The following is a 331,154-nucleotide window of genomic DNA, read 5'->3' as shown; positions in this document are numbered from 1 at the left end:
TGACGTGCTCCCCTGAAATGTGACCGATTTTGAGTAGAGTCCGACGCGAAGGAGTCGGACAGAATGAAACGAAGCAGGTTCAGCGAAGAGCAGATCATCGCGATATTGAAGGAGCATGAGGCGGGGATGCCGACGGCGGATGTATGCCGCCGACACGGGATCAGCTCGGCGACCTTCTACAAGTACAAGGCCAAGTTCGGGGGTCTGGACGTGTCGGAGGCGCGGCGTCTTCGGGCGCTGGAGGACGAGAATGCGAAGCTGAAGAAGCTTCTGGCCGAGGCGATGCTCGACAATGCGGTGCTGAAGGATCTGACATCAAAAAAATGGTGACGCCCGGCGCCAAGCGGGAGGCCGTCGCATATGCTCGTGACCACCACGGGCTGAGCGAGCGTCGGGCGTGCAGCCTTGTCGGCGTGAGCCGCCGGGTGATCAGATATGAGCCGACGAGGCCGGATGACGGTACTCTGCGGCAACGCCTGCGCGAGCTGGCGGCCGAGCGCCGTCGGTTCGGCTATCGTCGCCTGGGGTATCTTCTGGCGCGGGAGGGCATGCGCCCGAACCACAAGAAGCTGCTGCGCATCTATCGCGAAGAGGGACTGCGGGTCCGCCGCCGTGGTGGCCGCAAGCGGGCCCTGGGCACGCGGGCGCCGATGGCACTGCCGCAGGGTCCAAACCAGCGCTGGTCGCTCGACTTCGTGTCGGACAGCCTGGCGTGCGGTCGGCGGTTCCGCATCCTGTGCATCGTCGATGACTTTACGCGGGAGTGCCTGGCGCTGGTGGCCGATACGTCGCTGTCGGGCATCCGCGTTGCCCGGGAACTGACGACGCTGATCGGCATGCGAGGTAAGCCTCACATGGTCGTCAGCGACAACGGCACCGAACTGACCTCGTCGGCGATCTTGCGCTGGTCGCAGGAGCGTCAGGTCGAATGGCATTATATCGCGCCGGGGAAGCCCATGCAGAACGGCTTCGTTGAAAGCTTCAACGGCCGTCTGCGCGACGAATGCCTCAACGAGACCCTGTTCACGTCGCTGGCCCATGCCCGCTTCGTGCTCATGGCTTGGCGACACGATTATAATCACGTCAGGCCGCACTCGAAACTGGGCGGGCAAACCCCCGCCGAGATCGCCGGGCAATGGTCCTGGGGGCATGCCCCCAGGACCATTGCCATCCCATCAATCAACCATCATGAAGGAGCCGGACTCTACCTCTGACTGGTAACAATCAGGGGAGCACGTCACTTTCCGAACAAGCTCCTAGCTGCCATCAGTCGTATTCGCACGCGCTTTCCCGATGAATTTTGCTCATTTACGCCAAGCCATTCATCGTCTCCCCGATGTTAAAATTCGAACGTCGTTGAGTAATTTTCTGGCCAAACAACCTGCCATCGCCCGGATTCCAGCCCCTTGGCGATAACGGTTCGGTCGTGGACCTTGCGCAGCTTCAAGAATGCATGGACGCGCTCTAAAACCGGCGCCCATGCACCCTTGGGATAGATAAAGATATTGAACTTGCCCTGCCCATAGTCATGCCCATCCACTTCGGCGAAGCGGTTCTGCGAAAAGGCTTGGAAAAGCGTATCTTCGATATGGTGGAACCACTCTAACGTGTCGCCCTCTCGGACGTCGAACTGGACGATCAGGACCTTGCGATGGCGCATCAGTCGTGTTCGCGCCCGCCAGCCCCCATATACAGCTCGCGCCCGGTTTCCTCATAAACCTCGCTCATTTTCGCCATGCCCTTTTCGGCCTCTTCGGCGGCGATGAAGCCGGCGCTGTCCTGATTTTGCAGCTTCGCGAAGTCGCGGACTTCCTGGCTGATCTTCATCGAGCAGAATTTCGGGCCGCACATGCTGCAGAAATGCGCCGACTTGGCGCCCTCGGCGGGGAGCGTCTGGTCGTGATATTGCTCGGCGGTGTCGGGGTCGAGCGACAGGTTGAACTGGTCGCGCCAGCGGAATTCGAAGCGCGCTTTCGATAGCGCGTCGTCGCGGACCTGTGCGGCGGGGTGGCCCTTGGCAAGGTCGGCGGCGTGCGCGGCGAGCTTGTAGGTGACGACGCCGACCTTCACATCGTCGCGGTCGGGCAGGCCGAGATGCTCCTTGGGCGTGACGTAGCAGAGCATCGCGGTGCCGTACCAGCCGATCTGCGCGGCGCCGATGCCGCTGGTGATATGGTCGTAACCGGGCGCGATGTCGGTGGTCAGCGGCCCGAGCGTGTAGAAGGGCGCCTCGCCGCACGCTTCGAGCTGCTTGTCCATATTCTCCTTGATCTTGTGCATCGGGACATGGCCCGGGCCCTCGATCATCACCTGCACATCCTGCGCCCAGGCGCGCTTGGTGAGCTCGCCGAGCGTATAGAGCTCGGCGAACTGCGCCTCGTCGTTCGCGTCATAGATGCTGCCGGGACGCAGGCCGTCGCCGAGGCTGTAGGCGACGTCATAGGCCTTCATGATCTCGGTAATCTCGTCGAAGCGTTCGTAGAGGAAGCTTTCCTTGTGATGCGCGAGGCACCATTTCGCCATGATGCTGCCGCCGCGCGACACGATGCCGGTCATGCGCTTCGCAGCGAGCGGCACGTAGGGCAGGCGGACGCCCGCATGGATGGTGAAATAGTCGACGCCCTGTTCGGCCTGTTCGATCAACGTGTCGGCGAAGATTTCCCAGGTCAGATCCTCAGCGATGCCGCCGACTTTTTCGAGCGCCTGATAGATGGGGACGGTGCCGATCGGGACGGGCGAGTTGCGGATGATCCATTCGCGCGTGTCGTGGATGTTGCGCCCGGTCGACAGGTCCATGACGGTGTCGGCGCCCCAGCGGATCGACCAGACCATCTTGTCGACCTCGGATGCGACGTCCGAGGCGACCGCGCTGTTGCCGATATTGGCGTTGATCTTGACGAGGAAGTTGCGGCCGATCGCCATCGGCTCGCTTTCGGGGTGGTTGATGTTGCTGGGGATGATCGCGCGGCCGCGCGCCACTTCGTCGCGGACGAATTCGGGGGTGACATAGTCGGGGATGCTCGCGCCCCAGCTTTCGCCGTCGCGCTTGTATTCGGCGAGGCGCGCGCGGCCGAGATTTTCGCGCTCGGCGACATATTCCATCTCGGGCGTGATGATGCCGCGGCGGGCATAGTGCATCTGGCTGACGTTCTGGCCGGGCTTGGCGCGGAGGACCTGCTTCTTGACGTTCGGGAAGGCGGGGACTCCTCCAGAGCGATCCGGGCCGAGCTGGCCGTTATCCTCGGGGCGAACCTCGCGCTGGGTCACTTCCTCGACGTCGCCGCGCCCCCGGATCCAATCGCGGCGCAGTTCGGCGAGGCCGGCGTTGATGTTGATCGTCGCATGGACGTCGGTGTAGGGGCCGCTGGTGTCGTAGACGCGCACCGGCGGTTCGCCCGAATGCGGGTCGAGGTCGATCTCGCGCATCGCGACGCGGATGCCGCTGCCGGTCTGCGCCGCGACGTGGATCTTGCGGCTGCCGCGGATCGGGCCGGTGGTGACGCCGATGGGGGCGGTATTTTCGAACTTCGAGTCGATGTCGGCCATGTGCAGTCGCTCCATATATTCGGAGCGAAAGACGGATTCCGCGCGGGGAAAACCGGCCCTCCCTCCGCCCGAGTTACCGGGATCAGGTTCAACGGGTCGCGGTCTATTCCGCTCTCAACCGGCCATCACAGACGCGGCTCCCCGGGGATGCGGAGGGTTATAGGGCGCGGCGGATGCGCTGTCCATGCGCCCCGAGTGACCGTGCGCACTTTCGCCAAGGGAAAATGCGATTAGAACCGTCTTATCAGCGACATGGGCAGTAAGGACAGGGATATGGCGGGATCGATGAACAAGCGGCGGGTCGTTCAGATGGCGGCGGTGGCGCTGGCGTGGTGCCTGTTGCCCGCCGAAGCGCAGGCGCAGGCCTTTCCGTGCAACGGCGGCAGCAATGGCGCCGGGCCGGGCGAGCGGATGGTCGGCATGTCGCAGGCCGGGAACGGCGTCGCGTCCTTTCCGCTGTGCGTGCGCGACGACAGCGGCGCAGCCCCCGCGCCGCCGCCCGCGCCGGCCAACAGCTATGCCGCGATCGCCTGGCACCCCGACGCCGCCGACATCTGGGTCGACGGCAATTACCTCCATTCGGCGAGCGTCGCCGAAAGTGAGTCGCTCGCGGCGTGCAACCGGGTGATGGGCGGCGGCTGCTCGTCGGCGGGCAGTTGGTGGAATTCGTCGATGGCGATCATCCGCGACCGCAACGGCTATTTCTACAAGGCGTGGGCGGGCGAAGGCGGCGCCGAGCGCAAGCAGGTGATGGCCGACTGCTCGTCGAAGCAGCTTTTGCCGTGCGAGGTCTTTGCGACGATCCGGTCGAGCACCAACCGCCGCTCGCCGGGCGCTTCGGTGCGCAAATCCTTTGCCGCGTCGGCGTGGGTCACCGGCGGCGCGAGCGACGGCTATAATGGCAAGCTCTATGTCGCGAGCGGCTATCGCAGCGCCGACGACGCGACCGCCGCCGCGATCAAGGCGTGCAGCGACGCGACGTCGCGGCCGTGCGAGAGCAATGCGCTGACCGGCAACGGCTTCATCCAGGCGTACAGGATGAACGCGAGCGACGACAGCGCGACGGTCGAAACCTCGGCCAAGCGTGCGAAGGAAGCGGCGCAAGCGAACTGCAAGAAGCAGAAGGCGACGGCGTGCACGATGCAGGCGCTGTTCGACAGCCGCAAGCCGGGGCAGTTCGTGCATGACTTCAACGCCGGGAAGTCCGACTAGGCCCCGGTCGCGGCCATCGGTGCCGTCTAGGCGGCGACGCTGTCTTTCGCGCCGCCCTGACGCCAGCGCGCGGCGGCGAGCGCGACGCGCTGGCCCAGCGAATGCGCGGTTGCGCGGTCGCCGGCGCGGGGGGTGACCTCGGCGCTGTCGTTCGCGGCCTGCGCCATCGCACCGATGAAGGCGCCGAGGCGGTTTTCATTGTCGGTCGCGGCGCTGGTGTCGTCGTTGTTGCCGGGAAGCTGGCCGGTGCCGATCCAGACCATGCCGTGCTGCGCGGCGAAGATCGCGAGGCTGGTCAGCGTGTTGAGCTTGTCGCCCGACGGCGAGGCCGAGACGGTGAAGGCGGCGGCGAGCTTGTCCTGCCAGTCGCGCGTCATGAAGACCTGCGTGCTCGCGTCCATGAACGCCTTCATCGGCGCCGAGACATTGCCGACATAGGTGGGCGAGCCGAAGATCAGCGCGTCGGCCTCGTTCGCGGCGGCGAAAAAGTCCGCGAAGTCGGTCTGGCCGGCCTCGATCCGCAGCGGCACCGCGGTCGCGCCCGCCGCCTCGACCCCGCGCGCGACGTCGCCCGCGAGCACGTCGGTATGGCCGAAGCCCGAATGATAGATGATGGCAATCCGGGTCATGTCTGTCCTCCTTGATGCCGGCGGGGGGAGTCGGGCCGGCTTGCGGAGCGGAAGGTGATGGGATAGGTACTAAAAGTTAAGTACGCACCTTCAGGTACCTGCCCTAATGAATATTGCCCGCTGCATAGAAAATCCTGATCCGCTGGCGCAGGATTGCCCGTCGCGCGACATGCTCGACCTGATCGGCGACCGCTGGAGCCTGCTGATCCTGCTCGTCGTCGGGCAGGGCACGCACCGCAACGGCGAACTCAAACGGCGGATCGGCGGGATCAGCCAGAAGATGCTGACGCAGACGCTGCGCGCGCTGGAGGAGAACGGCCTGATCGAACGGCGCGATTTCATGACGGTGCCGCCGCACGTCGAATATCATCTGACTGGCCTCGGCGCGTCGCTGCAACAGGCGATGGCGCCGCTGTTCGGGTGGGTCGACCGCGAATTTTCGGCGGTGCAGGCCGCGCGCGCAGCCTTTGCGGCGCGCGGGCAGGCGGACTAGGTGGCGGGTGAAGACCGATTGCGGACGTTGCGACCTACCGTCGTGATGATAGGGATAGCCGCATGAGTGAACTTAATATCGCGGAAATCCCATTCGATAACGGTGGCATTCGCTATCGCTATTCCAGAAAGCTGTCGCCTGATGAATCTCGGTGGATCAGGGATGGCCTATTTCAGGCTTTCCATGAAAACGGTGTGCTCGCATCAGAAGGTCACTATGTTCACGGCGCCGAGCACGGGCCGTGGAGAGACTATCACGACAATGGCCAGATCGCAGCGGAAGGCACCTACGACGCAGGAAATGAAACTGGCGTTTGGCGTTACTGGACCCGCGAAGGGATCGAGAGCGATCGAATCTGACCCGGCCAAGGTCAGCTTCCCACCCCAAGGCGGTCCCTACGTCCGTAGACCGGGCGCCGAGTTGAATATGCGCCGCGACTAGCCGGCCAGCGACGCGGGCATTGCGGGTAGCGGCGCCTGCGGGATGCCGTTCGCGACGATCGCTTCGAGCGCGTCGAAACAGTCGCCGTCGATCGCCGCGCCGACTTCGCACGCCATGATCGACAGCGCCTGGTCGACCGGCATCGCGGCGCGATAGGGGCGGTCGGCGGTGAGCGCGTCGAAGAAGTCGGCGACCGAGATGATACGCGTTTCCATCGAAATGCAATCCTCGTCGAGCCCGAGCGGATAGCCGGTGCCGTCGAGCCGTTCGTGGTGCGATCCCGCGATCATCGCCATGTCGCGCATCACCCCGATGCGCGAGAGGATGTCGGTCGTCGCCTGCGCATGCCCCTGCATCGCCGCCCACTCGCCCGCGGTCAGCCGGCCGGGCTTGTCGAGGATGCGGTTGCTGACGCCGAGCTTGCCGATGTCGTGGAGCATCGCCGAGCGGACGAGGCGGCGGCGCTGCGGCGCGGCGATGCCCTGCGCGGCGCCGATGCGGTCGGTGAGCAGCGCGACGCGCTCGCTGTGCCCGCCGGTATAGGGGCTCTTGGCGTCGATCACCTGTCCGAAGGCGACCGCGATATCGTCGAGATAATCCTCGTCGACGCGCACGCGTGCCCGTGCGGGCTCGAGCGCGAAGAGCTGCGCGTCGATGTCGGGCGCGGCGAGCGCGGCCCAGAAGCCGGGGTCGGCGGCGAGGTCGAGGAAGATTGCGGTGAGGTCGGGGTCGAGCCAGGTGCCGGCGCGCGCGCGCACTTCGGCGACCGCGCGATCGGGGCCGCCCGCCATGAAGAAGACGTCGGCGACCTGCGCGAGCAGCGCGATGCGCGCGAGCAGCGGGATCGCACCGCCCGACAGTCCGCGCGGCATGCCGCCGCCGTCCCAATGTTCGTCGAGCGCCGCGATGGCATCGGCGACGCGGTCCGAAAAGCGCAGGCGGCGCGCGATGCCTGCACCCTGCGTGCAGCGCGTCTCGATAAAGCCGGTGAGGATCGGCGCGGCATGGCCGAGCAGGTGGTCGCGCGCGGCGCTGCGCGCCGCCGCCTCTTCCTTCACCCCGACCTCGGCCTCGACGAAGCGGAGGAAATCGGCGGCGCCCGGGCCGATCAGCTTGAACCCCTGTTTGAGCGTGCGGTCGTCGCCGAGGAAGAGTTCGGCGACGCGCGCGGCGTTGCTCGAACAGCCCAGATCCTTGAGCAGCACGGCATAGAGGCAGTCGGCGAGTTCGGCGCCGTCGAGCCCGGCGGCGAGGCCGACATAGGTGCCGATCCACGCGGCGCGGACGCTGTGCCCCGCGGGCTGGCCTTCGGTGAGGTCGAGCGCATAGGAAAAGGCGCCCAATATCTCGGCAAGCCGCGCTTCGCCGACGGGCACTGCGCTGTCAAAGGCCGTCCGGTCCGGCTGGAACATCGATTATCCCCCTGTTGATCGGCCGGGCATAGCGGCCAAGCTTTACCAGCGGGTTAGCGGGCGTATAACCGGAGCCGGCGGGGCACCGGACGGGAGGCGGTCATGGCAGGCTTTATGGCAACGGCGCTGGCGATGCTGCTCTCCGCGGCAAGTCCGGCGACAGGGGGCGAGGATCTCGGCTGGCTCGCGGGCGACTGGGCGAGCGAGACCGACGGGCGCTGGACCGAGGAAAGCTGGGCACCGCCGCGCGGCGGGATGATGATCGGTCATAGCCGGTCGGGGCGCGGCGACACTTTGCGCGAGTTCGAGTTCATCCGCATCGTCCGCGGCGACGACGGTGTGCTCGCCTATATCGCACAGCCGCAGGGCGGGGCGCCGGTGGCGTTCGCGCTGACGAAAAGCGACAAGGCGCGCGCGACCTTCGAAAATGCCGCGCATGATTATCCGCAGCGCATCGAATATGTCCGCGACGGCGACACGCTGACCGCGACGATCTCGGCGATCGACGGGTCGAAGGCGCGGCGCTGGACCTATCGGCGGCGCTGAGCGAAGCGGAGCATCATGGCGGACAAGACGGGACGGCTCTTCGCGATCATCGACAATCTGCGCCGGCGGCGGCGGCCGGTGACGGCGGAGATACTGGCCGAGGAGCAGGGCGTGTCGGTGCGCACGCTCTATCGCGACATCCAGGCGCTGATCGCGCTCGGCGCGCCGATCGAGGGCGAGGCGGGGGTGGGCTATATGCTGCGCCCCGGTTTCTTCCTGCCGCCCTTGATGTTCAGCGCCGAGGAGCTGGAGGCGCTGGTGCTCGGCGCGCGCTGGGTCGAGGGGAGGCAGGACGGGTCGCTGTCGCGCGCCGCAGGGCTGGCGCTCGCGAAGATCGCCGCGGCGAGCCCCGACGATCTGAAACAGCGGATCGACGAATCGGGGCTGTGGCCGGTGAACAGCCGATGGCGCGAGAGCAATGCGCCGTTGCTGGCAACGGTGCGCGAGGCGATGCGCGCCGAAAAGACGCTGCACATCGATTATTCCGACGAGCGCGGCAAGGCGAGCGAACGCGCGATCTGGCCCGCGGCGCTCGCCTATTTCGAGGAAAAGCAGATCATCGCCGCTTGGTGCCTGCTCCGGCAGGATTTCCGTAGTTTCCGCATCGACCGCATCGCCGCGGCGCGGATCGGCAGCGAGGGGTTCGGGCGGCGCCGCGCGGTGCTGATGGCCGACTGGTGGCGGCAGAACGGACTCGACGCAGCCTCCTGACAGGATCTGTCAGGGGGATGGGCTAGTCCGCTTCGGGTGAGGGGCGCCGGTCGACGGCGCCCGCGAGACCGGAGGATTTCAGATGCTCAAGACCCATCATGGTTCGTGCCATTGCGGCGCCGTCAAGTTCGAGGCCGACATCGACCTCGATGCGGGGACGGGCAAATGCAATTGCTCGATCTGCACCAAGAAAAGGAACTGGAGCGCGCAGATCAAGCCCGACGCCTTTCGCCTGCTCACCGATCCCGCGGCGCTCGAGGAATATGTGTTCGGATCGGGCAGCGCGCATCATGTCTTCTGCAAGACGTGCGGCGTTTCGGCGTTCGGGCACGGCTATGTCGAGGAGATCGGCGGCGCCTATTATTCGGTGTCGATCGCGTGCCTCGATGACCTGACCCCCGCCGAAATGGCGGCGCTGCCGGTGCAGCATATGGACGGCGCGGGCAATAATTGGTGGAACGCGCCGGAGGTTACGGCTCATATGTGAGGGGTAACGGCTTAGGGGTGGTGAGCTGCCACTCCTAATATCCGTCATCCCGGCGAAGGCCGGGATCTCACCCTCTCGAAATGACGCGCCGGCGAGATCCCGGCCTTCGCCGGGATGACGAGGATAGAGGCGGCAGCAACCGGTCGAAACCGGCCGGACCCGCCAACGGACCGGACCCGCTACTGCGCTGCCGTCTCGCTGCCCAGCGAGGCGCGCTGCGAATCGAGGACGATGATCCGCTGGCGCATCGCGTCGGCGACGCAGGCGGCGTCGCCGCAGGCGTCGCGCTCGCCGATCCGCCAGCTGCGCTGTTCGGTGGCGATCTGTTCGCGCAGCGGCCCTGCGGTGCGGTCGAGCTGCTTGTACGCGCGGTTGAGCTCGCGATCGAGCGCCGCGAGCTCGTCGTCGCCGCAGATCAGCTTCTCGGCGCGGGTCGCGGCATATTTGCAGTTGAAGCTCGGGGGAATTTTCGCGGTCGGCGCCACGTCCGCCTGTTCGTCGTGCGCCGGGGTCGCGGGCGTGGCAGCCGGAGCGGGCGCGGCCCCGGGCAGGGACGCGGCGGCGGGCGCGGCCGTGGCGGCGCTCCCCGCCTTGCCTTGGTCGTCGCCGCGCATGAACAGCATCGCCGCCAGCACCGCGACCGCGACCAGCAGCGCGCCGATCATCAGCGTCTTGGCCGACCCGCCTCCGGATGCCGGAGGAGCCGGCTCGGTCGCCTCGGTCAGAATGGCGGCGTGCAGCTTGTCGGCCGCGACGGTTGCGGCGGGCGTCGCCCCCGCGCCGGCCGGCGGCGTTACGCCGGCCAGCTGGTGCGCCTTCGCTGCGATGCGCGCGATCGAATCGTCGCGCTTTTCCAGCCAATCGATCCACTGCGCACTGGCAAGGTGATAGGCGAGGTCGTCGGGGACGATCTCCTCGAGCCGCAAGGGAATGATCGCCTTGTGCGCGCTGTCGGCGAGGATCAGCTCGCGCTTCACATGCGGGCTCTTGTCCGACTGGCTGCAGAACAGCAGCAGGACGCCGGCACCGTCGCGGATCGCCCGCATGATCGCGGTGTCGAAGGCTTCGCCGGGCCCGACGTCGCGCGGTGCGATCCAGCAATCGACGCCGTGGCGCGCCAGCGCCTTTTCGACGTGCAGCGCGACGTCATATTTGCTCGAATGATGGCTGACGAACAGCTTCGGACGCGTGTCTTCTGTCATTGCAGTCCCCTTTTCCGCTCACGCGGAAGCCGCGTCGGCCCGTGTCAACCTAGCTGAAAAAGAAAGCAAAACTCAAGCGGTGCGATGCTCGCCCTTGACCCAGCGCACGGTGCCCGACGAGGCGCGCATGACGACGGTCTCGGTCGTCAGGATACCGCCGCGGCGATGCTTGACCCCCGACAGCAAAGATCCGTCGGTCACGCCGGTCGCGGCGAAGATCACATCGCCCCTGGCGAGGTCTTCGAGGTCGTAGACGCGGTCGAGATCCTCGATCCCCCATTTCTTCGCGCGCTTGCGTTCGTCGTCGTTGCGGAACAGCAGGCGGCCCTTGAACTGGCCGCCAACGCAGCGCAGCGCCGCCGATGCCAGCACGCCCTCGGGGGCGCCGCCCGAACCCATATAGATGTCGACATTGGTGTCGGGGTTCGTCGTCGCGATCACGCCGGCGACGTCGCCGTCGGGGATCAGCGCGACGCCGCAGCCGATGGCGCGCAGTTCGGCAATGATCGCTTCGTGGCGCGGACGATCGAGCACGCAGACGATGATGTCGGCGGGCGCGACGCCCTTTTCGCGCGCCACCGCCTCGACATTCTCGCGCACGCTATTGTCGAAATTGACGATGTTCGGCGAATAGCCGGGCCCGACCGCGAGCTTGTCCATATAGACGTCGGGGGCGTTGAGCAGGCAGCCTTCCTCGGCGATCGCGAGCACCGCGAGCGCGTTCGGGCCGGCCTTGGCGGTGATCGTCGTGCCTTCCAAGGGGTCGACCGCGATGTCGATCTTCGGCCCCTTGCCCGGCGCGTTGCCGACCTTTTCGCCGATATAGAGCATCGGCGCCTCGTCGCGCTCGCCTTCGCCGATGACGATCGTGCCGTCCATATAGAGCGTGTTGAACGCGGTGCGCATCGCCTCGACCGCGGCGGCATCGGCGGCTTTCTCGTCGCCGCGACCGATCAGCTTCGCCGCGGCGATCGCCGCGGCTTCGGTGACGCGCACCATTTCGAGGACGAGCACCCGGTCGAGGTTGCTGCTATTCGTCATGTCGGTCACTCTCCGTCTTTGATCTTGCCTTGGCGCCCCCGTCGGGCATGGTGCGCGCCATATGGTCGCCCGCGCCGCTTGTCGAGAATACTTCGCCCGATTCGGGGCCGCTGTCGCCTTGTCGTGCGTCATCGCCGTGACAGCGGGGGCGCAGGTTCAGGGGCCGCCCGCGCCGCCGCCGCCGCGCGATGCCGAAACCGCCGTCGCCAACGCGAAGGAACTGGTCGATCCGATCAAGCGCTGCCGCCCCGCCGACGACGGGTCGATCAATGTGTGCGGCACCGACACCGAACGCCACCGCCTGTCGCCCGAACTGCGCGCGATCGCGAACGAGGGCCGCGAGGCGCCGCCGAAGCTGCCGCGCGCCGAGGCGCAGGCGATGAGCCTCGACAAGCTGCCCTATAACTGGATCTCGCTCGGCGGGCGCTATAAACCCGGCCCCGAATATAATGAGCAGTTTGAAGCAATGAAGCGCGCGACCGACCCCGAAACGGGCACCCCCGCGCCGCCCGAGGACGAGCCCTAGGGCCAGGACCCTAAGCGAACACCTCGGCCGACGCCGCGGCGGGCCGCGCGGCGCGGTACAGCCCCGCAGCGACGAAGATCTTCGCGAGGAAATAGGCGGCGAACAGCAGGACCCACGCGAAACTCATCGCGATTTCGAGCGCCGTCCCGGGAGCCTGCGCATTTTGCCAGATCACCGCGCCGTGCAGGAGGATGAGCCCGCCGAGCGCGAGGCCGAAGACGATGCCGATCGCGAAATAGAGGCCGACGAGGCGCCATTGCGCCGGCCCGGTGAGCCGCCAGGATTCGGCGATCGCCGCAAAGGGATTGAGCCGGCCGTGCGCGGCCATGGCGGCGCCGGTCAGGCAAAGCCGCGCCTCGATCCAGGTGCCGAGCAGCATCAGCACCAGCCGGTAGGCGATATCGACCGCGCCGCCGGCCATCGCGTTCCATTCGGCGATGCCGATCGTCAGCAGGATCGGCAGGCTCACGAGTATGCCGATCCCGAAATAGATCAGCATCAGGACGATCAGATAGGCGGCGCCCGCGACCATTCCGTACATGATCTCGGAAATATAGCCTTCGCGGATCTCGGCGAGGATGGCGTTCCACGCGGCGAGCATCGCGCCCGCGACGATCACCGACACGATGCCCAGCAGGTAAAGCGGTCCGGTGATCGAGCCGCTGATATAGGTGCCATAGCTGTTGACCATCAGCGCGATGATCGTGCGCAGGTTGAAGATCGGCTCGCTCGACAGCAGCAGATAGGGGAAGAGCACCCCCAGCACCGTATAGGCGAGCGCGGCTTGCCAATGCTCGCCCGCCAGCATCCGCGCCTCGGCCAGCCCGCGCCTGATTTCGATATCCATGATCGCCCCCCGTTCCCCGTCACCGGGGTAACAGCGGCGCGGGCGATTTCAAGCGGCTGTTACAGCGCGAGGATCGGCATGTGCATCGGCGTGCCGACGACATGGTTCGACGCGGCGAGGATCGCGAGCGCGGCGTGGATCGCGCTGGCGGGTCCCTCGTGCGTGACGAGCGCGATGACGACGCCGTCCTGGTCGTCGGTGCCGCGCTGGATGAAGCTTTCGATCGAGACGCCGGCGTCGCGCATCGCCGTCGCGATCTCGGCGAGCACGCCGATGCGGTCCTCGACGATCAGGCGGACATAATGTTTGCCGACGCGCGCGCCGGCGTCGGCGGCGGGGGCGGCATCGAGTGCGTCGACGGGCATCGCGAAGGCCGGGCCATATTCGTCGCGCGCGATGTCGATGATGTCGGCGACGATCGCCGATGCGGTCGGCCCGGCGCCCGCGCCCGCACCCTCGAAGAACAGGCGCCCGACGAAATTGCCCTCGGCGACGACGGCATTGAGTGCGCCCGGCACATAAGCGAGCGGATGGTCGGCGGGGACGAGGCACGGCTGGACATGCTGGTAGAGCCCCCCGCCTTCGTTGGCGCCGTCGCGCTCGGCCATACCGATCAGGCGGACGCGGTGGCCGAGCGCCTCGGCCTCGCGGATATCGGCGGCGATCAGATTGCGGATGCCGTTCGCGGTCACCGCGCCGATGTCGAGCTTCGTCCCGAAACAGAGCGCGGCGAGGATCGACAGCTTGTGCGCGGCGTCGATGCCGTCGACGTCGAAGGTCGGGTCGGCCTCGGCATAGCCCTCCGCCTGCGCAGCGGCGAGGGCATCGGCAAAGCTCGCGCCGTTCCGCTCCATCTGCGTCAGGATATAATTGCAGGTGCCGTTGAGGATGCCATAGACGCGCGCGATCTGGTTCGCCGACGCGCCCTCGCGGATCGCCTTGATGACGGGAATTCCCCCCGCGACCGCGGCTTCATATTTCAGCGGCGTGTCCTTTTGCTCGGCGATCCGCGCGAGGTCGAGCCCGTGATGCGCGATCATCGCCTTGTTCGCGGTAACGAGCGCCTTGCCCGCACCGAGCGTGTGGCGCGCCAGCGTCAGCGCCGGGCCGTCTGCGCCGCCGATCATCTCGACGACGACATCGACGTCGTCGGCGGCAACCAGCGCGTCCATGTCGTCTTCCCAGCGATAGCGCGAAAGGTCGATGCCGCGGTCCTTGTGCCGGTCGCGCGCCGAGAGGGCGACGATCTCGATCGGCCGCCCGGCACGCCGCGCGATCAGATCGCGGTTCGCCTCGAGCAGCTTCACCACGCCGCCGCCGACGACGCCAATCCCCGCGAGCGCGACGCGAAGCGGCGGGCGGGGGGCGGTCGGGGCGGAATAGGGCGACATAAGGGACTCCGGTAAAGATACGGAGCCGCGCCCCGCCGTTGCCAGCGCCCTATCGGCTTTTGCCGAGGAAACAAGCCCGGCGCGGCTTAGCGGCGCCGAAGCAAATCTTTATCCCGCCATGAAAAGCGGCACCGGCCCGGTGCCGTCTGGACATTCAGTCGGAAGACACACCCACCGGCGGCTTGCGCGTCCGCGTGCATTCGCCGAGCGCGCCGAGAACGACGGCATAGTCCGCCGCCGCCTTGCGGCGATCCTCGGGCGCGGTGCCCGCAAGCTTGTTGAGCGGCAGCTGCTTCGGCAGCCCGCACGCGAGTCGGTACCAGGCGAGGGTGTTGCGCTGGGGGACCGATGCGCCGTCGACGATCTCGCCGAACGCCGCCGACCAGCGCCGCGACCCGTCGGCGGCGGTCAGCACGGTGATCGACACCGGGTCGCCCGTCCGCGTGTTGAGGAACAATTGCGTCTCGCCTTCGCCGGGCAGCGTGCCCGGGACATGGAAACCGTTGGCGATGCCGGTGATCGCGGGCGCCGCGCCGGGCTTGACCGCCTCGGTCAGCACCGCGCGCAGCTGCGCCTCGGTCGCCGGATCCCACGGCAGCTGGGCGTCGGGGGCGATCAGCCGGACGCTGCCGGTGTTGCTGCTGCCTGCCGCCGCGCCCGGGACGGGGCGGGCAAAGAGCAGGACCGGCTGTTTCTTTTTCAGCTTCGGCGCCTTGCCCTTCGCGTCGAGCGGCAGGTCGACGAGATAGGAGATTCGCGACGCGAGCGGGCCGGCGCCGCGAATCAGGCTGACGACGTCGGCTTCGACATAGAATCGGGCAAAGCCCGCCGCGACGCCGGGCGACTGCGCCGGTTTCAGTGCCGCGGCCTTATATATACGCGCGTGCAGCGCGATCGGGGCGGCGGTCGCCAGATCGGCGATGTCGGCATAGCTGTACGGGCTTGCCGCCGCTGGTGGCTGCGTGGCCTGCATCGCGGAAACCGTAGGGATTCCAAGGCTCAGAGCCAGAATGGCTGTGATGGCGGCCGGGTGGGGGAGGCGCATGATCGATCCACTTTCCGTCATTTATGACACCGTTATCGGCGCCAGAATCCCTAACATGGGACATGGCACATTAACCGCTGATAAAGGGTTTGCGAATGTGCCGCCACCGCGATAGGACGTGCCCGAAGTGTCCGGCAAAAACATAATAAGCCGGATGCAGCGCCGTCGGGTCTCGCAGAACGCATCGGAAATCATCCGGGCATTTGGCAACCGAACCCGCCGGCAGGGAATTGGTGTCAGGATGATCTAGCAAGGAGCGTCGTCCCTGAATGGCTTATGGTGATAATGTCGACCCTAAAAACAGGGTAGTGGCGATTGTCTTGGTTGGTCTGCTTACAGCGGTTCTGGGCTACGGCCTGGTCAACGGCTTGAATATCAGTATCGTCAAGAAACTCGCCGAAAAATTGGATGTGGTGGACGTTGAAGAGCCGCCGCCGCCGGAGGAACCCCCGCCGCCGCCGCCGCCGGACAACAAGTTGCCGCCGCCGCCGCCGGTCGTGACGCCGCCGTCGCCGATTCCGCCGCCGGTTACGACCAATACGGTCCAGTCGGTGCCGAAGGCGCCGCCGACGCCGCCCCCGCCCGTCTACACGCCGCCGGCCCCGCCGGCTCCGCCGCCGACGCCCGACCTCAGTGCCGCCGGTACGCCCAAGGGCAACCCGGGTCGCTGGGCGACGAACGACGACTATCCGGCACGCGCCATGCGCGAAGAGCGTGAAGGCACGACCGGTTTCCGCGTCACCTATGGTGCCGATGGCCGTATCACATCCTGTGATATCACGGCGTCGAGCGGCCATCCCGACCTGGATGCCGAAACGTGCAAGCTGATCACGCGCCGTGGCCGTTTCAATCCGGGCAAGGACCGTGCGGGCAACCCCACGGGCGGCAGCTACAGCAATCGTATCCGTTGGCAGATTCCGCGCTGATCCGGCGCCGGACACACTGTTTTCGAATCTATTGAATTCTTTGAGAGGGAATTTCCTACTATGTTTAATCTGATCGCAAATGCCGCCGCTGCGGCGCCGGCCGCCGCTCATGACGCAGGCCTGAGCCTGATGCCTGCCGCCATGTGCGTGAAGGAAGAAGGCCAGAACCCCTACGGTCTCGTCCCCGCGCTGTGCGAAGGCGGTATCGTCTCGCAGCTGACCTTCCTCATCCTGCTGATCATGTTCGTCGGCACGCTCTACATCCTGTTCACCAAGCTGTTCGAACAGAACAAGGTGATGAACCAGGGCAAGGCCGTCGACGCCAACTTCTGGCGCGCCGCGACGCTCGCCGACGGCGCTTCGAAGCTCGAAAAGAACAGCGCCTATCGCCAGGTCGTCGAAGACGGTCTGCGCGCCAACGAAGAGCATAACAAGCTGACCGACCCCGTCGAAGCCCACGACTGGATGCACGGCACGCTCGAGCGTTCGCAGAACCACATCAACTCGAAGCTCAACGGCGGCCTCGCCTTCCTCGCGACCGTCGGTTCGACCGCACCGTTCATCGGTCTGTTCGGTACCGTTATCGGTATTCTCCGCGCGCTCGTGAAGATCGGTGCGTCGGGTCAGGCATCGATCGACACCGTCGCCGGTCCGGTCGGTGAAGCTCTGATCATGACCGCCATCGGCCTGATCGTCGCGGTCCCCGCGGTGCTCGCGTTCAACTGGCTGCAGAGCCGCAACAAGGCGATCGCCCGCCGTCTGTCGATCTTCTCGAACGACGTTCTCGGCTCGATCATGTCGAACGGCCAGGTGAAGCCGGCCTCGACCACCGTTGCCAAGGCTGCTCCGGCCGCGGCTCCGAAGAAGGCCTGATTCGGCTTCTGGATCCCCGCTTTTTGCCACGCGGCGAAAGGCGGGGTCCGCTGGACAGGGAAAGGCAAGCACAGCGCGCCGATCCGACGTCCGTGACAGAAATTTTGTGACAGGATGCTAATCCTATGGCGATGAGTGCAGGAAATAAGGGCGAAGATGCCCCGATGTCCGAAATCAACACGACGCCGCTGGTGGACATCATGCTCGTGCTGCTGATCATCTTCCTCATCACGGTTCCCGTGGTGTTGGAAACGGTGAACCTGAAGCTGCCCGACGTGGTATTCGAACCGACGACGACGAAGCCCGAAAACGTGCTTCTGTCGATCCGTTCGGCCGACACCGACGGCGATGGCGAGCCCAATGCCGACAGCAGCGCTTGCGAAGTCTATTGGGGCCAGACCCCCGTCGATTCGCGCCAGCTGCTCGAACGCGGGCAAAAGAAGCTGGAACAACTGCTCGAGGATATCGGCGGTCCGCAGAACATCACCGAAGAAAACTTCCCCGAAGTGCATATCCGCGGCGACGTCAACACGCCGTACCAGTGCATCGGCGGTGTGATCTACACGATGCAATATGCCGGCTTCCAGAAGATCGGGTTCATTTCCGAACCGGCTCCTGGCTCGGGCACGGTGGGCCGCCTCTAAGGCGGTCCGCTCAGTTATAAAGGAATAATCCTATGTCCATGGCAGTTGGAGATCGGGACGACAATGAACCGATGATGGACATGAACACGACGCCGCTCATCGACGTCATGCTCGTGCTTCTCATCATGTTCATCATCACCATCCCGGTCCAGACCCACGCGGTGAAGATCGACTTGCCGGTGCCGAACAACAATCCCAGCAATGTGGATCCCGAAAAGAACAAGGTGATGATCGATCCCGCCGGGACGATCACCTGGAACGGGACCCCGGTCGATCTGGCCCAGCTGGCGCAATATCTGGAACAGACCAAGGCACTGCCGGTCGAACCCGAATTGCAGGTCCAGCCCGACCCCTATGCGCGTTATATCGTCGTCGACAATGTCATGGCGGTGATCAAGCGCAGCGGCGTCGGCAAGCTGGGGTTCGTCGGTAACGAACAATATGCCCGCGTCTTCTGATCGCTGATCGAAGCAGTCAGGCAGAACAGGGGGCCGCGAAGCAATTCGCGGCCCTTTTTGTGTGCGCTCGCGTCGCGTGACGTCGGGCCCGGACCCTGAAACAAGGCCTATCTTCCCCTTTCGACGAAGAGTTGTATGAAGGGGTTGCGGGCTGTGCGGACGCCCGTTCAGGCGACCGTCGCCCAAGTTCCGCTCCATCGGCCGCGCCTGCGGCAGGGAGCGTACTTGCCATGACCACCGACATCTATTCGCCGCCGCGCATCTCGCTGCCCGACCTGTTCCTCCGCTTCCTTCGCTTCGGTTTTCTCGCCTTCGGCGGACCGGTCGCGCAGATCGCCATGGTGAGGCAGGCGCTGGTCGAAGAGGAGCGCTGGATTTCGCCGGCGCGGTTCAACCGCCTGCTCGCGGTGATGCAAATCCTCCCGGGACCCGAAGCGCACGAACTGTGCGTCCATCTCGGAATGATCGCGCGCGGGCGGATCGGCGGGCTGCTTGCGGGGCTTGGCTTCATGCTGCCGGGTTTCGTCCTGATGCTGGCCGCGGCGTGGCTCTATCAGGATCGGATCGCCGGCAACGCCGCGCTGGCGCCCGCCTTTCTTGGCGTCCAGCTGGTCGTTCTCGCGATCATCGCGCGCGCGGTGCAGCGAATCGGAACGCATATTCTCGAAGACCGGACGCTTTGGCTGCTCGCAGGTGCGGCGCTGGGCGCGACATTGGCCGGCGTGCCGTTCTGGATCCCGTTGATCGCGTCGGGATTGGTCTATGCTTTTGCCGCGCGGCCGCTTGCCGTCGCCGCCATATCGACCGCCGCGGTCCTGCTCGCCGTCCTCCTCCCGGCCGCGGGCCCGATGGCGCCCGCAAGCATAACCCCTGCCGAGGTCGGGAACGCAGCGCTGTTCTTCGCGGGGCTGAAGGGCGGATTGCTGACCTTTGGCGGCGCCTATACCGCCATTCCCTATGTCCGTACCGACACAGTCGGCCGCGGCTGGATCGGCGACGGCAGCTTCCTCGACGGCGTGGCCTTCGCGGGAATGCTGCCCGCGCCGCTCGTCATTTTCGCGACCTTCGCGGGCTATGTCGCGGGCGGCTTGCCGGGGGCGCTCGCCATCACCGCGGGGATGTTCCTGCCGGCTTTCGCCTTTTCGATGATCCTTTTCGAACGGCTGGAGGCGGTCGTCGAAAACCCCGCGCTCCATCATGTGCTGGCCGGCGTCGCCGCCGCCGTCGTCGGGGTGATCGCCGCGACGCTGGTCCAGCTCGGCTGGTCGACCGCCGAGCGATCGGCGAAGCTGGTGCCTGCGGCTTTCCTGTTCGGCGCGGCCTTGCTCGCGGCATGGCGATGGAAAGGAAAGCTCGCCGCTCCGCTCCTCATCATGGCGGGGGGCGCCGCCGGTTGGGCGATGGATCTTTGACCGCAAACCGACAAGGCGATGTCGCCCCCGCGCGGCAAAGCCGGTTTATCTCCTTGGAAGTTGTGGCGAAACGCGCCATCGTCGCGGCGAGGGGATCGAAACGCGCCGATCTGACGTTTTGATTCCGATCTTGATCACAGGGAGCAGCATGATGACGATGGGTTCGCACCGCAAACAGGCCATGACCGGGGGCCTCGTCCTGATCGGCGCGCTCGCGCTCGCCGGCTGTGCGGGCATGGGGAAAAAGGACCCCGCCAGCAACCTGCCGGTTCCCGACGCCTATGCCGAACTGACCGACGCGCGCGGCGCCGATCGCGGCCGCGTCGACATTTTCAAGGACGGCAGCGGACTGCGGCTCGAGGTCGTCGCGCGCGGTTTCGGCGCCGGCACCTATGGCATGCACGTCCACGCCGTCGGGCGCTGCGACGCGCCCAAATATACGACCGCCGGCCCGCACTGGAACCCGACGGGTGCCCAGCATGGCCGCGACAATCCGATGGGCGCGCATCATGGCGACATGCCCAACCTCGTGATCGAACCCGATACGATCGGCCGCGCGACGCTGCAGATCGTCGGCTCGCGCCTGACGGGCGACGGCGCGCTGCTCGATGCCGACGGCGCGGCCTTCGTCATCCATGCCAAGCCCGACGATTATAAAACCGATCCCAGCGGCAACAGCGGCGATCGCATCGTTTGCGGTGTGATCACGGCGCCGGCGGGGTAATCGGTCTTCGCGGGGGCAGACGGATTGTCTGCTTTCGACCGATTGCGGACGTTCGCTAAAGCGTCCCCATGGCGGCATCTCGCGCCTGCCGATAGGGCTGAGCGATGACTTGCCATTCTTGAACGGACCGCAGTCTAGCTGCAACCTCTTCCGACACTTCGCGTCGCGGGTCGTTGGCTAGGGCTTCAAGCTTGGCAACAGCCTCCTGCGTGCCGATGTCATGCAACGCCCAGACACATCTGCGGGCGAGAGCTGAACTGTCGTTGTAATCGAGATATGGCAGCCTGCGCTGGGCGCAATCAAACAAGCAGTCAACGCTCCTTGGATCTCGTAGATTTTGAAGAGTGTTCGCTAATTCTTCGTGCCCCTCATGGGCGTCACTGTTCAAAAGCGAACAGAGGATAGGCGTTAATCGACGTGAACGACCGAATAGCTCTCCAAGCTGGCACCAAGCCCAGACAGTTTCATATGAAAGGTCTCCCGAGCAAAGTTCATGAACTAGGTTCGATGGAACCTCATCATACTTGATCTGATATGCAGCAAGGAAATTGCTTAGGGATTTTTCGTCTGTGGGCAAGCTGTCCATTAGATGCAGAGACCACATAATGGTCCGGCAAGCAACGACTGCTTCCCACCCCTAAGCCGCTGCCTCAAGCGCGCGCGCGTTCCTCGATCGTCGCTTCGGCCTCGGGCACCGCCCGATAGGCGTAGATCAGCAGGCCGAGCGCGATCGGCGCGACGCCGATCAGCGACAAGATGCCGGTGCGCAGGTCGCCGACCGGCTTTCCGTCGACGACCGTGCCGGCCAGGTCCGAAATCTGCCCGACCATATAGGGGCCGAACGACAGGCCGACGAGCGTCGTGCCGAGGAAGAAGGCCGCGGTCGCGGTGCCGCGCATCCGCGGCAGCACCAGGTCCTGCGTCGTCGCCGCCGCGGCGCCGAGCGCCGCCGCGCCGAACAGCCCGGCGAGGAAGTTCATGGTGTAGAAGAGAAAGCCGCTTTCGGTCGTATAGCCGATCCAGATCGGGACGATCGGCGCGACGACGCCGAAGATGATCATCAGGATGCGGCCCGCCGGATTTCGGCTGCGCAGGTAATCGGCGACATGCCCGCCCGCAATGACGCCGACGAAGCCCGCTATTGCACCATTGGCGCCCAGCCAGAATGCAAGTTCCGCCTTGGGCAGCTTCAGCACCAGTTCGGCATAGGGCGGCGACCAGAAAGCGAGCGCATAGGCCGCGAGGCTGACAAGGCCATAGCCCAGCGTGGTGCAGATGAAGGCCGGGGTACCCCAGATCAGGCGAAAGGTCGCGGGGTCGCGCGCGCGCAGCGCGCTCGCCCACGAAAAGACCGCATAATAGCCGAGCGCAACCGCCGACCATTGCGGCAGATTATGGGTGAGTTCGATCATCCACCAGGCGAAGGCGGCGAGCGCCGCCGCGACGCCGACATTGATCGCGAGCGCCGTGGGCCCGCGCTTCCACGCGCCCCACAGCGTCAGCGGCGGGACGATCATCGACAGATCCTTGCCGAATTCGCGGAAAGGCGTCGGCGATCCGTGCGTCGGGGTGCCGTCCATCGCGCCGCGCACGGGCTCGCGCAGGCTCGCGACCCACAGAGCGAGCAGCAGCCCGGGAATGCCGACCGCGAGGAACGCCGCCTGCCAGCCGACGAGCCCCATCGGCCCGCCCGCGGGATAGCTCTTGTTCCACGCCCCGACGATCATGGCGCCGATGAACAGCGATACGCCGCCGCCGAGGTAGAGCCCCGACGAATAGATGGCGAGCGCGGTCGCCTTTTGCCGCTTCGGGAAATAGTCGGAAATCAGCGAATAAGCGGTCGGGCTCGCGGTCGCCTCGCCGACCCCGACCCCCATGCGCGCGAGCGTCAGGGTGAGCTGGTTATAGGCAAAGCCCGACGCCGCGGTCATCGCCGACCACAGGGTCAGCCCGATCGACAGCAGTTTGACGCGGCTCCAGTTATCGGCCAGCCGGCCGAGCGGGATGCCGAACAGCGCATAAAAGACCGCGAAGGCGGCGCCGCCGAGGAAGCCCATGTCGCCGTCGGACAGGCCGAGGTCGGCCTTGATGTCGACCGCGAGGATGCTGATGATCTGCCGGTCGATGAAATTGAGGATATAGACGACGACGAGCACCGACAGGACGTACCAGCTGTACCCCGTGGCTTTGGGTTCGGGGCGCGCCGACGCATCGGGCATGACATTCTCGCTGGCGGTATCGGCCATCTGGCAACCCTCTCCCTGACCCATTATCTCTTGTTCTTCATGGCTAGCAGAGCCATGCGCCGGCGCAAGTTGAAAGTCGGTTCAACTTTGAAAGGCTCATGTCGCGATATGCGCAATGATCGAGAAAATCCTCCCGCCATCCTCTTCCTCTGCCTCGGTAACATCTGCCGCTCGCCGCTCGCCGAAGGCGCCGCACGCGCCGCCTTCGCCGCCGCGGGGATCGACGCGACGCTCGATTCGGCGGGCACCGGCGACTGGCACGTCGGCCATCCGCCCGACCGCCGCGCGCAGGCCGAAGCGCACCGCCGCGGCACCGACATATCGACGCTGCGCGCCCGCCAATTGTCGGCGGCGGACTTTTATCGCTTCGACCTGATCCTCGCGGCCGACCAGAGCAATCTGCGCGATGCCCGCGCGATCCGTCCCGCCGATGCAACGGCGGAGCTGAGGCTGATGCTAGACCTGCTTCCCGGGCGTGCCGGGCAGGGTGTGGCCGACCCCTATTATGGCGACGACGATGGTTTCGCCGCGACATGGTCCGACGTCGCGGGGGTTGCCGCGGCGCTCGTCGCCGAATTTTCGCCGTCCAGCGGATAGCGCGCCACGGGGTGATAGCGCGACCCGCCGTGCCCCAGTTCGCTTTCGTAAAGGATGACATGGTCGAAGAGGAAGGTCGGGCTGGCGAGGTCGCTATTCGAGGCGAGGAACGACGCGACGGGTCCGCTCGCCCGGTTCAGCCGCGCCATCGTGACATGCGGGATGAAACTGCGCGTTTCGGGGGCGACGCCGACCCGCGCGAGCAACTGGTCGACCTTGCGATGCAGCGCGGCGAGCGGGCCGTGCGGTTCGACCTTCGCCCAGATCATATGCGGCCGCCCCTGCCGCTCGAACAGGTCGACGCCTGCAATTCGTGCTTCGACCGCAGGCGCATGGAGTGCGCCGAGCGCGGCGGCGATGTCTTCGGCGCGGTGGCGGTCGACCTCGCCGATGAAGCGCAGGGTCAGGTGCAATTGCTCGTCATCCTGCCAGCGCGCACCCGAAATCCCGTGCATCGCTGCGATCAACCGGGCGCGCACGGGCCGCGGCGGACGCAGCGCGACGAACAGGCGGTGTGTGGACATCGCCGCAACATAGGGTGCGACGCGGCGAACCGCGATCCCTAACTGGCACGGCTAGGGTCAGGACCCATTAATTCCGCGCTCGAGGCGTCGAAATGGCGAAGATATCGGGCTTGGGCGGCCTTGCGGGTAGCATCGCTACCCGCAAGGCCGCGCTGGCCCGATATCGAAGCCATTTCGGCGTCCCTTCGGGATTTGACCGATTTTGCCTATGGCGTCGTCGAAAAGTCTGGAAATATCGACATATTCCTGCGCCTTTCTCCTCGCCCTGAGCAAAATCGCTTCAAACCTCGATCGCGGAATTAATGGGTCCTGACCCTGATATGTTGCCGGAATGTTTCCAATGTCCGGTTTCGCTTGAAACGGGCGGGCAAACCCACGATATTGCTGAAACGGCCGGTATGGGCTGGCCGGTGATGGAGATGAAAAATGGCGAATTGGAACGACCCCAATATGGCGGCGTCCGGTTTTGGCGCCGGCGCGAACGCAATGGACCAGGCCGTCGATGCCGGGCTGCGGTCGTACATGCTGTCGGTTTACAATTATATGGGCTCGGGCGTGCTGCTGACCGGCATCGTCGCGATGCTGGCGTTCAACTCGGGCTTTACCCAATCGATGATCGGCAGCCCGCTGATGTGGGTGGTGATGCTTGCGCCGCTGGCCTTTGTGCTGGTGCTGAGCTTCGGCATCAACAAGTTGTCGACCGGCGCCGCACAGGCACTGTTCTGGGTCTATGCAGCGGTGATGGGTCTGTCGATGTCGACGATCTTCCTCGCCTTTACCGCGACCTCGATCGCAACGACCTTCTTCGCGACCGCCGCGGCTTTCCTCGGTCTCAGCCTCTATGGCTACACGACCAAGAAGGACCTGTCGGGCTTCGGCACCTTCCTGATCATGGGCGTCGTCGGCATCCTCGTCGCGATGCTGATCAACCTGTTCGTGCAGTCGACCGCCCTCGGCCTCGCGATCAGCGTCATCGGCGTTCTGCTCTTCGCGGGCCTCACCGCTTATGACACGCAGAAGATCAAGAGCATGTATTTCTATGTCCGCGGGACCGACTTTGTCGGCAAGTCGGTGATCATGGGCGCGCTGACGCTCTATCTCGACTTCGTCAACATGTTCACCTTCCTGCTCAACCTCTTGGGCAGCCGCGACTAAGCGGACGGACAGGAACGAAACAGGAGCCCGGCGGAGCAATTCGCCGGGCTCTTTTTTTGGGGGCGGCATGATGCGGGCGACACTGGTTGCAGGGACAATGTTGCTGGCCACGCCCGCCGTGGCCGCCGAAGGGACGGCCGATTGCGCGATCGCGCCGCCCGCGACCGCCGATCTCAAAAGCTACGCCGCCAGCTTCTTTCCCAAGGCGAGCTCCGCCGACCTCGAAGCGCTCGCTCGATGCCTGGGCGATCCCGATCCGCTGATCCGTGATGGCTTTGCCTTCACGCTCTGGTCCGAAGGACTGCGCGGACGCAAGCTCAGCGCGGTCCAGATGCGACAGGCGTTAACGCAGATGACCGAAATGATGGCCGGGCCCGACGATGCGGCCGGCTTTCGCCGTCCATTCGCCGCGCTCGCGCTGTCCGAAATCGCTCGCGCCGATCGGGTCGAAGCCTATCTGACCGATGCCGAGCTCCACGCGCTTGCCGGGGCGGGCGCCTCCTATCTGCGCGGTGTGACCGACTATCGCGGCTTCACACCGGGCGAAGGTTGGCGGCATGGGGTCGCACATGGATCGGACCTCGCGCTCCAGCTCGCGCTCAATCCCCGCATGACGCGCGCCGACGCCGATTTGCTGCTCGGTGCGATCGGGGCGCAGGTGGCGCCGGCGGCGTCGCCCTATTATCGTCATGGCGAGCCCGCACGGCTCGCGCGCGCCGTCCTGTTTCTCGCGAAGCGCACCGATATCGACGATGCCGCGTGGGCCGCATGGTTCAGGGCGCTGCATCCCGATGCGAGTGCGCGCTGGCGGGATGCCTATGCCGGCGATGCAGGCCTTGCCGCTATCCACAACAGCACGGCCTTCGCAAACGCCATCTATGTCGGCGCAGCCGAAACGCAGGATCCGCAGATCGGGCGCCTTGCCCCGCTGGCGGCCGGATTGTTGAAGGCGCTGCCCTAGGCGGGATTCGCCGCCTGCATTTCGGCGATCAGCGCGTTGTCGATCGCCTTCGCCGCCTTATAGCCCGCGCGCTCGCGCAGCCCCGCGGCATAGGCTTCGAACGCCGGACGCGAGGGGATGGTGCCGAACTGCAGCCCCCAGTCGATCTGGCTGCCGACATAGACGTCGGCGGCGGTAAACCGATCGCCCGCGACATAGGTTTTTCCGGCGACCGCGCTTTCGAGCGCGTCGAGGGCGTGGTCGAGCGAACCGAATCCCGCCGAACGCTGCTGATCCGCGTCGGGCTCGATCCCGAAATGCTTTGCGGTGATCGCCTGCTCGACCGGCCCCGCAGCGAAGAACATCCAGCGGTAATAGTCGGCGCGGTCGGCGACGGCGGGTGCCAGTCCCGCCGACGGGAAGGCGTCGGCAAGGTAGGCGCAGATCGCCGCGCATTCGGTCACCACCTTGCCGTTGTGGACGATCGCCGGGACTTTCCCCATCGGATTGATCGCGAGATAGGCCGCGTCCTTCATCGAGGTGCCATAGCCGAGGATATTCGTCTCATAGGAAGCCCCGACCTCTTCGAGCATCCAGCGGACGATCTGTCCGCGCGACATGGGGTTGGTATAGAAAATCAGCTCGTCGGCCATCGCTTCTCTCCTTGGGGTGTGAGTCGAACGCGAACATAACAGGAACAATATTGCCGTTCCAGCACTCTTGTTTTGTCATGCCATCGGGTTAAGGCAAGGCGATGAGCGACGAACGCATCTGGACCGCCGCCGTGCTGGTGATCGGCGACGAGATTCTCTCGGGCCGCACACAGGACAAGAATGTGTCGCAGATCGCGACCTGGCTCGACGTGCAGGGGATTCGCCTGCGCGAAGTGCGTATCGTCCCCGATGTCGAGGATGAAATCGTCGATGCGCTGAACGCGATCCGCGCGCGCTACGACTATGTTTTCACGACGGGAGGGATCGGGCCGACGCACGACGACATCACCGTCGATGCGGTGGCGAAGGCGCTGGGCGTCGGGGTGATCATCCATCCCGATGCGCGCGCGATCCTTGAGCGCTATTACACCGGGCGCGGCATCGAACTGACCGAGGCGCGGCTGCGCATGGCACGCACCCCCGACGGCGCCGAGCTGATCCCGAACCGCATGTCGGGTGCCCCCGGCATCCGCATCGGCAATCTGTTCGTCATGGCGGGGGTCCCGCATATCACCGCGGGAATGCTCGATGCGCTGACCGGCGAGCTCGAGGGCGGCGCGCCGCTCGTCGCGCATACGATCGGGTCATGGTCTCCCGAGAGCGAAATCGCCGACCTGCTGCGGCAGGGCGAGAAGGATTATCCCGGTGTCGCGATCGGCAGCTATCCCTTTTTTCGCGACGGCAAGGTCGGGGCGAATTTCGTCATCCGTTCGACCGATGGCGCCGAGGTCGCAGCGTGCGTCGCGATGCTCACCGCCGGGCTCGAAGCACTTGGTTATGCGGTGACCGACGGCGGCATCTGATCGGCCGCCTGCGCGCGCGGCAGGCGGCGCAGCATCAGGATCGCGAGCAGACCGAAGATCGCCGCGACGACGAAAGCGGCGCCGGGGAAATGCACCGGCGCGCTATCCGCGGTAAAATACGCCATCGTGCCGGTCAGGAGCAGGGGGGCGACAAGCTGGCCGAGGCCCATCGCCATCGCCGATATCCCCTGCACCTCGCCCTGCGTCTCGGCCGTCGCGCGGCGCGACATCATCGCCATCAGCGAGGGCTGCACCGGCGCCTGCAGCGCGACGGGGATCAGCAGCAGGAAGGCGCCGATGGTCGAGGTCGTGAAGGCGTAACCGATATAGACCGCGACCGCGACGAGGATGCCGAGCGTCGCCGCGTCGCGCTCGCCGAAGCGTGCGACCGCAGGGCCGACGACGAACACCTGTCCGAGCGCGATCATCACGCCGACGGCGGCAAGGCTCGCGCCGATCATCCCCGGCGTCCAGCCGAGCTGCGCGATGCAATAGAAGCTCCACGTCATCGGATAGACGAGACTTGCGATCTGCCACAGCACCAGCACGCTGGCGACGCCGTCCATGCCGGGCAGCGTGCGCATCGTCTTCCACGCGCCGAGCGGATTGGCGCGGCGCCAGTCGAAGGCGCGGCGGCGGTCGGCGGGCAGCGTTTCGGGGAAGATGAAATAGCCATAGAGCATGTTGGCTGCGGCGAGGATCGCGGCGGCGACGAAGGGCGCGCGCGGGCCGATCTCTCCGAGGAATCCGCCGATCGCGGGCCCCGCGACGAAACCGATGCCGAAGGCGGCGCCGACGAAGCCGAAATTGCGTGCGCGCTCTTGCGGCGCGGTAATATCGGCAATGGCTGCCTGCGCCGCGGCGTAGCTGCCGCCGAAAATGCCCGACAGCGCGCGTGCGACGAACAGCCAGGGCAAGGTTTCGACGACCGTCAGCAGCGCGTAATCGATCGCGAGCCCGCCGAGTGCGAGCAGCAATACGCGCCGCCGCCCGAAATGATCGGACAGGTTGCCGAGTACGGGCGAGGCGAGGAAGGTCGCGACCGCCATGACGAGGCCGATCCAAGCGCCGACCTCGATTGCGTGGGGCAGGTCGATCCGGCCGACCTCCATCACGAGCTGCGGCAGCACCGGCATGATGATGCCGAAACCGACCGCGTCCATGAAGATCGTCGCGACGATAAACGGAATGGTATGCCGAGGTGTCACTTGTGCTTTTTCCCAACTGTCATTAGCGGCACCGATCCCCCCGCCATGCGTTGCCGATAGATGAAACTCGAAATCTCCGCCTCCCTAAATTACCGGCTGTCCGAGCCCGTCGACCTGATGCTGCAGATCGAGGCCGCGAACGGCCATGGCCAGTCGGTTCTCGAAACCTCGCTCGACCTTGGTACGCCCGAGTTCGTTGCGCGCGTTCCGGCCGCGGAGGGGCTTTGCGAGCCGATCTGGCTACGCGCGTCGGGCAGCCTGCGCGCCGAATATCGTGCGCTGGTCGAGGTCGATCGGCCCGACACCGACTTTCGCGCGCTCGCCGCGGTGCCGCTCCACCGCTTGCCCGCCGAAGCGATCCCCTATCTCAACGAATCGCGCTATTGTCCGTCGAACAAGTTTCACGCCTTCGTCGAGCGCCGCTTCGGCGATCATGAGGGCGGCGCGAAGATCGGCCGGATGCGCGACTGGATCGAAAGCCGCTTCACCTATGTCGCGGGCGCGAGCACGTCGGAGACCGGCGCGCTCGACAGTTTCGTCGAACGGCGCGGCGTGTGCCGCGACTATGCGCATGTGATGATTGCGCTCGCGCGTGCCGCGCATATCCCGGCGCGCATGGCGAGCGCCTATGCGCTGCGCGTCTCGCCGCAGGATTTTCACGCCGTCGCCGAAGTCTATCTCGATGGCGACTGGCACCTCGTCGACGCGACCGGAATGGCGCGCGCCTCGGAAATGGCGCGAATCTGCGTCGGTCGCGACGCGGCCGATGTCTCTTTCCTCACCGCCTATCGCGATATCGCGTTCGTGAACCAGTCGGTGAAGGTCGAGCGCGTGACGGCCTGAAGCCTCGTCGAGCAAGCACGGCTCGCCATCGCCTGCAGAATGGAAGGCCGCGGCGCGTTCGCCGCGAAAACTGGAGCGGGCGAAGGGATTCGAACCCTCGACCCCAACCTTGGCAACTTCGATGAGCAGCTTCTCCATGCTTTCCAGGGCCACGCCATGATACGATTTATCTATTAATTATTGATATTTATACTTTTCTATCGCATCCTACTGCTGGACGCGATTGGGCGTCTCATGGAGACAATTTGGAGACAATGCCCTTTTCTCTAGGCTTTGTCTCCAACTGGAGGAACACCATGCCAACCAGTAAGCTGACCAAGCGCGTGATCGATGCGCTCGTGCCGCCGGCGAAGCAACAGACCGTTCTTTGGGATACCGAACTGAAGGGCTTCGGCGTGCGAGTGCTGCCATCCGGCCTCAAGACGTTCATCGTCCAGTATCGCAACGCCGGGGGTATTAAGCGCCGCATCAATATCGCGCGCTATGGCATACTGACGGTCGATCAGGCGCGCGACCAAGCCAAGCTCAAGCTGGCAGTGGTCATTGGCGGCGAAGACCCCGCCGATGAGATTCGCCAGGCGCGCAAGGGAATGACTGTCGAGGAAATGTGCGACTGGTATCTGACCGAAGCGCGGGCGGGCAACATCCTCGGTCGCAAGTACCTGCCGATCAAGGAGTCATCGCTGGACATGGATGAGAGCCGGATCAGGACGCACATCAAACCGCTCCTGGGCAAGCGGGTCGTGAAGCATCTGACCATCGCTGATGTCGAGCAGATGCAGACCGATGTGAAGGACGGGAAGACAGCGAAGCCGCGCAGCGGCGGCCGGGGTGGCATGGCAACCGGCGGCGCCGGTGTGGCGGCGCGCTGCGTCGGCACGCTCCAGGCCATCATCGGCCATGCGAAGCATAAGGGCCTGCTCGACGCTCACCCAACGCAGGGAGCGAAAAAGCTGGCTGGGAAGAAGAAGACCCGGCGCCTGAGCGCCGCCGAGATCGTGATGATAGGCAAGGCGATGACTCATGCAAAATGCAACGGGGAAAACCCCGTCGCGCTTGCCGTACTGCGCACATTGCTGTTGACCGGATACCGTCGGGAAGAAGGCCAGGCGATGCACCATACTTGGGTTAAATCAGCCAGCGGCTATGTGGCATTCCCCGACACAAAGGGCGGCGCGCAGCTTCGGGCGATCGGACCAGCGGCAGTGAGGGCTATCGAGAGTCAGCCGGTCATCGCGGGCAACCCCCACGTCTTCCCGTCCGAAGTCGGGACAGGGGCTTTTACAGCCGTCAGTGCTTGCCTTCAGCGCGTTGCCAAGCTGGCCGGAATCGTGGGTATCACGCCCCATACACTACGCCACACATTCGGCAGCATTGCGGGAGATCTCGGCTTCTCAGAATTAACAATCAGAGCCATGCTCGGCCACGCATCGCAGAACGTCACGCAGGACTACATTCACATCGACGAGGCGCTCAAGCTCGCCGTAAAACAAACTTCGGATGAGATCGAGCGCCTGCTGGCTGAAGGAGCAATGAAACTCGGCACGATGCAAGCCGCCACCTGAGACCGTGCAGGAGGATAGGTCAAATCAACGCAAAATCACAACTTTGCTTGGCTGCCTCAATCACTTCGCCTTAAATGCCATGATGGACACTAACCAGCCTTTCTCCGACCGTACATTGGTCGCCGAATATGTTGAAACCACACCCAGAAAAGTGCCGGGGCTTGCCGACCTTCATCGCATGGCCATGCTGTTGATGGCCGAGCGACTTCCGGAAGGCGCCAGAATTCTTGTATTGGGAGCCGGTGGCGGATTGGAACTTAAGGCGTTCGCCGAAGCACAAGCCCATTGGACGTTCGAGGGCGTAGATCCATCCGTCGAGATGCTCGACTTGGCACGAAGCGTCGTGGGTCCGCTTCAATCGCGCATCGAATTTCGCAATGGCTACATCGATTCGGCTTCCTCAAATCCGTTCGACGGTGCGACCTGCCTCTTGACCATGCATTTCCTAGATCGCGATGAACGTCTGCGAACGTTGAAGGAAATTCATCGAAGGCTGAAACCGGGTGCGCCACTAATTGTCGCACACCACAGTCGTCCCGATAGCGGGGAACTGTCTGCTTGGTTGGTGCGGTCAGCGGTGTTTGCCGGAGGCCCCGAACTAGACTTTGACAAAGCCGCCAGATCAGCGGCGGTGATGACCGAACGCCTGCACTTATTACATTCTAACGAGGAGGAGGCGCTTTTGTCTGAAGCCGGTTTTTCCGACATCGCGCTGTTTTACGCCGGTTTCTCATTTCGGGGCTGGGTCGCGTTCCCTAACTGACATTTTAGGCTGCGCGTTGATCATCCCTTAGTAGAGGTTGTCTTTGTAATCCTTATCGAGACTCTTTTTCAGCAGACCTGCTACTCCCGGAACCGACACACCCACCCTGGCCAGCGATGCTCCAAGGCCGCCAACTTTATTGAGCTTGATATGTTCGACGAAAAGCTTGGCAGCGTCGATGTCGCTTTTCTCTTGAAGGGGCCACGGGGTCGTCCGCCGCAGAACGGCGCTTTCGCGCAGTTCCATCGTCTCGATTTCCACCCGGATTGCCAAGAGAGGCGTTTTTTCTTTGACTGTGAAGCGCGAGCGCACATGTTCGTCTGTGGTAATTTGCGCTCGTCCGCGAACTGCGGCGATGCCTGCCGCGCCGGGGATCATGAGCAACAGCGCGACTTGCGGCCGATTGACGATGTTGCGGAAGCTGTCGACGCGGCGATTGCCCGGCCGATCTGCAAACCAGACGGCATCACCGTCCAGTTGCGCCATGCACCCGGCGGGGTCGCCTTTGGGACTGAGGTCGGCCCGGCCTTCCGCGCCGACGCTGGCCAGCGCCAGAAAACGACTGCCGGCGATAAACTCGGATGGGCTGTCAGGTGCTATCGTCGGCTCGGCCTCCCAGAATGCCGAACGGAGGAGTGCTTTGCCGCAGTGACCGTAGCATTCCTCGACTTGGACACGGACGTGCTCGCCTTCAAGCCCAGAAACCCTGCCATTTATCCGAAGGGCCTCTCCAATGCCCGGTAACAGGAAGAGTGATCCGAATGCAGCGCCGTGCTGGATCAGGCTGGCGTCGTCGAACGACGCGAGCGGAAGGTGCAGTTCGCGGCAATTTCCTTTGGCCCATCCGGCCACACCGCCCATGAGTGTCGCGGAAACTCCGCCACCGCTGTCGCCAAGCGCGGCAAAAGCCAATGGTGCTTGCGAAATCCAGCGCAGGGCGCCGACATCGAGATAGTCGATGACCTTCAAATGCATGGGAGCCGGCGTTTTGCCGATCACGCTCTCTATCTCGTCAACGGTCGATATCATGTGCGCTGTCATCAATGCCGATCCCTTGCCTAACTCGCGGATGTGGACCCGCCCCGTGGGTAGCATCATAACTCCTAGCGGTTGGCCGCATTAAATCAGTCAAGCCAATCAATGGCAGGATGCAGCCAAACTGAGGTGATTGTCTTCTTCCGAGAACCAACATCGGGGCTAACACGGTTTCGTCATTACACGCGCAGAGCTGCCGTGGGCCGAGAAGTCGGGCAGCGGCTTTGTGCTGCCCCCCTTCTTTCGACCGCAGACGATCCAGGAAGATTGTCTTTTGGCGGAAATAAGCAACACTTTGGCGGCCAGTCAGAATGACGCCAGTTGCAGAGGCCTGTATCCAATTTGGACATGAGGTGGTTGCTGCAGGCTTCCCGATTGAAAGGACTCTCATGTCGACGTTGAACGACAAACAACTCGCCGAGCTTTTACAGAAGCTCCATCGGGACGCGGAATTGACCGACAGCAAGGTCGCATCGGAGATGGAAGCGGCAGGCGTTTCGATGGAGCAAGCGGCAACACTGCTCATCGCGCAAGAACGGGACAACTATCGTGCCTTATACGGCGGCTATGCGGACACTTTTCTGGCGATTAGTCGGGATTACGGTCGCTTCCTCTACGCGATGGCGCGCGCCTGCAAAGCGACACAGATCGTTGAGTTCGGCAGTTCGATGGGAATCTCGACGCTTTATCTCGCCGCCGCTCTGCGCGACAATGGTGGTGGACGGCTGATCGGCTCCGAGTTGGAGTCGTCCAAGGCAGCGTTCGCCCGGTCGAATCTGGAAGCGGCAGGACTCGGCGATCTCGTCGAGATACGCGAAGGCGATGCGCTCGAAACGCTGGAGGATGTCGGCGGCGACATCAATTTTGTCTTCCTCGACGGCGCTTGGTCGCTCTACCTGCCTGTGCTTAAGCTAATCGAGCCCCACCTTTGTCTTGGCGCGCTGGTGCTAAGCGAAAACACCTTCGCGGAAGACTATCGCTTCTATGTCCGCCACCCCGTGAACGGCTATATCGCACACGCACTGGCTATCGATGAGGGCCGTGGGAACGAGTGCGCCGTGAGGGTCGGATGATACCCTCGACAGGATCGGAACCAGCCACCGTGTCCGCGCCGGGTGGGCGGATCAGCAAGATGCTGATCGATCTGTTCATGAAGCGAGCAACAGTGGCAGCGCTCGACGACATTGGCGAGCTTTATCGGCTCGTCACGTTCGAAGGCTCCGGTCTTCGCGACATCGCTTGGGTTCCGGGTGCGCAAATCCAATTCCCGATGGCGGGCTCGGTACTCGCCGTGCGGACGTATACGCCGATCGAGTGGAATGCCCAGGCGGGGCGTCTCGTAATCCTCGCCTATCTGCATGGCTTGGGGCCAGGGAGCGCATGGTTTAGCGGGCTAGTGCCCGGACAACAGTGCGATCTCTATGGACCGCGCAAATCGATCGATGCGCGTGCTTTACCAGGAGCACTCGCGGTATTCGGTGACGAGACGTCAATCGGCCTCGGCTATACCTTGGCCCGCCAAGACCCTCAAAAGGTAGTCTCCTTATATTTGGAGATAGGGGATGTGGTGTCGGCAGAGCGCGTCATTGCTGACCTCGGCATTGAGAACGTCACCCTCTTTGCCAAGCGAGAGGACGAGGCGCATCTGGTTCAAATGGAAGAGATGCTTGCTCCACTGGTGAATAGGGGCACGTCTTTCGTGCTGACCGGTAAGGCCGGCACAATTCAGCGACAGCGACAAGCGCTGAGGAAGCTGGGGGTTTCGTCAAACCGCATCGCCACCAAAGCCTTCTGGGCTACCGGAAAGCAGGGGCTTGATTGAGAATGGGCTGGGCCACCCGTCCAGATATCGGCGGAGTTAAACGCCTGCGGATCTGCATGAACTTCGCCATTGCCTTAGATGCGGCCGCTACCACCCGTAGTTTGCGCCGGTCACGACCATAAGAATATTCGTGGGATCGTACACATGGCTTCTGCCTCTCTGACCATGCCCGCAGGCTAGCGAGATTTCATCGCTTTGACGAAACCCCGTGTAATGAGCCTCGTTATCTTCACCGGCCTTTGCGGTCTCTTGGTCGCGCCAGGGCACATTCATCCAGTGCTAGGCTTCACTGCTGTCCTGTGCATCGCGCTCGGCGCAGGCGGTGCGGCGGCGCTCAACCAATGGTGGGAGGCAGACCTCGATGCAGGAATGAAGCGCACCGCCAATCGCCCGCTCCCCGCAGCGAGGATGGAAAGGATTTCGGCACGAGACTTCGGCATCTGCCTCTCAGTCGGCTCCGTGCTGCTGATGGGGCTTGCCATTGGCTGGTTCACGGCCGCGCTGCTCGGCACCTCGATCCTCTACTATGTCCTGATCTAAACGATCTGGCTGAAAACCCGCACGCCGCAGAATATCGTGATCGGCGGTGGAGCAGGCGCCTTTCCACCACTGATCGGCTGGGTTGCAGTAACGGGGGATGTCACGATCCTGCCGATCATCCTATTTGCTATAATCTTTCTCTGGACTCCGCCACATTCCTGGGCGCTCGCTCTCTTCGCGCGGTCCGACTACACCAAGGTCGGCATTCCTATGATGGCGGTCGTCGCAGGCGATGCCGTGACGCGCAGGCTGATCCTGGCCTATTCAGCGCTACTTCTGCCGGTGACTTTGCTACCTTGCGCCTTTCCAGGCCAGGAGGGTGGCTTCGGCATAGTCTACGGCTTGGCGGCATTCACGCTGTCGTTGAGCTTTCTCGGATTGGCATCGCGGGTAGGACTTCGCGCGCACCGCGATGATCGCATGAAGCCTGAACGGCAACTATTCACTTTCTCGATCTTCTATCTGTTCGCATTGTTCGCGGCGCTCGTGGCGGACCGCCGGCTCGGCTGACGAGCAAGCATCGCATCTCGTTGAGCATAGCGACATCATCGTGGTCAATCGATAGCAGGCTACAGTCTAAGGATGCCGCCGTCTCATCCAGATGCCGACATCTTGTTGAACCGTTTCCGATAGACCGCAGGAGTAATCCCCATGGATCGACGAAACGTTGCTCTGAACGTCACCGGAGACGCAAATCCGCTCGCGAACGCGATCTGATCTATCGTGGCGGCTTCCTGTTCCAACAGTTCCTGCGCACGGCGCAGGCGTACCATCTGCAACCACTGCACAGGACTGGTTCCCGTCTGTTCTCGAAACCGCCGAGCAAAGGTGCGCTCGCTCATCCCAGCATGCGCTGCCATCTGGGTAACGATGAGCGGTTTGTCGATATTCGAAAGCATCCAATCCAGCACGGGTGCCAGGTTAGCCGCCGTGGCCGGAGGCTCATGCTGAATGTATTGCGCCTGTCCGCCGTCGCGATTGAGCGGCGCCACCGCCAGCCGGGCTGCCCGAGCGGCAGCCGCCTGACCGAAGTCCCGGCGCAATATGTGCAGGCACAGGTCCATGCCGGCCGATGCGCCGGCCGATGTAAGGATTCGCCCATCGTCAACGAACAGAACATTGGGATCCACCTTGACCCGTGGGTAGCGCGCCGCCAACGCGTGTGCGCCAGCCCAATGCGTGGTCGCGCGACGTTCATTCAAGAGGCCGCAGGCCGCAAGTACGAACGCCCCGGAACATATCGACGCGATGCGCGCGCCATTTCGCCATGAGGAGAGGATTACGGTGATGACCGCATCCGGCACCGTGCGATCGATATCCTCGATTCCCGCGACGATCAGCGTGTCCACGTCAGACGCAGCATCCAGACCGAAGGGCGGGCGGATGGCAAAAGCGCTCGATCTGACTTCAGCGGTCTCGCCGCATACCCTGACCTCATACAGAGGCGCGCCGCTCTCTGACAGCGCATGCCCGAATACGCCGCAAGGGATGGCGAGATCATATGCGACCACGCCATCCAGCGCCAATATACCAATCCTGTGAGCCATTTCTCGTCCAATGGTGTTGCTCGGCATCCAAAAGATAGCATGATTTGCCGTTGGCAGAAAACGATCACTTATTGTCGATCCTGCCACTACGCTCATCAGCCACGAGGCGATAATCCCTGGAAGACATTCCAAAGGACAATCGCCATGATCGCGCTTTCGACATCCCCTTCCGATCCGTCCCAACTCACATTGGGCATGCTACTTTATCCCGGTTTCACTCTGCTCGATCTTGCAGGGTCTCATGCAGCGCTGGGTTTTCATGGCAGGACACTGCTCCTGTCCAAAACCCGCGATCCGGTGGCAACCGATAGTGGCGTCACGATAAACCCCAACACATTGCTCTGCGAATGTCCCGAACCTCTCGACGTCCTGATGATCCCGGGCGGTTTCGGCACCGATGCCGTGCTGGAGGATGAGGAAATCGTCACCGCCGTCGCGCATATCGGACGAACCGCACGCTACGTAACCAGTGTCTGCTCTGGCTCGCTGATCCTGGCGAAAGCAGGATTGCTCGATGGATACCGGGCGACGACCCACTGGGCGCTGCATGATCGCCTTGCCAACAGCACCGCCGTGGCGGTGCGCGAGCGAGTCGTAGTCGATGGCAACCGAATTACCGGCGGCGGGGTGACGGCAGGCATCGATTTCGGGCTAACTCTGCTGGCCGAATTGCGCGGCGAGGAACCAGCCAAGCTCACGCAACTCATGATGGAATATGATCCGGCTCCGCCGTTCGACAGTGGTACGCCGGAAAAGGCTGGCCCTGAACTGACGATCCTCGCGCTTCAGTCGATCGGGGTGGCGATGGAGCCCATCATGGCGGCGGCCGACGCTGCATGAGTTTGCCGGACAACCAAGCCGACCCGGCTTTCCTTCGCCAACTACGACTCATGGCCATGGTCGAGGCGTCGACGCTCGTCGCGCTGCTATTCGTCGCGGTGCCGCTCAAGCATCTGGCTGACTGGCCGCTGGGCGTTCGCGCGATCGGCCCGATCCATGGACTAGCCTTTCTCGGCTATATCTGGATGCTATTTCAGGGCGCGGGGGCAGGACTTTTCCGGCAGCGCCGCGCGTGGCCGCTGGTGGTCAGCGCTTTTATTCCCTTTGCCGGTTTCATGACGGCGCACCGGCTGTCGCATCAGATCGGCGCCGCATCGCCATTGGAGAGCAATGGCCGATGACTGCGAACCTCTATCCCTGGATCAAGGCACTGCACGTCACCTGTGCAATGCTGTTCGTGAGCGGCCTCATCTGCGCCTCGCTCCTGCTCCACTTCGCACGAACGTCGCCGGATGGCGCGGTCGCACGCGCCTTGGCGTTCCGGCGCTGGGACAGTCGAGTGACAATGCCGGCAATGATCGGCGTCTGGGCCTTCGGCATCGCGATGGCTCAGTCGGTAGGCTGGTTCACCAACGGCTGGCTACAGGTAAAGCTGGGGATCGTCCTTTTGCTCTCGGCGGTCCACGGCATGCAGTCTGGACGCCTACGCCGGGCAAGCGCCACGATCGAGCCGATACCCGGCATGAACTGGCTCCCGACGATCCTCGTGTCAGTCACCGCAATCGTGGTGCTGGCCGTGGTAAAACCCTGAACGCGGAGCATAAGGCCATGCGACTCTTTGTGGCTGGTGCGTCCGGCCGGGTCGGGCAGTGCGTCGTCGCGCAGGCCCTGAATCTCGGTCATGAGGTGACGGCACTGGTCCGCCGTCCCGATGCGTTGCCCGTGCGGTCAGGTCTGACGATCGTCGCCGGGGAAGTCGCCGGACAATCCCGCGACTGGGCGCACAGCGTTCGCGATCATGACGCGGTGATCTCGACGCTTGGCAATCCTTTGTGGCTTAAAGGCCTGCATGGTCCGGCGATCGTCGCCCGGGCATTCGACAATCTGACCGAAGCCATGTGGAGCAATGGTGTCAGCCGCTTCGTCACGGCTCTGGCCTGGGGCACCGGCATGTCACGCAAGCCGGCCGGTCTGTTGGTCCGCGCCATCGCCGCGACCCTTATTCGCCGCGACTACAAGGATTTTGACGCTGCGGAACGGCTTCTGGACGAAAGCGGCCTCGACTGGACCATCGCCTATTTCGGCGCGCTCACCGACGCGCCCGCTTCGGGCGGGTGGAGTGTCACCGAGTTGCCGGAAGCCCCGCGCCACCTTGCGATCGCACGGGCCGATGTGGCGGCCTTCCTCATAGACGCCGCGACAGTAGCGCAGGCGGCACTGCCGCGCCGCGCCGTGCTGAGCGGAGCACCGGCATGACCGCATTGCACGGCAAGTTGGTGGTGGTCACCGGCGCCAGCTCCGGCGTCGGCGAAGCCGCAGTACGCATGTTGCACGAACGGGGCGCACGCGCGGTCGCCATCGGCAGGTCCGAGGTGCAGACCCGGAAGATTGGCGAGGAGCTTGGTATCCCGACCTATACGGTCGACTTCGCCGATCTGAACAGTATCCGGCGCTGCGCCGCGATGCTTCGCGACGATCTTGATCGGATCGACATCCTTGCGCTGAATGCCGGCGCCGTGGTGCCCAGCCATCATCCGACGATTGACGGGCTCGAGCCCAATTTGCAGGTGAACGCGATCGGGCCATGGCTCCTGCTCCGTCTGCTGGCGGATAGAATTGCCGGCGGGCGCGTGCTCTCCACCTCGTCGCCGACGCACAAGAAGGCCTCATTGGACCTGGATATACTCAACGCCAAAGGCCGGTTGGGCTGGCACGCCGTATACGCCCGGGCGAAACTCGTTCACGCCCTGTTGCTCCGCGAATTCGGCCGGCAGCACCCCGACGTCGATGTCGGGGATTTCCATCCCGGTATCATCGCGAGCGGCATGGGCCGTTACATGGGCATCTGGGGCTCGATCCTGACCGTGATCGCACGCCCCTTCCTGAACACGCCGCAGGATGGCGCCCGCCGGATGCTGGCGCTGATCGAGCGCAATGAGCCGCTGTCGGGTGGCTATTATGAGGAAGGCCACAGGAGCGCCGGATCGCCTCTTCTCCATGATCAGTCGGTGGCCCGGCTTATATGGTCCTGGAGCGAGGACCATATAAGCCGGGCCACCGACTGAGAGGCAGGTGCCGGAGGGGGCGGTTAGAACTCGGCAGCCAGGGACATACTGACGCTCCGAGGTGCCCCCGGCACGAGCAGGCTCGCCGGCTGCCAGTATCTCTTGTCGAACAGGTTGGTGACCGAAACGCGCGCTGTCATCGGCATTCCGACCGCCTCAAACCGATACCGAAGGCCTGCACTCGCAGTAAAGAAATCGTCCAGCTTGAGAGTATTGAGTGCATCCTGATAGCTGTCGCTGGTGTAATTCAGGGTAGCATTCAGTGCGAACCCGGCGAGTTCAGGTGGAGCATATTCGACAAAAAGCTTGGCCTGAAAGTCCGGAACGGCCGGTGGTTTCTTGGCGACAAGCGTGGGAAGACCGTTGCGAATTTTCGGATCGAGCAATTGAATGCCGCCGATGAAGCGCCATGCACGCCCTACATTGCCTGACAGGGCGACTTCCGCCCCGTCATGGCGCTGGATGCCATTCTGGGTATAGACTGGGAGCTGGCCTGCGCGCGCTTGCAGGAATTCGAAAGCGCGCTCGATCCGGAAGATGGCGGCGGTTGCGAGCAAACCGCCGAGTTGCGCCTTCACCCCTGCTTCATATTGTTTGCTCACCATCGGCGGCTGGACCTCGCCGGCGTTGGCCGAGCCCGCCGGGGCGGTTCCGCCGGCTTGAAGCGATTGCGCGTAAGAAGCGTAAGCCGTGATATCAGACGACGGTTTCCACAGGAGCGCGGTCGTTGGCGTGAACTTCTTGCGGTCGTCCCGCTGGGTCACAGCGCCGGTAGGCGCAAAATTGGTTTGATCGCGCCAGACGTAGCGGCCACCGACAAGCAATTGCCAGTGCTCGCCGATCCCGACCGTATCGCTCAGAAAGGCGGCCTTCTCGGTAAGGTTCTGGGAACGATAGCCCAGGCGCAGGCTCGGCACCTCGACGCCGGGGTCGGGGAAGTCGGGCAGATCGACATAGATGTTGCCGCCGGGGAGAAACGATCCGGTCGTGGTCAAGCCGTTGCTCGCGCGCCCTGTCAGCGTTTCCTGCCGTGTTCCGTAGAGGCCGATGGTGATGACGTGGTTGATCGGCCCGGTATCCACCGAACCGGAGAGGCGGAGTTGGCCCGCCTTGGTGACCTGGCGGCGATTGATGTTGAAGTTGCCGTAAAGCGTGTCGCCGGCTGGATTGATCATCATCCGGGCGGTGTCGAAGAAGGAGAAGACGTTGCGCGTGATCGCACCGTCGAGCCTGGCGGTCCAGTCGCCACCGAGCTGCTGGATCAAGGCGAGATTGCCGCTGTCGATCTCGTAGCGATAGCCGCCATAGCGAGCGCCGAGCCTGGTCGTTCCGGAAATCGGGTCGGGGATGCCAAGCCCCGGCGAAAGCAGGATACCAAATGCGCTGCCGATGAGCCGGCGGCGGCTGTGCTGACCATCGAGTTGGATCGTCGTCGTCGGGGTCAGCGTGAAATTATTGTTCAGGCCAATCGCGTAACGGCGGATGCCCGTGTCGAGATATCGGTTGGTTCCGCGTTCGCCCGCAACATTGAGGCGTGTGCCAAAGCGGCCGTCGCTCGTGGAGATGCCCGTATCGACATGCCCGCGGAAGAGACTATCTTGCGTGTAGCCGACTTCGGCGTCCAGAAACGGTTGCGAACGGGGACGCTTGCTCACGAAGTTGACGATGCCGCCGGGCGAGGTGAAACCAAACAGGAAACCGGCTGCACCCTTCAGAATCTGTACGCCGTCATAGAGTTCAAGTGGCGGATCGGATCGGCTTCCGCCTAGCCCGGGCACCGAGTCCATATAGTAGGTCGACGCGGAGAAGCCGCGCAACAGGAAGTCGGAACCTTCGGTGACGTCGGACAGGTTGGTGGTCGCGGATGGCTCCAGCCGAACCAGGTCGGTGAGCGAGCGCGCCTGGATGTCCTTGATCGTCGCGCCGTTGAACGTGGCTACGGAGTAAGGCGTGTCCAGCACCGGCCGATCGCCGAGCGCGCCGAGTGAAGGCGTCGCCGCCCGCTTCCCCATGACCAGGATGTCGTTGGCTTGCGCCGACCTACCTTCCGTTGATTGTTGGCTGTCTGAATTGTCGTCGATGGACGAACGATTTTCCTGCGCCACCGCCGGCGTGGCAATGTTCAGGGCGAGACCTGCCACCCCGCATAAAGATATATACCGCAAAAGAGCCCACATTTCTAGATAATGACATTCATTATCATCTTTGGGCTGATTACTGAGCGGGCGGGAGCATCGGTAACGTCGGCGCGCCAATCGATACCAGATTGACGCCACATGCAGTTTCACGGTCGCTGGCAGGACCTGATCTAGCTTTGCCTCCGATACATGGCTGGCGTCACCCCGAACGTGCTGCGAAAGAGGCCGATAAACGCACTACCGGTCGAATAACCAAGATCCAGAGCAATGGTCGTCACAGGAACATCAGCAGCCAAAAGCTCCAACGCGCGAAGCAAGCGGACCCGCTGCCGCCATGTGGTAAAGCTGAAGCCGGTTTCCTGGACGAAGCGTCGGCTCAGAGTGCGCGGACTTACTGCAGCCCAGGCGGCCCAGGAATTGAGATCACGCCCGTCCGAGGGATCCGCCATATAGGCGTGAGAAATTCGGAGCAGTCGCGGGTCTCGCGGTAACGGCAGTCCAAGTGTTTCCACGGGCATGGTGCGGATTTCGTCCACGACCACTTCCGCAATATGCTGCTGCGAGGCGTCGAGGTGATCACCGCTGCCCCACTGCGCGGCGCGAAGCACCGCTTCTTGCAGAAGTTTGGAAGTACGAAATGTGCAAGGCTGATCCGGTAAATCCTGGCAAGCCGATGGTTCGACGAAAACACTCCATCCATTGAAAGCGCCATGCGCATGCGCCGTATGCAGATGGCCCGGCGGCAGCCAGACGGCATGGATCGCCGGAACTACCCAAAGTCCGTTTTCGACATCGACTGACAAAAGACCGCGCATCGATCCCATCAATTGCCCTCGCGCATGTCTATGAGGAGGGGCCGAGAAGCTCTCCGCGTCGAGAGTGCCAGCAACCGCAAACACCAATGGGCCGTCGATCCGATCCAGTTCGTTAGGATCTAGTACAATTTCTGCCATAGATGGCGCAATCCTGATATTATTGTCGCCAATTACCTATATCGGCCATGAGCGGCTGCCCAGTCCTCTCTGACACATGGCGCAAATTTGCTACTCTTTGGCGGGTATGAAGAGGCGGCACGGGCCGCGGCCCGATACAGCCTTACGTGAATGGCTCTCATTCTTAAAAGGCTCTCCGGTTGTTCGATCCAGCGACGAAACCAGTCCTCGCGTCCGGCTTGTTGGCGTCTTGCGGCGCGGTGGCGCTGCTCCGCTCCGGATGGAATGGAACACGCCCAGGTGGTCTTTGGCGAACGGCGATGGGTTGCGCGGCGCTTGCCTGTGCAGTGATTTTCATGGCGCTGAATCTCGGCGTTTTGATTGGCTCGACGCTCGCATTTCTTGCCTTCAGCCTGTGTGGCTTCATCGCAGTCGCACTCAATGTTGAACGCCGTCCCTATCGCAAAAGGCAGGCACGCATCGCCTCGTCCGACGTCAAGCCTCAACATCGCGGACAGGCATGGGGAAGAGGACTGAGTGCCTCGATTCTGACGATGATCGCGGCACTCATTATTGGATCGGCCAGCGCAGGGCTTCCGCTAGGCCCCGCTGCGGATCGCGTAACGATCGGCGGGATGGTTTTACCGCTTGTCTGGGCGGGTCTGATCATTTGGTCGCTCAGCGACCCTAGATCGCGGCGGCCGATATTCGGGATGAGTAGCGCGATCATCCTGTCAGGCATTTTCATTGCGATCGAGTTGGCAGCATGAATAGCCTCCCGCCTCAGCGCAAGAAGCGTTTGCTCGCTCCGGCCTTTGTGAGCGCAATCCTCTCGGGTCACTCGGTGCTGGGCCTCGCTGTTTCCGTCCTCATTTATGTGGTCTGCCTGTCGGGCACGATTGCCGTCTTCGCGCAGGAACTGAAACGTTGGGAGCAACCTGCAGGTCCCGTGGTGCGGGAGGTAAAGTCCGGTGCCATCGACCGTGGCATTGCGGAAATGCGAGCAGAAGCCGGTGGCAGGGAATTGGGCACGATCTCCGTCGTACTGCCGACGAAGGCATCCCCAAGGCTGATCCTGATCGGCGGCTCGGTCGAGGATGGCCGTGAGCGATGGCTGGCCGACGCACACGGACGCCGCGTCACGCGCGAGAATGTCCGGCTGACGGACTTTCTTGTGAACCTCCATGCAAACCTGCACCTGCCGCGGCTGGCTGGTCTTGTGGTCGTTGGAATAATCGGGATTGCGCTGCTTGCCTTGCTGATTTCCGGCGTGCTTGCGCATCCCCGCATCTTCCGGGAGGCTTTTACCCTACGATGGGGTGGCTCCCGGAGACTGCAGGAGGCCGATCTTCACAATCGCCTCGGCACTTGGGGATTGCCCTTTCACCTCATGGTGACGCTGACGGGGGCCATTATCGGTGTTTTTCCACTGATGCTCGGCGGCATGGTTTCCACCGCGTACAAGGGTGATTTCCAGAGGGCGATCACGGAGATCGTCGGGCCGCTGGACAATCGCAAGGACGCATCGGTGGCGACCATTCCGCCAATGGATTCCATCATCGGCTCCGTGCGACAACGGGAGCCCTCCGCGCGCGTTCTGTCTGTAGAAATTAAGCGCCCGGCAACCCAAGGGCAGAGAATTTCGGTGATCTACGAAGAGCCCGGCCAGCTCACGCATGACCAGCGTTACGTATTCGATACGGCTGGTAAGCTTGAGTATTCGTCGAACGCTATAAAGCGATCGATGGGGCCTCAAGCAGTCCTGTCACTGCCCTCCCTTCATTTCGGCTGGTTCGGAGGAATGCCGGTCAAGATTGCCTACGGCCTGCTCGGCATCGCACTCTGCACCGTAACGTCGAGCGGTGTCCGAATATGGCTTGCTCGACGACGCGACAAAGGCTGTCCTGCGCCGACCTTGGAGTGCTTATGGACCGCAACCGTTTGGGGGCAGCCATCCGCCCTTACCTTTGCATCTCTAATTACAATGCTCTGGTCGCATGAAAATGCTGCAGGCATATCTTGGATTGTGGCAGTAATACTATCTTATATCGCAACTTTCGCGGCCCGAAAATCCGACCTATCAATTCTGCTAATATCGTCCTTTTCAGTATTATTGATCACTCTCGGCTTTTCGCATCTCCTGCATTGGCCCATCCGATCATATGATATCATTTCACCACTTGTTGATATATTTCTGATAACTGGGGGAGTATTCATTGCGATAGTGACGCGCCAGCATCCACGAGGTATCATCAACCGCCTCAAAGGCTTTCACCGCGGCGCAGAATGAATGATCGAGTTGCGCCAACTCAGCTACCTGATCGCGGCGGCCGAGGCTGGTAGCTTCAGCCGGGCGGCGCGCAATCTCAACATCAAGCAGCCGACACTGAGCCGCTACATCCTCGAAACCGAGAAGCGGCTGGGCATGGCGCTGTTCGACCGCAAGACGCGCGGGGCGACCCTCACGGCAAACGGCGCGACCTATCTGCGCGTCGCCCGGCGGATCATGAAGGAGTGGGACGAGCTGGATGCGTGGGTCGGCGCCACGACCAATGGCCACGCCGGCAAGCTCGCGGTGGGCTTCTACACGTCATTCTCGGCGGGGAACCTGCGCGCGACGCTGAGCGAGTTCAACGAGCGCTTCCCCGATGTCCGGGTACGAGGCTTCGAGCGCGACCGAAACATGCTGCTGGCGGGAATCGAAAGCGGCCTGCTCGACATCGCGATTATGATCGGCGAGGCGCCCTACGGAGGGTTGATGACGCGCCCCTTTTGGAGCGAGCGCATCCTGGTGGCGATGCCGGAACGCCATCCGCTGGCGACACGCGAGCGCATCCACTGGACCGACCTGACCGGCGAGCGGTTCCTCCTGACCGAGCGAGATCCCGGCCCGGAAACGCGCAACATGCTTTTGGGCAAGCTCGGAATGCCAGGCTACACGCCGGAGATCGACATGGACGACATCACGCGCGAGACGGTGCTGACCGCCATCGCGCTTGGCGGCCGCGTCTCGATCGTCGCGGAATCGGCGCTCGGCATTCAGGTGCCGGGCGTGACGTTCCGCGAGGTCCACGAGACCAACGGCCACATGCGGATCGGCTTCTCGGGATACTGGCGCGACGACAATGAGAACATGGTGCTGCGCCGGTTCCTCGATTTCGTCACCGTGCGATATTCGCAGCCGCCCATGACCGGGCCGCAGCCATTGTCTCAGCAACCGGGAAAGGAGCCGTCATGACGCAAGGCAGAACACTCATCATCGTGCTGGTCACGCTCATCATCGGGTTCGGCGCGGGCTTCGTGCTGCGTCCGGTGATCGTGCCCGTCGAGCGAACGGCGATCGTCATGGGTCCGCCCTCGGCGGCCGAGACGCCGGCCGCGCCGCGCGGGCCGCAGTATTTCGCGGCGCATCTCGACGAAGCCCGGCAGATCGTGGCCGGATGCCGGGAGGGCACGGTGCGCGGCGACGAATGCACCAATGCCGAGCAGGCCTTGGTGGAGGCCGAAGGCCGCGAGCGTTTCAAGAAGTTCATGGGCAACTGAACGCTGCCCTCACTTCTCCTGCGCGCGATGGCGGCGAAAGGCCCGGTCGGTTTCCATGAAGCGGGAGAGCATGGGCGCGACCAGCTTTTCGGGCGGGACCGGCGTTGCGCCGGTTTCGGAGGCGAGCGCCGCGGCATAGGCGACGAGATCGCGGTGGATCGGCGCGGGCAGTTCCACGGTGAGCTTGACCGGCCGGTCGTCGGCCAGCGGCCCCAGCTTCAATTTCGTCATCGTGTCGCTCCGATCGGTTCCAATACGAGGTCGCGCGTAATGACCACGCGCAGCGCGTGGCCCGGCCGGATGGTGAGCGTCGGCTGCACGTTGAGCTGCCGCCGCACGATCTGCTGGCCGGTCTGGTTGATGGTGTCCTGACTCCCCCGGCGCAGCGCGCGGGTCAGGTCGTCCTCGCTGTCCGCGCCCAGCTCGGCGCCGACGCCGAGCAGCGTCGAGACGGCGGCGGCTTTCAGGAGGTTGCCCCAATGCTGGTTCACGCGGTCCTGTAGCCCAGCGAAGCCAGCGCCATCCGCGCCGGGCTGGCGCTCGAGAACGATCGAGCGCCCGTCCGGCATGATGAGCCGATCCCAGGCGAGCAGCACGCGGGTCTGCCCGGCGGCGATCTCGCTGTCATACTCGCCGATCAGCCGCGCGCCTTGCGGGATGAGCAGGATGCGCCCGGTGGGGCTGTCATAGACATTGGCCGTCACCTGGGCGGTGATCTGGCCGGGAAGGTCCGAGCGGATGCCGGTGATGAGCGCGGCGGGCACGATGCTGCCCGCCTGCACGATGTTCGGCGAGGCCGGCGCCACGAGACGTTCGACGCTGACCGTCCGCTGACTGGAAGCCTGCGCCATGAAGGCGCGCTTGGCGGCCTGGTCGCCCTGCGCCGTCGCATCACCAAGCTGTGCCGGCGGCTGCTGTGCGGCAGGAGTGCCCGGCGCTGCCGCCGCGAGGTTCGGCAGGGACGGCATCGCACCGGCCCCCGCGCTGCTTCCGCCGAGGAATACGCCGCTCATGCGCGCGGCGTCGCGTTCCTGCTGGGCGCGCTGGCGCGCGGCCTCCTCGGCCTGCGCGCGCGGATCGGGCTGGGCGCCGACCGGCGGAACCGGGATATTTTCCCCGCGCTGCTGGGCAGACACGATCGGGCCGCCGAGATCGCCGGGAAGCGGCGGGCCGAGTTTCGGGGCCTGGCCGTAGTCGCGTGGCCCGGATGTGATGGTCTCGGACGTGGCGCGGCTCTCGGTGCTGTAGAGTTCCTTCGCCTCCTTCTCACCTGCCGGCTTGAGCGCAAAGATCAGCGAGCCGCCGATGCCGAGGCCGGCGGCGACGCCGATCACGGCCAGCGCCTTGCGCGACAGGCGCATGACGCGCGGCGGGTCGCCGCGAAGCTGGAAGGCCCGCGGATCGGAGCGCGGCGTTACGGGTTCGGTGGCCGGCGTGTCGAGGGGGTCGCTCACGGGCGCCCCCGTCGTCCATCGTCGCGCACGATGCGGACACGCTGTTCGCTGCTCCGGTCGCCCAGGCGCAGCTCGGCGGCGGCGAACAGGCGGTCCACCACCATGTAGCGGCCCTGCACGCGGAAATTGACCAGCTCGGCGTCGCCGGCCGCACCCGTCACGAACAGCGGCGGCATCTCGCCCTGCGAGATCCCGGCCGGAAACTCGATGAAGACTTGCCGGCCGTCGTCGAACGCGCGGGCCGGACGCCAGGCTACGCGGTCGCCCTCGATCCGATAACGGAAGTTGAGCGCCGCGAGATCGAGGCCAGTGGCGACCGGCGCGACGGACGCGGCGGCGGCGTTGGCGCCGCGCAGGGCGATGAGCTGGTCCTGCGGGTAGGTCCAGGAGACCGATGCCATGTAGGTCGATGCCGTCGCGCGCAGTTCGATGTGATAGGTGCGCCGATCGGTATTGATGACGAGGTTCGTGGAAATGTCGGTCCGTGTGGGCTTCGCGAGGATATGCACGCGCGCCGTCGCGCCCGTGCCGCTCACCGTGTCGCCGATGATCCAGCGCACCGTATCGCCAGCCGCAACCGGCCCCGGCCCGACGAGCTGCTCGCCCTCCTGTAAGGCGATGTCCGTCACCTGGCCGGGCGCGGTGTAGACCTGATACAGCGCCCCATCGGTCCACGGATATTGCTGGATGGCGTTCAGGAACCCGTCTCGCACCGGCTGCACGCGGGCTGCGGCATTGGCCGCGCCGACGCGGCGGCGCGGATCGGAGGGTTCGGCCGGCGCTGTGGCTGAGGCGAGCGGCTTCAACTGGCCGGGAAGCGGCAGCGGCTCAGGGACCGTCACCACTTCGACCGCGCGCGGCGGCGCAGCCGCAGGGGTCGCGGCGACCTCGCGTGGCGGATCGTCATAGGCGATGGCGGGCGGCTTCGCCGATGTGGTGGCGCAACCGGCGAGCGCGGTGGCGGAGACAAGCAGGACCGCCGAGGCGGAACGGCGAAATGGCGTATGCGTCATTGCGACAGCTCCCTTGACCAATTCAAAGCGTTGACAAAGACGCCGAGCGGATTCTTGCGCAGCGCGTCGGGGGTGCGCGGCGGTTGCACGACGATGGTGAGGATGGCCGACCAGCGTTCGGTCGCGGCGAGGCTGCCGTCCTGATAGCGGCGCTCGGTCCAGGCCACGCGGAAGCTGTCGGGCGACGCGCGGATCACGCTCGACACGTCCACCGCGACCTGCACGCGGCCGACATTGGCAAAGGGGTCGTTGGCGCGCGCGTAGTCGTTGAGCGCCAGCGCGCCCTTGTCCGTGGTGAAGTCGTAGGCCCTTAGCCAGTTCTGGCGGATGATGACCGGATCGGCCGGGATGCCGCGGACCTGCTCGATGAAGCGGGCGAGATGGAACGCCACCTGGGGGTCGGCCGGGCGGTAGCCGGCGTCGGCCGGCGCGACCGCCTGCGCTTCGCCGAGCCGATCGACCTGCACCACCCAGGGCACGATATGACCGCGGGCCGCCTGCCACACCAGGCCGCCCGCGAGGCCGCCCGACAGCGCCAAGGCGCCGAAGAAGGCGAGCCGCCAGTTCTTCGCCTGCACGCGGGCGGAGCCGATGCGATCGTCCCAGACCTGGGCGGCGCGCTGATAGGGCGTGGTGGGTTCGGGCGTCTGGCCGTAGCGGATGGTGGGGCGTCGGAACATCGGAGGTCAGTCCTTCTCTTTGATGTCGGGACCGCCACCGCCGCCGTGGCTGTCGCCGGCTTTCATGGTATGGGCGAGAACGGTCGCGCCGTGGCTGACGGATTGGCGGCGCTTCATCGCGGCCGCCCAGGCGGGCGCACCGGCTCCGTTGGCTGGGGAGGAAGCGGTTGTGGTGCTCGCCGTCGAAGCGGCGGCAGGCGCGGCTCCGCCGGTGATCGTCCCGCCGCTGGCGGTGAAGCCGGCGCGAGCGCCCGAGCGGAAGTTATCCTTCATCGCCGCGCCGCCCTTGGCGGCCGCCTTGCGCAAGGGCGAGAGGACGGCGCTGGCCGCGCTTCCTGCCGCCGCCTGGCCGATCGCGGACATGCCGCCGGCCACGGCGCCCGCACCGCTCTTGCCGAGGGAGCCGAGGCTGTAGGCGCTGGCGGCTCCGCCTGCGGCCTGCGCGCCGCCACGCGCGGCAGCGCCGGTCATCCGGCCGGCCGCGCCAAGAGCGGAGCCGGCTGCTCCGACGCCGAGCCGTGCAGCGGCTGCGCCGCCGATGACGGCGCCCGCGGCGGCGAGCGCGGTCCCGGCCGCCGCGCCGGCGCCGAGCTGCGGGCCGCCCGAGACGATGCCGTTGGCGATCCCAGGTCCGAAGATGGCGAGGCCGAGCAGCGAGAGCGCGGCGAGCGCGATCGCCATGACCTGATTGATGTCGGGCGCGACGCCGAGGTTCGCGCCCGTGAACTGGCTGAACAGCGTCGTGCCGATGCCGGTGATGATGGCGAGGACCAGCACCTTGATGCCGGTCGAGACGACATGGCCCAGCACTCGCTCGGCCATGAAGGCGGTCTTGTTGAAGAAGGCGAAGGGCAGCAGGACGAAGCCGGCGAGCGTCACCAGCTTGAACTCGATCAGCGTGATGAAGACCTGCACCGCGATAATGAAGAAAGCGAGCACGACGATCACCCAGGCGAGCAGCAGCACGAGAATTAGCGCGAGGTTCGAGAATACGGCCCAGAGGTTGGAGAACTGCCCCGCCGCATCTAACAGCGGCTTGCCGGCTTCGAGCCCCTTCGCCGCGATCGTGCCAGGCTTCATGAAGTCGGCGATCGACATCGCCCCGCCGCTCGCCTGAAGGCCGAGGCCGGCGAAGCTCTCGAAGACGATGGTGGCCAGCGCTGAGAAATTGCCGATGATGAAGGCGAAGGTGCCGATATAGAGCGTCTTCTTGACGAGGCGCTGAAGCACATCCTCGTCCGCGCCCCAGGCCCAGAACAGGCCGGCGAGCGTCACGTCGATGGCGATCAGCGTGGTTGACAGGAACGCGACCTCGCCGCCGAGCAGACCGAAGCCGCTGTCGATGTAGCTCTGGAAGACGCCCAGAAAGGTGTCGATGACGGAGGTGTCGTTCATGGCGCGGCGCCCTCGGCGGCCGGCGTCACGCCGCCGTCATGCTCTTCGGCGGGGGCAGGTTCGTCCTGACGGAAGAAGCGACGGCGGTTGGCGGCCCAGGCCGCTTCGCAGCCCGCGTCCGGCATGGTGAGCGTGGCGCAGCGGTCGAGCTCGTGGGCGAGCCTGGCCTGGCCCCCTTCCACCGGCAGCGCGGCCAGCGGCGGCGGCGCAGGCTGGTCGGGCCGGACGGCGGCGACGATCGCCACGGTCATCATCAGCCCGGCCAGCGCCGCCACGCCCGCGATTTTCGCCGTGCGCGAGGAACCGTGCAGCATCGGAGCCGCCTCAGTTGCCCATGAAGCGGCGGAACCGCTCGCGGCCTTCGGCCTCCTCGGCGGCCTGGCGGGCGGATTGCAGCGCCTGCGCCCGGCCCTGCGCGGCGACCGCCGCGGTGAGGTCGGCGAGCTGCTGCGATTGCAGGGCGAGGAGCTGATTGCCGGCCTGCGTCGCCTGAAGCGCGCCCGTCGCGGACTGGCTGGCCGAGACCAGATTGTCCATCGTCGTGCGCGCGCCGTCGATGTTGCCGACGACGCTGGCCTGGACGCGCATCGCGTCCTCCAGCGCGCCGACGCTATCCTCCCAGCGTGCATTGGCGTTGGCGACCATGCGGGCGTGATCGCCGGTCAGCGCCGCGCCCTTGTAGCGGTCGGTGAACGCCTGCTGGACGTTCTGCACGTCGTAAGCGATGCGCTGCGCTTCGCCGAGAAGCTGCTGGGTGCGCTGAACCTGTTGCTGCAATTGCTGGAGCGAGCTGAACGGCAGCGAGGCCAGATTGCGCGCCTCATTGATGAGGCTGGTCGCCTGGTTCTGGATTTGCTGGATCTGGTTGTTGATCTGCTGGAGCGACCGGGCGGCCGTCAGCACGTTCTGCGCATAGTTGGTCGGGTCATAGACGATCCCGCCGAACTGCGCGTGCGCCGGCACGGGCAGCGCGATCGGCGCGATGGCCGACGCGGCGAGGACGCCGGCCAGGATGGCGCGACGGACGGGGGGCAGTTTCATGTTTCGATCTCCATGTCTGATGTGAGGGGGAGTTGGGGCTGGCGGTCGGACACAGGTTCCGGCAGCAGCTCGACGGCCCAGGCGCAGCCGCGGTGGCGCAGCCATTCGGCCGCGAAAGCGGATGCCCCATGGGTTTCGATGATCTCGGCGATCGCGAGTTGGTCGGCCTTGGCCGAGGTGGCGACGAACGCCAGCGCGACCTCGCCCAAGCCCAGCTCGAACAGCCGGTTGCCGCGCCGCGACTGGCAGTAATAATCGCGCTTGGGTGTCGCCCGGCTGAGGATTTCGATCTGCCGGGCGTTGAGGCCGAACCGCTCGTAGATGGCTGCAATCTGCGGTTCGGCCGCGCGCTCGTTCGGCAGGAAGATGCGCGTCGGGCAGCTCTCGATGATGGCCGGCGCGATGCTCGACGTTTCGATGTCGGCGAGGCTCTGCGTGGCGAAGACCACGCTGGCGTTCTTCTTGCGCAGCGTCTTCAGCCATTCGCGGAGCTGCGCCGCGAAGTCGGGGCTGTCGAGGACTAGCCAGCCCTCGTCGATGATGATGAGGGTAGGCGAACCGTCCAGCCGATCCCCGATCCGGTGGAACAGGTAGGACAGCACCGCGGCGGCCGATCCCGCGCCGACCAGGCCCTCGGTCTCGAACGCCTGCACGTCGGCTTCGCCAAGCCTTTCGGCCTCTGCGTCGAGCAGCCGGCCCCAAGGGCCGCCGATGCAATAGGAGGCGAGCGCCTGCTTGAGCTGCTGGCTTTGCAATAGGACGGAAAGGCCCGTGATCGTGCGCTCGGCCGTAGGCGCGGACGCCAGCGATCCCAGCGCCGACCACAGATGCTCCTTGGCCTGCGGATCGACCGCGACGCCCTCGGATGTGAGGATCGCCGCCAGCCATTCCGCCGCCCAGGCGCGCTCGGCCGGATCGTCGATATGGGCGAGCGGCTGGAGCTGCACACCGTCGCTGGCCTCGTCGGCGAGCATCCCGCCCAAGTCCTGCCAGTCGCCGCCCATGCCCAGCGCGGCGGCGCGGATGCTGCCGCCGAAGTCGAAGGCGAAGACTTGGGCCCGATCGTAGCGGCGGAACTGCATCGCCATCAGGGCGAGCAGCACCGATTTGCCGGCGCCGGTTGGACCGACGATCAGCGTGTGGCCGACATCGCTGCCATCGGCGTGAAGGGAAAACCGGAACGGGGTCGAGCCTTCGGTCTTGCCGTAAAGCAAGGGGGGAGCACCGAGATGCTCGTCCCGTCCCGGCCCCGCCCATACGGCTGACAGGGGGATCAGGTGGGCGAGATTGATGGTGGAGATCGGCGGTTGCCGGACGTTGGCGTAGGTGTGGCCGGGGAGCGAGCCGAGCCAGGCTTCCACGGCGTTCATCCCCTCGGGGATGACGGTGAAATCGCGGCCCTGAATGACCTTCTCGACCAGCCGCAGCTTCTCGGCGGCGATGGCGGGATCGCGGTCCCATACGGTGACGGTCGCCGTCACATAGGCCATGCCGGCATAGTCGGCGCCCAGCTCCTGCAGGGCGGTGTCGGCGTCGGCGGCCTTGTTCGAGGCGTCGCTGTCGAGCAGCGTGCTCGCCTCGTTCGTCATCACCTCTTTCAAGATGGCGGCGACGGACTTGCGCTTGGCGAACCATTGCCGCCTGATCCTGGTCAGCAGCTTGGTCGCGTCGGTCTTGTCGAGCATCAGCGCGCGTGTCGACCAGCGATACTCGAAGGCGAGCCGGTTCAGCTCGTCGAGCAGGCCGGGGAAGGTAACGCTCGGGAATCCGACGATGGTCAGCGTGCGCAGATGATGGTCGCCCAGGCGCGGCTCCAGCCCGCCGGTTAGTGGCTCGTCGGCGAGCAGCGCGTCCAGGTGCATCGGGGTTTCCGGCACGCGCACGCGCTGGCGCCGGGTCGAGACCGTGCTGTGCAGGTAGGTCAGCGTCTCGCCGTCATCGAGCCAGCGGACCTCGGGGACGAAGCCTTCGACCAGGCCCAGCACCCGGTCACTGCGATCGGTGAAGCCCTTGAGCAGCTCCCACGGATCGACGCCGGTGGTCGAGCGGCCCTCGTAAAGCCAGCCCTCGGCGCGCGCTGCTTCCTCGGCCGGCGGCATCCACAGCAGCGTCAGGTAATAGCGGCTCTCGAAATGCGCGCCCTCCTCACGGAACTGCTCGCGGCGCTCCATGTCGACCAGCGCGGAGACCGGATCGGGAAATGCCGATTGCGGGTAGTCGAGCGCGGGCGACCGCTGTGCTTCGACGAAGATCGCCCAGCCCGAGCCGAGCCGGCGCAGCGAATTGTTGAGCCGCGCGGTGGTGGCGACCAGCTCGGCCGGCGTCGCGCTGTCGAGATCGGGGCCACGGAAACGCGCCGTGCGCTGGAACGACCCATCCTTGTTGAGCACAACGCTTGTCCCGACCAGCGCCGCCCAGGGAAGGAAGTCGGCCAGGTGCGCGGCCCTGTTGCGGTATTCGCGCAAGGACATCATGGCCGCATCCATGTCGGGTAGCGAAGGTGCCGCCGGGCCACGTCGACGAATTGCGGATCGCGCCGGGCGGCCCAGACAGAGAGCGCATGGCCGATCGCCCAGATGACCAGCCCGGCGATCCAGAGGCGCAGGCCGAGGCCGATCGCGCCCGCCAGCGTGCCATTGACGATGGCGAGTGCGCGCGGAGCGCCGCCGAGCAGGATCGGCTCGGTCAGCGCCCGGTGAACGGGGGCATAGAAACCCGCGATCGGCGAGCCAAATGACTCTGGGCTGTCCATCAGACCAGCGCCCCGCCGCCGAACGAGAAGAACGACAGGAAGAAGCTCGACGCGGCGAAGGCGATCGACAGGCCGAACACGATCTGGATCAGCCGGCGGAAGCCGCCGCTGGTGTCACCGAAGGCCAAGGTGAGGCCGGTCACGATGATGATGATGACGGCGACGATCTTCGCCACCGGCCCCTCGATGGATTCGAGGATGCTTTGCAGCGGGGCTTCCCACGGCATCGACGATCCGCCGGCATGGGCCGGGACGGCGAAGGTCAGCGCGATCACGCTGGCGGTGGCGGCGAGCATGGCGCGGCGTGCGCCATGCCGAAGGGCATGGATCATGGTGCGTCTCCGAGGTTGGGGGGTTCGAGGGGGGTCAGGCGGTAATCGCCGGTCACGGCGTCGATCCCCTCGACGCGGGCCAGCTCGGCGAGGCGGCGGCCGTGCCCGTCGCGGACCAGCACGGCGATCAGGTCGATGGTCTCGGCGAGCAACGCGCGCGGGACCGTGACGACGGCCTCCTGGATGAGCTGCTCCATGCGGCGGAGCGCACCGAGCGCGGTCCCGGCGTGGATGGTGCCGATCCCGCCGGGATGGCCGGTGCCCCAGGCTTTGAGGAGGTCGAGCGCCTCGGCGCCGCGCACCTCGCCGATCGGGATGCGATCAGGGCGCAGCCGCAACGAGGAGCGCACGAGATCGGACAGCGAGACGACACCATCCTTGGTCCGCATGGCGACGAGGTTGGGCGCGGCGCATTGCAGCTCGCGGGTGTCCTCGATCAGGACGATGCGGTCGGTGGTCTTCGCCACCTCGGCCAGGAGCGCGTTGACCAGCGTGGTCTTGCCGCTGCCGGTGCCGCCCGCGACGAGGATGTTGGCGCGTGTCTGCACGCCATCGCGGAGCGCCGCCGCCTCGGTCGGCGACATGATCCCGGCCGCTACATAGTCGTCGAGCGTGAACACGGCGACCGCCGGTTTGCGGATCGCGAAGGCCGGCGCGGCGACGACGGGCGGCAACAGGCCCTCGAACCGTTCGCCCCCTTCCGGCAGCTCGGCCGAGACGCGAGGGGAGCGGGCGTGAACCTCGACGCCGACATGGTGCGCGACCAGGCGGACGATGCGCTCGCCGTCCGCGGCGCCGAGCGTCATGCCGGTATCGCTGATGCCCTCGCCGAGGCGATCGACCCACAGCCGCCCGTCGGGGTTCAGCATCACCTCGATCACGGCGGCATCGTCGAGCCAGGCGGCGATCGACGGTCCGAGCGCCGTGCGCAGCATCCGCGCGCCGCGTGACTTTGCCTCGGATCGGATCGGGTGGACGGTCAAGAGAAGGCCCCTGAAACGGGCCGGGCGAACCGCCGCCCGGCGTCAGGGGCACATCAAGAGAGACAGCAAAGGCCGGGATTCAACAAGTAAATGCGGGCGTCGTAGTCTGGCGAAGAAAGACAGGGAGCAGCGTAGGCGGCTCACTCTTCTTGGGGCGGCAAGTCTTCGCCGATCTCCTGCCGGACCTTCGGGCCTTTCGCGAGTCGGCGGCCCAGCGCCTCCATGAAGGCGTCGTAGCGATCACCGCCCTGGCGGCGCATCGCGGTGCGCTCCACTTCGGGCGGCGGCGGCGTGTTCGACAGCCAGAAGCGGACGAACAGCGCGATCATCTCGACGCTGATGCCGACATCGCGCTCGAGACGGGTCGTGCGGCGATCCAGTCGGTCGAGCCGCTTGGCGATGGCCGCCTCGCGCTGCTCGTCGGCATCGGGCGAGAGGAACGACGCGATGGCGGCCTCGGCGACCAGGGAGCGCGATTTACTTCGCCGGTCGGCATAGGCCGCGAGCGCGTTCATCAGCTCCGGGTCGAGATAGACCGAGAACGGCGTCTTGGTGCTCATAGCTCGATCCCGTCGCCCGGATCGAGAGATGCCCGCCGCGCGACATCCTGCATCCGGCGGCGCACCGCTGCCTGCCGCGTCGTGTCCGTATCAGCCTCCGGCTCGTCCAGTTCGAACTCGTTGGCGGGCGCGGGCTTGGGCGGCGGCGCGATGTCGACATGGCGCTCCATCTCCGGCTCGCGACGCAGGTCGGCATTGTCAGCTTCGCCCTCGGCACCGGCTTTCTTCTTTCCACCCTTCTTCTTTTTCGGAGGCTGCGATTGCGCCGGCGGTTCCGGTGGGGCCGCGATCGGCGGCAATCCGCTCCAGTCGTCGGGCCGCGGCTTTCCTGCTCCGTCCTTCACGTCCGGCGGCGGCAGCACCCGCTCGGTGAATCGCCAGTCCTTGTAGTAGCGGACCTTCTTCGCGCGGATTGGCGGGATGCCCGCGACCATGACGATCTCGTCGTCGGGCGGGAGCTGCATGATCTCGCCGGGGGTGAGGAGCTGCCGAGCGGTCTCGGAACGCGACACCATCAAGTGACCCAGCCAGGGTGACAGGCGATGCCCGGCATAGTTCTTCATCGCCCGCATTTCGGTCGCGGTGCCGAGCGCGTCCGAGATGCGTTTGGCGGTGCGCTCGTCGTTGGTGGCGAACGACACCCGCACATGGCAGTTGTCGAGGATGGCGTTGTTCGGCCCGTAAGCCTTCTCGATCTGATTGAGCGATTGCGCGATAAGGAAGCTCTGGATGCCGTATCCCGCCATGAAGGCCAGCGCGCTCTCGAAGAAGTCGAGCCGTCCCAGCGCCGGGAACTCATCGAGCATAAGGAGCATCCGATGGCGGGATTGCCGCGCCTGCAAATCCTCGGTCAGCCGCCGCCCGATCTGGTTGAGGATCAGGCGGATGAGCGGCTTGGTGCGCGAGATGTCGGACGGCGGCACGACGAGATAGAGCGTGACCGGCCGTTCGCCTTCTACGAGATCCGCGATGCGCCACTGACAGGTGCGCGTGACCTGCGCGACCACTGGGTCACGATACAATCCCAGAAACGACATGGCGGTGCTGAGCACGCCGGATCGCTCATTGTCCGATTTGTTGAGCAGCTCGCGCGCGGCCGAGGCGACGACGGGGTGGACGCCGGCCTCGCCCAGGTGTGGTGTGGTCATCATTGTGCGCAGCGTGGATTCGATGGGCTGGCGCGGGTCCGACAGGAAGGCGGCGACGCCCGCCAGCGTCTTGTCCTCACCGGCATAGAGAATATGGAGGATCGCGCCGACCAGCAGCGCATGGGAGGTCTTTTCCCAGTGGTTGCGTTTCTCCAGCGAGCCCTCCGGGTCCACGAGTACGTCGGCGACGTTCTGCACGTCGCGCACTTCCCAGGCCCCCTTGCGGATTTCGAGCAGCGGATTGTAGGCGGCCGACGCCGTGTTGGTCGGATCGAACAGCAGCACGCGGGCATGGCGGGCGCGGAAGCCGGCGGTGAGCTGCCAGTTCTCGCCTTTGATGTCATGCACGATGGCGGAGCCGGGCCAGGTCAGAAGCGTCGGGATCACCAGGCCGACGCCCTTGCCGCTACGGGTCGGCGCGAAGCACAGCACATGCTCGGGGCCATCGTGCCGCAGATAGTCGCGTCCGAACCGACCGAGCATGACGCCGTTCGTTCCGAGCAGCCGGGCAGCGTCGATCTCGCCCCGTTCCGCCCAGCGCGCCGAGCCATAGGTCTGTGCGTTCTTCAGCTCGCGCGCCCGCCACACCGACATGCCGATGGCGACGACGATCGCAGCGAACCCGCCCGACACCGCGATGAACGCGCCGGTCTGGAATATCTCGGGCGCATAGGCGTCGAACGAGAACCACCACCAGAAGAAGGCCGGCGGCGGATAGACGCGCCAGCCGAACGCCACGAACCAAGGCGGCCCAAGCTCGGGCTGGTAGGCGAGCGCCGCGGCCGTCCACTGCGTCGCGGCCCAGACCGTCGTGAGGATGATGGTGAAGACCACGATGATCTGGCCCCACAAAATCTTGGTCGCGGACATGGTCTGTCTCCTTTGGTGGTCAGAGGCCGAGGCCGCGGCCGCGCCCGAACGACCAGTCGACGCCACCGCCCGCGCGCATGACGCCGGAGATGTGCTTGCCGATCTGGCGATCGATAGAGGGCGACCAGGGCACGAGCTGGAATCCCAGCCCATCGTCGATCATGGCGAAGCGGCCCGAGGCGAGCGTCAGGCGCTGGCGAACCGTGCCGGCGACATATTCGCCCGCCTTGGACGGCGTGTGCGGCAGGCCGATCTCGGCCGACAGCTTATCGGCCGCCGCGTCCAGCTCTCGCCGGCGCAGCGTGTCGAGCAAGCCCCGCGCGAAGATTATGCGCTGGCCCTGCCGCCGCGCCAGCCCCTCGTCGGCGAGATGCTCGGCGCGCGCTTCCATCGCCGCGCGCACCTCGATCCCGAACCCGCCGCCGAGATCGCGGCCATCGCTCGCGAGGTTGCGGCGGTCGAGCCAGGTGGCTCCCGGCGCGCGGACCTGCGCGGACAGGTCGATGTCGGAGCGCACGGCGAGCGCCACCCGCTGGCGGCCCTTGCGATCCTCGAAGCGGCGCAGCTCGACGATCGCGCCGGGCTTGCAATCGCCGGTCGCCTCGATGTCGGGAAGCTGGACGTGGTGGGTCCGTCCGTCGATCCCGTCCACGATTGCATAGGCGCTGCAGGTCAGCTCGTCGTGCAAGCCGCGGTCGACCAGCCGGCCGATAACGGGCTGGGCGGGATCGGGGTCGAGGACATAGCTGGCGGCCCCGCGGTCGATGCCGCGTGTCGTCATCGCCTGGTGCATCCGCTTGATGATGTCGTCGCGTTCGCCCAGCTCGCGCAACGCCGCCTGCGCGTCGCCGGCTAGCGTCCATTGTCCGGGCGCGATCTCGCTGGCGAGCCCGAGCCGCTCCAGCTTGCGCAGCCGCCCCATCCTCAGCACATGATCGCCGTCGGGCCGCACGCCGGGCTCGGGTGCCATGTCGATCATCCCGTCGCGCCGGATGGTGCGCGACAGGTCGCGGTCAATCTCGGTCCAGCGTTCGGCTTCGACCTGCCGCTCCAGCGACTGGCGAATCTCAAGATCGCTGCGCAGCCCTAGTTCGCGGGTGACGGTTTCGCGGGCGACGGCGCGCATCCCCTCCCCGATATAGTCGCGCGAGATGACGAGGTTCTGCCCGTCCTCGCCGACGCCGCGCACGATGATGTGGACGTGGGGATTGTCGGTGTTCCAGTGCTCGACCGCGCGCCAGTCGAGCCGGGTGCCGAGATCCGTTTCCATCCGCGCCATCAGCTCGCGGGTGAAGCCCTTGAGGTCGCCCATGTCGGCCGCGTCCTCGGGCGAGACGATGAAGCGGAAATGGTGCCGGTCGTCCTCACACGTCGCCGCGAAGGCGTTGCGGTCGAGGCCCTCGGCGTCTGCGCCGAACAGGACGCCTCGCTCGCCGTCGCGGGTGACGCCATCGCGTTGCAGATAGTTGAGGTGCGCCGCGAGCGATGCGCGCCCGCCGTGCCGAACTACGCGCGCCTTGACGATCACCTGGCGCGAGTGGTGCCCGAGCCGGTGGGTGGCGCGCAGGCTGGCGACGCGGCCGCGCCCGAAGGTCGAGCGGCCCGGCGCGATGATCCGGCCCCGGCGCGAGACATGGCCTCCGGCGCGCTGCGCGGCGGCGAGCGCCTGGACGATGATCGGCAGCGCGCGCTGCCCGCCGCGCGAGCGGATGCGGCCAGGCCGGATGCGGAAATCATCGTCGCCGCTCATGGCGCCTCGCTCCGCACAGTGCGGAAAGCCCTTATGGCGGCTGACGTTCGCCCGGCGCAGCACAGTGCGGGATTTCCGCACACATTGCGCAGCAATGCCCAAAAGCCTTGAGAATCAAGGCCACGACCGGGGCAAAATGGCTTCGCACATTGCCGCCCTTTATCTTGCCCTCGCCCCTTCCCCTGCAAAACCCGAAGCCTTCCCGCTTCCGGCGCTGCGAAAGGCTGCGACAAGACCCGCCAGGGTGCGCGAGAGCCGCTCATGGCGGAGACCGGCCGGAAACGGGGACGAACAGGCCAGCCGAGGGCGGCGTCACGGCATTCATCGAAACGGTAGAGCGGTCGGGCGCAGGATGCTCGGGCGGAATGTCGGCGGCGTCGTTGTCCGTGGCCGAAGCTGCGCCCGAACGCACCGCAAACAGCGCAGCGAGACGCCAGGCGAACGGATCGGAAGGCGGCGCGGCGGCAAGCTGGATGTCGTCCGAACCGCCCGTGATCGACGCCAGCTTTGTGAGATAGGCGCGCGTCTCGGCGGGCAGCGGGCGCCCGCGTGACAGATGCTCGTCGTAGCGGCCCGGCCCCGCATTGTAGGCGGCCAGCATGGCGGTCGCGTTGCCGTAGCGGTCGTGCATCTCGCGCAGATAGGCCGCGCCCGCCATGATGTTGTCGCGCACGTCGAACGGGTCTGAACCGAGCCGATACCGGGCGCGCAGATTGGCCCAGGTCGCGGGCATGATCTGCATCAGGCCCATCGCCCCGGCCGTCGAGACCGCACGGACATCGCCGTTGCTCTCGACGCGCATCACCGCCCATATCCAGGCTTCCGGGATGCCGAACCGCCGCGCCGCATCACCGACATGCCGCGCGACGCCCTTGTCGCTGGATGGGGCGGCGGATTGCGCGTGGGCGGGTGCGGAAACGATCGGGACCGGCGCGCTCGCGGCAATCGCGAGCAGCGCCAGCGCGACCGCCCGGCCACGCGGTGATCGGAGACGCCGGGACACCGGATCAGCTCCGGTCTTCGCGCGGCCGAGGCCGTTTCCACGACAGCCGCAGCGTTCGCCCATCATCGTCAGCACGGAACAGCACCGGCCGGAACGGCGACGGGAAAATCGGGCTGTCGATCTCCAACGCGATGTAGTCGCCGGCCCGCTCGCCGACTCGCTTCCAGGCGCCCCCGACTTCGGGGCCGTCCTCGTCATCGAGGTGGATGCGGTAGTCGGGCGCGTTCTCGGCGTCGCTCGGTTCGAGCGCGACCAGCACGATCGCCTCGTTGATACCGAACAGCCGGATACGGCCGGCATAACCGTCCGCGCTGGATTCAAAGATGTTGGTCGGCATGGTCGATCTCCTCTGCTTCGGGGGGGTGAAAGCGGTGTGGACGGCGCGCGCAGATGCAGCGGCGTCGCGCGTCCTATGACGGCCGATGCCGGCAGCGCGCCGAAGTAGCGGCCGTCCAGACTGTCGGGATAGGCAGGGTTGAGCAGCAGCAGTTCGCCCGCGCCAAGCGTGCGGCAGCCCTGCCAGACGGGCAGCGGACGGCCGAAGCGGTCGTGCACGAGGGCGACGGCGACAGGCCGCGCATCGACGCTCAGCTCATTGCCGATCCGGCAGACGCGCTGCTCGGCCTTTGCCGCGACATGCTTTAGCAGCGGCACGCCCTCGGGCAGGTAGCCGCGTCCGGCCATCCAGCGCGCGAGTGGTGCTGGCGGCGCGACGGCGACCAGCGCTCCGGTTGGCGGATCGCGGTCGGGACGGATGCGGTAGAGCCCGATGGGCGCGCTCGCGCTGGCGTTCCAGATGAGTCGCGGGAACGGATCGGCGACCGCGATGGCGACGAACGAGGCCGCAAAGGCGGACGCGGCGATGGCGGTCGCCATGACATAGCGGCGGCGCGTCATCCCTCGATCTCCCGGCGCTTGAGCCAGGAGCAATGGCGCTCGGGTGTGTAGAGCCGCGGCTGATGGCCGGCGGCGATACGGTTGTGGACGTGCCGCCAGTGATCGGGGGCGGCGTCGCAGGGATCGACGCCGGCCGCTTCCACCGCGTCGATCGCCGCGAGCACCTGCTGGACCTTCGGCCAGCCCTCGATCTTGAGCAGGATGTCCCCGCCCGGCCGCACGAACGGCAATGTCGTGTAGGCTTCGTTGGTGGCGACCGCACGCACCACGTCGATGCGCGAGATGATCGTGCCGAAGTCGTTCGACGCCCAGCGCACGAACGCGAAGACAGCGCCCGGCCGGAAGCCGACGACGCGGGTGCGCCGCGTCAGGATGCGGTCTTGGGCGATCCGGCCGAAGCGTATCCAGTGCTCCAGCTTCTTCTCGATCCAGGTCAGCTCGACATGGGTGAGGCCGCCGCGGGCGTGCGCGCTGAACGCGCCGCCACCGCGCACGGCGGGGGGCCGGTCGTCGATCATTGGGAAGCTCCTGGGATTGGGGTCAGGCCGGTTGGCGCGTGATGCCGGTCGGATGTCCGCTGGCCGGGCGCCGACGCAGCGCACGGCACGGCGCTGTCCACAGCGGCGCGCGGCGTTAGCAAGAATCCGAAGGATTCGAATCTATTAGCACTGTTAGGGGGCGTGCGATTCGCCAAGGATTTCTGCGGCTTTGCGAGGCCCGCGCGTTCCCGATAGTCCGTGCCCGGCGTTCCCGATGGTCCGAGTCCGACCGTTCCCGATAGTCCGAACCTCATGGCCAGTTCTCCACAGGCTTGAGGCCGACGCGGCGCATGGCGGCATCGAACGGATCGGGCGGGACAGGAGCGAAGTTCAGGCGGTCGCGGCCAAGTGCATGTTCGAGCGTGAGGACGTAGCCGGGCAGCGATTGGCGCGCGACGATGCCGCGCAGCTCGAAGGCGAACCGGCGCAGCGGCGAGAGCACGCCGGACTTCAGGTGAAGGTGCGGAACGTCGAAGCTCCAGCCGCCCTGCTGGCGCCCGCCATGCTTGCGCACGATACGGTAGAGCCAGCGTTCGAGGCCGCCGGTCAGGTCGAAGTAAGCGCGGTCGATGGTCAGCACGAGCGCGCGGTCGAGGACGCCGGCATAGAACCAGTCGGGAAGGATCAGCTCGATGCCGAGCGCGCGGCCATTGCCGTCCGCCAGCTCGCGCCACTCGTTGATCCACGAGAACCGATGGCGCCGGCGCTGGTGCTGCTGCCGGATCGAGGTGGCGACCGTAGTAGATTGCAGCCGGTCGAGCGCGGCCTTCAGCCGCTCGTAGCTCGCCTTGCCGGTGCCACGCCGGGTGAACGCCAGTATCTCGTGCGGCGTCGTCACCATCAGGCGCGAGGTCGGCCGCCCGGCGTCGCGCGCTTCGATGAGTTGGCTCGCCGCCCAGATCAGCACGTCGGCGTCCCAAATAGTCGCCATGCCATGCTCGGGCACGGCCTCGACCGAGATCCATGTCGCGCCCATGCGGAACTCGATCGGTGTGCCTCGCTTGCTCTTGGCGAGGCTGAAGAACGGCCAGGCCATCAAGTCCTGCGCGTCGCGCGGCGCGAGATCGCCGGGGACCGAGCGGAACAGCTCAAGCTGCGTGCGCTCGGCGCTGGACGTGCCGGAAAGGGAGCGGGCGTGGCGCATCGAAGTCAGCGGCGCACGCAATCGGTGGGCAGGCGCTTGGCGGGATGCACGACGCCGGTGCCGGGATCGGAGGTCGAACGGCGCGTGCCGAGCGCGGCCCAGGCGTCGAGGTCGTCGATCGCATAGACGATGCGGCCGCCGAGCCTGCGGAACACCGGGCCGGTGCCGAAGCAGCGATGCTTCTCCAGCGTGCGGGCCGACAGGCCGAGATGGATCGCCGCGTCCGGCGTCTTGAGATAGCGTGGCGTTGTGGCGGCTGCGGCCTCGACCATGATGATCCTCCTGGTGGCGGCCGGCCCCGAAAAGCGGCACCGGCGGACAGGAGGCGATGATGGCGAACCTGCGCACTTGCCGAGTAGGGGACATCGGTGGAGGGTCGGAAATGTCCCCCTCAGCCGCCGCGCAGCAGCCGGATGTAACCGCCGTCGCGCAATTCGACGGCTTCCTTCAGCCAGCGTCGGATGCACTTGCGCTCGGCGCTGTCGCTCCATTCGGTAGGATCGTAGCGGCGGACCTTCGGATGGATCAGCGAAGCGGCCAGCTCGCGCTGACTGGCGCCCGCGCGATGGCCGTCGAGAAGCTGGAGCAGCGTGAGGAGATGCTGGCGGCGAAACGGGGTTGGGCGCAGCGCCGATGGGCCAGCCGCCATGCCGAGCAGCCGGCGGCAGAAGCGTTCGGCCGATGCGAGGCCCGCGAAGGGATCGGCACCGATCGGCAGCATCATCGCTAGCGGCCGGTCGAGTCCGCCGGACACCCAGAGATGTTCGTCCCCTTCGCGGTCGGCGAGGATGAGATGCAGGAGGTTGCCGATCTTCATGCGGGCGCGGACAGCGCCCAGCATCTTCATGTCGAAGCGCTGCGTCACGCCCATGCCGTCCACAGGCGGCGCCAGGACAATGCTAGTTGGCGAGAGGTCGAGCCGCGCCACCGCGAGCTTGGGATCGAACGCCGATATCGGCGCCGCGTGAAAGCTGATGCCCCAGCGCCGGACCAAGCGGGCGGTGGCTTCGTCGGCGGAGATGACGCCGCGCTTCACGCGCCCGAGGGCGCGGCGGTAGTGGGCGCGATAACGGTCGTTGCGGCTGACGTAGCCGATGGCGATGTCTGAATATGCGAGCGCGTCGTCCCCGGCCTCATCCAGGGGCGCGCGCCAATCCTTCTCAGGCGGCATCGTAACCCTCCCAAGCATGGCTCTTTTTCGCGGAGTGCGTTGGAAGATGTTCTCAAGCCCGCCGGTACCGAGAAGCCCTGCCGAGCGGGCAGCCGCATAGCGGATTGAAGCCAGCGTTCTGGCAGGGGTTTACGGAGGGTCGCCCCGCCGGAAGGTATAGCTGCTAGGTGCCGGACGGGCGCAGATAGTGGCGATATCCGGTCTCGGACATCCACCGCGCGCGGGCGAGGTGGGTCTTGTAGACGAGGCGCGCACGGTCGGGCTCGGCGGCGGGGTCGATGCCGAAGATGATCCGCACGGCCTCGCGCCAATCGGCTTTCTCGGCAGCGGCATCGAGCAATCGCCAATAAGTGCGGTGATGGCGCTCGTCATAGTCGGTGACGTGTGGCGCGTCGGGAGCGCGATCCTCGAAAGCGCCTATCGCCATCGCCTCGCTCCGCCTTCAGCCATTGCCCCCTGCACGCGCTGATTCATGGAATATACACCATAATGGATCGAAGTAATCGCACCGTCTTTGCTATGGTGGCCGGACGATATGCGCATAGCCGAACGCGCCTTACCGCCCGTTACTTGCGCTGCTCGCGCCGCGAATTGCGCACCAGCAGCACGCCTTGGCCGCGATCCGAATCGAGAAAGACGATTCCCGCTGCTTCCAGCGCCTTCGCCACCTGATGCCGCGTATCTTCGCGCACAGGCAGTTCGTTCTCCGATTCCAGACGCTTGAGCGCCGTCAGAGCAACGAGGGCCTTGTCTGCAAGCATCTCCTGTGTCCAACCGAGAAGTGCACGTGCGGCCCGCACCTGGCGGGAAGTGATCATGCACGACCACGTCCACAAGCCGAGCGCTATACGCCATGAAAACGACTATTATAGTCGTCTTGGGGGAATTGAAATATCTGTATCGCGAGCCGGGCGAATGCCCGGCGAGCGAGCGTTTTTCGGCGGCCGCGCGGCCGTCGCCGATCTGCTGCAAGGATCGGCGCGAAATATTGAACCGCAGGGCCGGACTTCCGGCCCTGCGGCTGCGTCAGATCAGGCGGTTTTCAAGCGCTGCATGCCTTCGGCCAAGGTCCAAAGCGCGCGATTGAGCGTCACATTCTGGTCGATGCCGTTAATGGCGCGGGTCTGGCTGCGGCGGATACGGCCTTCGGCATTGCGCTTGCGGCCGTGGAGTCCGCCGCGAATGACGTTCTCCTGAATGACGTTGAAGGTGTTCCATAGGCTGTCGCCCATGTCCTCGCGGCGGCGCGGCTCGATGATCTGCTCCGGGCGCAGCGGGCTTTCGTCCTCGCCATAGCGCGCAACCAAGCTCACCTCGCCGAGCAACCGGCGCTCGTCCTCGGAAAGCCGGGTCGCCTTCATGCCCTCGCTGGCGTCGATCAACCGGGGGAAATCCTCGGCGACGGTATAAACGCCCTCGATGATGTCATGCTCGATATTGCCCTTGTGCGGCACGCGGACTTCCTCGAACCGCTCGCCCGCAATCATGGAATTGGTGCAGACGAAGCGCAGCATTCCCGCGAACATCTGATAGGCGCTCGTCCCGTCATGGCTGTTGACGATGATGACCTCGGCCGCCTCGGCCTTGCCGATGCCCTCGTCCCGGCGCAGGCGCAGCATGTGCTTGGCGTGGCCATGCCGCGAACCATCGCGCGGGACCGACTGGACGGCGAAGAACGGGAACCAGCCTTCGCGGCGCAGCCCTTCGACGATGTCGATGGTGGGCACATAGACGTAACGCTCCGACCGGCTGTCGTGCGCCTCGCGGGCGAAGATGGATGGGACGTGGCGATAGAGCGCCTCGTTGTCGAGCGGCTCCCGGCCGCTGATCTGATGGGCATTTCGGCCGAACCGGGTGGCGAGATGGTGGATGCTCATGGCTTTGCCTTCCTTGGGTCTGGGTTTCCGCGCAGCGGGAAGCGCCGCGCTGAAACCCTGCCCGTCGGCGAGACTGGGGTAGCAACGGACAAGGGCGACCGGGCCGGAGGGGGATCACCCGGCCTGCACGAATGCGCAGCGAAGGAAGGCTGGGGAGACCGGCCCGGACGGCGCAGCTTCCCTTGGCCGGCGCGAGGGCAACGCCCTTAGCGGCCGCACCGCGCACGCGGCGCCCCACATGCAACTCTGATCAAGCCCGCTTGATCGCCGCATTCCGATTGGCGATAGCTGCGATCGACTCGCAAATAGCAAAGACGCAAGAATGTGCGGATCCTGTGAAGCCGGAAGGATGAAGATGAACGACAGCGATCTCGCCGAACAACTTGCCGCCGCGCATGGCGTCTCGAAGGGCGATGCCAAGAAACTGGTCGACGCGGTCTTCGCCGCGATCGGCGACGCGGCCGCCAAGGGCGAGGAGGTGTCGCTCAATGGTTTCGGTAAGTTCAAGGTGAAGGACAGCCCCGCGCGCGAGGGCCGCAATCCGGCGACGGGCGAAGCGATGACGATCAAAGCATCGAAGAAACTCGCCTTCACCCCCGCCAAGGCGGTGAAAGACAAGCTGAACGGCTAAACGCAGCCGCCCAGCCATTCTTGGAAAGCAACGGAAACGGCGCCCTGCCGGTGAGGCAGGGCGCCGCGAGGATCAGCGCGACCAGATGAGCGCGTAGTCGCCGGCGGTGTCGGTCTCGGTGAGGGTGGCGTAGACCGGACCGACGAAGCTCGGGTCGTCCAGCTTGACCGAGACGTAATCGCGGCCTTCGCGACTGGTCTTCTTCCAGGCCGCGCCGATTTCCAGATCGGCGACGTGGACCCGGAAGTCGGGCGACTTGTCGTTGTCCTTTGCGACCGGGCGGAACAGCGCCTTCGCATTGATCGTCAGGGTCTTGATCGTGCCGGTGAACTCGCCCTTGGCGTTGGCGGTGAAGGTGCCGATGGTGGCCATGTCGTAATCTCCTATTCGTTCGGGCCACGCCCATCGCGGCCTCGATGGCGCGTCGTGGGCCGAGGCACGATCGTCCCCGCACCGCTGTCCGGAACGGGCTGGCGGCCGGAACGCATGTGGAGGGGGGCGGCGGGCGGTTTTTTGCTTCGCGATGCAAAGCGCGCTCGCGCGCGGCGGAAAAAGCCGTCCCGACGTCCTTGCGGGCAGACGATCGGCTTCGGCAAGACAGCCTGATGAGAGGCCGATTGGGCCTGGCTCGATAGCAAGGGATCGACCGGCTGCGTTGAGGGCGACGACGCCGACCGGAACGAGCGGCTCAATTCCGGTTCATCTCTGCCCGGCTATCCTAAGATCGCGCCGCGCCGGTTGCCGCGGCAACCCAGTCGCCCTTGCTGCTCTATGATGCCTCGGGCCAGACGGCCTTCATGCAAGCTCTGTCAGGCGGCGAACTGACCCGAGAGGGACACTGCTTCTATATGCGCAACGGTTCCCAGAAGACCTTGCTCGTCCTTCCGAGTCCGCAGGCGCGCTGGGACGAGACGCGCCGAACGATCAGGATCGGACAGCATGAGGTGCGCATAGGCCAGACGATAGCCATCGGCGGCGGTGAAGGCGCGCTGCGATCTGGGCCGTTGGCGGCGGAGGCCAGGCGGCGTGGATGCGATACCCGGCGTATCTGGTGGGGATCGCCAGAACTGGTTAGGCCGCCCACCCAGCGGCGGGCGCAGCCATAATCTGCCTTCTTGATCGCCACGCTAAGTCGGCCGCGCCCGCAGGCGCGGCCGAAATTTTTCCCGTCAAGATGGGCGGAATACCGGGACCGCTTGCGCGGCCCCGGCCGAGAGCCGCCTATTCGGCGGCGACCGAGTAGTACGCCTCGTCGTCCTGCGCTCCGGTATGGGGGGCCTCCGCTTCGGCCGACTGCTCGCCCTGCTCCGATTGATCGTTTTCGGATGTAGCGACTTCGGAAGCGTCCGTGCGCAGGATCGTGGGCAGCCATCCGGTTCCGGCAAGAAGCTGCTCGGCGGTCTGCGCCATGTCGGTCTTCTTCATGTCGGCGATCCGGCGGGCCGCATCCTCCGACACGCCATCGGCTACGGCGGCAAGGATATGCGCCTTGGTCACGCGGCCAAAGTAGCTCCCCACGGTCGGGGTCCAGTCCTTCGCCATGTCCAGCGCCAGCGCGCTCGCCAGCCTATCCGCCGTTTGCAGCGACCGGGGCTTGCGATCCCACGGCAGACGCAGGGCATTCACGGTCGATGCAGCGCAATGCGCGAGCAAGGCCAGCCTGTTGTCAGCGTCCAACATCACGACGAAGGTCCAGAGGTCAGACACATCGCGCGGCATCCGCTCGGCCCATGCGTCGTGCGCCGCACTCGCCTGCACCGCCAAGGGCGTATCCTCGATCCCCTCGGCGTGACTGCACAACGGGGTGACGGTCGGACGAACCTCAAGGCAACCGGCTTCCTGATAGGTGTAGAACAGCTGCGCGGTCAGCGTGTGGGTCAGCGCGATCAGCGCCATGTCGGACTGCTCGGCCAAGGCCACGCGCAGGGCGAGCGTGCGGTGCGCGGACAGGTCGCGGGTCAGGCTGTCGGAAATCGGCTTGCCCAGCTCCTCGTCTTCCTCGACCGGCTCGATGGCTTCGTCGCCATCTTCCTCGGTTTCGGGTTCGGAGGCGACCGGTTCGCCCGCATCGTCGGCATCGCTCTCCGGCTGCGCGAAGGCCAGCGCCTCGTCCTCAAGCCGGATGAAGCCACGCTCGATCCGTACCGCACCGTCATGGTTCAGCACGACGAAGGCCCCACCATGCCCCACGATCTGCGGATCATAGGCGGACCGCCTGGCGCTGATCGCATCGAGCTCGGCGTCCAGCGCCTCGACCTTCGCCGCCATGTCCTCGGGCATTTCCGCGAAATCGTCATAACCCTCGACTAGCTGGTCGTACTCGGCCGATGCCGCGTCAAGCCGGGCCTCGTCCTCGTCCGACAGCGCGACCGGCTGGGGATAGACACGCCGCATCCCATGGGCATGGGGGAAGTCGATATGCGCCTCGGCCCATTTCCAGCCCTCGGCCTGCACCGTGCCCGCCACCTCGCGCAGCTTCTCGATGGTGAGCATGTCGAGCAAGCCTGCATCCTCGAAGAAGCCGCCGCGATCCTCGCTGAACAGGTCGCGGATGACGCTGCCGCCCGCCTCGACATAGGCGTCGGCTCCGACGAACACCGCGCGCCGGTCGGTCGCGGGGACATTGGCGGCGGTCAGGTCGCGCCGGATGATCCACGGTTCGCGGTTGTGGTGCAGGTTCTCGAAAACCTGCTCCTGCCGGGCGTGGTCCTCGACGATGGCGAAGGCCATCAACTGGTCCAGTGTCAGGCCATCGTCGCGATAGACCTGCAACAGCTTGGGCGAAACTGCACCGAGACGCAGCCGCTGCTTGACGACATGCGCCGACACGCCGAACCGCGCGCCGATCTCTTCCGCGCCCCAGCCCCGACTTTCGGAAAGCTCCTGAAACCGCTCGAACTGGTCGGCGGGATGCATGGGGGTACGGGTGACGTTTTCGTCCAGACTGATTTCGGAAGGATCGTTCGCCGTATCCAGCCAGCAGCGCACGCCATGGCTTTTCTTCACCTGCTTGCGCTTGGCGCAGAGCAAGAGCGCCAGCCTGCGGCCTTCGCCAGCGGTGACAAGATAGTGACCGGTCGGCGTCCCGTCCTCGCGAACCTCGGGTTCGACGACAAGGTTCTGGATCAGCCCCTTATGCGCGATGGAAGCGGCCAGCGCCTCGATAGCGGCCTCGCCGTGCGGCACCTTGCGCGCGTTGCACGGGGACTTCTTGAGCTTTGCGAGCGGCAGGAAGATTTCGACGCCGGTCACGGGCTCGGCGGCGACGGTTTCGGTAACAGCGTTCATCACACTTCTCCTTGCAACACACGCACCCCGGAATGGGGTGGGCGGCGAAGAAGCGACTGGCAGGCCCGCCGAAGGAGCCGGACCGCACCCGCAGGGCCGAAACAGCGTGGAGGACGTGCAAAGCACGTTGCGGCCCGGCGCGGCGAGCCTAGAGGGAAGCGTCGCCCACCCCATCACGGGAGTGCCGACCTCAGCGCGATCGGGCCGGCGTCAGCCTTGGCCCGATCTCCGCACATGCGAAAAGCCACAAATCCGCCAATGCGGATTTACGGATCGGCGTGGATACGCCGCCCGCGCCAGCGGCACTGACCATATCGCACCCTTGCGGCGACCGGCCGGGACGGCGGCGTGCGCGCGGGCCTGTGGGCCAGCCGGCGCCGGCCCCTCCGGGCAGAGGAAGAGTGCTGCGCGGGAAAACAAAAGAGTGCGACCCCTGACCGGCGGCCCTGCCGCCGGCAGTGTGCGCTCATCGGCCGTCCGCGCTCATCTGTTGGGGCGTTGCGGGGTGTCCCCGCAGAAGGGGTAGCGCCAGACCGCGGACGGGCGCTCAGGGGAAGGCTTTCCCCCATCCGGTTACTCATGATGACCAAAAACGGTTCAGCCCCTTCCGCTCGACCCGGCGCGAAAAATGACAGACCGGCCTTTTCATGATGGCGCCGCCGCCGATGATCGCATATTGCCGACAAATGAGGTGCTGATTCTCAACAAACTTCCAGCGCCATTTAATTGACTTCCACGATCAATCCGACTAACTTCCGCAGCGAGGAAAAGGGGTCGCTGTGGAAGCAAACTGCTACGAATTCACCGCCATTCGAGGTGTTCAGGCCGGGTCGGCCTACTTCGTGATCATGGTGCCGTTGAAGCTGGTCCCGCGCATTTTTCGTTTCGATGACGAGGCAATTCCCGCGCCGCTCAGGGCGCAGCGAACGCTGAACCGCGCAAGGGTTCCAGCCATCGCGCGATACATCACGGAGCATCCTACCGAGTATATCCTGTCCTCGCTTTGCGCTTGCGTGGATGGCGAAATCGTCTTCGAGCCTGCCGGAGACGAAGGCTCCTTGAAATCGGTGGGCCGACTCAAGATCGGCATGTCGGCTACAATCCTGATCAACGACGGGCAGCATCGGCGCGCAGCGATCGAGGAAGCCATCAAGGATCGGCCACACATGGGCGACGAGACCATCTCGGTGGTCGTCTTTGCTGATGGCGGCCTTCAGCGCAGCCAGCAGATGTTCGCCGATCTGAACATGCATGCGGTGCGACCCACGGCTTCGATCCGCTTGCTTTACAATCATCGCGACGCCTTGGCGAAACTGTCGCGCACGGTCGTGGATGCTGTTCCGCTGTTTCGAGATTTCACCGATCTTGAGAAAACGAGCATCTCCAACCGATCGCTCAAGCTGTTCACGCTGAGTTCCATCCACCAGGCGACTGCAGAGCTGATCGGGAAAAGCCGAAGCGGGAAGATCGAGGCTGACGATGAAGCCCTGGCCATTCGCTTCTGGGGCGCGGTCATAACCAACATGCCTGATTGGCAGCGCGTCGCCTCACGCGATGTCGCCGCTGCGGAATTGCGTCGCGACTACATCCACGCCCATGGCGTTGCCGTCCAAGCGATCGCCAATGCGGGCAATCGGCTCGTCGCGGCACACCCGCGCGATTGGGAAAAGCGCCTCAAGGGGCTGCGCGAGGTGGATTGGTCTCGCGCCAATACGGCGCTTTGGGAAGGCCGTGCGCTCATTGGCGGCAAGGTCAACCGTGCAAAGAACAATGTCCTTCTCGTCAGCAACGTACTGTGTGAGGCGCTTGGGCTTACGCTGAGCGACGAAGGGGATGCGCTTGAGCGGGCAATACGCGGAGCGCCCGCGACGGCAAAGGTGAAGGTCGCATGAGGGGCGGCTTTGCATCGCAGCCGAACCGGCTCGAAACGCTGCTCGATGAAGTTCGCGAAATCTATCTGAGCGATCAACGTCCTTGGGTGATCGGTTACAGCGGTGGCAAGGATTCGACAGCAACCCTGCAACTGGTCTGGCTTGCATTGGCCGACCTTCCTGCCGACCAGCGATCCAAGCCCGTCTATGTGATCAGCTCAGACACGCTCGTCGAAACACCCGTCATCACGAACTATATCGAGAAATCGCTAGAAAACATTGAGACGGCGGCGCGGCGGCAAGGCCTGCCGATCTCGGCCCATAAGGTGACTCCGACGACAGAACGGACTTTCTGGGTCAATCTGATCGGCCGCGGCTATCCAGCCCCATCGCGTCGATTTCGTTGGTGTACCGAGCGGCTCAAAATCGAGCCCGCCAACGACTTTATCAAGAGCCGCGTCGCCGAATTTGGCGAAGTGGTCATGGTGCTTGGCGTGCGCTCGCAAGAGTCCGCCACACGGGCTCAGGTCATGTCGCTTCATAAGATCAAGGGCTCGAAGCTCTCGCGGCATTCGTCCCTGCTCAATGCGTTCGTCTATGCCCCGGTCAAAGATTTTTCGACCGATGACATCTGGGATTTCCTCCTCCAGGTCGAGAATCCCTGGGGCAACGATAACCGCGACCTCGTCGCGATGTATCGCAATGCCCAAGCCGGGGAATGTCCGCTCGTCGTCGACAAGAGTACGCCATCTTGCGGCAATTCGCGGTTCGGCTGCTGGGTCTGCACGGTGGTCGAGCGCGATCGCGCCATGGAGGCGATGATCGATTCCGGCGAAGACTGGCTGGAACCGCTGCTCGACTTCCGCGACATGCTCTCGGAGACGCAAGATCCCGCGCGCAAGCGCGAGTTTCGCGATTTCCGCCGAAAGAACGGTTCGGTCAGCTTCATCGGCGACACCGATCGGCCGATGCCGGGGCCGTATCTGCTCGACTTCTGCAAGACGCTGCTGCGCCGTCTGCTGGAGGTGCAGGTCCGCATCCAGAAGGAGGCGCCTTTCGGCGAGGCGCCCCTGCTCATCCTCGATAGCGAACTGCATGAAATTCGCCGGCTATGGCGGATGGAGCGCGGTGATTGGGAGGACTCGGTGCCGCGGATCGTGCGCGAAGTGCTCGGACGCGATCTTGACTGGGTTTTCGAGGATGCGGCCACGTTCACAATTGAAGATGGAGCATTGCTCGACCAAGTCTGCCGCGAGCATGACGTGCCGACCGAACTTGTCGTCAAGCTGGTCGATATCGAACGGGCAGCGCATGGCCTGAAGCGGCGTCACGCCGTCCACACCCGGATCGAGGACGCGCTGCGGCAAGAGTGGCGTGACGTCGATGTGCTCGTGGCCGAGCGGCGCAAGACGCTTGGCCTTACGGACGCAGTTGAAGAAGATCTGATGCTCGACCTCGAGCCCGCGGACGAGGACGAGCTATGATCCTTAGAACGATTTCACTGGAAGATTTCGGCCTCTACGCTGGACGACAGACGATCGACCTGGCGCCGCGACACGGCAAGTCGCGGCGACCGATTGTCCTGTTCGGCGGCAAGAATGGTGCGGGCAAAACCACGCTTCTGGAGGCGGTCCGACTAGCGCTTTATGGTCGGCGCGCGCTGGGAGCCCGAGTGGCCCAAACAGAATATGACGCCTATCTCGACGGGCATATCAATGCTCGGTCGCGGTCGATGGGCGCCGATTGCGCCGCAGTCGGACTCGAATTTGACTACGCCGAGGCCGGCGTCGTCCATCATTACCGGATTCGACGTGAATGGACGTCCAGGCGGGGGAAAGTCACCGAATCCCTGTCGCTCGACAAGGATGGTGCGCCCGTCACGTCGGTCCCGCGCGAGGAGTGGGCGCATTTTCTTCAGGAGCTGATTCCGCCCGGTGTGTCGCAGCTCTTCTTCTTCGACGGCGAGAAGATCGCCAGCATCGCCGAGGGCGATAAGGATGACGGCGTGGCAGCCGCCATGCGCAGCCTCCTCGGGATTGATTTGGTCGGCCGACTTCGTACTGACCTTGGACTATACCTCGCGCGCCACGGTCGAAGCGACGATGCGAACGTGGCTGCGGAGCTGGAATCAGTGCTTCGCGAAGTTGCCCAGAATGAGCGAGAGATGGGCGACCGCGTTGACGCCTTGGCGGATCTGCGGAGCCAGCGAGAAGGCCAGGCTCGCAGCGTCGATACGCTCAGGCGTCGCTTCTCTGCGGAAGGCGGCGAAGTTGCTCTCCGGCGGGACGCGATTGAGAAACGTCGCGAGGATGTTCGGCGTCAGATCGCGCGAGGCGAAACCGAACTCAAGGAACTCGCCAACGGTCTTCTGCCCTTTGCGGCCGCGCCAAAGCTCGTGGCACGCTTCAGGAAAATCCTGGCGTCGTCCAGCCAGTCACTTCCGGCTGCGGCTATCCTGTCTCTCGAAACCTCGTTGGCCGCATGGTTGAACGATCGATCCACGCAGGCCGCGCATTGGAGCGCCGACCACCTCACCGACCTCAAATCATTCTTTTCCGGAATTGTCGGCGTGGACGGCGAACATGAGGCTGTCCTGCGCGAGGTTGGCGATGTTGCCGGCGCGGACTCCAGGCTCGCCGAAGTCGAAAATCGTGTGAGGCCGCAAGTCCGGTCTTTGGCCCGCGAACTCGAAGTTCTGACGCAGGAACTGCGAGAAATCGATGAGAGCCTCGCACGCGCCAACGAGGATGTGACCACGCCCCTGCTAAAGGAGATCGAGGAGGCAAGCGGTCGATTGGGCGCGCTTGAGAACCGGCTTGCCACGGCTGATGAGGAACTGCGACAGCTTCGCATTCAGGCGGTCAATCTTGACCGTCAGCGGCGCCGATTGCTGGAAGCGCAGGCATCCACGGCGAGCAGCCGTGATCGTTCGGCCTTGGCCGCTCGGGTCGCCAATGCTCTTTCCGCATACGAAGCCCGGCTCTTGGCTCACAAGGTCGATCAGCTCTCACGAGAATTCCTCCGTTGCTTCCGGCATCTGCTGCGCAAGCCGGATTTCGTCTCAGACATTCGGATCGACGCGGCGACGTTCGAGACACACCTGATCGCGCGCGACGGCCGCGAGATTGCCAAGGCCGAACTGTCCGCTGGCGAGAAGCAAGTCTATGCAACCGCCATGCTTTGGGCGCTGGCGCGCACGAGCGGACGGGCGTTGCCAATGATCATCGACACGCCGCTCGGCCGTCTCGATCTTGAGCATCGCGCGAACCTGGTCGAACGCTATTTTCCCGCTGCGAGCCACCAAGTGATCATTCTCTCGACGGATAGCGAGATCGGCAGTGACCTTTACGCCGCGCTGAAGCCAAGCATCAGCCACTGCTACCGCCTAGAGTATGACGGCGAGGCAGGCGGGACGCATGTGCTCGACGGCTATTTCAATGATTCCGAAGGCGAGGAGCCGCAGCGTGCGCTTCAACAAGCTTAATCTGTCGGTCGATGCGACCAGTAAGCTGCGGTCGCTTCAACAGCGCACCGGGCTCACGCCGAACCTCCTGTGCCGGATTGCGGCGATGGTGTCGCTGGAAGATGGGCCGATCGGCGATGGCCCCATTCCCGATCAAGAGGGCAAAGAGCTGAATGCCTATACCTTGACCGGCGATTTCAATTCGCTCCTGGGCGCGCTGGTCCGCTTCGTCGAGACGCCGACGACCAGCGAGCCGCTGAACGACGATCAGCTTCTCGACCGTTTCCGCGCTCATATTCATCGTGGCGTCGGCACATTGTCCGTGCGCGCGCGAACACCCGCCGACCTGGCGCGCCTCGTTGCCGAAGCGGCATGACGACTTCTACCCTTGCGGCTGCTCAGCGTGCGGCCGCACCGATCTATCTCGATCACAACGCGACGACGCCGCTCGATCCCGCCGTGCTCGATGCCATGCTCCCCTATTTCACCGAGCGTTTCGGCAATCCGGCGTCCGTGGAACACGGCCACGGAAATGAGGCAGCGCAAGCGGTCGAGCGTGCCCGTGAACAGGTCGCGGCGCTTATCGGCGCACGCCCTGCCGAGATCATCTTTACGGGAAGCTGCACGGAATCGAACAATCTCGCCATTCTGGGTTTCGCTGAGGCGAATCCCGAAAGGCATCATTTGGTGACTAGCGCGATTGAGCATCCGGCGGTGCTTGAACCGGCACGCGCGCTCGCGAAACAAGGTTGGCAAGTCACCGTACTGCCGGTGGATGGCGATGGTCGCGTCGACCCAGGCCAGATCGAGGCCAGCCTGACGTCGGAAACGGGCTTGGTATCGATCATGGGCGCGAACAATGAGATCGGAACGCTGCAGCCGTTGCAGGAAATCGGCGGGCTCTGCGCCGAGCGCGGGATTCCTTTTCATAGCGACCTCGCCCAAGCGCTTGCGACTGGGACCGTCGATGTCGAGCGCGACAGTATCCACCTCGCCAGCCTATCGGCTCACAAACTCTATGGGCCGAAAGGGATTGGCGCGCTCTATGTTCGGTCCCGGCGGCCGCGGGTGCGTCTTTCCCCGTTGTTGCTCGGCGGCGGACAGGAGCGTGGGCTGCGTCCGGGCACGCTCAACGTTCCGCTGATCGTTGGCTTCGGCGAAGCTGCCGCCATTGCGAAGCGGACGGCGAACGCCGAGCAGAAGCGGTTGCGTGCGCTGTGTGACAGATTGCTCGATCGGCTTCGGATCGCGCTGGCCGGCGTCGAACTCAATGGGCATCCCGACCAGCGCCTGCCTATGCTTTCCCTGAGCATCGAAGGCGTCGAGCCATTGGCCCTGCTTCGCCGGCTGCGTGAGGTGGTGAGCCTGTCGGCTTCCAGCGCTTGCGCGACCGACAAGGTGGAAACCAGCCATGTGCTGATCGCACTTCACGGCGATACGGCACGGGCGCGACAGGCATTTCGGATCGCCCCGGGGCGGAGCACGACAACCGAGATGATCGATCTGGCCGCAGATGAGATTACAGAGGCTGCGAGCGCGTTGCAGGGCATGAGGCGTTCGGCATGAAAAAGGCGGCGCCGTCGCCGGCGCCGCCTTCTCAGACTGGCTTGAGGATCAGAGCTGGTTGGTCGCCTTGAGCTTGGCGATCAGATCCTCGTTCAGGGCACTTTCGAACAGCGTCTGAACGAGGGCGTAAGCACCCGTCGCCTTGCCAACCTTCGCCGGATCGTATCCCTGCCCCTGAATGATGGTCCAGTAGGTCCGCATCACCTTCTCCAGGTTGGCGTGGATGAAGGCCTCGGGATTGGTCTTCCAGACCAGCTCGCCATCCTTGAATTCCATCAGGGCCGACAGCGCGAACACGATCGGATAGATGAAGCCATCCGGATAGTCGTACTCGACCTCCTTCTGATAGAACTTGGTCGAGCTGGGCTTGGCGAGGTACTTCTTCTTGTTCTCCCGGTGCTTTTCCGCGCCGTTCCAGAGGCGGACGCAGCTCATGCCGCCGAAGCGCGAGCTGACCTTGTTGTAGGCCTCAGGAAGACGGGAATAGACGAGGTCATAGAGGCGCGGAATATCGCGCATCATCTTCAGCGCGCTCTTCACACCCGGGTGCGTGATTTCGACAATATCACCCTTGACCGACTCCGCGATGCCTTCGGCTTCCAGCAGATCATCAAACAGAGCGACACACTGGCCCTTCTGCGAGAAGATGATCGTGGGGTTCTTCCGAACGGCTGCCGTGGGAAGGTCGTCGGGCAGGACGGACAACGGGATCAACGACAGCGCGATCAGATCGCGTGCCTTGAGCCGACCGCCGGCGTTCGCCTTCCATTCGATGTCGGCTTCGATTTCGGGATCGAGGTTCGCCTTGATCTCGTCATACCCACCCCGCTTGTTGGTCTTCGTCTCCTCGGTGAGCTGGGCGTTGTTGTTGCGCGCCGCGTTGATCCGCAGGATTTTCTCTTGGAAGTATTCCTCCGCACCGTCGCCGGTGCCGGGGAAAATGACCTCGATCGGAATGCGCACGTCCGGAAGATCCTTCTTACGCTCTTCAATGACGTCGCGATGCTGATCCCACACCGCACGCAGATCGTCCCAGCGGCGGATCTTCTTGGCGATGGCCTCGCCGTCATCGAGCAGTGTGCGGACGATATAGCGCCCATTGGCGAAGGTGTTGTGGCCGCCATCCAGAATCCCCTCGAGCTGAGGGTCTTCGAAGGTGATGCGATAGCGGTCGCGCTCCAGCGCCTCGACCCGGCGTGCGCCGACGAGAACGCCCTTGGTCATGAAGTGAAAGATGTCGGCTTCGGTTTCGAGGCTTTCCTCGATGTCCTCGGTCACCGCGCTCTTCTTCGCCTGGCGCGGGTTTGCGTCCAAGTCTGCGATGGTGATGAGATCGACGAAGGCCGGGAGACCGACATTGCCCACGAGCTTGTTCAAGCCGTAGCTTTGCTGGCTCGCGTCATGGATACGAACGATAAGGGAATTGTCTTGCATTTTTCATCTCTCGTTTGGCCAACGAGAGACTGGCCAGGACGGCACAGGCACCACGGGCATGGCCCGCGGAAGTCGCTTTACCTACCAACCAGCCTCACCAGGCGGTTTCAACTGCGTCCCATCCGGGACTTGATCTCCATCCGGAGATCAGCCTTTAGCATGCACAACGGCAAGGCCGTGTCAATTAGAGCGGCATATCACTGAGATGATTGCGTTATTTGTGAGGGAAATAGTCTTCGCCGATTCGCTCCTCGATCTCTCGGCGGATAATCGTGCGACCTGATCCGGAGGCGTTGCGAAAGCGGTCCTCGGAGAAATCGGCATCCTTCGCGCGTTCGAGAATGGCGGTGAGACGATCGACGCTGGCATCGCCCTCGGTCATCACCTTTCCGGCTATATGACGAAGTACGTCGAACAGTGCCTGGACGCCTACGGTCCGGACGATGAAAGATCCCTTCGCGCGCTTTTCCCAAAACACGGCGTCACATGCGACCAGAAAATTCCGCGCAACGCGGTAGATCACGTCGTCTTGCGTGGCGGCGATATACAGCGAGCGAAGCGGTGATTTGTCGCGGCCGATCTCCAACAAACTGCGGTTTGGCCGAGAACCTGCCGCCATAGTGTTGCTGTCGCGCTTCGGGTTGGCTGAGAACAGTTTCAGCAAACCTTCGACGACAATTGCAGTCGAGACGCGCCAGTCGCCCTCTTCCGCAAGATTGCGCAATTCACGATCCTTTTCGGGCGCGATGAGAATGCGACCGCGCAGTGGCGATTCTGCATCCGTCCCGAGGAGACGTGTCATGTAGACCGCCAGCTTGTCGGGGGTCCACGCATCGCGGGGCTCTTCTTCTACGTTGTAGCCGAACAGTTCGTAGGTCAGGCTCTTGTCGACACGCTTCTGCGTCGAATTGACGGTGGCGAAGAGGCTGGCCTGATAAGGCTTTGGCAGGTCCATGTAGATCGAACACAGCAGGTCCATGCTGAGCGGATCGGACGTTTCATTCGAGACCCTGGCAAAGGCGAACAGGCGGTGCTGGCCGTCGATTACCGCGGCAAGCTTGCTGCGGGTCGGGATAGTCAGATCGTAACATCCATCGTCACGCTCGACGATCGTCCAGCGCCGGCTAGGCGGCGATGCTTCGGAAGTGTCGCCATTGTCATCATCGAGCTCCTCGTCCTCCTCAATCCGGCCGTCTTCTTGACGATAATTGGCGGCCAAGATGATGGAATTGGGGATGGCGGCATCACCGCGTTTCAAGAAGGCGGCGATCTCGTCGAGGCGTTTGTCCTGGCGGAAGCGTTGTGTCCCATCGATGTCGTAGCCTCGCCCATCGCTGCGCGCGTGAGCGCTGGTGAGGTCGGTGAACGCGACGTCGAGCAAGGCGCGAGCGGGCAGAACGGCGACAAAATAGACGCCAAGCGGCTGCACGACCCTGAGCGCGCGTGTGACCAGGAAAGGTTCTGAGTTGGGTTGAGCGTTCATAGTTTCACCGCCCCCATCGCTGTTTCGACAGGTGCATCGCCAGTGGGAAAGTCGGCAATGCGTTCGCTCTCAGGAGGTAGCGGACCGCCCGTTGCATTTGCTGGATCGACATCCTTGAGGCCTTCATCGAGCGCGTTTGCGGTCCACCAAAACAGAATCGCCGCTGAAATCCCGATCCCGGCGAGGCGGAAGGACAGGCTCTCACCTATGTTCGTTGCGGCCAGAATGCACACGGCTGCCATTATGAAGAAAACGGTGCTGACCAATTGCCCAAAGGATCGCATGTACGTTTGCGCGTCCTTGTTGAGCATGATCTGCATGGCAGTTGCGCCGATGATGGCCGGGTAGAAGGTGTGCATGGCAAGCAGGACGTTGCCGTTCCCTTCCTCGGCACCGAGCAGAAAGCGTCGAAGCACCTCTGTCCAAACACCAATGGCGCCATAGAAACACACGCCAATCAGCAAATGCGTCCAATAGGTGAAGTTCAGCAACGGCGTCGTGAGCCGATTCCACAGGTCGGCACCGAGCGCCGAAAAGCTGTTGGGAGCAATTGATTGCAATCGCCTACGCGCCGCCCGTCTTTGCATCCGGGTTAGCAGAAATCGCCATGGTGCGGAGATGAAACGCCAAATCGTCCGAATCATATATGCTGCCCCCAGACACCTCTTCTATTGAGTTCTTTGCCTGCCTTCAGTCAATTGAGGGCTGTGCCGATCAGGCGCTTGATCTGGCTGCATGACGGCGCAGCAGATAGACGCTCACAGCCGACGAGACGGTAACCACGAGTTCGGCGTCTTCGAAAGTGGGGTCGCGGCCTTCCTGGATATGGCGGCCCTGTTGAGATGCGAAGCCCCAAAGCTGGTGGAGCGCGCCGTCCAGTGGCGCGGGAACACCTAACCGCCCGATGATCTTGCCAAGCGTGTCCGAGCTGTTGTCGATTTCCCGCGCGACGCATTCGAGCGCGGCCATGGCGTGTTGGATCGCACCGGTGACATCCGCAGCAGGTCTGCGGGAAATGTCCTTGAGCGCTTCATGGACCTCGTTTGCCGCCGTTGGTTTCCCCGACTCCTGCATGATCGAGACCGCATCACGCGTCGCTAGGGCAAAGGCCTCCGATCCGCGAACGACTATGCGGCCATTGTCCATCTGCCAGCCTACGCCGAGTTCGCGGAATAGCTGGGTTAGGCGTCGAGCATAGTCCCCCTGCCGCGTGCCGGTGTAATCGTCCCGCCCGATCTCGGCGTAGATGCGCTCTGCGATGTCGTAAATCTTGTACCAAGGTGCATCGTCGAAGAGTCCGTTGACTTCGCGTTCGATATTGCCTGGCGACCAGTTGTTTTGATCTGGCCGTTTCAGCAAGACCTCGCAAACAAGGTCGCGCATGGTGCCGGGGCCAAGGCCTTCAGCGTAGCCAAGCATCAACACTGCTGCGCGCACCTCCTCGGGGGCGTCCTCGCGAATCGTGATTTCCGCTTCGCTCCCTTGGAAGCCGTGGCGTTCGGAAAATGTGCCTGATCCGTTCATGCGACGGCGTTAGCACAGCGGCGCGACCTGCGATACAAATCCTTGGTCATTGCTTATAAATACCGAGGAATTATATCATCAGCATGGAAACGGCGAGTCACAAGGAACGAGCGCTCGAAGTCGCCCGCCAGTGTGGGATCGCACGCGGCCGCGATTTCGATGCGGTGGGGGTCACGCGAGCGACGATCCAGCGTCTGCGCGACGAAGGCATCCTGCAGCAAGTGGGGCGCGGACTCTACAAGCTCGCGGATGCACCTACGGATGCCGGCACGAGCCTCGCGGAAGCTGTCCGCATTCAGCCGCGCGGCGTCATCTGCCTGCTCTCGGCACTGCAATTCCACGAGCTGACCACGCAAACACCACACGCGGTTTGGATGCTGCTGGGACAAAAGGATTGGGCGCCGGTCAATCCTTCGATCGCGCTCAAGATTGTGCGCGCGAGCGGCGAAGCGCTCACAGCCGGAATCGAAGCGCACAGCATCGACGGCGTGTCGGTACGTATCACCGATCCGGCGAAAACGGTCGCCGACTGCTTCAAGCATCGCAACAAGATCGGGATCGATGTCGCGATCGAGGCGCTGCGCGATTTCGTGAAGACGCGCCCGCGACCAGACCTAACTCGGATATATCGCTATGCCGAGATCGATCGGGTGCAGTCGGTGATACGCCCCTATCTGGAAGCAATGGCGTGAGCCGTGCGCCGAAGAACATTGCGATTTCGGTGCGCGACCGCCTCGTTTCCCGCGCGCGCGACCGGCGTGAGAACGCGCAGCTACTGATGACACGCTATGTGATCGAGCGGCTACTCTACCGGCTTGGCCGTTCGCCGCATCGCAATCGCTTCATCCTCAAGGGCGCGATGTTGTTCAGCCTGTGGGCGGATGCGCCTTACCGGGCGACCGGCGACCTCGACTTGCTCGGGGCCGGCGAAAACGCTCCTGAAAAGCTGATTTCCGTATTTCAGGAAATCCTAGCCATGGATGTCGAGGATGACGGCATCCTGATTCGGCCGGAGACCCTTAGAGCCGAGGCCGCGCGAGCCGAAGACGAATATGCGGGCGTGCGGATCGATTTTCTCGCCGAACTCGCCGGCGCTCGCCTGCCGATGCATGTCGACATTGGATACGGCGATGCGGTGACGCCGGCACCAGTCGCGATAGAATATCCTTCACTGCTCGATCAGCCGATGGCGCAGCTACTCGCCTATCCGCCCGAGACGGTGGTCGCCGAGAAATTTCAGGCGATGGTGGCGCTCGATATGATCAACACGCGCCTCAAAGACTTCTACGACCTTTGGGCGATCGCCGGCACCTTCACCTTCGACGGGGCGACTTTGGCGCGTGCGATCGCAGCTACGTTCGAGCGGCGCCAGACCGCTCTGCCAGGAGTAACACCCGCGGCGCTGACGGTGGCCTATGCCGCAGAGAAGCAAGCTCAGTGGGCGGCGTTCCTCAATCGCACGGAAATCGCGCTCGCACCCGAGCCGTTTCCGGACATCCAGGCCCAAATCGAACGGTTCGTCATGCCGCCGGTGGCAGCCATCGTCCAAGACACGGCTTTCACCGCACGCTGGCTTCCCGGCGGACCATGGGAACGCTGACATGGCCGGCGCGACATGCATCAAAGCCGCATCATTGGCCGATGACCATTGTCTCCAGATTCAGACCGCTTGTCTCCAGCCAGCGGAGGGCACTGTCTCCAGTATCGGGGCTTAGGCGGAATGGCAGAAAAGCACTCACGCTAGGGTCTGGATCGGACCGATCTACGCCACTCTACGCCAGAATAGGCCGTTTCTTGGGGATTTTCTGGAGACATTGTGGAGACAGCAGCAATTCCATGGCCCGTGTCTCCAACAAAAAAGCGGCCCGAAGGCCGCTAAAATACTGATTTTTCTTTGAAATTCTGGAGCGGGCGAAGGGATTCGAACCCTCGACCCCAACCTTGGCAAGGTTGTGCTCTACCCCTGAGCTACGCCCGCTCTGGCGGCTGGAAACCGGTCGGTTCCAGCGGGTGAGGCGGGCGATTAGCACCGGCTTTTGGACTCGGCAAGCCCTGTTTGCGCATTTTCTCCGAAGGGTTGGCATATCGCCCCAAATTCCCACATAAGCGGGGCAAGCGTCCTTGCCGCATCGGCGGGAAGGACGGGAAATCAGGAACAGGAGCATCTTTCGTGGCCACTCTCGGTCTGAATCCGCAGGAAAAGGAAGCCGTCGAAGCATTCCGCCGCGATGTCGTCGAGCCGTCGATGACCAGCCTCGTCATCCTCGATTTCTGGGCCGAATGGTGCGGACCGTGCAAGCAATTGGGTCCGGTGCTCGAAAAGGTCGCCGAGGATTATGCCGACAAGGGGGTCGTGCTGGTCAAGGTCGATGTCGATGCGAATCGCTTCATCGCCGGGCAGTTCCAGGTCCAGTCGATTCCCACCGTCTATGCGATCTTCCAGGGGCAACCGGTCGCCAACCTGACCAATGCGCGCACCGAAAGCCAGCTGAAGGCGATTCTCGACCAGCTGCTCGCGCAATTGCCGATCGAGAGCGAGGCCAGCGCGCGCGCGATCGAGATCGCGCCGCTGATCGAGATGGGCGAGGCCGTGCTGGCCGAAGGCGATGGCGCGCGTGCGGCGAGCATCTTTGCGCAGATTCTCGAAATGGCGCCGGACAATGCTGCGGCGCACGGCGGACTGGTTCGCGCGCTGGTGCTGGCCGGGGATATCGACGGCGCACAGGCCGCGCTGGCCATGATCCCCGCCGAAATCGCCGAAGACCCCGCGATTGCGCAGGCGCGAAGCGCGCTGGCGCTGGCCGCCGATGCCCCCGATTCGGGCGAGCTGGCCGCGTTCGAAGCCGCCGTCGCGGCGAATCCCGGCGACCATCAGGCGCGCTACGACCTCGCCAGCGCGCAGATCGGCGCGGGGCAACGCGATGCCGCCGCCGACAATCTGCTCCACATCGTTGCGACCGATCGCGAATGGAACGAAGGCGCCGCGCGCGCCAAATTGCTGTCGTTGTTCGAAGCCGTCGGCCTTGAAGACGCGTGGGTCGCGGCACAGCGCCGCCGCCTGTCGCTGATCCTGTTCGGTTAGCGAGACCGATGGGCGAAACCGCGCCTTTGACTGTCCAGCGGATCGCGATTTTCCCGCTTACCGGCGCGGTGCTGTTCCCCGGGCTGCACCTGCCGCTCCATATCTTCGAGCCGCGCTATTCGGCGATGGTGCAGGAGGTGCTGGCGCGCGATCGCCAGATCGGCATGATCCAGCCGCGCCAGCTTCCGGGCGAAGAGGATCGCGAACCGCCGGCGCTCTATGATGTCGGTTGTGTCGGGCGCATCATCGATGTCGAGGCGCTCGACGAAGGCCGCTTCAACCTCGTCCTCGAAGGTGTTGCGCGCTTTCGTGTGCGCCGCGAGCTCGATGTCACGACGCCCTTCCGGCAGGTCGAGGCCGAAATCGAAGTCGAAAGCGACGAACGGGCCGTGCTTGCGAGCATCGAGCGGGCCAGCCTCGAGCGCGAAGCGAAGCGCTTCGCGGCGCGGCAGGGCTATGTCGTTGACTGGGATTCGGTCGGCCAGCTCGACGATGCGACGCTCGTCAACGGCATCGCGCAGGTCGCGCCGTTCGACGCCGCCGCGAAGCAGGCGCTGCTCGAAGCATCGCCGATCGATATGCGCGCCGAGCTGGTCGTCCAGATGATGCAGTTTTTCGGCCGTTTCGACAGCGACGACGGACGCGCGACGCTGCAATAGGGCTCAGTTCGGCTTCGCCGTTCCGGTGTGGCGAACCATGTCGGCGATCGCGCGGCGGACGACATGCCGGTCGCTCTCGCGCAATCGCTCGACCGCGTCGATCCTCATCAGCTGGCCCCGCACCAACGCCTGCTCGGCTGCAACACGTGCTTCGACGCGGCTGTCGTCGCGCGATGCGCGCGCCAGCCCGGCGCGCCGCCGCGCCGCCCAGTCTCCTACCAGCCGGTCGGCGACGAGATCGGCAAGCCCGTCGGCCGCCCCCCGTTCGGTCGCTTCCTCGGCGGTCTGGTCGACCAGCCACATGTCGTCGCCGTCGTCCTGCAAGGCGTCGAGCGACACCATTGCGGCGACCTGCCTGCGGCCGGCGCAGCGCTGGTCGCCGTGGAGCCGATGACGCAGCGCCTGCAATTCGGCGCGGAGCTGCCAATTGACATAGGTGGTGAAGCGCGCCCGCGCCGGGTCGTAACGCTCGGCGGCGCGGTGGAGGGCAATCGCGCAGACTTGCGCTGCATCTTCGGCGACGTCGGAGAGGCCATAGGCGCGGGTGAAATAGCGGATGCGCGGTGCCGCCAGCGCCGCCACCCGCGCGAACATGCGGTCGGCGAGCGCGCTGGTACGTCCGCCCGGGGTGCTTTCGAGCGCGGTCCGCGCCTGGATATAATCGGTTACCGCTCGTTCGAGGGCATCGCTTTTTGCCGACATGGTCCTGTCCCATCCTGCCGCGGCCCGGTGCCGCAGGATCGGGATAGGGGGACATGCTTAGCGCGGCGCTGCCGCAACCCTAGGTAATATTACCTAGGGTCAGGGACTAGACTTCGGCGCCCGCGAGCAGCCGTGGCAGGTCGCCCGCCTCGCCGCGCGCTTCGTCCATGAAGAAGCGCTTGAGCATCGGCATCCGCTGGACTGCACCGAGTCCGGTGCGGCGCACCGCGGCGGCGGTCCGCCCGGGAATGCCGAACAGGCGGGTGAGGCCGTCGGTCGCGAGACTGACCATCATATTGTCGAGCCCGCGCCAGCGCTGGTACCGTGCGAGCAGCGCGGCATCGCCGAGATCGAGCCCGAGCCGCGCGCCCTCGACGAGCACTTCGGTCAGCGCCGCGACGTCGCGCAGGCCCAGATTGAGGCCCTGCCCGGCAATCGGGTGGATGCCGTGTGCGGCATCGCCGACGAGCGCGATGCGGTTCGCGACGATCGACGCGCTGTGGTGGAAGCCGAGCGGGTAGGTCATCCGCGGCGCAACCAGTTCCATCGCACCGAGGACACCGCCCGCGCGTTTCTGCAACTCGGCGACGAAACCGCGTTCCCCGAGCTTGGCGAACCCCGGTCCGTCCTTTTCGGATACCGTCCAGACGAAGGCAGAGCGGTGCCGCCCCTGCGGATCGTCGACGAGCGGCAGCAGGGCGAATGGGCCCGACGGATAGAAGATTTCGTGCGCAACATTGCCGTGCGGCTTTTCATGCGCGACCGCGCCGATCATCGCATGATGGTGGTACGACCAGTTCGCGATGCTGAAACCCGCCGCATCGCGCGTCGGCGACCGGCGCCCCTCGGCAACGATCAGGAGCGGGGCTGCCAGCCTTGTCCCGTCGGCAAGCGTCAGCGTTACGCCATGCGCATCGATATCGCGCGACGCGACGACCGCGGGCATCGTCAGGCGAACGAGCGGCGCGTCGGCGAGCGCCGCGGCGAGCGCGAGGCGCAGTTGGCGGTTTTCGACCATCGTGCCCAGCGGCGGGTCGCCGTCGGCGGTGACGAAATCGAGTTCGCCGCCGTGCCCGCTGTCGGGGGCGCCGTCGCCGACGCGGATCGCGCGGATCGGGCAGCCATGGCCGGCGAGGCGATCGGCGATGCCCAGCACGTCGAACATCTGCCAGGTCGCGCTCGCGATCGCCGATGCGCGGCCGTCGAAGCCCGGCGCGATTGTCGTAACCGGGTCGGCGGGGTCGACGACCTGTACCGACAGTCCGTGGTGGGCGAGGGCAAGGGCGAGCGTCTGGCCGACGAGGCCGCCACCCGAAATCAGGACATCGCTGCGCAGCGTTTCGCTCATGCTGATGCCCTAGCGTGCGGCAGGACGGTTGGAAAGGCCGTGGTCAGGTACAGGGCTCGCTTGACGGCGACTCCGCCCCATGCGCATATCGCCGTGGTTAACTGACAGGGACCCGAAAAGAGCATGGCAAGCCGCAAGGCCGCACCCGGAAAGGCCGATTGGCGCACCGTTTTCCGCCAGAGCATCGCGCGATCGCTGGTGATCGCGGCGGCGGCTTTGCTCGGACTCTTCACGCTGTTCCTGACGCTCGCGTTCCTCACCTATGACGCGACCGATTCCGCCTTCAACACCGCAGCGGGCGGGAGCCCGACCAATTTGATGGGCAGTGCCGGTGCGCGTTTTGCCGACATGGGGCTGTTCGTCGGCGGCGCGCCGATCGTCCTCATCGTCCCGCTGCTCGGCATCTTTGCCTGGCGGCTGTGGACGGCGGCGCCGCAGCCCTATTGGCTGCGCCAGCTGATCTATGCCTTTATCGGCATCCTGCTCGTCGGGCTGGGTGCGCAGCTGCTGATGCAGGACAGCAATGCCCAGTTGCCGGCCGGATGGGGCGGTATCATCGCGTTGATCGTCGGCGGTGTCATCGACCCGCCGCTGACGCGCATCGGCGATCCGGCGGCTGCGCTGATCCGCATCGCCGCGATCCTGCTGCTCGCCGGGATCGGGCTCTGGCTCGCCTATCGCGCGCTGCGGCTCGAAAAAGGCTGGACCGCGCGCCTCAAGCTGCCATCGGCCGAAGGCGCGAACCGCGTCGTCGAGCCCGCACGGCCGGCAACCGAGGAGCCCAAGGCGCCGAACCTGATGGAGCGCGTCGTGCGGCCGCGCGCGGTAGCCGAGCCGAGCGACCGCGCCCCGCCCGAAATCGCCGATCCCGCCGAGCGCACCGCGCCGTCGAAGCCCAAAGCCAAGCCGCAGACCGAGCTGTTCACCAATTACCAGCTGCCGTCGATCGACCTTCTCGCGCCGCCGCCGCCGGGGCCGACCGGACAGATCGACAAGGCGGGCCTCGAACGCAACGCGCGCCTTCTCGAATCGGTGCTCGAGGATTTCCAGGTCAAAGGCGTCGTCACCGCGGTTCGCCCCGGCCCGGTCGTCACGATGTACGAACTCGAGCCGGCGCCGGGAACCAAGGCGAGCCGCGTGTCGAACCTTGCCGACGATATCGCGCGCAACATGTCGGCGCTGTCGGCACGTATCGCGCCGATCCCCGGGCGCACCGTGATCGGCATCGAGCTGCCCAATGCGCACCGCGAGTCGGTCGTGCTGCACGAGATTATCGGCAGCGCACTGTTCCAGGACCAGACCGGCGCGCTCCCGATCATCCTCGGCAAGAATATCAGCGGCGATGCGGTGATCGCCGACCTCGCCCCGATGCCCCACCTCTTGATCGCGGGTACGACGGGTTCGGGTAAGTCGGTCGGTTTGAACGCGATGATCCTGTCGCTGCTCTATCGCCTCGGTCCCGATCAGGTGAAGATGATCATGATCGATCCGAAGATGCTGGAACTCAGCGTCTATGACGACATCCCGCACCTGCTCGCCCCCGTCGTGACCGAGCCCAAGAAGGCGATCCGCGCCCTCAAGTGGGCGGTCGAGCAGATGGAAGACCGCTACCGGATGATGTCGTCGCTGTCGGTGCGCAACCTGGCATCCTATAACGACAAGGTCCGCGGCGCGCTTGCCAAGGGCAAATCGCTCGGCCGCCGCGTCCAGACGGGGTATGACCCCGACACCGGCCAGCCGGTCTATGAGGAAGAGACGCTCGACTATGCGCCGCTGCCGCAGATCGTGGTGGTGGTCGATGAGCTCGCCGACCTGATGATGACCGCGGGCAAGGAAGTCGAATTCCTCATTCAGCGGCTCGCGCAAAAGGCGCGCGCGGCGGGCATCCACCTGATCCTTGCGACGCAGCGCCCGTCGGTCGACGTCATCACCGGCGTCATCAAGGCGAACCTTCCGACGCGCATCAGCTTCAACGTCACATCGAAGATCGACAGCCGGACGATCCTTGGCGAGGCTGGCGCCGAGCAACTGCTCGGCAAGGGCGATATGCTCTATGTACCCGGCGGCAAGCAGATCACACGTATCCACGGCCCGTTCGTGTCCGACGACGAGGTGCGCGCGGTCGCCGATCACTGGAAGGGACAGGGTCGCCCCGACTATATCGAAAGCGTCACCGAAGACCCCGAGGATGGCGGCTTCGCGATGGAAGGCGCCCCGGCGGGCGGTGACAGCGCCGAGGACCGGATGTACGCCAAAGCCTGCCAGATCGTCGTCGAAAGCCAGAAGGCATCGACCAGCTGGCTCCAGCGCCAGCTTCGTATCGGTTACAACAGCGCGGCGCGCCTGATCGAACGGATGGAAGATGAAGGGCTGGTCAGCCCGCCCAACCATGTCGGCCGCCGCGACGTGCTCACCGACCAATATGGCCAGCAGCGCTGACAAGGAACCTTTCCCGCCCTTGCGGCTTGAACAGCATCTAACCGCCGGGTTCAGCGCGGGTTCAATGCCTGCCTGCAACAAACGGGGCCGATCAATCAAAAGAATGAGAGCCAGATGACCCTGAAGACACAAATCACGCGCCTTGCCGCCTGGACGCTCGCTCCGGTGGCGGCTGCCGGCCTCGCGTTCGGCGCGCCCGCGATCGCCCAGTCGTCGAGCACGCTCGCATCGGTGCAGTCGCATCTGAAATCGACCAGTTCGATGACCGCGAATTTCGTGCAGACCGACCGCAATGGCCAGCGGCTCAATGGCCAGCTGACCCTGAAACGCCCCGGCAAGATCCGCTTTCAGTATCAGAAGGGCGTGCCGCTGCTGATCGTCGGAGACGGCAGCTCGCTGACGATGATCGATTATGAAGTGAAGCAGGTCCAGCGCTGGCCGGTGAAAAATTCGCCCCTCGGTGCACTGCTGGACCCCGATCGCGACCTGTCGAAATATGCGAAGGTCCTGCCTACCGGAAACGACGATGTGCTGAGCGTCGAGGTGAAGGACCCCAAGCGTCCCGAATATGGGACGATCACCATGGTGTTCGTCCGCGATGGGGCGGCGCCGGGCGGGCTGCGCCTGCGCGGCTGGGTCGCGCTCGATTCGCAGAACAACCGCACGCGCATCGACCTCAGCAACCAGAAGTTCAACGTCGCGGTGGCCGATTCGGCGTTCAAATGGACCGATCCGCGTCCGAAGCAGCGCGGCCGCGCCGGCTGACGCCGCCGCCCGTTGCGGCCCGAACAACGCGCCGAATTCCCGGAAGGGGGTTCGGCGCTTTTTTTCCAGACCAACGGACGTCTCGCATCGACGAACTGCCAGAACAGCGCCATTGCGCGCATTCCGTTCAGCTTGGCGACAGGGAAGAGCGTCTATTTCAACTCTCGAAGGCGCCGACACGGCCCCGGGATTTGGGTTTCCCCCTGTTGCCCCAACCGGACAGCCAGGCACCTTCATTCAAGAGCGTGACGAACGCTGACCTTGAACCCCCGTTCCACCGCCCCTGGGACGGGGGTTTAATTTGTCCGGTTGCGGCCGGGGCAGGGCGCACATCGCCGCAAAGATTCGCTGTCGCAACGTTGCGCGCCTTCACGTGCGCCGATAGAGCCACCCCATGACTCGCACCAGCATTGCATCGTGGAACATCAACAGCGTCCGCGCCCGCATCGGCATCGTCGAAAAATTCCTGCGCGAAGAAGCTCCCGACATCCTGTGCCTTCAGGAAACGAAAGTTGAATGCGGGCTGTTCCCCGCCGACATGTTCAAGGGGCTCGGTTATGTCCATATCGCGACGCACGGCCAGCGCATGCACCATGGCGTCGCGATCATCAGCAAGCAGCCGCTCGCCGACATCCGCAAATATGACTGGCAGGCGAATGGCGAAGCGCGCCATGTCGGCGTGACCTTGCCGTCGGGCGTGCGGCTCGACAATGTCTATATCCCGGCCGGCGGCGACATCCCCGACCGCGATCTCAATCCTAAATTCGGACAGAAGCTCGATTTCTTCGCACGCATGACCGAATGGTCGGGCGCGCTTGCCGATACACCGACCGTGCTGACCGGCGACTTCAACGTCGCGCCGCTCGAAAGCGATGTCTGGAATCACAAGGCGCTGCTCGATGTCGTCAGCCATACCCCGATCGAGGTCGAAACGCTCGGCAGGTTGCAGGCGGCGTCGAACTGGGTCGATCTCGGCCGCCATTTCATCGCGGCGCCGGCGCCGCTCTATACCTGGTGGAGTTACCGCGCAAAGGATTGGGAGGCGTCGAACCGCGGCCGCCGGCTCGATCATATGTGGATCACGCCCGACCTGATGCCCAAGGCCCTGTCGCACCGCATCGTTCAGCCGGCGCGCAGCTGGGAGCGGCCGTCGGATCATATTCCGCTGATCACCGAGTTCGACTTTTGACCCATTTTGGTGCCCGGCAGGCAGCGCGTGCGATCGATGCGCTTCGCCGCGGCTGGCCGTTCCGTGTCGAGGGCAAGGACGGGGCACTCGACCTGATCGCGGTCGAAAGCGCGCGCGACGAGACGCTGGCCGAATTCGCCAGCCGCGATGTCCTGCTGTCGGGCGAGCGCGCGGTTACGCTCAAGCTGACGAACCAGCGTGTCGCGGCAACGCCCGGCCCGGTCCGGCTTGCGAATGCCGCCGACACCGTGGCGGCCGCGCTTGCGATCGCAGATCCGGCGCTCGATCTCGCTCACCCGCTCAAGGGGCCGTTCCGCACGATCGCGACCGGCGGGGAAAGCGCGGCCGCCGCAGCGATGACGATGGCGCGCCATGCCGGCCTGCTTCCGGCCTTCTTTGTCCGTGAAGCCCTGGGCGATGCAGAAACCGGCTGCACCGTCGGCGACGTCGCGGCGCTGCTCGATCCCGGACGGCTCGAAGTTGCGGCGCGTGCGCGGCTTCCGGTCGAAGCGAGCGAAAGTGCCGAGATCATCGCCTTCCGTTCCCCTGAAGAAGCCTCGGACCATGTCGCGCTGGTTATCGGCAAGCGCGACGGCAATCCGCCGGTCGTGCGGCTGCACAGCGAATGCCTGACCGGCGACGTGCTCGGCAGCCTCAAATGCGATTGCGGGCCGCAGCTTCATGCGGCGCTCCACGCGATGGCCGATGCGCCATGGGGGGTGTTGCTGTATTTGCGGCAGGAAGGGCGTGGCATCGGCCTCGTCAACAAGCTGCGCGCCTATGCGTTGCAGGATCAGGGTTATGACACGGTCGACGCCAACCTGCGCCTCGGCTTTCCGGTCGAGGCGCGCGATTTCGCTATTGCCGGGCGGATGCTCGAATTGCTGAGCATTTCTCGCATCCGCTTGATGACGAACAACCCCGAAAAGGTTGCGCGGCTCGAGAAGGAGGGCGTCGAGGTGGTCGAGCGCTTGCCGCTCGCGTTGCCGACGAACAAATATAACGAGCAATATCTCGCGACAAAGCGCGACCGGACAGGGCACCAGCTTTAATTTGTCTGTTTCCGCATAGCGGAAACAGAGCGGCACCGGCCCGCTCCCCCGCCCGGCCTCCCAACAGGGTATCCTGAAATAGGAGGCCGGGCGGGGGAGCGGGCCGGTGCTGTCGCTGCCGTCAGGCCGCGAAAATCAATGCACGAAGCGCGCGACGACGTCGCGATAGCTTCGACTGACCTTAACCTGCGCGCCCGATCCGAGCACGAGGAAGCATTCGCCGTTGGTGTGCGGCTTGACCTGCTTGACCTGGCTGAGGTTCACGATCGTCGAGCGGTGGACGCGCTGGAAGTTGCGGGGATCGAGCCGCTTTTCCAGATCCTTCATCGTCTCGCGCAGGATCAGGCTGTTGTCGGCGGTATAGATGCACATATAATCGCCCGCGGCGTCGATGCGTTCGATGCTGTCGACGTCGACGCGGAAGATTTGTCCGCGATCCTTGATGTTGATCATCTTTTCGTAGCGATCGGCGGCATGCGCGTCGGGGGTGACCTCCGCGTCATAATCCTCGACTGCTTCGGGCGCGACTTCGGCGAGCACGGTCTTCAGCCGTTCGACTTCGGCCGCACCGCGCTTTTCGGCGAGGCGCTGGCGGACGCGATCGAGCGCATCGGCAAGCCGCTCGGGCTCGACCGGCTTGACCAGATAGTCGACCGCCTGCGCTTCGAACGCGCGGATCGCATGATCCGAATAGGCGGTGACGAACACCACCAGCGGCGGTTCGACCTCCATCAATCCCTGAATCACCGAAAAGCCGTCGAACCCCGGCATCTGGATGTCGAGGAAAACGAGGTCGGGTTTGTGGGTCTTGATCTTGCGTATGGCCTCGCGGCCGTTCTGGGCGGTGTCGACGATTTCGACATCGGCGTGCGGTTCCAGCCGCAGTTGCAGGCCTTGGGTGGCCAATTTCTCATCATCCACCAGGATGGTTCTGATCGTCATATTCTTTCGGTTCCAATCGTCATTTGCCCATCGGGCTGAAACGGAAACTCGATAACCACCGTGAACCCGCCCTCAGCGCCCACCTGGACGTCGAACCGGTGCTGGTCGCCAAAAGCCTGCGCCAACCGGTCCCTGATGTTGGCTAAACCCACACCGGTCGATTCCGTTGCAAAGCCAGTGGTGGGGTCCGTCGTTTCCGCTGACAATCCCGCGCCGGTGTCGGACACGGTGATGCGAACATTTTGACCGGCCAGTTGTGCCGAGATCGTGATATCGGCACCGTCCTCCTGCGGCGTCACCGCATATTTGATGGCATTTTCGATCAGGGGCTGGAGCAAAAGCGAGGGCAGCCGCGCGCGCGAAACCGCGGGGTCGATCGCGAAATGCGGCCGCAGCCGTTCTTCGAAGCGCATCTTTTCGATGTCGAGATAGAGTTTCAGCGTCTCGATCTCCTGCGCCAGCGTCACCTGCGCGGTGGGCTCGTTGGCGAGCGTGTAGCGAAGGAAGGCCGACAGCCGCGACAGCATCGCATTGGCGGGCTCGGCCTGTTTCAGCAGCACGAGGGTTGAAATGCTGTTCAGCGTGTTGAACAGGAAGTGCGGGTTGAGCTGGTATCGCAGCATCGCGAGCTGCGCCGACGCCGCCTGCGCCTCGAGCCGCAGCACGCGATCATTCTGTTCCTCGAGCTGGAGGAAATAGTTGATCGCGAAATAAAGTGCCGACCAGGCTGCGAGCGAGGTTGCATCGATATACATGGCGCCCAGCAGCAGGCTGGTGAAGCCCGCCTCGCTGGCGGGGTTCTGGATTTGCGCGACCCACGCATCGATAAAGGCCCAGAGCGCAGTCGCGACCCCCGCCAGTCCGAAGCTGACGCCCCACATCAGCAGCGGACGGCGATTGATCAGCGCACGATAGCAAGCCGACAGGATCAGCGTCAGCGAAAAGCCGGTGATGGCCGAAATCGTCTGGGGGATCAGGAAGGTGAAAGGTTGGCCGTTCGCGAGCCCCGATACCCCGCGCAAGCCGAGCCACGCGGCCCAGCCCAGGATTTGCAGATTCCAGAAAGCCCGGACCTTGTTATCGAAAAAGGGCCCGGGCGAAGACAGTCGAAACAGCGGCATGGCAGTCCGTATTATGCGAGGATCAGCGGCCGCGCGCGGCGGAAACCGGCGCGACCGGTCATTCCGCTGCGATCGGCGCCATCGCGCCTTCGCCGCGGACTCGCGCTTGGCCGAGCGGCTGCAATTCGGCGCGATGCTTCCACAGCAATTCCTTGTAACCGATCACCCGGCCGTCGTGCGCGGTCAGCGTCACGGGCCCGATCGGCTGCTCGTCGCGGGCGTCGACCAGCACCGGGGTCGACGGGACGCCGGCCCCCCATTTTTCGCCCCATTGGCGCAGCGCGATCATCGCGGGAAGCAGTTCGATCCCTTTTTCGGTGAGCTGGTAGCGAACCTTGCGCCGGTCTTCGGCCATCACTTCGCGCGCCATGATGCCATGATCGACCAGCCGCGACAGCCGGTTCGACAGGATGTTGCGGGCGATGTTCAGCTCCTGCTGAAATTCCTCGAAATGATGGACGCCGTTGAACGCCGCGCGCAGGATCATGAACGACCACCGCTCACCCATCGCTTCCAGTGCCAGAGGCAGGGCGCAATTGCCCCCGTTCATGTCGTTCAAGACTTCGCGTAATTTTCCCATGACCCATGCCCTAACGTAAAATCACCCTATGCGCCAAAAAAATATAGGACCTCCGTTGCATTTCGCAACCCAAACGCTAGGTGGCGTTTCGCAACCTTTTGGTCGCGCAAAAACAGGAGGTCCAGATGGCCGCATATGAATTTTCTCCCCTCTTTCGTTCGCTTTCATTCGCCGGCGCCGCGGCGGTCGGTAGCCTGGCCTTCGGGTCGGTCGCGGCGACGGCCGCGGGAGGCACCTTTTATCGTGCCGAGCTTGCCAGCCCGGCTCCGGAAGCGCGTTTTGTCGCGCGCGATGTCGTCTGGGCGTGCAAGGGTACAAGCTGCATCGCGGGGCAGGGGACGAGCCGTCCGCTGGTGATGTGTTCGTCGCTTGTCAAGGCGGCCGGACCGGTGACGAGCTTCGCGGCGGGCGGCAAGGCACTCGATGCCGAAGAACTCGCGCGCTGCAACGCCGCGAAGTGATCCGGCCGGCGCGTCGGGTCCAGCGCGTACAGGCCGCCGCAGCTCTTCGGAGATGCGGCGGCTTTTTATCGCGAGTCTCAGCCGGTGAGGCGGTTGCGGGCGACGACGAGTGACCAGCGCGCCAGCGCCGGCAATTGTGTCGTGACATAGCGGGGGTCGGCGCGGAAAGCGCGGCCCACCAGGTCGAAGCGCCAACTGCGGCTGCTGCGAAGTGCCAGACCCAGCAGGATTTCGCTCCGGCTGCGCGCCGGCAAATTGTCGGGCAAGGCGCGTTCCACGATTTCGGCGGTCAGCGCCTGGATCTGCGTCGCGCGCTGGCTGGTCAGGCTGCCGCCATGTTTGCGATAGATATAGAGGTCTTCGTGCAGCGCGACGAACCGGAATTGCAGCGCGGCGCGAAGCCAGAAGTCATAATCCTCGACACCAAACAGCTTCGTATCATAGCCGCCAAGCGCTTCGGTCACGCCGGCCCGGTAAAGGAAGCAGGCGCCGACATTATTGCCATAGAGCAGCCGTTCAACCGGCCCGACGCGCGATCGGCCGAGTTCGACGCCTTCGTCGTCGATCAGGGTGAAATCGGCATGGACGATGTCCGCTTCGGGCTGCGCATCGAGCACCGCGACGAGGCGCGTCAGCATCTGAGGCCGCAGCAGATTGTCGTCGGAGGTCCAGCTGTGCAGGGCGCCGCGCGCCGCGGCAAAGCCGTGGTTGAGCGCCGCGGGAAGGCCGACATTGGTCTCGAGCCGGAACAGCCGCACGCGGGGATCGCGCGCCGCCGCCTCGCCCATGATGGTGGGTGACGCATCGCGCGACGCATCGTCGACGAGGATCAGCTCGAAATTGGTAAAATCCTGCGCCAGCACCGAATCAATGGCGTCGGCCAGCCAGCGCGCACCATTGTGCACGGGCATCACCATCGACACCCGCGGCAGCGCTGTCGAATCAAGAGTTTCGGTCCCCATCAAAAACCTGTCCTAACCTCGGAGACCGATGCTTCCAATCGCCTTTACCAAAGTTGCTAACGCATTGGTGTCGGGCGCAATCAAATTTCGCATTGCAATATATGCATCATGAACGACATTGGGACGGATGCTGAGGCAATATGAACTTGTCGAGCGCGTGCGCGCTTATGATCCCGACGTCGACGAGGCGCTGCTCAATCGCGCCTATGTGTTTACCGTGCAGAAGCACGGCAGCCAGAAACGCGCCTCGGGCGATCCCTATTTCAGCCATCCGGTCGAAGTCGCCGGGATTTTGACCGACCTGCACCTCGACAGCGAGACGATCGTCACCGCGCTGCTGCACGACACGCTCGAGGACACGCTGACGACGCCCGAGGAGATCGAGCGGCTGTTCGGCAGCGACGTCGGCCGGCTCGTCGATGGCGTGACCAAGCTCAGCAAGATCGAGGCGCAGACTGAGAATGAGCGCGCCGCCGAAAATCTGCGCAAATTCCTTCTCGCCATGTCGGACGACATCCGCGTGCTGCTCGTCAAGCTCGCCGACCGGCTGCACAATATGCGGACGCTGCATTTCATCAAGAATCCCGAAAAGCGCCGCCGCATCGCCAAGGAGACGATGGACATCTATGCGCCGCTCGCCGAGCGGATCGGCATGTACGAATATATGCGCGAGATGCAGTTGCTCGCGTTCAGCGAGCTCGAGCCCGAAGCCTATGCGACGATCACCGGGCGCCTCGCCAAGCTGAGTGCCGGCGGCAAGGACAAGGTCGCCGCGATCAGCCGCGAGTTCAAGGAATTGCTCGCGAAGAACGGGATCGAGGCCGATGTATCGGGGCGCGAGAAGCATCCCTATTCGATCTGGCGCAAGATGCAGGAGCGCCACGTCAGTTTCGAACAGGTCACCGACATCATCGCGTTTCGCATCATCACGCCGACCGACGCCGATTGCTATGCTGCGCTCGGCATCCTTCACCGCAAGTGGAAGATGGTTCCCGGCCGGTTCAAGGATTATATCTCGACGCCCAAGCGCAACGGCTACAAGTCGCTGCACACGACGATCATGCACCAGCAGAATATGCGCATCGAAATCCAGATCCGCAGCCTGGGCATGCACCAGCAGTCCGAATTCGGCCTCGCCGCGCATTGGGCGTATAAACAAGGCGGCAGCGCGCCCGACGGGCAGGCGGGCTGGATTCGCGACCTGATCGAAATCCTCGAACAGACGCACGATCCCGAGGAGTTCCTCGAAAATACGCGCATCGCGATGTATCAGGACCGCATCTTCGCCTTCACGCCGAAGGGCAGCTTGCACCAGTTGCCGAAGGGCGCGACCCCGGTCGATTTCGCCTATGCGGTTCACACCGGGCTCGGCGACCGCACCGTCGGCGCCAAGGTCAACGGGCGACTGGTCCCGCTGCGCACCCAGCTGAGCAACGGCGACACGGTCGAGATATTGTCGTCCGACAAGCAGACCCCGCAACCGGCCTGGCTGGGCTTTGCTGTCACCGGCAAGGCGCGCGCGGCGATCCGCCGCCATGTGCGCTCGAAAGAAAAGGTCGAACTCGCCGCGCTCGGCCGCAAGATGTACGACGAAATCGCGCTGCGTCTGCCGAACAAGGTCGGCGACAAGGCGCGCATCGCGGCGCGCGAACGGCTGAAGCTCGACGACGATACCGCGCTTTACGTCGCGATCGCCAAGCAGCGGATCACCGACAATGCGCTGCTCGAGGCGCTTGTCCCCGGCATCACCGCCGAAATGAAGACCAAACCCGGCAAGCTCGTGCAAGGCGCAGCGGTGTCGATCGCGGGACTGACACCGGGCGTCGCTTATCAGCTCGCCGACTGCTGTCACCCGGTTCCCGGCGACCGCATCGTCGGCCTGTCGCGGCCGGGCGAAGGGATCGAGGTGCACGTCATCGACTGTCCGCGGCTCGCCGACGGCATCGATGCCGACTGGATCGACCTTCGCTGGCAGGAAGACAGCGAGGGCGGCAACGCCCGGCTGTGCATCGTCATCCTCAACGAACCGGGGACGCTCGCCGAAATGTCGGGAATCCTCGCCGCCAATTCGGCGAACATCACCAATTTGCGCCTGTCGAACCGCGAAGGCGGCTTCCACACCTACGACGTCGTCGTCGAGGTGCGCGACGTCCAGCATGTGATGCGCATATTATCGGCGCTGCGCGCGTCCGACACGGTGGTGCAGGCCGAGCGGCAGTAAGGAGCGCCGGCTTCGTCCATTTGGTGTGGAGAGATGCCGTTCAATCCCCGCTCTCGTCACCCCGGACTTGATCCGGGGTCCATGACGATGAGAGATAAGGCAGCTTCCGGTCGGAACCGGCCTGAGATCTAGTCCGCGTAAAGCAGCGGCGGTCGCCAGGCGTTCTGGTCGACTTCGTCGCGGACCTTGTAGACGACGCCCTTGCTGTTGAGGAACAACCTCTCCATTTCGGGGCGGGTGAAGGGCCGCGAGCCGACGCGGCCGAACACCGCCATCTGGCCGCCGGTTTCGTCGACTGCCCGGTCGCGGTCGAGCCCCTTCGACAGCGCGAGCGCGGGCGACGGCGTCTTTGCCCATGCGATCAGCTCGGGGGTCGGCTTCGGCGAGAAGCCGTAGAGGCCCGGATTGTCGGGGCTGGTGAGCTGGAGCACCTTGATGCCGTTCCGTCCGTCGGCGACATAGCCGAACAGCGACGCGTTGGTCGATGCGACGATCACATCCTCGGCGTCGTTGAGCATTCCGCCGAAGGTCAGCCCCGGCCAGACGATCGGCGCCGCCGGTTTTGTCACATCGACGATCACCAGCCCGTCCTGCTTTGCCGCGACATACATATAGGTGCGCGCGAGATAGATTTTCCGGGCATTGGCCAGGCGAACCGTGCCCGACGGCACCGCGACCGGCTGCGCGAGATTGGTGACGTCGAACAGCTTCACGCCCTCGGCATCGGTGACCCAGAGGTAGCGGAACTGCACCGCGCTCGCGCGCGCATCGGTCAGCGGCAGTTGCGCCGTGACCTTGGGCTGGAGCGGCGTCGACAGGTCGAGCACCACCAGCCCCGCATCGGTGGTGATATAGGCCATGCTGCCCGCGAGCGTGATGTGCCGCGCCCCCGCCAGTATATTGCCCTCGTTCCACGTCAGCGCGCGCTTGAACTTGTTGTTGCGGAATTCGCCGTCGGCCAGCGTGTCGATGTCGACGAGGACAAGCCCTTCGACGCTGTCGGTGATCACCGCGTAGCGGTAGATGTCGTGCATCACCTGTTCGTGGTTCTCGGGGAAATTCTTCACGATATTCTCGTTACGCGACACGCTGATCGGCTGCGTCGTCGCGATCGCCATGCAGGTCGCATTCTTCGTCTTCACATGCGTATCGTGGCCAAGTGCCGAGAAGGGCGCGCGGACGATGCGTTCGGAGAAGCCCTTGTTGCCGATCGACGCGACGTCATAGACGCGGAAGCCGCCCTTGCCCTCCGCCACGAACATATATTCGCCGCGCTGTTGCAGACAGTTCACGCGGCCGCTCGTCCCCTGCACGATATTGGCAAACTCCTCGAGCGCATGCGTTTCGCCCGACAGCTTCTTGTCGAAGGTCTTGCCGCGCACCCAATTCTTGAGCTCGCGGCCATTCTGTTCGACGTGCAGTTTCCAATAGTCGGGATAGGCATATTTCTGGAGATAGCTGCCGATCACCGCCTGCGGCTCGTCCCATTCGGTGACGCGCGTCGCCTGGAAGCTGTTTTCCTGGCCCGACCAGACGTTGAGACCGACGAAGTTGACGAAATTGGTGCCGAGCAGGTTGAGCTGCGCCATGATCGCATTGTTGTCGTCGGCGGCCGACAGGTGGCAGTCGCTGCACTGCTTGGTTTCGGAACGCCGCACCGTGTGCGGGAAGTGCGGCGCAAAAGCCTGGCTCGAATAGCCCGCGGACGAGACCGGCGGCTGCTGCACATAGATGCGCTCGCGGTTGATGTTCGTCGACGATAGCACCAGCGCCGAGGTCGAGCGGACGGGCGTGATGATGCCGCGCGCTTCGCCGTTCGGACCGGGTTCGCCGGGCTTGGTGAGCTGGTGCCGGCCGAGCTGGAACATTTCGTCGCGCGCCACCTGCGGGTTGTAGGTCGCGAAGTTGCGCGTCTCCTCACCCTCGAAATGGTGCATCTTGGTCTTCCAGTTCGCCTCGATCGGCAAATGGCAGCCGCCGCAACTCGTCGTCCACGACAGGTGACAGGTGAAACAGGTCATCTTGTCGTCGCCGTGCGCGCGTTCTTCCTTCGCGACGCCCGGCCCCCATTCATATTTGCCGTCCTCGGCGCCCGCGCGGGCCATCAGCTTGGCGCGCGCCGCCTTGGCGTTGAAATGCGGCCCCGGGGTCACCGCCTGCTTGACGAGGCTGACCTGCCATTCGAGCTTGGGATCGACGATCGACCGCTGGATCAGCCCGATCACTTCGGCATCGTCATTATACTGGAACTCGAAGCGGCGGCGCCCGTCGGGATTGCGCAGCAGCGCAAGGTTGGTGCCCTGCGGCCGCGCCGCGACGTTAGAGGTCAGGAGGTTCGGGAAGGCGTCGGCGGTGCCGTGGCAATCCTTGCAGCTGATCTCGACCGCGTTCGCAACTTCGCCCTGAATATAGCCATTGCCATGGCTGTCCTGCGCGAAGTGGCAGTCGGCGCACTGCATGCCCTTTTCGGCATGGATATCCATCATATGGACGGCCTTGCCGGGGTTGAGGCCCGGCGGCACGAACTTGCCTTCGACGCCCGGTCGTCCGGGATCGGCGCTGGCGAGGCAGAGTTCGCGCTGCTTTTCGTCGCTGTAGCTGGCGCAGCTCTTGCGCCATTTTTCGGGATCCTTCGGATCGATGATGTTCGCGGTGTCGGTGCCATAGGTCGACATATTGCCGTCGGCGGTGAGCAGGTTGCCATTGCGGTCGCGCTTGAAGATGCCGCGGAAGTTCCAGCCATGACCGTGATAGTCGGCGAACTGGGTGTCCTTGTTGCTGTCGTTGACGTCATAGACGTCGCGCAGGAATTCGACGTCGGCCCATAGTCCGCGCGCTGCCGCCGCTTCGGGGTTGCGTTCGAGCACCTGATGCACTTCGGCGGCGGTCGGATAACGCTGTTGCTTGTATTTCTTCTGATAGTCCTCGTCGCTCATCCCCGGCGGGCGCGGTGCGGTGTTGTCCGGCCCCGGCCACATCTGCGGCGCGTCCGATTCATAATCCCACATCGTGTAGCCGAGATAGGAATTCAGGAAGATGTTCGGCTGGTGCATGTGGCACGACATGCACTGCGAGGTCGGGATCGCGCGGGTGAACGCGTGGCTGATCGGGTGGCCCGATTCGCCGCGCGCCGGCGATGCGGGGCGCGCCGGAACGTCGGGATCGGCAGGGTCGATCAACGCACCGTGGCCGCCACCGGCATGCCCATCCTCGGTGCCATGGCCATCGCCGCCATGCCCGCCCTCGGGTTTCCACTTCTTTTCCGCGATCGTCGGGTCGACCGTCGCCGTTTCGCCGTCGCGACCATATTTGGCGTAGGTCAGGCTGTGCCGCGGCTCGCGGTCGTTGGCGTAGACGACGTGGCAACCCGAACAGCCCGAATGGCGATAGTCGCCGGGTTGGTCGTTCGTACCCATGAACCACGATAGCGGGTCGTTGAGACGCGTCTTGTGGATGTTGAGCACGGGGATCGAGACGCGCAGCCCGGTACCGGGGCCGCGGTTCGATTGCTTGAGGTCGGGGCGCCCCGGCTCCTCGAGCCGCTGGATGCTGCCCGTCGGGTTCGGCAGGCCGATTTCGGGGAATTGCGTGTTGATGTTGCGCCCGCCGCGCTCGAACACGCGGAACACGTCGCCGGGCGGCAGCACGCTCCAGCGCGGTAGCGGATACATTTTCGCGAGCGCGCCGCGCTTCTTTTCCTCGTCGGTCAATATCTTGTCGAAACCGAAGCTCGGCTTGCACGCTTCCTTATATTCCTCGGCGGTCAGCCGTGACGAGGGCGAGAGGATGCACGCGGGTTCGCCGGTGCGCGTATAGGCTTCGCCGAAAATGTAATTCTTATAGGGGACGATGCCGTTGTTATACGCCGCGCCGCCCCACAGCATCGCGCCGGTCGACATCATCGACCGCTCGGTCGCCTCGATCACCTCGAGGTGGCATGCCCCGCACGCCTCGCGCGCGACGCGATAGTCGCTGGGGTTCACGAAGCGGATGAATTCGGGCGATTCCTTGTTGAGCAACGTATAGCTGCGCTGCGGGTTCGCCGAGCTGTCGTGCCAGGCGCCGGGCAGCGTCGGCTGCGGGTGCGCGAGCTTCATCACCGCCTTGTTGGTCGGATGCTTGTAGCCGAGGCTTGGCGTGCCGCGCTGGCTCGCGTCGCCGCCGTGGCAGTCGGTGCAGCCGAGCTTCACCGCCGGCGTCGCGTGCATCGACGGCTGGTCGGTGCGCGTATGACAGCTGTAGCAGCCTTCCGACTTGGCGCTGACGTCGGCGTCGCTCTGCTCGCGCGGCGCGGGCGGGGTGAAGCGATATTCGATCTTGAGCGGTTTCTCTTCTTCCGCCGCGCGCACGACGCTCGCGCCAAAGGCGGCGCACATCGTCACGAAAGCGAACAGGGCGAAGAGTTTGCGCAGCAGCATCAGAAGCTCAGAATCACATTGGCGAGGATGGAGACATAGGCGTCGTTCTTTTTCTTGTTGTCGAACAAATCCTTGAACCCCTTGCCGGGCAGCAGCACGGCCGCGCTGAGGCGTCCGACGATGTTTTGGGTCGCTTTCGGCCGCCAGATCGTCGCGACCGACAGGTCGAAACCGATATCCTTGGGTATCGAACCTTCCATGCGGAGCGCCTGCAGCGACGAGGTGTTTTCGAACCAGAGATGGTTGAAATTGGTGCTGACGCGAAATTCGGGGGTCAGATCGAAATCGGCCCCGGCGCCGACGAAAACGGTGCCTGGGTTATTGAAGTTCGACTGCCCCTCTTCCTTTGACGAGCGCAGCGAGTTCAATATGCCGTTGCGGCCGTTGATCGAAATGACGCGGCCGCCGCCGGCGAAGGGGATCGTCTGGCGGATCCAGTAGCTGGTATCGGCGCCGCCGAAGATCGGATTTTCGAAGATCGCGTCGAACCCGCCCTCGGTGTTGTTATAGGGATTGCCGTCGCCGGTCGCATAGAGGCCCGACAGGCGGAAACGCATCCAGTCATGGTCGTAACTGAGTTCGACCGCGCCGAAGCCCGCACGGATTTCGGCTGGCTTGCTGGTGAAAAAGCTGTTCCGGTCTTCGCCCAGCGCGGCATAAAAGCTTGCGGTCAGGTTGATGCGGCCGATGCGGCCGTCGGCGCTGTAGCCCAGATAAACGACGTCATATTCGCGTCCGCGCAAATCGCCGAGCAGCGCCGGACGCACAGGAAAGCCATTATGGTCGACCTGCACGTCGTTCTTTTCGCGGTTCATGTTGTAGGTGACGCTGATCTGGCTGGTCAGCCCGACGACCGGGAAGTCCTGACGATAGAGATTGCCGGTGAAGACGAAATCGCTGCGCGGCGTCTGGGTGATGTCGTTGAGACCGCTGTTGGTGTCCTTTTCGAGCCGCCAGAAGGCCGCGAGATTATATTGGAAGCGGTTGTTGTCGCGGTTGCCGAACAGGCGGATACCGAGCTGGCTGTCGTTGAACAGGAAACCGCGGAAATCGCTCTGGAACGGCTGGATGCCAAGCCGGATCGAATAAAAGTCGTAGCGATCCGACGTGTTGCCGAGATGCTTGTCGACGAACAATTCCTGCACGCCGAGGAAGCTGTCGTAACGATGGCTCGCCTTCGACGGACGCACGTCGAGCACGCGCCGTTCGGGCACGTCGACATAATTGGCCTGCCAGGCGAGCGTGACGCGATATTCGATATCGGGCGGCTTGAACGCGGTCGATCCCTTGATCAGCGCGGCGCCGGCGATGAAGGTCTGCGCAAAGACGAAGCTGCGATCCTTGCCGAACACGTCGAGGCTGCCCGGCCGCTCGGTCGTCTGGACGCCGACGGGGATCGGGAAGGTGCGCGGTTCGAATACCGTATCGGACACGGCATTGGCGACGAAGAACCAGTCGTCGCCCTTGATCGGCAGCCATTTGACCTTGCTGCGGTCGATCGCGCGGTCACCCTTGTAGGTATTCTGGTGATAGGGGTCGAACCAGCGTTCCTTGACCACGCCGAGCGTCTCGATCAGGCGCCAGCGGTCGGGCACCGGCAGCTGATCCTCCATTCCGGGAAAGGCCTGCGGCGGAGGCGGGCGCAGCGCGCCGACATTGTCCTGCGTCAGCGCATCGGGAAGGTCGGGGCGATAGCCGGGACGGCGGCGCCCCTCGATGATGTCGGTGACGAGGTCGTCCTTGACCATCTCCTGCCAGTCGACCGGCGGCGGTGGCGGAATCAGCTCTTCGGCCGGCTGTTCGGCCGGCGCAGCGTCACTCGCGACGGGTGGGCCTTCGGGCGCGGGCGACGGCGGCAACGCCTCCGCCCCCGGCGCACCCTGCGCCGCGAGTGTCGCGATCACCGGCCAAAGGCTGCCGCCCGTCATCACCGCTTACAGCCCGTCGCAGACATTTTGCTGCGCCGTGTCGAGGAACGGAGCGAAGGGACAGCTGATATAACGCAGGCGAACCCCGGCCCCGACGCCCACGACGATGGTGTCGGCGCGAATAGCCTTGGGCGCATTGCCGATGCCGCCGATGCGCGCACCGCCATTGTGGGCGCCCAAAAAGCTGATCATATCGTCCTGGTCGATGCCGTCGCCCGATACGCCGATCGCGCCGACAAGCTGGCTGCCGCGATAGATGGGGACCGATCCGGGGAAGATCTGGATGCCGTTCTGCAGCCGGTTCTGCCCCGGCGCAACGTCGGGCAAGGTCGTGCAACGCGCCGGCGTATCGGTCGGGCTCGCGCCCGAGACGAAGCCCAGATGCGCGCCGAGATTGCCGATGATCAGCGCCGATTGCAGCCCGGTCGAGAAGGGATTGAATTGCTGGATCGGGCGCGACAGCGGACCGTGCGGGCGCCCGACTTCGCCATCGGGGAAATAGGGGCGCGACAGATTGCCGCCCGACCGGTCGGCAAAGGCGATCGTGCCGGTCAGGGCGGCGGGGTCGTTCAGGAAGGTTCGCACGGCGGGCACGAATTGGCGAACGTCGGCGCTCGCATTGGCGCTGAGTTCGGCGCCCGCCTGCGCGCCCGAGAAGAAGGCCGCGGTGCGTGCCTTTTGCAGGGACACGTCGGTGCCGAAGATCGGGGCGTCGGGCGAGCGGACGATGCCGAGCACCGACCCGTGCGTGTCGACGATGCTGATCGTCACTTGCGCGCGGCTGTCGAGCGGACGGCGGATTTGCGCGCGCGCCCGGCTCATCACGGTGAAAGCTTCCTCGAGCACCGCACGCGCTTCGGCCTGTGTCAGCGGCGCGCTGTTCGTTGCGCCGTCGGTGCCCGCACGCAGCGGATAGCGGTTCGTCCCGCTGCCGTCGGTCAGCACGAAGGCGTCACGGTTGGAAAATTCGGCGGCGGTCGAGGCGCGGATGCCCGATGCTTCGGTGCCATAGGCGATTCCCGCCGTCACCGCGGCATTGGCGTAGCCGATGACCGCGACGAGATTGCCGGCGGTGCCGTTGAGGCTCGCAAAGCTGGCGCTGCCGCTCGACATCACCCCGGCGAAGGTCGCGTCCGAAAAGCGCAGGCTCGTTCCGTCGACGGTGATCTTGTCGGCGGTGATCGTGCTCGGCGCCTCGAACCCGCGCGTGCCCGCGAGCGCGATGAATTCTTCGGCGTCATTGTCGATGTCGAGGATGTTGGGATCGCTGCCATAGACGCCGTCGCCCATCACGCCGATGCCACCGACAAGCACGCCATTCTTGTAGAGCGGCAGCCCGCCGGGGTCGGCGGCGAGGCCGAGCGGCGAGCGCTTGGGTCCGATCAGCGCCGCCGTGCCGGGCGCGCCGAAGCGCGCCGACAGGTCGCTGCACGGCAGCTGGCTGAACTGCACGCCGAACAGGGGGCCGCTTTCGAGGCCGACGGTCGTCGGCGCGGGCGGGAAATGTTCCTGGACTATCTGGCTTGCGGTGCGGGTCGAGAAGGCGTTGCCGCCGCTCGAGAGGTAAGCGCCGGTCACCGCTTTCGCGATCGCGCCGCCCTCGGCCGGGAAGGTGACATTTTGCGCGTCGATATTCATGCCGTTCGGTGCGGATGATGTCGTGGCGGTCGCGCGCGCGCCGTTCATGCGGAACACGCCGAGCACATTGCCGACGCGGTCGGTCACCGCGATCACCGACGGCAGGCTGCGCGCCTGCGCTTCGGATACGGCCTGCGCCAGCACGCGCTCGACGTCGGCCGTGGTCAGCGCTTCGGCGGCGGGGGGCGTATAGACTGTCGTCGGCGTGGGGGTCGGCGTCGGGGTAGGCGTCGGCGTCGGAGTGCTGCCGCCACCGCCACCGCCACCGCCGCAGGAGGTGAGCAGCAGCGCCCCCATCGCAGCAAAGGCGGCCGAGCGGAAAAGATGGGTCTTGTTTTGCATGATCTTACCGCAGCGCCCCGATCGCGCGCACCGCGCTGCCGAACGAGGCCTGGAATTCCGAAGGCTTGTACGCGTTGGGGTCCTTCACCGACGCATAAGCGCGGTCGATGTCGCCGCGGATACCCGCGGCTGCGCCGACGGTGATGCGGCCCGACGACACCATCGCGTTGAGCAAGGTGTCGACGCCCATCACCGCCTGCTGCGATCCCGAATAATCGGTGTAGCGATCGCTGATCGCCTTGGCCGAAATCGCGTCGACCATCGCAAAGGCGTCGGCGCCCGAGAAGCTGCGCGACGCGAACGCGCTCTTGAGCGCCGCGACGGTCTGCGACAGCTGCGCCGCGGCGGCGACCGCGCTCTGGCGGTCGGTTGCTATCGCCTTGTGGAAGGCGGCCGTGCGCGCGGCGAGCTGGTCGGCGAGCGCGGGGGCGGCAAGCCGCGCGGCGGCGGCGAGCATGATCAGATTTTCGTCATTATAGGCCGGCATGCCCTCGGGCAGGTTGCGGCCCGGATTGTCGAGCCCGGTGCGCACGGGCTTCGCCTGATCGAAGATCCGGCGATGGCAGCTGTGGCAATCGAGGAAGTAGAATTCGGGGAACATCCCTTCGGTCCCGCGGCGCGTCTGGAACAGCGCGAGGCTGCGCTCGATCGCGGTCGCCTGTCCGACCGCCCACATCTGGACGTGGTCGGTGCGGCGGTTCGCGGCGCCGAACTTGCGGAAGCCGTAATCGGCATCTTCCTGATGATGCGCCTGCAGCGAAGAAAAAAGGTCGAGCTCGAACGAAATGCGCGGATGGCCCGCCGCCATGATGCGGTGGGTGACGAACTGGCCGTCGGCGGCCGAACCGAAGTGGCAGTCGACGCACACCCCGGCGCGGACGACCGGGTCCTCAAGCTTCTTCAGCCCCGCCGACAGGTTGGCGAGGTGCTTGTCGTGCATTTCGCGGTCGGGGTCGGCGTTCGTCCCTACACCGGCATAATGGCTCGCGAGCCAGCCGCCGGCGGGGCCATGGCAGGATTCGCATCCGACGCCATCTTCGGCAGGCACTGCGCGTGCCGTCCCCGCCGTACTGTGGCAGCCGAGGCACATCTGCGCCTTCGACGGATCGCCGATCCCCAGATTTCGCGCGATAAACTGGCTGCGGTTATTATTGAGCACCGCCCAGGCGCGGCTGTGCGCGCCGCCGGGGGTCGAGGGTTCCTGCCATTTCATCAGCTCGTCCTGGCGGACGACGACCCCGTCGCCCTCCATCCGCCCATGGCAGGTCGAGCCCGCGCATGAGGCAACGCCGGTATAGCGTGCGCCGCCTTCGCCTTGCGAGCGGGCAGGGGGAGCGAAGACGAACGCCGCAATGGCGAGCACCAGCAGCATCGCGCCCAGGACGGCGAATGCCGTCCAAGGCCGACCGGCGCGCTCCTTTCCAGCGTGCATCGTCATCCGCAGAACCCCTTTACCCCAACCCGGCGCTTTTACGCCTTGGGCCGATTTACACTACCCCGAATGCCAACATCGCGTCGGCAACCTTTTTGAAACCGGCGATGTTTGCGCCCCGCACATAATCGATATAGCCGTCGCCCCGGTCGCCATAGGTCAGGCAGCTTTTGTGGATGCCGTCCATGATGTCCTTGAGCATCTGCTGCAACTCGGCTTCGTTCCAGCTGCGACGACCGCTATTCTGGCTCATTTCGAGGCCCGAAACGGCAACGCCGCCGGCATTGGCGGCCTTGCCGGGGGCGAACATGATCTTCGCATCCTTGAAGACATGCACGCCCTCGAGGTTGGTCGGCATGTTCGCGCCCTCGCTGACCGCGATGCAGCCATTTGCAACCAGCGCCTTGGCATCGTCGCCGAGCAATTCATTCTGCGTTGCACAAGGCAGTGCGACGTCGCATTTGACGCCCCACGGCGTCTTGCCCGCAGTGAAGCTCGCCGATTTGAACTCCTCGCAATATTCCTCGATCCGGCCGCGGCGATGCGTCTTGTGCGCTTTCACCCAGTCGATCTTTTCCTGCGTGATGCCGTCGGGGTCATGGATGAAGCCGCCCGAATCGGACAGCGTCAACACCTTGCCGCCCAGCTGGACGATCTTCTCGGCCGCGTGGGTCGCGACATTGCCCGAACCCGAAATGACGGCAGTCTTGCCGACAAGGTCCTGCCCCTTGGCGGCGAGCATATTTGCGAGGAAATAGACCGCGCCATAACCCGTGGCTTCGGTGCGGATCAACGAGCCGCCCCATTCAAGGCCCTTGCCGGTGAGCACCCCGGTAAATTCGTTGGTGATCCGCTTATACTGGCCGAACATGAAGCCGATCTCGCGCCCGCCGACGCCGATGTCGCCCGCCGGCACGTCGATGTCGGCGCCGATGTGGCGATAGAGTTCGGTCATGAAGCTCTGGCAGAAGCGCATGATCTCGCGCACGCTCTTGCCCTTGGGATTGAAATTCGACCCGCCCTTGCCGCCGCCCATCGGCAGCCCGGTCAGCGCATTCTTGAACGTCTGTTCGAACGCCAGGAACTTGAGCACGCTTTCGGTGACGCTCGGGTGGAAACGGATGCCGCCCTTGTACGGGCCGATGGCATTGTTGTTCTGGACACGCCAGCCACGCTGGACGCGGATATTGCCGTTGTCGTCTTCCCAGCAGACGCGGAAAGATACGACCCGGTCGGGTTCGGCGATGCGCCGCAGAATCTGCTGCGCATGATATTCTTCCTTGTCGGCGATGAAATCGAAGATGTCTTCGGACACCTCCTGCACCGCCTGCACGAACTCGGGCTGACCCGGGTTGCGCTTTTTTACGCCTTCCATGAACGTCGAAAAGTCGACGTGATCCGATACTGCCATGCACCCCTCCCCTGATGACTGGGAAAGCCGGTGCGACCCCTGACGATTTTATCGTTGACCGACCTTGTATGCCAAAGGCTACACCATCGCGAAGCAAAGGCAATATGACAGCGCGCACAGACGGCATTTTTTCGTGCAGCGCACAAGAGGGGCAAAAATGAGCGAGAGCAACAAGATGACGAGCGGCATGACGCGCGCCAACGTGGCGATCCTGATCGCGGCCTTCGTCCTGCTGGCTGGTGCCATCGGCTATGCGATCTGGCGCGATTCCTCGTCTTCGGCCGTCGATCCGATGCCTCAGGGCGCTGCCGGTCCAGCCGACCAGCTCGCCGAGCTGGAGGCGCGGACGCGGCGCGAACCGAACAGCGCCGAGGCCTGGACCGCGCTCGGCGCGGCGCGATTCGACCTTTCCGATTTTGCGGGTGCCGCCGCCGCTTATGAAAAAGCTGTCGCGCTTTCGCCCGATTCGGCGGGCCTCTGGTCGGCGCTCGGCGAGGCGCGGGTGATGGGCGGCGGCAGCGACCCGATGCCGGCGCAGGCCTTGCAGGCATTCGACAAGGCGATCGCGCTCGACGCGAAAGATCCGCGCGCACGCTACTTTCTGGCGGTGAAAAAGGATATCGGCGGCGACCACAAGGGCGCGATCGAGGACTGGTTCGCGCTGCTTGCCGACACGCCGCAGGGCGCGCCGTGGGAGGCCGACCTTCGCCGCACGATCGAACAGGTTGGGCAGATCCACAAGATCGACGTGGCCGCGCGGCTCGCCGCGACGCAGGCGCGCCCGCTGACGCCCGATGAAATGCCGGTGGCGGCGCGCGCGATCCCGGGCCCGAGCCGCGCCGACATGGAGGCGGCGTCGCAACTGCCCAAGGGGCAGCAGGACCAGATGATCGAGGGCATGGTGAGCGCGCTCGAAGCCAAGCTCAAGGCCAATCCCGCCGACGTCGACCGCTGGATCATGCTGATGCGCAGCCGGATGACGCTCGGTGAAACGGCGAAAGCCGCGCAGGCGCTGAAGGACGGGGTGGCGGCGAATCCCAACGCGGCGGCGCGACTGAAAGCGCAGGGGCAATTATTGGGCGTGCCGGGGGCATGATGTACAAAAGGGGGGAAATGATATGAAAATGATGCGTGCCACAGCGGCGGCGATGTTCGCGGCAGGCTTGGCGGCGTTGCCGGGGGGCGCTCAGGCCGCCGATCCGCTGTCGATCCGTGTTGGCGATGTGCCGGTCACGGGTGCGATCCCCGACGGCTATTGCCTGCCGACCGGCGCCGACAAGGCGGGCGCCGACCTGCTCGCCAAGGGTGACCCCGATAACCAGACGCTCGCGATGCTGATCCGCTGCGACCAGCAGAACAAGCCCGGTGGCACCAAATATGATTATTATCTGATCAAATCGCCCCATGCCCAGCCGCCCGCGATGAAGCGTGCGGAGTTCATCGCGATGATGACCGAAGAGCTCAAGCTGCCCGCCTATCAGACCGGCGAGGCGACCCGGCCCGAGATCGGCAAGGCCGGCGACAATCTGTCGACCGCGCTCGGCACGAAGGTCGACCTGAGCGGCGAAATCAGGCCGCGAGGCGCCGATACGGTCTGCATCTATATGGGCGGCGCATTCGAGGTTCGCAGCGCCGTCTCATCCTATCCGATCGCGGCTGGCGGGTGCGGGACGATCGTCGCGGGCCGGATCCTGTTCATCTATGCCTATGACGACCCGGCAAAGCCGAACAGCGGCGCGGTCCTGTTGCAACGGACGCGGTGGATCGCCGAGCGGCTCAAAGCGACCGATGGCCGGGCCAACTAGCACGGAAATCCTTGGCACATCGCCGGGCAAAGGATATGCTGACGCCGCTGCGGGGGGTACCAGAACATAAGGTCGCCGCGGCAAAACGCCGCGAGTCGCTTTCGGACGTATTGCCCGGGACAGCCGTCCACTCTGTATCGGGCCTCGTGGTCGACCGGATTGGCCGGCGCGGGCCACCGACCCGCGCCCCTTCTTCTTCGTGGCGACTGCGCTAGCCCGCCATCAATGCGGCATTGCCGCCGGCCGCGGTGATGTCGGTGCTGATCGACTTTTCTTCGGCAAAACGATGCAGATAATGCGGGCCGCCCGCTTTCGGACCGGTGCCCGACAAGCCCCGTCCGCCAAAGGGTTGCGATCCGACGATCGCGCCGATCTGGTTGCGGTTGACATAGACGTTCCCGACCTGCGCGCGCGCCGCGATATGGGCGGCCACGCCGTCGATACGCGTATGGACGCCCAGTGTCAGGCCGTAGCCCGAGGAATTGATCGCATCGATAAGCCGGTCGAGTTCGCCGCCCTTCCACGTCGCGACGTGGAGCACCGGCCCGAAGATCTCGCGCTTCAAATCGGTGACATGATCGAGCCGAATCAGGGCCGGCGGGACGAAATGGCCATCGGCGGGCAGGGTCGTGCGGCCCGCTTCGGCGATGACGCGACCCGCGGCGCGCGCTTCGGCGACATAGGCGGCGATGTTCGCCTGCGCCTCGTCGTCGATGATCGGACCGACGTCGGTGGCGAGGATCGACGGATCGCCGACATTGAGTTCGGCCATCGCGCCCGCGACCATCTCGATCATCGTGTCGGCGACATCTTCCTGGACGCAGAGCAGGCGCAGCGCCGAACAGCGCTGCCCCGCCGACTGGAAGGCCGAAGCGACCGCGTCGCGCGCGACCTGTTCGGGCAGCGCGGTCGAATCGACGATCATCGCATTCGCGCCGCCGGTTTCGGCGATCAGCGTCGCGATCGGGCCATCGCGCCCGGCAAGGCTGCGGTTGATCATCCGCGCGACCTCGGTCGATCCGGTGAAGGCGACGCCGATGATGTCTTCATGGCTCGTCAGTGCTGCACCGACAGTCTCGCCGCGTCCGGGGAGAAACGCCAGCACGTCGCCCGGGATGCCGGCTTCGAGCAGCAGCTCGACCGCGGCGTGGGCAATGAGCGGGGTCTGCTCGGCGGGTTTCGCGAGCACACCGTTGCCCGCGGCGAGCGCCGCCGACACCTGTCCGAGGAAGATCGCGAGCGGGAAGTTCCACGGGCTGATGCACACGAACACGCCCTTGCCCTCGAGCATCAGTTCGTTGCGTTCGCCGGTCGGGCCGGGAAGCGCGACGGGGTAGGTGAAATCGGCACGCGCCTGCGCCGCATAATAGCGGAGGAAATCGACCGCCTCGCGCACTTCGGCGACCGCATCGACCAGCGTCTTGCCGGCTTCGTCGATCGCGAGGCCAAGGAACAGCGCGTCGCGTTCTTCGAGCAGGTCGGCAGCGCGTTCGAGCCGTTCGGCGCGAAAGGCCCCGCCCGCGAGGCTCCAGTCGTCCTGTGCCTTGCCCGCGGCGGCAACGGCATCGGCGACGGTCGCTGCATCGGCTTCGATCACCTGCCCGACGACTGCGCCCGTAGCCGGATTGCGCACGGGTTCGGCCTTGCCCGTTCGTGCCACGCCGCCGACGATCGGTGCTGCAACGAGATCGCCGCGCCGCGCGGCGCCGATTGCAGAAACCAGCGCTTCGGGCACGCCGGGGTCGCCGAGGTCGTAACCGCGCGAATTGCGCCGCACCGGATCGAACAGGCCAAGGCCCGTTGCAATGGTCGACGATGCCGCGCTCGCGACGCTGCGCGGGTCGACCGCGAGCTGTTCGGCGGTGACGCCGGGATCGGAGAATTGGTGCACGAAGCTGGAGTTCGCGCCATTTTCGAGCAGGCGGCGGACGAGGTAGGCGAGCAGGTCGCGGTGCGTGCCGACGGGCGCATAAACGCGCACCGGGCGCGGCGGCGGGAAGAGTGCGACCAGTGCGTCGTGCGCGCCCTCGCCCATGCCGTGCAGCCGCTGCAGTTCGTAATCGGCGCCCGCGAACAGCTCGGACACGAAGGCGAGCGTCATCGCATTGTGGCTGGCGAACGCTGGATAGATGCAATCCTGGCAATCGCGGAGCAATTGCGCGCAGCGCATATAGTTGAGGTCGGTGTGCAGCTTCGCGGTGAACACCGGGAAGTCGCTTAAGCCCATCGTCTGCGCGCGCTTTATCTCGGTATCCCAATAGGCGCCCTTGACGAGCCGCATCGACAGCTTGACCCCGCGCGTCCGCGCGCGGTTCGCGAGCCAGTCGATCACCGCCGGCGCGCGCTTCTGATACGCCTGGATCACGATGCCGAGCCCGGTCCAGCCGTCGGCGATCCCGGCGTCGATCAGCGCCGCGAAGACGTCCATATGCGGTTCCAGCCGGTCGCTTTCCTCGGCGTCGATCATCAGCGGGATATTCACCGCGCGCGCCGCCCTGGCGAGTTCGACGACATGCGGGACCAACTCGTCACGCACGCGCGCCGCCTGCAGATATTCGTAGCGCGGGTGGAGCGCCGACAGCTTGATCGAAATGCCGTGATTGGCGTGCGGGTCGCCGGACTTCGCATCCTTGCCGATCCGCGCGATCGCGTCGGCATAGCTCTCGTAATAGCGCTGCGCATCCTCGGCGGTGCGCGCCGCCTCGCCGAGCATGTCGAAGCTTGCGAGCTCGGACTTCTCCTTGTTGGCGCGCTTGACCGCGGCATCGATTGTCTCGCCCATCACGAATTGCTGGCCGAGCATCTTCATCGCCGCGAGTGCGGCCTGGCGAATCACCGGCTCGCCCGAGCGGCGGACCATCGATTTGATCAGGGTGAGCGGGTTCGCCTTGCTGCCCATCGCGTCGAGCATCAGCGTCGCCGAGCCGAGCGACAGCCCGCGCGACGACAGCGCGACGATCAGCGGGCTGTCCTCGTCCTCGCCATCCTTCCAGTGACGCCCGGCGATCTTGTCGCGGATCAGCGCATTGGCGGTCGCATTGTCGGGGACGCGCAGCAGGGCTTCGGCGAGGCACATCAGCACCACGCCTTCTTCGGTCGACAGGCGATAGCGGTTCATCAGCTGCGCGACGAGCGTCTCGCGCTCGCCCTCGGCCTTCGCCTTGCGGATCAGTTCGAGCCCGCGCCGCGTCACGGCTTCGACGCTCGCCGAAGAGGTGGCAAGGGCGCTACGCAGGCCGGCGACGATGTCGGCTTCGCTGCGGCGGGCGAGGGCGCGGATCGGCGCGCGGTCGGGGCTTTGGGTCATGGGGCCTGATAGCATATCGCCTTCGGTCGATCCGACTTGTTTTGTGAAAAATCCTATATGTATTGACCAAGTTTTCGAATAATCTTAGTCGATTTATATGAAAAATAGCTCATCGACAGTCGAACTGGATGATTTCGATCGCAGGATCCTCGCGATTCTGGGGCGCGACGGGCGGATCACCTTTACCGAACTCGCGTTACAGGTCGGCCTCTCCAAAACGCCGTGCCAGCAACGCGTGAAGCGCCTCGTCGACAGCGGGCTGATCACCGGCTTCCGTGCGATCGTCGATCCGGCAAAGGTCGGGCTCGATCATGTCGCCTTCACCGAAGTGAAGCTCTCCGACACGCGCGAAGACGCGCTCAAGCAGTTCAACCATGCGGTTCGCCAGATTCCCGAGGTCGAGGAATGCCACATGATCGCGAGCAGCTTCGACTATCTGCTCAAGGTCCGCACGCCCGACATTCGTCGCTATCGCATCGTGCTCGGCGAGAAGATCTCGAGCCTGCCGCACGTCGCAAGCACCTCGACCTTCGTCGCGATGGAAACGATCTGCGAGACGGCGCGCTGATGCCGGGAGATTGACCGCGCCGCGCGCCTGTGCCAATCGCGCTTCCGATGCGGGTGTAGCTCAATGGTAGAGCAGAAGCTTCCCAAGCTTACGACGAGGGTTCGATTCCCTTCACCCGCTCCACTTCCTCCAGTTTGATAACCTGTCCTTCGCGCGTCGCGGGGCATTCCCGGCTGCCTTTTGGCCGCGCCCATTTACATCAAAATTGTGAATGACATCGATAACAATAGCGGTTATGCGTCACCCCATAAAGGGAGAGCCAAATGGATTCGATACAGGGCAACGGCCCTATGGCAGGGGAGGCGGACGGTGGGCGCGCCGGTCCGGACCGGCTCGGCGTCGGCGTATCGGGCCTCTATTTCGCGCTTTATGTCCACTATGGCTTCTTCGCCTTCCTGCCCCTGTGGCTGAAGTCGACGGGGGCGTCGGCCGAGGAAATCGGCGTGCTGCTGGCGATCCCACTGATCCTGCGGCTGCTGACGGTGGCGCCCTTTTCGGCGTTCGTCGGCCGGCGCGGCTGGGTCCGCAATGCGATCGGCTGGACCTCGCTGGCGTCGGCGGCGATCGTCCTGCTCTTGCTGGGCGAGCCCGATCATGCCGGGCGCATCGCGATCGTCATCCTCTTTTCGATCATGTGGGACCAGATCCCGGTTCTGACCGACGCCTATGCCGTGATGGCGGTGCGCAGCCGGTCGCTCGATTTCGGGCGGTTGCGCGTCTGGGGATCGATCGCGGTCGTCGTCTCGAACGCCGCGGCGGGCTGGGCGATCGGCGTCGCGGGGATCAAGATGCTGCCGCTGATGGTCGCGACGCTGTTGCTCGCGCCCGCGATCATGGTGCTTGTCCTGCCCGCCGATCGCAAGCTCGCCGCCGCGGGCGACACGGAGGGCGGGCGCTGGCGTGACCTGATCGGCGACCGGGGTCTGATCCTCGCGATGATGGCGGCTTCGCTCGTCATGGGCAGCCACGGCGTGCTGACCAGTTTCGGGGCGATCCAGTGGGAAGCGCAGGGCATTTCAACGACGGTGATCGGCCTGTTGCAGGCGCTTGCGGTCGCCGCCGAGATCGGGGCCTTCTGGTTCGGTGCAAAGCTGCTCGGTGCGCGCGACCCGCGCCTGCTGATCGTCGCGGGGGCGGTGGCGGCGGCGCTGCGCTGGACGATCATGGCGACGAGTCCGGGGTTGGCGGTCCTGGTTGTGGGGCAGTTACTGAACGGGATCACGGCGACGGGGACGATCCTTGGCATCATGCTGGTGATCGCGCAGCGCGTGCCGACGCATCTCAGCGCGACGGCGCAGGGGATGAATGCGGTGCTGCTGGGCCTTGTCCTCGCGGTCGCGACGGCCGGGTCGGGCCAGCTCTGGTCGCACGGCCTTGCGACGGCCTATCTGGCGATGGCGGCGCTGGCGCTGCTCGGCGCGCTCTGCGCCTGGCCGCGTAACAGCCTGGACAAATCAAGGATCAACACGGACGGCCTGTCCGCATCGGGAGCCGAATCATGACGCGTTACAGGATGATCTTTCTCGCCGCGCTGCTGTCGGCCGCGGCCCCGACTCTCGCCACCGCGCAGAGCGGATCGCCGACGCTCGGCCTGCAGAACTGGCCGCTCCCCGATACGCTGAGCGCCGAAGGCAAGGCGGCCGCGGCGGCGGCAGCCGCGCAGGCAATGCCCGATCCCCTGCCGCCGATCGCCGACATCCGCAGCTTCATCGGTGCGATGCAGGCGAATATGGGGGCAGCGCTCCAGAAGCGCTACGCGGTGCGCGTCGAAGAAACGTCGATCGCCGGCGTGCCGGTGCGCATCGTCTATCCGAAGGGCGTGACCGAACTCGGCAAGGGGCCGGTGCTGCTCAATCTTCATGGCGGCGGCTTCGCGATCGATTCGGGATCGCTGACCGAGACGATCCCCGTCGCGGCGCGTTCGGGCATCCCCGTCGTCGCGGTGCTCTATCGCCTGTCGCCCGAAAATCCCTATCCCGCCGCGCTCGACGACGCACTTGCCGTCTATCGGGCGCTCGAAAAGGACCGGACGGCAAGCCGGATCGCGGTGTTCGGCACCTCGGCGGGTGCGTGCCTGTCGGCGCAGCTCGTCGCCAAGCTGGCGAGCATGGGCCGCCCGATGCCCGCCGCGCTCGGCTTCCTTTCGGGCAGCGCCGACCTTGCTGTGCGCGGCGATTCGGAAAGCTGGATGCCGGGACCGGGGTTCGACTGGGTTACCGCCTATGCCGGCAAGACGGCGATGACCGATCCCACCCTTTCGCCGATCCGCGGCGACGTGTCGCGCTTTCCGCCGACCTTGCTGCTGACGAGCACGCGCGATTTCCTGCTCAGCCCGACCGCGATCTTTTCGCGCGCGCTGACCGAAAAGGGCGTCGACGCGCGGCTCGTCGTGTTCGACGGGCTGCCGCACGCCTTCTGGGCCTATATGGCCGCGCCCGAGAGCGATCAGGCGAACGAGCTGGTCGCGCGCTTTCTGAAGGAAAAGCTGACCGGAAAGTAAGGCGCGGCGTTACGGCTGCTTAGGGGTGGAAACCTGCTGTCTCCTTGGTTATCCTTGAGCATGCAGCCCAAGCGACTCCACATTTTGAGAATGAAGGCTATCGCAGAACCCGCGATGGATTTGGCGTTGGAAAGCGCTGGCGTGCCCAAAGTCGGTCTATTCGTTATGATGCACCCGAAAGCTATTGAGACCGAGGGAAAGGGTATATTCGAGTATGCGATTCACGAGAGCGGTTCCGAAGTGCCGTCCGTGAAAGCGCGCGCATCAGTCGACATTTTCAGCGGTGACGTTCACGCAGAAGCATCAGCAGTCGGCTGGGTTCCTTGGTCGCCTGCAGACCAATGACAGTTAACGCTCGCTATCAGCCGTTCGCGAGATGGTCGCGATAGCGGTCGCGCAGCGCTTTCTTGTCGATCTTGCCCGTCGCGGTGAGCGGGACGGTGTCGAACAATATATCGTCGGGCATCCACCAGCGCACGACGCGCGTTTCGAGATGCGCGCGGATGGCGTCGGCGGCGACGGCCTCGCCCGCATGCGCCTCGATGATCAGCAGCGGCCGCTCCTCCCATTTGGGATGGTGGACGCCGATCACCGCGGCGATGCGGACGCCGGGGCAACCGACCGCGGCATTTTCGAGGTCGATCGAGCTGATCCATTCGCCGCCCGACTTGATCACATCCTTCGCGCGGTCGGTCAGCCGCAGGAAACCGAAGCGGTCGATCGTGCCGATATCGCCGGTGTCGAACCAGCCGTCGCTGTCCGCGGCGGGAAGGTCGGGGTAATAGCGCGCGACCACCCACGGCCCGCGCACCTGCAGCTTGCCTGCCTGTTCGCCGTCCCACGGCAAGGGGGCGCCTTCGTCATCGACGATGCGCAGCTCGATCCCGAACTGCATCCGGCCCTGCCGCGTCAGGATGGTCTCGGTCGCAAAATCCTCGCCCTCGGCCATCAGCAAGGGCGTGGGGGTCGATATGACGCCGAGCGGGTTGGTTTCGGTCATGCCCCAGATCTGGAGCACGGTGACGCCATAGGTCTCGCGAAACGTCTCGGCCATCGCGCGCGGCACTGCCGATCCGCCGATGACGAGGCGTTTGAGGTCGCCGACGCCCCCGCCGCTGTTTTCGAGATGCGCGAGATACATGGTCCAGATCGTCGGCACGCCGCCCGAAAAGGTGACGCCTTCGCTCGTGATCAGCTCGGCAAGGCTCGCGCCGTCCATCTTGTCGCACGGCAGGACCAGCTTGCAGCCGTTGATCGCGGCGGTGAAGGGCAAGCCCCACGCGGTCGCATGATACATCGACGAACAGGGCATGATGCTGTCGAAGGCGCTGAACCCGAACGCGCTGCTGAGGCCGGCGGCCATGCCGTGCAGAACGATCGAACGATGGCTGTAAAGCACGCCCTTGGGGTCGCCCGTCGTTCCCGACGTGTAACAGAGGAAGGCGGCGGTATTTTCGTCGAAGCGCGGCCAGTCGAACGCGCCGTCCTCGGCGGCGATCCGTTCCTCATAAGGTCCGGCGAGCAGGATGAAATGCTCGATCGCGGGCAGCAGCGGTTTCAGCCGTTCGACAAGCTCGGCCAGATTGGCTTCGAAAAAGAGGGCACGGCTGCCCGCATGATTGATCGTGAAGGCGATCTGTTCGTCGCTGAGCCGCGGGTTCGCGGTGTGCAGCACCGCGCCGATACCGGGGACGGCGTAGAAAAGTTCGAGGTGGCGGTGGGTGTTCCACGCGAGCGACGAGACGCGGTCGCCGCCGCCGATACCCAGCCGGCCGAGCACCTGCGCCGCCTGCCGCGACCGCCGTTCGCAGCCCGCCCAGTCATAGCGCCACAGCGGTTCGCCGACGAGCTTCGAGACGATCTCGCGCTCGCCATGCGCGCGGGCGGCATGGGTCAGGATGGAACTGATCTGCAGGGGTGCGTCCTGCATCAAGCCGAGCAACATCGTCTCCCCCTTATCGTGTGTGTCACCAGAATCCTGACCCTATATCCGTCAGCGCGATTGCCGGAAGGGCTTGCCTTCCTGCAGCCATTGCAGCCGTTCGTCGCGCAGCGACGAGCGGCGCACCTTGCCGGCGTCGCTGCGCAGCGCCTCGCCGACGATCTCGTAGCTTTCGGGGCATTTATATCGCGCGAGCCGGGTCTGGACGAACGCATCGACCGCGTCGAGCGGCAGGCCCTCCTCGCCCTGGACGATCGCATGGACGCGCTGCCCCAGATCGTCGCACGGCAGGCCGACGACCACCGCGTCGGCGATCGCGGGATGCTCGCTCAGCGCCGCCTCGACCTCGGCCGCATAGATGTTCGCGCCGCCGCGGATGATCATGTCGGTGCGGCGGTCGGACAGGAAGAGATAGCCGTCAGCGTCGATATAGCCGAGATCGCCGAGCGACAGCCGCCCCGCACCGTCGAGCTTCGCGTCGGCGCCGATATAATGGAAGCGCGTCCCCGCATCGCCGCCGAAGAAAATCTCCCCGACCTCGCCGGGGGCGCAGGGCGCGCCATCCTCGCCGACGATCGAGACGAGTTCGGGCGGCGCCTTGCCGACCGAGCCGGGCTTTTGCAGCCATTCCTCGCCGGTGATGAACAGCGCCGCGCCTTCGGTCCCGGCATAGACTTCGAAGATGCGCTCGGGGCCTAGCCAGTCGATCCACGCCCGTTTGAGCCAGGGCGGACAGGCGGCCGCCATATGGACGACGCATTGCAGCGACGAGAGGTCGTAGCGGTCCCGCACCGCTTCGGGCAGGTTCCAGATGCGCTGCATCATCGTCGGCACCATGCAGACCCATTGCACGCGTTCGCGTTCGATCAGGCGCAGCGCCTCTTCGGCGTCGAAGCGGTGCATGCCGACCACGCGCGACCCGGCGAGCAGCGCAAGGCCGGTGAAGAGGAAGGGGGCGTTGTGATAGAGCGGCCCCGGATTGAGGATCACGCCGTCCCGCGGCATGCGGACCAGGTCGACCAGCCCCTGCAACCGCGCGTCGAAGCGCGCCGGGACATGATCGACGATCAGCTTGGGACGTCCGGTCGAACCGCCGCTGGTGACGGCCTTCCAATGCGCGGCGGCGAGCCCCGGAGCAATCGCGGTGCTTCCGTCGCCATCGTCGCCCGGGGCAAGGCGGGTCACGCCGTCCGGCACCTCGCCGTCGCGGATCAGGACGCGCGGCTCGGCAAGTTCGACGATCTGCGCGAGTTCGTGACCGGGAAGCTTCGTCGGCAGGATGCAGGGGGTCGCGCCCGCCCGCCAGGCGGCAAAGCTGCTGACATGATGCTCGATCCCGTTCGCCAGCGCGATCGCGACAAGATCGTCGGCGACGACGCCCAGCGACGCAAGGCGGCCGGCCCGCGCGGCGCTCCGCGCGTCGAGTTCCGCCCAGCTCAACCGTTCGCCGGGGTAGGCGATCGCGATCTCGCCGGCCATCGGCCCCGAACCGCGCGCCGCCAGAATCGCGCCGAAACTGTCATCCGTCATACAGGCTCCGCCAAGGGCAACAGGTCATAAAGGTCGATGAAATCGACGGTCACGCCATTTGTCCAGCCGAAACCGGTCTGCAGCTCATATTCGCCGCCGCCGCCGACCGTCGCGGTCTCGACGTCATATTTCTCGAACAACAGGCCGGTGCGGTCGAACATCGCGCCGACCGTGTCGATCCAGCGCCGCGCGATGTCGCGCGCCAGCGCCGCATGGCCATAGCGTTCGAGCCCGGCGGCCGCGATCCATTGCAGCGGCGCCCAGCCGTTCGGGCGATCCCATTGCTCGCCCGTCGCGACGAGCGTCGTACGCAGCCCGCCGGGCGCCAGCAGCGCGCGTTGGGTGACATCGGCCGTGCTGTCGGCCTGCGCCTGCGTCGCTGCGCCGACGAGCAGGGGCGCGAGTGCTGCCGCGGTAAGCGCCGGGCGGGTCGCGCCGCGTTCGATATCATAGTCGCAGAAATGCCCGCCCTGCGGGGACCATAGAAGCCGTTGCATGGCCTCGCGGCGCTGCGCGGCGCGCGCCGCATAGGATGCGGCATCGGCGCTGTCGCTGGCCGCGATCGCCGATTCGAGACCGAAAAGGAAGGCGTTGAGGTCGACGGGCACAATTGCAGTCGTGCGGATCGATGCGAGGCCCGCGCCGCCCAGCCAGCGCGACGAGAAATCCCAGCCGCTCTCCGCCCCGGCGCGCAGGTCGCGATAGACATCGCCCGGCGCCCGGCCGCTCGCTGCCGCGGTCGCAACATCCTCGCGCCAGCTTTCGTCGCGCGGCGTGTTGCGCGGGTCCCAATAGCGGTTGAGCAAACTGCCGTCGGCAAGCCGCACCGCGCGCGCCGAACAATGGCCGGGCTCGAGCGCATCGGCGCCCGCCATCCACCAGGCATGTTCGCGTTTCATCGCCGACAGGCGGCGTGCGGCAATGTCCGGCCGGTCTTCGCCAAGCAGCGCGACCATCATATGATAGAGCGGCGGCTGCGACCGCCCGAGATAATAGGTGCGCGTGCCGTTGGGGATATGGCCGTGCGCTTCGATCAGGTCGGTCATCGCGTCGACGATACCGGTCGCCAGTTCGCTCTCGCCGTCGCGGACAAGGCCCAGCATCGTGAAGAAGCTGTCCCAGTAATAGATTTCGCGAAACCGGCCGCCGGGGACGACATGATGGTGGCGGACCGCGAGTGCCGATCCTTTTGCCGCGCGATGCGGCGCGCGGGCCAGATCCTTCCACAGGGCGCGGATGTGCGCACGCAGCGGCAGCACCGCGGGTTTGGCATCCTCGCCCGCCTTGGGCAGGTCGAAATTGGCGGCGACGAACGATCGCAGCGCCTCGTCGTCCGCCGGAAGCCGCGCGAAGTCGCGCATGATCTCCGCGACGGGCCGCAGCGGCAGCGCATCGACGAAGGTCTTGCCGTCGGCAAGGATCGCCTGCTCCTGCACCCTCGCGAGCAGTGGGCCGTAAAGATCGGCGGGGCTGGGGGCGGCGCGCATCGCGGATCCGGCCATGATCAGCCGGCGAGGTGGCGGCTGAAGAAATCGGCCTGCGCCGCGAGCGCGACGTCGGTTTCGGGGCATTCGATCCACGCCCAGAAGGCGTGCGCCATGCCTTCATAGACGCGCAGGTCGACGTCGACCCCCGCCTTGCGCAGCGCGAGGTCGGCGAGCACGGTGTGGCTGAGCAGCTGATCGCGCGTGCTGGTCATGAGCAGCATCGGCGGCAACCCCGACAGGTCGCCAAAGGCGGGCGAGAAGAGGGGATCGGTGCGGTCGGCAGCGCCGCAATATTCGTCCATCGTCTCGGCGGCGGTGCGCGCCCCCATGATCGGCGGCAGATAGGCCTCGCAATCGCCGACGATGGTGAAGTCGCCAGCGCCCGAGAAAAAGCCCGCCGCCGCCGGCATCGTCAGCCCCTCGGCCTTGATCCGCGCGAGCAGTTGCAGCGTCAGGCAGGCGCCCGCCGACGTGCCATAGATGCCGATCGCGGTCGCCGGCCGATGCGCGAGGGCGTCGGCATAGACCGCAAGCGCGTCGTCGACCGCCGCGGGATAGGGATGTTCGGGTGCCATGCGATACAGCACGGTGGTGACCGGGATGCCGGTCAGCCCGGCGATCGGGATCGTCTCGGTCAGCGACCCCGCATCGAGCATGAAGCCGCCGCCGTGGAAATTGATCAGCAAGCGTTGGTCGCTCGCGTCGCTGTCGCGCCGGCGCACATGCTTCACTGGCACTCCGGCGACCTTGCCCTTTTCGACTTCGACCCCAAAGCGCTTCGCACGGCCCTTGTTCAGCGGCTTCAGGTGATTGGCCGCCGCCGCGCGAACCGCCGCGCGGGTGATCGGGTTCCGCAGCAGCGTCGCGGTGACCTCCGGCGCGCTGCCGCCCTTCAGCATCGGTTCCATGACCGCGCGCGCTTCGGCGCTGACGGTCAGGGCAAAGGGCGGCTGCGCCGGGCCGTCGCTCATCTCTTATCCCCCGAACCGGTAGCCGATCCGGACGCCGTACATCCGCGGTTCGGTATAGGTCAGGCTGACGGTCCCCGAGCTTCCGGCATATTGGTCGAGCACGCCGACAGGCTTCGCCTCATTGGTGATATTGTTCGCGAACAGGCTGATATCCATCGGCTGGCCGCCGATGTCTTTCAGCCCGATGCTGGCGTTGAGCAGGCCGTAGGCGGGCAGGAAATTGTAGAAGCTGCTGTTCGTCTGCGCGGTCGAAACCCGGGTCTGGCGCACATAATTGACCGCCAGCGCGAGGTCGCCCGCGTCGCCCAATGCCGTCTCGTACGAGCCGCCGATCGAGAATTTATGCTTCGGCGTGTAGGGGAAGGGCGCGCCGTTCAGGATCGCGCCCGCGCTCGGGTCGGCGACCTTGGTATAGCGCGCGTCGATATAGGAATAGCTGCCGTTCAGCGTCAGCCCGCGCACCGGCACGACCGCGAGGTTCAGCTCGACGCCCTCGATCTTGCCCTTTGCGGCGCTCCGCGTGACGTTGAGCAGGACGGGGCCGCTCGGGGTGTCGACGGGTTCGACCGTCGTGCGCTGGATATCGTCGTAGATGCCGCGATAGGCTGCGACATTCGCGCGGACGTCGACATTGCCGATCGAGAATTGCGACTTCAGCCCGACCTCGATGTCCGACAGGCGCTCGGGCGCATAGGTGCGATATTGCGATCCGACGGGGACCGGCCCGTTCACGCCGCCCGATTTATAGGCGTCGCGCGCGGTGACATAGACATGGACGCCCGGCGTCACATCATAGTCGAGCGTCGCGGTATAGCTGGGATAATCGCTGTCGACCGAACCCGACACTTCGGGCGGGCCGCCGATGGTCTGCGCGGTGAAGCTATGCTCCCAGGTGTAGCGTAGCCCGCCGGTGACGCTGAGTCCGGTGAGCGCAGGAGCGAGTTTGCCGAGGTCGACCGTCGCCTGCCCGAACAGCGCCTCGCTCTTGTTCGTCTGCGTAAAAAAGCCCGAGATCGGCGGGATCAGCGTGCCGATCGGGAAGAAAGTATATTGCTCGATCCCCGCGGGGTCGGACCAGCTCTGGCGATCGAGATAGCCGCCGACCGAGAAATCGACCGCATCGTCGAACAAGGTGCCCTGAAGCTGCAGTTCCTCGGTGAAGAAATTGGGCGCGATCGTCGGAATGCGTCCGCGCTGACCCGCGAGCGGATAGATCGTCGCATCATAATCATAGCCGTAGATGGTGCGCAGCTCGGAATAGCTGATGATGTTGCGCAGCTTGATATTGTCGGTCAGCTGGACCGAGGCCTGGTTGATCGCCTGCCAATATTTCGTCTCGGAAAACTGGTCGAGGTCATAGGCGACGCGGCGCGGCCCGCGCGCTGCCTGTTCGGCGACGGCGGTCGCGGCGCCGGGATAGAAGGCGAGCACCGGGATGAAGCCGAAGGGCGGGCCAAGGTCGGCGCCCGCGGCGGGGTTGAACGCCGACAGCACGGTGCCGCCGCCATTATTGTCCGAATGATAATAGCGCAGCATCGTATAAAGTTCGATGTCGTCGGTCGGGCGGAGCGTCAGGCCGAAGCGGAAGCTTTCGTAGGACAGATTGTCATAATCCTTGCCCGCGAAATTCGGGCCTACATCCTTCGTATAGCCGTCGCGCCGCCCGACTTCGCCCGCGATGCGGAGCATCACGCGGCCGGGAACGATCGGCGTGTTGAGCGCGCCCTCGATCCGGCGGTCGTCATAATTGCCGAGCTGGACGCGGACATAGCCTTCGAATTCGTCCTTCGGCTTGACCGGTTCGAACAGGATGTTGCCGCCGGTCGCATTCTTGCCGAAGAGCGTGCCCTGCGGCCCTGCGAGCACCTGGATATTGGCCATGTCGAAATAGGTGCCGACGCGGCCGTCGATATTCACGCTGTTCGGCACTTCGGCGAAATAATTGACGACGCCCGGGGTCGAGCCGAAGGCCGGCCCTTGCCCGCGCAGCGCGAAATAGGCGAACTCGCGCGGATAACCGCCGCTGATCGTGAACAGTGAGGGTGTGTTGTCGGCGAGCGAGGTGCGGTCGGTGACGCCCCTTTGCTCCAGCGCTTCGTCGGTGAAGGCGGTGACCGAGATCGGGACGCTCTGCAGATTTTCTTCGCGGCGGCGCGCGGTGACGATGATGTCGCCAAAGCCGCTGTCGCTTTCGACCCCGGTTTCTTCGGACGGCGCCGCCGCGGTTTGTGCAAAGGCGGCTGCCGGCAGCAAGCTCGCGCTGCTCGCAAGGGCCAGCAGAAAGACGGAACGCATCGAAATCATCACTTCCCTCCCAAAGGACAGCCGGATTCGTCCGGTCGAACGGGGATTTGACGCAAAATGTTATCGATGTCAATAGCGCTTGCCTATCAAGAAAAGGCGGCTATGCTACGACTTTGCAAAATATCTGCTATCGATAACAGGAAATTGGGAAATGGCTGACGCGGGGCGTTTTGGGGAATGGGTCAGCGAAGAGGCGAGGGCGCTTTTTGGCGAATATGCAAAGGCGCCGGTGCCGCCCACCGACCTTGCCGAGCTGCGCGCTTTCTATGACGCCTATAATCGGCGGCTGCTGGCGAAGGCGCTCGATCGCTATCCGGTGACGATCGTCGAGCGCGAGCTCGCGGGGGTCGCCGTGCACGATGTGACGCCGGCGGGCGGCGCAACCTCGCCGGCGACCTTGCTATGCCTTCATGGCGGCGGGTTCATGTGGGGCGACGGCGCGGGCGCGCTGCTCGAGGCGGTACCGGTCGCGGCGACCGCGGGCATGCGCGTGCTTGCGGTCGATTACCGGATGGCCCCCGAACATATCTACCCCGCTGCGGTCGACGATATCGTGGCGGTTTACGACGCGCTTCGAACCACGCTGGACCCCGCCAAGATCGGCATTTTCGGTTGCTCGGCGGGCGCGATGCTCACCGCGCAAGCGGTCGTGCGGATCGTGCACGACGCCAAGCCGGCCCCCGGCGCGATCGCGATGTTCCACGGCGCCGGCCTGCCGTTCGACGGCGATTCGGCGGTCGCCGCGCAGCTGCTCGATCCCAAGCTCGTCGCGCAGGAAGGCAGCCTGCCTAAGATGGAGGATTTCCCCTATTTTTCGGGAGCCGACGCCAACGACCCGCTCGTCCTCCCCGGCCAGCATGCCGATTGCCTTGCCCATTTTCCGCCGAGCCTGCTCGTCACCGCGACGCGCGATTTCGCCGCCAGCGCGGTATCGGTGATGCATCGCCGGCTTCTGGCGGCGGGCGTCGATGCGCACTTCGTCTTGTTCGACGGGCTCTGGCACGCGCATCATATGGAGGTCGACCTGCCCGAATCGCAGGAAACCTTCGACGTCGTCGCCCGCTTCTTCGGCAAATATCTCGGCTGAGCGCCTCAGCTCGTTTCGCGCACGACCAGTTCGACGGGAAGCGCGGCGGCGGCTTCGCCCGGGCGGCCTTCGACCATGTCGACGATCGCCGCGCCCAGCGCATGCCCCGCCATCGCACCGTCCTGCCGGATCGTCGTGATCGACGGGCGGTGCACGCTCGCGACGGGCGCATCGTCGAATCCGACGATCGACACCGCGCCGGGAACCGCGATGTCGCGTTCGATCAGCGCATCGCACGCCCCCGCCGCGATGAAGTCGCTCGCCGCGAAGATCCCGTCGAACTGCTTGCCCTCGTCGAGCGCCGCACGCACGGCATCGGCCGCGCCCGCGGGGGTGAAGGGGCAGGGAAGCGCCCCCACGAGCATCGCCTCGCTCGACGCCAGCGCCTCGCGGAAACCCGCGAGCCGCGCCGCGACTTCGGGATGTTTGGTGTCGCCGAGGAACAGCAGGCGCGACCGGCCGCGTGCGATGAGATGCTCGGCGGCGATTTTTCCGCCCATCTGGTTGTCGCTGCCGATGACTTTCACATTCACGCCGGGCACGGGTTCGCCCCACGCGACGATCGGCAGGTTCAACGCCGCGACCTGCCGCAGCCGATGCGCATTTTCGCCCTGGCCGACGATGATCGCACCGTCGGCACCGACCGCGCTCGACGCGAGGAAATGTTCGTGCGTCGTCAGCAGCGTCGAATAATTGGCGGGGGTCAGCGTTTCGAGCAGGCCGCCGATCAGCACGAGCAGCAACGGGTCGGCATGCGACTGATTTTCATGCGCGAACTGATCGATGACCACCGCGATGGTGCGCGATTCGCGCGTGCGCAGGCTGCGCGCCGCGACATTCATGCGATAGCCGACCTGGTTGGCGATCTGGCCGATCCGTTCGCGCACTTCGGGGCGAACGAGCTCGCTACCGCGCAGCGCGCGCGACACGGTGATCGTCGAGACGCCGGCCAGCGTCGCGACCATCTCCATGGTCGGCCGTTCGCCCTTGCCTGTTCTGCTCATCCTTTGTGCCCCCGAAAGTCGATCGCTATGCGTTCGCGAAGTAGCGGCGAACCAGCCCGCCTATCAAGTCATTGGCGGCGGCGACGGCTGGAATGGTGATCGGCAGGAACTGGAAGCCGTGCGGCAGGCCGGGCAGGCGGCACGCCAGCGTCTCGACACCTGCGCGAACGAGTGCCGCGGCATAATATTCCCCATCGTCGCGCAGCGGATCTTCCGATGCGGTGAGGATAATCGCGCGCGCCAGCCCGTCGTGCCGTCCGGCACGGAGCGGCGAGGCGAGCGGATCGGAAGCGGGTACGTCGCCAAGGTAAAATTCGCGGCACGCGTCGAGATAGGTTTTCGACAGGCCGGGCGCACCGACCTCGGCGAACGACGGCAAGGAGAAGCTCATGTCGGTGGCGGGATGGATCAGCAGCTGGAACAAGGGCTGCGGCTTGCCTTCGTCGCGCAGCCGGAGCGTCGCCGCGGCGGTCAGGTTGCCGCCCGCGCTCTCGCCGCCGAGCGCGATGCGCGCGGCGTCGCAGCCGAGCGCGGCGGCCGAACGGCGCGCCCAGTCGAGCGCGGTCATCGTGTCGTCGAGCCCCGCCGGAAATTTATGCTCGGGCGCGAGGCGATATCCGACCCCCAGCACCGCGCAGCCGCTCGCCGCGGCAAGGTGGCGCGTCATCGCGTCATGCGTTTCGAGGTCGCCGAACATCCAGCCGCCGCCGTGAAGAAAGACGAGCAACGGCAACGGCGCGTCCGATGCCGGGCGATACAGGCGGACCGGAACGCCGTCGGCGTCGAAATCCTCGACATGATCGATGTCGGCGCCCGGCATGGCGGCCGCCATCATCGCCATATTGGTGCGCAGCAGCGGGACCAGTTCGGGCGTCAGCGGCGGCATTTCGGCCGGCGGACCCATATGCGCGGCGATATCGGGGTCGAGCATCGATCCTCTCCTATTGATGACATCGATATCAACGAGGATTTGCGCGACTTCAAGGATTTTCTCGCGGACCGGTTCCACGAGGAGAAGCAGGCGACGCTTCGACATTATGTTCCACGAGGCAGTAATAAAAAGCGGCCGGGCGATTGCGCCGGCCGCAGCGGTGCGCAACAAGCGGCCATTCGATCAGGAGAATGTCATGCGTCTTGCCCTTGCCCTGTTGCTGACTTCGGTCATGCCGCTCACCGTTCCGGTCCCCGCGATCGCGCAGGCAGCGCCCGCCAATGTGCAGGACGCGGCCTTGCTCGCGTTTCTCGATCAGGCCTTCGATGCACGGGTCAGCCTGCAGCCCGAGGCGCTGACGCAGCTCGGCTTCAAGACGAGCTATGACCGGCTCGACGATTATACCGACGCCGCCGAGGTGCGCGAGCAGGCGCTTGTCGAACGCCAGCTCAAGGAGATGCGCGCGCGCTTCAAGCCCGAACAGCTGAGCGAAAGCGCGCGCGTCAGCTATCGCCTGTTCGAATATGATGCCGCGCGTCGCCGCGAGGCCTTCGCCTTTCGCAAGCTCCGCTTTCCCGTGACCACCAACGGCAGCCCCGCGGGCGCGATCCCGGTGCTGCTGATCAACAACCACAAGATCGACACCGTCGCCGACGCCGAGGCCTATATCGCGCGCCTGCGCGACACCGACCGCGTGATGCGCGAGGTTGCGGCGACGATGCGTGATCAGGCGGCGGCGGGGGTCGTTCCGAACAAGGTCAATTTCGCCCCGGCGCGCGCCGATGCAAGGAAAGTGCTCGTCGGCGCGCCGTTCGACGATGGCGCCGATTCGACGCTGATGGCCGATTTTCGCAAGAAAGTCGGCGCGCTCGACGCGCTCGCCGCGACGAAGGACAAGCTGCTCGCCGACGCGCGCGCGGCGCTGACGGGGCCGTTCCGGGGCGGCTATGATGTGCTGATCGCCGCGATCGACGAGATCGAGCCCAAATCAAAGGGCAATTTCGGCGTCTGGAACCTGCCCGATGGCGCAGCCTATTATGCCGACCGGTTGAAAGCGTCGACGACCACCGACCTGACCGCCGACCAGATCCACGATCTCGGCCTGGAACAGGTGGCGGCGATCCGGCAGGAGATGGAAGCGATCAAGCGCGAGGTCGGTTTCGACGGGACACTCGAGCAGTTTTTCGACCATATCCGCACTGACCCCACGCTCAAATATCCCAATAGCGAAGCGGGGCGCGAGGAGTATCTGAAGGATGCGCGCGCGGTGATCGCCGCCGCGATGGCGGCGGCACCGCGCTATTTCAGCGTTTTGCCCAAGGCGGCACTCGAAGTGCGCGCGGTCGAAAAATGGCGCGAGGCGACGGCGTCGACCGCCTTCTATAACCCGCCCTCGGCCGACGGGACGCGGCCCGGCATCTATTATGTCAATCTGGTCGACATGAACCAGACGCAGAAGGTGCAGGTCGCCGGGATCGCGGCGCACGAAGGCGCGCCGGGCCATCATTTCCAGATCGCCCGCCAGCAGGAACTCACCGGCATCCCGAAATTCCGCAAATTCGGCGGCTATGGCGCCTATATGGAGGGCTGGGGGCTCTATTCGGAGCGGCTGGCGAACGAGATGGGGGTCTACAAGACCCCCTATGACCGGTTCGGCATGCTGTCGTTGCAGGTGTGGCGCGCGATCCGGCTGGTGCTCGACACCGGCATCCATTCGAAGCGCTGGACGCGCGAGCAGGCGATTGCCTATTTCAAGGCGAACAGCTCGGTCTCCGACACCGATATCGCGCGCGAGGTCGACCGCTATTTCAACTGGCCGGGGCAGGCGACGAGCTACATGGTCGGGCAGCTCAAGATCGCCGAGCTGCGCGCCAAGGCAGAGCGCGAGCTGGGGCCGAAGTTCGACATCCGCGAATTCCATGAGGCGGTGCTGAGCGAAGGCGCGCTGCCGCTCGATGTACTGGTCGAACAGGTCGATCGCTATATTGCGGCGAAAAAGGCCGGCTAAAGCCCCGCGGGGCGGATGGCCTGGTCAGCGCTTGCGAAAAGTCCGTCGAGGCCCGGCCACATGCCTTGCTCGACGAGCCGATATTCTTCGGCGATCTGCGCAAGCGCGGACAGCGCGAGCGTCGCCGGATCGCGCGTCGCCGGAATCAGCCCGACCGTCGTGCGGAGCCGTTCGCGATGCGCAGCCGGAACGCCCGCATGCTCCAGCGCGGCGAGTCGTCGCTGCTGCGTCCGCCGGCTTCCGATCGCGCCGACATAGAAGCCGGGCGCGCCGAGCGCGTGGGGCAGGAGATATTCCTCCCAGTCGCGGTCATGGAAGAGGAACAGGATTGCGGTCCATCGGTCGCTGGCGAGCGGCGGCAATCGGGTGCGCGTGTGAAGGAGGGCGGTATCGAACCCATCGGCCGCGAGCGCCGCGAGGCTCGCCGCATGGGGCGTCATCGCGGTGATGCCCGCGCCATAGGCGGCCGCGAGCCGCGCGAAGGCGGTCAATTCCTCGCCCTGCCCCAGCGCGACGATATGCAGCGCGGGTGCATAGGCGACATGGAAATCGTCGCCCTGCCACCCGGTCGCGTGTGGCGCATTGCCGGCGACGGCTTCGATTCCGGCGAGCGAGAAGCGCAGGCCGGCCGCTTGCCGCCGCGCATGGTGCGCCAGAAGCGCCGCGATCGCGCCGCGCCCGGCGACGGGATTGAAGAGCAGGTCGATGCCGCCGCCGCACGGCAGGCGGATGTCGAGATAGGGCGATCCGGCGCCGAAGCGGACGAGCCGGGGATGGCCGTCGGCAAGCGCCGCGACCGCTTCGGCGATCACCGCGGCCTCGATGCAGCCGCCCGAAAAGGAACCGAGATGGCGTCCGTCGGCGGCGACTGCCATCTGGGCGCCGATCGCGCGCGGCGACGATCCCTCGATCCCGGTCAGCGTGACGATGACAGCGCCGATGCCTTCGTCGACGCGCGCCAGCGCAAAGCCCAAAATATCGATGGGCGTCGCCGCGATCATGGTAACAGGCGGCTCATGGCGGCGGAAACCGGGGAAGCAGGGACGATGATCGAGGCGCGGGATGTTTGCGCGATACTGCTGGCGGCGGGCGGTTCGCGCCGTTTCGGCGACGCGGACAAGCTGCTCGCACCGCTGGCGGGGATGCCGATGGTCGTCCACGCGGCCGCGCGGATCGCCGATCTGGCACCGGGACGCCGGATCGCTGTCTGTCCGTCTGCCGATGGCCTGCTCGCGCGCCATCTCGCGCCGCTTGGTTTCGAGATCGCCGTCAATACCGACGAAGCCGCCGGATTGTCGCGCTCGCTCGCGCTCGGCATTGCCGAAGCGGCGCGTGGGCCTGCCGCGGCGGCGCTCGTCATGCTGGCCGACATGCCCTTCGTCACCACCGCCCACCTGCAGGCGTTGCGGGCGCGTTTCGATCCCGCAGACGCGCCCGTCGTCGCGTCGAGCGACGGGCACACCGCCATGCCGCCGGCGCTGTTCGCGCGGTCGCTGTTCGACCGGTTGCAGGCGGGCACCGGCGACCGCGGCGGCAAGGCGCTGCTCGCGAAGGCCGCGCTGGTCGGTGCGTCGCCCGCCGAGCTTGCCGATATCGACCGGCCCGGGGATATGGCGGGGCGGTGAACGCCGGCCGCGCTCATGCCATGTCCGGCAGCTTGTCGAGCAGCTTGTCGAGCGTGATCGGATAATTGCGCACGCGGACGCCGGTCGCATTATAGACCGCGTTGGCGACCGCCGCCGCGACGCCGCAAATGCCGAGTTCGCCGACGCCCTTCGCTTTCATCGGCGACGTGGTCGGATCGGCCTCGTCGAGGAAGATCACCTCCTGGTGCGGGATGTCGGCGTGGACGGGGACTTCGTAACCGGCGAGGTCGTGGTTGACGAAAAAGCCGAAGCGTTTGTCGACCGCCAGCTCCTCCATCAGCGCCGCCCCCGCGCCCATCGTCATCGCGCCGATCACCTGGCTGCGCGCCGCTTTCGGGTTGAGGATACGCCCCGCCGCGCACACCGCGAGCATGCGCCGGATACGGATCTCGCCCGTCGCCGCGTCGACGCCGACTTCGGCGAAATGCGCGCCGAAGGTCGATTGCTGATATTTGTCGGCGAGGTCGCCATATTCCATATTGTCCTCGGCGACGAGTTCGCCGTCCGCCGCCGCATCGCCCAGCGCGGCGCGCCGCCGCCCGGCCTTGACTTGGCCGTCGGCAAAGACCGCGTCGGCGGCATTCATGCCCAGTTTCTGCGCGACCGCTTCGCGCAGCTTCACGCACGCGGCATAGACCCCTGCGGTCGAGCTGTTGGCGCCCCATTGGCCGCCCGAGCCCGCCGACACCGGAAAGGCCGAATCGCCCAATTTCACCACGACCTTGTCGAGCGGCACGCCCATCATTTCGGCGGCGGTCTGCGCGACGATCGTATAGGTGCCGGTGCCGATGTCGGTCATGTCGGTCTCGACCGTCACGACGCCCGACCGGGCAAGGCGGACGCGCGCCGCCGATGGCCCGTTGAGGTTGTTGCGAAAGGCGGCGGCGACGCCCATGCCGACCAGCCAGCGCCCGTCGCGGGTCGTGCCCGGCTTCGCACTGCGTTTCGCCCAGCCGAATTTCTCGGCGCCGGTCTCGAGGCATTTGTTGAGCTGGCGCTGCGAAAAGGGGCGGCTCGGCTTTTCGGGGTCGACCTGCGTATCGTTCAGCACGCGCACCGCAACCGGGTCCATGCCCAGCTTTTCGGCCAGTTCGTCGACCGCGATTTCGAGCGCCATCAGGCCCGGGGCTTCGCCCGGCGCGCGCATCGCATTGCCTTCGGGCAGGTCGAGCACGGCAAGCCGCATCGCGGTCATCCGGTTTTCGCCGGCATAGAGCAGGCGCGTCTGCGCGACCGCCGTTTCGGGGCCGCCGCCGGGAAGGTCGCCCGACCAGCTTTCATGCCCGATCGCGGTCAGCTTGCCGTCCGCCGTCGCGCCGAGCCGGACGCGCTGGATCGTCGCCGGGCGGTGCGTCGTATTGTTGATCATCAGCGGCCGCGACAGCGCCACCTTGACCGGCCGCTTCGCGATTCTCGCGCCGAGCGCGGCGAGCAGGACATCGGCGCGGTTGAACAATTTTCCGCCGAAGCCGCCGCCGATATAGGGCGAATCGAAGCGGATATTTTCCTTGGGAATGCCCAGCGTCTTGGCCATGTCGCCGACCGACCAGGCGATCATCTGGTTCGACGTCCACACGGTCAGCTTGTCGCCCTCCCACGCCGCGATCGTCGCATGCGGTTCCATCATCGCATGGCTATGGTCGGGGGTGGTGTAGCGCGCGTCGACCTGCACCGGCGCGGCGGCGAAGGCGGCGGCGAAATTCCCGACGGCGCTGTCGGGCTCGGTCCCGAAGGACGCCTTCGGCTTGATCGCGGTGTCGACCGCAGCGGCAAGGTCGAACGCCCCCTTTTCGCGCGCATATTCGACGCGCACGAGCGCTGCGGCGGCGCGCGCCTGTTCGAACGTTTCGGCAACGATGAGCGCGATCGCCTGATGATAATGTTCGATTCCGGGCCCGCCGAGCAGCCTTGCGGTGTTGAAATCGCCCTTGCCCAGCGTGCCGGCATTGTCCGCCGTCACGATCGCGATCACGCCCGGCGCAGCTTTCGCGGCGTCGAGGGTCATCGATGCGATGCGGCCCTTGGCGATCGCGGCGCCGACGACGTAACCATAGGCCTGGTTGGCGGCGACGTCGTGGCGTTCATAGGCGTATGGCGCGGTGCCGGTGGTCTTGAGCGGACCGTCGATGCGGTTGGTGGGCTTGCCGACGACCTTCATCTGGTCGATCGGATTGGTCGTGGCGGGCGTGTCGAACTTCATGGCTCAACCTTTCGCTTGCGCGAGCACCCCGGCGAGCGTGCGCTCGACAAGGGGCAGCTTATAGGCATTTTCGTGGGTCGTCTTCGCGCCTGCCAGCAGGCCGGCGGCGACCGCCTTGGCGCCGCGCGGCAGGTCGGCTTCGGCCGCCTCGACGCGCCAGGGTTTGTAGCCGACCCCGCCCAGCGCGATGCGGCCCGTCCCGTCGGGCTGGACGATCGCACCGACAGAGATCAGCGCAAAGGCATAGGAGGCCCGGTCGCGGACCTTGTGATAGATATGCGTGCCGCCGACAGGTTTCGGCAGCGTGACCGCGGTGATCAGTTCGCCCGGCGCGAGCACGGTTTCGAGGTGCGGCGTCGTGCCCGGCGCGCGATAGAAATCGGCGAGGCGGATGCTGCGCGCCTTGCCGGCGGCATCGACCGTCTCGACCGCGGCGTCGAGCGCGCGCATCGCTACCGCCATGTCGCTGGGGTGGGTGGCGATACAGGCTTCGCTCGCGCCGACGACGGCGTGCAGGCGATTGAAGCCGCCGATCGCGGCGCAGCCGCTCCCCGCCTTGCGCTTGTTGCACGGCTGGTTGGTGTCGTAAAAATAGGGACAGCGCGTGCGCTGGAGCAGGTTGCCCGCGGTTGTCGCCTTGTTGCGAAGCTGGCCCGAGGCGCCCGCGACGAGCGCGCGCGACAGCAGGCCATAATCCTTCCGCACCCGCGCATCGCTGGCGAGGTCGGTGTTGCGCACCATCGCGCCGATGCGCAGCCCGCCTTCGGCCGTCGCCTCGATCTTGTCGAGCGCCAGCCGGCTGACGTCGATCAGGTGCGCGGGCGTCTCGATCTCGAGCTTCATCAGGTCGAGCAAATTGGTGCCGCCGGCGATGAATCGCGCGCCGGGGGTGCGGGCGAAGGCCGCCGTCGCGGCCGCAGGCGTTTCGACGCGTTCGTAGGTGAAGCTTCTCATGCCTTCGCTCCCGCCACATCGGTGATCGCGTCGATGATGTTCGAATAGGCGCCGCAGCGGCAGATATTGCCGCTCATCCGTTCGCGCAGCTCGGGCGCGCTGATCTGTGGCGCCGCGCCCAGATCGGCGGTCACATGGCTCGGCACGCCGGCCCTGATTTCGTCGAGGACGGCGACCGCCGAACAGATCTGGCCCGGCGTGCAATAGCCGCACTGATAGCCGTCATGCTCGATGAAGGCCGCCTGCATCGGATGCAGCTTGTCGGGCAGGCCGAGCCCCTCGATCGTGGTGATCCGGTCGCCCTCGTGCATCACCGCCAGCGTCAGGCAGCTGTTGATCCGGCGTCCGTCGACGATGACGGTGCACGCACCGCACTGGCCGTGGTCGCATCCCTTTTTGGTGCCCGTCAGCTGCAAATGCTCGCGCAGCGCGTCGAGCAGCGACGTGCGCGTATCGAGTTCGAGCTCGCGCGCGGTGCCGTTGACGTCGAAACGGACCTTTGCGGTCGGCGGCGACGCGGGTGTCGCAGCCGGCGCTGCGTCGGCACCGCCGGCCGGAACGATCGTCGCCGCGGCGACCGATGCCGCGCCGCCGACGAGCACGCCGCGCCGCGACAGGTCGAAGTCTCCGGGAGTCTGCATGTCATGCCTCCGATTTCTTACTGGTTGCCGGCGGGCGCAGACCCCGCGGGAAAGTCAGGCAGTCGATGCCGCACGGCTTTGTTGCCGCGTCGGCCAAGAATTTTCGGATTCTTGGGGCCTTGCTATCATATCGCCGGGCGGTCGAACAGCGCCCCCTACGCGGTTTCGCTAGCGGTCTTGCGCCGTGCGCCGGTTTTCCTTGAGCATGAGCGGAAGCCCGGCGGTGATCAGCACGACCTCGTCCACCGCGGCGGCGACCGACTGGTTCAGCAGCCCCGCCGCGTCGCGAAATCGCCGCGCCAGCGCATTGTCGGGCACGATGCCAAGGCCCACCTCGTTGGCGACGAGGATCAGCGTGCCGTCGAAGCGCGCGATCGCATCGCACAATCGCCGGCCGGCGCGCGCGGTATCGGCGTCGGCGAGCAGCAGGTTCGATACCCAGAGCGTCAGGCAATCGACGAGGAGGACCGCGCCCTTGCCCTCGTGGCCGGCGATAGCGTCGGGCAATTCGTGCGGCGCCTCGACCGTGGTCCAGCGCACATCGCGGTCGGCGCGGTGGCGCGCGATCCTCTCGCGCATCTCGTCGTCGAACGCTTCGGCGGTCGCGATGAAAAATGGCGCGCCGCCCGCCGCCTCGGCGCGCGCCTGTGCATAGCGGCTCTTGCCCGACCGCGCGCCGCCCAGCACGAACAGCGACGATCCGCTCATGCACCACCTCCCGCGATCCGCAGCATCGCGTCGATATCGGCGTGGCGGGCGAATTCGGCGGCGATGTCGTCGAGCGCGGCATCGACATCGGCGGCATAGTCGCGGCCGCTTCCCACGACGTCGATCCGCGCGAGTAGCGCGCGGCGCAGGTCGGGCGATGCGAACAGGCCGTGGAGATAGGATCCGATGACATTGCCGTCGGCGTTGATGGCGCCGTCGCGCGCGGTGCCGCCGAGCAGGGCAAAGGGAGTTTCGGTGCCCGGCCCGCGCGTTTCGCCCATATGCATCTCATAGCCTCCGACCGTCGCGCCCAGCGCATATCCCTCGACATGGTGCAGCCGCTTCGCCGGCGACAGGATCGTTTCGACGTCGAGCAGGTCGAGCCCTTCGACCTCGCCCGGCGCCCCCTCGATCCCCAGCGGATCGGCGATCCGGCGCCCGAGCATCTGGTAACCGCCGCACAGCCCGACAATCAGCCCGCCGCGCCGGTGATGCGCCAGGATGTCGATGTCCCAGCCTTCGGCGCGCAGCGCGGCGAGGTCGGCGATCGTCGCTTTCGATCCGGGCAGCACGATCATCGCCGCTTCGGCGGGGATCGGACGCCCCGGCGGGATCATCACGACTTCGACCCCCGGTTCGAGCTTGAGCGGGTCGAGGTCGTCGAAGTTCGAAATGCGCGGCAGGATGGGGCAGGCGATCATCCGCCGTCCCTCGTGCGGATCGGCCGCGCGTTCGAGGATCACCGCATCCTCGCTCGGCAGGCGCGCCGCCGCCTTCAGCCACGGGATGACGCCGAGCCCCTGCCAGCCGCTGCGCTTTTCGATTTCGCGATAGCCATCCTCGAACAGCGCCGGATCGCCGCGAAACTTGTTGATCAGGAAGCCGCGGATCATCGCGGCATCGTCGGTATCGATCACCGCGCGCGTGCCGACGAGCGAGGCGATCACCCCGCCGCGATCGATGTCGCCGATCAGCACCACGGGCACGTTCGCGGCGCGGGCGAAGCCCATGTTCGCGATATCGCCCGCGCGCAGGTTGATCTCGGCGGGCGACCCCGCGCCTTCGACGACGACGATATTGCACTGACGGCGGAGGCGTTCATAGCTTTCGAGCACTTCGGTCATCAGCGCGCCGCGCGCTTCGCGGAAATTGCCGCTGCCCAGCGTCCCGCGCACGCGGCCATGGACGATGAGTTGCGAGGTGCGGTCGGCCTGCGGTTTGAGCAGCACCGGGTTCATGTCGCTGTGCGGTTCGACCCGGCATGCGATGGCCTGCAACGCCTGCGCGCGCCCGATCTCGCCGCCGTCGACGGTGACGGCAGCATTGTTCGACATATTCTGCGGTTTGAACGGCCGGACGCGAAGCCCGCGGTGGAGGAGCGCGCGGCAGAGCGCGGCGACGAGTACCGACTTGCCGACGTCGGACCCGGTACCCTGCAACATCAGGGCAGCCATGTCGCACCTCCGGCAATGATCCACAGCAGCAGGCAGGCGCGCAGATAGACGGCGAGCGCGCGGTCGATCTCTTCGCCGCCCGCGTCGCTGTTGCCGTCACCGATCCATGGCTTGTCGTGCATGACCCCGTCATAGGCGACCGGCCCCGCGATCCGAAGCCCCAGTGCGCCCGCCATCGCCGCTTCGGTCCAGCCGGCGTTGGGCGAGGCATGTTTGCGCGCGTCGCGCCGCAGGACGCGCCATCCGCCGCCGCCTGCGAGGCAGATCAGCCCGCCAGCCAGCCGCGCGGGAATCCAGTTGGCGAGATCGTCGGTCCGCGCCGCCGCCCAGCCGAAGGCGCGCCAGCGTTCCTCGCGGTGGCCGATCAGGCTGTCGGCGGTGTTGATCGCCTTATACGCCCACACGCCGGGCAGGCCGAGCAGGAGCAGCCAGAACAGCGGCGCGGCGATGCCGTCGCAGAAGCTTTCGGCGAGGCTTTCGATCGCGGCGCGCGCGACCCCGGCTTCGTCGAGCGCAGCGGTATCGCGCCCGACGATCAGGCCGACGGCGGCGCGCGCGCCGGGCAGGTCGCCGGCATCGATCCGGTCGCCGACCGCGCGGACATGGTCGAACAGGCTGCGCTGCGCGAGCGCGGGCCAGGCGAGGACCGCGGCCCCGATCCAGCTCCAGTGGCCGAAGATGTGGCGCAGGGCCTGCTGCGCCGCCCAAGCGAGGCCGCCCGCGACGAGCAGCAGGAGGAGCAAAGTCAGCGCGCCATAGGCGCGCCGCGCGGCAAAGCTGCTCGCGCTCCGGTTCCAGCGCGCCTCGCACGCATCGATGATGCGCGCGAACAGCCCGACGGGGTGACCGATGCGACGGAAGAGCGCCTGCGGCCAGCCGAGTGCGGCGTCGAGCGCCAACGCGGCGAGCGCGACCGGATCAGCCATTGGCGAGCGCCGCGCCCAGCCGGGCGAGCGTGTCGGCATCGGCGGGCAGCCCGATGCGCAGCCAGCGTGGCTCGTCGCCGAAAGGGCGGGTCAGGATGGCGCGCCGGGCGAGGCGATCGAACAGCGCGTGCGCGTCGCCGGTTTCGATCAGGCGGAACAGCGGACAGGCGCCGATGGGCCGAAAGCCCCGCCGCATGAGCAGGGCGTCGAGCGTCGCTGCGGTTTCGGGCAGGCGCCGCCGCGTGTCTGCGATCCAGTCGGCGTCGGCATAGGCGGCGGTGCCGATCGCGATTGCCGCTGCGGACAGCGGCCACGCGCCGATCCGTTCGCGCAGCATCGCGGCAATGGCCTGCGGGCCGATGACGAAGCCGAGTCGAACACCCGCGAGCCCGAAGAATTTGCCGAACGAACGAAAGACGATCAGCTTTCGCCTGTCATCGACCGACGCCGCGATGCTGAGCGCCGGATCGGCGTCGGCAAAGGCCTCGTCGACCAGCAGCCAGCCGTCGCGGCGCGCCAGCAGGTCGCGCATCGCGTCGGCGGGAACCGCGCGGCCGTCGGGGTTATTGGGGTTGGCGAGGATCAGGGTGCCCGTCGCGCGCTGCGCTTCGTGCCAGTCGACCGGATCGCTGCCGGCGACCATCGCGCCATGCGTGCGATATCCGGGGGCGACATGCTGCGCGCGCCCGTCGATGAGCGTACCGATGAGCCGCAGCCCGATCTCGGTCCCCGGCACCGCGCAGACGAAGCGTGGATCGACCCCGAAAAAGGCCGCAGCGACGGCTTCGAGCCGCGCGAGCGCCTGCGGATCGGGCAGCCGCTGCCAGTCGACAGCCATGTCCGCGGCGACGGGCCATGGGTGCGGGTTGATGCCCGTCGACAGGTCGATCCAGTCGCCGTCTCCGAAATATTGCCGTGCGGCCTCGATGTCGCCGCCGTGCCAGGTCCATGCGTCGGTCATGCGGCGTGCGCCAGCAGCAGCGCGGCGGCGAGCAGCAGGCTTTCGCTGACCTCGATCCCCGCTCCATGCCCGTCGCCCGAAATGCCCCCGATCCGCCGCATCAGCCACCATCCCCAGAACAGGAAGACCAGCGGCGCGATCAGCAGCGACGGCGACGCCCATGCGGCTGCGATCAGCAGCGCGCCGCAGATCAGGAAATCGACCGGGCGCACCGCGCCCCGGAAGCGCGATCCCAGCCCCGCATGCAGGTCGGGCAGCGCGCGCGACCAGAGCAGCGGACCGATCCGCGCCGCGAAGGGAACCAGCGCGATCGCGACGAACATCCCGTGATCGATCGCAGCGTGCAGCAGCACCAGCTTGGCGATCAACTGCAGCGCGATGGCGACCACGGCGAAGCTGCCCGCATGGGGGTCGCCGAGCACCGCGAGCAGCCGGTCGCGGTCCTTATGCGCCGCGCCGCTCGCATCGGCGATGTCGCCCAGCCCGTCGAGGTGCAGCGCGCCGGTCACGGCGACCCAGAGGAGGAGCGCACACAGCGCGCCCGTCCACGGGTCGATCCGCGCCCCGGCCCAGCCGCCCGCCGCGACCATCGCGCCGATGATCAGCCCGACCGCGGGGAACCAGCGCATCGATGCTGCGAACTCGTCGCCCGACACCGTAATACGCGGGGTCGGCAGCCGCGTCAGGAACTGGATCGCGACGATCAGCCCTTTCATCGCGCAAGGCCGGTGATCTGCGCGGCGGGGGCTTCGCCCGGCCAGATGCGGAGCGACAGGCGCGCGGCACAGGGCAGGTCGAACGCCCAGAGCTGGCGCTGGTCGAACCCGCACAGGATATGGAGCGCCGCGCGCATCGCGCCGCCATGCGTGACGACGAGCGTCGGTACCGGCGCGAGGTCGGCGATCGCGGCGGCAATGCGCGCCACGAGCACCGACCAGCGCTCGCCCCCGGGGGGCGGGTTTGCGTCGGGGTCGTCGTGGAAACGGTGCAGCGCCCCGGCATCGACGGCGCTCGCCGGCTGGCCGTCCCAGTCACCGAAATCGAGTTCGCGCCAGCGCGGATCGACAAAAAGCGTCAGGCCGGTCGCTGCGGCGATCGCGTCGCCCGCGGCGCGGCAGCGGTGAAGGTCCGATGCGATCAGGCGTTCGATACCAAGATTCCAGGCCTGCGCTGTGCAGGCGGCGACGCCTTCGGCGGTGGGCGCCCCGTCGGTGCGCCCCATCAGCAGGCCCGGCGTTTCGGGCGCGCCGTGACGCAGCAGGTGAAGCGCGAAGCCGGTCACAGCGATTCCGATACCGCTGCCTCGGCAAAGGTCGCCATCCGGTCGTGCGCGGCGAGCGCGCTGCGGACGATATTGGCGGCGACCGCCGCGCCGCTGCCCTCGCCCAGCCGCATGTCGAGCGACAGCAGCGGATCGAGCCCGAGCAGAGCGAGCAGGCGGCGGTGCCCCGGTTCGGCCGAGCAATGGCCGGCGATGCAATGGTCGACGATCGCCGGATTCTCGGCCGCGAGCGGCGCGATCGCCGAGGTGCAGATGAAACCGTCGAGCAGCACGGGCACCCCCGATTGGCGTGCGCGCAAGATCGCGCCCGCGAGTGCCGCAATCTCGCGCCCGCCGACGCGGCGGAGCGTCTCGAACGCCGATCGCGGCGCGTCGCGGTGGAAGGCGAGTGCGCGTTCGATCACCGCGACCTTGCGCGCGACACCATGCCCGTCGACCCCGGTTCCGGGGCCCGCCCAACCGGCCACGCTCCCCGCGAAGCTGCGCGCGCAAAGCGCGGCGGCGGCGGTCGAATTGCCGATGCCCATTTCGCCGAGGATGATCAGGTCGAGGCCGGCGTCGACCACCGCCGCGCCGCGGTTCAGCGCGTCGAGACACTCGGCCTCGCTCATCGCGGCCCCGACCATGAAGTCGGCGGTCGGCCGGTCGAGGTCGAGCGCGACGACGGCGAGTTCGAGCCCCGCTGCGTCGGCCAGCGCGTTGATCGCCGCGCCGCCGGCCGCGAAATTGGCGACCATCTGCGCGGTGACGCCGGGCGGAAAGGCGCTGACGCCGTGGACGGTCACACCGTGATTGCCCGCGAAGATCGCGGCGCGCGCGCGGTCGATCCGCGGACGTGGCTTGCCCCGCCAGCCCGCGAAGAAGACCGCGATCTCCTCGAGCCGGCCGAGCGACCCCGCCGGCTTGGTGAGCTCGCCCTGCCGCACGCGCGCATCGGCGGCCGCGCCGGCATCGGGTTTGCGAAGATCGGCGAGCGCGGCCTCGAAGGCCTGGACGGAAGCAAAGCAGGTCATTCGGCGACAAATCCTGGTGGCGGGGTGCGGGTGATGAAATGGCCTTTGACCCCGTCGGGCCACAGCGACCAGGCGACGCGGCCATGCTCGCTCGCGGCGTAATGCACCGCATAGTCGAGGATCGCGCGCGCGGACTCCTCATCGCCCTGAAAACGGCCGAGCACATAGCCGACCTTGTCGGGCGCGCGCAGGTGGACGGTGCAATGGTCCTGGCATGCGAAGAGGCACGCCATTTCCTGCACCGCGATGCCGGCGTAGCGCGGTTCACTCTGCTGGAGCTGCTTCATTTCCTCGGCCAGCCGCGCGCCGCCGCGCACGCCGTCGGCGTCGACCTGCGCCGTGCGGCTGTGGCGGCAGGTGTTGCACACCACGACTGCAGGGCCCGGGTCGACGCGCGTTAGCATCAGGCGGTCGCCGCCTGCGGCGGCGCGGGAACGCCGACCGCGACGAGCGCGCGATAGAGCGCGTAAAGCCCGATCAGGATCGCGGCATTGCGCAGGAACTGCTCGGCAAGCAGATCGGGCGCCATCACCGCATGCAATCCGCCGAGCACCAGCGCCCAGCAGAGGATGATAGCCTTGAACGCGGTGAAGCCCGCAGCATAGGCGAGGCCGAGCCGCGCCGCGACCGAACGGTAACGGAGCGCGCCGAGCGCGGCATAGCTTGCCAGCGCCGATCCGACCGCAGCCGTCGCCAGCCCGGCGCCCCATGCCAAAGTGCTGCCATCGCGCGGATAGCCGAGCAGGACGAAACCGACGAGCTGGCTCGCCGCCCACGCTATGACCATCAGCGCCAGCCCGTCGCGGCGGCGCATATGCACCGCCGCGAGCGCCGCGAGCGAAGGGAAGGGCGTCGCGCAGCCGAGTGCGAGCGTCGTCACGCTGCTCGCGGCGGTGAGCAGCGTCACCCACAGCGCCGAGGCGCTCCGCCCGGACAGCGCCGCCATCAGAAGCGACCCCGGATGCCGGCGTAGAGGCTGCGCCCGATCGAGCCATAGCGGAACGCGGTCATATATTGCTCGTCGAAGACATTTTCGGCGCGCGCGAACAGCTTGACCGCGTCGGAGAGCGCAAATTCGGCGCGCAGGTCGACGAGCGTATAATCGTCGAGCTGCGTCGCGTTGCTCGCATTGTCATAGCTCTTGCCCGACCAGCGCAGCGCGGCGCCGAGTTCGAGCCCGAAGCCGAAGGCATAGCTCGCCGACGCATTGGCGGTGTTGCGCGGCCGGCGCGGCAGCCATTTGCCGAAATTATTACCGGGCGACCGGTCCTCGGCGACGATCCAGCTATAGTTACCGCCGATCGTCAGTCCGCCGAGGCTCAGCGCCGCGGCCGCCTCGATGCCATGCGCTTCGCTGCGCGCAACGTTGAGATAATAGCCAAAGCGCGGGGTCGGCGGGCTGCTGCCAGGGACAAAGCACATCGGATCGGTCGAGGGCGACGAACAGCCGTTATAGACGATCTGGTTCTTCGTCGTGCGGTCGAACCAGCTCGCGCCGACCACGAGCCTCCGATCGAACAGATGCTGTTCGATGCCGGCTTCCCATCCATGTGCTTCCTCGGGGTCGAGCCCGACATTCCCATATTCGCTGAACAGCTGGTACAGCGACGGCGCCTTGAAGCCTTCGCCATAGCTAGCGCGCAGCACGGTGCCGGTCGAAAGCCGCCACGCGCCGCCCGCCGCGAACAAGGTCTGTCCGCCATAACGGTCATGATCGTCATAGCGCACCCCGCCGTTCAGCGTCAGCCCGTCGAGCGGTTCGACGCTGAGCTGGCCATAGACGCTGGTCAGCTCGGCCTTGCCGCGCGCAAAGGCCGGCACCGGCGTTGCCAGCGACGCCGAAGGCGAGCGGCTGCGGAAGGTCGAGCGCTCATTCTCGACCCCGAAAATCGCGGTGATGCGGTCGGTCAAGTCGAAGCTGCCCTGATATTCCCAGCGCTTGTTCTTGCCGTCGGCTTCGAAACTGCGCGGTCGCGCGCGATCGGGGTTGAAATTGTCGCGATTGGTGTCGGTATAGGCATAGGCGACGCGGTTGCGGAAGCGCCCGCCGACGAGGTCGAAATTGAGCCCCGCATAGCCGACGAACTCCTTGTTCAGCCCATAATCCTTGCTGTCGGTGTTGAACCCGTCGAATTCGACGCGGCCGCTCGAATAATAGCCGCGCACTTCGGCGCTGATATTGTCGGCGAGCGCGAGTTCGGCGCGGCCCGCGACGCTGTGGTTGCGATAGCCGTCGCGCTCGACCCCGCCGAATGCCTTGGCGTGCGATGAAATGCCGTCGGTCGTGAAACGCTGGCCGCCGATGCGCCAGGCGAGGGGGCCGGTGCGGCCGCCGATCGCGGCGCGCGCGCTGACCGTCTCGCGCGATCCCGCTTCGACGTCGAAGCTGCCCTCGATCGATTTTTCGGGCGATGCGGTCACGACATTGACCACGCCGCCGATCGCCTGACTGCCCCAAAGGATCGATTGCGGGCCGCGCAGTACCTCGATCCGCGAAATGTCGCCGGCGAGCAGGTTGGTGAAGTTGAAGCCGCCGCCGGTCGACGATGGATCGTTGAGCTTCACGCCGTCGATCACGACGACCGTATGTTCGGATTCGGCGCCGCGAATGCGCAGCGAGGTCGAGGTGCCGTAACCGCCGTTGCGCGAAATGCTGATCCCCGGTGTGCGGAGCAGCAATTCGGTCACGCCGATATCCTGTGCGCGGTCGATCGCCGCCTTGTCGAGCACGGCGACCGACGACGGGATTTCGTCGAGCGTCAGCGGCGCGCGCGTCGCGGTGACGATGATGCTGTCGCCATCGGCGGCGACGGCGTGCGCGGCCGCCTCGTCGGCTGACGCGGCGGAGGATGCCGCGACGGCGGCAAGGCAGATCGAACTTCGGAAAATGGTCTTGAACATCGGGTACCCCATCGACAAGGCCGCTCATATGCGCGGTCGATGGGGCGTCCTTCGGGGACGCACGACATCGCCCGCGCGCATGCGCAGCCGGCTTTGTCGTCATGCGGGTTCACCCCCGTCCGCCCGGCACACCCTGTCCGCGCGAAAGACGACGGCGACGGGCAGGTCTCCTGGCTTGCGGGTCAGCGCCGCTCGGCCGCCTTCTCGGGACCGAAATCCCAATGGCAATTGGCCGATGGCTCGCCGCGTACAGTTGCAGGGGCAGCCGGGGTTTTCCCGTTCCCTATTAATCCCCGTCGCCGGGGAACCTGTCGCTTGCCGCGGCCGTTAGCCGCATTTCGCGGCCGCGGTCAATCGTGCTGATAGGACAGGGGCTCAGAACAGGCCGGGCAATTCGCGCTGCGCCGCGCTTGGCCGCTCGGGCATCAGCATCTGCGGTGCGGACGGCGCCGCCGCGCTGCTCCGCCGTGCCGCCGCGCCAGCGCTCGCATCGGCGATCCGCGTCGTGCAGCTGCGGCCCGCCAGAAAATCGATCGCGGCGCGGATCGACGGTTCGCGCGGGTCGCCCAGCGGGAAGTTCGGGTCGTCGCCGGCGGCGCAGCTGTTCGTAATCTTCGACGCCAGCCCGTCATAATAATCGCTCTGGCCGGATGCATTGCCGGTGGCAAAGGCGACCACGCGCATCCGGTCGTCGCATTCGGCCTTGTCGAGCGCGATCTGGCCGACGGGTTTGCCATAGGTGTTGTTGCCGACCAGCGTCATGTTGGTGCCAAGATAAGGCAGCATCGAATTGATCACGAGTTCGCTCGCCGATGCGGTCGATCCGGTACCGATGAAGGCGATGCGCGTCGGCGCGATCGATTCGGGCTGGGCCGCGAAATAATGCACATCGTCATTGCCCGCCGCTTTCGACGGCCGGAACCGGGTTTGCGAGAATATCTCGCTCGAATTGCGGTTGCGGCCGAGCAGGTCGCCCATCAGTTCGGCGGTCGAAACCAGCCCGCCGCCATTGTAGCGGAAATCGATGACGATGTCGGTTACGCCCTGGTTGCGGAAATTCAGGAAGGCGGCGCGCAGCTGCGGGTTGGCCGACGAGATGAAGGTGCGCAGGTTGATATAGCCATAGTTGCGCCCACCCTCGGTGATGATCTTGGCGCCATAGCGGCCCGAGATCGGGTCGAGGTTGTAGTCGGCCTTTACGACCGTGAGGTCGCGCGGGGTACCGCTGGGGTCGGTGACCCTCAGCACGCGCGACACGCCGGGATCGTTCGGTCCCAGCGCATTGGTGATCCCGGCGGTGCCTTCGGACGCGACGATGTTCGCGATCGTGCGCAAATTGCCGCTGCTGGTTCCGATCGCGACGATCGCCCAGCCGCGATCGATCCCCGCGTTCAACGCCGGCGCGCCTTCATAGGCTTCGGCGACGATCACGCGCTGGTTGACCGCATCATAGGCCATGCGGATGCCGAATCCGGCGCTCGATCCGCTCGAAAAGAAGGCGTTCTCCTCGGCGATCGAGGTGATATAGGTGAAATAACGGTCTTTTCCGAGCGCGCGGGCGGGGGCGACCAGTGCGTCGATATAGGTTTCGACGTTGCTATAGCTTGCCGCGTTGACGCCGGTCGCGACGTCGGCGGGGAACAGATACCATTCGTCGATCACCCCTTTGGCAAAGACCTGCCGCGCCGAAAGGCCGCAACTGGCTGTCGGGGTCGGCGTGGGTGTCGGGGTGACGGTGACCGGGCCGCCTCCGCCGCTCGAACCGCCTCCGCCGCCGCACGACGCCAGCATCAGCGCGGCCAGCGTTACCGCCGTCACCGATTGTTTCGACCGACCCATCATCTTCTCCCCGGTTCTGCCTATCGACTATTCCGTATCGCCATCTCCACGCTCGCGGCGACCCTTGAAACCCTGCGCGATCACATAAAGCTCGGGCGATCCCTTGCGGCTCGCCGGTGGCTTGGCGTGCTTCACCGTCGTAAAATTCTGCTTGAGGACGGTCAGCAGCTCGCGGTCGGCGCCGCCGGCAAACACCTTGGCAACGAACGCGCCGCCGGGCTGCAAATTCTGCACCGCGAAGTCGGCGGCGGTTTCGGCGAGGCCGATGGTGCGGAGGTGATCGGTCTGCGGATGGCCTACGGTGTTCGCCGCCATGTCCGAAATGACGAGGTCGGGCGCGCTGCCCAGCGCCTCGATCAGCGCATCGGGGGCGGCGTCGTCCATGAAATCCATCTCGAGGATTTCGACGCCCTCGATCGGTTCGCAATGGAGCAGGTCGATCCCCGCGACGCGCGCGCGCGGGTTCGCCTTGCGCACCACCTGCGACCAGCCGCCCGGCGTGATGCCCAGGTCGACGACTGCGCGGGATTTTTTGAGGAAACCGAATTTCTCGTCGAGTTCGATCAGCTTGTACGCGGCGCGCGAGCGATAGCCTTCGGCCTGCGCGCGGCGCACATAGGGATCGTTCAATTGCCGCTGCAGCCAGCGCGTCGACGACACGCTGCGCTTGCGCGCGGTCTTGACCCGCACGTGCAGGCCGCCGCGACCCGAGCCGCCGCCCTTTCCGCCGGCCGCACTCATTTGCGATACTCGCGGCGGGTGACGGGAATGTCGCGGCCCTGCATCGCCAGCGTGCGCAATATGCCCTCGCGGATGCCGCGGTCGGCGACGCCGACGCGTACGGCGGGCCACAGGTCGATGATGCTTTCGAGGATCGCGCAGCCGGCGACGACCAGGTCGGCGCGTTCGCGGCCGATGCACGCGATTTCGGCGCGGTCGGCGATGCTGGCATCGGCCAGCCGGCGGCTGATGTCGCGCATTGCGTCGCACGGCACGACCAGCCCGTCGACCGCGCGGCGATCGTATCGCGGCAGGTCGAGGAAGACGCTGGCGAGCGTCGTCACGGTGCCGCTGGTGCCGAGCAGGCGGAGCGGCTGTCCGGCAAAACGTTCGGCGCGCGCGGCAAAGGCGGCAAAGGCGTCGCGCGTCACGTCGCGCATGTGCGTATAGGCGGCCTGCCGCCCGGCGAGGCTGTCTTCGGGCAGCGGCGCATGTTCGGTGAGCGAGACGACGCCCCACGGCACGCTGATCCAGTCGTGGATCTTCACGTCATGATCGGTAACGTCGACGTGCATCAGCTCGGTCGATCCGCCGCCGATGTCGAAGATCAGCGCCGGGCCTTCGCCGGGCTCCATCAGATTGTGGCAGCCGAGAACCGCAAGCTTCGCTTCTTCGGCTGCCGAGATGATGTCGAGCACGATGCCCGTCTCGCGCCGGACGCGTTCGGCGAGTTCGCGGCCGTTGCTGGCGCGGCGGCACGCTTCGGTCGCAACCGCGCGCGACAGCGACACATGGCGGCGGCGCAACTTGTCGGCGCAGATCGACAGCGCCGCGACGGTCCGGTCCATCGCCGCCTGGCTGATCTTGCCGGTGCCGTGCAGCCCTTCGCCAAGGCGCACGATACGCGAAAAGGCGTCGATGACGACCAGTTCGCCATTCTGCGGCCGTGCGATCAGCAGTCTGCAATTATTGGTGCCGAGATCGATCGCGGCATAGCTGCGCGGCCGGATGATCGGCATCGGGCGCGCGTCGCCGCCTGCCCTGTTTCGTCCTTTCGCCGCCGGCCCCGTCCTTGAATCCGGTCGCGGCGGTCGCCCTGATGGCGCTGCCATTTGCCGCATGGCTTGTATTACCTGTTCTGCTCACGCGTCCGCAAAACCGCGAACGTGCACTTGGGGGCGAGATTAGGCCTCCGGCGCGGTATTGGCAAGCGCCGCCTCCGGCACAAAGAACACCCCGCCCGGCGCAGGCCGGACGGGGCAAAAGGGGAGAGGAAATTATTGGGGGTCGGGACAGCCTCTTAACGGCAGCCGTCATTCCCCTTGTCGATCGCGCGGCCAGCGAGGGCACCGACGGCGCCGCCGATGATGGTGCCGACCGTACGGTCGCCACGACCGGCAATTTCGTGACCGGCAAGGCCGCCTGCGATCGCACCGATCACGGTACCGCCCGTGCCCTTGTCGCACTGGCGATAGCTGCGGCGGTCGCCACGATAGTAACGACGGTCGTTGCGGTAATCGCGGCGGTTGTCGCGGCGATAGTCGCGGCGGTCGTAGCGACGGTCATCGCGGTCATAGCCGCTGTAATAGCTCGAATAGCCGTCACGGTCGTAATAACCGTTCTGCGCTGCGGCGGGGGCCGCCATGCCCAGAGTCGCGGTGGACATCAGGGCGGCGATCGAGAGGGTCACCATCTTTTTCATCGTCGTTCTCCTTCTTTCGTCGTTGGGCCCTTCTGGGCGTTGTCGATGAAGCCCTTATGGGTGATTCGCATTGAGCGAAGCCTGAACATCATTGTTGGCTGGCGTTCAGCTTCGGGGCCCGAAATGCTTCCCTTTCATGGCGGGCGCCCTTAACCCACGGGCGATGCGCCGCCTGTTCTTCGCTGCCCTGATCTTCCTTGCCCTCGGTCCGGTGCCGGGGACCACGCTCCGCTTTCCCGAGCCCGACCTGACCCAGCGGGCGGCCGCACGCGTGCTGCTTTTCGCGCCGCAGGATGCGGGCATGCTGCGCTTCGTCCGCGGCTGGCGCCTCATCAGCCCGCACAGCCGTTTCGGCGGCTTTTCGGCGATCGCACGGACCGGGCCCGATGCGTTCCTGCTGGTCGGCGACAATGGCTATCGGACCCGGCTGCGGATCGACGCCGCCGGCCGCGTGTCCGATATGCGGATCGACGCGCTGCCGACCCCCGACGGGCGCCCGCCGCGCAAGACGATGGTCGATTCGGAGGCGCTTGCGCTCGATCCCGCTAGCGGCCGCGCATGGATCGCGCTCGAGGGGATCAACCAGATCTGGCGGCTCGACCCCGACCTTTCGACGATCGAGGCGCGCCGCAAGCTGCCCGGGCCGCGCTGGCCGGCGAATCGCGGCCCCGAAGCGATGGCGCGGCTCGCCGACGGGCGGACGGTCGTTTTTTCGGAGGACGCCGACGCCGATCCGCGCGGGCGTGCGGCGTTGCTCTTCACCGGCGATCCCGCCGAGCCGGGCGCGGAGCCGATTCGATTCTTCTACGCGTCGGACGGGCGCGGGCTGGTCAGCGACGCCGCGCCGCTTCCCGACGGGCGCATCCTGCTCATCCACCGGCGGCTGGGGTTCGATCCCGTGTTCACCACGATCATCGCGATCGTCGACCCCGCCGACATCGCCAAGGATGCCGTGGTTCGTGCGCGGACGATCGGCCGCGTCCCCGTGCCGCTCGCCGAAAACTACGAAGGCGCGGCGGTGTCGGTCGAGCAGGGGCGCACCTGGCTATGGATCGTCGCCGACAATAATTTCAACGTCTGGCAGCGCAGCCTGCTGCTGCAATTCGAACTCGTCGACCTGCCGCCGCGAAAGGCGCCGGACAGCAAAAAGGCCGCGCGGAAACCGGCGGCCTGATTGCGTTAGCGATTTGAAAGCGCTTAAGCGGCCTTTTCGGCCAGCTTCTTCGCGACTTCCTTCTTCACCTTGCGGGCGTTTGCCGACAGCTGGTCGTCGCCGGCCTTCAGCAGCCAATTGTCGAGGCCGCCATTATGTTCGACCGAACGCAGGCCGTGGGTCGACACGCGCAGCTTGACGCCCTTGCCGAGCGCGTCCGACAGCAACGTCACATTCTGCAGATTGGGCAGGAAGGTGCGCTTGGTCTTGTTGTTGGCGTGGCTGACATTGTGGCCAACCTGGCGGCCCTTGCCGGTCAGTTCGCAGATGCGCGACATCGTCTTCGTCCTCGTCAAAAAAATTTCGGATCGGCGTCCGGGCACTCCCCGCAAAACGGGCAGAACAGGACCGGAGTGAGCCGGGAAAGGCGCGCGCTTATCGGCTTGCCGGAGATTCGTCAAGCGAATAGGGCGCTTTTATGCCCTCGTTTCCGCTCCCCGAACCCATGCGCCGCGCGCTCGATCTTGCGCGTATCGCCGCCGAATGGGGCGAAGTGCCCGTCGGCGCGGTGATCGTCAAGGACGGGGCGATCATCGCCGAGGGCCACAACCGCCCGCGCGAATCGCACGATCCGACCGCGCATGCCGAAATCGTCGCGATTCGGGCGGCGGCGGCGAAGCTCGGCAACGAACGGCTCGACGGCTGCGACCTCTATGTGACGCTCGAACCCTGCGCGATGTGCGCCGGGGCGATCGCCCATGCGCGAATCGCACGCCTCTATTATGGCGCCGACGATCCCAAAGGTGGCGCGGTCGTCCACGGCCCGCGCATCTTCGCGCAGCCGACGATCCACCATCGGCCCGACGTCTATGACGGGATCGGCGAGAATGAAGCGGCGGCATTGTTGAGGGATTTTTTCGCCGCGCGGCGGTGACGACGGCGGTCCGTTTCGGGGTGGTGAGCGGACGTTGAGATTGTGAACTGATTTCCCTTCCCGCTTGCGGGAGGGGCAGCGAGGCTTGCGAGCTTGCTTGCTAGCCGCAGCGGGGTGGGCTGATCGCGGTGTTGCTGCCCACCCCCGACCCCTCCCGCAAGCGGGAGGGGAGAATGAGCGTCCGCAACCGGTCGTTACCTGTCGCTACTCCCTAAAACCTCATTCACCCACGCGGGCACCAGCGCCGTCGCCGGGCCGTGCCGCGCCTCGTCGAACCAGTAGCTGCCCTGGCTCGGCTCCATATTGAGTTCGAGCGTCCGTGCGCCCGACGCGCGTGCCTCGCGCACAAACCCCGCGGCGGGATAAACCGCGCCCGACGTCCCGATCGACACGAACAGGTCGGCGCGGTTCAGCGCGTGATAAATCTCCTCCATCCGGTACGGCATCTCGCCGAACCAGACGATGTCGGGCCGCAGATATCCGGCCATACCGCACGCGCTGCACGTCGGGCGGTCCAGCAGCGGCCCCGTCCAGGGCACGCGGTTGTCGCACGCGGTGCACCAGGCGTTCAGATGCTCGCCGTGCATATGGATCAGCCGCTTCGCCCCCGCGCGTTCGTGGAGATCGTCGACATTCTGCGTGACGATCAGCAATTCGCCCCGCCATTCGGCATCGAGCCGCGCGAGCGCCTCATGCGCGGCGTTCGGCGCCTTCGTCTGGATCGCTTCGCGGCGCATGTCGTAAAATCGCAGCACGAGATCGGGGTCGCGCGCAAAGGCTTCGGGCGTCGCGACATCCTCGACGCGATGCTGTTCCCACAGGCCGCCGCCGTCGCGAAACGTGTCGATGCCGCTTTCGGCGGACACGCCGGCGCCGGTCAGGATGACGATATTCTGGATCGAGGACATGTCTGCTCCGTTCGTCCTGAGCTTGTCGAAGGACCGCTCTTCCTCTTATGGCGTGATGGAACAAGGACGGCCCTTCGACAAGCTCGGGGCGAACGGGGATTTGCATCATGACCAGTATCGGCATCATCGGCAGCGAAGGGCGGATGGGCGTCGCGCTCGCCGCCGCGATCGCCCAGGCGGGACAACAGGGCGGCGGCGTCGATCGCGGCGGCAATGTGCTGAAACTCGCCAGCGAAAGCGACGTGCTCGTCGATTTCTCGTCGCCCGCGGCGCTCGAAGCGACGCTCGACGCGTGCGTGGCGGCGCAAAAGCCGATCGTGATCGGGACGACCGGGCTCGAGGAGCGCCATCATTACCTGATCGACGACGCCGCAAAGGATATTGCGGTGCTCCAGACGGGCAACACCTCGCTCGGCGTCACCCTGCTCGCGCATCTGGTGCGCGAGGCGGCGACGCGGCTCGACGCCGGCTGGGATATCGAGGTGGTCGAGATGCACCACCGGATGAAGGTCGATGCGCCGAGCGGCACCGCGCTGCTGCTCGGGCAGGCGGCCGCCGAAGGGCGCAGGATCAGTCTCGAAACGGGCGCCGAACGCGGCCGCGACGGCATGACCGGTGCGCGCGGACGCGGCAACATCGGCTTCGCGTCCTTGCGCGGCGGCACCGTCGCGGGCGACCATGACGTGATTTTCGCGGGCGACGAGGAAATGATCACCCTGTCGCACCGCGCCGAAAACCGCATGATCTTCGCGCGCGGCGCGGTGCGTGCGGCGCTGTGGCTGTTGAACCAGAAGCCCGACCGCTACACTATGCCGCAGGTGCTCGGGCTGAACTGACCGTCATGAAAAAGGCCGACATCTTCGAATTCTACCGCCGCCTCGCCGAGCTCAATCCGAGCCCAGAGACCGAGCTCGAGTTCGGCAACACCTATCAGTTGCTCGTCGCGGTCGTGCTGTCGGCGCAGGCGACCGACGTCGGGGTGAACAAGGCGACGCGGCTTCTTTTCCAGCAAGTGAAGACGCCGCAGCAGATGGCAGACCTCGGCGAAGAGGGGTTGAAGCAGCACATCAAGACGATCGGACTGTTCAACGCGAAGGCGAAAAACGTCATCGCGCTTTCCGAAATCCTAGTTCGCGATTTCGGCGGCGCGGTGCCCGCCGACCGCGACACGCTTGTCGAGCTGCCCGGCGTCGGGCGCAAGACCGCCAATGTCGTGATGAACTGCGCCTTCGGGGCGGAGACCTTCGCGGTCGACACGCATATCTTCCGCGTCGGCAACCGCACCGGCCTCGCGCCGGGCAAGACGGTGCTTGCGGTCGAAAAGAAGCTCGAGAAGGAAACGCCGGCGCCGTTCCGCGTCGGCGCTCACCACTGGCTGATCCTGCACGGCCGTTACATCTGCAAGGCGCGCACGCCTGAATGCTGGCGCTGCCCCGTCGACGACCTCTGCCGCTACAAGCCCAAGACCCCGGCGCCGAAAGCAAAAAAGGCGGCGTGACGTGAGGCGCGGCGTGGGATGGTGAGCCCGCCGCGCGGTCAGACCAGCGACTTCAGCCGGTCGATCCCCGTCGCCTCGCGAACGATGCGCGCCGCGAGCGCACTTCCGTTCGCGGCATTGGTGAAGATGACGATCGCACGCCCGTTCCGGGCGTCGCCGACCCCCAGCGTCTTGAAGATCCCGTAGTTGCTGCCGCTGTGCTGGAACAGTGGACCCACAGGGGATTGTTCGATTTCCCAGCCCGGCGAGCGCGCGATGTCGCGGCCGCGCACGTCGATCCGGGGGGTGAGCATCGCCTGCCGCGCCGCCTCGCCGATCTCCCACGCCGCGCGGTCGCGCCGGTCCATCATCAACGCCATGAACTTCGCATAGTCGGACGCGGTCGTCAGCAGCCCGCCCGCCGAATTGACCAGCAGGTCGCGCGTCGACGGCGGCGTGGCGGGATCGGTCTCGCGCATCGCCGCGACGCTGTCCTCGAAGGTCCAGGATGCGATCGGCTTGCGCCGCCGCGATGCGACCGGCAGCAATCGGTCGCCCCATTCGCGCGTGGGCTGGCGCGGAAGCGCGCGCTCGCCTTCGGGCGGTTCGGAATGACCGAAGACGAGTGACCGCGCGATCGCTTCGTCCCAGCCGAAGCTGCTGCGCGCCATGCCGGCCGGGCCGAACAGCTTGGCCTGCATCACGCTGCCGAGGCCCGCTCCCATGATCGTCTCGACCACCAGCTGGAGCCAGATGAAGGCCTCGCCCGAATAGCTGTAGCGCGATCCCGGCGCGCTGCTCGTGACGAGCGGTGCGGAGACCCAGTTGGGCAGGCCGGTCGAATGTTCGAGGACATGCCGGGCGGTGATGCGCGCGAGATTCGGATCGTCGCCCAAATTCGCCGGGCGCCGATAGGCAATAAGCGGCGTGTCGAGATCGAGGCGCTTCTCGTCGGCCAGCCGCATCGCGACATAGGCGAAGGCCGGCTTGGTCATCGACGCCGCTTCGAACAATGTATCCTCGCCCACCGGATCGCAGGTCAGGATGTTCTTGACGCCGAAGCTGCCGCTCCACGCCGGCGTCCCGCGATCGACGACCGCAATCGCGACGCCGGGCACCCCGGCGATCCGCATCAGGCGCGGAAGCGCTTCGATCAGGTCATCGGGCGGGATCCAGCTCGGCTTGCCGTTCGCGTCCGGGGCAGATGCTTGCGCGCGGGCGGGCATCGCGCTGCCGGCGATCAGCGCCGCGAATCCGCCCATCAGGGTCCGTCGCCCGGGCATCGTCATCGGGTTCCCCTTCCCATCGGTCGTCCGGCCTTCGCCGGGCGGGTTCGGCTATCGGGCTGTTGCTAGCCAACGGAATCGCCGCTGCAAAGGGGCCTTCCGCATGGCGGAGCCGTCGCGCGCGCGCTTCATCGATATGGAAAACCGCCGCGCCCGGGCCGTTCGCAGCGCTCGATCCCGGTCCCGCGATTTTGGCGCTTGCCGTCCGTATACGATACGGCTTACGCATCGCCCCATGCGCACACCCATCGCCCCGCTCACCCTCGCCGCCGCCCTGCTGGCTGCCGCGCCCGCCCACGCCAAGCCCGCCGATACCGACGCGGCGAAAAAGATCCTCAAGGACAGTATCGCGATCCCGACCGTGATGGGGCGCGGCAAGGTGCCCGAGCTGGCGGCCTATTATGCGAGCGTGCTCAAGGCCGCGGGCTATGGCGATGCCGATATCGAGATCACCCCGATGGGCGAGACCGCGACCTTCGCCGCGACGCTGCACGGCACGACAAAGCAAAAGCCGATCGTGCTGCTCGGCCATATGGATGTCGTCGAGGCCGATCCGAAGGACTGGACGCGCGATCCCTTCGTGCCGGTCGAGGAGAATGGCTATATTTTCGGCCGGGGGTCGGAGGATAACAAGTTCGACGTGTCGATGATGGTTGCGACGATGGCGCAATTGAAGAAGGACGGTTTCAAGCCGAAGCGTTCGATCATCCTCTTGCTATCGGGCGACGAGGAAACGCAGATGGCGACGACACGCGCGCTCGCGGCGAAATATAAGGGCGCCGAATTTGCATTGAACGGCGACGGCGGCGGCGGGACGATCGGCGAGGACGGCAAGCCCAAATATTACGGGCTGCAGGCGGGCGAAAAAACCTATGCCGACTTCACGCTCGAAGTGACCAATCCCGGCGGCCACAGCTCGCGCCCGTCGGACACCAATGCGATCGTCCAGCTGTCGAACGCGCTCGCCAAGGTCGGCGCCTATCGCTTCACGCCGCAGCAGAACGAGCTGACCAAGGTCGGCATGCCGATCGTCGCCGATCAGGTCGGCGGCGATATCGGTGCGGCTTTGAAGGCGTTCGCCGCCAACCCGGCCGATGCGAAAGCCATCGCGGCGATCCGCGCCGACCCCGAATATATCGGCCAGATCGGTACCACCTGCGTGCCCACCATGACCAAGGGCGGCCATGCCGAAAATGCGCTGCCCCAGCGCGCGACCGCGAACATCAACTGCCGCATCTTCCCCGGCGTGCCCGTCGAAACGGTGCGCGCCGAGCTCGAAAAGGTGATCGGCGATCCCGCGGTCAAGGTGAACACCGATCCCGACGCGAGCGCCAGCGACGCTTCGCCGCTGCGCCCCGACGTGGTCGCGGCGGTGACGAAGGCGGTGCATGCGCGCGCACCCGGCCTGCCGATCATCCCGTCGATGAGCGCGGGGGCGACCGACAGCTATCATTTCCGCATCCAGGGCGTGCCGAGCTATGGCGTCGCGGGCCTCTTCTCGAAGGCGAGCGACAGCTATGCGCACGGTCTCAACGAGCGCGTCCCCGTCGACGCGATCGCGCCCGCGCTGGCGCATTGGGACAGCCTGCTGCGCGACCTGTCGAAATAGGAAGCGGCGTTACGCCGACAATCCGAACTCCGGCGCCGCGCGCAACCGCGCGGCGTCGCGGAGCGGGGGCAGGCCGAAGGTGCGGCTGTAATCGCGGTTGAACTGCGACGGGCTTTCATAGCCGACGTGGAAACCCGCGCTCGCCGCGTCCATCGCGTCCGATACCATCAGTCGCCGCGCCTCGAGCAGGCGCAGCCGGGTGCGATATTGCAACGGGCTGAAGCGCGTGACGCTCTTGAAATGCTCATGGAAGGACGACGGGCTCATCCCCGCCAGCCCCGCCAGATGATCGACGCTGAAAGTGCCGGCATAATGGTCCTTGATCCACGCCACCGCGCGGCTGATCTGGTGCAATCGCGTGTCGGCGGTCGCGATATGGCGCAGCATCGCGCCCTGCGGTCCGGTTAGCAGCCGGTACAATATCTCGCGTTCGACGAGCGGCGCCAGCGCGGGGATATCGTCCGGCGTGTCGAGCAGGCGCAGCAGGCGGAGGGCGGCGTCGAGCAAGCCGGGGTCGGTGTCGCCGACCGCGATCGACGGGGCATGGTCGCTGCGCGGCACGCGCGCATCGTGCGCGAGCAGCAATTCGCTCAGCACCGCGACGTCGAGGTCGAGCTTCAGGCACAGGTAAGGATCGTCGGCGCTGGCGTCGACCACCATGCCGCTCACCGGCAGGTCGACCGACACCACCAGAAACTGCGCGCTGTCATAGATGAAACTCGCATCGCCCAGCAGCACCCGCTTGCGGCCGCTGATCGCGAGGCACAGCGAGGGCTCGTACACGACGGGCATCGGGTCGCTTGGCTCGGAGCTACGGACAAGCGACACGCGTGGCAGCGCGCAGGGATGGATCCCGTCGGTCGGCCGGTGCCGGAGAAACAATGACTGCATTTCTTGTAGTATCGTCATGGCGTTGGTCTTGCAGCCCTGCCGCGCTCGGACAAGCGGAAAGCGCTTCTCTCGGAGGATCGTACAATCATTGCGGAGGCCCGTTCTACCGCTTGGCGCCCGCACAGCTCCAAAAGCGGGTCAACGGACGGCACAGGGCCGCCCGGCTTTGATGGAGACGATCATGACCACCACCACCGACAAAGTCATCCTGATCACCGGCGCGAGCAGCGGCATCGGCGCCGCGACGGCGCGCGAACTCGCCGCCACCGGCGCGAAGCTGCTCCTCGGCGCCCGCCGCACCGACCGGCTCGAAGCCCTTGCCGCCGAAATCGTTGCCGCGGGCGGTACCGCCGAATTTCGCGCGCTCGACGTCACCAGCCGCGCCGATATGCAGGCGTTCGTCGATCATGCCGTCCAGCGCTTCGGCCGCGTCGATGTGCTGGTCAACAACGCCGGTATCATGCCGCTGTCGCCGCTCGCTGCGCTCGAAACGGCCAATTGGGATGCGATGATCGATGTCAATATCCGCGGCGTCCTCAACGGCATCGCGGCCGCGCTTCCGGGCTTCACCGCGCAGGGCTCGGGCCATTTCGTCAACGTCGCCTCGCTCGGCGCGCATTATGTCGTGCCGACCGGCGCGGTCTATTGCGCGACCAAATTCGCGGTCTGGGCGATTACCGACGGCATCCGGCAGGAGCATAGCGACGTTCGCGCGACGATCATCTCGCCCGGCGTTGTCGAGTCCGAACTCGGTCACGACATCACCGACCCCGATAGCGCCGCCGCCATGGCCGAGTTCCGCAGCATCGCGATCACGCCCGACGCGATCGCCCGCGCGATCCGTTTCGCGGTCGAGCAGCCCGACGACGTCGATGTCAGCGAAATCATCGTGCGCCCGGCGAAAGGCAGTTTCTGACGGTTTCGCTCCCTTCCCCGCGCCCCGGGGAAGGGAGCGAAAGCCCGTTGCCGCCGGCCCTTTTGCGAATCGTTCGCATTTGGTAAGGCGGCGCGGGGAGATGGACATGCAGATAATGCTGCGCCGTGCGGCGGTCAGGATGGTGACGGGACTGACACATATGGTGCGTTGGGCCAGCGGCCGTCGCGGCTTGCCGTCGCAGCCCTTGTTCCACAGCTTCGGTCTCTATCGCGGCATCTATATCGGCGGGATCGCGATGAAGGAGAGCACGGGGTGGGAAATGCGCCCCGACGGCGATGAGGTCCTCACGCTCCTCTCCGGCCAGTTCGACGTCATCCTCGAGGAGGGCGGCACCGAACGAACGATCTCGCTGATGCCCGGACAGGTGGCAGTCGTCCCGCAGGGCGTGTGGCACCGCATGGTCATCAACACGCCCGGCGAGCTGCTTTTCCTGACCCTAGGCGATACCACCGAGCATCGGCCGCTCTAGGCTGGCAGCAGCGCCTCGATCGCGCGCTCGACCATCGCCACCGCGGCTTCGGCGCCGAAGCTTTGGGCGTCGAGCGACAGTTCGAGCCACAGCCCGTCGACCATCGCGGTCAGCATGATCGCCAGCCGTTCGGCGTCGGTCGCGCCGCACGCGACCAGCAATTCGCAAAGCCGGGCGCGATAGCCCGCGTAACTTGTCGCATGGATTGCCGCCATGCGCGCGTCGCTGCGGGCAAGCGCCCAGAAGGCGGTCCAGGCGCCGAGCAGTTCGGGATCGGTGACCGGCGGGCGGAAGCTGGCGGTGAGATAGGCGGTCAGCCGCGCGCGCGGATCGGGGCCTGCGCCCGCAACCGAACTCGCGAAGGTCGCGTCCATGCGGTCGCTCGTCGCTTCGTAGGTCGCGGCGACCAGATCGTCGATGCCGCCGAAATAGTGACGCAGCAGCCCCGGCGACACCCCCGCCTTCGCGCAGATCGCGCGAACGTTTGTTCCTGCCAATCCCTGCTCGGCGAGCACCGCCGCCGTCGCCTCGATCAGGTCCGCCCGGCGGGCGTCGGCGCTTTCGCGCGTAAAGGCTTGGCGAGCGGCGGTCATCTTGTTATACGTTCGTACAACAAGGAAGAAGCCATGGCAACTGCACCCCTTCGCGATTCGCATATCGATCCTCTTGATGGCTGGTCGCTGCCCGCCTGGACGTACAGCGATCCCGATTTCTACGCGGCGGAAATGGACCGGATTTTCCGCCCGAGCTGGCAGGTCGTCTGCCACGACAGCGACATCCCGAACGTCGGCGACTGGCACAGCATCGACTATTGCGGCGAAAGCGTGATCCTCGTGCGCGGCACCGACCGCAATGTGCGTGCCTTCACCAATGTCTGCCGCCATCGCGGGTCGCGTCTTGTCGACGGCGCCGTGGGCTGCGCGAAGAAGCTCGTCTGCCCCTATCACGCCTGGACCTATGAACTCGACGGCCGGCTGACCGGCGTACCCGATAGCGCGAGCTATCCGACGCTCGACAAGGGCAAGGCCGGGCTCGTTCCCGTCGGGCTCGAACAATGGCGCGGTTTCTGGTTCGTGCGGCTCGAGGATGACGGCGGCCCGTCGGTCGCCTCGATGATGGCGCCCTATGAGGCGCAGGTCGCCCCCTATCGCTTCGAGGAACTCGGCGCGCTCGGCCGCGTGACGCTCCGCCCGCGCGAGGTGAACTGGAAGAATGTCGGCGACAATTATTCCGACGGCCTCCACATCCCCGTCGCGCACCCCGGCCTCACGCGGCTGTTCGGCAAAAGCTATGGTGTCGAGGCGGAGGATAATGTCGACCGCATGTGGGGCGACCTCATCGACCGGCCATCGGTCAACTGGTCCGAACGCATGTATCAGCGGCTGCTGCCGCCGGTGCCGCATCTGCCGCAGGCGAACCAGCGCCACTGGCTCTATTTCAAGCTGTGGCCCAATGTCGCCTTCGACATCTATCCCGATCAGGTCGATTTCATGCAGTGGCTGCCGACCGGCCCGACGACGTGCCTGATCCGCGAAATCTCCTACGTCCTTCCCGACGAGCGCCGCGAGATGAAGGCTGCGCGCTACCTCAACTGGCGCATCAACCGTCAGGTCAATGCCGAGGACACCGAACTGATCACGCGCGTCCAGCAGGGGATGCAGTCGAAAAGTTTCACCATGGGGCCGCTCAGCGACAAGGAAGTCTGCCTCAAGCATTTCTGTTCGCGGATGCGCGACCTGATCCCCGAGGCGCGGCTGGAGCGGGCGCCGAAGGCGGGATGGAGCCGCGCTTGAACGAAAGCACGCCCGTGGTGATCGTCGGTGGTGGCCCCGCCGGTATGGTCGCGGGCCTGCTCTTTGCGCGCGCCGGCATTCGTGTCACGATCCTCGAAAAGCACGCCGATTTCCTCCGCGATTTCCGCGGCGACACGGTGCATCCCTCGACGCTCGAACTGTTCAACGAGATCGGCTTGCTCGAAGAATTGCTGAAAGAGCCGCACGCCGCGATCGACACGATGACGCTCAACCTGCTGGGCGAACAATATACGATCGCGACGATGAAGCATCTGCCCGTCGCGGCGCGCTTCGTCGCGATGATGCCGCAATGGGATCTGCTCGATTTCATCGCGGGGCAGGGCAGGCGCTACCCGACCTTCGACCTGCGCATGTCGACCGAAGCGACCGGGCTGACCTATGACGCCGCGGGGCGCGTCAGCGGGGTGACGCTCGCGAGCGGCGAGACCTTGGCTGCGCGGCTCGTCATCGCCGCCGACGGACGGCGTTCGTTGCTCCGCGACGCCGCCGAACTGCCGCTCGAAGACCTTGGTGCGCCGATGGACGTGCTGTGGTTCCGTATCCCCGTGCCCGCGGGCATGGACATGTCCGAGGTCGCGCTCGGCACGATCGACAAGGGCGGCATGGTCGTCGCCATCCCGCGCGGCGATTATTGGCAATGCGCGCAGATCATCGAAAAGGGCGGCTTTGCGCCGGTCGAGGCGCAGGGGATCGCGGCCTTTCGGAACAAGGTCGTCGAGATCGCGCCGGGCCTCGCCGCCGGGATCGACGCGATCGAGAGCTTCGACGATGTGAAATTGCTCTCGGTCGCGCTCGACCGGTTGACGCGCTGGTCGCGCCCCGGCCTGCTCGCGATCGGCGATGCGGCGCACGCGATGTCGCCCGTCGGCGGCGTCGGGATCAATCTTGCGGTGCAGGATGCGGTCGCGGCCGCGAACATTCTCGCCGCCCCGCTCGCTGCGGGCGCCGATCCCGACCCGTTGCTGGTCAAGGTGCAGGAGCGCCGGTGGAAACCGACGACGCGCATGCAGGCGATCCAGCGTTTCGCGCACCGGCGCGTCATCGAACCGATGCTGCTGGGACAGATCACGCGCGTGCCGCTCGCGGTGCGCCTGCTCGATTCGATGCCGCTGCTGCGCCGCATCCCCGGCCGTATCCTCGGCCTCGGCTTCGGCCGCCAGCATGTCCAATCCCCGCTTGCGAAAGAGTTTTCATGACCAAAGCCTATGACGCCCTGATTATCGGCGCCGGCCACAACGGCCTCGTCTGTGCCTTCTATCTCGCCAAGGCGGGGCTGAAGGTCCGCATCGTCGAGGCGCGCGACGTCGTCGGCGGCGCTGCGGTGACCGAGGAATTTGCGCCGGGCTTTCGCAATTCGGTCGCGAGTTACACGGTCAGCCTGCTCCAGCCGAAGGTCATCGCCGACATGAAGCTCGCCGATCACGGCTATCGCGTGATCGAGCGCCCGATCAGCAATTTCCTGCCGCAGGAGGATGGCGGCTATCTGAAGCTCGGCGGCGGGCTCGAACGCACGCAGGCCGAGTTTCGCAAATTCTCGAACCACGACGCCGATGTGCTGCCGCACTATTATGATGCGCTCGAAAATGTCGCCGAACTGCTCCGCGACCTCGCGCTCCGCGTCCCGCCGAACGTCGGCGAGGGGATGCGTACCTTGCTCGACGGCGCGCGGCAGGGGCGGCGCTTCGCCACCCTCAGCCTCGAACAGCAGCGCGACGTGCTCGACCTCTTCACCAAATCGGCGCGCACGATGCTCGACAGCTGGTTCGAGAGCGAGGCGGTCAAGGCCGCCTTCGGCTTCGACGCCGTGGTCGGCAATTACGCCAGCCCCGACACGCCGGGCAGCGCCTATGTCCTCCTCCACCACGTCTTCGGCGAGGTGAACGGCAAGAAGGGCGCGTGGGGTCACAGCGTCGGCGGGATGGGCAAGATCACCGAGATCATGGCGAAGGTCTGCCGCGACATGGGCGTCGAGATCAGCCTCGAAAGCCCCGTTGCCAAGGTGCTCGTCGACGGCGGCAAGGCGGTCGGCGTCAAGCTCGCCGGCGGCGAGGAAATCGCGGCGGCGCGCGTGATCGCCAATGTCGGGCCGAAACTGCTCTACGAACGGATGATGGACGCGAGCGACCTGCCCGCAGGCTACGAGCGCCGGATCAAGGGTTTCAAGGCGGGCAGCGGCACCTTCCGCATGAATGTCGCATTGAGCGAGCTCCCCAAATTCACCTGCCTTCCGGAACCCGGCGAGCATCACCAGTCGGGGATCATCCTCGCGCCGACGCTCGACTATATGGACCGCGCCTTCCTCGACGCGAAACAGCATGGCTGGTCGAAGGCGCCGATCGTCGAGATGCTCATTCCCTCGACCGTCGACGACAGCCTCGCGCCTCCGGGACAACATGTCGCGAGCCTGTTTTGCCAGCAATTCGCGCCCGAACTGCCGGACGGACGCGATTGGGACAAGGAGGAAGAAGCGGCCGCCGATGCGATCATCGACACGGTCGAAAAACATGCGCCGGGCTTCCGCGCCAGCATCGTCGCCCAGACGCGCCTGTCGCCCAAGGGCCTCGAACGCAAGTTCGGGCTTGTCGGCGGCGACATCATGCACGGCAATATGAGCCTCGACCAGCTCTGGGCCGCGCGCCCGGTGCTCGGCAACGGCGGCTATCGCGGGGCGATCAAGGGCCTCTATATCTGCGGCGCGGGCACGCACCCCGGCGGCGGCGTCACCGGCGCGCCGGGGCACAATGCCGCGCAGGTGATCCTGCGCGACCGGGGCCTATTCGCGCCGCGCTGGCGCTAAGGCGGGCGCCGACCCGAAGCCGATCGCCTGCGGCATCGCCGGGCGCGCCGCCTGCTCGCGCCGCAGCCGTTCGACCAGCATCGCGTCGTCCTGCGCTTCGAGAAACCGCAGCTGGCGCGCGACGACGGCAAAGTCGCCGAGCGTCAGCCCGCCGACCCGGTCGAGCAGGACGGGAGCCTCGCGCCCGAAGAAATGGCCGAACGCGCGCCGCGCGCGCGCCGCGTCGAGCGGGCGCATCTCGACCTTGAAGACGAAACGCCGCGCCGATGCAGGGTCGAGCTTCGCCGCATGGTTCGTGGCCGCGGCAAAGGGCAGGGGATGCTCCTCCATCCAGGTCAGCAGTTCGTTGACCTGACTGACCTCCCAGCTTGCCAATGCGCCCTGCCGGTCGGCGAGCAGCGAATCGACCTCATCGAAGAAGAGCATTGCCCCCTGCCGCTTCGCCTCGGCAAAGGCGCCTGCGATCCGCTTCTCGGTCTCGCCGACCCATTTCGACATGAGGTCCGACGCGCGCTTCACATGGAGCGGCCGCCCCAGCCGCCGCGCCAGCGCCTGCACCGCCTCGGTCTTGCCGGTCCCCGGCGGCCCGGTGAGCAGCAGCGAAAAATCGGCAGGTGCCCCCGCACGCGTTATCTGTGCGAACAGCGCCGGCAGGTCGGCGTCGGCGGTGAGCAGGCTTTCGTCGAAGGCGCGCGGTGCGTGCGGTTCGATGTCGTGCCCGTGCATCGCGCCGAGCACCGACCCCGCAAAGCGGCTCGCGCTCGCCGGGTCGCCGGCCAGCCCCGCCGCGCGCGCGGCGACGCGGAACAGCGACGCCGCCTCGGGCGCGCGCGCCGCCAGTGCCTGCAGCGCGGGGTCGACCGCGACCGCCTCTTCGGCGCTCACCCGCTCCAGCATCGCCGGACTGTGCGCGGCGCCGGGGAAATCCATGCGGATCGACAGGCTGAACCGGCGCAGGATCGCGGGATCGACATCGACGATCGCGTTGGACGTCCAGATGACGGGCACGACATTTTCCTCGAGCAGGCGGTTGACGAACAGCTTCGACCCCGACCGGTTGCGGATACGGCCGTCCTGTTCGACCTGCGCGTTGCCGAGCAAATCCTCCATCTCGTCGAACAGCAACAGGGCCCGCCCGCGCTTTTCCAGCGTGCGCAGCGCCAGCCGCAAGGCGGCAACGCGGTCGAACCGGCTCGGCTCGTCGCCGTCGCTGTCAGCCTCGCCGACCGCGTGCAGCGGCTCGCCGAGCGCGGCGGCGAGCGTCCGCGCGAGTTCGGTCTTGCCCGTCCCCGGCGGCCCGTGGATCAGGATGTTGATCCCGCGCGCGCCGCCGTCCAGCGCCCCGCGCAGCAGCGCGAGCGCGAGGTCGGCTTCGCGGCGCTGCGCGGGAAAGTCGGCGAGCGCATGGCGCGCGGCCTGCCGCCGGCCGAGCAGGCCGTCGATCAGGCTTTCATGCTGCCCGGATTTGGCATCGAGCAGGCGCTCGAACGACCAGCAGAGGCCGAACTCGACCTTGCCCTCCTTGCTCGTCCAGCGCCCGACGAGGTCGAGCCGGACCACTTCGGCGGTGCGGATGGCATGTGGAGCCAGCTTCGTCAGCATTCCGACCAAGGCTTCCATGTCGAGCGCCTCGGTATCGGCGAGTTTGGCGAGGCTGCGCGTCAGCGGCCCGCGTTCCATCGCGGTGACGAGCAGCAGCAGCGCACGCTCTTCGGCGGCGAGGTCGAGCGCGTCGGCCAGCCGGTTCGCCTGCAACAGGCTTTCATCTTCGCGCGCATCAGGCGCCGGGGTCGGATCCCCGAGCAGCGCCGCGCGCGCGATCGTCTTGTCGTCGAACCCGAGCGCGGCGCTTCGCGCGCGGGCCCAGCCGAGCAAAGCCCGGCCGGTCTTGGTCTTGCCCGGATGATCCGTGGCGATGGCGCGAGCGATCGCGCGCGCCCAATGGCTGTCGTGCAACATAATACCTGCCTGCGGCCGGCGGGCGCAGGACGCCCGGCGGCAGAAGTAATGATGGGCGGGTTGGAAATTGCGGCAGCGCCCGGGCGCACCGCGTCAGGAAGAACGCGCTACGACAGCGGGCGGATGCCGCAGGGTTTCAAACCCTGGATGTTCCGGCGGTCCGACACGTCACGTCTCCGAAAAAAGCCCGATCCCGGGCAAGTGGAAGGCGGCCGATAGGCCATTTTGTGCCATTTCGCAAGGCGTCAGGCAGCAACCGTGCGGCGTTGCCGCATCAACAGGTAGATCGGCAGCCCCGCCGCGGTCATCAGCAGGCTCCACAGGCTCGCCTCGAGCCCCGCGCCATAGAAGGCCCAGCAGCTGTAGACGAAGCCGATAATCGTTGCCGCCGCGAAGGCGCGCGAGACCTTGATCGTGCCCTGCCGTTCGAGGATCAGCGCCGACGCCGCGCCGACGATATAGAGGATGATCGCGGTCGAGGTCGTCACCTTGACCATGAAGGCGAACAGGTCGGCGAGCCCGCGCGAATAATTGGCATAGACGATCATGCTGGCGAGCCCGCTCGACACGAGCTGGGTGATCCACGGCGACGCGAATTTATTGTCGTGCGCAAAGGCGGCGGGCAGCAGGCGGCGGTGCGCAAGGTCGCGCGGGATGTCGCCCTGCAGCAGCACGAAGCCGTTGAGCGCGCCGAGCGCCGCGATCGCCGCGAACAGCGCGACGATGTCGCCGGCCGCCGGGCTGACGAGGCGGCCGAAGAAGGTCGCATAGGCGGCGTTCGACTGGTGCAGGACGTCGAGCGGCACCATCAGCGTCACCGTCGTGCACGACAAGAGGTAGAGCAGGCCGACCGCGGCGGCGGCGATCACGGTCGCGCGCGGGACGGTGCGTTCGGGGTCCTTGACGCGGTCGCTGACGACGCAGGCGCTTTCGAAGCCGAGCAGCGCGAACAGGGTCAGCGTCGCGGCCGAGCTGACCCCCGACAGGCTGACCGGCTCGGTCCCCGCCATCGTCGGCGGCGGCGCGGCGCCGCTGCCGAGTGCCCAGACGCCGACGATCACCGCGCCGATCACAGGAATCAGCTTGAGCCCGAGGGTCAGGAGCTGGGCGCCGCCGGCACGGCGAACGCCGAACAGGTTGACGAGGGTGAAGAACCAGATGCAGCCGATCGCGATCCACGCCGGCGCTGCCCCCTGTTCGCCGAGCCATGGCATCAGGATCGACATGTTGCTGATCGCCGCGACCGCGAGCGTTGCGACCACCGTCCAGCAACTGATCCAGTAACTCCACGCGACGATGAAGCCCGTACCGGGGCCGAAGGCCGCGGCGCCGTATGTGAAGGCCGCACAGCCTTCGGGCAGCCGCTTCGCCAGCCGCGCGAAGACGACGGCAAGGCACAGGGTTCCCGCGATCGACACGCCCCAGCCGATGACGGCATTCCAGCCAAGCGGGGCAAGGTCGCGCGGGAGAAGGAACACCCCCGACCCGATCATATTGCCCATGCCGAGTGCGACGCACATCAAAAGGCCGAGCTTTTGGCCCGGCCTTTCGCTGCTGGTTGTCAAATCGGTCACCCGGTCAGAAATCCTTGCTGACCTTGATCCCGATCAGGCGCGGACGGATGACATTGTCGTAAAAGACGCCGCCGTTCGCCGTGTCGTCGAAGGCGTCGCCGCAGATCGTTTCGCCGCACTGGACCGCGCTGTTGATGACGCCGCGGCTGTTGAACAAATTGGTGGCGAACAGTTCGGCATTCCAGTCTTCGCCCTTGATGCCGAAGCTGAGGTCGACGGTGGTATAGGCCTTGTAGTTGCCGACGATGTCGTTTTCGAAGGTGCGCAAGTCCGACCGTCGCTTGCCGATATGATTGACCGCAAACTGGAAGTGGCCATCGTTGCCGACCAACGGGAACTCATAGCGCGCGACGGCATTGCCCTTGAACTTCGCGGTGACCGGCAAGCGCGATCCCGACGGCGCGAGCTCGGCGTTGCCGGGCGTCGTGCAATCGAAGGCCGCATTGGCGATCGCGCAGAAGTCGCGGCGGATCGTCGCATCATTATAGCTGCCGCCAAAGCTCAGCGTCAGGCCGCCGGCCCGATAGTTGAGGTCGGCCTCGATCCCGCGAATGCGCGCGATGCCCGCGTTGCGGACCTCGCTCAGCCCGTTCGCGCCGAGAAAGGACAGCTGGATATTGTTCCAGTCCTCCTGATAGATCGCGCCGTTGAAGCGGACATCGCCGAAGCTGGTTTTCCACCCCGCCTCATAATTGTCGAGCCTGTCGGACCCGTAGGGCGGCAGCGAACCGCGCCGGTTGATCCCGCCCGGGCGGAAACCGCGCGACCAGGTCGCATAGACCATCACATCGTCGGTGAATTTATAGGTCAGGTTCAGCTTGTGGATGAAGTCGGTCTTCTTCGTCCGCTTGTCGAGGTTGGTGCAGGGCGAGCCCGCGACGACCGCCGGTCCCTGGCACGCATAGACCGGATTGCTGCTGAAACCGGGGTTGTTGTAACCGAAGAATCCGACCAAGCTGTTGTCGAACTTGTACACGCGGCCGCCGCCGGTCAGCGTCAGCTTGTCGGTGATGTCGAAGCTGAGTTCGCCGAACGCGGCATAGTCGCGGTCGACGCGCAGCTGCTTGGTCAGCCAGATATTGTCGTCGGTGCCGGGCACCTGAATATCGTCCGAAATATCGTCGATGATATAATGTTGTTCGATATTGTGCGACTGGCGCTGCCAGAACAGCCCGCCGATGAAGCGGATGCGCGCATCGGCGGGTGAGGCGACGCGAATTTCGCCGAAGCTGCGCTTATAGCGATCGATGCCCTGAATATATTGGTTCGGGCTGACGAGGTCGCCGTCATTGTCGTAGAAATAGGCGCCCGACCCGTTGATCGCGTCATAAAAATAGGCGTAGTCCGAATAGTCGCTGTCGGTCAGCGTCTTGCGGCGCAGGTGGCCGCCGGTGACCGTCAGGTCCCAGTTGCCGATCTTGCCCTCGATCGTGAGCGCCGCCTGGATCCATTTATCGTCGCTGCGTTCGGGGTTGTACTGCACCGTCTGCAGGCTGCGGCTGACCGCGGCCGACCGTTCCTGCGCAAAGCTGCCATTGGCTTTCTGGATCTGGCCCATCAGCGTCGGGCGGATCGTCCAGTCGTCGTCGAGTTCGATGCCGAGCGCGAGGCGCGCGCCATAGGTGTCGACGTCGTTGTAATCCTTTTCGACGAAGGGCGCATTATTCTGCGTGATGCCGCTGGTCGGATAGGTGCGGCTGCCCGCGATATTGTCGATATAGCCGGCGTCGTGCCGGTACCAGGCCACAAGGCGCAGCGCCGCGCGTTCGCTCAGCGCCGCGTTGATAAAGCCTTCGGCGACGCCGCCGATGCCGCCGCTCGAAACGGTGTTGAGTTCGAGGCCGGCCGATCCATAGGTCCCGCTGGTGTCGGGCTTGTTGGTGACCAGCTTGATCGTCCCCGCCATCGAACTGGCGCCGTACAGCGTGCCCTGCGGGCCGGCGAGCGCCTCGACGCGCGCGAGGTCATAGGCATGGATGTCGAGCGCGCCCTGAATGGTCGTGATCGGCATTTCGTCGAGATAGGTGCCGACGGTCGGCAGCGAGGTCGAGTGGTTGGCGTTCTCGCCCGATGCGACGCCGCGGAAATAGACCTGACTGAACCCCGGCGCGAGCGTCTGGATCGTCACCGACGGCAGGAATTTGACGACGTCCTGAAATTCCTTGACCTGCAATTCGCTCAGCCGCTCGGTCCCGATCGCAGTGATCGCCAGCGGCACATCCTGCAGATTTTCTTCACGTTTCGAAGCGGTAACGACGATGTCCCGATCGTCGTCGGTGTTGGCTTGCTGCGCGAACGCGGTGCCCGACGTGCACAATATCGTGCTGCCGAGCAGGAGCGCGCCGCCTTTGGTAAGCACTGCCGATAGTTTCCGCATGGAATCCCCCTCAAATGACAGTCGTGTGACGGAGAATGACGCGGCGCGGCGCAAGCGCAAGCATTGTTGTGCAGCGCAGCGGTTGTTGGTCGAAAATGTCGCCTGCTGTTGCCCAAAGGCAACGTTTTGTCGTCGCGCCGGTCAGCCGAATTCGGCAGGCGCGGCGGGATAGGCGCCGAGGACGGGGCCGAGCGCTTGCCGGAGCGGCCCCAGCCATTGGTCGTAGGGCCGCCACTGATCGACGCCGTCGCGGTTGATCGGCCGGCGCACCTGTTCACTCGACGCCGTGCGCACCGCGCGGGCATTGCTGTGAAAGGAAAGGCAGGCCTCTTCGAACGGCTGGTCCAGGAACGCGAGCAGCGCGCGCACTTCGGCCTCGGGCTCGTCGAGCAGTGCCTCGTGGATCACGCGGTGGACCCGTCCCGACTGGACCGCGTCGATATGCGCCATCAGGCGGACATAGTCGCGATAATAGCCGCCGACATCGGCGAGGCCGTAGCTGAAGGACTGCCCCTTGGCATAATGCTGGCGAAAATTGGAGAAGCAGCAATCGAGCGGATGCCGCCGCGCGTCGATGATCTTCGCATTCGGCAGGACGACGCGGATGAAGGCGGTGTAGAGCCAGTTGTTCGGCAGCTTGTCGATATAGAAGGGCTTGCCGGTCTTGCGCTGGACCGCGGTGCGCTGGAGGAAGGCCGTGCCCATTTCAGCAAGCGTTTTGGGCGGCGCTTCGACCAGCGCGTCGATCCAGCGCCGGCCATCGTCATATTTCTCGCGGCCAAGCCCGAGCGCGAGCGCGGGAATGTCGGGCAGCTCCATCGTGCCTTCGATCGCCGAATGGCTGCTAAGGATCTGCTCGATCAGCGTCGATCCGGCGCGCGGCATGCCGAGGATGAAGACCGGGTCGGGCGCGGGAGCACCGGCATCGGTGCGTGCGGCGAAGAATTCAGGCGTGCAGGCGGCGATGATCGCATCGACCGCCGCGCTCGTCTCGGCGGCGCGATAGCCGAGCTGGGCGGAGCGGATCGCGTTGCCCGCGGCATAATGGCGGAACGCCGGTTCATGCTCGGCGGCATCGTCATACGCCTTGCCGAGCGCGAAATGCAGGTGCAGCCGGTCGTCGGCGCGCGCATCGCTGTCGGTCCCGCTGCCGATGTCGTCGAGTGCGTTTTCCATCGCGCTACGGTCGTCGGCGCCAAAGCGGATCGTCTTGAGATTGGCGAGGCTCCACCAGATTTCGCCGAGCCCTGGATCGGCGGCGAGCGCGCGGCGATAGGCGGCGATGCTGGCGTCCTGCCGTCCCACCGTCTTCAGCATATGGCCGTAGCTCATCCACAGCTTGGCATGCGCGGGAAAGCGGCGGGTCAGTTCTTCGTAGAGCGCGAGCGCTTCGTCATAGCCGCCGATCCGGCCCAGCGCGGCGGCGCGCAAATTGGCGTGCGCGGGATTGTCGGGATCGCCCGCGAGCACCGCATCGAGCGTTTCGGCGGCCTCGGCAAAGCGGTTTTGCTTGTAATAGACCGTCGCCAGATTGGCGCGCGCCGCCCCAAACCCCGGCGCAAGTTGCAGCGCGCGCGACAGCAATTTTTCGGCGTCCTCATAGCGTCCGATCCGCCCCGCGACCTCGGCGAGCATGCGGATCGCGGCGACGTCGGTCGCATCCTCGCGCAGTCGCTGGCGCAGCGCGCTCTCGGCATCGGGCAGCCGGTCCTCGGCGAGCGCGAGCGCGGCATCGACCATCGTCTCGTCGTGGATCGTCGCGCCGACGGCATCGAGCGATGCGGCCTGCGCCGCTTCCGCGCGGCCCAGCGCGCGCAGGGCATGGGCGGCGAGGCGATGCGCCGCCGCCGATGTCGGGACGGCGTCGATGATCGCCTGCGCCTGCGCGAGCGCGGCGGCCGGCTCTGCAGTCAGCAGGCGGCGGGCGTTGGCGAGCGCTTCATCGTGCGAGACCGTCGCCATGCCCGCGTCGCTCAGCTTTTCGCCGTGCGGGCCTTTGCGACCGCCTGCTTCAACGCATCATAACCGATCTGGCCCTGGAACAGCTGGTCGCCGACGATCCAGGTCGGGGTGGCGTTGAGCTGGAGCTGCGTCGCGATTGCGAGGTTGCTGTCGAGCTCGCGCTGGAAGAGCGCCTCGTTCGCGGTTGCGTCGGCGCTGCCGTCGGTGACGACCCCGACCTTTTCCGCCGCGGCGGCGATCGCCGCCTTGTCGAGCGAACCCGCGGCGAACATCGCATGATGGAATGCGTCATATTTGCCCTGCCGCGCGGCGGCGAGCGCCATGATCGCGGCGTCGCGGCTTTGCGGCGCGATGATCGGCAGTTCGCGGAACACGACCTTCAGGCGCTTGTCCTCGCGGATCAGCCGGTCGACGTCGGGCACGCTGGCGCGGCAGAAGCCGCAGGCATAGTCGGTGAACACGACCAACGTGACGTCGCCGTCGGCATTGCCCGCCCACGCGCCGGCATAGGGCTTCTCGAGCGCGGGACGAATCTGGTCGATCGCCTTGGCGATTTCCTGCCTGCGTTGCGCCTCGAGCGCTTCGGGAATGATCTGCGGGTTCGCCTTGATATAGTCGGCGACTACGCTCTCGACCTCGCTCTTGCTCATCCCGCCGCCGAAACGCCCGCCGAGCCAGAAAACGACGGCGAGCAGGAGGATCCCGCCGGCCGCGATGACCCATGGGCGCGTTGAAACGCCATCCATTCCCGTCCCCCTCACTTCCGGCAGCCGCTGTGCCGACATCGCTTTGGTCCCCGCGGCCTTTTTCGCCGGCTGTGCGATCGGCGAGCGGTCGTCGCCTTCCATCGGCACGGCCGGGCTCGCCGACGCGGGTTTCGCCATCGCCGGGATCGCCGCGTCGCCGGCGAACAGCGGCAGGTCGGGCGCGGCGGGCGCGTCCGCCTTGGCCGCTGCGGCCTCCTCGCGTGCGAGCAATTGTTCGAGCCCAGAGGGCGGCGGTGCCGGCTCCTCGCGCGGCGCCGGGCGCAACTTGCTGGCGGCATCGCCGATGCCGTCGCGGATGCTTTCGCCGCTTGCGCGGGCGATGTCGACGACGCCGGCCCTGGTCTTGCCCGCGACCTCGCCAAGTCCGCGTCCGGCCTCGCTCGACAGCTTCCGCGCCTTGTCGCCGAGCGCCATCTTGTCCCACGCCTCGCCGCTGGCCCTGGCGGCCGCACGGCCAGCCTGCGCCGAACCGCGGCCTGCGGCGCGCGCGGCGCGCGCAGTCAGCGCCCCGGTCTTTGCGGCCAGTTCGCGCGATCGGCGCGGAATTTCCATCGCCTCGACGCGTGCGGGGATGTCGGCGCGGTCGCCGACGCGGATCGTCCAGTCGGCGAATGCCTCGGCGCCGTTCTGGATGCGATCCCACAGATTCGCTGCGCTCGCCTTGATCGCCTCGGGCTTCACCAGCGGATCGCGGGGTTTTTCGGGTGCGTTATAGCGCGTCAGGTCGATGCCGACCGGGGGTTCGTCTTTCGGCTTCGCCAGCCCTTCGTCGGGTCGCGGCGCGCCCATGCCCGGCGTCGGCGCGGGGTCGCGCAGCCAAGGCTGGTAATAATCGTCTTTTTTGTCAGTCACTTGTTGCCCTTGCGCATCGGTATTGGCGATGCAGTTCCCGCATTGTTCCGGTGAATCTAGCGCCGTTTGCGCTCGCGTTCCACCTCGGCGCGAGCGACCAGCGAAATATCCTGTGCACGGATCCAGTCGGGCGACCCCTGGGGCAGCCCCTGCATCGCCGTTTCGGCATTACGCAGCGCCAGCCCCGCCTGTCCACCCTCGAGGCTGTACCGTTCCGCCGAGGCGAGCGCGGCGCGCGCCTGATCGCCCTTGTTCGCATAGACGATGCCGAGCTGGTACCAGGCAAAGGGATTCTGGTTGTCGAGCGCGACCGCGGTCTTGAGCACTTCCTCGGCCTCGACGAAATTGGCGGGGTCCTCGGTCGCGATCAGCGCATGGCCCAGCGTCGCGCTGATCAGCGGCTGCGACCGCGATCGCGCAACCGCCTTGCGCAGCGCCGGGATCGCCTCCTTGGGGCGGCCCGATTCGAGCAGGACCTGTCCTTCGAGTTCGAGGAAATAGGGGTCGTCGGGGTTGGTGGCGAGCAGGCCCTCGACCTCGGCGAGCGCTTTTTGCGGGTAAGCGCTCTTGTGCCAGGCATAAGCGCGGGCATAGCGCGCCGGGATGCTGCTGTTGCTTTCGGGGAACTGGCGGAGCGTCCGGTCGGGGTCGGACATATAGCCCGACAGCTTGGCCTTGATCCGCTGGAACCGCTTTTCGATCGCCGGGTCGGCGGGCTTGTTCCACGCCGGATCGACCACATAGACTTCGCGCAGCGTCTGGATACGATCGCCCGACATCGGGTGGGTCCGGCCATAGGCCTGATCGTCGTCCTGCTTCACCGCATAGCGAAATTCGAGATTCTGGAGCTTCTTGAAGAAAGCCAGGCTGCCGCGGCCGCTGATCCCCGCCTTCGACAGATATTGCGCGCCGGCGGCGTCGGCGGTCGATTCCTGGACGCGGCTGAACGCGAGAAACTTGCCGAGCGCGGCCTGCTGGCCCGCCATCATGATCCCCATTCCCGCCTCGCCGCCGCCCGCCGCGATCGCCGCCGCGCCGAGCAGCAGGCTGAGCAGCGAGATGTTCGTCGCCGCCTTGGCGCCGTCGTTCACGCGGATCGCGTGGCCGCCCATCACATGGCCGAGTTCGTGCGCGAGCACGCCCTGCACCTCTTCGGCGCTGTCGGCGGCTTCGATCAGCCCGCTGAAAACATAGATGTCCTGGCTGCCCGCGACGAAGGCGTTGATGCTGCGGTCGCCAAGCAGGTGGACGCGGACCTGTCCGGGCTGCAGCCCCGCCGCGACGAGCAACGGGTCCATCATGTCCTGGAACAGGGCCTCGGTTTCGGCATCGCGCAGGATCGACTGCGCGGCTGCCGGGCGCATCGCTATGGCGAACATCGCCAGCAAGGTGAGGACGATACGGAAAATGGTGCGCGGCCTTGGCGCGCCGAACAGGGTCTGCGGCGGGAAAGCGGTCATCCCCGCGTCTCTTGCGCCGCGCGCCTGAACCCCAAGTGAAGCCATGGGGGCTTATTGGGGGTCGGGTCGCGCGGACGCAAGATCAGCTTGCGATTTCTGCGATCAATTGCCGCGGTTCAATTGCCAAACGTGCGCTGCCACCAGCCGCGGCGCGGTTCGCCGTCGGGGCCTTCGCCCTCGGCCGCCACCGGTTCGGCTTCGCCGGCGGTCGCGGGTTCGGCTGCCGCTTCGGCAGCGACCGCCTTTTTCGCGCGGCTCGCACGCTTCTTGGGCGCGGGCTTGGCGGGTTCGGGCTCGGCTTCCGCCGCTTCGGGCGCGGGCGCTTCGAGGGCCGGGGCTTCGGCGGTTTCCGTAGCTTCGGCTTCGGCGGCCGCAGCGGCCTTCGTCTTGCGCGGGGCGCGTTTGCGCTTCGGCTTTTCCTCGGCAACCGGGGCTTCTTCGGCAACCGGCTCGGCCGCTTCCACAACCTCTGCGGGTGCTTCGGCTTCGGCCGCGACCTCGTCGGCAGTCTCTACCGCATCGGCCTTCTTGCGACCGCGTCCGCCACGGCGACGACGCGGCTTCGCATCGGCCTCTTCGGCCTCCGCTTCGACAGCGTCTTCGGCTGGAGCGGCGACGACATCGTCGGCTTCGCCCGCTTCGCTTTCGCCTTCCTCGCCGTCTTCGACGACATCGCCGGCTTCGCTGCCCTCCTCGTCACGGCGGCCGCGGCGGCCACGGCGGCGGCGGCGGCGGCGCTTGCGGCCCTCGCCGTCGCCTTCGCCATCGGCCTCTTCGCGGTCACGCGAACGGGCGGGGCGCTCTTCGGCCGCCTCTTCTTCGGCGTCTTCTTCCTCATCCTCGGGGAAGTCGTCGTCCTCATCATCCTCGATCGGCGCGATGGGGGCAAAGCTGCGGCGCGCGATCGGCGGCGGGCCGCTGACCTCGACCGCCATCCGCGCACCCTCGGTTTCGCCGTCGGGCAGGATTTCGACCGAAACGCCGTAAAGCTCCTCGATCTCGCGCAGTTCGCGGCGCTTTTCGTTGAGCAGGTAGAAGGTCGCTTCCTGGCTCGCGCGCAGGGTGATCTTGTTGCCCTTGCCGCGCGCGGCTTCTTCTTCGATCAGGCGCAGCGCGCTGAGCCCTGCCGACGATGCGGTGCGGACAAGGCCGGTGCCTTCGCAATGCGGGCACGGGCGCGTCGATGCTTCGAGCACGCCGGTACGCAGGCGCTGGCGGCTCATCTCCATCAGGCCAAAGCCCGAGATGCGGCCGACCTGGATGCGCGCGCGATCATTCTTCAGCGCGTCCTTCATCGCGCGTTCGACCTTGCGGACGTTCGAGCCATGATCCATGTCGATGAAGTCGATCACGACGAGGCCCGCCATGTCGCGCAGGCGGAGCTGGCGGGCGATCTCGGCCGCGGCCTCGAGGTTGGTGCTGAGCGCGGTCTGCTCGATATTATGCTCGCGCGTCGAGCGGCCCGAGTTGATGTCGATCGACACCAAAGCCTCGGTCGGGTTGATCACCAGATAACCGCCCGATTTCAGCTGGACGACGGGATTGAGCATCCCGGCGAGCTGGTCCTCGACGCCGTAGCGCTGATAGAGCGATACCGGGTCGGCATATTGCTTCACGCGCCGCGCGTGGCTCGGCATCAGCAGTTTCATGAACTGCTTCGCCGCCTTATAGCCCTCATCGCCCTCGACGAGCACTTCCTCGATATCCTTGTGATAGATATCGCGGATCGCGCGTTTGACGAGGTCGCTGTCCGAATGAATCAGCGCCGGGGCGCTCGAGCCCAGCGTATTCTCGCGAATCTCGTCCCACAGGCGGGCGAGATAGTCGAAGTCGCGCTTGATCTCGACCTTGGTGCGGCTCATCCCCGCGGTGCGGACGATGCAGCCCATCGTCGGCGGCAGGTTGAGCTCGTCGATCATCGCCTTCAGCTTGCGGCGATCGGCACCGTTCGAAATCTTGCGGCTGATCCCGCCGCCGTGCATCGTATTGGGCATCAGCACGCAATAACGGCCGGCGAGCGACAGATAGGTGGTGAGCGCGGCGCCCTTGTTGCCGCGCTCTTCCTTGACGACCTGCACCAGCATCACCTGGCGGCGACGGATGACGTCCTGGATCTTGTAGCGGCGGCGCAGCGACATGCGGCTTTCGCCGTCCTCCTCGTCGCCCCGGCGGCTGCGCCCGCGGCCCCGGCCGCCCTTGCGGCCGTCCCGCCCGCGGCGCTTGCGGTCGCTGCGGCCATCCTTGCCCTCTTCGGCGCCCTCTTCGCCTTCGCCGTCTTCGGCATCGCCATTCTCGGCGCCGTCTTCCTCGTCGCCCTCGGCGTCTTCGCCGATGGTTTCGGGGGCGGGGGCGTCGCCATTTTCGTCGTCGTGGTATTCGACGTCGGCGACATCGCCTTCGAGCTCGTCGAGGTCTTCCTCGGCGCGCTGGGCAGCGGCGGCGGCGTGCTCGGCCTCTTCGCGCAGCAGCGCGTCGCGGTCTTCCTTCGGAATCTGGTAATAGTCGGGGTGGATTTCGCTAAAGGCGAGGAAGCCGTGGCGATTGCCGCCATATTCGACGAACGCCGCCTGCAGCGACGGTTCGACGCGGGTTACCTTGGCCAGATAGATATTGCCCTTGAGCTGCTTGTGCTCGGCGGACTCGAAATCAAACTCCTCGATGCGGTTTCCCTTGGTGACGGCGACCCGGGTTTCTTCCCGGTGCCGCGCGTCGATCAACATGCGCGTGGTCATTAGTTACACTCCAAGCGCGCCTCGGCGCGCCATCAAAAAATCCCGCGAACAGCCCCGAAGGGTTGCTGCGGCGGATATGGGTGAAAAGGAAAAAGACGTTATTGCCGCGGGGGGCCTGCGTCCGGTCGTGGACGCGCATGCGGTCTTCATATCCGGCGACGACCGGGGCGAAAGCGCCCGCGTCGCGAATAGAAGAGGGCATGGCAAGCCTCATGCGGCATCAACCTGTTACGGGATGAGCGGGCGGGCAGGGCGGGCGTCATGCGAACGCCCCGACTGTCCGGTCAACCGGGTGGACTGGCGGCAGGTCGTCCTTCCCCGCATGTCCGGCGCCAAGGCGGCCATGTTCCGCATATTTGCGGAGCAGGCCTTCCCCTCAAAAGGCCGGACGGCACCGGGAACGACACCGTCAGTGAGGGCGTGCTAGCATCGGCATGTCCCGACGGCAACCACAACCAAGGCACAAAGATAGGATCGCCGCGTGGTGTTGCAATTATGCCGATCCGTCGGATCATGCTGAATCGCCGGTTAACCCTGCCGATTGACCGGGGTTTGACACCCGATGGCTAATGTCCGGTTCACGACATCCTGCCGCCGGGGGCCTCATGTTTTCGAATAAGCACTGGACCATCGCCGCGCGCTGGCGGCATAGAAGCGTCATGGGCCCGCTCTTCGTCCTGATGGCCATGATGGCGAATCCCGCGGCGGCGCTGGCGGGGCAAATCGGCGCGGTCGAAATCGGCGATTCGGAAATCACGCTGCGCTTCGACGATGTTGTCGCGGGGGCCTCATCCTTCCTTCTGGCAGGCCCGGACCGCATCGCGCTCGACATCGCGGGCGCGCAGGTCGGCCGGTCGGCGGCGGGCGGCGGCCTCGTTCGTGCGGTGCGGCAGGGACAGACGGCGCCCGATACGGCGCGGATCGTCCTCGACCTCGCGCGGCCGGCGGTTGTGTCGGGCGGGCGTTTCGCGGCCGACGGGCGCAGCCTGACCTTCCAGCTCCGCCCCGTGTCGGCGGGCGAATTCGAACGCGCCTCGCGCAGTCCGCGCACCATCTTGCAGCCACCCGCCGGTTTTCGCGCCAAGCCGCCTGAAAAACGATACAGCGTGACGGTGCCGATCGGCAAACCCAAGCCCGCGGTCGCGCTTCCGCGCATCGAGGGGCCGGACAATGATCGCCTGCCGCTCGTCGTGATCGACGCGGGGCACGGCGGGCATGATCCCGGCGCGATCAGCCCGCACAGCGGCAAGCGCGAAAAGGACATCACCCTCGCGCTCGCCCGCGCGATCCGCGACGACCTGCTCGCTTCGGGGCGCGTGCGCGTCGCATTGACGCGTGCCGATGACCGTTTTCTGGTGCTCGAGGAACGTTTCGGCATCGCGCGGCGGCTCAAGGCCGACCTGTTCATCTCGGTCCACGCCGATGCCGCCGAGAATCAGCAGGCGAGCGGCGCATCGATCTATACGCTGTCCGAGGTCGCGTCCGATCGCGAGGCCGCGCGGCTCGCGGCGCGCGAGAACAAGGCCAATGTGATCAACGGCGTCGACCTTGGCGCGCACAGCGGCGACGTATCGGCGATCCTGCTAGACCTCACCCAGCGCGAGACGATGAACGTTGCATCCGATTTCGCCCGGCTGCTCCAGCGCGAGGCGTCGGACGGTGTCAAATTCCGCACGAGCGCGCACCGCTTCGCCTCGTTCATCGTGCTCAAGGCACCCGATACGCCCTCGGTCCTGTTCGAAACCGGCTTCATTTCGAACAAGGATGATGCCGAATTCCTCGCGTCGGCAGCGGGCCAGAAAAAGGTCGCGCGCGGTGTTCGCGACGCGGTGCAAATTCATTTCGCACGGCAGATCGCGGCGCGCTGAGGCGCCCTCTCCGGCAATAATATAGTCTTGACTAACTTTTCTTTCGCGAACAGCGTTGCGGCGCTGGTTTCGGGAGAAGAGGCATGGCGTGGAGCAACTGGTCGGGCAGCGTGACGGCGGCCGCGCAAATCGCACGCCCGCAAAGCGAGGACGAACTCGCGATGCTCATACGCAGCGCGCACCGGCTGCGCGTCGCGGGGGCGGGGCACAGTTTCATGCCGCTGTGTGAATCGGACGAACTGATCGTCAGCCTCGACGATCTGGCGGGCGCGATCCATGTCGCCGCCGATCGGCAGAGCGCGCGTATCCCGGCGGGCTGGAGCATTCGCCGACTGACCGCGGCGCTGTGGGAGGAAGGGCTGGCGCTCGCCAACCAGGGCGACGTCAATCCGCAGTCGCTCGCGGGCGCGATGGCGACGGGCACGCACGGCACCGGAACCGACCTCGGTTCGCTGTCGACCTTCGCGCGCGGCTTCCGGCTGGTCGGGGCCAATGGCGAGGCGCATTGGTGCGACGCCGACACCAACGCCGACCTGTACCAGGCGCAGCGCCTGTCGCTCGGCCTGTTCGGTATCGCGACCGAGATCGAGGTCGCGGTCGTTCCCGCCTTCCACCTCGCCGAACGGATCGAAAAGCGCCGCTGGTCCGAAATCCGCGAGAGCTATGACGAACTCGCGCAGCAGCACCGTCATATCGAATTCTGGTTTTTCCCGCACAGCGACCATGTGATCGTGAAAACACTCGACCTTTGCGATCCGTGCGACCCGCCGCCGAGCACGACCGATATGGACGAGGCGACCTTCCGGCGCATTCTCGATATTGCCGCCCGGCTGCCGTTCCTCACGCCCTTCTTGCAACGGGCGATGATGAAAAGCGGCATTGCGGGCCGCCGTCGCGGCCCCGCGTACAGCATCTTCCCCTCCGACCGGACGCTGCGGTTCGAGGAAATGGAATATGAAATGCCGCGCGCCGCCGGGCTCGACGCGCTCGACGAAGTCGTCGGCTGGATACGGCGGAAACGGTTGCCCGTCACCTTTCCCTTCGAATATCGCGTCGTCGCCGCCGACGATATCTGGATGAGCCCGATGAACGCGGGTCCCGTCGCGGCGATCTCGATGCACCAATATGCGAAAATGCCTTGGGCCGGCCTGTTTGCCGGCGCCGAAACCATCTTTCGCGGCGCCGGCGGCCGGCCGCACTGGGCGAAGCGTCACACATTGAACCGCGCCGACGTCGCGGCGCTTTACCCGATGGCGGGGCGCTATACCGCGGTGCGCCGCGCGGCCGACCCGGCCGGCAAATTTCTCAATCCGCATCTGGAGGCCTTGTTCGCATGACGACCGACCGTGAATTGCACGACCATCTGATCGGCCGGCAGGGCTCGCGCGCCGACCTCAACACCCCGGCGCTCATCCTCGATATCGATGCGCTCGACCGCAATATCGCGGCGATGGCGACGCTCGCCGCTAGCCATGGCGTCGCGCTGCGCCCGCACGCCAAGACGCACAAGAGCGTCGATATCGCGTTGCGCCAGATCGCCGCGGGCGCGGTAGGCGTGTGCTGCGCGAAGATCGGCGAGGCCGAGGTGCTGGCCGCTGGCGGGGTGCCGGGCATCCTCATCACCTCGCCCGTCGCGGCGCCCGCCGCGATCGACCGCCTCGCGAAACTGGCAAAGACCGCGGACCGCCTGATGGTGGTGGTCGATCATCCCGCGGTCGCGGGGCGGATCGATGCAGCGCTGGCGGCGGCGGGAGCGAAACTCGACGTCATCATCGATATCGACCCCGGCATCGCGCGCACCGGCGTCGCGTCGGCCGAAGCAGCGGTGGCGCTTGCGCAGGCAATCGCCGCCGCACCGAACCTTACCTGTCGCGGGGTGCAATTTTATTGCGGCTCGCAGCAGCATATCGAAAATTATGCCGAACGCCGCGCCGCGATCGCCGAGCGCACCGATTATCTGCAGGGCATCGTCGCGGCGCTGACCGACGCCGGTTTCGCGCCCGGCATCGTCACCGGCTCGGGCACCGGCACGCACCGCATCGACCTCGACCTCGGCGTTTTCACCGAATTGCAGGCGGGCAGCTATGTCTTCATGGACAAGCAATATCTCGACTGTGACCTGACCGGCGATGGTGCGGCGCCGTTCGAGGTGTCGCTCGGCGTCGACGCGCGCGTGGTCAGCGCGAACCACAGCGGCCTCGTCACCATCGACGCCGGATTCAAGTCGCTCTCGACCGACGGCGGCGTCGCGGTCGTCCGGCGCGGCGCCCCCGAAACCGCCTTTTTCGCTTTCATGGGTGACGAGCATGCCGCCTTGATCGCACCCGATATCGGCACGCAGCTCGAACCCGGCGATCCGGTCAGCCTGACGGTGCCGCACTGCGACCCGACCGTGAATCTCTATGACAGCTACCATGTCGTCGCGGGCGACACGCTGATCGACATCTGGCCGGTCGGCGCGCGCGGCCGCGCCCGGTGACGCTCGCCGTTCGCCAGCCGCCGCAACAGGATCGCGCGCGGCACACGCGCGAACGGCTGCTCGACGTCGCGGGGGCGCTGCTTGCCGAGGTCGGGGTCGACCGCATCTCGACGAACATGATCGCCGCGCGCGCGGGGCTGACCCCGCCTGCGCTCTATCGCTATTTCGACGACAAATATGCGGTGCTGGAGGCGCTGGGGCGGCGGCTGATGGATCGCCAGAATGCGGTGCTCGAACGCTGGATCGCCCGCCACGCGCCCGGCGGGCTCGCCGGCATGGCCGAACATATCGGCGACCTGCTGGCCGAAAATGCCGCGGTGACGCGTGCCGAACCGGGCGCGGTGTGGATCCTGCGCGCGCTGCACGCCTCGCCGCAGCTCGTGCATGTCCGGCTCGAATCGCATCGCCATGTGACCGACCGGCTGACCGATGCCTGCGCGCCGCAGCTTCCCGGCACCGAGCGCAAAATCCTCTGGTCGCGGCTGCGGCTCGCGGTCGAACTCGGCTTCGCCGCCGACGAAATGCTGTATGAGGAAGACCGGGTTTCCGTCGAAACGGTGCTGGCGCAGGTGGCCGCGACGCTGCGCTCCGTGCTGCTCGACCCGACGGACGGGGGCTAGTCGCGCGCCTCGCCGCAAGCATGCTTCCCTTTCGGCGACTCAGGCTTTAGAGGCGGGGACATATGGCCGCTGACAGTCCGCCCGATTTCCGCCTGCGCCTGCGCCTGCGCCGCGACAGCAATGCCGTCATCGCGTGGTTCCGCGATATGTGGACGCGGCGCTGGTTTCGCTGGCTGGGCTATCTTGCCCTCGCTGGCGCACTCTGCATCGCCCTGATCTGGGTGGTTTTCGCGCGCGACCTTCCGTCGGTCGACCAGCTACGCGACTATGAACCGGCACTGCCGACGATGGTCCGCGACGGCGAAGGCAAGCCAGTGCATGCCTATGCCCGCGACCGGCGCGTCCAGCTCGAATATAGCGAATATCCGCAGCTCCTGGTGCGATCCTTCCTCGCGGCCGAGGACAAGACCTTCTTCAGCCATGGCGGCATCGACTATCCGGGCATTGCGACCGCGATCGTCACCAACCTGACCAGCAGCGGGCGCCCCGTCGGCGCCTCGACGATCACCCAGCAGGTCGCGAAGAACCTGCTGCTGACCAACGAACTCAGCTATCGTCGCAAGGTGCGCGAAGCGATCCTCGCGATGCGCATCGAGGATGCGCTGACCAAGGAACAGATTCTCGAGCTTTATCTGAACGAAATCCCGCTCGGTCGGCGCAGCTTCGGGGTACAGGCCGCGAGCCGCGCCTATTTCGACAAGGATGTCGACCAGCTCCAGCTGCACGAGATGGCGTTCCTCGCGATCCTGCCCAAGGCGCCCGAAAAATACGGGCGCGCCCGTTTCGAGCGCGAGGCGCTGGCGCGCCGGAACTTCGTGCTGGGATCGATGGAAAGCAATGGCTGGATCACCGCCGCGCAGCGCGACGCCGCCCGCGCGATGCCGCTCGGTCTGACCAACAGCGGTAACACCGCGATCGCGCAGGTCGGCGGCTATTACATGGAAGAGGTGCGGCGCCAGCTGATTGCCCAGTTCGGCGAAACAGCCGAAAACGGTCCGCACAGCGTTTACGCTGGCGGTCTTTGGGTACGCACGCCCTATGACGGCAAGATGCAGCAGGGCGCGACGATGGCACTGCGTAAGGGGCTTCAGCGCTACGATGCGGGCAAGGGCTGGTCGGGCCCGATCGCGACGATCGAGGCCGACGACCAGTGGCAGAGCCGCCTTGCGTCGAGCTTCATCGGCATCGACTACGACAATTGGCGGGTTGCCGCCGTGCTGTCGAAATCGGCGGCGGGTGCGCGTATCGGCTTTGCCAATGGCGACACGGGCACGCTTCCCGCCAGTGCCGCGACAATGGGCTATCGCAAGACCGGCGGCAGCGCTTTTTCGGCGATGCGCCCGGGCGACCTGATCGTCGTCAAGTCCACCGGCGGCAGCGGCTACGCGCTGCGTAACATCCCGGAAGTGTCGGGCGGCATGGTCGTCGAAAGTCCACATTCGGGCCGCATCTATGCGATGCAAGGCGGCTTCGACGTCCGCCTGTCGCCCTTCAACCGCGCGACGCAAGCCGAACGCCAGCCCGGCTCGACGATCAAGCCCTTCGTCTACGCCGCCGCGCTCGACAATGGCATGACCCCGGCGACGATGATCGTCGACGGGCCTTTCTGCGTCTATCAGGGGGCGCGTTTCGGCAACAAATGCTTCCGCAACTTCGGTGGCGCGGGCGGCTCGGGCGAACATACGATGCGCTGGGGCCTCGAACAGTCGCGTAACCTGATGACGGTGCGTGCGGCGAGCCAGGTCGGCATGGAGCCGGTGGTCGAAATGATCGGCACGATGGGTATCGGCAAGCACGAGCCCTATCTTTCGACCGCGCTCGGCGCGGGTTCGACCACGGTCGAGAAGATCACCAATGCCTATGCGATGCTCGCCAATCACGGTCGCGCGCTGAAACCGCGCGTCATCGATTATGCGCAGGACCGCCGTGGCAAGGTCATCTTCCCCGCGAACTGGAAACCGTGCGAGGGTTGCAACAAGAAGGATTGGGACGGCCGGCCGATGCCGCGCTTTGCCAAGTCGGGCAAGCAGCTGATGGACCCGATCACCGCCTATCAGGTCGTCCACATGCTCGAAGGCGTCGTCCAGCGCGGCACTGCGGTGCGGCTGCGCGACCTCGGCGTGCCGCTGTTCGGCAAGACGGGGACGACCTCGGGCCCCAACGACGTCTGGTTCGTCGGCGGCACGCCCGACGTGATCGCGGGCATGTATATCGGCTTCGACCAGCCGCGCAGCATGGGCGGCTATGCGCAGGGCGGCAGCTATGCGGCGCCGATCTTCAAGGATTTCGCGCTCGCCGCGCTCGCCGATCGCCAGCCGGTTCCCTTTACCGCGCCCAAGGGCGTGCGCATGGTGCGTATCGATCGCCAGTCGGGCCGTCGCGTCTATGGCAGCTGGCCGGGCACCGATCCCAAGGCCTCGATCATCTGGGAGGCGTTCAAGCCCGAAAGCGAACCGCGCCGGACGATCCGCGAAGAGGAAATCAAGCCGATCAAGGCACCGAAGCGCTCCAGCGGCCCCGCGCAAAAGGGCACGACGGGCCGCACCGACAGCGATTTCCTCGACGACCGCGGCGGCATCATCTGACGTCGCGCACCGCCTTCCCCTGCGGCCTTTGAGGCCGTAAGGGCGGGACCAACATATTTCAGGAGCAAGGACATGCGCGCCGAAGCGCAGGATCATATCGACAAGATTGGCGCCGCGCTGGCGCTGCTGCGCCGCTTCCTCGACTGGGACCGCGCGGTGCGGCGGCTCGACGAATTGAATGCGAAGGTCGAGGACCCGACGCTGTGGAACGACGCCAAGGCCGCGCAGGAAGTGATGCGCGAACGCCGCCGGCTCGACGAGGCGATCACCGCGACGCGCGCGATCGAGACCGAATGCGCCGACACCGCCGAACTGATCGAACTCGCCGAAATGGAAGGCGACGAGGCGATGGTCGATGAGGCCGTGGCGTCGCTGGCGACGCTCGCCGAGCGCGCCGAGGAAGACAAGATCAAGGCGCTGCTCGCCGGCGAGGCCGACGCGAACGACTGTTATATCGAAGTCCATGCGGGCGCCGGCGGCACCGAAAGCCAGGACTGGGCCGAGATGCTCCAGCGCATGTACAGCCGCTGGGCCGAAAAGCGCCGCATGAAGGTCGAACTGGTCGAATATCAGGCGGGCGACCAGGCAGGTATCAAGTCGGCGACGATGCTCGTGAAGGGCGAAAACGCCTATGGCTATGCCAAGACCGAGAGCGGCGTCCACCGCCTCGTCCGCATCTCGCCATACGACAGTTCGGCGCGGCGCCACACCAGCTTCTCGTCGGTCTGGGTCTATCCGGTGATCGACGACAATATCGAGATCGAAATCAACGAGGGCGACCTCAAGATCGACACCTATCGCGCCTCGGGCGCGGGCGGGCAGCACGTCAACACCACCGATTCGGCGGTCCGCATCACCCACATCCCCACGGGTATCGTCGTCGCTAGCCAGAACGACCGCTCGCAGCACAAGAACCGAGCGACCGCGATGGGGATGCTGAAGGCGCGGATGTACGAGGCCGAGCTGCAAAAGCGCGAGGCCGCGGCGTCGGGCGAATATCAGGCCAAGACCGAAATCGGCTGGGGCCACCAGATTCGCTCCTATGTCCTCCAGCCCTATCAGCTCGTGAAGGACCTCCGGACCGGTGTCACCTCGACCGCGCCGTCCGACGTGCTCGACGGTGCGCTCGATCCCTTCATGGCGGCAGCGCTGTCGCAGAAGGTGACCGGCGAAAAGGTCGAGGTGGAGGATATCGACTGATGCGCCGCGCGGTTCTTTTGGCCGCGCTTGCGACCATGCCGCTGCTCGGCGGCTGCGATGCGCCATGGGGCGACGATGGCGACCGCGCGACCAGCGCGCGCGAGTTTCCGCCTGCCGACCGGCCGGTGGCGGCGACCGTGTCGACCAAATGGTCGACCGAAGAGGCGCGCGACCGCGTGAACGAGGCCGAGGACGTCATGGATTCGGCCGACGTCCGCCCGGGCATGACCGTCGCCGACATCGGCGCGGGCGATGGCTATTATACCGTCCGCCTTGCACAGCGTGTCGGCACGAACGGCCGCGTGCTCGCACAGGACATCATCCCCGAAGTGATCGAACGGCTCGCCGACCGCGTCGCGCGCGAACGGCTCGACAATGTCTCGCTGAAACTCGGCGCGGTCGACGACCCGCGGCTGCCCGCGGCGAGCTTCGACCGCGTCTTCATGGTCCATATGTATCATGAGATCGGCGAACCCTATGCCTTCCTCTGGCGGCTGCGCCCCGCGCTGCGCAAGGGCGGGCAGGTGCTCGTCGTCGACGGCGATCGTCCGATCGCACAGCATGGCACGCCGTTCCGCCTGCTCGTCTGCGAGTTCGAGGCGGTCGGCTACAAGCTTGTCTCCTACGACGACAAGCAGCACGCCGGCGGCTATCTCGCGCGCTTCGAGCCCGAGGGGAAACGCCCCGCGCCGGACGCGATCAAGGTCTGCAAAAACCCCTAATAGACGAGCAACTGGTCGCCCGGTCCTGCCTCGGCGAGGAAGCTGACGAGGCCGCCGCTGCGTACCTGCGGCACCAGCTCGCTCGCGGTCATTGCGGCGAGCGCCATGCCCGACTGGCACACGATCAGCCGCACATCCATCGCCATCGCTTCGGCGATCAGCGACACGAGGTCGGGCTGCCCGGCCGCGCGGCGCGCGGCGTCGCCGTCGAAGGCGACGGGGGTGCGCAGCAGGGCGGCCGCTTCGCCCTGCAGGAAAATCCGCGCCGGACGCCCGAGCGCCGCCGCCGCCGCCGCGGTCTCGAGCGCGGCATAGAAACGCTGGCCGTCGGCCGATGCGACGATGATGTTCAACCCCGGCATATCGGGCACTCCGGATCCTTGGCGACCGCAACCTCGCGCCAGCGCCGGTCGAGCATGTCGACGATCGCCAGCCTGCCGCCCAGCGTTTGGCCCCAGCCGCTGAGCGCGCGTACCGCCTCGAGCGCCGCCATCGTCCCGATCATGCCCGCGAGCGCGCCCATCACGCCCTGTTCGGCGCAATTGATGCCGGGGCGGTCGGGGTCGTCGCCGACCAGACAGGCGTAACAGGGGGCGTCAGCGCGCCAGCCCTCGTACAGCGCGACCTGCCCCTCGAACGCGCCGATCGCGGCCGAGAGCAGCGGGATTTCGAGCGCTACCGCGGCGAGATTGACCGCAAGCCGCGTTTCGAAATTGTCGCAACCGTCGAGGATCAGGCTCGCGCCTGCGAGCAGCGTCCCGGCATTGTCCGCGTCGATCAGTGCGGCGAGGGCGACGGCATCGACATGCGGATTGATCCGCCGCGCGGCATCGGCGGCGACGACGGCCTTCGGCGCCCCGATATCGGCATCGGTGAACAGCGGCTGGCGCTGCAGGTTGCTGAGTTCGACATGATCATGGTCGACGATCGTCAGCTTGCCGACGCCCGCCGCCGCCAGATAGGTGATCGCCGGACACCCGATCCCGCCCGCACCAATCACCGCGACATGCGCCGCCTTCAGCTTCGTCTGGCCGGCCCCGCCAAAGGCGGGCAGGATGATCTGGCGGGCATAGCGGTCGAGTTCGGCATCGCTGAGCAACGCCTATTCGCCCGGCTGCCGTATCTTCACCGCCGACAGCGACCCGACATTGGCGGGGACGACATCGTCGTCGGGCGCCTCTTCGTCGTTCGCACTCGCGATGCCGGTCGATCCGAAGCCGCCCGCGCCGCGTGCGGTCGCGTCGAGCGTCTCGACTTCGGCAAAGGCGGCGCGCTGGACCGGCGCCGGCACCAGCTGCGCGATGCGGTCGCCACGTTTGATCTCGAAATTATCCTCGCCCAGATTGGCCAGGATCACCTTCACTTCGCCGCGATAGTCGCTGTCGATCGTGCCCGGCGTGTTGAGGCAGGTGATGCCATGTTTGAGCGCAAGGCCCGAGCGCGGGCGCACCTGCACCTCATAGCCCGCCGGGATCGCCATCGCGAAGCCGGTTGCGACCGCGTGGCGCGTACCGGGGCGCAGCGTCAGCGTCTCGGCCGCGACGACGTCCATCCCCGCCGCGCCGTCCGAGGCATAGGCGGGCAGGGGCAGCCCGCCGCCGTTCGGCAGGCGCTGGATGGCAATTTCAATCTCTTTCAGCGGGTGCGCGGATTGCGAGTTCATCGGCGATCTTTTCCATCAATTTGCGGGCGACGGCGTTCTTGGGCAGGCGATCCCAGCTGTCTACCCCGTCTTTGCTAACGATATGCACCCGGTTCGTCTCGCCGCCCATCGGATCGGCGGCGACGTCGTTGGCGACGATCCAGTCGCATCCCTTGCGCGCAAGCTTTGCTTCGGCGTGCGCGATGACGTCGTTCGTCTCGGCGGCGAAACCGATCAGCAGCGGCGGACGCTGCGCGCTTTTCGCGACGCTCGCGAGGATGTCGGGATTTTCGGCGAGCGCGAGCGGCGGGACCTGTCCGCTGCCGTCCTTCTTGATCTTTTGCGGCGCGGTGTCGGCGGCGCGCCAGTCCGCGACCGCGGCGACCATGATCGCGGCGTCGACGGGCAGCCCGGCTTCGACTTCGGTGGCCATTTCGCGCGCGGTTTCGACATCGACGCGGATCACGCCGGGCGGGGTCGGCAACGGGACGGGGCCGGCGATCAGCAGCACCTCGGCGCCCGCTTCGGCGGCGGCGGCGGCGATCGCGAAGCCCTGCTTCCCGCTCGACCGGTTGGCGATATAGCGCACGGGGTCGATCGGCTCGTGCGTCGGCCCCGCGGTGATCAGGATACGGCGGCCGAACAGCGGGCGATGGTTGGCGGGCGCGAAATCGGGCTGGCCGGTCAGCGGCACGGCCGCGGGCGCGCTGGCGAGCGCGGCGTCGATCGCATCCTTGATCGCCAGCGGTTCGGGCAGGCGGCCGGGGCCATATTCGCCGCACGCCATCTCGCCCTCGTCGGGCTCCATCACCGTCACGCCGTCGCCGCGCAGCGTGGCGACATTGCGCTGCGTCGCGGCGTGGAGCCACATGCGCACATTCATCGCGGGCGCGGCGAGCACCGGCTTGTCGGTCGCGAGCAGCAAGGTGGTGGCGAGGTCGTCGGCGATGCCGGCCGCCATCTTCGCCAGCAAATCGGCGGTCGCGGGCGCGACGACGACCAGATCGGCTTCGCGGCTCAGCTGGATATGCCCCATTTCGACCTCGTCCTTGAGGTCGAAGAGGCTGGTATAGACCTTGTTTTCGCTGAGCGCGGCGAGCGTCAGCGGGGTGACGAACTGTTCGCCCGCGCGCGTGATGACGCAGCGCACGACATAGCCCGCCTTGCGAAGCAGCCGAACGAGCTCGATACTCTTGTAGGCGGCGATGCCGCCGCCGATGATGAGCAGGATGCGCGGAGCGGTCATCGATATTCGCCCGTCCGGAAATGCTGGCGCAGAATCATCGCCTTCTCCTTCGTCATCCAGTTATGCCTTCGCCGGCGCGGGTTCAAGGCATGCCCCGCGCGACGAGCCAGCGGAAGAACAACCCCGCGAATATGCCGCAGCCGCCGCCGAAAACCAGCATGTCGCGCAGTCTTTCCCAGTTCGCCGGATCGGGATCGCTGATCACATCGTCGATCGTGCCGCCGAGCAAGGCGACAAGCCCGCCCGCTGCGATGGCGCCGACGCCGGCCCAGACGGCCGCGTGGCGGCAGGCGGGCCAGCGCTGGCCCGCCGTCTGCAACGCCCAGCCGAACAGCGAAATGGGAAGCCAGCCGATGATGACGGCGAAGATCGTCGCCATGATCGAACCAACGGTCAGCAGCGTCGCCAGCGCATTCAACAGCGCCAGCGGATCGTCCAATATTTCCGAAGGGTCGCCTGCGATCATCACGATAATGAGCAGCAGCATCGCAAAGGGGCCGGTCGCGACTGCGGTCAATAATCCCCAGCCCAGCGCCCCGGCGATGCTCGGCCGGGCGGGTGCCGCGTCGCCCGTCGCTATCCCCACCACATCGCGCCCAGCGCGCCCGCGACGCCGGCGGCGATCGCGGTCAGCGCATAGCGCCACCAGACGCGCTTCTCGCCCTTGTCCCACATCAGCGCGATGTCAGGCAGCGGCGGGGCAGGGGGCGCGGCGCCCTTGCGCGGCAATTGTGCGTCGAGCCGGCGGATGATGTCGGGAATCAGAGCCAGCGTCTTGCCCTGTTCGCGCAGGCCATCGGCGAGCGCGGCCTCGGGGCCCAGCTCGTCGCGGATCCACTCGCTGACGAAGGGGCCCGACACGTCCCACATGTTGATCTTGGGATCGAGCATCGTCGCGACACCCTCGACCATCACCATCGTCTTCTGGAGGAGGAGCAGGTGCGGCTGCGTCTGCATGTCGAAATCGCGCGTGATCGCGAACAGGCCGTCGAGCATCTGCCCGACGCTGAGTTCGCTCACCGGCTTGCCGCGCATCGGCTCGCCCACTGCGCGCAGCGCCGTCGCGAATTCCTCGACATTATGATAGTCGGGGACATATTGCGCCTCGAAATGGATTTCGGCGACGCGGCGGTAATTGCCCGTGGTCAGGCCATAGAGAATCTCGGCGAGCCAGTAGCGCGCCTGCCGGTTGATCCGCCCCATGATGCCGAAATCGACTGCGGCGATCGTGCCGTCGGCTTTCACGAACAAATTGCCCTGATGCATGTCGGCGTGAAAGAATCCCTCGGCGATCGCCTGCCGCAGGAAGGCGGTGACGAGGTTCGCCGACAATGTCTCCATATCGTGTCCGGCGGCGATGAGCTGGTCGCGGCGCGAAATCTTGATGCCGTCGATCCAGTCGAGCGTCATCACGCGGCTGGCGGTGCGGTCCCAGTCGATCGCGGGCACCTCGTATGTCGGCACGCCGACCATCGCGTCGCGCAGTTCGGAGGCGGAGGCGGCTTCGCGGCGAAGGTCTAGTTCGCGCAGCGTCCAGCGACGGAAGTTCGCGATCACTTCGCGCGGGCGCAGCCGCGTCGCTTCGCCGCCGAGTGCCTCGAGATGCGCGGCGGCCCATTCATAGGTGTCGATGTCGCGCGCGAACTGCTTGTCGATACCGGGGCGGCGGACCTTGACCGCGACCGTGCGGCCGTCGGTGGTCACCGCGCGGTGGACCTGCGCGATCGACGCCGATCCGACGGGTTCGGGGTCGAATTCGCTGTAGAGGCTTTCGAGTGGGACTTCGAAGACCGCCTCGATCTCTTGCCGGATGCGATCGAAGGCGACGGGGGCGAGTGCGTCCTGCAGCGTCAGCAGATTGTGCGCGGCTTCCTCGCCGACGAGGTCGGGCCGCGTCGCGAGCGTCTGGCCGAGCTTGACCGCCGCGGGGCCGATCGCCTGGAACGCCGCGGCATAGTCGGGCACCTTCGGCTGGACTGTGCCGAACCGCGCGATGCGGCACAGGCGCTTGACCCCCGGCGGCGTTTGCGGCGCGCTTTCGATCCCGCGCAGCGCGCCGTGGCGCGCAAGGATGCGCCCCCACTTCAGCAGGCGGACGATATGGGTGACGGGTCGGGTCAAGCTTTCCACCCGCTGTGGATCGCGACGAGCCCGCCGAGGATCGGTTCGACCTTCACCGCGGTGAAGCCCGCGTCGCGGATCATTGCCGCGAATTTGGGCATCGGCGGGAAACGGCGGATCGATTCGATCAGGTAGCGATAGCTGTCCTCGTCGTCGGCGATCAGCTTGCCGAGCTTGGGGACGAGGTGATGCGAATAGGCGTCATAGGCCTGCGCGAAGCCCGGCCATTCGTTGGTCGAAAATTCGAGGCAGAAGAAACGCCCGCCATAGCGCAGCACGCGATGGGCTTCCGTGAGCGCTGCCGGAATGTCGGTGACGTTGCGGATCCCGAAGGCAATCGTATAGGCGTCGAAAAACTGGTCGGGAAACGACAGCTTCTCGGCATTTTGTTCGGACCAGACGAGGCTGTCGATCCCCCGTTCGGCCGCGCGCTCCATACCGACGCCGAGCATGTCGGGGTTGATGTCGGCGACGGTGATGCTCGCGCCGAAACGCTCCATGCGAAAGGCGATGTCGCCGGTGCCGCCTGCCATGTCGAGGATCGTCTCGCCCTCGCGCGGCTTCACGCGGCGCACGAAGCGGTCTTTCCACAGGCGGTGCATGCCCCCCGACATCGCGTCGTTCATGATGTCGTACTTGCGCGCGACGCGGCTGAACACTTCGCCGACCATTGCGGTCTTCTCGCCCGCGGGGACCTGTTCATAGCCGAAGCTGACGGTGTCGAGAGTGGCCATGGAGTGCGCGCCTTTTGCGGGGAGATGGTGTGTTGCGACGGCCTTTAGCCGGGCCTTGCCGTGCAGGCAAATGGCGCGTAGCCCGAGAGGCGATATGCCAGAATTGCCCGAAGTCGAAACCACCGTGCGCGGCCTGACCCCCTTCCTCGAAGGCCAGCGACTGACGGCGGTCACCACCTTCCGTCCCGACCTGCGGCGTCCCTTTCCTGCCGATCTGGCGCAGCGACTGACCGGCGCGACGGTCACGGGGCTTTCGCGCCGCGCCAAATATGGCGTCATCTCGACCGACCGCGACGATCATATGATCTTCCACCTCGGCATGTCGGGGCGGTGGCGGACCGAAGGCGGCGAAGCGGGCAAGCACGACCATCTGCTGCTCGAAACCGGGGCGGGACATCGGCTGTTCCTGCACGATCCGCGGCGATTCGGCTCGGTTGACCTCGTCAGCGGCGATCCGCTGACGATCTTTCCCGCCTTCGTGACGCTCGGGCCGGAGCCTTTGTCCGATGCGTTCGATGCCGCCTATCTGGCGCGAGCGCTCGCCGGGCGGCGCGCGCCGATCAAGGCGATGCTGCTCGACCAGACGATCGTGGCAGGGCTGGGCAATATCTATGTCTGCGAGGCGCTCAACATGGCGCATATTTCGCCGGTGAAGCCTGCCGCCGACATATCGAAGGCGAAGCTCGCCCTGCTCGTGCCCGCGATCAAGGCGGTGCTGATCGCCGCCATCGCGGCGGGCGGGTCGACCTTGCGCGACTTCCTCAGCCCCGAAGGCGACCTCGGCTATTTCGCGAAGGACTGGCGTGTCTATGGCCGCGAAGGCGAGGCGTGCGAGTGCGGCGGAACGATCGTACGGATCGTCCAGAGCGGCCGGTCGACCTTCTATTGCCCGAAATGCCAACGATAATGCGGGTAATTGCCCGCAAAGCCATTGACCAAATCGCCCGTCGCCGCTATGCGCGCACCCTTCGAGCAGGGTCCGGTCGTCCGGAACCGGCCGCATCCGGACATTGATTCGCTGCAACTTGCGCGATTCGGCTGCTCCGCTGAGGCTGTGCTCCGACCATGTAGACCGTTTGAAAGACTAGAGGAATTTATGGCCAATACGCCGCAGGCAAAGAAGCGCATCCGCCGCAACACCGCGCGCACCATCGTGAACAAGAATCGCGTTTCGCGCATTCGTACGCTGGTGAAGAAGGTCGAAGCCGCCGTCGCGGCCGGCGACAAGGATGCCGCTGCAACCGCGCTGAAGGCCGCCCAGCCCGAAATGGCGCGCGGCGTTGCCAAGGGCGTGCTCCACAAGAACACCGTGGCCCGCAAGTTTTCGCGCCTGACCAAGAGCGTGAACGCGATCGCCTGATCGATTTGTCCCGAAAGGGAACAAAAAGGACCCGCCGGCTTCTTGCCCGCGGGTCCTTTTTTGTATCCGATATTGTGACAACGCGATGGCAATAGTGTTGCAGCGCGGTAAGTGACGGAATTACGGCGATTCGTTGATCTGTCGCCGGATTGTCACAAATAAACTACTGAAAAATATAAGAAAAACACGCTTTTCGCGCGATTCCGGGACCCCCGGTGAGTCAAGATTTTTATTTCAGTATTTTTACATGGCGAGCCCTTGATCGACTCGCCGACCCCTGACTAGACAGGGTGCGTCGTCGGCCTTCGCCGGCGGCCGCCACATCGACATGATTCGCGACTTTTCGGGCTGCGTGCGCCGGAGAGGAAACCTGTGCCTGCGCACGGGCGACGATTCGGCGTGTGGTCGGCTGCCCGGGATCCGCGACGAGGGGACCTGGGGGGCGTTAGAGCGTGACAGAGAGTGGCAATCGGCATGGCAATAACGCAAAGGGTGGAGCAATGAGCGGCGATGCCGCGACGCTCTGGCCGCGCGTTGCCGAAGGGCTGCGCCGCGACCTTGGCGTGCGCACCTTCGACCATTGGTTGAAGCCCGTTCGTTTCGCCGACTATTGCACGCTGTCGGGCGTCGTGACGCTCGAAACCGCGAGCCGCTTCTCGGCCAACTGGATCAACGAGCGCTTCGGCGACCGGCTCGAACTCGCATGGCGCCAGCATCTGCCCGCGGTGCGCAGCGTGATGGTACGTGGCGGCGCGGCGGCGAGCGAGCGCGCAACGGCGTTGTCGGCGCAGCCGCTTCCCGCGTTCGAGGCGCCGCAGCCTGTGCAGGCGAACCCGGCGCTGCTGACGTTCGATCCGCGCCTGTCGTTCGACCGCTTTGTCGTCGCGCGCAGCAATATCCTCGCCGCCAACGCCGCACGCCGCATGGCGATGGTCGAGGCGCCGCAGTTCAATCCGCTCTACCTCTGTTCGGGCACCGGGCAGGGCAAGACGCACCTGCTCCAGGCAATCGCGCAGGATTATGCCGCGGCGCATCCGACCGCGAACATCATCCTGATGTCGGCCGAAAAATTCATGCTCGAATTCGTCGGCGCGATGCGCGGCGGCGACATGATGGCGTTCAAGGCCCGGCTGCGCGCCGCCGACCTGCTGCTGCTCGACGACCTCCAGTTCGTGATCGGCAAGAATTCGACGCAGGAAGAGCTGCTCCACACGATCGACGACCTGATGACCGCGGGCAAGCGCCTCGTCGTCACCGCCGACCGTCCGCCCGCGATGCTCGACGGGGTCGAGGCGCGCCTGCTGTCGCGCCTGTCGGGCGGGCTCGTCGCCGATATCGAGGCGCCCGAGGATGATTTGCGCGAACGCATCATCCGCCAGCGGCTCGCCGCGATGCCGATGGTCGAGGTGCCCGACAATGTCGTCGCCTATCTGGTCAAGCATTTCACCCGCAACATCCGCGAGCTCGAGGGCGCGCTCAACAAATTGCTCGCCTATGCCGCGCTCACCGGCACGACGGTCGACCTGACGCTTGCCGAAGACCGGCTCGCCGAAAATGTCCGCAGTGCGCGCCCGCGCATCACGATCGACGAAATCCAGCGCGCGGTCTGCGCCCACTATCGCCTCGACAAGAGCGAAATGGCGTCGAAGCGCCGCGTTCGCGCGGTCGCACGTCCGCGCCAGGTCGCGATGTATCTCGCGAAGGAACTGACACCGCGCTCCTATCCCGAGATTGGCCGCCGTTTCGGCGGGCGCGATCATTCGACGGTGATCCACGCCGTACGCACGGTCGAGGCGCTGCGCGTCGCCGACAGCGAACTCGACGCCGAAATCGCGGCGATCCGGCGCAGTCTCAACAGCTGATCCACAGACTTGTACCGGGCTTATCCCCGGACTTGTCCACATCATCCGCAGAATGACGGCCTTAGGGGTGGCGAGCGGACGTTTGCTCCCTCTCACGTCCGTCATCCCGGGCGTGACCCGGGACCCGCCTTTCTTTTGGCTGACGGTGAAAGGAAAGGCAGGCCCCGGCTCAAGCCCGCGGTGACGATGATGGAGAGGTCAGCTTCCGGTCGTTAGCGGACGGTCCTTACTCCACCTTGGCGCCTTCCGGTCGCTACCCGCCACCTGCTGCCGCAAAAAAAGGCCCGCCCTCCTTGCCGGAGGGCGGGCTTTTTGTTTGGGCTAAAACGGCGCGTCAGCCCTTTTCGGGCGGTGCCACCGTGATCCGCACCCGTTCGCCCGAATTGCCGGGGAAGCCGGTGAACATCGCCTCGACGAGGTTCGGGACGATCGTCTGGAGGTTGTTGTCGCGCGACTGCGCCTCGGCATGGCCTTCGAACAGGCGCGATCCGTCCGACGCGCGGTTGATCTGGAGGTTCAGCCCGCTCGTGTAGACGGTGTAGCTGCTGACGTCGTTATAGCCGCCCCAGCCGGGACCGAAACCGCCCCACAGGAAGGGGTCGCGATAGCCATAGACATAGCGGCGCCCGCCGCGGCCGCTGACGATCACCGGGCGATAGAAGCCGCGGCCGTAATAGCCGCCGTAACCGCCATACCAGGGATCGCCGAAGCCCGGGCTCGACACGACGCGTTCGCGGCCCTTGTCGACGCCATAATCCATGCGGACGACCAGGTCGGCGCGTTCGCCGTTCGCGGCCGGGCGATAGCCGAAACGCGTCAGCTCGCCCGCGACCAGATTGGCATACTGGCCGAACTCGATGCCGCCCTGCAGCGCGGGATTGCTCGCCTCGACGGTGAAGCTCTGCCCCTGCGGCGCGGGAAGCTGCGACTGAAAGCGCGCGACATCGGCCTTGAACGGCGTTGCGCAGCCGGCCAGCGCGAGCGCCGCGCCGGTCATGGCGGCCAGGCCCAGTCGCCGGAAATTGATCTTGCTCATCGTCTTGGCTCCGTGATTCGGGTGCGCGTTTTTGCCGCGCTCTCATACCATAGACTACGCCGACGCGACTTAACCTTGGTTGAACCCGGTTCGTCGCACCTTCGTTCCATCGGGAATATGGCGAGCGGCCGCCGATAAGCAAGGGCTTCTAATATATTAGCGGCAGAGCCCCAGCGCGGCATAGGCCGCATCGAGCGTCGGCTTCGCCAGCGCCGATGCGCGCGCGGCGCCATCTTCCAGCGCGGCGTCGATCGCCGCCGGATCGGCCTTGAGCTCGGTCAGCCGCGTCGCGATCGGGCGCAGCGTTTCGACGAGCAACTCGCCGAGCGCGGGCTTGAACGCGCCGAAACCCTGTCCGGCAAAGCGCGCAAGCACCTGATCGACGCTTTCGTCGGCCATCGCGGCATAGATCGACACGAGGTTTTTGGCCTCGGGCCGGCCTTCGAGGCCCGCGGCGTCGGCCGGCAGCGGTTCGGGATCGGTCTTCGCCTTGCGGATCTTCGCCATGATCGTGTCGGGATCGTCGACGAGATTGATGCGGCTCGCGTCGCTCGGGTCCGATTTCGACATTTTCGCCGACCCGTCGCGCAGGCTCATGATCCGCGCCGCGGCGGGCGGGATCGTCGGTTCGGGCAGGGTGAAGGTCTCGGTCCCCGTGTCGAGGTTGAACTTGGTCGCGATATCGCGCGCCAGTTCCAGATGCTGCTTCTGGTCGTCGCCGACCGGGACGTGCGTCGTCTGGTACAGCAGCACGTCGGCCGCCTGCAGCACCGGATAGGCATAAAGGCCGACGCTGGCACCTTCGCGGTTCTTGCCCGATTTTTCCTTGAACTGCGTCATGCGGTTGAGCCAGCCGATGCGCGCGGTGCAGAAGAGCAGCCAGGCGAGCTCGGCATGCGCGGGGACGCGCGCCTGGTTGAACAGGATCGCCTTGGCGGGATCGATGCCCGCGGCCATCAGCGCCGCTGCCATCTCGCGCGTGTTCGCGGTCAGGTCGGCGGGGTCGTTATAGACGGTGATCGCGTGCAGGTCGGCAAGGAAATAGAGCTTCTCGCCCGGCATCTCGTCCTGCATGCGCACCCAGTTGCGGATCGCGCCCAGATAATTGCCGAGGTGCAAATTTCCGGTGGGCTGGATGCCCGATAGCGTCCGCATGTCTTACTCCTGAGTTCCGGCAGGCTTGCCGCGCCGCCGCGTGAGCATGCGGACCAGATCCTTGTCAAGCGCGCCCACGACGAACGCCACGGCAAAGAACATCGCCCCGCCCGCGGCGACGAGCGCGGCGAGCGACCAGATGCGCTCGAAAACGCTGCCGCCATAATAGGGCTGCATCATCGGCATCATCCACCAGAGCAGCGCCGACATCGCGGCGACCGCGACCAGCTGGCGCGCGATCCGTCCGGCGAGCTTCGCGGTGAAATGAAACCAGCCGCGGCGGTGGAGCATCGTATAGAGCAGCAGGCAGTTGAGCGACGCCGACGCCGCCGTCGCGCCGGCCAGCCCGACGATGCCATAGCGTTCGACGACATAGAGGTTGATCGCGATATTGACGATCAGCGCGACGAGCGCGGTCCACACCGGGGTGCGCATATCCTCGCGCGCGAAAAAGCCCGGGTTCAATATCTTGACGATGACATAGGCGGGCAGGCCCGCGACGAGCGCCGCGACGATATTCGCCATGATCGTGCCGTCGGCATCGGTGAACTTGCCGCCGACGAAGAAGGCGGTGACGAACGCCGGCGCGCAGATCGCGAGCGCGGCGGCGGCGGGCAGCGTGAGCAGCGTCGCGATTTCGAACGCATTGCCCTGCAGCCGCTGCGCCTCGGCGGCGTCGCCGCTGTGGATGTGGCGCGACAGCATCGGCAGGATCGCGGTGCCGAGCGCGATGCCGACGATGCCGAGCGGCATCTGGTTCAGCCGGTCGGCGAGCTTCAAAAGCGTCAGCGAACCCTGCGGCAGCGACGTCGCGAAGAAGGTGTCGACGAACTGGCTGATCTGGTAGATTCCGGCGCCGAAGGTCGCGGGCAGGATCAGCAGGCCGAGCTTCTTCACCTCGGGGGTGAATTTGGGCAGGCGCCAGTGGAGGCGGAGGCCGGCGCGGCGCACCGCCCAGATCAGATAGGCGAGCTGCGCGACGCCCGCGAGGCTGACCGAAATCGCCAGGGCCACCGCGACGATGCGGTCGTTGCCGCTGTCGCCGCGCAGCCACCAGCCGGCGGTGATCCCCGCTATCAGAACGATGTTGAGCAGCACGGGCGCGAAGGCGCCCGGTGCGAAGCGCGAGCGCGCGTTGAGCAGGCCCGACAGCATCGCGACGAGGCTGATCAGCCCGAGATAGGGAAAGGTCAGCCGGCTGAGGAAGACCGCGAGGTCGAACTTGCCCGGCACCTCCTGGAAATCGCGTGCGAGCAGCCAGACGATCGCGGGCATCGCGATCATCATCACCGCCGAAAAGGCGAGCAGCACCCAGAGAAAGACCGACAGGACATCGTCGGCGAATTTCGCCGCCGCCTCTTCGCCGCCGCCCTCATCGCCGGCACCGTGCAGTGCGCGGCTGTACATGGGGACGAAGGCGACCGAGAAAGCCCCTTCGGCGAACAGGCGCCGAAAGGTGTTGGGCAGCGTGAAGGCGAGCTGGAAGGCGTCGGCGGCAAGGCCGGCGCCCAGCACGCGGGCGAGCAGCATGTCGCGGGCGAAACCGAAAATGCGGCTGACCATCGTCAGCCCGCCGATCGTCCCGACATTCTTGATCAGGCTGCTCATCGCGCGAGGTCAGCCAGACGGCGAGGGGTCAGGCTTCGCCGACCGGCGCGGGGATTTCGCCCTGGCCTTCGTCCTGCGCCGCCTGAACCTGCTGCATGAACAGGCCGTGGAAATCGATCGGCTCGAGCAGCAGCGGGGCAAAGCCGCCGTCGCGAACGGCATCGGCGATCACGCGGCGCGCGAAGGGGAAGAGGATGCGCGGCGCTTCGGCGAGGAAGAAGGGCTGCAGCTGGTCGTCGGGGACGTTGCGCACGCCGAACAGGCCGGCATATTTGAGGTCGATCACAAAGCTCGTGCCCTGGTCGGTCTTCGAGGTGACGTCGATCTTCAGCGACACTTCGAACAGATTGTCGCCGACGCCTTCGGCCGCAATGTTGAACTGGACGTCGACCTGCGGGGCATCCTGCCACTGATAGACCGCGGGCGCGTTCGGGTTTTCGAACGACAGATCCTTCACATATTGCGAAATCAGGCCGATCGCGGGGCTCGTGTCCTCGCCGTTCGGCTGCAGGGCGGGATTGTTGATGTCGGCGCTGGTCTCGTCGGCCATGATCAGATGCTTTCGCTGAAAAGATGGAAACAATATCCGCATCCGCAGACCGTGCAGGGGCTGCGGCGGACGGTTGTCGCGGCGCTTAGCAGTGCCCGGCGGCCAGCACAATGGCCGCCCGTCCCGTCCTATAGTTAAGGGTGAATCGTTGACCCTTCGCGCGCCAGCGGCCATGGTCATTTGAAACTAGGGCGCGTATCGCCTATGTATCGACCAGTTTGTTTCCGCCCTTCCGCATTGGACTATTGCCCGTGACCGCTTTCTCGATCGTCCTGCTCGCCATGATTGCCGCCTTCCTCGGCATGCGGCTCTACTCGGTGCTCGGCAAGCGCACCGGGCACGAACAGGAACCCGTTCTGCCGCGCCGCGACGAACGTGCGGCGCCGTCGCCGGTTCGCCTCGACGATGGCGAAACGCCGCCGTCGACGCTTGCATCGGCGCCCGACGCGTCGGGTCTGGTCTATGAACCCGCCGCCGAAGCCGGGTTGCGCCAGCTTCTCGCGACCGACCGCAATTTCGATGCCGGCCGGTTCATGGAAGGCGCCGAGGCCGCCTATCGCATGATTTCGGAGGCTTATTGGTCGGGAGACCGCGAAACGCTGCGCGATCTTTGCGACACGGACAGCTACGAAGCCTTTGTCGAGGCGATCGCGGCGCGCGAAGCCCGCGGCGAAAAGCTCGACAACCGCCTGATCGGCATCGATTCGGCCAAGATCACCGCGGTCGATCTCGATCGCAGCGAAGCGCGCATCACCGTGCGTTACCGCGCCGACATCAGCGCGATCACGCGCGATGCCGAGGGCAAGCTGATCGCGGGGTCGATGAGCGACGCGTCGCAGACCGACGACCTCTGGACCTTCCGCCGCCAGATCGGCAGCAGCGATCCCAACTGGCTGCTCGACGAAATCGAAGCTGCCTGATCCCGATGCCGGCGGACCTGACGCCCGGGGCGCGCCGGGCGCGCGCTTTCGGATTCGCCCTCTGCGCCGCGCTGCCGCTATTGTCGGGCTGCGCGTCGGTCATTCCCGATACGGGCGGGCCTCGCCCCGGCGCCACCGCGCCCGCTCCGACGCCGTCGCCGCGACCGACCGGCGCCCCCCGCCCGTACCAGCCGCGGCCATCGGAACGGCCGGGTGCTGCGGCCAAGCCGATCCCGGCAACGCCGCGTGCGCCGCTTCCGGCCGCCGCCGTTCCCGTCGCCGCGACGACCGCCGCGACCAGCGGGGTGATCGCCGGGCCCGATTTTTCGACGCTCGGCGTGACGGCCGGGCAGGCGTCCGCTGCGCTCGCCGCCTTCCGCATCAGCTGTCCGTCGGTCCAGCGCCGCACCGATGCGAGCGGGCTGACGCAGGGCGCCGACTGGACCGAAAGCTGCAACGCTGCGAAAAACTGGAAGGACAGCGACGCCGCGGCCTTCTTCACCCGCTATTTCGGCACGGTGCAGATCGGCGCGGGCACTGCTTTCGTCACCGGCTATTATGAACCCGAAATCGCCGCCTCGCGTACGAAGCGGCCGGGTTACGACGTTCCCATCTATCGCCGCCCCGCCGACCTCGTCGAAGTCGACCTCGGCCAGTTCGCCGACGACCTCAAGGGGCGGAAAATTCGCGGCCGCGCAGACGGTCCCAATTTCGTGCGCTATTACGACCGCGCGGCGATCGAGGGCGGCGCGCTCGACGGGCGCGGGCTTGAACTCGCTTATGCCACCGACGCCGCCGAATTCTTCTTCCTCCAGGTGCAGGGCTCGGGGCGCCTCCGCCTCCCCGACGGCGGCATCATGCGCATTGGCTACGACAGCCAGAACGGCCGCGACTATGTCGGCATCGGCAAGCTGCTGCTCGACCGCGGCGAGCTTCCGCGCGGTCAGGCGTCGATGCAGGGCATCCTCGACTATCTTCGCGCCGATCCCGTCCGCGGTGCCGCGGTGATGAACGAAAATCCCAGCTGGGTCTTCTTTCGCGAACTCACCGGCCCCGGTCCGCTCGGCGCGCTCGGTCTGCCGGTCACCGGTCGCGCGAGCGTCGCCGCCGATCCCAAATATGTGCCCCTCGGCGCCCCCGTCTTCCTCTCTCTCGACCGCGCCGAACCCAATGGGCTGTGGGTCGCGCAGGACACCGGCGGCGCGATCAAGGGCGCCAACCGCTTCGACAGCTTCTGGGGCGCGGGCGACGATGCGCGCGCGATCGCCGGCGGCATGTCGGCGCGCGGCTCGGCACTGCTCCTGCTCCCGCGCGCCAGCGTTGCGCGGCTGATCCCGGCGCGTTGAGGTGCCGCGGCGCCTTGCCCCGGAGGAAAGCGCGCTGTGGAAAAAGGTCGCAGCGACCGTAAAGCCGCTGCCCAAAGCGAAGGCGCCGCTCGCGCCTACCGCCCCGCCGACCATCCGCCCGCCGAAACCGTCCCCGCGCAGTACCGCCGCGCCCGCCGCCGCTCCGCCGCGCGCGCCCGCGAAACTGCCGCCGCCGCGCCGGACGCATCAGACCGCGACGCTCGACGGCCATTGGGACCGCCGCTTGCGCAAGGGCCTCGTGCGCCCCGATCTCAGCATCGACCTCCACGGGCACACGCTCGCCTCGGCGCAGGCCTTGCTCGACGACGCGATCGGGCGGGCGCTGATGCGCGGCGCGCGCGTGCTGCTCGTCGTCGCGGGACGGCTGCGCCCCGGCGCCGACCGCCTGCCGCAGATGCATGGCGACCCGCGCCCGCGCGGCGCGATCCGCGCCTCGCTCCCCGACTGGCTCGCTTACTCACCCTACGCCGACCAGATCGTCGCGCTTCGTCCCGCGCATATCAGCCATGGCGGTGCGGGCGCGGTCTATGTCATCCTGCGCAGATCGCGCGAGGACTAGAGGAAAGCGCGCATCAATATGCCGCGATAGATGGCGGTCAGCGTGCGCAGGTCTTCCACGGCAACCGCCTCGTCGAGCTTGTGCATCGTCGCATTGGTCAGCCCGAATTCGACCACGGGGCACAGCGCGTGGAGGAAGCGCGCGTCCGACGTGCCGCCGGTTGTCGACATTTCGGGCCGCAGATCGGTCTCGGCATGGATCGCCTCGGCGACCAGCTCGGACAGCGCGCCCGGCGGGGTGAGGAACGCCTCGCCCGAAATCTTGCCCAGCACCTTGGCGTTGGGTTCGACCTCGTGCGCGATCCGCTCGACCATCGCGACAAGGTCGGCGCCCTTATGCTGATCGTTGAAGCGGATCGACAGCCGCGCGCGCGCCGAGGCGGGGATGACGTTGGTTGCGCCATTGCCGACCTCGATATCGGTGAATTCGATGTTCGACGGCTGGAACCAGTCGTTGCCCTCATCGAGCGCCACCGCGTCGATCGCCGCCATGATGCGCACCAGCTTGGGGATCGGATTGTCGGCGAGGTGGGGGTAAGCGACGTGCCCCTGCGTTCCCGGCACGTCGATCCAGATATTGACCGACCCGCGCCGCCCGATCTTCACCATGTCGCCGAGCCGGTTCACCGATGTCGGTTCGCCGACGACGATCATGTCGGGTTTCACCCCGCGCGCGTCCATATGCTCCATCAGCGCGCGCGTGCCGAAGATCGCGGGGCCTTCCTCGTCGCCGGTGATGATCAGGCTGATCGTGCCCGCCTCATGCGGCGTTGCGGCGGCGGCGGCGGCAAAGGCCGCGATCGAACCCTTCATGTCGACCGCGCCGCGGCCATAGAGCAGGTCGCCGCGAACCTCGGGCGCGAACGCATCGCTTGTCCAGCCGACGCCCGGCGGCACGACGTCGAGATGCCCGGCAAAGCCGAAATGCGTCGGCCCCTTGCCCGCGCGCACCGCGAGCAGGTTTTCGACCGGCCCGTCGGGCTCGATCCCGTCGATGAAGCGCTCCACCGTAAAGCCGAGTGGCGTCAGCGCCGCCTCCAGCGTGTCGAACACGGCGCCCATGGCGGGGGTGACGCTCGGCGCGGCGATCAGCGCCTTGGCCAATTCTACGGGGTCAACTTGATGGGTCATGCTCGCCCTTTACGCCTTCGCGCGGCGCGAAGTCGAGGCTTTGCATCGCACCGTCTTTGTGCGAAACAAAGATAGAACAAACTCCACGAGGACTGCCATGCCGAAGCTCGATCTCGACACGATCCCGCAAACCAACGCCACCGGCTATCCCGCGCCCTACAACCAGCCCGTGCAGGGCCGCTGGTACCGCCGCCTCGCGCCCGCCACCGGGCTCAGCGATTTCGCCGCGAGCCATGTCGTGCTCAAACCCGGCGCCTGGTCGTCGCAGCGCCACTGGCACGACGGCGAGGACGAGATGCTGGTGATGATATCGGGCGAGGCGGTGCTGGTCGAGGACGACGGGCGCCACGCCATGCGGCCGGGCGATATCGCGGTCTGGCCCAAGGGCAGCACCAACGGCCATCACCTGATCAACGAATCGGACGCCGACTGTGTCTTCGTCGCGCTCGGCGGCGGCAAGAAATATGACACCGGCGGCGGCTATTCGGACATCGACATGCTGTTCACGCCCGACGGCTATTTCCACAAGGACGGCACGCCCTATCCGACGGCGCGCATCCCCTAGTTTCGCTAGACGATCCGGAAACTCAGCAAGGTGAAGCGCGCCGGCGCGGTGGCGAAGACGCCGTGGCCACGCCCGTCGCCGAGCGCGCCGAAGGTCAGCCCGACGCGGTCGGCATCGTCGACCGCCGCCTGCATCGCGCCGGGCAGCGATCCCGACGTCTTGGCCTTCACCGAAATCCAGTCGGGATCGTCCAGCCGGACGCTGATTTCATGCACCCCGGGCGCGATCACCCGCACGCTCGCGGCGGGCGAATACCAGCGATAATCTTCGTAGCGCCCGCGGCCGGTCCAATTGTCGCCGCGCCGCTGGAGGTAGAGCGAGATGGCGGCGGGCAGCTTGGGGATTTCCTGCGGCACGAAGCGCGTCCCCGGCGCCGCATCGATGCGGTATCGCACGATCATGCGCGACTTGCCCGCCAGCGAGCCGGGGCGGAAGGTGACATAATGGACATGCCCTGCCGCGGCGTCGGGTGCCGGGAAGTCGAAGGTGAAGCCGCCGCTCGTCGGGCGCGGGGCAGGCGGCATGCCGGGCGAATAATTCTTGCCGCGGATGACCGGCCCGATCTCCCAGCCGTCGCCGCCCTGCGCAGCCGCGATCGCGGCGGGCGCGGCAAGGATCGAAAGGCAGGCGATGGCGAGAAGCGAGCGTCTTTTCATCGCACCACCCTAGCAGGCCGAACGCATCGCGCCCTGAACGGCCGGTTCATCGGCGCGCCAGCTTGGGCCCGTCCATTGCCGATCAGCCTTCGACCGGACCCTCGAACTTCTCGATCACCCAGTCCTCGGCCTGCGCGCCGCCGATCCATTCCTGCATGCACGGATGGCTGATCACTGCCTGGCAGTAGGCGGCGGCAAAGCGCGGCAGCGGGATCGAGTAAGTGACGAAGCGCGTGACGACGGGCGCAAACATGATGTCGGCGGCCGACCAGTCGCCGAACAGATAATCGCCCTCGCCGCCGAAACGTGCGCGCGCTTCGGCCCAGATCTGGAAAATGCGCACGACATCGGCCTGCACCTCGGGCAGCAGCTCGGCGGACGGATAGATGCGCCGGATGTTCATGCTGTGATTGCGGCGCAGCGCCGCAAAGCTCGAGTGCATTTCGGCCGCCATCGAGCGCGCCATTGCGCGCGCCGCCATGTCGCCCGGCCAAAAGCCCTTCGTCCCGCCGGTCTTTTCGTTGAGATAATCGATGATCGCGAGGCTGTCCCACACGACGATATCGTCGCCGTCCCACAGGATCGGCACCTTGCCGCCCGACGGCGCGAACTCGTCGCCCTCGCGCCGCTGGCTCCATTCCTCGTCGTAAAGCGGGACGGTGACTTCCTCGAACGGCAGCCCGCTATGCTTGACCGCGAGCCAGCCGCGCAGGCTCCAGCTCGAATAGGCCTTGTTGCCGAGAAACAGTTTCATGCGATCTCCTTGGCCCCACCCTCAGGGGGAGGGAGGAAAAGGTCAACTCTCGACCGCCTCCAGCACCGCGGTGCGCAGCTCGGCGATGCCCATGCCTTTCTCGCTGCTCGTTGCGATGACCTCGGGGTGCGCGGCGGGGTGCTTGCGCGCTTCGGCTTCGGTCGCGGCCTGCACCGCCTCGAGTTCGCTCGCCTTGATCTTGTCGGTCTTGGTGAGGACGAGGCGATAGCTCACCGCCGCGACGTCGAGCATCTCCAGCACCTCGCGGTCGACATCCTTGATCCCGTGGCGGCTGTCGATCAGCACAAGCGTGCGCTTCAGCACCTGCCGCCCGCGGAGATAATCGTTCACGAGGAAGCGCCATTTCTTGACGACATCCTTCGGCGCCTTGGCAAAGCCATAGCCGGGCATGTCGACGAGGCGAAAGATCAACGGATTCTCGCCCACGTCGAAATAGTTGAGTTCCTGCGTGCGCCCCGGCGTCACCGACGTGCGCGCCAGACCGTTGCGGTTCGTCAGCGCGTTGAGCAGCGACGATTTGCCGACGTTCGACCGGCCCGCAAAGGCGATCTCGGGAACGCTCGGGCTCGGCAGGTGCTGGAGTGCGGGCGCCGATTTCAGGAAGGCGATCGGACCCGCAAACAGCTTGCGTGCCCGTTCGGCCCTGTCTTCCGCGCCCGGATCGATCGCGCTCACGTCGCCGGCGCCGCCTTCAGCGCCGGGAACTTGCGGTACATCCACTGCTGCTGCCCGATCGACAGGATATTGTTGGTAATCCAGTAGAGCAGCAGGCCCGCCGCGAACGGCGCCATGATGAACATGAACAGCCAGGGCATGATCTTGAACACCTGCTGCTGCACGGGGTCGGTCGCCTGCGGGTTGAGGCGGAACTGCAGCCACATGGTGATGCCGAGGATCACCGCGAGCACGCCGATCGCGAGGATCGAGGGCGGGGTGAAGGGCAAGAGGCCGAACAGGTTCAGGATGTGCAGCGGATCGGGCGCCGACAGATCCTTGATCCACAGGATGAACGGCTGGTGCCGCATTTCGATCGTCAGCATCAGCACCTTGTACAGCGCATAGAAGATCGGGATCTGGATCAGGATAGGAAGGCAGCCGGCGAGCGGATTGATCTTCTCGTCCTTGTAGAGCTTCATCAGCTCCTGCTGCATCTTCGGCTTGTCGTCCTTGTAGCGTTCCTGCAGCGCCTTCATCTTCGGCTGGACGAGGCGCATCTGCGCCATCGACGAGAATTGCCGGTTGGCGATCGGGAACATCAGCAGGCGGATGATCAGCGTCAGCGCCATGATCGCAACGCCGAAATTGCCGACCTGCTTGAACAGCCAGTCGAGCAGCTTGAAGATCGGCACCTCGAAAAATTCGAACCAGCCCCAGTCGATCGCGTTCGACAGGCGCGTGATGCCCTGGTCATTCTCGTAGCGCTGGAGCGTGTAGACCTCCTTGGCGCCGGCAAAGATGCGGCTGGTCGTCGTGACCTGCTTACCCGGCGCGACCTGCGTAAAGTCGCGCGCGAACAAGGTCTGGTAATTGTTCGTGGCGGGCGAGCTGATCGCCGCGGTGATGCGCTCGCCTTTGGCGGGGACGATCGCCGCGAGCCAATATTTGTCGCTGAAACCGAGCCATGCGCCCGAATTGTAGCGGACGCTGCGGTTCGGGGCTTCCTCGACATCGTCATAATCGGTGTCGATGATCGTCTTGCCGCCCAGATATCCGGTCGGGCCGACGTGGATCGTATAGCTGTCCTGTTCGTGCGGGTCGGTCGGCTTGCCGAGGCGGTCGATCAGCGCAAAGCTGCTCGCGCTCACCGGCGCAGCGCCCGTGTTGGCGATCGTCTGCTTCGCGGTGATCAGGTAATTGGCGTCGATGCTATATTCGATGCGGAACGTCTGGCCCGTCGTGTTGGCCCAGCTGAGCGTCACCGGCGTCGTAGGGGTCAGCTTGCTGCCGGTCGCGGTCCACACCGTATTGGCATTCGGCACCTGAATGCCCTGCGCCGACCAGCCGAGGCTCGCGAAATAGGCGGCCGACGTCCCGCCCGGCGCGAACAGGCGCACCGCGGGCGAATCCTTCTTGATCGTCTGGCGATATTTGTTGAGCGTGATGTCGTCGACGCGCGCGCCAACAAGGTTGATCGACCCGTTGATCGCGGGGGTTTCGATCGGAATGCGGTTGCCTTCGGCCAGCACCGTTTCGACCGGGCGGATCGTCTGCACCGCAGGCGCGGCGGGGGCTCCCGGGGTCGGCAGCGCGCTCGGCTGCCCCTGCGCCGCGGTCGGCGTCGCGCCCGGCGTGCCGGCGACCGTCTTGGTCACATCGGGCTTCGGCGGGGTCGGGAAAAATTTCTCCGAAACGAAGTTCCAGCCGATCAGGATGGCCACCGACAGCAAAATTGCCGCGATCATGTTCCGCTTGTCGTCCACGCTCTTCGGTCTCTCTTCGTTTCAAAAATGTCGGGAAGTGCCGCGCCTATGGCACGGGGTCGTAGCCATGACCGCCCCAAGGATGGCAGCGCAATAGCCGCTTTGTCGCCAGCCAGCCACCCTTGATCGCACCATATTTCCGGAGCGCGTCGATCGCATAGGCGCTGCACGACGGGGCATAGCGACAGGTTGGCGGCAGGATGCGCGATGGACCGAGCTGCCAGCCGCGCGCGATCAGGATGAGCAGGCGGGCAATCATGCGGGAAGCCCGGAAATCTGCCGAACTTCACGTGCGATCGGCGTTTCTTCCTCTTCGTCACCCCGGACTTGATCCGGGGTCCCGCTTGTCACCGCTGCTGAGCGGGGCCCCGGATCAAGTCCGGGGTGACGGCGAAGGGGAGGGGGCGTAGTCACGACGTCTTTGCCGCCAGCTTCTTCGCCGCGCGCTTCAGCGCCGATGTGAGCTGCTCGCCCAGCTCGGCAAAATCGATCTCGTTCGCGCCGGGGCGGCCGATCAGCACATGGTCGGCGCCGGCGATTCCCGATTCGGGGAGCGCGGCGCGCGCGAGTTCGCGAAAGCGGCGTTTCATCCGGTTGCGCGTGACGGCGTTGCCGACTTTCTTGCTGACCGTATAGCCGATGCCCAGCGCATCCTCATCGTCACCGCGGGGGCGGACGAGCAGGACAAAGCCAGGCATGGGAAAGCGAAGGCCGCGGTTCGCGGCCAGGAATTCGCTACGTTTTGAAAGCGTTCGCACCAGCAAGACTGGCGCAGAAGCGTCAGCGATCAGGCCGACAGCTTCTTGCGGCCCTGGGCGCGGCGGTTGGCGAGAACCTTGCGGCCGCCGACGGTTGCCTTGCGGGCGCGGAAGCCGTGACGGCGCTTGCGCACGAGGCGGCTCGGTTGATATGTGCGCTTCATCGCGGTTTTCCCTAGATCTCGTCAAATACTGCAACAGAAAAGGGCCGCCAAGCGTGGGCGGCCACTGTTGAGGGCGCGGATAAGCAAGAGTCGGGGGAAAGTCAATCGCCATCTGGCGATTCCAGCGCCGCTCGCGCGCGCCGCCGCGCCGCGCTGACGCGGCGCATGATCCGGTCGGCCCACGCTCCGTATCTGGGGTGTCGCCATTTGAAGCGGACATAGACGCGCTTTGCCCAGGCGCTGTTCTGGAGGCACAGCATCAGCCCGACCGGAAAGACGATCAGGAAACCCGGCCCGGGCAGCGGCCCGATCGCGACGCCGGTGATCATCAGCAGGATGCCGAGCGCGAACAGCGCGGTGCGCATCTGCGCGTTCGACCGCATTCGCTGGTAGAGGCTCCGCTTTGCCATGGTGGCCGATGTGGGGGACGGGGCGGCGTGTTACAAGGCTAAAGCAGCTTGACGTGCGAGGGGCGATGATCGCGAGCGGTGGTTTTGGAGCGCCGCGCCTGACATGTTAAGGGCATCCCATGCTCCCCATGAACGGCCGCGGCGGCACCGTCCAAATCGATGGTGTCAAATATGACTGGGAACTCCTGAGCGAGCCCCAACTGTCCTCTTCCGATGGCTGGAGGGGCATGACGGTCTCTTTGCGCCAGCGAGATATGCCGCGCGAAGCCGTGCTGGAATTCCCGACGCCAAAGCGCCTGTTGAAAGGATTGCCGAAAGGGCGTTCGCACATCAACGACGCGATAGCCGCGCGAGGGGTGCGCGCGGCACTGTCGGCTGGATGGGACCCGGGTTCTCGCGGCAAGCCGACGGTCTTCATGGTTGATGCCAACGGCGACTGAGCGCGATCGTCCTGCAGCGCGGCAATTCGTGCTTTGGGAGAAGGGGGCGATGGGGTCTGTTTTAATCGCCCAGCCAATCGGTGGTGATCTCTCCTTTGTGCCCCTCCGGCGCCAGCGCCGCGCGCAGGGCTCCCAGCAGCGGCGGCAGCGCCTGCGTGAAGGCATAGGGCGGGTTGACGATAAAAAGCCCCGCGCCGTTATAGATGTCGGGCTGGTCGCTATCGTACAACCAATGCTCCACCACCAGAAACTTCGGGATGCCGAGCTTCCGTAGCTGCGCCTTCCACCGCACATGCGTTGCGCGGTCTTTCAGCGGATACCAGACCACCGTCACGCCATGCCCCCATTTGCGGTGGGCGGCGGCAAGGGTGGCGGTGATACGTTCGCGCTCATCGGTCTGCTCGTACGGCGGGTCGACCACCACCACGCCGCGCGCTGTGCGGGGCGGCAGCATCGCCAGCCAAAGCTCGTAGGCATCGCGTTGATGCACGGCGGCGGACGTGTTGCGCATCGCGCCGCGCAGGACATAGACGTCTTCGGGATGTTTCTCGTTCAGGATCAGAAAATCCTGCGGGCGCAGAAGCTGCGCCAGAAATCGCGGCGATCCGGGGTAGAGGCGTGGCTCGGCCCCGGCATTCACCGCCTGTACGGCGGCGCGATAGTCGTCCAGCAAGGGGTTCGGGTCGGCAAAGGCGCGCGCCACGCCCTGCGCGGCCTCACCGGTGCGCTGGGCCTCTTCGCCGCCAAGGTCGTACAGCCCGCAACCGGCATGGGTATCGATCAGGGTCAGCGCGCCCGGTTTTTGCTGCAAGGCCCGCACGAGGGCGATCAGCAGGCTGTGCTTTACGACATCGGCGCTGTTGCCGGCATGAAAGCTGTGGCGATAATTCATCGTAATTCTAAATCCCGGCGATCTCCTTCACGCGAACGGCCGGGCGCGGAAGCCGGGCGCAAGGCGATGGAGGCAAATAATCCGGTGCCCGTATAGAATCGGGCGGAAACCTTCAAAGCATTCTGCGCAAGGCCTGCGGCTCGCGGCCCGCATGGGAATGTTCGATCATCGAGGGGCCGATGCGATTGGCATTGCCGCGAAGCGCCCGGCCGCCTGATGGCGACCGAACGTTCATATAGCGCCGCATTATCGGAACTGCGGCGCTTCGACGCTCGCGTCTGTCAGTAACGGACCTGCGCCCGCCCAATGTCGGATGACCCGGATCGGCCGAGAACGCGGCCCACCGAACGCCCGCCAAAGCTATTCAGTTGAGCGCCACGAAACGCGCCATATCGTCGCGCGTCAGGTAACGGACGTCGTCGAACGGCGTCGCATTGGTCAGCGCGTAAAATTCACGCGCCCTGGCGGCATCCAGCCCCATTTCGCGATAATAGCCCAGATATTCGGCATGGACCGGGTCGTTCGCGGGATCATCCTTCGCCTCGCGGCCATATTCGTCGGCCCAGCTATGCACGCCGAATTCGGCGTCCGGTGCCGCGCGGCGCGTCGTACCGGCGAGCCACAGCTCGACCGCGCCCGACCGGATCGATCCGCCCGCGGGGACGATCGTTTCCATTCCCTGCCGCCGGATCGCGCGGGCGAGGATCAGGTTTGCTTCCTCGTCGAGGCTGCCCGGGCAGTCGACCATCTCGAGCCGCTTCAGCCCCGGATGGGCCGCGAGCATCGCAGCGAACTGGCGCGGGGTTGCCGAGGTCACGTCGCCCGCCATGCGGACGGTGGTGCCGTCGATCACCGAAAAGGGGCCGAACTTCGCTTTGGCCTGACCGAGCGTCGCGAGCGTCGGTGCGGGCGCGTAGCGTCGCGCCGCCGCAAATTCGGCGTCCTCGGCCAGTGCCTCGTCGTCCAGCAGCGCGGCATCCTCGTCGATATAGTCCGCGCCGTCTTCATCGCCGACATCGTCCCCGATATCGTCCCACGTCCAGGTCACCGTCGTGGTGGTGATCGTCACGACCTGCTGCGCATGCGCCGGCGCGAACGCCAGCACCGCCGCCAGCGCGGCGACGATCAGCGTACGGACAAGGGCGGAGACCGAAATCATGCCTCCGCTTTCGCGCGCGCGGGCTTGTCAAATCGCAAAGCGGCAGCGTCAGCGCGGCGTTAACCCCGATTTGGACCAATTTCCCTTACTTGTCGCCCGATTCGCGCTGGAGTATATCCAAATAAGAGGGCGTTAAATCGGGAGTATTGCATAGCGGGGGGTGTAGATGAGATTGCCTAATCTATTTGCCGTTTCGGCAATTGTCCTGTCTCTTTCGGGCTGCACGGCGCCGATATTTGGAAGCACGTTCGAAGGCGCGAACGACTTCAGGATCATTCCGGTGTTTACGGGAGGGGTGCCGCCGGCGGACACGAAGCCGGCGAACGGAACGACAATGGTGGCAACCGGAAAGGAGCAGCCCGGTGCCGTGACGGCCGACACACGCAATACGATATGCGACAAGCGTGCGGGGTTGGGATCGACGGACGTCAGCGTGTCCATCCCGCAAGCCGGCACGCCCCGGACGTTATACAGCCTCAAATGTTATTCGCGCTTCCAGTTTCACCAGAGCGCGCGGTCTTTCGAGACAGGCGACTATGTCTCGATCTCGATCAAGACCTTCCTTGTGAAGGATTTTGAAGAAACCGCCCAGTTCGTCATCAACAAGTTGACCGGCCAGCCGACGAAGGGCGAAATTGCCGTTGTCGCAAACGTCACACAGGGGCCGCGATCGCCGGGCGGGGTGGGCGCAACCGGCCAACTCGAAGGCAAGATCGTCTATTATGGCAACGATATATATCGTGGCCAGCTAGCGAACGAATTCAATATTCCAATCTATGGCCCCGCGCCGCTTCAACCGAAGCCGTTGACGATCGACCTTTGGGTATTGGAACTCGACCAGGCCAAGAGCGCGCAATTCGGACCGATCCTCAAGACATTGTCGGGAATCGCCACCAAGGGGTTCGGTTTGGGAGTCGGCGAGAGCCAGATACTCGACAGGGTCGGTGCGGCCTTCCTCAACGGAAACAAGGACGATGTGATCGGCCATTTTACGGTCACTCTGGTGCCACGGGACGGTCGAACCCTGATGACTGATCCGATTCTGCAGGAATCGGACATCATCGTTTCGCGCAGCGAACAGCGGCATATTCCGATACCGTTCGACAGCTGCTTCTACGATCCGCTTCAGGGCGAAATATATTGTGACGGGCTCGACAAGCGGATCGACAAGAACACCATGGTCGTGTCGATCAGGAAATCCACGGCGAGCGCCCCCATGGTTTCCGACGTCAGCCTTGCCGAATTGAATGAACGGTTGTCGAAATCGTCGGATCTGACGGCGGTTGCGGAGGCCGTCGAAGGAATCGCCGACGCTGCGGTCACCTCGTCGCTAGCGCAGGAGGCGCTGCGAACGGTCGAGCAGATCGTCGCAACGCCCGGTGGAACGAGCGCTCAGCAGCTGAAGGCCTATCAACTCGCGACCCTGCTACAATGCAGCCTCATCGCCAACAAGATGAAGCACGAAGGCTTGGCATCGCAGGCTCATTTTGGCCAATATTGCTTGCCGGGTTTCGAACGTCGGGCGCTATCGATCGACGATTTCGCACGGGTGACGCGGGCGGTCCTCGCCGGTTTGAATGTCGTTCCCACCGGCCTTTCTACCGACAGCCTGATCGGTGCCGCGGCGACCGGCGACGAGCTGAAGCAGAAGCGTGATGCGCTTGTCCCGCTTCTCGTCGCCAAGGCGCCTGCGTCGTCCTGACCGCCTTTGAATGAGGCTCAATCGCGGTCGGGCGCGCCGAGCGGGAAATAGGCGCGGTACGGCCGTGCATCGTCGACGCAGCGCGCAACCGTGGGATGGGCGAGCAGCCGCGCGCGATACGCGCGCAGATTCTCATATTGTTCCGGGATCCGATAGACCCAGTCGGCATAGAAGAGCGATGGCGCCGCGGCGCAATCGGCGAGGGTGAAGCCATGGGGCGTCGCCCAGCCGCCGCCCGCCAGCTCCTTGTCGAGCCAGCCGTAGATCGTCTCGAGCGCCGCCTTCGACTGGTCGACGATCATCGGCACATGATTGTCGGGGCCGCGGATCGCGTCGGCGACGACCGCCTGCATCCGGCCCATGACATGATTGTCGAAGATGCGGTCGAACAGCCGGACCTTCAGCGCCGCGTCGAAATCCTCGGGGATCAGGCGCGGTTCGGGGACGAGCCGGTCGAGATATTCGATGATGATCGACGATTCGAAATACGGGACCCCGTCGTGGACGAGCAGCGGGAACTGCCCGACCGGCCAGTGCGCCCTGAGTTCGGGCATATGATCGGGAAACGCCGGATCGACCGAGCGATAGTCGAATTCGATCCCCTTCTCGTACAGCGCGATCAGCACCTTCCATGTGTAGGAGGAAAAGGGGTGGCCGTAATAGATCAGCATCAATTGCTATCCTTGCGCGTCAGCCAGGCGAGCGGCCAGCCGACGAAGAAAATATGCGGAAAGAGCGCAATCGCGCCCTTGACGAGGTCGGTCGGCGGGAAGGGCGACCCGAAGCGGAGCGGCAGCACGATCCCGTTCATGATGACATAGAGCAGCAGCCCGTAGAGCGTGCCGGTCAGCCACCACGGCCATGCGGTCAGCGCAGTCCAGCGCCGCGCGACGAAGAACCATGTGGCGACCATCGCGCCCATGATCGCGAAGTGCGTCGCCAGCCCTGCGATATCGCCGGCAAGGCCCCACTGGCGCGCCGCGTCGCCGAACGGCCCGCTCGCGACCGCGTGGAGCATCGAGGAGACGGTGCCGCCCTGCACGACGCTCGACACCGCCGCATAGACGATGTCGAGTGTGCCGCAGAGCAACCAGGCGAAGAGCGCCGGGCTACGCCGCGCCAACGGCTTCGCCCCGCACCGCGGCTTCGATGGTCGCGATATCGATCTTCTGCATCGTCATCATCGCGTCGAACGCGCGCTTCGCGACTTCGGGGTCGCCCCCCATCGTCGCATCGGTCAGCGCGCGCGGGGTGATCTGCCAGTTAAGGCCCCATTTATCCTTGCACCAGCCGCACGCGCTTTCCTTGCCGCCATTGCCGACGATCGCGTTCCAGTAGCGGTCGGTTTCTTCCTGCGTGTCGGTGTGGACCTGAAAGGAAAAGGCCTCGCTATGCGGGAAGATCGGGCCGCCGTTGAGCCCGACGCACGCGATGCCGAGCACGGTGAAATCGACCGTCAGCGCGTCGCCCTTCTTGCCGCCGGGAAAATCGCCCGGCGCCTTGTGCACCGCGCCGACGCTGCTGTTCGGGAAGGTCGCGGCATAGAAATTCGCCGCCTCCTCGGCATCCTTGTCGTACCAGAGGCAGAGGCTCACGGGCTGGCTTGTCGGTTGGTTCGTCATTGTCACTCTCCTTTGATCGGCGCGCCGATCGACCATTGGTGGCCGAACGGATCCTTGATCTGGCCGTAGCGGTCTCCCCAGAACATATTGTCGAGCGGCATCACCACCGTCGCGCCGGCGGCGACCGCGCGGTCGAACCAGGCATCGGCATCGTCGACCTGCAGGTGCAGCGTCACGCCGTCGGGCTTGCCCGAGGGCTCGCTGACATATTCGGGAAATTCGTCGTGCATCATCAGCGATCCGCCGTTGATCGTCAGTTGCGCGTGCATCAGCCGCACCCCGTCGTCGGCGGGCACGCGCACATTTTCGGTCGCGCCGAACGCCTTGACGTAAAAGGCGATCGCCTCGCTCGCGCGCTTGTCGGCGATGGCGATATGCGGGGTCAGCCCCGTCGTCGGGCCCTGATTGTCCATCGTCCCTCTCCCTATTTGCGCGGCCCGACGAAGCCGATCGGCGCGCCCTGCGGGTCGATCGCGTTCATCGCATATTCGCCGCCGGGGATTTCCATCGGTTCGTTGGTGATCGTGCCGCCGTTCGCGGCCACGGCATTCCGCGCGCGGTCGATATCGTCGACCCCGATGTAGAAATTCCACACCGGCACCGGATAGCCCTCCATCAGCGGCATCACCGCGCCGAGGCCGACCTCGCCGCGCTGGATGAAGCGATAGGCGCCGAGCTCGCCCATCGGCATCTCGCCCTCCTGTCCCCAGCCGAAATGTTTTTTGTAAAAGGCGATCGCGGCATCGGGGTCGCTCGTCGCGAGCTCGTTCCAGCGCATATGCTGCGCCTCGGTCACGGAGAATACGTCGCTCTCCATGCCTTCCATGCCCTCGGGGGGCTTGGGGGCCATGACATAGAAGACCGCGCCCTGCGGGTCGGCGACCATCGCGATCCGCCCGACCGGGATGTCCATCGCGTCCATATGCACGCTGCCGCCGTCGGCCTTGATCGCCGCAACCGCGTCATCGACGTCGGCAACGTGCAGATAGCCGACCCAGATCGGCCGCGCGCCGCCCGCGATCATGTCGGCATTGAGCGTGAGCACGCCGCCGGCGTTACCGCCGTCGCTGCGCCCGATCATGCGGTAGTCGACCCCGCCGGCGGTCGCCTCGCCCTCGGCCGCGATCGTCCAGCCGGTGACCGCGCCGTAAAAGCGCGCCGCGCCGGCGGGGTCGGGGGTCATCAGCTCGTACCAGATGAAGTTCGATGCTTCGCTCATCGTCTCTCTCCTCGTTCGTGTCAGTAGGTCAGGCTGGGGAACCAGTCGCCGCGCCCCTCGGGCGTCATGTCGAGCAGCCCCCAGAGCGGATCGACGAGGTCGCCCGCGCGGTGGTGCTGGCCGGGATCTTCGGGGGCATAGGCCATCTCGCTCGCCCAGACGTGGCGGATCGCCGCGCCATCCTTGCGAAAGACGTTGAAGATCGTCTCGTCCCAATTCTCGCCGGGCTTCATGCCATGCTGCGCGCGCTTCGCGTCGGACAGTTTCGACGTGTCGCCGAAATAATCGGCCGAATAGCGTTCGTCGACGTCGGACAGGAAAATCAGGTGCGGCCAGCGGCGGTCCTTCGCCCACGCTTCGAGCCGCGCGATCGGCGATTTGGCGACGACATAGAAGGGCGCGCGCTGCCCGACATGGCGCGCGGCGCCGTCGATCGCATCGAGCATGTGCGTGCAGCCGTTGCATGGCTTGTCGCGCTCGAGCCCGAACATGAAGCTTTGCAGGATGAGGCTCGGCTTGCCCGCGAACAGTTCGGATAGCCGGACCCGCTCGGGGCGCTGGTATGCGCCGATCCGCTCGAACGCATAATCCTCGGGCACTTCGCCGCCCGGCGGCAGCGCGCGACGCTTCGCCGCGACCGCCTCGATCTGGCGGCGCAGCGCGATCTCGTCGTCGAGCAGCGCGGCGCGCGCGATGCGATAGTCCGCGCTCTCGTTGGGGAAGGACAGATGTTCCATGAACCGACTCCTTCTGCGTCTCGTTATAGCCGGCGCAGCCGCAGCGGCTTGGTATTTTCGCGCGCGATCAGACCACGTGCCTCAAGATCGAGCTGAACGCCCTTCAGCCACCAGCCCGCCCTGGCGCCGCCGGGAAAAAGGTCGTCGGGCAGCAACGGCAGCACGCGCGCCTTGATCTCGGCGACGGTCAGCCCGGGCGTAGCCGCGGGCACCGATGCGAGCAGTGCATCCTTCATCGCGCCATATTTCGCCTTATCGACCTGCATGACGAAATCGGGGCTGGTTATGCTGCGCATCTCGACGCGCTCGATGATCTTGCTCACCCTGCATATCCCTTCGTCGCTTCGATCGGCGGCGCGCGAAAACCCATCGCGGCCCACGCTTTCAACAAGCGCCACATGAACTTGCCCGACGGCGTCCGGTAATTGGGGATGTCGTCCGGCAACGCGACGCCCTCGGGCCGGTCGCCGACGATCGTCCGCATCTCGGCGGCCGGTCGCTCGTCCTCCGCTATGCGCCCCGAATAGATGCTCAGCCAATGCCCCTTGGTGAATTCGAGCGCGATCGGCGAATTGCAGCAGCGCGCGACGAACCGCCGCGTCGGCGAATCGGGCTTGAGGCGATGTTCCTCGAGCCGGTCGGATCCCGACAGCCACCGCAGCCGGTCCTTGCGCATCAGCACATAGGGGGTGCCGCCGTCGGCGCCGACGACGGCCGGCGCCCCGGGCACAGCCGCGAAACGCCCGCCCGCCCGCTGGCAGCTGTGGCAGTAACAGGTCGCGGCCATGATCGGCGCGCCGGTCAGTTCCAGCGTCACCGCGCCGCACTGGCACGCCGCGATGCGCGTCCCGGGGGCTGCGTCGCGGGTCATGCGTCCAGCTCGGCCATCGCGGCGGCGATCGTCACCGGCGCCTTGGGGCGGGCGTACAGCGAGGCCAGATAAGCGCGGAGCGCGGGCGCTTCGTCCAAAAGTCCTTCCTCATGCGCCCAGTCGAGCGTGAAGGCGGCGTTGAAATCGGCCACCGTTGCCTGCGCGCCGAGGATGAAGTCACGCCCCTGCATATGCTGTTCGAGCACCGCGATCATCCGCCGGGCGTCGCGCTTCGCCAGCGCAATTTCCGCTTCCGATTTCTCGTCCTCCGCATAGAGGAAGCTGTGCAGCGCGATCCGCCACAGCGGCGCCTCGATCTCGGTCATCAGGAAGAACAACCAGTGATTCATCCGGGCCCGATCTTCGGGCGCCGCGGGGATCAGCCCGCCCCCGGGAAAGCGGTCGCCATATTTGTCGGCGAGATAGAGCTGGATCGCCGCGGACTCGCTGATCACCAGGTCGCCGTCGACCAGCACCGGCAGTTTTGCGGCGGGGTTGAGCGCCAGGAATTCGGGGGCCCGATTTTCGCCCGCGCCGATGTCGACGGGGACGATCTCGTGCGCAAGGTCGAGTTCGTTGAGCAACCACATGGCGCGCAGCGCACGCGTGGGGGGAGTGCCATAGAGTGTGATCATCATTCGCTCCTATCGATCCTCCCTGTCGCGCAGCGATGGGGAGGGGGACCGCGCCCTCGGCGCCATTGGCCCCTCCGTCGGCCCTGCGGGCCGCCACCTCCCCATGCCTCCGGCGCAGGGAGGAGCCGGTAATCGTCAGGCCTCGACGATCGGCGCGAAGCCGCCATAAATCATGCGCGCGCCGTCGAACGGGTTGGTCGCGGGATCGTGCTTCATCCGCTCGTCGGTCATCATCTTTTCCCAGCCGGCCGTGCGCGCTTCCTTGCTCGGCCATTCGACCCAGCTGTAAACGACGCTCTCGCCATCCTTCTTGTGCGCGGCGCGCGCATAGTCGGTGACCTGGCCGTCGGGCACATCGTCGGCCCACGCCTCGACGACGCGCGTCGCGCCATAGTCGCGGAACACTTCGGACGCCTTCTCGGCCATCGCGCGATAGGCGTCCTTGTTGCCGTCGGGCACGGGCACGACATAGCCGTCGACATAGGCGGTCTTGCCTTCGGCCCGATCGTCGACGATCGAATCGAAACCGCCGATGATCATGCGCTTGCCGTCGAACGGCATCTCGCCGCCCATCTGCGCCATGCGCGGATCGCTCATCATCTTTTCGTTCGCGGCGTCGCGCGTCGCGCGGTCGGGATATTCGAACCAGCTGAATACGACGGTTTCGTCGTCCTTCGCCTGCACGGCGCCCTTGAAGTCATTGACCTTGCCGTCGGGGACGTCGTCGCCCCAGCATTCGACCATGCGCGCGACGCCGAATTCCTTGAACAGATGGGCCGCGTCGGCAGCATGCTTGCGATAGGCTTCCTTGTTGGCGGTCGGCACCGCGACCACAAATCCTTCTACATAGGTCATCTTGTCTCTCCTTGGGGGATGTGGGAGGGGATTCAGGCGGCGGGCGGTCCCGCTTCTTCGCTGAAGGCGGCCAGCTGCGCGTCCATCGCGCGCTGGAAGGCGGGGCGGGCGAGGCAGCGATCAAGATAGGCCTGCAGCCGCGGCTGCTCGGCGATGAGGCCGGCTTCGACCGCTTCGCGCAGCACGGTCGCCATCGCGATGTCGGCGACGCTGAATTCGCCGGTCAGATATTCCTTGTCGCCGATCGCATCGTTGAGGCGGCCCAGCCGGCCCTGGATGAACTCGATCAGGCTCGGACGGCGCAGCTTCGCCCATTCCTCTTCGGTCGAGAAAATATCGACATTGCCGAGTTCGAACAGCATCGGCTCGACGCTGTTATAGGCGGCGAACAGCCATGCGAGCGTGTTCGCGCGTGCCTGCGGGTCGCGGGGCATCAGCCGCGCATCCTTCTCGGCGAGGTGGAGCAGGATCGCGCCGCTTTCGAACAGGCGGATCCCGCCGTCGTTGAGCACCGGCACCTGCCCCCATGGCTGGAACAGGAAATGGTCGGCGGGGCGGTTGACCGCGCTGATCAGATGTTCGGCGTAATCGAGCCCGATTTCTTCGCACGCCCAGCGCGGGCGGAGGTCGCGGACGAAACCGCGCGCGAAATCGGGGACCCAGTCGAAGGCGGTAATCTCGAGCTTGGCGTTCTGGTTGACGGACATGGAGAACTCCTCTCACTTTTTGTTTTTGGGGTGTGTCAGAAGGACGGCGGCGGCGGTGCCTTGTCGTCCAGAAACGGCGTGACCATCGCCACGATCGCGGGGACCTCGCCCATGATCCCGATATGCGACGTCGCGGGCAGGATCGCGAGCCGCGCCTTGGGCGCAGCAGTCAGGAAACCCTGCGTCGCTGCGGCGACATCGCCGCCACCGCGCAGCTTGAACAGGGCGATCGCATGATCGAGCGTCACGCCGTCGGCATCGCCGATGATCACCATCGTGCGGCCGGGGATCGCGCGGACCGCGGCGTCGGACCAGCCGAACGGCGTCGCGTCGAGCGACTTGATATTGGCGACCAGCACCGGGAACTTCTCCGGCGCGGGCGACAGGCGTCTATATTCGGTGTCGATCGGGCTGCCCGCGAAGATTTCGGGGGTCAGCTTCGATATGCCCACCAGCACTTCGGGATACCAGCCGTCGAGCCGCGAGGTCGCCGACAGGATCACCTGCTTGCCGATCTTGTCGGGATGTTTGACGGCGAGCGCGACCGCGGTCGATCCGCCCATCGAATAGCCGAGCACGTCGGCCTTTGCGACGCCGAGCTTGTCGAGCACCGCGGCGGTATCGTCGGCCATCCGGTCATAGCTCAGCGGCCCGTCGACCCCGCCCGACCGCCCATGGCCCCGCGCATCGACCGCGATCACCGGCCGCGTCGCGGCGAGCGGATCGATCAACGGCTTCATCGCGTCGGCGGACATGAAGGCGCCATGCAGGACGACCAGCGGGGTCTTGTCCGATTTGAGATCGCCATGAACCTGATAATGGATCGCCGCGCCGGCCACATCGGCATGGCCGGCTTGCGGGGCATTGGCGGCGGGCTGGCTCGCGCCGGCAGTTTGCGCCGCCGCCGGCTGCGCCGCGGCGGCGATCGTTGCCGCAACCGCGATCAGGGCGAAGGCGGAGGCGAGCCTGGGGAGGGGAGAGCGTCGTGTCATCGAACCATCCTCTTATTCCGTAGACGGAGCCTAGCTCCGTTTGCCTTTGATGAAGGCGACGATCGACATCGCGTGGCCGTGGCCGAGGTCGAAGTCGCTCTTCAGCCAGTCGATGACCGCGCCGGGTTTGACGCCAGGGGCAAGGCCGCTTTCGTCGGCGAGGCCCTTGTCGATCGCGATGGCCTTCAGCGCGCTGGCGGATTTGCCCGTCTTGGCTTCGACATTGTCGAGATAGGCCTGGAAGCTCATGCTGCGGCGCCTTTCGAGAAGGGGATCAAGGCGCGGACACGCGGATCGCGCAGCCACAGCCCGCCCCACAGCATGGCGCCCAGATAGACGCCGAACAGGCTGTGGCTGAACAGCGGGCTGCCGATCCGCACATGCGTGCCGATCGCGCCGCCGAGATAGCCGGTGATCAGGATCGCACCGAGGATCGCCGTGCGCGGCCAGATATAAAGCAGAGTCGGGATCAGCAGCAGCGTTCCGAGCATCGTCATCGTCGGCACGTCGAGCGGCCATCCGAGGTCGGGCGGGCTGTATTTGATCGCCGTCCCGGGCGACACGAGCTTGAGCCCGGCATCGAAGAGGAGGAAGAGGATCACAAGGCCGCTCAAAACATGGCCCGCGATCGCCTGACCCTTTGGGGGGACTGCCTCGGTCATTCTCTTCCTCCTCCCGGTGTCAGCTTATGCGGTGGCTTCGGCGGGTTCGCCGGCGGGGATCGCGGTGGGGTCCATCCACATCACTTCCCAGATATGGCCGTCGGGATCCTCGAAGCTGCGGCCGTACATGAAGCCATAGTCCTGCGTCGGGGTCGGGTCGGCCTTGCCGCCCGCCTTGACCGCCTTGTCGACCTGTCCGTCGACATCTTCGCGGCTGTCGGCCGATACGCAGAGCAGCACCTGCGCGGTCGTGTGCGCGTCGGGGATCGCCTTCGACGTGAAGGTCGCCCATTTCTCATGCGTCAGCAGCATGACGTGGATCGACCCTTCGGTGACGACCATGCACGCGGCGGTGTCGTCGGTGAAGGCGGGGTTGTTCACCGCGCCGACCGCCTCGTAAAAGGCCTTCGACTTGGGAAGGTCGGTGACCGGCAGGTTCACGAAAATCATCTGGGGCATCTACTCTCTCCTTGGGGGGTTATTCGTGGGTGGTGACTGAAAGGTCAGCGTGCGCGGCGCGCGGCCGCAATTACCTGTCGCATCATGCCGCGCCTCCGCTGCCGAACAGCATCCGCACATAACGCTTCAGATGGGTGACGGTGCCGCGCGCAATCGCCGGGTCGTTCGTCGTTTTCGCCAGGACGAAGGCGCCCTGCAGCACCGACTGGACATGCTGCGCCAGGCCGATCGCGGTGACATCTTCGGGCGCGCCGTAAAGATCGATCGTCGCCTGGATGTCGGGGGCCAGCGCCTGGCAATAGGCGTTGATGCTCGCCTCGCACGCAGCGCGGATGCGGTCGCTCGTCGCATAGGCTTCCTGCACCATCGTGCCGACGAAGCAGGTGTAATCTTCGGTAGGGCCGTCGAGCATCGACAGGCGGAAATCGATATGGCCGAGCAGGCGGTCCAGCGGATCGTCCAGCTTCACATGCGGCGCCAGCTCGAACATCGGCCGCGCGCGGTCGGTCCAGCCTTCGGCCGCCGCGACCGCCAGATCTTCCTTCGATGCGAAATGGTGAAAGAAGGCGCCCTTGGTCACGCCGGCTTCGGCGCAAATCTGGTCGACCGTCGTCGCCGAATAGCCTTGCTTGCGCACCGTCGCATGCGCCGCCGCGATCAGCGCCGCGCGGGCGCTGCCGCGCGGGGCGCGTTTGCCCGGGGTGCCGCCGCCCGCCGGGGGGACATCGCGGGCGGCGGCTGCGGGGACAAGAGGGGGGCGATTCGTCGTCATGCGAATCACCATACCGACTGGTTGGTATGTTGTCAAATCCGCAATCGAACCCACGCTCCGCGGCACTTTCGACAACTTCCGAAAAAGACTCGACCTTCCCGCCACTTCGCCTAAAGAGGGGTGGAACAAAGGGGGCACATCGGCGCAGTTCCGGGGGGAATATGGTCGCAGTCGTTTCAACCACCGCCTATCTCGGCATCGAAGCCCGCGGGGTCGAGGTGCAATGCCAGGTCACGCCCGGCGTGCCGCGTTTCGTCGTCGTCGGCCTGCCCGACAAGGCGGTGGGCGAAAGCCGCGAGCGCGTCCGCGCCGCGATCGCCGCGATCGGCCTGTCGCTCCCGCCCAAGGTGATCACGGTCAACCTCTCGCCCGCCGACCTGCCGAAGGAAGGCTCGCATTACGACCTGCCGATCGCGCTCGCCCTGCTCGGTGCGATGGGGGTGATCGACGCCGAAACGCTCGCCTCTTATGTGGTCGTCGGCGAACTGGGGCTCGACGGCCGGGTGGCGCCCTCACCGGGCGTGCTGCTCGCGGCAATCCACGCCGGCAGCGAAGAACGCGGCCTGATCTGCCCCGCCGCGCAAGGGCCCGAGGCCGCATGGGCGGGCAATGTCGAGGTGCTCGGCGCCCCCGACCTCCTCGCGCTCCTCAACCATTTCAAGGGGCATGCGCCGCTCGCGCCGCCGGTGCCCGGCGAAATCGAGATTCCCGCACGGACGGCCGACTTGCGTCAGGTGAAGGGGCAGGAGACAGCGAAGCGCGCGCTCGAAATCGCTGCCGCAGGTGCGCATAACCTGATGATGTCGGGACCGCCGGGCGCGGGCAAGTCGCTGATGGCGGCGTGCATGCCCGGCATCCTTCCCGACCTCACGCCTACCGAAGCGCTCGAAGTCTCGATGATCGCGTCGGTGGCGGGAACGCTCGAGGGCGGGCGCCTCGTTCGCGCCCGGCCCTTCCGCGCGCCGCATCATTCGGCGTCGATGCCCGCGCTCGTCGGCGGGGGGCTGCGCGTCCGGCCAGGCGAAGTCAGCCTCGCGCACCTCGGCGTGCTCTTTCTCGACGAGCTTCCTGAATTTCAGCGCGGCGTGCTCGATTCGCTTCGCCAGCCGCTCGAGACGGGCGAGGTCAGCGTCGCGCGCGCCAATGCCCATGTCACCTTCCCGGCGCGCGTGCAGTTGGTGGCGGCGATGAACCCGTGCCGCTGCGGTCATCTCGGCGACCCGGCGCTCGCGTGCAGCCGGGCCCCACGCTGCGCCGCCGATTATCAGGCGAAACTGTCGGGGCCCTTGCTCGACCGCATCGACCTGCATGTCGAGGTGCAGGCGGTGAGCGCCGCCGACCTCGTTTTGCCGCCGCCCGCAGAGGGTAGCGCGGAGGTTGCAGCGCGCGTCGCGGCGGCGCGCGACGTCCAGACGATGCGCTATGCCGCGCACAAGGCGCGCACCAATGCCGAAATCGACGGCGACCTGCTCGAAGCCGTCGCGACCCCCGACGAGGCGGGACGCAAGCTGCTCGCGCAGGCGGCGGAGGCGATGCGCCTGTCGGCACGGGGATATACGCGGATATTGCGCGTCGCCCGCACGATCGCCGACCTTGCCGGCGCGGCCGACGTCGGGCGTATCCATATCGCCGAGGCGCTCAGCTATCGTCGCCAGGCGCCGAGGAATTGATGGCGGGCGACCCCGTCCTGTTCAACGCCGCGATCATCGAGTGGCGGGGCCCCGCGCCCTTTCTGTTCGCGGCGATCCCCGACGATCTCGTCGCCGAGATACGCTATGCGGCGCTTTCCGAAAGCTATGGCTGGGGCGTCGTGCCCGTCGTGGCGACGGTCGGGACGACCGAATTCGCCACCTCGCTTTTCCCGCGCGACGGCGGTTATCTGCTGCCGGTCAAGGTCGCCGTGCAGCGCGCCGAGGGGGTCGGTGTCGGTGACCGGATCGACGTCCATATGCGGATCGGGCGCGCCAAGCGGCAATGAAACGCACGGTTTTCCGGCGCAGCAGTATACATTTTCTAAGATTTTGGTGCGATAGGGCGGGTATGAGAGGGGCGGGATCCATTCTGACGAGCCTGTGCAGCCGGCTGGGACTCGGCTTTGCACTTCTCGTGCTCGCCCTGTGGGCTGCCCCCGCTAGCGCCACGACACTCGATGTCGAGCGGGACATGTGCCATGCCGCGAGCGGCGCGGGCCTTCCCGATGCGCGCGTATCGACGCTGCGTTTTTCGTGTAGCGGCGTGCCCGCCGGCTATCAGCAGGGGAGCCTCTGGCTGCGCGCGCCGCTCGACGGCGCGGACGCCCGGCGCGGCGATGTCGCGCTGATGGTCCATCATTCGCGCTTCGATCGGCTCGCCGTCGCCTTTTCCTATGCTGACGGCGCGACGCGCTGGCAGCGGGTGCGCGCGGGCGATTATGGTTCGCATTGGCGCGCCGGCGGCCAGATCCTGTTCGAAGCCCCCGATCGCGGTGTGGCCGTGACGGGGGTGACCATGCGCTTCGACGGCCTTTCGAGCCATCAGTTCGTCCGCGCCCGCATCCTTTCGACCGGCGAGGCGGGGATGCAATCCGCCGGCATGGCGGCCGCCGTCGGTGCGGCGCTGACGCTGCTCCTGATCAGCTGTATCTACAGCCTGTCGCTCGCTTTCGCGGTGCGCCGCCAGTATCTGGCCTGGCAAGCGGCGTGGTCGGGCACCATGCTGCTATGGGGTGGGCTCTGGTCGCAGGTGCACCTCGCGCTTTTTCCCGGCATGGCAGGAACCGTCTCGGCGCAAATCTGCACCTTCCTCGCCTGTCTTGCCATCGCGCTTGCCACCGTCAGCGCGCTGACCGCGATCGATCGCGACGCCGTGCCGGTGCGGCTCAGGACGGCGGCGCTTGCCCTCGGCGTCGGCGTCGGGCTCGTGGGCATTCCGCTCGCGCTGATTCGCGGCGGCAGCCTCGGCGTGCTCGCCGATATCCTCGGCCTCGTCGTCATCGCCGACCTGCTGATCGTCACCGTCTGCCTTGGCTGGGCATGGCGGCGTGGCTCGGTCGAAGCGCGCGATTTCCTGGCGGCATGGGGCTTGCCGATGGCAATGCTCGCCTTCATCCACATCGTCGATGTCGAAAACGGCTTCTGGGGCGGCGGATCGAAGCTTCTGATATTCGTTGCGGCGACCTGGCAGGCGCTCTGGCTCGCCGCCGCGGCGACACGCCGGCTCGCGCATCTCCGGATCGAGCGCGACCATGCGCGAAGTGCCGAGGCGCAGGCGCAGCAGCTCGCGCGGCGCGACCCGCTCACCGGCTTGCCCAACCGGCGCGGCTTTGTCGAAAGCGTGACCCCGCTGCTCGAACGCGCACGCGCCGACAATCTTCCGGCGGCCTTGCTGCTCGTCGATATCGACCGCTTCAAGTCGATCAACGATATTTATGGCCATGATGTCGGCGACGTCGTGCTCTGCGGCATCGCGCGGCGGATCGAACGTTGGGAAGGCCCGATGTGCACCGTCGCACGGCTCGGCGGCGAAGAGTTCGGCCTGCTGACCGTCGGGATGGAGGGGATCATCCTCAGCCGTTTTGCCGAAAGTATCCGGCGCGGCATCGCCGGCTGTGATCACAGCGCGGCGGTCGGCGACAGGCTGGTCACCGCCAGCGTGGGCGTTGCCGAAGTCCGGCCCGCCTGCGATTTCCAGCAACTGTACCGGCTGGCCGACGGGGCGCTCTATGATGCGAAGCGCGGCGGACGCAACCGGGTGGTCGTCCAGCGGCACCAGGATGTGCCGGGCGCGTCGCGGGACCGCGAGGTTGCGATATCGAATTGAAGCCCGCGCGCCCGGCGGCACGCGGTCGCCGGGTCAGATGCCGACCGCCTTGTTCTCGACGACCTCGAGCGGCGGCGGCGCCTTGGCTGCGGCGCCGTGGCGGCGGTGGCTCAGCTTGCCTTCGACCTTGCCGCCATTTTCGATCGTGATGCTTTCATAGGTCACGTCGCCGGTGATCCGTGCGGTGGCGTGGACGATCAGCGTCTTCGCCTCGATCGCCCCGTCGAGCAGGCCGGCGATCTTCGCGGTCTCGGCGACGACCGAACCCTTGATCTCGCTCGCCTCGCCCTGGACGAGGTTGGCGCACTTCAGGTCGCCTTCGATCTTGCCGTCGACATGCAGGTCGACGCTGGCCGAAACATTGCCGGTGACGACGACATCCGATCCGAGGATTGAAAAGGTCGTATGACGTGCGCCCGTCGCCATCTTAGCGGGCGCCACGGGCGGCAGCGACGGAACCGACTCGCTGTCGGGCGTCGTCTTTGACTTCGAGAACATCGGCTTTTGCCTCCAGGAATCTGCGTGGATTGACCGCTTCGCCGTTCAGGCGCACTTCGAAATGCAGGTGGCTGCCGGTCGAACGTCCGGTCGAGCCCATCTTGGCGATCTGCTGGCCGGCGGTGACCTGCGTACCGACCTTGGCCGTGAAGCCCGACAAGTGGGCATAGCGGGTCATGATGCCCTGGCCATGATCGACTTCGACGACATTGCCATAACCCGACTTCGTGCCGACAAAGCTGACGCGGCCGGGAGCGGCGGCAAGGATCGGCGTGCCGATCGGGCCGCGGAAGTCGAGGCCGGCGTGCATTGCGCCGGCACCGGTAAAGGGATCGCTGCGATAGCCGAAGCCCGAGGACATCATGAGCACGTCGGCAGGATTGCCCGACGGGACGGCAACGAGCGTGCGCTCGAGGACTTCCATGCGGAACAGCGCACCGTCGAGCGCGGCGAAATTCGGGCCGAGTGCCTTCGCCTTGCCCATCCGGCCGCGATAGGGGATGAACGGACCACCGCGACCGGCCGCGGCGTTGCGGATGAGCGCGTCGGGGTTGAGACCGAGCGCCGCGACGGCGGTTTCGGCCTTCGTCACCCGATCGCGGACCGCCGCGAGCAGGCGCGCCGAAAAGGCTTCCTGCCGTGCCTCGAGGCGCGCAAGGATTTGCGCTTCGGGCGGTAGGTTGGGGTCGATCGCGCTGGTCTTGAGCGGCGCGGTCGTTTCACCGTCTGCCTTGGTCGCCGCTGCGGCGGGGACGGCGGACGGATCGATTCCGAAATGGGTTTCGGCGACGCTTTCGAGCAGCGCCTGGCGCTCCTCGAGATCCGCGGCGGTTTCGGCAACGCGGTCGCGATATTTGGCGATGCGCGCTTCGCCTGCCGCCGCGGCGGCCTGCTGCTGCGCAACTGCGGCACGCTCGTCGGCAGTGAGCAACTGGTTGACCAGAATCGCCAGAGTCGCGCCGGCCCAGACAAGCAGCACGAGTCCTGCGATCAGCGCGACGCGTTTTTGCCAAACGGCACTGACACGCAGAAACCGGACATGCCCGTGCGTGCGGACGAAAATTTCATGGTCCTGAAACAGCGCGTTGAAGCGCTGGCGCCACTGGCGCAGGCCCGTCGTTTTGGAAGACAAGTCACGACCCCGTCTTATGTTTAAATGGAGCCCTCCGCCCCGACTTGGATGGCGCCTTATCAGCGGCGTGGCGACTCCGCGAATCTTTGGCAGGCGACTCGGGCCGAGTCGAAACCATCATGCGGTGAACGGTGTCAGGGGCGGCAAATGCTGCCATTTTTGCAGCAAATCGCGCGCGAATCGGCCAAACTCATTGACGGCTTGCTTACCATTTTTGGTTAGGGCTAAGCGGGTGAATATCATGGCCAAATCCGTTCCTTCCAATGCCGACGAATCGGCAATCGACCCGCCCTTCGAGGCGGCCGTGCGTCCGCGCTCGGCGGTCAGCGCGGGGGTGGGCATCGTCGGTCTGGCGGGGCTTGTCACCTATCTGCTGATCGCCCGTTTCGCGCCCGATATTGCGGCGTTCCTCGGTATCGACTGGGGCGATCGCGGGCGGATGGACGGGCCCAATTCGGCGATCGCCAGCGTGCTCGCCTGCGGCTTGCCGATGGTGTTGTGGTCGGTTCTGGTCGACAAGGTGCACCGCAATCCATCGACCGGAATCGACTGGTCGCTGCGCCGCCCTTGGCGCGAAACGCTCGATATCAGCCTGACCAAACTCGCGGGCATGTGGGCGACGTGGGGGCTGATCGCGCTGATCTATGCGACGATGCGCTATTATTGGGAGGGCAATTACGCCTTTTCGATGAACCTGCTCGAAACCGTTGCGCCCTGGCTGCTGCTCGTCTCGGTACCCTATATGCTGTGGCTCGATCGCCGGATGATCGAACCGCGCGACGGATGCTGGCAGTTCGGGCGCTGGCTGATCGCGCCGGGGCAGCCCGTCGACGGCCGTGCGATCGGCCATCACCTGCGCGCCTGGGCGGTGAAGGGCTTTTTCACCGCCTTCATGCTGTCGATCGTGCCGGGAAATTTCTCCTCGCTGGTCACGGTGCCGATGAGCGAGGTGCTCGCCAATCCTTATATGACCGGCATCTGGGCGATCAATTTCCTCTATCTGGTCGACGTCCATATCGCGACGGTGGGCTATATCCTGACGCTGAAACCGCTCGACGCGCATATCCGCACCGCCAATCCCTATGGCATGGCATGGGTCGCGGCGCTCGTCTGTTACCCGCCCTTTATCCTGATGAATGGCGGGCCGCTCGACTATCAGGTCAATGGGTCCGATTGGGGCTATTGGCTCGAAGGGCACGATAATCTGATGATCCTCTGGGGGATCGTGCTCGTCGGGCTGACCGCGGTCTACAGCTGGGCGACGATGGCGTTCGGGATCCGCTTCTCGAACCTGACGCATCGCGGCGTGATCACCCATGGGCCGTATAAATATACCCGCCACCCCGCCTATATTTCGAAGAATATGAGCTGGTGGGTCGGGTCGCTGCCGTTCCTCGTCACCGCTGGCGGCTGGGTCGAGGGGGCGCGCAACGTCGTGCTGCTCGGCCTCGTCAGCGGCGTCTATTACTGGCGTGCCAAGACCGAGGAGAAGCATCTCCTCGCCGATCCCGCCTATGTCGCATACTGGAACTGGGCGCAGGACAATGCGCTGGTCCCACGCTTCTTCGCCAGATTGACGGGCCGAAAGCGCCCGCTGGTTCGGCTGGAACCCGATCCGCGCGTCGGGCCGGTGGCGTGACGCGGCCCCGGCGCGGCTGCGCACCCACCGTTCGCCACCTTCGGGCTGGGTGAGTCAGAAGCTCAGTTCGTCGTAGATTTTCGAAAGATCGCCCCCCCACGGACCTTCGTAGCGGTCGAGCAGGTCATGCGCAGGCGACTTTCCGCTCTTGGCAATGCGGCGCAGCGGTTCGAGGAAACCGACCTCGTTGTCGCCCATCGAATTGACCTCGCCGCGTGCCGCAAGGCCTGCTGCGGCGATGTCGAGAACGCGGTGCGCAAGTTCGCCGACGGTGCCGCCACCGGGGGCGGGGGCGTCGAGCCCTTCGCTGGGGACGGCATCGCGCAACGTCTGCTGTTCCTCGATGCTCCAGCCCTTGACCAGATCCCATGCTGCGTCGAGCGCGCCCTGGTCATAGAGCAGTCCGACCCAGAGGGCAGGCAGCGCGCAGATGCGGTTCCACGGGCCGCCGTCGGCGCCGCGCATTTCTAGGAAGCTTTTCAAACGCACTTCGGGGAAAGCGGTCGAAAGATGGTCATTCCAGTCGGAGAGGCGCGGCTTTTCGCCCGGCAGGGCGGGAAGCTCGCCCTTCAGGAAGTCGCGGAAGCTCTGCCCCGCGGCGTCGATATATTTGCCGTCGCGGAAGACGAAATACATCGGCACGTCGAGCATATAATCGACATAGCGTTCGTAACCGAACCCATCCTCGAACACGAAGGGCAGCATGCCCGTGCGCGCAGGGTCGGTGTCGGTCCAGATATGGCTGCGATACGACATATAGCCGTTGGGCTTGCCCTCGGTGAAGGGCGACGAGGCGAAGAGCGCGGTCGCGAGCGGCTGCAGCGCCAGCGACACGCGGAATTTCTGCACCATGTCGGCCTCGCTCGAATAGTCGAGGTTGGTCTGGATGGTGCAGGTGCGCAGCATCATGTCGAGGCCCATGGTGCCGACGCGCGGCATATGCTCGAGCATGATCTTGTAGCGCCCCTTGGGCATGATCGGCAGCTCGGCGCGCGTCTTGTCGGGCCACATGCCGAGCCCGAGGAAACCGAGGCCGAGTTCGGCGCCGACCTCTTTCACCTGTTTCAGGTGGCGGCCGGTTTCGGCGCAGGTCTGGTGGAGATTTTCGAGCGGCGCGCCCGAGAGTTCGAGCTGGCCGGCGGGTTCGAGGCTGACGGTGCCGTCGCTGCCCGCCAATGCGATCACCTTGCCGCCCTCGATCACCGGTTCCCAGCCGAAGCGGGTGAGCGCCATCAACAGGTCGTGGATGCCGCCGGGTTCGTCATATGAGGGCGCTCGATGGTCGGCGGTGCGGTAGACGAATTTCTCGTGCTCGGTGCCGATGCGCCAGCGGTCCCGGGGCTTTTCGCCCTTGATCATGGGGACCGCGAGCTGGTCGCGATTTTCGACGATGGGATCGTTGCTGTCCGAGGCGGTGCGCGTGCTCATTTCGCGCATTTAGACGGTTCGGTACAGAAAGCAATCGGCTGTTGAAGCGGCCCTATTTGACGCGCGCGCGCAGGTTGATCGTAAAGCTCGAGCCGGGCGCCATCGCGCCCTTGGGCCGGACGCGGACATGGGTGACGGCGGCATCGACGCCATTGGCATCGGCGACGGGCGTGTAGGTCCAGCTGGCGCCGCCATTGTTCGAAAATTCAAGGTCGTCGCCGCTGCTCGACAGGCTGGTGAAACCATAGGTCAGACCGCTGCTGCCTGCGGTGAAAAGCACCGGGCCGGGGCCGGGGGCATAGGTGCCGACGAACAGGCTGAGGTTCGCGGGGATCGCGTCGGTGACGATGACGCTGTTGCTCGTCGGGCTGGTACCCGACGGCGCGGTGACGACAAGGCTGTAGTCGGCGAAGCCGCCGGGGATCAGCTTGGGATTGGTCGTTCCGTTCTGCGGGTCGCTGTAGGCCACCGACGTCTTGGCGATCGACAGCGGCAGGACATAGGCATTGCTATAGGTGCAGACCGTCGCGGTCGTATTGCCCTGGATCGTCAGCGTGCGCCCGGTGGCCCCGCTGGCGAGCGGGCTGCCGCCGGTGCATTCGACGGTGGCGTTGTAGAGCGCGGCGACCGCGCCGCCGCCATAGGTTTCGGCCGGCAGGGTGACGACGTCGCCTGCACGCACGGTCACGAGGCTGCCGTTGGTCGCGGTCGGGGCAGTCGAACTGAAGCTCGCGTTGGCGCTGCCGCCGCTGGTCGTCGCGCTCGCGGTGTGACCGGTCGTCGCGCCCGACCATGATTTGGCGAGCCGGAGTTGCTGCGCGATGCGGCTGTTGGTGAAGGTGCAGACGATCGCGGTATCGGCGGGGCTCACCGTAAGCACATTGCCCGAAAGCGCTGTCGCATTGCCCGTGCAGGCGAGGGCCTGTGTATAGTTGGCCTCATTCCCCACCGTGAAGCTTTCGGTCAGCGTCGCGCTTTCGGCGGCATAGACGGTGACGGAGGCGTTGGTGTCGGTTTCGCTCGCGCTGTTCGCGACCGACGCGAGGCTGGCATTGTTGATGAGCCCGCCGGTCGCAACGGTGACCGCGTTGGTCGTCTGCGCGTTCACCCAGGTCTTGCGCACGACCAGCGTCGCCGATTTGCGGCTGTTGGTCCATGTGCAGGTCAGCGATGTGCCCGAGGGCATGACGACGGTGCGGCTGAGCCCGGTGCCCGCGGTCGCGACCACGACATTGTCGCTGTTGCGCCGGCATTCGATGCTGCTGTTGTAATTGGCCGCGGCGCCGGTCGTGAAGGCCTCGGTCAGCGTGAGGGTCGAGCCGGGGACGGCGACCGTTGTCGCGTTCGTGGTCGACCCGCCAACAGTCGACGTTCCCGCGGTGGGAAGGAAGCCGCCCGATATCGACAGGTTGACCGCGTCGCCCGTTATGCCGTTCGTCCAGTTCTTTGCCAGGACGACCGGCGAGTCATTGTCGGTAATCGTATAGGTGCTGCTGGCCTGTGCGGTGCCGCCGCAGCTGCTGGTGCTCGACACGGTGTAGCCGGTGCCGCTGTTCAACGCGATCTGGATCGTCTCGCTACCTTCGGTCGCCGTATCGTCGATGATCTGGATACCGAGCGGCACAGCTGTATTCTGGTAGGTGCCCGCGGGGATGGTGACGGTGAAGTTGGCGCCGCCGCCAGGTGTCGTATAGTCGGTGCCGCGCGTCGCGGTGCCGCCGGTGATGCTGACATTGACCGTGCGCGCGGTGAACAGCGTCCCGTTGACGGTCAGCGTCGGCAGGTTCGCGGTTGCCAGCGATTCGACCCCCGATGCGCTCGCCGTCGAAAGCTCGACGAATGGATTGAGCGTGATGCGGATGTCGTCGAGCAGATTGCCGTAACTGCCCGCATCGGTGGTGATGAACTGGACGCGCTGCACCCCCGATGCCCCGCTATAGGTGGTCGAGCCGGTGTTGACGTTCCAGACATTGTTGATTGTCGATGCCTGCGTCGCGAGCAGCTGGAGCTGCGTGCCCGAACTGTTCGCGATCTGGAAGCGCGCGGTCTGCGTTGCGGGACCACCCGATCGCGCGCGATGGGCAAAGGTCCAGCCGATCGTCTCGCCGCTGACCATGCATATATTCTGGTAGAGCGCGCCCGGGACGTTTGCGTTCATTTCGGCAAAAACCGACCCGTCATAGGCGGGAACGCCCTGGAAATTTGTGTCCCACAGCTCGATCTCGCCCGATGCCGAATTCCAGCCGACGACCGACCCGTTCGCATAGACCTGATAATTGGCGCCGCCCGGGCCTTGCGGGTCATTCGATTCGAAGGAGGGGTTCACGATGACGCGCTGCGCCATCGCTGCCGGTGCTGCGGCAAGCGATATCGTGGCGATGAGCAAGGCGAAGGGCTGATGCGGGAGGTTTTTCATGGTCAATTGACGGTCACGTTGAAGGCGACGGCAAGGGCATTGCCGGGGGTAAGGGTCGGGGTGGTCGCGGTCACGATGGTGCCGCCGATCGACGCGCCGAACGGGTCGCTTTCGTCGGCGCCGGTGGCATTGTCGTCCTCGACGGTCGTCGCGCCGGCGCAGCTTGTCCCGCTGCGCAGCGATCCGGCGACGAATGTCGTCGCGGCGGGCAGCGGGTCGGTGACATTGATGCCGGTCGCGGTGGCGCTGCCATTGTTGGTGACGAGCAGGCAATAACGCATCGTCGCGCCGGGAATGGCTTTCGGGTTGCTCGTCCCGTTCACCGGATCGCTGACGATGCTGCTGGTCTTTGCGATCGTCAGGTTGGCGACCGGGCGGCAGAATGTGATGTCGTGGATGGCCATGCCCTGTTGCCCCGGGTTGGCGGGGGCAAGGCTGTGGCTGCCGTATTCGATGGTGATGCTGTCGACCGGCGTGTTGAAGGTCGCCACGACGGTGCCGTCGCTGCTGGAATCGGCCGACAGGACGTCGCCATAGGCGCTGTTGCCGACGACGTAATTGGCGGTGCCGTTGGTCAGCACCGGATAGACCGCCGAGCCGTTATAGGTGCCTGTGACCGTCACGCGGTCGGCGAACTGGCCCGATGCATAATCGACATCGAACAGCCGCAGCTGCGCGCCCGGTACTGCGGTCGGCAGAGTGATCGTCGAGGTGACGGTGCCCGCCTGGCTCGTGAAATCGACGAGCTGGAAGATCGAATATTGCGCTGGCGACATGCCACCGGTCACGACATTCTGCCGTGTCGGCGACTGCCCGCCATAGGTGGCATTGCTGAGGAAGCTGCCGCCGCTGATCGCGATATTGAAGCTAGCGGTGCCGATCGCAGTCAACGAAGGGCTGGCGCTCGTCGTGCCGGCCGTCCAGCTGACGCTGTCCCAATCGTACACCGTCGTCCCGACGGGGCAGACGAGCGCTGGCGGCGCGCCGGCGGTGCGCGTGCCGCCGACGGTGAAGCTGGCGGAGGCATAATCATCCTCGCCGGCGACGCCGTTGCCCGGGGTTGAATCGATGTCGATGACCGACGATACGCCGACCTCGGCGACGTTGGCGATCGTCGCGCCGGCCGATGCGTTGACGGTGCCGCTGATGGTCAGCGTCCGCGTCGTTCCGGGCGGAATGCTGCCGACCGTCCAGACGCCGGTGCCGCTGTTATAGCTGCCGAACCCCGATGCGCCGGTGAAGGCAAAGCCCGCGGGCAGCGGATCGAACACGATTACCCCGGTTGCGGTGCTGGGCGATGCGGCGGCGTTGGTCACGCTCAATATATAGTTGATGCTTGCTCCCGCTGTGGGGGCCGCGTTGCTGACCGTCTTGCCGAGCGAAAGGTCGGCATAGACGGCGGGCCGGCTGGTCAGATACAGGTCGGCGCGCACGAAATTGCCATTGTCGGCCGACGGGAACTGGTCGCAGATTTCGAGCCGCCAGGTGCCGGCGCTGTTCTCGCCGGTGAAAGCGGAGAGCGGCGCATTGGGGCTGAAACTGTTCTGGTAGGGCGGTGCCGTCGTCGAATGGTTTGCGGTGTTGCCGTCGGTGTTGACGATCTGCGCCGCATCGTCGTCGAGCCGGACGTTGAAATTGTCGCCGCTGATCGAGTCCGTGTTGCCGTTGACGAGCTGAACGCGCGTCCCTGCGGGTGATTGCAGCGTGATGCGCAGGTCGCCGCGCCAGCTGTGCGTCGCGAGCACGCCCAAGTCGACATGGCCGACAATATCGCTGTTGCCGACGGTGAAATTGCGCACCAGCGGTGCGGTACAGGTCGTCGCGGCGTTGATCGTGCCGGCCGTCGAATTGCTGTAGGTCGTGGTCGTCTGTGCGGCGGCGGGATTGCTGGCAAGCGTCAACGCCAGCCAAACGAGCATGAGACATACCCGCACAGACTGCAAACACTGGCCCCCACGCCAGCGGTATCGGCTCTGGTCCCGCCGTTGCATGCTGCCGCTATGGCGCAAGCATAGCTAATATCCGGTTAAAATCGGGCAGTTGGCAGCATTTCTGTGCGGTGTCGGGACAATATTGTCCTATTTGCCCGACCAGTCGCCATGCTGCGCCATCCAGAGACCGACGGCAGCAATCGCAGCAGTCTCGGCGCGCAGGATACGCGGGCCAAGCGCGATGCGGTGGATGGAGGCGTGTGCGACCAGCATGTCGCGCTCGCGCGCGGTGAAGCCGCCTTCGGGGCCGGTGAGGATTGCCGCCGGTGCGGGCGCTGCGACCTCGGCAAGCGGAACACCGCCTGCCTCGTCGGCGAACAGCAAGGCTCGATCCGCCGGCCAGTCCTTCAGCAATTGCGGCAATTTGACGGGTTCAGCCAGCGTCGGGAGCGCGGTGCGGCCGCATTGTTCGCAGGCTTCGACGATCTGCGCCTCCAGCCGTTCCTGTTTGATGCGTTCGACGATCGTGCGTTCGGTAATCACCGGCTGCAGCCGAGCGACGCCGAGTTCGGTCGCCTTTTCGATGATCCAGTCGAGCCGTGCCTTCTTCACCGGCGCGAAGCACAGCCAGAGGTCGGGAACCTGTTCGATCGCCCTTGTCTGCCGTTCGATACGTAATGTCAGCGACCGTTTCGCCGTATCGGCGACGACCGCGAGCCATTCGCCGCTGAGATTGTCGAAGAGCAGGATGGGATCTCCGACCTTCAGCCGCATCACGTTGAGCAGGTAATGTGCAGAATTGCCGTCGATCACGGGCGCGGCGCCCGGATTCAGCGGAACGTCGACGAACAGGCGGGGTGTACTGGCGGGCGGCCAGGCAGGAGTGGCGGGCATGGGGGCGCGATAGCAGATGTCGATATTTTGCGCATCTCTTGCCTGAGACAGGCGGTTCTGTCCCGTTCCGGGGCAAATCGGCGCGTCGGAGGCAATATGCCCACCCGCCCGATTAGCGGTTTGGTAAGCAGTTTCCCCCTAGGTGCAAGGGTACCAGCCACGCATCTGAGTGGGCCGCGTGTCTGGACCAAGAGGGGTTGGACTATGCGAGGGACCGTATTCGGCCGGCTGCGGCTGGGCGCCAGCAAGCTTTTGCGCGACCGGCGCGGCAACGTCTATTTCCTGACTGCGGCGGCGCTCGTCCCGGTCGTGGGCATGGTCGGTTCGGGTATCGATATCGGACGCGGCTATATGGCCCAGCTCCGCCTGCAGCAGGCCTGCGATGCTGGCGTGCTCGCGGGACGCCGCGCCATGACCGGCACCGAATATTCGACAGCGGCGCGGACCGAAGCGAACAAGATGTTCAACTATAACTACCCCGTCGACAAATATGGGAGCAGCCAGGTCAGCTTCACGTCGCAAGCCTCGGGCCCGTCGAGTGTGGTCGGCACCGCGCGCGCCTATCTGCCTACTGCGGTGATGCGGATCTTTTCTTTCCAGGGTTTCGACCTGACCGCCAATTGCACCGCAAAGCTCGAAATCTCGAACGCCGATATCATGATGGTCCTCGACGTCACCGGGTCGATGGCGCAGACCAATTCGGGCGACTCGGTCAACCGTATCACGGCGCTGAAGACTGCGACGATGGACTTTTTCGACACGATGACGGGTGCGCAGATTGGCGATGGCCGGCTGCGTTTCGGGGTCGTACCGTACAGTTCGGCTGCGAATGTCGGCAAAATCCTGTATGACAAGAACCCGGCCTGGCTGGCGGACAATACCGAATTGTGGTCGCGCTCTGCGAAGATGAAGACGGTCTATTCGAACCCGCAGACCGAAGAGGACGACGATTACCGGAACGGCACGACCACCTATGGTAGCTGGTCGACGCTGAACAGCACGAGCCTCAGCAACTCGGCTTGCTCGACAGAAACACCGCCAGCCGACACGACGCCGACGTCGCAAGGCAGTCCGTCGGCCAACCAGACCAACCAATATGTCGACGGCGACGGCAATCGCGTGACGACCTATGACACCAGCCAGACCTACCGTTACTACACGCACCGGTACAGCTGGATTCCCAAGAACGGGAATACGAAGGCCTATTGCGCCTTGCAGCGCCGTACCGCGACCTTCACCCGGACGCACACAACGACGGTGACCGAGACCCCGACGCTGGTTTTTGACAATAAATATACCTACCAGAAGCGGAACTTCGACGTTGCGCAGGCCAAGGGCGGGTCGTCGTTCGAAAATGACACGGGCGATTCGGGTGCGAAAATCTTTTCGACCTGGGGTGGGTGCGTGATCGAGCGCGGGACCGAAGCATTCGGACCGACCGAAACCGCCCCCGACGACGCCTATGACATGGATGTCGACACGGCGCCGGGTACCGACAATATCACCAAGTGGCAGCTGCTCATTCCCGAAGTGTCTTTCCCCTTCGCCAGCGGCCCGGGCAGCACCCCGTCGACAGGGAGCGAGGTCACGGTGAACAGCAGCAGCGTCAGCGGCGACGGCAGCACGAACGGCAACTGGCAGCGATTCTCGAAATATTGGTCGAACGGCTGGGGGGTCTGCCCGGCGGCGGCGATGAAACTCACCACGCAAAAGGCGAGCGACCGGTCGAGCTTCAATTCCTATATCAACTCGCTCCAGCCTGTCGGCGGTACCTATCACGATGCGGGCATGGTGTGGGGCGTGCGCCTGTTGTCGGCCGACGGCATGTTCGCTGCCGAGAATGCGACCGCACCGAACGGCCGGCCGGTGAGCCGCCATATCATCTTCATGACCGACGGCGAAATGTCCGCGAACATGGGCAATCTGTCGTTCCAGGGATATGAATGGAAGGACAAGCGCGTCGGCGGAACGAGCGACGCAACGCTGACTGCGCGGCACAACAACCGCTTCCTCCAGCTGTGCGACAAGGCGAAGGCCAAGAATATCACGGTCTGGGTGGTCGGTTTCGGGGTCACGCTGAACGACCAGCTCACCAAATGTGCGTCGGCGGGCAAGGCGTATCAGGCGAACAATGCGTCGCAGCTGAACGACCATTTCCAGGCGATCGCGCGCCAGATCTCGAAACTGCGGTTGTCCGAATGATGCGCCGCCTCGTCTCGATCCGCCGCCTAGGTCGCAATGAACGCGCGAATGTCGTCATGGAGTTCGCGCTCGCGGGCCCCTTCTTCCTGCTGCTCGTGATGGGGTTGTTCGACTATACTTGGCAGATGTACGCAAACCAGGTGCTGCAGGGGGCGGTCTCCAACGCCGCGCGCGACGCGACGCTGGAGGGTAATGCCGGCAACCAGTCCGCGCTCGACAATGCCGTTAAGCGACAGGTGCAGAACGTGTTCAAGAACGCCGACGTGACGTTCAAGCGCAAGGCCTATGAAAGCTTCGACAAGATCGGCGACCCCGAAGTCATGGTCGATGCCAACAACAACGGCATAAAGGGCGACAAGGGCGACTATTTCGAGGATCTCAACAACAACGGAACCTGCGACGACGATGTCGGTACCGACGGCAATGGCGGCGCCGAGGATGTCGTCCTTTATACCGTGAAAATGAAGTTCGACCGCGTGCTGCCGGTGTGGAGTATGTTGGGGCAGCCCAAGGAGACGACGCTGACCGCGACCGCCGTCCTGCGCAACCAGCCCTATGGCGCGAACACCTCGACCAGCCAGATCGTCTATATCACCGATGGATCAGGAGGTGGGACGTGCGTTTGACCAAGATCATCGACCGCGCGACGGCGGCTCCGGCCCGGCTGAAACGCCTGGGCCGTGAAACCCGGGCGACGGTTATCATCGAAATGGCCTTTGCGGTGCCACTGCTCGTCCTGCTCGGCTTCGGCGGGCTCGAAATGGCCTATCTGACGCTCGCCAATACGCGCATCAGCCAGATTGGGCTCAGCGCGGCCGACAATGCGTCGCGCGTCGCGGCGGGCGCCTCGCTGTCGCTGCCCCAGATCCGCGAACTCGACATCAACGAAGTGTTCACCGGGGTCGAAGAGCAGGCCGAAGGGCTCGATTTCAAGAAGCACGGCCGTATCATCCTCTCCAGCCTCGAACGCAATCCCGAAGGCGGGCAGTGGATTCACTGGCAGCGCTGCTACGGCGACCTCAAGGTGACGTCGAGCTATGGCCTCGAAGGCACCGGCGCGACGGGGACGGCGTTCAAGGGCATGGGCCCCAAGGATCGCGAAGTGACCGCGGCCGCCGGGACCGCCGTGATGTTTGTCGAGATCGTTTACGAATATCAGCCGCTTGCTTTCGGCAAATGGCTGGGGCCGCGCACGATCCGTTCGACGGCGGCGTTCAACATTCGCGAATCGCGCGACCTTGCCAAAGTCTATGGTCCGGGGGCGAAGTCGGCCTGTACCTAGGCCGCCGACGCCGGGACAGGCTGGGCGCACGCGTCCACCGGCCGGCATCGGATCGCGCAATCAGTCATTTATCGCGGCGGCACCGGCTGCTACATGCGCCGCTGCCGATGACTGCCACCCATCCTCCCGACAGCCAGCTTCGCGGTTTCGTCGCCCTGCTGCCCGCCGCGATGCGGCCCTATGCGCTGCTTGCGCGGTTCGACCGGCCGATCGGCTGGTGGCTGCTTTACTGGCCCTGCGCCTGGGCGATCGCGCTGGGAGGCGGAGCGCTCAGCCACTGGCCGCTGTTCTTGTGGATGCTGCTCGGCGCGATCGCGATGCGCGGCGCGGGCTGCGTCTATAATGATATCGTCGACCGCGACCTCGATGCGAAGGTCGCGCGCACCGCATCGCGCCCCATCGCGAGCGGGGCGGTTTCGGTTCGCAATGCGCTGCTGTGGACGCTGCTCCTGTCGCTCGTCGGGCTGTTCGTCCTGCTCCAGCTGCCGCGGCCGGCGCAGATCGTCGCGCTGGCCAGCCTGATTCTCGTCGCCGGCTATCCCTTCATGAAGCGGATCACCTGGTGGCCGCAGGCGTGGCTGGGGCTGGTGTTCAGCTGGGGGGCACTCGTCGCCTGGATCGCGGTCGGCGGCGTCGACGGGATGGCGCTGCCCCTGCTTTATGCCGGCTGCATCGCGTGGGTCATCGGATACGACACCATCTATGCGCTACAGGATATCGAGGACGACATGCTGATCGGCGTGAAGTCGAGCGCGCGCGCGATGGGCAGCCATGTGAAGGCGGGGGTGGCGATATGCTATGCCGCCGCGCTCGCCGGCTGGGGCGGGGCGCTATGGGCGGTACGGCCCGACCCGTTGGTGCTGGTGGCGCTGTTCCCCGCCGCGTTGCACCTCACGGGACAAATCGTCACGCTCGACCCCAAAAATGGCGAGGATGCGTTGGCCAAATTCCGTAGCAACCGCTTTGCGGGGCTGCTCGTGTTCGCGGCGATGCTGGTGGTCGGCAGCGCGCCCTGATCACTCGGCGGCGAGCAGTTCCTCGGCGCCGCCCAGATCGACCGAAACGAGGCGCGATACGCCGCGCTCGATCATCGTCACCCCGAACAGGCGGTGCATGCGCGCCATCGTCACCGCATTGTGGGTGACGATCAGATAGCGGGTGTTGGTTTCGCGGCTCATCCGGTCGAGCAGGTCGCAGAAACGTTCGATATTGGCATCGTCGAGCGGCGCGTCGACCTCGTCGAGCACGCAGATCGGCGCCGGATTGGTCAGGAACAGCCCGAAGATCAGCGCCACGGCAGTCAGCGCCTGCTCGCCGCCCGACAGCAGGGTGAGCGTGCCGAGCCGCTTGCCCGGCGGCTGCGCCATGATTTCGAGCCCGGCCTCGAGCGGATCGTCCGAATCGACGAGTTCGAGGTGCGCCTGGCCGCCGTTGAACAGCGTCGTGAACAGACGCTGGAAATGGCCGTTGACCGCCTCGAAGGCGGTGAGCAGCCGCGCGCGGCCCTCGCGGTTGAGGCTACCGATCGAACCGCGGAGGCGGTTGACCGCCTGCGTCAGTTCTTCGATCTCGGCGGCGCTCCGCTCACGTTCGGTGTCGAGTTCGACAAGCTCGTCGGCGGCGACGAGGTTGACCGGGCCCAGTCGTTCGCGATCCGAAATCAGCCGGTCGTGCTGCGCCGATTCGGCATTGGCATCGCCGACGCCCGCGCTTTCGAACCCGGCCTTTTGCGGCAACAGCGGTGGCGGGCATTCGAAACGCTCGCCCGACAGACGCCCCATCTCGATCCGGCGCAGCTCGGCGTTTTCGGAGCGCGCAACCGCGCCCGCACGCGTTTCGCGCGCGGCGGCGACGCGCTCGCGGATCGCATTCAGCGCGGTTTCGGCTTCGCGCAGCGCGGCTTCGGCGGCGCGTTCTTGCGCTTCGGCCGCCGCGACCCTGTCGCGCAGCGCCGCCTGCTGCGCCTCGGCGGCGCTGCGCTGCTCGGCAAGCTTTGCGGGCGCGTCGGCCAGTTTGGCCGCCTCGGCCGCCAGCACCTCCGCGCGCTTGTCCATCTCGGTCACGCGGCGGGCGGCTTCGCCGGCGCGCGCTTTCCAGCTCTTGATCTCGGCGCTGACCACTGCCTGCCGTTCGCTCATGCCCGCAAGCGTGCGTTCGTGCGCGGCAAGGGCGTCGCGCGCCGTCCCGGCGTCGGCGCGCGCGCGTTCGGTCGCCTGCTCTTCGGCGTCGAGCGCCGCACGCGCGATGCTGTCGTCGGGCAGTGCGGCGAGCGCCGCCTGCTGCACCGCGAGCGCTTCGTCGGCTTCCTTCGCGGCGTCGGCGATTTCGGCGAGCCGGCGGTCGAACATCGCGGCCGCGTCGCGGTGACGATCGAGCGCGGCCTGCGCCTGGTCGGCGCCGCGTAGCGCGCCGCGCCGCGCTTCGTCGGCCCCGGCGAGCGCCTTGCGAGCCGTGGCGGCGGCGTCGGTCAGTTCGGCCGCCCTGGCGGCGGCGGCATCGCGGCGGTCGCGCAGTTCCTGCACGCCGAGTTCGATCTGCGGCCGCTGCGCCGCGAGCGCGTCGAGGCGGTTCTGGCGTTGCAGCCGCTCGGTCGCGGTCGCGCCATCACCGCGTGTGACGAAACCGTCCCAGCGGCGCATCACGCCGTCCAGCGTGACCAAACGCTGGCCGACCGCGAGCGGCTGGCCGCTGTCGGTTTCGGCCACCGCCACCTGAGCGAGGCGGCGGGCCAGCGCGTCGGGGGCCTGAACATATTCGCCGAGCGGCTTGCAGCCCGTCGGAAGCAAAGGGTCGCCTTCGGCCTTGTCGGCGCCGCCCCAACTCCGCGCGGCATCCTTGTCGGTACCGGCGTCGAGATCGTCGCCGAGAGCGGCGGCGAGCGCGGCTTCGTAGCCCGGTGCGACGCGGAGTTTGTCGAGGATACGGTCGGCATCGCTCCGCGCAGCGGCAAGCGCGCGTTCGAGCGTTGTCCGCTCGCCATCGAGCGCGGCGAGCGCGGCGCGCGCTTCGGCGAGCCCCGCCTCGGCGCCCGCGAGTTCGGCGGCGGTCGCTTCGCGATCGACCTCGGCTTCCTGTAGCGCGGCTTCGGCGACGGCGATCGCGGTTTCGGCCGCTTCGGCGGCTTTCAGGCTTTCGACATGCCGGGCGGCGAGCGCGGCGCTGTCGCCGAGTGCTGCGACTTCGGCGTCGACGCGCGCCTTGTCGGCGGCGACGCGGCGGACCGCACTTTCGGCGCTTTCCACCGCCGATACGGCGATACGCCGGTCGGCGGCTTCGCTCGCTGCCTTCGCGCGCGATTGCGCCAGCGCGACCTCGGCATCGCGAAGGCGCGCCTGCGCGGCGAGGCTGGCGTCGGCGAGCGCGGCCTTGCCTGCATCATGGCCAGCGATGTCCTGCGCGAGCGTCCTCGTTTCGGTGTCGAGTGCGGTGAGCGCGGCGTGCGCCTCGCGGGCCAGCTCGCCTTCGTGCGTGCGATCGTCGGCGATGCGCCTTTGTTGCGCCGCGAGATCGTCGAGGCGCTGGAGTGCTGCGCGCTCCTCGCCCTGCAGCCGCACCTGCGTCGCCGTCGCATCGGCGAGCGCGTCGCGTTGCGCCTGGGCGTCGCTGCGCGCCGCGGCGACGCGCGTTGCCACCTCGACCTGCGCTTTCGATACGGTTTCGAACTCGTCCTGCGCGGTCTTCACTGCCGCTTCGGCCGCATCGGCGTCGCGGCGCGCCTGATCGGCGGCGGCGGCGGCGTCGCGCCAGCGTGCGTAGATCAGCCGGCCTTCGGCGATGCGGATATCGTCGCTGAGTTTCTTGTACTTCTCGGCCGCGCGCGCCTGCCGGCGGAGTGCATTCGCGCGCACCTCCATGTCGGCGACGATTTCGGAGAGGCGGGTGAGGTTGGTTTCGGTCGCGCGCAGCTTTTGCTCGGCGTCCTTGCGGCGCACATGGAGGCCCGCGATCCCCGCCGCTTCCTCCAGCATCGCGCGGCGATCGGTCGGCTTGGCGGCGATGACATTGGCAATCTTGCCCTGGCTGACGAGCGCGGGGCTGTGCGCGCCGGTCGCGGCGTCGGCAAAGATCAGCGCGACATCCTTGGCGCGCACGTCGCGACCGTTGGCGCGATAGGCGCTGCCCGCGCCGCGTTCGATGCGGCGAATGACCTCGAGATCGTCGCCGTCGCTCGAATCCGACAGGCCGGCGACGAGCGCGCCTTCGGTATCGCAATGCAGCGCGACCTCGGCGAAGTCGCGCGCCGGCCGCGTCGAAGTGCCGGCGAAGATCACATCTTCCATCCCGCCGCCGCGCATCGATTTGGGGCTCGATTCGCCCATCACCCAGCGAATCGCCTCGAGCAGGTTCGATTTGCCGCAGCCATTGGGGCCGACGACGCCGGTCAGCCCGGGTTCGATGCGCAGTTCGGTGGGTTCGACGAAACTTTTGAAACCGGTAAGGCGCAGCCGCTTTATCTGCACGGCATATCCCCGTGCAGGTCATCGAATCGGAGCTGTTGCAACCTTGGTGTCACATATCCCCCTGTACGCCGTCATGCCGCGTGGCCGGGGGAGTCGCAAGGGGCAGGTTTCGCCTGCCCCTTGCCCGAAATTGGATCAGCGTGCGCCCATCGTGCGCAGGCGGTCGCGCAGTGCGCCCCAGGTGTTGACGCCTTCGGCGACCTGGCCGTTGATGACGAAGGTCGGGGTGCCGGTGATCTGATATTTCTCGACCCCGGCATTGGTGCCCTTTTCGATCGCCGAGACATTGTCGACCTTGGCCAGGCACTGCTGGATCGTCGCGGCGGGGACGCCGCGCTGCTGGTAGAACTGGTCGATGCCCCAGCCCTTGGCGAGCGCGACGAAACGCTGTTCGGGCGGCAGCTTCATCGCTTCTTCGATCCCCGGCTGCGGCTTCGACGGACCCGCGATGAAGGCTTCATGTTCGAGGAAGGTCGCGTCGGCGAGCGGGAAGAAACGGTCGGTGCCGGTACATTTGACGATCGCGCCCGAAATCGCGTCGACGGGGTGGAGCATGAAGGGCGTCAGCTTGTACGACACGCGGCCCGTGTCGACGAAGTCGCGCTTGATCTCCTCGTGCGAATCCTTGGCGAACTGTGCGCAATGTCCGCAGGTGAAGGCGCCGAATTCCTCGAGTTTGATCGGCGCTTCGGGGTTGCCCATGACGACGCCGTCGCCATCGACGCGCACGACCTGCGACCAGCTCTTGCCGGCGGGGGCCGCGACCTTCGCGATCACATCCTGTTCCTTTGCGGGGTCGGTCTTGCTTTCGCCGCAGGCGGCAAGGGCGAGCGCGCCCATCGAGGTCAGGAGGACGGTACGCAGCAGGGTCATAATCTATCTTTCTCCACTGGGGGAACGGTCGGAATGCGGCGCTTTTACGAGGCCTTGAGCGCGAGGTCGAGTTTCGATTTGAGCGCCGGCCAGGCGGTCACGCCCGCGTTGCGGCCGTTGACGAAAAAGCTCGGCGTTCCTTCGACGCGATCGGCGTTCAGCCCGATGTTCGTCATGCCGGTCAACTCGGCCTGCGCCACCTCGCTGTCGAGCGCGGCGTCGATCTGGACCTGCGTATAGCCGCGCGCGCGCATCAGCGCGGTAAGACCGGTGTCGGCGGCGATCTTGCGCGCACGCTGGTCGGTATTGCCTTCGAACCAGGCTTTTTTCTGCGCTTCGGTGGCCTTCTGGATCTTGGCAATCAGGGCCGGGAAATTGTTGAAGATCGCCTGATGATTGCCCGCGAATGCCTTGGGCCCGCCGCAGCGGGCGAGCAGTGCGGCGGTCATGTCGACCGGATCGCGCACGAGGTTGCGATATTCGAACAGGACAAGCCCGCGATCGACATAGCCGGTCTTCAGCGGCAGCGAGCCGGCTTTCGCGAAATCGGCGCAGACGTGGCAGGTGTAGCTGAAATATTCGACCAGCCGGACCTTCGCGGCCGGGTTGCCGACAAGAAAGGCGCCGATCGGGGTCGTCGTCACGGTCGACGACCAGGCGGCAGGCTTCGCCGGCGTTGCCGCGAGCAACGTCAGCGCAGCGCCCGAAAGCGCGAGGACGGCGGTACGGCGATCGAGAAGCGGATCGTCAAAAGCGGACATCGTCGAACGGTCTTTCGTCTAACTGATGCGGGGAAGTTTGGGCGGCATCGCCAGCCCGGCGGCCATGCGTTCGAGCACGATCCTGAGTTCCGGGTCGCCGATATCGCGCAAACTGTCCCCCAGTTCGGCAGGTACGGGTTTCAGCATTGCCGGTGGCTGAACGGGCGCGGCGGGCGTGACCTGTCCGTGCGTCATGCGGACATGCGCGACGGCGGCATAGCCGAAGAAGCGGTTAACCGACGCGAGGATGTCGGGGGCGACATGCTGCAGCATCGGCGCATGGGCGCCGCTGATCGTGAGGTGGAGCGTACCGCCTGCCTTTTGCCCCGCGGGGAAACGGATCATCGCGGGCTGCGTCACGTCGGCGAGCCGGTCGCCGACGATCTCGCGCCAGCGGCTGACCACCGACGACTGGATGAAGCCGAATTTGCGGAACGCGGCCCGGCCGATTTCGGGAACGAGGTCGGATATCATGCGCGCTTCGCCGCCGCGCGGGCGTTCATAGACGCGCACCGGCGGCTTCGCGGCCTTCGCCCCGGTTTTCGCCTTCGCCTTTTTGGCCGGCCGATCCTCTCCCGCGTCTTTCGTCATGGCGGGTGCCATGCCATAGGCGGGGGGTGAGCGTCCAGACTTCGAGCATTGCGGGGACCATCGCCGACGCTTTCGCGGACCGGCTGCTCGACTGGTACGACCGCGCCGCGCGCGATCTGCCGTGGCGGATTGCGCCGAACAGCGACGAAACCCCCGATCCCTATCGCATCTGGCTTGCCGAGGTGATGCTCCAGCAGACGACCGTCGCGGCGGTCGCGGGCTATTTTGCCCGCTTTACCGCGCGTTGGCCGACCGTTGCCGACCTTGCGGCGGCCGACGATGCCGACGTCATGGCGGCGTGGGCCGGGCTTGGCTATTATGCCCGCGCGCGCAACCTGCTCGCCTGCTCGCGCGCGGTCGTCGCCGATCATGGCGGATATTTTCCGGACAGCGAGGCCGCGCTGCGCGCGCTGCCCGGCATCGGCGATTATACGGCGGCGTCGGTCGCGGCGATCGCATTCGGGCGCCCCGCGGTGGTGGTCGATGCGAATATCGAGCGCGTCATTGCGCGCCACCGGCTGATCGAAACGCCGCTGCCGTTGGCGAAGCGCGAGATTCGCACCGCGCTGGCACCGCTCGTCCCGGCGGACCGACCCGGCGATTTCGCGCAGGCGCTGATGGACCTTGGCGCGACCATCTGCACGCCGCGGGGCCCCGCCTGCGCGATCTGTCCGGTGATGGCCGACTGCCGCGCGCGCGGGAGAGCCGATATCGAGCGCCTGCCGGTCAAGCCGCCGAAAAAGGCCAAGCCGCACCGATACGGGCTAGCCCACTGGGTCGAGGCCGATGGCAAGGTCTGGCTGGTCCGGCGACCGGCAAAGGGCATGCTTGGCGGGATGCGCGCGCTGCCCGGCGGCAACTGGACCGAGGCGCCGCCGCCCGAGTCGGGTATTGCCAGCGTCGATCACGGATTCACCCATTTCGACCTGACGCTGACCCTCGTCCGCCGCGAGGTGTCGTCAGAAGTCGCCGATGCCGCAGCGGAAGGCGAATGGTGGCCGATCTCCGATCTTGACGCGGCCGGCCTGCCGACGCTGTATCGGAAACTGGCGGACAAGATGGTGGAGAGATTGGGATGAACATGATGGTTTCGCGTCGCGGATTGCTGGGCGGACTGGCGCTGGGCGGGACCGCCGCGCTGCTGCCGCGTGCGGCATTCGCGTGGAAGGTCGACGGTGCGGCGCTCTACCCCGCGACCAACGCCTTCATCAAAGGCTTCGTCGACCGCCGCGAACTCGCCGGAACGCTTGCCGCGATCGGCAAGGGGCAGGAGTCACCGGTGTTTTTCGGTGCCGGCGTCCAGTCGATCGACGGCGCGGTGCCGGTCGGTCCCGATACGCTGTGGCGCCTCTATTCGATGACCAAGCCGATTACAGGCATCGCGGCGATGCTGCTGATCGAAGACGGCAAGATGAAGCTCGACCAGCCGATCGCCGATTTCCTGCCCGCCTTTGCGAATATGACGGTCCAAAATGTGCCCGATGGCTCGATCACCGATGTCCGCCCGGCAAAGGGTCCGATCACGGTGCGCCAGCTCCTCACCCACACGGCAGGGCTCGGCTATGGCATCATGCAGAAGGGCCCGATCAAAAAGGCCTATGACGATGCGGGCATCTTTGGCGGACAGGTGAGCCGCCTGCCGATCCCGGGGCTGCCGACGACGAAACCCGCGCCCAGCCTCGCCGAATTCGCCGACCGGTTGGCGAAGCTGCCGCTCGTCTATGAACCCGGAACGCGCTGGAGCTATTCGGTCAGCCTCGACCTCACGGGGCGGTTGATCGAAGTCGTGTCGGGACAGCCGTTCGACGCATTCCTGAAGGCGCGCATCTTCGACCCGCTCGGGATGGCAAGCACGGGTTTTCGCGTCGCGGAGCGCGACGTCGGGCGTTTTACGACCAATTATGCGCCGATGGGCGGCGCGCTGTTGCCGGTCGATCCGGCGACCAGCTCGATCTATCTCGACCAGCCGCCGATCCCCTATGGCGGCGGCGGGCTGGTTTCGAGCGCGCGCGATTATGACCGCTTCCTTGCGATGCTGCTCGGCGATGGCCAAATTGCGGGGGCGACGGGCGGGGTTCGCGTGATGAGGCCCGAAACCGCGCGGCTCGCGATGTCGAACCTGATTTCCGACAGTGTCGAGCGCAAGGGGACCTTCATCGACGGGCAGGGCTTCGGCGCCGGCGGGCGCGTGTCGCTGCCGACCTCGCCGGGCGGCGAGGGGATTTTCGGCTGGGCCGGTGCCGCGGGCACGATCGGTTTCGTGCACCGGGGGCTCGGCTATCGCGCGGCGGGCTATACGCAGATCATGCCGTCCGATGCCGTGCCCTTCCAGTCGAAGTTCGGCGAAACCTTCTTCAAGGATGTGATGGCCTGATGGCTTTGCCGCTCGGTTTCACCGGGGCGCGGCTCGACCGCGCCGACCAGTTGCGCACCGATGCGGGCGCCTTCGCCGCTGCGGTTGCCGACCCGAGGGCGCGTTGCCTCGCGCTCGACGGGATCGACTTCGTGCCGGGCGAGGGTGGCGGGCTCCTCTGGGAACCGCTCGATCCCGCCGACGGCCGCGCACCGATGCTGCTCGGCATCGACGATGCGGGCGTGCCGCATTTCGTGCGCGAAGCCGCGGCGGGCGCGCGAGTCGACGCGCGTTCGCGAACGGTGATGCGGCTGCTGCCTTTGCTCGCGGGCGAGGAGGCCGCACTCTATGGCGGCGCGCGCAGCCTCGTCGACTGGCACGCGCGGCACCGTTTCTGCGCGGTGTGCGGCGTTCCGACCGATTTGTTCCGCGGCGGTTGGGGGCGCAAATGCGGTGGGTGCGGTGCCGAGCATTTCCCACGCGTCGACCCTGTCGTCATCATGCTTGCCGAATGCGAGGATCGGGTGCTCGTCGGGCGGCAGGGCGGATTTCCGCCGGGCTTCTTCTCGGCACTCGCGGGCTTCGTCGAGCCTGGCGAATCGCTCGAGGAAGCCGTCGCGCGCGAATTGTGGGAAGAGGCGGGAATCCGCGTCTCGGACGTCGCCTATGTGGCGAGCCAGCCCTGGCCCTTCCCTTCGTCGCTGATGATCGGTTGCCGCGCGGTCGCGAAGGACCCCGCGCTCACGCTCGACACGACCGAGATCGAGGCAGCGATGTGGGTCGACCGGGACGAGGTTCGCGCGGCGCTCGCGGGCGACATGGGCGCGCCGTTCATGGCGCCGCCATCGCTGGCGATCGCGCGGCATCTGCTCGAAGATTGGGCGGGTTAGTTAGAGCCGCTTGCCGGTAATGCGGCTGATTTCCTTGGCGACCATCGCTTCGACGAGCGAGGGCAGGTTGGCATCGAGCCATTCCTTGAGCATCGGGCGGAGCGCGTCGAGCACGACCTCTTCCATCGTGCGGCCGGCTACGGCGGGCGCCGTAACGGTCGCTGCGGCGACGGCGGGCGCTACGGCGGCGGTCAGTGCATCGAGCGACTGGCGCGCGGCGTCGGCGCTGGCTTCGGAAACGAGCTCGTCGTTCGCGCGCTCGGCTTCGGCACGGTCTTCTTCGTCCTGCAGGTCGAGAATATCGTCGGCTTCGGGGATGCGAATCTCGCGCGCGGTGCCCGGCGCTTCATCGCGCGCGATCACGCGCCGAATCGACGACAATATATCTTCCATCGACGGTTCCCGCGACATATCGCCCATAACCCAGCCCCCTAAACCATCGCGATTACCGGATGGTTAACGCTTCCCTTACCGATTTGGGGCGGGTTTTGCCAATCCTTATTGCGGCGGCAGCAACGGCGGGCCGACCGGAACGGTCGCGGTGGCGGCCGGAACGGTGCGCGTGTCGGTCGCGACCTGCTGCGGCGCCGGATCGTCGGCCCAGTCCCACATCTGGCCCTTTACGCGCTTGTAATTGACCTCGGGATCGTAAAGTGCGCCGCCTTCGATGCCAAGGTCGCGTGCCTCGGCCTTGCCCATCGCGGCGAGCACCGAGAAGGCGGCGACATAGGAGTTACGCTGCGCCGACACGAGCTGGACCTGCGTGTTCAGATATTCCTGTTCGGCGTTGAGGATGTCGAGGATCGACCGCGTGCCGACGCTGTTTTCGGCGCGCACGCCCTCCAGTGACAGCGCGTTGGCGCTCACCGCCTGCTGCGTTGCGGTGATGATCCGCTCGTTCGCCTGCCAGGCGGCATAGGCGCCGCGCGTCTGCGCGATGACGCCGCGTTCGACCTCGACATATTGCTCGATCGCCTGGCTGCTGCGCGATTGTGCCTGACGGACCTGCGCCGAGCGGCGCCCGCCGGTGAAGATCGGCAACGTGACCTGCACGCCGGCAGCGGCGCTCGACGTTTCCTGCGTCACGCCGATGCCTTCGACGCCGCTGTTCAGCGAACCGAGATAATTATTGTAGCCGCCTTGGAGGATCGCCGACACCTTGGGGGCGCGCGTCGATTTGGCGCTCCCGATATCGGCCTTCGTTGCGTTGACCTGCTGGTTCGCCGATTCGATGTCGGGATTGCTGTTCAGCGCGATGGCGACGGCCTCTTCGGCGGTGCCGGGCAGGTTCGGCAGTTGCGGCGGCGCCTGCAGGTCGACCGGCGCGTCGCCGACGAGGCGGATATAGCCTTCGCGACTGGAAATCAGATTGGCTTCGGCAGTGCGCAGGTCGCCTTCGGCAAGCGCGAGCCGTGCTTCAGACTGGGCGACGTCGGTGCGGGTCAGGTCGCCGATCTCGAACCGGTCGCTCGTCGCCTGCAAATTGGTGCGCAGGACCGACACGTTTTTCTGGTTGAGCTGGACGATCGCCTGATCGCGGATGACGTCCATATAGGCGCCCACGACCTGCGAAAACACGCTTGCCTCGGTCCCGCGAAGGTCGGCCTGCCCCGCTTCGACACGATATTTCGCCGCGCGCACGGCGTTGCGGACCGCCCCGCCCTGATACAGCGGAACCGTCAGTTGGCCGCCCGCGCTGAACGAGCGCGCCGGGGCGTTGAAGCTGTTGCCGGGGACGATGATATTTTCATCATAGCTCGCTTGTGAGCCGATGTCGGGAAGCCCGTAGCTTTTCTGGATCGGGACATTCTCGTCGTTCGCACGCTGTCCGGCGCGCGCCGCGGTCAGCGTCGGATTATTTTCATAGGCCTTGGCGAGCGCGCCCTGCAGCGTTTCGGCTTGCCCGGCAGCGGGCAGTGCCAGCGCTCCCATAGCGAGGCCGACGAGCCAGCGAGTCCGGCGAAGCTGTTTCTTGTTGGTATCGCGCATCGTCATGTCAGCCTGAAACAGGAAAGAAATCGCGTCAGAATTGAAAGCCCGCAGGCGCCGCAAAGCCGGGCAGCGGGGCAACGTCCATGTCGGCGAAGCTGCGCAGCGGAACCACGCCGCCGGTCTTCACGCCCTGGACAAGCCGCGTGACCGCGCCCTCGCGTTGCGCTGCGACCAGCCGGCCGCCCTCGGCCAGCTGCGCCGCCAGCGTGTCGGGCAGCACTTCGATCGCGCCTTCGATGATGATGCGCTCGAACGGCGCCGCATCGGGGACGCCGGCCGCGAGCGGACCTTCGATCCAGCGGATATTTTCATTGGCCACGGCAGCTTGAGCCGAAGCCATCAATTCGCCCTGCTCCTCGACCGCATGGACTTCGGCGCCGAGCAGCGCGAGCAACGCCGCCGTATAGCCGGTCGCGCTGCCGACGAGCAGCACACGCATCCCGGGGCGAACCGCCGCGGCGACGAGCATGCGCCCGGTGACCAGCGGCGGGTTCAGCGCGCGGCCGTGATCGAGCGCGATCGCGCGGTCCATATAGGCGACGCTGGCAAGCGCGGCGGGCACATGCGCCTCGCGCGGCACCGAGGCCATCGCCCCGACGACGGCGGGATCGATGACGTCGTTCGTCCTGAGCTGGCTGTCGATCATCGCGGAACGCATCTCCGCTGTGGTAAATTCGCTAAACTTGGTCGCCATCAGCCTTTTCCGATTCCCTGGGGCATCAACCATTACACGGCAGCTCTAGCCGAAGCCATGCTGTATTGCAATAGTAATACAGCCCCGCATTTCTACTGCCGCCGCGCATAGCTGGCAACGCGGATGCCGCCAAGCCCGCATCGCGGTGTCCCGTCCGGCGAATCCTTGACAAGGCGATCAAAGCCCCTCACTAGCGGCGCCGTTCAACACCCGGCCGTCCGCATTCGCGGTCACGGCTTTCGGCGCGAGGCCCGATGGCGGAGTGGTGACGCAGCGGACTGCAAATCCGCGCACGCCGGTTCGATTCCGGCTCGGGCCTCCAAATTTCAACCAAATCGAACAGCGCCGCCGTCGGCCCGCTATCCTGCAGCGACCGTCTTCCGGCGCACGATCGTCTGCGCATTGGTATATTCGAGCAGGCCGTCGAGCCCGCCTTCGACGCCGACGCCCGACTGCTTCATCCCGCCGAAGGCGGCGGTGGGGGAGAGGTGTTGGGTTTCGTTGACCCACACCGTCCCGCTCGCGATGCGCTGGGCAATCGCAAACGCCCTGTCCTCGTCCTGCCCCCACACCGATCCGCCGAGGCCATAGTCGGTCGCATTGGCGCGCGCGACGACGTCGTCATAATCGTCGAACTTGATCAGCGGGAGCACCGGCCCGAACTGCTCCTCCTGCACGATGCGGCTGTCCTCGGGCGGGTTGTCGAGGATGGTGACGGGGATGAAATAGCCGGGCACATCGGCCGTCTCGCCGCCGACAAGAAATGTATAGCCCTTGTCCTTCGCATCCTGGATGAGATCGAGCACGCGGCGGTATTGCGCTTCATTGTTGATCGGGCCGATCTGCGTCCCCTGTTCGGACCCGTCGCCGACCTTCACCGTCCTAGCGTAAGCGACGAGCGCCTCCTTCAGCGGCTCGTAGATATCCTTGTGGACGTACATGCGCTTCGTCGCGATGCAGATCTGGCCATTGTTGCGGAAGGCCGCCCAGAACAGCTCCTCGGCGACCTGTTCGACGTCGACGTCGGGCATCACGATCGCAGCGTCGTTGCCGCCGAGTTCGAGCGTGACGCGCTTCAGCGTCGGCGCCGCCGATTCCATGACGCGGCGGCCGGTCGCAGTCGAACCGGTGAAGCTGATCTTGTCGAAGCCCTTGTGGCTCGTCATCCACGGCCCCAGCGCGTCGCCGCCGGTGACGATGTTGAGCACGCCCGGCGGCAGCATGTCCCTGACCAGCTCGCCGAACTTCAGCGTCGCGAGCGGGGTGAAAGGCGAGGGTTTGAGCACCATCGTATTGCCCGCGAGCAGTGCCGGGCCGACCTTGAACATCGCGAGCAGCAACGGAAAGTTCCACGGTGCAATCGCGCCGACGACACCCAGCGGGACATGGCGCGTCTCGCTGTACCGTTCGTCGCTGTCCTCGTTGACGGTGACCGGTAGTTCGAGGCTTTCGGCGCCCATCAGCCAGTAGCCCGCACCCATCACCTCGCCCTCGGCCTCACTATGCGGCTTGCCCTGTTCGGCGGTGAGCAGGCGCTTGAGCGCATCGGCGTTGGCCATGATCGCCTGCCCCATCGCATTGAGCGCGGCCTTGCGCTCGGCGATCGGTGTCGCGGACCAGCCCGGAAAAGCGGCGCGCGCCGCGGCAATCGCTCGGTCCAGATCGTTCGGGGTCGCGTCGGGCACGCTGCCGATCACCTGTTCGGTCGCTGGGTTCAGCACGTCGAAGCGGGCACCGCCGCCATCGAGCCGGCCGCCGATCAGCATTGCATAGTTGCGGTCGAAATCCATCGTTCGTCTCCAGCTTTATCGGTGTTTTCAGGGTATCAGCACGACCTTGATGCACTCGCCGCGCGCCTGCGCCGCCAGCGCCTCGTTGATCTCGGCGAGCGGGAAGGTCCGGATCAGCCGGTCGAACGGAAAGCGCCCGGCGGCGTGATGCGCGATCAGTTCGGGGATGAAACTTTGCGGATCGCTGTCGCCTTCGATGATGCCGATGATGCGGTGGCCGGGCGTCATCAGCGCGGCGATATTGACGCTGATCGCCGCATCGGCCTTTGACGGCACGCCGACGAGCCCGATCGCGCCATGGCTGCCGAGCGCCGCCAGCCCCGCTTCGATCACGGGCACAACACCGCTGGTATCGAAAGCGAAATCGAGCCCGAGGGGAACGATCGCGCGCAGCGCCTCGCCGAGATTGTCGACGGCGCCGGGATCGATGACATGCGTCGCGCCAAGCTCTTGTCCGATATCGCGCCGCGCGGCGACCGGTTCGACGAGGATGATCGTCGAGCAGCCCTGGATCACCGCACCCATCACCGCGGCCAGCCCGACCGGGCCACCGCCGAAGATCGCGATGCTCGACCCCGCAGGACAGGCGAGCGAGTTCATCACACCGCCGGCGCCCGTCTGGAAACCGCAGCCCAAGGGCCCGAGCAGTTCGAGCGCGACCTTGGACGTATCGACCTTCACGACGTTGCGCGCTCGGGTGACGGTCAATGCCGAGAAGGAGCTTTGCCCGAAGAAGTGCGACGTGACGCGCTCGCCATCCTTCGCATAGGCGGTCGAGCCGTCGTCGAGCCGCATCCCGGCATAGTTCAGCGGCACGAAGCTCTGGCAATAGCACGGCAGATGTTCGTCGCAGCGCGGGCAGGCGCCGCAGCTCGAAAAGCCGACGACGACCGCGTCGCCGACGGCAAGGCCTTCGACGCCTTCGCCGATCGCCTCGATCACCCCCGCGCCCTCGTGGCCGAGAACACCGGGCAGCGCAAAGGGCGCGAACTGGTCGCGGAAAATGAGGTCGGTGTGGCAGAGGCCGACGCCGGCTATCGCCACGCGCACTTCGCCCGCCCGCGGCGCCTCGACCGCAATCGTCTCGATCGTGAAATCGCCGCCGGGCTGGCGCACCACGGCGGCCGTCGCGTCGGTCATATCAATCTCCGTTCAGTGAAGCCCGCGCCGTTCCTGCTGGCGATAATCGCTCGGCGCCATGCCGAACCAGGCGCGGAAGGCGCGGCTGAAATGGCTCTGGCTGGTGAAACCCGTCGCCTCCGACAGCGCGGCGAGGCTGAGGTCGGTCTGGACGAGCATCTGCTGCGCACGGTCGAGCCGCGCCTTCATCACATATTGGTGCGGCGAAATGCCCGTAGCCTTCTTGAACAGGCGGCAGAAATGCGACGGGGTGACGCCGGCGACCGATGCCATCGCTTCGAGGCTATGTTCCTCGGCGGGGTTCGCGAGCACAGCGTTCATGATCTTGTGGAGCCGGTAAGCCGAAAAATCGGACACGGGAATCTCGGTCGGGTTCCCGTGCGCGGGCGGGCCCGAGAGGATATGCGCCTTCAGCGCATTGACCATCGCCGCGACATAGGCGGTGCGTTCCTCGGCCTGCGGGGCATAGAGTTCGGAGAGGATCTGGCGGGTCAGTGCAACGCCGAGCGGATCGGCGAAAGCGAAGCGCATCTTGTTGAACTGGTCGGCGTGCGGTTGCCCTGCGAGCACGTCCGACGACATCGACAGGGTGACGACGTCGAGTTCGCCATCGACGAGCCAGCCGGTCGGCATGCCCGCGGGGACGATCGTCGCGCAGCCGGGGATCGAGCTGGTTTCGGTCCAGCCGTCCCGGTCCCACGTCTTCACTTGCGGTTTTCCCGCGACATGGACGGTGAAGATCGGTTGCGGCAGTGCGGGCAGGGTATAGCTGCCGACGAACTGGCGCCAGCGGCACAGCGACCAGCCGTCGCCGAACGACCCCATCTCGACGTCGGGCGCACGGCCGAGGACGTCGCAGATGATTTCCTTGTTATCCCAGACGCTCTCGTTCTTCACGTCACCAGCCTGACGTCGAGCCGCTTGAAGCCGTTGATGAAGTTCGACCGCACGCGGCTCGGCTCTCCCATGATCTCTATGCGGCGAACATGACGCGCCATTTGGGCAAAGGCCAGCCGCAATTGCATTTCGGCGAGGCGCGAGCCGACGCAGACGTGCGTGCCTGCGCCGAAGGCGAGATGCTGGCGGATCGGGCGCGCCACGTCGAAGGCGTCGGGATCGGCGAACATTGCGGGGTCGCGGTTCCCGGCAGGATAGAAGACGACCACCTTGTCGCCCTTGCGGATCACCTGCCCGCCAAGTTCGGTGTCGCGCGTTGCGGTGCGGCGCATATGGATCACGGGGCTCGCATGGCGCACCATTTCCTTGACCGCGTTCGGCAGCAGCGACGGATCGGCGCGGATCGTGTCCCACTGGTCTGGGTTGTTAGCGAAGGCGATCAGGCTGTGGTTGATCGAATTGCGCGTCGTTTCGTTGCCGCCGACGAGCGCAAGGATGAGGTTGCCGATGAAGTCGCCGAGCGGGACGGGTTGCCCATGAATTTCGGTGTTCGCGAGCAGCGAGGCGATATCGGGGCCGGGGTTCGCGCGGCGTTCCTCGAACAAGGCCGCGGCAAAGCCGATGAATTCGCCCATCACTGCCGCCATCGCTTCGGGCGACTGGCGGAAATCGGGATCGTCCTCGCCGACGAAGGCGTCGGTCCAGCGGTGGAGGTCGTGCCACATCTCGGCCGGCACGCCGAGCAGTTCGGCGAGGGTGAGCAGCGGTAGCGGCACGGTGAGCAGCGGCAGGATGTTCACCGTCTCGTTCAGCGGCACGTTGGCGAACAGCCGTTCGACGCGCTCGGCGATCCGCGTCTCGATCCCTTCCAATCGCGCCGGCGACAGCGCGGGCATCACGAATTTGCGATATTGCGTGTGCGTCGGCGGATCGCGCGAGATGAAGGGGATGCCGATCGCCGACTCGCCCGCGCCCGTCAGCCCGACCTCATTCTCATTGAAGATGCGGTGCCCGCCATTCTCATGCGCCGAGGAAAAGAGATCGGCCTGCCGCGACACGGTGACGATATCGTCGAACCCCAGCACCGCCCAGAAGCCCGCGCCATCGGTTTCGGGGTTCCAGTGGACCGAACCCGCAGCGCGCAGCGCCGCGAGTTCGGCATAGGGCATGCCGCCGACATAAAGGTCGGGGTTCTTGAGGTCGGTCATCGTCAGAAGCTGTACCGGACGCTGACGCCATAGGTGCGCGGCGCCGACGGGATGAGGAAGTTGTAAGGGAAGCCTGCGCCGCGGAGATCGAGACCATAGCCATAGGTCTTGCGATCGAAGAGGTTGTTCGCAAAGGCGCGGACGGTCAGCGCGTCGTTCGACCAGCTCAGCGAGGCGTTGACCTTGGCGTTCGCGCCCTGCTGCAATTCGGCGTTGACCTGCGGCGTACCGGGCGCGTCGATCTCGTTGAACGGCGAGAAGAACTGGCGGCTCGAATAGGCGACATTCGGCGCGAAGGTCAGCGTGCCGCCGCCGAGTTCGAGCATATCCCATTCGAACCCGAGCTGTGCCGTCAGCTTGGGCGCGAAGGGCAGCGAATTGCCCGACAGGTCGGCGCCCTGCAATGTCAGCTCCTTATATTTCGAGTGCAGCCAGCCGAGCGACGCGTCTATGCGCAGGCCGTCGACGGGACGCAGCGTCGTTTCGACCTCCAGCCCGTAGACCTCGGACGCCGGCGCGTTGACGAGGAAGGAAACGGGGCCGGCGCGCGTATCCTGCAGCTGCTGGTTCGAATAGTCATAATAGAAGGCCGACGCGGCGTAGGTCAGCAGGCGCCCGCCCGCGCGGCCCTTGATCCCGATTTCATAGGCGTTGACGCGCTCGGGCTCGATATAGCCGATGCCGCTCGACGAGGTGTAGCCGCCGCCATTGACCGCGCCCGCGCGATATCCGCGGTTATAACTTGCATAGAGCAGCATGCCGCTGTCGAAAGTATAGCTGAGGGCCACACGGCCGGTCAGCGCATTATTGGTGTCGGCGAGCGCGAAGCGCGCGGCGGGATCATAGGGGCAGGTGCCCGCAACGCCGGGGCAGGGCACCGTCGTCGCGATCGGCGTCTGCGGATCGTCGACCCCTCCGACGAACAGATAGGCGAAGGCGTCGTCGTAGCGCGACTTGTCCTTGGTGTAGCGCGCACCCAGCGTCAGGACGAGCTTGTCGGCAAGGTCGATATCGGCCTGCGCGAACACCGCATAGCTTTTGCGCACCTGCCGGTAATGCTGGAAAAAGCCGCCCGCCGGGGGCAACGGCAGGTTGAACCTGTTGTCGGTGATATTGCGGTCCCAGCCATAGAAAAGCCCGCCGACGAGGGTCAGCCCGTCCCCTTCGTAATTGGCGCGCAACTCCTGGCTGAACTGGCGGTATTTCGAGCGCCAGTTGATGTCGAGTATGTCGATCGGCGCGCCGTCGGCCGCCTGCTGGAGATCCTGCTTGCCACCGTCGTAGCTGGTGATCGAGGTCAGGCTGAGCGTGTCCGACAGTTCGAGCGCGATATTGCCCGAGAAGCCCCACGCGTCGGTGCGGTTCTCGCCGATGCGGTTCTCGTTGGTCTCGAAAAAGCCGAGCCCGGTACGGAAGGGCTCGAGCCCGTGCACCGCCGCCTGCGTCCCGCGATCGCGCCCCGCATAGGCGCGCAGCACGATATCGAGCGTTTCGGTCGGCTTGATGCGCAGCGACGCGCGGCCCTGCAGCGTATCGACCGACGCCGCGTCGCGGCCGCCGGGAAAGATATTTTTGATCTGCCCGTCGCCCTTGGCATAATTCACCGCGAGGCGAAGCCCTGCGACATCCTCGGCGAGCGTCGCCTCGACGGCGCCCTGCGCGGTGATCGTGTCGTAATTGGCATAGCCGAGTTGGACATAACCGTTGGTGCCCGAAAGATCGGGCTTCTTCGTGATGAAGTTGATCGCGCCGCCGGTGGTGTTGCGCCCGAACAGCGTCCCCTGCGGTCCGCGCAGCACTTCGATGCGGTCGAGGTCGAAGAGGCCCATGCCGTGGCTGGTGCGCGGCGCGAGGTAGACGTCGTCGAGATAGACGCCGACGGGCGAGGCCTGGTTGCTGTTATATTCGTTTGCGACCCCGATGCCGCGCAGCGAGAAATTCGGCTGCGTGTCGCCATAGGGGCTGTTGATCTGGAGGTTCGGTACCGCATCGCCGAGCTGCGCCGAATTGGTGATCCCGCGGTCGGCCAGCGTGTCGCCGCCGAGCGCGGTGACCGCGAGCGGCACGTCGAGCAGCGACTGTTCGCGGCGCTGTGCGGTGACGACGATATCGCCGTCGTCGACGCCGGTGTCGGCGGGCGGCGCATCCTGCGCCATCGCAAGCGTCGATGTCGAAACTGCAAGCGCCGCCAGCAGGCCGCGCGCAAGGGGCATGATCGCCATAGTCCTTCTCCCAAAACCGGGGCTTCTGCGAGCCCTGTCGAGGTTGGAAGCTAGGCCGCCGGGTGCGCTATGGCTTTAGCGCGCCTTGCAACGAGTTTTGACATTTCTTGCGCGCCGAAACCATCGCGCGGCGGCGGCCGTGATTCTCGGAACCATCGCCGCAAGGCGCGAACGGCACGCCCCGGCGCAAAGACGTAGCACGACCCCGTCCGGGAATGACACGGTCGCAGCGAAAACCTTTACGAAGCGGCTTCCCCCCCGGCCGCGCGCGTCGCGCCGCTCTCTTCCCCTTGAGAGCGGCGCGATTGCGTTTGCGCGAGCCGGCTGCCGAACTCGCCAAGGCTTGTCCGGGCACGAGATCTTTTTTGTCGGCGGGGTTTCGGTCGCGCGGCAATGACGATGTCGGGGCTGTGGCTTCTCCGGTGATTCCGCTTGCCGTTTGGGATCCGCGACGGAAAGGTGCCGTCGAATAAATTCGCATGGAGGACAGCAGCATGGCCCATGGAACCGCCCGCATCGGCAAGGATCATTATCGCACCGAAATCAATGTCAGCGGCCATGACCTGATCGGCGACGAGGGGCCGGGGCTCGGCGGAAAGAATGCGGGACCTGCGCCCTATGATTTCCTGCTCGCGGGGCTCGGCGCCTGCACCGCGATCACGCTGCGCATGTATGCCGACCGAAAGCAATGGCCGCTCGAATCGGTCGAGGTCGCGTTGAAACTGACGAGCAAGGAGGGCCTGCGCATTGACCGGGTGCTGACGATCGCCGGACTCGACGACGAACAGATGGCGCGGCTCGCCGATATCGCCGAGCGGACGCCGGTCACATTGACGCTGAAGGGCGGCTTGCCGATCGACACGCGCCTCGCCTGACCAGCGCGCGACTGGACAAGTTGCGATCTACCACTTATATACCAGCCGTTATGGAAATCGAATCCGCCACCGTCGCCGCTCCGCACAAGGGCCGTCCGCGCGAATTTTGCGTCGATGCGGCGCTGGCGTCGGCGCTCCGCGTCTTCTGGTCGAAGGGCTATGAAGGCGCCTCGATGGCCGACCTGACCGAGGCGATGGGGATCACCAAGCCCAGCCTTTATGCGGCGTTCGGCAACAAGGAAGCGCTCTTCAACAAGGCGCTCGACCTCTATGAGCGCGAGAAGCTCGACTATATGCATGCAGCGCTCGATGCGCCGACCGCGCGCGGTGTTGCCGAGCGGCTGATGTACGGCGCGCTCGACATGTACACCTGCCCCGAAAATCCGAACGGATGCCTTGGCGTGATCAGTTCGGTCGCGTGCGGCGCCGAAGCCGAATGTATCCGCGAGGCCGTTCTTGAACGCGGCGCGGTCGCGAAACGCGCCATGCTCGAACGCTTCGCGCGCGCGAAGGAGGAGGGCGACTTTCCGCCCGATACCGACGCCGAAGGGCTCGCGGCATTCCTGACCGCGGTCAATCAGGGCATGTCGGTGCAGGCGGGGGCGGGTGCGACGCGTGCCGAGCTCGAACGCCTCGTCGAAACCAGCCTGAAGCTGTGGCCGGGGCGCTGATAGAATTATTTTACTGCCCGGTACAATATGGCCTTGACGCAGCGCAACATGACTTATATACCGTCTAGTATACAAAGATAAGGCTCTCCCCCGAGACGTCCGCCGCATGGTCGAGGCCATGCGGCGGACGGAAACTTCACCACCGAATATTTCCCCGGGAGCGGGTCTTGCTCCGGCCGGGCGTCCGCTGACGCTTGTCCGCAAGATTTAGACAGGGACCCCGCGCGCATGACGTGTGCAGCGGGACAGGGCGGCCGTCCTCTTCGAAGAGGGCCCTCTGGCACCAAGGACCATGACGACATCGGTCGGAAGCACGCGCTTCCGGCAACGGGTTTCTGTGCTTCCGCGCGCAGGCGACCGAATGAACAAAAGAAGAGGGCATATCCATGACCGTCCACACCCCGATCGAAAAGCTCGACCCCGCCGATGCGAAGGTCCGCCGCGAACTCAATACTCTCCTCCATCCCGGTCGCGGTCGCCGTGCCGCGTGGATTGGCGCCTTCCTCGTACTGATCGTCGGTGCATGGTGGCTGCTGCGCGACGGTCCGCCGCAAGCGGCAGCCGCGCCGGCACCCGTATTGACCGTCGCGGCGCCGATCGCGCGCGACGTGACCTTGTGGGACGATTATATCGGCCGTTTCGAAGCGTCGAAGGCGGTCGAGGTGCGGCCGCGCGTTTCGGGTGCGATCACCGGCATCCACTTCACCGACGGCCAGATCGTCCGTCAGGGCCAGCCGCTCTTCACCATCGACCCGCGTCCTTATCGCGCCGCGCTCGCCGAAGCGCGCGCTTCGGCGGCGAGTGCGCGGAGCGATTTGGCGCTCGCGCGGCTCGAACTCGATCGCGCGAGCCGTCTCGTCGATATCGAGGCGGTGTCGCAGAGCGAGATCGATCGTCTCCGCGCGCGCGTCAACGCGGCGAACGCCGCGCTCGCCGGTGCCGACGCCCGGATCGCGGCGCGTGCGCTCGACGTCGAATTCACCACCGTCCGCGCGCCGCTGAGCGGCCGGATCTCCGATCGCCAGATCGACGCGGGCAATCTCGTGTCGGCGGGCGATGCCGGCGGCACGCTCCTGACCACGATCAATGCGCTCGACCCCGTCTACTTCACCTTCCAGGGTTCGGAGGCGCTGTTCCTCAAGACCAAGCGCGAAGGCGGCGACAAAGGCGCGGCGGTCGAAGTTCGACTGCAGGACGAAGCCGACTATCGCTGGAAGGGCCAGCTCGACTTCACCGACAATGGTCTCGACCCGCGTTCGGGTACGATCCGTGCCCGCGCCAGCTTCCGCAACCCGGAGATGTTCCTGACCCCCGGCATGTTCGGCAACATGCGCCTGTCGACGGGCCAGACGGCGCGCGCGCTGCTGATCCCCGCCGCCGCGGTGCAGACCGACCAAGCACGCAAGATCGTCTATGTCGTCGGCAAGGACGGCATGGTCGCGGCGAAGCCGGTGGAAATCGGCCCCGAAGTCGATGGCCTGCGCGTCATCCGCTCGGGTCTGGCCCCGACCGACCGCGTCGTCATCAACGGATACCAGTTCGCGCGTCCCGGCACCAAGGCCGTGACCAAGGCAGGCAAGATCGCCGCGAACGCGCCGAAGCAGGGTACGCCTGCAGCGACCGAACCGGTGTCGGCGCAGGCGACCTTCGCAAAGTGACTAACCTCCCCTCCCGCTTGCGGGAGGGGCTGGGGGTGGGCCAGCTCCGTCTCAACGGCCCACCCCGCTGCGACTAGCGAGCAAAGCTCGCAAGTCTCGCTGCCCCTCCCGCAGGCGGGAGGGGTGACCAGAGTAGTTTTCAGACAGGGGCTCTCCCATGCGCCTATCCCGCTTCTTCATCGACCGGCCGATCTTCGCCGCCGTGCTCGCCGTCATCATCACCATCGTCGGCGCGGTCGCCTATATCGGCTTGCCCGTCTCGCAATATCCCGACATCGTCCCGCCGACGGTGACGGTAACCGCCACCTATCCGGGCGCATCGGCCGAAACCGTCGCCGACACGGTCGCGGCGCCGATCGAACAGGAAATCAACGGCGTCGACAATATGCTCTATATGAGCAGCCAGTCGACCGGCGACGGCGTCGTCACGATCACCGTCACCTTCAAGATCGGCACCGACCTCGATGCCGCGCAGGTGCTGGTGCAGAACCGCGTCGCGATCGCGACCCCGCGGCTGCCCGAAACGGTGCAGCGGCTCGGCGTCGTGACGCGCAAGACGTCGCCCGACTTCCTGATGGTCGTGAACCTCGTTTCGCCCGACAAGTCGCTCGATCGCGCCTATATCTCCAACTATGCGCTGACCCAGCTCCGCGACCGTTTGAGCCGCATCGACGGCGTCGGCGATGTGCGGCTGTTCGGTGCGCGCGACTATGCGATGCGCGTGTGGATCGACCCCGGCCGCGCCGCTGCGCTCGACCTCACCGCCGGCGAGATCGTCGCCGCGCTGCGGCGTGAGAATGTGCAGGTCGCCGCGGGTACGCTCGGCCAGCCGCCCTATGCCAATGGGAGCGATTTCCAGCTCAACGTCGAAACGCAGGGCCGCCTGACCGATCCCAAGGATTTCGCGAACATCGTCATCCGGTCGGATGCCGACGGGCGGCAGGTCCGCGTGTCGGACGTCGCGCGCGTCGAGCTCGGTGCATCGGATTACAACAGCAACACCTATCTCTCGGGCGATCCGACCGTCATCATGGCGGTGTTCCAGCGCCCCGGTTCGAACGCGCTCGCCGCCGCCGAAGCGGTCGAGGCCGAAATGGCATCCTCGTCAAAGAATTTCCCCAAGGGCCTCGAATATCGGGTCATCTATAACCCCACCGAATTCATCGCCCAGTCGATCGACGCGGTGATGGAAACGCTGATCGAGGCGGTGTTCCTCGTCGTCATCGTCATCCTTGTGTTCCTCCAGAAATGGCGCGCGGCGATCATTCCGGTGCTTGCGATCCCGGTATCGTTGATCGGGACCTTCGTGGTGCTCGCAGCGTTCGGCTACAGCCTCAACAACCTCTCGCTGTTCGGGCTGGTGCTCGCGATCGGTATCGTCGTCGACGACGCGATCGTCGTCGTCGAGAATGTCGAGCGCAATCTCGAGAAAGGCATGTCGGCGCTCGAAGCCGCGCGCACCTCGATGGACGAGGTGTCGGGCGCACTGGTCGCGATCGTGCTCGTGCTCTGCGCCGTGTTCGTCCCGACGCTGTTCCTGACGGGCCTGTCGGGCGCTTTCTACCAGCAGTTTGCGGTGACGATCTCGACCGCGACGATCATCTCGCTCGTCTTGTCGCTCACGCTGTCGCCCGCGCTCGCCGCCATCCTGCTCAAGCCGCATGCGCCCGCGCAGGCCGACGGTTGGCTGATGGCGCATATCCACCGCGCCGGCGAACGCTTCAATGCGGCGTTCGAGCGGCTCAGCAACGGTTATGCGTCGCTGACCGACCGGCTGGTGCGCGCGCCGAAAAAGATGATGGTCACCTATGCGGGGCTGATCGCCGCGACCGCGGGCCTGTTCTGGGCGACGCCGACCGGCTTCATTCCCGCGCAGGATCAGGGCTATTTCCTCGTCGTTGCCAAGCTGCCTGCGGGCGCCTCGGTCGAACGCACCGATGCAGTGCTGAAGAAAGTCGCGGCGCGGGTTCTGCCGGTCGAGGGCGTCCTCGGCTCGGTGATGCTCGCGGGCTTCGACGGTCCGTCGCAGACGCTCGCGCCGAACTCGGCCGCCGCCTATTTCCCGCTCAAGTCGTTCGAGGAGCGCAAGAAACTCGGCGTCAATTTCGAGGATATCATGAATCAGGCGCGTGCGCGCACCGCCGACATCACCGATGCGCAGATCGTCGTCATCCCGCCGCCGCTGATCCAGGGCATCGGTTCGGCGGGCGGTTACCGCATGATCGTGCAGGATCGTGGCGGGAACGGCTATGCCGCGCTCGCGAACGAGACGAACAACCTGATCGGCAAGGCGAATGAGACCCCTGGCCTCGCCAACGTCTTCACCTTCTTTGACCCGTCGAACCCGCGCATCTTTGCCGACATCGACCGGGCGAAGGCGAATGCGCTCGGCGTGCCGCCCGAGCGGGTATTCGAAGCCTTGCAGGTCTATCTCGGCTCGGCCTTCGTCAACGATTTCAACCTGCTCGGCCGCACCTATCGCGTGACCGCACAGGCCGATGCACCCTATCGCCAGACCGTCGCCGATATCGCGAATCTTCGCACGCGGTCCGATTCGGGCGCGATGGTGCCGATCGGGTCGGTCGCGAATTTTGAGGACCGCACGGGGCCGTACCGCGTCACGCGCTACAACCTCTTCCCCGCGGTCGAGATCGATGGCGATACCGCTCCGGGCTCGTCGTCGGGCGCGTCGCTGACGACGATGGAGAAGCTTGGCGCCGACAATCTGCCCGCAGGTTACGGCACCGAATGGACGGGCATCGCCTTCCAGCAAAAGGCGGCGGCGAACACCGCAGGTATCGTCTTCGCGCTCGCGGTGGTCTTCGTCTTCCTGGTGTTGGCCGCACAATATGAAAGCCTGATGCTGCCATTGGCGATCATCTTCATCGTGCCCATGTGTCTGCTCGCGGCAATGATCGGCGTGAATTTGCGCGGGATGGACAATAATGTCCTGACGCAGATCGGGCTCGTCGTGCTCATCGCGCTTGCCGCGAAGAACGCGATCCTGATCGTCGAATTCGCCAAGCAGGCCGAGGAAGAAGATGGCCTGTCGCCGATCGAAGCCGCGGTGCGTGCCGCACGCGACCGTCTGCGTCCGATCCTGATGACCAGCTTTGCCTTCATCCTCGGCGCGGTGCCGCTGCTGATCGCAAGCGGGGCAGGGGCGGAGCTGCGCCAAGCGCTCGGCACCGCCGTCTTCTTCGGCATGCTCGGCGTGACGGCGTTCGGCCTCATCTTCACCCCGACCTTCTACGTCGTCGCCCGCGCGCTCAGCATATGGTCGGCCGAGCGGCGCGCGCGGCGCGGCGGGTCGGACGACCACGGGACGGCGCTGCCGGTTCCGGCGGAATAAGGAGTAACATCATGATCCTCCGCAATATCCTCACCGCCGCATCGGCGCTCGCGCTCGCCGCCTGCGCCGTTGGTCCCGACTATAAGGCGCCGCAATCGGCGTCGGCGCCGGTGGCAACGGGGCCGTTCCTTTCGGCGAACAGCCCCGCGGTGTCGCTCGACCCGGTCGCCGGCGACTGGTGGCGCCTCTATAACGATCCTGTCCTCGACGGGCTCGTGAACGATGCTTTCGCCAATAATACCGACGTCCGCGTCGCGGTCGCCAATATCGCCCGCGCCCGGGCATCCTTGCGCGGCGCACGCGCCGACCGGTTGCCGCAGGCCCAGATCGGTGCCGGCGCCAACTATGGCCGCAGTCCCGAAGGCCAGCGCCTGCCCGGCGCCGATCGCGAGGATTGGGCGGTCGATGTCGGGGTCAATGTCTCCTACGAGGTCGACCTGTTCGGCCGCGTCAGCCGCTCGGTCGAGGCGGCGCGCGGTGATACCGAAGCCGCCGAAGCCAATGCCGATGCGGTGCGCGTGATCGTCGCCGCCGACACGACGCAGGCTTATGCGGACGCCGCGTCGGGCGCGGCGCGGCTCGACGTCGCACGGCGCATCGTCGGCCTGCTCGACCAGCAGGTCAAACTGACCCAGCGGCGCAAGGACGTCGGGATGGCGACGGGGCTCGACCTCGCGCGCATCACGACGCTGCGCGACCAGCGGTCGGCCGATATTCCTTTCATCGAAGCTGAACGGCAGGCGGCCTTGTTCCGCCTCGCGACTCTGACCGGTCGTGCCCCCGCCGCGTTGCCCGCCATCGCCGGCGACCGCAACATCAGCCTCGAAATCACCGATCCCATCCCGGTCGGTGATGGGGCGGCGCTATTGAAGCGCCGTCCCGATATTCGCGCCGCCGAGCGTCGCCTTGCCGCCGACACGGCGCGCATCGGCGTCGCGACGGCGGACCTTTACCCGCGCATCACGCTCGGCGGCTCGGCCGGTTCGACGGGCACGGGCTTCGGCGACATTTTCGGCGGCGGTCCGGTTCGCTGGTTGCTCGGGCCTTTGCTCAACTGGGCCTTCCCCAATCAGGAGCCCGCGCGCGCGCGGATCGCGGCGGCCGAGGCCGATACGCAGGCGTCGCTCGCCGAATTCGACGGGACGGTGCTGCGCGCGCTCGAGGAAACCGAGACGGCGCTGTCCTCCTACGCGCGTTCGCTCGAACAGCGTCAGGCGCTGCGCGCGGCGCGCGACCAGTCCGAGCGCGCCGCGCGGATCGTCCGCGCCAAGCGCGAGGAAGGCGCATCGGATTCGTTCGAATGGCTCGACGCCGAACGGACTTTTGCCGAAGCCGAGGCGACGCTCGCCGAGCAGGACGGGCAGATCTCGCGCCGGCAGATCGCGCTGTTCCGCGCACTCGCGGGCGGCTGGTCGACCTAGGCCGGAGCCCTTCCGGCCGCGACCAGCGGGACGACGCGCAGCATCGCGAGCGCGGCGAGCAGCAAGGTCGCGGCCGCGAACGCCATGGTGTAGATCGGCTCGCCGGGGAAAAAGGCCTGCATGATCGACCCCATGACCGTCGCGACGAGCAGCTGCGGGATCACGACGAAGACGTTGAACAGTCCCATATAGATGCCGAGCTTCGCCTGCGGCAGGCTCGAGGCGAGCATCGCATAGGGCATGGCGAGCACGGATGCCCAGAAGATGCCGATAAAGATTTCGCTCGCGATCAGATGGCCCGGATCGCGCAGGATGAAGAAGCTGCCGTAACCGATCGCGCCGCAGGCGAGCCCGACGATGTGCGTCCGCGCCTGTCCGATGCGTTTCGACAGCCAGGGGAGCAGGCTCAGCGCCGCGACCGCGGCGACGGCGTTGTAGATGGCGAAGAGCTCGCCGACCCAGTTCGCCGCCTGCTGGTAAGTCGCGCTCGCCGCATCGGTCGCGCCGAAATGATATTGGGCGACGATCGGCGTGGTGTTGATCCACATGATGAACAGCGCCGACCAGCTGAAGAATTGCACCAGCGCGAGGCGCTTCATCAGCGGCGGCATGCCCGCAAAGTCGCCGACGATGCTCGACAGCATATTCTGCGCATTGCCCGCGCGGGCAAGCGCGATCGCGAGCAGGCTGGCGAGGCCATAGCCGATGAGCAGCGCACCGAGCAGCGACACTTCGCGCAGCAAGGCAAATTCGATCTGGATCAGGATCGTCGCGATTCCGGCGGCGATCCAGACCAGGCCCCCGGCATAGCTGTGCGATGCGAGCGCGCGGATCGCCGGAGCTTCGCCTGCCCCGGCCTGCGCTTCGAAGGCGGCCATCGCCTCCGGATCATATTCCTTTGTCGTGACGACGGTCCACAGCACCGACAGGAACAGCGCGAGCCCGCCGAACCAGAAGGCATAGCGGACGGTGTCGGGGATATGCCCCGGCGGCGCGACATTGGCGACGCCCAGCGCCTCCATCAGCGTCGGAAAGAGCGAGCCGACGACCGCGCCCGCGCCGATGAAGGCGGTCTGTACCGCATAGCCGGCGCTGTGCTGGTCGCGGCGCAGCATGTCGCCGACGAAGGCGCGGAACGGCTCCATCGAGATGTTGAGCGAGGCATCGAGGATCCACAGCATCATCGCGGCAAACCAGATCGCCGGGCTTTCGGGCATGACGAACAGCGCGATCGCGGCCAGGATCGCGCCGGCGAGGAAATAGGGGCGGCGGCGGCCGAGGCGGCCGAGCCATGTCCGGTCGCTCATATGGCCGATGATCGGCTGGACCAGCAGCCCGGTGAGCGGCGCGGCAACCCACAGGCCGGGGAGCTTTTCGATGTCCTCGCCGAGCGACTGGAAGATGCGGCTCATATTCGCGTTCTGGAGCGCGAATCCGATCTGGATGCCGAAAAAGCCAAAGCTGATATTCCACAGGCCGGCGAAGCCCTGCCGCGGCTTGTCCATCACGCGTCTCCCCTTGGGGCCGCCGCTCGCGGCTCTCGTCGCCGGGGTGTTGCAGCCCCGGCACGCGAGGGCAAGCATTGGGCGGCTGGTTATACGAATGCGTGGAAGGTCGGGTTTCGAGCGGTAGTCGTCGTTTCATTCATCGTCACCCCGGACTTGATCCGGGGTCCACGCCTTCAGCGCCGCGATGGATCCCGGATCAAGTCCGGGATGACGAATATTGGGAGTGGTAGTTCTCCACCCCAAAACGGCCCTACCGTCTACACCGCCGTGCTCTGCCTCTTGACCAGCCGTGCGGGCAAGATGCGCTGTTCGACGGGGCGATCCTCTATCCGGCTGAGCAGCGCGTCGACGAGCAACGTCCCGGCGCCCTTCAGGTCCTGCATGACGGTCGTCAGCGTCGGCGAGGTCAGGCTGGCGGCGGGGATGTCGTCGAAGCCGATGATCGCGACATCGTGCGGAAGCTTGAGCCCCGCCTCGCTGAGCGCGCGCATTGCGCCGATCGCGATCAGGTCGCTCGCTGCGAAGATCGCATCGAAGGGCTGGCCGCTCGCGAGCAGCGCGGCTGCGGCGGCATAGCCCGAATCCTCCGACGACACCGCACCCCGCTGAAGGGCGGGGTCGGGTTCCAGCCCCGCGGCGCGCATCGCGCGGCAGAGGCCGGCGTACCGGTCCTGAAACTCGGGGGCATGATCCGATGCGTCGCCGAGGAAGGCGATTTTCGTCCGTCCGATCTCGACCAGATGCGCGCCCGCCTGCTCGCCCGCACCGACATTGTCCGACCCGACCGTGAGCCCGATCCCCTCTTCGGATACCGACCCCCAGCGCACGAACTTGGTCCCCATCTCGACCAGATGCTCGAGCTTCGAGAGGTAAAGCTGGTAGTCGCCATAGCCGAGCAGGATGATCCCGTCCGACCGGTGGCTGTCCTGATAGGCGACGTGCCAGTCGTTGTGCATTTGCTGGAAACTGATCAGCAGATCGTAACCGCGCCGCGCGCATTCGCGCGTGATCGAGCCCAGCATCGACAGGAAAAAGGGGTTGATCATCGATTCGTCGGGGGTCGGGTCCTCGAAAAAGAGCAGGGCGAGCGTGTGCGTACGCTGCGACCGCAGGCTCGAGGCATTTTTGTCGACGGTATAGTTGAGCTCGCGCGCGATGCGTTCGATGTTGGCGCGCGTCGCGGCGCTCACCGATTTGCTGCCGCGCAGCGCGCGCGACACGGTGGGCTGCGAGACGCCCGCCAGATAGGCGATGTCGAAACTTGTCGGCTTGGCCGAGGGCTGGCGCCCCATGTCTCTCTCCCTGACGCCGCGGCTTGTCGATCGCCGTCGCAGCCGTCGGAGACTAGCGATTGGTCCGGTCGCTGCCAAGAATATGCGTGGCGCGGCGTCCCGCGATTTTCGGTGCCAAAAGCGTTGCATTTCCGCGACAGTCTGCCGGGCTGCATATTATGCGTATACGTATACCCTATGGCGGCGCGGCGCGATTGGTTTCAATTGCGAGGCTCAAGATGGGAAAGCCCATGTTTCGGAGAGGAGCCTGACGGACGCACCGCGTCCCCCTTCCGATGCGTGGTCGAGACCGCCCGTCCGTGCCAGGGGAGCCACTATGACCATGCCGACCAATCTTCGCCCCAATTTTCGCCGGGGCGCCAGCGCCATCGCGCTCGGCCTTGCCTTGACCGTCTTCGTGCCCGCCGCGATGGCGCAGGACGTCGGCACCGCGCCGGTCGACGAGGCACCGGTCGACGGCGAGATCGTCGTCAGCGGCATTCGCGGCGCGATCAACAATTCGGTGCAGGCGAAAAAGGCGAACACGTCGATCGTCGAGGTCGTCTCGGCCGAAGATATCGGCAAGCTGCCCGACCTCTCGATCGCCGAATCGCTCTCGCGCCTGCCGGGCCTCGCGACGCAGCGCCTCGATGGCCGCGCCAATGTCGTGTCGATCCGCGGCCTCGCCCCCGATTTTACCACGACGCTGCTCAACGGCCGCGAACAGGTTTCGGCGAACAACAACCGCGGCGTCGAGCTCGACCAATATCCGTCCGAACTGCTGAACGGGGCGATCGTCTACAAGACCCCCGACGCATCGCTGATCGGGCAGGCGATCGGCGGTACGATCGATATGCGTACGGTGCGCCCGCTCGCCTATGGCAAGCGCGCGATCGCGGCCGGGGCGCGTTTCGAGATCAACGACCTCGGAAAGCTCAACCCCGATATTTCGAACAAGGGCTATCGCGCCAACATTTCCTACATCGACCAGAATGCCGACGGCACGCTCGGCTGGGCGATCGGTTATGCGCGCATGCAGTCGCCGACCGCCGAGGAACGCTTCAACGCGTGGGGCTATCCCGAGGCGACCGATGGCACCAACACCGGCTTCATCATCGGCGGTGCCAAACCCTATGTGAAATCGAACGAATTGAAGCGCGACGGCGTGATGGCGGTCGTCGAATGGCAGCCGAGCGACAAGTTCCACACGACGATCGACGGCTATTGGTCGAAGTTCAAGGACGAGCAGCGCCTGCGCGGCATCGAATTCCCGCTTTTCTGGGGCAATTCGACGCTCCAGCCCGGCTTCACGATCGAGGACGGGCTGGTGACGAAGGGCGTGTGGACGGGCACCGAGGCGGTGATGCGCAACGATGTCGTCCACCGCAACTCGACGATCATCGCCGGCGGCTGGAACACGCAGTTCAAGCCCAATGAGAGACTGACGCTCGAACTCGACCTTGGCTATTCGCGGGTCAAGAAGACCGAGGAAAATCTGGAAATCTATCTCGGCACGGGTCGCGGCGCGGGCGTCGGTGCTCGCGAAACCGCGCTGGGCTTCGAAATGCGTCGCAAGGGCGGGATCATGTTCGACCCGTCGCTCGATTATTCCGATCCCAATTTGTTCGTGATCACCGACCCGCAGGGCTGGAACAGCTGCGGCGGCGCGGTGCCCAATTGCCAGGACGGCTTCGTCAACACGCCGCGCATCAAGGACGAACTGAAATCGCTGCGCGTGCAGGCGACGCAGGAACTGGACGGCGTGCTCAGCAGCATCCGTGTCGGCGCCAATTATTCGGACCGCAAGAAAAGCCTCGACGACCGCGGTTTCGTGCTGACCAGCGAAAATTATCCGGCGAACACCGCGGTGCCGGCCGACTATCTCTACGACCCTGTTTCGCTCGACTTCATCGGCATCCCGGGCATGGTCGCGTTCGACAGCTGGCGTTACTATAACGACGGCAATTATACGCTGACCGACGGCGCGGGCTTCGATCCGGCGCGCGTTTTCAACGACTATACGATCCGCGAAAAGGTGCTCACCGGCTTCGTGCAGGCGAATTTCGACGCCGATGCGGGCAGCACGCCGATCCGCGGCAATGTCGGCGTCCAGATTGTCCACTCGGACCAGACGGGCTCGAGCTTCTATGCGCAGGTCGTCGGCGGCGTGACCCAGTCGACCCCCGTCACCGACGGTACCAAATATACCGACATCCTGCCCAGCCTGAACCTGTCGGTCGAATTTGCCGACAACACCTTCCTGCGCTTCGGTGCGGCCCGCGTGCTGGCGCGGGCGCGTATGGACCAGCTGAAGCCCGGCGGCGGCGTCAATTTCGACACGTCGAAGCGCAACAACACCGACGTCAATGCCTCGCCCTGGTCGCTCGACCTCGGCAACGCACGGCTGCGTCCGCTGATGGCCGACACGGTCGACGTTGGGCTCGAAAAATATTTCGGGCAGGGCGGCTATGTCTCGATCGGCGGCTTCTACAAATATCTCGAAAATTACATCTATCGGCAGGTCAACCCGTTCGACTTCACCGATTTCGAGGTCCCCGATGGCGGAACGGTTGGCACGCGCGCCGGCCTCAGCAAGCAGTGGCTGAACGGCAACGCCGGGCGCATCTATGGCGCCGAAGCCTCCTTCTCGTTGCCCTTCGCCAATTTCACCCAGTCGCTCGACGGCTTCGGCGTGCTCGGCAGCGCCTCCTATACCAAGAGCCGCGTGCGCGAAGGCGGTGAGGATCCGATCTCGATGCCCGGCCTGTCGAAATGGGTGATCAACGGAACCGCCTATTTCGAAAAGGACGGCTTCCAGGTGCGTGCGTCGGGCCGCTATCGCTCGAAGTTCCTTGCCGAAGTTTCGACGATCAGCCTCGCGCGCGACATGTTCATGGCAAAGAGCGAATTCGTCGTCGACGCGCAGGTCGGCTATAGCTTCCAGAGCGGCGCGCTCGAAGGGCTGGGCATTCTGCTGCAGGCGTCGAACCTGACCAACGAGCCGTTCGTGACCTATTACAACAATGATCCGCGCCAGATCCGCGATTATCAGAATTATGGTCGCAACTTCATGGCGGGTATCACTTACAAGTTCTGACGGGATGCGCGGGCCGGGCGATACGTCCGGCCCGCTTCCCGGAGGAGAGGGAAGGAACAGGGTGGGCGATAGCCGCATCACGAAGGTCGTCATCGTCGGCGGCGGAACCGCGGGCTGGATGGCCGCCGCGGCGCTGTCGCGGACGATGGACAATCTGTCGATCCGGCTGGTCGAAAGCGACGAGATCGGCACCGTCGGGGTCGGCGAGGCGACGATCCCGGCGATCCGCCTGTTCAACGCGCTGATCGGCATCGACGAGAATGAGTTCATCCGCGAAACGGGCGGGACGTTCAAGCTCGGCATCCAGTTTCACGACTGGGGCCGGATCGGCGACGTCTATATGCACGCCTTCGGCCAGATCGGCCGCAGCCTCGGCATGCTGCCGTTTCAGCAATATTGGCTCCGCGGCCGGCACGAGGGTGTCGCGGGTCGGCTCGGCGATTATTCGCTGAACGAAACCGCAGGGCTCGGGAACCGTTTCGCGCGACTGCCGCAGATCCCGAATACCAGCCTCGACGGCATCGCTTACGCCTTTCATTTCGACGCCGCGCTCTATGCGGCCTATCTGCGCAAGGTGTCCGAGGCGGCCGGGGTCGAACGCACCGAAGGCAAGATCGCCAGCGTCCGGCGGGGCGGCGAAAGCGGCCATGTCGAAGCCGTCGTGCTGGACAATGGCACCGAAGTCGAAGGCGAGCTTTTCATCGACTGTTCGGGCTTCCGCGCGCTGCTGATCGAGCAGGCGCTCGAAACGGGGTTCGAGGACTGGACGCAGTGGCTCCCCTGCGACCGCGCGATCGCGGTGCCGAGCGAAAATGCCGGCCCCGCGCGGCCCTATACGCAGGCGATTGCGCACAAGGCCGGCTGGCAGTGGCGCATCCCGCTCCAGCACCGGACCGGCAACGGCCATGTCTTTTGCAGCGACTTCATCAGCGAGGATGAAGCGACCGCGACCCTGCTCGCCCATGTCGAAGGCCGCCCGCTCGCCGACCCGCGCACGCTTCGCTTCCGCACCGGCATGCGCAAACGGGCGTGGAACACCAATGTCGTCGCGCTCGGCCTCGCTTCGGGTTTTCTCGAGCCGCTTGAATCGACGAGCATCCACCTGATCCAGAACGGCATCGCCAAGCTGCTCGCGCATTTTCCCGACCGCGATTTCGACGCCGCCAATATCGATGCCTATAACCGGCGCGTCCGCTTCGACTACGAGCGCGTCCGCGACTTCGTCATCCTCCACTATCATGCCAACCAGCGCACCGACGCGCCTTTCTGGATCCGCTGCCGCGAGATGGGCATCCCCGATACGCTGGCGCAGAAGATCGCGCTGTTCAAAAGCCAGGGCCAGATCGTCCGCGAGGGCGACGAATTGTTCATCGAAATCGGCTGGTTTCAGGTGCTGACGGGGCAGAATATCATGCCCGATGGCTATCACCCGATGGCCGACCAGCTCACCGGCGACGAACTAGCGGGCTTTTTCGCCGATATCGAAACGATCGTCGCGCGCACGGCGTCGCATCTTCCGACCCACGAAGATTTCATCGCGCAGCATTGCGCGGCAGGAGTGCCCGCATGAGTTTGCTCGCATCGATTATCGCGATGAGCATGTCGGGTGCCGCGCCGGCTGCGGATTTCCGCCAGCGCCCGCCCGAGGACGAGATCATCTATTTCGTGCTTCCCGACCGTTTCGAAAATGGCGATGCCAGGAACGACAAGGGCGGGCTGAAGGGCGACCGGCTCCAGACCGGCTATGACCCGACCGCCAAGGGCTTCTTCCACGGCGGCGACCTTGCGGGGCTCACCAAGCGCCTCGATTATATCGAGGGTCTGGGCGCGACCGCGATCTGGTTCGCGCCGATCTTCAAGAACAAGCCGGTGCAGGGGCCGAAGGGCGAAGAGAGCGCGGGATATCACGGCTATTGGGTCACCGACTTCACGCAGGTCGACCCGCATTTCGGCACCAATGCCGAGTTCAAGGCCTTCGTCGACGCGGCGCATGCGCGCGGGATGAAGGTCTATATGGACATCATCGCCAACCACACCGCCGATGTGATCGCCTATAAGGAAGATGCCGCCGGCGCCTTCCGCTATCGCAGCCTTGCCGACTATCCTTATTCGCGGCGCGGCGGGGTGAAGGGGGCGCCGATCAATCCGGGTTTCGTGGGCGATCATGTCGCCGATGCCGGCAACTGGCAGAAGCTCACCGACCCCGGCTTCGCCTATACGCCGGTCGTGCCGAGGGGCGAGGAGCGGGTGAAGGTGCCGGCCTGGCTCAACGACCCGATCTATTATCACAATCGCGGCAACAGCGATTGGGTCGGCGAGTCCGCGCTGTATGGGGACTTCTCCGGGCTTGACGATCTCGCGACCGAGCATCCGCGCGTCGTGCAGGGCTTCATCGACATCTATGGCCGCTGGATCGACGAATTCGGCATCGACGGCTTTCGCATCGATACCGCGAAGCATGTGAACCCCGAATTCTGGCAGGCCTTCGTTCCGGCGATGCAGGCGCGCGCGAAGGCGCGGGGCATTCCGAATTTCCACATCTTCGGCGAAGTCTATGTCGATGCCGTCGATCCGGGCGCGCTCGCCTGGTACACGCACGCGGCGGGCCTCCCCGCGGTGCTCGACTTCGGCTTTGCGCGCGCCGCGATCGATGCGGTGAGCGGGACCAAGGGCACCGGCGAGTTCGCGCGGCTGTTCGACGGCGACGCGCTCTACAAGGGCGGGGCAGGGGCGGCGCAGGAACTGCCGACCTTCCTCGGCAATCACGACATGGGCCGTTTCGCGATGTTCGTGAAGGCGGCGAACCCCAAGGCGAGCGAGGCCGAACTGCTCCAGCGCGTGATGCTCGGCCATGCCATGTTGCTGACGCTGCGCGGGGTGCCGACGATCTATTATGGCGATGAACAGGGGTTTGTGTCGGACGACAAGGACCAGCTGGCGCGCGAAAATATGTTCGCGTCGAAGGTTGCGGCCTATAACGACAACGACCTGATCGGCAGCGACGCGACGACCGCGACCGCCAATTTCGACACCGCGCATCCGCTCTATCGCCATATCGCGGTGCTGTCCGAAATCCGGCGCAAGACCCCCGCGCTGATGCGTGGCGCCACCAAGGTCCGCGCTTTCTCCGAAAAGCCCGGCCTGCTCGCGGTCTCGCGCTTCGACCCCGACACCGGCCGCGAAATATTGCTCGCCTTCAACACGTCGGCGGCGCCGCTGTCGGCCAACATTGCCATCGATATGAAAAGCGCGGGCTTTACCGCGCTCCACGGCGACTGCCCCGCGGCTCCCACCGCGCCAGGCAGCCTCCATCTTTCTCTCCCCGCCTTCGGCACGATCATCTGCCAGGCCAGCGAATAAGCGAAAGCACGCGTGACGACGAACAGCCCCCTCGTTCAGGACCAGACCCGCCTCGCCGCGACGGAAACGCCGTGGTGGAAGGGCGCGACAATCTATCAAATCTATCCGCGCAGCTTCGCCGATTCGAACGGTGACGGGATCGGCGACCTTGCCGGCATCACCGCGCGGCTCGACTATGTCGCCGCGCTCGGCGTCGATGCGATCTGGTTATCGCCTTTCTACCCCTCGCCGATGGATGATTTCGGGTACGATATCGCCGACTATTGCGGCGTCGATCCGATTTTCGGCTCGCTCGCCGATTTCGATGCGCTGGTCGCCCGCGCGCATGCGCTGGGGCTGAAAGTCACGACCGACCTCGTTTTCGCGCACACGTCGGACAAGCACGGCTGGTTCGCCGAAAGCCGCGCGAGCAGGGACAATGCGCGGGCCGACTGGTATGTCTGGGCCGATGCGAAGCCCGACGGTTCGCCGCCGACCAACTGGCAGTCGGTGTTCGGCGGCCCCGCGTGGACGTGGGATGCGCGGCGCGGCCAATATTATATGCATAATTTCCTGGGGTCGCAGCCGCAGCTCAACGTCCACAATCCGGATGTGCAGGACGCGCTGCTCGGCGTCGTGCGCTTCTGGCTCGACCGCGGCGTCGACGGCTTTCGCATCGATGCGATCAATTTTTCGATGCACGATCCGGAGCTTCGCGATAATCCGCCGGCACCGCCGTCGAACAAGGTCCGCACCCGGCCGTTCGATTTCCAGCAGAAAATCCATAACCAGTCGCACCCCGATATCGCGCTGTTCCTCGAACGCATCCGCGCGCTGACCGATGAATATCCGGGCAGCTTCACCGTCGCCGAAGTCGGCGGCGACGATGCGGTGCGCGAGATGAAGTTGTTCACTGCGGGGACAAGCCGGCTCAACAGCGCCTATGGTTTCGACTTCCTCTATGCCGACAGGCTGACGCCGCAGCTGGTACGCGAGGCCGCCGAACAATGGCCCGACACGCCGGGAATGGGCTGGCCGAGCTGGGCGTTCGAGAACCACGACGCGCCGCGCGCAGTGTCGCGCTGGACGCCCGACGGCGTCGATCCGGCGGCCTATGCGCGGATGAAGATGGCGCTGCTCTGCGCGCTGCGCGGCAATATCATCCTCTATAACGGCGAGGAACTGGGGCTCGACCAGGTCGACATCCCGTTCGAGCTGGTGAAGGATCCCGAAGCGCTCAAGAACTGGCCGCTGACGCTATCGCGCGACGGCGCACGCACGCCGCTGCCATGGGCGGCGACCGAAACCAACGCGGGCTTTTCCGCCGCCGATCCCTGGTTGCCGCTGGGCCCGGCGCACCGCGACCTCGCCGTCGACCGGCAGCAGGAGGATGCGAATTCGCTGCTCAACCTGACACGCCGGCTTGTCGCGCTGCGCGCCGCAAGCCCGGCGCTGCGTATCGGGCGTGATGCGAACTGGATCGCCGACGGCGACTTGCTCGGCTTCGACCGGATCGCGGAAGGACAGCATATTCGCTGCCTGTTCAATCTCGGCGACGCGGCGATCGACATCGCGGAGCTCGCTGCGGCCGGCGACGTATTCATCGCGCTTAATGGCGCCGGCGTGACCAAGCTGCCGCCGTGTGGCGCCCTCTGGCTCATTCTCGAAGGAACAAATTGATGCGCAGTCTGCTCGCTCCCCTTTCGCTGTTGGCGGTTGCAGCGCCCGCTGCCGCCATGGCGCAGGACGCCCGGCCGTCGCAGACCGCTTCGTCGCCCGACGGCAGTCTTGTGCTGACGGTCTCGACCGACACCGACCAGCGACCGGTCTGGTCGCTGTCGCGCAAGGGCAAGCTGCTCATCGCGCCGTCGAAGCTCGGCTTCCTGCTGACCGACGGCGTCGGGTTGCAGCGTGGCTTCGCGATCGAGGGCGCCGAAAAGGCGAGCGGCGACAGCCAATGGGAGCTGCCGTGGGGCGAGCGCCGCTTCGTGCGCGACCGCCACAATGAACTGCTTGTCCGTTTTCGCCAGCATGAAAGCTGGGGCGGGCACGCGATCAACGTCCGTTTTCGCCTGTTCGACGACGGCATCGGCTTTCGCTACGAATTGCCCGAACAGGCGGGGCTGAAGACCGCAAAAATCGCCGACGAGATCACCGAGTTCGACATCGCGCCGGCCGGCACAGCCTGGTGGATCGCCGGCGGCGAGTGGAACCGTTACGAGCAGATGTATCAAAAGACGCCGATCGACGCGGTCGCCACGGCGCACACGCCGATCACGATGCGGCTCGACGACGGGACGCACCTCGCGTTTCACGAGGCGGCGCTGGTCGACTATTCGGGCATGTGGCTGAAGCGTGTCGAGGGTCGCAAATTCCGTGCAACCCTGTCGCCTTCGTCGCGCGGGGCGCGGGTAATCCGCGACCTGCCGTTCAACACGCCCTGGCGTACGATCCGCATCACCGACAATGCGGCGGGGCTGGTCGAAAGCGACCTCGAACTCAACCTCAACGAACCCAATAAGCTGGGCGATGTCAGCTGGGTCAAGCCGATGAAATATATCGGTATCTGGTGGGGCATGATCCGCGGCCCGTGGAGCTGGGCCGAGGGGCCCGATCATGGCGCGACGACCGCGCGCACCAAGCAATATATCGATTTTGCGGCGAAGCACGGCTTTGGCGGCGTGCTCGTCGAAGGATGGAACAAGGGCTGGAACAGCAACTGGTTCGGCCATGGCCATGACTACAGCTTTACCGAAGCCTATCCCGATTTCGACCTGAAGGCCGTCACCGATCATGCGCGCAAGAAGGGCGTGACGCTGATCGGTCATCACGAGACCGGCGGCAATATTGCGGTGTACGAGGCGCAGCTCGACGATGCGATGAAGCTTTACGGCCAGCTCGGCGTCAAGGCGGTGAAGACCGGCTATGTCGCCGATGCCGGCGGAATCATCGCGCCGGGCGACACACCGGGGGAAACGCGGATGGAATGGCACGACGGCCAGCGCCAGGTACAGCACCATCTGAAGGTCGTGCAGACTGCGGCGAAGTACAAGGTCGCGGTCAATCCGCACGAGCCGGTCAAGGATACGGGCCTGCGCCGCACTTATCCCAACTGGGTTGCGCGCGAGGGCGCGCGCGGCATGGAATATAACGCCTGGAGCGACTTCGGTAGCGGTCCCGATCACGAACCGACGCTCGTCTACACGCGGATGCTGTCGGGTCCGATGGATTATACGCCGGGGGTGCTCAGCCTCGAAGGATCGAACAAGGCGCCGTTCGCGTCGACGCTCGCCAAGCAGCTCGGTCTCTACCTCGCGATCTATTCGCCGATCCAGATGGCGGCCGATTTCATCGAAAGCCTCGAAGCGCATCCGCGCGAGCTGGAGTTCATCAAACAGGTTCCCGCCGACTGGGCCGAAAGCAAGCTGATCGCTGGCGAGGTCGGCGACTATGCGATCTTTGCGCGCAAGGACCGCAGCAGCGCCGACTGGTATGTCGGCGGGGTCAATGACGCGACCGAACGCACGCTGGCGCTGAACTTCGATTTCCTCGATGCGGGCAAGACCTATACGGCGACCGTCTGGAAGGACGGCGAGGGTGCGACCTATCTGACCGACGCACGGCACCGGATCGCTTATGAAACGATCAAGGTGAAGAAGGGCGATACGTACAAGCTGTGGCTTGCCCCGGGCGGCGGCGCGGCGATCCGCCTGCATCCGGGCAAGTGAGCCCGCGCTAGACGATATGGCTGACCGTGCCGCCGGGCGACCAGAGCCCGGCGGCGAGCCGGTGCAGCGCGCGCGACAGCGTGCGGCGGTCGATCGTGCCGCCGAACGAGACGCGGAGCGCTTTGGGCGCGTCCGCCGATACGGCGAAGCGGTCCGACCCGACCGCCGACAGTCCCTCGAGTGCGAGCGTGGCGGCGAGCATGTCGGGATTGCCGTCTTCGGCGAGCGACAGCCACAGGTGATAACCCTGCGGATGACCTGCGTGGCGACCGTCGCCCAGCACCGTGTGCGCCAGATTCTGGCGCCATGCGGCTTCCTTGCGCACCGCGCCGACCAGCCGGTCGAAGCTGCCGTCGGCGAGCCATAGCGAGACCATCGCGACATTGATCGGCGGTGCCATCACCGCGCTTTCATGCTGGCACGCCGCGAGTTGCATCGCTTCGGCGACGCCGGGCGCGCGCACGAAGCCGACGCGAAGCGCGGGCGAAATGATCTTCGCCATGCTGGCGACATACCAGCCGATTTCGGGCGCGAAGCTGGTGATGGCGGGAAGCGGCGCGTCGGGCAGGAGGCCATAAGCATCGTCCTCGATGATCTGGACGCCGGCTTCGCGCGCCCATGCCGCGATCTCCCGCCTTTCCCCGGTCGCGATCGTCGCGGTCGTGGGATTGTCGTTCGTCGGCACGACATAAAGCGCGCGCAAGGGCGCCGCGAGGTGCGCTGCCTCGAGCGTGTCGGCGCCGATCCGTGCCAGCGGAACGAGCGTGACGCCGATCCGCCGCGCGAGCGTGAGAAAGCCGGGATAGGCGAATTGGCCGCACGCGACGCGGTCGCCGGGTTGCAGGATCGTCGCGGCGATCGCGTGCAACGCGTTTTGCCCGCCTGCCGTAACAACCACCTGCTCGGCGTCCGACGACAGGCCCACGCGCGCCATCAGGCCGGCGCCCGTTTCGCGATCCGCCGCAGGGCCTCCGGGGCGCTGGTAGTGAAATCGCGCCATGTCGCCGGCATGCGTCAATGTCGCGAGCGCATCTGTCATCGCTGCCGGCAGCTCGCCGTCGGCGGCGACGGGGGGACTGTTCATCGCGATGTCGCTTTGCGCTGCGGTGGCCACCTCACCCGATCGTGCGTCTTCGCTGATGAAACTGCCCGCGCGTCCGCGCGCGACGATCAGGCCGCGCTGGCGGGCAAGGTCATAGGCCTTGGTGACGGTGGTCAGGTCGATGCCGAGCCGAGCGGCGAGATCGCGCTGCGGGGGCAGCCGGTCGCCGTGGCGCAGTTCGCCGCTCGCGACCGCGGCAGCGATCGCGGCGGTCACCGCCTTATATTTGGGGCCGGCGGCGGCTGCGATGTCGGGCGCCCAGCTATCCGCCATGGCGTTCGTCGGCCTCGCCCCTTTCGCGCGCGTTCAGCCTGGCCCACAGATGCTCGGTCCCCGATTCCTGCGCCTTGTTCACATATTGCGACGCGACGAGCCAGCCCTTGATCGCGCGCAAGGGAAGGATGCAGCCGATCACCATGACCGGGATCGAGAAGACGAGGTGGACCCACAGCGGCGGGTCGTAGGCGATCTGGAGCCACACGATCACGAAGGTCAGCGGAAAGGCCACGATGCATTGCGAGAAAAAGGCGGGGCCGTCGTCGGGCGCGGCGAAGCTGTAGTCGAGCCCGCAATGGTCGCAGCGGTCGGCGAGCTTCAGCCAGGACCGGAACATATGGCCTTTGCCGCATTCGGGGCATTTCCCATGCCAGCCTGCCCAGAGGATCCAGCGCAGCTTTTCGCTGCCGATATCACCGATCGCCATTTTCGACTCCAATGCGGCACTCGTCGTACCATGCAAATGGTATATGGATTGGAGAGTGGGTAATTTGAAGAGTTTAGATAATTATCTGAATTAACATAGATAATTTTCATATCTGGAAAGATTGTATTTTATATTATGTGACAAATACCATGCATAATTCGTTCTTTGATGAAACGAATGGCCACAAGCCCGCTTTCCGCGGGGGCAGTGTCAGCGCTGCGTTCCTAGGCATTCCATTGTCCGGCAGCGCGCCAACGGCGCGTACGCGTCATCGTTTACGCGGCTTTTACCAGTCCCGGTGCATAAGATTTACCGATGTTTATGGCTGGGGAAGAATGATGGACAGCATGCGCGGCCTGCTTTCGGGCAGCCATGACCAGGATGACGGGGCGATCGACGCCCCCGCGATGGTCGGCGTCGACGAACGGCGGATGCAGGTGCGCGCCTATAATTATTGGGCGTCCTTGCTGGCCGACCGCGCTTATCCGTCGGTCGAGGACCTCGATCTCGACAGCGCCGATTTCGGTTCGCATTCGGTGCTGCTCGACTTCACTGCGGGCGTCGAAAATCCGGGCATCGCGTTTCTCGGCGACCGGCTCCGCGAAGAATCGCAGATCGACGAAGATGTCCATTATATCAGCCAGATTCCCGGCCGGTCTTTGCTGTCGCGGCTGACCGACCATTATCTCCAGATCATCGCCAACCGCGCGCCGATCGGTTTCGAGGCCGAATTCGTCAACGATCGCGGCGTGACGATCATGTACCGCGGCATTCTGCTGCCCTTCTCGTCCGACGACGACACGATCGATTTCATCATGGGCGTGATCAACTGGAAGGAAGCGGTCGACGCCGATCAGGCGGAAGAATTGCAATTGTCGGTCGAACAGGCGCTGCGCAGCGCTGCGCCGCTGACCGCGCCGGTGCCCGTCTGGGCCGACGGCCCCGATTCGGAGCATCTCGACGACGATGCCGTTCCGGGTTTCGCCGCGCTGGGTGACAGCGTCGAGATTGAAACCGACGCAATCGCCGAAGACATGGCATCGCCCGAACCCGGCGAGGATGCCGAACTGGCCGACTGGTTGGCGGTCGCGCGCGAAACCGCCGAGCGGGCGATCGCGGCCGACAGCCGCAGCCGCGGTGCGCTCTATCAGGCGGTCGGCAAGGCGTGGGATTTCGCGCTGGCGGCGGAAGAGCAGCCCGAAGCCTTTGCTGCGCTGCTCGACGACGCCGGGCTGGCGGCGCAGGCCCGCGCCCCGATGACGCCGGTCGTGAAACTGGTTTTCGGCGCGACTTATGACAAGACGCGCCTTGCCGAATATGCCTGCGTGCTGGGTCACGCGAAGCAGGAAGGGGTTGGGCGCGGCGAACTTGCGGCCTATCTCGATAGCTATCCGGGCGGGCTCAAGGGCGTGGTCAAGGATGCCCGCGCGCGCCGCAAGCCCGCCGATGTTGCCGCGCGTCCGGACGCAAAGATGGACGCGCTACGCCGGGCACAGCCGGCAGTGATCCTCGAACATGACGCCGGCGAGGCCGAATTCGTCATGCTGATCGCGCGTGCGATGCCCGGCGGGCATATCGGGATCGTCGCCAAGGCGGCCGACGATCCGGGGCTCGTCGCGAAGCTGGCCAAAAAGGCGGTGCCGATCACGCCCGGCGGCTGACATCGCTCGATGAGAGCGTTCACGCAACAGACAATCCGAAAATTGAAATATTTTTACGCGGCCGCGCGAACGAGGCCTTGAGCCGCGCGCGTCACAGGCGCATAGGGGGCGGCAGCGAACGGACCCCCGCCGATCGTCGGCTGGGATCCCCCTCTTTGGTTCGGGATGCTGCATTTTATGTCTCAGAATATGTCCGACACGCCGGAAACGGACACGCCGACCCCCTCAACCGTCAAAATTCCTCCGAAAGTCGCCGCCGCCTATCTGGCGGCGCTCGCCGGCAGTGCGCTGCCCGGCGAGGGCGACGATATGGACAAGGGCGCGCTGACCGATGCGAGCCAGTTCGCCGCGCGCGCCGCGCTCGATCGCGCCGACGACACGCCGTCGCTGCTGCTCGAACCGATCGCCACCGACGGCACCGATCGCCGCATGCGGCTTGTCATCATCAATGACGACATGCCCTTCCTGGTCGATTCGACGTCGCAGATCGTCGCGGCGCAGGGGCTCGCGGTCCACTGCATCCTCCACCCCGTCGTCGCCGTAAAGCGCGATGCCAAGGGGCATTTGCAGGAAGCGGGCGAGGGGCCGGCACGCGAGTCGGTCATCTATATGGAGCTCGAGCGCGGCGACGCGCGCGCGCGCCGGCGCCTGCTCGACGGGCTCGAATCGGCGCTGCGCGATGTGCGCGCCGCAGTGCGCGACTGGCGCGCGATGCGCGCGGCGATGCTCGCCGATGCCGCGATGCGCGTCGAGGGCGAAGCCGCCGAGCTGCTGCGCTGGTTCGAGGGCGGGGCGATGACCCAGCTCGGCCACGAATGGCGCACGCGCGACGGCGCGGTGCAGGAGCCGCTCGGGATAAGCGAAAGCGCCGATGGCCAATTGCTGTCGCCTGCCGCGCTCGAAGCTGCCTTTGCCTGGTTCGATCGGGGCGGCACGGCGCCGCTGCTGATCAAGTCGAACCGCCTGTCGGCGGTGCACCGCCGCGTGCTGCTCGACCTCGTCATCGTGCCCGAGCTCAAGGGCAAGAAGGTCGAGCGCCTGTCGATCCACGCCGGCCTCTGGACCAGTGCCGCGCTGTCGGCGCCGCCGGCGAAGGTGCCGGTGCTGCGCGCGCAACTCGACGCGCTGATGGCAAAATTCGGCTTCGATCCGACGGGGCACGCCGGCAAGGCGCTCGCGCACGCGTTGACTGCGCTGCCGCACGACCTGCTGATCGCGTTCGACGCGGCATCGCTCGAAGAGCTGGTGCTGACCTCGATGTCGATCACCGACCGGCCGCGGCCGAAGGTGGTAACGGTGCGCAGCGCACTCGGCCGCCATCTGTTCGCCTTCGTCTGGCTGCCGCGCGACGAAGTGTCGACCGGGCGCCGCATCGCGGTCGAAGCGCTGCTCGTGCGCGAGGCCAAGGCGGGCGTCATCAACTGGACGATGGTGCTCGAAGACGGCGGCGCGGCCTTGCTGCGCTATACGCTCGACCTGCGCAGCGGCGGGGTCGTACCCGATGCCGAAGCGCTCAACGCGCAGCTCGAACAGATGGTGCGCGGCTGGCAGCCCGAAGTCGAGGCGGCGCTGGCGAAGCGCGGCGATCCGGGGCGCGCGGCGGCGCTCGCGGCGCGTTTTGCGCCGACCTTCCCGCCGAACTATCGCAATCTCTACAATCCCGAGGAAGCCGCGCGCGACATTTTGCGCCTGCGCGACCTCGACGCTGCCAACCCGCGCAGCGTCCGTCTCGCGCGCAAGAGCCTCGACGGCGACGACCGGCTCCGGCTCAAGGTTTACAGCGCGGTCGGTCCGCTCGCGCTGTCCGACGTCGTTCCCGCGCTCGAACATTTCGGTTTCGAGGTGCTCGAGGAAATCCCGACGACGCTGGGTACGGCGCGTGCGCCCGGCAGCGAGGACGGCGACGAAGCGCCGCTCGTGATTCACGATTTCTCGCTGCGCCTGCCGGCCAATGTCGACGAGCTGGCGCTGCTTCCCTATGCCGAGACGATCGAAGGCGCGATCGCGGCGGTGCTCGACGGGCGCGCCGAAAATGACGCGTTCAACGAACTGGTGCTCACCAACCAGACCGATCCGCGCGCGATCGTGTGGCTGCGCGCCTGGTTCCGCTATCTGCGGCAGGGCGGTTCGGCCTATGGCATGGACACGGTGGTCAGCGCGCTGCGCCATGCGCCCAAGCTGACGGCGGCGCTGATCGAGCGCTTCCGCGCACTCCACGATCCCAAGGCGCGCGACGCCGCGCGGGCGGAGACGCTCGCGGCGGACATTCTTGCCGACTTCGCCGACATCAAGTCGATCGACGAAGACCGCATCCTGCGCCTCTTCCACGCGGTGATCAGCGCGACATTGCGCACCAACGCCTTTGCGCCCGCCGCCGAGGAAGCGCTGGCGTTCAAGATCGATTCGAGCCTTGTCCCCGGCCTCCCCAAGCCGCTGCCGTGGCGCGAGGTGTGGGTCTATTCGCCGCGCGTCGAGGGCATCCACCTGCGCGCCGGACCGGTTGCGCGCGGGGGCCTGCGCTGGTCCGACCGCCGCGACGACTTCCGCACCGAAATCCTCGGGCTGATGAAGGCGCAGCGCGTCAAGAACGCCGTGATCGTGCCGACCGGCGCGAAGGGCGGCTTCTATCCCAAGGCGCTGCCCGACGTGTCGCTCGACCGCGATGCGTGGTTCGCCGAGGGCACCGAATGCTATCGGATTTTCATCCGCTCGTTGCTGTCGATCACCGATAATCTGGTCGCGGGCAAGGTCGTGCATCCGAAGGGCGTGGTGATCCACGACGGCGACGATCCCTATTTCGTCGTCGCCGCCGACAAGGGCACCGCCACCTTCTCCGACGTCGCCAACGCGCTCGCGATGGAGCGCGACTTCTGGCTCGGCGACGCGTTCGCGAGCGGCGGGTCGAAGGGCTATGACCACAAGGCGATGGGCATCACCGCCAAGGGCGCGTGGCTCTCGGTGCAGCGCCACTTCGCCGAAATGGGCGTCGACGTGCAGACCGACACGATCCGCGTCGCCGGCTGCGGCGACATGTCGGGCGACGTCTTCGGCAACGGCATGCTGCTGTCGAAGGCGATCCAGCTGACCGCCGCGTTCGATCATCGCCACATCTTCCTCGACCCGAACCCCGATCCGGCGAAGAGCTGGAAGGAACGCGAGCGGATGTTCAACCTGCCGCGGTCGAGCTGGGCGGACTATAACGAGAAGCTGATCTCCAAAGGCGGCGGCATCTTCCCGCGCAGCCAGAAGAGCATTCCGCTCTCCCCCGAAGTGCAGGCGCTGCTCGGCCTGTCGGTGTCCGAAATCGACCCCGGCTCGCTGATCTCTGCGATCCTGAAGGCGCCGGTCGACCTGCTCTGGTTCGGCGGCATCGGTACCTATGTGAAGGCTGCGAGCCAGAATAATGCCGAGGTCGGCGATCCTGCCAACGATGCGCTGCGCGTCGACGCGGAGGATCTGCGCGTCAAGGCGGTGGGCGAGGGTGCGAACCTTGGCACGACGCAGGCCGCGCGTATTGCCTTCTCGGCGAAGGGCGGGCGGATCAACACCGACTTCATCGACAATAGCGCGGGCGTCGACTGCTCGGATAATGAGGTCAACATCAAGATCGCATTGAACCGCGAGATGGCCGAAGGGCGCCTCAGTCAGGAAGACCGCGACGCGCTGCTCGTGCGCATGACCGACAATGTGTCGGAGCTGGTGCTCGAGGACAACCGGCTGCAGGCGCTCGCGCTGTCGATCGCCGAAAAGGGCGGATCGGCCGCGGTACCGTCGCTGGTGCGGATCATGGAGACGTTCGAGGCTTCGGGCCGGCTCGACCGCAAGGTCGAGGGGCTCGCCGCGAACGACGAGCTGCTCCGCCGCGCCGCCGAAGGGCGCGGGTTGACGCGCCCGGAACTTGCGGTGCTGCTGTCGACTGCGAAGCTCGCGTTGCAGGATGCGATCGAGCATAGCGACCTGCCGAACGATCCGGCGCTCGCGAGCGATCTTGCCGCGGCCTTCCCCGACGAGATGCAGCGCGACTTCGGTCAGGCGATCGCCGATCACCAGCTTCGCCGCGAGATCATCGCGACGAAGATTGCGAACCGCATCATCAACCGCATGGGCATCGTCCATCCGTTTGAACTGGTCGAAGAGGAAGGCTGCGCGCTCGGCGACATTGCTGCGGCGTTCGTCGCGGTCGAGCGCCTGCTCGACATGCCCGCGATCTGGGATGCGCTCGACGACGCGAAGATCGACGAGAGCATCCGCCTGTCGCTGTTCAGCCAGGCCGCGTCGGCAATGACTTCGCAAATGGCCGACCTGCTGCGCGTGACGCAGTCGCTGTCGCAGCCGGGCCCGGTCGTTGCGCGCCTCGAACCCGGCGTCGACCGCCTCAACGCAAGCGTCGACGGGCTGCTCAGCCCGTCGGTCAAGCGCCAGTGGGATATGCTGACGCAGCAATTGCTCGACGCGGGCGCGCCCGAGGCGCTGACTTCGTCGGTCGTCCGCCTGTTCAAGACCGACGGTGCGATCGGTATCGTCGACCTCGCCGAACGGCGCGGCGATGACGAAGTCGCGGTGACGAGCGCCTTCACCCATCTGGGCGAGGCGCTGGGGCTCGACTGGGCGCAGACGCTGGCGGCGCATATGAGCCCCGCCGATCCGTGGGAACGCCTGCTGGTCAACAGCCTTGCACGCGATTTCCAGCAGATGCGCCTGACCTTCCTCGCCGGACTGCCGAAGGGCGATCTTGACGCGGCGGTGACCAAATGGCTTGCCGATCATGCGCCGCGCGTCGAACAGTTCCGCGCGACGGTCGACCGCGCGCGGATGATCCCGAACCCGAATGGCGCGATGCTGTCGCATATCGCGGGTCAGGCACGCGGGCTGCTGGGGAGGTAATGCCTTTCCAGCCCCGCGTCGCAATTCTCGTCCCGGCGCCCGACTATTACGAGAAATGGCAGCCCGCCTTTGCCCGCAAGGCGGCGGCGCTGACCGGCGCCGGGCTCATCGTGGAGCAGCGCGTATGGACCGATCCCGGTGATTTGTCGGGCTATGATCTGGTGCTGCCGCTCTTCGCGTGGGGGTATCAGCGCGACGTCGCGGGCTGGTATGCTTTGCTCGACCGGCTTGAAGGCGAACGGCTGCCCGTGGTTAATCCGGTGCCGGTGCTGCGCTGGAACAGCGACAAGGCCTATCTGGCCGAACTCGGCGTCAAGGGCGTCGCGGTCGTGCCGACGGTCGAGGTCGCCGCGCTCGACGACGCAAGCCTGACCGAAGCGATGTCGGAACTTGCGACCGACGAGGTGGTGATCAAGCCCGCGATCTCGGGCGGTGCCGACGGGACGCATCGCATTGCGCCGGGTGCACCGATCCCCGCTGACGCTCTTGGTCAACGGCGGCTGGTCCAGCCAATGATGCCGGGCATTCTGACCGAAGGCGAATATTCGCTCTTCTTCTTTGGCGGCAAGTTCAGCCATGCGATCGTCAAGCGGCCAGCGTCGGGCGATTTTCGTGTGCAGGAACAATTTGGTGGGCGCGAGACGGTTTGGGAGGCGAGCGGCGCGGCGCAGCACCTTGCCGCCGCCGCGCTCGCCGCCGCGCCCGCACTGCCGGTTTACGCGCGTGTCGACATGGTCGGCGATGCGGCGGGCACGCTGCACATCATGGAACTCGAACTGATCGAGCCGTCGCTGTTCCTGCATCATGCACCCGACAAGGGCGCGGCGTTCGGGCATGCAGTGGCCGGAGTTGCGTTCCGCTAATCCAGATGTTCGATTTGCAGGGCGGTCGCCCGCCAAATGAGGGCGATGAAGGCGAGAAAAACCAGCCATCCAGCAATGTTCATCAGCAGATTATCGGTCGATCCGGTAGCTATCTGCGATCCAATATCCACAGCCATTCCGATCGCTGCGCCGCCTGCTAAGGCGGGCGCGAGTATTTTCGTACTTCTCAGCGTCAGTTCTTTCCAAGCCATGACCACAGTTAAGGCTGCATCTGTCCGCCGGTCAAGAATCTGGTCGTATGCGCCACAGCCATTGCCGGATCGCCGAGGTCAGATTCGGCGGATCGCCCGCTTCCATCCGCTCGACATCGATCCGCGCGACGAGCGCGTTGACGGGAAGCGCCTGCCGCACGGCTTCGGCTTCGAGTGCCTCCCAGAACATGGGTTCGAGGCTGATCGAGGTCGGGTGCCCGGCGATCGTCACCGAACGCTTGACCGGGGGGTGGAGCGGCACGCTCAAGACCGGCGGCGCCAGCGCTGCAGGATCAGCGCAGCGAATATCAGTTCGGCGACGCCGATGAGGAAGCCGATATTGACCGGCCAGGCAACGCCGAACAGGGTGGGTGCGGCGATCAAAAGGAACGCACCGCCGAGCGCCCAATAGGCAATCTCGCCATACATCGTCCGGAAGAGGAAATAGCGCGTGCCGACGATCGCCGCGAAGACCGGGATCGCAAGGTCGGGCGCGCGGACGAGCAGCACCCACGCGATCAGCACCCCGGCGAACAACGGGAACGTCGCCTCGATCGCCAGCGCCTCGAGCGGCTTGCCGATGGTGGCCTTGGGTGCGTGGAACGCGATACGCTCGACCAACACGCCGAGCGGATGGATCGCCATACCGCCGAAGAACAGCGCGGCGAAGGCGGCCATAGTGCCGTGGAGCTGCCAAACCGCACCGGCAATCAGCCAGACGAGGCCGGAAACGAGCACGCCGGGGGCGCCGCCGGCGTAGGCGCGGGCGAGGTCTTGCTGGGCGGCGGAAAGCGGCGAAGGGATTTCTGTCATTCCGCTTGGTGTAGCGCGCGAATCGGCGACGGCAATCCCGCGGGCCCGTTGGCGCAACGCGGGCAGGTACGATTTATTTGGGGTAGATCGTCGCACGGGCGCTTCGTACAGCGGGCTTCCATCCGGTGCGAGTGCAGGCAGGCCCATGGTTCCAGGAACCCCGTCCCTTAGCGAAAAGGAAAAGGAGACGCTGCGCCTGCTCGCCAACGGCCATGACGCCAAGTCGATGGCGCGCCATCTGGGGCTGTCGGTCCATACGATCAACGAACGGCTGCGCGATGCGCGGCGCAAGATGTCGGCATCGAGCAGCCGCGAGGCGGCGCGGCAATTGCGCGAGATCGAAAGCGGTACCCCCGAAATATCGGGGGACAAGGCTTTGGGGGATGCGGCCGCGGGCGGCGGCGTGGGAGGGCAGGCGGCATCAGCCGAAGCGTCCCGCATGGTGCGGCCGCTCGGCTGGATCCTTGGAGGTCTTATGTCGCTCACCCTTGCCCTGCTCGCCTTGACAACGATGACCGGAACCGCCGTCGCACCGGCCGCGGCGCCGCCCACCGCCCCCGCCGAAAGCGCCGCTGTCGGCGCGGCGCGCGACTGGCTCGCTCTGGTCGACAGGGGCGACTGGAATGGAAGCTGGGAAGCGACCGGCCAGTCGTTCAAGGCGCTCAACACGGCGGAGACGTGGAGCCGGGTAGCGCGCGAGGTACAGGGGCCGCTGGGAGCGGTGAAGTCCCGCGTGCTGCTCAGCGAGCAGGAGGTGCCCGCGCCGCCCTATGGCTATCAGATGGTCAGGTTCCGCACCGACTATGCGAACAAGGCCGGGGCGATCGAGACGCTGTCGTTGATCCGCGAAGGTGGGGCGTGGCGGGTCGTCGGGGTGACGGTGGAGTAAGCGAAACGGGAGGTGCGATGGGCGACGGCAAAGCCGCCGCCTGCCGTCAGACGGGTTCGGCAATCCTTGGGGGATCGCCGCCCCGCTGGCCGTGCCGGGCCGTGGCTTCGCCACCGGTTGCCAGCTCGCCGTTCGCTGGCGCGAACGACATTGCTGGCACCCTCGGCCCGTCAGTACATATGCTGGCCGCCGTTGATGCTCATTGTCGAGCCGGTCACAAATCCCGCATCCTCGCTGCACAGGAACGCGACGCCGCGTGCGATCTCGTCGGCCTGGCCGAGCCGTCCGACCGGGATCTTCGCGACGATCTTTTCGAGCACCGGCGCGGGGACCGCGGCGACCATATCGGTGTCGATATAGCCCGGCGCGATCGCGTTGACCGTGACGCCCTTCTTCGCGCCTTCCTGCGCCAGCGCCTTGGTAAAGCCGTGGATGCCCGATTTCGCGGCGGCATAATTGACCTGGCCATACTGGCCCGCCTGCCCGTTGATCGAGCCGATGTTGACGATGCGGCCCCAGCCGCGCTCGACCATGCCGCCGAAGGTCGCCTTCGCCATGTTGAAGCAGCCGCCGAGGTTGACGCGCATCACATCGTCCCAATCGTCATAGCTCATCCGCGCGAGCGTGCCGTCGCGGGTGATGCCGGCATTGTTGACGACGATATCGATAGGGCCGACGTCCGCGGCGATCTGCGCGCAGCTGTCGAGGCACGCCTGATGGTCGCCGACGTCCCACTTCATCGCCCGGATGCCGGTGCGGTCGCTGAATTCGCGCGCCTTTTCGTCATTGCCGGCATAGTTGGCGACGACAGTGACGCCCTGTTCCTTCAGCTTCAGGGAAATCGCTTCCCCGATGCCGCGGCTGCCGCCGGTGACGATTGCGATTCGTGCCATAAATCAAGCTCTCCCACAGAGTTATGGCATCATGATTAGGGCGCGCCGCGAGCCGCCGCAAGTTGACCGGAACGTCAATCGCAAAGCTATGCAGGGGCGTCGACGCCGGGTGGCTCAGGCGCTCAGTTGTGCCCGCAGCCTCGAAAATTCGCCGACCGCCAGATCGGCTTTGGCGATGGTGACCACCAGATTGCCGCCTTCGCCGAAGTTGCGGCTCATCAGCCCGCTTGTCGGCAGTTCGAGCAGCACGGCGTCGTGCCCCGCGTCATAGCCGTCGACGGGGCGCGAGGGCGCCTGGCCCATCGACGCCATTTCGCGCGTCGCCAGCGCGCGCCAGCGGGGTTCGAAAAAGGCGCGCGCCGGCGCGGACAGGCTGTTCGGATTGGCGCACCAGGCATGTTTGGCGCGGTCGAACAGGATCGTCTGATAGTCATGGACCCACAGATCGGCGTCGGGGCGGTGCGTCGTCAGCGGCAGGGTGATCGTTTCGACCTGCTCGGCGCCGGTTTCGGGGTCGACCGAATGCACCGCGTTGGCCCAGCGGATCGCGTGGAGCGCCGACATCACCGCGGTCGCGTCGCCGGGAGAAAAGGCATCGCGCGCGGCGCTGTCATGGACGATCGCGATAATCTCTTCGGCGCGCGCGCGCGCCTCGCGGTTGATCGCTGCGCGTTGCTCCGCGTCGGCTCCATCGTCTTCGCCGGCGTCGGCAGGCGGAGCGGGTTCGGTTTCGAGCCGGTCGAGCCGCATTTCGAGCAGCGCGACCATCGCGGTCATGCTGCCCCAATCGAATGGATGGAAAGCCGGGTCGGCGATGTCGTAGCCGCGCTCATAAAGCGCGTCCTCGTCGGCACCCGCCTCGTCCGCATAGTCTGCTTCGGCCGCGTCCAGCTCGGCGTCGGCGGGGCGCACGGCGATAAGGTCGACAGGCCATTCGGGAAAGGCGCGCACGGCAAAGCCGGCAAGATCGCCCGCGCCGGGGGCTCGATAGGGCCCGAACCAGCCGTCGCGATCATCGGGCACCCGCGGCGGAACCACGGCAACATCGGTATCGCGGAGGTGGAAGATGCGCATGTCGGGGCGCTGCCGGTGAATGAAAAAGGCGAGCGACCCGTCGCGCGGTCCAAGCCCGTTCCACAAATCATGGGGCAGCGCCGCGCAATCGACCTGCGCCAGAAAATCGGCGGGCTCGCCATCGATGCGCGGCCATTCCATGCCTGCGGGCAGGCGCGGGCGGCCGCCGAGCCGGCTCGTCGTCGAAATGGCGTCGCGCGGCGGAATCTGCGGAACAAGGCGAAGCGTCACCGCTGCGGCGTCCGCTTCCTCGGCGCCGGCCTGTTCGGCCGGCTGCTCTTCGGCCAAGCTGTCCTCGGACAATGCCTCGTCGATGAGTTCCTCCTCTGACAGGCTCTCTTCGGAGGAACTGTCTTCGAACGGCGTGTAAGCGCGGTGCGCTTCCTGCTCGACCTCCGCCACAGCCATTTCGATCGCTTCGGCGTCGATATCGGCGGCGGGTCCGGGCGCGGGGTCGAGCATGGCGCCATCATCGTCGGCCAGATCGTCGGACAGCAGCGACGGCGCGGTCTTGCGGCGGATCCGGGCGAGCCGCTCGGGCGCGATTTCGACCTCCTCGAACGCCGGTTTGGCTTCGCGCGAAAATTTGGGCAGCCGGCTTTCACCGGGCGCACGGGGTTGGCGGGGCGCGCGCGGCGCGCGCGGCGCGGCCGGCGCGGTGCGCGGACGCCGCAACCACCAGATCGCAAAAGCGATCGCCGCAAAGACCAGCATGGCGCCGGCCAGCGTCAGGGCTGCCGATTGGAGCTGGTTCATGGCGTACCTCCGGATTCGCGCGGTGCCGCACCGTTCCGGCACCGCGTCGGAGCAATTTAGCGCATGGACCTAAACAGTTGGTAAGCGGTGGCGATCAGAGCCAGCCGGCAAGCTCGCGCCGGGCCAGCGCCTCGAGCATCGCCATGCCGGGCGCGCTGGCGTTGAGGCAGGGGAGGTAGGCGAATTGCCGGCCGCCGGCGGCCGCGAACTGCTCCTTGCCGCGAATCGCAAGCTCTTCGAGCGTTTCGAGGCAATCGGCCGAAAAGCCGGGAGCGAAGATCGCAACGCTGCGTCCCTCGCGGCCGAGCTCTTCGAGCCGGGCGTCGGTTGCGGGTTCGAGCCATTTGGCGCGGCCGAAACGCGACTGGAACGCGACCTCGATCGGGCGGTCCAGCCTTTCCGCCAGCCGCTGCGCGGTCGACTGGCATTGGTCGTGATAGGGATCGCCGAGCGTTCGGGTGCGTTCGGGCATGCCGTGAAAGCTGGCGAGCAATATATCGGGCGCGAAATCGAGCGCGGCGAGCTCCGCCCGTATCGATGTTTCGAGCGCGTCCAGATAGGCGGCATCGCCATGATAGGGGGGCAGGAAACGCAGTGCGGGCTGATGGCGTAGCGTCGCCAGATGCGCGCCCACCGCGTCGACCACGGTTGCCGTCGTCGCCGCGCAATATTGCGGATAGAGCGGCGCGACGAGGATGCGGTCGCATCCTTCGGCCATCAGCGCGTCGATTGCGGGGCCGATCGCCGGCTTGCCGTACCGCATCGCATAGGCGATGCGCACCGGTCCGCCCAGCGCCGCGCGTAGCGCGTCGGTCTGCGCGCGCGTGATCGCGGCGAGCGGCGATCCGTCGTCGGTCCACACCTGCGCATAGGCATGCGCCGATTTTTTGGGACGCAGCGGCAGGATGACCCCGCGCAGGATCGGTTGCCACAGGATTTGCGGGATTTCGACGACGCGGCGGTCGGAGAGAAATTCGGCGAGGTAGCGCCGCACCGACGGCGCATCGGGCGCGTCGGGGGTGCCGAGGTTGACCAGCAACACGCCGATGGGCGGCGCGTCGCTCATAATGGATGCGCCGACAGCGGCATGCGGCGGATACGGCGTCCGGTTGCGGCGAACATCGCATTGGCGATCGCGGGCGCCACGACCGGAACCGCGATCTCGCCGAGCCCGCCCGGTTCACGGTCGCTGTCGATGAATTCGACCAATATCTGTGGGGTTTGCGACAGGTCGGGCAGCCCGAGCTGGCCAAGTTTGCGCGCGGTGGCGACGCCGCCTTCATAATCGGTGGTCGCGCCGACCGCGGCGGCGAGCCCGAAGATCAGCCCGCCTTCGATCTGCTGGCGTGCGATCGCGGGATTGACCAGCCGCCCGGCGTCGACGACCGCGACCAATTGTTCGACCTGCAAGCCGCGCTCGCTTTGACGCGCGGTCGCCATCAGGGCGATATGGCTGCCGCGCATCGAATGGCACGCCAATCCTTGCGATGTTCCCGACAGGCCGCCTTCCCAGCCGCCGAGACTGGTCGCGGTGAGCAAACAGCGCGCCAGCAGCGGCGCATCGCCCAGCATCGCCATGCGATAGGACAGCGCGTCGGTTCCTGCGCGCGTCGCCATTTCGTCGACGAAACATTCGGTAAAAAAGGCGGTGTAGCTGTCGGCATTGCCGCGCCAGCGTCCGGTGGGCAGGCCGATGTCGGCGGGGCAGTGATCGACCGCGATATGGCGGATCGCATAGCGCGTTGCGGCGCCTTCGACCGCAACTGCGTCGGGACGACCCGCCGCGGCGCGCTGCGCGACGTCTGGCGGCGCATTGTCGAACAGGCGGTCGCGCACTTCGTGATTGGTCGCGGGCACCGCGATGCGCGTGACCAGCGCGTCGATCCCGCCGGCGGCGTTGAGTGTTGCGGTCAGTTTCGCCCGCGCCGGCGCGCGCGGCGGCAGGCGCATGATTTCCTCGGCGCGCGACCAGGCGAGTTGGACCGGGCGCTTGATCTGCAGCGCGATGATCGCCGCCTGCACCGCGACGCTATGGTCGAGGCACGCGTCGAACGATCCCCCCGCCATCATCGGAAACAGGACGACATTGCCCGGTGTCAGGCCCGTGGCGGCAGCGATCGCGTTGCGGCACTGCGCGGGCGCCTGCGTGGCGACCCAGACGCGTAGTCGCGCGCCGTCGGGCGCTGCGGTTGCGGTGCGCGTTTCGATCGGTGCGTGCAGCGCGGGAGCGACCGCATATTCGGCGGCGATTTTTGTCCGGCCCGTCATCGCTTCGGCAACGTCGCCGACGTTCGACATGCGGTAGCCGTCGCCTTTCAGTGCGATTTTCAGCGCCTTGTCGATGCCATCGGTCGACACCGGCGTGCCGTCGGTTTCGAACACCGGGGCGAAGCGGTCCAGCGCCTGGTTTGCCGCCCACCAGTTGCGCGCGACCGTCGCAACCCAGCGATCGTGGGTGACGACATGCAGCAGGCCGGGCGACGCCATGCCCTTTTTCCGGTCGATGGCTTTCAGTCGCGTCGCACCGACCGGGCCCTGACGGATCGCGGCGAACACCATGTCGGGCAGGCGGATATCGCCGGCATAATTGGCCGACCCGTCGATCTTTGCGGGCAGGTCGAGCCGCGTCAGTTCCTTGCCATAGAGCGGATCGGCGCTGCTTGCGCGATAGACGGGCTCGGCCGGCGGTTCGAGCGTGGCGGCAACCGCGGCGACCTCGCCGAAACGCAATTTCTTCTTGCCGAAGGTGACGAAGCCGTCCTGCGTGTCGCACTGTTCCCAGTCGGCGTCCCAGCGCTTGGCCGCCGCCATCATCAGCAGCGCGCGCGCCTGCGCCGCCGCGGCGCGGCACGGCGCCTCGAACATGCGGACCGACGAGCTGTTGGCGGTGAGCATCACCGCGTGGCGCACCGCCCATTCGCGGCGCGCCCAGCTGCGCACGTCGGACACGAAATCGGGAACGCCCGATCGCGGGGTAAAGACCGCGCTGTCTTCGTCGATCAGCAGCGTGTTGGTGTAGAGCGGGTTGATCGGCGCGGTTTCGACCGCGATCGTCCGCCAGTCGGCGCCGAGTTCGTCGGCCATGATCTGCGGCAGCAGCGTCGTCACGCCCTGTCCCATCTCGCACTGCGGGACGATCGCGCTGATATGCCCGTCGTCGCCGATCTTCAGAAAGGCGTTGAAGACATGTTCGTCGGGCGCGGCGGTCAGGTTCGGCCGATAGTCGCGCGGCCACAGGCTCCACGCGATCGCGAGTCCCCCCGCCGCGGTCGCGCCGACGAGCAGCGACCGCCGGCTGACGTGCGGCAGGCGCGATCTGTTTTTCCCCACTGTGTCGCGAATGCCGGCCATGCCCGCCGCTGATAGTCAGCGGCGCGAATCGGCGCAAAGAAAATCGCGCTTTCGTGTCAGGCAGGATGGGCGGCTATTTCTCGGACAGGGCAAAGTCGACGCGGACGGAAACCTGCGATTCGCTGACGCCGGGATTGAAGGGCGGCGCCGCCGCGACCGTTTGGGGGGCAACCCGGTTCGCGGCGTCCATCTCATAATAGGGCATCGGCGGCGAACCGTCGCCGCCATCCCGGATCGTCAGCACCCGGTCGATCTTCAGCCCGGCGGCGCCGGCATAGGCGTCGGCGCGCGCACGGGCGGCGCGATAGGCAGCGGCGTAGGCCGATTTGGTCGCCGCCTCCTGATCGGACACGCGCAGCGTCGGGCCCGACAGGACGTTCGCGCCAGCCTCTGTTGTCGCCGCGACCGCTTCGCCCGCCTTGTCGACCGCGCGCATCCGCACTTCGACCTGGTTGACCGCTTCATATTTGCCCTTGTTGGCGCCCCAGTCGATCCGGTTCACCGTCAGCTGGCGGGTCTGGAGATCCTTGGCGGCGACGCCGAAGGCCTTCAGCGCCTCGGTCACCTTGGTCATCGTTTCGTTGTTCTTCTGCGTGGCGGCTTCGGCCGAGGCGGCGATCGTGCTTACGCCCGCGGTAAAGCGCGCCTCGTCGGGCCGCGTTTCCGACCGACCGGTCGCCGAGACCGACAGCAGGGTCTCGTCATGCCCGACGCCGCGCGGGTCGGGGGCCTTTTCGCTGCACGCGCCCAGCGCAAGCAGCGGGAACAGCATAAGGGTCTGGATGCGCATGAACTTTTCTCCCGTCATGGCTGTCCAGCGTATGACGGGCGCGGCGGTTCCCTACCAGCCCCAGGGCGCGGGCGGCGGTGCCACCGGCTTGGCATAATCGAACGCCACGCGGAAATGCCGCCCCTGACGGTCGAGGCCATAGGTAAAGCCCGCATCGGTCGTTTCGACCGACCAGATATTGGTCGTCGAAACGCCGCGACCGGTGCGTTCGAACATCGCGATCGATTCGGCGTCGACCGGGAAGGTCTGCCGCGTCGGGCTGCCCATGCCCACGGTATCGCCGCCATAGAGGGTGACGTCGTCGGACGCGCCGTCGGCGTGGCGGTGATCGTGCTTGAGCCGCAGGCCGGTGGTCGTCCGGCTGACGATCCATGTCCGCGACCGGTCCCAGCCGCCATCGGGGCCGAGCCCGTCGATATGGAAAGGGATTTCGATGCGGTCGGGGGTGCAGTGGCGGATGTGCATCACCATCGCCTTGCCGCGCATGTCGGCGTCGGCCTCCTGATCGCTCGCGAGTTTGCCGGCGTAAGCTTTGCCGCATCGTGCCGAGAGCGCGGCGAAAAAATCGTCCTGCGGCGTGGCGGCATTGGGCGTCGTCGCGCAACCCGCGAGCAGGCTCATGGCGAGCAGCGACAGGGCGGCCCTCATTTGAGCAGGCCGAGGCGGGGGATTTCGATCTTGGGGCAACGGTCCATGACCACGGTCAGTCCCGCCGTCTCGGCGCGTTTCGCCGCGGCTTCGTCGATGACCCCGATCTGCAACCACACCGCTTTCGCGCCATGCACGATCGCTTCGTCGACCGCGGCGCCCGCGTCGGCGCTGTTGCGGAAGATATCGACGATTTCGGCAGGCGGTTCGACATCGGCGAGCGTCGCGACGACGGGGGCACCGTGGATCGTCTTGCCCGCATGGCCGGGGTTCACCGCGATCACGTCGTGGCCCTGCGCGACGAGGAAGGCGAGCACACCGTTCGACGGCCGCGCGGCATTGGGCGACGCGCCCACCACCGCGATGCGGCGTTTTTGCCCGAGCAGTTCGCGAATCGCCCCTTCGTCGTTGATCGCCATCATTTGCCCTTTCGTGCCTGCAGCCAACCGGCGACCTTCGCCGCTATCGCGTGGAATGGTTCGCCGGCGGGATCGGTTCCCGCCGCCGGCGGCACGCCGCCGTCGCTCGCGAGGCGGATGCCCATCGACAGCGGCACGCGGCCGAGGAAATCGAGCCCCATCACCTTCGCCGCGGCTTCGGCGCCGCCGCTGCCGAACGGATCGCTCACCTCGCCGCAATGCGGGCAGGTATAGCCCGCCATATTCTCGACCAGCCCGATGATCGGCACATCGGCCTGTTCGAACAGGCTGATCGCGCGCGTCGCGTCCATCAGCGCGAGGTCTTGCGGGGTCGAGACGATGACGGCGCCTGCGGGCTTGTGCTTCTGGATCATCGTCAGTTGGACGTCGCCGGTACCGGGCGGCAGGTCGACGACGAGCGTGTCGATGTCGCCCCAGCTTGCGTCGACCAGCTGTTCGAGCGCGCGTCCCGCCATTGGACCGCGCCAGGCGATCGCCTGTCCGGGCGCCGCGATCTGGCCGGTCGACAGCATCGGGACGCCATAGGCGCTCTGGACGGGAGCGAGCTTCGATCCGCGCGCTTCGGGCTTCACATTTTCGCTGTCCATCAGCCGGGGCTGCGAGGGGCCATAGATGTCGGCGTCGACCAGCCCCACCTTCACGCCGAGGCGGCGGAGGGCAACCGCGAGGTTGGCGGCCAGCGTCGATTTGCCGACGCCGCCCTTGCCGCTGCCGACTGCGATAATCGTCATCGCCTTTTTCTCGGCGGTCATCGCGATGCGGACTTCGCGCACGCCGGGTTCGGCGAGCAGGCCGGCGCGGAGTTTGTCTTCGAGCGGCTTGCGCTCCTCGACGGCCAGCCCCGACACGTCGAGCACCACCGCGAGCAAGCCCGAATCGTCGAGTAGGCGGAGGCCCGATGTGCGCCCTCCGGCAAGGTCGGCGGCGGCGGCGGTCAGGCGGGCGATGTCGGCGCTTGGTTCGGTCATGTCCCGGCCAGATAGGCATGATCGGGGCGTTTGCCAGCCATTTTCGCGCGCACCCCCTGTTAATCGCGCCCGCCGCCCCTATAAAAGCAGGATGAGCAACGAAAATGACGGAAGCATGGCTGGCCGCGGTCCGGGGGGATTGCGGCGATTTTTCGGGTCGATCACCCAGATGGCGAACAGCCCGTGGGGCAGCGGCCCCGGCAAGGACGACGATGGCAAGGGCGACAAGCGCTCCGGCCCGCGCAACCCGTGGGTGACCCCCGATCCGGTCGATCAGCGGCGCGCGCAAAAGCCGCGCGGCCCTTCGGCGCTCGACGAACTGCTGCGCAAGGGACGCGGCGGCTTCGGCGGCGGCGGATCGGGCGGCGGCAGCCAGTTCAATTTCGGCGATTCGGCAAAGCTCTGGAAATGGGCGATCATTGCGATCGTCGTCGTCTGGATCCTCTTCTCCTCCTTCCATATCGTGCCGCCCGAAAAGGAAGGCGTGGTGACGCGTCTCGGCAGCTATTCGCGCACCGTCGGCCCCGGCGTGAAATTGACCTGGCCCGCGCCGGTCGAACGGATCCGCCTGGAAGACGTGCGCGCGATCCGCACCATGCCGATCGGGTCGCCGAACGCGACCGACGAGAATTTCGTGCTGACGCGCGACCAGAGCCTCGTCGACCTCGCCTATGAGGTTCGCTGGTCGGTGCGCGATCCCGAGCTTTTCTTCTTCCAGCTCGCCGACCCCGAAGGCACGATCCGCGAGGTTGCCGAAACCTCGATGCGCGCAACGGTCGCCAATTTCGACCTCGTGCAGGCGATCGGTCCGGGGCGCGTCGAGATCGAGGCACAGGTGCAGCAGCGCATGCAGGCGCTGCTCAACGAATATCGTTCGGGCGTCGCGATCCAGGGCATCGCGATCCGCCAGGCCGACCCGCCGAGCGAGGTCGACGAAGCGTTCAAGGCCGTGACCGCCGCGCAGCAGCAGCGCGAATCGGCGATCAACGAGGCGCGCGCCTATGAGGCGCAGGTGCTCGAAGGCGCGCGCGGCCAGACCGCGGCGTTCGACAAAATCTATGAGCAATATAAACTGTCGCCGCAGGTCACGCGCCAGCGGCTCTATTATGAAACGATGGAGGCAGTGCTGTCCAACGTCGACAAGACGATCGTCGAGGCGCGCGGGGTGACCCCCTATCTGCCGCTGAACGAGGTGCAGAAGCGGGTCAAGGCGCCCGAAGCCGTGACGAAGGGAGGCGAATGATGTTCAGTTCGCTGTTCCAGAATCCGGTGCGGCTGCTCGTCGCGGTCGTCGCCGTCCTCGTCATCCTGTCGCAATCGCTGGCGATCGTGCCCGAAGACAAGCAGGCGCTGATCCTGCGTTTCGGTGAGATCGAGCGCACCGTGAACCGCTACAAGCCGAACGAGGATTTCGGGCGATCGGGCGCGGGTCTTGTGCTGCGCGCGCCGTTCACCGACAGCATCCAGTTCATCGACAAGCGCGTTCTCGGCGTGAACATGGAGCGGCAGCAGGTGCTGTCGACCGATCAGCAGCGGCTGCAGGTCGACGCCTTCGCGCGCTTCCGCATCACCAACCCGGTGCGCATGTACACCGCGATCCGCACCGAAGAGCGGTTGCAGCAGCAGCTGGCGACGATCCTAGGTTCGTCGCTGCGCAACGAACTGGGCAAGCGTCCCTTCGCGACCCTGTTGTCGCCCGAGCGCGGCGCGGTGATGGACAATATCCAGGTCGCGCTCAATCGCGAGGCGAACAAATATGGCGCCGAGGTGATCGACGTGCGGATCAAGCGCGCCGACCTCCCCGAGGGTGAGACGCTGCAGCTCGCGTTCAACCGCATGCGCACCGCGCGCCAGCAGGTCGCGACCGCGATCCGGGCCGAAGGGCAGAAGGAAGCGCAGATCATCCGCGGCGCGGCCGACGGCGAGGCCGCGCGCATCTATGCCGAAAGCTATGGCAAGGACCCCGAATTCTATGATTTCTACCGTGCGATGCAGAGCTATCGGCAGACCTTCCTCGGTGAAAACAACCAGGGCGGCACGTCGGTCATCCTGTCGGCGGACAATGAATATCTGAAGCGTTTCCGCGGCAACTGACGGCCGGATGGCGGGCGAGGGGCCCCATGAACGGAACCTTTAGGGCCCGTTCATGTTCAATCGCCGTTCAGCCAGTCGGCCGCAGACCGCCGCAGCCGGGGTAAGTTGAGTTTTTCAAGAACGAAGAGGATTTCCGATCGTGCGTTATGTTTATGGCATCACTTCGGCCTTGCTGGCGGGTGGCACCGCGCTGGCGCTGGTCACCCAGTCCCCCGTCGGCGCGCAGGTCGCGCAGAACGAGCAGAGCGAAATCGCCAAGGTCGTTCCGCGTTCGGGTGCGCCCGAAAGCTTCGCCGACCTCGTCGAACAGCTGCAGCCCGCGGTGGTCAATATCTCGACCAAGCAGGAAGTGACGCTCGGCGTTCGCCTCAACCCCTTCGCCGGCACGCGCGAGCCGATCACGCAGGAGCAGCAGGGCGGCGGTTCGGGCTTCCTGATCTCGGCCGACGGCTATATCGTCACCAACAATCACGTCATTTCGGGCGGCCCGCGCGGCGAGGCCGTCAATCAGGTGACGGTGACGCTCACCAACCAGAAGGAATATAAGGCGACGATCGTCGGCCGCGACGTCGCGTCCGACCTCGCGCTGCTCAAGATCGACGCGACCGGGCTCCCCTTCGTGAAATTCGCCGACAGCAGCACCGCGCGCGTCGGCGACTGGGTGGTGGCGATCGGCAACCCGCTCGGCCTCGGTTCGACCGTCACCGCGGGCATCATCTCGGCGGTGCAGCGCAACCTCGGCAGCGGCGGTGCCTATGACCGCTACATCCAGACCGATACCGCGATCAACCGCGGCAACTCGGGCGGTCCGCTGTTCGACCTGCAGGGCAATGTCGTCGGCATCAACAATATGCTGATCTCGCCCGTCGGTGCGAACATCGGCGTCAATTTCGCGATTCCCGCCGATGCGGCGATCCCCGTGATCAATTCGTTGCGTTCGGGCGAAAAGATCCAGCGCGGCTATCTCGGCATCGGCATCGCGCCGGTCGACGAGGATCTGGCGGCGGCGCTCGGCCTGCCCAAGGATCGCGGCGAGTTCGTCCAGCGCGTCGAGGAAAATCAGGCCGCGGCGAAGGCCGGGCTGAAGCGCGGCGACGTCGTGACCAAGGTCAACGGCAAGGAAGTCACGCCGCAGCAGACGCTGTCGTACATCGTATCGAACACCAAGCCCGGCACGCGTATCCCGCTCGAAATCATCCGCGACGGCAAGCCGATGACGATCCAGGCGGTCGTCGGCACGCGTCCGCCCGAGGAAGAACTGGCGGGCAATAATTTCGACCCCGAAGCCGAACAGACCGAACCCGAGGATCCGACGGGTGCCGCCGACAAGGCGATCCAGGACGAACTCGGCCTCGCGGTGCAGGTGGTGACGCCCGACATCGCGCGCGCCGTCGGCGTCGACGCGGGGACCAAGGGCCTTGTCATCGGCGCGGCCTCGGCGAACAGCGACGCCGGCCGCAAGGGCCTGCGCCGCGGCGACGTCATCCTCAGCGCCAATCGCGTGCCGGTGACGACGAGCGATGCGCTCGCCAAGGCAGTCGCCGACGCGAAAAAGGCGGGCCGCGACGCGGTGCTGCTCGAAATCCTGCGTCGCGGCGGTCCTTCGGCCTTCATCGCGGTTCGCGTGAAATAGGCCCGGCTATACGCTGGCTGAAAGGGGCGCCGCGACCTTCGGGTCCGGCGCCCTTTTTGTTGCGCCGACCGCTCGATGTTCATATTATGTTCGCATAATGTCGAGTCGGGAGAATGATGATGATTGGCTATGTGACGCTGGGAACGAAGGATATCGCCAAGGCCGCGGTCTTTTACGACGCGATCGCCGCCGAGCTCGAAACGCCGCGGATGATGGAGTATGAGACTTTCATCGCGTGGGGCAAACCCGACGGCGGCGCGGGCATCGGCATCACCAAGCCGTTCGACGGCAATGTCGCAACCGTCGGCAATGGCGTGATGGTCGCGCTGCAGGCGAAGGACAAGGAACAGGTCCATCGCCTCCACGACATCGCACTCGCCAACGGCGGCAGCTGCGAAGGCCCTCCGGGACCGCGCGGCGAGGGTTTCTACGCCGGATATTTCCGCGACCCCGACGGCAACAAGCTCAACGCCTTCATCATGGGATGACGCTTGGCAGCGCTGCGCAGCCGCTCTAACCTGCTCTTCTCTTTTTGACTGGAGGACAGTGGGTGAGCGACGGCAGCACGGCGAGCGAAATCTATATCGGCCTTGGCGGGGGTGGTGCGGCGGACGGTCCGCGCCAGTCGCTTGTGCTCAAGCGGGCGAACCGGCACGGGTTGATCGCGGGCGCGACCGGCACCGGCAAGACGGTGACGCTGCAGGGCCTCGCCGAGGGCTTCTCGGCGGTCGGCGTCCCGGTGTTCGTCGCCGACGTGAAGGGCGACCTTGCCGGCATGGCGATGGCGGGCAGCCCGACGTCGAAGATGCACGAGATTTTCGCCGCGCGCGCGGCCGAGATCGGCGACAGCGAGTGGGCCTATCGCGACAATCCCGTCATCTTCTGGGACCTGTTCGGCGAGCAGGGGCACCCGATTCGCACGACGATTTCGGAAATGGGTCCGCTGCTGCTCGCGCGATTGATGGGCCTCAACGAAGTGCAGGAAGGCGTGCTCGCGATCGCGTTCCGCGTGGCCGACGAACAGAATCTGCTGCTCCTCGATCTCGGCGACCTGCAGGCGATGCTCGCCTGGTGCGCCGAAAATGCCGACGAACTGACGACAAAATATGGCAATGTGTCGAAAGCCACGGTGGGCACGATCCAGCGCCAGCTGCTGACGCTCGAAACGCAGGGCGGCGATCATTTCTTTGGTGAGCCCGCGCTCGACATCCAGGACATGATCCGGACGGACGAAAACGGGCGCGGTTACGTCAACATCCTCGCCGCCGACAAGCTGATGGCGAGCCCGAAGCTCTATGCGACCTTCCTCCTCTGGCTGCTGTCCGAAATGTTCGAGACGCTTCCGGAGGTCGGCGATCCCGACAAGCCGAAGCTCGTCTTTTTCTTCGACGAGGCGCATCTGCTGTTCGACGACGCGCCCCCCGCGCTTGCCGAGAAGATCGAACAGGTCGTGCGCCTGATTCGTTCGAAGGGTGTCGGCGTCTATTTCGTGACGCAGAATCCGATCGATATTCCCGAAGATGTCGCGGGCCAGCTCGGCAACCGCGTCCAGCATGCGCTGCGTGCCTTCACTCCGCGCGACCAGAAAGCGGTGAAGGCGGCCGCCGAAACCTTCCGCCCCAATCCCAAGGTCGATGTCGTGCGCGAAATCACCGAGCTGAAAGTCGGCGAGGCGCTGGTATCGCTGCTGATGGCCGACGGCGCGCCGTCGCCGGTCGAACGGACGCTGATCAAGCCGCCCCGCTCGCGCGCCGGGCCGCTCGACGCCAAGGAGCGCGCGATCATCAAGTCGATCTCGCCGGTCGCCGACAAATATGACACGGCGGTCGACCGCGAGAGCGCCGAGGAATTGCTCGCCGCCAAGGCCGAGCAGGCGCAAGCGGCCGCGGTCGAGGCCAAGGCGCAGGAAGAGGCCGACAAGCAGGCCGCCATCGCCGCGAAGGAAGAGGCCAAGCGCAAGGCGGCCGAAGAGAAGGAGCGGCTGCGCCTTGAAAAGGTGGCGGCGCGCGAAGCTGCGAAGCCGTCGATGGCCGACAAGATGATCCAGTCGGCGGCGCGCTCGGCGGCGACGAGCCTCGGCCGGCAGGTCGCGGGCAAGTTCGGCGGCCAGCTGATGCGCGGCATTTTGGGCAGCCTGTTCAAATGACCGCCGAATGAATCGGGCGGGCGCCGCGGCGATGGAGGCGAGCCTTGCCGCCGTCGCGGACGCGGGCGTCGATATCCGTCACGCGCTGTTCGACCGTTTCTTCGTGGCCTATCCCGACCGGCGCGCGAGCTTCATGGTCGTCGACGCCTCATCGGTGCGGATGACCGACGAGACGCTGCAAATGATGCTCGGGCTGGCGAAGAGCGAGAGTTGGGTGTGGCCGCTCGTCACCGAACTCGTCCACACGCACCGCGCCTATGGCCCTTTGCCGATCGGCGAATATGACGCTTTCATCGACATGACCGTAGCCGAACTTGGGTCGGCTGCCGGGGCAGCGTGGACGCCGGAATGTGCCGAAAGCTGGGCCGAACAGGCCGAAGCGCTGAAGGCGATGATCCGGCGTGCGCGCGCCGAATGGCAGGCGGCGCTGCCCGACCCGGTGACCGCCATCTGATCGGTTTCCTTTTGCCACTCGACTCGCGCGCCGAGTTGCGGCAGCTTCGTGGCCAATGACAAAACCGATATTGCCCGGAGAGGTAGCCGCCGCCGTCGTCGACCCCGTCGCATACGGCCAATGGGACCCGCTGCACGACCAGCTTGCCTGGGCGCGCGCGAACGCGCCGCTTGCGGTTGCCGAGAATCACGATCACGACCCCTTCTGGCTCGTCACGCGCCATGCCGATATCATGGCGATCAGCCGCGATCCGCAACGTTTCGCGAGCGGCATCCGCCCGACGGTGCTCACGAACCGCGACGGCGAGGCGCTGGCGCGGGCGGCCACGCCGAACAACGACGGACATCTCATCCGCTCGCTGGTGCAGATGGATGCGCCCGATCATATGAAATATCGCCTGCTCACCCAGAGCTGGTTCATGCCCAAGAATCTGAAGATCGTCGAAGACCGTATTCGCCAGCTGGCGCGCGAGACGGTCGATCATATGCTCGAAGCCGGCGGCGAGACCGACTTCGCGCGCGACGTCGCCGCGCATTATCCGCTCCGCGTTATCATGGACATCTTGGGCGTCCCGCCGGAGGATGAGCCGCGGATGCTGATGCTGACGCAGCAATTATTCGGTCCGACCGATCCCGAACTGAACCGGAGCAGGGAAGCGATCACCAGCGCCGAGCAGGCGATCGCAATGCTCAACTATGTCATTGCCGATTTCGAAAATTATTTCGGCGCGCTGACCGCCGACCGCCGCGCCAATCCGCGCGAGGATATTGCGACGGTGATCGCGAATGCGATGGTCGGCGGCGAACAGATCCCGGACCGCGAACTTGCGGGCTATTATATGATCATCGCGACCGCTGGGCACGACACGACGAGCGCCTCGACCGCGGGCGCGATCATGGAACTCGCGAAGAACCCGGCGCTGTTCGAGCGTTTCCGTGCTGCTGACAGCGACAAGGCGGGGCTGATCGAGGAGGCGATCCGCTGGACGACGCCGGTCCAGCATTTCATGCGCAGCGCGAAAGAGGATGTCGAGATCGGCGGTCAGACGATCCGCGCGGGCGACTGGCTGATGCTGAACTATGTCTCGGGCAACCGCGACGAGGGCGTGTTCGGCGATCCTTTCGCCTTTGACCCCGATCGTGAAAAGAATCAGCAGATCGCCTTCGGCTTCGGTGCGCATGTCTGCCTCGGCCAGCATCTCGCGCGCATGGAAATGCGCATATTGATGGAAGAATTGCTGCCGCGGCTGGCGAGTCTCGAGCTGGCTGGCGAGCCGGCGCGGGTCGAATCGGTATTCGTCGGCGGGCTGAAACGCCTGCCGATTCGCTTCAGGGCAAGCTGAGCCGACGGATCCTGCCGGTCGGACCGAGGGAACATAGCGCCTGCCATGCGCGTTTCCTTCCGACTGCAAAAAAAGGATTCTGCCATGTCTCTCCTCAAAAAGGCCGCGATTTCGCTCGCGGCGACGTCGATGCTTGTGTCGCCGGTGGTGGCTGCGGCTGCCCCTGCCTTGGACGCGCGGACGGTAAGCAGCACCGATGGTGCCAGCGAACTGGAAGGCGCGAGCTGGGTTGCGATTGCTCTTGCACTCGCGATTGTTGCCGGCGGGATCTGGCTGGTCGTCGACGATAACGACGATTCGCCGGTCAGTCCCTAAGGGACGGCCCGGCAGGCTGGTGGTCGCCTAGATCCTCTCGGCCGGGAAAAAGCGCGCAACGACCTCGCTCGCCAGCCGGGCGGGGCGCAGCGTTTGCGCGTCGATGCAGCACCAGCTCGATTTCACCTCCGCGAGCACATCCTCGCCGCGTTTGATGATGGTTTCATAAAAGGCGCGCGCCCCCTGCACTTTTTCGAGGATCACGGTCGCAATGACCTGATCGTCGAGGAAGGCGGGGCGGCGGTATGTGATCTCGTGCTTGAGCGCGACCCACAGATGCGCGGCGACCGCGTCGGGTGGCGCGATGTGGCGCCAATGCGACAACACGGCTTCCTGCACCCAGCTCAGATAATGGGCGTTGTTCACATGACCCATGAAATCGATCTGGTCGGCGCCAACGGCGATGGCATGGTCGTGCGGAAGCGAGGCTGCGGTCATATCGTTGACACTAATGTCAACAGATGGTGACGGAAAGATGAAATCGCTCCGGGCATTGGCCGAAAAAGTTTAGCCGCGCCCGCGGTACGGCGCCACGCCTTGGTCGGGGAGCCACAGGCCCGTGGGCGGCGCGCTCGACTGCCAGAAAACATCGATCGGAATCCCGCCGCGCGGATACCAATATCCGCCGATGCGCAGCCAGCGCGGCTGCATTTCGTCAAACAGGCGGCGGCCGATACCGACGGTGCAGTCCTCGTGGAAGCCCGCATGGTTGCGGAAAGAGCCAAGAAACAGCTTCAGGCTCTTCGATTCGACGATCGTTTCGCCCGGCGCGTAGTCGATCACCAGATGCGCGAAATCGGGCTGGCCGGTCACGGGGCAGAGCGAGGTAAATTCGGGCGCCGCGAAGCGGACGAGATAAAGTTCCCCGGCGCGCGGGTTGGGGACATAATCGAGAACCGCAACCTCGGGCGCGGCAGGAAGTTCGCTCGACTGGCCGAGATGTTTCGGCGCGAGCGGCGGATGGCTGGAATCACTCATGGAAACCGTCTAGTGCGCAGCGCGGCCGATGTCACCGCCGACATGCGGCATCGGCGGGGTTCAGCGCCAATTCACCGGCGCAAGGCCAATCGGAATAATTCGGGATCGCGGAAACAGAATGACGAATAGCAAGAAGGGGCAGGGAGACTGGACGGTGCGATTGCCGTTGGTCGCGCTTGCGCTGACAAGTTGCGCCGCCGTACCTGCCTGGTCGCAGGAAAACGGAAACCCGGCCCCCGCGCCGTCGTCGTCGCGCCCGATCGATTTCCGCCTGCCGCCCGCCAACGACGGTCGCACGCCCGGCGTACAGGGACCCGCCGACAATGGTTTGCCGCCCGTCGGACCGGGCGAGCGGCTTGGGCCGCAACCGACGCCTGCACCGGCTCCCGCACCGCCGCGCGTGACGCCGACGCAGCCCGCGACCACGACGCCGTCCACCGCGACCCCGGCCCCGGCGCCTACGCGGCGCGATACGCCGGCCTCGACTTCGACGCGTGCGGCACCCGCCACCGATGCTGCCACCAGCGCGCAACCGGCGATAACGGACAGCCCGGCCCTGCCGCCGCTCGACGGCACCGCGCCCACTGCCGTGCAGTCGGTCGATACGACGGCGCCGGCACCCGACGACTCGCCCGCGCCGGCCGCGCCGACGGCCAGCGGTGCGAGCGGAGGAACGCCGCTTTGGGCTTGGCTGCTCGCGGCGCTAGCCGCGGTCGGCGCCGGCCTCTGGTACTGGCGCCGCCGCGCCGTGCCGGCCGGTCCAGCGATCGAGGAGACCGAAAAGGTCCCACCGCATACGCCTGCGCCGCGTGCGGCCGCTCCCGCGGCCAGAAGCAGCGTGCCGCCACCTGCGCCGCAGCCCGACCCCGCTCCGTCTCCGCCAATCCGCCGCGACGAGCCGCGTCCCGCATCGCCGCTCGTCACCCGCGTCGCGGGCGAAAAGCGCGCGATCGTCGGCATGGCGCTCGAGGTGCAGAGCATCCGCGTCGTGTCCGACCATGTCGCGGTCGGTTTCACGCTCCACCTGCTGAACCAGGGCACATTGCCCGCGACGGGACTGATGGTCCGCATCGCGCTCAATCAGGGTTCGGCGATGCCCGAGCCGGTGCTGGCGCGCTTCTTCGACGGTGCGGGGGGCAGCGTGCTGCGCGACGACATGATGCTGGCGGTGGGCGCGGGCGAGGACCTGTCGACCGAGGTGATGCTCCCGCGTGCCGCGATCGAGCCGCTGGTGATCGGCGGCAAGCCCATGCTGATCCCGGTGATGGCGTTCGACGTGACCTATCATTGGGACGGCGAAGGCGAAGCCTTCGGCCAGAATGCGGGCAGCTTCGTGCTCGGCCGCGAACAGGGTAGCAGTGGCAGCGAAAAGCTCGCCCCGCTGCCGCTCGATCGCCCGTCCTATACAGTCGACAATCCCGGCGCGCGTGCGACGGCGGTCAAGCGCGCGCAGTAGCTGGCCCAAAAGGGCACGCTTTTTTGTTGCGGTGCAGCATCGGCTGGGGCAGGACTGACCGCGCTTGAAAAAGCGCAGGTGGGGGCATAGGCTGACTATTCCCCGGAAAGATAAAGAGCCACAGCAGGATGGCCGGGCGAGGGACAGGCAAACAGGTTCCCGATCGGTCGCAACAGGAGCATGACATGGACGCCTTGGTCTCAACCGACTGGCTGGAACGCGAACTGGGGGCATCGGACCTGCGGGTCGTCGATGCGACGAAATTTCTGGCCGACGAAGGCCGTGACGCGCGTGCCGAATATGAGGCGGGGCACATCCCCGGAGCGGTCTTCATGGACCTCGCCGAACTGACCGATGCGTCTTCCGACATCGAAAATATGGCGCCGCCCGCCGAGAAGTTCGCGAGCCGTATGCAGTCGCTCGGCCTTGGTGACGGCAGCCGCGTCGTGCTCTACGACGACAGCCCGCTGAAGAGCGCCGCGCGCGCTTGGTGGCTGCTCAAATTGTTCGGCGCGCACGATGTCGCATTGCTCGATGGCGGCCTCGCCAAGTGGAAGGCCGAAGGCCGCGCGCTCGAAATGGGAAAGCAGACGCTGCGCCACCGCCACTTCACCGTCTGGCGCGACGCGAAGGCAGTGCGGACCAAGGACCAGATGCTCGCGAACGTCGCCAGCGGCGCCGAACAGGTCGTCGATGCGCGCTCGGCCGCGCGGTTTACCGGCGAGGAACGCGATCCGCGCCCGGGTCTCGCGCCCGGCCACATCCCGAACTCGCGCAGCCTGCCGTTCGGGCAGCTGTTCAACGCCGACGGCACCTGGAAACAGGGCGACGACCTGAAGGCGGCATTCGACGCGGCGGGTATCGATCTCGACAAGCCGCTGGTGACGACGTGCGGCAGCGGCATGACCGCGACGGTCGTGGCCTTCGGCGCGCACCTGCTCGGCAAGGACGATGTTGCGGTGTACGACGGCAGCTGGACCGAATGGGGTGCCGACCCGGCGACGCCCAAGGCGACCGGCGCCGCCTGACGCATTGTTCCCGCTGGGCAGCCTGTTTGCGTGCCGCTGGCTTTTGGCGGGCGGCACGCTAACAAGACGGGCATGAGCAGCAGCGACGACAAGACTCTCCGCCCCGCGACCAAACTCGTGCAGGGCGGACGCCGGCCCGAATGGACCGGCGATCCCCGGCTCGGCGGGAGTGTCGTCAACCCGCCGGTCTGGCGCGCCTCGACGATCCTCTACGACAATATCGCCGACCTGAAGGCACGCGGCCACGCGACGCACGACAAGCTTTATTACGGCCGCCGCGGCACGCCGACGGTGTGGGCGCTCGCCGATGCGCTGACCGACCTCGAGCCGGGCGCCGAGGGGACCTTGCTCTATCCGTCGGGCGTCGCGGCGATCTCTGCAGGGCTGCTGGCGCTGCTTTCGCCCGGCGATCACCTGCTGATGGTCGACAGTGCCTATGAACCGACCCGCAGTTTCTGCAATGGCATGCTGGCGCGGTTCGGTGTCACGACGACCTATTATGATCCCGCGATCGGTGCGGATATCGCCGACCTGATCACACCGCAGACGCGGCTGATCTTCCTCGAATCGCCGGGCAGCCTGACCTTCGAGGTGCAGGACATCCCGGCGATCGTCGCGGTTGCGCGCGAACGCGGCGTGCTCACGATGCTCGACAATACCTGGGCGACGCCGCTGCTCTTCCCCGCGCTGGCGATGGGCGTCGACGTCACGGCGATGAGCCTCACCAAATATGTCGGCGGGCACAGCGACGCGATGATGGGATCGCTCACCGCGCCGAAGGCGATCTGGCCGCGGCTGCGGAGCGCGGCTTACCAGCTCGGCCTGTCGGTTTCGCCCGACGACTGCGCGCTGATGCTGCGCGGCCTGCGCACGCTCGACGTCCGGCTCGCGCGACATGGCGACAGCGCGCTGGCGGTCGCGCACTGGCTCGCGGCGCGGCCCGAGGTCGGCCGCGTGCTTCATCCCGCGCTGCCGGGCGACCCGGGGCATGGGCTGTGGAGCCGCGATTTTAGCGGCGCGAGCGGTTTGTTCGGCTTTACGCTCAAGGGCAGCGATGACGCCGGCCGGGCACGTTTCATCGAAGCGCTGTCGCTGTTCGGGATCGGTTTCAGCTGGGGCGGCTATGAAAGTCTCGTCGTCCCGAGCAACCCGGCGGACATCCGGACCGCGACGAAATGGTCCGACCCCGATCCTTTGGTCCGCCTGTCGATCGGGCTCGAGGATGTGGCCGACCTGACCGCCGATCTCGACCGGGGGTTCGCCGCCCTATGACCATGCGCAGCGGCCTTCGCGAGGGAATCGACGGGACGGTTGCCGCGATGAAGGCGATCGGGCTCGACGTCGGCGCCTACCGGCTCTCGCTCTACAGCATCTTCTCGACGATCATTGTCGCGGTCCTGCTCTATATCGCGGTCAAGCTGGCGCTGCGCGCGATCAAATGGCTGCTTCGCCGCAACACCCATATCGACCAGACGCAGCGGCTGCTGACCGAAAAACTGATAGCGATCGCCCTTTTCACGCTCGCGCTGCTCTTCGGCATCGACCTGCTCGGCATCGACCTGACTGCGCTGGCGGTCTTTTCGGGCGCCGCCGGCCTGGCGATCGGTTTCGGGCTGCAAAAGACCGTCGGCAACCTGATCGCGGGGATCATCCTGCTGATGGACCGGTCGATCAAGCCGGGCGACATCATCGTCGTCGGCGACGGCAGTTCGATGGGCGGATCGGCGCTGCCGGGCGGGGTTCCCAATGTCGGCCGTGTCGCGAAGATCGGGGTGCGTGCGGTCAACGTCATCACGCGCGACGGCAAGAAGCATCTCATCCCGAACGAATTGCTGATGACCCAGCCGGTCGAGAACTGGAGCTATGCAAGCCCCGAGGTGCGCGTGCGGATGCGCATTCCGGTCCCCTATGATGCCGACCTGCGGCTCGCGCAGCGCCTGATCGTCGAAACCGCCGAGGCCAATCCGCGCATTTTGAACGAGCCTGAACCGGCGGTGTGGATCACTGCATTCGGGGAGCGTGCGGTGGATCACGAGCTGCGTTACTGGATATCCGATCCCGAGGCGGGGCTCGGCAATATCCAGGGCGAGGTCTTCCTCGGCATCTGGGACCGGTTCAAGGAAGCCGGAATCCGCATTCCCTATCCGCGTACCGATGTGCGGATGCTGGCGGCGCCGGACGAGGGCCCGGCGCCCGCCAAGGTGGATTAGAAACCGACCTTCTTCGCGCGTTCGATGCACTCGACGATGATGCTTTTGGCTTCGTCGACATCGCCCCACCCATTGAGCTTGGCCCATTTGCCGGGTTCGAGATCCTTATAATGGGTGAAGAAATGCTCGATCTGCTGCAGCACGATTTCGGGCATGTCCTTGTAGGTCGAGACCTTGTCATAATAGGGGAAGGTCTTGTTGACGGGGACGCACAGCAGCTTTTCGTCGCCGCCGGCATCGTCGACCATCTTGAGCACGCCGATCGGGCGGCATTTCACCACCGCGCCCGCGACGATCGGCGAACGCGCGACGACGAGGGCGTCGAGCGGATCGCCGTCCTCGCCCAGCGTGTGCGGCACGAAACCATAATTGGCGGGATAGCGCATCGGCGTGTGCAGGAAACGGTCGACGAAGAGGGCGCCCGATGCCTTGTCGAATTCATATTTCACCGGCTCGCCGCCGATCGGAACTTCGATCAGGACGTTGAGGCTGTCGGGCGGGCTGTCGCCGGCGGGAATCAGGTCGATGCGCATGGGAGAAATCAGTCCTTTGTTCTGTTCTCCGCCGAATCCTTTTAGAGGCGGCGGCGCGGCGCCAATAGCTGATCGAACCAGTCGGGGCCACTCCCCGTTTTTTCGAGGTGCGGCCAGCGCAGCCCGCCGCGATAGTCGATCTCGAGATTGCGATAGCGCCCGCCGCGCTCGACGATCAGCCGTACCGGGGTCTTGCCGTCGGTCGCGGCGCGAATCGCGGCCTCGATTCGCTCGCGGCTGTAGCTCAGCCCTTCGACCGCCACGATCTTTGTGCCGTTGATGATGTCCGCCTTGAACGCCGGGCCGTCCCACTGGATGCCGGTGGCGACGCCATCCTTGTCGATCGTCATGCCGAGCGAATGGGTGAGGTCGGCGTTCTTCGCCTGTGCCATGCGGTCGCGGTCGTAGACGTTGGGCGTATCGCGCCAGACGAGCCTGTAGCCCGCGCGTTCGATCCCGCCGAGCGGCGCCGGCTGTCCGGGAGTTTGCAGCCGCGTGCGCAGGAAGCTCGCCCAGTCATAGGGGTGGACCCCGTTCAGCGCGGCGACGACATCGTCGAAATCATAGGTGTCCTGCCCCCAGTCGCCCTCGCGTCCGCCGAAAAAGGCGCGCGCGAAATCGTCGAGGCTTTTCCCATTGTTCGTCGCGCCGCGAATCAGCATGTCGGCCTCGAGCCAGACGAGCGAACCTTCGTTGTAATAATCCTCGCTCCGCGACCAGCTCGCAAAGGGCTTGGGTTTGCGTGCCGCGATGACCGGGTCGAGCGTCGTGTCCTCGACCGACCGCCACTCGCGGCCCGCCTGCGCGCTGTAGTTGCCGGCGTTGGTCGCCCATTCGGCGAGCACCATCTCCTTCGACTGCATGCCCGAGCGGCCGGCGAGGACGAGGTCCCAAAAGCTCGTCTGCCCTTCATAGACCCACAGCAGGTTATCCTGCATCGGGGTGCGATAGTCGGGCGTCCACATCTTGTCGGGGCGGCGATATTTGCCGTTCCAGCTGTGGACGAACTCGTGCGGCAGCAGCCCGCGCTCGCTGTCGTTGTCGTTCCATTTGGTGAAATAGTCCGGCGCGCGGCTGTTCTCGCTGCTGCGATGATGTTCGAGCCCGATGCCGCCGAGTTCGTCGGTCAGCGCGAGCAGGAAGTCGTAGCGGTCGTAATGGCGGACGCCGAACAGCGCGACCGCTTCGGACACGAGCGCGGCGTGGCGCGCGATATGGTCGGGGCTGGCGTCGAGATATTTGGGCTCGTCGGCGACGACATTCAGCGTCACGCCATTGCCGAGCGCCCATTGGCGGAAATAGCGGCCAGCGAACATCGGGCTGTCGACCAGATTCTCGTAGCTGGTGACGCCGTAGCTGTAGCGGTTGCCCGACACCTTGAGCCCGTCGAGCGCCGCCGCGCCCAGCCAGCCCTCGGGCAGGGTGACGTCAAGCTGCACCGCGATCTGGCGCGTGAAATATCCCGCGGGATACAGGCTGACCTGTTCCCATTGCAGGTTCATCATCGCCGGGGTGACGACGACGCGGCCCTCGCTCGTGCGTGTCGGCGACAGGAAGTCGAACGCGATCTCGATGCTCTTCGTGCCCGTCGGCACGTCGATGTCAAAGGCATAGACGTCGGTCGGCTGGCGCGTCCAGGCGATCGGCTTGCCGCCCGCACTCGCCTTGAAGCCCGCCACCTCTGCGATCGCGCCGCGCGGCGCGTGCTTGCCGGGCAGCCATTCGGGATAGAGCAGGGTCAGCTTGCCCGACTTCGCCACCGGGATCGTCTGGCGGACATGAAAGATGCCGCGCGCGACGTCGGTGGCGTCGACTTTCAGAATCATCGTGCCCGGATAGGGCTTGTCGGCGGGCAGCGGGATCGTCAGCGGCTGGACGACCGGTTGCGGCCGGCTGTTGCCATCCTGCGCGTAAGCGGCGGCTGCCGAGAGGGCGAGAAGGGCGGGCGCGACGAACAGTGCTTTTTTCATGGTCGTTTCTCTGCCCCCGAATCGCGGCGAGGTCCAGCGGACGCTCTGCAAGCGCCCTTTGCCTTTCGACCAAAAAGCATTAGACGCCGCCGCCATGAGCAAGGACAAAAGCGCGAAAATCCCGACCCCGCAACCCGTGCGCGGCACGCAGGACATGCTCGGCGATTTCGCCGATCGCTTCGCGCATGTCGTCGATACCTTTGAGCGGGTCCGCCGCCTCTATAGCTACAAGCGGATCGAGGTGCCGGTGATCGAGCCGACCGCGGTGTTCGCGCGCAGTCTGGGCGAGACCACCGACGTCGTGTCCAAGGAAATGTATTCGTTCGATGATCGCGGCGGCGAATCGATTACGCTGCGCCCGGAATTCACCGCGGGTATCGCGCGTGCCTATGTCACTAACGGCTGGCAGCAGTTCGCGCCGCTGAAGGTCGCGACGCACGGTCCGCTGTTCCGTTATGAGCGCCCGCAGAAGGGGCGTTATCGCCAGTTCCACCAGCTCGATGCCGAAGTGCTCGGCAGCGACAGCCCGCTCGCCGACGCCGAACTGCTCGTCTTTGCCGATCAACTGTTGAAGGAACTCGGCATTTCCGAAGGCGTGACGCTGACGCTCAATACGCTGGGCGACGCGGCGAGCCGCGACGGCTGGCGCGCGGCGCTGGTCGAGCATTTCGAGGCGCACCGCGGCGACCTGTCCGAAGACAGCCTCGCGCGGCTCGACAAGAACCCGCTGCGCATCCTCGACAGCAAGGATCCCAAGGACCGCCCGATCGCCGACAGCGCGCCCGATATCGACGCGTTCCTCACGAGCGAGGCGCGGGATTTCTTCGGCGCCGTGACGTCGGGTCTCGATGCCGCGGGCGTTGCGTGGGAGCGGAATGCGCGGCTCGTGCGCGGGCTCGACTATTATCGCCACACCGCGTTCGAATTCGTCACCGACCGTTTGGGGGCGCAGGGCACGGTGATCGGCGGCGGCCGCTATGACGGTCTGATCGAAGCGCTCGGCGGTCCGCCCACGGCGGCGGTCGGCTGGGCCGGCGGGATCGAGCGGCTCGCGATGCTGCTGGCGGACGATGTGATCGACAACCGGCTCGACGCGGTGATTGCCGTTGAGGACGATAGCCAGCTTACGATCGCGATGAAGGCGATGGCGGCGCTGCGTAACGGCGGTTTTGCGACCGAGATCGTTGCGAGCGGTTCGCCGCGCAAGCGCTTCGACAAGGCGGCGAAGATTCCGGCGCACGCCTTGATCTCGGTCGGCACGCGTGACGGGGCGCTTCATATCAATGTGCGCGGCGACGGCGACGGGGCGAAGCAAGTCGAGGCGGTCGTCCGCTCGCTCTGATGACCTCCGTTTCCGAAAAGCAGATCGACGCCATCATCGAACGTCACGCCGCGCTGCAGGCGCGGATGGCGACGGGCGATATGGCGCCCGCCGATTTCGTTGCGGCGTCGAAGGAGTTCGCCGAGCTCGAACCCGTCGCGAAAGCGGCGAGCGAAGTCGTGCGGCTGCGCGGCGAGCTCGTCTTGCTCAATGAAATGCTCGCCGATCCCGAGATGAAGGCGATGGCGGCCGAGGAAATCGCCGCGATCGAAGCGGCGCTGCCCGCTGCCGAGCATGGCCTTGCGCTCCAGCTTCTCCCCAAGGACGTCGCAGACGCGCGTGCCGCGATGCTCGAAATCCGTGCCGGCACCGGCGGTGACGAGGCGGCGCTGTTCGCGGGCGACCTGCTGCGCATGTACAGCCGTTATGCCGACGGGCAGGGGTGGAAGGTCGAGGTCATTTCGGCGAACGAGGCCGAGGTCGGCGGCTACAAGGAAGTCGTCGCGTCGGTGACCGGGCAGGGCGTATTCGCCAAGCTCAAGTTCGAAAGCGGCGTCCACCGCGTCCAGCGTGTCCCTGCGACCGAAAGCCAGGGCCGCATCCACACGAGCGCCGCGACCGTGGCGGTGCTGCCCGAGGCCGAGGAAGTCGATGTCGCGATCAACGACAGCGACCTCAAGATCGACATCTACCGCGCGTCGGGCGCGGGCGGGCAGCACGTCAACACGACCGATTCGGCGATCCGCATCACGCATATCCCGACGGGCCTCGTCGTGATCCAGCAGGACCAGCGCAGCCAGCACAAGAACCGCGCAAAGGCGATGCAGGTGCTGCGCGCGCGGCTCTATGACCTCGAACGCGAGAAGATTCACAGCGCCGAGGCGTCGGCGCGCAAGTCGATGGTCGGGTCGGGCGACCGCTCCGAACGCATCCGCACCTATAATTTCCCACAGGGGCGCGTGACCGACCACCGCATCAACCTGACGCTCCACCGCCTGCCCGAGATTATCGAGGGCGCGATGGACGAATTGATCGACGCGCTGATCGCCGAGGATCAGGCGCAGCGGCTGGCGGGGCTGGGTGACTGATATCGCGACCGCGCTGCGCGACGCGGCGCAGCGGCTGGAGGGCGTGTCCGACACGCCGCGGCTCGATGCCGAATTGCTGATGGCGCATGCGCTCGGCGTCGAGCGGCCGGCCTTGCTCCTTGATCCGTCGCGTTTCGACGTGCCTGCGGATTTCGGCGCGCTCGTCGCTCGCCGTATGGGGCATGAGCCCGTCGCCTATATCCTCGGATATCGCGATTTCTGGACGATCCGGCTGAAGGTCGCCCCCGGAGTGCTGATCCCGCGGCCCGACAGCGAGACGCTGATCGAGGCGGCTATCGACCATTTCGGGACCAGCGGGCCGAAGCGCGTTCTCGATCTGGGCTCGGGTCCCGGGACGTTGCTCCTTGCGGCGTTGGCCGAATGGCCGGCGGCGCACGGTCTCGGCATCGACGAATCCGAAAGGGCGGTCGACTGGGCCGAAATGAATGCCGATGATCTCGGGATGGGCGAACGCGCGCGCTTTCGCCTCAGCGATTGGGGGGGCGGTCTCGACGGGCAATTCGATCTCATTCTCTGCAACCCGCCCTATATCGCCGACAGCGAAGCGTTGATGCCCGATGTCGCCGATTACGAACCGGCGGGCGCCTTGTTCGCCGGCGCTGACGGGCTCGACGATTATCGCCGGATCATCCCCGATCTGGGCCGATTATTGGCGCCCGGCGGGGCGGCAATCCTTGAAATCGGCCACCGGCAACGCATATCGGTATCGCAGCTCGCCGAGAAGGCGGGGTTTGCCGTGACCTGCAAGCAGGACCTCGGCGGCCGCGACAGGGCGCTTTTGCTGACCCGCCCCTGACCGGCCCCCGCAAAAATTTGCTTGGTTTACGCCCGAAAGCACGATAGGGGCGGCTCACAGACCCGACCGGGGTCCCTCGATGGTCCGGCTGGTCTGCTTCCCACTTACGATGCTGGTGCGGACCGTGGGGTCCGGCGCAGGCGGTAACGGGAACCGCGCAGGAGGCGCGGGCGCGACGCGCATATGGCGCGGTCGGCCATAAGGGGTTGGCGTAGCTTATTAGCTTATTCGACAGGATGTCTCAGTTGAACATGAACAACCGGCAGAGCGGTCGCCGTCGCGGCCGCAACAACAACAGCAACAACAATAACAACCGGTCGCAGTCCGGTGGCGGTCGCGGAGGCGTCGACCAGGCGAACCGCATCGACAGCCGCGCGCGCGGCAACGGCGCCCAGATGATCGAGAAATATCGCAATCTCGCGCGCGACGCCCAGCTTGCCGGCGACCGCGTCCAGACCGAATATTATCTCCAGTTCGCCGACCATTATTTCCGCGTCGTGAGCGACTTCCGCGCCCGGCAGGAAGAAAAGGCCGCCGCGAACGGACAGGAACGCAGCCACGACCGCAGCCGCGAGATTCGCGGGGTCGAGGATTTCGACGGCCATGACGATACCGACACCGATTTCGAAGCCGACACCGGCCGCGACGACGGCGACAATGGCGACGACCGTGGCGAACGGAACGATCGCGGCAATGATCGGGGCGATCGCAATGACCGCGGCCAGCGCGGCAATCGCGAAGCACGCGGCGACCGCGACGACGACAATCGTGGCAATCGCGAAGCGCGCGGTAATCGCGACGATGACAATCGCGGCAACCGTCAGTCGGCGCGCAGCCGTCCGGCCCGCAATCGCGACGAGGATGACACCCAGGGTGACCGCAGCGAAGCGCCCGTGCGCGAAGAAGCGGCCGAGCAGGAACCCGCACCGCGTCCGGCCCGCCGCACGGCGCGCCGCCCGCGTCAGGAAGAACGCGCCGACGATGGCGATGCCGGCATCGACACCGCCGTTCTGCCGCCCGCGATCGGTCGCCCCGAACGCAGCGCCGAAAGCGAAGCCGAGGCAGAAGCGCCGGCCGCCAAGCCGCGCCGCACCCGCCGTACCCTCGCGGCGCGAAACACCGATGTCGAAGCCGCCGAATAAGCCAACGATTTCACGCTGGTTTTTCCGATTCGCATGACATAGCCTCCCCGCAGGACACATCCTGCGGGGAGGTTTTTTATGCGCGTGTTGGCTCTGGCCTGTTTGCCGCTGCTCGTCGGCGGCGCGTCGACCGCTCTTTTTGCGCAGGATGCCGCGACCGGCAACGCGCAGGGCGATGTCGCGGTCACCATCTATAACAATGGCCAGTCGCTGGTGCAGGACGACCGCCAGCTCAGCGTCGCTGCCGGGCGCAACCGCATCGAATTCCCCGACGTGTCGGCGCGCATCCGTCCCGAAACGGTGACGCTGTCGGGTCCCGGCATCGGCATCGTCGAACAGAATTTCGATTTCGACCTGCTCACTCCCGACAAGCTGATGGACAAGGCGGTCGGCCAGTCGATCACGCTCGTCCGCACCAATCCCGCGACTGGCGCCGAACGCACCGAGCGCGCCAAGGTACTCGCCGCGAACGGCGGTATCGTGCTCGATGTCGGCGGACGGATCGAGGTGCTGCGCGACGACGGCCTGCCGGTACGCGCGGTGTTCGACCGCCTGCCGCCGAACCTGCGCGCGCGTCCGACGCTTTCGGTAACTGTCGATGCCGCGAGCGCCGGCACCGTCCCGGCGCGGCTGTCGTACCTGACCCCGAACCTTGGCTGGACCGCCGATTATGTCGCGCTGTTCGACGCGGCGAAGGGCGCGATGGATATCCAGGGCTGGGTGACGCTGACCAACAGCACCGGCACGACCTTTAGCAACGCGCGCACGCTGCTGGTGGCGGGCAGCCCGGGCGGTGGCGGCGGTTTTCGCCAGATGACGGGTGCGATGGATTCGGCTGGGACCGAATCGAACGATCGCGAACGGCTCGGCGACTATTATCTCTATCCGCTCGCCGCGCGCACGACGATCGCCAACGCGCAGCAGAAGCAGGTCAGCTTCCTCGACGTGAAGGGCGCGCCGGCGCAGTCGACCTATGAATATGTCAATCGCTGGATGGGCAGCAGCACCGATCCGGTGAGCACCGCCAGCGTGCTCCGTTTTTCGACGTCGCGGCAGGGTGGGCTGGGCGACCAGCTGCCCGCCGGCACGATTCGCGTCTATATGCGCGACGCGCGCGGCGACCCGCAGTTCATCGGCGAAAACCGCATCGACCACACGCCGATGGGATCGGCGATGTCGCTGCGCACCGGCGACGCGTTCGACGTGAAGGTCCAGACGACCGTCGTCTCGCGCACGCGCAAGGGCGATTCGCGCTGGGTGACCAAGATGAAATATCTGGTCAGCAACGCGCGGCCGGGTCCGGTTACGGTGCTGGTGGCGCAGGATGGACTCTATGGCGACGTGCGAATCACCGACGAAAGCCTGAAGGGCGAGCGCGTTTCGGCTGACCGCGTCGAATGGCAGGTGCCGGTGCCCGCCAATGGCAAGGTCGAACTGACCGCCACGTTCGACACGCGTTACTGAGCGCCCGCGCGATGCGCGCCCGCTTCCTGCTGGCTTCCTCGTTGACGCTCGCGGCGCTGTCCGCGCCCGTGCCGTTGTCGGCGCAAGGCGAAACGCCGATCGCCGTCTCGGCGAAAATCGACGACGCCGCAGTCACCGTCTATCGCGCGCCGGCTCGTGGTGCCGGGCCGATCAATCCGAACTGGCCGCAGGGTTTCGCCTTCATCACCGAAACGCGTACCGTCACTTTGCCCGCGGGCACGTCGGTGCTGCGATTCGAAGGCGTCGCCGAAGGGCTGCTTCCCGAAACTGCGGTGGTCAGCGGGCTCCCCGACGGTGTGATCGAAAAGAATCGCGATGCGCGGCTGTTGTCGCCGGCGGGGCTGGTCGACGCCTATCTCAAGCGCAGCGTCACGTTGCGCCGCACGAACATCGCGACCGGGAAAACCGTCGAGCAGGAAGCGGTGATCCAGTCGGGGCCCAATGGCGGCGTGATTCTCCAGACCGCCACTGGCGTCGAGGCGCTCGCCTGTTCGGGTCTTCCCGAGCGCATGCTCTACGCCCGCGTGCCGAAGGACCTGTCGGCGAAGCCGACGCTGTCGGTGCTCGTCGAAAGCAAGACTGCGCGGACGGTGAAAGTCCAGCTCCTCTATCTGGCCGAGGGGTTCGACTGGGCCGCCAACTATGTCGCCGATCGCGGCGCCGACGGAAAGACGCTGGGCATGACCGGCTGGATCACCGTCGCGAACGGCGGGGTAACGAGCTTCCCCGGGGCGCAGCTCAACGTCATCGCGGGCCGGCTGAACAAGATGTACAGCCCGCCGTTGCCGCGCAGCACGCCGGGGCCTCTCGTCCTTCGGTGCTGGCCGATGGATATCACGAGCACGCATCCCTTGTGGGAATTGCCGCCGATCATCGCGTTCGAGCAGGAATTCGCGATGGGCGCCGCCGAGGATGTCGTCGTAACGGCGAGCCGGATGAACCGGCGGGCCTATGCGATGGCGCCGCCGCCTCCGCCGCCTCCCCCGCCGCCGGCACCCCCGCCGCCGCCCGCAGAGGATCTGGGCGACCTTAAATTCTATCGCATTCCCTTTCGCGTCGACGTGTCGGCAAAGGGGCAGAAACAGGTCGCGCTGCTCGCGAAGGACAAGGTCGCGGTCGAGCAGCTTTATGCCGGCACGCTCTATGACAATGGATCGCCGCAGCCGCTCGTGATGCGGCTGCGCGTCCAGAATCGCGAATCGGACGGGCTCGGCCTCGCGCTTCCCGCCGGGACCGCAGCGGTGTTCGAAACGGTCGCGGGCCGGCGCCTGCTCGTCGGCGAGGCGCCGATCGGCGACAAGGCGAAGGACGAGCGCGTCGATTACGATATCGGGCGCAGCCCGGCGGTCCAGTTTCGTGCGCTCGTCAAGGATCGCGACGCCAAGGGCGAATATCAGACGTGGGAGGTCACGCTGACCAATGCGCGGCCTTTCGATGCCGAAATCGAAATGCTCATCCCCTTCGCGATCGATCCCGAGCCGGCCGGCTGGGAACGGCGCGGGTCGAGCTGGGTCTGGCGCGTGCGCGTGCCGGCGAACGACAGCCTGATCCAGACGTTCCGGCAGAAGCTGAAGAACGGGTGAGCAGCGCCGCAGGCCGCGAGCGATTCGCGGGCATGCTCGCGATGCTGGCGCTGGCCGGCATTTCCTGTCCGGCGCGGGCAAGCGATACGCCGGCGGTCGTGCAGTCGACCGCGATCGACGATGTCGCGGTCACCATATATCGCGCGCCGGGCCGGTCGTCGGGCGGTATCGATCCCGACTGGCCCGAAGGCTTTGCCTTTATCAGCGAGACGCGCACGATCCATTTGCCCGCGGGTACCGCCGCGGTGCGATTCGAAGGGGTCGCCGAAGGCCTGTTGCCCGAAACCGCCGTCATCGGCGGGCTGCCGGACGGCGTGATCGAAAAGAATCGCGACGCGCGGCTCCTCTCGCCTGGCGGTCTGGTCGACTCTTATCTGAAGCGCCGCGTCACGCTGCAACGCACCGACCGGGCGACGGGCAAGATACGGCGGCAGGATGCGATCCTTCAGGCCGGCCCGAACGGCGGGGTGCTGGTGCAAACCGCCGAAGGCTATGAGGCGCTCGGCTGTTCGGGGCTGCCCGAGCGGATGACCTATGGCGGCGTGCCGAAGGATCTGTCGGCAAAACCGACGCTGTCGGTGCTGGTGGCGAGCGACCGGGCGCGGACGGTGACCGTCCAGCTCCTTTATCTCGCCGAAGGGTTCGACTGGTCGGCCAGCTATGTCGCCGACCGCCGCCCCGACGGCGGGTCGCTTGCGATGACGGGCTGGATCACGCTCGCCAATGGCGGCGCGACGGGTTTTCCCGGGGCGCAGCTCAATGTGATCGCGGGCCGGCTCGAGAAACAGCAAGGCGCGGGGGCGCCCGCGGGCGAGGCCGCGCCGCTGCGACTCTCCTGCTGGCCGATGGACATCACCAGCACGCACCCCCTGTGGGCGCTGCCCGACGTGATTCCCGTCCGCGGATCGCAGGATGGCTATCAGCGCGGCTATGGCGACGAGATTCTCGTCATGGCACCGCCGCGTGTACCCGAATTGTCGATGTATTCGCCGGTTGCCGTGTCGGTGATCAATTCGGAGCATCTGGCGAAGCAGGAGGATCTGGGCGATCTCAAACAATATCGGCTGCCCTTTCGCACCGACGTCGCGGCGAAGCAGCAAAAGCAGGTCGCGCTGCTGGCGCAGGATCGCGTGGCCTATGACCATCTGTACACGGCCTATGTCGGCAATCCCGGCCGAGGGGACTTTCGTGCCGCGGGTGTCATGATGCGGATGTGGAATCGCAAGGCCGACGGGCTCGGGCTTGCCATGCCCGCCGGCGAGGTCGCGATTTTCGATACGGTGCGCGGGGACCGCCTGCTGCTCGGCGAGGTCGCGACGGCGGACAAGGCGGTCGACGAGCGCATCGATCTGGGCATCGGGGAAAGCAGCGGCGTCCTGTATCGCGTCGTCCAGACGACCGATCGCGATGGCAAGCGGCGCGACTGGCAGGTGACGATCAGCAACGACCGGCCCGTCGAGGCGGACGTCGAGCTGGAGATTCCCTTCGCGCTCGATCCGGTGCCCGAGGGCGCGGAGCAGCGCGGGCGCAGCTGGTTCTGGCGCGTGCGCGTACCCGCGAACGATCGCCTCGTGCTCGCCTTTGTCGAAAAGGACGTGCGCGACTGATTCGGTTCAGGCCGGCGGCAACGCGCGCGGACGATGATTCTCGTCGAGCGCGACAAAGGTGAAGAGCCCGCCCGTCACCTTTTCCTCGGTCCGGCCGCCGTCGCGCGTCGCGATCACTTCGATTCGGATGCCCATCGAAGTGCGCCCGCGCCGCTCGAGCGTCGCATAGACCGAGATGATGTCGCGCAGCAGGATCGGCGCGATGAACTCCATCGATTCGATCGCGACGGTTGCGACGGCGCCCTGCGCCTCGCGCCCGGCGACGATGCCGCCCGCGATATCCATCTGCGAGAGAACCCAGCCGCCGAAGATATGGCCGTTGGCGTTGATGTCGGCGGGGCGGGGGACGACGCGCAGGATCGGGTCGCGCGGGCAGTCGGGTTTATCGGTCATGGTTCATATCCGGATCGTCTTCGAAAGGGTCTTCGATCGCCTCGTCATGGCCACTGCCGCTCGACAGGAAGACGAGGCCCATCAGCGCGGCACCGAGCAGGACCGAAAGGCCGACGCCGGCGGCGGTCGCGATGATCATATGGATGGTCAGCTGGTCGCCCATCGAGAAGCGAAGCCAGCCGAGCGCGCCGACGACCGCGAGCAGCGACACCAGCGCCATGCCTTTCATCAGGCGGCGATAGCGCGCCCAGGCGACCTTCGATGTGTCGCCGTCGTCGAGCGGGGAGCGTTTGACCATGGCGGCTTCCATGGACCAGCCGGCGGGCAAGGCCAAGCGCGAATGGAATGCGGCCGCCCGTTTCGGCTTTGCCGCGAATCATGATAGGCTTTGCCGTCCAGAGAATCAGCATGGGAGCGGCATGGAATGACGATCGGAGCGATCCTGCACGGGCGCACGGGCCCGGTAATTTCGGCGCGCAAGGATGACACGGTTCGCGCGGTGCTCGACCTCCTCGCCCAGCACCGCATCGGCGCGGTGCCGGTGATGGAAGGCGAGGTGATCGTCGGCATTTTCTCCGAACGCGACCTTGTCCGGCTCATGTCCTCCTATGGCCCCGAAGCGCTCGACCGGCATCTCGACGAGGTGATGACCAAATCGCCCGTAACGTGCGATTCGTCGACGGCCGTCATCGGCGCGCTGTCGCAGATGACGCAGCGCCGCATTCGCCACCTTCCTGTCGTCGACGACGGACGACTCGTCGGATTCGTGTCGATCGGCGATCTCGTCAAATATCGCATCGACCGGATCGAGGCCGAGGCCACCGCGATGCGCGACTATATCGCTTCCTGAGGCGCCGCCTCTTCGGCCGGGGGCTGGCGGCGCAGCACCAGCCGGATCATCTCGTCGATCGCGTCGCGCTCGAGCAGCCAGAGCAGGCTGCCATATAAGGCCACGCCGAGTGCGACGAGCCCGGCGAGTCGCACGGGCGCAGGAAAGCCGAGCGGGGCGATCGCTTCGGCTGCGAAACCCACGCCGATCGCCATCACGAGCGCGGGCGCGAGTCCCGGCAGCATCGCGCGCGCGATATCCCACAGGGTCACGCCGATCAGCGGTGCCGATAGCCGCGCGGTAGCCAAGAGCAGCAGGGGCGCCGCGATCAGCCAGGCCCACGCCATGCCGATCAGGCCCCACTGGGCGCCGACAAGGAAAGCGGTCGGAAAGAGAATCGCCCCGCTCATCGCCGTGAACATCGAGATCGACGGTTTGCCGAGCGCGTTGGTGACCGGCGCAAAGAGAATCTGCACCGTCATCAGGATCAGCGCGAGCGAGAGCAGCTGTATATAGGGTACCATCCCGAGCCATTTGGCACCGAAGAGCGTTTCGACCATCGGCGCCGCGACCACGGCGAGCCCGCAATAGAAAGGCGCGGCGACCAGCATCAGGACGCGCACGGTCTTCAGGAAGCTCCAGCGCACCGCCGCCATGTCGGTCTTGATTCGCGCATAGGCGGGAAAGGCGACCTCGTTCAGCGGCGGCACGAACTTCGCCATGAAGATCTGCGCGAGGAATAGCGCTTCGGCATAAAGGCCGAGGGCATGGGCGTCGAACCGGGCGCCGGCGATGAAGATGTCCGACTGGCTTTGCACCAGCCAGAAGAGCTGGCTGGCCAGCACTGCCGATCCGAATCCGATGATCTGGCCGCAGCCGCGAAAATTGAAGCTGGGCCAGACGAGCAGCCGCGCAACGAGCGTCAGCCCGATCGCGCGCGTCCAGAACATCGCAAGCGGCGCGTAGACGAGCGTCCACACC

At 65.9% G+C, this 331,154-nt stretch carries 301 protein-coding genes, 3 tRNA genes, 3 pseudogenes and 1 riboswitch (1 of these 308 cut by a window edge); of the genes and pseudogenes, 131 read left to right on the top strand and 176 right to left on the bottom strand.

Going from position 1 to position 331,154, the window contains the following annotated elements; all coding sequences use genetic code 11:
• The first annotated feature begins 63 nt into the window (after positions 1-63).
• A protein-coding gene (locus VGU00_RS05625) for an IS3 family transposase (RefSeq protein WP_327466357.1) occupies positions 64-1,214 on the top strand; the annotation gives its coding sequence in 2 pieces (ribosomal slippage) (positions 64-316 and positions 316-1,214; 1,152 coding nt in all).
• A gap of 125 nt (positions 1,215-1,339) precedes the next feature.
• Here VGU00_RS05625 and VGU00_RS05620 read toward each other — a convergent pair.
• Together VGU00_RS05620 and thiC are read right to left on the bottom strand one after the other, a co-directional pair.
• On the bottom strand, positions 1,340-1,660 hold the full coding sequence (locus VGU00_RS05620) for a hypothetical protein (protein ID WP_327466355.1): 321 nt from the start codon (positions 1,658-1,660) through the stop codon (positions 1,340-1,342).
• Positions 1,660-3,546 (bottom strand): phosphomethylpyrimidine synthase ThiC, encoded by a 1,887-nt coding sequence (thiC, locus tag VGU00_RS05615; RefSeq protein WP_327466379.1) that lies wholly within the window; start codon positions 3,544-3,546, stop codon positions 1,660-1,662. Before thiC ends, VGU00_RS05620 begins: the two co-directional genes overlap by 1 nt.
• Positions 3,547-3,819: 273 nt before the next feature.
• Here thiC and VGU00_RS05610 point away from each other — a divergent pair, with 273 nt between their 5' ends.
• Complete coding sequence (locus tag VGU00_RS05610; protein WP_327466353.1) at positions 3,820-4,758, top strand: DUF4189 domain-containing protein; 939 nt, start codon at positions 3,820-3,822, stop codon at positions 4,756-4,758.
• A 26-nt stretch (positions 4,759-4,784) separates the two neighbouring features.
• Here VGU00_RS05610 and VGU00_RS05605 read toward each other — a convergent pair whose 3' ends face one another.
• On the bottom strand, positions 4,785-5,387 hold the full coding sequence (locus VGU00_RS05605) for a flavodoxin family protein (protein WP_327466351.1): 603 nt from the start codon (positions 5,385-5,387) through the stop codon (positions 4,785-4,787).
• 169 nt (positions 5,388-5,556) lie between these two features.
• Here VGU00_RS05605 and VGU00_RS05600 point away from each other — a divergent pair, with 169 nt between their 5' ends.
• Complete coding sequence (locus VGU00_RS05600; RefSeq protein ID WP_327466349.1) at positions 5,557-5,880, top strand: helix-turn-helix domain-containing protein; 324 nt, start codon at positions 5,557-5,559, stop codon at positions 5,878-5,880.
• A gap of 62 nt (positions 5,881-5,942) precedes the next feature.
• Complete coding sequence (locus VGU00_RS05595; protein ID WP_327466347.1) at positions 5,943-6,239, top strand: hypothetical protein; 297 nt, start codon at positions 5,943-5,945, stop codon at positions 6,237-6,239.
• Between the two features lie 78 nt (positions 6,240-6,317).
• Here VGU00_RS05595 and VGU00_RS05590 read toward each other — a convergent pair whose 3' ends face one another.
• The gene (locus VGU00_RS05590; RefSeq protein ID WP_327466346.1) at positions 6,318-7,733 is read right to left on the bottom strand and encodes an HD-GYP domain-containing protein; all 1,416 of its coding nucleotides are present in this window, start codon (positions 7,731-7,733) and stop codon (positions 6,318-6,320) included.
• Between the two features lie 102 nt (positions 7,734-7,835).
• On the opposite strand from VGU00_RS05590, the gene VGU00_RS05585 reads away from it, so the two are divergent.
• The 3 genes from VGU00_RS05585 (at position 7,836) to VGU00_RS05575 (ending at position 9,477) form a co-directional block, all read left to right on the top strand.
• Positions 7,836-8,279 carry a DUF6265 family protein gene (locus VGU00_RS05585; protein ID WP_327466344.1) on the top strand — a complete coding sequence of 148 codons (444 nt, stop codon included), beginning with the start codon at positions 7,836-7,838 and terminating at the stop codon, positions 8,277-8,279.
• A 15-nt stretch (positions 8,280-8,294) separates the two neighbouring features.
• Positions 8,295-8,990 (top strand): YafY family protein, encoded by a 696-nt coding sequence (locus VGU00_RS05580; RefSeq protein WP_327466342.1) that lies wholly within the window; start codon positions 8,295-8,297, stop codon positions 8,988-8,990.
• Positions 8,991-9,072: 82 nt separating this feature from the next.
• Positions 9,073-9,477, top strand: a complete 405-nt coding sequence (locus VGU00_RS05575; RefSeq protein ID WP_327466340.1) for a GFA family protein — start codon at positions 9,073-9,075, stop codon at positions 9,475-9,477.
• 179 nt (positions 9,478-9,656) lie between these two features.
• Here the strand turns inward: VGU00_RS05575 and VGU00_RS05570 are convergent, their stop codons facing one another.
• Both VGU00_RS05570 and glpX read right to left on the bottom strand, forming a co-directional pair.
• Positions 9,657-10,679: a TIR domain-containing protein gene (locus VGU00_RS05570; protein WP_327466339.1), complete on the bottom strand. Its 1,023-nt coding sequence runs from the start codon at positions 10,677-10,679 to the stop codon at positions 9,657-9,659.
• Between the two features lie 72 nt (positions 10,680-10,751).
• Positions 10,752-11,720 carry a class II fructose-bisphosphatase gene (glpX, locus tag VGU00_RS05565; protein ID WP_327466337.1) on the bottom strand — a complete coding sequence of 323 codons (969 nt, stop codon included), beginning with the start codon at positions 11,718-11,720 and terminating at the stop codon, positions 10,752-10,754.
• A 136-nt stretch (positions 11,721-11,856) separates the two neighbouring features.
• Here glpX and VGU00_RS05560 point away from each other — a divergent pair, with 136 nt between their 5' ends.
• On the top strand, positions 11,857-12,246 hold the full coding sequence (locus VGU00_RS05560) for a hypothetical protein (RefSeq protein WP_327466335.1): 390 nt from the start codon (positions 11,857-11,859) through the stop codon (positions 12,244-12,246).
• A gap of 10 nt (positions 12,247-12,256) precedes the next feature.
• On the opposite strand, the gene VGU00_RS05555 is transcribed toward VGU00_RS05560, so the two are convergent.
• The 3 genes from VGU00_RS05555 to VGU00_RS05545 form a co-directional block, all read right to left on the bottom strand.
• On the bottom strand, positions 12,257-13,093 hold the full coding sequence (locus VGU00_RS05555; protein WP_327466333.1) for a hypothetical protein: 837 nt from the start codon (positions 13,091-13,093) through the stop codon (positions 12,257-12,259).
• A gap of 59 nt (positions 13,094-13,152) precedes the next feature.
• A complete protein-coding gene (locus tag VGU00_RS05550; protein WP_327466331.1) occupies positions 13,153-14,484 on the bottom strand; it encodes a homoserine dehydrogenase in 1,332 nt (443 codons plus the stop codon).
• Between the two features lie 154 nt (positions 14,485-14,638).
• Positions 14,639-15,457, bottom strand: a complete 819-nt coding sequence (locus VGU00_RS05545) for a hypothetical protein (protein WP_327466329.1) — start codon at positions 15,455-15,457, stop codon at positions 14,639-14,641.
• 341 nt (positions 15,458-15,798) lie between these two features.
• Between VGU00_RS05545 and VGU00_RS05540 the strand changes: the two genes are divergently transcribed.
• From VGU00_RS05540 to VGU00_RS05515, 6 genes are all read left to right on the top strand, one after another.
• Positions 15,799-16,455, top strand: a complete 657-nt coding sequence (locus VGU00_RS05540) for an energy transducer TonB (RefSeq protein ID WP_327466327.1) — start codon at positions 15,799-15,801, stop codon at positions 16,453-16,455.
• A gap of 60 nt (positions 16,456-16,515) precedes the next feature.
• Complete coding sequence (locus VGU00_RS05535) at positions 16,516-17,328, top strand: MotA/TolQ/ExbB proton channel family protein (protein WP_327466324.1); 813 nt, start codon at positions 16,516-16,518, stop codon at positions 17,326-17,328.
• Between the two features lie 125 nt (positions 17,329-17,453).
• Positions 17,454-17,972: an ExbD/TolR family protein gene (locus tag VGU00_RS05530; protein ID WP_058805109.1), complete on the top strand. Its 519-nt coding sequence runs from the start codon at positions 17,454-17,456 to the stop codon at positions 17,970-17,972.
• A gap of 32 nt (positions 17,973-18,004) precedes the next feature.
• Positions 18,005-18,430, top strand: a complete 426-nt coding sequence (locus VGU00_RS05525; protein ID WP_327466321.1) for a biopolymer transporter ExbD — start codon at positions 18,005-18,007, stop codon at positions 18,428-18,430.
• 230 nt (positions 18,431-18,660) lie between these two features.
• The gene (gene chrA / locus VGU00_RS05520) at positions 18,661-19,842 is read left to right on the top strand and encodes a chromate efflux transporter (protein ID WP_327466319.1); all 1,182 of its coding nucleotides are present in this window, start codon (positions 18,661-18,663) and stop codon (positions 19,840-19,842) included.
• 148 nt (positions 19,843-19,990) lie between these two features.
• Positions 19,991-20,566, top strand: a complete 576-nt coding sequence (locus VGU00_RS05515; protein ID WP_327466318.1) for a superoxide dismutase family protein — start codon at positions 19,991-19,993, stop codon at positions 20,564-20,566.
• A 55-nt stretch (positions 20,567-20,621) separates the two neighbouring features.
• Here the strand turns inward: VGU00_RS05515 and VGU00_RS05510 are convergent, their stop codons facing one another.
• The gene (locus VGU00_RS05510; RefSeq protein ID WP_327466317.1) at positions 20,622-21,152 is read right to left on the bottom strand and encodes a HEAT repeat domain-containing protein; all 531 of its coding nucleotides are present in this window, start codon (positions 21,150-21,152) and stop codon (positions 20,622-20,624) included.
• Positions 21,153-21,216: 64 nt separating this feature from the next.
• Entirely contained in the window at positions 21,217-22,812 is a 1,596-nt protein-coding gene (locus VGU00_RS05505) for an MFS transporter (RefSeq protein ID WP_327466315.1), read from the bottom strand.
• A 108-nt stretch (positions 22,813-22,920) separates the two neighbouring features.
• Between VGU00_RS05505 and VGU00_RS05500 the strand changes: the two genes are divergently transcribed.
• Positions 22,921-23,409 carry a low molecular weight protein-tyrosine-phosphatase gene (locus VGU00_RS05500; protein WP_327466313.1) on the top strand — a complete coding sequence of 163 codons (489 nt, stop codon included), beginning with the start codon at positions 22,921-22,923 and terminating at the stop codon, positions 23,407-23,409.
• Here VGU00_RS05500 and thpR read toward each other — a convergent pair.
• Positions 23,316-23,933: an RNA 2',3'-cyclic phosphodiesterase gene (thpR, locus tag VGU00_RS05495; RefSeq protein ID WP_327466311.1), complete on the bottom strand. Its 618-nt coding sequence runs from the start codon at positions 23,931-23,933 to the stop codon at positions 23,316-23,318. The genes VGU00_RS05500 and thpR overlap by 94 nt on opposite strands.
• Before the next feature lie 426 nt (positions 23,934-24,359).
• On the opposite strand from thpR, the gene VGU00_RS05490 reads away from it, so the two are divergent.
• Together VGU00_RS05490 and VGU00_RS05485 are read left to right on the top strand one after the other, a co-directional pair.
• Positions 24,360-25,088: a Bax inhibitor-1/YccA family protein gene (locus VGU00_RS05490; protein WP_327466309.1), complete on the top strand. Its 729-nt coding sequence runs from the start codon at positions 24,360-24,362 to the stop codon at positions 25,086-25,088.
• A 67-nt stretch (positions 25,089-25,155) separates the two neighbouring features.
• Entirely contained in the window at positions 25,156-26,049 is an 894-nt protein-coding gene (locus VGU00_RS05485; protein ID WP_327466307.1) for a DUF2785 domain-containing protein, read from the top strand.
• On the opposite strand, the gene VGU00_RS05480 is transcribed toward VGU00_RS05485, so the two are convergent.
• Positions 26,046-26,681: a glutathione S-transferase family protein gene (locus VGU00_RS05480; RefSeq protein WP_327466305.1), complete on the bottom strand. Its 636-nt coding sequence runs from the start codon at positions 26,679-26,681 to the stop codon at positions 26,046-26,048. The two genes, VGU00_RS05485 and VGU00_RS05480, sit on opposite strands and share 4 nt — an antisense overlap.
• A 101-nt stretch (positions 26,682-26,782) precedes the next feature.
• On the opposite strand from VGU00_RS05480, the gene VGU00_RS05475 reads away from it, so the two are divergent.
• Complete coding sequence (locus tag VGU00_RS05475; RefSeq protein WP_327466303.1) at positions 26,783-27,544, top strand: competence/damage-inducible protein A; 762 nt, start codon at positions 26,783-26,785, stop codon at positions 27,542-27,544.
• Here the strand turns inward: VGU00_RS05475 and VGU00_RS05470 are convergent.
• On the bottom strand, positions 27,517-28,752 hold the full coding sequence (locus VGU00_RS05470; protein WP_327466301.1) for an MFS transporter: 1,236 nt from the start codon (positions 28,750-28,752) through the stop codon (positions 27,517-27,519). The genes VGU00_RS05475 and VGU00_RS05470 overlap by 28 nt on opposite strands.
• Positions 28,753-28,812: 60 nt before the next feature.
• On the opposite strand from VGU00_RS05470, the gene VGU00_RS05465 reads away from it, so the two are divergent.
• The 3 genes from VGU00_RS05465 to VGU00_RS05455 all read left to right on the top strand — a co-directional run bounded on the left by VGU00_RS05465 (position 28,813) and on the right by VGU00_RS05455 (position 31,923).
• The gene (locus VGU00_RS05465; RefSeq protein WP_327466299.1) at positions 28,813-29,595 is read left to right on the top strand and encodes a transglutaminase family protein; all 783 of its coding nucleotides are present in this window, start codon (positions 28,813-28,815) and stop codon (positions 29,593-29,595) included.
• A 296-nt stretch (positions 29,596-29,891) separates the two neighbouring features.
• A complete protein-coding gene (locus VGU00_RS05460; protein ID WP_327466297.1) occupies positions 29,892-31,160 on the top strand; it encodes an integrase family protein in 1,269 nt (422 codons plus the stop codon).
• A 79-nt stretch (positions 31,161-31,239) separates the two neighbouring features.
• On the top strand, positions 31,240-31,923 hold the full coding sequence (locus VGU00_RS05455; protein WP_327466295.1) for a class I SAM-dependent methyltransferase: 684 nt from the start codon (positions 31,240-31,242) through the stop codon (positions 31,921-31,923).
• A 27-nt stretch (positions 31,924-31,950) separates the two neighbouring features.
• Here the strand turns inward: VGU00_RS05455 and VGU00_RS05450 are convergent, their stop codons facing one another.
• Positions 31,951-33,021 carry a pyridoxamine 5'-phosphate oxidase family protein gene (locus VGU00_RS05450; RefSeq protein ID WP_327466293.1) on the bottom strand — a complete coding sequence of 357 codons (1,071 nt, stop codon included), beginning with the start codon at positions 33,019-33,021 and terminating at the stop codon, positions 31,951-31,953.
• A gap of 326 nt (positions 33,022-33,347) precedes the next feature.
• Between VGU00_RS05450 and VGU00_RS05445 the strand changes: the two genes are divergently transcribed.
• The 3 genes and pseudogenes from VGU00_RS05445 (at position 33,348) to VGU00_RS05435 (ending at position 35,830) form a co-directional block, all read left to right on the top strand.
• Positions 33,348-34,031: an O-methyltransferase gene (locus VGU00_RS05445; protein WP_327466291.1), complete on the top strand. Its 684-nt coding sequence runs from the start codon at positions 33,348-33,350 to the stop codon at positions 34,029-34,031.
• Positions 34,032-34,090: 59 nt separating this feature from the next.
• On the top strand, positions 34,091-34,780 hold the full coding sequence (locus VGU00_RS05440) for a siderophore-interacting protein (RefSeq protein WP_327466289.1): 690 nt from the start codon (positions 34,091-34,093) through the stop codon (positions 34,778-34,780).
• Positions 34,781-34,993: 213 nt separating this feature from the next.
• A pseudogene (locus tag VGU00_RS05435) lies at positions 34,994-35,830 on the top strand (heme o synthase).
• Positions 35,831-35,913: 83 nt separating this feature from the next.
• On the opposite strand, the gene VGU00_RS05430 reads toward VGU00_RS05435, so the two are convergent.
• On the bottom strand, positions 35,914-36,894 hold the full coding sequence (locus tag VGU00_RS05430) for a GlxA family transcriptional regulator (protein WP_327466287.1): 981 nt from the start codon (positions 36,892-36,894) through the stop codon (positions 35,914-35,916).
• 117 nt (positions 36,895-37,011) lie between these two features.
• On the opposite strand from VGU00_RS05430, the gene VGU00_RS05425 reads away from it, so the two are divergent.
• Genes VGU00_RS05425 through VGU00_RS05405 form a run of 5 tightly spaced genes read left to right on the top strand, consistent with a single transcriptional unit; the run spans position 37,012 to position 39,932 of the window.
• The gene (locus VGU00_RS05425) at positions 37,012-37,707 is read left to right on the top strand and encodes a DJ-1/PfpI family protein (RefSeq protein ID WP_327466285.1); all 696 of its coding nucleotides are present in this window, start codon (positions 37,012-37,014) and stop codon (positions 37,705-37,707) included.
• The gene (locus VGU00_RS05420) at positions 37,704-38,048 is read left to right on the top strand and encodes a DUF3817 domain-containing protein (RefSeq protein ID WP_327466283.1); all 345 of its coding nucleotides are present in this window, start codon (positions 37,704-37,706) and stop codon (positions 38,046-38,048) included. Before VGU00_RS05425 ends, VGU00_RS05420 begins: the two co-directional genes overlap by 4 nt.
• A complete protein-coding gene (locus tag VGU00_RS05415; RefSeq protein WP_327466281.1) occupies positions 38,045-38,458 on the top strand; it encodes a CopD family protein in 414 nt (137 codons plus the stop codon). Before VGU00_RS05420 ends, VGU00_RS05415 begins: the two co-directional genes overlap by 4 nt.
• 17 nt (positions 38,459-38,475) lie before the next feature.
• Positions 38,476-39,123, top strand: coding sequence for an NAD(P)-binding oxidoreductase (locus tag VGU00_RS05410; protein ID WP_327466280.1), 648 nt, complete (start codon positions 38,476-38,478; stop codon positions 39,121-39,123).
• A complete protein-coding gene (locus VGU00_RS05405) occupies positions 39,120-39,932 on the top strand; it encodes an SDR family NAD(P)-dependent oxidoreductase (RefSeq protein ID WP_327466278.1) in 813 nt (270 codons plus the stop codon). The genes VGU00_RS05410 and VGU00_RS05405 overlap by 4 nt, the downstream gene beginning before the upstream one ends.
• Before the next feature lie 23 nt (positions 39,933-39,955).
• Here VGU00_RS05405 and VGU00_RS05400 read toward each other — a convergent pair whose 3' ends face one another.
• Both VGU00_RS05400 and VGU00_RS05395 read right to left on the bottom strand, forming a co-directional pair.
• Positions 39,956-42,073, bottom strand: a complete 2,118-nt coding sequence (locus VGU00_RS05400; RefSeq protein WP_327466276.1) for a TonB-dependent siderophore receptor — start codon at positions 42,071-42,073, stop codon at positions 39,956-39,958.
• 167 nt (positions 42,074-42,240) lie between these two features.
• Positions 42,241-43,023: a helix-turn-helix transcriptional regulator gene (locus VGU00_RS05395; protein ID WP_327466275.1), complete on the bottom strand. Its 783-nt coding sequence runs from the start codon at positions 43,021-43,023 to the stop codon at positions 42,241-42,243.
• Between the two features lie 335 nt (positions 43,024-43,358).
• Here VGU00_RS05395 and VGU00_RS05390 point away from each other — a divergent pair, with 335 nt between their 5' ends.
• From VGU00_RS05390 to VGU00_RS05375, 4 genes are read left to right on the top strand one after another with little or no spacing between them, the layout of a single operon-like run.
• Entirely contained in the window at positions 43,359-43,772 is a 414-nt protein-coding gene (locus tag VGU00_RS05390) for a hypothetical protein (RefSeq protein ID WP_327466273.1), read from the top strand.
• Positions 43,769-45,292: a PepSY-associated TM helix domain-containing protein gene (locus tag VGU00_RS05385; RefSeq protein WP_327466271.1), complete on the top strand. Its 1,524-nt coding sequence runs from the start codon at positions 43,769-43,771 to the stop codon at positions 45,290-45,292. The genes VGU00_RS05390 and VGU00_RS05385 overlap by 4 nt, the downstream gene beginning before the upstream one ends.
• Positions 45,293-46,240 carry a LysR family transcriptional regulator gene (locus VGU00_RS05380; RefSeq protein WP_327466269.1) on the top strand — a complete coding sequence of 316 codons (948 nt, stop codon included), beginning with the start codon at positions 45,293-45,295 and terminating at the stop codon, positions 46,238-46,240.
• Positions 46,237-46,545, top strand: coding sequence for a hypothetical protein (locus tag VGU00_RS05375; protein ID WP_327466267.1), 309 nt, complete (start codon positions 46,237-46,239; stop codon positions 46,543-46,545). Before VGU00_RS05380 ends, VGU00_RS05375 begins: the two co-directional genes overlap by 4 nt.
• Before the next feature lie 9 nt (positions 46,546-46,554).
• On the opposite strand, the gene VGU00_RS05370 is transcribed toward VGU00_RS05375, so the two are convergent.
• The 24 genes and pseudogenes from VGU00_RS05370 to VGU00_RS05255 all read right to left on the bottom strand — a co-directional run bounded on the left by VGU00_RS05370 (position 46,555) and on the right by VGU00_RS05255 (position 67,154).
• Positions 46,555-46,776: a DUF2274 domain-containing protein gene (locus VGU00_RS05370; protein WP_327466265.1), complete on the bottom strand. Its 222-nt coding sequence runs from the start codon at positions 46,774-46,776 to the stop codon at positions 46,555-46,557.
• The gene (locus VGU00_RS05365; protein ID WP_327466263.1) at positions 46,773-47,999 is read right to left on the bottom strand and encodes a TrbI/VirB10 family protein; all 1,227 of its coding nucleotides are present in this window, start codon (positions 47,997-47,999) and stop codon (positions 46,773-46,775) included. Before VGU00_RS05365 ends, VGU00_RS05370 begins: the two co-directional genes overlap by 4 nt.
• Entirely contained in the window at positions 47,996-49,012 is a 1,017-nt protein-coding gene (trbG, locus tag VGU00_RS05360) for a P-type conjugative transfer protein TrbG (RefSeq protein ID WP_327466261.1), read from the bottom strand. The genes VGU00_RS05365 and trbG overlap by 4 nt, the downstream gene beginning before the upstream one ends.
• A complete protein-coding gene (trbF, locus tag VGU00_RS05355) occupies positions 49,009-49,692 on the bottom strand; it encodes a conjugal transfer protein TrbF (protein ID WP_327466259.1) in 684 nt (227 codons plus the stop codon). The genes trbG and trbF overlap by 4 nt, the downstream gene beginning before the upstream one ends.
• Before the next feature lie 6 nt (positions 49,693-49,698).
• The gene (gene trbL / locus VGU00_RS05350; RefSeq protein ID WP_327466257.1) at positions 49,699-51,087 is read right to left on the bottom strand and encodes a P-type conjugative transfer protein TrbL; all 1,389 of its coding nucleotides are present in this window, start codon (positions 51,085-51,087) and stop codon (positions 49,699-49,701) included.
• Positions 51,084-51,401 (bottom strand): putative entry exclusion protein TrbK-alt, encoded by a 318-nt coding sequence (gene trbK-alt, locus VGU00_RS05345; protein ID WP_327466253.1) that lies wholly within the window; start codon positions 51,399-51,401, stop codon positions 51,084-51,086. Before trbK-alt ends, trbL begins: the two co-directional genes overlap by 4 nt.
• 10 nt (positions 51,402-51,411) lie before the next feature.
• The gene (gene trbJ, locus VGU00_RS05340) at positions 51,412-52,128 is read right to left on the bottom strand and encodes a P-type conjugative transfer protein TrbJ (RefSeq protein ID WP_327466251.1); all 717 of its coding nucleotides are present in this window, start codon (positions 52,126-52,128) and stop codon (positions 51,412-51,414) included.
• Positions 52,125-54,602 (bottom strand): conjugal transfer protein TrbE, encoded by a 2,478-nt coding sequence (trbE, locus tag VGU00_RS05335; RefSeq protein WP_327466377.1) that lies wholly within the window; start codon positions 54,600-54,602, stop codon positions 52,125-52,127. The genes trbJ and trbE overlap by 4 nt, the downstream gene beginning before the upstream one ends.
• Entirely contained in the window at positions 54,599-54,880 is a 282-nt protein-coding gene (locus tag VGU00_RS05330) for a VirB3 family type IV secretion system protein (RefSeq protein ID WP_327466249.1), read from the bottom strand. Before VGU00_RS05330 ends, trbE begins: the two co-directional genes overlap by 4 nt.
• Entirely contained in the window at positions 54,880-55,212 is a 333-nt protein-coding gene (locus tag VGU00_RS05325; protein WP_327466247.1) for a TrbC/VirB2 family protein, read from the bottom strand. The genes VGU00_RS05330 and VGU00_RS05325 overlap by 1 nt, the downstream gene beginning before the upstream one ends.
• A complete protein-coding gene (gene trbB, locus VGU00_RS05320; RefSeq protein ID WP_327466245.1) occupies positions 55,209-56,195 on the bottom strand; it encodes a P-type conjugative transfer ATPase TrbB in 987 nt (328 codons plus the stop codon). Before trbB ends, VGU00_RS05325 begins: the two co-directional genes overlap by 4 nt.
• 140 nt (positions 56,196-56,335) lie before the next feature.
• Positions 56,336-56,755: a CopG family transcriptional regulator gene (locus VGU00_RS05315; RefSeq protein ID WP_327466243.1), complete on the bottom strand. Its 420-nt coding sequence runs from the start codon at positions 56,753-56,755 to the stop codon at positions 56,336-56,338.
• Positions 56,752-58,773: a conjugal transfer protein TraG gene (locus VGU00_RS05310; protein ID WP_327466241.1), complete on the bottom strand. Its 2,022-nt coding sequence runs from the start codon at positions 58,771-58,773 to the stop codon at positions 56,752-56,754. The genes VGU00_RS05315 and VGU00_RS05310 overlap by 4 nt, the downstream gene beginning before the upstream one ends.
• Before the next feature lie 19 nt (positions 58,774-58,792).
• Positions 58,793-60,523, bottom strand: coding sequence for a relaxase/mobilization nuclease domain-containing protein (locus VGU00_RS05305; RefSeq protein ID WP_327466239.1), 1,731 nt, complete (start codon positions 60,521-60,523; stop codon positions 58,793-58,795).
• A gap of 259 nt (positions 60,524-60,782) precedes the next feature.
• A complete protein-coding gene (locus VGU00_RS05300; RefSeq protein ID WP_414713506.1) occupies positions 60,783-61,592 on the bottom strand; it encodes a lytic transglycosylase domain-containing protein in 810 nt (269 codons plus the stop codon).
• Positions 61,531-61,863: a DUF736 domain-containing protein gene (locus tag VGU00_RS05295; RefSeq protein WP_327466236.1), complete on the bottom strand. Its 333-nt coding sequence runs from the start codon at positions 61,861-61,863 to the stop codon at positions 61,531-61,533. The genes VGU00_RS05300 and VGU00_RS05295 overlap by 62 nt, the downstream gene beginning before the upstream one ends.
• 122 nt (positions 61,864-61,985) lie before the next feature.
• A pseudogene (locus VGU00_RS05290) lies at positions 61,986-62,402 on the bottom strand (S26 family signal peptidase); the annotation flags it as partial.
• Positions 62,403-62,419: 17 nt separating this feature from the next.
• Positions 62,420-62,941: a DUF2840 domain-containing protein gene (locus VGU00_RS05285; RefSeq protein WP_327466234.1), complete on the bottom strand. Its 522-nt coding sequence runs from the start codon at positions 62,939-62,941 to the stop codon at positions 62,420-62,422.
• Positions 62,942-63,212: 271 nt separating this feature from the next.
• Positions 63,213-64,106 (bottom strand): replication initiator protein A, encoded by an 894-nt coding sequence (locus tag VGU00_RS05280; RefSeq protein ID WP_327466232.1) that lies wholly within the window; start codon positions 64,104-64,106, stop codon positions 63,213-63,215.
• Positions 64,107-64,111: 5 nt separating this feature from the next.
• Positions 64,112-64,378, bottom strand: a complete 267-nt coding sequence (locus VGU00_RS05275; RefSeq protein ID WP_327466230.1) for a DNA-binding protein — start codon at positions 64,376-64,378, stop codon at positions 64,112-64,114.
• A gap of 119 nt (positions 64,379-64,497) precedes the next feature.
• Positions 64,498-65,277, bottom strand: coding sequence for a DUF2285 domain-containing protein (locus VGU00_RS05270; RefSeq protein WP_327466228.1), 780 nt, complete (start codon positions 65,275-65,277; stop codon positions 64,498-64,500).
• Positions 65,278-65,440: 163 nt separating this feature from the next.
• Positions 65,441-65,704 carry a DUF2285 domain-containing protein gene (locus VGU00_RS05265; RefSeq protein ID WP_327466226.1) on the bottom strand — a complete coding sequence of 88 codons (264 nt, stop codon included), beginning with the start codon at positions 65,702-65,704 and terminating at the stop codon, positions 65,441-65,443.
• Positions 65,705-65,843: 139 nt separating this feature from the next.
• Complete coding sequence (locus tag VGU00_RS05260; RefSeq protein ID WP_327466224.1) at positions 65,844-66,095, bottom strand: helix-turn-helix domain-containing protein; 252 nt, start codon at positions 66,093-66,095, stop codon at positions 65,844-65,846.
• A 213-nt stretch (positions 66,096-66,308) separates the two neighbouring features.
• Complete coding sequence (locus tag VGU00_RS05255) at positions 66,309-67,154, bottom strand: DUF932 domain-containing protein (RefSeq protein ID WP_327466222.1); 846 nt, start codon at positions 67,152-67,154, stop codon at positions 66,309-66,311.
• A 355-nt stretch (positions 67,155-67,509) separates the two neighbouring features.
• On the opposite strand from VGU00_RS05255, the gene VGU00_RS05250 reads away from it, so the two are divergent.
• Positions 67,510-67,785 (top strand): HU family DNA-binding protein, encoded by a 276-nt coding sequence (locus VGU00_RS05250; protein WP_327466221.1) that lies wholly within the window; start codon positions 67,510-67,512, stop codon positions 67,783-67,785.
• 72 nt (positions 67,786-67,857) lie between these two features.
• On the opposite strand, the gene VGU00_RS05245 is transcribed toward VGU00_RS05250, so the two are convergent.
• Positions 67,858-68,157: a DUF736 domain-containing protein gene (locus VGU00_RS05245; protein WP_327466219.1), complete on the bottom strand. Its 300-nt coding sequence runs from the start codon at positions 68,155-68,157 to the stop codon at positions 67,858-67,860.
• Between the two features lie 849 nt (positions 68,158-69,006).
• The gene (locus VGU00_RS05240) at positions 69,007-71,073 is read right to left on the bottom strand and encodes a ParB/RepB/Spo0J family partition protein (protein WP_327466217.1); all 2,067 of its coding nucleotides are present in this window, start codon (positions 71,071-71,073) and stop codon (positions 69,007-69,009) included.
• A 779-nt stretch (positions 71,074-71,852) separates the two neighbouring features.
• On the opposite strand from VGU00_RS05240, the gene dndB reads away from it, so the two are divergent.
• The 5 genes from dndB to VGU00_RS05215 are packed head-to-tail and all read left to right on the top strand — an operon-like array spanning position 71,853 to position 77,973.
• On the top strand, positions 71,853-72,965 hold the full coding sequence (dndB, locus tag VGU00_RS05235; protein WP_327466215.1) for a DNA sulfur modification protein DndB: 1,113 nt from the start codon (positions 71,853-71,855) through the stop codon (positions 72,963-72,965).
• On the top strand, positions 72,962-74,428 hold the full coding sequence (gene dndC, locus VGU00_RS05230; RefSeq protein WP_327466213.1) for a DNA phosphorothioation system sulfurtransferase DndC: 1,467 nt from the start codon (positions 72,962-72,964) through the stop codon (positions 74,426-74,428). Before dndB ends, dndC begins: the two co-directional genes overlap by 4 nt.
• Positions 74,425-76,428, top strand: a complete 2,004-nt coding sequence (dndD, locus tag VGU00_RS05225; RefSeq protein WP_327466211.1) for a DNA sulfur modification protein DndD — start codon at positions 74,425-74,427, stop codon at positions 76,426-76,428. The genes dndC and dndD overlap by 4 nt, the downstream gene beginning before the upstream one ends.
• Positions 76,409-76,783, top strand: coding sequence for a DNA sulfur modification protein DndE (gene dndE, locus VGU00_RS05220; protein WP_327466209.1), 375 nt, complete (start codon positions 76,409-76,411; stop codon positions 76,781-76,783). The genes dndD and dndE overlap by 20 nt, the downstream gene beginning before the upstream one ends.
• Positions 76,780-77,973 (top strand): cysteine desulfurase family protein, encoded by a 1,194-nt coding sequence (locus tag VGU00_RS05215; protein ID WP_327466207.1) that lies wholly within the window; start codon positions 76,780-76,782, stop codon positions 77,971-77,973. The genes dndE and VGU00_RS05215 overlap by 4 nt, the downstream gene beginning before the upstream one ends.
• Positions 77,974-78,021: 48 nt before the next feature.
• Here VGU00_RS05215 and VGU00_RS05210 read toward each other — a convergent pair whose 3' ends face one another.
• From VGU00_RS05210 to VGU00_RS05195, 4 genes are all read right to left on the bottom strand, one after another.
• Positions 78,022-79,407, bottom strand: coding sequence for a hypothetical protein (locus VGU00_RS05210; RefSeq protein ID WP_327466205.1), 1,386 nt, complete (start codon positions 79,405-79,407; stop codon positions 78,022-78,024).
• Between the two features lie 214 nt (positions 79,408-79,621).
• Complete coding sequence (locus VGU00_RS05205) at positions 79,622-80,890, bottom strand: DGQHR domain-containing protein (protein WP_327466203.1); 1,269 nt, start codon at positions 80,888-80,890, stop codon at positions 79,622-79,624.
• On the bottom strand, positions 80,887-81,534 hold the full coding sequence (locus tag VGU00_RS05200) for a hypothetical protein (RefSeq protein ID WP_327466202.1): 648 nt from the start codon (positions 81,532-81,534) through the stop codon (positions 80,887-80,889). The genes VGU00_RS05205 and VGU00_RS05200 overlap by 4 nt, the downstream gene beginning before the upstream one ends.
• A 70-nt stretch (positions 81,535-81,604) precedes the next feature.
• Positions 81,605-82,414, bottom strand: coding sequence for an AbiJ-NTD4 domain-containing protein (locus tag VGU00_RS05195; RefSeq protein WP_327466200.1), 810 nt, complete (start codon positions 82,412-82,414; stop codon positions 81,605-81,607).
• A gap of 83 nt (positions 82,415-82,497) precedes the next feature.
• Between VGU00_RS05195 and VGU00_RS05190 the strand changes: the two genes are divergently transcribed.
• Complete coding sequence (locus tag VGU00_RS05190) at positions 82,498-83,106, top strand: type IV toxin-antitoxin system AbiEi family antitoxin domain-containing protein (protein WP_327466198.1); 609 nt, start codon at positions 82,498-82,500, stop codon at positions 83,104-83,106.
• On the top strand, positions 83,103-84,014 hold the full coding sequence (locus VGU00_RS05185) for a nucleotidyl transferase AbiEii/AbiGii toxin family protein (RefSeq protein ID WP_327466195.1): 912 nt from the start codon (positions 83,103-83,105) through the stop codon (positions 84,012-84,014). The genes VGU00_RS05190 and VGU00_RS05185 overlap by 4 nt, the downstream gene beginning before the upstream one ends.
• Positions 84,015-84,317: 303 nt before the next feature.
• Here the strand turns inward: VGU00_RS05185 and VGU00_RS05180 are convergent.
• Positions 84,318-84,392: transfer RNA gene (locus VGU00_RS05180), tRNA-Gly, on the bottom strand.
• Positions 84,393-84,584: 192 nt separating this feature from the next.
• Here VGU00_RS05180 and VGU00_RS05175 point away from each other — a divergent pair.
• Positions 84,585-85,496 carry a tetratricopeptide repeat protein gene (locus VGU00_RS05175; protein ID WP_327466193.1) on the top strand — a complete coding sequence of 304 codons (912 nt, stop codon included), beginning with the start codon at positions 84,585-84,587 and terminating at the stop codon, positions 85,494-85,496.
• 8 nt (positions 85,497-85,504) lie between these two features.
• Positions 85,505-86,155, top strand: a complete 651-nt coding sequence (locus VGU00_RS05170) for an LON peptidase substrate-binding domain-containing protein (protein WP_327466191.1) — start codon at positions 85,505-85,507, stop codon at positions 86,153-86,155.
• A gap of 3 nt (positions 86,156-86,158) precedes the next feature.
• Here the strand turns inward: VGU00_RS05170 and VGU00_RS05165 are convergent, their stop codons facing one another.
• Both VGU00_RS05165 and VGU00_RS05160 read right to left on the bottom strand, forming a co-directional pair.
• The gene (locus VGU00_RS05165; RefSeq protein WP_327466189.1) at positions 86,159-86,857 is read right to left on the bottom strand and encodes a sigma factor; all 699 of its coding nucleotides are present in this window, start codon (positions 86,855-86,857) and stop codon (positions 86,159-86,161) included.
• A gap of 106 nt (positions 86,858-86,963) precedes the next feature.
• Positions 86,964-88,205, bottom strand: a complete 1,242-nt coding sequence (locus VGU00_RS05160; protein WP_327466187.1) for an FAD-dependent monooxygenase — start codon at positions 88,203-88,205, stop codon at positions 86,964-86,966.
• A gap of 123 nt (positions 88,206-88,328) precedes the next feature.
• Between VGU00_RS05160 and VGU00_RS05155 the strand changes: the two genes are divergently transcribed.
• From VGU00_RS05155 to ribA, 4 genes are all read left to right on the top strand, one after another.
• Complete coding sequence (locus VGU00_RS05155; RefSeq protein ID WP_327466185.1) at positions 88,329-90,644, top strand: FtsK/SpoIIIE family DNA translocase; 2,316 nt, start codon at positions 88,329-88,331, stop codon at positions 90,642-90,644.
• Between the two features lie 114 nt (positions 90,645-90,758).
• Positions 90,759-91,409, top strand: a complete 651-nt coding sequence (locus tag VGU00_RS05150; protein WP_327466183.1) for an outer membrane lipoprotein carrier protein LolA — start codon at positions 90,759-90,761, stop codon at positions 91,407-91,409.
• 394 nt (positions 91,410-91,803) lie between these two features.
• Complete coding sequence (locus VGU00_RS05145) at positions 91,804-92,598, top strand: exodeoxyribonuclease III (RefSeq protein ID WP_327466181.1); 795 nt, start codon at positions 91,804-91,806, stop codon at positions 92,596-92,598.
• Positions 92,595-93,650, top strand: a complete 1,056-nt coding sequence (gene ribA / locus VGU00_RS05140) for a GTP cyclohydrolase II (RefSeq protein WP_327466179.1) — start codon at positions 92,595-92,597, stop codon at positions 93,648-93,650. Before VGU00_RS05145 ends, ribA begins: the two co-directional genes overlap by 4 nt.
• 135 nt (positions 93,651-93,785) lie before the next feature.
• On the opposite strand, the gene VGU00_RS05135 is transcribed toward ribA, so the two are convergent.
• From VGU00_RS05135 to VGU00_RS05125, 3 genes are read right to left on the bottom strand one after another with little or no spacing between them, the layout of a single operon-like run.
• A complete protein-coding gene (locus VGU00_RS05135) occupies positions 93,786-94,592 on the bottom strand; it encodes a LytTR family DNA-binding domain-containing protein (protein WP_327466177.1) in 807 nt (268 codons plus the stop codon).
• The gene (locus VGU00_RS05130) at positions 94,589-95,713 is read right to left on the bottom strand and encodes a sensor histidine kinase (protein WP_327466175.1); all 1,125 of its coding nucleotides are present in this window, start codon (positions 95,711-95,713) and stop codon (positions 94,589-94,591) included. The genes VGU00_RS05135 and VGU00_RS05130 overlap by 4 nt, the downstream gene beginning before the upstream one ends.
• Positions 95,714-95,771: 58 nt before the next feature.
• Positions 95,772-96,293 carry a helix-turn-helix domain-containing protein gene (locus VGU00_RS05125; protein ID WP_327466173.1) on the bottom strand — a complete coding sequence of 174 codons (522 nt, stop codon included), beginning with the start codon at positions 96,291-96,293 and terminating at the stop codon, positions 95,772-95,774.
• 125 nt (positions 96,294-96,418) lie between these two features.
• Between VGU00_RS05125 and VGU00_RS05120 the strand changes: the two genes are divergently transcribed.
• A complete protein-coding gene (locus VGU00_RS05120) occupies positions 96,419-96,754 on the top strand; it encodes a CC_3452 family protein (protein WP_327466171.1) in 336 nt (111 codons plus the stop codon).
• Between the two features lie 77 nt (positions 96,755-96,831).
• Here VGU00_RS05120 and VGU00_RS05115 read toward each other — a convergent pair whose 3' ends face one another.
• Positions 96,832-97,716, bottom strand: coding sequence for a glycosyltransferase family 2 protein (locus VGU00_RS05115; RefSeq protein ID WP_327466169.1), 885 nt, complete (start codon positions 97,714-97,716; stop codon positions 96,832-96,834).
• Between the two features lie 127 nt (positions 97,717-97,843).
• Between VGU00_RS05115 and VGU00_RS05110 the strand changes: the two genes are divergently transcribed.
• Positions 97,844-99,937 (top strand): bifunctional (p)ppGpp synthetase/guanosine-3',5'-bis(diphosphate) 3'-pyrophosphohydrolase, encoded by a 2,094-nt coding sequence (locus VGU00_RS05110; RefSeq protein ID WP_327466167.1) that lies wholly within the window; start codon positions 97,844-97,846, stop codon positions 99,935-99,937.
• A gap of 128 nt (positions 99,938-100,065) precedes the next feature.
• Here the strand turns inward: VGU00_RS05110 and VGU00_RS05105 are convergent, their stop codons facing one another.
• From VGU00_RS05105 to gdhA, 5 genes are read right to left on the bottom strand one after another with little or no spacing between them, the layout of a single operon-like run.
• Positions 100,066-104,355, bottom strand: a complete 4,290-nt coding sequence (locus tag VGU00_RS05105; RefSeq protein ID WP_414713503.1) for a hypothetical protein — start codon at positions 104,353-104,355, stop codon at positions 100,066-100,068.
• The gene (locus tag VGU00_RS05100) at positions 104,355-106,283 is read right to left on the bottom strand and encodes a hypothetical protein (protein ID WP_327466165.1); all 1,929 of its coding nucleotides are present in this window, start codon (positions 106,281-106,283) and stop codon (positions 104,355-104,357) included. The genes VGU00_RS05105 and VGU00_RS05100 overlap by 1 nt, the downstream gene beginning before the upstream one ends.
• Positions 106,284-106,289: 6 nt before the next feature.
• Complete coding sequence (locus VGU00_RS05095; RefSeq protein WP_327466163.1) at positions 106,290-108,263, bottom strand: heme-binding protein; 1,974 nt, start codon at positions 108,261-108,263, stop codon at positions 106,290-106,292.
• Between the two features lie 4 nt (positions 108,264-108,267).
• Positions 108,268-109,701: a multiheme c-type cytochrome gene (locus tag VGU00_RS05090; RefSeq protein WP_327466161.1), complete on the bottom strand. Its 1,434-nt coding sequence runs from the start codon at positions 109,699-109,701 to the stop codon at positions 108,268-108,270.
• A gap of 49 nt (positions 109,702-109,750) precedes the next feature.
• The gene (gene gdhA / locus VGU00_RS05085; protein WP_327466159.1) at positions 109,751-111,106 is read right to left on the bottom strand and encodes an NADP-specific glutamate dehydrogenase; all 1,356 of its coding nucleotides are present in this window, start codon (positions 111,104-111,106) and stop codon (positions 109,751-109,753) included.
• 157 nt (positions 111,107-111,263) lie between these two features.
• Here gdhA and VGU00_RS05080 point away from each other — a divergent pair, with 157 nt between their 5' ends.
• Together VGU00_RS05080 and VGU00_RS05075 are read left to right on the top strand one after the other, a co-directional pair.
• The gene (locus VGU00_RS05080) at positions 111,264-112,202 is read left to right on the top strand and encodes a tetratricopeptide repeat protein (protein WP_327466157.1); all 939 of its coding nucleotides are present in this window, start codon (positions 111,264-111,266) and stop codon (positions 112,200-112,202) included.
• Between the two features lie 28 nt (positions 112,203-112,230).
• The gene (locus VGU00_RS05075; protein WP_327466155.1) at positions 112,231-112,911 is read left to right on the top strand and encodes a hypothetical protein; all 681 of its coding nucleotides are present in this window, start codon (positions 112,231-112,233) and stop codon (positions 112,909-112,911) included.
• A gap of 211 nt (positions 112,912-113,122) precedes the next feature.
• Here VGU00_RS05075 and putA read toward each other — a convergent pair whose 3' ends face one another.
• Positions 113,123-116,218 carry a bifunctional proline dehydrogenase/L-glutamate gamma-semialdehyde dehydrogenase PutA gene (putA, locus tag VGU00_RS05070; RefSeq protein ID WP_327466153.1) on the bottom strand — a complete coding sequence of 1,032 codons (3,096 nt, stop codon included), beginning with the start codon at positions 116,216-116,218 and terminating at the stop codon, positions 113,123-113,125.
• Between the two features lie 97 nt (positions 116,219-116,315).
• Here putA and VGU00_RS05065 point away from each other — a divergent pair, with 97 nt between their 5' ends.
• The 5 genes from VGU00_RS05065 to VGU00_RS05045 all read left to right on the top strand — a co-directional run bounded on the left by VGU00_RS05065 (position 116,316) and on the right by VGU00_RS05045 (position 119,631).
• Positions 116,316-116,786 (top strand): Lrp/AsnC family transcriptional regulator, encoded by a 471-nt coding sequence (locus VGU00_RS05065; RefSeq protein ID WP_327466151.1) that lies wholly within the window; start codon positions 116,316-116,318, stop codon positions 116,784-116,786.
• A 49-nt stretch (positions 116,787-116,835) separates the two neighbouring features.
• A tRNA-Gly gene (locus VGU00_RS05060) sits at positions 116,836-116,909 on the top strand.
• Positions 116,910-117,049: 140 nt separating this feature from the next.
• Positions 117,050-118,288 carry an MFS transporter gene (locus VGU00_RS05055; RefSeq protein ID WP_327466149.1) on the top strand — a complete coding sequence of 413 codons (1,239 nt, stop codon included), beginning with the start codon at positions 117,050-117,052 and terminating at the stop codon, positions 118,286-118,288.
• Positions 118,285-119,286 carry an alpha/beta hydrolase gene (locus VGU00_RS05050; RefSeq protein WP_327466147.1) on the top strand — a complete coding sequence of 334 codons (1,002 nt, stop codon included), beginning with the start codon at positions 118,285-118,287 and terminating at the stop codon, positions 119,284-119,286. The genes VGU00_RS05055 and VGU00_RS05050 overlap by 4 nt, the downstream gene beginning before the upstream one ends.
• 90 nt (positions 119,287-119,376) lie before the next feature.
• Entirely contained in the window at positions 119,377-119,631 is a 255-nt protein-coding gene (locus VGU00_RS05045; RefSeq protein WP_327466145.1) for a hypothetical protein, read from the top strand.
• 16 nt (positions 119,632-119,647) lie between these two features.
• Here the strand turns inward: VGU00_RS05045 and VGU00_RS05040 are convergent, their stop codons facing one another.
• From VGU00_RS05040 to VGU00_RS05020, 5 genes are read right to left on the bottom strand one after another with little or no spacing between them, the layout of a single operon-like run.
• Complete coding sequence (locus VGU00_RS05040; RefSeq protein ID WP_327466143.1) at positions 119,648-121,231, bottom strand: long-chain fatty acid--CoA ligase; 1,584 nt, start codon at positions 121,229-121,231, stop codon at positions 119,648-119,650.
• A gap of 48 nt (positions 121,232-121,279) precedes the next feature.
• Positions 121,280-122,758, bottom strand: a complete 1,479-nt coding sequence (locus VGU00_RS05035; protein WP_327466141.1) for an AMP-binding protein — start codon at positions 122,756-122,758, stop codon at positions 121,280-121,282.
• Complete coding sequence (gene treF / locus VGU00_RS05030; RefSeq protein WP_327466139.1) at positions 122,755-124,260, bottom strand: alpha,alpha-trehalase TreF; 1,506 nt, start codon at positions 124,258-124,260, stop codon at positions 122,755-122,757. Before treF ends, VGU00_RS05035 begins: the two co-directional genes overlap by 4 nt.
• A gap of 2 nt (positions 124,261-124,262) precedes the next feature.
• The gene (locus VGU00_RS05025) at positions 124,263-125,216 is read right to left on the bottom strand and encodes an alpha/beta hydrolase fold domain-containing protein (RefSeq protein ID WP_327466137.1); all 954 of its coding nucleotides are present in this window, start codon (positions 125,214-125,216) and stop codon (positions 124,263-124,265) included.
• A gap of 3 nt (positions 125,217-125,219) precedes the next feature.
• The gene (locus VGU00_RS05020) at positions 125,220-127,520 is read right to left on the bottom strand and encodes a TonB-dependent receptor (protein WP_327466135.1); all 2,301 of its coding nucleotides are present in this window, start codon (positions 127,518-127,520) and stop codon (positions 125,220-125,222) included.
• Positions 127,521-127,671: 151 nt separating this feature from the next.
• Here VGU00_RS05020 and VGU00_RS05015 point away from each other — a divergent pair, with 151 nt between their 5' ends.
• Positions 127,672-128,607: an alpha/beta hydrolase fold domain-containing protein gene (locus tag VGU00_RS05015; protein WP_327466133.1), complete on the top strand. Its 936-nt coding sequence runs from the start codon at positions 127,672-127,674 to the stop codon at positions 128,605-128,607.
• A 5-nt stretch (positions 128,608-128,612) separates the two neighbouring features.
• Here VGU00_RS05015 and VGU00_RS05010 read toward each other — a convergent pair whose 3' ends face one another.
• Positions 128,613-129,611, bottom strand: a complete 999-nt coding sequence (locus VGU00_RS05010; RefSeq protein ID WP_327466131.1) for a substrate-binding domain-containing protein — start codon at positions 129,609-129,611, stop codon at positions 128,613-128,615.
• 25 nt (positions 129,612-129,636) lie between these two features.
• Positions 129,637-130,542, bottom strand: a complete 906-nt coding sequence (locus VGU00_RS05005; RefSeq protein WP_327466129.1) for an alpha/beta hydrolase — start codon at positions 130,540-130,542, stop codon at positions 129,637-129,639.
• Between the two features lie 196 nt (positions 130,543-130,738).
• On the opposite strand from VGU00_RS05005, the gene VGU00_RS05000 reads away from it, so the two are divergent.
• On the top strand, positions 130,739-132,550 hold the full coding sequence (locus tag VGU00_RS05000; protein WP_327466127.1) for a DUF885 domain-containing protein: 1,812 nt from the start codon (positions 130,739-130,741) through the stop codon (positions 132,548-132,550).
• Here the strand turns inward: VGU00_RS05000 and VGU00_RS04995 are convergent.
• The gene (locus VGU00_RS04995; RefSeq protein WP_327466125.1) at positions 132,547-133,551 is read right to left on the bottom strand and encodes an XdhC family protein; all 1,005 of its coding nucleotides are present in this window, start codon (positions 133,549-133,551) and stop codon (positions 132,547-132,549) included. The two genes, VGU00_RS05000 and VGU00_RS04995, sit on opposite strands and share 4 nt — an antisense overlap.
• A gap of 15 nt (positions 133,552-133,566) precedes the next feature.
• Between VGU00_RS04995 and VGU00_RS04990 the strand changes: the two genes are divergently transcribed.
• Positions 133,567-134,175: a nucleotidyltransferase family protein gene (locus VGU00_RS04990; protein WP_327466123.1), complete on the top strand. Its 609-nt coding sequence runs from the start codon at positions 133,567-133,569 to the stop codon at positions 134,173-134,175.
• Positions 134,176-134,188: 13 nt separating this feature from the next.
• Here VGU00_RS04990 and paoC read toward each other — a convergent pair whose 3' ends face one another.
• From paoC to VGU00_RS04905, 17 genes are all read right to left on the bottom strand, one after another.
• On the bottom strand, positions 134,189-136,396 hold the full coding sequence (paoC, locus tag VGU00_RS04985; RefSeq protein ID WP_327466121.1) for an aldehyde oxidoreductase molybdenum-binding subunit PaoC: 2,208 nt from the start codon (positions 136,394-136,396) through the stop codon (positions 134,189-134,191).
• Positions 136,397-136,399: 3 nt separating this feature from the next.
• Positions 136,400-137,350 (bottom strand): xanthine dehydrogenase family protein subunit M, encoded by a 951-nt coding sequence (locus tag VGU00_RS04980; protein WP_327466120.1) that lies wholly within the window; start codon positions 137,348-137,350, stop codon positions 136,400-136,402.
• The gene (gene paoA, locus VGU00_RS04975) at positions 137,347-137,991 is read right to left on the bottom strand and encodes an aldehyde dehydrogenase iron-sulfur subunit PaoA (RefSeq protein WP_327466118.1); all 645 of its coding nucleotides are present in this window, start codon (positions 137,989-137,991) and stop codon (positions 137,347-137,349) included. Before paoA ends, VGU00_RS04980 begins: the two co-directional genes overlap by 4 nt.
• Positions 137,992-138,159: 168 nt before the next feature.
• Complete coding sequence (cobU, locus tag VGU00_RS04970) at positions 138,160-138,699, bottom strand: bifunctional adenosylcobinamide kinase/adenosylcobinamide-phosphate guanylyltransferase (RefSeq protein WP_327466116.1); 540 nt, start codon at positions 138,697-138,699, stop codon at positions 138,160-138,162.
• Positions 138,696-140,153, bottom strand: a complete 1,458-nt coding sequence (locus VGU00_RS04965) for a cobyric acid synthase (protein ID WP_327466114.1) — start codon at positions 140,151-140,153, stop codon at positions 138,696-138,698. The genes cobU and VGU00_RS04965 overlap by 4 nt, the downstream gene beginning before the upstream one ends.
• Positions 140,141-141,079, bottom strand: coding sequence for an adenosylcobinamide-phosphate synthase CbiB (gene cbiB / locus VGU00_RS04960; RefSeq protein ID WP_327466112.1), 939 nt, complete (start codon positions 141,077-141,079; stop codon positions 140,141-140,143). Before cbiB ends, VGU00_RS04965 begins: the two co-directional genes overlap by 13 nt.
• Positions 141,072-142,040, bottom strand: coding sequence for a threonine-phosphate decarboxylase (locus VGU00_RS04955; RefSeq protein WP_327466110.1), 969 nt, complete (start codon positions 142,038-142,040; stop codon positions 141,072-141,074). Before VGU00_RS04955 ends, cbiB begins: the two co-directional genes overlap by 8 nt.
• Positions 142,037-142,756: an adenosylcobinamide-GDP ribazoletransferase gene (locus VGU00_RS04950; RefSeq protein WP_327466108.1), complete on the bottom strand. Its 720-nt coding sequence runs from the start codon at positions 142,754-142,756 to the stop codon at positions 142,037-142,039. Before VGU00_RS04950 ends, VGU00_RS04955 begins: the two co-directional genes overlap by 4 nt.
• Complete coding sequence (locus tag VGU00_RS04945; protein WP_327466106.1) at positions 142,753-143,322, bottom strand: histidine phosphatase family protein; 570 nt, start codon at positions 143,320-143,322, stop codon at positions 142,753-142,755. Before VGU00_RS04945 ends, VGU00_RS04950 begins: the two co-directional genes overlap by 4 nt.
• Positions 143,319-144,335 carry a nicotinate-nucleotide--dimethylbenzimidazole phosphoribosyltransferase gene (gene cobT / locus VGU00_RS04940; RefSeq protein WP_327466104.1) on the bottom strand — a complete coding sequence of 339 codons (1,017 nt, stop codon included), beginning with the start codon at positions 144,333-144,335 and terminating at the stop codon, positions 143,319-143,321. Before cobT ends, VGU00_RS04945 begins: the two co-directional genes overlap by 4 nt.
• Positions 144,332-144,739 carry a DUF1636 domain-containing protein gene (locus VGU00_RS04935; RefSeq protein WP_327466102.1) on the bottom strand — a complete coding sequence of 136 codons (408 nt, stop codon included), beginning with the start codon at positions 144,737-144,739 and terminating at the stop codon, positions 144,332-144,334. The genes cobT and VGU00_RS04935 overlap by 4 nt, the downstream gene beginning before the upstream one ends.
• Entirely contained in the window at positions 144,739-145,281 is a 543-nt protein-coding gene (locus VGU00_RS04930) for a hypothetical protein (protein WP_327466100.1), read from the bottom strand. The genes VGU00_RS04935 and VGU00_RS04930 overlap by 1 nt, the downstream gene beginning before the upstream one ends.
• A complete protein-coding gene (locus VGU00_RS04925; protein ID WP_327466098.1) occupies positions 145,281-147,236 on the bottom strand; it encodes a TonB-dependent receptor plug domain-containing protein in 1,956 nt (651 codons plus the stop codon). The genes VGU00_RS04930 and VGU00_RS04925 overlap by 1 nt, the downstream gene beginning before the upstream one ends.
• A gap of 143 nt (positions 147,237-147,379) precedes the next feature.
• Positions 147,380-147,563, bottom strand: a riboswitch (cobalamin riboswitch).
• A gap of 48 nt (positions 147,564-147,611) precedes the next feature.
• The gene (locus VGU00_RS04920; RefSeq protein WP_327466096.1) at positions 147,612-149,078 is read right to left on the bottom strand and encodes a S41 family peptidase; all 1,467 of its coding nucleotides are present in this window, start codon (positions 149,076-149,078) and stop codon (positions 147,612-147,614) included.
• Between the two features lie 24 nt (positions 149,079-149,102).
• The gene (locus tag VGU00_RS04915; RefSeq protein ID WP_327466094.1) at positions 149,103-149,816 is read right to left on the bottom strand and encodes an RlmE family RNA methyltransferase; all 714 of its coding nucleotides are present in this window, start codon (positions 149,814-149,816) and stop codon (positions 149,103-149,105) included.
• A complete protein-coding gene (locus tag VGU00_RS04910) occupies positions 149,813-150,916 on the bottom strand; it encodes a Ppx/GppA family phosphatase (protein ID WP_414713502.1) in 1,104 nt (367 codons plus the stop codon). The genes VGU00_RS04915 and VGU00_RS04910 overlap by 4 nt, the downstream gene beginning before the upstream one ends.
• A 179-nt stretch (positions 150,917-151,095) precedes the next feature.
• Complete coding sequence (locus tag VGU00_RS04905; protein ID WP_327466088.1) at positions 151,096-151,497, bottom strand: glycine zipper 2TM domain-containing protein; 402 nt, start codon at positions 151,495-151,497, stop codon at positions 151,096-151,098.
• A 136-nt stretch (positions 151,498-151,633) separates the two neighbouring features.
• On the opposite strand from VGU00_RS04905, the gene VGU00_RS04900 reads away from it, so the two are divergent.
• Positions 151,634-152,671, top strand: coding sequence for an esterase-like activity of phytase family protein (locus VGU00_RS04900; RefSeq protein ID WP_327466086.1), 1,038 nt, complete (start codon positions 151,634-151,636; stop codon positions 152,669-152,671).
• Between the two features lie 23 nt (positions 152,672-152,694).
• On the opposite strand, the gene rpmB is transcribed toward VGU00_RS04900, so the two are convergent.
• The gene (rpmB, locus tag VGU00_RS04895) at positions 152,695-152,988 is read right to left on the bottom strand and encodes a 50S ribosomal protein L28 (protein ID WP_058802198.1); all 294 of its coding nucleotides are present in this window, start codon (positions 152,986-152,988) and stop codon (positions 152,695-152,697) included.
• A 140-nt stretch (positions 152,989-153,128) separates the two neighbouring features.
• Between rpmB and tadA the strand changes: the two genes are divergently transcribed.
• Entirely contained in the window at positions 153,129-153,584 is a 456-nt protein-coding gene (gene tadA, locus VGU00_RS04890; protein ID WP_327466083.1) for a tRNA adenosine(34) deaminase TadA, read from the top strand.
• 194 nt (positions 153,585-153,778) lie between these two features.
• On the opposite strand, the gene VGU00_RS04885 is transcribed toward tadA, so the two are convergent.
• A complete protein-coding gene (locus tag VGU00_RS04885) occupies positions 153,779-154,492 on the bottom strand; it encodes an NAD-dependent deacylase (RefSeq protein ID WP_327466081.1) in 714 nt (237 codons plus the stop codon).
• Positions 154,493-154,599: 107 nt separating this feature from the next.
• On the opposite strand from VGU00_RS04885, the gene dapB reads away from it, so the two are divergent.
• Positions 154,600-155,328 carry a 4-hydroxy-tetrahydrodipicolinate reductase gene (gene dapB, locus VGU00_RS04880; protein ID WP_327466076.1) on the top strand — a complete coding sequence of 243 codons (729 nt, stop codon included), beginning with the start codon at positions 154,600-154,602 and terminating at the stop codon, positions 155,326-155,328.
• 5 nt (positions 155,329-155,333) lie between these two features.
• Entirely contained in the window at positions 155,334-155,990 is a 657-nt protein-coding gene (nth, locus tag VGU00_RS04875; RefSeq protein ID WP_327466074.1) for an endonuclease III, read from the top strand.
• Between the two features lie 38 nt (positions 155,991-156,028).
• Here the strand turns inward: nth and VGU00_RS04870 are convergent, their stop codons facing one another.
• Positions 156,029-157,258: a serine hydrolase domain-containing protein gene (locus VGU00_RS04870; RefSeq protein ID WP_327466072.1), complete on the bottom strand. Its 1,230-nt coding sequence runs from the start codon at positions 157,256-157,258 to the stop codon at positions 156,029-156,031.
• 232 nt (positions 157,259-157,490) lie between these two features.
• Here VGU00_RS04870 and VGU00_RS04865 point away from each other — a divergent pair, with 232 nt between their 5' ends.
• Entirely contained in the window at positions 157,491-158,864 is a 1,374-nt protein-coding gene (locus VGU00_RS04865) for a M20/M25/M40 family metallo-hydrolase (RefSeq protein WP_327466070.1), read from the top strand.
• 9 nt (positions 158,865-158,873) lie between these two features.
• Here VGU00_RS04865 and VGU00_RS04860 read toward each other — a convergent pair whose 3' ends face one another.
• Positions 158,874-159,755 (bottom strand): AraC family transcriptional regulator, encoded by an 882-nt coding sequence (locus tag VGU00_RS04860; protein ID WP_327466068.1) that lies wholly within the window; start codon positions 159,753-159,755, stop codon positions 158,874-158,876.
• Between the two features lie 181 nt (positions 159,756-159,936).
• Here VGU00_RS04860 and VGU00_RS04855 point away from each other — a divergent pair, with 181 nt between their 5' ends.
• Complete coding sequence (locus VGU00_RS04855) at positions 159,937-160,671, top strand: SDR family oxidoreductase (RefSeq protein WP_327466066.1); 735 nt, start codon at positions 159,937-159,939, stop codon at positions 160,669-160,671.
• Between the two features lie 106 nt (positions 160,672-160,777).
• The gene (locus VGU00_RS04850; protein WP_327466064.1) at positions 160,778-161,161 is read left to right on the top strand and encodes a cupin domain-containing protein; all 384 of its coding nucleotides are present in this window, start codon (positions 160,778-160,780) and stop codon (positions 161,159-161,161) included.
• Here VGU00_RS04850 and VGU00_RS04845 read toward each other — a convergent pair.
• Positions 161,158-161,754: a TetR family transcriptional regulator C-terminal domain-containing protein gene (locus tag VGU00_RS04845; protein ID WP_327466062.1), complete on the bottom strand. Its 597-nt coding sequence runs from the start codon at positions 161,752-161,754 to the stop codon at positions 161,158-161,160. The two genes, VGU00_RS04850 and VGU00_RS04845, sit on opposite strands and share 4 nt — an antisense overlap.
• 33 nt (positions 161,755-161,787) lie before the next feature.
• Between VGU00_RS04845 and VGU00_RS04840 the strand changes: the two genes are divergently transcribed.
• From VGU00_RS04840 to VGU00_RS04830, 3 genes are read left to right on the top strand one after another with little or no spacing between them, the layout of a single operon-like run.
• On the top strand, positions 161,788-162,954 hold the full coding sequence (locus VGU00_RS04840; RefSeq protein ID WP_327466060.1) for an aromatic ring-hydroxylating dioxygenase subunit alpha: 1,167 nt from the start codon (positions 161,788-161,790) through the stop codon (positions 162,952-162,954).
• The gene (locus VGU00_RS04835) at positions 162,951-164,171 is read left to right on the top strand and encodes an FAD-dependent oxidoreductase (protein WP_327466058.1); all 1,221 of its coding nucleotides are present in this window, start codon (positions 162,951-162,953) and stop codon (positions 164,169-164,171) included. Before VGU00_RS04840 ends, VGU00_RS04835 begins: the two co-directional genes overlap by 4 nt.
• Positions 164,168-165,772, top strand: coding sequence for an NAD(P)/FAD-dependent oxidoreductase (locus VGU00_RS04830; protein WP_327466056.1), 1,605 nt, complete (start codon positions 164,168-164,170; stop codon positions 165,770-165,772). The genes VGU00_RS04835 and VGU00_RS04830 overlap by 4 nt, the downstream gene beginning before the upstream one ends.
• Here the strand turns inward: VGU00_RS04830 and VGU00_RS04825 are convergent.
• From VGU00_RS04825 to VGU00_RS04795, 7 genes are all read right to left on the bottom strand, one after another.
• Complete coding sequence (locus VGU00_RS04825) at positions 165,749-167,731, bottom strand: ATP-binding protein (protein WP_327466054.1); 1,983 nt, start codon at positions 167,729-167,731, stop codon at positions 165,749-165,751. The two genes, VGU00_RS04830 and VGU00_RS04825, sit on opposite strands and share 24 nt — an antisense overlap.
• Positions 167,732-167,976: 245 nt before the next feature.
• Complete coding sequence (locus tag VGU00_RS04820) at positions 167,977-169,305, bottom strand: APC family permease (RefSeq protein ID WP_327466052.1); 1,329 nt, start codon at positions 169,303-169,305, stop codon at positions 167,977-167,979.
• Between the two features lie 4 nt (positions 169,306-169,309).
• Complete coding sequence (locus tag VGU00_RS04815) at positions 169,310-171,682, bottom strand: TonB-dependent receptor (protein WP_327466050.1); 2,373 nt, start codon at positions 171,680-171,682, stop codon at positions 169,310-169,312.
• Positions 171,683-171,823: 141 nt separating this feature from the next.
• Positions 171,824-173,644, bottom strand: a complete 1,821-nt coding sequence (locus VGU00_RS04810; RefSeq protein WP_327466048.1) for a tetratricopeptide repeat-containing sulfotransferase family protein — start codon at positions 173,642-173,644, stop codon at positions 171,824-171,826.
• An 11-nt stretch (positions 173,645-173,655) separates the two neighbouring features.
• Positions 173,656-175,263 carry a DsbA family protein gene (locus VGU00_RS04805; RefSeq protein WP_327466046.1) on the bottom strand — a complete coding sequence of 536 codons (1,608 nt, stop codon included), beginning with the start codon at positions 175,261-175,263 and terminating at the stop codon, positions 173,656-173,658.
• A gap of 56 nt (positions 175,264-175,319) precedes the next feature.
• Positions 175,320-176,723: a M48 family metalloprotease gene (locus VGU00_RS04800; RefSeq protein WP_327466044.1), complete on the bottom strand. Its 1,404-nt coding sequence runs from the start codon at positions 176,721-176,723 to the stop codon at positions 175,320-175,322.
• A 116-nt stretch (positions 176,724-176,839) separates the two neighbouring features.
• On the bottom strand, positions 176,840-179,455 hold the full coding sequence (locus VGU00_RS04795; RefSeq protein WP_327466042.1) for a ribonuclease E/G: 2,616 nt from the start codon (positions 179,453-179,455) through the stop codon (positions 176,840-176,842).
• 605 nt (positions 179,456-180,060) lie between these two features.
• Here VGU00_RS04795 and VGU00_RS04790 point away from each other — a divergent pair.
• From VGU00_RS04790 to VGU00_RS04760, 7 genes are all read left to right on the top strand, one after another.
• Positions 180,061-181,323 (top strand): N-acetylmuramoyl-L-alanine amidase, encoded by a 1,263-nt coding sequence (locus tag VGU00_RS04790; RefSeq protein WP_414713501.1) that lies wholly within the window; start codon positions 180,061-180,063, stop codon positions 181,321-181,323.
• Between the two features lie 83 nt (positions 181,324-181,406).
• A complete protein-coding gene (locus VGU00_RS04785; RefSeq protein WP_327466040.1) occupies positions 181,407-182,660 on the top strand; it encodes a D-arabinono-1,4-lactone oxidase in 1,254 nt (417 codons plus the stop codon).
• Positions 182,657-183,802, top strand: coding sequence for a DSD1 family PLP-dependent enzyme (locus tag VGU00_RS04780; RefSeq protein ID WP_327466038.1), 1,146 nt, complete (start codon positions 182,657-182,659; stop codon positions 183,800-183,802). The genes VGU00_RS04785 and VGU00_RS04780 overlap by 4 nt, the downstream gene beginning before the upstream one ends.
• A complete protein-coding gene (locus VGU00_RS04775; RefSeq protein WP_327466035.1) occupies positions 183,799-184,422 on the top strand; it encodes a TetR/AcrR family transcriptional regulator in 624 nt (207 codons plus the stop codon). The genes VGU00_RS04780 and VGU00_RS04775 overlap by 4 nt, the downstream gene beginning before the upstream one ends.
• 62 nt (positions 184,423-184,484) lie before the next feature.
• On the top strand, positions 184,485-187,007 hold the full coding sequence (locus VGU00_RS04770) for a penicillin-binding protein 1A (RefSeq protein WP_327466033.1): 2,523 nt from the start codon (positions 184,485-184,487) through the stop codon (positions 187,005-187,007).
• A 72-nt stretch (positions 187,008-187,079) separates the two neighbouring features.
• Positions 187,080-188,207, top strand: coding sequence for a peptide chain release factor 2 (prfB, locus tag VGU00_RS04765; RefSeq protein ID WP_327466032.1), 1,128 nt, complete (start codon positions 187,080-187,082; stop codon positions 188,205-188,207).
• Positions 188,207-188,929 (top strand): class I SAM-dependent methyltransferase, encoded by a 723-nt coding sequence (locus tag VGU00_RS04760; protein WP_327466030.1) that lies wholly within the window; start codon positions 188,207-188,209, stop codon positions 188,927-188,929. Before prfB ends, VGU00_RS04760 begins: the two co-directional genes overlap by 1 nt.
• Here the strand turns inward: VGU00_RS04760 and VGU00_RS04755 are convergent.
• The 7 genes and pseudogenes from VGU00_RS04755 to VGU00_RS04725 all read right to left on the bottom strand — a co-directional run bounded on the left by VGU00_RS04755 (position 188,926) and on the right by VGU00_RS04725 (position 194,672).
• Positions 188,926-189,291: a DsrE family protein gene (locus tag VGU00_RS04755; protein ID WP_327466028.1), complete on the bottom strand. Its 366-nt coding sequence runs from the start codon at positions 189,289-189,291 to the stop codon at positions 188,926-188,928. The two genes, VGU00_RS04760 and VGU00_RS04755, sit on opposite strands and share 4 nt — an antisense overlap.
• Positions 189,279-190,028 (bottom strand): molybdopterin-synthase adenylyltransferase MoeB, encoded by a 750-nt coding sequence (locus VGU00_RS04750; protein ID WP_327466026.1) that lies wholly within the window; start codon positions 190,026-190,028, stop codon positions 189,279-189,281. The genes VGU00_RS04755 and VGU00_RS04750 overlap by 13 nt, the downstream gene beginning before the upstream one ends.
• Positions 190,029-190,130: 102 nt before the next feature.
• Positions 190,131-190,592, bottom strand: a pseudogene (gene dut, locus VGU00_RS04745) (dUTP diphosphatase); the annotation flags it as partial.
• Complete coding sequence (gene coaBC, locus VGU00_RS04740; protein WP_327466024.1) at positions 190,555-191,817, bottom strand: bifunctional phosphopantothenoylcysteine decarboxylase/phosphopantothenate--cysteine ligase CoaBC; 1,263 nt, start codon at positions 191,815-191,817, stop codon at positions 190,555-190,557. The gene coaBC and the pseudogene dut, both read right to left, overlap by 38 nt.
• Positions 191,818-191,899: 82 nt before the next feature.
• Positions 191,900-192,406 (bottom strand): hypothetical protein, encoded by a 507-nt coding sequence (locus VGU00_RS04735; RefSeq protein WP_327466022.1) that lies wholly within the window; start codon positions 192,404-192,406, stop codon positions 191,900-191,902.
• Entirely contained in the window at positions 192,394-193,938 is a 1,545-nt protein-coding gene (gene ubiB, locus VGU00_RS04730) for a 2-polyprenylphenol 6-hydroxylase (RefSeq protein ID WP_327466020.1), read from the bottom strand. Before ubiB ends, VGU00_RS04735 begins: the two co-directional genes overlap by 13 nt.
• Positions 193,935-194,672 (bottom strand): class I SAM-dependent methyltransferase, encoded by a 738-nt coding sequence (locus VGU00_RS04725; protein ID WP_327466018.1) that lies wholly within the window; start codon positions 194,670-194,672, stop codon positions 193,935-193,937. The genes ubiB and VGU00_RS04725 overlap by 4 nt, the downstream gene beginning before the upstream one ends.
• 94 nt (positions 194,673-194,766) lie before the next feature.
• Between VGU00_RS04725 and mutM the strand changes: the two genes are divergently transcribed.
• From mutM to dnaA, 3 genes are all read left to right on the top strand, one after another.
• Positions 194,767-195,579, top strand: a complete 813-nt coding sequence (gene mutM / locus VGU00_RS04720) for a bifunctional DNA-formamidopyrimidine glycosylase/DNA-(apurinic or apyrimidinic site) lyase (RefSeq protein WP_327466016.1) — start codon at positions 194,767-194,769, stop codon at positions 195,577-195,579.
• Positions 195,580-195,768: 189 nt separating this feature from the next.
• Positions 195,769-196,032: a 30S ribosomal protein S20 gene (gene rpsT / locus VGU00_RS04715; RefSeq protein WP_058804956.1), complete on the top strand. Its 264-nt coding sequence runs from the start codon at positions 195,769-195,771 to the stop codon at positions 196,030-196,032.
• 500 nt (positions 196,033-196,532) lie between these two features.
• Complete coding sequence (dnaA, locus tag VGU00_RS04710) at positions 196,533-197,894, top strand: chromosomal replication initiator protein DnaA (RefSeq protein WP_327466014.1); 1,362 nt, start codon at positions 196,533-196,535, stop codon at positions 197,892-197,894.
• Positions 197,895-198,228: 334 nt separating this feature from the next.
• On the opposite strand, the gene VGU00_RS04705 is transcribed toward dnaA, so the two are convergent.
• The 4 genes from VGU00_RS04705 to secB form a co-directional block, all read right to left on the bottom strand.
• Positions 198,229-198,930: a DUF4136 domain-containing protein gene (locus VGU00_RS04705; protein ID WP_327466012.1), complete on the bottom strand. Its 702-nt coding sequence runs from the start codon at positions 198,928-198,930 to the stop codon at positions 198,229-198,231.
• A 156-nt stretch (positions 198,931-199,086) separates the two neighbouring features.
• A complete protein-coding gene (trpS, locus tag VGU00_RS04700) occupies positions 199,087-200,085 on the bottom strand; it encodes a tryptophan--tRNA ligase (protein WP_327466010.1) in 999 nt (332 codons plus the stop codon).
• A 3-nt stretch (positions 200,086-200,088) separates the two neighbouring features.
• Positions 200,089-201,693: a murein biosynthesis integral membrane protein MurJ gene (murJ, locus tag VGU00_RS04695; RefSeq protein ID WP_327466008.1), complete on the bottom strand. Its 1,605-nt coding sequence runs from the start codon at positions 201,691-201,693 to the stop codon at positions 200,089-200,091.
• Positions 201,694-201,721: 28 nt separating this feature from the next.
• A complete protein-coding gene (gene secB / locus VGU00_RS04690; RefSeq protein ID WP_327466007.1) occupies positions 201,722-202,243 on the bottom strand; it encodes a protein-export chaperone SecB in 522 nt (173 codons plus the stop codon).
• A 251-nt stretch (positions 202,244-202,494) separates the two neighbouring features.
• Here secB and VGU00_RS04685 point away from each other — a divergent pair, with 251 nt between their 5' ends.
• From VGU00_RS04685 to VGU00_RS04675, 3 genes are read left to right on the top strand one after another with little or no spacing between them, the layout of a single operon-like run.
• Positions 202,495-203,163: a Tim44/TimA family putative adaptor protein gene (locus tag VGU00_RS04685; RefSeq protein ID WP_327466005.1), complete on the top strand. Its 669-nt coding sequence runs from the start codon at positions 202,495-202,497 to the stop codon at positions 203,161-203,163.
• Positions 203,164-203,168: 5 nt separating this feature from the next.
• The gene (locus VGU00_RS04680) at positions 203,169-204,509 is read left to right on the top strand and encodes a murein transglycosylase A (RefSeq protein WP_327466003.1); all 1,341 of its coding nucleotides are present in this window, start codon (positions 203,169-203,171) and stop codon (positions 204,507-204,509) included.
• 1 nt (position 204,510) lies between these two features.
• Positions 204,511-205,089 (top strand): Smr/MutS family protein, encoded by a 579-nt coding sequence (locus VGU00_RS04675; RefSeq protein WP_327466001.1) that lies wholly within the window; start codon positions 204,511-204,513, stop codon positions 205,087-205,089.
• Here the strand turns inward: VGU00_RS04675 and dapE are convergent.
• Positions 205,086-206,219, bottom strand: coding sequence for a succinyl-diaminopimelate desuccinylase (dapE, locus tag VGU00_RS04670; RefSeq protein ID WP_327465999.1), 1,134 nt, complete (start codon positions 206,217-206,219; stop codon positions 205,086-205,088). The two genes, VGU00_RS04675 and dapE, sit on opposite strands and share 4 nt — an antisense overlap.
• A gap of 97 nt (positions 206,220-206,316) precedes the next feature.
• Between dapE and VGU00_RS04665 the strand changes: the two genes are divergently transcribed.
• Positions 206,317-206,784 (top strand): cupin domain-containing protein, encoded by a 468-nt coding sequence (locus VGU00_RS04665; protein WP_327465997.1) that lies wholly within the window; start codon positions 206,317-206,319, stop codon positions 206,782-206,784.
• Positions 206,785-206,789: 5 nt separating this feature from the next.
• Here VGU00_RS04665 and VGU00_RS04660 read toward each other — a convergent pair whose 3' ends face one another.
• From VGU00_RS04660 to VGU00_RS04625, 8 genes are all read right to left on the bottom strand, one after another.
• Positions 206,790-207,440: a hypothetical protein gene (locus VGU00_RS04660; RefSeq protein ID WP_327465995.1), complete on the bottom strand. Its 651-nt coding sequence runs from the start codon at positions 207,438-207,440 to the stop codon at positions 206,790-206,792.
• A gap of 82 nt (positions 207,441-207,522) precedes the next feature.
• On the bottom strand, positions 207,523-208,194 hold the full coding sequence (locus tag VGU00_RS04655) for a glutathione S-transferase family protein (protein ID WP_327465993.1): 672 nt from the start codon (positions 208,192-208,194) through the stop codon (positions 207,523-207,525).
• 42 nt (positions 208,195-208,236) lie between these two features.
• Entirely contained in the window at positions 208,237-208,890 is a 654-nt protein-coding gene (gene yihA / locus VGU00_RS04650) for a ribosome biogenesis GTP-binding protein YihA/YsxC (RefSeq protein WP_327465991.1), read from the bottom strand.
• The gene (gene yidC / locus VGU00_RS04645; protein WP_327465989.1) at positions 208,887-210,635 is read right to left on the bottom strand and encodes a membrane protein insertase YidC; all 1,749 of its coding nucleotides are present in this window, start codon (positions 210,633-210,635) and stop codon (positions 208,887-208,889) included. Before yidC ends, yihA begins: the two co-directional genes overlap by 4 nt.
• Before the next feature lie 46 nt (positions 210,636-210,681).
• Positions 210,682-210,894 (bottom strand): membrane protein insertion efficiency factor YidD, encoded by a 213-nt coding sequence (gene yidD / locus VGU00_RS04640; protein WP_327465987.1) that lies wholly within the window; start codon positions 210,892-210,894, stop codon positions 210,682-210,684.
• 151 nt (positions 210,895-211,045) lie between these two features.
• Positions 211,046-211,393 (bottom strand): ribonuclease P protein component, encoded by a 348-nt coding sequence (gene rnpA / locus VGU00_RS04635; RefSeq protein WP_327465985.1) that lies wholly within the window; start codon positions 211,391-211,393, stop codon positions 211,046-211,048.
• Between the two features lie 29 nt (positions 211,394-211,422).
• Complete coding sequence (gene rpmH / locus VGU00_RS04630) at positions 211,423-211,557, bottom strand: 50S ribosomal protein L34 (RefSeq protein WP_054586364.1); 135 nt, start codon at positions 211,555-211,557, stop codon at positions 211,423-211,425.
• Positions 211,558-211,658: 101 nt separating this feature from the next.
• Positions 211,659-211,967 (bottom strand): PGPGW domain-containing protein, encoded by a 309-nt coding sequence (locus VGU00_RS04625; protein WP_327465983.1) that lies wholly within the window; start codon positions 211,965-211,967, stop codon positions 211,659-211,661.
• A 119-nt stretch (positions 211,968-212,086) separates the two neighbouring features.
• Between VGU00_RS04625 and VGU00_RS04620 the strand changes: the two genes are divergently transcribed.
• Positions 212,087-212,407 (top strand): hypothetical protein, encoded by a 321-nt coding sequence (locus VGU00_RS04620; protein ID WP_327465981.1) that lies wholly within the window; start codon positions 212,087-212,089, stop codon positions 212,405-212,407.
• 61 nt (positions 212,408-212,468) lie between these two features.
• Here VGU00_RS04620 and VGU00_RS04615 read toward each other — a convergent pair whose 3' ends face one another.
• Both VGU00_RS04615 and VGU00_RS04610 read right to left on the bottom strand, forming a co-directional pair.
• Positions 212,469-213,299: a 23S rRNA (adenine(2030)-N(6))-methyltransferase RlmJ gene (locus VGU00_RS04615; RefSeq protein WP_327465979.1), complete on the bottom strand. Its 831-nt coding sequence runs from the start codon at positions 213,297-213,299 to the stop codon at positions 212,469-212,471.
• Between the two features lie 364 nt (positions 213,300-213,663).
• The gene (locus VGU00_RS04610; protein ID WP_327465977.1) at positions 213,664-214,458 is read right to left on the bottom strand and encodes an alpha/beta hydrolase; all 795 of its coding nucleotides are present in this window, start codon (positions 214,456-214,458) and stop codon (positions 213,664-213,666) included.
• Between the two features lie 166 nt (positions 214,459-214,624).
• Between VGU00_RS04610 and VGU00_RS04605 the strand changes: the two genes are divergently transcribed.
• The gene (locus VGU00_RS04605) at positions 214,625-216,160 is read left to right on the top strand and encodes a hypothetical protein (RefSeq protein WP_327465975.1); all 1,536 of its coding nucleotides are present in this window, start codon (positions 214,625-214,627) and stop codon (positions 216,158-216,160) included.
• Positions 216,161-216,177: 17 nt separating this feature from the next.
• On the opposite strand, the gene VGU00_RS04600 is transcribed toward VGU00_RS04605, so the two are convergent.
• From VGU00_RS04600 to VGU00_RS04520, 16 genes are all read right to left on the bottom strand, one after another.
• On the bottom strand, positions 216,178-216,831 hold the full coding sequence (locus VGU00_RS04600) for a glutathione S-transferase family protein (protein ID WP_327465973.1): 654 nt from the start codon (positions 216,829-216,831) through the stop codon (positions 216,178-216,180).
• A complete protein-coding gene (locus tag VGU00_RS04595; protein WP_327465971.1) occupies positions 216,831-217,283 on the bottom strand; it encodes a hypothetical protein in 453 nt (150 codons plus the stop codon). The genes VGU00_RS04600 and VGU00_RS04595 overlap by 1 nt, the downstream gene beginning before the upstream one ends.
• Positions 217,270-217,782, bottom strand: a complete 513-nt coding sequence (locus VGU00_RS04590; RefSeq protein ID WP_327465969.1) for a VOC family protein — start codon at positions 217,780-217,782, stop codon at positions 217,270-217,272. The genes VGU00_RS04595 and VGU00_RS04590 overlap by 14 nt, the downstream gene beginning before the upstream one ends.
• 2 nt (positions 217,783-217,784) lie before the next feature.
• Positions 217,785-218,195: a VOC family protein gene (locus VGU00_RS04585; protein ID WP_327465967.1), complete on the bottom strand. Its 411-nt coding sequence runs from the start codon at positions 218,193-218,195 to the stop codon at positions 217,785-217,787.
• Between the two features lie 11 nt (positions 218,196-218,206).
• On the bottom strand, positions 218,207-219,001 hold the full coding sequence (locus VGU00_RS04580) for a VOC family protein (protein WP_327465965.1): 795 nt from the start codon (positions 218,999-219,001) through the stop codon (positions 218,207-218,209).
• Between the two features lie 20 nt (positions 219,002-219,021).
• The gene (locus tag VGU00_RS04575; protein WP_327465963.1) at positions 219,022-219,738 is read right to left on the bottom strand and encodes a DUF899 family protein; all 717 of its coding nucleotides are present in this window, start codon (positions 219,736-219,738) and stop codon (positions 219,022-219,024) included.
• A 23-nt stretch (positions 219,739-219,761) separates the two neighbouring features.
• The gene (locus VGU00_RS04570) at positions 219,762-220,061 is read right to left on the bottom strand and encodes a DUF6958 family protein (RefSeq protein WP_327465961.1); all 300 of its coding nucleotides are present in this window, start codon (positions 220,059-220,061) and stop codon (positions 219,762-219,764) included.
• The gene (locus VGU00_RS04565; RefSeq protein WP_327465959.1) at positions 220,058-220,609 is read right to left on the bottom strand and encodes a hypothetical protein; all 552 of its coding nucleotides are present in this window, start codon (positions 220,607-220,609) and stop codon (positions 220,058-220,060) included. The genes VGU00_RS04570 and VGU00_RS04565 overlap by 4 nt, the downstream gene beginning before the upstream one ends.
• The gene (locus tag VGU00_RS04560; protein WP_327465957.1) at positions 220,606-221,247 is read right to left on the bottom strand and encodes a glutathione S-transferase family protein; all 642 of its coding nucleotides are present in this window, start codon (positions 221,245-221,247) and stop codon (positions 220,606-220,608) included. Before VGU00_RS04560 ends, VGU00_RS04565 begins: the two co-directional genes overlap by 4 nt.
• 132 nt (positions 221,248-221,379) lie before the next feature.
• Positions 221,380-222,099, bottom strand: coding sequence for a DUF1428 domain-containing protein (locus VGU00_RS20085; RefSeq protein WP_414713500.1), 720 nt, complete (start codon positions 222,097-222,099; stop codon positions 221,380-221,382).
• Positions 222,100-222,131: 32 nt separating this feature from the next.
• Positions 222,132-222,806: a glutathione S-transferase family protein gene (locus tag VGU00_RS04545; RefSeq protein WP_327465955.1), complete on the bottom strand. Its 675-nt coding sequence runs from the start codon at positions 222,804-222,806 to the stop codon at positions 222,132-222,134.
• A 35-nt stretch (positions 222,807-222,841) separates the two neighbouring features.
• The gene (locus tag VGU00_RS04540; protein ID WP_327465953.1) at positions 222,842-223,798 is read right to left on the bottom strand and encodes an alpha/beta fold hydrolase; all 957 of its coding nucleotides are present in this window, start codon (positions 223,796-223,798) and stop codon (positions 222,842-222,844) included.
• Positions 223,799-223,828: 30 nt separating this feature from the next.
• Positions 223,829-224,047: a DUF4287 domain-containing protein gene (locus tag VGU00_RS04535; protein ID WP_327465951.1), complete on the bottom strand. Its 219-nt coding sequence runs from the start codon at positions 224,045-224,047 to the stop codon at positions 223,829-223,831.
• Entirely contained in the window at positions 224,044-224,460 is a 417-nt protein-coding gene (locus VGU00_RS04530) for a DoxX family protein (protein ID WP_327465949.1), read from the bottom strand. The genes VGU00_RS04535 and VGU00_RS04530 overlap by 4 nt, the downstream gene beginning before the upstream one ends.
• Positions 224,461-224,484: 24 nt before the next feature.
• Positions 224,485-224,919, bottom strand: a complete 435-nt coding sequence (locus VGU00_RS04525; RefSeq protein WP_327465947.1) for a VOC family protein — start codon at positions 224,917-224,919, stop codon at positions 224,485-224,487.
• Between the two features lie 82 nt (positions 224,920-225,001).
• Complete coding sequence (locus VGU00_RS04520) at positions 225,002-225,691, bottom strand: TetR/AcrR family transcriptional regulator (RefSeq protein WP_327465945.1); 690 nt, start codon at positions 225,689-225,691, stop codon at positions 225,002-225,004.
• Between the two features lie 161 nt (positions 225,692-225,852).
• On the opposite strand from VGU00_RS04520, the gene VGU00_RS04515 reads away from it, so the two are divergent.
• From VGU00_RS04515 to VGU00_RS04505, 3 genes are all read left to right on the top strand, one after another.
• Positions 225,853-227,361: a YifB family Mg chelatase-like AAA ATPase gene (locus tag VGU00_RS04515; RefSeq protein ID WP_327465943.1), complete on the top strand. Its 1,509-nt coding sequence runs from the start codon at positions 225,853-225,855 to the stop codon at positions 227,359-227,361.
• Entirely contained in the window at positions 227,361-227,669 is a 309-nt protein-coding gene (locus VGU00_RS04510) for a DUF1905 domain-containing protein (RefSeq protein WP_327465941.1), read from the top strand. The genes VGU00_RS04515 and VGU00_RS04510 overlap by 1 nt, the downstream gene beginning before the upstream one ends.
• 128 nt (positions 227,670-227,797) lie before the next feature.
• The gene (locus tag VGU00_RS04505) at positions 227,798-229,489 is read left to right on the top strand and encodes a sensor domain-containing diguanylate cyclase (protein WP_327465939.1); all 1,692 of its coding nucleotides are present in this window, start codon (positions 227,798-227,800) and stop codon (positions 229,487-229,489) included.
• A gap of 33 nt (positions 229,490-229,522) precedes the next feature.
• On the opposite strand, the gene VGU00_RS04500 is transcribed toward VGU00_RS04505, so the two are convergent.
• Both VGU00_RS04500 and VGU00_RS04495 read right to left on the bottom strand, forming a co-directional pair.
• Positions 229,523-229,915, bottom strand: coding sequence for a polymer-forming cytoskeletal protein (locus tag VGU00_RS04500; protein ID WP_327465934.1), 393 nt, complete (start codon positions 229,913-229,915; stop codon positions 229,523-229,525).
• Position 229,916: 1 nt separating this feature from the next.
• Positions 229,917-231,119: a M23 family metallopeptidase gene (locus VGU00_RS04495; protein WP_327465932.1), complete on the bottom strand. Its 1,203-nt coding sequence runs from the start codon at positions 231,117-231,119 to the stop codon at positions 229,917-229,919.
• Positions 231,120-231,360: 241 nt separating this feature from the next.
• Between VGU00_RS04495 and VGU00_RS04490 the strand changes: the two genes are divergently transcribed.
• Positions 231,361-232,758, top strand: coding sequence for a methyltransferase family protein (locus tag VGU00_RS04490; RefSeq protein ID WP_414713499.1), 1,398 nt, complete (start codon positions 231,361-231,363; stop codon positions 232,756-232,758).
• Between the two features lie 54 nt (positions 232,759-232,812).
• Here VGU00_RS04490 and VGU00_RS04485 read toward each other — a convergent pair whose 3' ends face one another.
• The 4 genes from VGU00_RS04485 to VGU00_RS04470 form a co-directional block, all read right to left on the bottom strand.
• Entirely contained in the window at positions 232,813-234,186 is a 1,374-nt protein-coding gene (locus VGU00_RS04485) for a glutamate--cysteine ligase (protein WP_327465928.1), read from the bottom strand.
• Positions 234,187-234,238: 52 nt separating this feature from the next.
• Positions 234,239-236,602, bottom strand: coding sequence for a hypothetical protein (locus VGU00_RS04480; protein ID WP_327465926.1), 2,364 nt, complete (start codon positions 236,600-236,602; stop codon positions 234,239-234,241).
• A 2-nt stretch (positions 236,603-236,604) separates the two neighbouring features.
• Positions 236,605-238,521 carry a proprotein convertase P-domain-containing protein gene (locus VGU00_RS04475; RefSeq protein WP_327465924.1) on the bottom strand — a complete coding sequence of 639 codons (1,917 nt, stop codon included), beginning with the start codon at positions 238,519-238,521 and terminating at the stop codon, positions 236,605-236,607.
• Between the two features lie 159 nt (positions 238,522-238,680).
• Entirely contained in the window at positions 238,681-239,427 is a 747-nt protein-coding gene (locus tag VGU00_RS04470; RefSeq protein ID WP_327465922.1) for a 16S rRNA (uracil(1498)-N(3))-methyltransferase, read from the bottom strand.
• A 204-nt stretch (positions 239,428-239,631) separates the two neighbouring features.
• Here VGU00_RS04470 and VGU00_RS04465 point away from each other — a divergent pair, with 204 nt between their 5' ends.
• The 4 genes from VGU00_RS04465 to ubiA all read left to right on the top strand — a co-directional run bounded on the left by VGU00_RS04465 (position 239,632) and on the right by ubiA (position 243,927).
• Complete coding sequence (locus VGU00_RS04465) at positions 239,632-241,629, top strand: pilus assembly protein (RefSeq protein ID WP_327465920.1); 1,998 nt, start codon at positions 239,632-239,634, stop codon at positions 241,627-241,629.
• Entirely contained in the window at positions 241,626-242,255 is a 630-nt protein-coding gene (locus VGU00_RS04460; protein ID WP_327465918.1) for a TadE/TadG family type IV pilus assembly protein, read from the top strand. Before VGU00_RS04465 ends, VGU00_RS04460 begins: the two co-directional genes overlap by 4 nt.
• Positions 242,246-242,911, top strand: coding sequence for a hypothetical protein (locus VGU00_RS04455; RefSeq protein WP_327465916.1), 666 nt, complete (start codon positions 242,246-242,248; stop codon positions 242,909-242,911). Before VGU00_RS04460 ends, VGU00_RS04455 begins: the two co-directional genes overlap by 10 nt.
• Positions 242,912-243,018: 107 nt before the next feature.
• The gene (gene ubiA / locus VGU00_RS04450) at positions 243,019-243,927 is read left to right on the top strand and encodes a 4-hydroxybenzoate octaprenyltransferase (RefSeq protein ID WP_327465914.1); all 909 of its coding nucleotides are present in this window, start codon (positions 243,019-243,021) and stop codon (positions 243,925-243,927) included.
• Here the strand turns inward: ubiA and VGU00_RS04445 are convergent, their stop codons facing one another.
• The 4 genes from VGU00_RS04445 to VGU00_RS04430 all read right to left on the bottom strand — a co-directional run bounded on the left by VGU00_RS04445 (position 243,928) and on the right by VGU00_RS04430 (position 249,596).
• A complete protein-coding gene (locus VGU00_RS04445) occupies positions 243,928-247,371 on the bottom strand; it encodes a chromosome segregation SMC family protein (protein WP_327465913.1) in 3,444 nt (1,147 codons plus the stop codon).
• Between the two features lie 135 nt (positions 247,372-247,506).
• Positions 247,507-248,244, bottom strand: coding sequence for a thioredoxin domain-containing protein (locus VGU00_RS04440; RefSeq protein ID WP_327465911.1), 738 nt, complete (start codon positions 248,242-248,244; stop codon positions 247,507-247,509).
• Between the two features lie 44 nt (positions 248,245-248,288).
• Positions 248,289-249,005 (bottom strand): thioredoxin domain-containing protein, encoded by a 717-nt coding sequence (locus VGU00_RS04435; protein WP_327465909.1) that lies wholly within the window; start codon positions 249,003-249,005, stop codon positions 248,289-248,291.
• Positions 249,006-249,023: 18 nt separating this feature from the next.
• Positions 249,024-249,596 carry a DUF721 domain-containing protein gene (locus VGU00_RS04430; protein ID WP_414713498.1) on the bottom strand — a complete coding sequence of 191 codons (573 nt, stop codon included), beginning with the start codon at positions 249,594-249,596 and terminating at the stop codon, positions 249,024-249,026.
• A 26-nt stretch (positions 249,597-249,622) separates the two neighbouring features.
• Between VGU00_RS04430 and VGU00_RS04425 the strand changes: the two genes are divergently transcribed.
• Genes VGU00_RS04425 through nudC form a run of 3 tightly spaced genes read left to right on the top strand, consistent with a single transcriptional unit; the run spans position 249,623 to position 252,839 of the window.
• Positions 249,623-250,675 carry an A/G-specific adenine glycosylase gene (locus VGU00_RS04425; RefSeq protein WP_327465905.1) on the top strand — a complete coding sequence of 351 codons (1,053 nt, stop codon included), beginning with the start codon at positions 249,623-249,625 and terminating at the stop codon, positions 250,673-250,675.
• Positions 250,672-251,970, top strand: a complete 1,299-nt coding sequence (locus VGU00_RS04420; RefSeq protein ID WP_327465903.1) for a serine hydrolase domain-containing protein — start codon at positions 250,672-250,674, stop codon at positions 251,968-251,970. Before VGU00_RS04425 ends, VGU00_RS04420 begins: the two co-directional genes overlap by 4 nt.
• Positions 251,970-252,839, top strand: a complete 870-nt coding sequence (gene nudC / locus VGU00_RS04415; RefSeq protein WP_327465901.1) for an NAD(+) diphosphatase — start codon at positions 251,970-251,972, stop codon at positions 252,837-252,839. Before VGU00_RS04420 ends, nudC begins: the two co-directional genes overlap by 1 nt.
• On the opposite strand, the gene VGU00_RS04410 is transcribed toward nudC, so the two are convergent.
• From VGU00_RS04410 to VGU00_RS04400, 3 genes are all read right to left on the bottom strand, one after another.
• A complete protein-coding gene (locus tag VGU00_RS04410) occupies positions 252,840-253,259 on the bottom strand; it encodes a DUF2497 domain-containing protein (RefSeq protein WP_327465899.1) in 420 nt (139 codons plus the stop codon).
• A gap of 78 nt (positions 253,260-253,337) precedes the next feature.
• On the bottom strand, positions 253,338-254,828 hold the full coding sequence (locus VGU00_RS04405; RefSeq protein ID WP_327466369.1) for a TolC family outer membrane protein: 1,491 nt from the start codon (positions 254,826-254,828) through the stop codon (positions 253,338-253,340).
• A gap of 34 nt (positions 254,829-254,862) precedes the next feature.
• Positions 254,863-255,525, bottom strand: coding sequence for a protein-L-isoaspartate O-methyltransferase (locus VGU00_RS04400; protein WP_327465898.1), 663 nt, complete (start codon positions 255,523-255,525; stop codon positions 254,863-254,865).
• 248 nt (positions 255,526-255,773) lie between these two features.
• On the opposite strand from VGU00_RS04400, the gene VGU00_RS04395 reads away from it, so the two are divergent.
• Positions 255,774-255,847, top strand: a tRNA-Cys gene (locus VGU00_RS04395).
• A gap of 37 nt (positions 255,848-255,884) precedes the next feature.
• Here the strand turns inward: VGU00_RS04395 and VGU00_RS04390 are convergent.
• Genes VGU00_RS04390 through VGU00_RS04370 form a run of 5 tightly spaced genes read right to left on the bottom strand, consistent with a single transcriptional unit; the run spans position 255,885 to position 262,782 of the window.
• A complete protein-coding gene (locus VGU00_RS04390; RefSeq protein WP_327465896.1) occupies positions 255,885-257,315 on the bottom strand; it encodes an aldehyde dehydrogenase family protein in 1,431 nt (476 codons plus the stop codon).
• Positions 257,316-257,342: 27 nt separating this feature from the next.
• Positions 257,343-258,455: an NAD(P)-dependent alcohol dehydrogenase gene (locus VGU00_RS04385; RefSeq protein WP_327465894.1), complete on the bottom strand. Its 1,113-nt coding sequence runs from the start codon at positions 258,453-258,455 to the stop codon at positions 257,343-257,345.
• Positions 258,456-258,467: 12 nt separating this feature from the next.
• Positions 258,468-259,352 (bottom strand): AraC family transcriptional regulator, encoded by an 885-nt coding sequence (locus VGU00_RS04380; protein WP_327465892.1) that lies wholly within the window; start codon positions 259,350-259,352, stop codon positions 258,468-258,470.
• Positions 259,349-260,560 (bottom strand): cytochrome P450, encoded by a 1,212-nt coding sequence (locus tag VGU00_RS04375; protein WP_327465890.1) that lies wholly within the window; start codon positions 260,558-260,560, stop codon positions 259,349-259,351. Before VGU00_RS04375 ends, VGU00_RS04380 begins: the two co-directional genes overlap by 4 nt.
• Before the next feature lie 2 nt (positions 260,561-260,562).
• Positions 260,563-262,782, bottom strand: coding sequence for a TonB-dependent receptor (locus VGU00_RS04370; protein ID WP_327465888.1), 2,220 nt, complete (start codon positions 262,780-262,782; stop codon positions 260,563-260,565).
• A gap of 494 nt (positions 262,783-263,276) precedes the next feature.
• On the opposite strand from VGU00_RS04370, the gene VGU00_RS04365 reads away from it, so the two are divergent.
• The 5 genes from VGU00_RS04365 (at position 263,277) to VGU00_RS04345 (ending at position 270,759) form a co-directional block, all read left to right on the top strand.
• Positions 263,277-263,657, top strand: a complete 381-nt coding sequence (locus tag VGU00_RS04365) for an OsmC family protein (RefSeq protein ID WP_327465886.1) — start codon at positions 263,277-263,279, stop codon at positions 263,655-263,657.
• A gap of 50 nt (positions 263,658-263,707) precedes the next feature.
• Complete coding sequence (locus VGU00_RS04360) at positions 263,708-264,328, top strand: TetR/AcrR family transcriptional regulator (protein WP_327465884.1); 621 nt, start codon at positions 263,708-263,710, stop codon at positions 264,326-264,328.
• Between the two features lie 386 nt (positions 264,329-264,714).
• Entirely contained in the window at positions 264,715-265,986 is a 1,272-nt protein-coding gene (locus VGU00_RS04355; protein WP_327465882.1) for an efflux RND transporter periplasmic adaptor subunit, read from the top strand.
• 157 nt (positions 265,987-266,143) lie between these two features.
• The gene (locus VGU00_RS04350; RefSeq protein ID WP_327465880.1) at positions 266,144-269,338 is read left to right on the top strand and encodes a multidrug efflux RND transporter permease subunit; all 3,195 of its coding nucleotides are present in this window, start codon (positions 266,144-266,146) and stop codon (positions 269,336-269,338) included.
• 11 nt (positions 269,339-269,349) lie between these two features.
• Positions 269,350-270,759 carry an efflux transporter outer membrane subunit gene (locus VGU00_RS04345; RefSeq protein ID WP_327465878.1) on the top strand — a complete coding sequence of 470 codons (1,410 nt, stop codon included), beginning with the start codon at positions 269,350-269,352 and terminating at the stop codon, positions 270,757-270,759.
• Here VGU00_RS04345 and VGU00_RS04340 read toward each other — a convergent pair.
• Positions 270,756-272,264: an MFS transporter gene (locus VGU00_RS04340; protein ID WP_327465876.1), complete on the bottom strand. Its 1,509-nt coding sequence runs from the start codon at positions 272,262-272,264 to the stop codon at positions 270,756-270,758. The two genes, VGU00_RS04345 and VGU00_RS04340, sit on opposite strands and share 4 nt — an antisense overlap.
• A 260-nt stretch (positions 272,265-272,524) precedes the next feature.
• Entirely contained in the window at positions 272,525-273,559 is a 1,035-nt protein-coding gene (locus VGU00_RS04335; RefSeq protein WP_327465875.1) for a LacI family DNA-binding transcriptional regulator, read from the bottom strand.
• Between the two features lie 316 nt (positions 273,560-273,875).
• On the opposite strand from VGU00_RS04335, the gene VGU00_RS04330 reads away from it, so the two are divergent.
• The 5 genes from VGU00_RS04330 to VGU00_RS04310 all read left to right on the top strand — a co-directional run bounded on the left by VGU00_RS04330 (position 273,876) and on the right by VGU00_RS04310 (position 283,702).
• Complete coding sequence (locus tag VGU00_RS04330; RefSeq protein ID WP_327465873.1) at positions 273,876-276,635, top strand: TonB-dependent receptor; 2,760 nt, start codon at positions 273,876-273,878, stop codon at positions 276,633-276,635.
• 61 nt (positions 276,636-276,696) lie between these two features.
• The gene (locus VGU00_RS04325; RefSeq protein ID WP_327465871.1) at positions 276,697-278,205 is read left to right on the top strand and encodes a tryptophan halogenase family protein; all 1,509 of its coding nucleotides are present in this window, start codon (positions 276,697-276,699) and stop codon (positions 278,203-278,205) included.
• Positions 278,202-279,995, top strand: coding sequence for an alpha-amylase family glycosyl hydrolase (locus VGU00_RS04320; RefSeq protein ID WP_327465869.1), 1,794 nt, complete (start codon positions 278,202-278,204; stop codon positions 279,993-279,995). Before VGU00_RS04325 ends, VGU00_RS04320 begins: the two co-directional genes overlap by 4 nt.
• A gap of 12 nt (positions 279,996-280,007) precedes the next feature.
• On the top strand, positions 280,008-281,654 hold the full coding sequence (locus tag VGU00_RS04315) for an alpha-amylase family glycosyl hydrolase (protein WP_327465867.1): 1,647 nt from the start codon (positions 280,008-280,010) through the stop codon (positions 281,652-281,654).
• Entirely contained in the window at positions 281,654-283,702 is a 2,049-nt protein-coding gene (locus VGU00_RS04310) for a glycoside hydrolase family 97 protein (RefSeq protein WP_327465865.1), read from the top strand. Before VGU00_RS04315 ends, VGU00_RS04310 begins: the two co-directional genes overlap by 1 nt.
• Positions 283,703-283,709: 7 nt before the next feature.
• Here the strand turns inward: VGU00_RS04310 and VGU00_RS04305 are convergent, their stop codons facing one another.
• Both VGU00_RS04305 and VGU00_RS04300 read right to left on the bottom strand, forming a co-directional pair.
• Entirely contained in the window at positions 283,710-285,077 is a 1,368-nt protein-coding gene (locus VGU00_RS04305) for a PLP-dependent aminotransferase family protein (RefSeq protein ID WP_327465863.1), read from the bottom strand.
• Entirely contained in the window at positions 285,067-285,507 is a 441-nt protein-coding gene (locus tag VGU00_RS04300; RefSeq protein WP_327465861.1) for a DUF983 domain-containing protein, read from the bottom strand. The genes VGU00_RS04305 and VGU00_RS04300 overlap by 11 nt, the downstream gene beginning before the upstream one ends.
• A gap of 338 nt (positions 285,508-285,845) precedes the next feature.
• Between VGU00_RS04300 and VGU00_RS04295 the strand changes: the two genes are divergently transcribed.
• The 3 genes from VGU00_RS04295 to VGU00_RS04285 all read left to right on the top strand — a co-directional run bounded on the left by VGU00_RS04295 (position 285,846) and on the right by VGU00_RS04285 (position 292,915).
• Positions 285,846-287,168: a hypothetical protein gene (locus tag VGU00_RS04295; protein ID WP_414713505.1), complete on the top strand. Its 1,323-nt coding sequence runs from the start codon at positions 285,846-285,848 to the stop codon at positions 287,166-287,168.
• Positions 287,169-287,357: 189 nt separating this feature from the next.
• Positions 287,358-292,052, top strand: coding sequence for an NAD-glutamate dehydrogenase (locus tag VGU00_RS04290; RefSeq protein ID WP_327465857.1), 4,695 nt, complete (start codon positions 287,358-287,360; stop codon positions 292,050-292,052).
• Positions 292,052-292,915: a hypothetical protein gene (locus VGU00_RS04285; protein ID WP_327465855.1), complete on the top strand. Its 864-nt coding sequence runs from the start codon at positions 292,052-292,054 to the stop codon at positions 292,913-292,915. Before VGU00_RS04290 ends, VGU00_RS04285 begins: the two co-directional genes overlap by 1 nt.
• Here the strand turns inward: VGU00_RS04285 and VGU00_RS04280 are convergent.
• From VGU00_RS04280 to VGU00_RS04270, 3 genes are read right to left on the bottom strand one after another with little or no spacing between them, the layout of a single operon-like run.
• A complete protein-coding gene (locus VGU00_RS04280; protein ID WP_327465853.1) occupies positions 292,912-293,127 on the bottom strand; it encodes a hypothetical protein in 216 nt (71 codons plus the stop codon). The genes VGU00_RS04285 and VGU00_RS04280 overlap by 4 nt on opposite strands.
• Before the next feature lie 31 nt (positions 293,128-293,158).
• Complete coding sequence (locus VGU00_RS04275) at positions 293,159-293,395, bottom strand: ribbon-helix-helix domain-containing protein (RefSeq protein WP_327465851.1); 237 nt, start codon at positions 293,393-293,395, stop codon at positions 293,159-293,161.
• Positions 293,392-293,940 (bottom strand): DUF7010 family protein, encoded by a 549-nt coding sequence (locus VGU00_RS04270; protein WP_327465849.1) that lies wholly within the window; start codon positions 293,938-293,940, stop codon positions 293,392-293,394. The genes VGU00_RS04275 and VGU00_RS04270 overlap by 4 nt, the downstream gene beginning before the upstream one ends.
• 145 nt (positions 293,941-294,085) lie before the next feature.
• Between VGU00_RS04270 and VGU00_RS04265 the strand changes: the two genes are divergently transcribed.
• A complete protein-coding gene (locus tag VGU00_RS04265) occupies positions 294,086-294,829 on the top strand; it encodes a helix-turn-helix domain-containing protein (protein ID WP_327465847.1) in 744 nt (247 codons plus the stop codon).
• A 170-nt stretch (positions 294,830-294,999) separates the two neighbouring features.
• Here the strand turns inward: VGU00_RS04265 and phbB are convergent, their stop codons facing one another.
• The 8 genes from phbB to VGU00_RS04225 all read right to left on the bottom strand — a co-directional run bounded on the left by phbB (position 295,000) and on the right by VGU00_RS04225 (position 303,749).
• Positions 295,000-295,722, bottom strand: coding sequence for an acetoacetyl-CoA reductase (gene phbB / locus VGU00_RS04260; protein WP_327465846.1), 723 nt, complete (start codon positions 295,720-295,722; stop codon positions 295,000-295,002).
• A 114-nt stretch (positions 295,723-295,836) separates the two neighbouring features.
• Positions 295,837-297,552: a DUF1963 domain-containing protein gene (locus tag VGU00_RS04255; protein WP_327465844.1), complete on the bottom strand. Its 1,716-nt coding sequence runs from the start codon at positions 297,550-297,552 to the stop codon at positions 295,837-295,839.
• Between the two features lie 94 nt (positions 297,553-297,646).
• Entirely contained in the window at positions 297,647-298,618 is a 972-nt protein-coding gene (gene hemH, locus VGU00_RS04250; RefSeq protein ID WP_327465842.1) for a ferrochelatase, read from the bottom strand.
• Positions 298,615-300,903: a xanthine dehydrogenase family protein molybdopterin-binding subunit gene (locus tag VGU00_RS04245; RefSeq protein WP_327465840.1), complete on the bottom strand. Its 2,289-nt coding sequence runs from the start codon at positions 300,901-300,903 to the stop codon at positions 298,615-298,617. The genes hemH and VGU00_RS04245 overlap by 4 nt, the downstream gene beginning before the upstream one ends.
• 73 nt (positions 300,904-300,976) lie before the next feature.
• Positions 300,977-301,693 (bottom strand): SIMPL domain-containing protein, encoded by a 717-nt coding sequence (locus VGU00_RS04240; protein ID WP_327465838.1) that lies wholly within the window; start codon positions 301,691-301,693, stop codon positions 300,977-300,979.
• A gap of 51 nt (positions 301,694-301,744) precedes the next feature.
• Positions 301,745-302,341, bottom strand: a complete 597-nt coding sequence (locus VGU00_RS04235) for a hypothetical protein (RefSeq protein WP_327465836.1) — start codon at positions 302,339-302,341, stop codon at positions 301,745-301,747.
• On the bottom strand, positions 302,338-302,760 hold the full coding sequence (locus VGU00_RS04230; protein ID WP_327466367.1) for a CoA-binding protein: 423 nt from the start codon (positions 302,758-302,760) through the stop codon (positions 302,338-302,340). Before VGU00_RS04230 ends, VGU00_RS04235 begins: the two co-directional genes overlap by 4 nt.
• On the bottom strand, positions 302,760-303,749 hold the full coding sequence (locus tag VGU00_RS04225; protein WP_327465834.1) for an Mrp/NBP35 family ATP-binding protein: 990 nt from the start codon (positions 303,747-303,749) through the stop codon (positions 302,760-302,762). The genes VGU00_RS04230 and VGU00_RS04225 overlap by 1 nt, the downstream gene beginning before the upstream one ends.
• 91 nt (positions 303,750-303,840) lie before the next feature.
• Between VGU00_RS04225 and hflK the strand changes: the two genes are divergently transcribed.
• The 8 genes from hflK (at position 303,841) to VGU00_RS04185 (ending at position 311,733) form a co-directional block, all read left to right on the top strand.
• Positions 303,841-304,992, top strand: coding sequence for a protease modulator HflK (gene hflK / locus VGU00_RS04220; RefSeq protein ID WP_414713497.1), 1,152 nt, complete (start codon positions 303,841-303,843; stop codon positions 304,990-304,992).
• Entirely contained in the window at positions 304,992-305,843 is an 852-nt protein-coding gene (locus VGU00_RS04215; RefSeq protein ID WP_327466365.1) for a protease modulator HflC, read from the top strand. Before hflK ends, VGU00_RS04215 begins: the two co-directional genes overlap by 1 nt.
• A 139-nt stretch (positions 305,844-305,982) precedes the next feature.
• The gene (locus VGU00_RS04210; RefSeq protein WP_327465830.1) at positions 305,983-307,476 is read left to right on the top strand and encodes a trypsin-like peptidase domain-containing protein; all 1,494 of its coding nucleotides are present in this window, start codon (positions 305,983-305,985) and stop codon (positions 307,474-307,476) included.
• A gap of 119 nt (positions 307,477-307,595) precedes the next feature.
• On the top strand, positions 307,596-307,964 hold the full coding sequence (locus tag VGU00_RS04205; RefSeq protein WP_327466363.1) for a VOC family protein: 369 nt from the start codon (positions 307,596-307,598) through the stop codon (positions 307,962-307,964).
• Positions 307,965-308,026: 62 nt separating this feature from the next.
• Entirely contained in the window at positions 308,027-309,622 is a 1,596-nt protein-coding gene (locus tag VGU00_RS04200) for a helicase HerA-like domain-containing protein (protein WP_414713496.1), read from the top strand.
• 7 nt (positions 309,623-309,629) lie between these two features.
• Positions 309,630-310,076 carry a globin gene (locus VGU00_RS04195; protein WP_327465828.1) on the top strand — a complete coding sequence of 149 codons (447 nt, stop codon included), beginning with the start codon at positions 309,630-309,632 and terminating at the stop codon, positions 310,074-310,076.
• 55 nt (positions 310,077-310,131) lie between these two features.
• Positions 310,132-311,418: a cytochrome P450 gene (locus VGU00_RS04190; protein ID WP_327465826.1), complete on the top strand. Its 1,287-nt coding sequence runs from the start codon at positions 310,132-310,134 to the stop codon at positions 311,416-311,418.
• A gap of 84 nt (positions 311,419-311,502) precedes the next feature.
• The gene (locus VGU00_RS04185) at positions 311,503-311,733 is read left to right on the top strand and encodes a hypothetical protein (protein ID WP_327465824.1); all 231 of its coding nucleotides are present in this window, start codon (positions 311,503-311,505) and stop codon (positions 311,731-311,733) included.
• A 27-nt stretch (positions 311,734-311,760) separates the two neighbouring features.
• On the opposite strand, the gene VGU00_RS04180 is transcribed toward VGU00_RS04185, so the two are convergent.
• Both VGU00_RS04180 and queF read right to left on the bottom strand, forming a co-directional pair.
• Entirely contained in the window at positions 311,761-312,171 is a 411-nt protein-coding gene (locus VGU00_RS04180; protein ID WP_327465822.1) for a thioesterase family protein, read from the bottom strand.
• 69 nt (positions 312,172-312,240) lie between these two features.
• Entirely contained in the window at positions 312,241-312,711 is a 471-nt protein-coding gene (gene queF / locus VGU00_RS04175) for a preQ(1) synthase (RefSeq protein ID WP_327465820.1), read from the bottom strand.
• A gap of 118 nt (positions 312,712-312,829) precedes the next feature.
• On the opposite strand from queF, the gene VGU00_RS04170 reads away from it, so the two are divergent.
• The 4 genes from VGU00_RS04170 to VGU00_RS04155 all read left to right on the top strand — a co-directional run bounded on the left by VGU00_RS04170 (position 312,830) and on the right by VGU00_RS04155 (position 317,405).
• Positions 312,830-314,167: a hypothetical protein gene (locus tag VGU00_RS04170; protein WP_327465818.1), complete on the top strand. Its 1,338-nt coding sequence runs from the start codon at positions 312,830-312,832 to the stop codon at positions 314,165-314,167.
• Between the two features lie 185 nt (positions 314,168-314,352).
• Positions 314,353-315,195: a 3-mercaptopyruvate sulfurtransferase gene (gene sseA / locus VGU00_RS04165; protein ID WP_327465816.1), complete on the top strand. Its 843-nt coding sequence runs from the start codon at positions 314,353-314,355 to the stop codon at positions 315,193-315,195.
• Between the two features lie 72 nt (positions 315,196-315,267).
• On the top strand, positions 315,268-316,467 hold the full coding sequence (gene metC / locus VGU00_RS04160) for a cystathionine beta-lyase (RefSeq protein ID WP_327465814.1): 1,200 nt from the start codon (positions 315,268-315,270) through the stop codon (positions 316,465-316,467).
• The gene (locus VGU00_RS04155; protein ID WP_327465812.1) at positions 316,464-317,405 is read left to right on the top strand and encodes a mechanosensitive ion channel family protein; all 942 of its coding nucleotides are present in this window, start codon (positions 316,464-316,466) and stop codon (positions 317,403-317,405) included. The genes metC and VGU00_RS04155 overlap by 4 nt, the downstream gene beginning before the upstream one ends.
• On the opposite strand, the gene ppa is transcribed toward VGU00_RS04155, so the two are convergent.
• Positions 317,402-317,938, bottom strand: coding sequence for an inorganic diphosphatase (gene ppa / locus VGU00_RS04150; protein WP_327465810.1), 537 nt, complete (start codon positions 317,936-317,938; stop codon positions 317,402-317,404). The two genes, VGU00_RS04155 and ppa, sit on opposite strands and share 4 nt — an antisense overlap.
• A gap of 41 nt (positions 317,939-317,979) precedes the next feature.
• Complete coding sequence (locus tag VGU00_RS04145; protein ID WP_327465808.1) at positions 317,980-319,908, bottom strand: peptidase M61; 1,929 nt, start codon at positions 319,906-319,908, stop codon at positions 317,980-317,982.
• A 94-nt stretch (positions 319,909-320,002) separates the two neighbouring features.
• On the opposite strand from VGU00_RS04145, the gene hisS reads away from it, so the two are divergent.
• From hisS to VGU00_RS04110, 7 genes are all read left to right on the top strand, one after another.
• The gene (hisS, locus tag VGU00_RS04140; protein ID WP_327465806.1) at positions 320,003-321,250 is read left to right on the top strand and encodes a histidine--tRNA ligase; all 1,248 of its coding nucleotides are present in this window, start codon (positions 320,003-320,005) and stop codon (positions 321,248-321,250) included.
• Positions 321,250-322,317 carry a peptide chain release factor 1 gene (gene prfA, locus VGU00_RS04135; protein WP_327465804.1) on the top strand — a complete coding sequence of 356 codons (1,068 nt, stop codon included), beginning with the start codon at positions 321,250-321,252 and terminating at the stop codon, positions 322,315-322,317. The genes hisS and prfA overlap by 1 nt, the downstream gene beginning before the upstream one ends.
• Position 322,318: 1 nt before the next feature.
• The gene (gene prmC / locus VGU00_RS04130; protein ID WP_327466359.1) at positions 322,319-323,134 is read left to right on the top strand and encodes a peptide chain release factor N(5)-glutamine methyltransferase; all 816 of its coding nucleotides are present in this window, start codon (positions 322,319-322,321) and stop codon (positions 323,132-323,134) included.
• 251 nt (positions 323,135-323,385) lie between these two features.
• Positions 323,386-324,276, top strand: coding sequence for a DUF4167 domain-containing protein (locus VGU00_RS04125; protein WP_414713504.1), 891 nt, complete (start codon positions 323,386-323,388; stop codon positions 324,274-324,276).
• Positions 324,277-324,354: 78 nt separating this feature from the next.
• The gene (locus tag VGU00_RS04120) at positions 324,355-325,740 is read left to right on the top strand and encodes a DUF4139 domain-containing protein (RefSeq protein ID WP_327465800.1); all 1,386 of its coding nucleotides are present in this window, start codon (positions 324,355-324,357) and stop codon (positions 325,738-325,740) included.
• Between the two features lie 11 nt (positions 325,741-325,751).
• On the top strand, positions 325,752-327,344 hold the full coding sequence (locus VGU00_RS04115) for a hypothetical protein (protein WP_327465798.1): 1,593 nt from the start codon (positions 325,752-325,754) through the stop codon (positions 327,342-327,344).
• Entirely contained in the window at positions 327,341-328,951 is a 1,611-nt protein-coding gene (locus VGU00_RS04110; protein ID WP_327465796.1) for a hypothetical protein, read from the top strand. Before VGU00_RS04115 ends, VGU00_RS04110 begins: the two co-directional genes overlap by 4 nt.
• A 6-nt stretch (positions 328,952-328,957) precedes the next feature.
• Here the strand turns inward: VGU00_RS04110 and VGU00_RS04105 are convergent, their stop codons facing one another.
• Positions 328,958-329,344 carry an acyl-CoA thioesterase gene (locus tag VGU00_RS04105; protein ID WP_184647160.1) on the bottom strand — a complete coding sequence of 129 codons (387 nt, stop codon included), beginning with the start codon at positions 329,342-329,344 and terminating at the stop codon, positions 328,958-328,960.
• Positions 329,334-329,642, bottom strand: coding sequence for a hypothetical protein (locus tag VGU00_RS04100; RefSeq protein ID WP_327465793.1), 309 nt, complete (start codon positions 329,640-329,642; stop codon positions 329,334-329,336). The genes VGU00_RS04105 and VGU00_RS04100 overlap by 11 nt, the downstream gene beginning before the upstream one ends.
• A 126-nt stretch (positions 329,643-329,768) precedes the next feature.
• Between VGU00_RS04100 and VGU00_RS04095 the strand changes: the two genes are divergently transcribed.
• Positions 329,769-330,194 (top strand): CBS domain-containing protein, encoded by a 426-nt coding sequence (locus VGU00_RS04095; protein WP_327465791.1) that lies wholly within the window; start codon positions 329,769-329,771, stop codon positions 330,192-330,194.
• Here the strand turns inward: VGU00_RS04095 and VGU00_RS04090 are convergent.
• Positions 330,179-331,154: the 3' portion of a lipopolysaccharide biosynthesis protein gene (locus tag VGU00_RS04090; RefSeq protein WP_327465789.1), read on the bottom strand. 521 nt of this gene lie beyond the right edge of the window; only the last 976 of its 1,497 coding nucleotides appear in the window; the start codon falls outside the window, past its right edge — the gene reads right to left on this strand; the stop codon is at positions 330,179-330,181. The genes VGU00_RS04095 and VGU00_RS04090 overlap by 16 nt on opposite strands.

The organism is Sphingopyxis sp., from assembly GCF_035944815.1.
GTDB lineage: Bacteria > Pseudomonadota > Alphaproteobacteria > Sphingomonadales > Sphingomonadaceae > Sphingopyxis.
The sequence above is the reverse complement of the archived record's forward strand: the minus strand, read 5'-3'. Positions and strand labels throughout refer to the sequence as shown.

What these genes read in the sequence shown, in the direction of transcription:
- gdhA (WP_327466159.1), bottom strand. Translation starts at nt 111,106, where the DNA reads ATGGCAGTATCGGATCACGTCGACTTTTCGACGTTCATGGAAGGCGTA.
- VGU00_RS05605 (WP_327466351.1), bottom strand. Translation starts at nt 5,387, where the DNA reads ATGACCCGGATTGCCATCATCTATCATTCGGGCTTCGGCCATACCGAC.
- VGU00_RS05295 (WP_327466236.1), bottom strand. Translation starts at nt 61,863, where the DNA reads ATGCCGACCAACATCTTTGAATCCAGCGCGGACGGTTATGCCGGCCGT.
- VGU00_RS05315 (WP_327466243.1), bottom strand. Translation starts at nt 56,755, where the DNA reads ATGAGCACCAAGACGCCGTTCTCGGTCTATCTCGACCCGGAGCTGATG.
- VGU00_RS05440 (WP_327466289.1), top strand. Translation starts at nt 34,091, where the DNA reads ATGCTGATCGATCTGTTCATGAAGCGAGCAACAGTGGCAGCGCTCGAC.
- VGU00_RS05010 (WP_327466131.1), bottom strand. Translation starts at nt 129,611, where the DNA reads ATGAGCAGAACAGGCAAGGGCGAACGGCCGACCATGGAGATGGTCGCG.
- VGU00_RS04810 (WP_327466048.1), bottom strand. Translation starts at nt 173,644, where the DNA reads ATGGCGACGGTCTCGCACGATGAAGCGCTCGCCAACGCCCGCCGCCTG.
- VGU00_RS05015 (WP_327466133.1), top strand. Translation starts at nt 127,672, where the DNA reads ATGGCTGACGCGGGGCGTTTTGGGGAATGGGTCAGCGAAGAGGCGAGG.
- VGU00_RS05480 (WP_327466305.1), bottom strand. Translation starts at nt 26,681, where the DNA reads ATGGCCGACGAGCTGATTTTCTATACCAACCCCATGTCGCGCGGACAG.
- nudC (WP_327465901.1), top strand. Translation starts at nt 251,970, where the DNA reads ATGGCTTTGCCGCTCGGTTTCACCGGGGCGCGGCTCGACCGCGCCGAC.
- VGU00_RS04335 (WP_327465875.1), bottom strand. Translation starts at nt 273,559, where the DNA reads ATGGGGCGCCAGCCCTCGGCCAAGCCGACAAGTTTCGACATCGCCTAT.
- VGU00_RS04540 (WP_327465953.1), bottom strand. Translation starts at nt 223,798, where the DNA reads ATGACACGACGCTCTCCCCTCCCCAGGCTCGCCTCCGCCTTCGCCCTG.
- VGU00_RS05115 (WP_327466169.1), bottom strand. Translation starts at nt 97,716, where the DNA reads ATGGGGACCGAAACTCTTGATTCGACAGCGCTGCCGCGGGTGTCGATG.
- ubiA (WP_327465914.1), top strand. Translation starts at nt 243,019, where the DNA reads ATGACTGCCACCCATCCTCCCGACAGCCAGCTTCGCGGTTTCGTCGCC.
- VGU00_RS04170 (WP_327465818.1), top strand. Translation starts at nt 312,830, where the DNA reads ATGACGAATAGCAAGAAGGGGCAGGGAGACTGGACGGTGCGATTGCCG.
- VGU00_RS05385 (WP_327466271.1), top strand. Translation starts at nt 43,769, where the DNA reads ATGAATAGCCTCCCGCCTCAGCGCAAGAAGCGTTTGCTCGCTCCGGCC.
- VGU00_RS05395 (WP_327466275.1), bottom strand. Translation starts at nt 43,023, where the DNA reads ATGGCAGAAATTGTACTAGATCCTAACGAACTGGATCGGATCGACGGC.
- VGU00_RS04350 (WP_327465880.1), top strand. Translation starts at nt 266,144, where the DNA reads ATGCGCCTATCCCGCTTCTTCATCGACCGGCCGATCTTCGCCGCCGTG.
- VGU00_RS05570 (WP_327466339.1), bottom strand. Translation starts at nt 10,679, where the DNA reads ATGACAGAAGACACGCGTCCGAAGCTGTTCGTCAGCCATCATTCGAGC.
- VGU00_RS04950 (WP_327466108.1), bottom strand. Translation starts at nt 142,756, where the DNA reads ATGAAAGGGCTGATCGTCGCGATCCAGTTCCTGACGCGGCTGCCGACC.
- VGU00_RS04255 (WP_327465844.1), bottom strand. Translation starts at nt 297,552, where the DNA reads ATGAACCAGCTCCAATCGGCAGCCCTGACGCTGGCCGGCGCCATGCTG.
- VGU00_RS04995 (WP_327466125.1), bottom strand. Translation starts at nt 133,551, where the DNA reads ATGATCGCGGCGACGCCCATCGATATTTTGGGCTTTGCGCTGGCGCGC.
- VGU00_RS04500 (WP_327465934.1), bottom strand. Translation starts at nt 229,915, where the DNA reads ATGGCGACGGGCGCACGTCATACGACCTTTTCAATCCTCGGATCGGAT.
- VGU00_RS05325 (WP_327466247.1), bottom strand. Translation starts at nt 55,212, where the DNA reads ATGATCCATGCCCTTCGGCATGGCGCACGCCGCGCCATGCTCGCCGCC.
- VGU00_RS05600 (WP_327466349.1), top strand. Translation starts at nt 5,557, where the DNA reads ATGCTCGACCTGATCGGCGACCGCTGGAGCCTGCTGATCCTGCTCGTC.
- VGU00_RS04665 (WP_327465997.1), top strand. Translation starts at nt 206,317, where the DNA reads ATGCCGAAGCTCGATCTCGACACGATCCCGCAAACCAACGCCACCGGC.
- VGU00_RS04795 (WP_327466042.1), bottom strand. Translation starts at nt 179,455, where the DNA reads ATGACCACGCGCATGTTGATCGACGCGCGGCACCGGGAAGAAACCCGG.
- nth (WP_327466074.1), top strand. Translation starts at nt 155,334, where the DNA reads ATGAAAAAGGCCGACATCTTCGAATTCTACCGCCGCCTCGCCGAGCTC.
- VGU00_RS05475 (WP_327466303.1), top strand. Translation starts at nt 26,783, where the DNA reads ATGAGCGACGAACGCATCTGGACCGCCGCCGTGCTGGTGATCGGCGAC.
- rpsT (WP_058804956.1), top strand. Translation starts at nt 195,769, where the DNA reads ATGGCCAATACGCCGCAGGCAAAGAAGCGCATCCGCCGCAACACCGCG.
- VGU00_RS04385 (WP_327465894.1), bottom strand. Translation starts at nt 258,455, where the DNA reads ATGACCGACGCGACGGCCGCCGTGGTGCGCCAGCCCGGCGGCGATTTC.
- treF (WP_327466139.1), bottom strand. Translation starts at nt 124,260, where the DNA reads ATGGCCGGATCCGCGATGCGCGCCGCCCCCAGCCCCGCCGATCTTTAC.
- VGU00_RS05555 (WP_327466333.1), bottom strand. Translation starts at nt 13,093, where the DNA reads ATGGATATCGAAATCAGGCGCGGGCTGGCCGAGGCGCGGATGCTGGCG.
- VGU00_RS04760 (WP_327466030.1), top strand. Translation starts at nt 188,207, where the DNA reads ATGCGCCGCGCGGTTCTTTTGGCCGCGCTTGCGACCATGCCGCTGCTC.
- rpmH (WP_054586364.1), bottom strand. Translation starts at nt 211,557, where the DNA reads ATGAAGCGCACATATCAACCGAGCCGCCTCGTGCGCAAGCGCCGTCAC.
- cbiB (WP_327466112.1), bottom strand. Translation starts at nt 141,079, where the DNA reads ATGGCTGATCCGGTCGCGCTCGCCGCGTTGGCGCTCGACGCCGCACTC.
- VGU00_RS05450 (WP_327466293.1), bottom strand. Translation starts at nt 33,021, where the DNA reads ATGATGCTACCCACGGGGCGGGTCCACATCCGCGAGTTAGGCAAGGGA.
- VGU00_RS05055 (WP_327466149.1), top strand. Translation starts at nt 117,050, where the DNA reads ATGGATTCGATACAGGGCAACGGCCCTATGGCAGGGGAGGCGGACGGT.
- sseA (WP_327465816.1), top strand. Translation starts at nt 314,353, where the DNA reads ATGGACGCCTTGGTCTCAACCGACTGGCTGGAACGCGAACTGGGGGCA.
- VGU00_RS04800 (WP_327466044.1), bottom strand. Translation starts at nt 176,723, where the DNA reads ATGACCGCTTTCCCGCCGCAGACCCTGTTCGGCGCGCCAAGGCCGCGC.
- thpR (WP_327466311.1), bottom strand. Translation starts at nt 23,933, where the DNA reads ATGTCCACACACCGCCTGTTCGTCGCGCTGCGTCCGCCGCGGCCCGTG.
- VGU00_RS04580 (WP_327465965.1), bottom strand. Translation starts at nt 219,001, where the DNA reads ATGAGCGAAGCATCGAACTTCATCTGGTACGAGCTGATGACCCCCGAC.
- VGU00_RS05515 (WP_327466318.1), top strand. Translation starts at nt 19,991, where the DNA reads ATGATGACGATGGGTTCGCACCGCAAACAGGCCATGACCGGGGGCCTC.
- VGU00_RS04850 (WP_327466064.1), top strand. Translation starts at nt 160,778, where the DNA reads ATGCAGATAATGCTGCGCCGTGCGGCGGTCAGGATGGTGACGGGACTG.
- VGU00_RS05310 (WP_327466241.1), bottom strand. Translation starts at nt 58,773, where the DNA reads ATGTCCGCGACCAAGATTTTGTGGGGCCAGATCATCGTGGTCTTCACC.
- VGU00_RS05545 (WP_327466329.1), bottom strand. Translation starts at nt 15,457, where the DNA reads ATGCAGGCCACGCAGCCACCAGCGGCGGCAAGCCCGTACAGCTATGCC.
- VGU00_RS04370 (WP_327465888.1), bottom strand. Translation starts at nt 262,782, where the DNA reads ATGGCGATCATGCCCCTTGCGCGCGGCCTGCTGGCGGCGCTTGCAGTT.
- VGU00_RS05500 (WP_327466313.1), top strand. Translation starts at nt 22,921, where the DNA reads ATGCGCAATGATCGAGAAAATCCTCCCGCCATCCTCTTCCTCTGCCTC.
- VGU00_RS04605 (WP_327465975.1), top strand. Translation starts at nt 214,625, where the DNA reads ATGAGATTGCCTAATCTATTTGCCGTTTCGGCAATTGTCCTGTCTCTT.
- VGU00_RS04120 (WP_327465800.1), top strand. Translation starts at nt 324,355, where the DNA reads ATGCGCGTGTTGGCTCTGGCCTGTTTGCCGCTGCTCGTCGGCGGCGCG.
- VGU00_RS05135 (WP_327466177.1), bottom strand. Translation starts at nt 94,592, where the DNA reads ATGACGATCAGAACCATCCTGGTGGATGATGAGAAATTGGCCACCCAA.
- prfB (WP_327466032.1), top strand. Translation starts at nt 187,080, where the DNA reads ATGCGCGCCGAAGCGCAGGATCATATCGACAAGATTGGCGCCGCGCTG.
- VGU00_RS04410 (WP_327465899.1), bottom strand. Translation starts at nt 253,259, where the DNA reads ATGGGCGATATGTCGCGGGAACCGTCGATGGAAGATATATTGTCGTCG.
- VGU00_RS05020 (WP_327466135.1), bottom strand. Translation starts at nt 127,520, where the DNA reads ATGATTTCGATGCGTTCCGTCTTTCTGCTGGCCCTTGCGAGCAGCGCG.
- hemH (WP_327465842.1), bottom strand. Translation starts at nt 298,618, where the DNA reads ATGAGCGACGCGCCGCCCATCGGCGTGTTGCTGGTCAACCTCGGCACC.
- VGU00_RS05150 (WP_327466183.1), top strand. Translation starts at nt 90,759, where the DNA reads ATGACCCTGAAGACACAAATCACGCGCCTTGCCGCCTGGACGCTCGCT.
- VGU00_RS04560 (WP_327465957.1), bottom strand. Translation starts at nt 221,247, where the DNA reads ATGATGATCACACTCTATGGCACTCCCCCCACGCGTGCGCTGCGCGCC.
- VGU00_RS05095 (WP_327466163.1), bottom strand. Translation starts at nt 108,263, where the DNA reads ATGCAAAACAAGACCCATCTTTTCCGCTCGGCCGCCTTTGCTGCGATG.
- VGU00_RS05160 (WP_327466187.1), bottom strand. Translation starts at nt 88,205, where the DNA reads ATGAGCGAAACGCTGCGCAGCGATGTCCTGATTTCGGGTGGCGGCCTC.
- rpmB (WP_058802198.1), bottom strand. Translation starts at nt 152,988, where the DNA reads ATGTCGCGCATCTGCGAACTGACCGGCAAGGGCCGCCAGGTTGGCCAC.
- VGU00_RS05255 (WP_327466222.1), bottom strand. Translation starts at nt 67,154, where the DNA reads ATGAGCATCCACCATCTCGCCACCCGGTTCGGCCGAAATGCCCATCAG.
- VGU00_RS04490 (WP_414713499.1), top strand. Translation starts at nt 231,361, where the DNA reads ATGGCCAAATCCGTTCCTTCCAATGCCGACGAATCGGCAATCGACCCG.
- hisS (WP_327465806.1), top strand. Translation starts at nt 320,003, where the DNA reads ATGAGCAAGGACAAAAGCGCGAAAATCCCGACCCCGCAACCCGTGCGC.
- VGU00_RS04590 (WP_327465969.1), bottom strand. Translation starts at nt 217,782, where the DNA reads ATGACGAACCAACCGACAAGCCAGCCCGTGAGCCTCTGCCTCTGGTAC.
- VGU00_RS05190 (WP_327466198.1), top strand. Translation starts at nt 82,498, where the DNA reads ATGGAAACGGCGAGTCACAAGGAACGAGCGCTCGAAGTCGCCCGCCAG.
- prfA (WP_327465804.1), top strand. Translation starts at nt 321,250, where the DNA reads ATGACCTCCGTTTCCGAAAAGCAGATCGACGCCATCATCGAACGTCAC.
- VGU00_RS05330 (WP_327466249.1), bottom strand. Translation starts at nt 54,880, where the DNA reads ATGGACAGCCCAGAGTCATTTGGCTCGCCGATCGCGGGTTTCTATGCC.
- VGU00_RS04440 (WP_327465911.1), bottom strand. Translation starts at nt 248,244, where the DNA reads ATGACCCTGCTGCGTACCGTCCTCCTGACCTCGATGGGCGCGCTCGCC.
- ppa (WP_327465810.1), bottom strand. Translation starts at nt 317,938, where the DNA reads ATGCGCATCGACCTGATTCCCGCCGGCGACAGCCCGCCCGACAGCCTC.
- VGU00_RS05265 (WP_327466226.1), bottom strand. Translation starts at nt 65,704, where the DNA reads ATGGCGATAGGCGCTTTCGAGGATCGCGCTCCCGACGCGCCACACGTC.
- dndC (WP_327466213.1), top strand. Translation starts at nt 72,962, where the DNA reads ATGAGGGGCGGCTTTGCATCGCAGCCGAACCGGCTCGAAACGCTGCTC.
- VGU00_RS04615 (WP_327465979.1), bottom strand. Translation starts at nt 213,299, where the DNA reads ATGAATTATCGCCACAGCTTTCATGCCGGCAACAGCGCCGATGTCGTA.
- VGU00_RS05455 (WP_327466295.1), top strand. Translation starts at nt 31,240, where the DNA reads ATGATGGACACTAACCAGCCTTTCTCCGACCGTACATTGGTCGCCGAA.
- VGU00_RS04830 (WP_327466056.1), top strand. Translation starts at nt 164,168, where the DNA reads ATGACCAAAGCCTATGACGCCCTGATTATCGGCGCCGGCCACAACGGC.
- trbG (WP_327466261.1), bottom strand. Translation starts at nt 49,012, where the DNA reads ATGACGCATACGCCATTTCGCCGTTCCGCCTCGGCGGTCCTGCTTGTC.
- VGU00_RS05245 (WP_327466219.1), bottom strand. Translation starts at nt 68,157, where the DNA reads ATGGCCACCATCGGCACCTTCACCGCCAACGCCAAGGGCGAGTTCACC.
- VGU00_RS04225 (WP_327465834.1), bottom strand. Translation starts at nt 303,749, where the DNA reads ATGACCGAACCAAGCGCCGACATCGCCCGCCTGACCGCCGCCGCCGCC.
- VGU00_RS05410 (WP_327466280.1), top strand. Translation starts at nt 38,476, where the DNA reads ATGCGACTCTTTGTGGCTGGTGCGTCCGGCCGGGTCGGGCAGTGCGTC.
- dndD (WP_327466211.1), top strand. Translation starts at nt 74,425, where the DNA reads ATGATCCTTAGAACGATTTCACTGGAAGATTTCGGCCTCTACGCTGGA.
- VGU00_RS05075 (WP_327466155.1), top strand. Translation starts at nt 112,231, where the DNA reads ATGATGCGTGCCACAGCGGCGGCGATGTTCGCGGCAGGCTTGGCGGCG.
- trbE (WP_327466377.1), bottom strand. Translation starts at nt 54,602, where the DNA reads ATGATGTCCTTGCGCGAATACCGCAACAGGGCCGCGCACCTGGCCGAC.
- VGU00_RS05300 (WP_414713506.1), bottom strand. Translation starts at nt 61,592, where the DNA reads ATGATGGGCGAACGCTGCGGCTGTCGTGGAAACGGCCTCGGCCGCGCG.
- VGU00_RS04345 (WP_327465878.1), top strand. Translation starts at nt 269,350, where the DNA reads ATGATCCTCCGCAATATCCTCACCGCCGCATCGGCGCTCGCGCTCGCC.
- VGU00_RS04905 (WP_327466088.1), bottom strand. Translation starts at nt 151,497, where the DNA reads ATGAAAAAGATGGTGACCCTCTCGATCGCCGCCCTGATGTCCACCGCG.
- putA (WP_327466153.1), bottom strand. Translation starts at nt 116,218, where the DNA reads ATGACCCAAAGCCCCGACCGCGCGCCGATCCGCGCCCTCGCCCGCCGC.
- VGU00_RS05415 (WP_327466281.1), top strand. Translation starts at nt 38,045, where the DNA reads ATGACTGCGAACCTCTATCCCTGGATCAAGGCACTGCACGTCACCTGT.
- VGU00_RS04610 (WP_327465977.1), bottom strand. Translation starts at nt 214,458, where the DNA reads ATGATTTCGGTCTCCGCCCTTGTCCGTACGCTGATCGTCGCCGCGCTG.
- VGU00_RS05105 (WP_414713503.1), bottom strand. Translation starts at nt 104,355, where the DNA reads ATGCTGCTGCGCAAACTCTTCGCCCTGTTCGCTTTCGTGACGATGTGC.
- VGU00_RS04840 (WP_327466060.1), top strand. Translation starts at nt 161,788, where the DNA reads ATGGCAACTGCACCCCTTCGCGATTCGCATATCGATCCTCTTGATGGC.
- trbF (WP_327466259.1), bottom strand. Translation starts at nt 49,692, where the DNA reads ATGTTCCGACGCCCCACCATCCGCTACGGCCAGACGCCCGAACCCACC.
- VGU00_RS04525 (WP_327465947.1), bottom strand. Translation starts at nt 224,919, where the DNA reads ATGCCCCAGATGATTTTCGTGAACCTGCCGGTCACCGACCTTCCCAAG.
- VGU00_RS04770 (WP_327466033.1), top strand. Translation starts at nt 184,485, where the DNA reads ATGGCCGCTGACAGTCCGCCCGATTTCCGCCTGCGCCTGCGCCTGCGC.
- tadA (WP_327466083.1), top strand. Translation starts at nt 153,129, where the DNA reads ATGCCCTCGTTTCCGCTCCCCGAACCCATGCGCCGCGCGCTCGATCTT.
- VGU00_RS04300 (WP_327465861.1), bottom strand. Translation starts at nt 285,507, where the DNA reads ATGGCGATCGGTGATATCGGCAGCGAAAAGCTGCGCTGGATCCTCTGG.
- VGU00_RS04305 (WP_327465863.1), bottom strand. Translation starts at nt 285,077, where the DNA reads ATGGCGGATAGCTGGGCGCCCGACATCGCAGCCGCCGCCGGCCCCAAA.
- VGU00_RS04575 (WP_327465963.1), bottom strand. Translation starts at nt 219,738, where the DNA reads ATGGAACATCTGTCCTTCCCCAACGAGAGCGCGGACTATCGCATCGCG.
- VGU00_RS04230 (WP_327466367.1), bottom strand. Translation starts at nt 302,760, where the DNA reads ATGGCGATCAACGACGAAGGGGCGATTCGCGAACTGCTCGGGCAAAAA.
- VGU00_RS04235 (WP_327465836.1), bottom strand. Translation starts at nt 302,341, where the DNA reads ATGAGGGCCGCCCTGTCGCTGCTCGCCATGAGCCTGCTCGCGGGTTGC.
- VGU00_RS05380 (WP_327466269.1), top strand. Translation starts at nt 45,293, where the DNA reads ATGATCGAGTTGCGCCAACTCAGCTACCTGATCGCGGCGGCCGAGGCT.
- VGU00_RS05280 (WP_327466232.1), bottom strand. Translation starts at nt 64,106, where the DNA reads ATGCGCCACGCCCGCTCCCTTTCCGGCACGTCCAGCGCCGAGCGCACG.
- VGU00_RS04480 (WP_327465926.1), bottom strand. Translation starts at nt 236,602, where the DNA reads ATGAAAAACCTCCCGCATCAGCCCTTCGCCTTGCTCATCGCCACGATA.
- VGU00_RS05550 (WP_327466331.1), bottom strand. Translation starts at nt 14,484, where the DNA reads ATGTCGCCCTATTCCGCCCCGACCGCCCCCCGCCCGCCGCTTCGCGTC.
- VGU00_RS04485 (WP_327465928.1), bottom strand. Translation starts at nt 234,186, where the DNA reads ATGAGCACGCGCACCGCCTCGGACAGCAACGATCCCATCGTCGAAAAT.
- VGU00_RS05490 (WP_327466309.1), top strand. Translation starts at nt 24,360, where the DNA reads ATGGCGAATTGGAACGACCCCAATATGGCGGCGTCCGGTTTTGGCGCC.
- VGU00_RS04420 (WP_327465903.1), top strand. Translation starts at nt 250,672, where the DNA reads ATGAACATGATGGTTTCGCGTCGCGGATTGCTGGGCGGACTGGCGCTG.
- VGU00_RS04865 (WP_327466070.1), top strand. Translation starts at nt 157,491, where the DNA reads ATGCGCACACCCATCGCCCCGCTCACCCTCGCCGCCGCCCTGCTGGCT.
- murJ (WP_327466008.1), bottom strand. Translation starts at nt 201,693, where the DNA reads ATGAGCAGCCTGATCAAGAATGTCGGGACGATCGGCGGGCTGACGATG.
- VGU00_RS05110 (WP_327466167.1), top strand. Translation starts at nt 97,844, where the DNA reads ATGCTGAGGCAATATGAACTTGTCGAGCGCGTGCGCGCTTATGATCCC.
- VGU00_RS04095 (WP_327465791.1), top strand. Translation starts at nt 329,769, where the DNA reads ATGACGATCGGAGCGATCCTGCACGGGCGCACGGGCCCGGTAATTTCG.
- VGU00_RS04625 (WP_327465983.1), bottom strand. Translation starts at nt 211,967, where the DNA reads ATGGCAAAGCGGAGCCTCTACCAGCGAATGCGGTCGAACGCGCAGATG.
- trbK-alt (WP_327466253.1), bottom strand. Translation starts at nt 51,401, where the DNA reads ATGCTGCACGGTTCCTCGCGCACGGCGAAAATCGCGGGCGTGGCGGCG.
- VGU00_RS04365 (WP_327465886.1), top strand. Translation starts at nt 263,277, where the DNA reads ATGGCCCATGGAACCGCCCGCATCGGCAAGGATCATTATCGCACCGAA.
- VGU00_RS05120 (WP_327466171.1), top strand. Translation starts at nt 96,419, where the DNA reads ATGGCCGCATATGAATTTTCTCCCCTCTTTCGTTCGCTTTCATTCGCC.
- VGU00_RS04265 (WP_327465847.1), top strand. Translation starts at nt 294,086, where the DNA reads ATGGTTCCAGGAACCCCGTCCCTTAGCGAAAAGGAAAAGGAGACGCTG.
- VGU00_RS05205 (WP_327466203.1), bottom strand. Translation starts at nt 80,890, where the DNA reads ATGAACGCTCAACCCAACTCAGAACCTTTCCTGGTCACACGCGCGCTC.
- VGU00_RS04565 (WP_327465959.1), bottom strand. Translation starts at nt 220,609, where the DNA reads ATGACCCGCGACGCAGCCCCCGGGACGCGCATCGCGGCGTGCCAGTGC.
- VGU00_RS05080 (WP_327466157.1), top strand. Translation starts at nt 111,264, where the DNA reads ATGAGCGAGAGCAACAAGATGACGAGCGGCATGACGCGCGCCAACGTG.
- VGU00_RS05000 (WP_327466127.1), top strand. Translation starts at nt 130,739, where the DNA reads ATGCGTCTTGCCCTTGCCCTGTTGCTGACTTCGGTCATGCCGCTCACC.
- trbJ (WP_327466251.1), bottom strand. Translation starts at nt 52,128, where the DNA reads ATGAAACTGCCCCCCGTCCGTCGCGCCATCCTGGCCGGCGTCCTCGCC.
- phbB (WP_327465846.1), bottom strand. Translation starts at nt 295,722, where the DNA reads ATGGCACGAATCGCAATCGTCACCGGCGGCAGCCGCGGCATCGGGGAA.
- VGU00_RS04180 (WP_327465822.1), bottom strand. Translation starts at nt 312,171, where the DNA reads ATGACCGCAGCCTCGCTTCCGCACGACCATGCCATCGCCGTTGGCGCC.
- trbL (WP_327466257.1), bottom strand. Translation starts at nt 51,087, where the DNA reads ATGAACGACACCTCCGTCATCGACACCTTTCTGGGCGTCTTCCAGAGC.
- VGU00_RS04375 (WP_327465890.1), bottom strand. Translation starts at nt 260,560, where the DNA reads ATGACCGACCTCAAGAACCCCGACCTTTATGTCGGCGGCATGCCCTAT.
- VGU00_RS05155 (WP_327466185.1), top strand. Translation starts at nt 88,329, where the DNA reads ATGGCAAGCCGCAAGGCCGCACCCGGAAAGGCCGATTGGCGCACCGTT.
- VGU00_RS04585 (WP_327465967.1), bottom strand. Translation starts at nt 218,195, where the DNA reads ATGGACAATCAGGGCCCGACGACGGGGCTGACCCCGCATATCGCCATC.
- cobU (WP_327466116.1), bottom strand. Translation starts at nt 138,699, where the DNA reads ATGAGCGGATCGTCGCTGTTCGTGCTGGGCGGCGCGCGGTCGGGCAAG.
- VGU00_RS05525 (WP_327466321.1), top strand. Translation starts at nt 18,005, where the DNA reads ATGTCCATGGCAGTTGGAGATCGGGACGACAATGAACCGATGATGGAC.
- VGU00_RS05040 (WP_327466143.1), bottom strand. Translation starts at nt 121,231, where the DNA reads ATGTTGCTCGGCTTGATGCAGGACGCACCCCTGCAGATCAGTTCCATC.
- VGU00_RS05370 (WP_327466265.1), bottom strand. Translation starts at nt 46,776, where the DNA reads ATGACGAAATTGAAGCTGGGGCCGCTGGCCGACGACCGGCCGGTCAAG.
- VGU00_RS04125 (WP_414713504.1), top strand. Translation starts at nt 323,386, where the DNA reads ATGAACAACCGGCAGAGCGGTCGCCGTCGCGGCCGCAACAACAACAGC.
- VGU00_RS04845 (WP_327466062.1), bottom strand. Translation starts at nt 161,754, where the DNA reads ATGACCGCCGCTCGCCAAGCCTTTACGCGCGAAAGCGCCGACGCCCGC.
- VGU00_RS05090 (WP_327466161.1), bottom strand. Translation starts at nt 109,701, where the DNA reads ATGACGATGCACGCTGGAAAGGAGCGCGCCGGTCGGCCTTGGACGGCA.
- VGU00_RS04145 (WP_327465808.1), bottom strand. Translation starts at nt 319,908, where the DNA reads ATGAAAAAAGCACTGTTCGTCGCGCCCGCCCTTCTCGCCCTCTCGGCA.
- dapB (WP_327466076.1), top strand. Translation starts at nt 154,600, where the DNA reads ATGACCAGTATCGGCATCATCGGCAGCGAAGGGCGGATGGGCGTCGCG.
- VGU00_RS04780 (WP_327466038.1), top strand. Translation starts at nt 182,657, where the DNA reads ATGACGACCGACCGTGAATTGCACGACCATCTGATCGGCCGGCAGGGC.
- VGU00_RS05100 (WP_327466165.1), bottom strand. Translation starts at nt 106,283, where the DNA reads ATGACGGGCGGCAGCCTTTGGCCGGTGATCGCGACACTCGCGGCGCAG.
- VGU00_RS04705 (WP_327466012.1), bottom strand. Translation starts at nt 198,930, where the DNA reads ATGAGCAAGATCAATTTCCGGCGACTGGGCCTGGCCGCCATGACCGGC.
- VGU00_RS05050 (WP_327466147.1), top strand. Translation starts at nt 118,285, where the DNA reads ATGACGCGTTACAGGATGATCTTTCTCGCCGCGCTGCTGTCGGCCGCG.
- VGU00_RS04190 (WP_327465826.1), top strand. Translation starts at nt 310,132, where the DNA reads ATGACAAAACCGATATTGCCCGGAGAGGTAGCCGCCGCCGTCGTCGAC.
- VGU00_RS04535 (WP_327465951.1), bottom strand. Translation starts at nt 224,047, where the DNA reads ATGAGCTTCCAGGCCTATCTCGACAATGTCGAAGCCAAGACGGGCAAA.
- VGU00_RS05275 (WP_327466230.1), bottom strand. Translation starts at nt 64,378, where the DNA reads ATGGTCGAGGCCGCAGCCGCCACAACGCCACGCTATCTCAAGACGCCG.
- VGU00_RS05595 (WP_327466347.1), top strand. Translation starts at nt 5,943, where the DNA reads ATGAGTGAACTTAATATCGCGGAAATCCCATTCGATAACGGTGGCATT.
- VGU00_RS04990 (WP_327466123.1), top strand. Translation starts at nt 133,567, where the DNA reads ATGGCGGCGGAAACCGGGGAAGCAGGGACGATGATCGAGGCGCGGGAT.
- VGU00_RS04475 (WP_327465924.1), bottom strand. Translation starts at nt 238,521, where the DNA reads ATGCTCGTTTGGCTGGCGTTGACGCTTGCCAGCAATCCCGCCGCCGCA.
- VGU00_RS04155 (WP_327465812.1), top strand. Translation starts at nt 316,464, where the DNA reads ATGACCATGCGCAGCGGCCTTCGCGAGGGAATCGACGGGACGGTTGCC.
- VGU00_RS05575 (WP_327466340.1), top strand. Translation starts at nt 9,073, where the DNA reads ATGCTCAAGACCCATCATGGTTCGTGCCATTGCGGCGCCGTCAAGTTC.
- VGU00_RS04790 (WP_414713501.1), top strand. Translation starts at nt 180,061, where the DNA reads ATGTTTTCGAATAAGCACTGGACCATCGCCGCGCGCTGGCGGCATAGA.
- VGU00_RS05145 (WP_327466181.1), top strand. Translation starts at nt 91,804, where the DNA reads ATGACTCGCACCAGCATTGCATCGTGGAACATCAACAGCGTCCGCGCC.
- VGU00_RS04755 (WP_327466028.1), bottom strand. Translation starts at nt 189,291, where the DNA reads ATGCCGGGGTTGAACATCATCGTCGCATCGGCCGACGGCCAGCGTTTC.
- VGU00_RS05215 (WP_327466207.1), top strand. Translation starts at nt 76,780, where the DNA reads ATGACGACTTCTACCCTTGCGGCTGCTCAGCGTGCGGCCGCACCGATC.
- VGU00_RS04870 (WP_327466072.1), bottom strand. Translation starts at nt 157,258, where the DNA reads ATGACGATGCCCGGGCGACGGACCCTGATGGGCGGATTCGCGGCGCTG.
- VGU00_RS05005 (WP_327466129.1), bottom strand. Translation starts at nt 130,542, where the DNA reads ATGCTCGACCCCGATATCGCCGCGCATATGGGTCCGCCGGCCGAAATG.
- VGU00_RS05535 (WP_327466324.1), top strand. Translation starts at nt 16,516, where the DNA reads ATGTTTAATCTGATCGCAAATGCCGCCGCTGCGGCGCCGGCCGCCGCT.
- VGU00_RS04815 (WP_327466050.1), bottom strand. Translation starts at nt 171,682, where the DNA reads ATGCGGAAACTATCGGCAGTGCTTACCAAAGGCGGCGCGCTCCTGCTC.
- VGU00_RS04855 (WP_327466066.1), top strand. Translation starts at nt 159,937, where the DNA reads ATGACCACCACCACCGACAAAGTCATCCTGATCACCGGCGCGAGCAGC.
- VGU00_RS05025 (WP_327466137.1), bottom strand. Translation starts at nt 125,216, where the DNA reads ATGAGCGACGGCCCGGCGCAGCCGCCCTTTGCCCTGACCGTCAGCGCC.
- VGU00_RS05260 (WP_327466224.1), bottom strand. Translation starts at nt 66,095, where the DNA reads ATGATCACTTCCCGCCAGGTGCGGGCCGCACGTGCACTTCTCGGTTGG.
- VGU00_RS05430 (WP_327466287.1), bottom strand. Translation starts at nt 36,894, where the DNA reads ATGCCGAGCAACACCATTGGACGAGAAATGGCTCACAGGATTGGTATA.
- VGU00_RS04545 (WP_327465955.1), bottom strand. Translation starts at nt 222,806, where the DNA reads ATGTCCGTCAACCAGAACGCCAAGCTCGAGATTACCGCCTTCGACTGG.
- VGU00_RS05590 (WP_327466346.1), bottom strand. Translation starts at nt 7,733, where the DNA reads ATGTTCCAGCCGGACCGGACGGCCTTTGACAGCGCAGTGCCCGTCGGC.
- VGU00_RS04955 (WP_327466110.1), bottom strand. Translation starts at nt 142,040, where the DNA reads ATGACCGACGCATGGACCTGGCACGGCGGCGACATCGAGGCCGCACGG.
- VGU00_RS05390 (WP_327466273.1), top strand. Translation starts at nt 43,359, where the DNA reads ATGGCGCTGAATCTCGGCGTTTTGATTGGCTCGACGCTCGCATTTCTT.
- VGU00_RS05375 (WP_327466267.1), top strand. Translation starts at nt 46,237, where the DNA reads ATGACGCAAGGCAGAACACTCATCATCGTGCTGGTCACGCTCATCATC.
- VGU00_RS04515 (WP_327465943.1), top strand. Translation starts at nt 225,853, where the DNA reads ATGGTCGCAGTCGTTTCAACCACCGCCTATCTCGGCATCGAAGCCCGC.
- VGU00_RS04930 (WP_327466100.1), bottom strand. Translation starts at nt 145,281, where the DNA reads ATGGCGGCGCTGTCCGGGCGGAGCGCCTCGGCGCTGTGGGTGACGCTG.
- VGU00_RS04530 (WP_327465949.1), bottom strand. Translation starts at nt 224,460, where the DNA reads ATGACCGAGGCAGTCCCCCCAAAGGGTCAGGCGATCGCGGGCCATGTT.
- VGU00_RS04600 (WP_327465973.1), bottom strand. Translation starts at nt 216,831, where the DNA reads ATGCTGATCTATTACGGCCACCCCTTTTCCTCCTACACATGGAAGGTG.
- thiC (WP_327466379.1), bottom strand. Translation starts at nt 3,546, where the DNA reads ATGGCCGACATCGACTCGAAGTTCGAAAATACCGCCCCCATCGGCGTC.
- chrA (WP_327466319.1), top strand. Translation starts at nt 18,661, where the DNA reads ATGACCACCGACATCTATTCGCCGCCGCGCATCTCGCTGCCCGACCTG.
- dnaA (WP_327466014.1), top strand. Translation starts at nt 196,533, where the DNA reads ATGAGCGGCGATGCCGCGACGCTCTGGCCGCGCGTTGCCGAAGGGCTG.
- VGU00_RS05405 (WP_327466278.1), top strand. Translation starts at nt 39,120, where the DNA reads ATGACCGCATTGCACGGCAAGTTGGTGGTGGTCACCGGCGCCAGCTCC.
- VGU00_RS04390 (WP_327465896.1), bottom strand. Translation starts at nt 257,315, where the DNA reads ATGGATTTCGACCGCAACTATGCAATGCTGATCGGCGGCCGGCTCGAT.
- VGU00_RS05510 (WP_327466317.1), bottom strand. Translation starts at nt 21,152, where the DNA reads ATGGACAGCTTGCCCACAGACGAAAAATCCCTAAGCAATTTCCTTGCT.
- VGU00_RS05425 (WP_327466285.1), top strand. Translation starts at nt 37,012, where the DNA reads ATGATCGCGCTTTCGACATCCCCTTCCGATCCGTCCCAACTCACATTG.
- hflK (WP_414713497.1), top strand. Translation starts at nt 303,841, where the DNA reads ATGAGCAACGAAAATGACGGAAGCATGGCTGGCCGCGGTCCGGGGGGA.
- VGU00_RS05130 (WP_327466175.1), bottom strand. Translation starts at nt 95,713, where the DNA reads ATGCCGCTGTTTCGACTGTCTTCGCCCGGGCCCTTTTTCGATAACAAG.
- VGU00_RS04195 (WP_327465828.1), top strand. Translation starts at nt 309,630, where the DNA reads ATGAATCGGGCGGGCGCCGCGGCGATGGAGGCGAGCCTTGCCGCCGTC.
- VGU00_RS04430 (WP_414713498.1), bottom strand. Translation starts at nt 249,596, where the DNA reads ATGACGAAAGACGCGGGAGAGGATCGGCCGGCCAAAAAGGCGAAGGCG.
- VGU00_RS05540 (WP_327466327.1), top strand. Translation starts at nt 15,799, where the DNA reads ATGGCTTATGGTGATAATGTCGACCCTAAAAACAGGGTAGTGGCGATT.
- VGU00_RS04400 (WP_327465898.1), bottom strand. Translation starts at nt 255,525, where the DNA reads ATGGCGACCAAGTTTAGCGAATTTACCACAGCGGAGATGCGTTCCGCG.
- VGU00_RS05505 (WP_327466315.1), bottom strand. Translation starts at nt 22,812, where the DNA reads ATGGCCGATACCGCCAGCGAGAATGTCATGCCCGATGCGTCGGCGCGC.
- queF (WP_327465820.1), bottom strand. Translation starts at nt 312,711, where the DNA reads ATGAGTGATTCCAGCCATCCGCCGCTCGCGCCGAAACATCTCGGCCAG.
- paoC (WP_327466121.1), bottom strand. Translation starts at nt 136,396, where the DNA reads ATGAAGTTCGACACGCCCGCCACGACCAATCCGATCGACCAGATGAAG.
- VGU00_RS04215 (WP_327466365.1), top strand. Translation starts at nt 304,992, where the DNA reads ATGTTCAGTTCGCTGTTCCAGAATCCGGTGCGGCTGCTCGTCGCGGTC.
- VGU00_RS04935 (WP_327466102.1), bottom strand. Translation starts at nt 144,739, where the DNA reads ATGCTAACGCGCGTCGACCCGGGCCCTGCAGTCGTGGTGTGCAACACC.
- VGU00_RS04105 (WP_184647160.1), bottom strand. Translation starts at nt 329,344, where the DNA reads ATGACCGATAAACCCGACTGCCCGCGCGACCCGATCCTGCGCGTCGTC.
- VGU00_RS04910 (WP_414713502.1), bottom strand. Translation starts at nt 150,916, where the DNA reads ATGCGGCAAATGGCAGCGCCATCAGGGCGACCGCCGCGACCGGATTCA.
- VGU00_RS05200 (WP_327466202.1), bottom strand. Translation starts at nt 81,534, where the DNA reads ATGATTCGGACGATTTGGCGTTTCATCTCCGCACCATGGCGATTTCTG.
- VGU00_RS04245 (WP_327465840.1), bottom strand. Translation starts at nt 300,903, where the DNA reads ATGGCCGGCATTCGCGACACAGTGGGGAAAAACAGATCGCGCCTGCCG.
- VGU00_RS04185 (WP_327465824.1), top strand. Translation starts at nt 311,503, where the DNA reads ATGTCTCTCCTCAAAAAGGCCGCGATTTCGCTCGCGGCGACGTCGATG.
- VGU00_RS04965 (WP_327466114.1), bottom strand. Translation starts at nt 140,153, where the DNA reads ATGGCTGCCCTGATGTTGCAGGGTACCGGGTCCGACGTCGGCAAGTCG.
- VGU00_RS05420 (WP_327466283.1), top strand. Translation starts at nt 37,704, where the DNA reads ATGAGTTTGCCGGACAACCAAGCCGACCCGGCTTTCCTTCGCCAACTA.
- VGU00_RS04915 (WP_327466094.1), bottom strand. Translation starts at nt 149,816, where the DNA reads ATGAGTGCGGCCGGCGGAAAGGGCGGCGGCTCGGGTCGCGGCGGCCTG.
- metC (WP_327465814.1), top strand. Translation starts at nt 315,268, where the DNA reads ATGAGCAGCAGCGACGACAAGACTCTCCGCCCCGCGACCAAACTCGTG.
- VGU00_RS04785 (WP_327466040.1), top strand. Translation starts at nt 181,407, where the DNA reads ATGGCGTGGAGCAACTGGTCGGGCAGCGTGACGGCGGCCGCGCAAATC.
- VGU00_RS04340 (WP_327465876.1), bottom strand. Translation starts at nt 272,264, where the DNA reads ATGGACAAGCCGCGGCAGGGCTTCGCCGGCCTGTGGAATATCAGCTTT.
- VGU00_RS04885 (WP_327466081.1), bottom strand. Translation starts at nt 154,492, where the DNA reads ATGTCCTCGATCCAGAATATCGTCATCCTGACCGGCGCCGGCGTGTCC.
- VGU00_RS05485 (WP_327466307.1), top strand. Translation starts at nt 25,156, where the DNA reads ATGATGCGGGCGACACTGGTTGCAGGGACAATGTTGCTGGCCACGCCC.
- paoA (WP_327466118.1), bottom strand. Translation starts at nt 137,991, where the DNA reads ATGCAGACTCCCGGAGACTTCGACCTGTCGCGGCGCGGCGTGCTCGTC.
- VGU00_RS05270 (WP_327466228.1), bottom strand. Translation starts at nt 65,277, where the DNA reads ATGCCGCCTGAGAAGGATTGGCGCGCGCCCCTGGATGAGGCCGGGGAC.
- VGU00_RS20085 (WP_414713500.1), bottom strand. Translation starts at nt 222,099, where the DNA reads ATGACCTATGTAGAAGGATTTGTGGTCGCGGTGCCGACCGCCAACAAG.
- VGU00_RS05250 (WP_327466221.1), top strand. Translation starts at nt 67,510, where the DNA reads ATGAACGACAGCGATCTCGCCGAACAACTTGCCGCCGCGCATGGCGTC.
- VGU00_RS04310 (WP_327465865.1), top strand. Translation starts at nt 281,654, where the DNA reads ATGCGCAGTCTGCTCGCTCCCCTTTCGCTGTTGGCGGTTGCAGCGCCC.
- trpS (WP_327466010.1), bottom strand. Translation starts at nt 200,085, where the DNA reads ATGCGGACGCTATCGGGCATCCAGCCCACCGGAAATTTGCACCTCGGC.
- secB (WP_327466007.1), bottom strand. Translation starts at nt 202,243, where the DNA reads ATGGCCGACGAGACCAGCGCCGACATCAACAATCCCGCCCTGCAGCCG.
- VGU00_RS04465 (WP_327465920.1), top strand. Translation starts at nt 239,632, where the DNA reads ATGCGAGGGACCGTATTCGGCCGGCTGCGGCTGGGCGCCAGCAAGCTT.
- VGU00_RS05445 (WP_327466291.1), top strand. Translation starts at nt 33,348, where the DNA reads ATGTCGACGTTGAACGACAAACAACTCGCCGAGCTTTTACAGAAGCTC.
- glpX (WP_327466337.1), bottom strand. Translation starts at nt 11,720, where the DNA reads ATGACGAATAGCAGCAACCTCGACCGGGTGCTCGTCCTCGAAATGGTG.
- VGU00_RS04435 (WP_327465909.1), bottom strand. Translation starts at nt 249,005, where the DNA reads ATGTCCGCTTTTGACGATCCGCTTCTCGATCGCCGTACCGCCGTCCTC.
- cobT (WP_327466104.1), bottom strand. Translation starts at nt 144,335, where the DNA reads ATGACCTGCTTTGCTTCCGTCCAGGCCTTCGAGGCCGCGCTCGCCGAT.
- VGU00_RS05170 (WP_327466191.1), top strand. Translation starts at nt 85,505, where the DNA reads ATGGGCGAAACCGCGCCTTTGACTGTCCAGCGGATCGCGATTTTCCCG.
- VGU00_RS04680 (WP_327466003.1), top strand. Translation starts at nt 203,169, where the DNA reads ATGCCGGCGGACCTGACGCCCGGGGCGCGCCGGGCGCGCGCTTTCGGA.
- VGU00_RS04330 (WP_327465873.1), top strand. Translation starts at nt 273,876, where the DNA reads ATGACCATGCCGACCAATCTTCGCCCCAATTTTCGCCGGGGCGCCAGC.
- VGU00_RS04470 (WP_327465922.1), bottom strand. Translation starts at nt 239,427, where the DNA reads ATGCCCGCCACTCCTGCCTGGCCGCCCGCCAGTACACCCCGCCTGTTC.
- VGU00_RS05620 (WP_327466355.1), bottom strand. Translation starts at nt 1,660, where the DNA reads ATGCGCCATCGCAAGGTCCTGATCGTCCAGTTCGACGTCCGAGAGGGC.
- VGU00_RS04355 (WP_327465882.1), top strand. Translation starts at nt 264,715, where the DNA reads ATGACCGTCCACACCCCGATCGAAAAGCTCGACCCCGCCGATGCGAAG.
- VGU00_RS05585 (WP_327466344.1), top strand. Translation starts at nt 7,836, where the DNA reads ATGGCAGGCTTTATGGCAACGGCGCTGGCGATGCTGCTCTCCGCGGCA.
- VGU00_RS05045 (WP_327466145.1), top strand. Translation starts at nt 119,377, where the DNA reads ATGAAGGCTATCGCAGAACCCGCGATGGATTTGGCGTTGGAAAGCGCT.
- VGU00_RS04860 (WP_327466068.1), bottom strand. Translation starts at nt 159,755, where the DNA reads ATGCAGTCATTGTTTCTCCGGCACCGGCCGACCGACGGGATCCATCCC.
- VGU00_RS05240 (WP_327466217.1), bottom strand. Translation starts at nt 71,073, where the DNA reads ATGAACGCTGTTACCGAAACCGTCGCCGCCGAGCCCGTGACCGGCGTC.
- VGU00_RS05460 (WP_327466297.1), top strand. Translation starts at nt 29,892, where the DNA reads ATGCCAACCAGTAAGCTGACCAAGCGCGTGATCGATGCGCTCGTGCCG.
- VGU00_RS05035 (WP_327466141.1), bottom strand. Translation starts at nt 122,758, where the DNA reads ATGACGGATGACAGTTTCGGCGCGATTCTGGCGGCGCGCGGTTCGGGG.
- VGU00_RS04240 (WP_327465838.1), bottom strand. Translation starts at nt 301,693, where the DNA reads ATGCGCATCCAGACCCTTATGCTGTTCCCGCTGCTTGCGCTGGGCGCG.
- coaBC (WP_327466024.1), bottom strand. Translation starts at nt 191,817, where the DNA reads ATGACCGCTCCGCGCATCCTGCTCATCATCGGCGGCGGCATCGCCGCC.
- VGU00_RS05580 (WP_327466342.1), top strand. Translation starts at nt 8,295, where the DNA reads ATGGCGGACAAGACGGGACGGCTCTTCGCGATCATCGACAATCTGCGC.
- VGU00_RS04100 (WP_327465793.1), bottom strand. Translation starts at nt 329,642, where the DNA reads ATGGTCAAACGCTCCCCGCTCGACGACGGCGACACATCGAAGGTCGCC.
- VGU00_RS04115 (WP_327465798.1), top strand. Translation starts at nt 325,752, where the DNA reads ATGCGCGCCCGCTTCCTGCTGGCTTCCTCGTTGACGCTCGCGGCGCTG.
- VGU00_RS05305 (WP_327466239.1), bottom strand. Translation starts at nt 60,523, where the DNA reads ATGAGCGGCGACGATGATTTCCGCATCCGGCCTGGCCGCATCCGCTCG.
- VGU00_RS05165 (WP_327466189.1), bottom strand. Translation starts at nt 86,857, where the DNA reads ATGTCGGCAAAAAGCGATGCCCTCGAACGAGCGGTAACCGATTATATC.
- VGU00_RS04205 (WP_327466363.1), top strand. Translation starts at nt 307,596, where the DNA reads ATGATTGGCTATGTGACGCTGGGAACGAAGGATATCGCCAAGGCCGCG.
- VGU00_RS04620 (WP_327465981.1), top strand. Translation starts at nt 212,087, where the DNA reads ATGCTCCCCATGAACGGCCGCGGCGGCACCGTCCAAATCGATGGTGTC.
- VGU00_RS04920 (WP_327466096.1), bottom strand. Translation starts at nt 149,078, where the DNA reads ATGATGGGTCGGTCGAAACAATCGGTGACGGCGGTAACGCTGGCCGCG.
- VGU00_RS05125 (WP_327466173.1), bottom strand. Translation starts at nt 96,293, where the DNA reads ATGGGAAAATTACGCGAAGTCTTGAACGACATGAACGGGGGCAATTGC.
- VGU00_RS04290 (WP_327465857.1), top strand. Translation starts at nt 287,358, where the DNA reads ATGTCCGACACGCCGGAAACGGACACGCCGACCCCCTCAACCGTCAAA.
- VGU00_RS04320 (WP_327465869.1), top strand. Translation starts at nt 278,202, where the DNA reads ATGAGTTTGCTCGCATCGATTATCGCGATGAGCATGTCGGGTGCCGCG.
- VGU00_RS04725 (WP_327466018.1), bottom strand. Translation starts at nt 194,672, where the DNA reads ATGGCCACTCTCGACACCGTCAGCTTCGGCTATGAACAGGTCCCCGCG.
- VGU00_RS04510 (WP_327465941.1), top strand. Translation starts at nt 227,361, where the DNA reads ATGGCGGGCGACCCCGTCCTGTTCAACGCCGCGATCATCGAGTGGCGG.
- VGU00_RS04825 (WP_327466054.1), bottom strand. Translation starts at nt 167,731, where the DNA reads ATGTTGCACGACAGCCATTGGGCGCGCGCGATCGCTCGCGCCATCGCC.
- VGU00_RS05210 (WP_327466205.1), bottom strand. Translation starts at nt 79,407, where the DNA reads ATGCAAGACAATTCCCTTATCGTTCGTATCCATGACGCGAGCCAGCAA.
- VGU00_RS04925 (WP_327466098.1), bottom strand. Translation starts at nt 147,236, where the DNA reads ATGTTCAAGACCATTTTCCGAAGTTCGATCTGCCTTGCCGCCGTCGCG.
- mutM (WP_327466016.1), top strand. Translation starts at nt 194,767, where the DNA reads ATGCCAGAATTGCCCGAAGTCGAAACCACCGTGCGCGGCCTGACCCCC.
- VGU00_RS04405 (WP_327466369.1), bottom strand. Translation starts at nt 254,828, where the DNA reads ATGCGCGATACCAACAAGAAACAGCTTCGCCGGACTCGCTGGCTCGTC.
- VGU00_RS05530 (WP_058805109.1), top strand. Translation starts at nt 17,454, where the DNA reads ATGGCGATGAGTGCAGGAAATAAGGGCGAAGATGCCCCGATGTCCGAA.
- VGU00_RS04520 (WP_327465945.1), bottom strand. Translation starts at nt 225,691, where the DNA reads ATGACGACGAATCGCCCCCCTCTTGTCCCCGCAGCCGCCGCCCGCGAT.
- VGU00_RS04360 (WP_327465884.1), top strand. Translation starts at nt 263,708, where the DNA reads ATGGAAATCGAATCCGCCACCGTCGCCGCTCCGCACAAGGGCCGTCCG.
- VGU00_RS04655 (WP_327465993.1), bottom strand. Translation starts at nt 208,194, where the DNA reads ATGAAACTGTTTCTCGGCAACAAGGCCTATTCGAGCTGGAGCCTGCGC.
- VGU00_RS04900 (WP_327466086.1), top strand. Translation starts at nt 151,634, where the DNA reads ATGGCGGGCGCCCTTAACCCACGGGCGATGCGCCGCCTGTTCTTCGCT.
- VGU00_RS05195 (WP_327466200.1), bottom strand. Translation starts at nt 82,414, where the DNA reads ATGAACGGATCAGGCACATTTTCCGAACGCCACGGCTTCCAAGGGAGC.
- VGU00_RS04270 (WP_327465849.1), bottom strand. Translation starts at nt 293,940, where the DNA reads ATGACAGAAATCCCTTCGCCGCTTTCCGCCGCCCAGCAAGACCTCGCC.
- VGU00_RS05465 (WP_327466299.1), top strand. Translation starts at nt 28,813, where the DNA reads ATGAAACTCGAAATCTCCGCCTCCCTAAATTACCGGCTGTCCGAGCCC.
- VGU00_RS05065 (WP_327466151.1), top strand. Translation starts at nt 116,316, where the DNA reads ATGAAAAATAGCTCATCGACAGTCGAACTGGATGATTTCGATCGCAGG.
- VGU00_RS04980 (WP_327466120.1), bottom strand. Translation starts at nt 137,350, where the DNA reads ATGAGAAGCTTCACCTACGAACGCGTCGAAACGCCTGCGGCCGCGACG.
- dapE (WP_327465999.1), bottom strand. Translation starts at nt 206,219, where the DNA reads ATGACCCATCAAGTTGACCCCGTAGAATTGGCCAAGGCGCTGATCGCC.
- VGU00_RS04285 (WP_327465855.1), top strand. Translation starts at nt 292,052, where the DNA reads ATGCCTTTCCAGCCCCGCGTCGCAATTCTCGTCCCGGCGCCCGACTAT.
- VGU00_RS04660 (WP_327465995.1), bottom strand. Translation starts at nt 207,440, where the DNA reads ATGAAAAGACGCTCGCTTCTCGCCATCGCCTGCCTTTCGATCCTTGCC.
- VGU00_RS05285 (WP_327466234.1), bottom strand. Translation starts at nt 62,941, where the DNA reads ATGATCGACGACCGGCCCCCCGCCGTGCGCGGTGGCGGCGCGTTCAGC.
- yidD (WP_327465987.1), bottom strand. Translation starts at nt 210,894, where the DNA reads ATGATTGCCCGCCTGCTCATCCTGATCGCGCGCGGCTGGCAGCTCGGT.
- VGU00_RS04280 (WP_327465853.1), bottom strand. Translation starts at nt 293,127, where the DNA reads ATGGCTTGGAAAGAACTGACGCTGAGAAGTACGAAAATACTCGCGCCC.
- VGU00_RS05610 (WP_327466353.1), top strand. Translation starts at nt 3,820, where the DNA reads ATGGCGGGATCGATGAACAAGCGGCGGGTCGTTCAGATGGCGGCGGTG.
- VGU00_RS04295 (WP_414713505.1), top strand. Translation starts at nt 285,846, where the DNA reads ATGGACAGCATGCGCGGCCTGCTTTCGGGCAGCCATGACCAGGATGAC.
- VGU00_RS04460 (WP_327465918.1), top strand. Translation starts at nt 241,626, where the DNA reads ATGATGCGCCGCCTCGTCTCGATCCGCCGCCTAGGTCGCAATGAACGC.